335 protein-coding genes, 3 tRNA genes, 16 pseudogenes and 1 CRISPR repeat array (2 of these 355 only partly in view) are annotated in these 461,373 nt (G+C 41.2%); of the genes and pseudogenes, 147 read left to right on the top strand and 207 right to left on the bottom strand.

Annotated features, from left to right (window positions below; all coding sequences use genetic code 11):
* From CJF29_RS08895 to rpiB, 7 genes are all read left to right on the top strand, one after another.
* A protein-coding gene (locus CJF29_RS08895; protein WP_074556460.1) for an L-ribulose-5-phosphate 4-epimerase crosses the window boundary here: on the top strand, nt 1-675 show its 3' portion. The gene continues 9 nt to the left of window position 1, outside the view; only the last 675 of its 684 coding nucleotides appear in the window; the start codon falls outside the window, past its left edge; it ends in the stop codon at nt 673-675.
* 35 nt (nt 676-710) lie between these two features.
* Nucleotides 711-2,240 carry an L-arabinose isomerase gene (araA, locus tag CJF29_RS08890; RefSeq protein WP_099146738.1) on the top strand — a complete coding sequence of 510 codons (1,530 nt, stop codon included), beginning with the start codon at nt 711-713 and terminating at the stop codon, nt 2,238-2,240.
* Between the two features lie 22 nt (nt 2,241-2,262).
* On the top strand, nt 2,263-3,858 hold the full coding sequence (locus CJF29_RS08885; RefSeq protein ID WP_099146728.1) for a xylulokinase: 1,596 nt from the start codon (nt 2,263-2,265) through the stop codon (nt 3,856-3,858).
* A 141-nt stretch (nt 3,859-3,999) separates the two neighbouring features.
* Nucleotides 4,000-6,402, top strand: a complete 2,403-nt coding sequence (locus tag CJF29_RS08880) for a glycoside hydrolase family 127 protein (protein ID WP_099146729.1) — start codon at nt 4,000-4,002, stop codon at nt 6,400-6,402.
* A 66-nt stretch (nt 6,403-6,468) separates the two neighbouring features.
* Nucleotides 6,469-8,013: an alpha-N-arabinofuranosidase gene (locus CJF29_RS08875; protein WP_099146730.1), complete on the top strand. Its 1,545-nt coding sequence runs from the start codon at nt 6,469-6,471 to the stop codon at nt 8,011-8,013.
* A 142-nt stretch (nt 8,014-8,155) separates the two neighbouring features.
* On the top strand, nt 8,156-10,165 hold the full coding sequence (locus CJF29_RS08870) for a transketolase family protein (protein ID WP_099146731.1): 2,010 nt from the start codon (nt 8,156-8,158) through the stop codon (nt 10,163-10,165).
* The gene (rpiB, locus tag CJF29_RS08865) at nt 10,165-10,599 is read left to right on the top strand and encodes a ribose 5-phosphate isomerase B (RefSeq protein WP_004297448.1); all 435 of its coding nucleotides are present in this window, start codon (nt 10,165-10,167) and stop codon (nt 10,597-10,599) included. The genes CJF29_RS08870 and rpiB overlap by 1 nt, the downstream gene beginning before the upstream one ends.
* Before the next feature lie 111 nt (nt 10,600-10,710).
* On the opposite strand, the gene CJF29_RS08860 is transcribed toward rpiB, so the two are convergent.
* Nucleotides 10,711-11,190, bottom strand: coding sequence for a DUF456 domain-containing protein (locus CJF29_RS08860; protein WP_074556510.1), 480 nt, complete (start codon nt 11,188-11,190; stop codon nt 10,711-10,713).
* Nucleotides 11,191-11,446: 256 nt separating this feature from the next.
* On the opposite strand from CJF29_RS08860, the gene CJF29_RS08855 reads away from it, so the two are divergent.
* The 8 genes from CJF29_RS08855 to CJF29_RS08820 all read left to right on the top strand — a co-directional run bounded on the left by CJF29_RS08855 (nt 11,447) and on the right by CJF29_RS08820 (nt 17,725).
* Entirely contained in the window at nt 11,447-11,728 is a 282-nt protein-coding gene (locus CJF29_RS08855) for a tetratricopeptide repeat protein (RefSeq protein ID WP_074637144.1), read from the top strand.
* Nucleotides 11,729-11,762: 34 nt separating this feature from the next.
* Nucleotides 11,763-11,990: a ferredoxin family protein gene (locus CJF29_RS08850; RefSeq protein WP_004297419.1), complete on the top strand. Its 228-nt coding sequence runs from the start codon at nt 11,763-11,765 to the stop codon at nt 11,988-11,990.
* Nucleotides 11,991-12,001: 11 nt separating this feature from the next.
* Nucleotides 12,002-13,081: a 3-methyl-2-oxobutanoate dehydrogenase subunit VorB gene (locus CJF29_RS08845; protein ID WP_413544536.1), complete on the top strand. Its 1,080-nt coding sequence runs from the start codon at nt 12,002-12,004 to the stop codon at nt 13,079-13,081.
* A gap of 101 nt (nt 13,082-13,182) precedes the next feature.
* The gene (locus CJF29_RS08840) at nt 13,183-13,356 is read left to right on the top strand and encodes a hypothetical protein (RefSeq protein ID WP_008999147.1); all 174 of its coding nucleotides are present in this window, start codon (nt 13,183-13,185) and stop codon (nt 13,354-13,356) included.
* A gap of 12 nt (nt 13,357-13,368) precedes the next feature.
* The gene (locus tag CJF29_RS08835) at nt 13,369-14,133 is read left to right on the top strand and encodes a thiamine pyrophosphate-dependent enzyme (RefSeq protein WP_005677852.1); all 765 of its coding nucleotides are present in this window, start codon (nt 13,369-13,371) and stop codon (nt 14,131-14,133) included.
* Between the two features lie 20 nt (nt 14,134-14,153).
* Entirely contained in the window at nt 14,154-14,696 is a 543-nt protein-coding gene (locus tag CJF29_RS08830) for a 2-oxoacid:acceptor oxidoreductase family protein (RefSeq protein ID WP_074556452.1), read from the top strand.
* Between the two features lie 120 nt (nt 14,697-14,816).
* Nucleotides 14,817-16,868, top strand: coding sequence for a putative porin (locus CJF29_RS08825; protein WP_099146732.1), 2,052 nt, complete (start codon nt 14,817-14,819; stop codon nt 16,866-16,868).
* Between the two features lie 17 nt (nt 16,869-16,885).
* Nucleotides 16,886-17,725, top strand: coding sequence for a transporter substrate-binding domain-containing protein (locus CJF29_RS08820; protein WP_074637152.1), 840 nt, complete (start codon nt 16,886-16,888; stop codon nt 17,723-17,725).
* Nucleotides 17,726-17,880: 155 nt separating this feature from the next.
* On the opposite strand, the gene CJF29_RS08815 is transcribed toward CJF29_RS08820, so the two are convergent.
* Nucleotides 17,881-18,009 (bottom strand): hypothetical protein, encoded by a 129-nt coding sequence (locus tag CJF29_RS08815; RefSeq protein ID WP_255299369.1) that lies wholly within the window; start codon nt 18,007-18,009, stop codon nt 17,881-17,883.
* A 227-nt stretch (nt 18,010-18,236) separates the two neighbouring features.
* On the opposite strand from CJF29_RS08815, the gene CJF29_RS08810 reads away from it, so the two are divergent.
* From CJF29_RS08810 to CJF29_RS08800, 3 genes are all read left to right on the top strand, one after another.
* Nucleotides 18,237-19,223, top strand: coding sequence for a Gfo/Idh/MocA family protein (locus CJF29_RS08810; protein ID WP_074556449.1), 987 nt, complete (start codon nt 18,237-18,239; stop codon nt 19,221-19,223).
* 156 nt (nt 19,224-19,379) lie between these two features.
* Complete coding sequence (locus CJF29_RS08805) at nt 19,380-19,850, top strand: nucleoside deaminase (protein ID WP_004297398.1); 471 nt, start codon at nt 19,380-19,382, stop codon at nt 19,848-19,850.
* Between the two features lie 40 nt (nt 19,851-19,890).
* Complete coding sequence (locus tag CJF29_RS08800; RefSeq protein WP_004307597.1) at nt 19,891-20,700, top strand: fimbrillin family protein; 810 nt, start codon at nt 19,891-19,893, stop codon at nt 20,698-20,700.
* A gap of 120 nt (nt 20,701-20,820) precedes the next feature.
* On the opposite strand, the gene CJF29_RS08795 is transcribed toward CJF29_RS08800, so the two are convergent.
* Together CJF29_RS08795 and CJF29_RS08790 are read right to left on the bottom strand one after the other, a co-directional pair.
* A complete protein-coding gene (locus CJF29_RS08795) occupies nt 20,821-22,416 on the bottom strand; it encodes a hypothetical protein (protein ID WP_074556448.1) in 1,596 nt (531 codons plus the stop codon).
* 25 nt (nt 22,417-22,441) lie between these two features.
* Nucleotides 22,442-23,788: a hypothetical protein gene (locus CJF29_RS08790; protein WP_074556447.1), complete on the bottom strand. Its 1,347-nt coding sequence runs from the start codon at nt 23,786-23,788 to the stop codon at nt 22,442-22,444.
* Nucleotides 23,789-23,940: 152 nt separating this feature from the next.
* Here CJF29_RS08790 and prmA point away from each other — a divergent pair, with 152 nt between their 5' ends.
* A complete protein-coding gene (prmA, locus tag CJF29_RS08785; protein ID WP_004307600.1) occupies nt 23,941-24,789 on the top strand; it encodes a 50S ribosomal protein L11 methyltransferase in 849 nt (282 codons plus the stop codon).
* 124 nt (nt 24,790-24,913) lie between these two features.
* On the opposite strand, the gene CJF29_RS08780 is transcribed toward prmA, so the two are convergent.
* The 10 genes and pseudogenes from CJF29_RS08780 to CJF29_RS08735 all read right to left on the bottom strand — a co-directional run bounded on the left by CJF29_RS08780 (nt 24,914) and on the right by CJF29_RS08735 (nt 39,799).
* Nucleotides 24,914-25,420, bottom strand: a complete 507-nt coding sequence (locus CJF29_RS08780; protein ID WP_004307602.1) for a flavodoxin — start codon at nt 25,418-25,420, stop codon at nt 24,914-24,916.
* 12 nt (nt 25,421-25,432) lie between these two features.
* The gene (locus CJF29_RS08775; protein WP_099146733.1) at nt 25,433-27,469 is read right to left on the bottom strand and encodes a thiamine pyrophosphate-dependent enzyme; all 2,037 of its coding nucleotides are present in this window, start codon (nt 27,467-27,469) and stop codon (nt 25,433-25,435) included.
* Between the two features lie 37 nt (nt 27,470-27,506).
* A complete protein-coding gene (locus CJF29_RS08770; protein WP_099146734.1) occupies nt 27,507-28,871 on the bottom strand; it encodes a dihydrolipoamide acetyltransferase family protein in 1,365 nt (454 codons plus the stop codon).
* A gap of 108 nt (nt 28,872-28,979) precedes the next feature.
* Nucleotides 28,980-29,702 (bottom strand): biotin/lipoate A/B protein ligase family protein, encoded by a 723-nt coding sequence (locus CJF29_RS08765; protein WP_099146735.1) that lies wholly within the window; start codon nt 29,700-29,702, stop codon nt 28,980-28,982.
* Between the two features lie 19 nt (nt 29,703-29,721).
* Entirely contained in the window at nt 29,722-31,065 is a 1,344-nt protein-coding gene (gene lpdA / locus CJF29_RS08760; protein WP_074556444.1) for a dihydrolipoyl dehydrogenase, read from the bottom strand.
* A gap of 75 nt (nt 31,066-31,140) precedes the next feature.
* Nucleotides 31,141-32,034 (bottom strand): glycoside hydrolase family 25 protein, encoded by an 894-nt coding sequence (locus CJF29_RS08755; protein WP_074556443.1) that lies wholly within the window; start codon nt 32,032-32,034, stop codon nt 31,141-31,143.
* A gap of 169 nt (nt 32,035-32,203) precedes the next feature.
* Nucleotides 32,204-33,850 carry a diphosphate--fructose-6-phosphate 1-phosphotransferase gene (locus CJF29_RS08750; protein WP_074556442.1) on the bottom strand — a complete coding sequence of 549 codons (1,647 nt, stop codon included), beginning with the start codon at nt 33,848-33,850 and terminating at the stop codon, nt 32,204-32,206.
* 206 nt (nt 33,851-34,056) lie between these two features.
* Complete coding sequence (locus CJF29_RS08745) at nt 34,057-35,436, bottom strand: efflux transporter outer membrane subunit (protein WP_074556441.1); 1,380 nt, start codon at nt 35,434-35,436, stop codon at nt 34,057-34,059.
* Complete coding sequence (locus CJF29_RS08740; protein ID WP_099146736.1) at nt 35,436-38,540, bottom strand: efflux RND transporter permease subunit; 3,105 nt, start codon at nt 38,538-38,540, stop codon at nt 35,436-35,438. Before CJF29_RS08740 ends, CJF29_RS08745 begins: the two co-directional genes overlap by 1 nt.
* A 3-nt stretch (nt 38,541-38,543) precedes the next feature.
* A pseudogene (locus CJF29_RS08735) lies at nt 38,544-39,799 on the bottom strand (efflux RND transporter periplasmic adaptor subunit).
* 272 nt (nt 39,800-40,071) lie between these two features.
* On the opposite strand from CJF29_RS08735, the gene CJF29_RS08730 reads away from it, so the two are divergent.
* The 4 genes from CJF29_RS08730 (at nt 40,072) to tnpC (CJF29_RS08715) (ending at nt 45,071) form a co-directional block, all read left to right on the top strand.
* A complete protein-coding gene (locus CJF29_RS08730) occupies nt 40,072-42,288 on the top strand; it encodes a patatin-like phospholipase family protein (RefSeq protein ID WP_099146737.1) in 2,217 nt (738 codons plus the stop codon).
* A 201-nt stretch (nt 42,289-42,489) separates the two neighbouring features.
* Nucleotides 42,490-42,858 (top strand): hypothetical protein, encoded by a 369-nt coding sequence (locus CJF29_RS08725; protein WP_170834904.1) that lies wholly within the window; start codon nt 42,490-42,492, stop codon nt 42,856-42,858.
* A gap of 1 nt (nt 42,859) precedes the next feature.
* Entirely contained in the window at nt 42,860-43,204 is a 345-nt protein-coding gene (gene tnpB / locus CJF29_RS08720) for an IS66 family insertion sequence element accessory protein TnpB (protein ID WP_004297053.1), read from the top strand.
* A gap of 88 nt (nt 43,205-43,292) precedes the next feature.
* A complete protein-coding gene (gene tnpC / locus CJF29_RS08715; protein ID WP_004300191.1) occupies nt 43,293-45,071 on the top strand; it encodes an IS66 family transposase in 1,779 nt (592 codons plus the stop codon).
* Between the two features lie 217 nt (nt 45,072-45,288).
* Here the strand turns inward: tnpC (CJF29_RS08715) and CJF29_RS08710 are convergent, their stop codons facing one another.
* The 7 genes and pseudogenes from CJF29_RS08710 to CJF29_RS08680 form a co-directional block, all read right to left on the bottom strand.
* Complete coding sequence (locus tag CJF29_RS08710) at nt 45,289-46,737, bottom strand: carboxypeptidase regulatory-like domain-containing protein (protein WP_074556437.1); 1,449 nt, start codon at nt 46,735-46,737, stop codon at nt 45,289-45,291.
* A gap of 47 nt (nt 46,738-46,784) precedes the next feature.
* Nucleotides 46,785-47,702, bottom strand: a pseudogene (locus CJF29_RS08705) (hypothetical protein); the annotation flags it as partial.
* A gap of 24 nt (nt 47,703-47,726) precedes the next feature.
* Complete coding sequence (locus tag CJF29_RS08700; protein WP_002558306.1) at nt 47,727-48,803, bottom strand: transposase; 1,077 nt, start codon at nt 48,801-48,803, stop codon at nt 47,727-47,729.
* A complete protein-coding gene (locus CJF29_RS08695; RefSeq protein ID WP_002558307.1) occupies nt 48,745-49,155 on the bottom strand; it encodes a hypothetical protein in 411 nt (136 codons plus the stop codon). Before CJF29_RS08695 ends, CJF29_RS08700 begins: the two co-directional genes overlap by 59 nt.
* A gap of 76 nt (nt 49,156-49,231) precedes the next feature.
* Nucleotides 49,232-49,549 (bottom strand): annotated as a pseudogene (locus tag CJF29_RS08690) (hypothetical protein); the annotation flags it as partial.
* A 7-nt stretch (nt 49,550-49,556) separates the two neighbouring features.
* Complete coding sequence (locus CJF29_RS08685; RefSeq protein WP_074556435.1) at nt 49,557-50,309, bottom strand: YjbH domain-containing protein; 753 nt, start codon at nt 50,307-50,309, stop codon at nt 49,557-49,559.
* 411 nt (nt 50,310-50,720) lie between these two features.
* Nucleotides 50,721-51,674: a tyrosine-type DNA invertase cluster 3b gene (locus CJF29_RS08680; protein ID WP_099146420.1), complete on the bottom strand. Its 954-nt coding sequence runs from the start codon at nt 51,672-51,674 to the stop codon at nt 50,721-50,723.
* Between the two features lie 738 nt (nt 51,675-52,412).
* Between CJF29_RS08680 and CJF29_RS08675 the strand changes: the two genes are divergently transcribed.
* The 8 genes from CJF29_RS08675 to CJF29_RS08640 all read left to right on the top strand — a co-directional run bounded on the left by CJF29_RS08675 (nt 52,413) and on the right by CJF29_RS08640 (nt 62,016).
* Entirely contained in the window at nt 52,413-52,682 is a 270-nt protein-coding gene (locus CJF29_RS08675) for a hypothetical protein (RefSeq protein ID WP_074556508.1), read from the top strand.
* An 8-nt stretch (nt 52,683-52,690) separates the two neighbouring features.
* Nucleotides 52,691-53,245, top strand: coding sequence for a 1-acyl-sn-glycerol-3-phosphate acyltransferase (locus CJF29_RS08670; RefSeq protein ID WP_074556433.1), 555 nt, complete (start codon nt 52,691-52,693; stop codon nt 53,243-53,245).
* A gap of 106 nt (nt 53,246-53,351) precedes the next feature.
* Complete coding sequence (locus CJF29_RS08665) at nt 53,352-54,128, top strand: amidohydrolase (protein ID WP_074556432.1); 777 nt, start codon at nt 53,352-53,354, stop codon at nt 54,126-54,128.
* Between the two features lie 148 nt (nt 54,129-54,276).
* Nucleotides 54,277-56,268, top strand: a complete 1,992-nt coding sequence (locus tag CJF29_RS08660) for a glucosamine-6-phosphate deaminase (protein ID WP_074556431.1) — start codon at nt 54,277-54,279, stop codon at nt 56,266-56,268.
* Between the two features lie 226 nt (nt 56,269-56,494).
* Entirely contained in the window at nt 56,495-59,404 is a 2,910-nt protein-coding gene (locus CJF29_RS08655; RefSeq protein ID WP_099146424.1) for a xanthan lyase, read from the top strand.
* Nucleotides 59,405-59,483: 79 nt separating this feature from the next.
* Nucleotides 59,484-59,801 (top strand): hypothetical protein, encoded by a 318-nt coding sequence (locus CJF29_RS08650; RefSeq protein WP_004325560.1) that lies wholly within the window; start codon nt 59,484-59,486, stop codon nt 59,799-59,801.
* Nucleotides 59,801-60,043 (top strand): sulfurtransferase TusA family protein, encoded by a 243-nt coding sequence (locus tag CJF29_RS08645; protein WP_074556428.1) that lies wholly within the window; start codon nt 59,801-59,803, stop codon nt 60,041-60,043. Before CJF29_RS08650 ends, CJF29_RS08645 begins: the two co-directional genes overlap by 1 nt.
* Before the next feature lie 86 nt (nt 60,044-60,129).
* The gene (locus tag CJF29_RS08640) at nt 60,130-62,016 is read left to right on the top strand and encodes a YgiQ family radical SAM protein (protein WP_099146419.1); all 1,887 of its coding nucleotides are present in this window, start codon (nt 60,130-60,132) and stop codon (nt 62,014-62,016) included.
* A 286-nt stretch (nt 62,017-62,302) separates the two neighbouring features.
* Here the strand turns inward: CJF29_RS08640 and mfd are convergent, their stop codons facing one another.
* On the bottom strand, nt 62,303-65,677 hold the full coding sequence (gene mfd, locus CJF29_RS08635; protein WP_099146418.1) for a transcription-repair coupling factor: 3,375 nt from the start codon (nt 65,675-65,677) through the stop codon (nt 62,303-62,305).
* 313 nt (nt 65,678-65,990) lie between these two features.
* On the opposite strand from mfd, the gene CJF29_RS08630 reads away from it, so the two are divergent.
* From CJF29_RS08630 to CJF29_RS08615, 4 genes are all read left to right on the top strand, one after another.
* On the top strand, nt 65,991-66,734 hold the full coding sequence (locus tag CJF29_RS08630; RefSeq protein WP_074556423.1) for a polyprenol monophosphomannose synthase: 744 nt from the start codon (nt 65,991-65,993) through the stop codon (nt 66,732-66,734).
* Nucleotides 66,731-68,071: a dihydroorotase gene (locus CJF29_RS08625; RefSeq protein WP_099146417.1), complete on the top strand. Its 1,341-nt coding sequence runs from the start codon at nt 66,731-66,733 to the stop codon at nt 68,069-68,071. The genes CJF29_RS08630 and CJF29_RS08625 overlap by 4 nt, the downstream gene beginning before the upstream one ends.
* Before the next feature lie 172 nt (nt 68,072-68,243).
* The gene (locus tag CJF29_RS08620) at nt 68,244-69,146 is read left to right on the top strand and encodes a vitamin B12 dependent-methionine synthase activation domain-containing protein (RefSeq protein ID WP_099146416.1); all 903 of its coding nucleotides are present in this window, start codon (nt 68,244-68,246) and stop codon (nt 69,144-69,146) included.
* A 68-nt stretch (nt 69,147-69,214) separates the two neighbouring features.
* Nucleotides 69,215-69,727: an RNA polymerase sigma factor gene (locus tag CJF29_RS08615; RefSeq protein WP_074556420.1), complete on the top strand. Its 513-nt coding sequence runs from the start codon at nt 69,215-69,217 to the stop codon at nt 69,725-69,727.
* 72 nt (nt 69,728-69,799) lie between these two features.
* Here the strand turns inward: CJF29_RS08615 and CJF29_RS08610 are convergent.
* From CJF29_RS08610 to CJF29_RS08600, 3 genes and pseudogenes are all read right to left on the bottom strand, one after another.
* Nucleotides 69,800-69,844 (bottom strand): annotated as a pseudogene (locus tag CJF29_RS08610) (hypothetical protein); the annotation flags it as partial.
* Between the two features lie 511 nt (nt 69,845-70,355).
* Complete coding sequence (locus tag CJF29_RS08605) at nt 70,356-73,223, bottom strand: AAA family ATPase (protein WP_099146415.1); 2,868 nt, start codon at nt 73,221-73,223, stop codon at nt 70,356-70,358.
* Nucleotides 73,220-74,473 (bottom strand): exonuclease SbcCD subunit D, encoded by a 1,254-nt coding sequence (locus CJF29_RS08600; RefSeq protein ID WP_074637389.1) that lies wholly within the window; start codon nt 74,471-74,473, stop codon nt 73,220-73,222. Before CJF29_RS08600 ends, CJF29_RS08605 begins: the two co-directional genes overlap by 4 nt.
* A 120-nt stretch (nt 74,474-74,593) precedes the next feature.
* Between CJF29_RS08600 and CJF29_RS08595 the strand changes: the two genes are divergently transcribed.
* Complete coding sequence (locus tag CJF29_RS08595; RefSeq protein WP_004297350.1) at nt 74,594-75,352, top strand: lysophospholipid acyltransferase family protein; 759 nt, start codon at nt 74,594-74,596, stop codon at nt 75,350-75,352.
* An 8-nt stretch (nt 75,353-75,360) separates the two neighbouring features.
* On the opposite strand, the gene CJF29_RS08590 is transcribed toward CJF29_RS08595, so the two are convergent.
* A complete protein-coding gene (locus CJF29_RS08590; protein WP_074637391.1) occupies nt 75,361-76,095 on the bottom strand; it encodes a DUF4369 domain-containing protein in 735 nt (244 codons plus the stop codon).
* Nucleotides 76,096-76,252: 157 nt separating this feature from the next.
* On the opposite strand from CJF29_RS08590, the gene CJF29_RS08585 reads away from it, so the two are divergent.
* The 3 genes from CJF29_RS08585 to CJF29_RS08575 are packed head-to-tail and all read left to right on the top strand — an operon-like array spanning nt 76,253 to nt 81,846.
* A complete protein-coding gene (locus tag CJF29_RS08585) occupies nt 76,253-77,497 on the top strand; it encodes an anaerobic sulfatase-maturation protein (RefSeq protein WP_099146414.1) in 1,245 nt (414 codons plus the stop codon).
* A 32-nt stretch (nt 77,498-77,529) separates the two neighbouring features.
* Entirely contained in the window at nt 77,530-79,689 is a 2,160-nt protein-coding gene (locus CJF29_RS08580) for a S46 family peptidase (protein ID WP_176553124.1), read from the top strand.
* Nucleotides 79,690-81,846 (top strand): S46 family peptidase, encoded by a 2,157-nt coding sequence (locus CJF29_RS08575; RefSeq protein WP_074556414.1) that lies wholly within the window; start codon nt 79,690-79,692, stop codon nt 81,844-81,846. It begins immediately after the preceding gene.
* A 95-nt stretch (nt 81,847-81,941) separates the two neighbouring features.
* Here the strand turns inward: CJF29_RS08575 and CJF29_RS08570 are convergent, their stop codons facing one another.
* Both CJF29_RS08570 and CJF29_RS08565 read right to left on the bottom strand, forming a co-directional pair.
* Nucleotides 81,942-82,124, bottom strand: a complete 183-nt coding sequence (locus CJF29_RS08570; protein ID WP_004297339.1) for a type II toxin-antitoxin system HicB family antitoxin — start codon at nt 82,122-82,124, stop codon at nt 81,942-81,944.
* Nucleotides 82,121-83,248, bottom strand: coding sequence for a glycosyltransferase family protein (locus tag CJF29_RS08565; RefSeq protein WP_074556413.1), 1,128 nt, complete (start codon nt 83,246-83,248; stop codon nt 82,121-82,123). The genes CJF29_RS08570 and CJF29_RS08565 overlap by 4 nt, the downstream gene beginning before the upstream one ends.
* 169 nt (nt 83,249-83,417) lie before the next feature.
* Here CJF29_RS08565 and trxA point away from each other — a divergent pair, with 169 nt between their 5' ends.
* On the top strand, nt 83,418-83,717 hold the full coding sequence (gene trxA, locus CJF29_RS08560; RefSeq protein ID WP_004306008.1) for a thioredoxin: 300 nt from the start codon (nt 83,418-83,420) through the stop codon (nt 83,715-83,717).
* A 17-nt stretch (nt 83,718-83,734) separates the two neighbouring features.
* Entirely contained in the window at nt 83,735-84,199 is a 465-nt protein-coding gene (locus CJF29_RS08555; RefSeq protein ID WP_004306007.1) for a thioredoxin domain-containing protein, read from the top strand.
* Between the two features lie 109 nt (nt 84,200-84,308).
* Here CJF29_RS08555 and CJF29_RS08550 read toward each other — a convergent pair whose 3' ends face one another.
* From CJF29_RS08550 to CJF29_RS08540, 3 genes are all read right to left on the bottom strand, one after another.
* Nucleotides 84,309-84,944: a SagB/ThcOx family dehydrogenase gene (locus CJF29_RS08550; RefSeq protein WP_004312035.1), complete on the bottom strand. Its 636-nt coding sequence runs from the start codon at nt 84,942-84,944 to the stop codon at nt 84,309-84,311.
* 94 nt (nt 84,945-85,038) lie between these two features.
* Nucleotides 85,039-85,599 (bottom strand): NADH peroxidase, encoded by a 561-nt coding sequence (locus CJF29_RS08545; RefSeq protein ID WP_004297333.1) that lies wholly within the window; start codon nt 85,597-85,599, stop codon nt 85,039-85,041.
* Nucleotides 85,600-85,621: 22 nt separating this feature from the next.
* Nucleotides 85,622-86,050, bottom strand: a complete 429-nt coding sequence (locus tag CJF29_RS08540; protein WP_074556412.1) for a Fur family transcriptional regulator — start codon at nt 86,048-86,050, stop codon at nt 85,622-85,624.
* A gap of 221 nt (nt 86,051-86,271) precedes the next feature.
* Here CJF29_RS08540 and CJF29_RS08535 point away from each other — a divergent pair, with 221 nt between their 5' ends.
* On the top strand, nt 86,272-88,197 hold the full coding sequence (locus CJF29_RS08535) for an NAD(+) synthase (RefSeq protein WP_074556411.1): 1,926 nt from the start codon (nt 86,272-86,274) through the stop codon (nt 88,195-88,197).
* A 209-nt stretch (nt 88,198-88,406) separates the two neighbouring features.
* Here the strand turns inward: CJF29_RS08535 and CJF29_RS08530 are convergent, their stop codons facing one another.
* From CJF29_RS08530 to CJF29_RS08495, 8 genes are all read right to left on the bottom strand, one after another.
* A complete protein-coding gene (locus CJF29_RS08530; protein ID WP_074637399.1) occupies nt 88,407-88,961 on the bottom strand; it encodes a dual specificity protein phosphatase family protein in 555 nt (184 codons plus the stop codon).
* A 25-nt stretch (nt 88,962-88,986) separates the two neighbouring features.
* Entirely contained in the window at nt 88,987-90,111 is a 1,125-nt protein-coding gene (gene hisB / locus CJF29_RS08525) for a bifunctional histidinol-phosphatase/imidazoleglycerol-phosphate dehydratase HisB (protein WP_074637401.1), read from the bottom strand.
* Nucleotides 90,112-90,114: 3 nt separating this feature from the next.
* Nucleotides 90,115-91,155: a histidinol-phosphate transaminase gene (gene hisC / locus CJF29_RS08520; RefSeq protein WP_099146412.1), complete on the bottom strand. Its 1,041-nt coding sequence runs from the start codon at nt 91,153-91,155 to the stop codon at nt 90,115-90,117.
* Nucleotides 91,156-91,171: 16 nt separating this feature from the next.
* On the bottom strand, nt 91,172-92,461 hold the full coding sequence (gene hisD / locus CJF29_RS08515; protein WP_074637406.1) for a histidinol dehydrogenase: 1,290 nt from the start codon (nt 92,459-92,461) through the stop codon (nt 91,172-91,174).
* A gap of 41 nt (nt 92,462-92,502) precedes the next feature.
* The gene (gene hisG, locus CJF29_RS08510; RefSeq protein ID WP_074637408.1) at nt 92,503-93,354 is read right to left on the bottom strand and encodes an ATP phosphoribosyltransferase; all 852 of its coding nucleotides are present in this window, start codon (nt 93,352-93,354) and stop codon (nt 92,503-92,505) included.
* 259 nt (nt 93,355-93,613) lie between these two features.
* Nucleotides 93,614-94,105, bottom strand: a complete 492-nt coding sequence (locus tag CJF29_RS08505; protein WP_004296910.1) for a PaaI family thioesterase — start codon at nt 94,103-94,105, stop codon at nt 93,614-93,616.
* 73 nt (nt 94,106-94,178) lie between these two features.
* Nucleotides 94,179-96,083 carry a fimbrillin family protein gene (locus CJF29_RS08500; RefSeq protein ID WP_099146411.1) on the bottom strand — a complete coding sequence of 635 codons (1,905 nt, stop codon included), beginning with the start codon at nt 96,081-96,083 and terminating at the stop codon, nt 94,179-94,181.
* Nucleotides 96,084-96,390: 307 nt separating this feature from the next.
* On the bottom strand, nt 96,391-97,047 hold the full coding sequence (locus tag CJF29_RS08495; protein WP_176553123.1) for a DUF2490 domain-containing protein: 657 nt from the start codon (nt 97,045-97,047) through the stop codon (nt 96,391-96,393).
* A 154-nt stretch (nt 97,048-97,201) separates the two neighbouring features.
* Between CJF29_RS08495 and CJF29_RS08490 the strand changes: the two genes are divergently transcribed.
* Nucleotides 97,202-98,767, top strand: coding sequence for an ATP-binding protein (locus CJF29_RS08490; protein ID WP_099146410.1), 1,566 nt, complete (start codon nt 97,202-97,204; stop codon nt 98,765-98,767).
* Nucleotides 98,768-98,899: 132 nt separating this feature from the next.
* Here CJF29_RS08490 and CJF29_RS08485 read toward each other — a convergent pair whose 3' ends face one another.
* The 11 genes from CJF29_RS08485 to CJF29_RS08435 all read right to left on the bottom strand — a co-directional run bounded on the left by CJF29_RS08485 (nt 98,900) and on the right by CJF29_RS08435 (nt 114,417).
* Nucleotides 98,900-100,276 (bottom strand): MFS transporter, encoded by a 1,377-nt coding sequence (locus CJF29_RS08485; RefSeq protein WP_099146409.1) that lies wholly within the window; start codon nt 100,274-100,276, stop codon nt 98,900-98,902.
* A gap of 12 nt (nt 100,277-100,288) precedes the next feature.
* A complete protein-coding gene (locus CJF29_RS08480; RefSeq protein WP_004305975.1) occupies nt 100,289-101,188 on the bottom strand; it encodes a glycerophosphodiester phosphodiesterase family protein in 900 nt (299 codons plus the stop codon).
* Between the two features lie 20 nt (nt 101,189-101,208).
* Nucleotides 101,209-102,267 carry an MBL fold metallo-hydrolase gene (locus CJF29_RS08475; protein WP_099146408.1) on the bottom strand — a complete coding sequence of 353 codons (1,059 nt, stop codon included), beginning with the start codon at nt 102,265-102,267 and terminating at the stop codon, nt 101,209-101,211.
* Nucleotide 102,268: 1 nt separating this feature from the next.
* On the bottom strand, nt 102,269-103,150 hold the full coding sequence (locus CJF29_RS08470; protein WP_099146407.1) for a sugar phosphate isomerase/epimerase family protein: 882 nt from the start codon (nt 103,148-103,150) through the stop codon (nt 102,269-102,271).
* A gap of 6 nt (nt 103,151-103,156) precedes the next feature.
* Nucleotides 103,157-105,121: a PQQ-binding-like beta-propeller repeat protein gene (locus CJF29_RS08465; RefSeq protein WP_099146406.1), complete on the bottom strand. Its 1,965-nt coding sequence runs from the start codon at nt 105,119-105,121 to the stop codon at nt 103,157-103,159.
* A gap of 27 nt (nt 105,122-105,148) precedes the next feature.
* Complete coding sequence (locus CJF29_RS08460) at nt 105,149-106,540, bottom strand: RagB/SusD family nutrient uptake outer membrane protein (RefSeq protein WP_099146405.1); 1,392 nt, start codon at nt 106,538-106,540, stop codon at nt 105,149-105,151.
* Between the two features lie 23 nt (nt 106,541-106,563).
* Entirely contained in the window at nt 106,564-110,007 is a 3,444-nt protein-coding gene (locus CJF29_RS08455; protein ID WP_099146404.1) for a TonB-dependent receptor, read from the bottom strand.
* A gap of 208 nt (nt 110,008-110,215) precedes the next feature.
* Nucleotides 110,216-111,205 carry a FecR family protein gene (locus CJF29_RS08450; RefSeq protein WP_176553122.1) on the bottom strand — a complete coding sequence of 330 codons (990 nt, stop codon included), beginning with the start codon at nt 111,203-111,205 and terminating at the stop codon, nt 110,216-110,218.
* Nucleotides 111,206-111,291: 86 nt separating this feature from the next.
* A complete protein-coding gene (locus CJF29_RS08445) occupies nt 111,292-111,894 on the bottom strand; it encodes an RNA polymerase sigma-70 factor (RefSeq protein ID WP_099146403.1) in 603 nt (200 codons plus the stop codon).
* Between the two features lie 150 nt (nt 111,895-112,044).
* Nucleotides 112,045-114,102: a protein-disulfide reductase DsbD family protein gene (locus CJF29_RS08440; RefSeq protein WP_176553121.1), complete on the bottom strand. Its 2,058-nt coding sequence runs from the start codon at nt 114,100-114,102 to the stop codon at nt 112,045-112,047.
* Nucleotides 114,103-114,117: 15 nt separating this feature from the next.
* Nucleotides 114,118-114,417: a Dabb family protein gene (locus CJF29_RS08435; protein WP_099146401.1), complete on the bottom strand. Its 300-nt coding sequence runs from the start codon at nt 114,415-114,417 to the stop codon at nt 114,118-114,120.
* 109 nt (nt 114,418-114,526) lie between these two features.
* Between CJF29_RS08435 and udk the strand changes: the two genes are divergently transcribed.
* The gene (gene udk, locus CJF29_RS08430) at nt 114,527-115,138 is read left to right on the top strand and encodes a uridine kinase (protein WP_008648370.1); all 612 of its coding nucleotides are present in this window, start codon (nt 114,527-114,529) and stop codon (nt 115,136-115,138) included.
* A 24-nt stretch (nt 115,139-115,162) separates the two neighbouring features.
* The gene (locus tag CJF29_RS08425; RefSeq protein WP_074556393.1) at nt 115,163-116,554 is read left to right on the top strand and encodes a transglycosylase SLT domain-containing protein; all 1,392 of its coding nucleotides are present in this window, start codon (nt 115,163-115,165) and stop codon (nt 116,552-116,554) included.
* A gap of 28 nt (nt 116,555-116,582) precedes the next feature.
* On the opposite strand, the gene CJF29_RS08420 is transcribed toward CJF29_RS08425, so the two are convergent.
* The 9 genes from CJF29_RS08420 to CJF29_RS08380 all read right to left on the bottom strand — a co-directional run bounded on the left by CJF29_RS08420 (nt 116,583) and on the right by CJF29_RS08380 (nt 125,179).
* Complete coding sequence (locus CJF29_RS08420; protein WP_074556392.1) at nt 116,583-118,130, bottom strand: sodium:solute symporter family protein; 1,548 nt, start codon at nt 118,128-118,130, stop codon at nt 116,583-116,585.
* A complete protein-coding gene (locus CJF29_RS08415) occupies nt 118,127-118,252 on the bottom strand; it encodes a symporter small accessory protein (protein WP_004296931.1) in 126 nt (41 codons plus the stop codon). Before CJF29_RS08415 ends, CJF29_RS08420 begins: the two co-directional genes overlap by 4 nt.
* Before the next feature lie 71 nt (nt 118,253-118,323).
* Nucleotides 118,324-118,923, bottom strand: coding sequence for a nitroreductase family protein (locus CJF29_RS08410; RefSeq protein ID WP_004296933.1), 600 nt, complete (start codon nt 118,921-118,923; stop codon nt 118,324-118,326).
* An 11-nt stretch (nt 118,924-118,934) separates the two neighbouring features.
* A complete protein-coding gene (gene metH, locus CJF29_RS08405) occupies nt 118,935-121,682 on the bottom strand; it encodes a methionine synthase (RefSeq protein ID WP_099146400.1) in 2,748 nt (915 codons plus the stop codon).
* A 90-nt stretch (nt 121,683-121,772) separates the two neighbouring features.
* Nucleotides 121,773-122,225: an SsrA-binding protein gene (gene smpB / locus CJF29_RS08400; protein ID WP_074637423.1), complete on the bottom strand. Its 453-nt coding sequence runs from the start codon at nt 122,223-122,225 to the stop codon at nt 121,773-121,775.
* A gap of 9 nt (nt 122,226-122,234) precedes the next feature.
* Nucleotides 122,235-122,780, bottom strand: a complete 546-nt coding sequence (locus tag CJF29_RS08395; protein WP_074556389.1) for a Yip1 family protein — start codon at nt 122,778-122,780, stop codon at nt 122,235-122,237.
* A 33-nt stretch (nt 122,781-122,813) separates the two neighbouring features.
* Nucleotides 122,814-123,590: a hypothetical protein gene (locus CJF29_RS08390; protein ID WP_139164888.1), complete on the bottom strand. Its 777-nt coding sequence runs from the start codon at nt 123,588-123,590 to the stop codon at nt 122,814-122,816.
* Nucleotides 123,591-123,672: 82 nt separating this feature from the next.
* Complete coding sequence (locus tag CJF29_RS08385) at nt 123,673-124,173, bottom strand: DMP19 family protein (RefSeq protein ID WP_074637425.1); 501 nt, start codon at nt 124,171-124,173, stop codon at nt 123,673-123,675.
* 601 nt (nt 124,174-124,774) lie between these two features.
* Nucleotides 124,775-125,179 (bottom strand): HsmA family protein, encoded by a 405-nt coding sequence (locus CJF29_RS08380; RefSeq protein WP_074637763.1) that lies wholly within the window; start codon nt 125,177-125,179, stop codon nt 124,775-124,777.
* 238 nt (nt 125,180-125,417) lie between these two features.
* On the opposite strand from CJF29_RS08380, the gene CJF29_RS08375 reads away from it, so the two are divergent.
* From CJF29_RS08375 to CJF29_RS08355, 5 genes are all read left to right on the top strand, one after another.
* Nucleotides 125,418-126,119, top strand: a complete 702-nt coding sequence (locus CJF29_RS08375; RefSeq protein WP_004296942.1) for an iron-sulfur cluster assembly scaffold protein — start codon at nt 125,418-125,420, stop codon at nt 126,117-126,119.
* A 19-nt stretch (nt 126,120-126,138) separates the two neighbouring features.
* Nucleotides 126,139-127,149: a GGGtGRT protein gene (locus CJF29_RS08370; protein WP_004296943.1), complete on the top strand. Its 1,011-nt coding sequence runs from the start codon at nt 126,139-126,141 to the stop codon at nt 127,147-127,149.
* Nucleotides 127,150-127,490: 341 nt separating this feature from the next.
* Nucleotides 127,491-127,844, top strand: a complete 354-nt coding sequence (locus CJF29_RS08365) for a DUF1622 domain-containing protein (protein ID WP_099146399.1) — start codon at nt 127,491-127,493, stop codon at nt 127,842-127,844.
* Nucleotides 127,845-127,974: 130 nt separating this feature from the next.
* The gene (locus CJF29_RS08360; protein ID WP_004325522.1) at nt 127,975-129,087 is read left to right on the top strand and encodes an AraC family transcriptional regulator; all 1,113 of its coding nucleotides are present in this window, start codon (nt 127,975-127,977) and stop codon (nt 129,085-129,087) included.
* 165 nt (nt 129,088-129,252) lie between these two features.
* A complete protein-coding gene (locus CJF29_RS08355) occupies nt 129,253-129,639 on the top strand; it encodes a LytTR family transcriptional regulator DNA-binding domain-containing protein (RefSeq protein WP_099146398.1) in 387 nt (128 codons plus the stop codon).
* Between the two features lie 24 nt (nt 129,640-129,663).
* On the opposite strand, the gene CJF29_RS08350 is transcribed toward CJF29_RS08355, so the two are convergent.
* Complete coding sequence (locus tag CJF29_RS08350) at nt 129,664-130,065, bottom strand: FKBP-type peptidyl-prolyl cis-trans isomerase (protein ID WP_099146397.1); 402 nt, start codon at nt 130,063-130,065, stop codon at nt 129,664-129,666.
* Between the two features lie 98 nt (nt 130,066-130,163).
* On the opposite strand from CJF29_RS08350, the gene CJF29_RS08345 reads away from it, so the two are divergent.
* From CJF29_RS08345 to CJF29_RS08315, 7 genes are all read left to right on the top strand, one after another.
* Nucleotides 130,164-135,794, top strand: a complete 5,631-nt coding sequence (locus CJF29_RS08345; protein WP_099146396.1) for an alpha-2-macroglobulin family protein — start codon at nt 130,164-130,166, stop codon at nt 135,792-135,794.
* 113 nt (nt 135,795-135,907) lie between these two features.
* On the top strand, nt 135,908-138,331 hold the full coding sequence (gene pbpC / locus CJF29_RS08340) for a penicillin-binding protein 1C (RefSeq protein ID WP_099146395.1): 2,424 nt from the start codon (nt 135,908-135,910) through the stop codon (nt 138,329-138,331).
* 26 nt (nt 138,332-138,357) lie between these two features.
* Nucleotides 138,358-139,533, top strand: a complete 1,176-nt coding sequence (locus CJF29_RS08335; protein ID WP_099146394.1) for an MFS transporter — start codon at nt 138,358-138,360, stop codon at nt 139,531-139,533.
* 46 nt (nt 139,534-139,579) lie between these two features.
* Nucleotides 139,580-140,014, top strand: coding sequence for a hypothetical protein (locus tag CJF29_RS08330; protein ID WP_004296952.1), 435 nt, complete (start codon nt 139,580-139,582; stop codon nt 140,012-140,014).
* A gap of 156 nt (nt 140,015-140,170) precedes the next feature.
* A complete protein-coding gene (nhaC, locus tag CJF29_RS08325; protein ID WP_099146393.1) occupies nt 140,171-141,598 on the top strand; it encodes a Na+/H+ antiporter NhaC in 1,428 nt (475 codons plus the stop codon).
* 67 nt (nt 141,599-141,665) lie between these two features.
* Nucleotides 141,666-142,256 (top strand): DUF4251 domain-containing protein, encoded by a 591-nt coding sequence (locus CJF29_RS08320; protein WP_099146392.1) that lies wholly within the window; start codon nt 141,666-141,668, stop codon nt 142,254-142,256.
* A gap of 88 nt (nt 142,257-142,344) precedes the next feature.
* A complete protein-coding gene (locus tag CJF29_RS08315) occupies nt 142,345-143,004 on the top strand; it encodes a response regulator transcription factor (RefSeq protein WP_099146421.1) in 660 nt (219 codons plus the stop codon).
* Nucleotides 143,005-143,013: 9 nt separating this feature from the next.
* On the opposite strand, the gene CJF29_RS08310 is transcribed toward CJF29_RS08315, so the two are convergent.
* The 3 genes from CJF29_RS08310 to mnmA all read right to left on the bottom strand — a co-directional run bounded on the left by CJF29_RS08310 (nt 143,014) and on the right by mnmA (nt 144,756).
* Nucleotides 143,014-143,355 carry a type II toxin-antitoxin system RelE/ParE family toxin gene (locus tag CJF29_RS08310; protein WP_099146391.1) on the bottom strand — a complete coding sequence of 114 codons (342 nt, stop codon included), beginning with the start codon at nt 143,353-143,355 and terminating at the stop codon, nt 143,014-143,016.
* Nucleotides 143,345-143,599, bottom strand: coding sequence for a hypothetical protein (locus CJF29_RS08305; RefSeq protein WP_099146390.1), 255 nt, complete (start codon nt 143,597-143,599; stop codon nt 143,345-143,347). Before CJF29_RS08305 ends, CJF29_RS08310 begins: the two co-directional genes overlap by 11 nt.
* 89 nt (nt 143,600-143,688) lie before the next feature.
* Nucleotides 143,689-144,756 carry a tRNA 2-thiouridine(34) synthase MnmA gene (mnmA, locus tag CJF29_RS08300; RefSeq protein WP_099146389.1) on the bottom strand — a complete coding sequence of 356 codons (1,068 nt, stop codon included), beginning with the start codon at nt 144,754-144,756 and terminating at the stop codon, nt 143,689-143,691.
* A 180-nt stretch (nt 144,757-144,936) separates the two neighbouring features.
* On the opposite strand from mnmA, the gene CJF29_RS08295 reads away from it, so the two are divergent.
* Entirely contained in the window at nt 144,937-146,352 is a 1,416-nt protein-coding gene (locus CJF29_RS08295) for a S41 family peptidase (RefSeq protein ID WP_099146388.1), read from the top strand.
* 6 nt (nt 146,353-146,358) lie between these two features.
* Nucleotides 146,359-147,153, top strand: a complete 795-nt coding sequence (locus CJF29_RS08290; protein WP_099146387.1) for a DUF4595 domain-containing protein — start codon at nt 146,359-146,361, stop codon at nt 147,151-147,153.
* Nucleotides 147,154-147,287: 134 nt separating this feature from the next.
* Here CJF29_RS08290 and tnpC (CJF29_RS08285) read toward each other — a convergent pair whose 3' ends face one another.
* The 3 genes from tnpC (CJF29_RS08285) to CJF29_RS08275 all read right to left on the bottom strand — a co-directional run bounded on the left by tnpC (CJF29_RS08285) (nt 147,288) and on the right by CJF29_RS08275 (nt 150,427).
* Nucleotides 147,288-148,700: an IS66 family transposase gene (gene tnpC, locus CJF29_RS08285; protein WP_229112578.1), complete on the bottom strand. Its 1,413-nt coding sequence runs from the start codon at nt 148,698-148,700 to the stop codon at nt 147,288-147,290.
* A 447-nt stretch (nt 148,701-149,147) separates the two neighbouring features.
* Nucleotides 149,148-149,966 carry an alpha/beta hydrolase gene (locus CJF29_RS08280; RefSeq protein ID WP_099146605.1) on the bottom strand — a complete coding sequence of 273 codons (819 nt, stop codon included), beginning with the start codon at nt 149,964-149,966 and terminating at the stop codon, nt 149,148-149,150.
* 26 nt (nt 149,967-149,992) lie between these two features.
* On the bottom strand, nt 149,993-150,427 hold the full coding sequence (locus CJF29_RS08275; protein ID WP_074637744.1) for a DUF2007 domain-containing protein: 435 nt from the start codon (nt 150,425-150,427) through the stop codon (nt 149,993-149,995).
* A 135-nt stretch (nt 150,428-150,562) separates the two neighbouring features.
* Between CJF29_RS08275 and CJF29_RS08270 the strand changes: the two genes are divergently transcribed.
* The 4 genes from CJF29_RS08270 (at nt 150,563) to CJF29_RS08255 (ending at nt 155,768) form a co-directional block, all read left to right on the top strand.
* Complete coding sequence (locus CJF29_RS08270) at nt 150,563-152,941, top strand: TonB-dependent receptor (protein WP_099146606.1); 2,379 nt, start codon at nt 150,563-150,565, stop codon at nt 152,939-152,941.
* 32 nt (nt 152,942-152,973) lie between these two features.
* Nucleotides 152,974-153,756, top strand: a complete 783-nt coding sequence (locus CJF29_RS08265) for a M48 family metallopeptidase (protein WP_008774941.1) — start codon at nt 152,974-152,976, stop codon at nt 153,754-153,756.
* A 185-nt stretch (nt 153,757-153,941) separates the two neighbouring features.
* Complete coding sequence (locus CJF29_RS08260; protein ID WP_004305907.1) at nt 153,942-155,234, top strand: hemolysin family protein; 1,293 nt, start codon at nt 153,942-153,944, stop codon at nt 155,232-155,234.
* A gap of 57 nt (nt 155,235-155,291) precedes the next feature.
* Nucleotides 155,292-155,768, top strand: coding sequence for a copper resistance protein NlpE N-terminal domain-containing protein (locus CJF29_RS08255; protein ID WP_004296964.1), 477 nt, complete (start codon nt 155,292-155,294; stop codon nt 155,766-155,768).
* A gap of 159 nt (nt 155,769-155,927) precedes the next feature.
* Here the strand turns inward: CJF29_RS08255 and CJF29_RS08250 are convergent, their stop codons facing one another.
* The 11 genes from CJF29_RS08250 to CJF29_RS08200 form a co-directional block, all read right to left on the bottom strand.
* Nucleotides 155,928-157,148: a glycoside hydrolase family 88 protein gene (locus CJF29_RS08250; RefSeq protein WP_099146607.1), complete on the bottom strand. Its 1,221-nt coding sequence runs from the start codon at nt 157,146-157,148 to the stop codon at nt 155,928-155,930.
* An 88-nt stretch (nt 157,149-157,236) separates the two neighbouring features.
* Nucleotides 157,237-158,886 carry a glycoside hydrolase 43 family protein gene (locus CJF29_RS08245; RefSeq protein ID WP_099146608.1) on the bottom strand — a complete coding sequence of 550 codons (1,650 nt, stop codon included), beginning with the start codon at nt 158,884-158,886 and terminating at the stop codon, nt 157,237-157,239.
* 247 nt (nt 158,887-159,133) lie between these two features.
* A complete protein-coding gene (locus tag CJF29_RS08240; RefSeq protein ID WP_074556362.1) occupies nt 159,134-160,537 on the bottom strand; it encodes an alginate lyase family protein in 1,404 nt (467 codons plus the stop codon).
* Nucleotides 160,538-160,542: 5 nt separating this feature from the next.
* Entirely contained in the window at nt 160,543-162,069 is a 1,527-nt protein-coding gene (locus CJF29_RS08235; RefSeq protein ID WP_074637731.1) for an Ig-like domain-containing protein, read from the bottom strand.
* Nucleotides 162,070-162,100: 31 nt separating this feature from the next.
* The gene (locus tag CJF29_RS08230) at nt 162,101-163,834 is read right to left on the bottom strand and encodes a RagB/SusD family nutrient uptake outer membrane protein (RefSeq protein WP_099146609.1); all 1,734 of its coding nucleotides are present in this window, start codon (nt 163,832-163,834) and stop codon (nt 162,101-162,103) included.
* A 3-nt stretch (nt 163,835-163,837) separates the two neighbouring features.
* A complete protein-coding gene (locus CJF29_RS08225) occupies nt 163,838-167,137 on the bottom strand; it encodes a SusC/RagA family TonB-linked outer membrane protein (protein ID WP_099146610.1) in 3,300 nt (1,099 codons plus the stop codon).
* A gap of 69 nt (nt 167,138-167,206) precedes the next feature.
* Nucleotides 167,207-167,722 (bottom strand): RNA polymerase sigma-70 factor, encoded by a 516-nt coding sequence (locus CJF29_RS08220; protein WP_099146611.1) that lies wholly within the window; start codon nt 167,720-167,722, stop codon nt 167,207-167,209.
* A 699-nt stretch (nt 167,723-168,421) separates the two neighbouring features.
* Entirely contained in the window at nt 168,422-171,247 is a 2,826-nt protein-coding gene (locus CJF29_RS08215) for a two-component regulator propeller domain-containing protein (RefSeq protein WP_099146612.1), read from the bottom strand.
* A 236-nt stretch (nt 171,248-171,483) separates the two neighbouring features.
* Entirely contained in the window at nt 171,484-173,751 is a 2,268-nt protein-coding gene (locus CJF29_RS08210) for a heparinase II/III family protein (protein ID WP_099146613.1), read from the bottom strand.
* A gap of 21 nt (nt 173,752-173,772) precedes the next feature.
* The gene (locus CJF29_RS08205) at nt 173,773-175,698 is read right to left on the bottom strand and encodes an alpha/beta fold hydrolase (RefSeq protein WP_099146614.1); all 1,926 of its coding nucleotides are present in this window, start codon (nt 175,696-175,698) and stop codon (nt 173,773-173,775) included.
* A gap of 15 nt (nt 175,699-175,713) precedes the next feature.
* A complete protein-coding gene (locus tag CJF29_RS08200; RefSeq protein ID WP_099146615.1) occupies nt 175,714-177,648 on the bottom strand; it encodes a glycoside hydrolase family 127 protein in 1,935 nt (644 codons plus the stop codon).
* Nucleotides 177,649-177,812: 164 nt separating this feature from the next.
* Between CJF29_RS08200 and CJF29_RS08195 the strand changes: the two genes are divergently transcribed.
* Complete coding sequence (locus tag CJF29_RS08195; RefSeq protein ID WP_099146616.1) at nt 177,813-178,595, top strand: HipA family kinase; 783 nt, start codon at nt 177,813-177,815, stop codon at nt 178,593-178,595.
* Nucleotides 178,573-178,956 carry a DUF3037 domain-containing protein gene (locus CJF29_RS08190; protein WP_004305884.1) on the top strand — a complete coding sequence of 128 codons (384 nt, stop codon included), beginning with the start codon at nt 178,573-178,575 and terminating at the stop codon, nt 178,954-178,956. Before CJF29_RS08195 ends, CJF29_RS08190 begins: the two co-directional genes overlap by 23 nt.
* Nucleotides 178,957-178,981: 25 nt before the next feature.
* Here the strand turns inward: CJF29_RS08190 and CJF29_RS08185 are convergent, their stop codons facing one another.
* The 3 genes from CJF29_RS08185 to CJF29_RS08175 all read right to left on the bottom strand — a co-directional run bounded on the left by CJF29_RS08185 (nt 178,982) and on the right by CJF29_RS08175 (nt 183,557).
* Nucleotides 178,982-180,598 carry an alpha/beta fold hydrolase gene (locus CJF29_RS08185; protein ID WP_099146617.1) on the bottom strand — a complete coding sequence of 539 codons (1,617 nt, stop codon included), beginning with the start codon at nt 180,596-180,598 and terminating at the stop codon, nt 178,982-178,984.
* A gap of 54 nt (nt 180,599-180,652) precedes the next feature.
* Nucleotides 180,653-182,605: a glycoside hydrolase family 97 protein gene (locus CJF29_RS08180; RefSeq protein ID WP_099146618.1), complete on the bottom strand. Its 1,953-nt coding sequence runs from the start codon at nt 182,603-182,605 to the stop codon at nt 180,653-180,655.
* Nucleotides 182,606-182,675: 70 nt separating this feature from the next.
* Entirely contained in the window at nt 182,676-183,557 is an 882-nt protein-coding gene (locus tag CJF29_RS08175; protein WP_008021627.1) for an AraC family transcriptional regulator, read from the bottom strand.
* Nucleotides 183,558-183,677: 120 nt separating this feature from the next.
* On the opposite strand from CJF29_RS08175, the gene CJF29_RS08170 reads away from it, so the two are divergent.
* From CJF29_RS08170 to CJF29_RS08160, 3 genes are all read left to right on the top strand, one after another.
* Nucleotides 183,678-184,493, top strand: a complete 816-nt coding sequence (locus tag CJF29_RS08170; RefSeq protein WP_099146619.1) for an SDR family oxidoreductase — start codon at nt 183,678-183,680, stop codon at nt 184,491-184,493.
* A gap of 29 nt (nt 184,494-184,522) precedes the next feature.
* Entirely contained in the window at nt 184,523-185,710 is a 1,188-nt protein-coding gene (gene uxuA / locus CJF29_RS08165) for a mannonate dehydratase (RefSeq protein ID WP_099146620.1), read from the top strand.
* 77 nt (nt 185,711-185,787) lie between these two features.
* Entirely contained in the window at nt 185,788-186,633 is an 846-nt protein-coding gene (locus tag CJF29_RS08160) for a pilus assembly protein N-terminal domain-containing protein (RefSeq protein WP_099146621.1), read from the top strand.
* Between the two features lie 209 nt (nt 186,634-186,842).
* On the opposite strand, the gene CJF29_RS08155 is transcribed toward CJF29_RS08160, so the two are convergent.
* From CJF29_RS08155 to CJF29_RS08075, 17 genes are all read right to left on the bottom strand, one after another.
* Nucleotides 186,843-187,217, bottom strand: coding sequence for a hypothetical protein (locus CJF29_RS08155; protein WP_099146622.1), 375 nt, complete (start codon nt 187,215-187,217; stop codon nt 186,843-186,845).
* A gap of 240 nt (nt 187,218-187,457) precedes the next feature.
* On the bottom strand, nt 187,458-189,368 hold the full coding sequence (locus CJF29_RS08150; RefSeq protein ID WP_099146623.1) for an alginate lyase family protein: 1,911 nt from the start codon (nt 189,366-189,368) through the stop codon (nt 187,458-187,460).
* A 151-nt stretch (nt 189,369-189,519) separates the two neighbouring features.
* Nucleotides 189,520-191,097, bottom strand: a complete 1,578-nt coding sequence (locus tag CJF29_RS08145) for a glycoside hydrolase family protein (protein ID WP_099146634.1) — start codon at nt 191,095-191,097, stop codon at nt 189,520-189,522.
* Nucleotides 191,097-192,542, bottom strand: a complete 1,446-nt coding sequence (locus CJF29_RS08140; RefSeq protein WP_141561019.1) for a glycosyl hydrolase family 28 protein — start codon at nt 192,540-192,542, stop codon at nt 191,097-191,099. The genes CJF29_RS08145 and CJF29_RS08140 overlap by 1 nt, the downstream gene beginning before the upstream one ends.
* Nucleotides 192,543-192,644: 102 nt before the next feature.
* Entirely contained in the window at nt 192,645-193,964 is a 1,320-nt protein-coding gene (locus tag CJF29_RS08135) for an alginate lyase family protein (protein ID WP_099146624.1), read from the bottom strand.
* 24 nt (nt 193,965-193,988) lie between these two features.
* Nucleotides 193,989-195,491 (bottom strand): IPT/TIG domain-containing protein, encoded by a 1,503-nt coding sequence (locus CJF29_RS08130; protein WP_099146625.1) that lies wholly within the window; start codon nt 195,489-195,491, stop codon nt 193,989-193,991.
* 24 nt (nt 195,492-195,515) lie between these two features.
* Nucleotides 195,516-196,685 carry a DUF5013 domain-containing protein gene (locus tag CJF29_RS08125; protein ID WP_099146626.1) on the bottom strand — a complete coding sequence of 390 codons (1,170 nt, stop codon included), beginning with the start codon at nt 196,683-196,685 and terminating at the stop codon, nt 195,516-195,518.
* Between the two features lie 25 nt (nt 196,686-196,710).
* On the bottom strand, nt 196,711-198,489 hold the full coding sequence (locus tag CJF29_RS08120) for a RagB/SusD family nutrient uptake outer membrane protein (RefSeq protein ID WP_099146636.1): 1,779 nt from the start codon (nt 198,487-198,489) through the stop codon (nt 196,711-196,713).
* A 28-nt stretch (nt 198,490-198,517) separates the two neighbouring features.
* On the bottom strand, nt 198,518-201,769 hold the full coding sequence (locus CJF29_RS08115; protein ID WP_255299358.1) for a SusC/RagA family TonB-linked outer membrane protein: 3,252 nt from the start codon (nt 201,767-201,769) through the stop codon (nt 198,518-198,520).
* A gap of 42 nt (nt 201,770-201,811) precedes the next feature.
* Nucleotides 201,812-202,330: a sigma-70 family RNA polymerase sigma factor gene (locus CJF29_RS08110; RefSeq protein ID WP_099146627.1), complete on the bottom strand. Its 519-nt coding sequence runs from the start codon at nt 202,328-202,330 to the stop codon at nt 201,812-201,814.
* Nucleotides 202,331-202,799: 469 nt separating this feature from the next.
* Nucleotides 202,800-204,653 carry a beta-L-arabinofuranosidase domain-containing protein gene (locus tag CJF29_RS08105; protein WP_099146628.1) on the bottom strand — a complete coding sequence of 618 codons (1,854 nt, stop codon included), beginning with the start codon at nt 204,651-204,653 and terminating at the stop codon, nt 202,800-202,802.
* A 40-nt stretch (nt 204,654-204,693) separates the two neighbouring features.
* Nucleotides 204,694-206,106, bottom strand: coding sequence for a glycosyl hydrolase family 28 protein (locus CJF29_RS08100; protein ID WP_099146629.1), 1,413 nt, complete (start codon nt 206,104-206,106; stop codon nt 204,694-204,696).
* Between the two features lie 117 nt (nt 206,107-206,223).
* Entirely contained in the window at nt 206,224-210,360 is a 4,137-nt protein-coding gene (locus CJF29_RS08095; protein ID WP_099146630.1) for a hybrid sensor histidine kinase/response regulator transcription factor, read from the bottom strand.
* 191 nt (nt 210,361-210,551) lie between these two features.
* Nucleotides 210,552-212,918: a hypothetical protein gene (locus CJF29_RS08090; protein WP_099146631.1), complete on the bottom strand. Its 2,367-nt coding sequence runs from the start codon at nt 212,916-212,918 to the stop codon at nt 210,552-210,554.
* Between the two features lie 24 nt (nt 212,919-212,942).
* Entirely contained in the window at nt 212,943-214,976 is a 2,034-nt protein-coding gene (locus CJF29_RS08085; RefSeq protein WP_099146632.1) for a carboxypeptidase-like regulatory domain-containing protein, read from the bottom strand.
* Nucleotides 214,977-215,002: 26 nt separating this feature from the next.
* On the bottom strand, nt 215,003-215,548 hold the full coding sequence (locus CJF29_RS08080) for a DUF3575 domain-containing protein (RefSeq protein WP_004305849.1): 546 nt from the start codon (nt 215,546-215,548) through the stop codon (nt 215,003-215,005).
* 240 nt (nt 215,549-215,788) lie between these two features.
* Nucleotides 215,789-218,542: a heparinase II/III family protein gene (locus CJF29_RS08075; protein WP_074556334.1), complete on the bottom strand. Its 2,754-nt coding sequence runs from the start codon at nt 218,540-218,542 to the stop codon at nt 215,789-215,791.
* 162 nt (nt 218,543-218,704) lie between these two features.
* Here CJF29_RS08075 and nuoF point away from each other — a divergent pair, with 162 nt between their 5' ends.
* Genes nuoF through nuoE form a run of 3 tightly spaced genes read left to right on the top strand, consistent with a single transcriptional unit; the run spans nt 218,705 to nt 222,889 of the window.
* On the top strand, nt 218,705-220,612 hold the full coding sequence (gene nuoF / locus CJF29_RS08070) for an NADH-quinone oxidoreductase subunit NuoF (protein ID WP_008648461.1): 1,908 nt from the start codon (nt 218,705-218,707) through the stop codon (nt 220,610-220,612).
* A gap of 13 nt (nt 220,613-220,625) precedes the next feature.
* A complete protein-coding gene (locus CJF29_RS08065) occupies nt 220,626-222,392 on the top strand; it encodes an NADH-dependent [FeFe] hydrogenase, group A6 (protein ID WP_099146633.1) in 1,767 nt (588 codons plus the stop codon).
* Nucleotides 222,393-222,412: 20 nt separating this feature from the next.
* The gene (gene nuoE / locus CJF29_RS08060) at nt 222,413-222,889 is read left to right on the top strand and encodes an NADH-quinone oxidoreductase subunit NuoE (protein ID WP_074556333.1); all 477 of its coding nucleotides are present in this window, start codon (nt 222,413-222,415) and stop codon (nt 222,887-222,889) included.
* Nucleotides 222,890-222,977: 88 nt separating this feature from the next.
* On the opposite strand, the gene CJF29_RS08055 is transcribed toward nuoE, so the two are convergent.
* Nucleotides 222,978-223,065: transfer RNA gene (locus CJF29_RS08055), tRNA-Ser, on the bottom strand.
* Between the two features lie 409 nt (nt 223,066-223,474).
* Here CJF29_RS08055 and CJF29_RS08050 point away from each other — a divergent pair.
* The 9 genes from CJF29_RS08050 to CJF29_RS08010 all read left to right on the top strand — a co-directional run bounded on the left by CJF29_RS08050 (nt 223,475) and on the right by CJF29_RS08010 (nt 229,622).
* On the top strand, nt 223,475-223,801 hold the full coding sequence (locus CJF29_RS08050) for an ArsR/SmtB family transcription factor (protein ID WP_005800946.1): 327 nt from the start codon (nt 223,475-223,477) through the stop codon (nt 223,799-223,801).
* A gap of 77 nt (nt 223,802-223,878) precedes the next feature.
* Nucleotides 223,879-224,112, top strand: a complete 234-nt coding sequence (locus CJF29_RS08045; RefSeq protein ID WP_005800948.1) for a thioredoxin family protein — start codon at nt 223,879-223,881, stop codon at nt 224,110-224,112.
* Between the two features lie 9 nt (nt 224,113-224,121).
* Nucleotides 224,122-224,565 carry a nitrophenyl compound nitroreductase subunit ArsF family protein gene (locus CJF29_RS08040; RefSeq protein WP_007665414.1) on the top strand — a complete coding sequence of 148 codons (444 nt, stop codon included), beginning with the start codon at nt 224,122-224,124 and terminating at the stop codon, nt 224,563-224,565.
* Nucleotide 224,566: 1 nt separating this feature from the next.
* Nucleotides 224,567-225,274 (top strand): aromatic aminobenezylarsenical efflux permease ArsG family transporter, encoded by a 708-nt coding sequence (locus tag CJF29_RS08035; RefSeq protein WP_074556332.1) that lies wholly within the window; start codon nt 224,567-224,569, stop codon nt 225,272-225,274.
* Nucleotides 225,275-225,308: 34 nt separating this feature from the next.
* Nucleotides 225,309-225,635 carry an arsenite efflux transporter metallochaperone ArsD gene (arsD, locus tag CJF29_RS08030; RefSeq protein WP_005655270.1) on the top strand — a complete coding sequence of 109 codons (327 nt, stop codon included), beginning with the start codon at nt 225,309-225,311 and terminating at the stop codon, nt 225,633-225,635.
* 25 nt (nt 225,636-225,660) lie between these two features.
* Nucleotides 225,661-227,373 (top strand): arsenical pump-driving ATPase, encoded by a 1,713-nt coding sequence (gene arsA / locus CJF29_RS08025; protein WP_074556331.1) that lies wholly within the window; start codon nt 225,661-225,663, stop codon nt 227,371-227,373.
* A gap of 4 nt (nt 227,374-227,377) precedes the next feature.
* Nucleotides 227,378-227,806, top strand: coding sequence for an arsenate reductase ArsC (locus CJF29_RS08020; RefSeq protein WP_074556330.1), 429 nt, complete (start codon nt 227,378-227,380; stop codon nt 227,804-227,806).
* Nucleotides 227,807-227,818: 12 nt separating this feature from the next.
* Nucleotides 227,819-228,865: an ACR3 family arsenite efflux transporter gene (arsB, locus tag CJF29_RS08015; RefSeq protein WP_074556329.1), complete on the top strand. Its 1,047-nt coding sequence runs from the start codon at nt 227,819-227,821 to the stop codon at nt 228,863-228,865.
* Nucleotides 228,866-229,007: 142 nt separating this feature from the next.
* Nucleotides 229,008-229,622 (top strand): RteC domain-containing protein, encoded by a 615-nt coding sequence (locus CJF29_RS08010; RefSeq protein ID WP_317192808.1) that lies wholly within the window; start codon nt 229,008-229,010, stop codon nt 229,620-229,622.
* Here the strand turns inward: CJF29_RS08010 and CJF29_RS08005 are convergent.
* Entirely contained in the window at nt 229,515-229,796 is a 282-nt protein-coding gene (locus CJF29_RS08005) for a hypothetical protein (protein WP_229092282.1), read from the bottom strand. The two genes, CJF29_RS08010 and CJF29_RS08005, sit on opposite strands and share 108 nt — an antisense overlap.
* A gap of 77 nt (nt 229,797-229,873) precedes the next feature.
* Nucleotides 229,874-230,413: pseudogene (locus tag CJF29_RS08000) on the bottom strand (site-specific integrase); the annotation flags it as partial.
* Nucleotides 230,414-230,590: 177 nt separating this feature from the next.
* Here CJF29_RS08000 and istA point away from each other — a divergent pair.
* From istA to tnpC (CJF29_RS07985), 3 genes are all read left to right on the top strand, one after another.
* Nucleotides 230,591-232,186, top strand: a complete 1,596-nt coding sequence (gene istA, locus CJF29_RS07995) for an IS21 family transposase (protein ID WP_369689161.1) — start codon at nt 230,591-230,593, stop codon at nt 232,184-232,186.
* A gap of 12 nt (nt 232,187-232,198) precedes the next feature.
* Nucleotides 232,199-232,942: an IS21-like element helper ATPase IstB gene (gene istB / locus CJF29_RS07990; RefSeq protein ID WP_413544535.1), complete on the top strand. Its 744-nt coding sequence runs from the start codon at nt 232,199-232,201 to the stop codon at nt 232,940-232,942.
* 104 nt (nt 232,943-233,046) lie between these two features.
* A complete protein-coding gene (gene tnpC / locus CJF29_RS07985) occupies nt 233,047-234,459 on the top strand; it encodes an IS66 family transposase (RefSeq protein WP_229112578.1) in 1,413 nt (470 codons plus the stop codon).
* A 157-nt stretch (nt 234,460-234,616) separates the two neighbouring features.
* Here tnpC (CJF29_RS07985) and CJF29_RS07980 read toward each other — a convergent pair.
* Both CJF29_RS07980 and CJF29_RS07975 read right to left on the bottom strand, forming a co-directional pair.
* Nucleotides 234,617-235,333: pseudogene (locus tag CJF29_RS07980) on the bottom strand (phage integrase SAM-like domain and Arm DNA-binding domain-containing protein); the annotation flags it as partial.
* A 274-nt stretch (nt 235,334-235,607) separates the two neighbouring features.
* Nucleotides 235,608-235,692 (bottom strand) — tRNA-Ser (locus CJF29_RS07975).
* Nucleotides 235,693-235,933: 241 nt separating this feature from the next.
* Here CJF29_RS07975 and pflB point away from each other — a divergent pair.
* Both pflB and pflA read left to right on the top strand, forming a co-directional pair.
* The gene (gene pflB, locus CJF29_RS07970) at nt 235,934-238,162 is read left to right on the top strand and encodes a formate C-acetyltransferase (protein WP_004308785.1); all 2,229 of its coding nucleotides are present in this window, start codon (nt 235,934-235,936) and stop codon (nt 238,160-238,162) included.
* Between the two features lie 15 nt (nt 238,163-238,177).
* Complete coding sequence (gene pflA, locus CJF29_RS07965; protein WP_074638944.1) at nt 238,178-238,906, top strand: pyruvate formate-lyase-activating protein; 729 nt, start codon at nt 238,178-238,180, stop codon at nt 238,904-238,906.
* A gap of 71 nt (nt 238,907-238,977) precedes the next feature.
* On the opposite strand, the gene CJF29_RS07960 is transcribed toward pflA, so the two are convergent.
* From CJF29_RS07960 to CJF29_RS07950, 3 genes are read right to left on the bottom strand one after another with little or no spacing between them, the layout of a single operon-like run.
* A complete protein-coding gene (locus tag CJF29_RS07960) occupies nt 238,978-239,424 on the bottom strand; it encodes an N-acetylmuramoyl-L-alanine amidase (protein ID WP_074638945.1) in 447 nt (148 codons plus the stop codon).
* On the bottom strand, nt 239,411-239,602 hold the full coding sequence (locus tag CJF29_RS07955) for a hypothetical protein (RefSeq protein WP_004302306.1): 192 nt from the start codon (nt 239,600-239,602) through the stop codon (nt 239,411-239,413). The genes CJF29_RS07960 and CJF29_RS07955 overlap by 14 nt, the downstream gene beginning before the upstream one ends.
* On the bottom strand, nt 239,599-240,102 hold the full coding sequence (locus CJF29_RS07950; protein WP_004305836.1) for an HU family DNA-binding protein: 504 nt from the start codon (nt 240,100-240,102) through the stop codon (nt 239,599-239,601). The genes CJF29_RS07955 and CJF29_RS07950 overlap by 4 nt, the downstream gene beginning before the upstream one ends.
* A gap of 193 nt (nt 240,103-240,295) precedes the next feature.
* On the opposite strand from CJF29_RS07950, the gene CJF29_RS07945 reads away from it, so the two are divergent.
* Nucleotides 240,296-240,526 (top strand): DUF4248 domain-containing protein, encoded by a 231-nt coding sequence (locus CJF29_RS07945; RefSeq protein WP_004302304.1) that lies wholly within the window; start codon nt 240,296-240,298, stop codon nt 240,524-240,526.
* Nucleotides 240,527-240,613: 87 nt separating this feature from the next.
* Complete coding sequence (locus CJF29_RS07940; RefSeq protein WP_176553155.1) at nt 240,614-242,731, top strand: BT4734/BF3469 family protein; 2,118 nt, start codon at nt 240,614-240,616, stop codon at nt 242,729-242,731.
* Between the two features lie 237 nt (nt 242,732-242,968).
* Here the strand turns inward: CJF29_RS07940 and CJF29_RS07935 are convergent, their stop codons facing one another.
* From CJF29_RS07935 to CJF29_RS07870, 14 genes are all read right to left on the bottom strand, one after another.
* On the bottom strand, nt 242,969-243,274 hold the full coding sequence (locus CJF29_RS07935) for a helix-turn-helix domain-containing protein (RefSeq protein WP_004325432.1): 306 nt from the start codon (nt 243,272-243,274) through the stop codon (nt 242,969-242,971).
* Nucleotides 243,275-243,375: 101 nt separating this feature from the next.
* Complete coding sequence (locus CJF29_RS07930; RefSeq protein ID WP_074556323.1) at nt 243,376-243,621, bottom strand: hypothetical protein; 246 nt, start codon at nt 243,619-243,621, stop codon at nt 243,376-243,378.
* Between the two features lie 8 nt (nt 243,622-243,629).
* Nucleotides 243,630-243,764 (bottom strand): hypothetical protein, encoded by a 135-nt coding sequence (locus tag CJF29_RS07925; RefSeq protein WP_255299389.1) that lies wholly within the window; start codon nt 243,762-243,764, stop codon nt 243,630-243,632.
* Between the two features lie 126 nt (nt 243,765-243,890).
* Entirely contained in the window at nt 243,891-245,246 is a 1,356-nt protein-coding gene (locus CJF29_RS07920; protein ID WP_099146974.1) for an MFS transporter, read from the bottom strand.
* Nucleotides 245,247-245,259: 13 nt separating this feature from the next.
* Nucleotides 245,260-246,774 (bottom strand): sulfatase, encoded by a 1,515-nt coding sequence (locus tag CJF29_RS07915; RefSeq protein ID WP_099146975.1) that lies wholly within the window; start codon nt 246,772-246,774, stop codon nt 245,260-245,262.
* Between the two features lie 89 nt (nt 246,775-246,863).
* Nucleotides 246,864-247,760 (bottom strand): glycerophosphodiester phosphodiesterase family protein, encoded by an 897-nt coding sequence (locus tag CJF29_RS07910; RefSeq protein ID WP_099146976.1) that lies wholly within the window; start codon nt 247,758-247,760, stop codon nt 246,864-246,866.
* A gap of 17 nt (nt 247,761-247,777) precedes the next feature.
* Nucleotides 247,778-248,683, bottom strand: a complete 906-nt coding sequence (locus CJF29_RS07905; protein WP_229101810.1) for a glycerophosphodiester phosphodiesterase family protein — start codon at nt 248,681-248,683, stop codon at nt 247,778-247,780.
* Between the two features lie 12 nt (nt 248,684-248,695).
* A complete protein-coding gene (locus CJF29_RS07900) occupies nt 248,696-250,240 on the bottom strand; it encodes a SusD/RagB family nutrient-binding outer membrane lipoprotein (RefSeq protein WP_074557754.1) in 1,545 nt (514 codons plus the stop codon).
* Between the two features lie 18 nt (nt 250,241-250,258).
* The gene (locus tag CJF29_RS07895) at nt 250,259-253,681 is read right to left on the bottom strand and encodes a SusC/RagA family TonB-linked outer membrane protein (protein WP_081352731.1); all 3,423 of its coding nucleotides are present in this window, start codon (nt 253,679-253,681) and stop codon (nt 250,259-250,261) included.
* A gap of 170 nt (nt 253,682-253,851) precedes the next feature.
* The gene (locus CJF29_RS07890) at nt 253,852-255,411 is read right to left on the bottom strand and encodes an ATP-binding protein (RefSeq protein WP_099146977.1); all 1,560 of its coding nucleotides are present in this window, start codon (nt 255,409-255,411) and stop codon (nt 253,852-253,854) included.
* A 76-nt stretch (nt 255,412-255,487) separates the two neighbouring features.
* The gene (locus CJF29_RS07885; protein WP_099146978.1) at nt 255,488-256,468 is read right to left on the bottom strand and encodes a FecR family protein; all 981 of its coding nucleotides are present in this window, start codon (nt 256,466-256,468) and stop codon (nt 255,488-255,490) included.
* A 67-nt stretch (nt 256,469-256,535) separates the two neighbouring features.
* Entirely contained in the window at nt 256,536-257,132 is a 597-nt protein-coding gene (locus tag CJF29_RS07880) for an RNA polymerase sigma-70 factor (RefSeq protein ID WP_008643132.1), read from the bottom strand.
* A 212-nt stretch (nt 257,133-257,344) separates the two neighbouring features.
* Nucleotides 257,345-258,643, bottom strand: coding sequence for an outer membrane beta-barrel protein (locus CJF29_RS07875; RefSeq protein ID WP_099146979.1), 1,299 nt, complete (start codon nt 258,641-258,643; stop codon nt 257,345-257,347).
* A gap of 6 nt (nt 258,644-258,649) precedes the next feature.
* The gene (locus CJF29_RS07870; RefSeq protein ID WP_004314738.1) at nt 258,650-259,198 is read right to left on the bottom strand and encodes an RNA polymerase sigma factor; all 549 of its coding nucleotides are present in this window, start codon (nt 259,196-259,198) and stop codon (nt 258,650-258,652) included.
* Nucleotides 259,199-259,374: 176 nt separating this feature from the next.
* Here CJF29_RS07870 and CJF29_RS07865 point away from each other — a divergent pair, with 176 nt between their 5' ends.
* Nucleotides 259,375-260,097: a NigD-like protein gene (locus CJF29_RS07865; protein ID WP_099146980.1), complete on the top strand. Its 723-nt coding sequence runs from the start codon at nt 259,375-259,377 to the stop codon at nt 260,095-260,097.
* A 126-nt stretch (nt 260,098-260,223) separates the two neighbouring features.
* Here the strand turns inward: CJF29_RS07865 and CJF29_RS07860 are convergent.
* Nucleotides 260,224-260,364 (bottom strand): annotated as a pseudogene (locus tag CJF29_RS07860) (aquaporin); the annotation flags it as partial.
* 11 nt (nt 260,365-260,375) lie between these two features.
* Between CJF29_RS07860 and CJF29_RS07855 the strand changes: the two are divergent.
* A pseudogene (locus tag CJF29_RS07855) lies at nt 260,376-260,491 on the top strand (EamA/RhaT family transporter); the annotation flags it as partial.
* A gap of 18 nt (nt 260,492-260,509) precedes the next feature.
* On the opposite strand, the gene CJF29_RS07850 reads toward CJF29_RS07855, so the two are convergent.
* A complete protein-coding gene (locus CJF29_RS07850) occupies nt 260,510-261,436 on the bottom strand; it encodes a hydrogen peroxide-inducible genes activator (RefSeq protein ID WP_008643125.1) in 927 nt (308 codons plus the stop codon).
* A gap of 137 nt (nt 261,437-261,573) precedes the next feature.
* Here CJF29_RS07850 and CJF29_RS07845 point away from each other — a divergent pair, with 137 nt between their 5' ends.
* Entirely contained in the window at nt 261,574-262,050 is a 477-nt protein-coding gene (locus tag CJF29_RS07845; protein WP_004314742.1) for a Dps family protein, read from the top strand.
* Between the two features lie 193 nt (nt 262,051-262,243).
* Here CJF29_RS07845 and CJF29_RS07840 read toward each other — a convergent pair whose 3' ends face one another.
* From CJF29_RS07840 to CJF29_RS07800, 9 genes are all read right to left on the bottom strand, one after another.
* On the bottom strand, nt 262,244-264,586 hold the full coding sequence (locus CJF29_RS07840; RefSeq protein ID WP_176553156.1) for a glycoside hydrolase family 3 N-terminal domain-containing protein: 2,343 nt from the start codon (nt 264,584-264,586) through the stop codon (nt 262,244-262,246).
* Between the two features lie 72 nt (nt 264,587-264,658).
* Nucleotides 264,659-265,393, bottom strand: a complete 735-nt coding sequence (locus tag CJF29_RS07835) for a DUF1573 domain-containing protein (protein WP_074557743.1) — start codon at nt 265,391-265,393, stop codon at nt 264,659-264,661.
* Between the two features lie 70 nt (nt 265,394-265,463).
* Nucleotides 265,464-266,423 (bottom strand): BT_3987 domain-containing protein, encoded by a 960-nt coding sequence (locus CJF29_RS07830; RefSeq protein WP_074557741.1) that lies wholly within the window; start codon nt 266,421-266,423, stop codon nt 265,464-265,466.
* 15 nt (nt 266,424-266,438) lie between these two features.
* Nucleotides 266,439-267,647: a DUF1735 and LamG domain-containing protein gene (locus tag CJF29_RS07825; protein ID WP_074557739.1), complete on the bottom strand. Its 1,209-nt coding sequence runs from the start codon at nt 267,645-267,647 to the stop codon at nt 266,439-266,441.
* A gap of 27 nt (nt 267,648-267,674) precedes the next feature.
* Nucleotides 267,675-268,616 carry a glycoside hydrolase family 18 gene (locus tag CJF29_RS07820; protein ID WP_074557758.1) on the bottom strand — a complete coding sequence of 314 codons (942 nt, stop codon included), beginning with the start codon at nt 268,614-268,616 and terminating at the stop codon, nt 267,675-267,677.
* Nucleotides 268,617-268,657: 41 nt separating this feature from the next.
* Nucleotides 268,658-270,259, bottom strand: coding sequence for a RagB/SusD family nutrient uptake outer membrane protein (locus tag CJF29_RS07815; RefSeq protein ID WP_099146981.1), 1,602 nt, complete (start codon nt 270,257-270,259; stop codon nt 268,658-268,660).
* A 23-nt stretch (nt 270,260-270,282) separates the two neighbouring features.
* On the bottom strand, nt 270,283-273,579 hold the full coding sequence (locus tag CJF29_RS07810) for a SusC/RagA family TonB-linked outer membrane protein (protein ID WP_074557735.1): 3,297 nt from the start codon (nt 273,577-273,579) through the stop codon (nt 270,283-270,285).
* A gap of 252 nt (nt 273,580-273,831) precedes the next feature.
* Nucleotides 273,832-274,752, bottom strand: a complete 921-nt coding sequence (locus CJF29_RS07805) for a FecR family protein (protein WP_099146993.1) — start codon at nt 274,750-274,752, stop codon at nt 273,832-273,834.
* Nucleotides 274,753-274,847: 95 nt separating this feature from the next.
* A complete protein-coding gene (locus CJF29_RS07800) occupies nt 274,848-276,839 on the bottom strand; it encodes an SUMF1/EgtB/PvdO family nonheme iron enzyme (RefSeq protein WP_099146982.1) in 1,992 nt (663 codons plus the stop codon).
* Nucleotides 276,840-277,012: 173 nt separating this feature from the next.
* Between CJF29_RS07800 and CJF29_RS07795 the strand changes: the two genes are divergently transcribed.
* Nucleotides 277,013-277,576, top strand: a complete 564-nt coding sequence (locus CJF29_RS07795) for an RNA polymerase sigma-70 factor (RefSeq protein WP_008021539.1) — start codon at nt 277,013-277,015, stop codon at nt 277,574-277,576.
* 768 nt (nt 277,577-278,344) lie between these two features.
* Here the strand turns inward: CJF29_RS07795 and CJF29_RS07790 are convergent.
* The 22 genes and pseudogenes from CJF29_RS07790 to CJF29_RS07685 all read right to left on the bottom strand — a co-directional run bounded on the left by CJF29_RS07790 (nt 278,345) and on the right by CJF29_RS07685 (nt 311,053).
* Entirely contained in the window at nt 278,345-279,436 is a 1,092-nt protein-coding gene (locus tag CJF29_RS07790) for an AMP-binding protein (RefSeq protein ID WP_099146983.1), read from the bottom strand.
* A 1-nt stretch (nt 279,437) separates the two neighbouring features.
* On the bottom strand, nt 279,438-283,472 hold the full coding sequence (locus tag CJF29_RS07785) for a DEAD/DEAH box helicase (RefSeq protein ID WP_099146984.1): 4,035 nt from the start codon (nt 283,470-283,472) through the stop codon (nt 279,438-279,440).
* Between the two features lie 51 nt (nt 283,473-283,523).
* Nucleotides 283,524-284,549: an o-succinylbenzoate synthase gene (locus CJF29_RS07780; RefSeq protein WP_099146985.1), complete on the bottom strand. Its 1,026-nt coding sequence runs from the start codon at nt 284,547-284,549 to the stop codon at nt 283,524-283,526.
* Between the two features lie 138 nt (nt 284,550-284,687).
* Nucleotides 284,688-285,512, bottom strand: coding sequence for a 1,4-dihydroxy-2-naphthoyl-CoA synthase (gene menB, locus CJF29_RS07775; protein WP_099146986.1), 825 nt, complete (start codon nt 285,510-285,512; stop codon nt 284,688-284,690).
* 3 nt (nt 285,513-285,515) lie between these two features.
* Nucleotides 285,516-287,183 (bottom strand): 2-succinyl-5-enolpyruvyl-6-hydroxy-3-cyclohexene-1-carboxylic-acid synthase, encoded by a 1,668-nt coding sequence (menD, locus tag CJF29_RS07770; protein WP_099146987.1) that lies wholly within the window; start codon nt 287,181-287,183, stop codon nt 285,516-285,518.
* Nucleotides 287,184-287,202: 19 nt separating this feature from the next.
* Nucleotides 287,203-288,318 carry an isochorismate synthase gene (locus CJF29_RS07765; protein WP_099146988.1) on the bottom strand — a complete coding sequence of 372 codons (1,116 nt, stop codon included), beginning with the start codon at nt 288,316-288,318 and terminating at the stop codon, nt 287,203-287,205.
* A complete protein-coding gene (locus tag CJF29_RS07760) occupies nt 288,315-289,547 on the bottom strand; it encodes a Cof-type HAD-IIB family hydrolase (RefSeq protein WP_004305786.1) in 1,233 nt (410 codons plus the stop codon). Before CJF29_RS07760 ends, CJF29_RS07765 begins: the two co-directional genes overlap by 4 nt.
* 84 nt (nt 289,548-289,631) lie before the next feature.
* Nucleotides 289,632-289,994, bottom strand: coding sequence for a DUF488 domain-containing protein (locus CJF29_RS07755; protein WP_099146989.1), 363 nt, complete (start codon nt 289,992-289,994; stop codon nt 289,632-289,634).
* Between the two features lie 65 nt (nt 289,995-290,059).
* A pseudogene (locus CJF29_RS07750) lies at nt 290,060-291,157 on the bottom strand (helix-turn-helix domain-containing protein); the annotation flags it as partial.
* 24 nt (nt 291,158-291,181) lie between these two features.
* A complete protein-coding gene (locus CJF29_RS07745; protein ID WP_002558306.1) occupies nt 291,182-292,258 on the bottom strand; it encodes a transposase in 1,077 nt (358 codons plus the stop codon).
* Nucleotides 292,200-292,610 (bottom strand): hypothetical protein, encoded by a 411-nt coding sequence (locus tag CJF29_RS07740; RefSeq protein WP_002558307.1) that lies wholly within the window; start codon nt 292,608-292,610, stop codon nt 292,200-292,202. Before CJF29_RS07740 ends, CJF29_RS07745 begins: the two co-directional genes overlap by 59 nt.
* A gap of 88 nt (nt 292,611-292,698) precedes the next feature.
* Nucleotides 292,699-293,364: pseudogene (locus tag CJF29_RS07735) on the bottom strand (AraC family transcriptional regulator); the annotation flags it as partial.
* 179 nt (nt 293,365-293,543) lie between these two features.
* Nucleotides 293,544-295,766 (bottom strand): annotated as a pseudogene (locus tag CJF29_RS07730) (GH92 family glycosyl hydrolase).
* A 128-nt stretch (nt 295,767-295,894) separates the two neighbouring features.
* Nucleotides 295,895-297,514 carry a hypothetical protein gene (locus CJF29_RS07725; protein ID WP_141561033.1) on the bottom strand — a complete coding sequence of 540 codons (1,620 nt, stop codon included), beginning with the start codon at nt 297,512-297,514 and terminating at the stop codon, nt 295,895-295,897.
* 40 nt (nt 297,515-297,554) lie between these two features.
* On the bottom strand, nt 297,555-298,307 hold the full coding sequence (locus tag CJF29_RS07720) for a DUF3823 domain-containing protein (protein ID WP_099147431.1): 753 nt from the start codon (nt 298,305-298,307) through the stop codon (nt 297,555-297,557).
* A gap of 20 nt (nt 298,308-298,327) precedes the next feature.
* On the bottom strand, nt 298,328-300,376 hold the full coding sequence (locus CJF29_RS07715) for a RagB/SusD family nutrient uptake outer membrane protein (RefSeq protein ID WP_099147432.1): 2,049 nt from the start codon (nt 300,374-300,376) through the stop codon (nt 298,328-298,330).
* 20 nt (nt 300,377-300,396) lie between these two features.
* Nucleotides 300,397-303,537 (bottom strand): SusC/RagA family TonB-linked outer membrane protein, encoded by a 3,141-nt coding sequence (locus CJF29_RS07710; RefSeq protein ID WP_099147433.1) that lies wholly within the window; start codon nt 303,535-303,537, stop codon nt 300,397-300,399.
* A 22-nt stretch (nt 303,538-303,559) separates the two neighbouring features.
* Nucleotides 303,560-304,990, bottom strand: a complete 1,431-nt coding sequence (locus CJF29_RS07705) for a glycoside hydrolase family 71/99-like protein (RefSeq protein ID WP_141561034.1) — start codon at nt 304,988-304,990, stop codon at nt 303,560-303,562.
* 10 nt (nt 304,991-305,000) lie between these two features.
* Nucleotides 305,001-305,879, bottom strand: coding sequence for a family 43 glycosylhydrolase (locus tag CJF29_RS07700; protein ID WP_099147441.1), 879 nt, complete (start codon nt 305,877-305,879; stop codon nt 305,001-305,003).
* A gap of 417 nt (nt 305,880-306,296) precedes the next feature.
* A pseudogene (locus CJF29_RS07695) lies at nt 306,297-306,920 on the bottom strand (sialate O-acetylesterase); the annotation flags it as partial.
* Nucleotides 306,921-307,407: 487 nt separating this feature from the next.
* On the bottom strand, nt 307,408-309,345 hold the full coding sequence (locus CJF29_RS07690; protein WP_255299436.1) for a heparinase II/III family protein: 1,938 nt from the start codon (nt 309,343-309,345) through the stop codon (nt 307,408-307,410).
* A 4-nt stretch (nt 309,346-309,349) separates the two neighbouring features.
* Nucleotides 309,350-311,053 carry a hypothetical protein gene (locus tag CJF29_RS07685; RefSeq protein ID WP_255299437.1) on the bottom strand — a complete coding sequence of 568 codons (1,704 nt, stop codon included), beginning with the start codon at nt 311,051-311,053 and terminating at the stop codon, nt 309,350-309,352.
* Nucleotides 311,054-311,247: 194 nt separating this feature from the next.
* On the opposite strand from CJF29_RS07685, the gene CJF29_RS07680 reads away from it, so the two are divergent.
* Nucleotides 311,248-313,785: a kelch repeat-containing protein gene (locus tag CJF29_RS07680; protein WP_099147435.1), complete on the top strand. Its 2,538-nt coding sequence runs from the start codon at nt 311,248-311,250 to the stop codon at nt 313,783-313,785.
* A gap of 73 nt (nt 313,786-313,858) precedes the next feature.
* On the opposite strand, the gene CJF29_RS07675 is transcribed toward CJF29_RS07680, so the two are convergent.
* The 3 genes from CJF29_RS07675 to CJF29_RS07665 form a co-directional block, all read right to left on the bottom strand.
* Nucleotides 313,859-314,626 (bottom strand): N-acetyltransferase, encoded by a 768-nt coding sequence (locus CJF29_RS07675; RefSeq protein WP_099147436.1) that lies wholly within the window; start codon nt 314,624-314,626, stop codon nt 313,859-313,861.
* 49 nt (nt 314,627-314,675) lie between these two features.
* A complete protein-coding gene (gene rlmF, locus CJF29_RS07670) occupies nt 314,676-315,605 on the bottom strand; it encodes a 23S rRNA (adenine(1618)-N(6))-methyltransferase RlmF (RefSeq protein WP_099147437.1) in 930 nt (309 codons plus the stop codon).
* Nucleotides 315,606-315,822: 217 nt separating this feature from the next.
* Nucleotides 315,823-315,907: transfer RNA gene (locus tag CJF29_RS07665), tRNA-Ser, on the bottom strand.
* 133 nt (nt 315,908-316,040) lie between these two features.
* On the opposite strand from CJF29_RS07665, the gene CJF29_RS07660 reads away from it, so the two are divergent.
* From CJF29_RS07660 to CJF29_RS07650, 3 genes are all read left to right on the top strand, one after another.
* Nucleotides 316,041-318,542: an endonuclease MutS2 gene (locus CJF29_RS07660; RefSeq protein WP_099147438.1), complete on the top strand. Its 2,502-nt coding sequence runs from the start codon at nt 316,041-316,043 to the stop codon at nt 318,540-318,542.
* Nucleotides 318,543-318,628: 86 nt separating this feature from the next.
* On the top strand, nt 318,629-319,681 hold the full coding sequence (gene corA / locus CJF29_RS07655; protein ID WP_099147439.1) for a magnesium/cobalt transporter CorA: 1,053 nt from the start codon (nt 318,629-318,631) through the stop codon (nt 319,679-319,681).
* A gap of 19 nt (nt 319,682-319,700) precedes the next feature.
* Entirely contained in the window at nt 319,701-320,909 is a 1,209-nt protein-coding gene (locus CJF29_RS07650) for an L-serine ammonia-lyase (RefSeq protein ID WP_074557704.1), read from the top strand.
* 66 nt (nt 320,910-320,975) lie between these two features.
* Here CJF29_RS07650 and CJF29_RS07645 read toward each other — a convergent pair whose 3' ends face one another.
* From CJF29_RS07645 to tnpC (CJF29_RS07635), 3 genes are all read right to left on the bottom strand, one after another.
* The gene (locus CJF29_RS07645; protein WP_074557702.1) at nt 320,976-321,476 is read right to left on the bottom strand and encodes a PepSY-like domain-containing protein; all 501 of its coding nucleotides are present in this window, start codon (nt 321,474-321,476) and stop codon (nt 320,976-320,978) included.
* Nucleotides 321,477-321,517: 41 nt separating this feature from the next.
* On the bottom strand, nt 321,518-321,964 hold the full coding sequence (locus CJF29_RS07640; RefSeq protein ID WP_099147440.1) for a PepSY-like domain-containing protein: 447 nt from the start codon (nt 321,962-321,964) through the stop codon (nt 321,518-321,520).
* A 167-nt stretch (nt 321,965-322,131) separates the two neighbouring features.
* Complete coding sequence (gene tnpC / locus CJF29_RS07635; RefSeq protein WP_229112578.1) at nt 322,132-323,544, bottom strand: IS66 family transposase; 1,413 nt, start codon at nt 323,542-323,544, stop codon at nt 322,132-322,134.
* Nucleotides 323,545-324,231: 687 nt separating this feature from the next.
* Here tnpC (CJF29_RS07635) and CJF29_RS07630 point away from each other — a divergent pair.
* From CJF29_RS07630 to ablB, 6 genes and pseudogenes are all read left to right on the top strand, one after another.
* Nucleotides 324,232-325,281, top strand: a complete 1,050-nt coding sequence (locus CJF29_RS07630) for a hypothetical protein (RefSeq protein WP_310793922.1) — start codon at nt 324,232-324,234, stop codon at nt 325,279-325,281.
* A gap of 11 nt (nt 325,282-325,292) precedes the next feature.
* A pseudogene (locus tag CJF29_RS07625) lies at nt 325,293-325,583 on the top strand (ATP-binding cassette domain-containing protein); the annotation flags it as partial.
* A gap of 146 nt (nt 325,584-325,729) precedes the next feature.
* The gene (locus tag CJF29_RS07620) at nt 325,730-326,551 is read left to right on the top strand and encodes an ABC transporter permease (protein ID WP_099146296.1); all 822 of its coding nucleotides are present in this window, start codon (nt 325,730-325,732) and stop codon (nt 326,549-326,551) included.
* Nucleotides 326,552-326,614: 63 nt separating this feature from the next.
* A complete protein-coding gene (locus CJF29_RS07615) occupies nt 326,615-327,490 on the top strand; it encodes a glycine betaine ABC transporter substrate-binding protein (protein WP_074557695.1) in 876 nt (291 codons plus the stop codon).
* A gap of 56 nt (nt 327,491-327,546) precedes the next feature.
* On the top strand, nt 327,547-328,854 hold the full coding sequence (gene ablA / locus CJF29_RS07610; protein WP_176553114.1) for a lysine 2,3-aminomutase: 1,308 nt from the start codon (nt 327,547-327,549) through the stop codon (nt 328,852-328,854).
* Complete coding sequence (gene ablB / locus CJF29_RS07605; RefSeq protein ID WP_099146295.1) at nt 328,826-329,689, top strand: putative beta-lysine N-acetyltransferase; 864 nt, start codon at nt 328,826-328,828, stop codon at nt 329,687-329,689. Before ablA ends, ablB begins: the two co-directional genes overlap by 29 nt.
* Nucleotides 329,690-329,812: 123 nt before the next feature.
* Here the strand turns inward: ablB and CJF29_RS07600 are convergent.
* A pseudogene (locus CJF29_RS07600) lies at nt 329,813-330,196 on the bottom strand (PD-(D/E)XK nuclease domain-containing protein); the annotation flags it as partial.
* Nucleotides 330,197-330,256: 60 nt separating this feature from the next.
* Between CJF29_RS07600 and CJF29_RS07595 the strand changes: the two are divergent.
* Nucleotides 330,257-330,436 (top strand): hypothetical protein, encoded by a 180-nt coding sequence (locus CJF29_RS07595; protein WP_229092036.1) that lies wholly within the window; start codon nt 330,257-330,259, stop codon nt 330,434-330,436.
* Between the two features lie 105 nt (nt 330,437-330,541).
* Here the strand turns inward: CJF29_RS07595 and CJF29_RS07590 are convergent, their stop codons facing one another.
* Both CJF29_RS07590 and CJF29_RS07585 read right to left on the bottom strand, forming a co-directional pair.
* On the bottom strand, nt 330,542-331,720 hold the full coding sequence (locus CJF29_RS07590) for a heparin lyase I family protein (RefSeq protein WP_099146294.1): 1,179 nt from the start codon (nt 331,718-331,720) through the stop codon (nt 330,542-330,544).
* A gap of 123 nt (nt 331,721-331,843) precedes the next feature.
* Nucleotides 331,844-332,395 (bottom strand): DUF4738 domain-containing protein, encoded by a 552-nt coding sequence (locus tag CJF29_RS07585; protein WP_004312456.1) that lies wholly within the window; start codon nt 332,393-332,395, stop codon nt 331,844-331,846.
* 147 nt (nt 332,396-332,542) lie between these two features.
* On the opposite strand from CJF29_RS07585, the gene CJF29_RS07580 reads away from it, so the two are divergent.
* The 9 genes from CJF29_RS07580 to CJF29_RS07540 all read left to right on the top strand — a co-directional run bounded on the left by CJF29_RS07580 (nt 332,543) and on the right by CJF29_RS07540 (nt 349,907).
* On the top strand, nt 332,543-336,067 hold the full coding sequence (locus CJF29_RS07580) for a two-component regulator propeller domain-containing protein (protein ID WP_099146293.1): 3,525 nt from the start codon (nt 332,543-332,545) through the stop codon (nt 336,065-336,067).
* A gap of 115 nt (nt 336,068-336,182) precedes the next feature.
* The gene (locus CJF29_RS07575) at nt 336,183-338,792 is read left to right on the top strand and encodes a cellulase family glycosylhydrolase (RefSeq protein WP_099146292.1); all 2,610 of its coding nucleotides are present in this window, start codon (nt 336,183-336,185) and stop codon (nt 338,790-338,792) included.
* Nucleotides 338,793-339,015: 223 nt separating this feature from the next.
* The gene (locus CJF29_RS07570) at nt 339,016-341,991 is read left to right on the top strand and encodes a SusC/RagA family TonB-linked outer membrane protein (RefSeq protein WP_099146291.1); all 2,976 of its coding nucleotides are present in this window, start codon (nt 339,016-339,018) and stop codon (nt 341,989-341,991) included.
* A 21-nt stretch (nt 341,992-342,012) separates the two neighbouring features.
* Nucleotides 342,013-343,590, top strand: a complete 1,578-nt coding sequence (locus tag CJF29_RS07565) for a RagB/SusD family nutrient uptake outer membrane protein (RefSeq protein WP_099146290.1) — start codon at nt 342,013-342,015, stop codon at nt 343,588-343,590.
* Between the two features lie 23 nt (nt 343,591-343,613).
* Nucleotides 343,614-345,356 (top strand): DUF5114 domain-containing protein, encoded by a 1,743-nt coding sequence (locus CJF29_RS07560; RefSeq protein ID WP_099146289.1) that lies wholly within the window; start codon nt 343,614-343,616, stop codon nt 345,354-345,356.
* Between the two features lie 23 nt (nt 345,357-345,379).
* On the top strand, nt 345,380-346,468 hold the full coding sequence (locus CJF29_RS07555) for an arabinogalactan endo-beta-1,4-galactanase (RefSeq protein ID WP_099146288.1): 1,089 nt from the start codon (nt 345,380-345,382) through the stop codon (nt 346,466-346,468).
* Nucleotides 346,469-346,533: 65 nt separating this feature from the next.
* A complete protein-coding gene (galB, locus tag CJF29_RS07550; RefSeq protein ID WP_099146287.1) occupies nt 346,534-348,981 on the top strand; it encodes a beta-galactosidase GalB in 2,448 nt (815 codons plus the stop codon).
* A gap of 159 nt (nt 348,982-349,140) precedes the next feature.
* A complete protein-coding gene (locus CJF29_RS07545; protein WP_141561015.1) occupies nt 349,141-349,773 on the top strand; it encodes a nuclear receptor-binding factor 2 in 633 nt (210 codons plus the stop codon).
* Nucleotides 349,680-349,907, top strand: a complete 228-nt coding sequence (locus tag CJF29_RS07540) for a CapA family protein (protein ID WP_371682935.1) — start codon at nt 349,680-349,682, stop codon at nt 349,905-349,907. The genes CJF29_RS07545 and CJF29_RS07540 overlap by 94 nt, the downstream gene beginning before the upstream one ends.
* A gap of 94 nt (nt 349,908-350,001) precedes the next feature.
* On the opposite strand, the gene CJF29_RS07535 is transcribed toward CJF29_RS07540, so the two are convergent.
* Together CJF29_RS07535 and CJF29_RS07530 are read right to left on the bottom strand one after the other, a co-directional pair.
* Entirely contained in the window at nt 350,002-350,688 is a 687-nt protein-coding gene (locus tag CJF29_RS07535; protein ID WP_004305738.1) for a potassium channel family protein, read from the bottom strand.
* A gap of 4 nt (nt 350,689-350,692) precedes the next feature.
* Nucleotides 350,693-352,522 carry a TrkH family potassium uptake protein gene (locus CJF29_RS07530; protein WP_074557682.1) on the bottom strand — a complete coding sequence of 610 codons (1,830 nt, stop codon included), beginning with the start codon at nt 352,520-352,522 and terminating at the stop codon, nt 350,693-350,695.
* A 132-nt stretch (nt 352,523-352,654) separates the two neighbouring features.
* Here CJF29_RS07530 and CJF29_RS07525 point away from each other — a divergent pair, with 132 nt between their 5' ends.
* The 17 genes from CJF29_RS07525 (at nt 352,655) to CJF29_RS07445 (ending at nt 385,628) form a co-directional block, all read left to right on the top strand.
* Nucleotides 352,655-354,025 (top strand): TrpB-like pyridoxal phosphate-dependent enzyme, encoded by a 1,371-nt coding sequence (locus tag CJF29_RS07525; protein WP_004325359.1) that lies wholly within the window; start codon nt 352,655-352,657, stop codon nt 354,023-354,025.
* Nucleotides 354,026-354,295: 270 nt separating this feature from the next.
* Entirely contained in the window at nt 354,296-358,357 is a 4,062-nt protein-coding gene (locus tag CJF29_RS07520; RefSeq protein WP_074635527.1) for a two-component regulator propeller domain-containing protein, read from the top strand.
* A gap of 509 nt (nt 358,358-358,866) precedes the next feature.
* The gene (locus CJF29_RS07515; protein WP_099146286.1) at nt 358,867-361,137 is read left to right on the top strand and encodes a glycosyl hydrolase family 95 catalytic domain-containing protein; all 2,271 of its coding nucleotides are present in this window, start codon (nt 358,867-358,869) and stop codon (nt 361,135-361,137) included.
* A gap of 240 nt (nt 361,138-361,377) precedes the next feature.
* Nucleotides 361,378-363,486: a heparin-sulfate lyase HepC gene (gene hepC, locus CJF29_RS07510; RefSeq protein WP_074560495.1), complete on the top strand. Its 2,109-nt coding sequence runs from the start codon at nt 361,378-361,380 to the stop codon at nt 363,484-363,486.
* Nucleotides 363,487-363,504: 18 nt separating this feature from the next.
* Entirely contained in the window at nt 363,505-365,685 is a 2,181-nt protein-coding gene (locus CJF29_RS07505; RefSeq protein ID WP_099146285.1) for a surface glycan-binding family protein, read from the top strand.
* A 24-nt stretch (nt 365,686-365,709) separates the two neighbouring features.
* Complete coding sequence (locus CJF29_RS07500) at nt 365,710-368,853, top strand: SusC/RagA family TonB-linked outer membrane protein (RefSeq protein WP_099146284.1); 3,144 nt, start codon at nt 365,710-365,712, stop codon at nt 368,851-368,853.
* A 17-nt stretch (nt 368,854-368,870) separates the two neighbouring features.
* On the top strand, nt 368,871-370,544 hold the full coding sequence (locus CJF29_RS07495; protein WP_004305726.1) for a RagB/SusD family nutrient uptake outer membrane protein: 1,674 nt from the start codon (nt 368,871-368,873) through the stop codon (nt 370,542-370,544).
* A gap of 184 nt (nt 370,545-370,728) precedes the next feature.
* Nucleotides 370,729-372,015 (top strand): DUF4995 domain-containing protein, encoded by a 1,287-nt coding sequence (locus CJF29_RS07490; RefSeq protein ID WP_099146283.1) that lies wholly within the window; start codon nt 370,729-370,731, stop codon nt 372,013-372,015.
* A gap of 28 nt (nt 372,016-372,043) precedes the next feature.
* Entirely contained in the window at nt 372,044-374,044 is a 2,001-nt protein-coding gene (hepC, locus tag CJF29_RS07485) for a heparin-sulfate lyase HepC (protein WP_099146282.1), read from the top strand.
* A 53-nt stretch (nt 374,045-374,097) separates the two neighbouring features.
* Nucleotides 374,098-375,714 (top strand): sulfatase, encoded by a 1,617-nt coding sequence (locus tag CJF29_RS07480; RefSeq protein WP_008651375.1) that lies wholly within the window; start codon nt 374,098-374,100, stop codon nt 375,712-375,714.
* 67 nt (nt 375,715-375,781) lie between these two features.
* On the top strand, nt 375,782-377,410 hold the full coding sequence (locus CJF29_RS07475) for a Tat pathway signal sequence (RefSeq protein WP_004312479.1): 1,629 nt from the start codon (nt 375,782-375,784) through the stop codon (nt 377,408-377,410).
* Nucleotides 377,411-377,455: 45 nt separating this feature from the next.
* A complete protein-coding gene (locus tag CJF29_RS07470) occupies nt 377,456-378,397 on the top strand; it encodes an ROK family protein (RefSeq protein ID WP_099146281.1) in 942 nt (313 codons plus the stop codon).
* 142 nt (nt 378,398-378,539) lie between these two features.
* On the top strand, nt 378,540-379,808 hold the full coding sequence (locus tag CJF29_RS07465) for a sugar MFS transporter (RefSeq protein ID WP_176553113.1): 1,269 nt from the start codon (nt 378,540-378,542) through the stop codon (nt 379,806-379,808).
* Nucleotides 379,809-379,842: 34 nt separating this feature from the next.
* Complete coding sequence (locus CJF29_RS07460) at nt 379,843-382,464, top strand: DUF4962 domain-containing protein (protein ID WP_176553112.1); 2,622 nt, start codon at nt 379,843-379,845, stop codon at nt 382,462-382,464.
* A 200-nt stretch (nt 382,465-382,664) separates the two neighbouring features.
* The gene (gene nfo / locus CJF29_RS07455; RefSeq protein WP_099146279.1) at nt 382,665-383,498 is read left to right on the top strand and encodes a deoxyribonuclease IV; all 834 of its coding nucleotides are present in this window, start codon (nt 382,665-382,667) and stop codon (nt 383,496-383,498) included.
* Between the two features lie 176 nt (nt 383,499-383,674).
* Nucleotides 383,675-384,931 (top strand): DUF4114 domain-containing protein, encoded by a 1,257-nt coding sequence (locus CJF29_RS07450; protein ID WP_255299335.1) that lies wholly within the window; start codon nt 383,675-383,677, stop codon nt 384,929-384,931.
* Nucleotides 384,903-385,628 carry an LruC domain-containing protein gene (locus CJF29_RS07445; RefSeq protein ID WP_413544534.1) on the top strand — a complete coding sequence of 242 codons (726 nt, stop codon included), beginning with the start codon at nt 384,903-384,905 and terminating at the stop codon, nt 385,626-385,628. Before CJF29_RS07450 ends, CJF29_RS07445 begins: the two co-directional genes overlap by 29 nt.
* Nucleotides 385,629-385,713: 85 nt before the next feature.
* Here CJF29_RS07445 and CJF29_RS07440 read toward each other — a convergent pair whose 3' ends face one another.
* From CJF29_RS07440 to CJF29_RS07395, 10 genes and pseudogenes are all read right to left on the bottom strand, one after another.
* Nucleotides 385,714-387,285: a ClC family H(+)/Cl(-) exchange transporter gene (locus CJF29_RS07440; protein ID WP_099146278.1), complete on the bottom strand. Its 1,572-nt coding sequence runs from the start codon at nt 387,283-387,285 to the stop codon at nt 385,714-385,716.
* 90 nt (nt 387,286-387,375) lie between these two features.
* Nucleotides 387,376-390,132 carry an outer membrane beta-barrel protein gene (locus CJF29_RS07435; protein WP_099146277.1) on the bottom strand — a complete coding sequence of 919 codons (2,757 nt, stop codon included), beginning with the start codon at nt 390,130-390,132 and terminating at the stop codon, nt 387,376-387,378.
* Between the two features lie 48 nt (nt 390,133-390,180).
* A complete protein-coding gene (locus CJF29_RS07430; RefSeq protein WP_099146276.1) occupies nt 390,181-390,738 on the bottom strand; it encodes a hypothetical protein in 558 nt (185 codons plus the stop codon).
* Between the two features lie 32 nt (nt 390,739-390,770).
* The gene (locus CJF29_RS07425; protein WP_099146297.1) at nt 390,771-391,115 is read right to left on the bottom strand and encodes a hypothetical protein; all 345 of its coding nucleotides are present in this window, start codon (nt 391,113-391,115) and stop codon (nt 390,771-390,773) included.
* A 4-nt stretch (nt 391,116-391,119) separates the two neighbouring features.
* Complete coding sequence (locus tag CJF29_RS07420; protein WP_004302175.1) at nt 391,120-391,659, bottom strand: RNA polymerase sigma factor; 540 nt, start codon at nt 391,657-391,659, stop codon at nt 391,120-391,122.
* Between the two features lie 199 nt (nt 391,660-391,858).
* On the bottom strand, nt 391,859-392,035 hold the full coding sequence (locus CJF29_RS07415) for a DUF4250 domain-containing protein (protein ID WP_004302174.1): 177 nt from the start codon (nt 392,033-392,035) through the stop codon (nt 391,859-391,861).
* A 61-nt stretch (nt 392,036-392,096) separates the two neighbouring features.
* Nucleotides 392,097-393,640: pseudogene (locus tag CJF29_RS07410) on the bottom strand (carboxypeptidase-like regulatory domain-containing protein).
* 21 nt (nt 393,641-393,661) lie between these two features.
* Nucleotides 393,662-394,516: a FecR family protein gene (locus tag CJF29_RS07405; RefSeq protein ID WP_099146275.1), complete on the bottom strand. Its 855-nt coding sequence runs from the start codon at nt 394,514-394,516 to the stop codon at nt 393,662-393,664.
* Complete coding sequence (locus CJF29_RS07400) at nt 394,516-395,067, bottom strand: RNA polymerase sigma-70 factor (protein WP_099146274.1); 552 nt, start codon at nt 395,065-395,067, stop codon at nt 394,516-394,518. Before CJF29_RS07400 ends, CJF29_RS07405 begins: the two co-directional genes overlap by 1 nt.
* A gap of 50 nt (nt 395,068-395,117) precedes the next feature.
* Nucleotides 395,118-396,377 carry a carboxypeptidase-like regulatory domain-containing protein gene (locus CJF29_RS07395; protein WP_099146273.1) on the bottom strand — a complete coding sequence of 420 codons (1,260 nt, stop codon included), beginning with the start codon at nt 396,375-396,377 and terminating at the stop codon, nt 395,118-395,120.
* A 282-nt stretch (nt 396,378-396,659) separates the two neighbouring features.
* Here CJF29_RS07395 and CJF29_RS07390 point away from each other — a divergent pair, with 282 nt between their 5' ends.
* The 5 genes from CJF29_RS07390 (at nt 396,660) to CJF29_RS07370 (ending at nt 401,941) form a co-directional block, all read left to right on the top strand.
* Nucleotides 396,660-397,091 (top strand): hypothetical protein, encoded by a 432-nt coding sequence (locus tag CJF29_RS07390; RefSeq protein ID WP_004305687.1) that lies wholly within the window; start codon nt 396,660-396,662, stop codon nt 397,089-397,091.
* Between the two features lie 149 nt (nt 397,092-397,240).
* Entirely contained in the window at nt 397,241-397,876 is a 636-nt protein-coding gene (locus tag CJF29_RS07385; RefSeq protein WP_099146272.1) for a DedA family protein, read from the top strand.
* A gap of 78 nt (nt 397,877-397,954) precedes the next feature.
* The gene (locus tag CJF29_RS07380) at nt 397,955-398,602 is read left to right on the top strand and encodes a DUF47 domain-containing protein (protein WP_004325331.1); all 648 of its coding nucleotides are present in this window, start codon (nt 397,955-397,957) and stop codon (nt 398,600-398,602) included.
* Nucleotides 398,603-398,617: 15 nt separating this feature from the next.
* Nucleotides 398,618-399,634, top strand: a complete 1,017-nt coding sequence (locus CJF29_RS07375) for an inorganic phosphate transporter (RefSeq protein ID WP_004302159.1) — start codon at nt 398,618-398,620, stop codon at nt 399,632-399,634.
* Nucleotides 399,635-399,685: 51 nt separating this feature from the next.
* Entirely contained in the window at nt 399,686-401,941 is a 2,256-nt protein-coding gene (locus CJF29_RS07370) for a cation:proton antiporter (RefSeq protein WP_099146271.1), read from the top strand.
* A 798-nt stretch (nt 401,942-402,739) separates the two neighbouring features.
* Here CJF29_RS07370 and CJF29_RS07365 read toward each other — a convergent pair.
* Both CJF29_RS07365 and CJF29_RS07360 read right to left on the bottom strand, forming a co-directional pair.
* Nucleotides 402,740-404,929, bottom strand: a complete 2,190-nt coding sequence (locus tag CJF29_RS07365; protein ID WP_099146270.1) for a nuclease-related domain-containing DEAD/DEAH box helicase — start codon at nt 404,927-404,929, stop codon at nt 402,740-402,742.
* A gap of 451 nt (nt 404,930-405,380) precedes the next feature.
* Nucleotides 405,381-406,225: pseudogene (locus tag CJF29_RS07360) on the bottom strand (phage integrase SAM-like domain-containing protein); the annotation flags it as partial.
* A gap of 314 nt (nt 406,226-406,539) precedes the next feature.
* Here CJF29_RS07360 and CJF29_RS07355 point away from each other — a divergent pair.
* The 8 genes from CJF29_RS07355 (at nt 406,540) to CJF29_RS07320 (ending at nt 416,847) form a co-directional block, all read left to right on the top strand.
* A complete protein-coding gene (locus tag CJF29_RS07355; RefSeq protein ID WP_099146269.1) occupies nt 406,540-408,039 on the top strand; it encodes an RNA-binding domain-containing protein in 1,500 nt (499 codons plus the stop codon).
* A gap of 4 nt (nt 408,040-408,043) precedes the next feature.
* Entirely contained in the window at nt 408,044-408,751 is a 708-nt protein-coding gene (locus CJF29_RS07350) for a hypothetical protein (protein ID WP_099146268.1), read from the top strand.
* A gap of 138 nt (nt 408,752-408,889) precedes the next feature.
* Nucleotides 408,890-409,096 carry a helix-turn-helix transcriptional regulator gene (locus CJF29_RS07345; protein ID WP_032595260.1) on the top strand — a complete coding sequence of 69 codons (207 nt, stop codon included), beginning with the start codon at nt 408,890-408,892 and terminating at the stop codon, nt 409,094-409,096.
* An 8-nt stretch (nt 409,097-409,104) separates the two neighbouring features.
* Complete coding sequence (locus CJF29_RS07340) at nt 409,105-410,229, top strand: DNA cytosine methyltransferase (protein WP_032595259.1); 1,125 nt, start codon at nt 409,105-409,107, stop codon at nt 410,227-410,229.
* A 3-nt stretch (nt 410,230-410,232) separates the two neighbouring features.
* Entirely contained in the window at nt 410,233-411,810 is a 1,578-nt protein-coding gene (locus tag CJF29_RS07335; protein WP_227073472.1) for an McrB family protein, read from the top strand.
* Between the two features lie 26 nt (nt 411,811-411,836).
* Entirely contained in the window at nt 411,837-414,038 is a 2,202-nt protein-coding gene (locus CJF29_RS07330; protein ID WP_032595258.1) for a DUF2357 domain-containing protein, read from the top strand.
* Between the two features lie 86 nt (nt 414,039-414,124).
* Nucleotides 414,125-416,323 carry a hypothetical protein gene (locus tag CJF29_RS07325; protein WP_099146267.1) on the top strand — a complete coding sequence of 733 codons (2,199 nt, stop codon included), beginning with the start codon at nt 414,125-414,127 and terminating at the stop codon, nt 416,321-416,323.
* A 5-nt stretch (nt 416,324-416,328) separates the two neighbouring features.
* Nucleotides 416,329-416,847 carry a very short patch repair endonuclease gene (locus CJF29_RS07320; RefSeq protein WP_099146266.1) on the top strand — a complete coding sequence of 173 codons (519 nt, stop codon included), beginning with the start codon at nt 416,329-416,331 and terminating at the stop codon, nt 416,845-416,847.
* A gap of 17 nt (nt 416,848-416,864) precedes the next feature.
* Here CJF29_RS07320 and CJF29_RS07315 read toward each other — a convergent pair whose 3' ends face one another.
* From CJF29_RS07315 to CJF29_RS07270, 10 genes are all read right to left on the bottom strand, one after another.
* Nucleotides 416,865-417,518: a hypothetical protein gene (locus CJF29_RS07315; RefSeq protein ID WP_032593655.1), complete on the bottom strand. Its 654-nt coding sequence runs from the start codon at nt 417,516-417,518 to the stop codon at nt 416,865-416,867.
* The gene (locus CJF29_RS07310) at nt 417,518-418,417 is read right to left on the bottom strand and encodes a relaxase/mobilization nuclease domain-containing protein (protein WP_099146265.1); all 900 of its coding nucleotides are present in this window, start codon (nt 418,415-418,417) and stop codon (nt 417,518-417,520) included. The genes CJF29_RS07315 and CJF29_RS07310 overlap by 1 nt, the downstream gene beginning before the upstream one ends.
* On the bottom strand, nt 418,401-418,775 hold the full coding sequence (locus tag CJF29_RS07305) for a MobC family plasmid mobilization relaxosome protein (RefSeq protein WP_172676414.1): 375 nt from the start codon (nt 418,773-418,775) through the stop codon (nt 418,401-418,403). The genes CJF29_RS07310 and CJF29_RS07305 overlap by 17 nt, the downstream gene beginning before the upstream one ends.
* Nucleotides 418,776-418,869: 94 nt before the next feature.
* On the bottom strand, nt 418,870-420,672 hold the full coding sequence (locus CJF29_RS07300) for a DUF3987 domain-containing protein (protein ID WP_099146264.1): 1,803 nt from the start codon (nt 420,670-420,672) through the stop codon (nt 418,870-418,872).
* A complete protein-coding gene (locus CJF29_RS07295; RefSeq protein ID WP_042986643.1) occupies nt 420,623-421,222 on the bottom strand; it encodes a BT4734/BF3469 family protein in 600 nt (199 codons plus the stop codon). The genes CJF29_RS07300 and CJF29_RS07295 overlap by 50 nt, the downstream gene beginning before the upstream one ends.
* Entirely contained in the window at nt 421,219-421,572 is a 354-nt protein-coding gene (gene mads1 / locus CJF29_RS07290; protein WP_032595645.1) for a methylation-associated defense system helix-turn-helix domain-containing protein MAD1, read from the bottom strand. The genes CJF29_RS07295 and mads1 overlap by 4 nt, the downstream gene beginning before the upstream one ends.
* A gap of 315 nt (nt 421,573-421,887) precedes the next feature.
* Nucleotides 421,888-423,150: a site-specific integrase gene (locus CJF29_RS07285; protein WP_074557106.1), complete on the bottom strand. Its 1,263-nt coding sequence runs from the start codon at nt 423,148-423,150 to the stop codon at nt 421,888-421,890.
* Complete coding sequence (locus tag CJF29_RS07280; protein WP_032595644.1) at nt 423,147-423,692, bottom strand: helix-turn-helix domain-containing protein; 546 nt, start codon at nt 423,690-423,692, stop codon at nt 423,147-423,149. The genes CJF29_RS07285 and CJF29_RS07280 overlap by 4 nt, the downstream gene beginning before the upstream one ends.
* 203 nt (nt 423,693-423,895) lie before the next feature.
* Nucleotides 423,896-425,809, bottom strand: coding sequence for a molecular chaperone DnaK (gene dnaK / locus CJF29_RS07275; protein ID WP_099146263.1), 1,914 nt, complete (start codon nt 425,807-425,809; stop codon nt 423,896-423,898).
* Between the two features lie 328 nt (nt 425,810-426,137).
* Nucleotides 426,138-426,926: an META domain-containing protein gene (locus CJF29_RS07270; RefSeq protein ID WP_099146262.1), complete on the bottom strand. Its 789-nt coding sequence runs from the start codon at nt 426,924-426,926 to the stop codon at nt 426,138-426,140.
* A 145-nt stretch (nt 426,927-427,071) separates the two neighbouring features.
* On the opposite strand from CJF29_RS07270, the gene CJF29_RS07265 reads away from it, so the two are divergent.
* From CJF29_RS07265 to recA, 4 genes are all read left to right on the top strand, one after another.
* Complete coding sequence (locus tag CJF29_RS07265) at nt 427,072-428,355, top strand: hypothetical protein (RefSeq protein WP_099146261.1); 1,284 nt, start codon at nt 427,072-427,074, stop codon at nt 428,353-428,355.
* 97 nt (nt 428,356-428,452) lie between these two features.
* Nucleotides 428,453-429,646, top strand: a complete 1,194-nt coding sequence (locus CJF29_RS07260) for a saccharopine dehydrogenase family protein (protein ID WP_004302080.1) — start codon at nt 428,453-428,455, stop codon at nt 429,644-429,646.
* Between the two features lie 29 nt (nt 429,647-429,675).
* Nucleotides 429,676-430,131, top strand: a complete 456-nt coding sequence (bcp, locus tag CJF29_RS07255; protein WP_004302079.1) for a thioredoxin-dependent thiol peroxidase — start codon at nt 429,676-429,678, stop codon at nt 430,129-430,131.
* Between the two features lie 26 nt (nt 430,132-430,157).
* On the top strand, nt 430,158-431,192 hold the full coding sequence (recA, locus tag CJF29_RS07250) for a recombinase RecA (protein ID WP_004302078.1): 1,035 nt from the start codon (nt 430,158-430,160) through the stop codon (nt 431,190-431,192).
* Nucleotides 431,193-431,308: 116 nt separating this feature from the next.
* Here the strand turns inward: recA and CJF29_RS07245 are convergent, their stop codons facing one another.
* From CJF29_RS07245 to CJF29_RS07170, 16 genes are all read right to left on the bottom strand, one after another.
* Nucleotides 431,309-432,301: a YeiH family protein gene (locus tag CJF29_RS07245; protein WP_004305675.1), complete on the bottom strand. Its 993-nt coding sequence runs from the start codon at nt 432,299-432,301 to the stop codon at nt 431,309-431,311.
* Nucleotides 432,302-432,421: 120 nt separating this feature from the next.
* Nucleotides 432,422-432,796 (bottom strand): YccF domain-containing protein, encoded by a 375-nt coding sequence (locus tag CJF29_RS07240; protein ID WP_099146260.1) that lies wholly within the window; start codon nt 432,794-432,796, stop codon nt 432,422-432,424.
* Between the two features lie 64 nt (nt 432,797-432,860).
* Nucleotides 432,861-434,126 carry an ATP-binding protein gene (locus tag CJF29_RS07235; RefSeq protein ID WP_099146259.1) on the bottom strand — a complete coding sequence of 422 codons (1,266 nt, stop codon included), beginning with the start codon at nt 434,124-434,126 and terminating at the stop codon, nt 432,861-432,863.
* A 297-nt stretch (nt 434,127-434,423) separates the two neighbouring features.
* Nucleotides 434,424-438,537: direct repeats of the CRISPR family, unit length 37 nt; unit sequence GTCTTAATCCTTATTATACTGGAAGTTACTCTATGAG.
* Nucleotides 438,538-438,675: 138 nt separating this feature from the next.
* Nucleotides 438,676-439,158, bottom strand: coding sequence for a CRISPR-associated endonuclease Cas2 (cas2, locus tag CJF29_RS07230; RefSeq protein ID WP_099146945.1), 483 nt, complete (start codon nt 439,156-439,158; stop codon nt 438,676-438,678).
* A gap of 7 nt (nt 439,159-439,165) precedes the next feature.
* Nucleotides 439,166-440,197 (bottom strand): CRISPR-associated primase-polymerase type B, encoded by a 1,032-nt coding sequence (locus CJF29_RS07225; protein WP_099146944.1) that lies wholly within the window; start codon nt 440,195-440,197, stop codon nt 439,166-439,168.
* A gap of 3 nt (nt 440,198-440,200) precedes the next feature.
* The gene (cas1, locus tag CJF29_RS07220; RefSeq protein WP_099146943.1) at nt 440,201-441,181 is read right to left on the bottom strand and encodes a CRISPR-associated endonuclease Cas1; all 981 of its coding nucleotides are present in this window, start codon (nt 441,179-441,181) and stop codon (nt 440,201-440,203) included.
* An 11-nt stretch (nt 441,182-441,192) separates the two neighbouring features.
* On the bottom strand, nt 441,193-442,632 hold the full coding sequence (locus CJF29_RS07215) for an ATP-dependent DNA helicase (RefSeq protein ID WP_099146942.1): 1,440 nt from the start codon (nt 442,630-442,632) through the stop codon (nt 441,193-441,195).
* Nucleotides 442,619-444,310: a TIGR02221 family CRISPR-associated protein gene (gene csx2, locus CJF29_RS07210; protein WP_413544533.1), complete on the bottom strand. Its 1,692-nt coding sequence runs from the start codon at nt 444,308-444,310 to the stop codon at nt 442,619-442,621. The genes CJF29_RS07215 and csx2 overlap by 14 nt, the downstream gene beginning before the upstream one ends.
* 39 nt (nt 444,311-444,349) lie before the next feature.
* Nucleotides 444,350-445,483, bottom strand: a complete 1,134-nt coding sequence (locus CJF29_RS07205) for a Card1-like endonuclease domain-containing protein (RefSeq protein ID WP_099146940.1) — start codon at nt 445,481-445,483, stop codon at nt 444,350-444,352.
* Entirely contained in the window at nt 445,483-446,595 is a 1,113-nt protein-coding gene (gene csm5 / locus CJF29_RS07200) for a type III-A CRISPR-associated RAMP protein Csm5 (RefSeq protein ID WP_099146939.1), read from the bottom strand. Before csm5 ends, CJF29_RS07205 begins: the two co-directional genes overlap by 1 nt.
* A 2-nt stretch (nt 446,596-446,597) precedes the next feature.
* A complete protein-coding gene (gene csm4 / locus CJF29_RS07195) occupies nt 446,598-447,575 on the bottom strand; it encodes a type III-A CRISPR-associated RAMP protein Csm4 (RefSeq protein ID WP_099146938.1) in 978 nt (325 codons plus the stop codon).
* 2 nt (nt 447,576-447,577) lie between these two features.
* Nucleotides 447,578-448,252, bottom strand: coding sequence for a type III-A CRISPR-associated RAMP protein Csm3 (gene csm3 / locus CJF29_RS07190; protein WP_099146937.1), 675 nt, complete (start codon nt 448,250-448,252; stop codon nt 447,578-447,580).
* Between the two features lie 25 nt (nt 448,253-448,277).
* Nucleotides 448,278-448,742, bottom strand: coding sequence for a type III-A CRISPR-associated protein Csm2 (gene csm2, locus CJF29_RS07185; RefSeq protein ID WP_099146936.1), 465 nt, complete (start codon nt 448,740-448,742; stop codon nt 448,278-448,280).
* A gap of 11 nt (nt 448,743-448,753) precedes the next feature.
* Nucleotides 448,754-451,300 (bottom strand): type III-A CRISPR-associated protein Cas10/Csm1, encoded by a 2,547-nt coding sequence (gene cas10, locus CJF29_RS07180; protein WP_099146935.1) that lies wholly within the window; start codon nt 451,298-451,300, stop codon nt 448,754-448,756.
* A complete protein-coding gene (locus CJF29_RS07175; protein ID WP_099146934.1) occupies nt 451,297-451,995 on the bottom strand; it encodes a CRISPR-associated endonuclease Cas6 in 699 nt (232 codons plus the stop codon). Before CJF29_RS07175 ends, cas10 begins: the two co-directional genes overlap by 4 nt.
* Nucleotides 451,996-452,311: 316 nt before the next feature.
* Nucleotides 452,312-453,586: a BACON domain-containing protein gene (locus tag CJF29_RS07170; protein WP_099146933.1), complete on the bottom strand. Its 1,275-nt coding sequence runs from the start codon at nt 453,584-453,586 to the stop codon at nt 452,312-452,314.
* A 715-nt stretch (nt 453,587-454,301) separates the two neighbouring features.
* Here CJF29_RS07170 and CJF29_RS07165 point away from each other — a divergent pair.
* The gene (locus CJF29_RS07165; protein ID WP_099146932.1) at nt 454,302-454,928 is read left to right on the top strand and encodes an HU family DNA-binding protein; all 627 of its coding nucleotides are present in this window, start codon (nt 454,302-454,304) and stop codon (nt 454,926-454,928) included.
* Nucleotides 454,929-455,156: 228 nt separating this feature from the next.
* Here the strand turns inward: CJF29_RS07165 and CJF29_RS07160 are convergent, their stop codons facing one another.
* Nucleotides 455,157-456,053 (bottom strand): LysR family transcriptional regulator, encoded by an 897-nt coding sequence (locus CJF29_RS07160; protein ID WP_074635617.1) that lies wholly within the window; start codon nt 456,051-456,053, stop codon nt 455,157-455,159.
* A gap of 70 nt (nt 456,054-456,123) precedes the next feature.
* Nucleotides 456,124-456,711: a DUF6621 family protein gene (locus CJF29_RS07155; RefSeq protein ID WP_099146931.1), complete on the bottom strand. Its 588-nt coding sequence runs from the start codon at nt 456,709-456,711 to the stop codon at nt 456,124-456,126.
* A 285-nt stretch (nt 456,712-456,996) separates the two neighbouring features.
* On the opposite strand from CJF29_RS07155, the gene clpB reads away from it, so the two are divergent.
* Nucleotides 456,997-459,585, top strand: a complete 2,589-nt coding sequence (clpB, locus tag CJF29_RS07150) for an ATP-dependent chaperone ClpB (protein WP_004302069.1) — start codon at nt 456,997-456,999, stop codon at nt 459,583-459,585.
* Nucleotides 459,586-459,641: 56 nt separating this feature from the next.
* Here clpB and CJF29_RS07145 read toward each other — a convergent pair whose 3' ends face one another.
* From CJF29_RS07145 to CJF29_RS07130, 4 genes are all read right to left on the bottom strand, one after another.
* Nucleotides 459,642-459,890 (bottom strand): hypothetical protein, encoded by a 249-nt coding sequence (locus tag CJF29_RS07145; RefSeq protein WP_004309790.1) that lies wholly within the window; start codon nt 459,888-459,890, stop codon nt 459,642-459,644.
* 219 nt (nt 459,891-460,109) lie between these two features.
* Nucleotides 460,110-460,538: a DUF5606 domain-containing protein gene (locus tag CJF29_RS07140; protein ID WP_099146930.1), complete on the bottom strand. Its 429-nt coding sequence runs from the start codon at nt 460,536-460,538 to the stop codon at nt 460,110-460,112.
* Between the two features lie 24 nt (nt 460,539-460,562).
* Entirely contained in the window at nt 460,563-461,177 is a 615-nt protein-coding gene (gene coaE, locus CJF29_RS07135) for a dephospho-CoA kinase (protein WP_099146929.1), read from the bottom strand.
* Nucleotides 461,167-461,373: the 3' end of a CdaR family protein gene (locus tag CJF29_RS07130; RefSeq protein WP_004309789.1), read on the bottom strand. 807 nt of this gene lie beyond the right edge of the window; the window shows 207 of its 1,014 coding nt (coding positions 808-1,014); its start codon lies beyond the right edge, outside the window; its stop codon occupies nt 461,167-461,169. Before CJF29_RS07130 ends, coaE begins: the two co-directional genes overlap by 11 nt.

Here is a 461,373-nt window from a genome sequence, read left to right as displayed (position 1 = left end):
GAACTAAAAGAAAAAGTATTTCATGCCAATCTCGAATTGGTAAAGCATGGATTAGTCATCTTTACCTGGGGAAATGTTTCTGCCATTGACCGTGAAAGCGGATTGGTAGTAATCAAACCCAGTGGTGTAAGTTATGATGACATGAAAGCCGAAGATATGGTAGTAGTGGATCTGGATGGCAAGGTCGTTGAAGGACGGCTGAAGCCATCTTCAGACACCCCTACTCACGTAGTGCTTTACAAAGCATTTCCGGAAATCGGAGGAGTGGTACATACGCACTCTACCTATGCTACAGCCTGGGCACAAGCCGGATGTGACATTCCGAATATCGGAACCACTCATGCAGATTACTTCCATGATGCCATTCCCTGCACAGCGGATATGACGGAAGCGGAAGTGAAAGGTGCTTACGAGCTGGAAACCGGTAATGTGATAGTGAAACGTTTTGAAGGCTTGAACCCTGTACATACACCGGGAGTATTGGTGAAAAATCATGGTCCTTTCTCTTGGGGAAAAGACGCATACGACGCCGTACACAATGCTGTGGTTATGGAACAGGTAGCTAAAATGGCAAGTATCGCTTATGCGGTGAATCCCAATTTAACAATGAATCCGCTGCTGATAGAAAAACATTTCAGCCGCAAGCATGGTCCGAATGCTTATTATGGACAGTAAAACAATTAAAAATTATAAATTTAAACTATAACATGATGAATAACGTATTTGATCAATATGAAGTATGGTTCGTAACAGGAGCACAGCTTTTGTACGGAGGTGACGCAGTAATCGCAGTAGACGCACACTCTAATGAAATGGTTAACGGATTGAACGAATCCGGTAAACTTCCTGTAAAGGTGGTATACAAAGGAACAGCTAATTCTTCTAAAGAAGTGGAAGCTGTTTTCAAAGCAGCCAATAATGACGAAAAGTGTGTCGGTGTTATCACTTGGATGCATACGTTCTCTCCTGCTAAAATGTGGATTCACGGCTTGCAACAGTTGAAGAAGCCTTTGTTGCACCTGCATACTCAATTCAACAAGGAAATTCCTTGGGATACAATGGACATGGATTTCATGAACCTGAACCAGTCTGCTCACGGTGACCGCGAATTCGGACATATCTGCACCCGTATGCGTATCCGTCGTAAAGTAGTGGTAGGTTACTGGAAAGAGGAAGAGACTTTGCATAAGATTGCCGTTTGGATGCGTGTTTGTGCCGGTTGGGCAGATTCACAGGATATGCTGATTATCCGTTTCGGCGATCAGATGAACAACGTAGCTGTAACCGATGGTGATAAAGTGGAAGCTGAACAACGTATGGGTTACCACGTAGATTACTGTCCGGTAAGCGAATTGATGGAATATCACAAGGATATCAAAAATGAAGAGGTAGATGCATTGGTAGCTACTTACTTCAAGGAATACGATCACGATGCTTCTCTGGAAGATAAATCAACTGAAGCTTACCAGAAAGTATGGAATGCTGCCAAGGCTGAACTGGCTATGCGTGCTATCCTGAAAGCAAAAGGTGCCAAAGGATTTACTACCAACTTCGACGATTTGGGCGACATTGAATACAATGGTTTCGATCAAATCCCGGGTCTTGCTTCACAACGTCTGATGGCGGAAGGTTATGGATTCGGTGCTGAAGGTGACTGGAAATCGGCTGCTCTTTACCGTACTGTATGGGTGATGAATCAAGGTCTCCCTAAAGGCTGTTCATTCCTGGAAGATTACACACTGAACTTCGATGGTGCAAACAGCTCTATCCTTCAGTCACACATGTTGGAAATCTGTCCGCTTATCGCAGCCAACAAACCTCGCCTGGAAGTACACTTCCTCGGTATAGGTATCCGCAAGAGTCAGACTGCACGTCTGGTCTTCACTTCAAAAGTAGGTACAGGCTGTACTGCTACTGTTGTAGATATGGGTAACCGTTTCCGCCTGATCGTGAACGACGTAGAATGTATCGAGCCGAAACCGCTGCCTAAGTTGCCGGTTGCTTCTGCTCTCTGGATTCCGATGCCAAACCTTGAAGTAGGTGCAGGTGCATGGATTCTGGCTGGTGGAACTCACCACTCTTGCTTCTCTTACGACCTGACAGCAGAATATTGGGAAGATTATGCTGAAATCGCAGGTATCGAAATGGTACATATCAACAAGGATACTACGATCAGCTGCTTCAAGAAAGAATTGCGCATGAACGAAGTTTATTACATGTTGAATAAAGCACTTTGCTAAACCTTAAAATATTGATTTCAACATGAAATTAGATGCAAAATCAACCATCGAGGCAGGTAAAGCTATTCTTGGCATAGAACTCGGTTCAACACGAATAAAAGCTGTCTTGATTGACCAGGAAAACAAGCCTATTGCTCAAGGTAGCCACACTTGGGAAAACCAGTTAGTTGACGGACTTTGGACGTATAGCATTGAAGCCATCTGGTCAGGGCTGCAAGATTGCTATGCCGATCTTCGTACTAACGTAAAGAATGCATACGACATAGAGATCGAGACTCTGGCTGCCATCGGTGTCAGCGCCATGATGCATGGTTATATGCCATTCAACAAAAAAGAAGAAATCCTCGTGCCTTTCCGCACTTGGAGAAACACCAATACAGGCCGCGCAGCGGCTATTTTGTCCGAACTATTTGTCTATAATATCCCTCTACGTTGGAGCATTTCCCACTTGTATCAGGCTATTTTGGACAACGAAGCACATGTGAATGAGATTGACTTCTTGACCACTCTGGCAGGTTATGTGCATTGGCAGATCACAGGCAAAAAGGTGTTGGGAATAGGTGATGCATCGGGTATGCTTCCTATAGATCCGACTACTAACAACTATTCTGCCGAAATGGTGGCTAAGTTCGATAAGCTGATTGCTCCGAAAGAATATAACTGGAAACTAGAAGATATTCTGCCTAAAGTATTGTCAGCTGGTGAAAATGCCGGTGTCCTCACTCCGGAAGGAAGTAAAAAACTCGATGCATCGGGTCATTTGAAGGCAGGAATACCGGTTTGTCCGCCGGAAGGAGACGCAGGTACCGGAATGGTTGCGACTAACGCAGTCAAACAACGTACCGGAAATGTATCCGCAGGTACCTCTTCATTCTCAATGATTGTATTGGAGAAAGACTTGTCCAAGCCATACGAAATGATCGACATGGTCACAACTCCTGACGGAAGCCTCGTAGCCATGGTGCATTGCAACAACTGCACTTCTGATCTCAACGCATGGGTTAACTTGTTCAAGGAATACCAGGAGCTTCTGGGCATACCTGTAGATATGGATGAAATCTATAGTAAACTCTACAATATCGCACTTACCGGTGACACAGATTGCGGAGGTCTCCTTTCATACAACTATATTTCAGGCGAACCTGTAACAGGACTTGCGGACGGAAGACCGTTGTTTGTACGTTCGGCAAATGACAAGTTCAACCTGGCAAACTTTATGCGGACTCACTTGTATGCTTCGGTAGGAGTACTCAAGATTGGTAACGACATCCTGTTCAACGAAGAAAAAATCAAAGTGGACAGAATTACTGGTCACGGAGGATTATTCAGAACAAAGGGAGTAGGCCAAAGAATACTTGCTGCAGCCATCAACTCGCCTATTTCCGTGATGGAAACAGCCGGTGAAGGTGGTGCCTGGGGTATTGCCCTGTTAGGTTCTTACCTCGTGAACAATGAAAAGAAACAATCTCTTGCCGATTTTCTGGATGAAAGCGTATTTGTCGGTGACGCGGGTATCGAGGTATCACCTACGCCCGAAGATGTAGCCGGCTTCAATGCATACATCGAAAATTACAAGGCAGGATTGCCTATCGAAGAGGCAGCAGTCAAATTTAAATAATTGACAGTCGGCAATCCATTGTTGTTCATCAGAGATTGCCGATAAATCGCTGTTTATCAAGAGCCAATTCTAACTAAGTATTAACATTAATTATCTCCACCCCTCTCCTCTTTTGGAGAGGGAGATGGGGAGACTATTATCATGAAAACCACCTCGTTCATACTTGCACTTGTCCTGTCCACCTCACTGGCCAAAGCTCAAAACGCTCCACAGGTGTCTTACTTCCCTTTACAAAATGTGAAACTATTGGATAGTCCGTTTCTGCAAGCTCAACAGACTGATCTACATTACATACTTGCATTAGACCCCGACCGTCTGCTCGCTCCTTTTCTCCGCGAAGCAGGGTTACAGCCTAAAGCCCCCGGCTACACCAATTGGGAAAATACCGGATTGGACGGACATATCGGCGGACATTATTTATCCGCACTTTCCATGATGTATGCCGCCACCGGAGATACCGCAGTCTATAATCGCCTCAACTACATGCTGAATGAGTTGAATCGGGCACAGCAAACTGTCGGCACAGGATTCATCGGAGGAACTCCGGGAAGCCTTCAACTTTGGAAAGATATAAAAGCAGGAAAGATCCGTGCCGGAGGTTTCGACCTTAACGGCAAATGGGTACCTCTATACAATATACATAAAACGTATGCAGGATTACGGGACGCTTACTTGTATGCAGGAAGCGATCTGGCACGTAAAATGCTGATTGACCTTACAGACTGGATGATTGATATCACTTCCGGCTTGAGCGACGAACAAATGCAGGATATGCTTCGTAGCGAACATGGCGGATTAAACGAAACGTTCGCTGACGTGGCCGAAATCACAGGCGACAAGAAGTATCTGGAACTGGCACGCCGTTTCTCTCACAAGCTTATTTTAGACCCGCTTATCAAAGATGAAGACAAGCTGACAGGTATGCACGCCAACACACAGATTCCCAAAGTGATCGGTTACAAACGAATAGCCGAACTTTCGCAAGATGACAAGAGTTGGAATCATGCTGCTGAATGGGATCATGCCGCCCGTTTCTTTTGGAATACGGTAGTCAATCACCGTTCCGTCTGCATCGGAGGAAATAGTGTCCGTGAGCATTTCCACCCGGCGGATAACTTCACGTCCATGCTGAACGACGTTCAAGGACCGGAAACCTGTAATACTTACAACATGCTCCGTCTTACTAAAATGCTTTACCAGAATTCTCACAATCCCAACAATACACAGGAGCCTGATCCCAACTACGTAAACTATTACGAACGTGCGCTTTACAATCACATTCTTGCATCGCAGGAACCGAATAAGGGTGGATTTGTCTATTTCACTCCCATGCGCCCGGGACACTATCGTGTGTACTCACAACCGGAAACATCCATGTGGTGCTGTGTCGGTTCTGGCTTGGAGAATCATACCAAATACGGTGAATTTATTTATGCACATCAGAAAGATACGCTTTATATCAATCTCTTCATCCCTTCACAACTGACCTGGAAAGAGCAAGGCGTAACTTTGACACAGGAAACCCGATTCCCTGACGACGGTAAGGTAACTTTGCGAATAGATGAAGCGCCTAAGAAAAAACGTACTTTAATGATACGTATTCCGGAATGGGCGAACCAATCCAAAGGATATAGCGTCAGCATCAATGGAAAAAGAAAAATATTCGTTATGGCAAAAGGTAACCAGTATCTTCCCCTCTCCCGCAAATGGAAAAAAGGAGATGTCATTACTTTCAACTTGCCTATGAGAGTCAGCATGGAACAAATTCCTGATAAGAAAGACTATTATGCTTTCTTATATGGCCCTATCGTTCTTGCAGCTTCCACAGGCACTGAACACCTCGATGGTTTATATGCCGATGACAGTCGTGGCGGACATATCGCCCATGGCAAACAGATTCCTTTACAGGAAGTTCCGATGTTGATAGGAAATCCCGATTCCATCCGTAAATCTCTTCACAAAGAACAAGGCAGCCGGATCGCTTTCAACTATAACGGAGAGGTTTATCCTGTACAAGGCAAAGCATTGGAGCTTGTTCCCTTCTTCCGCCTGCATAATTCCCGTTATGCCGTTTATTTCCGGCAGGCAAGCGAAGAGCAGTTTAAAGCGATTCAGGAAGAGATGGCAACGGCTGAACGAAAAGCAACAGAATTGGCTAATCAAACCATTGACCTTATCTTCCCTGGTGAACAGCAACCGGAATCTGACCATGGCATCCAGTATGAGCAGGCAGAAACAGGGACGAATAAAGACCGGCATTTCCGACGTGCCAAAGGTTGGTTCGGCTATCAGTTGAAAGTGAAAGAAGAAGCAAGCCGCCTCCTGATTACGGTACGGAAAGATGACCGCAATAAAGTGGCTATTCTTTTGAATAACGAAAAGTTGGCTGTTCATCCGACTATCAGTGAAGCGGATAAAGATGGCTTTATCACCCTTTCTTATGTCCTGCCTCAAAAACTGAATACAGGTAGCTGTCCAATACGTTTCATCCCTGACGGAACGGAATGGACACCTGCAATTTACGAAGTGCGTTTACTAAAATAAACGTTCAAAAAGAAATAACCATCATCAAAATCAAACATCTATATAATCATTAAACAAATACCATTTATGAAAGCAAAACTATTAGTCAGCACGGCCTTTCTGGCAGCATCAGTATCTCTTTCCGCGCAAAAGAGTGCTACCATAACCGTACATGCCGACCAAGGCAAAGAAATTATCCCGAAAGAAATCTACGGTCAGTTTGCCGAACACCTGGGTTCATGTATCTACGGTGGTCTTTGGGTAGGCGAAAAGTCAGATATACCCAATATCAAGGGATACCGTACAGATGTATTCAATGCATTAAAAGACTTGGCTGTTCCCGTTCTACGCTGGCCGGGTGGCTGCTTTGCCGATGAGTATCATTGGATGGACGGCATCGGTCCGAAAGAAAACCGTCCGAAGATGGTGAATAACAACTGGGGCGGAACGATTGAAGATAACAGTTTCGGTACACATGAGTTCCTGAATCTTTGCGAAATGCTGGATTGTGAGCCTTATGTAAGTGGAAATGTAGGTAGCGGCACAGTGGAAGAGCTTGCTAAATGGGTGGAATATATGACTTCTGACGGAGACTCGCCTATGGCTAACCTTCGCCGTAAGAATGGTCGCGACAAAGCATGGAAATTGAAATATCTCGGCGTAGGAAATGAAAGCTGGGGGTGCGGTGGCAGCATGCGTCCGGAATATTACGCAGACTTATACCGTCGTTATTCTACTTATTGCCGCAATTATGACGGCAACCGTCTGTTCAAGATTGCCAGTGGCGCAAGTGACTATGATTACAAATGGACAGATGTATTGATGAATCGTGTAGGACACCGGATGGACGGTCTTTCTCTGCACTATTATACCGTAACCGGATGGAGTGGCAGCAAAGGATCAGCCACTCAATTCAACAAGGATGATTATTATTGGACGATGGGCAAATGTCTGGAAGTGGAAGATGTACTCAAGAAACATTGTACCATCATGGACAAATATGACAAGGACAAGAAAATCGCTCTCTTACTGGACGAATGGGGAACCTGGTGGGATGAGGAACCGGGAACCATCAAAGGACATCTGTATCAGCAGAATACATTGCGCGATGCTTTCGTTGCTTCTTTAAGCCTTGACGTATTCCACAAATATACAGACCGCTTGAAGATGGCAAACATCGCGCAGATAGTCAATGTACTTCAATCGATGATTCTGACAAAAGACAAAGAAATGGTGCTCACTCCTACTTATTATGTCTTCAAGATGTATAAAGTACATCAGGATGCCACTTATCTTCCCATTGAGCTGACTTGCGAAAAGATGAGTGTACGTGATAACCGTACCGTTCCGATGGTAAGCGCCACAGCTTCCAAAAACAAGGATGGAGTGATTCACCTTTCTCTTTCTAATGTAGATACTGACGAAGCACAGGAAATCACCATCAATCTGGGTGATACGAAAGCAAAAAAAGCAGTTGGAGAGATTCTGACCTCCGCCAAACTGACCGATTACAATTCTTTTGAAAACCCTAATATTGTAAAGCCGGCACCTTTCAAAGAGGTAAAAATCAATAAAGGTACAATGAAGGTAAAACTTCCTGCTAAGTCCATTGTTACTTTAGAGTTACAGTAATTTTAGGGCAATTACTTATTGTATCACAAACAAGAAGACCGTAAAATTGTCGATAAAAAAGATAGCTCTTTTGGATTGTTAAATCCACATAAAGAGTTATCTTTGCGAACAATCTGACAGAAATCAATTAAATTTTAATGATATGAACGATAACAAACTTATGAATCGTGCAGCGGATAACATCCGTATTCTTGCTGCTTCAATGGTTGAAAAAGCCAATTCCGGTCACCCGGGTGGCGCCATGGGTGGTGCTGATTTTGTAAATGTACTCTTCTCTGAGTTTCTAGTATACGATCCTGAAAATCCCCGTTGGGAAGGACGTGACCGCTTCTTCCTGGATCCGGGCCATATGTCTCCGATGCTTTATTCTACACTGGCATTGACCGGTAAATTCACTCTGGACGAACTGAAAGAATTCCGTCAATGGGGAAGCCCTACTCCGGGACACCCTGAAGTGGACATCATGCGTGGTATCGAAAATACTTCCGGTCCGCTGGGACAAGGACACACTTTCGCTGTGGGTGCTGCCATCGCTGCCAAATTCCTGAAAGCCCGTTTCGACGAGGTGATGAATCAGACCATTTACGCTTACATCTCTGACGGTGGTATTCAGGAAGAAATCTCTCAAGGTTCCGGACGTATTGCCGGTGCACTGGGACTGGACAACCTGATTATGTTCTATGACTCCAACGATATCCAGCTTTCTACTGAAACGAAAGATGTAACCGTTGAAGATACTGCCATGAAATATGAAGCATGGGGATGGAACGTACTTAGCATCAACGGTAATGATCCTGACGAAATCCGCGCAGCAATCAAAGAAGCACAGGCTGAAAAAGAACGCCCTACACTGATTATCGGCAAAACGGTTATGGGTAAAGGTGCACGCAAGGCAGACGGCAGCAGCTATGAAGCCAACTGCGCTACACACGGTGCTCCTCTCGGTGGCGACGCTTATGTAAATACAATCAAGAATCTGGGTGGTGATCCTACTAACCCGTTCGTTATATTCCCGGAAGTAGCCGAACTGTATGCAAAAAGAGCAGAAGAACTGAAAAAGATCGTTGCTGAAAAGTATGCAAAGAAAGCTGCATGGGCGAAAGCAAACCCGGAACTGGCAGCAAAACTGGAACTCTTCTTCTCGGGCAAAGCTCCGAAAGTGGACTGGGCTGCTATCGAACAGAAAGCAGGTAGCGCTACTCGTGCTGCATCTGCAACCGTATTGGGCGCACTTGCTACACAGGTAGAAAACATGATCGTTGCTTCGGCCGACCTTTCTAACTCTGACAAGACTGACGGTTTCCTGAAAAAGACTCATTCTTTCAAGAAAGGTGATTTCAGCGGAGCATTCTTCCAGGCAGGTGTATCAGAATTGTCGATGGCTTGTATCTGTATCGGTATGTCACTCCACGGTGGTGTAATCGCTGCTTGCGGTACATTCTTCGTATTCTCCGATTACATGAAACCTGCCGTACGTATGGCTGCTTTGATGGAACAACCGGTGAAATTCATCTGGACACACGACGCATTCCGCGTAGGTGAAGACGGTCCTACTCACGAACCGGTAGAACAGGAAGCACAAATCCGCCTGATGGAAAAACTAAAGAACCACAAGGGACACAACTCTATGTTGGTACTTCGTCCGGCCGATGCAGAAGAAACAACTATTGCATGGAAACTTGCCATGGAAAATATGTCTACTCCGACAGGATTGATCTTCTCTCGCCAAAATATTGCCAACTTACCGGCAGGAACAGATTACGAACAAGCAGCTAAGGGTGCTTATATCGTAGCAGGTTCCGACGAAAATCCGGATGTTATCCTGGTAGCTTCAGGTTCTGAAGTGTCTACATTGGTAGCCGGCACAGAGTTGCTTCGCAAAGAGGACGTGAAGGTACGCATTGTATCTGCTCCGTCTGAAGGTCTGTTCCGCAACCAACCGAAAGAATATCAGGAAGCTATCCTTCCGGCAGATGCGAAGATTTTCGGTATGACTGCCGGCCTGCCTGTCACTCTTCAAGGTCTGGTAGGTTGCCACGGTAAAGTTTGGGGATTGGAATCTTTCGGTTTCTCTGCTCCTTATAAAGTATTGGATGAGAAACTTGGATTTACTGCCGAGAACGTATATAACCAAGTAAAAGCAATGCTCTAATGAAAACAATCGGATTAGCATGCGACCATGCCGGTTTTGAACTGAAAGAATATGTTCGCGGCTGGCTGGAAGCAAAAGGCTGGGCTTACAAGGATTTCGGAACTAACTCTACCGCAAGCGTAGACTATCCGGATTATGCTCATCCGCTGGCTCTTGCAGTGGAATCGGGAGAATGTTATCCCGGTATCGCTATCTGCGGCAGTGGAAACGGAATCAATATGACGCTGAACAAGCACCAAGGGGTTCGTGCTGCTCTCTGCTGGAATGCAGAAATCGCACACCTAGCTCGTCAGCACAATGACGCTAATGTACTGGTTATGCCGGGACGCTTCATCAGCACTGAAGAAGCGGACATGATTTTGACAGAGTTCTTCTCTACCAAATTTGACGGTGGCCGTCATCAGAATCGTATTGACAAGATTCCTGTAAAATAAAGCCTGAAGATAAATCAAACATGAGTAAAGCTGTTCTTCTTTTTGAAGGGCAGCTTTATTTTTATACTGATATCAGAGTTTCTTGTATATGAGGTTATGAAAGGAAAGTACTTATCGCACCAACCCCACAATAAACTGATAACAAAAATAACCGCAAACAACAAACTTTAGAAAAGTTCCGAATATAAATCCGATTAATGAACCTACACCGGATTTGAGTGCTTGGAAAAACTCTTTATTTCCCAATAATTCACCAATCACCGCTCCTAGAAAAGGACCAAGAATAATTCCCCAAGGCAAAAAAAGAAGGCCGACAAGAGTTCCTATAATACATCCCCAATTTCCCCATTTACTACCGCCACTATACTTGCTCCCCAGCATCGGCATGAAGTAATCCAATACTTGCAAAACGACCACAATCAAAAGCCACACAATTAATTGTGTTGTAGTATATTGCACTTTATCGGTAAGATCCAGAATGACCAGCCCTAAATAAGCAATGGGAGTACCGGGAAGAAACGGAAGGATACAACCCGCCAACCCAGCTATCATACAAAGCACGCCAATTACAATCAAAATAATATCTAGCATAGTCTGTTCTTTTTTAATTCTGCACAAAAATACCGTATCTTTCAGTAAAAACAAGCTAACATCAAGAATTTTTCTACCCCTTTCCCCTTCACTGCCTGCTTAATAATGACAAGAGCGTGTAGCATATCAGAGGATAATCCGCCTCTACTATACAATATACAATAAAGTCCAAACGTTGTAAATTTCCGTCTTCATTTGCCCCACTTACACAAATAAAAACTATCTTTGCGTTTCAGAATCCCGAAAGACGAAAGAAATGGAGCAAATAGACAACCTAAAAGAGCTTATCAATCAGGGGGATGTGGACACAGCGATTAAGCAATTGGACCAGCTTCTCCAGGACACTTCTGCCGAAAAAGAGAAAGATACTCTTTACTATTTACGGGGAAATGCCTACCGAAAAAAAGGAGATTGGAAGCGGGCACTGGACAACTACCAGTATGCCATCGAGCTCAATCCGGACAGCCCTGCCGTTCAGGCCAGGAAAATGGCAATTGATATCCTCAATTTCTACCACAAAGATATGTTTAATCAATAATCGAACTCAAAGATAACGTAATAAAATAAAGATTATGGCAAAAATCAAAGGAGCAATCGTAGTCGACACGGAACGTTGCAAAGGATGCAACCTGTGTGTAGTGGCATGTCCGCTCGATGTAATCGCCCTCAATAAAGAGGTAAATATGAAAGGCTATAACTATGCCTGGCAAGTAAAAGAAGATACCTGCAACGGATGCAGCTCGTGTGCAACGGTTTGTCCGGACGGATGTATTTCAGTGTATAAAGTAAAAGTAGAATAAAAGAAAAGAATATGGCAGAAGAAGTTGTATTAATGAAAGGAAACGAAGCCATCGCCCATGCAGCTATCCGCTGCGGTGCGGATGGATACTTCGGATATCCTATTACTCCCCAATCGGAAGTGTTGGAAACGCTGGCCGAACTGAAACCGTGGGAAACAACCGGCATGGTAGTACTCCAGGCAGAAAGTGAAGTGGCAGCTATCAATATGGTATATGGAGGTGCAGGTAGTGGAAAAATGGTTATGACATCATCCTCAAGTCCTAGTGTAAGTCTGAAACAGGAAGGTATCTCTTACATCGCAGGTGCCGAACTTCCTTGTCTGATTGTGAACGTGATGCGTGGCGGTCCCGGACTGGGAACCATCCAACCGAGCCAGGCAGACTACTTCCAGACTGTAAAAGGTGGTGGTCATGGTGACTACAGACTGATAGCACTCGCACCGGCATCCGTACAGGAAATGGCGGATTTCGTAGCACTGGGATTCGAATTGGCATTCAAATACCGTAATCCGGCTATTATTCTTGCTGATGGTGTGATCGGACAGATGATGGAAAAAGTAGTTCTTCCTGCTCAAAAAGCACGCCGCACGGAAGCGGAAGTAATCGAACAATGCCCATGGGCTACTACCGGAAAGGCGAAAGGCCGCAAACCGAACATTATCACTTCTCTGGAACTGAAACCGGAAGCAATGGAAATCAACAACCTCCGCTTCCAGGCCAAGTATCGTAAAATCGAAGAAAACGAAGTACGTTTTGAAGAAATAAACTGCGAAGATGCAGAATATCTGATCATCGCCTTTGGTTCAATGGCACGCATTGGCCAAAAAGCAATGGAACTGGCTCGTGAAAAGGGTATCAAAGTAGGTATTCTGCGTCCGATCACCTTGTGGCCATTCCCGACAAAGGCAATTGCCTCTTATGCTGATAAAGTAAAGGGCATGCTTGTTACGGAACTGAATGCCGGACAGATGATTGAAGATGTCCGCCTGGCTGTTAACGGTAAAATAAAGGTAGAACATTTCGGACGCCTCGGCGGTATTGTGCCCGACCCGGATGAAATTGTAACTGCCTTGGAAGAAAAAATAATGTAATTAGACGATTAGACTATTTACGATTTACGACTAAAGTAACTATGGTAAGTCGCAAAATAATCTTAATCGTAAATCGTAAATAAAAAATAGTAAATAAAGCGATGAATCCCGATAAAATAAGAAACGTACTGAATATCCTCTTTATGATATTGGCCGTCGCAGCCATCATCATCTATTTTGTAGCCAAAGAAGATTTCAAAATGTTTATCTACGTATGCGGCGCGGCAATCTTTGTCAAGCTGATGGAGTTTTTTATACGGTTCACCAACAGATAAGGAGAAGAAGTTATGACTAAAGAAGAAATAATCAAACCCGAGAATCTGGTTTACAAAAAACCGACTCTGATGAACGATAACGCCATGCACTACTGTCCGGGCTGCAGTCACGGCGTGGTACACAAACTCATTGCCGAAGTAATAGAGGAAATGGGCATGGAAGATAAAACAGTGGGAATCTCTCCGGTAGGATGTGCGGTTTTCGCCTATAACTATCTGGACATTGACTGGCAAGAAGCAGCACACGGGCGCGCTCCTGCTGTGGCAACCGCTGTCAAACGCTTGTGGCCGGACCGTCTCGTATTTACATACCAAGGCGACGGTGACTTGGCCTGTATCGGTACAGCTGAAACCATACATGCTTTGAACCGTGGCGAAAACATTACGATTATCTTTATCAACAATGCCATCTATGGTATGACAGGTGGTCAGATGGCCCCGACTACACTGGTAGGAATGAAGAGTTCGACTTGTCCTTACGGACGTGACGTGGAACTTCATGGCTATCCGCTGAAGATTACTGAAATCGCTGCCCAATTGGAAGGAACCGCTTACGTAACCCGCCAGTCCGTACAATCCGTACCGGCTATCCGCAAAGCTAAGAAAGCAATCCGTAAGGCGTTTGAGAATTCCATGAGCGGTAAAGGTTCCAACCTGGTGGAAATTGTTTCTACTTGCAGCTCCGGCTGGAAGATGACTCCCGAAAAAGCAAACAAATGGATGGAAGAACACATGTTCCCATTCTATCCGCTAGGTGATTTAAAAGATAAAGAATAACGCTAAAAGTCAACAGAACAATGAAAGAAGAAATTATTATAGCAGGCTTCGGTGGACAAGGCGTATTGTCTATGGGTAAGATTCTGGCATATTCCGGTCTGATGGAAGGCAAAGAAGTGAGCTGGATGCCGGCTTATGGTCCTGAACAACGAGGTGGAACGGCCAACGTTACAGTTATTGTAAGCGACGACAAGATATCTTCACCGATTCTAAGTAAATATGATGCTGCCATCATTCTGAACCAGCCTTCACTCGAGAAGTTCGAAAGCAAAGTGAAACCCGGCGGTATCCTGATTTATGACGGTTACGGAATTATCCACCCTCCTACTCGCAAGGATATCAAAGTATATCGTATTGACGCAATGGATGCAGCCAACGAGATGAACAATGCCAAAGCATTCAACATGATCGTACTTGGCGGTTTATTGAAACTTCGTCCGGTTGTAACTTTGGAGAATGTGGTTAAAGGATTGAAGAAAACCTTGCCGGAACGCCACCACCACTTGATTCCTATGAACGAGGAAGCTATCAAGAAAGGGATGGAGTTAATCCGTGAGGTTTAATAAATTAAAAATTAAGAATTGAGAATTAAGAAATAATTGCTCGCCAAGTAAAGGATGCAACATATTTTTCAATTCTCAATTCTCAATTCTCAATTAAAGTAAGTATCTTTGCCTCCAATTATGAGACGAATCTTACTATTATATATATTACTTTCCGTTATAGGTTTGACGACTGTTCAGGCACAGTTCGATAATGGTCGCCAGAGAGTAGACGAAAACGGATACGACCAATACGGAAATCAGGTAGACCCTGCCATGATTCCGGACAGATTGGATAGTGCAAATGTCGAAGTACAGGGATTGCCTCCAAAATTGTATATGTGGCGTATCAAAAACCAGTTGGGCGACCGGACCATAGTACCGGCAGATACAGCCTTTCATCATTTCCAGAATTCAAACCTGACCGAAGGACTTACCGGACATTACAATTATCTGGCCAATATGGGTTCTCCCCGTATGTCACGCATCTTCTTTGACCGCCGTGACCCGGAACCGACTATTTTCATGGAGCCTTTCTCCAGTTTCTTTATTCGTCCTACGGAATTTAATTTTACCAACAGTAACGTACCTTATACGAATCTGACGTATCACAAAGCCGGTAATAAAGTGAACGGGGAAGAGCGTTTCAAATCTTACTTCTCTGTCAATGTAAACAAGAAACTGGCTTTCGGATTTAATATAGATTACCTGTACGGACGAGGATATTACAATAATCAGAATACGGCGTATTTTAACGCAGCTGTTTTCGGTAGCTATATCGGCGACAAATATCAGATGCAAGCTATATACAGCAACAATTACCTGAAAACAAACGAAAACGGAGGTATTGAGGACGACCGCTATATCACTGCACCGGAAGAAATGGCGCAAGGTCAAAGAGAATATGAGTCAACCAATATTCCTACCGTACTAAATGCAACGACCAACCGTAACCATGACTTTTATGTCTTCCTGACCCAACGATATAATCTGGGATTCAGTCGTGACATACCACAGGCTGAAAATGACACCACTCCCGCCAAACAGGAGTTTGTCCCCGTTACCAGTTTTATACACACCATCCAGATAGAACGGGCACGGCATACCTTCAACTCGAATGATGATATGCGCGAGAAGAATTATTATCAAAACACTTATTTAGACCCAGATAATCCTACGGCCAGAGACAGTACCACCTATGTAGGAATCAAGAATACCATAGGTATTGCTCTATTGGAAGGCTTTAATAAATATGCCAAAGCCGGATTGACGGCATTCGCTTCCTATAAAATCAGCAAGTATACATTGATGAATATGGAAGGAAATCCGTTGCCCGACAAATACAACGAAAATGAAATATTTGTTGGAGGAGAATTATCCAAACGTGAAGGAAATGTACTTCATTACCATGCTATCGGAGAAGTGGGATTGGCAGGAAAAGCCATCGGACAATTTAATGTAAAAGGAGATATTGACCTGAACTTCCCGTTATGGAAAGATACCGTCAGTCTGATAGCCCGTGGTGAAGTCAGCAATAAGCTTGCTCCTTTCTATATGCGCCATTATCATTCCAAGCATTTTATGTGGGACGACGATATGGACAAGGAATTCCGTACCCGTATTGAGGGGGAATTGAGCATTGCACGTTGGAGGACACGCCTGAAAGCAGGAGTTGAAAACATCAAGAACTATACTTACTTCAACCAAGAAGCAACACCAGAACAGAACAACGGAAGTATACAGGTATTATCTGCAAGTCTTAATCAGGACTTCAAGTTGGGAATCTTCCATCTGGACAATGAAGTGACCTGGCAGAAATCCAGTGACCAGACTGTACTTCCCCTACCTGATCTCTCGCTATATCATAACTTCTATATGCAGTTCAAACTGGCGAAGAAAGTACTTAGTGTGCAATTGGGAGCCGACGTGCGTTATTTCAGCAAATACAATGCACCTGCCTATATGCCGGCCATTCAGAATTTTCATCTGCAACCGACAGACGACCAAGTACAGATAGGAGGTTATCCGATTGTGAATGTATATGCAAATTTACATTTAAAGCGTACACGTTTCTATGTAATGATGTATCACGTGAACCAGGGCATGAGCAGTCCGAATTACTTTTTGTCTCCGCACTACCCCATCAACCCACGTGTGCTAAAATTCGGTCTTTCATGGAATTTCTATGATTAACAAAAACTATACGACTTATGGTATCACGCCCCAAATTGAGACTGTTCAGATATTTAGTGCCAGTGATTGTTGTATTGGCATTTATCTTCTCTTTCCGTCAATGCGGTAAGCAAGAAAAACCTGCGGGACATCCGCGTGATTATGCTGCCATTGCCAAGGAGGGTATCATACGTGTAGCTACCGAATATAATTCCATCAGTTTTTATGTAGACAGTGACACCGTTTCCGGCTTTCATTACGAACTGATACAGGCATTCGCCCGGGACAAAGGACTCAAAGCCGAAATAACACCTATTATGAGTTTCGAAGAGCGGTTGGAAGGATTAAGCGAGGGACGTTATGACGTGATTGCTTATGGCATATTAGCCACCAGCAAGTTAAAAGACTCTCTGCTTCTCACCTCTCCCATTTTCCTCAACAAGCAAGTGCTGGTGCAACGCAAAGAAATTGGAGAGAATGATTCACTCTATATCCGCACCCAACTGGATTTAGCCCAGCGAACACTTCATGTCGTAAAAGGTTCCCCCTCTATTTTGCGTATTCAGAATCTAGGCAATGAGATCGGAGATACTATCTACATCAAGGAGATTGATAAATACGGTTCCGAACAATTGATATCAATGGTAGCGCATGGAGACATCGACTATGCCGTTTGCGACGAAAGCATCGCACTGGCAGCAGCAGATTCGTTGCCGCAAATAGATATTAATACAGCTATCAGCTTCACGCAGTTCTACTCATGGGCAGTCAGCAAACAATCCCCCGCCTTACTCGATAGTTTGAATACATGGCTGGATAAATTCCAAAAGGAAAAGGAATGCCAAAAGATTTATAAGAAATACTATGATAAAGAATAACCTTATTTCTTTACAGGTCAGAAGAAAACAATCAAAAACAGAGTGTAAGATGGATATATTCATGTCTATTTCCAGAAATAAATTCCCAAAGACTTGACTTTCGCTTTCAAATGTCGTATCTTTACAGAGTTAATGATAAAGTAGTTTCAATTAAACTACACGCAAAGGAGGGAATCGCGATTCTCTCCTTTCTTTTTATCCATCCGGAGAAAACCTCTCCCCGCCCAGGCTTTTCGCTCCCCTTTCCCGGTGACTAACGGTTCTTCACCCGGAGGTTCAGCCATGTTCACCTTGCTTCTTACTAGAATTGAAGTGTATGCCGACATCAAACAGAGACTCTATTCTCCCGAAACAGACCGTCTGTTCAGGTAAAGCAGAGCCTCTATTGAAGTAAAACGTAATGTCTGTTTTCCCACTGTCTCTGCCAAGTTAATAATCAATAAAGTTGCTCTTGACAAAAAATAGCTTTATCTTTGGGGAGTTGTTAAAGCAGACACAATAGGTATATATTATGAGTGAAAAGATTATCAAATGGGGCTTTATTGGTTGCGGAGAAGTAACCAAGACAAAAAGTGGTCCCGCTTTCCAGAAAGTAGAACATTCGGAAGTCGTAGCCGTAATGAGTCGTGACGGTGCGAAGGCGAAAGCGTATGCCAAAGAGAGAGGAATCAAAAAATGGTATGACGATGCACAAGAACTGATCGATGATCCGGAAGTAAATGCTGTCTACATTGCCACTCCTCCTTCTTCACATGCTACGTATGCCATTATGTCCATGAAAGCAGGCAAACCTGCCTATATTGAGAAACCAATGGCTGTGACGTACGAAGAATGTACGCGCATCAACCGCATATCCAATGAAACGGGAGTTCCCTGTTTCGTTGCTTACTATCGCCGTTATCTCCCCTATTTCCAGAAAGTAAAGGAACTGGTAGAGAACGGTACTATCGGTAATATTATCAATGTGCAAATTCGTTTTGCCCAACCGCCACGCGATCTGGATTACAATCGCGATAATCTTCCCTGGCGTGTGCAGGCTGACATTGCCGGAGGTGGCTACTTCTATGACCTTGCTCCGCATCAGATTGATTTGTTGCAGGATATGTTCGGCTGCATCCTCGAAGCAAGTGGTTATAAGAGCAATCGGGGTGGACTTTATCCTGCTGAAGATACATTAAGCGCCTGTTTCCAATTTGATAGCGGATTGGTTGGTAGCGGTTCCTGGTGTTTCGTAGCCCATGACTCTGCCCGCGAAGACCGTATTGAAATTATCGGTGACAAGGGAATGATTTGTTTCTCTGTTTTTACTTATGAACCTATAGGCTTACATACCGAAAAAGGACGGGAAGAAATCTGCATCGGTAACCCGGAACATGTGCAACAACCTCTCATTCAAGCAGTGGTAGATCACTTATTGGGTAAGTCCGTTTGCTCCTGTGACGGTGAAAGCGCAACGCTCACTAACTGGGTAATGGACAAGATATTAGGTAAACTATAACCCGAAAAAAAGCAAAAAAAAAGTATCATTTTCTTGCGAAGTTTACTGATACTGTTAAAAAATTAATAGGAATATTCCATTGTATATTGTTAGTTTTTTCTATCTTTGTAAAAAGAAGCAAAGGGAAAATGAAACTAACAATATATTTTTTGTGCCATGACTAGAGAAGACTTAATGCGGAAAGCAATCGAGCTCTCCAAAGAAAATGTTGAAAATGGTGGAGGTCCTTTCGGTGCTGTGATTGCCACGAAAGAGGGGGAAATAGTTGCAACAGGAGTAAATCGTGTTACGGCATCTTGTGACCCAACTGCTCATGCCGAAGTGAGTGCGATACGTGCCGCAGCTGCCAAACTCGGTACTTTTAATCTTAGCGGATACGAAATCTATACTTCCTGCGAACCTTGTCCCATGTGTCTCGGTGCGATTTACTGGGCGCGATTGGATAAAATGTACTATGGAAACAATAAGACCGATGCCAAGAATATTGGCTTCGACGACTCTTTTATCTATGACGAACTGGAACTGAAGCCTGAAGACAGAAAGCTTCCTTCCGAAATCTTATTGCATAATGAAGCCCTTACTGCCTTCAAAGCCTGGGCGGCCAAAGAAGACAGAGTAGAATATTAAAAAACCTCTCACTATTATTAACCTATTAATTACCCCTCAAATGAAAAGAAAAAGCCTTTTATTTGTTATGGCATCAGTATGCCTGTTCAGTTGTCAACAGCAAGAAGAACTGCAAGATCCCAGTAAAGAAGTGATCGACTTTTCTACTTCTATTGACCAAAGTATCAACAATGCTCTTACTCGTAACAGCAGTAGTTTGACACTTCCGTTAAAGAACAATTTCGCTGCCGGAGATGTCATCTCAATGTCCGTTGCCGAGCAGGATTATCATCCATTTGCCATAGGTATGGATAGCCAGACCTGGAACGAGGCAGGCACCGATTCGGAAACGGTTACTTTCTATGCTCATTATCCTGAATTGACCGACGAAGCAGCTACTACCAGATCATTGAGCAGCCGCTATCGTGAAATCAAGGGTGGCTTAGAATATTTGTTCGGTACAGCCCAAGCCAACAAAGGTTCTAAGAATGTTGCTCTTGCATTCAAGAGAATGACAACGCCCGTCGTTCTGCTCGACGAGAACAACCAGCCGTACGAAGGTAGAGCAATCGTTAAACTGTTCTTGAAGAACAAAGGTGTACAGGACTTGTTCAGCGGCAAAATCGAAGCTGACCCCAATGCAAAACCGGAATACATTGATATTCGGAAAGTATCTGAAGGTATCTTGACTAACTTGATTCCACAGATCATCAAAGCCGGCGAGAAAATAGGAACGGTTATCCTGGAGGACGGTAAAGAAGAACCTATCATCGCAGAGGAGGACATTACCATAGAAGCCGGAACTCCTGTTGCGGTAAAAATGTACGCAAGACGCGGAATCATTGACGAACGGACTCCACTATTCAGATAAAATAAAGAATAAAAAGTGATACTAATAAAAATCCCCGGAACCGCTGTAGACACTCAGCATTCCAGGGATTTTTTACACACAAAAGTTATTATTGAAATTGAAAACTGTCTCTTTATTAGATTAGAAGCGCATACCTACGGTAAGAACCACCTTATGATTATTATTGGTTACCTTTGTTCCTGGTAATTCTAAACTATCAAAAGCATAGAATGTTTCTTTATAAGTGTTATACAAATATGCCATATCCACATAGAAACTTTCACCACGATAACCACAACCGAATGTATAATTATTAGTAGCACCCGGATTAGAGAACTCCGTATCAGTACGCATTGAGTTTACAGGAAGATACTTAAAAGCGTCTGATTTCAAAGGAGCAGTTATATGATTATATCCCAAACGGAATGAAAATTCCGGTGCTAGCTTAAATTCAGCTCCAACACGAAGTGTATGAACAGGCTTCATCATCGCTTTAATGTCTTCCGTCTGACCTAATTCATATCCGTCCGGATCTTTCATTTTAGCTTTAGTACGGTCTGAATATTCATACTCAACTCCCAATGCGACGGAAGAACCGATAGTATATCCCATACTTGCATTGAATTTCCACGGAGTAACTAATTTATATTCATATTCTCCTTCAGTATCATTTCCACGAGCATCATAAGGTCTGGTAATACCGCGCGTATCCTCATTCAAATCAAAATTAATATAAGCAGTATTGCGTTCCTTCAAACTAAAGAAAGTCGGGGTATGTACAGCTGCACCTATACGGAACGAAGATGACTCAAAAGGACGAAGAATGAAACCAAGTTTAAAATCAACTCCACTACCATCTACCCAAAAGTCATTTCCTAAGGTATATCCTCCATGGCCATTCCCATCCTTATCTGTAAAGTCTTCATTATATTCGCTGGTCCTATCATAGTTCACACTGTAAAGTCCTAATGTAGCTCCAACATAAAAACGATCATAAAAATTCAACGCACCATTCAAATCAAAAGAATGGATGCCTCCACTTTCTTTTGAACGATAAGACTGGCTCACAGCATCTCCTGCCTGAAAATAGGGCAGATACCCCTCAAAGGGAGGTTCTGCATCCGGATTATCAGGATCAACTTCCCCGTAAACAGGATTCACTAAATGAGCATTATATCCCATAATACCCAACCAAGGCAATTCCGGATTTTGGAAAGCATCATCGCTCCTCAAAGCTGCTTCTGTAAATGGATCAAAACCTCCGTATGAATCAAAGTTTACCATGTTGGCCATTTGAACAGTTTGAGAAGTGTTGAATACTCCACTCATCAGCATACTTCTATTGAATGACTTCATTTTGCGATAATTGAAACCAAAGTTGGCAAATCTCAACGCTGTTGTATTTCCTATTTTTGTAGAGAACACAAATCCGGCATTATCGAATGAGCCATGAAACTTGTCAAGACTCGCTCCATTAGCTTTTGTTCCTGTATTATCAAAACCAAATGACACCATAAAATCATTGCTGCGATAAATTCCGATACCGGCAGGATTGGTTCCCATAGTAGTAATATCTCCACCCAAGGCTCCCATAGCACCACCCATACCTACAAAACGAGCAGTTCCATTTAAATCACTTCCCATCCATCGGTTTGCATCATAGATAGTTGTTTGAGCATTTAGAAATCCTACACCTATCAAAAGAATACAAATCGCTAATATTCTATTACTTTTCATAATCAATCTCTTTTGAAATTATAAATTATCTTCTATAGCTACCGCCAGAACTACGTGAAGAGCCACCACCGCCACTACTACGTGAAGAACTGCCACTGCTACCAGAACTGCGAGAATAACTACCACTGCTACCTGATGAGTAGCTACTTCCACTACTTCTTGAATAGCTACCTGAATTGGAAGAGCGGGATGATGATCTATCAGGTGTATAGCTTCGTGATGTAGAAGTTGAACTTCCGCGTGAGTAGCTACTACCGCTACTGCGACTAGTACTTGTTCTGGAATTTCCCGTTGAACTGTTACTTCTAGTATAGGAAGAACCAGAATTACGTGTGCTAGTACCGGAACTACGTGTACTGCTTGGGCGTGTGTATGTTTCCGTATTCCTACGAGAATATGAACTTCCCGAACGAACAGAACCATTACTACTGCTACGAGTATAATCACGTGTTCCTACTACTCTGCTATTTGCACCTGTAGTGGTACCGGAACGACGAACACTTTGTCCAACTGAAGAATTAGTAGGCCGTGTAGTTGATGAACCTGTTCCTCTTCTATAAGAAGTAGAATTATAATATCTCGAACCTGAATAATAGGAACGGTTATTTCCATTTATCACACTACGTCCGGCATAATAAGGTCTTCCACCTCCGCCCCAGCCCCAGCTAGGACCACCGTGCCAGTGGTGGTGATGTCCCCAATAACCGCCGCCATACCAGCCACCCCAGTAGCCGCCATACCAGCCGCCCCAATAACCCGGAGAATATCCCCAAGCGTAGTAAGGACGATTCCATCCCCAGCCATAGTTCCATCCCCAGCCGTAAGAGCCATAACGCCAATCCCACCAGAGTGGATTACTGAATGTCGGGAACGCATAAGCATACATACCGTCGGTATATACATTCCAGTCCCATGAATTCGGACCGTAAACTACATCCCAATACAACGGGCTGCTGATGCTGATAGCAAAACGAGGATTGCGGAAACGGATGATACGTTCAGCGTATTCATAGTCGTCTTCCGTACCATTGAATTCGCCTGTCACCCATTCTCCGTCCAAATCCGGATTAGATTTTTCTTTTATATATAAGGTATCATTATCCATTACGAATTCATTATCACGTGCATCGTAACGGCGGTTATATTCATCCACATCCCGTGTTCTTCCCTTACGGTCCTGAACCACTACTGTAGTACCCGGTGAAGTATAGATGTTGGTCACCTGTTTCTTCGTTTCCTTCTTAACCGGAGTTTCTTTCTTCTCCTGTTTGTCTTTTGAAGGAATGAAGTAAAGGTCGTCATCAACGCTTTGTGCCATCAAGCCTATCGGGAGGCACAAGGCAAATAGCAAGAAATAAACAATCTTTTTCATATCATCTCGGTTTATGTAATTACTTAAACTTATTCATGTTACAAAGATAAGGAAGAGATTTTTCGTCCGAGGGAGATTTTCCCCAAAGGATAATAGGGAAATCCCTATTTCTAACTATCTTTGTCCATTATTCACCAGAATTAAAAACAACTATGAAGTATTTTGAGTTCACATTCCGCACCCACCCTTGCACAGAAATCGTCACTGACGTACTGGCTGCCGTACTGGGTGAAGTCGGGTTTGAAAGTTTTGTTGAGTGTGAAGGCGGACTGACCGCATATATCCAACAGACAATCTGTGATGAAAACGCCATCAAGATTGCCATCACCGAGTTCCCCCTACCCGATACGGATATTACTTATACATACACCGAAGCGGAAGATAAGGACTGGAATGAAGAATGGGAAAAGAATTTCTTTCAACCCATCATTATCGGAAACCGATGTGTGATTCACAGCACTTTCCACCAAGATATTCCCAAAGCGGAATATGACATTGTCATCAATCCTCAAATGGCCTTCGGAACAGGACACCACGAGACTACCAGCCTCATCATTGAAGAATTGTTGGACAGCGAATTGAAAGATAAATCTCTGCTCGATATGGGCTGCGGAACTTCAATTCTTGCCATCCTCGCACGTATGCGGGGCGCACGCCCCTGTACAGCCATCGACATTGATGAATGGTGTGTACGAAACTCCATCGAAAATATCGAATTGAACCACGTAGACGATATTGCCGTTTCACAAGGAGATGCCTCGTCGCTTACAGGAAAAGGACCTTTCGACGTTATCATCGCCAACATCAACCGGAATATATTACTGAATGATATGAAGCAATATGTTGCCTCCATGCATACGGATTCCGAACTCTATATGAGTGGATTTTACGTAGACGATATTACCGCCATCCGCGAAGAAGCGGAAAAGAACGGATTGACTTTCGTTCATTATAAAGAGAAGAATCGCTGGGCAGAGGTGAAGTTTGTTTATAAAGGATAAGAGTCCTGATGGATGTAGAAAAAATAGTGACGGTATATGCTTGGGATAGTGACGCTATCCCAAGCATATACCGTCACTATTTGTATCGGATAGCGTCACTATCTTATAAGGAGAAACAAAGTTGTTACGCGAACTCTTTCTTTAGCTGTTGACACCATGCTTTTATTTTCTTTTCCGCCTGCTCGGACTGATTATCCAAATCGACAACTAAACCGCACCACTGCTCACCACGCAAAGCTTTGGAACGTTCGAAAGTATAACCTTCGGAAGAAGTAAAACCAACTAAAGTAGCCTCATCTTCTTCAAATACCTCCGCCAACAGACCGATTCCATCTGCAAAATTCTCCGGATAGCGTATCTGATCTCCCAGACCGAAAATAGCAACCTTCTTACCTTTTAATTTCATTGTCCGGAGTTCCGGCAACAGTTCGTCCCAATAAGTAGGAAGTTCTCCATCAAACCAAGTGGAAGCACCCACAATGAAGCAGTCATAAGCAGCAAAGTCATTTTGCCAAGCCTGTTCAATAGGCACTGTCTCTATCTTTTCCTTACCGAATTCTTTCTGTATTTTCTCTGCCACCCAACTCGTTCTTTCGGCTTTGGTAGCATAAAATAAACCTATCTTTTTCATAATCCACACTATTTAATATTCCAATAATCTCTGGGCAGCCTCGTATATCTTGGCCTCATCCGGCAAAATTTCCTTTTCCAAAATCGGATTAAAACCGACAGGAGTAAAAGTAGAACCGACACGCTGCACCGGTCCATCGAGATAGCGGAACATCTCTCCACTAATCATAGCAGCAAGCTCCGCACCAAAACCGGAGAATACTTTATCTTCATGAACCACCAATGCCTTGCTCGTTTTCTTGACCGATTCGAATATCGCCTCTTTATCCAACGGAATCAAGGAGCGAATATCAATGACTTCCACTTTCCAGCCACCTTCTTTTTCCAATCGTTCTGCTGCGTGCAGACAGAAATGGGTGGTATTGCCATAGGTAATAATGCTCAAATCTGTTCCCTCACGACGAACACGTGCTTTCCCGAAAGGTACTTCAAAATCTTCCGGCACTACTGCTGCCGCTTCTACCGAATTATACAATGCTTTCGGTTCGAGGAACAGCGTAAAGCCTTTGGATCGCATACTGGTACGAAGTAATCCGGCAGCATCATCCGCAAAAGATGGGCAGACAATACGTGCCCCCGGTAAAGTGGTCAAAGCTCCCTCCAGGTTTTGAGAATGATACAAGCCTCCACCGATATAACCACCGGAAGCCAGACGCAGAGTTATATTCGGAGCAAATTTCCCATTGCTACGCCAGTACTCATGTGTACACTCCACGTATTGCTCTATGGCAGGCCAGAAATAATCGGCAAACTCCGCTCCCTCAATCACCACATGAATTTTAGGATCAAAACGACTCATTCCATTGGCAGTGCCTACAATATAATCTTCCGCAATCGGTGCACTGAATACACGGGCCTCGCCGAATTCTTGCTGCATACCTTTGGTTACATTAAACACGCCTCCTTTTTCCCTGTTTGCCACATCCTGCCCCCAAATAAAGGTATCGGGATTATGGCGGAATTCAGCTTTCAATGTTTCATTAATGGCATTGACCAGAAAAGTCTTCTCCCCTTCCGCCTCATGTGTACCGTCTTTATATTTCTGTGGCTGATAAGGCTCGGGCATTACAAAATCATAAATGCTTTTAGGATCGGGATCGGGAGCAGCCAAAGCCTTCCGGTTGGCAGCAGACAATTCTTTCTTTGCATCAGCTTCTATTTGTTGCAGTTCTTCCTCGGTCAGACGTTTATAACGCAGCAGCATCCGGCGAAACTTCATCAAGGGATCAGCATCTTTCACATATTCCAATTCATTCTCATCCCGATACAAGGTGTGTTTATCTGAATTGGAGTGCGAACCGATCCGGACACAATTCGCCTGCACAATAACCGGATTACGGGTACTGATAGCATATTCCCGCGCTTCGGTCATAGCATTCATCGAATCGAATACATCCTTTCCGTTACAATAGATAATCTTCAAGTTCTTGAAGCCCGAGAAGTTCTCGGCCACTTTACGGTTGGCAGTCTGTTCCGATTTGGGTACGGAAATACCATACCCATTATCTTGTATTACAAAAATCACCGGAAGACGTTCGAGGCTGGCACCATTGATAGCTTCGTAAACGAATCCTTCGGAAGTAGCCGACTCTCCGTGAGAAGTGATAGCTACGCCTTTATGTCCATAATATACCATTGCTCTGGCCACACCTGCTGCGTGAAGGTCGTGTGTACCAGTAGCAGAGGAGATGTTTTCAATGTGCCATTCCGGTTTGGCGAAATGGTTCGACATGTGACGTCCTCCGCTACCCGGATCCGTTGCTTTGGAAATACCGTTCAGGATAACTTCTTCAGCGGTCATTCCGGCGGAAAGCACGGTTAACATGTCCCGGTAGTATGGGAACAGGAAATCTTCACCGAGGGTGAATACCTGACCGACAGCAAGTTGAATACCATCATGCCCTGCATAGGGAGCATGATAAGACCAACCCAAAGATTGCAACAGGTAAGACGGTGCCTTTTCGTCCAAGGCACGCCCCAATGTCATCAGATGATACCACTTTTTCAGGGTTTCTACATCTGTAGTTTTTATATCATATTTCTTTTTCATGAGTAATGAAGTTCTTAATGAATGAAACAATCAGTTATCAGCCTTTCCAATTTTCGAGATAGTCGGCTATAAAATGCAGGAAGTTACCTCCCAACATTCCATCTACTACCCGATGATCGTAGGACAAAGACAAGTACATTTTATGCCGGATTGCAATCGTATCACCCTCCGGAGTTTCTACAACAGCAGGTTTCTTCTCAATATATCCTACTCCCAGGATAGCTACTTGCGGCTGATTAATGATTGGCGTACCGAACAGGCTCTTGAATGTACCAAAATTGGTTATCGTAAATGTACCCCCATCAATATCTTCCGGCATTAATTTGTTATCCCTTGCTTTCAAGGCCAGAGAATCGATGGCAACAGCCAACCCATTCAGATTCAGATGATCGGCATCATGCACCACAGGAACAATCAGATTTCCATCATTCAAAGAGACGGCAATACCGACATTAATATGCTTTTTGAAAAGAATATTGTATCCATCTACCGATACATTCACCTGTGGATAGGCAGCCAATGCTTTTGCCACGGCTTCCGTTATCACAGGCATATAAGTCAGTTTCACTCCTTCGCTACGGAAGAAAGCATCTTTATTTTTTTCACGCCAACGCACCAATTTGGTGACATCTACTTCTACCACATTGGTCACGTGAGGAGATACTTTCTTAGACATAACCATGTGGTCGGCAATAATCCGGCGGACACGATCCATCTCTTTGACTTCGACTCCAGGCATTGCTACAGGAGCAGACGATTTAGATAAAGTGGCAGCCGGCTGGGCAGCAGCGGCAGATGTAGCCGGAGCAACCTTCGGACTTGCCTGTTCAGAAGAAACAGCAACTGATGGTTTGCTTGCGGCCGGGGCAGCAGATGCCGGCTTCGGTTCAACGCTACCTCCTCTTTTCTTCTTTTCAATATAATCTTTTATATCTTTCTTACTCAATCGCCCTTCATAACCGGTTCCTTGTATAGCATCCAGTTCTTCTTTCGGAATCTTAGCTTCCCGCGCCAACTGAATCACAACAGGAGAGTACCAACGTTCTTCCTCTGCAACAACAGGTTTCGATGCAGTATTCGCTGATACGTTCTTAGCAGTTTCCGCTGACGATGGTGATGTTTCAGAAACATTTACCGGCTCCGTTCCAGAAGATTCTTCGCCATCCAAATCAATTATAGCGACTACGGTTCCTACAGCAACAGTATCACCTTCCTTATATAAAATCTCCACCACTTTTCCCGCTACGGGAGAAGGGATCTCCGCACTTACTTTAGCAGTATTCACTTCAAAAAGCACATCGTCTTCCTGAATCATGTCACCCACCTTTACAGACCAAGAGACGATGGTCCCTTCGGTTATACTCTCGCCCAACTTAGGCATTTTTATTTCGAATTTCGACATAGACAGTTAATTTATTATTCAACCTTGATATATTACAACAACGGGCTGAAATAGAAAGTTTTAAGTTAAGTAAATTTTAACCGGATACTGACAAAGCCAGTCCGGACATCAACGACTATATATCCACTCTTTCTGAATATATTTCTCTTCCCGAAGCTGATTAACAGCCTCTATTTCCTTCCCGGTAAAAGCACTGACAGATTGGGAATCACTGAAATACTGAAAAGCCTTCTCTTTAAAATCAGTTACAGTTCCCTCCGGCAAATGACTCCGAATATTAGTTACCTCACTCCGAACGGAAGGAACGGCATATACTGACGATAAAGTTTCATCATCAACCATCGGTTCCGGATTCAAAGCTTTATGCAATGCTGCCAGATCCGTATCATACAATAAAGTGCAATGATACAACACCCGATTCTTATGTACGCATTGCGCACTCCCTGATATTTTCAATCCATTCAAATAAATCCCCAATCGTTCATCTCCTTTTACCATCAGGCCTATAGAATTCAGGAAATCCAATGTCCGCTGCAAGTAAGTAACAAATTCCGGCAGACGGGGAACCGTTTCTATAAAAGTCAGATTGACATTACCCAAATCATGATACACCGCTCCCCCACCCGAAAAACGACGGGCAATATGTACTCGTTCCTGTTCCGCCCATTTCTTATCGACTTCCGACCGCAACCGCTGATGCTTACCTATTACCACAGAAGGAGTATCCTGCCAAAGCATGAAAATATTTTCATTTCCCTGCTTCAACAGATATTCTTCTGCTGCCAAGTGAAAGTAAATATCAGTAAACGGACTATAGATACATCGAATCATAGATCAAGCGGAATAAGAGTTAAAACATAATTTCGTGATAAATCTCTCCGACCGTAGGATGCGGAAACACAGTCTTCTGGAATTCCTCCACCGTGTACCCTCTCTGAATAGCAATACCTGCTATCACAATAAGTTCTGATGCCGGATTTCCCAACATGTGACAACCGATAATCCTCCCGTCTTCATCCTGGATCAGCTTACAGAGTCCGTTTTCCTGTTCATTCTCCGCAACGAACCGTCCGGAATAAGCCATCGGTAATTTTGAAACACGGTAAGGAACTCCTGATTTTACCAGTTCTTCTTCCGTCTTTCCCACTCCCGCCACTTCAGGGTTGGTATAAACGACTCCCGGAACACAATCGTAATTCATCCGGTCTTCCACTCCTAAAATATGATTGATAGCGACTTCCGCTTCACGGATAGCGGTATGCGCCAATAAAGAATAGCCTGTAATATCACCACACGCATATACACGAGGATGCGAAGTCAACAGATGTTCGTCTACTTTCACTCCATTCCGATGCAGTTCTATATTCAGCTTGTCCAGTCCTACCTTGGATAGATTTGCCTTACGTCCTACACTAAGCAAGATCTTCTCCGCTTCAATAGTAGACGTCTTGCCTTCTTTTTCTATCACAACTCCATGAGGATTTACTTCCACCACTTTCGTATTCAAATAGAAAGTGACTCCACGTTTGGCATATTCGGCACGAAGCATACCGCTGGTTTCCTTATCCATCGCTCCCAGAATCTCCGGCATCATTTCTACCACATGCACTTTCACACCCATACTGTTGAAGAAAGAAGCAAACTCCATCCCGATCACCCCGCCGCCAATAATGACCAGCGTCTTTGGAAGTTCCTTTATTTCCAATGCCTCCTTGGAAGTCCAATAACTGATTTCTGACAGTCCCGGTATAGGAGGAATCACTGTATCAGAGCCGGTACATACCAGCAAATATTTCACGGAATAGGTTTCTCCATCACAAATGATTTGTATTTTCCCATCTTTTTCTCCTTCTATCAGAGCTTCCTTTTCTACAATAGTCACTCCGTAAGAACTCACAGTCATCTTCACACCGCCCGTCAACATTTTTACTGTTTTATCTTTACGGCTCATAATCTTGGATAAATCGAACGAAGGAGATTCGGCAGAAACGCCATATTTGGAAGCATTCTTGATGCTATCCAGTATTTTAGCAGAATATAACAAAGTTTTAGTAGGAATACACCCCTCATTGAGACATACTCCACCCATTGCCTTTTTCTCAAAAAGAACGGCCTTTAATCCGTTGGCCCCTGCCCGTTCGGCAGCTGTGTACCCGGCCGGACCACCACCAATAATAGCTATATCAAAGTTCATAATCGTATCTTTTAAGTAATAATACGATTATAACAAATATGAGAAGAGATAAGTTGTAGGGAAAAGAAATACCCGTTACTTAATTGTCAGCTTTTTAAGTTCCTCTAACGAGCCATTGAATACATTCAAATCTACGTCTTCTTTAATACCGGGAACACTTCCCACATCCGTATGTTGCCAAAAGTGCCATTTTCCCTGATACCTTACAGAGTCCACATAATAATGGGCAATCCAATAAGGGTATGCATTGAAGATAGAGTCGTCCAGATAACGGGTTTTAAATTTATAAGAGGTATAAAGAATAGGCTTCACTCCATAATGAGATTCCACCCGGTCCAGCCAGCGTTTGATGCCTTGCTGTAATTCCTTTTTCTCTTTTCGTCCGGTCACTTCCACATCGAGAACCGGAGGCAGGTCACCGGAAACAAGTTTTACCGTGCGAATAAAGAAGTCCGCCTGTTTCAAAGCATCCGTGCTCGGAATATAAAAATGATAAGCGCCACGGATAAATCCATGATTACGGGCATTGGCAAAGTTTGCCTCAAATGTAGTATCGTTATGATCTCCTCCTTCTGTTGCCTTCATAAAGACAAAATGCAAAGGAGTAGCCGTCTCTTTATTCTGCAACAGCTTCTTCCAATCAATCTTTCCCTGATAGTGAGAAATGTCAATACCATGAATATCATATCCGTCAGGGATGCAGACACCGTATTCCTTTAAGCCATGGCAAGGTTTCCATCGATAAGCATAAGGACGGATAAAGAAATAATAGAAAGCTGCGGAGAAACAACCGACAATCATCACTGCCAGCATATTACGGAGCCAGGTAGGCATCACAGTTCGATGCTTCACCTGTTCCTTTTTTGAGGTACGGGAAGTTTTGGAAGAAGAGGTCGTTCCCTTTCTTTTAGTGGTGGAAACAGTTCTTTTCTTCTGTACGGCAGACATCGGGTTGTTGCGTTGCGGCATTTACTTTAAACGATCAATATTTTTAGAGATAGGCACGGATTACACGGAATACACGGTTTATTAAGAAATAACTAAAAAACCGTGTTAATCCGCGTAATCCGTGCCTGAAAGAACCCTTCATTGCAGCTGTTATTGCAACTATTACATTAACAACTGCTCTGAAGTGTATTTATTTAGCTTGTTCCAGTTGCAAAGTCTTAGTTGCCTGGTCGCAAACTTCTGTAGGACCGAAGTATTGGATCGGACCCGGATATACATAATCCGTTTCGATAGCCCAACGTTCGCGTTGTGAAGCAAATGCTTTGAAAGGAGCACCATCCAGTTTTACCAATGCTTTCTGGATAACCGGCTTCATTTCACCGTGACGACGTTCCATGTTCATCATCATGGTAATAGGCACACCACCAGCAATCCATTCAGCAGCAGGAGCTGTTGTGTTACGTACAGAAGACATATAACCAGTCTTACCGTTAGCAATCAACATAGAAGCTGTGTAACCCAAAGAGTAGCAATAGTCAGCGTCAAAGTTTGACGGAGCAGCACAACGTCCTTCATAACCGAAGAAGTGGTGTTGAGCAGCAAATTTACCAACATACTTGCCTTCTTCTTTCCATGCAGCCAACTTAGTAGCTACCATTTCAGACAACAGTTTTTCAGTTTCGATCAATGATACCTGAACGTTTCCATGCGGGTCACGATCCAAAGTCAACTGACGGGCAACACCTTCCGGCAGACTTGCATAGATAGCAGAGTTTTCCGGAGAAAGTTTGCGGATGATATAATCACGTTGGTGAGATTTCTTAATCTGACCGAATTCTTCAGCATTAGCAGCCAGGAAGTCATTCAATTCAGCAATCAGACGTTTCATGGCAGGAATGAACTCAACCAGTCCTTCCGGAATCAATACTGTACCGAAGTTGTGTCCTTGTGCTGCACGGTCTGCTACCACTTTAGCGATGTAAGTCACTACATCATCCAAAGACATATCTTTTGCTTCCACTTCTTCTGAAACGATACATACGTTAGGCTGTACCTGCAAAGCACATTCCAGTGCAATGTGAGAAGCCGAACGACCCATCAATTTGATGAAGTGCCAGTATTTACGTGCAGAGTTACAGTCACGTTGGATGTTACCGATTACTTCAGCATAAGTCTTACAAGCTGTATCGAAACCGAAAGAAGTTTCAATCATATCGTTCTTCAAGTCACCGTCGATTGTTTTCGGGCAACCGATTACCTGTACACCATACTTCTTAGCAGCATAGTATTCAGCCAATACGCAAGCATTTGTGTTAGAGTCGTCACCACCAATGATAACCAGTGCCTTGATACCCAATTCTTTGATGATTTCATAACCCTTTTCGAACTGGCTTTCAGCTTCCAGCTTCGTACGTCCGGAACCGATAATATCGAAACCACCCGTATTACGGTATTCGTCGATGATATCAGCAGTCAGTTCCATATAGTTGTGATCTACCAGACCACCAGGACCCAAAATAAAACCATATAATTTGTTTTCCGGATTCAATTTCTTGATACCGTCGAACAAACCGGAGATTACATTGTGTCCGCCCGGAGCCTGACCACCGGAAAGAATTACACCTACGTTCATAGCAGGAAGAGCAACAGCTTCACCGGCTTCGAATGTAATCAACGGCATTCCATACGTGTTCGGGAATAATGCTTTGATAGCTTCTTGATCGGCTACAGATTGAGTAGCAGCACCTGCTACAGCCTTAACAGCTCCTGATGCCAATGCTTTCGGAAGTTTGGGCTGGTAAGCAGCCCTTGCGATTTGCAATGCACTTTTAGTCATTTTCTTTAATTTTTTATTTAAAGGTGTTAGTAAGTTTCTTGTCAAACTTGAAAAGCGTTGCAAATTTCGCACTTTTTTCCGAATTATGAAAATTCTTCTTCTGTTGTTTTTAAGACAAAAGGAAGAAGAAAGAAAAATTAAGGCTATCTCCCGACGTGGGAGATAGCCTTAACGTTTTCTTCAGCGAGCTAATTTATAATATAATTCTAGGGATTCTGCTCCCAGCCTCCGCCAAGAGCCTTATAAAGTTGAACCACCGCAATCAACTCGTCACGAATGGCATTACTCAATCCGATTTGGGCATCAAAGTATCCACGTTGGGCATCCAATACATCCAGATAGTTGATGACCCCATTGATGTACTGCAATTGTGCCAGGTCCATGTAGCTCTTGGCCGAACGTTCCAGATTGGCACGAAGTTCGTATACTTCCTTGATCTTGTTGAAGTTGACAATCGCGTTACGTGTTTCTTTGAAAGCTTCCAGTACGGATTTCTCATAACTATGTACTTCAGCCTCATAAGCGGCCTTCTTCGCTTTCAATGCCGCACGGTTCTTTCCCCAGCCAAAGATAGGAGTCAATAAAGCTCCTTCCATAATTGCGTAGGGAGATTTCAGGAGTTCCGACAAAGAAGTACTTTCACTACCGAAACCGCCTGTCAAGGCAAGACGCGGGAACATATTCGTATAGGCCACTCCCACTTTTGCATTGGCAGCAATCAGTTTCTGCTCTGCCTGACGAATATCGGGACGGCGTTCCAACAAAGTAGACGGTAATCCTACGGGAAGTGTTTCCGGAGAATTAAATTCCTGAAGCAAACGGGAACGGGCTATCTTATTAGGATATTCACCCGCAAGATAAGCAATATCGTTTTCTTTCAGAGAGATTTTACGTTCCAAGTCAGGAACCAGAGTGGCCGTACGTGCCAACTCCACTTGTGCCTGTCGATAGGAAGTCTCGGAGGTCAATCCACCGGCAAACCGGATACGTGCCAGACGTACCCCTTCTTCACGGGCTTTCAACGTCTGTTTGACAATATCAAGCTCTGTATCCAAAGCTACCAGTTCATAGTAAGCCTGCGCCACTTCAGCCACAATCGTCATCTGCAATGCACGTTGCGCCTCAATAGATTGCAGATACTCGGCAATGCTAGCCGAACGTGCCCAACGTAGATTTCCCCACAGATCGAGTTCCCATGAAACAAGAAATTGTGCTTCAAAGGTATCTGATCTCTTGAAAGCGTCTCCTCCATGATTCTCAAGTTCACGTTCCCCTGTCACTTTTCCTTTAATGTCCGGAAGCAATGCCGCCGTAGAAATTCGTTTCTGTGCAGCCATTTCTTTCACACGGGCAGCAGCAATCAGCATATCTTTATTATGATCCAATGCACGCTCTATCAGACTTCTCAATGTAGCATCCGTATAAATATCCCTCCAGTCCTGAGCACCGAAGCTGACCGAATCCTGTGATCTTTCCAAGCTGTCGGGTAAATGAAGATCAGGACGGACATAGCTTTTCCCTACCTTGCAGGAAGTCAGTACTCCGGCAAGTAACAGAATAGCAATATATAGTTTCTTTCGTTTCATTATTTCTTATGTTTTAAGATTTTCGACTTTGTTTTATACACCATCACAAAGAAGAACGGCACAAGAATGATACCAAATACGATGGCAAATATCATTCCGAAAAATACACCTGTACCGATTGCCTGCCGGCTTGCCGAACCCGGACCACTTGCCAGTACCATCGGAAGCATACCGAGCACAAAGGCAAGAGAGGTCATCAGAATCGGACGGAAACGCAATTTGGCTGCGTATATGGCCGACTGCACCAAGTCTTCACCTTTATCTACCTGCACCTTTGCAAACTCTACAATCAAAATCGCATTCTTAGCGGCAAGTCCGACCAACATAACCAAGCCAATCTGGAAATAAACATCGTTTTCCAATCCGCAAACCCAGACTCCCAAATAGGCTCCCAAAGCAGCCACAGATAAAGAAAGCAATACGGCAATAGGCACTGTCCAACTTTCGTATTGTGCGGCAAGGAAAAGGAAAACGAACAAGAATACCAGTGCCATCACCATACCTGTCTGACCTCCCGCCTGCTTCTCCTGATAGGAAAGACCGCTCCATTCCAGACCGATATTATCGGGGAGATGATCTTTGGCAATCTGTTCCATGATCTCCATCGCCTGTCCGGAACTATATCCTTGCGCAGCTGCTCCACGAATAACGGCCGTAGTAAACATATTGAAACGTTTGATACTTCCCGGTCCTGTGGTATATGATGCATTTCCCAGAGAAGTCAACGGTACCATCGCTCCATTGGAGGCTTTTACGAAAAATAAATTAATATTGTCTTTATGTTCCCGGTAAGGAGCTTCCGCCTGAATATAAACCTTATATATACGGTTGAACATATTAAAGTCGTTCACATACACCGAACCGGTATAAGCCTTCATGGTAGAAAACACATCAGCCAAAGGCACACCCAGCATCTTCACTTTGTCTCGATCCACATCAAAATAGAGTTGTGGGATTTCCGACTGCAAAGAAGATGATAAGCCGGCCAGCTCTTTACGTTTGGATGCATAGTACATTAATGTATCTGCTGCGTCTACCAAATTATCAAAAGTGGCTTCTCCGCGAGCTTCCAGCTGCATTTCAAAACCTCCCGAACTACCCAGTCCCGGAATCACCGGAGGGGTGGACAGATAGACTTTACATTCCGGATATTCCTGAAGATGTTTTTCCACCGTATGCATGATTTTCTCAATAGTAGTACTCTTCCGATCTTCCCAAGGTTTCAGGATCACCGTCAGTTCAGCACGTCCCTGGTTACTTCCGACACGCGGACTACTTCCCGTTACATTCTGTATATACTCAATGTACGGGTTCTTTTCCAGATAAGCAATGGCACGCTCTGTCACGATACGGGTACGTTCCAGAGTAGCTCCTTCCGGCAGTTCTAATTCAATCTTGAAATATCCCTGATCTTCTACAGGTAAGAAACTGGTCGGAATAATACGGTGAATCAACATGATAGCAATCAACACCATACCAAAAGCACTCAAAACTCGACGAGGATGCTTGATTGTACGAGTTACGGCAGCTACATACTTATTACTACCGATACCCAGCCATTCATTAATCTTCCGGAAAACGATATTCTTTTTCTTCCCGCTATCCGGCTTCAGAATCAGCGAACACATCACCGGACTCAATGTCAGAGCCACTACCGTAGAAATAAGTACGGACACTACAATTGTCACCGTAAACTGGCGATACAACTGTCCTGTAATCCCACTTAAAAAGCTAACCGGGACGAACACAGCCGCCAATACCAGTGAAGTGGCAATCAAAGCACTGGAAAGTCCGTTCATCGCTTTTTTCGTAGCTTCATAAGGGCTTAGGTGCTCCGTTTCCATGATATGTTCTACACCTTCCACCACCACAATCGCATCATCCACCACAATACCGATGGCAAGAATCAATCCGAGCAATGTCAGGATATTCAGTGAGAAACCGAAAATCAGCATGAATCCGAAAGTACCGATCAACGAAATAGGCACCGCCACTACCGGAATCAACGTTGCACGCCAGCTCTGCAAGGATAGATAAACCACCAGAACCACCAAAACCAACGCTTCAAACAACGTCTTATATACTTCATGAATAGATTCGGAAATATAGGTCGTCATATCGAACGGAATCTCATAGCTCAATCCCTCCGGGAAGTTCTTGCTAATCTCATCCATCGCCTCTTTTACTCTCTCGGCCACTTCCATCGCATTGGCACCCGGTAACATATAAATACCAAGCACGGCAGCATTCTCACCGTTGATACCACTCTCTGTATTGTAGGAAGAAGCTTCCAGCGATACACGTGCCACATCTTTCAATCGAATGATAGAACCATTTGCATTAGCACGCACTACGATATCTTCAAATTGTCCTACACTGGAAAGACGTCCCTGTGTCGTGATAGGAATCGTGATATCCAATCCCTGTACAGGCTGTTGTCCCAGCACACCCGCTGCCGATTCACGATTCTGATCTTTCAATGCATTCTGCAAATCCTGTACGGTCAGTCCGAAGTTTGCCAGCTTATCCGGTTGCGCCCATATCTGCATGGCATAATAACGGCTACCGATATTGGATACACGCCCCACTCCGGGAATACGGCGAATCACATCGAGCACATTGATAGTAGCAAAGTTACTCAAGTAAATCTCATCGAACTTTGGGTCAGTAGAAGTCAGACAAAGCGTCATCAACTGACTGGGAGCCTGTTTCTCTACCGAAATACCATTCTGAATCACTTCCGCCGGCAAACGGGATTCTGCCAGTTTCACACGGTTCTGAATCTCAACAGCTGCCAAATCTGGATCAGCAGATACATCAAAAGTAACTGTTGCCGAAAAGCCTCCGGAGTTAGAACTATTTGATTCCATATAAAGCATCCCCGGAGTACCATTGATTTCCTGCTCAATCGGAGTAGCCACTGCCTGTGATACAGTAAGTGCACTCGCACCCGGATAGGAAGCACTGATCTTCACTACCGGAGGGGTAATCTGCGGGTATTGATCCACCGGAAGCATCGTCAGACCGATAATACCGACAATCACAATCACGATGGAGATTACAGCCGAAAAGACCGGCCTATCTATAAAAAAAGTAACTTTCATCGTTTATTCTCCTTTCGCATTATCCTTCATTCCGGTAACATTTTCTTTCGCCCCGACCACTTCATTTTTTGTCGCAGTTATACTATCCTGGGCCTCTGCATCCGATTGGCTCACCCGTACTTTCATACCTGGAGTCAACTTATGGAATCCTTCCACAACAACCATTTCTCCTTCTGCCAATCCTCTTTCTACCACCACATTATTCCCGACTTCCGGTCCTAATTAAATAAAACGTTTCTCTACAGCATTATCCTTACGCATGGTATAAATATATGCTCCACCCTTTTCGATGGTAACGGCTTTCATCGGAACAACGAGTGCTCCTTCACGAACATCCAGCAACAATTTCACCTTTGTAAACTGCCCCGGCAATAATACCTGTTTCGGATTAGGCATTTCTGCACGTACGGAGAAAGTACCGGTTTGAGGGTCCACCTGCGGTTCGGCAAAATCCACGTATCCTTTGAATGGATAAACCGTGTTATCCGCCAATGTAATGGTTATATTGGGCTGCCAGGAACGGGTAGAGTCCTGTTGTCCCAAATTAATATTTCTTTCTTTACTCTTCAGATAATCGAGTGCCGTCATACTAAAATCAACCAACACCGTATCACTCTTCACAATAGTAGCAAGCAACGATTTCCCCCGGGTCCCACTAACGTACCCAAGTCCACATTTCTTTCACTAATGTGCCCCGACAAAGGTGAACGGACAATGGTGTAGCCCAACTCCAGTTCAGCCTGTGCCAGATCCGCCTCACTCATGGCTACCGTTGCCTCGGCGCTTTCATAAGCAGCTTCCGCATTATCCAAATCCAACTGACTTGCAGCATTCTGCTCAAACAACGGACGGATACGTTTTAAATCACGCTCCGCTTTCAAAGCCTGCGCTTCGTCTTTTTTCAACTGCGCCCTGGCCTTATCAGCTTTGGCACGATACTGGTCCTGATTAATGACAAACAAAACCTGATTCTTATTGACATATGTCCCCTCGGCAAAAAGCATATTTTCCAGATAGCCTTCCACCCGGGCACGGACTTCGACGAACTGCTGGGCGCGAATACGCCCTACATATTCCCCGTATATCTCTACATCATCTTTCACTACCGGTTCCACAATGACTGTCGGCATTTCCGGTGCAGCCTTCTGAGGTCGGGTCAGTATCCAATATACACCCAACACAACTACCGCACAGATTATAGCAGCAATGGTTCTCTTTCTCCTCAGTTTCAACTCATGTTTCGAAAAGAATAATCTCATATCGAATCTTATTATTTAATTTAACTTATGTTTGTTCTTTACTCCTATATGCAATTCACATACCAAAAATGCGTCGCAGACATTATTAACTTACAATCAAAGCATTACAAATTCTTCTTCTTTTTGCAAAAGTGTGGAAATCCGCTGTATTGTGTAGAAATTATCCACATTTCCGACTTTTGGAACATTTTTTTTAATTCCCATTTCAACAACTAAACAAATTATGCTCTACATTTGTATTATATTAAACATCAACACTAGACCATGTCCTAATGAAAAAACAAATCTTTTCAACATTAGTTTTATCAATTGGCTTATTATTGCCTTTTTCTTTGCATTCTCAGGAGCAAAGAAAAAAAGTAGGTGTCGTACTGAGCGGCGGGGGTGCCAAAGGAATGGCACACATCAAAGCACTGCAAGTGATCGAAGAAGCCGGCATTCCTATCGACTATATAGCCGGTACCAGTATGGGAGCTATCGTAGGTGGTCTTTATGCCATCGGCTATACTCCGGAACAATTGGACAGTATGGTACGGAAGCAAGATTGGACATTCCTGTTGAGTGACCGTATCAAAAGAAGCGCCATGTCATTAACAGATCGTGAGCGATCTGAAAAGTATACAGTCTCTATCCCTTTCACCAAAACTCCCAAAGATGCCGCTACCGGAGGAATCATGAAAGGACAGAATCTGGCTAATCTATTTTCAGACCTTACCGTAGGGTATCATGACTCTATCGACTTTAATAAACTTCCCATTCCTTTTGCCTGTGTAGCAGCCAATGTTGTTAATGGAGAACAAATTGTATTCCATGACGGAATACTCTCTACTGCCATGCGTGCCAGTATGGCTATCCCCGGTGTATTTACTCCGGTACGGCAAGACAGTATGGTATTAGTGGACGGTGGTATTGTAAACAACTATCCGGCGGATGTAGTGAAAGCAATGGGAGCCGATATTATTATCGGGGTAGACGTACAGAATGCTCTTAAGAAAGCCGACAAGCTCAATAGTGTACCCGACATTCTGGGGCAGATTGTAGATATCACCTGTCAGTCTAACCATGAAAAAAATGTAGACCTCACAGATACCTATATTCGTGTCAATGTAGATGGATATTCATCCGCCAGTTTTACTCCAGCCGCCATTGATACCCTGATGCGTAGAGGCGAAGAAGCAGCAAAAGCCCAATGGGGTTCATTGCTTGCTTTGAAAAAGAAAATAGGAATAGCCGAAGATTATACCCCGAAACAACATGGTCCTTATTCTTCTCTTTCTAATGCGCGTACGGTTTATGTGACGGACATCTCATTTTCCGGTGTAGAGGTGGATGATAAAAAATGGTTGATGAAGAAATGTAATCTGAAAGAAAACAGCGATATTTCCACTCAACAAATAGAACAGGCCCTGTATCAGTTACGCGGTACTCAGTCCTACTCCAGTGCCAGTTATACGTTGAAAGAGACACCTGAAGGTTATCACCTCAACTTCCTGTTACAGGAAAAATATGAAAGAAGAATCAACCTGGGTATACGTTTCGATTCGGAAGAGATCGCATCTTTGTTGGTCAATGCAACAGCAGACCTCAAAACTCGTATTCCTTCCCGTCTGGCTCTTACCGGTCGGTTGGGTAAACGATATGCTGCCCGCATAGACTATACGCTGGAACCAATGCAACAGCGTAATTTCAACTTCTCGTATATGTTCCAATACAATGATATCAATATTTACGAGGAAGGCGACCGTGCCTATAATACAACTTACAAATATCATCTGGCCGAATTCGGCTTCTCTGATGTATGGTACAAGAATTTCCGTTTCGGACTCGGTCTTCGTTTTGAATATTACAAATACAAGGATTTCCTGTTTAAGAAACCTGAAATCTCCGACCTGAAAGTAGAATCGGAACATTTCCTAAGTTATTTTGCCCAAGTGCAATATAATACCTATGATAAAGGACGTTTCCCTTCTAAAGGAAGTGACTTCAGAGCCGCCTATTCACTCTATACGGATAATACGGCACAATACAACGAACACGCTCCATTTTCAGCACTGAATGCTTCGTGGGCAAGCGTCATTCCTGTAACCCGCCGCTTCTCTGTCATTCCTTCCATTTATGGACGTATCCTGATCGGAAGGGATTTTCCTTATCCATTACAAAATGCTATTGGCGGTGATGTCCCCGGTTTCTATATTCCACAGCAATTACCTTTTGCCGGGGTTACCAATCTGGAATTAATGGATAACACCATTATGATCGCCTCTATTAAATTCAGACAACGGATGGGAGCCATTCATTATCTCACATTGACAGGTAACTACGGGCTAACGGATAGTAATTTCTTCGATATATTGAAAGGGAAGCAATTGTTCGGTGTTAGCGCAGGTTATGGTATGGATAGCATCTTCGGACCATTGGAAATATCATTAGGATATTCTAATCAGACAGATAAAGGAAGTTGCTTTGTGAATTTAGGATATTATTTCTAATGGATTACAGTATTTCCAAAAAGCAAAAGAGGAGACCGCTTCACAGTGACCTCCTCCCTCTATACTCTATATGAATATGCTAAAAAGGGTTTATTGAAAAAAAGAAGCATATTCAAAAGGGTTGTAACCATTCTATTTTCCGCCTTGACATAAGTTGTTAGCCGCCATATCTTTGCGCCGTAACCTTTAACAAGAATGATTATGGCAAAAGAAAAAGTAAACTATCAGGAGGTATATGACCTCTACCAGTTATGCAGCGAGACCAAAGATCTTCGAGAGTTCTGTGCTGATTATGGTGTAAATTACGACAAGTTCATGAACTGGCAGCGTCACCAGTTGTGGAGTGAGAAGTTAGGCAAGACAGTCCAGGTTGAGCAGCCCAAGGTTGCCAAAGTCCAGATAACCGGGAAACCATGCAATAGTCCAACTGTGAAGTTGGACGTGAAACATCCTGAAGGTGAACCACCAATAAAATGGATCAAGTTACAGCTGGCGTCTGGCGCAACACTGTTCCTGAGAAACACCACCGTTCTTGATTTGAGCCTGTTGCTTAATAAAATGATAGGATGATATGCTTGGACTGAGTGCTAACCTTAACTATTACCTGTTTAACGGTAATGTTGATTTGCGGAAAGGCATTTTCCGTCTGTGTGAGAGTATAAGGGAAGAAATGTCCCTTGACCCGAGCGATGCGTCCAATGTATATATGTTCATGTCCCGGAACCGAAAGGTTGTGAAGATACTTCATTACGAACGCGGTTTTTATGTGCTTTACGAAAAACGTCCTGTTATGGGCAAATTCAAGAAACCTGTATTTGATGAAGTCTCCAGGTGCTACCGGATACAGTGGTCGGACATGGCTTATCTTACGGAAAGCATTGTAGTTGACAAGATGTACGTTAGTCCGAAAGGCTAATATTAACATACTGATTATCAACAGGATAGTATAAAAAATAAACGGTAAAAAGTTTGCGTAAGTGCCTGATTTTTCGTACCTTTATATCATGATTGATGAAAGAGCATACGAGTTACTTTGCTGCCAGCTGGGTCTGGCGAATGAGGAAAAGGCAGGTCTTCGCAAACAGAATAAAGAATTGATTGCGAGGCTTGAGTCTATTGAAGAATCCAACAGGGAGAACTCTAAAAATCTGATAGATACCATCAATGATCTCAAAGATACCATCGAAAAGCAGTCAACCACGGTTGAACATTACAGGAAAGAAATGGAACTTATGAGAAAGCAGCTTGAAGCAAAGGATGAGGTGAACAGGATGCTGGCAAACGAGATCTCCAATCTCAGACTTCAGCTTGAGGACAGCAGGAAACACCGTTTCGGCCGTACTTCCGAGCAAAGAAGGCTGTTGAACAACCGTAATCTCGACAAGTCCGCTCTGGAACAATCCGAGTATGACGGTTCTGACAGGAAGGATGATAATAATAAGACCGATGATAACGAAACCGGCAGCAATACCTCTTCCGGCAACATACCTGCCCAGAACAGCAAACCTTCAAGGAGAAAGGAAACCGCACCACGTGCCGGGAAAACAAAATTGAAAGTTGACAAGGTGGTAGTACATGAAGTGGACGAGTATTACACGCTTCCAGAAGGGGGACGGTTTATGAACCGCAACGGTATGCCTGATGTGTGGGAATACAGGGTCATAGAACATGTAAGGGCTTATAACGTGGAGCATGTTTACAAGGTGGCAAGGGTAAAGCTTGCGGACGGCACTTTCACAAGCACCATGGAACATCCGCTGAAAAACCTTGGAGGTATCTTCTCTCCTGAACTGCTTGCCCGTCTGCTTTGTCTGAAATATGACTTCAGCATGCCTGAGAACAGACAGATAAGACTGCTTGCAAGAGAGGGTATCCACATAAGCAATACCACGCTGAACAGCTATATCCATAACGGAATCGCCAAACTAAGGGAGTTCATGGAAGATGTCTTCAAGGAGTTTGTACAGAGAGCTAATTACCTTATGGTTGATGAGACTACTGAGCTTGTTGGAGTGGAAACAAAGGAAGGTAAGGCTTACAGGAGAAAGTACTTATGGGCTTTCTTTGCCAAGCATATTAAGATGGTCTATTATCACTATAATAACGGCAGCAGGTCGTCCGATGCGGCAAAATCATTCCTGGAATATTTTATGGGAACCATATCCACTGACGGATATACGGTTTACAGGATGTTTGACGGAGACGACTCAAAGGTGCTTCATATAGGATGCTGGACGCATTGTAGAAGGTTGTGGGTTGATGCCCTGCCTTCAGACAGAACAGCGATGGACATAATAGATCCTATCGGTGAGATGTTCAGAAATGAAGACCTGTTCCGTATGATGAAACTCAGCGGTGAGCAGATTAAGGAAAGAAGGCTTAAGCTAACAGGACCGATTCTTGAACGTATCCATCATAAGGTGGTCATTATGATGCAGGATGCGAAGATTATGGCTAACGAACTGATGAGAAAGGCCGTGAACTATACGATAAACCAGTGGAAATCCTTGAGAAATATCCTCAAGGACGGTTCAGCAGAAATCTCGAACAACCTCTGTGAGCAAAGGATGAAACCTGTAAAGCTGCTGCTCAAGAACTGTATGAACGTTGGCAGTGAGGATGCGGCAGAAAACTCTGCATTCACCTTCTCTCTGATAGAAAGCTGTAAGTTGAACGGCATAGACCCTCAGAATTACCTGAAACACTTGTTTGAATGTATTCTTCATGGTAAGGACTGCGACAAGAAGGCTCTTCTGCCATGTTTCTATAAACCGGAATGTTAAAACAAAAATATTTTCTTACGGGCATTTTTATTTTATCGGCTGAAAGACAGCCGATAAAATTGGCGTGGCGGAAAATAGTATGGTTACAAAAGGGTTTTATTAAAAAATATTACATAGCGATTCAATGAATCGCTTTAAAATCATATCAACAATCTTCACAGACAGTTGATATGTATGGGAAATATGTATCAAATTATATTTTGGTACATGGATCAATTTACATGCTACCACCTTTACCACCACTATGTGTCGGGTTATAAGTTACCGTCTTATATTGCTGGTCAGCACCTGTATAACGTTTTGCAGAGATAGATATCGTTTTTGTCTGCCCGTTATAGATGACTGTTGTAGTCAATGTAGTTGTACGAGTCTTGGCATAACAAGCATAATCCATCGTAGTATAGCCATTTACATTTACCGTATTATATATACGTTCGGTAGTAGTGATTCCTGATGTTGAACCCATCAACGAATACATGCGAGTTCTGAGATAAGCCGCCATTGCATTTATTGTCGTTTGGTCACTGGTACCTAAGGCATTTTTTATAGCCGTAACCATTCCCTCTACGCCACCGACATAATCCCAGCCGGCCTTTTCGGAATATTTCAACACGATACCTGTCACCGCTTTCGCATTCTCGCTATTATCATGACTTGTCTGTCCCAAAACTTCGCTTTTCTGAATTTCCTCTTTGCTAATAGTGCTAGACACTTTGTTTTCTATTGCATAAGCAGAAAAGTGCTTAACCGGAGCTGTATAACTACCACTTTCGTTCAAAGTAACTGCTACATTTTGTCCCCCGTCTTTCTCCACTTCCCATTGTCCTGATTGCGGATTCAGATAAGTCAGTTGCATACTACTCTTCGGGAAAGTTATACCCGGAATAGGGTTCGGAATAGATATGTTGACAGCCTCTTTGAATTTTAATCCTGTCGGTTCAAAATGAGCTGCTGCCAAAGGAATGCTCTTTTCTACAGCCTTTCCTTCTTCAGCAGGTTTAACCTCGGTAGTAACCTTTTCGGGAGCAGGAACAAACGTAGTGACACTGATATCAACTTTATTGTTTTCCACAATTCCTGTATTCTGCCCTTCTGCTTCAATAGCCCCTGCCGGAATCTCTATGGACACTTTCGCCAAGGGTACATCTTCTACAACCTTATCCGGTGTAACCTGTCCCAAATCCTCTGAAGTTGCCGGAATTTCTGTATTTGATGTACTTTTATCTTCCACAACAGTTGCTTCCTGTGCGTCCAGTTTGACTTCTTCTTTCGGACTTTCCCCAGTTAGAGCTAAAGCCACAGTTATCACACTACGGTTCTCCGTATTGTCTGCTATTGTCACAGAAGTCTTTTGAGAGAGATAACCGGTATGAGTAACGGCAATCTCATAAATACCTGTGGCGCTTTCGGTAACAGAGAACTTACCATTGGAGTCCGTTGTACAATTTTTACTTCCTACTTTCACAGTCACCCCACTCATTCCTGCGCCTTTTGAAGTTACTGTACCCATAATGTAATACTCCACTATCGGTTTCGGAGTTTCAATTACTTCCCCCTCTGCCGGTTTCGGATCGTCATCATCATCATGACATGCAACTGTCGCAAAAGACAACACACCCAAGGCTATCGCCATGGCACCCACATAAAACCATTTTACACTTTTCATAATGTTTTAATTTTGTTAAAAATACTAGTTCAAATATCAATCATGATTCATTTCTCACTCGTTCTAATCAAATAATAACGGATATAATCCGGCTGCCAGAAACGTGAGTTCTCAGCAGACTTAGGTTCTATACTATAACTTTCGCCCAACGAACGGTGGGCATATTCATTTCCGCTACGCATATCATACTGAAAAGCAAAATATTCGGGAAGCATCACCCGCAGCGTATATCGCCTGCGTTTCTTCCCCGGTAACGGAATAGAGAAGTTAAATCCCGCATTTGTTGTTCCATCTGTGTACATGCCATATATACCTACAATATATTCACCGAAATAACGTGAAAGGGTTCCACGTACTCCATAATCTCCATAAATAAAACGAGCTCCTTCTACTTTCACCAGAGTATTCACTTCCGGTACGTAATATCCTACACTAAGCTGTCCATTAACTCTTCCCCACTTACTCATTTTCCATTCACTACCATAGAAATGGGAAGAACCGGTAATTCCTCCGCCACCTTCCGCCGTCCACCGACCATTCGCAGAAAAATAGCCGATTCCTGCAGCAAGTCCCTGACGATCATTAGAAAAGCTACCACCAGCAAGGTATCCTTTCCAATGATTAGCCAAGCGAAAATCCTGATGCAAAGTCATGAATCCCAAGCGAACACAGTCCCACTTACCATCTTCATTACTCACAATAGGCAAAGAAACCTGCATCCGCAGCGAAGCTCCCTTCCATAATTGCATTTCTAAAGCAGGCTGTAATTCCAAAGCCGCTTTATACAACTTATAAGTTACATTGTTGACTAACATTACACTGGGATATACTACCAAATCCACTTTACCGAAAGAATTTTCTTTCCGTTTTATACCTTTCAAGCGATTCACGGCAGTTCTGGTAGAAGTTGTCATCCCCATATTACGATACACTTCGCCCAACGAACATTCACCAGACTGATATTTTGGGGCACTTGCAAAAACCTGTGTTTAGCCAAATATCTTTGAGAGTCTGAATAAGAAGAACTTTACATCTATAACCCCATGTAGTTGTGCTCGAAACTGCTTGATCTTTGAATTAAGAGATTCAGCAGACGCATTGGTAGACCGATTGATGAAGTAGTTGAGAATCTCTCCCTGCCGTTCATAGATGGTTGCTGCAACAGTGTTGAAGTTTTCGTCTCCGAACTCTCCGACTTTTGCATACCATTGGGCGAGGCTTTTCTTCCCGCTTTCCCTTGTGGCGTTTTTGTTATTGAAAATCATGCGCAAAGAGTGCGAGATTGAATATGCGGTCTTCATATCAGGATAGAGTTCAAACAGCAGCCTTGCACGGATTTTCTGAGTCGCTGTCCATTTATCTGCCGATGTCATCAGCAAATAGCGTGAGCGCGTCAGGAGTTCACAGACGGTATCTCCGTTTGACAGCCTCACAGGCTCGTACTTCTCATTCTTGCGGTTAGGCTTCCGTCCTTGTTTTCCTTTCCGTTTGCCTCCATTCTTCTCAAGACGTCTCTTTCGTGCCTCGGCATTCTTCTTGTTACGGAGCTTGTGCTGCTCGCGCGCTTCCACTTCGGTACGTTGGGCCTCGCGCCTGTGCCTGATACGCACTTGCTGCATGGCATCGTAGCAGTCCTTCTGGACATGGAAGCGGTCGATGGTTATCGTGGCATACGGGAAGCACTGCTTTACTATGGAATGCATGCTCTCGGAGAAGTCCATCGTTACCTCCAGCACCTTAGCCCTCTCGTACCAAAGGATGCGCATCAACGCCTTTACGACATCCTCGACCTTTGTCCCCTTGATAATGGCCACGATAGCTCCCTTGCCGCCATGGGCAGCCTTGTTGGAGATTATTGTATAAAGTTCACCGTCAGAGAGCGCTGTCTCGTCAATGCTCAGTTGTGGCCCTATGTTCTTATAGAAGACAAGCCAGTCCTCCGCATGTGACAATTCTTTCCACGTGCGGTAACCGCTGAGGAAATCCTTGTAGGCACGTTCGAACTCGTCAGCCTTGATGTGATACGGTTTCTGGAGTGATCTGGCTGTAATCGGGGATGTATCCAAGGAATTCTTTTAAAAAAGCGGCAAACTCCTTAGTGTGCCGTGTTCCTTTTGCTGTCAACTCCCAATCTCTGCTATACGTCCTGCCCAAACCGTCCTTCCAACGGCGACGGCATACGTGCAGAACGGTACGGTGCTCGTTGAGAGGAAAGTGGTTGATGCATGATTCCGGGTAGAAACCGTTGGGAGACAGCTCTGTGTGACCATCCGGCTGAAGGTTCTTCTCGTGAAGATACAGATGGAGAATCTTCTCCACGCCACGTTCTTCTTCCTTAACATCGGTAAGGTCAAAATATTCGTTGAACTCCGAAGGGAGTATGTAGCTTAATAGCTTTACTAATGGATTCTCTGACATTGCTATATGATTGCAAAACAAAGGTACTACAAAGATTTTTTATAGCAAAAAATAACAAACGAAAACACAGGTTTTTACACGTGCCCCGATATTTTTGAATCAATTCCGCAGGAATAGTTATGCATAATTGCGGTAAGGCATTATCTAATATAAGCAACTGCAAAGTCGGTATCTCCGGTATAGCAGCCAAATGGCGTATGGCAATACCTATTCCATTATAAATACCTCTATAGGTAGAGGTCTCAAAAGCGGCAGTTATCGTGTCTTTTTTCTCCACAACCGAAATATTCTTCATTTTCAATTCTTTCAGGGTATCACTCACACGAAGTAGCTGTGCCTGCAACAAAGAAATACCACAGAGAAAAACGGCTGCTATACTAACGATCCTTTTCATCTTTATTTTAATGTATTAATGTACATTCATACCGCAGACCAGCGGAAACACATGTAAATTCACGAGTAAACACATTGACGGACAAATGCTTCCAAAAGCGCATGGCAGCACCCAGATTCCATCCACGCGTATCATATTCAGCCATCAACTTTAACTCCTTGCAAAAAGAAGGCGTGTAGCGGACACCTCCGAAAGGCCCCTTATTATATACCCGGCAATCGCCCTGATGAATATACCAACCTGCCGTCACAGCCAATTGATCCCCCGAACGGAATCCGATAGTCTTTGTTAATACACCATAATAAGCTCCCCAATATGGCGTCTTCTTTTCCGTCAAGAGATCGTCTCCACCAACCACAACAGCCGGGAAATAACGACTTCCCTTTATCGGACGAATACGAATCGTATTAGAACGGTCTTGATTATGATAACCGGTTCTACCCGTAGCTGTTGTCATTTTGAGCAATGTCATCCGATAAGTGAATTCGATAAAAGAAAAAAGAGTCATATCTACAAAATAGTTCATGGTAGGGAAACTGAAAACCGAAGGAGTAAGCTGTTCAGGTAAAAAATTAACTCCACCTATAAATGTTCCGGCCTCTTGCATTTCAGCGGTAGGTATCATCAACTGCCCCGTTGTTCCTATAGAATATTGAGCATGAACCAGACTGGTGGTCATCGAAATGAGAATCAAAAATAGAATACTACCTTTCAATGAAATAAATGACTTATTCCTAAAAGTTGTTTTAGTTTGCTTCATCTTTATTTGTATATTATACTTTTAAATAGAGATATTCTCAAAACCATTGATTAATCTACTATTTTTACCTTATATAATTCCGTTACTTCTTAGGTAACAGTAAACACACAATCGAGAACAACCGGAATGAAAGCAGAGAAAAACATCGACAATTACAGTAATAGAAGAGTTTTGGCCTTTAGCGAAGGGGGAAATTCTTTTTTTAACAGGACATATAAATCATAGGGCATGAAGATAAGATTATTTCATGTTCGGATTTTTTTTTGCCATATATATCAGATAAAACGAAAAAAATGAGATTATATTTGTTTGCTATCTATATTTTTGTTTATCTTTGCGTCGTATTAGAATCCGTTACCTAAGAAGTAACAGACATAATTAAATATTGATTATTAGAGTTTTGTCTATATATCACCTGCTAACATTGCAATTTCTAACGTAAGATAAATTCTTTCTATTAACTTCTGTACGTTCTCTTAATCCAAAGCCTTTCAGATATATTTGTGTGGTTTTAATAGATTTGTGTCCCAACGATTCACTAATCATTTCAATCGGAACTCCGCGATATTTAGCGGTAGTAGCCCACGAATGTCGGAAGGTATATGAAGTGACGGGGGAATTCAGGTGTAGTGCCCTAGCCAAATCCTTCAAACAATTATTAAAACTCCGAAGAGCAGATTGATATTCCCTATATGCTCTTTCATCTTTCCGTTTCTTATCGCCATGTAAAATATTGAATAAATAGTCGGGACAATCAGGGACAGCGGGTTTATTGCTTCGAAGCTGATCAATCATCTCCTTTGCGCTATCCAAAATTTCCAAGCTCATAGGTGTTTTAGTCTTGATACGGTTATATTGAAGCACATTCTGGTTCAAAGCTGATTTCTCTAAATGCGCCAAATCCGCGAATGACATCCCACAAAACTGAAACATCAGAGCAGCAATCGTCTGTGTACGGCGCAAGCGTTCGGACTTCGGATCTTCATACAGAAGTTTATGCAATTCGAGCACAGGCAATGCTTTCTTTTGCCGGATATCTACACCTGTATAGACGTCATGAAACAACCGGGGCACATAAGGAGCTCTTCCCGCTTCCACTCCCCTATTGTAGATGCTACGCAACATACGCATATAGGTAGAAATCGTATTGAGCTTCAATCCTGACTCATAAAGATACTGCCCATAGCAACGTAAACATTCCCGCGTGACATGTCTGAACGATATGTTTGTTGTTCCACAAAACTTACTAAAAGAAAAAAGAGCATTCTTATAAACATGAGCGGTAGAATATCTCCCTTCTTTTCGCAAACGCTCAATGTACGCTCCGGCACATTGGTTAAATCCATTCTTATTCATTTTTTGCATCATTAGTTATTTTAGATTATACAATAAATTAAGAGAAAGAACAAAAATACCTACTTTATGATTGCAACTATTATAAAAAAAGAAAAGTAAGAGAAAAACCGCCATTCACGTGAAAGTTATTCTTGTATTTCGGTGAGAAAACAAGTGAAATCGGTACAAAAACGAAGGTATCCAAAGAGGGCTGTACAAAGCACTGAAACGCCCGCCAGTAAAGGGGGAAAAGCCAACGAAAACCAGTAGAGAAGAGAAGAGAAAAGTATTATTTCTGTTATAAATAATAGCAATAATATAGGGCAGAGAAAATGGCTTTAGCTGCTACCGCTGTCGGTTCGGATCACTTCGTCGGTGCCGTTTCTGTACCCGCGTCCCTCATGAGTTATTCGTCCGGCAGATGACCGGCTTTCGTCTGGCAGGTTGTTGATGCTCGTCCGGTGGGTAACGGACATTCACACGGTAGATAACGTACGTTTGTCCGTTAGGTAAATTCTATATTATTTTTCGGGTTACCGCTTCACTAAAAAATAATATTTGGCTCATACATAACCAAAATACTATTCAGGATCACAATCAAACCTGTTATTCCATCAATAATAGCCTGTGAAATTATTTAAATAAAGGGATAGAGTTAAGAAGATGAAGGCCTGAATAATGTTTTTCCCTATATTATTCGCTAGAATCAAAGAAAGTGCCTATCTTTACCGCAAATATTTTTATTATTCACCATTAAATATAAAGATTATGGCAAGTAGAAGAGAACTCAAAAAGAACGTAAACTATATCGCAGGAGAATTATTCACCGAGTGTTTAATTAACAGCATGCTTATCCCCGGCACAGACAAAGCGAAAGCTGATGAACTGATGGCAGAGGTACTGAAAATGCAGGATGAGTTTGTTACTCGTATCAGCCACACAGAACCGGGCAACGTGAAAGGTTTTTATAAGAAATTCCGTGCAGACTTTAATGCAAAGATTAACGAGATTATTGAAGCTATCGGAAAATTGAACTAAAAGCAGAAATGAAAAAAGCAATTTATAGCTTTATCTATTACCGCCTGTTAGGGTGGAAGACAAACGTTACGGTGCCTAATTATGATAAATGCGTGATATGTGCCGCTCCACACACAACAAATCTTGATTTATTTATTGGAAAACTATTTTATGGTGCTATAGGCCGTAAGACAAGTTTCATGATGAAAAAAGAATGGTTTTTCTTTCCACTCGGAGTTTTTTTCAAAGCTGTTGGCGGAATTCCCGTTGACCGCAGCCGAAAAACTTCGCTAGTAGATCAGATGGTTCATAATTTTGCTAAATATAAAAAGTTTAATTTGGCTATCACTCCCGAAGGAACCCGCAAAGCGAATCCAAACTGGAAAAAAGGATTTTATTTTATAGCCTTGAAAGCCCAGGTTCCTATCGTTCTGATTGGCATTGATTACAGCAAGAAAACAATCTCTGCAACGAAAGCCATCATGCCATCAGGAGATATTAATAAGGACATGAAAGAAATCAAACTTTATTTCAAAGATTTCAAAGGAAAACATCCGGAGAATTTTGCTCTTGGAGAAATATGATTTTAAGTATTAAGTAATAAGTATTAATCGTAGCTTCTGACATACCTATCCGCACGGTTTAATACTTAATACTTGACACTTAATACTTATTTAACACTTAGTTAGTATGGAGTCTATCCGTATTTCCATCATACAAACCGATATTGCTTGGGAAAATAAACAAGAAAATCTCCGTTTGCTCCACGAAAAGCTGCAAAGTCTTCGTGGAATAACGGAGATGGTTGTTTTACCGGAGATGTTTTCCACCGGATTCAGCATGCAGAGTAAAATGCTGGCAGAGCCGAACTCCGGAGCGACCATTACAACACTCAAGCAATGGGCTGCCCAATTTCAGCTAGCCATTTGTGGAAGTTATATAGCAACTGAAAACGACCAGTTCTATAATCGGGCCTTCTTCCTGACACCGGAAGGAGAAGAATTCTATTATGACAAACGTCACCTGTTTCGTATGGGAAGGGAAGCTGAACATTTTTCGGCTGGTGATAAACGACTTATCATCCCTTACCGTGGATGGAATATCTGCCTGCTGGTTTGCTATGATCTCCGTTTTCCTGTATGGAGCCGGAACGTAAACAACGAGTACGACCTTTTAATATATGTAGCCAACTGGCCTATCCCCCGCCGTCTGGTTTGGGACACTCTACTCCGGGCACGTGCCTTGGAAAATCAATGCTATGTATGCGGTGTCAATAGGGTAGGCATAGACGGATATCAGCTTACATATAATGGAGGAAGCAGAGTTTATTCTGCTTTCGGAGAAGAAATAGGCTCATTTCCAGATGAAAAGGAAGGAATAGCTACTGTGAGCCTTAATCTGAATACTCTTAACCAATTCAGAGAGAAGTTCCCGGTATGGAAAGATGCAGACGAATTCCATCTGTAACATTGGCAAAACAACAAATGTTAAAAACAGATTATTGCAGCAACAATACCTATAACTCGGTAGTTAATTATATAGACTTCTTTTGTATCTTTGTCGTGAAAATACAGTCGTAAGGACGCTAATCTTACATAACTTAATTAACAACTTTATGAAAACAAATCTTAGTTCTCAAATCAGTCTCCACCGGGTCTCCCCCAGATACTACAGACCGGAGAATGCATTTGAAAAATCAGTCTTGACAAGACTCGAGAAAATCCCTACGGACATCTACGAATCCGTAGAAGAAGGTGCTAACTATATTGCGCGCGAAATAGCACAAACCATACGCGAAAAACAAAAGGCAGGACGTTTCTGTGTATTGGCACTTCCCGGAGGTGACTCACCCAGCCACGTATATACCGAACTTATCCGTATGCATAAGGAAGAGGGACTTAGCTTCCGCAATGTGATCGTATTTAATATGTATGAGTATTATCCGTTGTCTCCCGATGCAATCAACAGCAACTTCAACGCTTTGAAGAGTATGTTGCTGGACCACATCGACATTGACAAGCAGAATATATTCACTCCCGATGGAAGCATTGCCAAAGATACTATCTTTGAATATTGCCGCCTGTATGAACAACGCATTGAAAGCTTCGGAGGTATTGATATTGCTTTGTTAGGTATCGGTCGTGTAGGTAACATTGCGTTCAACGAACCGGGTTCCCGACTGAACTCTACCACTCGTCTGATTTTGTTGGATAACGCATCACGCAATGAGGCATCCAAGATTTTCGGAACGTTGGATAATACTCCGATCAGTTCTATTACAATGGGAGTAGCCACTATTCTTGGTGCAAAGAAAGTGTATCTGCTTGCCTGGGGTGAGAATAAAGCAGCTATGATTAAAGAATGTGTGGAAGGTGCGATCACTGACACAATTCCTGCTTCTTACCTGCAAACTCACAACAATGCGCATGTAGCTCTCGATCTTTCGGCAGCCATGAACTTAACACGTATCCAACGTCCTTGGTTAGTCACTTCCTGCGAATGGAACGATAAGTTAATCCGTAGCGCTATTGTTTGGCTGTGTCAGCTGACCGGCAAACCGATTCTGAAATTGACCAATAAAGATTATAACGAAAACGGGTTAAGTGAGCTTCTGGCACTTTATGGTTCTGCATACAATGTAAATATCAAAATTTTCAATGATTTGCAGCACACCATTACCGGATGGCCGGGTGGCAAGCCCAATGCTGATGATACCTATCGTCCGGAACGCGCAAAACCATATCCGAAACGCGTAATCATCTTCTCTCCGCATCCGGATGATGATGTTATTTCCATGGGTGGTACACTTCGCCGTTTGGTAGAGCAGAAACACGAAGTACACGTAGCTTACGAAACTTCCGGTAATATCGCTGTAGGTGACGAGGAAGTAGTTCGTTTCATGCATTTCATCAATGGATTCAACCAACTCTTCAATAACAGTGAAGACTTGGTTATCAATGAAAAATATACAGAAATACGCAATTTCTTGAAAGAGAAGAAAGACGGTGATATGGACAGCCGTGATATTCTGACTATCAAAGGTCTGATTCGTCGTGGTGAAGCCCGTACGGCTTGTACTTATAATAATATACCGTTGGAACGTTGCCATTTCCTTGATCTGCCATTCTATGAAACAGGTAAGATTCAGAAAAACCCGATCAGTGAAGCAGACGTAGAAATTGTACGCAACTTGCTCCGTGAAATAAAACCTCACCAAATTTTCGTTGCAGGTGACCTAGCCGACCCACATGGAACTCACCGTGTATGTACAGACGCTGTATTTGCTGCTGTCGATCTTGAAAAAGAAGAAGGTGCCAAATGGCTGAAAGACTGTCGTATCTGGATGTACCGTGGTGCGTGGGCTGAATGGGAAATCGAGAATATTGAAATGGCAGTGCCTATCAGTCCGGAAGAACTTCGTGCAAAACGTAACTCTATCCTGAAACATCAGTCGCAAATGGAAAGTGCTCCGTTCCTGGGTAACGACGAACGTTTGTTCTGGCAACGTAGCGAAGATCGTAACCGTGGTACAGCTACTTTGTACGATCAGTTGGGACTGGCTTCTTACGAAGCAATGGAAGCATTTGTAGAATATGTTCCATTATAAGAGTAATCATTCTTAATTAAGAGAATATAAAACAATGAAAGAAGAGTGGGAAGTTTCGATACTTCTCGCTCTTTTTTGTTTATTTTTGCGGAAGAATTCACCACAGAGGAAAGGAGGACACAGAGGTTAAATCTATGAAGCGATATAGCGATATAAAATGGTTGTTCATAATAACTCTGTGTCCTCCTTTCCTCTGTGGTGAAAATGAAAATAAAAGCATTGAATGATGAAAAAGATAATAGTGTTTCTTCTATGCCTCACTATAGGCGCAAACTACCTTTTCGCTCAAGACATTGAAAGAAATGTAAAAGAGCGGCTGACGGATTACTTCAACCAATATACCGCAACAGCCCAAATCAGCACTCCTAAACTGAATAGCTTCGATATTAATTACGACCGTAAGACGATTGCAATCTATGCATCGGAGAGTTTCGCCTACCAGCCTTTCCGTCCGGAAACTGTAGAAAACATTTATAATCAAGTTAAAGAATTGCTTCCGGGTCCCGTTCATTATTACCAACTCACCATTTATGCGGATGGGAAACCCATTGAAGATTTGGTACCTAATTTCTACCGGAATAAGAAAAAGGATAAGGAGCGGTTATCCTTAAATGTAGATTATAAAGGAGCTCCCTGGGTGAAAAACACTTCACGTCCTAATGAAATCTCACGCGGACTACAAGACCGCCACATTGCAATCTGGCAAAGCCACGGCAACTATTTCAAAAATGACAAAAACGAATGGGGATGGCAACGCCCCCGATTGTTCTGCACCACAGAAGATATGTTCACTCAATCTTTTGTCCTTCCTTATGTGATTCCAATGCTGGAAAATGCAGGAGCGATTGTCTATACTCCCCGCGAACGGGATACACAAAAGAATGAAATCATCGTAGATAATGATACTCCCAACGCTTCTCTTTATTTGGAAATGGGGGGTAAAAAGACTAATTGGACAAATGCTCCGGTAAGAGGATTTGCTCAAAAGAAAACAATCTATAAAGATGGAGAAAATCCTTTCACTGACGGAACCTGTCGTTTTATTCCGACAGAGAGAAAGAAAAAGAAGAATAAAGACCAGGTATTTGCCGAATGGGTGCCTACTCTGCCGGCAACAGGCAAGTATGCTGTTTATGTTTCCTACCAGACATTACCCAACAGTGTAAGCGACGCCAAATATCTGGTATTTCATAACGGTGGAGTTACCGAATTCAAAGTAAACCAAAAGATAGGTGGAGGCACATGGGTTTATCTCGGCACTTTTGAATTCAACAAAGGGAACAATGACTACGGTATGGTGGTTCTTAGTAACGAGAGCAGCGAACATGGAGTTGTATGTGCCGATGCAGTACGTTTTGGAGGGGGAATGGGAAACATTGCCCGTGGAGGAAAAATCAGCGGGCTACCGCGTTACTTGGAAGGAGCACGCTACTCTGCTCAATGGGCGGGAATGCCATACGAAGTATATGCCGGACGAAAAGGTGAAAACGACTATACAGACGATATCAACACACGCTCTAACGTTATCAATTATTTATCGGGCAGTTCCGTCTATAACCCACAACAGTCGGGTCTGGGCGTACCTTTGGAAATGACGATGGCATTGCACAGTGACGCCGGATGTAGCAAAACAGACGAACTGATTGGATCACTCGGCATTTACACCACAGATTTCAATAATGGCAAACTGAATGCAGGAACAGACCGGTATGCCTCACGTGATCTGGCAGACATTCTGCTGACACAAATTCAGAAAGATATTTATTCAAGCTATAGCTTGCCTTGGATACGCCGCAGCATGTGGAACCGGAATTATAGCGAAACACGTCTTCCGGCTACACCTTCTACGATTATTGAATTACTCTCCCACCAGAACTTCGCAGATATGCAGTTAGGACATGATCCGAACTTCAAGTTTACAGTGGGGCGTGCCATTTACAAAGGTATTTTGCAGTTCATTACCAACCAGCATGATAAAGAATACATAGTTCAGCCTCTACCTGTGAGCAATTTCGCCATTCAATTCGGAAAGAAAAAGAATACATTAGAACTTTCATGGAAAGGCGAAGACGATCCGCAAGAACCGACTGCACGACCACGGGAATACATTGTATATACCCGCATCGGTTATGGAGGTTTTGACAATGGCACTTTAGTCAGCAAAACGTCCCACACCGTTAAGATAGAACCGGGACTTGTTTATTCATTCAAAGTAACTGCTGTAAACCGGGGTGGGGAAAGTTTTCCTTCTGAAATCCTCTCCGCTTATAAAGCCAAACGTGAACAGGGAAAAGTAATCATCATCAATGGCTTTGACAGAATCAGCGGTCCGGCGGTCGTTAACACTTCTGATAAAGCTGGATTCGATCTAATGCAAGATCCCGGCGTTCCGTATATATCGAATATTTCATTTTGCGGAGCACAAACCGGCTTCGACCGTACACAAGCCGGTAAAGAAGGAAAAGGAAGTCTGGGACATAGCGGAAACGAATTAGAAGGAATGAAAATTGCAGGAAACACGTTCGACTATCCTTTTATTCACGGAAAAGCAATTCAGGCAGCCGGAAAATATAGTTTCGTATCATGCAGCGACGAAGCAGTAGAGAACGGATTGGTTACATTAGAAGATTATCCAGTAGTAGATTATATTTTGGGACTGGAAAAAGAAGATCCTGCAAGTAAAGCATATTACAAGACATTCTCTTCGGCTATGCAACGGATTATGACCAGTTATTGCCAAGCGGGAGGTAACCTGTTTGTCAGTGGTGCTTATGTAGGAAGTGATATGAGTGGAACACAAGGAAACCGGGAGTTTACGGAGAAAATACTGAAATATGGTTATCAAGGTAGCCTGACGGATAAGAGTTCGAATCAGATTAAAGGATTGGGCCGTACTATTACAATCCCACGTCTGCCTAATGAAAGCAGTTATGCTGTACCTGCTGCCGATTGTATTGTTCCCGTAGATACTGCCTTCCCCGTATTTACGTATGCACCCGGCAATCAGAGTGCAGGTATTGCCTACAAAGGAAACTACCGTACTTTTGTATTGGGCTTTCCTTTTGAAAGTATCCAGTCCGAAGCAGACCGGGCAACCATTATGGCAAGCATCTTGGGATTCTTTACTCAAAAATAAAAAATATCCTTTTTTTTAATCCGTTTCTCATTTTAAATTCTATCTTTGCTACTATAATAACCTTTAAAACTAAAAAACAATGTATACTATACAAGCAAATCCCAGCGGTACACGCAGCATAGAAGTATCTAATGAAAACTTGAGAACGATTGAAAAATATGCTCTGTTCCGTCATCTTATCGACAGTACCGGTATTATAGATGAAGCAGTTCTGGATAAGTTGAAACTAAATATCCGCTCCCTTATCGCCAGTCAGGAGGAAGACAGTAAAGACTTGCTGGACCTTTGTATCGACGTGATTTATCACAATAATATGAAGGCATTCGGCTTGCAACAGCTCATCAAGCTTTATCTTACCTGGCTCTCCAGTCCGGAAGCGGAAGAAGAGGAGGAATAATGATTACGGTAGATACCTGCGGAATAACAGCATACAGTCCGCTGATTCCTGCAATAAAAGCGATGTGCACTGCCTCTCCGGGTGAAACAATAGAGATTATCATGAACCATGCTGATGCGTTTCAGGATCTAAAGGAATATCTGTCCGAGCAAGGTATTGGTTTCCGTGAAATCTATGACGGTGAACAAATGACATTACAGTTCACAATCAACGGGAAGTTAAAAAAATATCCTAATAATTGAAAGAAAACATCCTAATGAACGAAGTGAAACATCTCAATGAATAAAAAAATCATTGGGATGTTTTTTATTATCCGTATCTTTGCGGCATGAAAGAATATCGATTGACCGACTGGTTACCCACTACTAAGAAAGAAGTAGAACTTCGAGGATGGAATGAATTGGATGTCATTCTATTTAGTGCTGATGCATATGTGGATCATCCTTCTTTTGGTGCTGCCGTTATCGGACGCATTCTCGAAGCGGAAGGTTTGAAAATAGCCATCGTTCCCCAACCTAACTGGCGTGACGACCTGCGTGACTTCAGGAAGTTGGGACGTCCACGGCTATTCTTCGGTATCTCCGGCGGATGCATGGACTCGATGGTTAATAAATATACCGCCAACAAACGACTACGCAGCGAAGACGCCTATACTCCGGACGGCCGACCGGATATGCGTCCGGAATATCCTTCCACGGTTTATAGCCAGATACTAAAGAAACTCTTTCCGGATGTTCCGGTAGTCATCGGAGGAATCGAAGCCAGTTTAAGACGGTTGAGTCATTACGATTATTGGCAGGACAAAGTGCAAAAGAGTATTTTGTGCGACAGCGGGGCAGATCTGCTCATTTACGGAATGGGGGAAAAGCCTCTTGTAGACCTGGTGAAGAATATGAAAAGTCTGCTCACCGCTGAAGAACCTGTACTGACAAGCAGCAAATTCAGAACAATTATCGGTTCTGTACCCCAAACAGCCTATCTTTGTCGTGCAACAGAATGGACATCTGCGGAAGATGACCTTCAACTTTATTCACACGAAGAATGTCTGGCAGATAAAAAGAAACAGGCTAGTAATTTCCGACATATCGAAGAAGAATCCAATAAATATTCGGCTTCACGAATCACACAAGCAGTAGGAAATAAGATAGTAGTTGTCAATCCTCCCTATCCTCCGATGAGCCAGAAAGACCTCGATCATTCGTTTGATCTACCATATACCCGCCTGCCTCATCCAAAATACAAAGGGAAACGGATTCCGGCATACGATATGATTAAGTTTTCCATCAACATTCACCGGGGATGTTTTGGTGGCTGTGCATTCTGCACCATTTCCGCCCATCAGGGAAAGTTTATTGTCAGCCGAAGCAAAGAGTCTATACTGAAAGAGGTAAAAGAGGTTATTCAGTTACCCGATTTCAAAGGATATTTAAGTGATTTGGGAGGTCCTTCCGCTAATATGTATCAGATGAAAGGGAAAGAGGAAGCTATTTGCAAGAAATGCAAACGACCGTCATGTATTCATCCGAAAGTTTGTCCGAATCTAAATACCGATCACCGCCCTCTACTGGATATTTACCATGCTGTAGATGCCTTGCCCGGAATCAAAAAATCGTTTATCGGCAGCGGTGTACGCTATGATCTGTTACTTCATCAAAGCAAAGATGAAGCTATCAACCGTAGCACTGCCGAGTATACCCGCGAATTAATAGTCAATCATGTGAGTGGCCGGTTAAAAGTAGCTCCGGAACACACCAGTGACCGGGTATTATCCGTAATGCGCAAACCTTCTTTTGAGCAATTTGAAACATTCAAGAAGATATTCGACCGTATCAACCGAGAAGAGAATCTGCGTCAGCAACTGATTCCGTATTTTATCTCTTCGCATCCCGGATGCAACGAAGAAGATATGGCGGAGCTTGCCGTTATCACTAAACGTCTGGACTTCCACCTGGAACAAGTACAGGACTTCACTCCTACTCCGATGACAGTGGCTACCGAAGCTTGGTACACCGGATTCCACCCATATACTTTAGAACCGATATTCAGTGCTAAAACTCAACGGGAAAAACTTGCTCAACGGCAATTCTTTTTCTGGTATAAACCGGAAGAACGAAAGAATATCATCAATGAGTTGAGACGTATCGGACGTTCAGATTTGATAGACAAGTTATACGGAAAAAGAAAGGACATGGAAAGAGGGAAAGGAAAAAGATAGAATGAAATAAATTATAAATCAAGCATAAGGCATGATTATGAATCAATTATAACTTGTGATCTTATTGGCTACTTTTAAGTTAGCGCTCTCCAATTGATATGTATTTGATTACCTAGGAAGTTTTCGTTTGACAATAGTCAAACGATAGTTCAACTATTGTCGGGCGTTAGTTCAACAACTGTCAAACGAAAACTCATTAGGCAATCGAAAAAATAATATAGGTAAGAGAAAGAAATAAAAGCTACATAGTAATGAGTTGTTGCCAATGATAGCATCTTCAACTCATTTATGCTTCCTTTACCGGCAAAGCCACAATCTCCTGCAACACACTGACCGCCGTTTCCACATTAGTAACATCCTTAATCAGCATACTCCGTCTGCCGTTCTGTTCACGCAAATCACAACGACGGGTATATTTCATCATATAATCTATCACTTTACCAAAAGCCTTACTTTGATAGAACGGACTATCCGGATTGGAAACAAAGAACAAGGTCATCCGCCCACCTTTCAGGAAGATTTTCTCTGCACCCAAACGGGCTGCGAGACGGCGTAGAGGCACAATACGGAGTAGTTCTTCCGTTTCCCGGGGAACCGGTCCGAAGCGGTCTTCCAGGCGAGCACGGAAAGCTTCCACATCTTTGTCCAATGTCAGTCCATCCAGTTCACGATATAGCAACATGCGTTCGCTGCTGCCAGTTACGTAGTTGGCGGGTAATAATAGTTCGAGGTCGCTTTCTACCTGACACTCGTCTACAAACTCTTCTCCACTAATTTGACCTTCGCCTTTGATTTCATCCGCATACAGTTCTGCAAACTCGTCTGTCTTTAACTCATGGACAGCTTCGGTCAGAATTTTCTGATATGTCTCATATCCCAAATCGGCAACAAATCCGCTTTGTTCGGCTCCAAGTAGATTTCCGGCTCCACGAATATCCAAATCCTGCATGGCAATATGAATACCACTTCCCAAATCACTAAAGTTTTCAATCGCTTGAAGACGTCGCCTTCCTTCGGCTGTCAAACTACCCAACGGAGGAGCCAGCAGATAACAAAAAGCTTTCTTGTTGCTACGTCCTACCCGTCCACGCATCTGATGGAGATCACTCAATCCAAAGTTTTGCGCCTGATTGATAATGATAGTGTTGGCATTCGGAATATCAATACCACTTTCGATGATTGTAGTTGCCAAGAGTACATCATAGTCGTAGTTGACAAAATCCAGAATAATCTTCTCCAGCTCTGTCGGTTCCATCTGTCCATGTCCAATTGCTACACGGCAATCCGGGATATGACGTTCGATCATCGCTTTCAATTCCGGCAAGTTCGCAATCCGGTTATTGACAAAGAAGACTTGACCGTTGCGGCTCATCTCAAAATTGATGGCATCCGTTATCACTTCTTCATTAAAAGTATGCACTTCGGTCTGAATCGGATAGCGGTTGGGTGGCGGAGTAGAAATCACACTCAAGTCGCGTGCACCCATCAATGAAAATTGAAGGGTACGGGGAATTGGAGTAGCAGTCATCGTCAGTGTATCCACATTTACTTTCAACTGACGCAGCTTTTCTTTGACAGAGACTCCAAATTTCTGTTCTTCGTCCACAATCAACAATCCCAAGTCTTTAAACTGGACATCTTTTCCCAAGATACGGTGGGTACCTATCAGAATACCGACATCTCCCTCTTTCAATCCCTTCAATACAGCTTTGGTCTGTGCGGCAGTACGTGCGCGGCTTAAATACTCCACCCGGCACGGTAACCCTTTCAGACGCTCACGGAAAGTCTGAAAATGCTGGTAAGCAAGCACTGTTGTCGGAACCAAAACGGCTACTTGTTTATTATCGGCAACGGCTTTGAAAGCCGCACGGACCGCTACCTCGGTTTTTCCAAATCCTACATCTCCGCAGACCAGACGATCCATCGGACGGTCACTTTCCATATCCGCCTTGACATCAATCGTCGCCTTGCTCTGATCCGGTGTATCTTCATAAATAAAGGATGCTTCCAACTCACGCTGCAAAAAACTATCGGGACTATAAGAGAAACCTTTTTCCTGACGACGCTGCGAATACAATTTAATCAAATCGCGGGCAATATCCTTGATTTTACTCTTCGTACGTTCTTTCAGTTTCTCCCATGCACCTGTACCTAATTTATTAAGGCGGGGAGCCTCTCCTTCTTTACCTTTATATTTGGAAACCTTATGCAGGGAATGAATAGAAACGAACACCACATCTTCATTTTGAAACACCAGTTTCAAAACCTCTTGCGTAGTATCACCATTCGGAATACGTACCAATCCGGAAAAACGTCCGATACCATGATCCGTATGCACCACATAGTCTCCCGGAGTAAACTGATTCAGTTCTTTCAAGGATAGTGCCACTTTTCCCGAACGGGCTTTATCACTTTTCAGATTATATTTATGGAAACGATCAAACAACTGATGGTCTGTGAAGATACAGAGCTGCAGTGTATTATCTACAAAACCTTCGTGAATAGTACGTTCTACGGGAGTAAAATTAATCTTATCACCTCGATCTTCAAAAATCGCTTTGATACGATCTGTTTGCTTCATGCTGTCACTACAGATATATAACGAATAGCCCTTTTCCAGATAATCCTTGAAAGAAGAAGCTACCAGATCGAAATTCTTATGAAAAATAGGCTGGGCAGATGTATTGAAAGTAACGCTGGCATTGGGCGTTCCGGTCGGTTTATTACCAAATTCCAACCGGCGGAAATCGAGTGCCCGTACAGTAAACTCACTGCCGTCTATCAATTTCCCTTCCAATGTAATGCCACCATTCTCTTCGGCCTCCTGAACGGCTATTGCCTGTGGCGTCAGCGCCTCATCGTGTACTACCTGGATTCGCTCGCGCAACCAAAGAAAATCGCGCATCGCCAAGGTAGTCTCTTTCGGGATGAAATCCAGAAAAGAAGTCGTTACGTCACCTGTCACCGCCAAATCGGGAACAATAGACACTCCATCTTTCTTCTCACGGGATAATTGGGATTCCACCTCAAAGGTACGGACACTTTCCACTTCATCACCAAAGAAATCAATACGATAAGGATATTCCGAAGCAAAAGAGAAAACGTCGATAATACTACCGCGAACAGCATATTGTCCCGGTTCATATACGTAGTCTACATATTCAAAACCATAACTATGCAACACATCGGTGATGAAAGTGGTATCCACTTTCTCTCCTACATTCAGCTTCAGCGTTTTATTACTCAATTCCTTGCGCGACACCACTTTCTCCGCCAATGCATCCGGATACGTAACGATACATAATCCCTCTTCCCCCTTTTGCAAGCGGCTAAGTACTTCTGTGCGCAAAATCTCATTGGCCGCATCTTTTTGTCCATACTTGATGGAGCGACGGAATGAAGATGGAAAGAACAAGACTCTTTCCGTACCTAATATCTGCGTCAAGTCGTGATAGAAATATCCGGCTTCTTCAAGATCACCTAAAATAAATACAAACGGGCAACCACCCTCTTGCACCAGTACAGAAGAAAAAAGAGAAGCGGCGGATGCACACAGTCCTCCGCAAAAAACAGTCTGAACGGAAGTGTCCTTCAACAAGCGCTTCATTACTGTCATATTGGGGTGGGCAGCATATTGTTGTTGCAACTCAGTTATTGTCATACCTATAAAATTTCCCCGCAAAATTACAAAAAAGATTGGGAGTATACACCCAAAGAACAGAAGTATTATAATAAGGTATCTGCCGGACATTACTTAGATGTGGGGCGAGTGCTGTTAAACCGTGGGCTAAACATCCGTGAGCCGTGGGATGAGCACTGCTAAGGCGTGGGCTTACCCCAAGCGAGGTGCGGGCTTAGTTCCGACAACATGCCGTCTTATTCCGAATGGGGTATGAAACACGTTAAATTTTCCTTAGTTCAGCTATAACTAAAGGAAAAGAACTACTTTTGTTTCTAAATTTTATAGTATCTATATGCAGACATCGGATAGCATTGTAATTATCCCCACCTATAATGAACGGGAGAACATAGAAAATATCATCCGTGCCGTTTTCGGCCTTCCCCAAGTATTCCATATTCTGGTCATAGAAGACGGCTCTCCGGACGGGACGGCAGCCATCGTAAGAAAACTGCAACAAGAATTTCCCGAACGGCTTTTTATGATTGAACGTAAAGGAAAACTGGGACTGGGCACTGCCTACATTACCGGATTTAAATGGGCACTGGAGCACGCATACGAGTATATTTTTGAAATGGATGCAGACTTCAGTCATAATCCGAATGATTTACCCCGTTTGTATCAGGCTTGTTCGGAACAAGGAGGAGATGTATCTATCGGTTCCCGTTATGTCAGTGGAGTGAATGTAGTGAATTGGCCGATGGGACGGGTATTGATGTCATACTTCGCCTCTAAATATGTGCGGTTTATCACCGGAATACCTGTACATGACACCACTGCCGGATTTGTTTGCTACCGCCGTCAGGTATTGGAAACGATCGATTTAGATCATATTCGTTTTAAAGGATATGCCTTTCAGATTGAAATGAAATTCACTGCTTACAAGTGTGGTTTCAAAATCATCGAAGTTCCCGTTATCTTCATTAATCGTGAATTAGGGACTTCTAAAATGAATAGCAGCATCTTTGGAGAAGCCATATTTGGTGTGATAAAATTAAAAGTAAATAGTTGGTTCCATAAATTCCCACAAAAGAAATGAAACGTACACTGATTCAAAACGCCGTTATTGTCAACGAAGGAAGAAAAGTTCTGGGTTCAGTAGTAATCGAGAATGAAAAGATAGCCGAAATATGGGTCGGTGAAGAAAACGCAACTGCCCCCTATGACGAGATAATAGACGCAACCGGATGTTATCTTTTGCCGGGTGCCATCGATGAACATGTGCATTTCCGCGATCCCGGACTGACTCATAAGGCAGATATCACCACAGAAAGTCGTGCTGCGGCAGCAGGAGGTGTCACCTCTATCATGGATATGCCCAATACCAATCCGCAAACTACTACATTGGAGGCTTTGGAAGAAAAATTTATTCTGTTGGGTGAAAAGTCGGCTGTCAACTATTCCTGCTATTTCGGAGCAACGAATAATAACTATACCCAGTTTGCACAACTGGATAAACACCGGGTTTGTGGAGTGAAGTTATTTATGGGGTCAAGCACCGGCAATATGCTGGTAGACCGGATGGCCAGTCTGCGTAATATATTCGGTGGAACTGATCTGCTCATCGCTGCTCATTGCGAAGATCAGGGAATTATCAAAGAAAATACGGATAAATATAAGAAAGAATACGGAGACGATGTACCTTTGGCTCTTCATCCGCTCCTTCGTTCGGAAGAGGCTTGCTATCGTTCATCCGAACTGGCAGTGCAGTTGGCACGTGAGACAAACGCCCGCCTGCACATCATGCATATTTCCACAGCTAAAGAGTTGAGCCTGTTTTCTAATGTACCTTTGGTACAAAAAAAGATCACGGCAGAAGCCTGTGTTTCTCATCTGCTCTTTACGGAAGAGGACTATCAGACACTGGGTGCCCGCATCAAATGCAACCCTGCCATTAAGACAGCGCAAGACCGGAAAGCTTTGCAAGAGGCTGTCAATAGCGGTTTGATTGATGCCATTGCCACAGATCATGCTCCACACTTACTTAGCGAAAAAGAAGGCGGTGCCTTAAAAGCAATGTCCGGAATGCCAATGATTCAGTTCTCACTCGTCAGCATGTTGGAGTTGACAGAAAAAGGAGTGTTTACTATCGAAAAAGTAGTAGAAAAGATGGCTCATGCTCCTGCGCAGATGTATGAAATACAAAACAGAGGATTCATTCGCAAAGGCTATCAGGCTGACTTGGTATTAGTCCGTCCCGGAAGCGAATGGACGGTAACAACCGATTGTATTCTAAGCAAATGCAAATGGAGTCCATTAGAGGGACACACATTCGACTGGAAAGTAGAGAAAACATTTGTAAACGGACATCTGTTATATAACAACGGAGAAATAGACGAGACTTATCGCGGACAGGAATTGTTCTTTGAGCGATAAATAATATTTCAGGCACGGATTACACGGATTTATTTCACGGTTTTTAGAAATATGACTATATAAAACAACAGCGTAATCCGTGTAATCCGTGCCTAAGAACATCAATATCCTGAAGGAAATCTTGCCTGGCACTACGTTGCCGCCATTAAACTCCTATTTAATTGCATAATTTATGATTTTATCTTATAAAATACATACAGTCACTCCCTACATCAACTGGATTTACTTTTTCCACGCATGGGGTTTCCAACCGCGTTTTGCAGCCATCGCCAACATTCACGGATGTGATGCCTGCCGTGCTTCGTGGCTGACAACTTTCCCGGAAGAAGAGCGTAATAAAGCTTCCGAAGCAATGCAGCTATTCAAAGAAGCCAATCGGATGCTCGATCTGCTTGACCGGGATTATGAAGTAAAGACCATCTTCAAGCTTTGCAAGGCAAACTCTGACGGGGATAACCTGATTATTGAGAAAGAAAAAGACCGGTTCATCACCTTTCCTTTACTGCGCCAACAAACGCCGAAAAGAGATGGTAGTCCTTTTCTTTGTCTAAGCGACTTTATCCGTCCGATTTCTTCCGGCATCCCGGATACCATCGGTGCTTTTGCTTCTTCCATTGATGCGGACATGGAAGGATTGTACGAACAGGATCCTTATAAACACCTGCTTGTCCAAACTCTCTCCGACCGACTGGCAGAAGCAGCAACAGAAAAGATGCATGAATATGTACGCAAAGAAGCATGGGGATATGCCAAAGACGAGAATTTAGGCATAGCGGATTTACTGGTCGAGAAATATCAAGGCATCCGACCTGCTGTCGGTTACCCGTCCTTACCGGATCAATCTGTCAACTTCCTGTTGGATGAACTATTGGATATGAAGCAGATAGGCATTTCACTAACCGAAAACGGAGCTATGTACCCGCACGCTTCTGTTTGCGGACTTATGTTCGCGCATCCTGCTTCCGAATACTTCTCCGTCGGAAAGATTGGACAAGACCAACTCGAAGATTATGCCCGCCGCCGGGGAAAAAGCATCGAAGAAATGTGTAAATTTCTGGCAGCCAATCTTCAATAGCCTTTATTCTCCTGTGATTTTTCTTCTTTTCTCACGACTAACTAACCAGAAAAGTAATCATAGACTCCATGAGAGAACAAACAACAGAGGTCAGCGCCCCTATTGAGCTAGAGTTTTTGTCGGTGATCCGCGAATATGAACGAGTGATCTATAAGGTATGCTATCTGTATGCCAATCCCAATGCTCCTCTCAATGATCTGTATCAGGATGTGGTATTAAACCTTTGGAAAGCCTATCCCAAATTCAGAAAAGAATGTAAGGTTTCCACCTGGATTTACCGTATTGCCCTCAACACCTGTATCAGCTTCTATCGTAAAGAAAAGAATGTGCCGGAAATAGTCAGCCTCACCAAAGATACCGACTGGGCCATAGAAGCACACGACCCGATCAACGAAATGCTGAAACAGCTCTATCAGATGATCAACCAACTGGGACAGCTCGACAAATCAATTATCCTGCTTTATCTCGAAGACAAGAGTTACGAAGAAATAGCAGAAATCACCGGACTGACGGTTACCAATGTAGCGACCAAACTAAGTCGTATCAAAGACAAACTTAAAAGAATGAAAAAGGAGGAATAAGATATATGGAACTGGAAGAACTAAAAAAATCTTGGAATGCCCTGGATGAACACTTGAAAGACAAAAAGTTCATTAAAGAAGAAGAGCTTGAAAAGCTGATAAGGCATGCGGACAAAGGTATCCACGCCATTGCCAGCCTGAACATCAAGCTTATCCTGATTTCTCTGCCGATACTGATCTTATTTTTAGCGGAAGTACTGTTGCACAACAGATTGAACCCGATCTATATCATTATCATTTTCGCATGGATTCCTGCTCTTTGCTGGGATATCGTCACCACCCGTTTCCTCCAACGGACACAAATAGACGAGATGCCTTTGGTAGAAGTAATCAGCCGCGTGAACCGTATCCATCGATGGACCATCAGGGAACGATTGATTGCTATTGCCTTCCTCCTAGTCCTGGCTATACTTTCATTTATCTACTGGCAAGTGTGGCAATATGGAATGGGTATGATAGTTTTCTTCATCCTATTATGGGGCGGAGGACTGGGCCTGATCTTATGGATTTACCGCAAGAAGTTCTTAAATCGTATCCACGAAATCAAGAAGAATTTAAGCGAACTGAACGAATTAATGTAAAAGAATCTAAGCTGAATAATTCATATACAGTAGGCTAAGGAGTGTGCTTACCCCACCACGGTAAGCACACTTTTTCCATTCACTTTTTTATGTACCTGCACCTGAACAGAAATCCGTTCACTCATCTCCTGCACATGAGAGATGACTCCTATTTTCCGTCCCTGCATCTGTAATTGCTCCAATGCTTCCATGGCTGTACGCAAACTTTCCGCATCCAAAGAGCCGAAACCTTCGTCAATAAAAAGAGATTCAACTTTCAGATTATTACTTGACAAGGAAGACAAACCTAAAGCTAGTGCCAAAGAAATCAGGAACGATTCACCTCCTGAAAGAGAGTATACAGTCCGTATTTCATCACACATATCGCAATCTATTACCTGAAGTGCCAACGTATCGGGCACCTGTTGTAGCTTATAACGTTTAGAGAGATAAGATAAATGTTTATTGGCATGAAGCAGCAACAAATTCAAAGTATAACTTTGAGCAATCACTTTAAATTTCGCCCCATCCGCACTGCCAATCAGTTTATTCAATTTTGCCCAACGTTCGGCAACCGTCTGTTTCTCTGCCAGTTCCTTCGCAATCTGTTCCACGGTCTGTTTATTCTTTGCTTGTTGTAGCAGGCGGGCTTCCATGGTAGAGAGGGCACGTTCGACATTCAGATTTTCTTCTTGTTGCTTCTTTATTATTTCGGGAAGCAGTTCGGGAGACTCTATCTTTTTATACTGTTCCTGCAACTCTCCTATAGCCAGTGCAATTTGCTTCATCTCTCCTTGCAAACCGGAAAGCCGGTTGTGTACCGCCTCTACTTCTTTACGCGCTTTCTCCAAAGCGAGATTCAGCTCTTTCTCTCTTTTTGCTACGACAGCTTCCGCTTCATCCGCACTTTTTCCTTTCAATAGTTGCGAACGTTCCTGACGAAGCACATTCAGCGCTTTTTCTATCACTTCAAATCTCTTTAGCTCGGCCGAAGCAGCATTCTGTAAAATTACCAGCTGTTCTTTGGCTGACGATACTTTCTGCATAACCAAACGACAGAGAGAAACATTCTCACGGAGGGCTTCACAATGTGCACGCATCTTTTTAATTTCTTCATCGCCGCGCTGCCATTCTGCGTAAAGATTGCGATATTCCAAAATACGTTCTGCCAGTTCCGCCAAACGATGTTGTATCTGCTCTTCGTTTCCGGCTTCAATCCCTGCTTTATATAATGTTGCCAACTGTTCTCCGATTTGTCCGTCCACCGTTTTTTGATGTGCCAAATCACGTTGCAGAGCAATGCTCCGGTTATTCATCTGCTGATAGTTGGTTGATGCTACATTATACTCCTGCTCTATACTCCGGAAAAGAGTATCTACCACCTCCTGTTCCTGATGATAAGGATGCGCTGTGCTACCGCAAACCGGACAAGCCTCCCCTTCCTGTAATTGCCGGCGCAATGCTTTCACGTCTTTTCCCACTGCCATACGTGCATTTTCGTAAAGACGTTGAGTAACTTTCAATGCGGTTTCTTGCTCCGTCAATTGTTTCAGACAATTGGCCACTTCTTTCTCCAGTCTTTCTATTTCCGTCTTTGCTTTCGTCTGCGTTTCCGTTAATTGCCTGATATTCTGCTGACGAGTCAACTCTTTTTGCAACTTCACCTGTTCTTCGGCCAATAACGGATATCCGAAAGAATTTAAGCGCAACAAACGTTCCTCATTCGTACTGGTAGCGGCAGCCAGTTTACTTTCTTCTTGCCGTAGAATCTCTTCCACCTGTTCAAGTTGCAGTGCTTCTTCTATCCCTACATGGCTTAATAAGCGGTTCAGAGAAGAATAAGACACCTGTAATTGTTCCGCAGCCACTCGCATTTTTTGTTCCTGCTCCGCCACCTGCCTGTTAGCCGCTTGTAAAATCTGCTGCGACTGTATATAGCTGCTTTGTTGAGACTGTATCTGTACATCCAATTGACGTGCTTTCTTCAAGTCTGGCTGTATGGCCTCCCATTGTGCCTTAAAATGCACCAATCCTTCCTCTTGGGAAGCCAATGCACCCTGCAGAACTTTCTCCCTAGCCTGTTCCTCCTGTTCTTCCTGCTGCTTTTTCTTACAAAGTTCTTCCTGTATTTTTAATGAACGAACCACATTCAGTTGTTCATTCTGTTCTGCCAGCAGTTTAATCCCTGCCGCACGCTTTTCAGTCGATAGTTCTTTCTCTTTTTGCAGAGCAAGCAGCTCTTCTTCCGGCATCAATTCGATCACATTCATTCGATTCTGAATCAAGGTCACCTCTTCTTGTGCCGCCTTATTCCGGGCATAGACCTCTTGAGAAATCCGGGAATACACGCCGGTTCCTGTCAACTTCTCCAGTAATTCTGCTTTTGCCGCCCCTTTTGATTTCAGAAATGTAGCAAAATCATTTTGTGCCAATAATACTGTACGGGTGAACTGTTCATACGTCAGGCCAACCAACTCCACCAACTGAATCAACAACTCTTTCTTGGTACCTTGAAATTCTTTCTCCGTATCCAATTCTTTCACTTCCAGCGTTTGTGGCTGCAAAGAACCGTTTATCTTGTTTCTTGTCCGCCTCACCGACCAACGAGAACGGTAACGCCGTCCGTCAATACCTAAAAAATCTACTTCCGCATAACCATCACTTGTCCCCCGGCGCAACAAATTTCTAACATCAGACTGATTAATCTGATTATCTCCCACATCTGCCAGGTTCACATTTTCCACTGAACTAGCGAAGCGGGGAGCCTTATCATACAATGCCAGACATAAGGCATCTAATAAAGTAGACTTACCTGCACCGGTAGGTCCTGAAATGGCAAAGATACCTGCAGAATGTAATGGTTCTGCCATAAAATCCACTTCTACCGTCCCTTCTATCGAGGTCAGATTCTTCAATCGTATAGCTAGTATTTTCATTCTTCTTCCTCCTCTTCTTTACGGGTAGCAGCCAAATAGGCCTCTTCAAACAAACCTGTCAGTTCTACAGGCATTTCCACCTGATAAATCTTCTCAAAGGCAGACTGTGCAATCTGTAAGGGAAACATCTCCTGCAACCCCCTCTTCCAGTTTTCATTTTCTTTCACCGTATTTCCGATATCAGTGCGATAGGTAGAAACAATACGCGCCAACCGATAGTTTTTATCTGCCAGTGCCTCTTCAATCTCCTGCCGAAGCATGGGTTCCGGTTCCTCCAACAATACCTTTACTTCCAGATATGGAGCTACGGCTTCTGTCTCGGGTAGTTCCTTCAAGGCTTTCAAGATAGCTTCCGGTGAAACGGGTTCTCCATTCGGCACACTCACCAAAGGTATTAATTTCGGGCATTCCAACCGTTCAATATCCACCGCACAGCCTCCGTCGAAAGTCACCATCACGACTCCATGATGATAATGTTTCTCGGCAAAAGACATCGGAATGGGGCTTCCGGCATATCTCACATTCTCTCTTCCGGACACTCGCTGCGCTTTATGTATATGTCCTAATGCCGTATAAGCTATCTGTTCGGAAAAAGCTTCCGGAGATACACACTCCAACCCGCCAATCACAGTACGCTCGCTATAATCCTTCTCTGCAATCTCCGATCCTGTGGCCTGCAAATGACCGATGGCAAGAATCGCCTGATTCTCCGTCCTTCGCTTCCATAATCTTTGCAAAAGTTGTGCATAAAGTTCGCGAACTCCTTCCGCATACGGATTACCTTCCGTTTGCACGGCCGGATAATCTCCCTGACGCAGAAAAGGAACTGCCATGCAAAGCAATTCTACTTCCCCTTGCCGGTTCTTCAGTTCTACAGTCAAATGGTCATAATCGATCTCTCCGCCTTCGAGCTTGCGAACTACCCCTCTGACTTCCGTCCGCATAGCTTGCAACAGAGGCAAAGGAGCTTCCAGGCGTGCTGCCGAATCATGGTTGCCGGCAACAATGACAATCTGCAAATACGGATTCTCCGCTGTCACCCGATAAATAAACTGATAATACATGCTTTGGGATGCAGCGGAAGGGTTGGAAACATCAAAAACATCTCCGGCTATAATCAATGCATCAATCTCTTTCTGACGAATTTCTTCTGCCAGCCAATTCAGGAATACTTCATGTTCTTCCGTGCGATCATAACCAAAAAAGGTTTGTCCCAGATGCCAGTCGGCAGTATGCAATATACGTATCATAATTTTGTAACTATCTCTAATAACAAGAGGCAAAAATAACACAATCGAAAAGATTATATCACATCTGCCCCTCTTTTTTACCAATAATCATGTATATTTGCAGGATAAAAATCCAACCCTATGAAGATACTGTATTATATTTATCAGATTTGCATCGCTTTGCCTATTTTATTAGTGTTGACCATCCTCACGGCAATCGTCACTATTGTAGGTTCTCTCTTGGGAGGAGCCCACATCTGGGGATATTATCCGGGGAAGATTTGGTCACAATTAATTTGTCTGTTTCTGTTGATTCCCGTGAAGATTGAGGGACGTGAAAAATTGCATGACAAAACTTCCTATATTTTCGTACCTAATCATCAGGGTTCATTCGATATTTTCCTTATTTATGGCTTCATCGGAAGAAACTTTAAGTGGATGATGAAAAAAAGCCTGCGTAAACTGCCGTTTGTAGGAAAAGCCTGTGAAAGTGCAGGACATATCTTTGTAGACAGATCCGGCCCTAAAAAAGTATTGGAAACAATCCGGCAGGCAAAAGACTCATTGAAAGATGGGGTTTCTCTCGTTGTCTTTCCTGAAGGAGCGCGTACATTTACAGGACACATGGGATACTTTAAGAAAGGCGCTTTCCAGTTGGCTGATGATTTACAGTTGGCGGTTGTACCCGTCACCATTGACGGCTCGTTCGAAATTCTGCCACGCACAGGCAAATGGATACACCGTCATCGCATGATTCTGACTATTCATGAACCGATTCCGCCCAAAGGGAAAGGAATGGAAAATATCAAGGCAACCATGGCAGAGGCTTACGCTGCGGTTGAAAGTGCCCTGCCGGAACAATACAAGGGAATGGTGAAAAACGAAGATCAGGACCGATAAAACTAATATTACTTATTTGTTGAAGCATTTTGTTCCAATCGTTGATGTTCTTCTATCAACTTCATGTTTTCTCTTGCTTTAGACAGGAATTCTCTAACCAGCTTATTATCTTTAAAAGAATAAGGAGCATCCTTGATTATATCATCAATTTGCGGAGTCATAATCGGATAAGGCAAAGAGCTGCAGAGCATCATAAACACACTGGGTCCCAGCACATTTTCATAATTATCGGAGATGAACGTTTTTACATACTGATTCATCGCTTTCATCAGTGAGTCTCCTTCCACCACCAACTGACCGTGAATTTCATCCAGATCGCCTCCATCCAGTACCATACGGGTTTCCTTCTGCTCCAGTTCACCAATGCTTTCTTCCAATTGGTTTCTTTTGCTGATAAACTCATACAGTGCATTATTTAAAGATGTTCCGACTGCCTTGAGGTCCGTATTGCTAATGGTAACTGTTATCTTCCCACTTTCCAGCACAATCGGCATAATGCTTTCTTCATCCATGTAAAGTGTCACCATCTGTACGGAATCTATTTTCCCTTTCATTGAGAACAGACCATGCACTACTTCAGCTGAATCCAGCTTCACCCACTCTCCATCCCGAAGGGATTTAAGATACAGCATCTTTCCATCCAGACTATTCACTGAAGAGGTTCCTTCAATCTTGTACTTACTGGTGCAGGAAGCAAAAAACGGAAGCAAAAGTAAAAAAGGCAAAATTTTATTCACGTTCATCTATTCATTAAATTCTGGGTACAAAGGTACAACTGATTCAGAATTCAAAGAAACATTTTATCAATATTTAAATCTTGTAAGACTCTTTTCTTTAATAATCCTTATAAACATAGGTACAAGGCTCTTTTTTTCATTTAGTTTATCTAATTTTGCAGTCATGAAAACATCAACATTTGCCCCTTTTGCCAAACCGCTTTATGTAATGGTAAAGCCTGTAGGTGCCGTATGTAATCTAGCATGCGATTACTGCTATTATTTGGAAAAGGCCAACCTATACAAAGACAATCCGAAACACGTAATGAGCGATGAACTTCTGGAAAAGTTTATCGACGAGTACATTAACTCACAAACCATGCCACAGGTGCTTTTCACCTGGCACGGAGGAGAAACGCTGATGCGACCGCTCTCCTTCTATAAAAAGGCAATGGAACTACAAAAGAAGTATGCCCGCGGACGAACGATCGACAACTGCATCCAAACCAACGGGACCATGCTCACCGACGAATGGTGTGAATTCTTCCGTGAAAACAATTGGCTGGTAGGAGTCTCTATCGATGGTCCCCAGGAGTTTCATGACGAGTATCGCAAAAACAAAATGGGAAAACCCTCTTTTGTGAAAGTGATGCAAGGCATCAATCTTTTGAAAAAACATGGGGTGGAATGGAATGCGATGGCAGTCATTAATGACTTCAATGCCGACTACCCACTAGACTTTTACCATTTCTTTAAAGAAATCGGTTGCCAGTATATCCAGTTCGCTCCTATCGTTGAACGTATTCTCTCACATGAAGACGGTCGTCACCTCGCTTCTCTTGCAGAAAATAAAGCCGGAACTCTTGCTGATTTTTCGATCACCCCGGAGCAATGGGGCAACTTCCTTTGTGCTCTTTTCGACGAATGGGTGAAAGAAGACGTAGGCAAATACTACGTACAAATATTCGATTCGACTTTGGCGAATTGGATGGGCGAACAACCTGGTATATGCACAATGGCAAAGACCTGTGGTCATGCCGGTGTGATGGAATTCAACGGAGATGTTTATTCTTGCGACCACTTTGTATTCCCCGAATATAAATTAGGTAACATTTACAGTAAAACTCTGGTGGAAATGATGCATAGCGAACGTCAGCACAATTTCGGGAACATGAAATATCAGTCTCTCCCTACTCAATGCAAGGAATGTGAGTTCCTGTTTGCCTGCAACGGAGAATGCCCGAAAAATCGTTTCAGCCAAACGGCTGAAGGCGAACCGGGGTTAAATTACTTATGCAAAGGGTATTATCAGTTCTTTAAGCATGTAGCTCCTTATATGGACTTTATGAAAAACGAACTGATGAATCAACGCCCTCCTGCTAATATCATGGAAGCACTGAAAAACGGAGATTTAAAAATTGAATACTAACCAATCATATATTGTAATTTTATCATTTAATAATGAACAGATTAAGACTTTATCTATTAGCGCTGACCGCGCTTTTTGTATGTTCCGTGAGAGCGGATGAGGGTATGTGGCTATTGCAACTGATGCAACAGCAACACTCCATAGACATGATGAAAAAACAGGGATTAAAACTGGAAGCACAAGACCTATATAATCCGAATGGCATTTCTCTTAAAGATGCTGTAGGTATATTCGGAGGAGGGTGTACCGGAGAAATTATCTCACCCGAAGGTTTGATTCTAACCAATCACCACTGTGGCTACGCTTCCATCCAACAACATAGTAGTGTTGAACACGATTATCTGACTGACGGTTTCTGGGCTACTTCCAGAGACAAAGAGCTCCCTACTCCGGGACTGAAATTTACATTTATCGAACGTATCGAAGATATTACGGATATTGTCAATGCCAAGATTGCGGCGAAAGAAATCACCGAATCCGAATCATTCAGCAATATATTCCTTCAAAAGCTGGCTCATGATCTTTATTTTAAAAGTGATCTGGCAGACAAAAAAGGAATTATTCCGCAAGCTCTTCCGTTCTATGCCGGAAATAAATTCTATCTTTTCTATAAGAAAATATATCCGGATGTACGTATGGTAGCCGCTCCACCCTCTTCTATCGGTAAGTTTGGTGGTGAAACAGACAACTGGATGTGGCCGCGTCATACCGGTGACTTTTCCATGTTCCGTATTTATGCAGATGCAAATGGTGAACCTGCAGAATACAGCGAGAGCAACGTCCCACTGAAAACCAAGAAACATTTGTCTATCTCTATCAAAGGATTGAAAGAAGGAGATTATGCAATGATTATGGGATTCCCCGGAAGTACGAGCCGCTACCTGACTGTATCAGAAGTAAAAGAACGTATGGAATCGGAAAACGATCCACGTATCCGTATTCGTGGTGCACGTTTGGCTGTCCTGAAAGAGGTAATGAATGCCAGTGACAAAATCCGTATTCAATATGCTAACAAGTATGCGGGTTCCAGCAACTATTGGAAAAACTCCATCGGCATGAATAAGGCCATCATCGATAATGATGTATTGGGAACAAAAGCTGCACAAGAAGCCAAATTCGCAGAGTTTGCAAAAGCACAAAACAATGCTGAATATGCAGCAGTAGTGAAGAATATTGATGACCTGGTAGCTAAGACAACTCCTCTCAACTATCAGTACACCTGTTTGAGAGAGACTTTCTTCGGAGCTATCGAATTTGGCAATATTATGTTGGCTAAAACACGCGAAGCATTGCTTGAGAAAAACGATTCTGTAATCGAAGCACGCATGAAAGCCTTGGAAAGCACTTACGAAAGCATCCATAACAAAGATTACGATCATGAAGTAGACCGCAACGTAGCGAAAGCCTTGTTCCCCTTATATGCTGAAATGATTCCGGCAAACCAACGTCCTTCTATTTATAAGGTTATTGAGCAGAAATATAAAGGCGATTATAACAAATTCGTTGATGATATGTATGACAACTCTATTTTTGCCAACCGGGCAAACTTCGAGAAGTTTACAAAGAAGCCTTCAGTGAAAGCGATTGACAATGATCTGGCACTGCAATACTGCCAGTCTAAATACGACTTGATGGATACACTGACTTCCCAGCTCAAGGATATGGATCGGGAACTAGCTTTGCTGCACAAAACTTATATCCGTGGTCTAGGTGAAATGAAGTTGCCTGTACCTTCTTATCCGGATGCAAACTTCACCATTCGTCTGACCTATGGTAACGTGAAACCTTATGATCCGAAAGACGGCGTACACTACAACTACTATACGACCACTAAAGGTATTCTTGAAAAAGAAAATCCGGAAGACCGTGAATTCGTTGTACCTGCCAAACTGAAAGAACTGATCGAAAAGAAAGATTACGGCCGTTATGCTTTGCCAAATGGTGATATGCCTGTCTGCTTCCTGTCGACCAACGACATCACCGGTGGTAACTCCGGCAGCCCGGTATTGAATGAAAACGGAGAACTGATCGGTTGTGCTTTTGATGGCAACTGGGAATCATTAAGCGGTGACATCAATTTCGACAACAACCTACAACGTTGTATTAACCTGGATATCCGTTATGTCCTGTTCATTCTGGAAAAGTTAGGAAACTGCGGACACCTAATCAATGAAATGACAATCGTAGAATAAATGAGAAAACAAATCCTATTTGTCCTATTTTCACTGGCAACTCTTAGCATCCACGCCGACGAAGGCATGTGGATGCTAACCGATCTGAAAGCACAGAACGCTGTTGCCATGCGCGAACTTGGCCTCGAAATTCCGATAGAGGAAGTATACAACGCAAATGGTCTTTCTCTAAAAGACGCTGTTGTACACTTCGGAGGAGGATGTACGGGAGAAGTTATCTCTTCCGAAGGACTGGTACTGACTAACCATCACTGTGGTTATGGAGCTATCCAGCAACATAGTAATGTAGAACATGACTATCTGACAGATGGTTTCTGGGCTATGAACCGTGATGCGGAACTTCCTACTCCGGGATTGACCGTCACTTTTATCGACCGGATTCTCGATGTGACCGATTACGTCAACGAACAACTGAAAAAAGATCCGGACCCGGATGGTGTTAATTATCTATCTCCAAGTTATCTTGGTAACGTAGCAGAACGTTTTGCCAAAGCGGAGAATATAGAAATAACTCCTGCAACAAAGTTGGAGCTCAAGGCTTTTTATGGAGGAAACAAATATTATCTGTTCATCAAAACAGTATACAGTGATATTCGTATGGTAGGGGCTCCTCCTTCTTCCATCGGTAAATTCGGAGCTGATACCGACAACTGGATGTGGCCTCGTCACACAGGCGACTTTTCTCTCTTCCGTATTTACGCGGACAAGAATGGAAAACCGGCAGAATATTCTAAAGACAACGTTCCTCTGCAAGTGAAAAAACATCTGAAGATCAGCCTCACCGGAGTTCAGGAAGGAGATTTCACCTTTGTCATGGGATTCCCCGGACGTAACTGGCGGTATATGATTGCCGACGAAGTGGAAGAACGGATGCAAACGACCAATTTCATGCGCCAGCATGTACGCGGAGCCCGTCAGAAAGTACTTATGGAGCAAATGCTGAAAGATCCGGCAGTGCGTATTCATTATGCAAGCAAATATGCTTCTTCGGCCAATTATTGGAAAAATGCAATCGGCATGAATGAAGGACTGATACGCCTCAATGTACTGGATACCAAACGTGCACAGCAAGAAGAACTATTAGCCCGCGGCCGTGAGAAGGGAGATGATTCGTATCAGAAAGCCTTTGATGAGATTCGCTCTATTGTATCTCACCGACGCGATGCGCTATATCATCAGCAAGCTATCAATGAAGCATTGGTCACCGCCCTTGATTTTATGCGTATCCCTTCCACGACAGAATTGGTTACCGCTCTGAAATCGAAAGATAAAGAGCTGATAAAAGAAGCAAAACTAAAACTGAAGAAAGAAGGAGATAAGTATTTTGCATCTGTCCCCTTCCCGGACGTAGAACGGATGGTAGCGAAAGAAATGCTGAAAACTTATGCCAACTACATTCCTGCAGAACAACGAATCAACATCTTCGAAATCATCAATTCTCGTTTCAAGGGAAGTATTGACGCCTTCGTTGATGCCTGTTTCGAACATTCCATTTTCGGCAATCCTAAAAACTTTGAGAAGTTTATCAAGAAACCAAGTTTGTATAAAATAGGATATGACTGGATGGTACTATTCAAATATTCTGTTACCGACGGAATTCTGAAAACAGCCATTGCCATGAAAGAAGCCAATCAGAACTATGACGCAGCTCATAAAGTATGGGTGAAAGGCATGATGGACATGAGACAGGAAAAAGGAACGCCAATTTATCCGGATGCGAACTCTACTTTACGATTGACATACGGCCAGGTGCTTTCTTATGAACCGGCTGACGGTGTGGTATATGATGCTCATACCACCCTCAAAGGTGTGATGGAAAAAGAAGATCAGGGAAACTGGGAATTCGTAGTGCCTCAAAAACTAAAAGAGCTATATAACTCCCAGGATTATGGACGTTATGGCAAAAACGGTGAAATGCCTGTCTGCTTTATCGTAAACACCGATAATACAGGAGGAAACTCCGGCAGCCCGGTATTTAACAGTAAAGGTCAGCTGGTTGGAACTGCTTTCGACCGCAACTTTGAAGGCTTAACAGGAGACATCGCTTTCCGTCCTTCATCGCAGCGAGCCGCTTGTGTTGACATCCGCTATACCTTGTTTATCATCGATAAATACGCAGGAGCCTCTCATATCATCGACGAACTTAGCATTGAGTAAATTGAGTAAATTGAGAATTGAGAATTAAAAATTGAGAAATAAAAGTCATGCCACTGGGCATCATATTTCTCAATTTTTAATTCTCAATTCTCAATTTATATAAACTCTTCTACCATATACATCTCGTCAATCATCTCATTCATTATATTCTGTAAATTCTGAACTGCTTCTTCAGGAGATTCCCCATAAGCATTACATTGCATATTTACAGTCAACCAGGCATAATAGCCACCATCTGATGCGCGTTCAAGCACATAATCCGTTCTGTTTAGTTTCATATTGGTAAATAATTAGTGAATATTGGTATTGAAGTTATTTCTGAATGTGAAGCTGCCAGTTTCTCCAGTTCACGGATCATCCGACGTTCACAGCTGCGAACCCAATAAACGAAATGACGGTTCGGAGTATATTCTCCTGCAAAACGAAGCAACGGTTGCAAATCAAAGGAATCACTGATTATTCCTGCCCCCGCTTTCATTGCATCATAGGCATTGCAGTCTTGTTCAATATGTGCCGGAACCATTAATACAGGTTTTCCAAGATACATTGCTTCGCAAATAGACTCGAAGCCTGCTGTACTGGCATAAGCCTTACAACCCGCCATAGCATTAAGAAACTTCACATCATCTATTTGATGGAAACTCAATGTTTCGTCAATCTGTGTCACCTCTTCAGCATCCGATCTATCCCAGAAAAAAGTTAAAGGGACTTCCGGATGCTTCGCATGAAAGCTCTCTACGCTATCGGCAAACCCGGAATTAACCATATATCCATGAATATAATCACCCTTTTCCGGACGGATAGCGGTCACTTCCTGACGAATCAATGGAGGAACGGTCACTATTTGATTCATATCATCCTGTTCCATTTCCAGGAAAGACAAAGCCAGTTTCTTCGAAGATCTTAGAGCGGTCATCCGGGTAAAGAAACGCAGCATCCATAACTGGCACGAATTTTTATCCGGAAACTCGAAATCACGATGTAAAAACAGATACTGATGTCCAACACAAATATACGGAACGGAGGGACGGAAGAGTGCATAGGTAAGTCCGGTTAAAAGCTCGTAGAAGTTGATGACAACTTCCGCCCCTGTCTCCCTGATCCGCTGATTTATATAATACATGCTACGAAGATACTCCGGTAATCTTAATAAATTGTATGCAAAGCTTTTCGTCAGGTTCGCCCGTTTATTATCTGCCGTAGGCAGAAAGTTCGGACTAATGAATCGCTTCACCGGTGCATGAATACTCCGATTGAAAAATCCCGGCAAAGTACGTGTCGAGCTTTTCCCGACTAAGACTTCCACTACTTCATGCCCATTGCGCAATAACATTTCTTCGAGGGTGATAGCCTGTGTAAAGTGCCCTCTCCCCTCACCTTGAACAACAAATAAGAATTTCATAGTTCTATTATTTTTCGATACGCAAAGTTCCCTCTTTCACATTACAAGATGATGACTCTACGATTACTATTCCGTGAACAAAAACGACTTTTTTTCGTTATTATAATAAAATAGAAATTATATTTGCGGTCTTCAAAGACTGCTTTTTAACTCTAAGAAAGAAAAGATTATGGAAAAATTTGAAGATTTAATACAGTCACCAGTGCCCGTTTTAGTTGATTTCTTTGCAGAATGGTGTGGACCTTGCAAAGCAATGAAACCGGTTTTAGAAGAACTAAAACTTATTGTGGGAGATAAAGCACGTATTGCAAAGATAGACGTTGACCAGCATGAAGACCTGGCTACTAAATATCGCATACAAGCTGTACCGACCTTTATACTGTTCAAGAATGGAGAGGCTGTCTGGAGACATTCCGGCGTAATCCATAGTAGCGAACTGCAAGGGGTTATCGAGAAGCATTATACATAAAAAGATAATAATAACGAATGAAGAAAGTATTAGTAATGGTAGCCCTCGTCATGGCAAGCGTGATTGTATACGCATTCAATGACAGTAGGGAAACCAATCAAGGTAAAAAAGAGGTAACAGGTAACGGTGAAGTCGTCGTAATGGACAAAGAAATGTTTCTGAAAGACGTCTTCGATTATGAGAAATCAAAGGAGTGGAATTATAAAGGTAATAAGCCCGCCATCATCGACCTATATGCAGATTGGTGCGGACCATGTCGCCAAACAGCTCCTATCATGAAAGAATTGGCAAAGGAATATGCCGGAAAAATTGTCATCTACAAAGTCAATGTAGATAAACAAAAAGAACTGGCAGCTTTATTTAATGCAACAAGTATTCCATTGTTTGTATTCATTCCCATGAAAGGAGATCCACAGCTTTTCCGTGGAGCTGCTGACAAGGCAACTTACAAAAAAGCGATTGATGAATTTCTCTTGAAGTAAAGAAGAAAATATAGTGACGCTATCCGGTCGGGATAGTAACGCTATAATAGGAAAAGAGTGACGGTATCCCGCAAGGATACCGTCACTCTTTTGTATATCTTGCCAATCCTTATTTGAAGTATCCCACAGGATGATTCATCATTGGCATTTGGCTATCTTTCAATTTCAAAACTTTCTTCAATTGTTCATTGTCCATCGAAGCGCGTGGCACTGTTGCTATGTTAGCAGCGGAACAGAATATTGAAATATTTTGAGAAACGATGCCGGAATCCATAGCCCCCATCAACTGGCTGCGTGCACTCTTCGCATCTCCAAATCTGGAAAGATCACTGATTAACACCAAAGACACCGGAGCTGTTTTCACAAATGCCTGTCCACCGGCTACTGCTCCACGATGATCTCCTTCAGCAACCAGAGTCAACTGATGATTTTTAGCATCATACAGATAACTTCCTTCAGGTAATACTACATATACATCCACATCCTGCTTATTCAACGCCGACGGAGCTGTTCTCATTCCGGATTCCTTACGGTTTATCCCATTAGCAGCCCATAACAAATCAGACAGATCCGACAGACTCAATGATTTAGAAGCATACTCGCGAGTTGAATGTCGTTCAGACAATGCCTTCATCACCGCACCGGTACGGTTTAAATTAGGCTTCGGCAATTTAATCACCTTATCAGCAGCAAAAGCAGCCGCTGAAAGCATTAAACAAACTAACAATAGTTGTACTTTTCTCATAACTGTGGTATTTAAAAATTGATAGACAAATATAAATAAAAAAGGTCTGTATTCGTTGCAGAATACAGACCTTTTAAGAGTTTATTAGGTTTAATTATTTCTTATCACCGAAATAACGGTTGTACAATCCTTCAAAACCTTTACCATGACGAGCTTCGTCTTTGCACATTTCGTGTACAGTGTCATGGATAGCATCCAGATTCAGAGCTTTAGCACGAGTTGCGATACGTTTTTTGTCTTCGCATGCACCTTGTTCAGCATCTTTACGTTTCTGCAGGTTCGTTTTAGTATCCCATACACAGTCGCCCAACAATTCTGCAAACTTAGCAGCATGTTCAGCTTCTTCCCAAGCGTAACGTTTGAAAGCTTCAGCTACTTCAGGATAACCTTCACGGTCTGCCTGACGGCTCATAGCCAAATACATACCAACTTCAGTACATTCTCCCATAAAGTGATTGTTCAGGTCCTTAATCATTTCTTCGTCACAACCTTTTGCCACACCAATAACGTGTTCGTCAGCAAAAGACAATGCGCCACCTTCTACCTCAACAACTTCTACGAATTTGCTGGCAGGAGCTTTACACAAAGGACATTTTTCAGGAGCTGCGTCACCTTCATGAACGTAACCGCATACAGTACATCTAAATTTTTTCATTTTCTTCTCAATTTTAAATTAATTAGTCAATACGTGTTTCTTTATCTTTACTTAAGCAATTCTTGCAAATACCTTTATAATAATAATGAACTTCCGATACCTGATGACCGTCCATGTCTACATTCTCCACTTTCTTTATGGCTTCCGGGCATTTCAGATCATAAATGTGTCCACAACGCTTGCACAAAAAATGAGAATGTACGGAAGTGTCTGCGTCAAAGTTCGTATTCTTCTCATCAATCGTAAGCATCAAGGCCGCTCCTTGCTCCGAAAACAATTTCAATGTATTATAAACCGTAGTTTTTGAAAGTGTCGGCATCGAGGGAGATAGTGCAGTATATATATCATCAGCTGATGGATGAATTGGATTATCCATCAGATATTCCATGATAGCGATACGCTGCATAGACGGCTTGATATTATGTTCTAATAATCGTTCGTATGGTTTCATTATTCTCCATTATTACATATTTGTATTTATTACAAATATTAATTCAATGCAAAGATAAAAAGTCTTTGTTTTATTTCCAAATAAATCTTTGTTTTTTTATATATCATAAAATAAAAAGCTTATATCTTTAGACATATGTTTATTCAAATAAGCCGGCCAATTCAACTTAATTCAAAACAATTTCCTATTTTTGCATCCATTATATATAAACAAGGTATAAGATGAACTACGGATTCGTAAAAGTAGCTGCAGCTGTGCCACACGTAAAAGTGGCAGACTGTAAATTTAATGCAGAGAAGATAGAAAGTCTGATTGCGGTAGCCGAAGGTAAAGGAGTGCAAATGATCGTATTTCCAGAAATGAGTATTACCGGATATACTTGTGGCGACCTGTTTGGACAGCAGCTTTTGCTTGAAGAGGCAGAAATGGGGCTGATGCAAATCCTTAATAATACTCGTCAATTAGACATTATTTCTATTGTTGGCATGCCTGTTATTGTCAATTCGACAGTAATCAATGCAGCCGTAGTGATTCAGAAAGGGAAAGTATTGGGAGTTGCTGCCAAGACTTATCTGCCAAATTATAAAGAATTCTATGAACAACGCTGGTTCACTTCGGCACTTCAACTGACAACCAATAACGTACGGCTTTGCGGACAAGTAGTTCCGATAGGTGCCAATTTGCTATTTGAAACTTCGGATACGACCTTTGGTATTGAAATATGTGAAGACCTTTGGTCTACCATCCCTCCCAGTTCTTCATTGGCACTGCAAGGAGCAGAAATTATCTTCAATATGTCTGCAGATAATGAAGGTATTGGAAAGAACAATTATCTCTGCTCTCTCATCAGCCAGCAATCTGCACGTTGCATTGCCGGATATGTATTCTCATCCTGTGGCTTTGGAGAGTCTACTACTGATGTCGTTTTTGCAGGTAATGGACTGATTTATGAAAACGGTTCACTTCTTGCACGCAGTGAACGTTTCAGTATGAAAGAACAACTTATTATCAGTGAAATAGATGTAGAACGCATCCGGGCAGAGCGCAGGATAAACACCACTTTTGCCGCCAATCAAGGTAATCTAGAAGATAAAAAGGCCGTTTCCATTGCAACAGAATTTGTCAAGAGCAAAGAACTGACCTTAACCCGCAAGTTCAATTCCCATCCCTTTGTGCCGCAGGGAGCAGAACTGAACGAGCATTGCGAAGAAGTATTCTCCATTCAGATAGCCGGACTGGCACAAAGATTGGTTCATACCGGAGCTAAAACTGCCGTAGTTGGCATTTCCGGTGGATTGGATTCAACACTCGCACTGCTTGTTTGCGTGAAGACTTTTGATAAGTTGGGATTGTCCCGGAAAGATATCCTCGGAATCACAATGCCAGGTTTCGGAACAACAGATCGTACATATCACAATGCTATTGACCTGATGAAATCGTTAGGTATTTCGATTCGTGAAATCAGTATAAAAGATGCCTGCATCCAGCATTTCAAAGATATAAACCATGATATAAATGTACATGACGTTACATACGAGAATTCGCAGGCGCGGGAACGTACCCAAATATTGATGGACGTAGCTAATCAAACTTGGGGAATGGTTATTGGCACAGGAGATTTATCAGAACTTGCACTGGGATGGGCAACCTACAACGGCGATCACATGTCTATGTACGGAGTAAATGCAAGTGTACCGAAAACTCTGGTGAAGTACCTAGTACAATGGGTAGCGGAAAACGGTATAGATGAAAATTCAAAAGCGACTTTACTTGATATAGTAGACACTCCCATTAGTCCGGAACTGATTCCTGCAGATGAAAACGGAGAGATTAAACAAAAAACAGAAGATTTGGTAGGTCCTTATGAGCTGCATGACTTCTTCCTTTATTATTTCTTACGTTGTGGTTTCCGCCCATCCAAGATATTCTTTCTGGCAAATATTGCCTTCAAAGATGTCTATGACGAAGAAACCATCAAGAAATGGCTTTATACTTTTTTCCGCCGCTTCTTTAATCAGCAATTCAAACGTTCCTGTCTGCCCGATGGACCTAAAGTAGGAAGCATTTCTATTAGCCCACGAGGAGACTGGAGGATGCCTAGTGATGCAAGTTCAGCTATGTGGCTCAAAGAAATAGAGAATTTATAAGTATTATAATACAGATTATCATAATCTATAATTCTCAAAGTATTCTTGCTGTGATGAGAAAGAATTCTCATGCCTATGAGAAAATCTTCTCATCACGGTGAGAATTTTTTCTCATAAGCGTGAGAATACTTTGAGAATAGCGTAACAGATAAATCACTATTAAACAATCATTTAATCCGATACATTTGTATAAAGCATACGAACTAAAGTTACTCTGCCGACATAACCCTTCTTCTTATTTGCTCTATATCTGCTTCTTTAATCCTTCGAATGATGTTTTTATAAATACGATGAAAGCCATACTCTCCTTCTATCATTTCACGGATTGCATCTTCTTTTGAGACATTCTGAAAGACGATACGATAAAGCGCACAAACAGCTCCTGTACGATCAGAGCCATGGTGACAATGAAAAATGATAGGCGCATTACGATTTTTAATAATGCGTAATGCCTGTATCAATTCTTCTTCACTAATCGAATGTGCTTTAGTTTTCACCCGATAAAGCTTGATATTCGTTCCTTTTGCTTCATCATCATCACTATGCCTGTTACGCAAGTTGAGCACTTCTCCAATACCATACTTTTCCAAAGCTTTAAAGTCATCCTTTGAAGGTTGTTCTGAACGGTATACACCTGAATCGATTCTATACAGATTCGTTAAATCACTGTCAGGTAGAGTGATCTTATCTGCTTTCAGATTCTGACCGAAAAGAAAGACAGACAAAACTGTTCCCAATAGACTTAACAGGACTCTTTTCTGCATAAGTTTATATGTTATTATTAAAAAATTAAAGAACTCCTTTACTGGATGGAAGTTCAAAATGATAGATATCACGTTTCAATGCCATCTTTAGTGCACGTGCGAGAGCTTTAAAAATTCCTTCTATTTTATGATGTTCATTCTGTCCTTCGGCTTTGATATTCAGATTCATCTTCGCTGCATCGCTCAATGATTTAAAGAAATGAAGGAACATTTCTGTTGGCATCTCTCCTATTTTTTCACGCTTGAATTCAGCATCCCAAACCAGCCAAGGACGACCACCGAAGTCCAGACAAACCTGACAAAGACAATCATCCATCGGCAAGGCATAACCATAACGTTCAATCCCTCGTTTGCTACCTAAAGCCTGATAGATACATTCGCCCAATGCAATAGCGGTATCTTCGATCGTGTGATGTTCATCTACTTCCAAATCTCCTTTAACACGGATGGTCAAGTCAATGCCGGAATGCTTTCCAATCTGTTCGAGCATATGATCGAAGAAACCAAGACCGGTAGAAATATCGCAGGTGCCGTTTCCATCCAGATTCAAAGACACATAAATATCAGTTTCTTTTGTGGTGCGGTGTACTTCCGCTTTTCGTTCACCGGCAAAAAGGAACTCGGCTATCTGGTCCCAGTCGGTGGTTGCAAGAGTACAGACTTCTTCCAATCCTTTTTCTTTCAGGCCTTCTGTTGAATCTTGCAGATAGATGGCACGGCAACCCAGATTTTTGGCTAGTTCCACATCCGTAGGACGGTCACCGATAACAAAGCTCTCTGCAAGATCGTATTCCGGGTTGTTCAGATACTTCGTCAACATTCCGGTACGCGGTTTACGAGTGGTCGCATTATCTTCAGGAAAGCTGCGGTCTATCAGAATTTCATCAAAAGTTATTCCTTCTCCTTCCAATGTTTTAAGCATCAGATTATGGGCAGGCCAAAATGTTTCTTCCGGAAAAGAAGCTGTACCCAATCCGTCTTGATTGGTGACCATTACAAATTCAAAGTCAAGTTTACTACGGATGAAACCCAAATTACGGAATACCTTCGGATAGAATTCCAGTTTTTCCAATGAATCGAGCTGATAATCAATGGGAGGTTCGATTACCAACGTACCATCTCTATCGATAAATAATACTTTCTTCTTCATAAATTATCCTTGATAGTTTTTAAGGGCGGCCAGTAGGGTATTATTTTCTACACGAGTACCGACAGTTACACGCAAACAGTTGCAACAAAGTGAAATATTATGACGATTACGCACTATGATTCCTTCACTGACCAAATAGTTGTATATCTTCACAGCATCTGTCACTTTAGCCAAAAAGAAGTTGGCGTCAGAAGGAAACAATTTGATGGTACATGGAAGTTTTTCAAATTCCGCTTCCAGATAATCACGTTCTTCCTTCAATGTTTTCACCCAACGTTCTATCTCATAGTGCTTATGCAACATAGAAATAGCTTGTTTTTGAGTCAACTGATTGACATTATAGGGATATTTGATTTTACTAAGAATGTCTATAATTTCTTTGGAAGCAAAAGCCATTCCCAAGCGAATTGCAGCACATCCCCAAGCCTTGGAGAAGGTCTGGAATACGACAAGGTTGGGGTATTTATCCAGCTCTTCGAGGAAAGACGGAGCCTGGGAAAAATCATTATAAGCCTCATCCAGCATCACCAATCCTTCGAACTGACAAAGCACCTTTTCTATTTCAGAACGGAGCAAATCATTTCCTGTCGGATTATTAGGCGAACAAAGGAAAATCAATTTGGTGTGTTCGTCGGTAGCCGCCAGCAGTTTATCGGCAGAGAACTGGAAGTCATCATCCAGTAATACTTTCCGATATTCCACATCGTTCACATCGGCACAAACCTGATACATACCATAAGTAGGGTCGATGGCTACGACATTATCTTTTCCCGGTTCGCAGAATGCACGAAAAACCAAGTCGATGGCCTCATCGCTACCGTTTCCAAGAAAAATATGTTCAGGGGATATTTTTTTGATTTTCGACAACAACGTCTTCAGTTCGCACTGCATAGGATCCGGATAGCGGTTATGAGGCGTATTGTAGGGGTTCTCGTTTGCATCCAAGAAAACAGAGGCTGTAACTCCTTTATATTCATCTCGTGCCGAAGAGTAGGGGTTTAATTTCCAGATATTCGGCCGGGTTAGTTCTTGTAACGTTTTCACTTCTTTAAGTTTTAAATTATGAATTTTGAATTGCTTTCAGACGAACTGTGACGGCATTTTTATGTGCATCCAGCTGTTCATTAGCCGCCATCTCTTCAATAGCAGGACCGATAGCTTTTATTCCTTCCGGGAGAATTTCCTGAAATGTAATCTTACGGATAAAACTATCCAGACTTACACCACTATAGGCTTTGGCATAACCGTTGGTCGGCAGGGTGTGATTCGTTCCGGAAGCATAGTCGCCGGCACTCTCGGGAGTTAACGAACCTAAGAAGACAGAACCTGCATTTATCACACGTTCGGCCACTTCCATATAGTTTTCCGTTTCTATGATTAGATGTTCCGGAGCATACGCGTTAGTCAGTTCCAATGCTTCATCCAGATCCTTCACTAAAATCAATTTACTATTCTCCAGTGATTTCGCTGCAATTTCACGACGGGGAAGTTCTGCTAATTGACGCTCCACTTCTGCCATCACCTCTGTTTGCAGTTTCTCGGAAGTGGTAATCAATATAGCCTGGCTATCTATTCCGTGTTCTGCCTGTGACAAAAGATCTGCTGCCACAAAAACCGGATTGGCAGATGCATCAGCCAGAACTTCCACTTCTGAAGGACCGGCAGGCATATCGATAGCTACATCACGCAAGCTTACCAACTGTTTGGCGGCTGTCACATATTGATTGCCAGGACCAAATATCTTATATACTTTGGGGACACTCTCCGTTCCATAGGCCATAGCAGCAATAGCCTGCACACCACCAGCCTTGAATATTTTGCTGACACCTGCCAGTTGCGCAGCAAAAAGGATAGCCGGATGAATATTCCCATTTTTATCGGGAGGCGTGCAAAGTACGATTTCCTTGCATCCTGCAATTTTAGCCGGGACAGCCAACATTAATACAGTTGAGAAAAGCGGTGCTGTTCCACCCGGAATATATAAGCCGACCTTTTCGATTCCCACTGATTTTTGCCAGCAAGTTACCCCATTCATAGTCTCTACTTTCTTCCCGACAAAACGCTGGGAAGAGTGGAATATTTCAATGTTTTGTTTAGCTAAAGAAATGGCAGCTTTCAGTTCATCGTTTACTAATGTCCCAGCGGCTTGAACCTCTTCAGGAGTCACAGCAAGTGCGGACAAGGTTACTTTATCAAAAGCAGCCTCATATTCCAATACCGCTTTATCGCCTTCTGTCCTTACCTTATTTATAATAGAACGAACAGTATCGAACAAACTTTCCGTATTTAGTGCCGGACGTTTCAAAAGTTCCGTCCATTGCTCTTTTGAGGGATATTTAATCAATTTCATGGTTCATATTTTATTAGGAACGAATTTTCGTTCCTATCTATTTATACAATCATCTTTTCAATCGGCAGTACCAAAATACCTTCTGCTCCCAGTCCTTTCAGTTTTCCGATGATTTCCCAAAAACGTTTTTCATCAAGTACTGTATGAACAGAACACCAGCCTTGCTGTGCCAATGGCATCACTGTAGGACTCTTCATACCGGGCAATACAGCTATGATTTCTTCCAGTTTGTCTTTTGGAGCATTCATCAATACATATTTTTTATCTTCGGCTGTTTTTACTGCGTTCATACGGAACAGCAATTCTTCGAGCACTTCTTTTTTCTCTTCGCTCATGTTCTTGTTGCCAATCAACAATGCTTCCGACTTCATTACAACTTCCACTTCTTTCAAACGGTTGCTGACCAAAGTAGAACCGGAGCTTACAATATCAAAAATGGCATCAGCCAATCCAATACCCGGAGACACCTCTACCGAACCGGTTATCACATGTATTTCAGCATTTACATTATTTTTTTTCAGGAAGTTACGAAGAATCACCGGATAAGAGGTAGCAATCTTCTTGCCTTCAAACCATGACAAACCGGGATATTCAATGTCCTTCGGCATAGCCAGTGACAGGCGACATTTGCTGAATCCCAGACGTTTGACGATTTCTGCATCTTCCTCCTTTTCCATAAACTCGTTCTCACCAACAATTCCCAAATCAGCTACCCCAGTAGCTACCGTTTGCGGAATATCATCATCACGAAGAAATAGAACTTCGATAGGAAAGTTAGAAGACTGTACCAACAAGGTACGTTTAGTAGTGCTTAACTTGATATCTGACTCTTCTAAAAGTGCCATTGTCTCTTCGAAGAGACGTCCTTTGGCTTGTACTGCGATTCTTAACATGACTTTATTTAATTACTAATTATTAATTACAAATACAATCTGCGTTGAAAAAACAAAAAAGGCTTACCGTATTCGGTAAGCCTTCGTTATCGTTTATATAGTTATACACAATATCATCCACGCCCACCGATTATTCGTTAGGAAAATGATGATGATGATGTGTAGCTGTATATTTCATATTTCTTTTATTAACTGCGACAAAAGTAAAGCATTTGTTTGATACTACCAAACATTTATCACAAAAACTTGAGTTTTTATTTCAAATTAATGGTAATATCTCTTCCGATTCTACATCGCATTTCGAAAAATGCATTTCATCTTTCGACTTTTCTTTCGAGAAAGTAAAGTAAGTACAAACTGATTCTGTACATACTTCTCCATCCTTATTATATAACTTTGCTTCAACAATAACGATGTTACGCTTTACCTCTTTAATAGACGCACGCAGTACTATATGAGAATCTTTGGTATCAATCGATTTCCGGTAACGAGTTTCCATCTTCGACGTCACCCCCGTGGTTTGTAGTTTACGAAGTATAACCCAGGCACAGATTTCATCCATCAAAACAGCTTGAATACCGCCATGCAAGGTATCAATCCAGCCTTGATATTCGGGACGTGGTTTCCAAATGCTTACCACTTCGTCACCATCTTCGTAAAATTCCATTTTTAATCCGGCTTCATTATTGGAAGCACAACCAAAGCAGTTGTACCCTTCCAAACCTTTCCAGGGGTTTATTATCTTCTTCATAGTTCTCTCTTTTAGTTAGTTTTACTTCCCAAATATAAGCAATTTATGGAAAAGAGAAGCCTTTTTCGTCGATTTACTTTCTTATGCAACGAATGGCAAAGGCTTTTGTATCAATACCTGCATTAGATTCTTCAATGATATCCGTATCACTTTTCAGATAGAAAACCTTAGTATCGATAGCGGCATTCGCATTATCCAGTGTCCAATATGCCAGATGTTTTTTCTCGTAATCAGTTTGAAAAGCCCCCACATACATTCCTACAGGTATTCCATTAAAACCGGATAAGTTAGTTGCAGGCTGTACCTGTTCTCCTGCTTTCAAAGGTAACCAAGTACCTGATTTCAGCAAAGAAGCCTCTCCATTCAGATAATCTTTTAAAATATTCCAGTCTTTCCAATCCGGTATACTCCAATGAATAGGTAGAATTTTATTAGAAAGTACTACATTAGCTGTATAAAAATAGTGTTCCGTAGCAGATTGCAGATATCCGACAACATTCGTTGTCACTGCATCCAGTCTGGGAAGTGCTTCACCGTCGACATAGGAAGATACCTCCAGATTATCCCGCATCCAATATTGAGTTCCGATCTTCACTAACGGATAATTATGAATGACTCCTCCACGTACATCACGAACGATATCTTCCAATGCCAAAACTGGTAGTATGTCATCTGCCATTGTAACGGATAAAGAAACGGTTCCGTCTGCCATCACATATACATTATTACGAATCGGCAAAGTTCCGTCAACATAGGCCAATGAGTGATCTTCCATATTCCATGATACGCTTCCTCCATTCACTTTTCCGGATTTCCCTAGTAACTGTGCCACAACACCTTGAGATAAGTCCACACTACCATCTTTTTTCATCGGATAGACAACGATTGCCTGCGAAGAAAATTCCGAAGTAACAAGATACTCCTTACATATTTCGGCTACTTGCTTTCCTGAATGTAACACTTTATACACATTCGACTTTTCAAAAGTCAACTTCGAAACATCTATGTATTTATGAAGCGTGACCGATTCTGTATGATCTATTTCGGTTCCGTCCCAATCTCCGATTTCCCCATTCACTTTACTCATTAATACATCTTCGGCTGATACAAACTTTATTTCCAATTCGCGCTGCTTTCCACTTTTTAATTGCAAAGTAGATGGTAATAGACTGGTATATAATTTTCCTGCAGCTTCCAACGCTATGTATTGGTATCCCGGAGTCGCCTCCTGAGGTATCAGAATCAATTCTTTTCCTATCAGTCGACCATCTTTTATCTCCCATTCTCCTGCAGGAGTAATATCTTTCTCTTCGGAATAACCAGAGAAAGTCTTTTTCTGAAAATCATAACTCGTTTTAGTATAAAAGCCACTCACCGAAAGCGTAGGATTAACGGATAACATATCTTCCAGATTCTCCCCCTCTCCAGGAATAAGAACAATTTTCAGACGAAAAAACTGATGATTATAGGTCAGAGTGACCGCCTCCTTACTGGCTAACACCTCTTCTTTAGAAGCAATCAGGAAATCGGAATGTGAATAATCGTCGGAAATATTTTGGGTCGTCGCAACTGCCACCTGCATTGTACTTTCTCCTATCGCCACTCCACTCTTTTGATAAGGATAATAACTGATTAAATTCAATGTAACTCCATCATCCGGATAGAATACTGACTCGTTAGATTCAAACTCACCATTGGATGAACGTATGAAATGAAGATTATCCACATAACGTTCTTCTTGCATTGTAGTAGTTCCGGCAAGAGCAAACAGGCCGACTTCATCCCCTTCAGCAAAGTTATTATTTGCCATACGGGTACTAACTGACTCACGAATATCGGCAATAAATTTCAATGGAATATCTCCATTATTAACACTATCCTCCTCTTCCTCCGAAATATGGTTCACACAAGCACTAAGCAAGATAGAACAAAAAACAAGTAAACCCACGCCCCTTTGTAGATTATAAAATAGTTTCATCACATTTATTTTTTAATTTCCCAATAGAAACTTTTGATTGAACAGAAAGAATGGCATAAGAGGAAGTATTCGCTTTCGGTTATGGGATACTGAACAACACGTCTGTTGTACTGAGGAATCATCAATTTCAAGATATCATTTTGATGTCTTGAAAGCAAAAGTATATAATTATATTAAGTCGAAGTATAGTTTCTATAGGAAAATTTTACATTTTTCATCTATAACGCAAACAATCAACAAGTTACAAACGACTAGTCAGGAACAAAGAATTAAACTCTCACATTATTATATTAAGAGCCTACTAATTTCAGAAAGAATATCCCACTTCTATTCCGGCAATGTGTCTGCCTTGCGAAGATGCATATTGATAACAATAGAATGCATCCAACGACCAACGTTTGGCCAAAGCTATTTCTACTCCGGGACGATAACGCATACGATCGGCTCTCCAAAAAGAAACGTCATCCAAACTCTGATAGATTTCAACAGAGAAATAGGGAGAAACAATTCCTTTTGTAGGAGCATAAGATAATTTCAAGCGGGAACGCAAACGAGTTTCAGAGTTGCCACGATCAAAAGTCTGCTGAAATCTTTCCCTTACAGCTACTTTCAACCATTGATAACGAAAACTGGCAGTAGCAGTTATATGATAGCGATGCCTGAATTTCCAGTCCGAGTCACCCAAATTCCGAAGATGGGTTTCATAGCCAACACCCAGATTCAAAAATGAATAGGGCCGGTAACTTCCACCAACAATAAGTCCCCAACGATCCAATTTACTCACATCATCTTTCATGCGCAATTCCAAATCACCTGAAACTGAAAACCGGGAATCTATCTTATGGTTTACCTTGAATTTAGTCCATGTATTAAAATCGTCACTTTGTGCCCATGCAGAAAATGATATTCCAAGCAACAGCACAAATAATAGCCAAGTCTTAGTATTTAATAATATTCTACTCATTGATTTTCGGGTTAAAGTTACAAAGATAACAAATTATCTCCGGCAAAAGAAAGGCACAATACTGAATTTATTCTGAAAAGATTATGTTCGTCTTCTGCCTAAATTCTCATTTGCATATTGTATCTTTGCCTAAGAAACTCTAAAATCATCGGATATGGACAACTTGATGCGTAAACTTCCTATTGGAATACAGACATTCGAAGGGATACGGAAGGATAATTATCTTTATGTGGATAAAACAGCACTTGTATGGCGTATGGCTAACCTAGGAAAGCCATATTTTCTAAGCAGGCCGCGTCGCTTTGGTAAAAGCTTATTAATTTCTACATTCGATGCTTATTTTCAAGGAAAAAAAGAGCTATTCGATGGTTTGGCTATTGAACAACTGGAGACGAAATGGGAACAACATCCTGTTTTACATCTTGATCTGAATGCCAAAAAATATGAAACGGCAGCAGATTTAATTGCAATGCTAAACCAATATTTAGAAAAATGGGAAGCTATTTACGGCAATGAGAAAAAAGACCGTAGCCCTGAGGAGCGCTTTAGTTATGTAATCGAACAAGCTTCCTTGAAAACAGGAAAAGGTGTCGTCGTATTGGTGGACGAATACGACAAACCGCTTTTGCAGGCTATTACCCGTCCGAATTTATTCGAAGACTATCGTCAGACATTAAAAGCCTTTTATGGAGTACTAAAAAGCGCCGACGCATATCTCCGTTTTGTTTTCCTGACCGGAGTTACGAAGTTCTCACAAGTCAGCGTATTCAGCGATTTGAATCAGTTGAATGATATTAGTCTCGACTATTCTTACGCCACACTTTGCGGCATCACCCGTGAAGAACTAAAGAGTACTTTCGAACCCGAAATTGAAGCTTTCGGGCACAAAAATCATCAGACTCCAGAAGAGGTAGTCACAGCAATGGAACGCAACTATGACGGCTATCATTTTCATCCGGATGGTGCAGGAGTATTCAATCCGTTCAGTGTGTTGAATGCTTTCAGCAAACTGGAGTTGGGTAGCTATTGGTTCCAGACTGGCACACCGACATTTTTGGTTGAACTACTGCAAGAAAGTGAGTATGATCTCCGTACTTTATTAAATGGCATAGAAGCACCTGCATCTTCTTTTGCAGAATACAGAATGGATGCTAATAATCCCGTACCGCTGATTTATCAAAGTGGATATTTGACTATTAAGGATTACGACAGACGGTTTAATAATTATTTACTTGACTTTCCTAACGATGAGGTACGTTACGGATTCATTAACTTTCTTGTGCCATTCTACACTCCGATGAAGAACAATGATCAGGGATTTTATATTGGAAAATTCATTGATGAATTGGAGAAAGGTGATTACGAATCTTTCCTCACCCGTCTGGAAGCTTTCTTTGCCGATATTCCGTATGAATTGAATGACCAGACTGAACGCCACTATCAGGTTATCTTCTATCTCGTATTCAAATTGATGGGACAATTCACGGAAGCGGAAGTGCGCAGCACCCGTGGACATGCCGATGCTATGGTTAAAACGCCGAAATATGTCTATGTGTTTGAGTTCAAATTAAATGGAACAGCAGAAGAAGCGATGAAGCAAATTGACGAGAAAGGATATCTGATTCCTTATCAGAAAGACCATCGGGAAATAATAAAAATCGGAGTGGAATTTAGTGCGGAAACTCGCAATATCAATCGTTGGCTGGCAGAGACGAGGTAAATATGATAAAACATTTCGGAAAGAATCGTAGCTACGAACTTCCCGAAATAAAAACCGATACCATTGAAAATAAACACTTGTTATCCTCTTTTGGAAACAAGTGTTTTTCAATCTAACCTAATATACCTGAAACTAATCTGACTCTTTTGATTTTGCATTCCAAACCAATAATGCAAAGAATACCGACAGCAGAGCCGCTCCTATCCAGAACCAATTGATATAAGTGAAATCATAAACATCGACTCCATTCTGAACCGTCTTTTGCCCCTCTATCAGAACACCACTCATTACATCCTGTAATCCGGCCCCAATATAACTGGCAATGCCAACTACCCCCAATGCTGCTCCCAACGCATTACGGGGAGCAATATCGACTGCCATCAGGCCACCTAAAAAACAAATGAGAACTCCGATACCCAAACCGAAAAGAACCATGGCCAACACATCTATCCAAAAGTGTACACCGGGAACCAACAAGAACAGGCTAAGTGCAAGAACATTCATCAATCCGAAAATCAGGGCGGGAACATTTCGACAACCGCCAAATAACTTGTCAGAAATAACACCCGAAAATATGGTACCTACGATACCACAGACCGGACAGATGGAAATAATGAAGCTGGCATCCAACGTGGAATATCCTTTTTGCGCTTCTAGATAAAAAACACCCCAGCTATTGATAGCATAGCGACTGATATACATAAAAGCACTCGAAAGAGCCAGTATCCAGATGGCAGGCATCATCAATACCTGGAGTTGGGCTTTATTAAAGTCTGTCGTTTCCACCACACTCATCTCCTCTTTCTGTTTGGGAGCATTCACAGGAGGAAAGCCCTGACTCTCGGGAGTGTCATGGAAGAACTTCCACACAATTAAAGCACCAAGCAAACCAACAATACCGGCACCGAAGAAACCGTACCTCCACCCCAATACACTAACGATAGACGCAACAATTAGGAAGGTCAACGCCTCACCGATATTGTGGCTGGCAGACCAAAATCCGTAATAGGAACCTCGTTCTTTGTCCGCGAACCAACGGGAAAGTCCCACTACACAAGAAGCAGCACCCATAGACTGAAACCAGCCACTAATCCCCCAAAGGAGAGCAAACAGAATAAAAGAATGGGTAAAACCCAGGCACAGGTTCACTAAAGCAGTTACCAGTAAACCGGTAGTCATAAAGCGGTTGATATTGCTACGGTCGGCCAGAAAACCATTCGTAAATTTTCCAAGGGCGTAAGTAAAGAACAATACCGAACCGATAATTCCCAGTTCTGTTTCGGAGAAAATTCCTTCATCTACGATGGGCTTCTTCACGACATTCAGGCTAAGACGACAAACATAGTACATGCCGTAACCGAAAGTGGCTGAAAGGAAAGTAGACCATTTCAGGTATTTCAGACGACGGGCATCGGAATGAAGATGTTGTGAGCCGGATGAAGACAAAGCTTCCCCGTTACAAGGTCTCGGTGAAGAGACCTTGTAAAAGTTTATAAGTTGTTTCAACATGAAAAAGTCTATTTAGTCGTGAAGTTTCTTTTTGCGCAGATACTCCAATAAGAGGGCAGGACGGTCAGTTTGAATTAATTTGGCTCCCTGATTAATGATCCATCCCCAGCTTTCATCCGGTTGATGAAGTTCTACTGCACGGTCGTCATCATGACCACCACATAATTCGGGCCAAAGAGAGTTTATAAACAACTTAGAACCCGTATCACGCACTTTTTTTATCAGGTTAAGCACCTCAGGACTATCATTATCAAACACTAACTCATAAGCAGCAGGCTTCATGTGAGTCTTGTAACTGTCAATAATAGCTTCGGCTCCTTTTTTATGCAACTGTACAATAGGCATAAAAATCACTTTATCCAATACAGCACCGTTTTCGGCTTTCACTTGTTCATAAGGAAGGCCGGCTTTGATAACACACTGGTCAACCGTTCCCGTCTTTTCGAGTACAATATAAGCTTCCTGAAAATAATCATACCCCTTATCAATATTTACCATGATCTTACCTTTGCAGAGCAACATCACTTCTTCCAATGTAGGAATCTGATGTCTTGTCTTACAAGCTACTCCATTTTTAAGACGCATTGCTTTCAATTCGGCCAATGTATAATCTTCCACCAGTCCTTTTCCAGACATGGTACGATTGATCGTTTTATCATGCATCACTACTAAATGTCCGTCTTTGGTTCGTTTCAAATCGATCTCCACCATATCGACACCCATATCAATGCAATTCTGTATACCTTGCAATGAGTTTTCCGGGGCATTACGCCAGTCAGCCCGGTGGGATACAACCAATATTTTATCTGGATGATTTCCCAGCAGATTTTCTCTGATTTCAGCTATTCTATTTTGAGCAACAGCCAGTTGCACCAAACACAGAAGAAGTATGAAGTTACATATCCGTTTCATAAGTTCAAGCATTAAGAATTTTAGTTCAGTTTATTGTTTTTCCAGACTAGTTTTTCTCCCCACATTGGTACATAAGTCTGTTCACAGTTAATCTTCGAAGCCCGTTCGAGTGCCATATCCAATGACCATCTTGATTCATCAACACCTGCATGAGCCAGTTCCAAGATATGTGATAACAAGACATAATCGGGCTCCACCTGTCCCGCACCTGAACCCAGAATATTATTTTCGGTCAGAGCATTGGGAGCATAACGCGGTATCAAAACATTCACATGAGAAGCCAGATTCGTATATTGTTCCGGTTTATAGTTAGAGTCTCCTACATGCATAAAAACGAAATTACCGGTATCTTCCCCACAATCGATCGAAAACACAGTCACAAAATTAGATAACCCGGCATTGTTATGGTCAGTGATACAGGTTTTAATCTTGAATTTTCCAATTTCATAATCTTTATCCCCCTTTGCAGTATAAGGATATGTCGTGTCTTTCAAATAGTTGGATAACACCGGTTTACCTAAATCAAACATAGCCTGGATAAGATCATTACTATAATGATCGGAGTGCTTGTGTGTAACACAGAGAAAATCAATATAAGGTGCCAGCTCTTTCGCCCAACGATGAGAAATGTCAATAGCAAAACATCCTGACGGAGTTTTTACCACATACCCCATATTATAGAGTAACCAGATCGCTGCCGTACCATTTTCTACTTTTGAGTTTTTAATTCCATCCATTACACGATCAAATGCACTCCGATAAAAATAGATAATCGGATCACACTTTTCCATACTCGTACTTGCCTGATCGAAGCCATTCAGATAACTGATGAAATAATCATCTTTACACTTATCCGCATATCCCTGGATCTTGGTCAAAGTAGTGGTACGTCCGGTATTGACAATCAAAGGAGAAGAACTCCACAACTGTTGTGCAGTGGCATCTACTTCCTCTGCCAATTGCGTAAGAATTCCTTCATGACCTGTTTCGGTACAGTTGTTGTCATCATCATCACAAGCAACAAAACCTATTACCAAAAGACAAAACAGTAAATATTGTATTTTTCTTATTATATCCATCTTATTTCTGATTTTTATAGTCATTAATTATTTTATTGAAAGTCTCAACCACCCGTTCCGGTGTCGGACGCGTATTGTCGTTTTCATGGTCTTTGGTAGCTTCATACATGAAAACCCCTTCATAGCCGATTCCTTCGAGTGCATGCATTAACTTTCCCCATTGAATGTCACCTTGTGTAGGAAGCCAATGACACTCGTTGACAAAGTCAAAGTCCGAAGCGTGTATAGTACCTATACGCTCACCAACAGTTTCTACAAAATGCCCTGTCGTCCCTTTAGTATAATGATTGGTATCAAAACAAACCTTCACACCCGGAATATCTTTGATTATCTCCAAAAGCTCTTCAGGAGTATTACCCAGGCAAGTTCTCGGCAGATTTTCGATGCACAACTGTGCTCCTATTTGATCCGCATATTTTTTCAGATAAGCGATAGACTTGGAAGCGTTAGTTATTCTTTGTGCCCGAATACTGTCAGTAATAGGCTCAGAACTAGGATGCAATACCAAACATTTCGGCTGAAATTGAGCACACTGTCCAATCATCTCCGCCATAAAATCTACATTTTCTTTCCTTTTCTTTTCATCCAGCACCGATATGTCCAACGTGCGTGAGAAAGGAAGATGTATAGACCAGACCTTGATACCGGCACTATCAATTTTTGCTTTCATATCCCGGATACGAGGGATGACTTCACCTGCCGGAACTCCTCTATAACACTGGTTAAATGCTACTTCCACATACTCCACCCCCACAGACCGGGCTTGAGAAAAGTCTGTGGAAGCAGGTACTTTCCACAAAGCTGTAGTCGTACCTACTTTATATTTCTGTGCATATAACCCCATTGTCATCGCCATAAATAAGATAAAAACAGAAACTCTCATTATCGCTTACTTTTGACGGTTTGTACCTTGAATATCACCACCACGAATACTCCAGGAGTCTGTTGCTAATGTCTTATTGACAGCAAAAGCCTTTATCGAACCGATATTATTAGATCCGATCGTTCCGCAATAAAGCCGTCTGTCCGGGCCAATGCTAACAGCTGCCATGACCTGTTGTCCCACAGTCTCTTCAAAAACAATGTTTCCATTAGTGATGTCAAGTCCCAGCACTTTGTTATTCGATTGGGTACCTATATAAAGAATACCATCCGTACTCAAAGCACCTCCACTGTAGTTCAAATTGTTACCCACATTTTTCTCCCAGATTTTAGATCCGCTGGCATTTACTGCATGAACAGTCTGCGATCCTTTTTCAGTAAAATAGACATTGCCATTTTTATCAGCAATCGGGAAATAAGCATCTCCTTTTGTAGTCGGATACGTCCATTTCTTTGTTCCGTTTGTCATATCAACAGCAACGAGTCCTCCGTTTTTCAAAGTCGCATAAAGTACCTGATCCTTCAAAGCAAACGTAGCCTGTTCTGTCACATTCACTTCTTCCAATTTCCAATTCTGCTCTTTATTCGATTTAAAAGAATAAATGGCTGCACTTGTACCTGCATAAACATTTCCGGCTTTATCAATAGCCACAGCACTACCGGTTGCTCCGTCAAGCGATTGTTGCCATTTAATAGCACCACTGGATGCATCCAGCGCATACAACGTACTCTTATTGGTGAGACAGTAAAGAACACCATCGGCCGACAATGCAGGGAAAGCTCCTATCGCAGCATCCAATTTTACTGCCCACTTTTGAGTTCCGTTCGGATTAATAGCATATACATTATTAATAGCGGCATTTCTTACACACTGATAGATTGTACCATCAGGAGCCACCAACGCACCTCCACCATAGGTTATCTGACTGATAGCAAACACCCACTTAAATTCACCGCTCACTACATCAATAGCAAACAAATGACCTGCAGGAGTAGATGTCGGGATATACATTGTTTTTCCATCCGGAGAGAACACCGGATTGGAAGTCTTTACATATCCGGTAAGCCCACCGAAGTTCAAATCGACAGAATTCCATTTATAATTGCCGACCGTGACAGTCAGACTGCCCGACTCGGTGGTATTATTAACATAAGTCACCGTTACGGCCACTGTATAAGTACCGGTAGTAGCAAAAGCATGTACCGGATTGTTTTCTCCTGATGTCGTACCATCACCAAAATCCCAACTTACCGATTTCACTTCACCAGCCATGAAATACATATCGTTATAAGCAAAGGTAGAAGGTTCCCACACAACCAGTTCCGTACTAGCAAGAATAGGATAGATCAATCCGGGAGTAGCAGAAGTTTCCACCGCAATAGAATTGCCTGTAGGATAAACACAGACTACATTGAATGTATATTCCTGATCATTAGTCAAACCATCAACGATGTATTCCTCCAATGAAGTATCATCCAGATTGATAATCTGATTACCGGGATTCACGGTAACCAGATAGCGAGTGAAACGTTCACTTGCAGGTTTCGTCCATCTCAAACGCACTCTTTCATTGCCGGCTGCTGCCGTCAGATCAGAAATCGGATATCTTGCATTCTTCGGTGTACAGGCAGCAGTAGTTTTACTGGCCAATCCTCCTGCATAACGAGGTTGCACAGAAAAAGTGTAAGCAACATCATTCACCAGATTATTGATAGTGGCAGTCATTGTTTTTGCATCCACAGTCATCTCGCCTCCTTCCGCTTCTGATGATCCGGAAGTCCAAAGAATCAAATATTCATTCGGACGGGCATTCTCGTATGCTTCCCAGGAAAGAGTCACATTCATATCTCCGGCTGTTGCCGTTAGTGACTTCAGTTCATATAAACCGAAACTTGCCTTTGGCAGATCTTCTTCACAAGCAGTAAAGACTACCGTGAAAATAAACAACAAGCTATATAGTATTTTTTTCATCGTTTGATTTCTTTTAGTTTAATCCTATTAATATCCCGTATTCTGCCACAACAGTTCTGTGTTGTTTATTCTTTCCAACTCCGTTTTTGGAATAGGATACAGGAATTGGTAGTCCTGAATAATATGTCCTTCTGCTTTCATAGCCTCCTTAGCACCTCCCATACGTACCAAATCGAACCAACGCTGTCCCTCATAAGGAAACTCCTGTTGACGTTCCAACATAATCGCTTTACGGAAACTATCCTGATCGGGAAGCTCTGTTATCTGAAGCGGAGACAATCCGGCACGGGTATGTACGGCATTCAAAGCAACCATAGCTTCTGAATTCTGCAAATTACTATAACTGATTTCATTCAAAGCTTCGGCGTACATCAACAACACATCGGCATAACGGAGAATAATCTGGTCATTACCGACCGTATTATAGGTCGCACTTTTGACATCTTTAAATTTATTCATCACGCATACTTTATCTTCCACCTTTACATAGGTAATCAGATCTTTGCGCTTATCTCCCTCTTTGTAACACTCTTTCAGAGACTTTGTCTGATTGGTATCATCAGTCAGGTTAATAATAGAGAACCAATATCCATGTCCTTCTCCTTCGACATCTTTATTAAAGCGAACAGCAAAAATAATCTCATCATTCATTTTATTGTTCACGTCAAACACCTGTTCGGGGGTAGTCATTAAAGAATACCGACCCACTAGTTGGGATAGCACATTGCGGGCTTCCGTCCATTTATGGAAAGTCAGGTAAATCTTGCCGAGCAACGCCATTGCAGCACCGGAAGTCACACGTCCCATATCGGCACTTGTATAAGAAGACGGCAACATATTTTCATTAATAACCTGATTCAAATCACCGACAAGAAAATCATAAACCTGTTGATCGGAACTGCGCCCGATTTTAAGAGCTTCTGCCACTGTCACCACCTTATTAGTCATCGGTATCCCTCCCCACAAACGATACATATTAAAATAAGTAAGGGCACGGATGAAAAGAGCTTCGCCTTTATATTGTTTTTTCAGAGTCGCATCGAAGTTGGCCTCATCAATTCTATCTAATACAAGATTGCAACGATAGACTCCATTATTAAAGTTCGCCCAAGCATCTTCCAGAATTCCGTTAGAGGCTTTATCTGCAAACTGATCGATATCATAACGGTCTTGAGTTCCGGCGGTGGGCGCACTCAATGTCAGATTATCACTCCGATATTCGCAACACTCTGTAAAATAGGAAACTTGTGTCTGCAATTTGGAGTAACATCCTATCACGGCTACATTAAAATCTTCCGCTGTCTTATATACCTTGTCGGTAGGCACACTGCTACTCGGTTCCAAATCGAAGAAACTATCTGCACAAGCAACTGATAACAAGGCAGTTGATAGGAGTAGTATTAGTTTATATTTTTTCATATAACGTGTATTTTAAAGGATGATTAAAGTGTTATGTTCAGCCCAAACAAGAATGTTTTAGCCAATGGATAAGTTCCATAATCCTCACCCGGTGAAAGAGAATTACTCGGACGTGCATTTACTTCCGGATTATATCCGCTATAGCCAGTCGAAGTCCACAAGTTTTGTCCTGAAACGTAAACTCTCAATTTTTCCACGAAAAAGCGTTGAGTCAGGTTCTTCGGCAAGGTATATCCTAGCGTCACATTCTGCAATCGCAGATAAGAACCATCTTCCAGATGCCAAGTTGAAGTACGGCCATTATACCCCTTTGACTTACGATTGGCGCGGTTCACCTGACCGTTTCCCGGATCTTCCGGACTTTTCCAACGGTTCAAGGCTATAGTGGTACCATTGGTATTACCTTCCAGATTATCAATGTAACGACGATTCAGATTCAGAATCTCATTACCATATACTCCTTGAAAATTAAAATCAAGGTCAAATCCCTTAAACCAGACTTTACCACCAAACCCATAAGTAAAATCGGGCATATAGTTACCTACGATCGTACGGTCTTTATCCAAGTCCATCACTCCATCCCCGTCGACATCCACAAAGCGGAAATCTCCCGGCTGGGTATTGCTAAAATGAGGATACTTCTTTAATTCTTCTTCATTGGAGAAAATTCCATCCTGCACCAACAGATAATAACATCCGATAGGTTCACCGACTTTCGTTATGTAATAAGCATGATCTACGCTACCGGTAGATATGATAGGAGCATTACCCGGACCGAGTGCCTTCACTTCGTTCGTATTAGTGGCATAATTGGCATTGAACGAATAACCGAAATCTTTAGTTATATTCTTCTGTGAGGTCAAGGCAACTTCCCATCCCCTATTATTCACTTTACCGATATTCATCAATGCAGTGCTATATCCGGTCAGGTGGGGAACCGGTACATTCAATAACATATTAGAGGTATTGGTATTATAATAATCCACAGTCAGTCCCAGCAATCCTTTGAACATCTGTAAATCGATGCCCACATTCACCATCGCATTCTTTTCCCAACTCAAATCTTCATTCTTTATGGTACTTGGCTTGTAACCATTCACTAATTGTCCGTTTCCTGTACCAAGCACATAATTATCCAAAGCCATCAGAGACAAATGATCATAATTGCCAATCTGGAAGTTACCGGTCACTCCATAACTCGCTCTTAACTTCAAATCATCAACAAACGACAGATACCTAGCCTTCGTAAAGAAGTCTTCTCCGCTTATTCTCCACGCCAAAGAAGCTGAAGGAAAATATCCCCACCGATTGTTCTTTCCAAAACGGGAAGAACCGTCTGCACGAATAGCTGCCGAAGCCATATATTTACCTTTATAACTGTACTGCATACGTGCCAGATAAGAAGCAATCGTCCATTGGGTTTTATCAGATGCACCTTTCGTCACCGTACCTCCGGAAATTGTTTGTATATAGTCGTTCGGGAAATCGGTTGCCGTCACATTATCTCCTTTATATGTCTCTTTTTGAGCCGACTGTACTAAGACCACATTGATAAAATGAGCATCCTTAATCGTTGTGTTATAATTGATTTTATTCTCCACCAACCAGTTGAAATAAAAACCTGATGAACTGTAGGCTGTCGGATTTGACTTTACATCATAATACTTCTGTCCCAATAAAGGAAGTTCCGAAGAACGATATTGGTCATTATGCGAACCGTAATAATCGCCACCAAAAGAAATGTTATAGGTAAGCCCTTTATACAATTCCAATTCAGCAAAAACTTTTCCGACAATCGCCATACGGTCTACGACATCCGATTGTAAGTTTGCCATAGCTACCGGGTTCAATACGGCATTATGCTGATAGTCATTTCCAATTCTCCAATAGCCGTTTCCCTGATAATTATAGCTGCCATCCGCATTATACACCGGCCATACCGGAGGCATCATCAATGCCGATTGCACAATACCATTAGATCCGGAAGCATCTACCCGATTGGAAGTAGAATAGGAAGGCGAGAAATTCAGACCGAATTTCAGTCTTTTATATTTCCCGTCCAAATTCATACGCATACTATATTTCTTAAAGTCGGAATTAATTATAATACCCTCTTTATCATAATAGTTGGCAGAAATGAAATAGCCGACTGTTTTTCCTCTGCCGGAAATAGAAACATTGTGGCTGGTAGTAGCAGCAGTACGAAAAATAGCATCTTGCCAATCCGTATCCGTCAACCCCTTATCACCATTCAGATAGGGAAAGAGTTCGGTAGGAATACGTTCCCATGAGTTCGGGCGCATTCCGTTCGGGTCATCCGGTGACCCTCCGGGATTAGCATCCAGATAAGCGTTGTCATGACCATCCTTTGCAAATTCGGCAAACTGATATGCATTCATCATTGAAAGTTTCTTCGAAACACTCTGGATGCCATAATATCCATCATACTGCACTTTCATCTTTTCCGATTGTCCCTGCTTGGTCGTGATAATAATGACACCGTTGGAACCGCGACTACCATAAATAGCTGCCGACGAAGCATCTTTCAAAACTTCCACAGATTCGACATCATTATTATTCAGATTGGCAAATCCACGTTCTACCGGCACGCCATCAATAATATAAAGAGGATCACTACCGGCATTAACCGTACTGATACCACGAACACGGATACTTACACTTCCCTCCGGATCACCACTTGGCTGTGTAACCTGTACCCCCGGCATCTTACCCGCCAACGCCTGACGAAAGTCTGAAGCAGAAACGTCCGCAATTTGTTCAGCTTTCACGGAAGAAATAGAAGTAGAGACGTCTCTTTTCCTCTGAACTCCATATCCCACCACTACTACCTCATCAATCATCTTACTATCTTCTACCAACGTGATTTTCGCCGTATTTTTATCCTTTGCAGAGATATTTACCGTTTTATATCCAATATAAGAGATGGTCAATGTTGCAGACTCCGGTACATTCATGATTGAGTAACGTCCGTCGATATCGGTAATCGTACCACTACCCTCTCCCTTAATCTGCACACTGGCACCAATCACCGGTTCTCCTTTATCATCTGCAACAATACCTTGTATAGTACGTGTACGTTGAACAGTTTCTTCTTTCTTAAGCGGCTGTTTGCTAACAGCAATTGTATGATCGGTCCTATTGAAATAAAGCTTGGCCTGGGAAGTAATTTCTCCCAGAATCTGTTTTAATGAAGCATTTTTAATGTCGAAAGAAACTCTCGGAGCCTTGTTCACCGTCTCCTGATCATAGAGAAACTTAAAATTAGTCTGTTTGCTGATTTTATTGAAAACACTCTCTACCGGCTCGTTTTGCACACGAAGCGTAATATCATGCTCTTTCAATGTCTGAGCAGCAGCCGGAGCTATTAAAATGAAGGTGAATAGTAAAAAAGCTAAAAACGAACAGCTATTTTTACTTATCCCTTTACAAATAAGAAGATTATTCATAAATTTGTGCGTTTTAGTAATTGACTAAAGTTATTAAAAACAAGCAATGCGCGATACGTTATTCATTTGGGTCGAAGCTTATGAATATCCGTCCGGATTGCGGATAGAGGCATTCCTTTGGAGTGCTTCTATCATTTTGGGGAGGTTCATGAAGGAGCTGTTTTCATCTATTATTTTTTAAAAGGTTAAACATTATCTATTATTCATCTCATTCTTTATAAAGAAGCACATGGATGCCCTCTTTCTTATATTTGATATCACCGCTGATAAATTCAATGGATTTAAGTACCGCTTCCAAACTCTTGTTATCATGTTCGCCGGTAATCAAGTTGTTGAAATCCTGACCGGAAGCAAAAGTAATCCGGCAATTATATACCCGTTCCAGTTCCTTTGCCACATCGCGGATAGGTGTACTGTAAAAACGTAACCCGCCTTTCATCCAGACAGCCACTCCCCTATCCTCCGTTTTCTTACTATATTCTCCGGAAACAGTATTGATAAGCACCTGTTCTTTAGCAGTCAGCCTCATCATCGCTTCCGGTAAATCAACCTGTACCTTACCACTCTCCACACTCACAGACACTATTTCATCTGTTGAATAGGATTTTACATCAAATCGGGTACCTAACACCTGAACATCCAGCCGCTTCGTCCTCACAATAAATGGCATCTTTTCATTGCGGGCAACACGGAAATATCCCTCACCTTCAAGTTCCACTTCACGGAGATCTCCAACAAAACGATCCGGATAACGCACTTGCGAACAAGAGTTCAGAACCAAAAGAGTTCCGTCCGGCAAAGTCACTTGTCTTTTCTCACCAAAGGAAGTGGTGATTTCAGCCAGTGTGACCTGTTGTGCATTCATATACCGGAAAAAGTTGACACTCCCTATGATAATGGCTATTACAGCCGCTGTACCGACTGCCACCACAGAAGCCCGGCGGAACCATGTACGTTTTTTGTGTTCAATACGCTTCAGCAATTGGCGTGCTTCTCTCTTATATTTCTCCCGCTCCAAATCATTACCAGGTTGCAGATTCCCGGATTCTTCCCAAACCTCTGCTGCCAGTTCGTCCAATATATCTTGGTTTTCTGAATCCTTAATACTTTGCAATAACTGTGAAGCATCTTCCCGGGTATAAAGATCATCCAAGTAGCGATGCAATTTATCTTTTTCTGTCTTAGTATCTTTCATCATATATTCAAAATAAGGATATTAATTTCCTTCCCTTTGTATAAGTAATACACAAAAGTAAGAAAGAGCTAGGGTATGATTAACATTTATTATAAATTCAAGCACAATAGAATCAAAAGTACATCGGCTGATGTACTTGAATATTTAGTCAAATAGGAACGAATCACTTTTAGAGAAAGAGAAATATGTTCTTGCACCGTATGAACAGAAACACCCAATGCTTCGGCTATTTCTTTATGAGACATCTGAAGTTCACGGCTCATTTTGAATACCTCACGCTGGCGGGGCGTTAATTGCTCCAACGCACGGGCAATAATCTCTTTCAAATCATTGAGCAGAACATGATTATTCGTTTCGTTCGTTGAATCAATCGCTTGAGAAAGAATCTGTTCTTTCAGCTGATCTTCATTAGCCATGTCCCGCAATTGATTCAAAATACGATTACGCACAATAGTATAAAGATAGGAAGAGAAAGAGGCTTCGGGATTGATGAAACGACGGGTTTGCCAGACTACTGTAAATGCATCCTGGAAAATATCTTCCGCAAATTCACGCGACTTGACGAATTTCAGAGCAAAGTAGAGCAAACGATTCTTATAAGCGGCATAAAGTTCGCAAAAGGCCTCTTCATCTCCGTCTATCAGGCGAAGAACTAATTCCCGATCATCTATAAGAGTGTCTGTTGCGTACATATTTTCTTTATTTTGGGCACAAAGGTATTGTTATGATGTTACAAACGTATGTATTTTTTCTGAAATAAAAAAATAAAAGCGGTCTCACCGTTTCGATGAGACCGCTTTTATTTATCCATTATTCAAGACCAGACATTATCAGAGCAATCGTTATTTCCCTTTCTTATAATTCTCCAATCCGGTCTGTAAGAATTCAATATACTTAGGAATATCTTCGTTATAAGCATACGACTTATTCAACGGTTTACCCTGATTGTCCAGCAATACATAGAAAGGCTGGGCATTAGCTCCGAATTTCACACGTTGCAGATAGCTCCATTTATCGCCTACAGTACGCAAGGTACGTTCTGTACCGTTTTCGATAATCTTCACGGGTTCGGTCAACGGAGTTTTATTATCTACATAAAGTGTAATCAATACGTAGTCGTTATTAATCAAATCACTCACTTTCGGGTCAGTCCATACCGCTGCCTCCATCTTACGGCAGTTTACGCAACCATATCCGGTAAAGTCGAGCATAACCGGTTTTCCGTTCAGACGGGCATATTCCATTCCTAAATCATAGTCATCGAATTTCGCGTGTACATCATTCTTATGCAGATTGAAATCTTGCGTCTGCATAGGCGGAGCAAATGCAGATACGGCTTTCAATGGTGCTCCCCACAAACCGGGAACCATATATACGGCAAATGCTAAAGAGATTAACGCCATAAAAAAGCGGGTTACTCCCACCTTATTATCATCGTCATCGTGCGGGAATTTGATCTTGCCCAACAGGTAGAATCCAAGCAAAGCAAAGATGACAATCCATAAAGCCAAGAATGTTTCGCGGTCAAGCAATCTCCAACCATAAGCCAAATCAGCAACTGACAAGAATTTAAGTGCAAATGCTAATTCGAGGAAACCCAGCGTAACCTTGATAACATTCATCCATCCACCGGACTTTGGCATCGATTTCAGCCAAGACGGGAACAGGGCGAAGAGTGTGAACGGCAACGCCAAAGCAATGGCAAATCCTAACATACCGATTGCCGGAGCAACTACGCTTCCTGTTGTAGATACCTGTACCAGCAAGAAGCCGATAATCGGACCTGTACAAGAGAAAGATACCAATGAAAGCGTGAAAGCCATCAGGAAAATACTTAGCAATCCGGTCGTAGATTCAGCTTTGCTATCTACCGCATTTCCCCACTTCGACGGCAGCCTGATTTCAAACGCTCCAAAGAATGAAGCAGCAAAAATCACCAGCATCAGGAAGAAGAGAATGTTGAAAATAGCATTGGTAGATAAAGCGTTTAATGCACTGGCTCCGAAAATCAAAGTAATAGCCAAGCCCAATGCCACATAAATCACTACGATAGATGCACCGTATGTCCACGCATCACGAATTCCTTTCTTTTTGTCTTTACTACGTTTTAAGAAGAAACTGACTGTCATCGGAATAATCGGCCATACACAAGGGGTAAACAATGCCAATAATCCACCCAGAAAACCTGTTATGAATATATATATCCAGGACATGTCTTCCTGACCATGTTCTTCTCCTAAGGCTTGTAAATCATTGATTACCGGTTTCCAAAGATCACCCGATGCAACAGCAGGCTGAATATCCGTAGCAGCTTCGGTTGTAGTTGCAGGCACCAGTTCCATCATCGCAGAAGAATCTTTCGTAGCAGCAGGAACGGGTTCTTCTTTTTGCTTATCCACTACCTTTTGCTCCGGTTGCTCTGTTTTCGTTGCAGCGGCATTTCCGGCTTTTGCCACTCCGGAATACTTGAACGGCACTTGAGTAGGAGGCAGACAACTCTCGTCATCACAAGCTCCGTATTCCAAATAACCTTCGATTGAATAAGCTCCACCCGTGAATTTTACTTTCTGCACAAACTTTGCTGTATTCTCGAAATAGCGTACCTTCATTTCGAACAATTTATCGAAAGTAGATACTTCTTTGCCTACAGGCTTCAGTTTGCCAACAAGCTCGACACCCGATTTATTATCAACATTGAATGTTGCAGAAATAGGACCGCCATCTCCCAAGTCGGTAGAATAAACATGCCAACCTTTATCAATGGCAGCCGTAAATACCACCTCCGCCTCCGTATCGGAGAGAGGTGTTAGCTCTGTTTTAAACTTTACCGGATCTTTGATCTGCGCTTGCAATGCATATACAACAAAGCTTAAAAACAGGAAAGAAATTATTTTTCTCATCTTTATTTTTAGGGTTTATAATTCATAGTCTACACACGCACGGCTCTCCTTCGTTTCAGCCAAAATCTTTCCGGCAGCTACGTGGTCGGGATGTGTTGCGTAGAATTTAACATCTTCTAATGTATCAAACTCACTGTAAAGCGCAATATTCCACGTCTCTTCAGGATTCATATTCAATCCGACCTCTACTTTGCGGATCACTGAAATTTTTGCAGGAAGAGCTTCTATTGCTTCCTTAAATTTAGTCATGACCTCCCGCTTCTCTTCAGCGGGAACTTCGTCTTTTAACTTAAATAATACAATGTGTTTCACCATTACGTTGTTATTTTAATGAATAGTTTCTATATTTGTCTTGTTAATGCGTTTATCGCATTAATAGTTTATGCAAAAATAATCTATTTGATTCAAATATACACTTAAAGAGATGTTAATTATAGGAATAGCAGGCGGAACGGGCTCCGGAAAGACCACCGTCGTACGGAAAATTATAGAAAGCCTCCCCGCAGGAGAAGTAGTACTCTTACCACAGGATTCATACTACAAAGACAGTAGTCATGTCCCGGTTGAAGAACGCCAGAATATCAATTTTGACCATCCGGATGCCTTTGAATGGAGTCTGCTTTCCAAGCATGTCATGACGCTGAAAGAAGGGAAGAGTATTGAACAGCCCACCTATTCTTATCTCACATGCACGCGCCAGCCCGAAACCATTCATATCGAACCTCGTGAAGTGGTTATCATTGAAGGAATCCTTGCCTTATGCGATAAAAAGCTGCGCAATATGATGGACCTCAAAATATTTGTTGATGCCGATCCCGACGAACGCCTGATTCGTGTCATTCAGAGAGATGTCATTGAGCGCGGACGTACTGCCGAAGCTGTAATGGAACGCTATACACGGGTTTTAAAACCTATGCACCTGCAATTTATCGAACCTTGCAAACGATATGCCGACCTTATTGTACCGGAAGGAGGCAGTAATAGGGTGGCTATTGATATACTGACCATGTACATCAAGAAGCACCTTAAGAATTAAAAATTGAAAATTAAAAATTAAGAAATGAATGTCAAGACACTGAGTATTCCTTTATTTCTTATTCTATTTTGTTGTATGCTCGGATGCCGGAATAAGCATCATAACAAGATGGATGAGACAGCACGTGATCTTCCACAAATAAAAGATAGTGGCGAACTCGTTGTATTGACATTATATAGTTCTACTTCCTATTTCATTTACCGGGGACAAGAAATGGGATTCCAGTATGAACTTAGTGAACAGTTTGCTAAAAGTCTGGGACTAAAACTTAGGATTGAAGTAGCCAACAGCGTCGACGAAATGATCCAAAAATTATTGGCAGGCGAAGGAGACATGATTGCCTATAATCTGCCAATCACCAAAGAGTGGAAAGACAGTCTTCTTTATTGTGGCGAAGATGTAATTACTCACCAGGTAATTGTTCAGCAAGGAAGAGGAAAACAGAAGCCGTTGGAAGATGTAACCGAACTGGTTGGAAAAGATATATACGTAAAACCGGGGAAATATTATGATCGCCTCGTCAATCTGAACAGTGAATTAGGAGGAGGTATCCGGATTCATGAAGTCACCAATGACAGTATCACTATTGAGGACTTGATTACACAAGTAGCACAAGGAAAAATTCCGTATACGGTAGCCGACAATGATTTAGCCAGACTTAATAAGACCTATTATCCCAATTTAAATATCGACCTGTCCATCAGTTTCGATCAACGCTCTTCGTGGGCGGTACGAAAAGACAGCCCCGAGCTGGCAGCCGCTGCTACCCAATGGCATCAGGAAAACATGACTTCTCCTGCTTACACAGCCAGTATGAAACGTTATTTTGAGAATAGTAAAATGATGCCGCACTCTCCTATCCTCTCCTTAAAAGAAGGAAAGATATCTCATTATGACCATTTATTCAAGAAATATTCCAAAGACATCGGCTGGGACTGGCGCATGCTTGCATCATTAGCGTATACAGAATCCAATTTTGACACTACCGCTGTATCTTGGGCAGGTGCCAAAGGACTCATGCAGTTAATGCCTGCCACAGCACGTGCAATGGGAGTACCTCCCGGCAAAGAGCAGAATCCGGAGGAAAGTGTGAAAGCGGCTATTAAATATATTACTGCCACCGACCGGAGTTTCAGCATGATTCCCGATAAGCAGGAACGGCTCAATTTTATCTTAGCATCTTACAATGCCGGTTTGGGACATATATATGACGCAATGGCACTAGCCGAAAAATACGGGAAGAACAAATTAGTATGGAAAGATAATGTAGAAAACTTCATCTTGCTTAAAAGCAATCAAGAATACTTCAACGATCCTGTCTGCAAAAACGGATATTTCCGTGGCATCGAGACTTACAATTTCGTTCGAGATATTATGTCGCGCTATGAATCCTACAAAAAGAAAATAAAAGCATAAGTAAAGTATTAGGTGTAATACCTAATACTTATTTCTTATAGGTCATCAGACTGATTACGACAATAGCCAATACAGATAATGGTAAGGCAAATAATATCGGGTCAATCACAGGGAAAGGATAAGTGGTTATCAACACATCCCGTCCGAATAACGCTTTACAGATACCTAATGCTGCAGATTCTTTCTGATGAAGAAACACAAGAGCAAACAGACTGCCGATTGTTCCCACCCAAAGACTTGCCATGACGCCTTGTTTAGTAGCTTTCTTCCAATATAAAGCACAGAAATAAGCCGGAAGAAAAGCAGCTGCACAAATTCCCATAAAAATAGAAGTTCCGCGGGCTATAATATCATGAGGCAACATATAACAAATAATATAACTGACCAGAATAGAGAACAATACGCCCAGACGGATCACATTGGTAAGTTTATTCCGTGAACGGGGTTTATAAGTTCCGTAAATATCAGAACCTACCGAAGCACCCATCGTGTGAAACTGCGAACTTAGCGTAGACATACTGGCTGAAAGGATGCACAACATAAAGAGTGCGGCAAACCAGTCGGGCATCGCTTTATTAATAAAATATGGAATTATCTTATCAATATCCTGCACAACTTCGGTAGCAACCGCTCCTTCTGTTTTCAGGAAGAAAAGATTACTCAAGGCTCCAGCATGATAGATAGCTCCTACTGTTATAATCAGAAAGAAACAACCGATAAATACACCGCGGTTCAACTGCTTGCTACTCTCCACGGTCATAAAGCGAACCACTAACTGCGGCTGTGCAAGACAGCCGATTCCTACTCCTAAAATGAGAGAAGTTACCAGCGAATACCATTGTGGAGAACCTGTGATGGGCATTGCAGTCCATCCTTGATGTCCTAGCGCTTTAAACTTTTCCGGAACTAGCGGAGCAATGGCAGTCAATTCTTTATTAGCTTCGATAAAGTTCATATCAAGCACCTGATACAAAGAAAACAACAGAAATAACATACAGCCAAACATGATAACTCCTTGCAAAGCATCTGTATACATTACTCCTTTCATTCCCCCTGCTATGACATAAGCAGCAATAACCAAGGTAAATATCAATAAGGAAACATTGAAATCAATCTGAAAGATTTGTTCGATGAATACGGCTCCACCCTTCATTACAACCGCTGCATAAAGCGGCATTCCGATGAAAATAACAGCAGCAATAAATACCTGTATATTACGGGAACGGAAATGACGGCCTAATAATTGAGGGAAAGTACTCACATTCAACTTTGCCCCCATACGCCGGGTACGCAAACCGAAAAAGATAAAAGCTATAACCACCCCTACAAACATATTGAGGAAACAGAGCCACTGAATACCCATTCCAAAAGCAGCCGCCACTCCTCCAAAACCTACAATAGCAGATGCGGAAATAAACGTAGCACCATAAGAAAGTGCCATTACGATAGGATTCATCTGACGTCCGCCTACCAAATAGTCACTGGTATTCGTTGTTTTCTTATATCCCAAAAAGCCGAGGTAGGCCAGTGACAGCAGATAAGCTACCACAATTAGTCCAAGAGTAAATGTATTCATCGGGTTTCGTCTTTTTCGTCGTCCTTATTCCAATATTTCAGCCCAAACCAGGCAGCAAAAATCACACATACCACCGAAAGCAGGTAAGGCAGAATAATAAAAGGGTCGTCTATTCCAAACATTTGCGTATCAGATTTTAATCAATTTAGACGCAAATGTAAGGAAATTATTGAAAAGACAAAACTTTTGTTTACTAATACTGATTATAATGTATCTTTTTCTCGTCAAATTTCTGTTTCGGGTTCTCTTTTGTAGCCGGATAGCCAAAAGGAATGACACAAAGCGGAAGAATATTATCGGGCAGGTTAGTATATTTACGCACTACTTGCATACGGTCTTCATAAGGATAGGCCGCTGTCCATACAGCACCCAATCCCAGACTTTCAGCAGCCAACAAAATATTCTGTGCTGCTGCAGAACAATCTAAATACCAATATGACGAGCGTACTGAATCTCCACAGACGATGATGGCGTTACGGGCCTGCGTCAGCATTTTGGCATAAGGAAGTGCTGCTGCCATTGAATCTAGTTTGGCACGATCAGATACTACCACAAATTCCCATGGACGGATATCCCTACCCGTAGGAGCAGCCATTCCGGCACGAAGCATCAAGTCGATTTTCTCTTTCTCTACTCCTTTATTCAGATAAGCACGCACACTTTTGCGCTCGAAAATATTATCCAACACAGCATTTCCGGTTCCGGATGTTCCTTTTTCTTCTTTTGCAGAAGAACAGGAGGTCATAGCAGTGACTGCTACAATCAGACATAAGAAAGAGAAAATCTTTTTCATTGTGACAATGTTTAAAACAGGTTCAACTTATTTTTCTGTGCTTCTTCCAACGAAACAGTTTCACGCTTCATCAGCCCACTCTTTTCACGGAGTGCTTCATATTCTGTTTCCAATTCATTCACCAGCTCGGCTTTTGCCTGCGGGTTGAGCAATTTGGAAGCGACACTTGCATTTTGGGAAGCATCTTTCAGGTGTACTACCGGAGCATGATAAACAGGAGCAATCTTTAATGCCGTATGCATCTTCGATGTAGTGGCTCCACCAATCAAAAGAGGAATATCCAAACCTGCTTTTTCAAGTTCAACAGCCACGTGAGCCATTTCTTCCAAAGATGGAGTAATCAGTCCACTCAACCCGATCATATCTACCTTTTCTTCAATAGCACGCTGAACGATGGTTTCTGCAGGAACCATTACTCCTAAATCCACAATATCATAACCATTGCAGGCCATCACTACAGCTACAATGTTTTTTCCGATATCGTGCACATCTCCTTTCACCGTTGCCAGTAACACTTTACCTGCCGAAGCACTTCCTGCTACTTTTTCCGATTCAATAATCGGCTGCAAGATAGCTACAGCTTTCTTCATGGTACGGGCAGTCTTTACAACTTGGGGAAGAAACATTTTGCCGGCACCAAACAGTTCACCAACATGGTTCATTCCATCCATCAGCGGTCCTTCAATTACATCGACTGCTTTATCGTAAAGAGGCAAAGCTTCTGCCAAGTCCTGTTCCAGAAAATCTCCGATTCCTTTCATCAAGGCATACTTCAAACGTTCCTGAACAGTTCCTTCTCTCCATGCGTCTTGCTTGACAGCCGGCTGTCCGGCAGTTTCGCTCATGTTTGCTTTCAGAGATTCTGCTAGTTCTATCAAACGTTCAGCTGCATCCGGACGACGATTTAAAACAACATCTTCTATCTTTTCCAAGACATCAGCCGGAATATCAGTGTACAATACGGAAGTTCCCGGATTCACAATCCCCATGTCCATTCCTTGCTGGATGGCATGATAAAGGAACACTGCATGCATGGCCTCACGAATATAATTGTTACCACGGAAAGAGAAAGAAAGGTTGCTGACTCCTCCGCTGATATGTGCACCGGGGAGATTTTTCTTTATCCAAGCGGTAGCTTCAATAAAATCTACAGCATAGTTATTATGTTCTTCAATCCCCGTAGCTACGGCAAGCACATTGGGGTCAAAAATAATATCGTGAGGATTAAAACCGATTTTATCAACCAAAAGACGGTAAGCCCGTTGGCATACTTCGATTTTACGGGCGGCTGTATCTGCCTGTCCTTTCTCGTCGAACGCCATAACTACAGCAGCGGCTCCATATTGCCGGATGATTCGGGCATGTTCAAGGAAAACTTCCTCTCCCTCTTTCAAAGAAATAGAGTTGACGATTGACTTACCCTGAAGACACTTCAGTCCGGCTTCAATAACTTCCCATTTGGAAGAATCGATCATAATCGGAACACGGGCTATTTCGGGTTCGGACATGATAAGATTCAGGAAAGTAGTCATCTCTGTCTTTGCCTCCAACAATCCATCGTCCATATTGACGTCAATCACTAAAGCACCGTCCTCCACTTGTTGGCGGGCGATAGAAAGGGCTTCATCATATTTCTTTTCATTGATGAGACGAAGGAACTTGCGCGAACCGGCTACGTTGCAACGTTCACCGACATTCACAAAGTTTATTTCCGGCTTCACTTCCAGCAGTTCAAGTCCGGAGAGCCACATACAATCCGGCGCAGAGACAGGGACGTGTGGTTCAGCTCCTTCTATAAGGGCGGGATATTCAGCAATATAAGCATCTGTCGTACCACAACAGCCACCAATAATATTGATTAATCCTTCTTCAATATATTCTCTCACTTCATGAGCCATATCCGCAGGTGTCTGGTCATACTTACCCAGACTATTCGGTAACCCGGCATTCGGATAGGCACTAATATAATAAGGTGCACGGGATGCCAGCTGTTCCAGGAACGGCTTCAACTGACGGGCACCGAATGAGCAATTCAAACCGACTGAAAATATATTGGCATGTTGCACAGAAGCCAGAAATGCATCCAATGTTTGTCCGGACAATGTTCGTCCGCCAATATCAGACACTGTTACAGATAACATGATCGGCACTTCTATGCCTGTCATTTTCATGGCTTGTTCGGCAGCAAAAATTGCAGCTTTGGCATTTAGGGTATCAAAGATTGTCTCAATCAGAATGGCGTCTACCCCACCTTCGAGCATTGCTTCCATTTGTTGCTGATAGGATGCAGCCAGTTCGTCGTAACTCAAAGCACGATAAGCCGGGTTGTTCACGTCCGGGCTCATAGAACAGGTTTTATTGGTAGGTCCTACGGAGCCGGCCACAAAACGTGGTTTATCTGGATTCTTTACAGTGTATTCGTCGGCAAGATCACGGGCTAGTTTTACGGCTGCCAGATTCATCTCACGTACGTATTCTTCTACATGATAATCAGCCATAGAAACTGTAGTCGAACTGAATGTATTGGTCTCGATGATATCCGCACCTGCTTCCAGGTATTTACGATGAATATCTTGAATCACGTCGGGACGTGTGAGACACAATAAGTCGTTATTCCCTTTCAACTGTCCGGGGATATGCGCAAATCGTTCACCACGAAAATCTTCTTCCTTGAGGTTATATTGTTGAATCATTGTACCCATTGCCCCATCCAGAATAAGGATGCGCTCGGATACGACTTGAGAAATTGTCTTTTTCATTACCCTATCACATTAATTCCTAATTACCTACTCTGCCATCATCTGCCAGACTCTTCGCAGTCCGGCGTTTTATCTTATAGCGTTTTTTACTTACCGCTTGAACATTCTTGCCATATCTCTACGGTCGTCTTTCTCCTTAATGGATTCCCGTTTATCATACTCTTTCTTACCTTTCGCCAAAGCTATGACCAGTTTCGCCAAACCTTTCTCATTGATAAACAAGCGTACAGGGACAATCGTAAAGCCGGGATTTTTCATCTCCCGCTGAAGTTTTTCCAATTCTTTTTTACTAAGCAACAACTTCCTCTCTCTACGTGCCGTATGGTTATTGTACGATCCATAGAAATATTCGGCGATGTGCATATTCTTCACCCACAATTCGCCTTTCGTAAAATAGCAAAACGTATCTACCAAACTGGCTTTTCCCAAACGAATGGATTTTATTTCCGTACCGGTCAATACAATACCTGCTGTGTAGGTATCTATCAGCTCGTAATCAAACGTAGCCCGTTTATTCTTTATATTTACAGGAGGTTGTTTCATCTTTACTCATTAATTAAGTATAGCCGTCAGTCTATTAAACACGATCTGTATCACCGCCGGACATAGTATTAACAATACAGACGACAAAAGGGTGTATTTTAATCGTTGTTTTTCTTCTACTCCCATCAGTACAGGAACTCCCTCCCATACCACATAGACGATGTAGAACTGCAGCAACCAAGCAATAATTCTAAAATCAGGTAACAGTCCGGTTACTATCTGAAGCAGGAAAGGCACAACCAATGCATATCCTGCAAACTGTTGCGTCAACGGCATATTGCTATGCATGCCAAACATTCTTGTTCCCATTTCATTGATGGCATAAGCTGCCAGAAAATAGCCACCGAACAGGGCTACAGCTACGGCGCAACAATTGGTCATAGCTATCTGGAAACTTTGAGGACCTCCCCACCCATTCGTCAGCAGTGAACCGACGAATACGGACAGACCGCATAAACCAATCATAGGATAGACAAAAGCCATAAATACTTTTCGCCTATCCTCTTCCATAGAAATTTCCTCCCAGGCCTTGGCCGGAGAGGAAATCAATTTCATTGCTATGTTAAATAGTTCTTTGTAGTTCAATTGTTATTCTGTAAATAGATACTCATATGGGAATTTTGCATCCTTAATACTTCCTTCATCAAACTTATCATTACTTTCGTTTTGATCAATCACAACATTAACCTTAGTTGGAATAGAAGATAACGAACGAAGAATTATTGATAAATTAAATGCTTTATACTCAAAATTACTGTCCTTTCTTTCTACAGTCTTACCATCTCCACTTTCACTCTCTATAGCTTGAGCATTATGATGCAAACGCAATGTTAAAACTCCATCTTTGAAACCTGTTTCTGAATCATAATATAGCTCAAAAGAATGTCTATTCAACTCAGTCTGTGCATCTTCTTCCTTTTCATACTTTTTGTATTTATAAGCAATCGGAAGAATCAATGTATTTTTATCAAAAAAGCCACCTTTTAATACACCATACATCGTAGAGGGCTCTAGTGTCATCACTGGAGAATTAGATGTTACATATGGAGTAGTGGTTGCATAAGATTCCTTTATATAAGAAGGTTCTGCTAATAAAGTGATAGTTACAGAAGTCGCATTTTCTGCAATTGTAGCTCTATCATATTGATATGCTATCAATGCCATAGTTTCTGACGTTGTTATTGCAGAAGTAGGGATTAACTTATTTCCAGCCATATCTTTAAAATAGACAGGAAGATCTTGAACAACTCGTACAAAGTCATTCCGCTGAACAATTGTATTATCATCTCCATTCATACAAGAAGTAACTGACATACCCATAACCACAGCCATCAAAGCCACCAAGAAAAATTTCACTTGTTTCATAAACATATTTTTTAGATTTTGCAAAGATATAAATTCTAATTCATAATTAATAAATGCAAGTACTTAAAAAATACTGCATCCGTTACTTTATTATTTTTGCAAAAAGTTCCAAATGATCATCTACGTAGCTTGCAATCAATGCTGTGACTTGTTCTTCCATCTCTAAATAAGCTTCTTCCAACTCATCAAAAGCTTCATATTGCTCGTACATAGCCATAAATTCATCATCCGTCCGTTCCTTTTCCAAGTCTTTCCGATTGGCATCAAAGATTTTCTTAGCCTTATAGACTAATTTAGAGAATTCTTCTGCCCCCCATAAACGCATCACTTTCGCAAACGGATTATCAAAGATATATCCACCATAGCCGTTCTGAATTAATTGGCAAAATCCACCAACCATTATTTCATCACGAAAAATCTGATATGCCAGCAAAGAATGTTGTTCTCCTGTCAGCAGAGGCATTGTTTCGGCAGTTAGTTCGCCACCGATAATCTCTTTATATTTATCTGTAAACGCTTGGATAAATTCATCCATTCCTTCACCCGCAGCCTTCTGTAAAGCAGACTCTAAAACTTCGATCATATCTTCATTTAATATTTGAAGCAACAAAGTTACAACTTTAATCCCATATCTAATAATGATACGCCTACAATCTTACTAAAAACAATTATCAATCCGTTTCATTCCTTCCGGTACGGTTTTGAAGCAAATGATACTTTAGCAAACAAGTATTGAAACGGTAGCCCGTGAAATAATATAGAATTTACCTAACGTACAAACGTAGGTTATCTACCGTGTGAATGTCCGTTACCTACCGGGCGAGCATCAACAACCTACCAGACAAAAGTCGGTCATCTGCCGGACGAACAGTTCATGAGGGACACGGGAACAGAAACGGTACCGACGAAGTGATCCGAACCGACAACGGCAGCATCCAAAGCCATCTTCTCTGCCCAGTATTATTGCTGTTGTTTATAACAGAAATAATACTTTTACTTACTCTTCTTTACTCTTCTCTTCTCTACTCTACTGGTTTTCATTGGCTTTTCCCCCTTTACTGGTGGGCGTTTCAGCGCTTTGTACACCCCTCTCCGAACACCCTCATTTTTGTATCCTTTTGAACTAAATAACGTAAGCTTTTAGCGGAATAATCCCTCTCCCCCTATTTATCTGCTGCCTAATCCTATACGTGTAATCGCATCCCCAAATAAACCCCTATTAAATAAGGTATAAGCCAAATGCACCAAACTACAATGCTGAAACGATTAAAATGTCTCTTTTCTATAGGCGTTCCCTTCACATAGGTCCACATCGCCCATAACGCATGTACAAACATCAGAAGAATAGCAATTGCCCCTGTCACCGTATGCATTTCGTCATGCAGATGAGTCAGTTCGGCAATATGCTCCATCAGGCTTGTACCCACCGTATCAGCCAACAACCCGAGAAGAAAGAAAATGAGATGCCAAAACTTTAATTTCCTTTGAAGACGTTCTCCCCAAACACCTATCGTATAAAAAATAAGTGCAGATGAAATAACGCAAATTGCCGCTATTAAATAATGTATATCTACTTGATTCAGTTCCATAAATTTTCTTTTTCTAATAACAACAAAGCAAAGAATAGATAGTTCTCCCGGTCTCAATCTTTCACAAATGCAATCCCGACTTTACAAACGACAAAAAAACGTAAACAGATTTGTCACTTTTCACAAAAAAGTAATAAAAGGCGATTTGCAGAAACAAATAAATCGACTACCTTTGTGGGCGATTTAGAGAATCGTGACTACGTATTTTTAATTATATCACTTAAAAAAAGAGCTAATTATGACTTATTCACACGAAGTGGAACACATGTGTGTTGTAAAGAAGGGTCCTAACCATGGACCGGCTCCCATACCCGAAGAAGGCAAATGGGTAAAATCTAAAGAAATCGTTGATATTTCTGGTTTGACACACGGTATCGGTTGGTGCGCTCCTCAACAAGGTGCTTGTAAACTGACACTGAACGTTAAAGAAGGTATCATCCAGGAAGCCTTGATCGAGACAATCGGTTGCTCTGGTATGACTCACTCAGCTGCTATGGCTTCTGAAATCCTTCCGGGTAAAACAGTTCTTGAAGCATTAAACACTGACCTTGTTTGCGACGCTATCAATACTGCAATGCGCGAACTTTTCTTGCAAATCGTATACGGACGTACTCAATCGGCTTTCTCTGAAGGTGGTTTGATTATCGGTGCAGGCTTGGAAGATTTGGGTAAAGGTCTGCGTAGCCAGGTAGGTACTCTTTATGGTACTTTGGCTAAAGGTCCTCGTTACCTTGAAATGGCAGAAGGTTATATCAAGCAAATCTTCTTGGACAAGAACGACGAAATCTGCGGATACGAATTCGTACACATGGGTAAGTTCATGGACGAAATCAAGAAAGGTACTGATGCTAACGAAGCTTTGAAGAAAGTTACAGGTACTTATGGACGCGTAACAGCAGAACAGGGAGCAGTTAAATCTATTGATCCACGTCACGAATAATATAAGGAGGAAAGAAACTATGATTAGAGAAGTAAAATTCGAAAGCCAAGACCGTCGTATCAAAGGTATCATTGAAGCCTTGAACGCTAACGGCATCAAAGACATCGAAGAAGCTAACGCTATCTGCGAAGCTGCCGGACTTGATCCTTATAAAACGTGTGAAGAAACTCAGCCTATCTGCTTTGAAAATGCAAAATGGGCTTATGTAGTAGGTACTGCTATCGCTCTTAAGAAGAACTGCACAAACGCTGCTGAAGCTGCTGAAGCTATCGGTATCGGTTTGCAAGCATTCTGTATCCCGGGTTCTGTAGCTGACGACCGTAAGGTTGGTATCGGTCATGGTAACCTGGCTGCTATGTTGCTGCGCGAAGAAACTAAATGTTTCGCTTTCCTGGCAGGTCACGAATCTTTCGCTGCTGCTGAAGGTGCTATCAAAATCGCTGCAAAAGCAGACAAAGTACGTAAAGAACCGTTGCGTTGCATCCTGAACGGTCTTGGAAAAGACGCTGCTCAGATCATCTCTCGTATCAACGGCTTTACTTATGTTCAGACTCAATTCGATTATTTCACAGGTGAACTGAAAGTTGTTCGCGAAATCGCTTACTCTGACGGCCCTCGTGCAAAAGTAAAATGTTATGGTGCTGACGACGTTCGCGAAGGTGTAGCTATCATGTGGAAAGAAGGTGTAGACGTATCTATCACAGGTAACTCTACTAACCCGACTCGTTTCCAACACCCAGTTGCTGGTACTTACAAGAAAGAACGTGTTCTTGCTGGCAAACCTTATTTCTCTGTTGCTTCTGGTGGTGGTACAGGTCGTACTCTTCACCCGGATAACATGGCTGCCGGTCCTGCTTCTTATGGTATGACAGATACGATGGGTCGTATGCACTCAGATGCTCAGTTCGCTGGTTCTTCATCAGTTCCTGCTCACGTAGAAATGATGGGATTCCTGGGAATTGGTAACAACCCGATGGTAGGTTGTACTGTAGCTTGTGCGGTTGATGTTGCTCAGGCTTTAGGTAAGTAATTCAGGTTACTTTATATAGATAAAGAACTCCTGTAATCTTAACGATTACAGGAGTTCTTTTTATTTGTAATAATTTGATATGGATAAATTTATTCAGAAATGTATTACTTCATATAAACCATATCATCTTTTCTTTCTCCTTTGTACCAATCAGTGTTTGATTTACATCCACTTTCAACCCACTTTGAATACCCTCCAGACACTATTTAAACTGGACAAATAGGTAGCTTTTAACTTGAATATACAAATATAAACCTGTAAGAGCAAATAATGTAGCTAATTCGAGAACTTTTGTATGACTTCGCCTGTTTACATAACAGATACTAAAACATTATACAACAATGCTACTCACATTCTTAAATACACTTGCCACTATTATCAGTGTTATTAGTCTGCTAATTGTCACTTACGGAGTATTAGTCTGCTTCATTGCCTTTTTACGCAATGAGATAAAACGATTCAACGGAACATATACGGTTAACAATATACGACAGTTGAGGGCGGATTTTGGTACTTACCTTTTGCTTGGATTGGAGTTTCTAATTGCTTCCGACATACTAAAAACAGTGGTTGATCCGACGTTGGACGAATTGGCAATCCTAGGTGGAGTAGTCATAGTGAGAACTGTGCTTTCTGTATTTTTGAATAAAGAGATCAAAGAATTGGCCGAAAATGATTCAGCGAAAGAAATATAGCATATTACCGCACAACTAAGTTTCTTCAAAGCCACGTCCTTTTTTATTGCCTGATATTTCTATTTTACCTACCTTTGTACGGGAAACATTTACACACTGACTGGCAAGGAATAGAAACACGTCAAAAAAAATGGGAATTACACATCTATCTATTGAGCTTACACTTGATCTGATTGCGTTAATTATAGGAATCATCCTTATCATACGCGCCAAAGATAATTATCCGAAATTATATTGGGGAATTATAGCTACCGGCATCGGTATTATGTTTTCATGGGAAAATATCGGATGGCTGACAATTGTCACAGACACTCCGGAATACAACTTCACAGAATTGCTCAACATTGAGAAAATGCTCAAATGGTATGCTTTAGCAAATATTGTAGCCCTGTTCCCTATCGCTTCTTTATCACCGGGCTATCTGAACCATTTCAGAATATTTACTTTTCTATTATTACCCATCATTACGATAACTGTAGGAATCAGTTATTTAGGTTTCAATGGGAATATCACTCCCATCCACTCCATAGATGAAATTATTCCGAATATCCATCAAATAGATGTCAAGCTTAGGGCTTGCATATTCCTGTTATCCGTTTTTACCCCACTCGTTCTTCTTATTTATCCGATGATGAATAACAAGACCTACCGCAGGATAAATAATAACATGTATCTATTCATCGGTTTTCTATTCGTATTTTTAGGGATATACATTTTGTTCACTCTAAATATCAATGAATTTGTTTTCAATCTGTTCGGCATTATGGCAATCGTTTTTACGGTCTTATTCTCCATACAATATTTACGTTATGAGAATCCGTTTTCGAACCATATAAACATGATTCATAATGCAAAGAATACGGAAAGCACTATAATGCTACAAGCTGGAAAGCCATCTCCTACTCTCCCGCTCTTCTCAACGATTGAAGCCTATCTTCAGGAACAGCATCCCTATACCGATCAACGGTATAACATAGAACTTTTAGCCAAGTCCCTGAATAAACAGGAGCACGATATTTCAGCAGCAATCAAAAGTCAGGGCTTTACAGGTTTCCGGGAATACATTAATTATCTTCGATTGGAATATTTCAGACAGTTAGCCGCCGAAAATCCAAAGAGTAATGTAAAAGAACTGATGTTTGCATGCGGTTTCACCTCCCGGGCAACCTTCTATCGTAACTTTTCAGAAAAGTATGGTGTATCACCCAGTAAATTCATTGAGAATCAAAGAGTAGAACAATAATTTCTTTTTTTAAAAGCACAATTCTTAATAGTAAAAAGTGTCTCATTTCAGGAATGAGACACTTTTTATTTTTATAGCTAAAAGCAATCCGTTACTTTTGATGCAAAATAAAACTACGATGTTAGCATCATCAACAGATTAATCGAATACTAAGATAAATAGAATATGAATATTGACAATTGCAATCACACCGACACAGAAAAACATCAAGAAGAAAAGATCTTTTTATATACTACTATTACTGGAAACTTGCAACTAATCCATTTAGAACAGATTGGCTATTTCCGGTATAACTCCAAAAGTAAACTATGGGAAGCTGTATTAAATAACAATCATATCCTGGCACTCAAAAGAAATACAAACTCACAAAAGATATTGAGTCTGCATCCCTATCTTATCCAGATTAGCCAATCACACATTATCAATATAAGCTATCTGGTTTCGATTGAAGACAACAATTGCATATTGCTTCCTCCATTTAATGAGATGGAACTTTTACAAGTAAGCAAGTCTTTTATGAAAAAGCTAAAAGAAAAATATCCATGCATCTGATTGTGTATAGCTCATCTTTATGCTCTATGCAACACTAAGCAGTTCCACTTCGAATATCAATGTCGAGTAGGCAGGAATCGAATCAAAAGATTTAATACCGTATCCCATTGCATAAGGAATATAAATAATCCATTTATCACCAACGTGCATTTTCTGAAGTGCCACCTGCCACCCTTCTATTACATCACTAAGACGCAGGGCATCGGGACAAGTACGCTCATAAGAATTATCAAACACCCGGCCATCAATCAGACTTCCTTTGTAATGTACGGTAACAATACTCCGCGGCCCCGGAGAAATCGTACTTTCGCCAGTTTCCAAAACTTTGTAATAGATTCCACACGGCAACGCGAAAACACCTTCCTGAAAAGACAGTTTTTTCAGAAATCGCCGATTGGCCTCTTTGTATTCTTTCTTTTTCCCCATAAATAAATTGATTAAGAACTTGCAAAAATAATCAGAATAACAAAGGATTTAGCATAAAAACTGTATATTTGTTTGTTGAACTATAAAAATTCTTCGCTATGGGACTAACAAAGACTACACGTAGCATCAGTGCTACCAGATTATTCTTGCTTATTATGATGACTGTGGGCCTATACTCATGCACACGTACTCAAAAAGACATTATTCCTTCTGCCGATTATGCACCGTATGTAAATGCATATACGGGAGGAGTCATTTCGCAGAATTCAACCATACGCATAGAGTTGACCCATGACCAACCCATGGTGGATCTGAACAATGAGTTAAAAAGCAACCCGTTCAGTTTCTCACCTTCATTAAAGGGAAAAGCATATTGGGTTAGCAACAACACCATTGAATTTGTTCCAGAGGAAGGAGCGCTGAAACCGGGAACACTTTACGAAGGAACTTTCCGGCTCGGAGACTTCATCGAAGTGGAGAAAAAACTGAAAGAGTTCAACTTCTCATTCCGTGTACAGGAACGTAACTTCACCCTGCAACTGGAATCATTGCCAATTACAGCTACCCAACCGAATGAGATAAATATGAAAGGAGAGATACGTTTCAGCGACGTAGTGAAAAAGGAAGAGGTAGAAAAGATGCTGACTGCCAGTGACGGGAAAAAGAGTTATCCGGTGGAAGTCACCGCAACCGACAATCATACCCGGTATTTGTTTAGTATCAGACAAATCCCCAGAGAAGCTGATGATTACCCCTTGACTATCACAGCCAACGGCAACCCGGCCGGCATCAACCGTAAACAAAGCGAAGAAGTACTGATACCGGCAAAAGATTGTTTTCGTTTTATGTCTGCCGAACGCATCGACCAACCGGAAAACGGAATCGAGATTGTTTTCTCCGCTCCCCTATCCACTACTCAAGATTTAAAAGGACTGATTGAGATCCCGGAAATCTCCTCATCGATCTTCCAAATCAGTGAGAACAGAGTTTTTATCTATTTCGAAGCAAACACACAAAGTAAACTGACGTTGAATATCCATGAAGGAGTCAAAGACAGTCAAGGTAAAGCGTTGGGAACTTCTCATACGATCTCATTCAGTGAAGTAAGTCTGAAACCACAAGTGGAAATGTCTACTACCGCCGCTATCCTGCCCGATTCGAAAAGTCTGATTATTCCTTTCAGGGCTGTCAACCTGTATGCTGTGGATTTGAGCGTGATCCGCATTTTCGAGAACAATGTATTGATGTTTATGCAAACCAATTCACTGGCCTCGGCCAATGAGCTGCGCCGTTCGGGCAGACTGGTTTACAAGAAAACGTTATGGCTTGCCAAAGATGCTTCCAAAGACATTCATCATTGGGGAGATTACTCGATAGATCTTGCCGGATTAATCCATCAGGAACCGGGTGCCATCTATCGTGTAATACTTTCATTCCGTCAGGAATACTCCGCTTATCCTTGTGGAAGGGTCGAGAATCAGGATATGAAATTCGCTGACAGCAACACCTCCAACGGGCTGACCAAAGTAAGTGGAAGAGTCTTGTCCGAAGAAGATGAAGCAATCTGGAATACCCCCGAAGCCTACTATTATTACAACGGCGGAACAATGGACTGGAGTGTGTACCGATGGACGGAACGCGACAATCCCTGTCATCCGTCTTATTACATGAATTCAGACCGGGCAGCTGCCTGCAACGTTTTTGCTTCCAACCTGGGAATGATTGTAAAACGGAACTCACTGAATAAACTGTGGATTGCCGTTAGTAATATTTTGGATACAAAACCGATAGGGAAAGCACAGGTAACAGCGTATAACTTCCAGTTACAACCCATAGGGAAAGGAGAAACCAATGGAGAAGGATTCGTTGAAATCACTCCGAACGGTGTGCCTTTCATTATCGTGGCAGAATCGGACAAGCAAAAAGCGTACGTCCGCGTTGTGGACGGTGAAGAACAGTCCGTCAGCAGATTCGACGTGGGAGGAAAAGATATTCAAAAGGGACTGAAAGGATTTATATATGGCGAAAGAGGGGTATGGCGCCCGGGAGACACGCTGCACATTTCCTTTATATTGGAAGACCGCGAAAAGAGAATCCCCGACAAGCACCCCGTAGCACTGGAGATTTACAATCCGAGAGGACAGTTCTACACGAAAATGATTTCAACACAAGGAATGAACGGATTCTATACATTCGACGTTCCGACACAGGCAACAGACCCGACCGGGCTCTGGAATGCATATATTAAGGTAGGAGGAACCACCTTCCACAAAGGTCTGCGTGTCGAAACCATAAAGCCCAACCGCTTGAAAATAAATCTGGCATTGCCGAAGATGCTTCAAGCTACGGACAAGAATTTCTATGCCCCACTCACTTCAACCTGGCTGACAGGAGCAACTGCCTCCAAACTGAAAGCCAAAGTAGAAATGTCTTTATCGAAAGTGAATACACAGTTTAAGAATTACGGACAATATATCTTTAACAATCCGGCTACGGATTTCACGACTATCAAAACAGATATATTTGACGGCACACTGGATGCAGAAGGAAAAGCAAATGTCATGCTGAAAGTTCCGACCGCAACGGAAGCGCCGGGTATGCTGAACGCCACTTTCACCACCCGCGTGTTCGAACCGGGAGGAGATGCCAGCATCTACACTCAAACGATTCCATTCTCACCATTCACCTCTTATGTCGGTATCAATCTGAACCAGCCGAAAGGCAAATATATTGAAACTGACAAAGATCATGTATTCGATATTGTAACTGTAAACACGCAGGGACAGTTAGTGAACAGTTCTAATCTGGAATACAAAATATACCGCATCGGCTGGAGTTGGTGGTGGGAAAACAGTGGTGAATCTTTCGGAACGTATATCAACAACAGTTCCATCACTCCTGTTGCCAGCGGCAATTTACAGACAAGAGGCGGAAAAGCATCTTTCAAATTCCGTATCGATTATCCGTCATGGGGACGCTACCTGGTTTACGTGAAAGATAAAGAGAGTGGACATGCCACCGGAGGTACAGTTTATGTTGACTGGCCGGAATGGCGGGGACGTTCGAGCAAGACTGATCCCAGCGGTATCAAGATGCTTGCTTTCTCGCTGAACAAAGATTCTTATGAAATAGGAGAAACAGCCACAGCAATCATTCCTGCAGCAGCGGGAGGACGTGCACTGGTATCCATAGAAAACGGTTCTACCGTATTACGACAAGAATGGATAGAGGTTTCCAACGGAGGAGATACGAAATATACATTCAAGATTACACCGGAGATGACTCCGAATGTATATCTGCATATCAGTCTGTTACAGCCTCACGCGCAAACAGTCAATGACCTGCCTATCCGTATGTATGGCGTCGTTCCGGTATTCGTGACTAACAGTCAGACGGTGTTGCAACCGCAGATACAGATGCCGGAAGTGTTACGCCCGGAAACCAACTTCAATGTAACCGTCAGCGAAAAGACCGGAAAACCGATGACTTATACATTAGCTATTGTAGACGACGGTTTGCTGGATCTTACCAATTTCAAGACCCCGGACCCATGGAATGATTTCTATTCACGCGAAGCACTCGGCATCCGGACATGGGATATGTATGATAATGTATTGGGAGCTTCCGCCGGAAGTTACAGTTCACTTTTCAGTACGGGTGGAGACGCCACATTAAAACCTGCCGATGCAAAAGCAAACCGCTTCAAACCGGTAGTCAAGTTTATAGGTCCTTTCTATCTGGGAAAAGGTAAGAGCCGGACACATACGCTGAAACTTCCGATGTATGTAGGTTCGGTACGTGCCATGGTAGTTGCCGGACAAGAGGGAGCGTACGGCAATGCGGAAAAAACGGCTTTCGTACGGACTCCGTTAATGATGTTGTCCACCTTGCCCCGTGTGCTTAGTATTCAGGAAGAAATCACCGTTCCGGTAAATATCTTTGCGATGGAAAATCAAGTGAAGAATGTAACCATATCACTTCAAGCGTCCGGTGGAGGAGTACAGATTGTAGGGGCTAACCAACAGTCGCTCAAATTTAGCCAACCGGGTGACCAGCTTGTGTTCTTTACTTTAAAAACAGGTAGTAAAACAGGAAAGGCTACCATCCATCTGACAGCCAATGGTGGCGGACAACAAACTAAAGAAACCATTGAAATAGAAGTACGCAACCCGAATCCGGTAGTAACCCTGCGCAACAGTCAATGGGTAGAAGCCGGACAAAGCAAAGAACTTTCATACAATCTAAGCAGTTCTTCTGCAAATAATCAGATAAAGCTGGAAGTATCACGCATACCTTCGGTTGACATCAGCCGCCGTTTCGACTTCTTATACAACTATCAGCACCATTGTACGGAACAGTTGACTTCCAAGGCTTTGCCTCTTCTGTTTATCGGTCAATTCAAAACAATAGATAAGATAGAAGCCGAAAAGATAAAGACAAATGTACAGGAAGCTATCCGGCAGATTTATGGTCGTCAACTTCCCAATGGCGGATTTGTATATTGGCCGGGAAATGCTGTTGCCGACGAATGGATCAGTTCTTATGCAGGAATGTTCCTGACACTGGCACAAGAAAAAGGATACGCCGTTCATTCGAACGTACTGAATAAGTGGAAGCGTTTCCAACGTGCTGCCGCACAAAACTGGCGGATGCCGCAGGATGCAAGCGGCTGGCAACAATGGCAGTCGGAATTGCAACAGGCTTTCCGTTTATATACGCTTGCATTGGCAGGAGCACCGGAATATGGTGCCATGAACCGGATGAAAGAACAGGCAGGATTATCCATTCAGGCTAAATGGAGACTGGCAGCAACCTATGCACTGACCGGAAAGATGAAACCGGCTGAAGAACTGGTGTATAATGCGGAAACAACAGTAAGCCCCTACTCTTCCATGAATCAGATTTACGGTTCCTCCGACCGTGATGAAGCTATGATTCTGGAAACACTGATCCTGATGAACCGGGAACGGGATGCTTTGCAGCAGGCAAAAGTCGTTTCAAAGAATCTGTCACAAGAGGAGTGGTTCAGTACCCAATCCACCGCTTTTGCTCTTATGGCAATGGGACGTCTGGCCGAAAAGCTGTCAGGCACACTGGATTTCGTATGGACATGGAACGACAAACAACAACCTGCCGTGAAATCAGCTAAGGCTGTGTTTGAGAAGGAAATAGCCACCACTCCCAAATCCGGTATGATTGCTGTGAAAAATCAAGGAAAAGGAGCGCTTAGCGTAGACCTTATCACACGCACACAGTTGTTGAACGATACATTACCGGCCATCAGCGACAATCTTCGCATGGATATAAGATATGCCAACCTGAACGGTACACCGATCTCTGTCAATGATATCATGCAGGGAACTGACTTTATGGCTATCACCTCCATATCCAATATTAGCGGAACTTCCGACTACACCAATCTGGCACTGACGCATATCATACCGTCCGGTTGGGAAATATACAACGAAAGAATGGTTGCCCCCGAAACGGAAAGCGTAGCAGCCGACGGTTCCGGTAAGTCCGTCAGCAAATATAATTATCTGGATATACGCGATGACAGGGTATTGACTTATTTCAATTTGCGTCGTGGTGAAACAAAAGTATTCACTGTCAGACTGCAAGCGACTTATGCAGGTAACTTTATTCTTCCTGCCGTTCAATGTGAAGCAATGTATGATGTAAACTTACAGGCACGCAGCAAAGCGGGAAGAACAACTGTCAGTCGATAAATTTCAGGCACGGATTACACGGTTCTACTCGTTAACCAAAAATGCGTAATCCGTGTAATCCGTGCCTAATTATTTGTCACAAAGATATGTGTCTCTTAGCTCTTAACATTTAAATGAATCCTATATATAAATTCTTCAAACGATTATCTGTTACTAAGAAAGTAATGACAATAAGCATTGCTCTTTTGATGATAGGATACATCTTTTGCCTTCCCCGGCAACTGTTTCATGTACCCTACTCCACCGTTGTGACTGATCGAAACGAAGAATTACTGGGAGCACGTATCGCTTCGGATGGTCAATGGCGGTTTCCTCCCCGAAAGACAACACCTGAAAAAATCAAGCAATGCCTTATTACCTTTGAAGATAAACACTTTTACCACCATTGGGGAGTTAATCCGCTATCTACCGGAAGAGCACTCTACCAGAATTTAAAGAATAAACGTGTTGTAAGCGGAGGCAGTACCCTTACCATGCAGACCATCCGTCTCGCCCGGAACAAACCCAGAACTATCGGAGAGAAAGTCATCGAAATGATCTGGGCTACCCGTTTGGAGTTCCGGACTTCCAAAGAGGAAATCTTATCCATGTATGTCTCCCATGCACCATTCGGAGGAAATGTAGTAGGACTGGATGCTGCTGCCTGGCGCTACTTCGGTCATTCTGCCGAAGATTTATCATGGGCGGAATCAGCCATGCTGGCCGTCCTGCCCAATGCCCCCGCCATGATTCATCTATCCAAAGGACGAAAAATACTACTTTCCAAACGCAACCGTTTATTAAAACAACTTTTTGAAGAAGAGATTATTGATGCGTCCACCTATGAATTGGCTATCAGCGAACCGTTACCCGACGAACCACATCCTCTTCCTCAAATAGCCCCCCACCTGGTTACCCGCTTTTATCAAGAAAGAAACGGATTATATACCCGCTCAACCATCGATAAAGGAATACAAACCCATATAGAGAGTTTGGCGGAACGGTGGAGCAATGAATTTAATCGAAGTGATATCCGTAACCTGGCTATCCTAATTATAGACATTCCCACCAATCAAGTGGTAGCATACTGCGGAAATGTACATTTCGACCGTAAGCAAGGGGGGAATCAAGTAGACGTGATTCAAGCTCCCAGAAGTACAGGCAGTATTTTAAAACCCTTTCTCTATGGTGCCATGCTACAGGAGGGAAGTCTATTACCGCAAATGCTGTTACCGGACGTACCCGTTAATATCAATGGCTTTACTCCACAAAACTTCAGCCTGCAGTTTGAAGGAGCCGTCCCCGCTTCCGAAGCTCTTGCCCGCTCATTGAATATCCCGGCTGTCACCATGTTACAAAGATATGGAGTACCCAAATTTCATCACATGCTGCAACAAATGGGGTTCAAGACTATCAACCGATCAGCCTCCCATTATGGATTATCACTCATTTTAGGAGGTGCCGAAGCTACTTTATGGGATGTGACGAATGCTTATGCACAAATGGGACGAAGCCTCTCCAACAGTCATTCCAACGACCTTCCCCAAGAAAAGGAAGTGCAGATACTACTGGGAACAGAAGAAAAGACTGTTTCGGAAAGAGATGGTTCAAGAAAAGTTACTTCAGGAAAGATCATTTCAAGAAAAACAACTTCGAGAAAGGATATATCAGAAGGAGTTATTTCAGAAGGAGTCATTTCGGCAGGAGCGGCCTGGCTCACCCTTTCCGCCTTAACAGAAGTCAACCGCCCTGAAGAAATTGACTGGAAATCAATCCCCTCCATGCAGACTATCGCATGGAAGACCGGAACCAGTTACGGATTCCGTGATGCCTGGGCCGTTGGCGTAACTCCCCGCTATGCAGTAGGCGTATGGGTAGGAAATGCAACCGGAGAAGGAAAACCCGGATTGGTCGGCGCACAAACAGCCGGTCCCGTATTATTCGATATATTCAATTATCTCCCTTCTTCACCCTGGTTCGAACGTCCTGCAGGTGTTTTCGTTGATGCAGAAATATGCCGTCAATCCGGTCATCTGAAAGGACGTTTCTGTGAAGAAACTGACACTGTGCTGATCCTTCCCGCGGGATTACGGACGGAGGCTTGCCCTTATCATCATCTCGTCACACTATCCGCCGACGAAAGCCACCGCATCTATGAAAACTGTGCAAACACGGAACCTACTATTCAGAAATCGTGGTTTGCCCTGCCGCCCGTATGGGAATGGTATTATAAACAGCATCATCCGGAATACAAACCACTGCCACCTTTCAAAGCCGGTTGTGGAGAAGATTCTTTCCAACCCATGCAATTCATCTACCCTCCGATGAACGCCCACATCAAGCTACCCAAACAACTGGACGGCAGCAAAGGATTTATCACGGTTGAACTGGCACACAGCAATCCCAATGCAACTATATTCTGGCATCTCGACGACACCTATCAGACACAGACACAGGATTTCCACAAAATTTCCCTGCAACCCGCTCCCGGCAAACATTCACTGACGGCAGTAGACGGAGAAGGCAACACAGTTTCCACCACTTTCTTCATCGAATAAACATCTTATTTTATTATCTTTGCCACATGAAACAGCCATTAAAAGAAAACGGAGGACTGCCGGCATCTATCCTCTGGACACTTGCTATTGTGGCCGGTGTCTCGGTAGCCAACATCTATTATATTCAACCTCTATTAAATATGATACGCCATGAACTTGGCATATCAGAGTTCAGAACCAACCTGATTGCCATGGTCACACAAATAGGCTATGCGGCAGGATTGTTGTTTATCACTCCTTTGGGAGATTTATATCAGCGTAAGAAAATCATCCTGGTCAACTTCACCGTTCTGATATTCTCCCTATTGACTATCGCCCTGACGCACAGCTTCCATCTGATACTCATCGCTTCATTCCTCACGGGAGTCTGTTCCATGATTCCGCAGATATTCATTCCGATAGCTGCCCAGTTTTCCCGTCCGGAAAATAAAGGCAGGAATGTAGGGATTGTCTTATCAGGACTATTGACCGGTATTCTGGCTTCCCGTGTTGTCAGCGGATTTATCGGTGAGCTGATTGGATGGCGGGAAATGTATCACATTGCTGCAGGCATGATGCTTATCTGTGCCATTGTTGTACTAAAAGTCCTTCCCGACATTCAGACCAACTTCCAGGGAAAATATAGCGGCCTGATGAAATCCCTGTTAGCCTTAGTGAAAGAATATCCACAACTACGCATTTATTCCATCCGGGCGGCATTGAATTTCGGTTCCCTCCTCGCTATGTGGTCCTGTCTGGCTTTTAAAATGGGACAAGCCCCGTTCTTCGCCAACAGCGACGTAATCGGTATGCTAGGACTTTGCGGAGTGGCCGGAGCATTGACTGCTTCTTTCGTAGGAAGATACGTAAAGCAAGTAGGTGTACGCCGCTTTAACTTTATCGGTTGCGGATTGATTCTCTTTGCCTGGTTACTGTTCTTCATCGGTGAAAACACTTTTATTGGTATCATTGCCGGAATCATCATCATTGACATAGGGATGCAATGTATCCAACTTAGCAACCAAACAAGTATCTTCGAACTAGACCCGCGCGCTTCGAACCGTATCAATACAGTTTTCATGACTACTTACTTTATTGGCGGTTCAATGGGAACATTTCTGGCGGGCAGCTTTTGGCAACTGTATGGTTGGCACGGAGTTATCGGTACCGGAGTCGTTTTAACCGGAATTTCTTTATTAATTACGACTTTCTACAAGAAGTGAGTCAACAAAACGGACGGTCAAACCGTTTATTACAATAAAAAAGCCAATGAAATACGGAGTTAACAGACAAATCTTACTTATCACAGCCGGCACCGTCTGGATTATAGCCGGTGCGAATATTCTGCGAATAGGAATTGTAACCTGGTTAAACACCTCCCAAGATTGGATGTTCAAAATAGGAGAAGCTACCGTCGTTTTCTTGTTATTCTTCGTTCTGGTGTTCAGAAGGCTTTATTATAAACATACCCAGCGAATCGAACAAAAGAAAGAACACAGAAATTGCCCGTTCTCCTTTTTCGATGTGAAAAGTTGGATTACAATGATCTTCATGATTTCTCTGGGAATTACCATACGTAGCTTCCATCTTCTGCCCGAAACGTTCATTTCTGTTTTCTATACCGGATTATCCATTGCCCTCATCCTGACAGGGGTACTTTTCATCCGTTACTGGTGGATAAGGCGTAAGACTTTCGCTAATTGAGCCGGTCTTATACATATTCCAATCAAATACAAACTTATAATAATTTTTATTGCCTGACGTTTTGAAGCAAAAGATTTCATTCTTTTTTGTTGTATCTTTGCGCGGCTATAAACAAAACAGCAGCCGGAAAACAAATAAAAGGTTATAAGAATCAACATGAAGAAAGCCCCCTCTCCCCTTGTATCATTGATACCGATCATTGTACTGGTGTTATTATTGTTTGCCACTATCCGCACATTTGGCAGCGATGCCCTAAGCGGCGGAAGCCAAGTGTCACTGCTCACCACTACAGCTATTTGTATCCTTATCGGCATGGTGTTTTATAAAATTCCCTGGAAAGATTACGAGCTTGCCATAACCAACAATATTGCCGGAGTGGCGACAGCTATTATTATTCTATTAATCATCGGTGCGTTGAGTGGGATCTGGATGATTAGTGGAGTAGTGCCTACGCTAATCTACTACGGGATGCAAATTATCCATCCCAGTTTCTTCCTGGCATCTACCTGCATCATCTGCGCATTGATTTCCGTTATGACCGGGAGCTCATGGACTACCATTGCTACCATCGGTATCGCTCTGATGGGTATCGGAAAGGCGCAAGGTTTTGAAGACGGCTGGATTGCCGGAGCCATTATTTCAGGAGCATACTTCGGAGATAAAATATCTCCTTTATCCGAAACCACCATCCTGGCCTCTTCTATCACAGACACTCCCTTGTTCCGTCACATCCGTTATATGATGATTACTACGGTTCCATCTCTTGTCATTACGCTAATTATTTTCACCGTAGCAGGATTCTCTCATGATGCCAACAATACACAACACATCGCAGAAGTGGCAACCGCTTTGAATGAAAAGTTTCATATCACCCCGTGGTTGTTGATAGTTCCTGTTGTAACCGGAATACTGATAGCACGGAAAGTGCCCTCTATCGTAACGCTGTTCCTGTCTACCCTGCTGGCTGGTGTCTTTGCTTTGATATTTCAACCGGAGTTGTTGCAGGAAATTTCCGGAGTTGCCGTTTCCGGATTCGATTCTTTGTTCAAAGGACTGATGATGACTGTTTATGGAGCGACAAATTTACATACAGACAATGCCGTTCTGACAGATTTAATCGCCACACGTGGTATGGCGGGAATGATGAATACGATTTGGCTGATTCTATGCGCTATGTGTTTTGGCGGAGCAATGACAGCAAGCGGTATGCTGGGAAGTATCACTTCCATCTTCGTCCGCTTCATGAAAAAAACAGTCAGCGTGGTTGGCGCGACAGTCTGCTCCGGCCTGTTTCTTAATCTGACAACTGCCGACCAGTATATCAGTATCATTCTGACGGGAAATATGTTTCGCGATATTTACACCAAGAAAGGGTATGAAAGTTGCTTACTAAGCCGTACGACGGAAGATTCAGTAACCGTTACATCTGTATTGATTCCGTGGAATAGTTGCGGAATGACACAAGCTACCATCTTGAGTGTACCCACACTTGTGTATCTTCCTTATTGTTTTTTCAACATTATCAGTCCCTTAATGAGTATCACTGTGGCAGCCATCGGATATAAAATTGCAAGACGTTCGTGAACAATCTGGCATACACTTTGTTTTTGCAATAAACGAACAACGTATTAAACCTAAACAAAAAAAAGTTATGAAAAAGTTTATTGCATTAGTAGCATTAGTATTAATGAGTGCAAGCACAATGATGTACGCACAGGAAAGTAACGCAGCAGCACGCCGCGCAGAAAGAAAAGCCGAAAGAGATGCAGAAAGAGCGAAACTCCGTGCCGAAGAAGAGGTGCAGGACATGGTAGCCTACCAACAAGCTGTACAGGCTTTGAAGAACAAGCAATTTGTATTGGAAGCTAATCAGGTGGTCTTCCGCAACGGTATGAGTGCTTTTGTTACTTCAAACACCAACTTCGTCTTGATGAATGGCAACAGAGCCACCGTACAGACTGCTTTCAACACTCCTTACCCAGGTCCTAACGGAATCGGTGGTGTTACAGTAGATGGTAATTCTTCGGATATGAAGATGAATATCGACAAAAAAGGAAATGTGAACTGTTCATTCAGCGTTCAGGGTATCGGCATCTCCGCTCAAATATTCATCAATATGAGTAGCGGAAACAATACAGCTTCAGTTAGCATCAGCCCGAACTTCAGCAACAACAACCTGACATTGAACGGAAATATCGTTCCGCTTGACCAGTCAAATATCTTCAAAGGACGTTCCTGGTAATCCGGATACAAGAATCTTATCATAACTCCGCTACAAATCATGCAAAATGCGTACATTTGTAGCGGAGTTTTTTTATTCATCATTGCTTATGAGAGAATTTATCATCGCAGACAATCAGGATATCAGTAAGGCGGGAATGATGTTCCTGCTAAGTAAACAAAAGGAAGTGTCCCTCCTTTTAGAAGCTGATAGCAAGGCTGAACTGATTCAGCAGCTACGATTGTATCCGCAAGCGGTGATTGTATTGGATTATACATTGTTCAATTTTGCCGGGGCGGATGAATTGATTGTCTTGCAGGAAAGATTCAAGGAAGCCGACTGGATTCTATTCTCTGACGAACTTAGCCTGAACTTTCTCCGCCAGGTACTGTTCAGCAGTATGGCTTTCGGGGTAGTGATGAAAGATAACTCAAAAGAAGAAATCATGACCGCTATTCAATGTGCCACCCGCAAACAACGGTATATTTGCAATCATGTCAGCAATCTGCTGCTTTCGGGAACTTCTTCTCCGCTGGCAGCGTCAAGTATGGACGACCATTTGCTGACGCAGACAGAAAAGAATATCCTAAAAGAAATTGCATTAGGGAAAACAACGAAAGAGATTGCCGCAGAGAAAAATCTTAGTTTCCATACGATCAACAGCCATCGTAAGAATATCTTTCGTAAATTGGGAGTGAATAATGTGCACGAGGCTACTAAATATGCGATGAGGGCAGGGATTGTGGATTTAGCCGAATACTATATCTGATTATACGCTTTACTTCAAGCCATTTTGTTTCAAAAGTTGTTCTATTTCCTTGTCTGATATAGAAGCCCTGTCTGCTTTATCATAAATATAGAGAAGATTCAAAATTGCATCTTGCTGGGAAACAACCAAAGTGAAAGTGATAACTCTTGCACCTCCGCTTTTTCCTTTCCCTTTCGCAGTAATTTTCATGCGGACTTTGCGCAAGCCATGACCTAAATCGGTACCTAATTGCGGATTCTGTTCCAACTCATCAATCAATGAAGCAAAATCTTCTTTAAAAGAAGAATAATGTTTTGCCAATCGTTTAGCTTCCCGCTGAAACGTTGGCTTAACTATTATTTCATAGTTCATTCAAAAACTCCCTTGCACTCTTTAATTCCAACTTGCCATCTATAGAAAGTTTTACCTCTTTCAGTCCTGCATCAATCCCTGCAAGAATCTCCTCTTTTGTGATTTCTTCCATTTCTTTTTCTGCTTCCATTTTCTTAAGTCGTTTCAAATAGTTCTTCACCCGATTGAGCATCTCTTTGTCATTCAAACTCAGGAGTTCCTCCACCAAGTCCATTTTCAGACTTTTCAATTCCATCGTTGTCATAAGCAATCCTCCTTTATTTATTATTCTACGAAACAAAAGTAGTGAAAATTATCCTGATTATCGAATCCTCACCTTTCAAAATAAACTATTTAACAGATGATTTCACCGCTCCCCACACAAACTGTTGCTTCTTCATCATAAATCACTCCAAACTGTCCCGGAGCAATGCCTTGCAACTTTTCGGACGACAAAATGTGAAACTGCTTCTCCCCTTCCTGTATCAGTTTTCCTTTTGTAAATTCGGGAGTGTGACGAATCTTAAAAGTAATGTCTATCTCCTTCTTCTGACCTTTCCAGGGATTATCAGTAATGAAATGGAAATCATGCATCCGGAATTCATTACCGTATTGTGTCTCTACACCGTAGCCACGGGATACGTAGATGGTATTTTCCAAAATATCCTTCTTGACTACAAACCAGGGACCACCACTCAATCCGAGCCCTTTCCGCTGACCAATTGTGTGGAACCAATAGCCTCGATGTGTACCCACTTTCTTTCCGGTTTCCAATTCAACAATCGCCCCTTCCTTTTCTCCTAAAAAACGACGAACGAAATCATTGTAGTTTATCTTTCCGAGAAAACAAATCCCCTGACTGTCTTTTCTTCTGGCACTAGGCAACCCGGCACGATTTGCAATCTCACGTACTTCTTGCTTCATCAGCCCTCCAATGGGAAACATGAGCTTGGAAACTTGCAGGTAATCAATCTGGGCGAGAAAGTCTGTCTGATCTTTCACGGGATCTTTTGCCGTGCCCAGCCAAGTTTTCCCTTCACGTTGCAAGGTGGTGGCGTAATGACCGGTTACCGTAAAGTCGAAATCTTTCCCGACACGCTGTTCAAAGCATCCGAATTTGATAAGCTTATTACACATCACGTCCGGATTCGGCGTCAACCCCTGCCGAATTTTATCAATGGCATACGCCGCCACATTCTCCCAATACTCCTGATGCAGGTCCACCACTTCCAAAGACAAACCGTATTTACGTGCCGTTGCAGTAGATAATTCAATATCCTCCTCTGCCGAACAGTCCATATATTCCGCTCCGTCCATACCTATCTTAATGTAAAAAAGAGTAGGCTTATATCCTTGCTCACAAAGAAGATGTACGACAACCGAACTGTCGACACCTCCTGATAATAATGCAGCTATCTCCATGAATAAAAATCCGTCTATTAATAACTTTCTATATTTTAGCTAATACCTATCGAAAACTTTGATGTCACAAAGATAAGGCAAGATTCTCTAACACCCAATCACACATTGAAGGCATTTTTATACCATAAATGTGGTAGATAAGCAAAGTATTTCCTACATTTGCACAGTAAAAAGCTTTTTATGATGACGAAATTAAGAAAGATAATCCTCATACCTGCCCTGATCTTCGTATCTATCAGTGGTTTCTTTTCCTGTGGTGTCGACCGCTGGCCGGAGTATGCCCATCAAACTGCACTGGATACATGGATGTACGACATCATGCAACAGAACTATCTGTGGTATCAAGATCTACCTTCCTACGATGATGTGAATCTGTTTCTGGAGCCTGCCTCGTTCTTATCTAAAGTGAAATCAAAAAAAGACAGTTACTCGTTTGTAGACTCTGTGATGGAGACTCCGCTGCCTACTTATGGATTTGATTATTCACTGGTTCGCAACCCGGACATCGATACTGCCTACAACGCATTGATTACTTATGTAATTCCTGGTTCGCCAGCTGCTGCCGTACTAAAACGAGGCGACTGGATTGTAAAAGTAGATACCTCGTATATCAGCAAAAAATATGAGGCTCAACTACTGCAAGGCACAGGACCTTTGGAAATAACTTTGGGAAAATATCAAAAAGTACCACCTACAGAGCCGCCAGTAGAAGGCGAGGAAGAAGAAGATATTTACCGAGTTGTACCAGTAGGCGACCCTGTAGAAATGGGAGCAGCCGTATCATTGGTAGACAACCCTATTCACTGCAAGAAAATATTAACGTTGACTGATGGAAGGGAAGTCGGTTACCTAATGTACAACAGCTTTACAGCAGGTACTAAAGACAATCCGGAAAAATACAACACCGAATTACGTGAATGGTCGGATGAGCTTGCCCAAAAGAATATCCATCAAGTGATACTCGACCTACGATATAACAAAGGAGGAAGCATTGAATGTACGCAACTATTAAGCACTATTCTTGTGTCTTCTTTTTACCTTGACCAAACAATGGCATTCTTGGAATATAATGATAAGAATACAGCAAAAGATGCAACTCTGATCTTTAATTCTGATTTATTAGGTACCTCCGGTGGCAAGAACCTGAATTTAACGACTCTTATCGTTTTGATCAGTGGAGAAACGGCAGGAGCTCCGGAAATGTTGATGCATAGCTTGAACGGAAAAATCCAACAGTTAATAGCTATCGGCAGTTCAACCAAAGGACAAAATGTAGCTACGGAACAATTTATCAATGAAGATTTTTTGTGGTCTATCAATCCGGCTGTATGCACTATCTATAATTCAGAACATGACACTTATGGTGGATTCAAACCGACATACGCAGTCAATGCTTCAACCGATTACTTAACTTTCCTACCTTTCGGCGATGAAAAAGAGACTTTGTTGAGTGTAGCTCTCGGAGTATTGAACAAAACTTATCCACCAAAGGACGAGGAAACCGAAGAGACGACAAAAGCACAATTCAAAATAGAGAAAAGCGTAATAAGTCCGGCAAGTAGGCGTTTTAGTAGTAACGGATTACGATTAAAATAAGAAAGGATGAAAAAAGTAGCTATTTTATTGCTGGCAATACTGACATTCAGTTGTTCGGATGATGACGAAAAGGGCACAGTAGAGGATAAAGGGCAATGGGCTATGATTTTCAATGAAACCGTCAAGAACGATTCGAACCCTGTAGATAGAATAGAGGAGTTTATGTTCGATGGCGAGCGTCTGATTCAACATATTATAAAACAACGTTATTTCGGAGAAGAAATCAGTAACGAAGTAAACTTGAGCTACTCTGATAATCAGGTAACAGTTACCACTGACTATCTCACTTTAGTATATACATTAAATAGCGAAGGCTATGCCAGTCAATGTGTATACAGGTTGTCTTCACAAAATCGTATTTATCAATTTTCTTACTCTGCAGAAGGATACTTAACCGGAATTGTCGAGAATATTGGCGATGCAGAATATTCATCAACATCACTTACATACGAAAACGGAGATATAACCTCTATCAGTTCCAAGATGAACGGCCTTGAAAACAAGTTCATTTATGAACCGGGAGAAGAAAGTTCGACATACCATTTGCCCTGCCTCGGTTTATTAGAAATACACCCTCTGACATTCCATATTGAAGCTCTTTACGCAGGATTATTGGGTAAAGACCCGCGCCATTTCACCATACGCAGTTATCCTGCAGGAAGTAACGATGAAAAGACAGGCTATTCGTACGAGTTTGATAAAAAAGGAAATCCATCCAAGATAATTTGTCAGACGACCTATGCCGGAGGACAGGCCAGCTATTATCCATACACACGCAACATTTCGGTTTCTTTCGAATAATCTTTCATTCCGAACATCGAATTCTCTTTTAAAGCAGCATAATCACTCTATTTCTGTCAAGAGCAGAATTATAGATTCTTAACCTACAAAGGCGCTTTTGTAACTACTCAGGTATAAAGTCATATTGATACTTCTCACTGTTCAAGAACAGCAAGAATAGCCTTGTATTTAGAATTTCCGTTTTTCTTAGCGGTTTCAGCAACGGAGTGGACGTTCATAAAAGTGTTAGCCCCTTTTTCTGTACGAAAACATCCGCTGACTTTTTGCTTTACCTTTATTTTTCGAATACCTCTTTCGCTGGCATTATTATCATAAGGAACATCTGGGTTTTGCAGGAAGGTAAAAAGATAATCCTTACATTTGAAGAGACCATTTTTGAACTTCTGGAAATCCTCATGCAGATGTGCTACGCTTTCATTTAGCAATCGGTCCAATCTGTCTTTTATAGTGGTTATTGGTATTACTTCAAAGCTTGTAGTCTTACGGATGTGTATCGCCTCTCTAAGAAGTGTACTCACTTTTTTAGACCAGTTCTGCTTAGGGTCAAGTTCAGTAAGGTATTGAATGTTCCTTAACAGATGTGCAATGCATACCTGATGATTCTTTACTTCCATATTGAAATAGCTACCATGTCGATCTGTGACTAATACAGCATTGGGCAATCCATCAGGAAAATGGTTGTTTATAGCCTTCATTCCTCTGGACTTGTCTTGGTATACATAGGTTAACTGATCCGTTTGGAATATCCATGCCCAATTAAGTGCACTATTGACATATAGTCCCGTTTCATCAGCGCCAACAACTGTGGATTCGGCTATGCGCCTGCGAATTTGGTCACAAACAGTTTTTGATTTAGTCCCTATTTTAGTAAGCATGTTCCGCACTGTACCTTGACTAATAGACAAAGAGAAAATTTCTTTGAGTATTTCACAGATACGTTCAAATGAAACACATTGAACATGGCTAAGAAAAGACACCAGAGACTGAATAGTCTTGCCGTATGAAATCCGTTTACTACATTCTTTGGGGAGCGGGCATTTATTAATGTGGCCGCAAGAACAAGTCACATCAAAAGAGCGATGTTCTTTTACTTGGGGACGGGGTAAAGGTATATCAACCACTTGGGAGACTCCGCTACAAATAGACTCAGCCCCAGTCAAAGAACTGCCGCAACATTCACAATAGTCAGATTTATGTTCTTCGATAAAATCAGGAGAAGTGCTCGTTTCTAAAGTAGAGCCGGGATGACCAAATTGACCACCGTTCTTACGGTCTGACTTCTTGCGCAAAGACTGTGTCCGACGGAGGACTTTGGCAGGAAGCGATTCTTGGGAAGGAGGAATACTACTATTATGACTATCCTTATCAGGTCCTTCATATTTGGATAAACGTTTCTTTAATACATGAATCTCTTTATCCTTCTGATCAATAATACGATAAAGACGGCTAATATCAGCACCTTGCTCAGATATAGTTTGCTCCATCGAAGAGAATTTCTCGTTCATCTCCGATAAGAACTTAGATATGTCTGTTACCTGCTCAATCATTGAATGCAAAAGTAATATCTAGGGGATAATAGAGAAAGGGGATTGGCATAAAGTTATCAGATACATTTCAACAGGTAAGAGAGTTTGGATTACTTTTTCAATTTTCAGGAAAAGATACCTGAGTAGTTACGCGCTTTTCATACCTCAACTTTGTTTATTCCGAAACAAAGGCTCTGATTTTACCTAACAAAGGCTCTTACTTCTCCTAACGCAGCGTTTAATGAGTCGTAACGCACCGTCTAATTTTTATAAAGCTACGGTATAAAACACGTTAATCTCCGGTTTCATCCCCTTTATAAGCCCGGCTAAAGCTCACGCCTCTCCAAGGTACAACAAAAAAGGAGAAAGCTTCCGCTCCCTCCTTCTATCGTAGTTTAACCTCAATCTATTTTATGATTCTGTACCAAAGATACAACATTGAAAAGCCAAAGTCAAGTATTCTCGGTTTTATTTCTTGAAAAACTTATTAAAGAACAGAATCTGATAATCAATGGAGTTATTCCAATACTGCCCTGTATGTCCTCCCGGACGGGTAATAAAATCATGATCGATCTTTCTTTCCAACAGGCGGTTATGCAAATCCTTGTTCACATTCAGGAAGAAATCTCCTTCTCCACAATCGACAATGATAGCCAAATCGCCATTCTCTATCTTATCAATCTGGTTGATAACGGTGTGATTATCCCATACCTCCTTATTCGATTCATATTCTCCCAACAGTTTAGCCATGTCCCAGTTTTTCGGGAACGGGCGAATATCCATCCCTCCGCTTGTACTTCCACTGGCACCAAACGTATCTTTATGATGGATTGCATTCCACATCGCTCCGTGTCCACCCATACTCAATCCGGTGATGGCGCGTCCCTTACGGTCGGCAATCGTCTTGTAATGTTCGTCGATATACTTCACCAGTTCCGACGAAATAAAAGTTTCATAGCGGAAAGACGGGTTGACCGGACTATCCCAGTACCAGCTTTTCTTTCCGTCCGGACAAACGAATATGATTCCTTTTTCGTCCGCAATTTGGGGAAGATTCGGTTTAATGCCAATCCATGTTTTAGCATTTCCACCATAACCGTGCAACAAATAAATAGTAGGACAAGCCACCGATTTCTTTCCTGATGCAACATCCGGCGTAACAACGACCACTTGCACTTCCTTACTCATGGAAGGACTTTTAATTAACAAGGTATCTACTTTGGCAGCAAAAGAGGGAGCTACCCAAATTAAAAGAAGAGCAATTAATAGATTTTTTTTCTTTTCCATTGTGTGTTATAAATAGTTAGATATAGTTATTCCTCTGTTTCAGCAGGAGGATTAAATTTAGAAACCGGCATTTCAAAGGTTTTATGACACTGTTTACAAGTATAGTTCCAGTGGTTATCTCCCGGAGGAATGACCATCAATGCAGAAATGATAGCAGCACCCACCGCACGCCAGCGCTTTCCTTTTCTCAACACCAACTGGATGTCCGATGAACCGCAGTACGGACAAAGCGTCAACTCTTCCGGCCAACTATCGTTATCCTTCAACACTTGGACAGCATTCTCGTTGTCTTCATCTGCCACCAATATATCCACCCCTGCTATACTACTCACGCAACTTTTATACAAAGTAGAGAAATTCTCATTGTGCAGAATAGACTCGATGCCTTCATTCTCCAATGCTCCCTGAAGGATATGTGCCTTCATCGCATCATTACAAGTTATCAATTTTACAGTCTTCATCAGGAATCTGTTTTAATATGCCCCACAAAAATAAGATATAAAAATGAAATGTGAAACAAAATACGGCTAACTTCATCAAAAGGTATCATTATTTAATACTTTTTTTGTACTTTCGCAGCGACAATTTGCAATCACATGAAAAAACTGTTGACACTGCTACTATTTTCCAACATCCTGCTTTCCCTGTTACAGGCACAACCTGTACATCAAATTAAGGGGATAGTGATTGAAAAAAACAGCCGTCAGCCATTAGAATTCATTAACGTTATGATTCTTGGGCTGAACAAAGGTGGCGTCACCAATGCGGAAGGGCATTTCACTATCGAACAAGTGCCTCCCGGCATCTACCGTTTGCAAGCAACAGCCATCGGCTACAAAAGTGTCACTACTCCCGAATATATCTTATCTACCAAAGATCTGAACATTTCGATAGAAATGGAAGAAAACCTGACCGAACTCGCAGGAGTAACCGTCACCGCTTCTCCTTTCCGGCGCGACCAGGAAAGCCCGGTCAGCCTGCGCATCATCGGATTGCAGGAAATAGAAAAGAGTCCGGGAGCCAACCGGGATATTTCGCGGATTGTACAGTCTTACCCGGGAGTCGCCTTCTCGCCTATCGGCTACCGCAATGACCTGATTGTACGCGGTGGCTCTCCTTCTGAAAACCGTTTCTATTTGGACGGAGTGGAAATTCCCAATATCAATCACTTCAGCACGCAAGGAGCATCCGGCGGTCCGGTGGGAATCCTTAATGCCGACCTGATACGTGAAGTGAATTTCTACACCGGTGCTTTCCCCACTGATAGAGGGAACACGCTTAGCTCCGTGCTTGATTTCAAATTACGTGACGGAGATATGGAGCATAACTCACTAAAAGCTACCCTCGGAGCATCCGAAGTCTCTCTGGCCTCCAACGGACATATTGGAAAGAAAACCTCCTATCTGGTATCTGTGCGTCAATCTTATCTGCAATTCCTGTTTGATATGCTCGACCTGCCTTTCCTGCCGACTTTCACCGACGCGCAATTCAAGTTGAAAAACCGGTTCAACGAACAGAACGAACTGACGATATTGGGACTTGGGGGAATCGATAATATGCGGCTGAATACGAAAGCGGATAGCGAAGACAACGAATATATTCTTAGTTACCTGCCGAAAATCAAGCAGGAGACATTTACATTGGGAGCCGTTTATCGTCATTATGCAGGCGCACATGTGCAGTCGGTGGTAGTCAGTCACAGCTATCTGAACAACCGCAACACCAAATACCGTCAGAATGATGAAAGTATTCCGGAGAATCTGATGCTCCGCCTCCGTTCTACCGAACAAGAGACAAAATTCCGTTTCGAAAACAATTCTTCTTTCCGCAACTGGAAGGTCAACCTCGGATTGAACCTGGATTACAGCCAATATACCAACACCACCTTTCAAAAGGCATATACCAATCAGGCACAAACGTTTGATTACCATACTTATTTGGGGATGATGCGCTGGGGACTTTTCGGCACTATCAGCTACTCTTCGATGGACGAACGTTTCACAGCTTCCCTGGGATTGAGAGCTGATGCCAACAATTATTCGTCTGCCATGAAGTCACTCTCCGACCAACTTTCTCCCCGCATATCACTTTCCTACCAACTTGCCGATCACTGGTTTTTAAGCGGAAATGCAGGACTTTATTACCAGTTGCCTCCTTACACGGCTCTCGGTTTTAAGGATAATAACGGAACGTATGTCAACAAATACAATCTCCGCTATATGAAAGTCAGCCAGGAAAGTCTGGGTATCAGTTGGCGCAAAGGAGATACTTTCGAAGTTTCCGTGGAAGGATTCTACAAAGATTATGATAAAATTCCGCTCTCCGTTGTGGATGGCATTCCTCTTACCTGCAAAGGAAATGACTACGGGGTGATTGGCAACGAATTGCTGACCTCCACCGCCCAGGGACGTTCGTATGGTGCGGAGATTTTGGTGAAATGGCTGATCGCCAAGAAACTGAATCTGGCTTCTTCCTTTACCATCTTTAAAAGCGAATACCGCAACGACAAAGAGAGTGAATACATTGCATCCGCATGGGACAACCGGTATATCTTCAACTTACGGGGAACCTACAATCTGCCACGCCAATGGAGTGTCGGGATGAAAGTCAGTTGCATCGGCGGTGCTCCTTATACGCCTTATGATGAAGAAAAGTCATCTCTGGTATCTGCCTGGGATGCACAAGGTAAAGCATATTACGACTATTCTAAATATAATAAAGAACGTCTTCCGGCTTTTGCACAGGTAGACCTCCGTATCGACAAGACATTTTATCTGAAACATTGTATGCTGGGATTCTATCTTGATTTGCAAAATATCACGGTAAGCAAACTGAAACAGCAAGATGTACTGATGAGCACCGGTATCATTGAAAATCCGGAAGCTCCTGCCGACAGCCAACACTATAAAATGAAACGCCTCAAACAATCGAGCGGGACATTGCTCCCCACATTAGGAATAACATTTGAGTATTAATTTATGCATAAAACTGTAAACTAGAAAAGAGTATGAAAAGAGAAATCGCTATGATTGCCTTCGTATTGTTAGGCATGGGTATGACAGCTTCTGCACAATTCGGCAAGAAGATTAATTTGGGAAAAGCGTTACAAGCCGGTAAAGACGTAGTATCAGCCGTTACTTTATCTGATGCGGACATCGCCAACATGAGTAAGGAGTATATGGTATGGATGGATGCTCATAATCCATTGACCAAACCTGATACTGAATATGGCAAACGTCTGGAGAAGTTGACGGGACATATCAAAGAAGTGGATGGACTGAAACTTAACTTTGGTGTATATGAAGTGGTAGACGTAAATGCTTTCGCTTGTGGCGACGGTAGTGTACGTATTTGCGCCGGTCTGATGGATGTGATGACGGATGAAGAAGTGATGGCAGTGGTAGGACATGAGATTGGCCACGTAGTTCACACAGATTCTAAAGATGCCATGAAGAATGCTTATCTCCGTTCAGCCGTGAAGAATGCAGCAGGTGCCAGCAGCGATAAAGTAGCCAAACTGACCGACTCCGAGCTGGGAGCTATGGCTGAAGCTCTGGCAGGCGCACAATATTCACAGAAGCAGGAAAGCGAAGCGGATGATTACGGAGTAGAGTTCTGTGTAAAGAACGGTATCGACCCGTATGCAATGGCTAACTCACTGACTAAGTTGTCCGAACTGTCGAAAGATGCTCCACAAGCTTCTTACCTGCAAAAGATGTTCTCGTCACACCCGGATACCATGAAACGTATCGAACGTGCGAAAGCAAAAGCAGCAACCTACGCTAAATAATAACGGACATCGTTCCTAAATCAAATAAAGGAGGAGATACTGCGGTTGACAAACCAATGTATCTCCTCCTCTGTTTTTGATAAAAAAGGACACACTATTATTAAAAAATCATTAATCTATAACATAGATTTGCATAGTGCCCTGATTTCTTGTAATTTCGACCCTATAACCATTTTAATCCATTTATGGAATTTCTTATCATACTTCTCTTACTTGTACTGAATGGCATTTTTGCCATGTATGAAATTGCGCTGGTATCATCCAGCAAAGCACGTCTTGAAACACTTGTCGCAAAAGGTAACAAATCAGCCCGTGGAGTTTTAAAACAATTGGAAGAACCGGAAAAGTTCTTATCTACCATTCAGATCGGTATTACGCTGATCGGTATCGTATCCGGTGCGTATGGTGGTGTGGCTATTGCCGATGACCTCGTTCCTTTCTTTTCCCTCATTCCGGGCGCAGAAGCTTATGCACGCAACCTGGCAATGATTACTACCGTAGCAATCATTACCTATCTTTCTCTGATTATCGGAGAGCTAGTACCCAAATCTATCGCTCTTAGTAATCCGGAGCGATACGCCACTTTGTTCAGCCCGGTCATGATTCTCCTGACAAAGGTTTCTTATCCTTTTGTATGGTTGCTGAGTGTCTCTACCCGGCTACTGAATAAACTCATCGGTTTGAAAAGCGAAGAACGCCCCATGACGCAGGAGGAAATCAAAATGATTCTCCATCAAAGTTCGGAACAAGGTGTGATTGACAAAGAGGAAACGGAAATGATACGTGATGTGTTCCGCTTCTCCGACAAACGGGCTAACGAACTGATGACGCATCGCAGAGATCTCATTATCCTTCACCCTGATGATACGCAGGAAAAGGTGATGAAGACAATCGAAGAAGAACATTATAGCAAATATCTGTTGGTGGACGAACGGAAAGATGAGATTATCGGTGTGGTTTCCGTAAAGGATATTATCCTGATGATAGGCAGTAAAAAGCTGTTTAACTTACGCGAAATAGCCCGTCCTCCCCTCTTTATTCCGGAAAGTTTATATGCAAATAAAGTTTTAGAGCTATTTAAGAAGAACAAAAACAAGTTCGGAGTTGTTGTTAACGAGTATGGCAGCACAGAAGGCATTATCACACTGCACGACCTGACCGAAAGTATCTTCGGAGACATCCTTGAAGAGGATGAAACGGAAGAAGAAGAAATCGTCACAAGGCAGGATGGTTCGATGCTGGTGGAAGCTTCAATGAACATCGACGACTTCATGGAGGAAATGGGTATTTTATCCTATGAAGATCTGGAATCGGAAGACTTCACCACTCTGGGGGGATTAGCCATGTTCCTGATTGGCCGTATCCCGAAAGCGGGAGACATCTTCACCTACAAGAATCTGCAATTCGAAGTGGTGGACATGGACCGCGGACGAGTAGACAAATTGCTTGTCATCAAACGGGACGAAGAGCAGGAATAGGATAGCAAAAAACGAGCAATAGCTCACTATATTTATATTAACTTAAAGCACTTAACGATGAAAAAAGTAATTATGTTAGCAGCAGTCGTAGCTGCTTTGGCATCATGCCAATCAAAAGCAAACAAAGCCGCAGAGGCTCAAGCAGACAGTCTAGCTCTTGCTATGACTCCGATTACCGAACTAACTGAAGTTTATGAAGGTACTCTTCCTGCTGCCGACGGTCCGGGTATTGACTATGTACTAACCTTGAACGCTGCAACTGACGGTGTAGATACTGCGTATACACTGGATATGACTTACCTCGATGCTGAAGGTCAAGGACAAAACAAGACTTTCACTTCAAAAGGAAAACAGCAGACTGTACACAAGGTAGTGAACAAAAAACCTGTGACTGCTGTTAAGTTAACTCCGAAAGATGGTGAAGCTCCGATGTATTTCGTGATTGTAAATGACACCACTCTTCGTCTGGTGAACGATAGCTTGCAAGAAGCTGTCAGCGATCTGAATTATGACATCATCAAGGTAAAACAATAAAATAAACCTAACCCTAACCAGTAAAAAAGCTCTGCACGGAACCTTCGTTCTTGCAGAGCTTTTCGTTTTTTACTCTATCATCTATACTAATCTAATTATTCACTTTATTAGTTCTACCGATACTTTGATATTACCGTATTCATAAGCCTGGTAATACTGTTATCCCAATACTCCGTGTCCTTCTTGCAGACGTTTCAGCCTCAACAAGGCTTCGATATAATAATAATCTGCATAAATAATAGAGGCATCTATCTCTGAATGAGCCGGCCAATGCCCTACACTATGAAGTAGGAAAGACGGTTTACTCTTGCCACTCTGATAACTGTCAGAGTTCAGGCTTGCCAGCATTTCGATAGCTGCATCTTTATAACGTTTTCCGGTTCCATTCGGGAGGTAAGTGGATAGTTCAAGCAAAGCAGAGGCCACCACTGCCGCAGCAGAAGCGTCACGCGGAGCATCCGGTATTCCCGGGGCACTGAAATCCCAATAAGGAACCTTATCTTCCGGCAGACGTTCGAGATAAACATCTGTCACTTTCTGTGCGAAATCAAGATATTTAGGATCTTTCGTCTCCCGATAGACTACAGTATATCCGTAGATTGCCCATGCTTGACCACGCGCCCACATGGTACTGTCTGCATAGCCCTGATGGGTTACTCCTTTTATCAGATTACCAGTGATGGTATCATATACTGCTACATGGTAGGATGTATAATCGGGACGGAACTGACATTTCATTGTTTTATCAGCATGAGAAACGGCAACATCATACAAATAAGGATTTCCACCATTCTTTGCTGCCCAGAAAAGCATTTCGAGATTAATCATGTTATCCATGATTGTGTTGTGAGGCCAGTTGCGTGGTTCCACTTCACGAGGCCATGAAAGCATTGTTCCTACAACCGGATTGAATAAAGTAGCCAGCGAATCGGCCGTATCCAGAATCACTTTCTTATAAGCAGGATCTTTCGTCAAGCGATAGCCGTTTCCATAACTGCAGAATACGAGGAATCCCAAATCATGGTCATAAGCTGGTATTCGAGAAAGGAATTCCAATGAGTTCGTAAACTTCTTAGCTTCTTCCAGAATATGCTTATCCTGTGTATATTCGTAATCATACCAGAGCACACCCGGCCAGAAACCGGCACACCATTCTTCTTTCGTTGCCTTACGACAGTTCCAGTGGTGTTCGTCAGCCATAATGTTACGTGGCATCATCGTATAGTCAATGCCGGAATCTGTTTTCAGTTCCGTAAGCGTACGTTGTGTCTGCTCTGCACAGTAGTCTAATGCCCTATTCACATCCAATGTACCGGAAGGCTTGTGAGTGCACATACAAAAACCTAACATCACAGCCAGACCTACTACAATCTTTTTCATCTTAGTTCAAATATATTCGCGTTAATTCTTAATCTTTATTTCTCTTTGTCAGTTACTTGAGCGGTCAGTTACTTAGTCACTCCATCAGTTACTTAGTCATCCGGAACCAGTCTACATCTGCCCATCCACGATTGCCCTCATTCGGAGTTACGCAAAATACTCCAACTTTGGCTCCAATCCATTTGCCTTGTCGGGCTGTGAAAGGCTCTCCCACTGTCGTGTATTTCTTTCCATCCAGACTATAAGCGAATGTACAAACGGCTCCTTTACGAACCTTTACTTGCAAATAAACTATTTGCCACTCATTATCTGCTACTCCCGGCATCTTCAGATGTTCCACCGGAATGTTTGCCAATTCTTTTATCTGTTCGGGATTTTGCTGTTCCGCATTCTTGCAGACTGCTTGTTGCAGAATAAACTGATCTCCCGCCTTACGAATGGAGAGATAGCTATAATCCCATCCCATTACAATGATTCCGGTTTGTTCCCCATCCTGCTTGGCAGTAAATGTCAATTTGGTCGTAGCCGTAAACTCTTCAGCCGGAAACTTTTGCATCAACAAGTTAGGAACTTCCCAGAAGTTCACAAATTCTTTTGAGAGACTGCCTGCATAAAGACGAATATACCCCAAGTCGGTCGTGAACCCGTAAGTGTCTTTTTTATTGGCATGCCATTGCCATTGTAACCCTAAATGACGGGTATTGAATTCATCACTCTCCGGCGGAGTGGCTATCGGATATGTCTTTCCTACATTCGGTTTCTTATAGGTCGTTACCGGTTCACCGCAACCATCTTTATCCTTGTCTACTCCGATTACAGGCCAATCATTTACCCAAGTCATCGGATTCAGATGAATCACGCGTCCGTAAGCTCCTTTATCTTGAAAATGAACGAACCAGGATTCTCCTGTATTCGTATCTACCCAGCCACCTTGATGAGGCCCGTTGATATTTGTCTTTCCTTGTGCCATTACGATCTTCGATTCGTAAGGGCCGTAAATGTTCTTCGAGCGAAGTACTAATTGCCAACCGGTTGCTACTCCACCTGCCGGAGCAAAAATATAGTAGTATCCGTTGCGTTTGTAGAGCTTCGGTCCTTCTACCGTATGGTTCTTTCCATCATTTCCGTCAAATACCATCACCGGATCGGAAATTACTTCTGTTCCCTCTGCATTCAGTTCGCAAATAACGAGAATACTATTCACTCCGCTACGGCTTCCGGCATAAGCATGTATCAGATATACTTTTCCGTCTTCGTCCCACAAAGGAGTGGCATCAATCATACCTTTCCCGGCTTTCACCAATACAGGCTTGCTCCATTTTCCTTTCGGATCTTTAGTTTTAATCATATAGATTCCATAATCCGGATCACCCCAGTAAATGTAAAATTCTCCGTCATGAAAACGAATAGCCGGTGCCCATACGCCTTTACCATGCTGTGCCTTATCGAAGAAAGCTTCCGGCTCCTGAACCGGTAACGCATAGTTTACCAGCGACCAATTCACCAAGTCATTGGAATGAAGAATAGGAATTCCGGGAATACAATTAAAGCTGGATGCTGTCATATAGAAATCATCTCCGGCTGCGCATACATCCGGGTCCGAATAGTCTGCATGAAGAACCGGGTTCTGATAAGTTCCATTGCCCTTATCAGCCACCCAGGTCTTTGAAATTTCTTGTGCGCCTGCCAATGTGCAGCAAGCCATCATTCCTGCTAAAAACAGAATCTTTTTACGCATAGTACCTAACTAATAATTCTTTTCTAAATTCAAGTGTTATTCCTAAAAACAGATTCTTTCTACCTTTATATAAAACTAATCACTTTAAAAACTGAATCTATTATCTGATTCCAAACAATCTATTTCTTAACCTATTTGCTTATATATACGAAGGGGATTAGGTAAATACCTAATCCCCTTACAACTTTTTTCTATTTATCCAAGATTATTGTAAAACAATCATGCTATATAAGCAACAGCGTTTTCTTTACTCTTTTGCAAACATCAGCGTTCCGAAACCTAATTGGTCATAACCGCCGCTATTAGGTCCATAATCACCTGCTCCGCCATCGGAATTTCCGCGTGATGCATTTTCACGCATTTTATCAACCCACATCTTAGCATAGATGCTTGATTTACCGTAATCCTGTGCCAAACGATTCACCAACTCCCATGCAGGACGCACTTCACCACGTGAATCTTTTCCTTCTCTTCTTTCTTGTGCAGAAATGGTATCCCAGCTTCCACTACAATTTATATAAGTAGTGTAAGGCAGATCATTATCTGTATACTTAAAACCCGTCATCTTCCAACTGGCACTTGAACTACCGGTTTCGGCACCACCGATATTATATTTAGCTACATATTCACACATAGCCAATGCGCGTCCATCATCAAATATGAAAAGGTCTTCACCTACATTCTTTGCCATCTGACAAAAGGCACCCAGCAGACTGACACACAAGGTAGCATGTCCCTGGTCACGGCCTGATTCCTGACATTGTCCCAGCATTTCATCACTATCCGGATCCAGATGTATAAAAGGAACGCCATTTCCTATATTTCCGGAACCAATACCGAATTTGAAATATTGAATAGCCTCATTAATTTTAAAGTTATCATCCGCCAGGATACCAATAGAAAGCAAAGCAGTCATTGCGGACAAATCCCAGTTTAGCCAATAATGAAGTGCACATTCGTTTCCATTGTGTGTAGACAGGAATTTTGTGATATGAGGATAAAAGACATCCGTAATCCATGCTTTAAACTTAACGAAATCAGCTTCCTGCCATCCTGAATAAGAACGCATAATTTCCGCAGCATTAGCCAATTGATGCACCTGAATAAAAATCAAGAACTCATTCGGATCTATAAATTCACCTTTATCATTCACGATAAATCCTGTACAAGTTTTAGCCCAATCATTCAGAATAGCAACAGCCGCATCCGCATACTGTGCCCCATCTGTTTCCGACAGTTTCCACCGAAGAGCTAATTGATAGGCTGCGGCGGCATCCTTCATCAACTTCGTATAATTATTCCAATCATTGGGATATTTGCCTGCCCAATTGTTTTGATCGAGACGTGCTAATAATTTCACAGGAGAAGCCTTATAGTTCGATTGAGACAAGCTATTCCCACTGCGGCTCAAATGATCGAACGCACTCCTCCAAGGTTGTGCGCCGGCTTGTACCTTTCCTTTTACAAATTCAAAATCCGTTTCCGTATGAAGCATACAGGGATGCTCCAAAGTCGTAACATAATCTTTCACTTCCGGCCAACTGCTCATATCATTAGAGCCGTCTTCTATCTCACTACATGCTAAAAGCGTGGTAGAAGTCAGGGCGAAAAGCCCTGCTCCTATTATTGTATGCAATTTCATCTTATTCATGATAGTTATTCGTTAGTATTGTTTTCACTGTCTACAAAAGCTTGAAGTTCCTCTACGGACTTGAAAGAACGAATCCAGTAAAGATCATAAGTCTGTGCTGTTTCCGGGAAGTCAGCAATAACAAATTTACATTGCGCTAAATCAAATACCTGATTCCAGTCTGTAGGTGTCACAGTCTTATATTTTGACTGTAAGTCGTAGTACAAAACATTCGGTTCTGTAGTCGAAATCTCACTTGCCCCCAGAATCTCATATCTATTATTTGCATCTCCACCTGTTCCAAAATATTCAGGTCCTATCTTCTTAATGCCATCATCAAATATTTCTAACTTAATACAACCATTAGGTTTATTCTTTCCCGGAACCAGCTGCGATTTGAATCCTACTTTAATTGCGAAATATCTATAATCAGCAGGAGTCACATTTACAACCTTTCCTTTACCACTTCTTGCAAGCCATAAATCACCACGATATCCAGACCCCATTTGAACAATGGTCTTCTTTCCGTCAGATGAAACTACAGACGCGCCGTTACCATCCAGATACCAATTATTATCCTGTCCATTACCCAGACCATTACCTAATGAATACCAGAAACGTCCATCGGCAACTGTTACGGTTACATTTTGTACAACAGGACCATAAGAAGCGGTTATAACAGCAGAAGCGGTCTTCGTGGTATGTACTTTCAACTTACCTGTTTTATCTACACTTATCATATCAGGATTATCACTCGTCCAAGTCAGTAATGAGGCAGTAGCATCTACAGGTTCCAATGTATATTTAATCTGATATTCCTGTCCATATCCTAACTGATTGAGTTCCTTATCTTCAGTAAATGTCATTCCGGTGATTGGAGTAACTATTTTCACTCCTATCTTGCAACTTGCAGACACCGGAGTCGAACTAAAATCATCGGCAGTCACTGTAATAGTTGCATCACCTTTACTAATTCCGGTCACTAATCCAGTCTTTTCATCTACAGTTGCTACCTCCGGATTACTACTTACCCACTTATACCGTTTAAATGTAGCATCCGACGGTTCCGATACAACTTCCAACTGATATTCATCCCCGGCTGCAATTTCTTCCGAAGGAACATTCTTAATGTTAATAGATGACATATATGTATATTCTTCCATGACCTCCACTGTTCTGGTCACGATAGTAGCTTCGGGTCCGAAACCGATTTCCGGCATTAAAGTAATAACAGCCTTTCCTGTTTTATCCTTAGTTACGACCTTACCTTCCCGTGTAACAGACACAATAGATTCATCCGACGAAGTCCATTGCACATTCACATTGGTTGCACTTTCAGGTGCAATACTCCAGGAGAGTTGCAGTTCCTTATTCTTCAGCAAACAAATTGCTTTATTTCCTGCATCATATTGAGTTTCGTTCAGAGTAATGGTGGATATGGTAATCATCTCATCCATCTGTCCTCCTAAATCCTTATCATCATCACATGAAGTCAGACCTAAAAACGAACAAGCCGCCAGCCCAACAAAATATTTTATATAATCTCTTTTCATGATTCTTATTCTTTAAGTTATTCAGACTTGATTATTGCCATCCCGGATTCTGTCCCAAGTTTGGATTCAACTGACACTGATCTACCGGAAGCGGATACAGGTCATTTTTACTACCCCAGCGCCGACTATTTTCCAAGATCAAACAGCCATCGGAATCTTTTGCCATATTAGAAGCGCCAACCCATGAAGTCGCAAAATCAGTTCCTGTCCATTTCACTCCTAGAATAGGTTTAGGCATCTCTACAATAGCAGTATTCCAACGCTTCAAATCATCAACTCGGAAACCTTCATTGTACAATTCGATGGTACGTTCACGACGGATCTCTTCTCGCATATTCAAACTGTTTTCTGAAGCAAAAGACGTAGTCAGTTTAGGCATATCCGGGTTTACACGAAGACGAACCAAATTCAACGAGATATTCAAGGCATCATCCAAAGCTTTGCCAGTGGTTCCCAACTCATACATAGCTTCGGCATAATTCAATAAAACTTCTGCATAACGAATAATCGGGAAGTCGTAACCTTCAAATGTATCGGCCACCTTACGTTCCGTACCCCATTTTTGGTTTTGATAACCGGAACCTTGGAATACATTACATGTAATGGCATTGGTCGCATCTTCCCCATCCATACCTTTCCAGTCAATACGCGGTTTGTCGTTATCCCAATATTTAGTGCCATGAGCCAGAAGACAGTTCTTCATGCGATTATCACGATTTTCAAATTCCGTAGTCAGACCTCCATAACCTTTAAAGACGTCAGCACTCTTAGCATGGTCAATAGGTAGCCCATTGCTACAAAGATACATATTCACAAATTTACGATTAATATATTGCACGTTCGCTACACAACCATGTGTGATATTAGTCCCGATCGGAGCAATCGTTTCATCATGACGACGATAGAATATATATTCTTTATTAGCACTTTTAGTCAGATTCGCAGGATTAGACTGCACATTTTCTAAAATGAACAGGAATTTATAAGCCATATCTCCCAGCGCTGCAGGTTTGAATAGTTCGAACTGCTTACTGTCGATAACCTTCTTCGCTGCATCTGCTGCAATACTCAACAATGCTTTGCCACGTTCTTCATTATTACGGTTTTGTTGCCATGTGCCTTCATATAAAGCAACACGTGAAAGAAATGCATAAGCTCCCCACTTTGAAATACGTCCTTCATCATCCGTTGTGATTGTCTCCGGCAATACTTCAGCTGCTTCCCGTAAGTCCTGAATGACGAAATCAATCACTTCACTACGATCGTTACGGCTCATGCGCAGTTCGGGAGAAGTAATATCCAGCGGTTCTTTGGTAATAATCACATCTCCGAATAATTGTACCAAATCAAAATAAGAATAAGCACGGAAAAACTTTGCTTCTGCTACATAGCGACTAATGTCACCGTTACCGGAAAAAGACGCAGCTTTTTGCAACAACAAATTACAACGACGGATATGAGCATAGTTGCCTGTATAGTTACCATCTGAAGTAGGAATCGGATTACTACCATTGCTGTACATGTTTACAGAACCGGAAGTCATCAAGTCCGAACGCCAGTCAGAATGTGCACCATCAGAAATTACCGATGTGAAATCGCGGGTCCAACCATAGAAATTAGTTGCAAAATACTTAAAATCATCTGCTGCCCCCCACAAGTTGCCATCTGCCAGTTGATCCTGCGGATCAAGATCCAGACACGAATTCAGTGCCAGGCCAAGCGATAAAATCAAAAGAGCTTTCTTATATAGTTTCATATTCTTCATACATTAAAAAGTTAGATTTAATCCAAAAGTCACAGTACGAACAAAGGGGAAACGTCCTGCCGCTGATACCTTACGGCTAGCCTCCGGGTCCCATCCGTCGTTAATCTTTGAATATTCCCAAAGATCAGCACCTGCTACATATACACGACAAGAACTTATTGCTTTCGTTTTAGCTAAAAAGGCAGCAGGTACATTGTATCCTAATGTCACATTCTTCAGACGAATGTAAGAACCATCTTCCACTGACCAGGAAGAAGCCTGATAGTTGTAGTCATTGATTTCATTCTTATTGCTATATGTCGGATAATAAGCACCCCGATTCTCCGGACTCCACGTGTTACCTACCGATTGATTAGAAGTGTTCATATATAATGCCCTCATCGGTATACGCCAAGTCTCATTACCGTTATTATCTCCCGTACGGAAGATAGTACGTTTGGCAGCACCCTGGAAAACCAATGATAAATCAAATCCCTTCCATTCTGCTCCTACATTAAAAGAGAAGGAGATTTTCGGATCATCTGTACCCAGATAAACAATATCATTCTGATCCAGTTTACCGTCATTGTTTACATCAGCATACATATTATCTCCCAAACGGAAGTTTTGTTCTGTCAGTCCGATGGTATTACCAGTCAGGAAACGATATAGATATTTTTGACGTTCTTCTTCTGTCTGTGCTTTACCGGCATAACGCAGACCGAAAATACTATTCAACGGATAGCCTTGTTGCTTATCGACGAAACCGGATTTCAGGACTGATACTGCACCAATATCTGTCAGTTTGTTGGTATTGAAAGAATAAGTACCTCCTACATGATAAGTGAAGTCTTTTCCAATCTTATCAGACCAGTTTACCATAATTTCCCATCCATGTGATCTGAATTTTCCATTATTAGACATACCTGCGTTATCACCCAGAACTCCCGGATAAGAAACATTAATCAACATATTATCATTACGTTTCATGTACACTTCGGCAGTACCTGTCAGACGGGAATTGAATAAAGAGAAATCCAATCCTAAGTTATAATTCTTAATGCGTTCCCACTCACGCCCCAAAGAAGCGATTTTACCATTCGTATCTATGATAGTACCTTTGTTAGGACCGATGTAAGCTCCGCTTTGAGATTCAAATTTATAGAACTGCGTACCATCGTAACGATCAATACCACTTTGATTACCTACTTCACCATAAGAAAGACGGATTTTCAAATCGTTCAGCCATTTGATATTCTTCATGAACGCTTCTTCCGTAATACGCCATCCACCGGATATTCCATAAAAGAAGTCCCAGCGATTCTCCGGTTTGAATTTGGAAGAACCATCATAACGCATATTTACTTCCAATAAGTATTTTGACTTATAATTGTAGTTTAAACGAGAATAGTAGGACATCACAGCCTCATGCCACTTCGTACCATGTTTGTCTGTCAGATTCACAAGTCCCGCACCATTTACAGTTTCCAATGAGTTCTGTATATCTTTCACCGATACACCAAAATAATCATATTCTTTCAATTCATATTGAGCACCAAGCATCGCACTTACATTATGGTGCTGCGCAAATGTATTGTGATAATCAACATAACCTGCCATAGAATAAAAGTCTGTACGTGAACTAGTTTTCTCGTATGACGATTCTTCCTGTTTATAGCCATCGGCCTTGGTGTTTATCTTAGTCCCTGCATAATTATAAGAAGTAATGGCCATCTTCTTTATATCACGTGAAGCTACTCCGGAGTTATAACCGAGATTTGCTACTACATCCAGATGTTTATTGATATTGTAAGTGAATTTTTCACTGATATTAATTTCAGATACTTTCAATTGATTATCCCCACCTAGCTCGGCAAACCAGATTGGCGACAGCCAAGTTCCCCATGAATAAGGTTTTCCATCAATCGTAGAAGCCGGAAGACCCGGTTGCGGATAACTGGATGTCAACGTTTTATTCAGTTGTGAGGGAGATACCTGATCCTGGCGGTTGTAGGCAATCACTGATTCAATAGCAAAGTTATCAAAGACCTTCAGTTTATTAGTCAAACGAAGATTGAAACGCTGATTATTATTATTTCCCCACTTCAAATTACTGTCATCATACATATACCCTACGGACAAGCGATATAAATTCTTTTCCGTACCTCCGGAAACAGCCAGGTCATGTTGCGTAGAATAAGAATTGCCGAACAACACGTCTTGCCAGTTGGTATCCATAAACACGAAATCCATTACATCTGAATAGCCGGGAGCAAAAGGATTTGCACCGTGATCCAAATCAATGTATTTACCTTCACTGGCCAATGCCATTTTCGCATATTTCACCCATGAATAAGAATCCGGCTGACCGTCATTCTGACAAGTCTGCAACACAGCATTCGCCCATTCGTTCATTGTCATCAGTTCCGGCTGCAATCCCACCATCTTATAAGTGTATGAACCGCTATACTCTATTCTCGCTTTTCCTTCCTTTGCCTGTTTGGTGGTTACCAATACCACACCACCTGCGGCACGGGAACCATAAATAGCTGCCGATGCATCTTTCAGAAAGTTGATAGACTGTATATCGGAAGGGTTGATATTACGCAATGCATTTACGCCATCATAAGCAACTCCGTCAATAACGATCAACGGCTCCGCATTATTTGCAGAAACAGAACCACGCAATTTCAAGCCCCAGCTTTCATCTCCCGGAGCAGCAGAATTACGAGTAATCGTCACACCCGGAACCTGCCCCTGCATTGCCTGTAACGGACTTGACATCGTTCCTTTATTCTTCAACATTTTATCAGATACCACCGTTACAGCACCTGTCAATGTTTCCTTCTTCTGTGAACCATATCCCACTACTACAACTTCATCCAATACTTCGCTATCTTCTTGCAACTTTACATTTATCACAGTTTGCGAAGCTACATCTATGATCTGATCTTTATAACCGATATAGCTGAATTTCAACTTGGCTCCAGCAGATACACCAATTGTATAATTTCCGTCGATATCTGTAATCGTTCCTTCTGTCCCACCTATTACAGTAATATTCACGCCAATCAATGGCTCGCCCATTGCATCAACGACTTGACCTTTCACTTTCTTTTGAGCCTGTGCCACTACTTGACTATCGTTCATGTTTGTATCAGCCCATGCCTTTGAAACAGGACAAAGTCCCAGCATTAATCCTAACGCAAACACTGCTGTCTTGTTAGGTCGCGAATTAAATATTAATCCTCTTCGTTTCATAAAATTAAATTTGAGGTTTAAAAATAGTATTAAATTTTTGTTCTCTAAAATAAGGTAAGGCATACAGGTGCCTCTTTGTAAATTCTGACTCCTTTTCCATAAGCACAAAGGGTTATTTATTAATGAATAAGATTATATACAATTTCGGAAGAATTCGCGCATTTCACGACGTCCAAGAAATAGGTGGTTTTCTACCGTCCTACAACTTAGATTCAGTTCATTAGCGATTTCCGGAGAAGTTTTATTTTCGAAACGGCTTAATGTATAAATTAACCGACGTTGTTCGGGCATGGTAGCCAGACGGGTCCGTTCCATTGTCATTAAATCATCACCGATAATTTTTTCTTCGGTTTCATTGGTAGAAGTAGACATAGTATCATAGATGTAGCTGTCTATCTCCTGCTTCTTATAATAACGACGGATATAATCGATTACAATATTGCGGGCAATAGTGAACAGAAAATATTTTACTGTGTCAGGACGGAGCATTTGTTTGTAGTCCAGCAGACGTACAAATACATCTTGGGTTAGATCCTCCGCTTCGTAGCGATGAGTGATACGATAAGTAATATAGGTAAGAATCACCTGATAATATTCTTCATAAGAACGGGTGATAATGTCGTCGTAAGTGTTAGCTATTGTCTCCATAATACTATCTTTTTCGGTTTTAATCACGATGCAAATATAGAGGGGATTTCGGATATAACGGTCGTAAAATAAAGCGGATCAATCTCAACGAATCTAGTTAGACTTATTTAAACATATATTTCTCATTATCAACAAGTTATATTCACATTAAATAGAGTATCACTTTATAAAATGAGACTCCATACACTAAAATCTATGCATTTTCGCTCCACTTACACCTGTTTGCCCTTACCTTTCTCTCCTTTTCAATCTCACCATTTCACGATCTTACCGATTCATTGTCTCATCAACGGCTTTGATGAGACATAAACATTAAGAGAAAACTTTCATTTCATTAAAGACAAACTTGCTTTGTACTTATTGCAAAGTTACGTTTGATTAAGGGTAAACTATAAATGCAAGCTTCAATTATATAATTGCAAGCTTTGTTTTTATAAACGCAAGTTTCATTTATAAAAACAAAGCTTGCGTTTATAGATTACTCCCTATAAAAAACAACTTTGCAATAGGACCAAAAGAAGTTTATATAGGGAGAAGAAGAACTTATCTATTAATAGATAATGGAAAGAAACAAGTGAAAGGAAGGAAGTCACTTAGTGAATCGAGAACCTTCACCCTCTATCCCCGATGAACAGGGAGAAGTGAAGGGTGAAAGGAATATGGGTGCAAAATAGATTTCAGAGATAATAAGTCGAAAAGTTACTCTTCTTTGGCTGTTCCGCCTATACTACGGATGTATTCATTCGGAGTAACTCCCGTACTCTTTTTAAATGAACGGAAGAAAGAAGCACGCGAACTAAAACCACAAAGTTCTGCCAGTGCAGTCAAAGTATAGCGGGAATATTGGCTATCCGCTACCATCTTTTTGAATTGAGTGACACGGTATTCATTGATGAAGTCATAGTAAGACTGATTAAGATACTGGTTCAAAAGATACGATAATGAATGTGAAGAAGTATCCAATGCAGAAGCCAAGTCCCCCATTTTTAAGTCGGGATTGATATATGGCTTTTCTCTCTCTACATAAGCCACCAGTTTCTTATGAAGTTCTTTACACTCCTCTTCGGTCAGTCTATTGGTCTTATATTTCTCTTCAACAGTGGAAGATTGTTGCTCTGAAATTACTTCCGGATGTTCTACTGTTTGTTCTCTCTGTTGTATTTCCTCCTCCGTTGATGTCGAAATCGACGAAGCAGAGGAAGCAAGCAAACGACGCATACGTTTCCAAACATAATACCGTATAAAGGCTATAATTCCTACGATTAATAAAATGGAAAGTGCCCATCCCCACCAAGGTATCATAGGACGTACTGTCACTTGACAGATAGCTTCCGATTGCTCATTTCCCGGAAGACGTACCCGGAAAGTATAAGTTCCGGAAGAAAGTCCGTAATAAGAAACTTCATTCTGTGCAGCCAATAATTTCCAGTCTTTGTCCACTCCCTCCAATCGATATTCATATAGTAAAGCAGATGGCAGACCATAGGCGAAATCTGTGAAACAGAAAGTTAAATTATTCTGGTTGTATTTCAAAGAGGAACTGGTAAAAGGTACGCCATTAGCCAGTATATCGGTAAATACAATCGGACGAACCTTGCCACGCACTTCGTCCACACGTTTCGGATCAACATAAATCAGTCCTTTGGTGTTACCAAACCACAATAGCCCTTTTTCATCTTTATAAGCGGCTCCATTCGTAAAAGTTGGTCCCGGCACTCCATCATTGAAAGTGAAAGCATCATACTCCTCCCCTTCTTCTTTGATACGCAACAACCCGTCATTGCACGCCACCCACAGCCAACCTTGGTTATCTTCTATAACAGACATCAGCGAATTGTCCGGAAGAGTAGAAAAGATAGAGCGATTCCGGAAACGATCCATCGTTAAAGTAGATGTAAACAGACTCCCTTTCTCACGGATAAAATAGAGATTGTGTTCAGCATCTTCGTAGATAGTACGCACTTTATCCCGATGGACGAATCCCTCCGGAAACACATTAGAGCGTAAACTTTGAGAAGCCGGATCATAAATACACATACCGGTTTCAGTAGCAATCCATCCTTTGCCCGTAGAATCAAAACTTACTTCATACACATTGCCCTCCGGCAGTTGGGAGTTAGCACTGGTAAAATGTTTGATCTGTTTGGTCTGTCCGTTATAACAGAAGAGTCCTTGTGAGGTCCCTATCCAAAGATTTCCTTTTGCATCCGGTTTCACACAAAATATATGTCCTTTTTGAAAAAGCTCCGTATCGCCCTGTGCAAAATATTTCAGAGATAATGTTCCCGGATTCAGTACCATCATACCGCCACCATACGTACCGATATAATATTCTCCTTGATAGAAGCAGATTGTCAGTATCAGATCTGAAGTTAAAACGGGCTTTACAAAACTTTTCACTACTCCGGTAGCTTCGTTTATATAAAACAAACCGTCACGTGAACCGATGACTTTCTCTTGCCCTCTGTTTACGAAAGAACGAATGGAAAGATTTGCCGAATTGAACAAAGGTGGATAGTCATACGTGCGGAAAAGGCCGTTCTGATAGAGTGAATAATCCAGCCCTGCCTGAAAATGCCCCACCCAGACAGCACCTCTATCATCTACAAGTAAGGAATAAATAGAATTACTGCGAATTCCTTCCTTATCATTTACATCATGGTAGAAACGACGTGTCACTTGTTGGTCTTTGTGTGAAAGGAAATGGACGCCATTACCGTCAGTAGCTATATACACAGTCTCTTTCCCATCGCTGGATATGTCAGAAATGACATCGCAGCCTAAAGATACCGTATGAGAGAATATCTCCTTTTTTATATCGAAACGCACTACACCTTGGCTCATTGTGCCCAGGTAAAGAGTTTCTCCGATACGGGTCAGGCAACGAAAATAATCAGCTTCGGGCACATTCTCCTGAAAATGCCAGGAATCAATCTTTCCGTCTTTCAGTGAATAAGAGTACAGCCCCTGCACCGTAGCCAGCCATAATACGGTTTTATCTTCATTCAGACAAATATCCATGATTCTGTTACAGGCGGCAAGCATATTCCGGTCTGTCAAAACCTGCAGTAATTGACCGTCTTTATGAATGAATAAGCCTTTCTCTGTGCCGATATAAAGAATATCTTCATTAGCCAACAAAGTATTTACGGCAAAATCAATCTTTTCGGGGACAATTCTTTCCAATTGACTGTTTGTACGGTTCAATCGCCAAAGTCCGATTCCATTTCCCACCCACAGTTGTTTGTTGGCTGTTTCTGTAACGCTGTTTACCCGTTTCTTTCTTCCTGATTCAATGCCTCGGAATTCAAAATGGCGTACTTTTACTCCATCGAAACGGTCGAGACAGTTATCCGTTCCTAACCAGACAAAACCCTCCGAATCTTTATAAATAGCATTGACCAACAGTCCTGACAGCCCGTCAGACATGACAATATTACGGAATATATAGTCTTTAGCTTGTAGTTCCACACCACAAGCCAAATATATTAATATAAGAATCAGATATTTAATCGTGTCTTTCACTTACAACTGCTTCCTTTCATATTAAACATGTGACAAACATACATAAAAATCTCCAAAAGGAAGTACTTATAATTAAAAAAGTCATCCCTTCGTATTCTCTATATGCACATAGACAAATACGAAGGGATTAAATTATTTACTCAATGTTATTTGAAAAATATTTGAGTAACAAAAATAAAGAATTTACTACCTTAGAAAAAGATAACAGCATATATACAAGAACGATATTGTAGAATTTATAATTTCACCTTCACCTGCGATTTCTGATAAACTACCGGGATTTTCTTATCATTCACTTCTACAGACACAGGCTTCTTTGTGCTTCTAAAGGTGGTATTTATCTTCGGCTGTCCGTTTATCCAAAGATCAAGTTTCTTATCTTCTGCTTTCTGAATAACGAACAGCTTAGCCAATGATGAAAAGTAAGTTTCATTACCCCGTCTCAATGCACTTCCATAAGCAATAAAGAAGTCCTTAGCGTTCTTTGCTTCAGTACCTTCTGGGTAAGAAACTGCAAACATATAAGCATCTGTCATCCAGCCGTCGGGCATAATCCATGAATTACTGTGCATTAATCTTCCGTCCGCCAGTTGGTTGATATATAAATCGGTAATTTTACCTTTATGACGGATACGAAGCCCTATCCAGTCCTGCCCTTCACGTCTTTCCATTTGAGGCAGGTCTTTTTCATCGGGAGCGTCTTTCAGAATAATAGCTGTCAGTCCTTTCACACGGTTCACCTCGGCTGGTAAATGGAATGAATAATATTTTTCGGTTCCTTTCAAATCTTCCGTAGGAGCTTCTATTTCTTCCCAATATAAATCTTCGGGATAGTCGTGCACAAAATCGGACTTAGCCAGCATGCGGGGATATAAAGGACGGATGACTACTGAAGAATTTCCGTTTGTCACATTCACGTCAATGCCCGATTTCTTATAAGTTCCATTGGTATGCCATAACCATTCGAACTGTCCTACCTTATGTGTCTTCAAATCATCGATCATATAAATCACATTATCCATCCACAGGAAATGACGGAAGTTACGGCTGAAATTATTAGAGACAGGACCTGTTCCATTGGCCAAAACATATTTCACATTGCCCGCATCCAAGAGATGATAAAGATTTCCTCGCAAAGTAGAGCCGCTATACTGTTGTTCACGAGGTTGTCCCTCCCCGTTGAACAGGACTACATTATGTGCCTGGCTTTGAAAAAAATAGTTGCGATAGGCAGGATTGGGATACCAGCAGTTTCCTCCATCCTTGATAATATCAACGCCTTTATGAAAAACAATAAAGGAGTTGGCATCCGCATGGGAATGATTCCACGTATGACCGCTTTTCACAGCAAGCATCGTAGCATCCTTCTCCCAAGAAGTACGCATGGTGGCCCAACCGAAATCCGAGAATAGCTGTGAGGTTTTCAAATCGGGAGTTATGGGAGCTTTACTCAAATCAGGGGTATAGAGAAAGCCCATCGGACGATTCAGGAAAAATCCATCACGATGCTGTCCTTGCTCTACTTGGGCTATATACCACAGAATAGTCGGGTCTTTCAGTCCCAATGCATACAATAACATCATACTGGATTCTGCTGATACGTTCTTATGACTATCACCAAAATTCAAACTATGCAGCACACCTGTACGGGGATAGCATACTTGAGAAAAGTAGTTCGGAAGTTTTGCTAATTGGGGTATATCACCGGGATTTTGTCCCGGATGAGTGTTTATCCAGGCGATCCGAAACAAAAGAGCTTCCTGAATACCAAAATTTGCATAATTGAGACTTTCATACATTCCTCCGGCCTCATCAAAGCTCTTTGCTTTCTGCTGCAAGGCATCGCCTGCAAAGTCAAACCATTCGGGTAGTGATTCATGAAGTTGCTCCACCCAATCTTTTACTTCGGGAAGTTCATTCTGTAGGCTTAATGCTAATATTCCACCCTGGCATACGCAGGAAGTCCACCAGTTGTGTCCCATAGAGTTCAAAGAATGGATTCGGGCAGGTTCCAACAGCCAGTCGCCCAAGGCAGGCTCTACAGCCAATCGTTTCAAGCCTTCGGCAATCTTTTTTCTTTCCGAAGAAGACATTATGTTATAAGCCGCATCATATCCTATGGCAGAAAGGAAGCTCTTATGTGCCATGCCCAGTTGCGAACGCCAGACTGGAATACGTGCCATCATTTCCATATCTCCCCAGGATTCGGCTTCCACAGCTTTCAAAAGAATCTCTTTGATTATATTTGCATACTCTTTATTATCCGTCATCAAATAGGCCAACGACAAATAATCCAACCGATTGAAATCTTTCTTTTGTAAGGCTTCATCGGCGGTTTTCTGAATATCCTCCCAGGCTTCCCGCAATTTCGGTTCATTCTGCATACGTTGTTTTACCTGCTGAATGCGTTGAGGGGTATACAAAAGTGAAGGATGATTTATCTTTTGTGCAGATACAAACGATGCTAATAATATTCCGATCAGGCATAGAACTATTTGTTTCATGATATTTATTGCTTTTTCATTTTACTGTTCAATATTGATTAAAAATTCTTCTAAAGCTGCATTGAATTCCTCCGGTCGCTCCATATTCATCATGTGCCCGCAATCCTCTATGATTTTCAGCTTTCCATTAGGTAGATATTCCAATATGGGAGGATTTTTTGAAAATTTGTTATCAGAAGAATGACCTTCTACAATTAAGGCAGGTACAGCAGGGTGACTCTTCTTCAATTCTTCAATAGCATCCAGCCCTGCTACTACCCGTACTTCTTTGTGTAGCGGTTGCCACGCATCCCATTCGTCAATCATCTGCCACAAAGGCACACGCATCCGTTCACGCTGGCTACCACCGGATTTCATTAATCCTTCAAACCACTCTTTCTTCATCACTTCCACTCCTTTCTTTTTCAGGGCAGCTATTTCGTCATCACGTACCTTTGCTTCCTCTTTAGTCATCGGTTCACTAGGACCTTTGGACTTTCGGATGTTTCCACTGGCTAAAAAAGCCGATAACATCCGGTCTGGGAAATACGCCAACATATCAGCAGTGATAAATCCCCCCAAAGAAAGTCCGACGATATGCGCTTTCTTGATGTGCAAAGAGTCCATCAAAGTAACCAGATCTTCAACATGCATAAATTGATAATCTTCTGTTTGGGAAGAAGAAATGCCGTATCCTCTTAAATCATAGCGAATGACATGATACTTTTTCGCAAACACTAAAAATTGCTCATCCCACATACGATGGTCAAGCGAATGACCGTGTACAAAGATGATCGGTTCACCCTGACCGGCTTCCTCATAGTATAGAGAGCCGTTTCCTACATTGATACGTCCTTGTTTGACAACCAATGGCTTACCTTTCAGTATTTCTGAAACGGTCCGTGAAATGACAGGGCTGCCAAAGAAAGAAGAAAAACCGTCTTCTTTAGCAGAAGAACCTGCTACATGGGAGATGAAGAATCCGTAAACTTTATCGTGTTTATTTATCCACGGATAAGCACCGGCCCATCCCGGTGAACTAATCTGATAAGCTTCACCTGTCTTTTTATCTATTAATTCACGCCATTCTCCTAATCCGTAGATTCCATTGTGGGATTGTCCCAGTCCTTTCGCTACATAATTATCCGAGTTATTCGAAGGGATTATGGCGCCTTTCACTTGGTCGGCCTGCATTTCTTTCACAGTTTCTGCTGATATAATTTGCTTGCCATTATACATTCCATCGTGATAAATCATGGACAGGAAGTGAAGATAATCATTCATTGTAGTACACAGTCCGCCCCCTAACATGGGTGCATGTCCGCCGTCCGTGTTGATTGGGGTAAAATGAGAGTTTTTCATTTCCAAAGGTTGCGCCAGCAGTTCTTGAAAAAGAGTCTCAAACTCCTCTCCCATCGCCACTTCTGCCATTCTTCCGGCAATTTGCATGGCAAGTCCACCATATTCAAAACGAGTGCCGGGAGTAAAGACTGTATCCAAAGGGAGAATTTCAGTGACTGCCGAATCCAAATGATTATAGTTATCTACACGGGGCTCGGGAAGATATGGACGTACTCCTGATGTATGGGATAATAATTGCCGGAGAAGAATCTTACCTTTAGCATCGTCTTTAAATTCCGGCAACCATTTTTCTACCGGATCATCCCATCCCAAATCAGTACGGTCTACCACCGCGCCTATGACAGCAGCCGCTACCCATTTTCCGGCAGAAGCGACATATACTTTTGTATCGGGTGTATAATCCCGATAGTTCTTCTGAAAAATGACGGTATCATTCTTCACTACACAAATGGATGCTCCGGGGTAATATCCCTTGTCTACCCATCCTTGGATAACAGAATCCAAAGAAGAGAAGTCATACCGACTTCCCTGACCGGATGATATTTTGCAAGAACCGGACAAAAAGCAGATACTTACAAAAGCGGCAATTAATAAACGATTATTCATTTCGTTGTTTACTATCTATTCTTCTGATTGTAAATCCCAATATACGACATAGCGCTGGCGATGCAAATCGTATAGCGGACGAATCACATCTCCTTGTTCTGTCGTAAACTTCAAATCACTTCCTACACGTTGCAAAGCACGTTCAGGGTGTTTCTTATCTAGTTTCAAAGAGGTACGCAAATGTGCTGGGACATGAAAATTACAGGTATAATAATCATTATAAAGAGCAGGATTTGAGAAAGGAGCAGGGGCTTGCATACCTTCAGTTCCCCGTTCTCCCGCCAATACCAACGGGCCATATAACAGGGCTGCCTTATCCGGGTTATCCGGAGTAGTTTCCAGTTTGATTTGCATCGGATAAGTAGCCGAGATTTGATCGCCATCTTTCCATTCACGGGTAATGGCAATATAAGAACCAGATTTCTGTTTTACAGATATTTTCTTACCATTCACCGAAACTTTTACATCCTTGCTCCACGAAGGATAGCGCAGATAAATAGTCGTGCGGACAGGATTTTCTGCCTGAAGAGTAAAACGTGTTGTTTCTTCCTGTGGGAATTCCGTTTCCTGACGGATTGTCAGTCCTTTTTCTTTCCAGGTTACCTGTGAAGGGATAAATAGATTTACATATATTCCCTGATTGTTATGGTAGTAGATGGCTTCTCCAAACTTTGCATGATTCTCAAATCCGCTACCGACACAACACCAAAAAGAGTTCTCTTTTGTGCTATACAGTTTATGAGACCCGGAAAGCAAAGGCAGAAAATAAGCTACCATACCTGTTTCAGGGTCTTGTTGTCCCAAGATGTGATTATACAATGCCCTTTCGTAATAATCCGCAATAGATGAATCGCCCGTCCAGCAGAAAAGATGGCGGCTAAGTTTGAGCATATTATAGGTACAACAAGTTTCTCCGGTATAGCCGGTCAGATGTTGGGATAACTTCCTCGGATCAAAGTAGTGTTCTTTGTCACTGCTACATCCCGGAGCAAAAGTATGATGGTCAATCATGGTGTGCCAGAAGAATTCCGATAGTTTCCTGCTTGTCTCGTTGCGGGTTAACTCGTAGTTGCGGGCTTCGGCTATCACTTTCGGGATGAAAGTATTGGTATGCTTCGTTCCCAAGTCATCACGAAGTTCTTTCAATGGGTCGATTACGTCATTGTGGTAGAAATATTCCGCCAGCCAGCGATAACGTTCATCTCCCGTTATTGAGTATAAATTATAGAATGACTCATTGATACCGCCAAATTCATTGCGGATCATAAGTTTACGTGTTTCTTCACTAAGGGGTTTCAATTTATTGTATGCCCAATCACCCATTCGGGTGACGATAGTCAATGCTTTCTTATTATCCGCATACAGATATTGATCTATCAGCCCGGAGAAAAGTTTGTGCAGAGTATACCAGGGAGCCCATACACCTTTTCCCTGAATATTCCGGTTTATCAGTTCTTCGGGCCAGGCACTCAAATACCCGTTTTTCAGTGCATTCTGCACTTCTTCCAATCCGTTAACCAAGCTATCGCCTTTCAGTTTGAATATCTCACTGCCGGTAGCTGCGTACATCAAACCAAGTGCCGAGAGCATGTGTCCGGTAGTATGTCCGCGAAGTTCGCAATCCAAAGATTCCCAACCACCCAGTTTCTTCACTGTCATATATCCGCCCTCACGTCCGGCAAACACACCGGCATTGGTACGGAAGCTATGTAGCAGACGATTCACATCTATTGACGTCATCCAGGCAGAATCCCGAAGCATATTATCACGGAAACGACTTGGCAACAGGCGAACATCTTTCAAATCAAAACTTTCCGCCTGAAGGGGAGCCACTGTTTCCTTTTTCAACTTTCCCTGATGTTGTCCGGGATATACAGATTGAGCTGACATTATACCCGATACTGTCAATGAACCAAACAAGATTGCCGTAACTAAAACTTTCTTATTCATATTATTTCTATCTTTTATCTATAAGATACGAACAAGGTGCCTTAAACACTCAAAGCCACAAAATTATTTAATTAAGCTACAATTCTTTAATTTAAAGCCCACTTTCTTATAAAATTCATCTGAAACGTCCTATCTTTATTCCCCAAATCAAAGAAAGGAGCTACATGGATTTACGTACGGCAAATGTTACAAGATATATTCTTCCTCTGCGTGAGGGAGGCTCATTGCCTGCTCTAGCCGAAGCTGACGATGAATTTAAGTATGTAGTCAAATTCAGAGGGGCAGGACACGGAACAAAAGCGCTGATTGCCGAACTGATTGGTGGGGAGATAGCCCGTGCACTAGGTTTCAGAGTCCCCGAAATAGTTTTTCTGAATCTGGACGAGGCCTTCGGAAGAACAGAAGCAGACGAAGAGATACAGGATTTACTTCAATGGAGTCGAGGACTGAATATGGGATTGCATTTCCTTTCCGGTTCGTTGACTTTTGATCCGATAGTACATCAAGTAGATGGAAAAACCGCTTCGCAAGTAGTATGGCTGGATGCCTTGCTGACTAACGTAGACCGTACCATTAAAAACACCAATATGTTGATATGGCACAAAGAACTATGGCTGATAGATCATGGGGCGTCCCTTTATTTCCACCATTCCTGGACTAACTGGCAAAAACAGGCACTGGTTCCTTTTGTACAGATAAAAGACCATGTATTATTGCCGTTTGCCGATAAACTGGAAGAGGTAGATATCGAATTCAGACAGATATTGACTTCGGATAAAATCCGTGAGATAGTCAATGCTATTCCCGACGACTGGTTGAACTGGACAGAAGGCACAGAAACTCCACAGGATTTGAGAGGCATTTATATTCGATTTTTAGAAGAAAGGATGAAACATTCCGAAACATTTGTAAATGAAGCGCAAAATGCAAGAAAGGCACTTATATGAATACGCAGTCATCCGTTTCGTTCCTAAAGTAGAACGGGAGGAGTTTATCAATATGGGGATTGTGTTGTTTTCCAAACAAGCTAAATACCTGAAATCCCTCTATACGATAGATGAGAACAAACTAAAACTATTTTCTTCCGAACTGGATATGAATTGCCTGAAAGAAGGGTTACAGGTCTTTGACAAGATATGCATGGGAAATAAAGAGGGAGGAGCCATAGCCAATATGGATATTCCTGACAGATTTCGTTGGCTGACTGCAGTAAAAAGTTCCTGCATACAAGTATCTCGCCCACATCCGGGATTTTCTACTGATTTAGATAAGACTTTGGAAAGATTGTTCAAGGAATTAGTACTCTGATTCCTTGAACAATCTCTTTGTCAAACTAACGGGCAGTAATATAAAAGCTCTGTTCTACTGCTTCAGCAGTCTGCACTTTAGGTTCTCCGCTACGCCCATATTGCCAGGCTACCACTGTCACCTTTACCGGAAATTTTGCACGCGGAGGAATTTTAGTCAATACCAGTTTATCTCCCTTTATCTCTGCCGGACCTTCTTTTACATAATAGTAAACCGGAAGGCCGGAGTCAGCAGTTCCATTTAAACTTATTTCTTTCACTGAAGCTTTTACATCGGATAGTTTCGGGAAAATTATACTTTGGGGTATCCCTTCCTTATTCCGGTAAGGAATACGAATCTCTACCTGCTGAACGGCACTCCGGTATTTATGATCCTGTTTTACGGAAGCCATCAGACAGATGCCTCCTGTACGTTTAGGATTATCCAATCCCATCCGATAGAAACGAACAGTAAAAGTTGTATCATTCACCACTTCCACCGGACCGCAAATTCTCGACATTCGAATGGGATGCGTACTGTGTTCTTTTGAATATTCGTTCCTTAACGTATCTGTGTACACTGCTTTCAGGTGGAAAGTGACTCCGTCCGCTTCGGGTTGAAAAGAAGGAGACATACGTACATGGGATTTCGGATTGAAAGTAATCAGTTTTCCTTTTTGCTCAAAGCCGATGTACTGCTCTGTCTTTCCACGCTCATTGGCGTAATATTTTTCTGTGGCATCTGCCATTTCTTTATCAAAATACCAAAACGCATGGGTCTTGTCTCCTTTATACTTATCATAGGAAGCGGCTTCGGCTGTAGGCTTTTCATTCTTTCGCCAGCGGTCTGCCAGCCATCCATTCTTTGCTTCTACCGGAATTAACAGAACCGGAGTATTCGATGGAGAATGGTTTGGCAACCGATATTGCACTGCCTTTTTCAGAAAAAGAGAAAGATAATCAATCAATTCATCGGATATATCGAAATGTCCATGTCCTGCATCTGCAAGGAATGAAAGGGGAGCATTCGGATATTCACGGCGATAATCGAAGGAAGTTATCAATCGGTCTTCCCACCATTCGTCCTCCCCCATTACCATTAATGAAGGAATACCTTCAATCGTATGGTTTCCCCAATCCAAATTTGCACTTCCGTAGCCTGTCAAATGAGTTCTGGGAGAATCACCGTGAATAGAAAGTACGGCCAATGTACGTTCGGGATTCCAAGCGGCAAAGTTCCACGGATAAGTAGCCATTGCCGAGTGTCCGATAGGGATGACCGGGGCAAACTCCAGTTCTGTATACCCGCTTATTTCAGACAGGTTCTTCATCATTGTTTCAAAGATTTGCTGGGTACCTTTTGTCACGTCCCATCGTTGGTCTATTCCGGGAGTGATCCATATCTCTGCAATTCCCAGTTTACCCATATTCTTCCGAAATTCAGGATGCTCGAAAATTGTCTCTTCGGTCATATTATGTTGCCCAATGATGACGGCACGGACTTGTTTGCAGTTTTCCGGTATCCATAGATAGGCAGAAGGATGGGCGTTTGTCTCTTCTGAAATCAGCTCTTTTATTTCTACGGACCACTGCCAGGGAGCTGCTGCAACTCGGGTAGTCTGCATGAATAGAGATAACAAAACAACAAGAAAATATTTCTTCATAATGCTTCTTATAATTGCATTTATTATAGTTGCATTTATCTATAAACAACTAATTTATTTTTCCAGTGGAGTGAAATGCAATGCGGCTCCGCCACTTGATTTTAGCTTCAAAACAAGCTTATCTCCGGCTTTTATCCTCTTATGAGTACTGCGTACTTTCGTTCGTGTATTCAGCTTGTCATCATCTTCGTACAGGTGAAGCATATACTTCTTACCCGGTTCCAGAAAATCCGTAGTCAATGTAATTGTGCGGGCTTCCGTATTCGTCATTGCTCCTACAAACCAGTCATTCCCCGAACGACGTGCCTGAACGATATATTCACCAATCTCTCCATCTAACGCGCGGCTGTCATCCCATACACTCGGAATTGCTTTCCAAAATTCCAGTTCTTCTTCTCCCTGGTAGAATTCCGGTCTGTCATACCAAAACATAAATTGTAAAGGACTGTAATACACAGCTGCCATCGCCAACTGATGTGCTTTCGTATTCTTCACCCGGTTATTGAAATAGCAAAGCGTATAGTCTCCTGCACCTGCCAGATAGCGGGTAAAAGGAAGAGTCGTATTGTGTGTGGCATCCGGCATTTCTTCATTTCCACGAATACCCTCCTGCGTCATCAGGTTAGGATAAGTACGGCTGAAACCTGTCGGACGATATTCGTCATGAATATCTACCATCAGACCATATTCTCCACATTTACGAACTGCATCATGCAGCCAAGTACTCCAACGCTGATTACCTATCTGTACAAAACCGAACTTGATACCTTTCAATCCCCATTTTTTATACAAAGGCAACAGAGTATCCAACTGCTGCACTAATGCACGCTGATTGACATACACCATAAGTCCGATTCCTTTCGATTCGGCATATTTACACAAAGCGGGTATATCAAGGTCTTTATCAGGAGAAACAGTAGTAGCGTCCGAACTCATTTTCATTTCAGGTCCGTACCATCCTGCATCCATGTGCACATACTGAATACCACGTTCTGCCGCAAAGTCAATGGCTGCTTTCACTCTATCTTGTTTCAAGTCGCCCGAACGGAATACTTTCCCGGGTTTGATCCAAGAAGTATCAGCCAGTTTGCAAGCCGGATTCAGATTCAAGACAATATCATTATTGTTAATTAAATTGACCGGACGTTCGCCAACCATGATTACACGCCACGGAGTACTGTAAGGAGAAATAATATCGACACTACTATACAGGCTTGTCTCCAAAGTGGAAGGTTTCTCTGCCGATAAACGGAATTTACCACGAACATAATCCACCATTTCCGCTTCCAACAAAGCTACAGATAATCCATCAGGCAGTTTCAAGGTCAAAGGACGCTCACTCTCCTCTTTGCCCCATCCTTCCAACGGACGAAGTACACAAGGTCCTTGTGCCCAACGTTCGTAATATGCCATCGTTCCTTCAGGCATTGTGAAGCTAGTCTGCTCGCCGACGATATGTAAGAAAAGTCCATTTGTCGTTTCCGGAAAATGATAGCGAAAAGCAATTCCTTCATTATAGGCACGAACAATAATGTTCATAAAGTAATTCTTACGCTTATCATAACCACCGTCCTGATTGCCATTCCCTTCTCCCTTTTTGAATTTCAAAGTCATCTCATTGTAGCAATCACGAACCTCCGCGCGTTCGCCGTATACGGGCTTCCATGTTTCATCCGCCTTTCGTTGTTCAGCCCCTGTCAACCTCAGATTTTCACACCAAAAATGACAAGTATCATTCGGAACTCCCAACGCCGACTCAAACAACTGATTTTCAATCAGAACCCCCAATTTACTTTCTTCAATCACCGGACGATTTTTATAAGTCAAGGTATAATACATTTGTGCATTATCCTCTCTCACCGCACGTTGATAAAAGGTAAAACGATAAGCTCCGTCGGGAGACGTCAGTTCCTGACGGGTTTCTGTCATCACATCTTGCGCTTTTACCAATGCCGGTATCACCAACAACAAAAGCAAAATTCTTTTCTTCATTCTATTTACGTTCATGTTTATTCATCTTTCCTATTATATACGAACGAGAAAGAAATTATACTCAAATGTTTATTGCCTGAAAAGCTTATTCCATCTGTTCCCTATAAAAAGTAGGTGTCATTCCTGTCACCCTTTTAAAAATGCGGTTAAAATGTACAGGTGATTCAAATCCGCACGTAGCACTGATTTGAGATATATTCATCATACTACTATTCAATAGTTTACAAGCATATCCGATACGCATATCAAGTACATACTCTTTAAATGTCTTTCCTGTGTTTTCTTTAAAGTATCGGCAGAAAGCAGCAGGATTCATCGCTGTATAAGAAGCAATTTCATCCAGACCGATAGACTCGGTATAATGTTTATTCAAATAGGCAATCACCTTTTCCATTCTTTCATTACGCATAATAGAAGGGAACGGAGTATAATGAGAAGTAGTCAGATATTTCTTATGATTACTGGTAGCCATCATCTGTAGAAGTGAAAGCAACAGGATGATTTGATCTGCTCCTTTGGCAGAAGGAATTTGTTCCAATAACTTAATGATTTTCCCCGAACGGGTAATTGTGAATTTAATTCCTCTGCAAGCATCCTCCAATAAATTCCTGATAGGAATAAACTGGGAGTATTGAGAAATTGAATAATGCATAAAATCTTTCTCAAACTGAATATTGACTCCTCTTACTTTCGGTTCGGATTTTTCTTCGTTATCAGATTCTTCCCCGCCGTCCGGTGGACTTTGCATACTATGAGGCAGTTCGGAACCGAAAAGAATCAAATCACCTTTTGAATAGGAGATAATGCTGTCACCCACCAGACAATCCCCCTCTCCCTTCTCCACATAAATAATTTCATACTCACTATGAAAATGCCACGGATACGTGAAACGTGGATATTCATAAAAGCGGGCACGGACGGGATTAGAAGTCGTAATAGTCAACTTCTCATTCATTATCTTCTTCATAAATCTCCTTTCTAAACTGCTTTTGCAAAGATAGGTAAATATCTTGCAAAAATACGCATCATAGCATGTATAAAAACCCGCTATTTTTGCATCCATTCATAAAAACATTTGATAGAAACCATGAACGAATTATTTAGTATTGCCGGTAAAGTTGCTGTTATTACCGGAGCAGGTGGTGTACTGGGTGGAAATATTGCCCAACACTTTGTACAGCAGGGAGCAAAAGTTGTAGCTATTGACATTCGTCAGGAACAACTGGACAACCGCGTGGCTGAACTTAAGCAATACGGTGACGATGTAATCGGCATCATCGGTAATGTACTTGACATCGCCAGCCTGGAGAAAGTAGCCGAAGAAGTCGTTGCCAAATGGGGAAAGATCGATATTCTATTGAACATTGCCGGTGGCAATATGCCGGGAGCCACTCTCGAACCGGATCAGCACTTCTATGATATGGACATCTCTTGCTGGGAAAAAGTGACTAACCTGAATATGAACGGTACAGTTTATCCGTCTATGATATTCGGTAAGGTAATGGCAAAACAGAAGAAAGGATGCATCATCAATGTATCTTCTATGGCTGCTTATAGTGCTATCACCCGTGTACCGGGTTACTCGGCCGCTAAAACTGCAGTAGCCAACTTCACCCAATGGCTGGCAAGCGAAATGGCACTAAAATACGGTGATGGTATCCGTGTAAATGCTATCGCTCCGGGATTCTTTATCGGTGACCAAAACCGTCGTGTACTTATCAACCCGGATGGTTCATTGACCGACAGAAGTAAAAAGGTATTAGCCAAAACTCCGATGAATCGTTTCGGCGATATCAAAGAATTGAATGGTGCTGTACAATTTCTGTGCAGTGAAGCCGCTAGTTTCGTAACGGGAGCTATGTTGCCTATCGATGGTGGTTTCAGTGCATTCAGCGGCGTTTAATATTTAATCTTTTAATTTATTCAAACGCTATGATGGAAAAAACATGGAGATGGTTCGGCAAGAAAGATAAAATCACCTTGCCAATGCTCCGTCAGATAGGTGTTGAAGGAATCGTCACTGCATTACACGAGGTACCGAACGGAGAGATTTGGACAGTAGAAGCCATCAACGATTTAAAATCGTATATTGAATCGTATGGGTTGCGCTGGTCGGTCGTGGAAAGCCTTCCGGTTTGTGAGGCAATCAAGTATGCGGGTACGGAACGTGAACAGTTGATTGAAAATTATAAAGTAAGTCTTGCCAACCTGGGTAAATGCGGAGTGAAAACAGTCTGTTACAACTTCATGCCGGTAATCGACTGGATACGTACGGATTTACAGTACCCTTGGCCGGACGGTACCAGTTCGCTTTACTACGACCGTATTCGTTTCGCTTACTTCGACATCAAAATACTGGAACGTGAAGGAGCTGAAAAAGACTATACAAAAGAAGAACTGCATAAAGTTGCCGAACTGGACAAAGTGATTACGGAGACCGAAAAGGACAATTTGATTGATACTATTATCGTCAAGACACAAGGATTTGTGAACGGTAATATCAAAGAAGGAGATAAAAACCCGGTTGCTATATTCAAACGTCTGTTAGGTTTATATAAAGACATAGACCGGGACGCTTTACGAGAGAATATGTGTTACTTCCTTTCTGCAATTATGCCTGTATGCGATGAATATGGTATCAATATGTGTGTACACCCGGATGATCCTCCATTCCAGGTTCTCGGCCTACCCCGTATTGTCACCAATGAAGAAGATATAGCCTGGTTTCTGAATGCCGTAGACAATCCGCATAATGGGCTGACTTTCTGTGCAGGTTCTCTTAGCGCAGGTGCACATAATGATACTCGTGAATTGGCGAAGAAGTTTGCAGGAAGAACCCATTTCGTTCATCTACGCAGTACAGAGGCCATGCCGGGTGGAAACTTCATCGAAAGTTCTCATCTATCAGGAAGAGGACATCTGATTGATCTCATCCGCATTTTCGAGAAAGAGAATCCGGGACTTCCCATGCGCGTAGATCATGGACGAATGATGCTCGGAGATGAGGATAAAGGCTACAATGCCGGTTATTCTTTCCACGGACGTATGCTGGCTTTAGCACAGGTAGAAGGAATGATGGCTGTGGTGGATGATGAGAAACAACATAAGATAGAGTTTTAATCTTATTTTTCATCAATATACTTTGAAATACAGGAAAGGAGCTTTACTTTTGTGAAGAAATAAAAAAGAAGAATATTATGAAAGCAAAAATGACGAAGCTCTGTCTACTATTTATTCTATTATGCTCCCTTCCTGTATTTTATTCATGCAGCGACGAAGCTGACGATTTTTACCTGTTTGAATACTGGGAAGTGATGCTCGGCCCGGAACCTCCTATTAGTGAAGCCAGTTTGTCAATCACGGGAGGAACAAAGTTGGGAATTAAGGGTGGCGTAGCTCCTTATACAGCAGAAATAGCCGATGGGCAAATTGCTACAGCTTATGTGGACGAGAACAATGATATTCGGATCAGCTCTATAAAACTGGGCAGCACGTCATTGATGGTAAAAGACGCTGATGGAAGAATCATAAAAATAGGGCTAAAGGTCGTTAACGGCAAACAATCTTTTTCAGTGAATTCTGTGGAAGCAAGAATCACAGGAATAGATGAAAGTCTGTTAGATGAACAACAAAAAGAAAAACTAGAAGCGGTCATAAAAAAGATAAAGGATGAAGCGGGTATACAAGCTACAGGAGGAATAGCTTTCTCTTATGACCAAAAAAGTAGTGGTAAAGTGACAATTGTTACTAGTAAAGATAATACTCCGAAAATAGAAGGAAGCTTCTCCCGCTCTACATCAGAGTCAGGCACTACATTCCAAATTACAATCAATGGTAAAGAGTATGACTGCAAATTTAAACTTCCCGAACGTCCCGATACTTCAAAGAGTATCACCACACGAGACCTTGGCCCGATTCCTTATTGGTTAGTGGAAGATGTGACGGAAGATTATAAATCAGAAGTGACAGGGTTATCCGGAACGAATGCCACTTCCCTAAAAATAGAACGTATTTATATAGGTTCATTCACTCCATTACGATAGGTTTATTCCTCTTTCTATAAAATAGATGCGGCAAAAAGCACGAATAACGGTTCTCTTTGCCGAAAAAAACAAGAGGGTGACCTCCCCCTTTCAACAATATCACTCTCGCTATAACTATCTGTAACGAGGGTATTTTTTTAATTTATAAGGATTTTGACTCCCTCTTGTTCCCAAATTTGCATTGATGATATTAGATCATTGCAGTTATTTTATTTATTCTTTTGCAATTCTTGGAAATCAGGTATACGCTTTATATTGGCACCTTTCATTACGCCTCTTTTGATTGCCTCATTCGTATCTGTTATTTCTTTCTTAACGCGTTTATAGTATTCTTGCGTCAAGCCTTTTCCTATTGCTTCCGATTCCGTTGCAGGCCAGAAATACTGATAGTCCATCAACATCAAGTCTGGAGCAACAACTTTAAAGAAGATGCTATCTCCTTCAAACTTTTCACGCAAATCACCCAAATAAATAGTATCTGCCGGATTTACCTCTTGTGCGTTTGCATTACCTTTTGAACCACTACCTCCACAAGAAGCCAACAATAAACTTCCGACCAATGAAATAAAAACTAATACTTTCATATAAATATAGATTATAAATAAAAACTTTATTGAATATTCTCTCAAAATCAACTACTCATCCGATCTATTTGATGCAAAAGTAATAATTTATATCACAGTCTGACGTTTTTTCCTTTTTTCTTTTTTCTCGTGCTCTCCTACATACTACTTAGATAGCATCTCAAACATCTTATTAAAGCATTTTGAAAAATAACTCGAAGAACTAAATTCCTTCTATGATTATTTTCTCTTTCTCCTTTATTATTTGATATGAATCTTACCAAGAGATAAGTCTTTTCCTGCTTTCTTTATACATAAACGCAACACACATGCTCCGGAAGAAAGGGTAAGTTCTCCTATCTTTTTCTCCTGCCATTGAGTAGATGCCGGAAGAGAAAAAAGAGCAGTCTCCGTTCCTTGATCCGAAGCTACGGACAAGACTGATTCTGTTTTCGACCGATAAGTGACATACACAGTATATGTTCCTGTGACCGGAACTTTCACTGTATAGTTCAACCATTCGCCATCTTCCACTTGTGTTACTACATATTCTTGTCCATTCTTCTTCAACTCCACAGTTCCATCCGGACGATATGCATTTCCTCGTTTCGTTCCTATATTATGATAGGTATGTCCTTCAGGGTTCTCGGACAAACAATAATAATCATAGTCAGCTACTTGAATAGTGCCGGGTAAAGTATGTATGCCGGAAATCCGTTTTCCTGAAGAAAAACTTACCGGCTCACCAGCCATCCAGGGAGTCAGTCGCTTCGTTAATGTGCCCCATCCAGTCCACTCGTAAAACCAGTGGGGTGCTACTCCCCAGTTTTCACAGCCATGATGTTCTATCATATAATCACGATAACGCTTCAACCAAATATAGTCTTTTTCCGGTAGACCGGCACGCACCGCATAATGAGCCAAAGCAATTTCCCGTGTACCACCACTTCCGGCGACATCTCCACGACCCTGAGGTGAGATATCTACAGATTCCCAACGTCCGCTACGACTTTTCACTTGCAGATATTTACCGTTGTCAAAAGTCGCTTCTTCTGGATTCTTTGTAAATCCGGTAGGTTCCCACGGTGTTTGCTGATCGTCATAAGCCTGTACCACTGACAAATTATAACGATAGTTCCATTCCAGTCCTGATAAGATACGATTATTCAGGCAACTATACAAAGAATCCCCCTGATTCCAAGCCATTTCTGCTATCGCGACATAATTATGCACTCCTGCCAATACATGCCCCTGGTCACGACTGGATTCCTGACATTGCCCATTCGGATAAATATAATATTGCAACTGTTCATCATATCCATAGTCTGCAACCATTTTCTCTCTTCCCTGCAATTGATAATCCAGCATTGTCGATGTTCTTTTAATCGGTTCTTCACTGGTAACAGCAGGACCGGAAGGGTAAAAAAGATCATCCTGCCGATGCTTCATCCCCAACAAATAACGATAGGCACGGTGATACATTATTTCATTATCAAGATAAATTGCCATCGCCATCATACCGCGTGCCGCAAATAATCCCTGATTGCCGAAACGTGCCGCATCGAAGTTGTATATGTTCCAGTAGAAAGTCACTCCATTCTTGGAATCATCCATGTAATTGGCATATTTAGAAAAGAAATCTTCCGTATTACTATACCCCGGATAAACCAACATATCTTTAAACCGCTGCTGGTCTTCTTTTTTCCATCCTTCATAATCCCGCATCAGTTCCGCCGCATCTATCAACAGATAAATCTTCCCATTATCCAAAGGACCTGTCCCACGACTACTTGTATTGGTATAATAAGAATTCGCATTCAGATATTCTACGGCTTTGCGTGCATAGGCTTCATCTCCTGTCAGATGCCAAAGCAAGGCCAAATCATGAGCATGCCTGCCGTCTACACCAATTGTTCCGTTAAATTTCCCTTCCCGTATCTGCTCTCCCCTATCCACGACCGATGCTGTCAATGACGAATAAGGTGATTCTTTTAGTTTTAGAAAAGTGGAATAATAAGGTTCCCGCTTTGCTGCAATCATTGCTTTCATCCTATCCAAATCACCTTGCGTATAGGTGATACCCGGATGTACAAAACGACTCTGAGCAAATATAAGATTCTGAAAACTTCCAACCCATATAATCAGCACAATGCCTATCATCTTGTTAATCATAGTGTTTATTTTATCTTTCCTTTATACTTCGATGTTCTATTTTGAACAAAGATACGAATTTTCCCTGTTACCCCAATAAAAAAGGCCAGTGCCCTCACCTATCAGAACACTGACTTAACTTTCAATTAGTAACTATACCAACTGACATTGGCTAATGGAATTCGACTTTATATTCAGTAACATCTCCGATTAAACGAGAGTTGACATCCAATGAAATTGTTATCATCTCATAAGGTTTCAATGCTTTTACAGTTCCTTTCGCTACCGATTTTCCATTACAGGTCACCACTACAACTGTCGATTTAGAAGTTGACAAACCGAAATTTTCAATTCTCACATCCAGCTTGCTTTTCTCCTTATCATATACAGGCCGACGTGCCGAAAGTAATGGAGGCGTATAGCAGACATATGACAGACGGGCATATCCATATATCAAATTACCTTTCTTATCTTTTCCTATCATTTTGGGTGCAAACTCATCTTCCGTAATACCACTATTTTTTCCACTAAAAACGACAATCAAATCTTTACCGGATTTCCTGGTCCGAAGAGGTTTACAACCTCGTCCGAAATTTACTTCCGCATACGAACCAAAGCGCAAAGACTCTATATCCACTTCTGTTTGTGGATTAAAATCATCTTCTGCCGCTATCTTGACTTCAATAGTTCGTGTATCCAGTTTTATCGGTTCCTGATTTAAGACAGAAAGTAATAATCCCTTGTTCAGTGGAATACAAATATTTTTGGAACTATGATTGTCATTGGGAAGGTCATTCCACTTAATAGTATCAATAACGGCAAAATTCATCTGAACAGCACGCCCATACTTATCCTGAAAAACTTTCGGACGTTCATATTTGAACCAATGCTCTACATATCCATCCTTATGGAATGACACACCGGGCACGTATGCTTCTCCTTGTTCAGTGATCCAATGTACTCCGTCTTTCGAACGTTGGTAATAGGCGATTCGTCCTAACCAATCATTTACAATTAAATGATATTGAAGAGAATCCCGCCACACAACAGGATCCTCAAAACGTCCGTCCACGTCGGGATATACCCTTTTATCCGTCAACTGGTTGTAAGTGGAAAGTCCGTCACGACTTACCCACACGCCACCACCACGGCAAACCATCAGATAAGAATTATCCTGCCGACGAGTAAATGTAAGATTAGACAATCCTTCTATAATTTTCCGGTCCCGGGTGTCAAAATTAAACTTACCATACGTCCAAGGGCCATCCACGCTATCAGCAATATAATAACCATCGATTACATAAACCACTATACGCCCGTCTTTCGCAATGAAAGCCTCCGGATTATGCCCCTTACCTATTGAATTCTGTATAGTAAATGGTCCATGTAAATGCTCACTAACAGCATGATAGACTGTAGAGTTTGGCCAAAACATGTGTCCCTTTGGAGAATTTTCGGGCCATCCGCAAACAAACAAATGATACTGACCATCAGAAGTCTGCAAGATGTTTCCTCCCCAGAAAGAAGTCTTTGGAAGTTCAATGCCATTGTCTACATATCGGAGACGTACACTATCGGTTCCCCATACATCTTTCGAAATAACGCTTCCCGGCATAGGCTGGAAACGATCCATAAAACGTCCGCCTTTAATTAAAAACTGCCACTCTTCCGGTCGTTTACGCTCTGTGATTTGCGCATTCATGCCAACAAAGAAACTGCATAGAAAAATCAATAGTAATAGTTTTCTCATCATCTTATTATATCTGTTTTTGTGAAAGTAACCCCTTCTACATGCGGCCCAATATAAAAGCGGGCCATATCCGCCGTTTTATACCATTTCGGTTTATCCGGCATTTCGTCATAAATGGACTCGCCATTAATAGAAAGATTCTCAAAGCGGATATTTTTCACTTTACGCTCCTCATTATGTCCTTCCATTATAGACAGCTCTGCGTTCTCTCCTGTATATGATATGTTTTTAAATAACACATCTTCAATTCCTCTTCCGGGAGCTGTACAATATTTTTCATTATTAAAGATACGCAGGTTCACAATTTGTCCCTGTCTGAAATTCTCTATACGGATATTCTCAAAACGTACTTTACGCACCAGGTTGTTATCCCCTGCATTGATAGCAAGGCAACCTTGATAGTCCACTTGTTTCTCCTTATGATCCAATATATCAATATTAATATAATTCAGGTTTTCGAGTACTTCCGGTTCTTTTGTGTTTCCATGAAGTCCTATGAAAATAGGATGAGCCACGTCGGCCCAAAGAGTAGAATTCTGCATCGTTATATGATTGCATCCTCCCACAAAACCAAGACGAGTTCCGTAAACTGTGGTACAGTCATCCGAGGTACGACAGAAAACACCATCAAACAAAACATTGGTACTGGCAAACACATTCATGCCATCGCCCCATGAATAATAGCTGATGCACTTCACATTACGAATGGTAACGTGGTCCGAACCTCCTGTAGAACACTGTGTAGCAGCAATACCTTCTACATACACATTCTGTGAATTAGCAATCCTGATGCCTCCTTTCACTGTATGGTCAATGATTCCTCTTCCTATCAACTTGACATCATGTACCTTATCAATCACTACACGCCCCATCAGAAGAGCACCACCCGCCAGATAAACTGTTTTGCCAGAAGGAACTTTTAGTTCTCCGTTTTCTAAAGTATGTACGCCCGGAGCATAATAGAGTACATCCGGATCATTTTTATCGGGCACAAATTCTTCAATCGGATTGGCAAACAAATGCAGGTTATGGAAGATATCCCCATTTACCTCTACCGACAAGTTACCGGGACGAGTCAATGAAAAGGTGACTGTATTATTCTCTATTTGAGAGGGGATGCGATATGAAAGAGGGCGAATTCTTGCCGAATTCACTTTTCCCCGATTATAGGTAACAGCTACTTCTACCGTTCCTGAAAAATCAAAAGTCGCCATCGAAGCATTTTCTACACGATGCTTGGTATTCTTTACTTCATCAACCTTGACCAGATAAGTAGACAATGTAGTCCATTCTCCTCCTTTCTGCCGAACCCGAACGGTGAAATCATCATTCAATGCTGCTCCTTGGGGAGCGGCATAAGTTATTAAGGATTCTTTTGCAGAAGCTGATATGCTATATAGTGCAACCGTAGAAAGCAGTAATAATACCCATAGTCTCTTATTCATATAATATCTTACAACTTTTATCATTAAATTTCCTGTCTAATATAGAACATACAGGCCGATACGTCAAAGATATCAGCCTGTATTTATAAATAATTAAAAACTTTATCTCGGATACATCATGGTACCATATCCCAACAGATCATAAGCACCTCCGCTATCACCTGTTTGCGCACCTGTTTCCGGACGCATCTGATTTACCCCCATCAACGTATATTGCATCCATTTGGGCTCCACATTCTTGATTCTTGTATAATGCCAATAGAGTACTTCATACATCGGACGTGTCGATCCTCTACCGTCTGCACTGACTTCCGTATGTACTCCATGATAACCATTATATTCCACAAAGGGAACATCCAATCTTGCTACATTATACTTAGCTACATATTCCGACGCTTTTAAAATGACATTGTTATTATAACCGTAGAAATCGTCTCCTTGATTGTATGTCATTTGAGCTATAACTCCTAACAAACCTATCACCAATGTAGAGTGTCCCTGGTCACGTCCACTCTCCTGAATTTGTGCCAAACCTGCATCATCACCATCAAATACATGAACGATTGTTTTCTTCAAACAGCCATTACCATCACCATTTAACAAATAATCAACGGCTTCGTTATAAATGTCGCGACGGTCGGATAAAATACCAATTGACAACATAGACGCCAGATTTGCCAGTCCCCAGTTTGCCCAGTAGTTCATCACATTAGCTCCATGATGTCTTACAAGGAAATCATGATTAGCAACATAAAAGACATCTACCATCCACTTCTGATATGCTTTAAATTCATCAGAGCTCCAATTAGAATAATCACGCATAAGCTCTCCGGCATTAGCAAACTGATAGCCATACAATCCGGCAGCCAACGACAGATTGGAGTCACCATTGATAGACTTACAGACCGTAGCCCATGCATTCAGAATATTAATGGACGCCTGCGCATATTTCACATCACCCGTTATCTTCCAGGCTAAAGCATAATGATAGGCTGCATGAGCCTGATTGGCAGCATTATTATAATTGTCCGGCTCCGATTCCCAAACTGTATTTCCTCCTCTGATAAGCTTCGCCGTGGGATTAGGCAGAACTGTTATATTAGGGAGCTTAAGCCCGCTAGCAGTCGTTGCCATCGAAGCAGATGCCTGGAAGTGATTGTTCTCGAGAAATTTATTCCAGCCTTCAGTCCATGGAGATTCACCCATCTCCACTTTTTCCTTCACACGTGTCAAATCTTCCGCACTATGTAAGCCTCCTGGATGAATCATTGCCACACTTTCATCCTTTATAACGATGTTGTGAGGAATATCGGTATCACCATTATCCGTTACCCAGTTTCTTTCTATCGGATCAATATCGTCGCCACAAGCTGTTGCCAACGACCATAGACTTATGAACATCAAATAATATATATTTTTCATATTTATTCGTTTTATAAATTAAAACTATTCACCTACATAAACCAGTTTGAGTTCAGTGACTTTAAAGCAAGAACCTTTTGACAAATTAGCTGTAAAGCCAAGACAAATCTCTGTTGTCTCCAATAAATCAAAAGGAATAACCTGAATTGCAACAGGATCATTCTTGCCATGTGCTACAAATTTCCAAAATACATCACCATTACTTCCAGACAAATCACCCGGATTTGGCAATTCTGTTTTATTCTTACTAATCGCAACATAAGGATTACCTTTCAAGACTACTTCACCATAGGTAACTTCCAGTTTATAAGAACCTTTTGGCAAAATAACGTTCTGATACATCTTACCATTATTTATTAATGTTGTGCCTACAACAGCGTCATTGTTCCAACCAGCCTGCATAGCCAATGCCACTCCTTCACCTTGCGTATTCAAATTCAATCCTCCAACGGGCACTGTACACCAGACATTATTCTTATACCTATTCAATAAATTCTGCGCAGCCTCATTCACTATCCAATCAGCAGGTTCAGCCCAAGTATTCGCGTCGCTTTCTTGTCCATCTTTAAATTCATTACGGGCAAACGGAGCTTTATAATTTTTCAGCACATAACTTGATATGTCTGTATTAGCCGCCAACACTTTCAATTCATCCGTAGAAGTAGAAGAAAGCTCATCTTTTGTTACAGTCACTTTACCACCTACAAAATTTGCAGGAACTATCGCTACTATCTTTCCGTTTGCACAAGATTCAACGGAAGCAGCAACTATATCTCCGAATTTGACTGTAACAGCTGAAGGATCGGTTCCAAAGCCTGTACCGAAAATAGTCACTTTATCTCCTGCAAATGCAAAGCTTCCACTCAATACATTGTCTGATTTTATGGTAGTGATAGTCGGCTTCTCAAGCAAAGTGATCTTCAGTGTGTTCTTGGCAGCTTTTCCCTGAACTTGTAATTTGACATCAAATTCTCCAAATATCGTAGTTTCGGGAACAATAGCCTTTATTTCTTCATCTGTACATGAATTTATTGTAAAAGGCACATCCTCGCCCTCTATGGTGCAATACAACTTCACGTTTTCTTTCACGGTGCCGAAATTCTTACCGGTAATCGTCACTTCCGTATTGCCTAGCACTCTTGCCGGTGATATTTCCGTCATTTCAGGATCGGGAATAACTGTAAAGAGCCAATCTGTCGTTACAACCTTCATCTTGTTCGCCTCAATAGTCAAAGGACCGCTAACTGCATTTCCCGGAACCTTTACTACTAGTTTGGTATCTTCGCAAGTAAGCAACTCTACCGGTTCTTCCATACCTGCAAAAAACACCTTCACTAATTCTTTAGCAGCTCCAAAGTTAACTCCTTCAATAGTGATTTCTGTTCCGGCATAGCCACGTTGAGGTGATATATTGGAAACCGACAAAACTGGATTTTCATTTGTCAGCCGTACAATTTCTGCATCATCATCGCAAGAAATAATCAGCAATGAGAACAACAACGGTAATATTAAATATATTTTTCTCATCTGTTTCTTTGTTTTATTTTACGATTATAATAATTCTAATTTTAATTCCGTAGCTCTAAACCAACCGTTTGCGGTTAAAGAACAAACAAATCCAATAGCAACGTCCGTACTTTCTTCTGTCAGTTCAAATTCAAACTGTATGGTAGAAGCAGATCTATTTTCTCCCTCAACCAGATAAAATCCTTTAACCGATTCATTATCTGCAATATTAGTAACATCGGGCAACTCATTTCCTGCTGAAACAGCTAAATAAAGCGTACTGGTTTTCACTCCGTATTCCTTCATATTTACTGTTAAACGGTATTTTCCTTTCGGCAATGTCGTTGTCTGATAGAGTTTACCATTCGTAAAGTTGTTTGCACCCCAACCAGCCTGCAAAAGCAAATTATCACTATTCAAACCTGCCACTTTCTCTGACGCACCTGTATTCAGCATACTGCGCGCTGCCGTATTCACAGTCCAATCAGCAGGTAAGTAGGTGCCGGGATTAGTACCCAATTGCGCATCAGTCATAGCAGGATCTATCTTGAATGGTTGCCTGTAGTTCTTCAGATAAGCAATCGAAACGTCTCCTTTTGCAAGCGGATTCAATGCCGCTCCGGCTACTACCTCAAAGCCATTCACCACAATAACCACCTCTCCCGTAGGGAAATCTTGAGGAGCTACTGCCCGAATCTCTGTTTCCGACCAGCTAGCCACTGTAGCTTTGACACCGCCAAACTTCACTACAACATCTTCTTTAGCCGTGCCGAAACCTGTACCCCTGATTGTAACAGTTTCTCCGGGGCTGACAATAGTAGAGCCACTTTCTGTTATCATTTCAGAGACGATAGGCGAAGGCCAGATCTCATAATTTCCCACATTAACGGAATGGGTCCACACTTGCAAAGTGATGTCACCATTCATTGCTCCTTCAGGCACTTCCACTACGATACAGTTATTATTGCAAGACAATATATTATTCGCTTGTATTCCTCCGAAAGAGACCTTCACTGCTTCCGTACGGTCACCGAAATTAGTACCCAATATTGCCACACGAGACTTCACGTAACCCGCTGCCGGCGAATAATCCGACACTTCAGGAGCAGGATATACATACTGTTTGATATTACTGTCTTTTTCGCAATTAGTAAAGACTACTGTTTCTAAAGCCAGCAAGCAGTAACTGATGGTTTTTATTAATAAACGCTTCATAATCTTATCCTTATTAAATAGTTAATCAATATCCCGGATTCTGTCTCAAATTCGGATTCAAATCAATCTGTGTCTGAGGTATCGGCCATAAATAATGTTTCTTGGCGAACGAGTGATTCTTACTGCTACTAATTACCACACAGTTCAAAAGTCCTTTTCCTGTCTGTACTTTTTCTTCTCCCCATACAAAAGTCTCCGGAATGTAGCGACCTGTCGCAGCACCTGCAGCTGTTTTGAAATCTGTTTCATAACCTTCACCACCAACAACCATGCCGCAACGTGAAGCATTCAATGCATCTTCCGCAATGCCCCAACGTTTCAAATCATCAAAACGGAAACCTTCCATATAAAGCTCGATTGCACGTTCACGGCGAATCTCTTCCAACATATCCAACTCATTATCTTCAACCAGCTTGTTAGTCAGTGCAGCCACACCGGCACGCGTACGCAGTTCGTTAATTCCTGCTAACTGTGCATCGGTCACTTTTCCGTGACGTTCATAGCAGGCTTCCGCATAATTCAAATAGACCTCTGCCAAGCGCAATACCGGATAATTAGCCGATTCATCATTTGCTTTACGATAAGTAGGGTAGTTGTAGGCCTTGAACTTTGTACAGTCATAACCAGCCAGTCCTTTATCCAGTGTCACCGAACCTGCTACCGGTTCTGTCCCACCATTAATATAATTCATCAACCGGTAATCACGGTTCTTAAACTCATCTCCCGTTTTATGATATCCCTGGAACAGATCAGATTTGTCAATAGGCTTACCGTCCGTACAAAGAAACATATCGATCAATTTACGACTCGGAATCATGGACATAACCGTATGGCTCAAATTGATTCCACCTGTTCTTAAATTAATATCATAAACACCATAGAGAATGAATTCTTTATTACTGGTTTTAGTCAATCCAGCCGGGTTACTTCCCGAGTCTTCCAGATTAAACAAGTATAAGTTACTCTGATTTTTTATCTTCTCATTACTATTGTAATTCCAAATCTGATATCCGCCTCTCTTCATCACATCGTCACACAAAGTGATAGCCTCATCCAAAAATTCATTTACCTGATCTTTAGCAGGTCCAGCAGAGCCGGAGAAGTCTGTTGATGTGCCATTATATTTTCTCCAGGTAGCCTCATAGAGCAACACACGCGCCTTAAAGGCTTCAGCAGCCCATTTGCTGACGCGTCCTTTATCTGTGTCCGAGATATTCTGTTCCATAGGAAGACTAGCTATCGCATTCGTCAAATCTGAAAGAATCAAATCAACCACATCGTAACGGCTATTTCTGGAAGATTTTAGTTCCGGAGAGTCTGTATCCAACACAGTCGTAACGACGGGCACTCCTCCAAAAGCTTTCAACAATGTAAAATAATTATAAGCACGGAAGAAATAAGCTTCTGCCAGATAAGGTGCTATTTCCGATGGATTACCCGGATAATCTTTTGCCTTTTGAAATAAAATATTAACGGTACGTATATAACCATAGCATTTATCCCAACGTTCATCTGAAGATGAAATAGTGATAGTTCCACGTCCTACCTCCGGTGAAGCCAGAAAATTGGAAGCCAAATCCGAAGAAGAATCCATAAAGTTATAGATCGAATATTTTCCATACGGTGTACGCCATCCTAAAAGCTGACCATAAAAGCCGGTGGTATATTCTTTAAAATCCGATGCCTTTTTAAAATACACCACATCCGTTCGCTGATCCTGCGGATCGAGATCCAGAAATAGGTCCGAACAGCTTGACAAGCCAAGCAACAAACTGGAAAGAATTGTTATATATAATTTTCTCATATCAATCAAATTTATAAAAGTTATAGAATCAGAAACCAACATTAATACCGAACGACCATGTTCTGGAGAATGGATAGCCGGAGTTTTGCGACATCTCTCCCATTTCCGGATCAAATCCGTCCTTTATGCTTGTTGCCTCCCACAGGTCATTACCGGAGAAGTAAACACGAACTTTTTCCAGTTTTGCTTTCCGGGTCCATACTTGCGGCAAGGTATAGCCGATGACTAATGATTTCAAACGAATGTATCTGTTATTTTGCAACATGAAGTCGTTATTCTCATAATTCCATTTTGCACGCTCCGTATAAATAGTCAGACGTGGAAACTCTGCTGTCGGATTATCTTCCGTCCAGGTCTTTCCCATGAAATTTGAATTTTGATTGGTATATCTGGTAGCAAACGGATAAGCCATCCAGCCCTGTCGCATAATTAATTGCTTTCCAACTCCTTGGAATAAAGCGTTAAAATCGAATCCTTTCCACGAACCACCCAGTGTAATACCAAATAAATAATGCGCATTGCCATCTCCCATGTAAATCAAGTCACTGGATGCACCACCATCCGCAGAGATGGAACGGTCTCCACTTAAATCCAGACGTTTGATATCACCCGGACGAAGCTCCGTGCTACCACCTGCCGGCAAAGATGCCAAGGCCCCTACTCCACCATATTTTGCGTAATAGGCATTCACTTCTTCCTGTGACTGAAAATAACCATCTGTTTTATATAAAAAGAAAGAATTCAACGGATAACCATTCAGGGTTTTATTTTTTCCGGCTGCAATGGTATTAGCTCCTTCCAGTTCCATCAGCTTACTACGTGTATCACTTACATTCGCTGTGACATAGTATGAAAAGTCCTTGATGTGATCACGCCAGGTCATGGAAACTTCCCAGCCTCTTACACGTAAATGTCCGCTATTTGTTTTAGGAGCAGTACCTCCCAAGAGGGCAGGATACGAAACAGTGGACAACATTCCTCTATTTTCTTTGATAAAGTAATCCCAGTTAAATACCAGACGATTGTTCAGGAAGTTCAGATCGACACCGATATTTTTCTGTTCTACGCGTTCCCATGTTCTGGTCAGACTAATCAAGCCGGAGTTATTCAATGAGGTGGAAATGTGCGTACCGGCAGGTGACCCCAAAATAGTGGTTCCCTGGTTAATCGTTGATACGTAATCATAATTACCCAATCCGGCATCATTTCCGGAACTACCGTAACTCAAACGTACTTTACCAAAGTCGAGACCAATAAAAGAAGATATGGGTTTTATAAAATTCTCTTGTGTAAATACCCAGCCTAAAGAGAATGAACCATAATTCTGAAAACGATAACCGTCGGCAAACTTGGAGTTACCATCACGACGCCCCATCAATTCAAGCAGGTATTTTTCCGCATAATCATAGTTGACTTTCGCAATGTATGAATAAGTACCATTCTGAAACTTTCCACCACTATTTCCTTGCAACGTGCCATCAGCCAGATTCAAATCATACACTCCATCATTCTCAAAGTCTTTGCGACCGGCAGCCAACTTCTTTACTTGTTTCTTTTCTGCATTTATACCCATAAGGACAGACACATGATGCACACCGGCAAATGTCTTGTTATACTTCAACAAAGCAGAATAATATTGATAGAAATAGTTTTCGGCAACAGTCAGGTATCCCGGATTATTATGAGCCAGATTCGAAGGGTCTGTGGTATTCAATCCTGTAACCGTAGAGCTAATCATTTGTTGAGCCGGATTTCCAAACCAGTCATAGGTCTGCACCGGAGTCACCCAACGTTCACGTCTGAATTCTTCATTCTGGAAAGAAGCCATACCTTCAAAACTGATTCCTTTCCAGATGTCAACAATCGCTTTCATATCAATACGGGTCGTCAATGACTTTTTAATATCTCGTCCGCCATCGCTTGTCGCAGCAACAGCCTGACGGTCACCTATGTTACCAAAATTGGCATACCATTGCCCGTAAGGGTTCTTTGCAGGGAAGAAAGGCATGTCATTACCATACAAGGAGTTATCCAATCCTACGGAAGGAGACTCTGTGTCTGTATTTACCAGACTTGCTCCTGTCTCCAGTCTTATCCATTTGGCTAATTGATAGCCATAGTTCAAACGTAAGTTGATCTGCTTTTGTCCGTCATAAGCTGTTGCCAGATTGGCCTGATTATCGGCATAGGCTGCCGATATACGGAAATCTGATTTATCAGTGGCACCGGAGATACTCAAATTATGCTGATAAGAAAAACGAGTGGCAAACATTTCCTCCAGACGGTTGGCATTACCAATAAATATATCTCCATAATACTGGGTAGGATAGATGCCTTCAATACCTTGCGCCATTTTCTCCATATTTGCCTGTGAAACCCATGCCCACCAATCGGGCACTTTTTCTTCTTCGTTGGCAGCCAACCACATTTGGGCGTATTCGGACATGGAAGGTGAAAATCCTGTAATACCATTGGTATTGAAGCGCATATTGAAGTTATAATCGACGCTTACTTTTCCTTTGCCTTTTTTAGTTGTTACCAGGATTACCCCATTTGCTGCTTTCGCACCATAGATAGAGGCTGCACCATCTTTCAAAACGCTGATGTTTTCAATATCATCAGAGTTCATATTCTGAAAAGATTGTCCATTCAAAGCAGGGACTCCGTCAATAATGATTAACGGTTCACCTCCATTGACAGAGGTAGCTCCACGAATCTGAAATTTCAAGTCTTCATTTCCCGGACGGGCGGATGAACGAGTCACCGCCAAGCCCGGTGTCTGTCCCTGCAATGCCAGACCGACATTAGTTACCGCACGACTATCCAGTGCTTTGCCACTCACTTGCTCAATAGAACCGGTCAACGTAGCTTTCTTTTGTGTTCCATAACCTACAACAACTACTTCTTCCAATGCATTATTGTCTTCTTTCAGTGTTATCTTTATTTCGGGACTATTGCCGATAGTCACTATCTGGTCTACATATCCGATATAGGTAATCTTCAACTGTTTTGCCCTATCAGACACTTTCAAGCTGAATTTTCCATCGAAATCTGTAATTACTCCTTCTTGTGAACCTACAACAACGACGTTACAACCAATCAACGGTTCACCGTTCTGGTCTGTAACGACTCCTTTGATTGTTCTCCCCGTTTGAGCAACAATCAAGTTTTCTTCTATTCCGGTGTTTGCCAGAAGCAACGTGCCGGATGAACCGCCTATCAACATAGCTAAAGCTATTACGGCTCCTTTACTAGATAAGAAACTGGGGTTAATTCTCATAATATTAATTTAAAAATTGAAGTTAGTACATTTTTTGTAAAATCAGCCTGCCAATTGTTGTTTTAACGAAGTCCGTACCGATTTACGGGCAAGTAGTAACTGCCCTTCAACAGTGCGGACGGACAAATAAAGTTTGTCAGCAATAACAGGCGAGGGTATTCCACGAAAACTAAGTTCGTAGATTTGACGACGTCTGTCAGGAAGCGTATTCACTACCTGACGATGTAATATATGAAGTTCTTTAGAATAGACTGTCTCTTCGGTGGTATTCCGGCTCGTCTCTTGTACATTATATATATAAGAGAGAATATCTTCCTTTTTATAATGACGACGAATCTTATCTATCACCAGATTACGTGCAATAGTAAAAAGCAACGGACGAGCCGTGTCTTTATTCACAAATGCTCTATGTTCCCATAAACGTACAAAAACATCTTGCACCAAATCTTCCGCTTCGTAAGAGTAATAAATACGAGAAGCGATATACCTCTTGATAATATCAGAGTATTGGAGGTAACATTCCGAGAAGAAATCTTCTAATGTGGTTACATGTGCGCTCATAGCATTCTTTTTAATCGTTGATTGATGGTACAAAAGTAGAAGAAGAGGGTATCTTGAAATGGTAATGTAGTAACAAATGATACAAAATTGGTAACATAAGCGGTTGTAGACAGCGAAAAAGCCCATTTCATCGGAGAATATGGCTGTTACATTTATTGCTCAACTATTAATAGAAAAGTTGTCAGGTTCCTATTGCAAACTTCTTTTCCCTTAGTAGTAAAGTTATTCTCAACATAGTATAATCTATAAATGCAAGTTGCGTTTTTATAAATGGAAGCTTTGATTATAAAAACGTAAGTTTCATTTTTATAATCAAAGCTTCCATTTATAATTTAGTTTAAGTCGAAAGGAAGTTTACTACTAAAGGAAAAGAAGTTTAGTTCTAATAGATAAGAAATTATCTATTAATACATAGGAAGTAAGTTAGCAGGTATTATCATACAGGTTTGAAGGGGAGGCTAACCAATTATCAGTAGTTTCTTATAGTAGCATATACGCCATAGCTATTTTCCTCAATAGCATATAGAGGTTTTAGCGAATATACCTGTCCGCCATTGTGCAAAATAAAACTACAATTATCATCGCCTTGCACTTTCAGACCTTTCAGTATATCCTGATGCGTTCCTTTCAATATCAGTTCGGAACCATTTTCAAACGCCAGAAGAACAGGACCATAGAATATAGCAATCATGTTTTTATCGTCGGGCATGGTCTTTATGTAAAAATCATAATGGAAAACGATTTTTATCTTATCTTTATTTTTCCATTTCCGGTTTATGCTTACAAAAGAATCGGGAGTTATTTCTGTCTGTTGTTTTTCTCCATTCACAAATACGTCCACAGTTTTAGCCCAAGACGGAGTAAAAAGGTTCAAATTGAATGTGGTCTGCTTCTTCGCAGAAACCGAAAACTCTACGGAGGAATTCATTGGGAATTCGCCGGATTGCTCTAAACGAATATTCTTTTCTTTCCAATCGAGTTCGGAAGGGACATAGAGATTTACCCAAAGGGTAGAATCATTATGATAATAAATACCGGAGTTGAGTAGTGCAAACGCTTCTATGGTTGAGCCATTGCAACAGCGAAAATCGTTTTCTTTCAGGAAAGCTTTTTTACGTGGCGATCCTAAAGGCAAATGATAGACACAAGCTCCTGTGTGGGCACTTTGTAGTGCCAGGATAGAATTATAGAACGTATTCATGTAGACATCTGCATAGGTGGGATTAGCTTCCCATGTGAACAGGGTTGAAGTCAGCTTTTGGGTGTTATGAGAGACACATGATTCGGCAATCTCTTTTGTCAGTGTATTGCTAAGATGTCCGGGCACTCCCCAATGTTCGGCCGAAAGAGAAGTTCGGGTTACGACGTTTGGTCTGGGGCCACTGCTCGAACCATTTACATACGCATGATCTTTAATCAGCATATTCCAGAAATTCACTACTGCATCATAATAGGGTTTATCACGCATGATGGAATAGTGTTGGGCAAATCCGTTCACCAGTACCAAATGAGTGTTGGAATGTAATCCGGACAAAATATTCTGATTTTGAGATAATGGTATAAGAAACCAGTCTCTGTCGAATATCTTTGCTAAAGCCAGATGTTTCGGGTTTTGTGATACTTTATATAACTTGTATAAAACTTCATTCATTGCCCCCGCTTCGTTGGAAGGATTGGCGCCTACACTATAGAGTACCTTTTCAATGGTCTGAGCATCAAGCCTCGACATCCGACGGTCTACGTAATCGGCCATCTGTATCACTATGTCATACGCTTTTTTGTTCCCTGTCCGGACGTATGCGTCCAATAATCCCTGCATAATCTTATGATAGGTATAATAAGGAGCCCATACACCGGAATAACGGGTTTCGAGCACATCAAAATCTTTTTCGGGGAATGCGCTTAGATATCCATTTCCAAAAGCTTGCTGACATTTATATAATTCTTCAATCATATAGTTCAGCGCATCGGTCAATTGTGGATCGTGATATTTTTCCACTGCGCAGGATACGGCAGAAAGATAATGTCCGACGAAATGTCCTCGCAAACCTATTTTGGGAGCTTCCCAACCTTCCAGCGGTTGTGCGTCAGACGGTAATCCTGCATTCACTCTAAAATTATGTAACAACCTGTCCGGTTCTAATGATTTCAGAAATTTACTGTTCAAATCTTCACGTTGCTTAATCCAGGAGGGTTTCAAAGTGACTGCCGTATTAGAAAAAGGCTTCGCTTTTTCTACTCCAGTATTGAATATATCCTGGGCAAAGGAATGAATTTGAAATATAATACATAAAACAATCAGTACCAGATATCTATTTTTCATAACCGCAATTCAATATATTGTTCTTACAAAGATAATTTTATTACTTCACTTTAATCCCTTTTACAAACTCATTCGTTATAAAATCATCTGTATTTTTCATCCGTATTCCGTTTATCACCACATTTTCGAAAGTTACATTCTTTACTCCCCGCTCTTTATCAAAGCCTTGCAGCAGAGAGGGACTCTCTCCTATTCCATTGTATATAATATTACGGAATGTAATATCTTCTATACCACGACCGGGCTGTTTATCATACTTCGGATTGAAGCGGACATTGACATGAAACAGCCGCCCTTCCTGAATACTTTCCACACGGATATCTTCGAATAGTACCTTACGTACCAGATTCTTATCGCCACAATCTATTGCCATGCAACCTTGATAGGGGGGATCGTCTTCGTCATGTTCCAGAATATCAATATTGCGGATAGTTATATTTTCAATCGTCTCGCCTTTCTCACATGCAGCATTTCCATGTCCTCCTATGTTAATGGGATGAGCGATATCCGCCCAAAGAACTGAGTTTTGTAATATCACATTCTTAGAACCGCCATAATAGCTCCAGCGATGGGCATAGATAGCGATACAGTCATCACTGTTTCTCATAAACACATTGTCTATCAATACCTCATTACAACACATCATATCAATGCCGTCGCTCCATCCTTTACAACTGAAAGATTTCAGATTCTTAATAGTCAATCCGTTTGATTCTCCTCCGAAAACGGTATAATGGTCAGGATTTACTACTGTAATTCCGTCAATCAATACGTTTTTAGAATGAGTCACTTCAATGCCGCGAATCGGATGATCCAGAATACCACGCCCCATAATCCGTACGTTTTCCGCTTTATCTACCAATAATTTAGCTTTCACTACAGCACCCGGTGCCAAGTAGACAGTCGTATTGGACGGAATCTGTATCTGGTTATTAGGTACGTCTTGGGGACGATGAACGCCCGGTCCGAAATACATCACTTTTTCATTGTTTTCCGTATAAATCTCCGTTTCCAAAGGATTGGCAAACAGATGAAGGTTATGCAGGCGGTCGCCATTAAACTCTACGGATAAGTATTGCGGTTTCTCCAACGTAAACAGAATAGCGTTCCGGTTTACAGTGTGGCGTATCCCTTTTGCCAACGGACGAATCTGAACGTCCTGAATCAGTCCGTTGTTTTTCTTCATCATTACTTCTACAGGACTGCCCATATCAAACTGCACCATGGAAGCAGACTGCACCTTGTCCATATCCACATTGACATTGTATTCGAACAAGTCTTTCCATTCCCCTCCCGGCACACGTACCCGAACGGTATAGTCATCATTATGTGACATACCTGTATCCACTCCTTCCGGATAGGTCACCAACTGCGCACTTACAATTGTTGAAAATGCGACGGACACAGCCAATAACCACTTTCTTCTTCCTGATAGCACTCTTAATATATTCATTCCATTCTTTCTTGATTAAACTTACAATAAAAAAATCCTCTTTACTGTTACTACGAACAATAAAAAGGATTTGCCTATTCTCTAATCGAATTTATTTATCTAATATCTACATTATACTTATTTCTGCTCATTTCTGTACTTTTCCGCATATTGTGTTGGCAAGAGGTCAAACATCTCTTTAAAACATTTCGTAAAATAGCTCGAAGAGCTGAATCCTACCCGGTCGGCTATTTCCACTATGTTCAACTGACTGCCTTGCAACAGTTGAGCAGCCCGTTTCAAACGGATACTTTTTATAAAATCAGTAGGGGTATGCCCGGTGATAGACTGTAACTTCCGGTATAAATTCATACGAGTCATCCCCAAGTCACTACTTAAATCTTCTACCGCATAGTCTGTGTTGTCCATATTCTTTTCCACACATTCAAGAGCTTTTTGTATCAACTGCTCATCCAACGGGGTGATTGTTATTTTACCCGGATTGACTTCAATATTCTTACGGAAATTCTGTTTTCTCTTTTCCTGTTGTTCTATCAACTTCTGCACACGAATCAGCAACATATCAAAACTAAACGGTTTCGACATATACGAATCGGCTCCTACTTCATAACTACTCATTTTCACATCATCCGCTGTGCGGGCAGTGAGTAATATGACAGGTATATGAGAGGTCTGCACATTCGTCTTGATGCGACGACAAAGTTCGATTCCATCCACTTTCGGCATCATAATATCACTCACTATCAAATCGGGATTCTCATCAATAGCCTCCTTCTCCCCTTCTTCTCCATCAGCAGCTTCCACCACTTTATAAAATTCCCCCAACTGCTCTTGCAGGAAGGAACGGAACTCTTTATTATCTTCTACAACCAAGAGTTTCTTGCGTCCATCGTTTGTAGGAAAGGTTTCTTCAGATACTTCCTCTGCAGATGGCCGCACTGCTCCTACAAATGTTTGTCCTTGTTCTGCTGATGATTGTTCCTGTTTAGCCGGAGAGACGAGAGAGGATTCGGATTTCTTCTCTTTCTCCGGTTTCAAATCAAGGGGAAGCCAGATGGTAAAAGTAGACCCTTGCCCGATATGGCTATCCACTGCAATCTTACCCTCATGGATATTCACATATTCTTTAATCAAATGCAGACCTATACCGCTTCCCGGTTTCTCATCCACTTTATTCTGTACTTGATAGAAACGGTCAAAGATGTGTGGCAAGTCAGCTTCGGAAATTCCAATTCCTGTATCAGAGACTTCAATACGGACATAATACCTGTCTTCCTGTTCTTCTTTAGACAGTTGCAGTTCGATAGTCCCTCCATCCTTCGTAAACTTAAAGGCGTTGGATAACAGGTTGTTCACGATTTTGTGGACTTTATCGCGATCAAAATACATATAGAGCGACTTACATTCCGAACGAGTGACAAAGTTGAAATGTTTCTCTGCCGCCATCGGCATAAATCCATGAGAGATGGAAGTTACAAAGTCTTCTATATCGCCGTTCATCAAATGAAGCGTTTCTCCTTTCATCTCAAGTTTGCGGAAGTCAAGCAGTTGATTAACCAATGCCAACAGTTCTTGTGCATTTCGATAAATATTATTCAGCTGTCTGCCGATGGTATCGTCAGTGACTTTACGTTTCAACATTTCTAAAGGTGTAATAATCAATGTCAATGGAGTACGCAGTTCATGGCTGATATTCGTAAAGAAACGATATTTCATCTGATCGAGTTCTTCTTTTTGCCGTAAGGCTTCCTGTTCCTGTGCCAAAAGCAATTTACGGCGGTTACGACGTTTCATAAAGGTTATGACTCCACCCATCAGTAGACAGAAAAGGATAGAATAGACAATACGTGCGGCTATAGTATCCCAGAATGGAGGATGAATAGTAAAGGCTAATACAGACTCTTGTCCCCAGACTTTATTACTACCCGCTGTAACCACTTTAAAAACATACTCTCCCGGAGGAAGATTATTATAAGTCACACGCCCTTGCCCATTTTCAGATTGAAGCTCGGTCCAGTCTTTATCAAAACCCTCCATATAATAACGGAAGAAAGTCTGAGAAGGGTTCATAAAATTCAGCCCGGAAAAGTCAAGCGTGATAAAGTTCTCATCATAATCCAATGATATCGTTTCTACGGAATTGATCGCTTTATCAAACAATATACGTCCATTATAATCGCTTCCCGGCAACACCGGTAGATTAAAAAGTCGTAAAGAGGTGATAAGAGGACGATTCGGTGCCTGCTCATGCGCTATGTTTTCCGGCGTAAAAGCGTTGAAGCCATTCACTCTACCGAAATATAAAGTCCCATTCTTTGTTTTCAGCGAACTGAATTCATATAAATCATCCCGCTGCCAGCCTGATTCGGAAGCAAAACTGATTACGTGGAAACCATACTCTTCATTGTTCTTCTCTACCTTTATCTTGCAAAGAGAATTGATGGTGGAAAGCCACATATCCCCATTATTATCTTCCTGTATGCTTTGGATGATGGTATTGAACAAACCGTTTTCTTTGCCAATCCGATAGATTTTCTGATCTCTTGTCACCACATTCAGTCCATATTGTGTGCCAAACCATAACGCACCCCGACTATCTTTAAAAATACAATTATATTTATTATTCTCATGATTATAAAGCGCATTATGGGGATCGTCTACTTCAGGAATATATACTGAATCGTTCTCCGGGTCATAAAAATACAGTCCATTATCCGCTCCTACAATAAGACGCCCTTCATTATCCATTTCCAACGTATTTGCTGTCTTATACTTTTTCAGTAAAGGATGCTTATTGAATAATAAATTAATATTTCCATTTTCAGGATTGAACGCCCCTACGCCACCATATACACTCAACCAGATACGTCCCTTCTGATCTTCTAAAATAGCACGAATATTGCTATAATCGGGATCATTCTGATAATTCATATTCGGATACGAATAGCTCTTCACCTTTCCATCAATAATAGAGTACAGTCCATCATGGAAGGTGCCTAACCAAATACGCCCACGACTATCTCTGTAAAGTTTCCTGCAAATCTGATGATCCAGTTCCTTATAAGGAATGTCCATCACGCCCGTCTTCGGATTATACCGGTATAGCCCTTTTGCTGTCCCTACAAGTATATTTCCACCGTCTGTTTCCAACAGGCAACGAACTGACTCATCTTTCCAGTCGCCGGACACATTTTCTTTATTGTACACCGGAAAGCTATTCATTATAGGATGATAATAACAAAGCCCCTGATTATAGAAACCAACCCAGAGTCCTCCGCTTGGCTTATCGAAAAAGATACTATGAATATCGTTCTGAATAACTCCACCTGTCAGCAACGGAAAACTCTCTAGATGTGTAATAGAGAAATTCCTTCGAAGAATGTGATATGCCCCACTGGAGACAGAACCTACCCAGACATTGCCTTCATTATCTGTCGCCATGGTGGTGAGCATGGTATAATCGTTCATATAGATAATCGACATTTCGGTCCATTCATTAGTGTGAACATCATAATATCCCATCCCCCGGTCCCACATCAGCCAATAGTCTCCATTATCCAATATTTTGAGAATAGCCTGGTCTTCAGATTTCATTTTCCCCACCAAAAAGTCCTCCTGCCGGACAAAACGTTTTTGCTTTAAGTCATAGCAGCGAATCATCCCTTTCCGGTGTACCATCCAGCACAAATCTCCATAACTAGCCACTTCACGCAATGTTCCGTTGTGTGTAACAAACGCATCATTGGTGCAAATCTCCTCCAGCTTCTTTTCGGAAGGAGCATACGAATATATTGAATGTCCGGAAGTTACGAACCAATACCGCTGATTGGAATCAATAAACATATCAGAAATCTTTTCCTTCAATCCGAAATGAAAGAGTAATGAATCAATATTATTTACATACCGTTCGGTAGAAAGATCGAAAACACGAAGCAAACCACGTTCTTTCATCCATATACGACCGTCGGCATCGACGTACTGACAGGGAATCACATGATCATAATCTATGTGATAATTGTCTCTCGTATCATAGGGAAAGTTGGAGAAACTACTACCGTCATACAGGCTTAGCAAGACAGTGGTACGTATTCCTAAACGACCGTCAGGAATACGGAATATGCTTTTTACATAGTTATCGGGCAAGCCATTGGCTACTCCGATATGACGAAACACATAGGAAGTTTGTCCTGCATTCAGTTTTGCAAGATATAACGATAATGATAAAATCAAAAATAGTATATAGCGTGTTTTCATGCCACAAAGATAGATACGATTATTATGCAATATATAACTATCTACGTGAAGCTCTGACAAAATACGCTTTATAGTGCTTCTGTTTTAACTTTATTTAATCGGTAGAACATAGGTGGATAGAATAAAAAAGAGTTGCACAACCTTGAATCCGTGATTGTACAACCCTCTTATAGTTGAATTTCTGATAAGCTTTATTCGAAAGTAGGCATCTTAAAACGGTATAAAAATCCTCCCATCATAGATGCGACACGATCAGGTCTGCCTTGTTTGATCCCGTCGTAAGTATCTGTACGGATACCAACTTTAGGTTCGGCATACAGATACAGGGAAGATGCTACTCTTAATTTAAACTGTACACCGGCATCCAGTCCCGGCACCGCTTTGAATTCTCCTTTACGACGCACCAAACCAGCGGTTACTCCCACAAAAGGAACAACATCTATCACATGATCGGGGCTGTATCCTTTTGCCAATGTGGCCAGACTCATCATATAATCCATACCCAAACCGGCATAATGAAGATTCATCTTCGACGACGTTTTAGCTTTGTACATAATCGTGCCGTTTACCCGCCATGCAGATAACGGAGTGTACCATTTACCAATACTTCCTTTTGCTTCTACACCTGCATTCTTCACCAAATCTTTATTGGCTACGAGCAAGCTACCCAATCCAAGTGCACCGGAGATGAAGTAACGCTTGTCATCCTGACCAAACACGCTACGATTGGCTGCTTTTGAATAAGGAACAAAGCGATAGTGGAAACCTGCATTGACTCCTACCATTACGTCTTTCTGCATAAACCCCAGATTACCTTCAATGAATTTATCTCCATACAAGCGAATCTGCGGTTCAATGTACAAACCGAGAAAATCATTCACATGCCATAATCCCTGTATGCCTGCATTAATACCCGGTTGGAACTTATGGTCTGATTTGGAAGTATAAGCAAGGTTGACACCTACCGAACCTATTAAATCAAAGATACGATCGGGATTATATCCACTCATGGTAGACGTTATGTTCCACAAGTAATCAAGACCGCCACTGACGCTGACATGTCTAAGTTTGCCCGCTTTAACACTTCCCGGAACTACATAGTTCGTAAAGAATCCACCCGTACCCACCAGGCGCAAACCGGAATAAGGGCTCAACCACTTACCGATAGAGACAGAAGCCTGCGGACCTAAAGAACCAAGGTTTTCAAGATTCGTCTTATTCAGGAACATTTGCACACCGATTCCCGAAGTCATAAACAGATTGTCTGCGATGTGATTGCTTGAGAATCCGTTCTTCGAACGTGCCGCACGGTCAATCGTATGATAAGTCAAACCAAAATTCAACTCTCCGAGCTGATCCGTATTGCCACCTACTCCGCGACCTCCTGCATATCTCTTATTATACACATTGAGGCGAGGTTCTATAAATAAATCCACAGAACGGTTGATACGGAAACTTCCTTGCACACCGACTCCTATTCCCGGAGCATACTTGGCGGTTTTATCCACTCCTTTCGTACCTGCCAGGTTAACTCCGGCAATACCGATCAGACTAAATATTCTGTCTTCATCATATCCCCAAAGAACATTATCGATATTCAACAGATAGTCCGCATGCAGATCGACATGTTTAAAGTAGCCGCTTGCACTGCCCGAAGGGGTGTCTGAAAGTCCAACCGTCCCGGACAAACGCAGACCGGAAGAAGGACTGAACCATTTACCGATTCCGGCAGAGAACTGGGGACCTAATCCTTTAATCGTATTCTTGATTCCCGGAACTTTCAGTGTACTGATACCACCAGATAAAGAGATAAACATATGATTCAGGAAGGAACTTTTATCGAAATCATCGAAATGAATCTTAGTTCCCATCGGAGCAGCAGGCATATAGGTCAGACCTACCAGAACCGAACCAGCCATTTTATAGTTTCTCCAACTTTCCGTATACGCAAAACCGTCATTATACCATCCGATCCGCGGTTCTACAAACAAATCCAATGTAGAAGAAAGACGTACATTTCCCTGTAAACCGAGATGAGCGCCGTAATAAAGCTGACCGCCGCCTTTCAAATCCGGATACTTTTCGGAACGATCGCTATTGTCGCCCACCTTAGAATAACCGGCTTCTATACCTGCAATCCCTACTAACTCAAAACAACGGTTTGCATTGTATCCGTATGCCAGGGAGGACATATTCAACAGATAGTCCAGGCTGCCGCCACCCATTTTTATTTTAGAATCGTAGATACTCGACGGCAGATAACCTAAATTCACCCCTATCCGAAGTCCATGAACCGGAGTAATCCACTTTCCCATAAAGAGATGGGCGGTCATTCCCATTCCATCCTGACTATCTCCACTTGTTAACAAGCTGTATGGCCCTATTCCGGCAGAGAAAAAGAGATGTTCATTGAATTTATTGCTCTCGAACTTTTCATTTGCAGGCCGTTTCTGTAACATATATTGCAATGCACCATAATCCTGTGCCTGTAAGGTAACAGCAAGCATCAGGAAGATTGCCACTGCTACATATTTATTGTTGATTCTGAAGATATTCATCGTTTACTCTTGTTGTATATATCATTATTTAATTTTCTGCTCTTCCGGCAGCAAGTCAATAATATCACCGTCCACCTTCGCTACTTCCAATAAGGAAGGATCAAGTTCAAGGGCCTTCTCAATGCTCATAATCGCATCACCTATTTTCTCCAGGCGGTTGGCGGCAATCGCTTTTATATAATATTCGCGGGCGGTCTCTACATCTATGGTAGAAATCTTATCCCATGCTTCCTGATTCTTCTTCATTGCCAGCAGCATCACCACCTCATTGAAAGGACTGGTAGCCGCCACCTTTTCGAAAGCATCATTATAATAACCGGCCAATGCCTGAACGATGTCCTGCAAATCTTCAGAAACCGCTTCTTCGGGAATCAATGTCAAGACTGAATCCGCTTTTGTATATTTCCCTTCGTGCAGCAAGGCAATAGCCTGATTGGACAATAACTCCGCCGGTGCCGATTTACTGACAAACGGTTCGAGAATACGTGAATCCGGAGTATCTTTCTGTATCGTTGCCACTGCCAGTTCATTGGCTGCATACGTAAAGTTATCATAAAGTTCAAGAGCTTCCCTACAATACTTTTCCCTTTCGTCGGGAGTTTTTGCTGTCGTAATCATACGGTAATATTCGAAACGGGTCAGTTCCTTCGGATTCTTTCTGTAAAGTTCTCTAATCTCGTCGTCCGTCAAAGAACGGAAGATTGAATAACCATAGGTATATTGCACCTTTCTCAATTTAGGCAAATAAGTAGCCGCAAGTTCCTTGTAGAAAGGTTTCGATTTCAAGACCCCATTCAACCGGTAAGGAGTAGCTGCATATTGTTTGATTAAGTCCTCTACTTCTTTAGCCAGTTCCGGCTTGGAGTTTTTTTTCAGCAATTCAGCTACCTCCTTCCAGGAGGCAACCGATGCATCCGATTTCACCTCCAACAGTTTACGTGTTTCCGGGTCCAGTTGTGCCAGTATACGTTCCAGGGCCTTATCCGTACGCAATTTTGCCAGACGAAGATTCGTCGCGTAAGAACCGTCCGGCGAAGCCACCCCCGTAATATGAAAACTCTTCAAAGAGGCATCCGGGTTCGTCTCAATACCACGCAATTCCTGATTCAACCGGTTCAGTTCCACCTGATTTTGTGGATTCTTATCATCCAGGTCGGCTTTACCTACCAGGAAGGTTAAGTTTACCTCACCTTTCGTATCCCGCAACTGCATCACGGGTTTCGGAAGGTATTTCTCGTCCGTCAGGCTGAAAGCGGAGAATTTATACTCCAAGAAGCGAAGCGGGTTGACCGTTCCGCGTGCAATGGAGAAAGAGTCACGATAAATGATATTCCGGTAATTTTCCATCGCCAGATGCACATCTGCACGGTAGTCATGTTGCAGATATTCTATATAGATAGAATCATGGTAAGCAATAATATCCCCCTTGCGTGAAGAAGTAGTTTTCACACGGATGTAATCGTGCAAAGGATCTTTATCCATATCATAATCGTACATTCGATTTTGCGTTGTATTATAAGTATCCCCGTCGAATACAACAGGATGCATCAACAGACGCTTTTTCAGTGTCACATCATAAATGGAAGGCTGCAATACCAAGCGACGATGTGAGTTAAACATCTCCTTAGGCACCGGGACACGAGTTTTCAGATGGAAATAATTACCTTTGATTTCGATGTCCGTAGGTTCCGGAATCACTTTGTCCTTCACTTTGGAAGTAATTGTAACTTCGTCCAGTTCGATGACGGCATCTTTCAATACTACATTCAGAATCTGCTTTCCTGCCACCTTCACTGTTTTGTCTTCATAACCGACACATGCAAACTTCAACGAGCCGTTTTTCTCAACCAAGACACTGTAATGACCATCCTCGTCGGACATTTCTATACGTTCGTCATTGACCGGATTCAACACATTTACATTCGGAACACTTTTTCCCTGCGGGTTTGTGATATGCCCCTGCACGCGGATCCGTTGGGCGGATACATTCATACCGACGAACATCATCGCCACGAGAAGTATACCTGTTAATCTATCACGTTTCAAATTGATTTTCATTCTCTTTTCTGACTAGCTAATGTTCGTTATCGAATAATATACACAAAGGATACCCCCAGTTTGACAGGTGCAATGGTGGTCTTACTATCGTTGACCGCACCCGGTTTCGGAGTACCCTTATCATACTTAAACTGACGGTAGCGCAACACACCCACTCCGGCAGTTGCTTCGATGTTCCAATGATCGCCCAGCACCCATGCGTATCCATAGGTCAAACCAGCGGCGTATGCATCGCCTTTGTGATGCACATCTTTTACCATCATATCAAAATTATTCACGAAAGCGGTGATTCCAAGAAAATGACTCACCATCGGACGATTTAGCCAGTAACGAACTTCAGGCTGAAAATGCGTGAAAGTCGTTTTAAAGTTGTCTGTACTGATTGGGTTCGCAGCAATCCCCATGTTCAAGGAGACATGACTACCCAATACAAATTCTGCTTCTACATTCGGACTGGCGGTCAGCCAACCCAATGCATTTGTCTTTACAGCCACCCGTTGTGCGTGCACATGTACACCACAACATAATAACAGAAATGATAACGCAGCTATTACCCTGCGACCATTTCTCATCACATATACCATCATTTATTTCCCACTAAATATTTCCCACTAAATATTTACCCACAAAAAAGGGCTTACTGTCCATTTTATATACTACTTGGACAGAAAGCCACAAAATTAGAAAAAATATAGTATTAAAAACGTTTAAACACGCTTTTTTTGTTTTTTATTGCAACAATTTCCATCTTAGGCCATAATATACCATACTACGGATAAGATATACAATTTTTCTTTATTACCAATGAAACATCAGATACGCAACAACATAGGCTCCGACGCAGCATCGGGTTTTATCTTCTTATCGCCGATAACAACCGTACAGGGAGCAGAAGAAATAATATACCATTTCCCTTCTTTCTTTTCGAGCAATACATTAGCGGCATTGTCGGTCTGAATCATTACCCCGGGTGCAACCAATTGGGTTCCATTCCCTAAAAACAACGTCCGGTTTCCTGCATATTCATTGCTGATAACAGCATAATCCGCTTTCACTTTCATTCCTTGATAAGTAGCGGTTTGTGCAGCATCAGATAGAGAGAAGATATGATCTATACGTCCGTTTTTGCTTTTCACACAGATTCCGGCAAAATCTTCCAAACCTGCTCCTTCTGCATCAAAGTAAGAGACGGACTGAATAGCAGACGGTTCCTTTTTCGTACTCGGTTCATATATCGAGACAAAAGGACGATTCCAAGCTTCTCCATGCTGACGGGCAACAAATGTCAGCGTCGGCTGCTCCTTTATATTATAGGGCATATTCGGTGTACGGCTTAGCCCTTCGGTCATTGGCGCCAAAGCCGTAAAGACTTCACGATCCGGTTCGCCTTTCATCCAAAGATTCATGTATATATCATCGCCGTCCTTATCTTTCATATCTATGGTGAAAGTTGCCTTGACATCCTTATTGGTCGCAGCCACTTTCTTATCATATAAATAGGAATAAGCGTAAAGATGTGCGCCTGCAAAGGCGAGTTCTTCCGTAGGCTGGAGATTCAGGTCGCTGCCATCTGCTGCTGTCAATGTCAAAGTCTGCCCAAGGTTGTGATAGAAGTAATCGTGCATCTTATCGCCTCCTTTCTCTTTCCGGCTGCGGAATACATCGACATAATACCCCGTCTCCGCCCCGGTAGTGACAATACTCATCATACGGGTCTGATCCGCCCTGCTTTCCGGTTCACGAAAATAAAGGTTACTGTAAGTAACGGACGTAAATGCTTTGCCCGGTTCCGCTGATGCCGGGAAACAGGAAAGCAAATCAAAAGAATGGTTACTTTTCATCACCGGATAGCTCGATATTCCATCCACACAAACTGTATTATGACTGGGGAATTGAGAATAATATTCCGCATAATCCAGTCCGCTGTACAAGAAAAGCCCGATACCTGCATCCGGACCCAATACGTATCCTTTTCCGTAAAGTTCCATCGAAATGCCGTTAGCGTGCATGTGATTACCTTCACTGCCATTCAACGAAATCATCAAACTGTTGCGCGGATGCATACCGTTGCGCTGTACCAGCCATGACACATTGGGAGCATAAAACAAAGGAGAAACATAATCTTCTATCTTTCCCGGCTGCACTTTGGGATTTAGCGTCAGCGGTTTATCTTCAAAGAAAGAATTGACAGATACACGCACATTCTTCTTTTCTGTTTTATCATTTCCCAAATCCGGGTTCAGGCATTTCAATAAAGCCGTGAAACAGTTTTCCTGTTCTTTCTTCCCGTTCGCCTGTGCATTCTGTATCATACGGATAAAGAAGTTCGTACTCAAATATCCCGGATGCGTATCTCCAAAGCCACAAATCATACGGTTGGGAAACAGATATTGGGGAGTGGTTGCTACCGCTTTCGACAATACAGGCATTGCTTTCACCAAATCATATTGCAGATTCGTATCAAACTGATTCACGAAATTGGCATAATCATTGATTACCACACTGCTATATCCCGGACATTCTGCCCAAATTCCCGTATTTATATCGAAACCATAATCTGCCAATCGCGTCAGACTCCACTGGCGGATGCTGGAACGGTTCATCACATAGTCGATATAATATTCACGTCCTTTTCCGTCGGCATATTCCTTATTGTCTTCCAATACCAATCCGACATTCATAATAAACCGTGCCTGTAGCAAATTCCAGTTGTTATGAGGTACACCGTTCGCAATGATATTATCCGCCCATTTCTTAAAAGCTCCGGCGTAGATTTCCATTTTATCCGGGTAATTGGCCTTTAGGTAATTATATAGAAAATCATATAAAGGGACAGCGATATGGAGTGCGTCTTCATGGATGACTTCGAAAGAAGTCAATCCTACCAATGTTTGCTGATGGCCGTGATTCAGGTCGATGGGCACGTTTCTATAATAAATACCCGTCATATAAGTATCAAAGACCCCTGCGGCAAGTTTAGCGAATTTCTCTTCATCCGTCATCCAATAAAGGAAAGCGGCATCACGGGCAATTCCCAGAATTTCGCAGTTCAGGCTTTCAATATTCCGGCCTGTTTTGGATGGGTGTACACTCTCCATAGGACGGTCGGGAAGTGCATTATTGCAGAAAGTGACATTCCCATCCTCATCATCATAAGGAACGACATCCGCCAATTTGGGACGGCCGTGGGTAGCAGCTGTGCCACGGGTTCCTGTGTAACGCACAGTGGGATAAGGAGCTTTTTCACCACCTGCATGGTCGAACGTTTCACCTTTCACATATACTTCCGTGGCATGAGACTTCCAGTACATTGCCAAACGAGACAGCAACCACGCCGGTTGAGCATCCGTCAGGTTCGTATATACTTCCGTCCGTTCCTTCAATTTATTGAAAACATCTTTCGCCCATTCTTCTTTTTTAATCAGCTTCCATGTTTCCTGCTTTCCCGCCGGAGTAGTCAGTACCCGCGGATGTGCCTGCGGCATCTTTTCCGGCAAAGGAATCTCTTGTCCGGATGCAATGTTCAGAAAAGATAGAAAACATAGTCCAAGTAAAATTCGTCTCATATTTCAGTTATATTTTTTAGGTTTGATACCTATTAAATACGAAGATAGAGATTTATTTACCTAAATCCTCCGTCGAAGATCAATTTTATTTGTACGAGACTACGCTGTTATTTCAAACAAAGAATTATATTTGCAAAAAACCGACTAACAATTCTGATACTTATGAAAATTTTATCTATCCATGATTTGGCAACAATCAGGAAGAGAGCAAAGCACAATCTTTCATTGCGCGAAGAAAGCAATGAAAAGGTGACTGAAAAGTGTTACGGACTGGCATCCGGTGCGCAACATCTTCAGATTCTGATCTGCGGTGGTACAGGCTGTAAGGCATCTTCCAGCCAGGGTATTACAGACAATCTTCTAAAAGCCATTAAAAAGAACGAAATCACCGACAAAGTAGAAGTCATCACCGTAGGCTGTTTCGGCTTCTGTGAAAAAGGTCCTATCGTGAAAATTATCCCCGATAATACCTTTTACACCCAAGTCACTCCCGAAGATGCGGAAGAAATCATCAACGAGCATATCATCGGAGGACGAAGAATCGAACGGTTGCTGTATGTAGATCCTAAAACGGAACATACCGTCAGCGACTCCAAGCACATGGATTTCTACCGGAAACAACTCCGCATCGCATTGCGTAACTGTGGTTTTATCGATCCCGAAAATATTGAAGAGTATATCGCCCGTGAAGGATACTTTGCATTGGCCGATTGCCTGCTTAACAAACAGCCGACGGACGTTATTGATATTATCAAACGTTCGGGACTTCGCGGACGTGGCGGTGGCGGTTTCCCGACGGGACTGAAATGGGAATTTGCCAACAAACAACAGTCGGATGTCAAATACGTGGTTTGTAACGCCGACGAAGGAGATCCCGGTGCATTCATGGACCGTTCCATTATGGAGGGCGACCCACATTCGATTGTAGAAGCGATGTGTGTCTGCGGTTATTCCATCGGGTCTACCAAAGGATTAGTATATATCCGTGCCGAATATCCGTTAGCTATCAACCGACTGAAAACAGCTATCAATCAGGCACGCGAATACGGATTACTGGGGGATCATATCTTAGGAACAGATTTCAGTTTCGACATAGAAATACGATACGGAGCCGGAGCTTTTGTCTGCGGAGAAGAAACTGCCCTTATTCATTCGATGGAAGGAAAACGGGGAGAGCCGACTCTGAAACCTCCCTTCCCTGCCGAATCCGGTTATCTGGGAAAACCAACCAATGTAAATAATGTGGAAACGCTTGCCAATATTCCCATTATTCTAACCAAAGGAGCCGACTGGTTTGCAACGATTGGCACAGAACGTTCCAAAGGAACCAAAGTGTTTGCTCTTGCCGGAAAGATTAATAATGTCGGACTGATCGAAGTGCCGATGGGAACTACTCTTCGGGAAGTAATCTACGAAATCGGAGGAGGCATCAAAGGCGGAAAGAAGTTCAAAGCTGTACAAACAGGAGGACCGTCAGGCGGCTGTCTGACAGAAAAACATCTGGACACTCCCATTGACTTTGACAACCTTCTCTCGGCCGGTTCCATGATGGGTTCAGGAGGGATGATTGTCATGGATGAGGACGACTGCATGGTATCCGTAGCCCGCTTTTATCTGGATTTTACAGTGGAAGAGTCCTGCGGGAAATGCACACCTTGCCGCATTGGAAACAAACGTCTGTTGGAACTACTGAACAAGATTACAGAAGGAAAAGGCACAGAAAAAGACCTGGACACACTTGCCACTTTGGGACAAGTCATCAAAGATACGGCCCTCTGCGGACTGGGACAAACCTCTCCGAATCCCGTTTTATCCACATTGGATAACTTCTACGATGAATATATGGAACACGTACGGGATAAGACTTGTCGTTCCAAGCAATGTAAATCACTATTAACATATACCATCAGTCCGGAACGTTGCATTGGTTGTCATCTATGCGCCAAAAACTGTCCGGCGGATGCTATCAGCGGGCTGGTGCGCAAGCCACATGTCATTGCTCCTGATAAATGTATCAAGTGCGGCATGTGCATGGCACGCTGCAAATTCAACGCTATTCTTGTCTGCTAAAATCTTATTTACTATGGAAGAAAAACAAATTACTCTCCAGATAGACGGTCATTTCATCACTGTGCCCGAGGGAAGCACTATTCTTGAAGCCGCTATCAAAATCGGTATCAATATACCTACGCTGTGTCATATCGACCTGAAAGGAACCTGTATAAAAAATAATCCGGCTTCCTGCCGTATTTGTGTGGTTGAAGTGATGGGACGGCGCAACCTGGATCCTGCCTGCGCTACCCGTTGCACGGAGGGCATGGTAGTAAAAACCAGTACCCTGCGCGTAATGAACGCTCGCAAAGTGGTGGCTGAACTGATCCTTTCGGATCACCCCAATGACTGCCTCACTTGCCCTAAATGCGGCAACTGCGAGCTCCAAACGTTAGCACTGCGTTTCAACATTCGCGAAATGCCTTTCAATGGCGGTGAGCTGTCCCCCCGCAAACGGGAAATTACCGCTTCTATCGTCCGTAATATGGATAAATGCATTTTCTGTCGCCGTTGTGAAAGTGTTTGCAATGATGTACAGACGGTCGGAGCATTGGGTGCCATCCGTCGCGGATTCAATACAACCATCGCTCCTGCCTTTGACCGAATGATGACGGAAAGTGAATGTACTTACTGCGGTCAGTGCGTGGCTGTCTGTCCCGTAGGCGCATTAACAGAACGTGACTACACCAACCGTCTGCTCGACGATCTGGCTAATCCGGACAAAGTAGTGATTGTGCAGACCGCACCTGCCGTACGGGCGGCCCTAGGTGAAGAATTCGGATTTCCTCCCGGCACTCTGGTAACCGGAAAAATGGTGTATGCACTTCGCGAACTGGGATTCGACTATGTATTCGATACTGATTTTGCAGCCGACCTTACCATTATGGAAGAGGGTTCTGAAATTCTGAACCGCCTGACACGTTATCTCAACGGAGATAAATCCGTACGATTACCTATCCTGACTTCCTGCTGTCCGGCATGGGTCAACTTCTTCGAACATCATTTCCCGGACATGCTGGACATTCCGTCCACCGCCCGCTCCCCACAACAGATGTTCGGTTCCATTGCCAAATCCTATTGGGCGGAGAAAATGGGCATACCCAGAGAAAAACTGGTTGTCGTATCTATCATGCCTTGTCTGGCTAAAAAGTACGAATGTGCACGTGATGAATTCAAAGTGAACGGTATCCCCGATGTGGATTATTCTATCTCTACCCGTGAACTGGCACGACTAATTAAACGTGCCAATATCGGGTTCCCTCTCGTACTGGACAGCCCATTCGACAACCCGATGGGTGAATCGACAGGTGCCGGTGTCATTTTCGGAACAACAGGTGGTGTAATGGAAGCCGCCCTCCGTTCTGTCTATGAAATCTATACCGGAGAACCTTTGAAAAATGTAAATTTCGAACAGGTACGCGGACTAAATGGCGTCCGTCGTGCTACCATTAACCTAAACGGATTTGAATTAAAAGTAGGCATCGCACACGGACTAGGCAACGCTCGTCATCTACTGGAAGATATACGGAACGGGCACAACGAATATCATGTAATCGAAATTATGGCTTGCCCCGGAGGCTGTATCGGTGGCGGCGGGCAGCCTTTGCATCACGGCAACTCGGAAATACTCTATGCACGCGCCAACGCACTTTACCGTGAAGACGCCAACAAACCTTTGCGCAAATCGCACGAGAATCCGTATATCAAGACATTATACGAGGATTATCTCGGCAAACCGCTGGGTGAGAAATCGGAAACTCTCCTGCATACGCATTATTTCAACAAAGCGATTGATTAACTTTATAAATGAAGAGTATTATGTCAGATATCAAACTAGCCTGTGACATGGCAGAGCAAATCAAAACGATCTGCGACAAGCATGGAAACAAACCGGGCGAACTTATCAATATTTTGCATGAGGCACAGCATTTGCAAGGGTATCTACCCGAGGAAACGCAACGGATTATCGCTTCCAAACTTGGAATTCCCGTATCGAAAGTGTATGGTGTCGTCACTTTCTATACTTTCTTTACCATGACTCCCAAAGGAAAACATTCCATCTCTGTTTGCATGGGTACAGCTTGTTATGTACGTGGTTCAGAAAAACTGCTGGAAGAGTTCAAACGTGTATTAGGTATCGAAGTCGGTGACACTACCCCGGACGGAAAGTTCTCATTAGACTGTCTGCGTTGTGTAGGCGCCTGCGGACTGGCTCCGGTAGTGATGATCGGCGAGAAGGTATATGGTCGATTACAACCGGTAGATGTAAAGAAGATTATTGAAGAATTGGAATAACCGAATTCCCGAAAACAATATAAAACAAACGGCTGCCTTGATAAGTCAAAACAGCCGTTCATTAATATTAAAATGTAAAAAAATGATGCGGAGAGAACGAGATTCGAACTCGTGATACCCTTTAGGGGTATACACGCTTTCCAGGCGTGCCTCTTCAACCACTCGAGCACCTCTCCTTACAATTACCAACTAGAGAAAAAACTCTCCATAAAAACAGAAAGCAGCAAAAAGCTGCTTTCTAGCGGAGAGACAGGGTATTGAACCCAAACATCTAACCGCCTATAAATCAGCTTTTTATTTTCCAAAATTTCAAATAGGTAACGAAACAGTAACGATTTTTGCAGGGTTATTTGTCCGGCTTTGTCCGCTGTTTGTCTGCCTATCTCACGGGTTCAAAGATACAACACATTTTTTAATTACGCAAATCTCTGTATATAAATGTTTCAGCTTAGGTGCAAGGTGCAAGCTATATATATAGATATATACTTGCACCTTGCACCTATCCGAAAAAATATGCCGTATTATTTGGCTATTCAAAATATTGTTCGTAGTTTTGCGAACAACAAAGAAGAAAGGAGAATTGGAGTGAAAGAGAAACAGTACACAACAGAGCAGGAACAGATTGCTCGGTTTGCCAAAGCAATGGGACATCCGGCACGGATGGCTATTCTTGCTTTCTTGGCAAAACAAGATAGTTGCTTCTTCGGTGATATTCACGAAGAACTACCTATTGCTAAAGCAACCGTTTCGCAGCATTTGAAAGAATTGAAAGAAGCTGGCTTAATTCAGGGGGAAATAGAAACGCCCAAAGTCCGGTATTGTATAAACCGGGAGAACTGGGAACTTGCCCGAAAATTGTTTGCAGCTTTTTTAGGGGACTGTAAATGTAAAGGTACATCGTGCTGTGAATAGCAGTACCTTTTTTTTGGAATAATTGTTCGTAGTTCTACGAACTACGATTATTATATTAACTTTAAAGTAGAATGATAATGGAAATTAAAGTATTAGGAACTGGGTGTTCAAGCTGTAAAGCCTTGTACGAAACTACCAAACAAGCTATTTCAGAATTAGGTTGCGATGCAACCCTTATCAAAGAGGAAGATTTATTGAAAATCATGGAGTATAACATTTTAGGGCTTCCGGCTTTGGTGATTGACGAGAAAGTCGTATCAGCCGGGAAAAAGTTATCCCTTGCAGAAGTGAAAGAGTTGATAACCAAATAAAAATGAACTATGAGAAAATTATTTTATCTACTGATTGCAACGCTGGTCTTAGTTTCCTGTGGTAACGGTTCAAAGAAAAAGACCGGAGAAAACCAAGCGGAAGAAATACAGTCTAACCGCATAGAGGTTCTTTATTTTCATGGAGCGCAACGGTGTATCACTTGCCGGGCGATAGAAACAAATACAGTAGCCCTTTTGGATAGTCTTTATTCAAAAGAAAAAGCAGACGGTAAAATTATCTATAAAGTGATAGATATTTCAAAGAAAGAAAATGAAGCGATTGCAGACAAGTACGAAGTTACATGGTCGTCTTTGTTTGTAAACGGCTGGAAAGACGGCAAAGAGAATGTAAACAACATGACCGAGTTTAGTTTTTCCAATGCGAAAAATGCACCGGACAAGTTTAAAGAGGGAATTAAAAGCAAGATTGACGAATTGTTAAAACAGTTGTAAGATGGATTTTCTTCAATCGCTATTAGATAACAGTTCTATTCCTGCTATTACAGCTTTTATATTGGGGATTTTAACGGCGGTCAGCCCGTGTCCGTTAGCGACCAACATAACGGCAATAGGATTTATTAGTAAGGACATAGAAAACCATCACCGGATATTTATAAACGGATTGCTTTATACTTTCGGCAGAATAGTAAGCTATACGGTTCTTGGCTTTATCCTTATCCCTATTCTCCGTGAGGGAGCAAGTATGTTTATGGTTCAAAAAGCCGTAAGCAAGTACGGGGAAATGCTGATTGCTCCGGCGTTAATCATCATTGGAATATTTATGCTCGATATAATAAAACTCAATCTACCGAAAATCAATATCGGCGGTGAAAGTTTGAAAAAGAGGACTAAAGGCGGTTGGGGGGCTATGCTATTGGGTATTTTATTCGCCCTTGCTTTTTGTCCTACCAGTGGAGTATTTTATTTCGGTATGCTTATGCCTTTGTCAGCAGCGGAAACGGGTGGGTATCTCTTACCTGTAATTTACGCTATTGCTACGGGATTACCCGTAATCCTTGTTGCATGGATTTTAGCGTACAGTGTTGCCGGACTGGGTAAGTTTTATAACCGGATGCAAATATTCGAGAAATGGTTTCGTAAAATAGTTGCCATCCTCTTTATTGCGGTAGGAATTTATTATGCAATAGTCTTTTATCTATAAATAAACATAGAGTATCATTTTAAATAAAAACAGTATGAAAAAGATAGAAATTTTCGACCCGGCAATGTGTTGCCCTACGGGTCTTTGTGGAACAAATATTGACCCTGAATTAATGCGTATTGCGGTTGTTATTGAAACATTGAAGAAACAGGGTATCATCGTTACCCGTCACAATTTACGTGACGAACCGCAAGTGTATGTAAGTAATAAAACAGTAAACGAGCATCTGCAAAAACATGGGGCGGATGCACTGCCTATTACTTTAGTGGACGGCGAAATCGCTGTTTCAAAAACCTATCCTACCACCAAACAAATGAGTGAATGGACGGGTATCAATTTGGATTTTATGCCAGTAAAATGAGTATTCACCAGCTAATTATATAAAAATGAAAACATTTAATTTATCAGATATAGATTTGACGAAATACCTTTTCTTCACCGGAAAGGGCGGTGTAGGAAAAACTTCGATTGCTTGTGCTACTGCGGTAGGCTTGGCAGATAATGGAAAGAAAATACTTCTTATCAGTACAGACCCGGCTTCAAACCTGCAAGATGTGTTTAATCAAACACTGAACGGACACGGCACGGATATTCAAGAAGTACCCGGCTTAACGGTCGTTAATCTCGACCCGGAACAAGCCGCAGCCGAATACAGGGAAAGCGTTATTGCTCCTTTCCGGGGACAACTGCCCGAAAGTGTAATTCAGAATATGGAAGAACAACTTTCAGGCTCTTGTACGGTAGAAATTGCGGCTTTCAACCAGTTTTCCGATTTTATCACGGATGCCGATAAAGCAAAAGAATACGACCATATTATCTTTGATACAGCCCCCACGGGACACACGTTACGAATGTTACAACTACCATCAGCGTGGAGTACATTTATTAGTGAGAGTACGCACGGTGCATCTTGCTTAGGTCAATTATCCGGTTTGGAAGAACGGAAAGGTATCTATAAGCAGGCAGTTGAAACACTTTCGGATGCAAACGCAACCCGCTTAGTATTGGTTAGCCGTCCTGAAATCGCACCATTAAAAGAAGCCGCCCGTTCTTCACATGAATTGCAATTACTGGGAATTAAAAACCAGCTATTGGTAATCAACGGGCTTTTGCTGCAATTAGATGAAGCCGATAACGTATCGAAACAGATATATGACAGGCAGCAAAATGCCCTGAAACAGACCCCTGCGGAACTGCTGGAATATCCGTCTTATTATGTTCCTTTACGGTCATACAATTTATCTAATATTGCAAATATCCGCCGGATGCTTTACAATGATAACTTAACAAATGATGTGAACTATCAGCGGATTACCGATGCCAAAGGGATGGATGAACTGGTAAACGACCTCTATCAATCAGGAAAAAGGGTTGTTTTTACTATGGGAAAAGGCGGCGTGGGAAAAACCACGTTAGCCACTGAAATAGCCCTGAAATTAACAAAACTGGGTGCAAAGGTGCATCTTACCACCACTGACCCGGCAAACCATCTGAATTATAACCTTGCTGTTCAGGCTGGCATTACGGTAAGCCGGATTGACGAAGCGGAAGTGTTGGAAGCCTATAAAAACGAGGTTCGCAGTAAAGCTGCGGAAACAATGACAGCCGAAGATATGGAATATATAGAGGAAGATTTACGTTCACCGTGTACGCAGGAAATTGCAGTATTCCGGGCTTTCGCTGAAATTGTCGATAAAGCAGAAAATGAAGTCGTAGTAATTGACACCGCACCTACCGGACACACTTTGTTATTGCTGGATGCAACGGAAAGTTACCATAAAGAAGTACAACGTACACATGGCGACACTCCCGCTTCCGTAAGAAAGCTGTTACCACGTTTGAGAAACCAGCAGGAAACAGAAGTCGTTATTGTGACCCTGCCCGAAGCAACACCCGTATTTGAAGCCGAACGTTTGCAAATGGATTTACAACGTGCCGGGATTAATAATAAATGGTGGGTCGTGAATGCTTGCTTGTCATTAACTGACACCGAAAATTCTTTCTTGCGGGCAAAGGCGCAAAATGAATTGATTTGGATTAAGAAAGTAGAAGAATTGTCAAAGGGAAATGCCGCCCTGATAGCTTGGAAAAATAACTAAAAACATGAAGATTTTAATTCTTTGTACAGGGAATAGCTGCCGCAGCCAAATGGCACATGGCTTTCTACAATCATTTGACAATAAACTGGATGTCTTTTCAGCAGGAACAAAACCTGCTGAAAAGGTTAATCCGATGGCGGTAAAGGTTATGGATGAAATGGGTATAGATTTAACCCACCATACCCCTAAAAGTGTAAACCTATATATAGGGCAGGAATGGGACTATGTTATTACGGTCTGCGGTGGGGCAAACGAAAGCTGCCCGATGTTTACGGGTAAAGTAAGAAACAGGCTGCATATAGGATTTGACGACCCCTCGGAAGCAACCGGAACGCCGGAGTTTATAAACAGTGAATTTCATCGGGTACGGGATGAAATAAAAGCCCGTTTCTATGACTTCTACCTGAAAGAATTAAGACCACAATTAAGCTAAATAGTTGTTGTTATGGAAAAGAAACAAGGAATTGGATTTTTTGAAAAATACCTGACTATCTGGGTTGCCTTGTGCATCATTATTGGAATTGCTGTGGGACAATGGCTTCCGGCAATTCCGCAAACATTAAGCAAATTTGAATATGCCAACGTGTCTATACCCGTGGCAATCCTGATTTGGTTAATGATTTATCCGATGATGCTAAAAGTGGATTTTCAAAGTGTTAAGAATGTCGGCAAGCGTCCGAAAGGAATAATAGTCACTTGCGTTACAAATTGGCTGATAAAGCCATTTACCATGTTCGGAATAGCTTATTTGTTCTTCTATGTGGTTTTCAAAGCCTTTATACCTGCCGGATTAGCCGAAGAATATTTAGCCGGGGCGGTATTATTGGGGGCTGCACCTTGTACAGCTATGGTGTTCGTGTGGAGTTACCTTACTAAAGGGGATGCCGCTTATACACTGGTACAAGTGGCAGTGAACGATTTAATCATATTGGTAGCGTTTGCCCCTATCGTTGCTTTCCTGCTGGGAGTTGGCGGCGTATCTATCCCGTGGGACACTCTGTTGCTATCCGTAGGGCTGTTTGTTGTGATACCACTTGTTGCCGGGGTCATTACCCGAATAATGGTTATCCGCCGCAAAGGTGTGGAATATTTCAATAACGTATTTATTAAGAAATTTAATAATTATACGGTAGGTGGATTGCTATTAACGCTTATTATCCTGTTTTCATTTCAAGGAGAAACGATACTGAACAATCCCCTGCATATCTTATTGATTGCAGTTCCGCTTGTGTTGCAAACGGTTCTGATATTCTTCGTTGCTTACGGTTGGGCGAAATGGTGGAAATTACCCCATGATGTTGCCGCACCTGCCGGAATGATTGGGGCAAGTAATTTCTTTGAATTGGCGGTTGCTGTGGCTATTTCTCTTTTTGGTTTACAATCCGGGGCTGCATTGGCTACGGTGGTGGGCGTGCTGGTCGAAGTTCCGGTGATGTTGATGTTAGTAAGGATTGCCAATAACACACGAAGCTGGTTTCCGGCTACAAAATAACAATAGGGCAAAAGTCCTAATCTAACTTTATCGTAAAAAGGCTTGGTGCTGGAAATGTTTGTTCCTAACGTTTCCGGCATTCTGCCTTTTACAAAAGTCAGAATAAAGATACATTTTTCGGCATTAAGACAACCGTAATAACATGAACAATGAAATTAATTTTGAAGAATTTATAAAAAACATAGACTGTACTATCTATGAAAAAATAGATGTTGATAACTGGAATATTTCAATAGAGGTAGTTCTCGATGTCGTAGAGTTTCTGCAACGGTCACTCGAAGATATGAGAACTTATATTGTCAATCATCCTTTCAGTAACAAGGAAGAAGAAATTTATTTCTTCAAACACATCAAACCGGAAGTATTGAGTAGATTATTATACTTTACAGAGATTTACAATACCGAAATGCGAAAACCGCATGGAAGCATTGAAGTCTTAAAAAAGTATTATAACGACAGATTGGATGAATTGACTTCCTATTTTGAAAGTAATTTGGATTTTTACCAATATTACCGTTCTAAAGCGACCCACTTAGATAGTCATTATTTTGTACGGGGGCATATTGATTTTAAGCTGTGTCCGAATTGTGTACCTTATGACCGTGACCCGGAATTTTCCACTTGTTACGACCACAAAGCAGCACAAATATTAGCGAATGATATGCTTTGTATTGTAAGGAATATCCAACAGGGGAATAGTACGGGGAAAACGGGTCATAGGAACATATATTCGCAAATAGTGGCTACCACTGGGTAACGTCATAAGTTGCTCTGCACGTAGCTTTTTTAAATCTTCATAAACCAGCCCGGTGAAGCAGGAGAATACAAAAACATCACGGACTTTTTCAAGACGTTCGGAAGAAAGTTTAGCCTTTAAAAAGGCGGTTAGTTCTTCACGGGTCAGATACTCTTTATGATACTGTCTTTTCATGTGCTTATTTGTTTTAAAGTGAGTAATAATAAGGTAGAGAACCTGCCGTTTTAACGGCAAGTTCCTTGTTTGAATGGTTACAGGGCTTCTTTATAAATCTTCTCGATACCGACAAATTTCTTATCAAGTCCCTGCATATCGTTACCTATCTTATTATTGGTAATGCGGGCGTAAATTTGCGTGGTTTCTATATTGGTGTGTCCCAGCATTTTGCTGACCGTTTCGATGGGAACGCCCTTTGCAAGCGTGGTTGTGGTCGCAAATGTATGGCGGGCAAGGTGAAATGTCAAGTTCTTTTTAATCCCGCAAACGTCCGCTATTTCTTTCAAGTAGGCGTTAAGTTTTTGATTACTGATTACCGGAAGTATCTTACCGTTCGGCAGCTTGCCCTTATACTTCTTCAATATCATTTTGGGAATATCCAGCAAGGGAACATTTACGTCCGTATTGGTCTTTTGGCGTTTGGTGATTATCCATAACTTACCGTCAAAGGATTTGCGAACATTCTCTTGGGTAAGGTTGGCGACATCAATATAAGCCAAACCTGTGAAACAGGAAAAGACAAACAAGTCCCTGACGTTTTCCAACCGTTCGGAAACCATCTTCTTTTTAAGGATGTAAATAATAACCCAAAAGTAGTCCACCATAATAATTGAAAAGTATACCACTAGGTTAGTAAATGGAGTCTGTTTTTTACTATTTCCCTATCGTAATTACATGCTCTATATTAAGATTTATTAATATAACCACTTCCTTTGTGGTTCAACCAATAAGGAAGTATAAACATGATAACCATGGTGGATAAACAAACCATAATTCATTTGTATAGAAGTCGTGGGCTCAGCAAACGTGCCATTGCCCGCGAACTGGACATCAGCCGTAAAACGGTACATAAGGTAATCCAGGAGTATGAGAGTACATTGTCTTCTGATACTCCTTCAGTAAGTTTAGAGACAATTTTGACTACTGCGCCCCGGTATGATAGCTCTAAACGTAGCCGTAGAGTAATCACAGGACAGGTACAATCCATTATAGATGATTGCTTAGCTAAAAATGCCAGCAAACGTGCCAGTGGTCTAAAGAAGCAATGTATGTTAAAGAAGGATATTCACAATCTTCTTCTTTCACGAGGATTCTCAGTCAGCTATCCGAGCGTATGCAAGTATATCACGGGGATTGATACTCAAAAGTCCCGTAAACGGGAAGAGGCTTTTATCCGGCAGTACTATATCCCGGGAGAGAACTGCGAGTTCGACTGGGGAGAGGTAAAACTCCGCATACATGGTAAGCTTCAGCGTTTCTTTCTGGCTGTGTTTACTTTTAGTCACAGCAATGGGCGTTATGCCTATCTGTTCCGTCATCAGAATACGCTGGCCTTTATGGAATCACACCGTAATTTCTTCCGCCAGGTCAAGGGAGTTCCCTATGTCATGGTATATGACAATATGCGTGTGGCGGTCAAGGACTTCGTAGGGACAGATAAGACTCCCACGGAGGCTTTGAGCCGTATGTGCGCCTTTTACCGGTTTGATTTCCGCTTTTGCAACGCACGTGCCGGATGGGAAAAAGGACATGTGGAACGTAGCGTGGAGTATGTCAGGCGCAAGGCGTTCTGTATGAAGATGGATTTCGACTCGGTAGAAGAAGCCGGCAAACACCTGCAAGAGGTATGTGAAGGACTTAACACACAAGCCGGAAGTATCTCCACCTTGGACAAGGTAGAGTCGCTCGCGGCTGATCTGGCAGCCTTGCAGCCACATATAAACGAGATGGGATGCTTTCAAATGGAGGATTATAAAGTTGATAAGTGGTCTACTATCTGTATGAAGAACATCCATTACTCCGTTCCCGACACATTAGTGGGGAAAACGGTTTCTGTCAAGATATACAGCGAGAAGGTTGTTATCTTCCATGGGCAGGTGAAGGTGGCAGCGCATGAACGTGTGTATGGCGTGGCAGACTGGAAAATACAGTTGGAGCATTACGCTCGTACCCTGCTGCGCAAGCCGGGGGCGGTACAAGGATCGTTGGCACTCATGCAGATGCCCGCTAAGATACAGGAACTCTTCCAGATACATTTCCAGGATAATGGAAGGGACTTTGTTCTGTTAATACAGTATGCCGCAGAGAATGGATTTACAGACAAGGATATCATACGTTCCTATGAGGCTTTGAGACTGCGTGGAGTACACAAGGTATCGGCAGACCAGATTAAAGCCTTTATGCACGCTAATAATGAGCCGCAGGATGGAAATGGGGAAAATGTGCCTGCTCCGGAGCACCGACAGCAATCACGGCAGATAGAGGATGCGGCAATGGGGATCCTTGTGGACCTGACCAGGATGATGGACAGCACACAGGCTTTAACTCAAATAGATTCTTTAAACTAAAAAAATATTGTTATGGACTACTTGTCAGAAAAAGAAATGATTACAGACTATGCCAGAGAACTTAAAATAAATGTTCTACAGAACGAACTGGAGGACTTTATCACATTGGCAACGCAGGAGAACTGGGGATGCAGGACATTGATTGCACGCATACTGGAAAAGGAAATGGAAATAAGGGTAGAGAAACGAAGAAAACAACGGGTAAGGATAGCCGGATTCCCGCAGATGAAGTATTTGCAGGAGCTCATAAGAGAGGATTTGCCTAAAGACGCACAGATGGTCATACCTGAACTGGAAACACTTGAATTTGTTAAAGAAGGAAGAAACGTGGTGTTATATGGAAATCCGGGAACAGGAAAGACACATATAGCCACCGCATTGGGGATCAAGGCGTGCATGGAAGGATATACGGTCTTTTTTACATCTGTACCGCATCTGCTAACACAAATAAGGGAATGTAGGTCACAGAAGAGTCTAAGACAACTCGAACTCAGGTTTGAAAAGTATGATATGGTCATTTGTGATGAATTTGGATATGTAAGTTGTGATAAGGAAGGAGGAGAACTATTGTTTAACCACCTATCACTCAGAGCCGGGAAAAAAGCGACAATCATTACCACAAATCTATCTTTTGACAGATGGGGAGAAATTGTAAAAGATAAAGTTCTAGTCGCTGCAATGGTAGACAGACTAACCCATAAAGCACATCTGGTGAACATGAGCGGACAATGTAACTACTCAGGTATCTTTTCCTGAAAATTGAAAAAGTAATCCAAACTCTCTTACCTGTTGAAATGTATCTGATAACTTTATGCCAATCCCCTTTCTCTATTATCCCCTAGATATTACTTTTGCATTCAATGATTGAGCAGGTAACAGACATATCTAAGTTCTTATCGGAGATGAACGAGAAATTCTCTTCGATGGAGCAAACTATATCTGAGCAAGGTGCTGATATTAGCCGTCTTTATCGTATTATTGATCAGAAGGATAAAGAGATTCATGTATTAAAGAAACGTTTATCCAAATATGAAGGACCTGATAAGGATAGTCATAATAGTAGTATTCCTCCTTCCCAAGAATCGCTTCCTGCCAAAGTCCTCCGTCGGACACAGTCTTTGCGCAAGAAGTCAGACCGTAAGAACGGTGGTCAATTTGGTCATCCCGGCTCTACTTTAGAAACGAGCACTTCTCCTGATTTTATCGAAGAACATAAATCTGACTATTGTGAATGTTGCGGCAGTTCTTTGACTGGGGCTGAGTCTATTTGTAGCGGAGTCTCCCAAGTGGTTGATATACCTTTACCCCGTCCCCAAGTAAAAGAACATCGCTCTTTTGATGTGACTTGTTCTTGCGGCCACATTAATAAATGCCCGCTCCCCAAAGAATGTAGTAAACGGATTTCATACGGCAAGACTATTCAGTCTCTGGTGTCTTTTCTTAGCCATGTTCAATGTGTTTCATTTGAACGTATCTGTGAAATACTCAAAGAAATTTTCTCTTTGTCTATTAGTCAAGGTACAGTGCGGAACATGCTTACTAAAATAGGGACTAAATCAAAAACTGTTTGTGACCAAATTCGCAGGCGCATAGCCGAATCCACAGTTGTTGGCGCTGATGAAACGGGACTATATGTCAATAGTGCACTTAATTGGGCATGGATATTCCAAACGGATCAGTTAACCTATGTATACCAAGACAAGTCCAGAGGAATGAAGGCTATAAACAACCATTTTCCTGATGGATTGCCCAATGCTGTATTAGTCACAGATCGACATGGTAGCTATTTCAATATGGAAGTAAAGAATCATCAGGTATGCATTGCACATCTGTTAAGGAACATTCAATACCTTACTGAACTTGACCCTAAGCAGAACTGGTCTAAAAAAGTGAGTACACTTCTTAGAGAGGCGATACACATCCGTAAGACTACAAGCTTTGAAGTAATACCAATAACCACTATAAAAGACAGATTGGACCGATTGCTAAATGAAAGCGTAGCACATCTGCATGAGGATTTCCAGAAGTTCAAAAATGGTCTCTTCAAATGTAAGGATTATCTTTTTACCTTCCTGCAAAACCCAGATGTTCCTTATGATAATAATGCCAGCGAAAGAGGTATTCGAAAAATAAAGGTAAAGCAAAAAGTCAGCGGATGTTTTCGTACAGAAAAAGGGGCTAACACTTTTATGAACGTCCACTCCGTTGCTGAAACCGCTAAGAAAAACGGAAATTCTAAATACAAGGCTATTCTTGCTGTTCTTGAACAGTGAGAAGTATCAATATGACTTTATACCTGAGTAGTTACCGGACAATCATATAGAGTTAAAGAAACACAAAACATGAGGAGATATGTATCACAAAAATAAAAGAATTATATCCTTTGCATAACGAAACTAGTGGACTACTTTTCAATTATTATCTGGTATACTTTTCGATTATTATATACATTTTAAGGATGATTTTTATTTCGTCCTCTGTCAAATACCCTCTATCCACTTTCTCCAAACGGATTTTATAATTGGCGAACGGGTCGCCAATCAAGATGCCGTTATTACGGGCTATCAGGATAATGCGTTTGAAGAACTGCATAAACTTGGCAGTTGTATTATAACTGCATTTGCAGGTAGTACGCAAATACAACTCGAAGTCTGTTATAAACATCGGAGTGATTTCATTGATGGCAATATCCGATATATTGTATTTGCTTTGGATAAACTCGGCAAGGTGGCGGCGGGTCACTTCGTATTTACGATAGGTGGCAATCGTCTTGGATATGCCGACCAACTGTTTCACATCGTCATTGTGCTTTTTGAAAAGGTCTAAAATGGTTTCGTGTTTTTCACTGTGTCCCAAAAATTCATTCTTCACCTTTTCGGCTGTCACATAGTTATCACGCCGTTGCTGTTCGTGGTAGATATTATTCAAGGATGCTTTTATATCCTCCAATAAGGCATTTATTCTGCCTGCATCCTTACCTTTGGCTTTACCTGCTACTATATTCCAGTTTTCGGGCAGGATGCTTTGTTTTGTACTGAATTGGCACAACTTACCGTCAATGGTAATTCTTGCCATAATCATAACCTCACCGTTCTTCTTTTCAGAACCTTTCTTTAAATAGAAAAGGACTTTAAATGTACTCTTCATAACCTCACATTTTTAAGTTGCAAAACTACTAATAACTTATTAAATATGAGATAGATAGACGGTGGACAAATTCGGACTTTCTGCGGTCATTTCGGGACAAATCGTTACCGTTTTTGTCCGGTAGGGAATAGGTAACGATTTAGTAACGAAACTATGTCTTTTCAAGTCCTTTTGTTGTCTTGGAAACAAGACTTATAGGCAATAAAAAAACCTACAAATCGCTGATTTGTAGGTTTTTGTCCTCTTACTGTCCTCTTTTGTCCAGTAGGTTCTGCGGAGAGACAGGGATTCGAACCCCGGGTACCTCGCAGTACAACGGTTTTCAAGACCGCCGCAATCGACCACTCTGCCACCTCTCCAAAACTCCTTTATCAGAAGTGCTTTTCGTTAAAAGCGGTGCAAAGGTACGAAGATATTTTAAACTTGCAAGAGTTTTCACAAAAAAAAATCACGAACATCATTTCCAAAGAATAGCAATATCTAGGTATTTTATGTTGAAAAGCATAAAATAGAGCATATTTATGCTGATTATATGAAAAAACGTTGTAACTTTGTGCGCTCTAAAGAAAAGGATAACTACAACCTCTAATTTTATCATTTATGGAATTAAATAAGATCTTTAAAGACGGTCTTTGGAGCACAGAAATCAACGTAAGAGATTTCGTTAGTCACAACATCACTCCGTATTATGGAGATGCTTCTTTCCTCGAAGGACCTACCGAACGCACAAAAGCTGTATGGAACCGCTGCCTCGAAGCACTGGCAGAAGAAAGAGCCAATAACGGAGTACGCTCACTGGATAATGTCACCGTCTCAACCATCACTTCTCATAAAGCCGGATATATCGACAAAGAAAACGAACTGATCGTCGGTCTGCAAACAGACGAACTTCTGAAACGTGCAATCAAACCTTTCGGAGGTATCAACGTGGTGAGCAAAGCCTGCCATGAAAACGGCGTGGAAGTGGACGACCGTGTAAAAGATATATTCACTCACTACCGCAAGACGCACAATGACGGAGTATTTGACGTATATACCGAAGAAATCCGTTCGTTCCGCTCTCTGGGATTCCTCACCGGACTTCCTGACAACTATGCCCGCGGACGTATCATCGGCGACTACCGCCGTATGGCTCTCTATGGTATCGACCGATTGATTGAGGCAAAAAAAGAAGATTTGCGTAACCTTACCGGTCCGATGACCGAAGCCCGCATCCGCCTGCGCGAAGAAGTGGCAGAGCAAATCAAGGCATTAAAAGACATGAAGGTAATGGGCGAATACTACGGACTCGACTTGAGCCGTCCTGCCTACACCGCACAAGAAGCAGTACAATGGGTATACATGGCTTACCTTGCTGCCGTAAAAGAACAAGACGGTGCCGCCATGTCACTGGGTAACGTCTCTTCGTTCCTCGACATTTATATGGAATATGAATTGAGCAAAGGAACCATCACAGAATCTTTCGCACAGGAGCTGATCGACCAGTTTGTCATCAAACTGCGTATGGTGCGTCACCTGCGTATGCAATCTTACAACGACATCTTTGCCGGCGACCCGACATGGGTAACCGAATCCCTGGGCGGACGCCTCAACGACGGACGTACCAAGGTGACAAAGACTTCTTTCCGCTTTCTGCAAACACTCTACAACCTCGGCCCTTCACCGGAACCGAACCTGACTGTATTGTGGAGCCCGGAACTGCCGGAAGGATTCAAAGAATTCTGCGCAAAAGTATCTATCGACACTTCTTCCATCCAATATGAAAACGACGACCTGATGCGTGAAGTGCGCCAGTCTGACGATTACGGAATCGCATGCTGCGTATCTTATCAGGAAATCGGAAAACAAATCCAATTCTTCGGCGCACGTTGCAACCTGGCAAAAGCCCTGTTGCTTGCCATCAACGGCGGACGTTGCGAAAACACCGGTACGGTAATGGTGAAAAATATCCCCGTACTAACCAGCGACACACTGAACTTCGAAGAAGTAATGAGCAACTACAAGAAGGTATTGACAGAAATCGCCCGTGTTTACAACGAAGCGATGAACATCATCCATTATATGCATGATAAGTATTACTACGAAAAAGCCCAAATGGCTCTTGTAGATACCAACCCACGCATCAACCTTGCTTATGGTGTAGCCGGACTTTCTATCGCCCTCGATTCACTGTCGGCCATCAAATATGCCAAAGTGACCGCACGCCGCAACGACATAGGTCTGACAGAAGGTTTCGATATTCAAGGCGAATTCCCTTGCTTCGGTAATGACAACGACAAGGTAGACCACCTGGGTGTTGACCTGGTCTATTTCTTCAGCGAAGAATTGAAGAAACTTCCGGTTTACAAAAATGCCCGTCCTACTTTATCTTTGCTCACCATCACTTCCAACGTGATGTATGGCAAGAAGACAGGTGCTACTCCCGACGGACGCGCCAAAGGTGTCGCTTTTGCTCCGGGAGCCAACCCTATGCACGGACGTGACAAGAACGGTGCCATCGCCTCTTTGAGTTCCGTAGCGAAATTACGTTACCGCGACTCACAGGACGGTATCAGCAACACTTTCTCCATCGTCCCCAAATCACTGGGAGCTACTGAAGAGGATCGCGTAGAAAATCTGGTGACAATGATGGATGGCTATTTCACCAAAGGCGCTCACCACCTGAACGTGAACGTACTGAACCGTGAAATGCTTTACGATGCCATGGAACATCCGGAAAAATATCCGCAACTCACCATCCGTGTTTCCGGTTATGCCGTAAACTTCGTGAAGTTGAGCCGCGAACATCAATTGGAAGTTATCAGCCGTAGCTTCCACGAACGTATGTAATCAGATCTACTCAATATGACGATAAACGTACATTCATACGAAAGTATGGGAACATTCGACGGGCCGGGCTTACGGCTCGTCGTTTTTCTTCAAGGATGCAATTTCCGCTGCCTGTATTGTGCCAACCCCGACACGATAGCCGGAAAAGGAGGCACACCTACCCCACCGGAAGAAATCGTCCGCATGGCTATGAGCCAACGTCCTTTTTTCGGGAAACGCGGAGGAGTCACTTTCTCCGGAGGAGAACCTACGTTTCAGGCCAAAGCACTAGTCCCTTTAGTGCGTGAACTGAAAGAAAAGGGAATACATGTATGCATAGACAGCAACGGCGGTATCTGGAACGAAGAAGTTGAAGAACTTTTCAAACTGACGGATCTTGTATTGCTGGATATTAAAGAGTTCAATCCGGCACGCCATCAAGCACTGACCGGAAGAAGTAACGAGCAAACCATCCGCACGGCAGCATGGCTGGAAGAAAACGAGAAACCTTTCTGGCTGCGTTATGTATTAGTGCCCGGATACAGCGATTTCGAGGAAGACATCCGCCGTTTAGGAGAAGCTCTGGGAGAATATAAGATGGTGCAACGAGTGGAAATCCTGCCTTATCATACATTAGGCGTACATAAGTATGAAGCGATGGAGCAGGAATACAAGCTGAAAGACGTAAAAGAAAATACCCCCGAACAACTTGAAAAAGCCGCGGAGGTATTTAAAGAGTATTTCACTACTGTGGTGGTCAATTAGTTGAAAAAGTTGAGAATTGAGAGTTAACTATGCAGTATAACAGTGCGCAGGCAACTCTCAACTCTCCATTCTCAACTCTCAAATTCTTCAATCACCTCGAAACAGGGACACTCTTTGATCCGCTCCCAAGGGTCAACAATTCCATTATAATTAGTATCAGGACTCAAGTCCCGGTGACCGACCACCTTTGCATCCGGATAACGCTGCAACAACTCGCTTACCAGACGATGCATCGCCTCTTTTTGGCGGGAAGTACGCGTATCCGCTGCCTTTCCGTCCTCATCCAGTCCGCCTTCATAGCACACCCCTAAACTAATCGCATTAAAACCGCGTGCATGAGCACCCACCGTATCTTCATCCCTCATCGGCTCTATCTGTCCCGACTTGCGAATGTAGTAATGATACCCCCAACACGAAAAGCCCCGAAAGCGATGGGCAGTGTCCACATCCTTCGCCGTGAAGTCGCGATCAGCACGGGTAGCAGAGCAGTGAATCACAATCAGACTAATCTTTCTCATCGTCCTTCTCCCTTTCCGTTGTTTTCACATTACACACTTCCTTATGGGTAGCATTGAAGCGCACCTCTCTCACAATTCTGTTCCGCTTTCTTTTTCCGAAGAAAGGCACAAGGAACATGATTACATCCAAAATCTTAGTTACAATTTCTTTCATTTGATCCAATATTAAAGTTATCATGCTGCCGGGTCCGGAGCTTCTCCGCTTCCACCACCGTCTGAACCACCACCGGAACCTTTGTCATCGTCTTCTCCTTCATTGCCGCTACCGCCCGTTTGAGCCACCGCACGCGTCGTTACCTGCTGGTAGCTAAGAATCTTCGTGATGTCCGCCAACGTCTTTCCGGGACGAAAAATAATATGGGCAGCCGTAATCAGCGAACTTGAAAACTCCTTGACCGACACAGCTCCTTCACTGTTCAACCCGATCTGCAAACTGCCCAAATCACCCAGCCGGACTATTCTTCCCGCTTTCAACGCACGCTTCGCCTCATAAAGAATACCCGAAATGGCGGCACGCACATCTGTCTCCGTACAGGTAGACCGACTGGTGATTCCTTCGCACAACTCTTCAAAATCCAACTCTCCCGAAGCCTGTGCCTGCGCGTAATACTTTGCCGACTCATCCTTTTTGGCAGGATTCTTGCGCGGCACTACTGAATAAGTTACTGTCATTGCCATAATAAAATAATTTTAAGATTTCACACATTTCGAACGCGTTCCTTATTTGTTAACGACATAAAGATAACACATTTTCCATCCTCCGGATTCCCCAACGAAGTTTCCTGATACTCTATGAATAATAATGACGTTATTCTTTTAATAAGCCATTAATTTTCAGTAACTTTATAGCATAAACCAAACATCATTCATCATGTATTATCCGGACCAGCCATTTCTTATCCGCACTTATAAAAAGTCGGAACTAGCTCATCTTTACAACCCCAACGTATGCCTCAAAGTAGCCTTACAAATACTACGTCGTTGGATTGTCTACAACCTTCCGCTCCTGCAAGAACTCGAACAAGAAGGCTATCGTGCCCGCAACCGCCTTCTCTCTCCCCGGCAAGTGGCAACGATCATACGCTATTTGGGAGAACCCTAGGAACTTAATCAAAAAAACGAAAAGTTCCATTCTATTATTTTACAAACAAATTTCTTTGCAACCGCAAATTAAAAAGAACAAACCAACATGGAGCATTTTACCATCTTTCAAGACTTTTACCGCGTCATAGCCGAAATGACAGAAGAAGAAATCGTATCGGCCATCAGCAACGGCACATACCGGGAAACAGTGGAGGACGTGCGCCGAATCTTCGCGGAACAAGGCGAGAAAGCAGCCAACGAAAAGAAAATAGAACTACCGGAAATCACCTTTTCAGCCAACTATCGGGGAGGACGTTCAAACGCAACTCTCGTCAAGTATCTGGGATACATCGTGGTAGACATCGACCATCAGACACAGGAAGCATTGGCACGCATCCTCGCACTGGCAAAAAAGTGTGCCCACACCCGCATCGCTTTCATCAGTCCCAAAGGAATGGGACTGAAAATCGTGGTACGTGTATGCCGGACGGACGGGACATTGCCCGAAACGATTCAGGAAATTGAAGATTTCCATCATGCCGCTTATCACAAAATCGCTTCCTTTTATGCCCAGCTCTGCGGAGTTGAGGTCGACACTTCCGGACAGGATGTCAGCCGCACTTGCCTGTTCTCTTACGATCCGGATATTTATTTCAATCCCGATGCCACAGCTGTCATCGTGGAACAGCCACCGATGTTCTTCAAGTCTCAAAAGAAGAAAAGAGCATCCGGCAAAAAGAAAAAGACGACAACACCAGACAACAATCCCCTCACCGAACAAGTGGCACTCAACTACCATTCCTCGCACGCTTCCTTAATGGTGACTCTGAACTATTATCACAATAAATCCGAAAAGTACGTCACCGGCAACCGGAACAACTACCTGCATTGCCTGGCTTGTATGTACAATCGCTACGGCGTCCCCCAGGAAGAGGCGGCAGCTTTTATCAAGAGCCAGTTCACCGATCTTCCCGCGGATGAAATGGACGCACTAATCGGGAGTGCTTACGGACACAACGAGGAATTCGACACCCGCAAGCTGAATAGTACGCAGAAGCGAATGTTACAGATTGAGCAACATATCAAAGAAAATTACGATACACGCTACAACGAAGTGCTTCATATCATGGAATATCGCAGAAGGAAAACGGACACGGAGCAACCGGAACCTTTCCATATTCTCGACGAAATGATGGAAAACAGCATTTGGATGGAGATGAACGAACTGGGCTATTCGTGCACCGTCAAGACGATTCAGAATCTGATCTACTCCGACTTCAGCATCACCTACCATCCTATTCGCGAGTATTTAGACTCGCTGCCTGAATGGGACGGAACGGATTATATCGGTATCCTTGCCAACAGCGTGCATACTAGTCACCAGAAATTTTGGGTAGAATGTCTGGAACGTTATCTGGTGGGAATGTGCGCTGCCGCCACACAAGACGATGTGGTGAACCACACTGTTTTGTTGCTTTGCAGCGAAATACAGAACATCGGAAAGACTACGTTTATCAACAACCTGCTGCCGCCCGAATTGCGCGCCTATCTTTCTACCGGTCTTATCAACCCGAGCAACAAGGATGATCTAGCCAAAATAGCGCAGGCAATGCTTATCAATCTGGATGAGTTTGAAGGGATGAGCGGACGGGAACTGAATATCTTCAAGGATTTGGTTACCCGCAAAGTAATCAGCATCCGCCTGCCATACGCGCGGCGTTCGCAAAACTTTCCTCATACGGCTTCTTTTGCCGGCACATGCAATTACCAGGAAGTGCTTCACGACACCACAGGTAACCGCCGTTTTCTCTGCTTTCATGTCAACTCGATGGAGTTTATCAAAATAAACTACGCGCAGTTGTATGCACAAATCAAGTATCTGCTCAACAAGCCGGGGTATCAGTATTGGTTCACCCAATCGGAAAACTCACGGATTGAAGAGAACAACGAGGATTTCATTTTCCACTCACCGGAAGAAGAACTGGTGTTGACACATATCCGCAAACCGGAACGTTTCGAAAAGGTGCATTATCTGACGGTCACTGAAATTGCGGAATTGATTCGCGAACGGACGGGGTATCAATATTCTCACGGAACCAAAGCCCAACTAGGAAAAGTGATGTCCAAACACGGCTTCGAATTTCATAAGGGAAAAAACGGGAGAAGATACACTGTATTCATTATTGATAGGGAACAGGTGAAATCAAACAGGCTATATGAATAAGATTTCATCTCCTTCGCACGCAAAAAGGTGAGGGTTGGTGAGGCTACTTTTGCAACTTTTCATTTTTATATTTCTTATTTCTATTCTTCTATTTTCTTCTAAAAAAAATACGAATGTTAGAAATTTACCCTCACCTACCCTCACCTTTTCCTTTTTCTTCCTCAAAAAAACGGTGGGAAATTTGAAAAAGACAGTTATCTTTTTCAAATTTCCCACCATGTTTTTTTTAATCGCTTCTTATAAAGACATCGAAAATTCGATCCTACAACCTAACGCATTCATGATGCGATAGAAGGTAGAAACCTTAGGTTCTGTCTGACCACTTTCCACTCTTGAAATATAAGAACGGTCGGAACCGATACGCCGGGCTAATTCTGCTTGAGTAATCTTAGCCTTTTTCCTTGCGTCTTCGATAATTTGCCCGGTGTAGAAAGCATACGCTTTTTCTTCTGCTTCCGCACGAGTAACAGTTCCTTCCTTACCAAAACGCTCATCTATTAATGCGCTGACGTTAAAGAATTCCTCATTTGTTTTTGCTTCCATAATACTCCTTTCTTAATATCTTTGCTTTTTCAATTTCTTTCTTTGGAGGTCAATATACGAATCGTTGTTCAACTATACAACAATCGTCTTTTTATTTTATATTATTTTTCCTCAAATTCTCCAGCACGCTTTTTCTTCTCATAAGACACCAGCGTCTCTACACTAAGCGTTTTCCCATTCTTAGGGCTTATCACATCTACAACGCTTGCTAACGCACGAAAAGTCTGTTCGCAATTTGCTATTCCGTCATACGTCAACCTACCCTGATTGATGGCATCGAGCACAACAGAGACATATTGCTTCGGATTTCCCCGATACTCGATGATGACAGGCGTGAGATGCGACACCTCTCGAGTCAGTTGGCCGACGATTCTTTTTTTTGGTCAAGCAGATCCATTAATTTTTCACTATGCACATTGATTTGTGCGGTTACTTCACGAAGTTCATCTTTCAATGAACACAATAATTCATCATTCAATGGATTTTCCATAAAACTTTCTATTTAATTGATTATAAAAAAGCCATTCCGGAAAGATAAGCAATCATTACTTACTTCCCGGAATGGTGTCTAATACCTCGAAAACAAAGACTTATATTCTAACCTAATGTACTCACTTTAATCTACTTCTTTTGATTTTGCATTCCACACCAGCAAAGCAAACAGCACCGAAAGCAAAGCAGCGCCAATCCAAAACCAATTGATATAAGTAAAGTCATAAACATCTACTCCATTCTGAACTGTTTTTTGCCCTTCTATCAGAATACCGCTCATCACGTCCTGCAATCCGGCTCCGATGTAGCTGGCAATACCAACTACTCCCAATGCAGCACCCGAAGCATTACGGGGAGCAATATCCACTGCCATCAAACCACCCAGAAAACAGATTAGTACTCCGATACCTAAACCGAAAAGTACCATTGCCAACACGTCTATCCAAAAATGAGCTCCCGGAACTAAGAGAAACAAACAAAGTGCTATTACATTCATCAACCCAAATACTAAAGCTGGAATATTACGACTGCCGGAAAACATTTTATCGGAAATGATACCGGAAAATACCGTGCCAATGATTCCACAGATAGAACTGATTGATATTATAAAACTGGCATCCAACGTAGAATATCCCTTTTGAGCTTCCAGATAGAAAACACCCCAACTATTTACCGCATAGCGGCTAATATACATAAATGCACTGGACAGAGCCAAAATCCAAATTGCAGGATTCTTCAAGACAGCCTTTTGTGCTTTGTTGAAATCTTCCGTTTGTTTACCAGACAAAGAATGGGAATCCACAGATGAAGAATTTTTGTTCAACAAGAATCCCTGACTCTGCGGCGTATCACGCATAAAGACAAGTATCATAAAGAAGCCTAATATCCCAATAATGCCAGCTCCAATCATCCCGTACCTCCATCCCATCCAACTGACTAATAAGGCTATGGAAATAAAGGTTAATGCTTCACCCAAATTATGACTAGCAGACCAAAAGCCGTAAAAAGTTCCCCGTTCTTTACTACTGTACCACCGAGTGAGCGAAACCACTCCGGATGCCGCTCCCATTGACTGAAACCAACCATTCAATCCCCAAAGTAAGACAAAAGCATAAAAGGAGCTAGTGAAACCTAAACATAAATTTATCAAAGCGGAACACAATAACCCGGTAGACATAAAACGCCGTACATTGCTACGGTCGGCAAGAAAACCATTCGTCAACTTACCCACTGCATACACAAAAAACAGACAAGAACCGATGATTCCTAATTGAGTCTCGGAAAAGACTCCTTCCTCTACAATCGGCTTGCGCACTACGTTCATACTAAGACGACAAACATAGTAAATGCCATATCCGGTGGTAGCCGACAAAAATGTAGCCAAACGGATGCGCTTAAAGCGGGAAGAACGTTCGGAATCAACCTCTCCACTAGCTAGCGGAGAAGAAATTTTGTAGAAATTCAGCAGCTTCTTTATCATAAATACTATTCTATTATTGTTTACAAGTCGTGCACAAAGGGTTCTTAGCCGGCATTGTTGCATTAACTTCAATACGCCAATGATGCAGTTTATTTAAAAGTTCGTCAGTTAACTCTTTATTATGCTCTACAAGGTTATTGTGTTCGGATATGTCTTTAGACAAATCATACAACTCAACTGTACCAGTATCATAAAATTCAATCAATTTATAATTATTCCAACGAATGGCCCCCGAAGGTCTGCCACCCTGATTGGAATAATGAGGAAAATGCCAATAGACAGCATCCCTATCCAAATGTTCTTTTTTACCCTGCAAAAAAGCTAGGAAAGATATACCATCCAAATGTTGTTGTGGCTGTATTTTGCTATTTGTCATTTCTAAAATTGTAGGATAATAATCGGTAGAAGTTATTACTTCATCGCAAATAGTAGCAGGAATCGTAACTCCCGGCATACGTATTATCAGAGGTTCACGAATACCACCTTCATAAGTAAATCCTTTTCCACCCCGCAATGGACGGTTGGAAGTTGGCGAGCCTTCAGAAGTAGCAAGACCTCCATTGTCCGAAGTAAAAATCAAAATAGTATTATCATAGAGTTTCAGGCGCTTCAACTCATTTATTATTCGCCCAATGTTCTCGTCCATACTGGCGAGCATAGCAGCATATACGGCATTGCTATGTACAAGCCTTTCATGATGAGAAGCATCTTGATAAGGTTGCATAGACTTCCATTCCGGATCCTCATCAAAAGTACGGCAAGTGTCCAAATTCATCCGTAAAGCCTTTTCTTCAAAATATTTCACTTTATCCGGTTTCGCCAACAATGGAGTGTGCACCTGATAAAAAGGCAGATTGATAAAGAAAGGAGCATCTTTGAATTGACGTATGATACGGATACATTCATCACCCAACCGGTCTGTGAGATACTCTCCCTCCGGCCCGTCTTTCAAATAAGGGTTGTGATAGGGTGAAAAATATCCTCCTTTACCCGGACCACCTTTATTGCAACCGGCTATATTTATATCATATCCCTGATATTGGGGATAGGTCAATGAGTCTACCGAACAGTTCCATTTACCAATATGGGCTGTCTGATAGCCTTCTTGCTTCAATGCTTCACCAATAGTCAATTCTTCCAAAGGCATATTTTGCACAAAATCGACTGGGAGTACCGGACAATATTCTTCAATCTGTTTTTTTCTTGAAGGAATGGAATAGCCGCCGGGAATATAATCAGTCAAATGCAGACGTGCCGGATATTTTCCCGTTTGAAAAGATGCACGTGTAGGCGAGCTTACCGGACAAGCAGCGTAAGCGTTCGTAAAACGGACACCTTCTTTAGCCAGTTTGTCTAAATTGGGGGTCTCATAAAAACGACTGCCATAACATGACAAATCCGTCCACCCCAAGTCGTCCGCTAAGATGAAAATAACATTCGGACGAACTTTCTCCTTGTGCTGTGATTGGCAGGATACCAGCACTGTTGAAATCAAAACTACTCCTGACAATATCAAATTTTCTTTCATGTATCGTTATTTTTTAAGTATAAAACAGGCTTTTCCGAACTATAAAGTCCGGAATAAGCCTATATTAAAAATAAAATGCAAACTTACTATTAGTCGTGTAGTTTCCTGCTTCTCAAATAGTCAAGCAGATATTGAGGGCGGTCGGTTTGTATGATTCTTGCCCCAAGTGTATCGATAAGATATCCATAGCCGTCATCTGGATTCTTTAAGGACATATCATCATCATGCCCGCCAGCCATTGTATCCCAAAGTGTGTTGTACCAAATTAATGCCCGGCCGTCAAGAGACGATTTCAATTTGACTGGAAGCGGATTTGAATCATTAACAAAAAGCAATTCAAAAGCGACCGGTTGCATATCTTTAATAAAAGTTTCAATCTGCTGTTCTGCACCATGAGTATCCAAATTGACAATAGGCATATAGATAACATCATTCAGATAATCACCAAACTGCTTTTTTACTTCTTCGGCGGATTTGTTTCCTTTCATAATGATTTGTTTAGTCGTTCCCGTCTTTCTCATCAATGCATATACTTGTTCAAAGTAACGGTCGGCTTTATCTAAATTCAACATGATTTTACCCTTAGCATGCAGTAGAGCTTCTTCAAGTGTCGGTACATTATGAATGGTACGAATAGCACAACCGTTCTTCAGTTTCAGTTTGTGTATAGAATCCAATGTAACTTCTGCTATTTTCCCTTTTCCCGTAGATGTACGGTCTAATGTGGGGTCATGCATTAGTATCAACTGTCCGTCTTTAGTACGCTGCACATCCAATTCGACAATATCTACTCCCATTTTTATAGCATTATCTATCGCCTCCAATGAATTCTCGGGATAATTACGCCAGTCTCCACGATGAGAGGCAACTATAACTGTGCTCTGGTCACGATTCAGTAGCTTCTCGCGTATCAAACTTACTCTATCCTGCGAATAGAGTTGAACTGCTGCCAATACAGCAACTACGATTAATATAAGTTTTTTCATCTCGTTTATGTGTTAGTTTATCTTCTTCCTATTTTCTTCAGGTATGCATCCAACAGGAACGGATGGTCACTGAATATTATATTGGCTCCTTTTTTCAGTAACCAGCCATAACTGTTCTCCGGATCGTCCATCGCCATTTCATCATCATGTCCACCATTAAAGTCCGCCCACAATGAATTGTACCAAATGCGGAATCCTCTATCTTTTATTTCTTTAGCCCGGTCTATCACAGGAAAATCATCTCTTGTGAAAGAAAGACTAATAACAGATGTCTCAATATTATCCATAAAATCATCCAGTTTCTCATCATCACCTTCTCCCTTGCAAACTAATACTGGAATATAATTTACTCCGTCCAACAGTTTACCATAAGTCTGGGCTACATGCTTGCTATCTGTCGTTCCACGCAAAATTATTTGTTCCAGGCATCCCTGTTTTTTCGCAACCTCTATCACTTTTTCTTTGATGGGCTGCCATTTGTCTACTTGAATTAAAATTTTACCTTTAGCTAATTCCAACACTTCTTCAAAAGTAGGTATTCTTTGGCGGGTAATCACCCCGATAGGACTTTTTAGTTTTAAATCTTTCAATTCCGTCCAAGTATAATCAGACACTTTACCGGTTCCCGTTGTTGTACGGTCTATCGTCTGGTCGTGCATCATGACTATGACACTGTCTTTTGTCATTTGCACATCAATCTCAATGCCATCAAATCCGGCATCAATACAGCTCTTATACGCTTGAAGTGAATTCTCCGGAGCATTCCGCCAGTCACCACGATGAGCAAAAATCATCACATAATCAGATTTACCGCCATCTTTCAAAGTATTCAAAAGAAAATCCAACCGATTTTGAGCATGAGTGGAGAAAACTCCACTCATAATAAGCATTAATGCTATAATTGTAATAAATTTACTATTCATAATGTTTATTTCTTATTTTATATCCCACCACACACGTGTTGTTATCTTATCTTCACCGCCAAGTAATTTCAATCCATTCTGATATTCTGATTTATTTTTAGTGATTTCATCCTCCGGATATAAATAACGAGCCGGAAGTTGATTCACTCCTACTGTTTCATCATCTGTATGTATGCGGTCGTAAAGATGCGGACGACCGGTACGGCGTATATCAGCATACATCTCTAACGAATTGTAAGGGAACAGAGCCAACCATTTTTGTAACGCAATCTGTTCCAACTGTTCGGACTCGTCGGCAGATAATTTAACGGGGAACTGATTCATTGCCGGAGTATTAAAATAGCCCCCCGGAGCCATCGGCAATTTATCGGAAGTTATGTAAGCCGTAATAGCCGCATCAGAGATTCCCCATGTTTTCATGGCACATTCAATGCCTTTCTTATATAATGCTTCAACAGTTCCACCCATATTCCATCCTTTAATCACTCCTTCCGCTCTCAAGAAATAACTTTCAGCCGCATTCATAACCATTAGCGGCTCCGTATTTTTAGAATCGGAATCAGAAAAACGCGAACCCAACAAGGATAATGTATTTTTTGCATGTTCTGCAAGTCCCATTTCAATAGAATTCATACCGTTGCGTGCACCTCTATAATTACTATTATATGACTCATCAACCGGCTTATTGAAAAATATGGGTAAACGAGGGTCTTCGTAACCTACCAACACACTTTGCATCGCCTCACTCATATAAGTTTCTCCCCAAGCAGAAAGCCAACCATAAGGAGTGGTTGATGAGGAAGTAGCAATAAGGAAAGCATCATCACCGGCAGTTTCCATAACTCCGGCTGCGACCGCCTCTTCTGCATATTTTGTAGCATCAGCAAAGTTTACATCCGAAATTCTCATAGCTAAACGCAATTTCAAAGAGTTAGCGAATCGATACCATTTTTCTACACTTCCACTATATATTTGGTCGTCTGTACCAAATGCATTCGCAGTTCTGTTTTGAGCCAATACTGTAATAGCCGTATTCAAATCCACAAACATCTGTTTATAAACTTCCTCCTGTGAATCATATTTCACGCTTACCTGGGCATTATTTGCATCAGAATAAGGCATTGGCCCATATAAATCGGCTACGCGATGAGATATTTGCACTTTCCAAACTAAAGCAACCGCATGTGCCACAGGTAATGTATTTTCGGTCATTTCAAGTACGGTTTCCAATTGCGGAAGCGCTTTCAGATAGTATGTAGCCCATGCTCTTCTTGAAAATTTATCGGGAGCGGCAAATCTATCCGACTGGAAAGACGGGGTTACATTCGTGAAATATTGAACATACAAGTTGGACATGACCGAACTTACCAGCTCAAACTCATAACGGTCGGCATACATTCCCCAATATTGTGAGTATGCAAAAGCTGCACCAACGTGCGACATTCCAAGCTCCGGAAGTTTTGTATCATCTTTATTCAAATCTTCGAAATCGGAGCATCCCCATAAAGTTGTTACCACAGTCAGTAACAATAGATATAGATAGTTTATTTTCTTCATAATTCTAAAGTTTATTCATTAAAAGGATACGTTCAGATTAATACCAAATGAGCGGGTGGAAGGCAAGGCAAAAGCTTCCAACGCTTGATTATTTCCTGTACCTACCGTCATTTCGGGGTCAAATATTCCGGCTTTATTTTGTAGGTAACAAAGATTCTTACCATAAATTCCTAAAGATAATCCTGTGAAAGGCAATTTGCCTAATACAGATTTCGGGAAAGAATAGGAAAGTGAAATTTCTTTCAGGCGAATGAAGGACGCATCGTACACAAACACTTCGCCCACCGGATTGTTACGACCTCCTAAAGTGGTCCACAAAGTTTCCGCATTAATTTCTTTCGTATTCTTCTCTCCACTATCCAACACTCCGGGGAATACAATACCGCCCTCACGCCCGGCCAAAGTACGGGCAGTAGAACCATACCCACTCAACACTGCGTCTGTGAAAGATACAATTTTACCTCCCTGTTTGGTATCAATCAAAACATTCAATGATAAGTTCTTATATCTGAATGTATTTGACCAGCCACCTGTCCAGTCAGGATTTGCATTGCCTACTTTCACTGTTTTCTTAGAGGTCAATTTTGGCAATCCGTTTGTTCCCACCAGTATCTCACCGGCATCATTACGCTGAAATCCACGTACGTAAATATCACCAAAGGATCCTCCTTCTTCAGCAACAACATTCGCTATGAAATCTTCAGATCCCAAAGTAATTGTTTTCACATCTTCGGTCAGTTCTTTTATCGTATTAGTATTCTTGCTAAAGTTAAATTGAGTAGTCCAGGAAAAAGCTTTTGTTTCTATCGGAGTACCGTATAGTTTAATTTCAATGCCTTTATTCTGTACCTTACCTGCATTTATAAAGCGGTTCTGATAACCGGAAGCCAAAGGCATAGGTATAGAAATCAGCTGGTTAGTAGTGTTTGAGTTATAATAAGAAAAGTCCAGTCCCAAACGGTCACCAAAGAAACGTACGTCAACACCCATTTCAAACGAACCGGTCTTTTCCGGTTTCAAGTCTACTGCCGGCAATTTACTTGACTTGTACACATATCCATTATTTCCTCCTGCAATATACGAATAGGTCTGATTGATAATAAAAGGGTCTGTATCATTACCCACTTGTGCATAAGAAGCTCTCACCTTAGCAAAGTTGAACCATTCGGGCATCTTGATTATATCACTCAATACAGCCGACAATCCTACCGATGGATAGAAATAAGAGAAACTCGACTTTGGCAGAGTGGACGACCAGTCATTACGACCTGTCACATCCAAGGTAAGGAATCCTTTATAAGTTACTTGTGCAAAACCATAAAATGAGTTTAGTTTACGACGGAATAAAGAATTGTCTCCCACCAAATTCTTTGCGTTGGATTGTGAGAATAAGTTTTCCGCCAGTAACTCTGTGTTTGAATAGCTGCTTCCTTTTCGATTTTGATAGAAGGTGCTTCCACCAAAGTTTACGTCAAAAGTCCAATCCTCACTCAAGGTTTTGGCATAAGTCAACAAGAAGTCATTGTTCCATTCAAAAGAGTCATAGGAATCTAATATATAATCGCCGTTCGGTGCTCTCTGATAGGTATCATTATATAATTTGAATTCACCAGAATCGTGATAATAATCTACACTGGAACGTATCATTAAGCTCAATCCTTCGAGTATAGTCCACTTTACAGAACCCATTGCCAATATTTTATTACGCTCGTCTGACCGTACATTGCGGTTAACAACCCAATATGGATTCTGGGAAAGGTCTGCGCCACCCGGCAACCAATGATGTTGCAATGTCTTTATCGTGCCTCCTGTGCTTACATATTCGTATGTTTTAGCATCATCCAACACGATATTTCTCGGCATGGTATAAATCTGGCGTACAGGGTTAAAAATATTCTCTCCTGTCCAAGGTTTACCTTTTACCTTTTGGTTCATATAGTTTATTTTTGCATCGACTTCTATATTCTTACTTAGTTTCGAATTCAAACGTAAAGAAGCGGAAGCACGATTCAAACGGTTTTGAGGTACAATTCCCGTTGCATAATCATGGTTCAGGGAGAAACGGGCTTGTGTCTTTTCCGTCCCGGTGGACACCCCAACTGAATTAGACCAGTTGATACCTGTATTAAAGAAATCTCTTACATTGTTGGGTTGAGGAGTTAAGGCGTATTCTTTATCTCCGGCATAATTAGGATTGTTAGACCAATGTTCTACCATCTGACCTTCCATCTTAGGACCAAAATTATATAAAGTGTTTTTATTATATTGTCCTCCCGAACCTTGTGCATATTCATCTTGCAGGTCTAACATTATATTAGGAGAATCTATTGAGAAAGAAGATGAATAGGTGACACCTAATCCTTGTCCCGCAGTTCCTTTCTTGGTAGTTATAATAATTACACCATTACTAGCGCGTGAACCATACAAAGCTGCCGCTGATGCTCCTTTCAAAACATTAATAGATTCAATATCAGCAGGATTGATAGAAGATATACCGTCTCCTGAATCAAATCCTCCCGTTAGTGCCTTACCATCCGAACCCTGCGAACGAGTAGTGGAAGATGTATTATCAATAGGTACACCATCGACAACAATCAATGCCTGATTGTTACCACTTATAGAACGGTTTCCACGCAATGAAATCTTAGAAGAACCTCCTAAACCGGAAGACACTTTACTAATATCCAAACCTGCTACTTTACCGGAAAGAGAATTGACAACGTTCAAGTCACGTACCTGTTCCAGTTCTTTTCCGGCAACAGCCTGTGTGGCATAAGATAAGTTTTTCTCCTTACGGGAAATACCAAGTGCCGTAACAACTACTTCATCCAACACTTTACTGTCCTCTTTCAGGGTAATTTGAGCTAAATCTTTACTGTTTGAAGCACTAAGTTCTACCGGTTGGTAGCCAATATATGAAATAGATATCACCGCGTCCTCTGGAACATCATCCAGTTTGTACTTTCCATCGAAATCTGTTATTGTCCCCATAGTAGTGCCTTTCACCAAGACGCTAGCCCCAATAATAGGTTCGCCTTTTTCATCGGCTATCGTTCCCATTACTTTTCTAGTAGTTTGATTCTTCTGAAGTTTACGAATCAAAACAATTACATTTTCTTGTTCTTTCTTGTAAGTCAGGTCCATTCCTGCTAGAATTTTGCTCATAAGCTGTTCAATAGTTGCATTCTGCACACCTAACGAAACTTTCTGATCCAATTCAGGAAGGCTCTCATTGTAGAAGAATTTGTAATTGCTTACTTGTTCGATTTTCTTTAAAGAGGCTCTCAAAGAGAGGTCTTTCACGCTCACCGTTATTTGAGAATAAGCAGTAAAAGAGACGCATAAAAACAATAGCAGACAAATAGCCCGCAGTGTTTTCCAGTTTTTACTTCTCCCTGCATTTGTTCCAAGGAGTTTTTCAAAGGTTGTTTTGTGTTTCATATATTAAAACTTTTAAGTTGTTTGATAGGTATACAGACTGCCATACTCACTCGTCCAATCGCCTATCAGACTTTAACTCTCGTTAACTTATTCAATTCAGAGAACAAAAAAGCCATTCCTAAGTAGTGGGCTTCGGAATGGCTCTATTCTATATTTTACTCAATAAGTAATTATACTACTTTGTATTCACCAATATTACGTTCTTCAGCATTAAAGGAGACACCGACTTTAACCAGCTCACGCCCGTCTGTTCGATAAGGTAACAGATATCCTTTTTCATCTATCTGTTTCAGAGCTTCGTCTACTGTTCCTTCCAGTTTAAACTCAAATACATAAATGCGGTCTTTTGTTTTCACCACGGCATCGGCACGCCCTTTTGCACTGCGGACTTCTGCGTCTACATATTGCCCCATCAACTTAAAGACAAGATAAAAAATAACCTGATAATGACGTTCGGTCTTTGTGTTCAATTCGTAGGGTATATCGGCAAAGAATGATTTCATACGTTCCATAAAGGAATGAACGTCGCCCGACTGAAGTTCACGGACAAACTTAACTGCATTAAAATCCGTTTCATCAGAAGAGATGGGTGTATAATAGGGGATCAGGAATTTAAGAAAGCCATATTTTACCTCATCATTCGGAAAACCTAGCGTATATAGGTTCAATGATTTATCAAAGTTTTTAATTGTCAGATAACCGCTTTGGTAGATCATCGGAAGGGGATTCTTTGTCTCTGCACGGTATTCGGCAAATCCGGAACTTCCTACTTCCAAGCCATCTATCAGCAAACGTAAATCATAATCACTTTGTTTCAGCAGGTCTACAAAATAGGCAGGAGTACCGGTCTGGAACCAGTAATTATCAAACATTAATCCATCAAAGACATTGAGGACACTGAAGGGGTTAAACAATCCATCTTCGCTATATGTAAAGTGATAGCCATCGTACATCGCCGTCATTTTATCGACAGTATCTTCAAAAGACATCTCCTGCACTTCTGCCAACCGCTCCAACTCGGGAGTAAATGTGGATACTAACTCCTTTTTAGTAATACCACAAATATTGGCGTATGGAATTTTCATACTTATATCATTCAGCTGATTCAAATCACTGAACACACTTACTTGGGCAAATTTTGTGACTCCTGTCAAGAATATAAACCGAAGATAGCGGTCGGAACTTTTCAGTACACCATAAAAGGCTTTCAGAATACGACGGTATTCATCCAACAGGTTCTCATCTAAAAGGGCTTGCAGCAAAGGTTTATCATACTCATCAACCAATACCACAACTCCTTTTCCTGTTTTCAGGTAGGCTTGCTCAATGATATAACTAAAACGTTCTTCAGGACTACGGTCTTTCTTCTCATCACCATATACGGCTTCCCATTTCTCCAAATACTGGTTTAGCATGGCGACCAAATCTGCCGCCGTCTCATATTTCTTCGCATTCAAATCAAGATGCAGAACCGGATATTGCTCCCACTTCGTCTCTAACTTTTCAATTGCCAAGCCTTCAAAAAGGTCTTTACGACCCTGAAAGTAGGCTTCAAAAGTGGAAATTAGCAGACTTTTGCCAAAACGACGAGGACGACTAAGAAAATAAGGCACTTTAGTAGCTGCTATCTGATATATAATGGCTGTTTTATCCACATACAAACACCCCTCTGCACGCATCTTTTCAAATGTCTGTATCCCTATCGGCAATTTACGTTCCAATGAATTCATTGCATCTTCAAATTAGTGTACCACAAATATAGACGTTATTCGATGAATAAACAAAGATACTCTATGAAAGTTCCACTTATTTCTCTTTCAAAACAATCACCGAACCGTCCATTTCATAATAGAAAGGTGAAGTAAGCATCAGGATATTCAATGCATTCTGTATGCCACCTCTCGGAATAGTTCCGGTGAAATATTCATTAGGTAGTTTATTGGAGTCGAAACGAATCTCTACGTCATAGATGCGTGAAAGGGTTTTCATTATATTTTCCAAAGATTCTTTCTCAAAATAGATATTTCCTTTCGTCCATTCAATGTAGTCACTCGGGTGTACTTGAGTGGCTGTTATCTTATGAGTGGCTTTATTATATTCTATTTTGTCGCCGGGCTTCATGATATGCGACATTTTCTGCGCATAGACTCCAACTTTTCCTTCCAAAAGAACGACTGTCACGTCTTTAGCATCTTCATAGGCAGATACATTAAAAGAAGTACCGAGTACTTTCACTTCCAAATCGCCTACCTGTACAATAAAGGCGCGCTTTTCATCATGAGCTACTTTGAAATAGGCTTCACCATTCAGTTGCACACGACGCCCATTTTCTCCGAAGTTATTCAGATAGCTTAATTGCGAAGCAGAATTGAGAACGACATTCGTTCCGTCCGGCAATTCGATGGTTGCTTTATCTCCTTTATCAGCTTTTACTATAAAGGGCGCTCCCACTGTTTGGGAAGAATCTACAAGATAGTAGGTGAAGAAGGCAATACAAATGGGTAAAACGATGGCGGCAGCCCATTTCCAAGGATTCATACGAATAGTTCTTGGGTTCTCTTTTCCCTGTGTTTCTTCTTTTCCCTGCGTCTGTTCTTTGATTCGGGCAAATAGTTTATCGCGCAGTACCGGATTAATGCCGGCATCCGATTTGGAAAATTCTTCTTCCCACCAGTTCTGTAAATGGCGGTCGTTCTTTATCCAATCGGAGAGCTTTTTTATTTCAGCATCCGTTATATTTCCATCGAAATACTTTTCAATCAGTTCTTTATAATATATCTTATCCATCTTCTTTCCTGCTTATTTACAAGTATACATTTTCATCCTATCTACTATCCAAAAACGTGTATTACAATTACATTTCATTAACAAAAAAGGCAATCAGAAGCGCAATTACCTTATCGTAATGCTTCATCAACTGTTCACGCATAAATTTCACCGCCAAAGATAATTGCGTGGCGACTGTACTTTCAGAAATACCCATCATTTCAGCAATTTCCTTATTCGTATAGTTCTGACGCTTACTTAAGATAAAGATTTTCTTTCGCTGTGCCGGCAATTCTTCCGCTAATGAGTCGATATAATCGTTCAAGAAACGAAGATCAATAGTATCTTCCGTCTGTGAATCATGGTCTAGTCCGCTTTTCAGCAGATATTCATTGTAAACATATTCAACGGTCTGACGCTGGTACATATTCATCAATAAATTTTTGGCTATCGTACAAAGAAAAGAAATAAATGAAGCGTTCGTATCGACTTTCTCACGTACTTCCCATATACGGATAAAAGTGGATTGCACCACTTCTTCAGCCATATATTGATTGCCGGAAGAAAGCCGCATAATGAAATTGTACAGTTTACCGCTGTACATATTATACAATCTTTCAAATGCTTGAAAAGAACCGTCTTTTAAATCGATTAATAAATGTTTTTCATCTGTAAAATTCACCATAGCTTAGAATTTTGCAACAAAGGTATGCAACCATAGACCATTAACAGGTGACAATATTATTAATATTTTCTCAATTATCCGATTTTTATGAGGAAAAAGATACTAATATCAGGATAGTGACGCCATCCGGTCAAGATAGTGACGCTATCTAATCAGGATAGTGACGCTATCTTGAACGGATACCGTCACTATGTTCAGTAAGGTAGTTCGCATTAATAAGTCAAGCGGATACCAGCCTGTATATTGAAATTAAACGGATTCTCTTTACGTATGGTCTGTATATCCGAACCGTCATCAAAATAATAAGCAACACCGGGTTCTACATAGATACCCAGACGTTTCGTTGCGTTCACCTGTGCACCTACCGCACCGGATACCGAGAATTGCAAAGGTTTCACCGTTTCTTTCTCGGAACCGAGCTTTCCATAAACACATTTCTCCACCATACCTCCACCGGAGACGTAGAGAGTGACGAGTTTCTTATCAAGGAAATTCCAGTTGGCACGCAGCGGAATACCGACATAATGAAGTTTTTGTTCTATCTGCTGCTCTTCACCCGCCAGTTTCGCATCCGAAGAAAGCAATGTGTAAGTCAATCCCGTTTCGAGAGAGAATCCTTTGGCCAGTCCTTTACGGACGAACAATCCGAAGGAAATTGGTTGATGGTGCTTAATGTCGACCACCTGTTTTGCCTGACGCAGATAAGGCACTCCATCTTCAAAAACCAATGTCTGATCGTTAGGTATCTCCATCAGACCGTTGGAAACAGAAAGCATATTCACACGAGACATATAAGCATGAGAGCCGGCACCGACTTCTGTGGATGCTCCGCCCGAATTTCCAACCGATAGCCCCATGGACCATGTTCCTTTTTGAGATGCTCTTTTTTCTGCTGGAATATGCAGCTTGTCTCTGCCGGAAGGGCGACGCGGCCTGTTGTTCGGCCATTCGGTATCCTGTGACTGTGTAGCCTGACCCACATTTTCACTGTCTACCTGCCTTGCTTCATTTTTCGTCTGTTCCGTCTCACCTTTGAGCGTCTGATCTTTCTCAATCACAGGATTATTTTCATTCCCTGTTACAGGTTCGTTATTATTTTCTATTGCAGATTGACCTGCATTTGTTTTCTGTTCTGTAAGATTCTTATCAATTTTCGCCAAACGGTCTTCACGAGCCACTGGTCGCAAGACGGGTTCTACGGAAGTGCCCTGCACATCCGGTTGTTGCACACCCGGCAACGCATCGGGTGTAGATGCCAATGCCGGAGTCTTTATATGACGTATTTCATCCGCAGCCGGTGTCCCCAGGAAATATAGACTTACCGACGAAACGACGGCTAACAATATAACAGCTGCAGCAGCCATCATCCATTTTCGATAAGGATATATTTTCTTCTCCACAGGAGGCATAAGTTCTTTCTCCAGTTGTTCCCAACCGGAAGCAGGCAGCGGCTCGGAATAATCCGCGAGCTTCTCCTTCAACTTATTCATCCACAATTCTTTCTCTTCCATCTCTATCTATCCATTATGCATTATCCATTCTTTTACTCTTTTTGCCAATACACTCTTCGCACGAAATAGCTGCGAAGCCGAAGATTTTTCATTAATACCTAATTCCTGTGCGATTTCTTTATGCGATTTGTCTTCGAATGTATAAAGGTTAAACACTGTACGATATCCGGCAGGTAGTTCTTCTATAAACTGCATCAACACTTTCTGTGGAATAGCTTCTACATCAGAAGCGTCCGGTTCTTCATATTCTTCAGGCAACTCTTCTAATGGTGCCGACTGATTGATTACATCATTTTTCCGGAGATATTGCAAAGCTGTGTTGACCATCACCCTTTCCATCCAGGCCCGCAGGGAGCCTTCCCCCCTCCAGGTGAACTTGTCGAAGGAATCGAATATCTTTAAAAAACCGTCGTGAAGCAGATCCTGGGCTGTATCACGGTCGCCGGTATAGCGAAGACAGATGCCAAGCATACGTCCCGCATACTGCTCATACAGTTCTTTGCGAGCTTGGTTATTGCCTAGCCTGCATTGTTCCGACAACTCTAATTCTTCCATTCTCTTATACACGTGTTTAACTTATAAATGCAGCAAAGATAGAAATACTGCATAGAGAGAACAACTCTTTTATCACTTTTGTTTCTTTAACAGATTCAAATGCAATATTTTCTATCCCACTGCATTTTCACAATACAAAGGAACCATTTTATATAATCTAAAACTTAAATAAGTATATGAAGAAATTTAAATTCATTGCCTTTATCTTTGCTATTATGACTACAATGCCGATTCTCCAGTCATGTTTGGACGACGATGACAACCCGTCCGATCTTCTGGTTGTCAGTACCATCAATATGATTAGCCAGGATAGCAAGGAATTTTATTTCACTTTGGATGACGGGAAAAAGATGTATCCCAGCAATGCGCAAGGATGGAGTAATAAAGATTGGGTGGAAGGACAACGAGCTTTTGTGATATTCAACGAGCTGGAAGAGCCTGTGAACGGATACGACCTTAATATTCAGGTGAGAGGTATCAATCCAATCTTAACTAAAGACATCATCACGATGGGTGAAGATGACAACGATGAAGAAAAAGTCGGAGATGACAAGATCAACACGACTTATATGTGGATCAACAAGGATAATAAATATCTAACGATTGAATTCCAATATTATGGAACGCATAGTGAAGATAAAAAACATTTCCTGAATCTGGTGATTAATGACAAAGAAGAGACTGCTCCCACTGCTGACGAAGACAGTGCGGAGGACGAATATATCAATCTGGAATTCCGTCATAACAGTGAAGGTGATTATCCTCAAAGCCTGGGCGAAGGATATGTATCTTTCAAACTGGATAAGATTAAAAACCGGATGGAAGGGAAAAAAGGATTAAGGATCCGCGTCAACACTTTATATGGCGGACCGAAAACTTATGAAGTAAAGTTTCCCTAAGATTATAAATCTAATGTAAACGTGCAAAACACACTCTTTTTTAATATAATATATTAATTACGCAAAAGAGGGCGGTAGTTGTGAAACTGCCGCCCTTTTATCTTTATATAAGAAGTTATTCTTATAAAGGGAAGTCCCTGTGATGGGAATACATACAATATGTACCAATACAAGAGTCAAACCGATGGCAAGTCCTGCCAGATTGCCCGCTCCCCTCTTCGAATCGGTAGAGCCGAGCACCACTAATACAAAAATGAAAGCAAAGACAAGCCAATAAAATGAACAAAGGACTTTTTTACATCATATTTGCCTCTACCACATGGAGCACATCGTAAACACATTTATCAAGCAAGGATCGAGCTATGACTTCACTCCTATGAATTTCTCCGGAATCCTCTCAATCTCCTATTTATTATAGCAAACATTGTATGGACTGCAAAGTAAGCATTTCTTTGGGGACTGCAGCTTTTATTTCCTCTTTCAGAACACATAGCAGGCTATGACGAATAAAATCTCTATTTGTCGCCAACACCACTTGCCGCGTCGGTCGGGGGATAGCAAACGGACGTACTAATTGTCGCTGTTCTTCCGTCAATTGAGCTACTGCCAGTTCGGGAATAAAAGTGATTCCTTTTCCGCTTTCTACCATTCTCATAAAGGTTTCCATGCTTCCCAAACGATAAGCCATCTGACTAACCTTCACCGCTTCCATCTGACAGAAACGGACAAGTTGGTCACGAAAGCAATGTCCTTCGTCCAAAAGCCAAAGATGTTCGCCTGTTATATCGGAAGTGCGGATAACGTCATGTTTGAACGAAGGTTCTTTCCGTGATACATAAGCATAGAATTGCTCATAGAAGAGAGTTTCTTCCGTCAAGAATGTGTCTTCTAATTTACTGGCAATAATCCCTGCATCCAAATCGCCGGCATGCAAAGCTTGCTGAATATCCTGGGTTTTCATTTCCGTGACACGAATATCCAGTTCGGGATATTTCTCCATCAGTTGAGGGAAAAAGCGGGGTAGCAAATAAGGAGCGATAGTGGGTAATACTCCCAAGCGGAATACACCTGATAATGACTGCTTATCTTCACTGATGATTTCTTTTACTTGAGCTGCCTGCGCCAGAATCACACGAGCCTGGTCTATCACTTTCTGCCCGATGGGTGTCGGGCAGACGGGTTGCACTGTCCTATCGAACAACTTTACTCCCAATTCATCTTCCAGCTTCTGAATCATGGCACTCAAAGTGGGTTGCGTCACACGGCAATATTCGGCTGCCCGTGCGAAATGCCTGAACTGGTCTACGGCTAATATATATTCTAATTGTTGTATCGTCATCTATCAAATCATATTAAGTTATAGATTTCATCTATGCAAAGATAGAAATTTTCAGTTTGACAACAAGCATTTTCCGCCTTATCTTTGCAGTACAGAAAAAAAGAAAACAAGTATAAATCATTAAAAATAAAAAGAATATGAAAACTTTAGAATTTATCAAATTGAATGAATCGGGAGCAAACAACGTAGTAGCATCTTTGCAACAACTATTAGCAGACTTCCAAGTGTATTACACCAATCTCCGCGGTTTCCACTGGAATATCAAAGGACACGATTTCTTTGTTCTCCACAGCCAATTCGAAAAGATGTATGACGACACTGCCGAAAAGGTGGATGAAATTGCAGAACGTATCTTGATGTTGGGCGGTACTCCTGCCAATAAATTCAGCGATTATTTGAAAGTGGCAAATATCAGTGAAGTAGATAAGGTGAGCAACGGCGAACAGGCACTGAACAATATCCTTCAGAGTATCAGTTATCTGATTGGTGAAGAACGTAAAATACTGTCCATCGCCTCTCAAGCCGGAGATGAAGTGACCGTTTCGATGATGAGCGATTATCTGAAAGAACAGGAAAAACTAGTTTGGATGTTGACGGCTTATAATAGCAAGTAATTAAGATAAAAGGTTTAGGTTTTTAAGTGAGAAAGAGAGGATATTTCCGTAAAAGGAATATTCTCTCTTTATTATTTCCAGTGTACTAATACTATCTGAATACGTTCATTCGCTGATATTATTAAAAAAATTAGTTTTGTTCTTTATTTATCAAGATTTATAAAAGTAAGCAACAACTTTCAAAAGATGAAACTTATTCTACTGAAATAGATTTTTCTAACCTTATATCATCAGAAGAACTACCTATCATTACCTGAAAAGTCCCCGACTCTACTACTTTCTTCAAAGTATAGTTAACCAAGAAAAAGTCCTCCTCTGTCAAAACAAAAGTAACTTTTTTCTCTTCTCCTTTTTTCAAATGGAAACGTTCAAAATGTTTCAACTGTTTCATCGGCTGAACAACTGATGCATATTCATCTCTCATATAAAGTTGTGATACTTCCTCACCATCATACTTCCCTGTATTCTTTACTTTAAATGAGACTTCAAAACAACGAGCAGATTTCTGCACTACCTGCAAATCAGAATATTCAAAAGTGGTATAACTCATCCCATAACCAAAGCTATATAACGGAGAAGATGACACTTCCACATAATCATGATTTCGAGGAGCTTTCTTATTATAATAAACCGGAATCTGACCTACAGAACGCGGAACGGAGATTGGCAAACGTCCGGAAGGATTATAATCTCCCAAAAGAACATCCGCTATAGCATTTCCACCCTCCTGCCCCGGATAGTAAGCAGTCAGTAGCGCATCAGCATATTCCGAAGCCCAATTCTTTTCTAAAGGACGACCTTCAATATAAACGACAATCAAAGGCTTACCTGTCTTTTGCAAAGATTCCAATAGTTCTTGTTGTCTACCAAGTAAGGATAAACTGGCACGGTCAAATCCTTCTCCACACTCCATATCACTTACACTACCCTCTTCAGCTACAGCCGCACCTGTTTCTTTATAGCTCGTTTTAAAATCACGGGCACTGGAACCACCCACAACCACAATTACAACTTCAGAGCGACGGGCAGCTTCAATTGCCTGTTCTATCTCATTCACTGTAGTATCACGAATAGCACAGCCTCGTACATATTCCACACGAAAAGGAGATAATTTTGTTAGAATTCCATCAAGAACTGTTTTCACATTACTATCTTCCTGAGGAGCTGTATAGTCCCCTAACATATTATATCGATTGTCAGCATTAGGGCCAATTACCGCCACCTTATTTATCGTCTTGCTTAAAGGAAGAATTGAATTCTCATTTTTGAGAAGTGTTATGGAAGACTGTGCGATTTTACGTGCCAGTTCGATATGTTCTTTACGGCGTACTGTTTTAGCAGCAATTTTCGGATCCACATAAGGATGCTCAAACAAGCCCATCTCAAACTTCATCCGTAACACCCGGCAGACAGCCGTATCAATCACAGTCTTATCCATTTGTCCGGATTGAACCGCATGACAAAGGTTGGTATAAGCATCCCCACCCAAGTCAACATCAACACCAGCCGTTACAGATTGTATGGCTGCATTCTCTTTGGTTGGAGCAACAAAGTGGCTTTCGTGAATCCCTTCAATACTATATAAATCGGAAACTACAAAGCCACGAAACTTCCATTCATTACGCAAGAGTTGAGTCAGCAAATAATGGTTCGACGTACAAGGTATCCCATCTATCGAATTGTATGAAGTCATTACAGACAATGCCCCTGCATCTATTGCCTTACGAAAAGGAGGAAGAAAATTCTGATGCAAATCACGAATACCGACTGAAGCATAATTACCATTCTGTCCACCCTCCGGTACAGCGTATGCCAGAAAATGTTTCAAGGTAGCTATGGTAGCGTATTTTTGTGATAGATTACCTCCACCTAAACCGTCAACCATAGACGCCCCTAAAATGCCACTCAACACAGGATCTTCACCAAATGTTTCTTCCACGCGGGACCAACGGGGATCACGGGTCAGATCAAGTACAGGACCGTAACTAATATGCCCACCTTGGGAACGAATTTCTTTAGCGATAACTTGACCAACTTCTTTTACTAATTCCCGTGACCAGGTAGCCGCCATTCCGATACCCGTAGGAAAAACTGTAGCACCAATTGCCATGTGCCCATGAGGGGCTTCTTCCGCTAAAAACATCGGAATTCCCAGACGGGTATTCTCCATCACATACTTTTGCAATGCATTTCCGGCTTTCGCTGCCAATTCTGGATTTAAGCCATTAGCCAATGTTTTCTTTGTCCAGGGATCAGCACGATAAGTTGCCCAAAGCATTCCGGCATTTCTTTCTTTAATCAATTGCTTGAACTTTCCGGAAGGATGAACCTCACTACCATGGATTTCATACATTTCCCAACCTAAAGGACAAAGTAACTGACCGACCTTTTCTTCCAGAGTCATGCGGGAAAGTAAATCTGAAAGTCTTATATCAACAGATAGCTCCTTCTTTTTATAATATGGCAGAGATGATTGAGCAAAAACAGACACGCTCATTACTAGTATTATTAGCAAAACACAAAAGCGCTGTATCATTGTATAATATGGTATAAGATTCAACTGATATTTATAATTAACGGCATTTTCTACCATCATTGTTTTTGAGATTTATCTTTTTATATAAGTTACTTTCAACGGTTTCGCCAGCACCTTTCCGTTCACCACCGGATAGATATTTGTTTCCGCGTCAAACTGTCCCGAATTTTGATAAGTAATGGGCATTATCCCCTCTTCGTGAGGTTTCACCAGATGTGGGCTGATAAATTTAATATCCGTATTTCCACCCACTACCACAAACATAAGTTGCATATCCTTATCGGTATCATTCGCATATTTCAGTTTCATTGTTCTTGAGTGCCCCTTACTTATAGTGCCAAATGTCATTACCTCGAAATTCATCCACAACCCGCTTCCATACCCGTATGGATAGTTTTCCGACACAGAATGCCGGCAGGGGATGACGCTCCCTTTTATCCAAATACGATTATAACAAGTGTTATTATTACTCAACACGACAATTTCCTTACTGAAAAAGCCCGGACGATAAGCCGGATTATAGCTGACGGTTACTTCCCCAGTCTTCCCCGGTAAAATAGGCTCCTGCGGAAATTCATATTGCACACATCCACAACCAGCACTTATGCCGCTTATATGAACCACCGTCCTCCCTATATTCTTAAACAGGAATACATGAGACACGATTCCATCTTGCTCCTGAATTTCCCCAAAATCAAACTTCCGTTCTTCAAACTGAAGTGCTTCAGAAAGTTGCGGCTCTTGTGAAAGTGAGAACAGAGGATGCGAACTAAGACAAAGCAATAATAGAATAAAGCGAAACATCATATTTTCTTTTATAAATAAAGTCTCTTGCAATAAGTACAACACACCATTGCAAGAGACTTAAAAGTACTAATTAATTGTTTTGATACATATCAAACTCTGTAAGGACAACGCCATAACCGCCCGGTGCCAAATCTAATTTAAGATAACGGGCATTGACATTTTCATAAAAGCGAATATATTGGGGAGAAGAATATGACGGAAGACTTACACTACCTTGATTCATATAACTTTCTCCATCCACACTAATAGAAACAGTTGCGCTGGAACAAGAATACCAGCTGCCATAATGTGTCAACCTAAATCCTGAAATTCCTGTACACTCTTTAGACAAGTCAACAATAAGTTCTACATTGGAACGATCTTGAGAGATATAAGACCTATTATTCCCGTCAAAGAATACACGTCCGGCATCCGCACCTTTATAGGTAGCAGTCCATGAACTTCTATCGCTCACCAACGTTCCTTCCACACTTGTAGCTCCTTCCACACAATTAGTAAAAGCCGTATTAACCACCAAATAAGCCAAAGAATGTCCTTCGCTCAATTCAGCATTAGATACAGATATAATTTTCAGAGGTAAAAGATATGAATCATCCGCAAACTCATCCCACTTTCCATCTTCTATTTCCACAGTAACAGAATCAGAAGAAAGCATACTTCCCGCAGGTATAGTAAGTGTGTGTTTATCCAAACTTATATTTACCCCATTCGGGAAAGAAGAGTAATTGCCTATAAACGTATTTTTATCAATATCCAAAGTCACTGTAATATCTTCCGAAGCGACTTTAGTAGAACGGACGCCTATTTTTACTTTTTCCGGTCCGCTTTTAAGCGTAGACCCCACCGGTGTCCTCATCACCTCATAGACAAACGCGTTTTGAAGATTTTCCGTTGAAGACCAGCGATTCATATTGATATACACTTGATTCAAGCTACTTCCCTCCACATCATAACTTTCGTCGCTACATGCCTGAAAGCAGAATATTCCACCCACAGCCAACAATCCTATTATATATTTATTCAAATTCATAATTTACCGACTTTATTATTGTGCACATCTGTTTTTCTCGTCACTATCCCATGCTATAGCAGCACTGTAATCAAGGTTATACTGCATACCACTTGATTCTGTCACTTCACGAGCAGTATTTGACCAATCCATATCATAGCCATGCCCGGTTGCATCTGTAAAGATATGTCCCTCGCCTTCATTCATTTTCCAGTAAGCGACCAGCCCATCCGATTGGGGATCAACGCCACAAAGGTTTGTCTGAAGCTCTGCCGGACTTAACGCGCGATTCCATACACGCACTTCAGCCATACGACCGCGGAAATATTGGCTACCCGGATATCCGGCCCACGACATACCGAGTTCAAAACGTTGGAAATCCACCGGTTTACGGTCACCGTCCCCTTGAGCGTCTTTTACGCCATTCACATACATTGTCAGCTTACTGCCGTCATAAGTCAAAGAAATCATATACCAACGGTCGGTGCTAAACCGAGTAGTGGAAACGATGCTTCCGGATGGGCTTACCCATTGCAGTGCATTGATGTCCAAGCCGTTTTCTCCGAACCGAAGCATACTAGAACGTGACTCATTCTTCGAAGTAAAACTGCACAAACGGGCTATGCGATGCCATTCTTGAGAATAACACTTGATTTCATACGTAAAGTTGGCAAGTTCCTGCTTCTTGTCATCAGGAAAGATAAAATTACTGTAAAGTCCCGTATTACTGATATTCAACGAAGTGAAATAGAATACGCGGGCTACTTTCAAGAAAACGGTTTTGGAAGGTTGCAACACTTCCAAACCTTCCACTTGTGACATCGTAACAGGAATTACATAAACACGCCCTTCCGCAAAATCCTCTGTAGAAACGACCTTGACAGTGGCGGGGGTAGAAAAGGCCTTTCCCGCCTCAATAACCACCTCTTTATTCTCCAAAACTACCGCATTTTCCGGAATGGCATAATAGCTTGTATTATGTTCCTGATTATAAGCCTCCACCAATGAGTTGTCAATAGCAAACTTCACTTTGACATCTTTGTCTACTTTATTGGTAGAAGAAGCGGTTACAGTATACGAAGAAGGAGTATCTTCTACTACAAATTTGACAACAGGCGTTGTTTCAGTACCTGTTATGAAAGCGACATTCTTATTATAATCAAAACTATCACCATCCGCACAACCGAAGACCGATAATCCCCATATGGCAGCTAATAAAGAATGTTTAAAGATATATGTTTTCATCCTAATCTTAGTTTAATCATTATTTGTTTACTCAATCGCAGGATTCATTATTTGAATCGCCTCTCTGAATTCATTATAAGGTACACCGGATGCAGAATAATAATTTCTTCCTAGATAGAATACTCCACAACCGCCTTTACGCCCCTTTGACGGCTCCCAGCGCGCATAGTTCATCAATTGTCCCCCATCTTCATAGAAAACTCCAAAGGATTCGCAATAAATCATTTTCTCCGAAGGAAGATTGGATGGTTCGCTCAAAAAACCTGTTTGATTACTATAAGCCTGTTGGACAATATAATCACAATAAGGAGCAATATCGGCCGAAGGAGACCCACTAAAATAATCAACAATCAGCAACATATCCGGTTGTTTTCCCTTCGGTCCGAAAGTTTCGCCAATGATGGTTACCAATCTTATCAAGTCTTCACTGCTCCAACCTTCCCAGTCAATATCTACACCATTCAGCTCACCATCCACTACCTGTTTGATAATCCACTTAGCATAAGCTGCCATTACTTCATCGCTCGGACTAGAACCTCCCATATCATAATCCACACCGTCAACCGTAAACTGATGCCGATAGTTGGAAGCATCGGCGTGCATAACAAAGCGAGTGCCCAACTTTTCCTGACAATACTTCATGTCCTGATAGGCAATGGGATGAGTTTCCGCCGTCGGTATGCCCATCCAAAGATTTACAATATCAATGCTGTCGGGCAATCCCACCATACGTTCTCCCCATGAAGCGGGATCTTTATATCCGGTAACACCTTCGATAGGCGACCAACCCTCATAATAGGCGTAACTTATTTCATGATCACTTTTTTTAAAATCACGCAGATTCTGGAAATATTGTTCATCATAAGTCTTCAATTTCTGAATCTCCATGTTTTCAACATCCGTATCGCAACTATAAAAACCGAACGTTGCAATGAAGGAAATGAATAAACTTGTTATTTTTGTTTTCATACGTAACTGTTTTTTAGATTTAAACAATGTTCTCTTACCCATCAGCGAGCCTTCTTGTCCCACCAAAGTTTGGTTCCGCCATTGTCCGGACCACCTAAGGCAGCTTTACCGCTACTTACTCCCGCCGCATTATTTGACTTCTCATCGCGGGTATATGGCAAACGACGAACTTGCAAATCCGTATCCACTGTTCCATTACTACTATTTCGCACTACCGGTATCAATTCAGGATAGCCTGTACGACGATATTCACTCCAGCCTTCAGGACCGTCAGGATAAATCGCAATCCATTTCTGTGTGATAATACGTTCCAACTGTCCTTCAAAACTTGCGGCAGCATCCCACGCCGGAGTTACAGTAGTGCTGAAAGAATAATTATCACTGCCCACATTATCATCAAATGCGCCCGGTACGGATGTATTGTCCGCCAGATAGCTGTCAGCACTGCCCGCACCAGTTTCTTCAAATGACATCCGTACACCGGCTTCATAGAAAGATTGTGCCGTACCCGTGCCCATATTCCAACCCCTCAACGCACCTTCCGCACGCAAAAAGAAAGATTCCGCAGCCGTCATCCAGACCACAGGAGTAGAAGCACGGTCAATATTAAAGTTCGAAATCTTATTGCCTTGATAATTGCTCATATTACTAGTAGTAATACCAATGCGCACGCCATGATAACCACCATCATCACTTGCTGCAATAAAATAACGACTGACACGAGGGTCGTTCAATCCGTTCAGATATGAAACGATGCTGGCTCCCGGACGACAATCTCCGGAATTAAAATTATAAGCTATCTCATGCAGCGGATGATGGTATTCCAATGTATTGTGGGATAATTGCGCACGATCGGCAGTACTCTCTATGAGACCATACATATTTTGAACAGACTTTTCAGCCTCCTGCCTTGCCAATGTCGCATCAGCATAAGCGACACGCATGGCAAGCCTCAAACGTAAAGTGTTGGCAAACTTCACCCATTGCTTTACATCACCGCCATACACATAATCATATTTACTAAGTAATCGCGCGTCGACATTTCCACTGACATAATTGCCTAACACTTCTATCGCATCGTCTAATTCTTCAAAAAACTTGGCATACACTTTATCCAAAGCGTCATACAAGCTGGAAGAGCCGTAGTTTACATACGGAATCGGACCAAACGTATCAGCAATACGATGCATACCTGCTACTTTCACTACAGTAGCCAACGCATCTACTTCCGGCAAATTTTGCTCTGCGGCAAGACTATGAATACTTTGCCACGGAGCCATCACTCCGGTATAAGCATAGTCAAACGTTGCATTTACCCAATTCTCCTGAAAATTATATTGCCCGTTATGGTTGGTAGATCCCAACGTTGCCGCAATATATCCGGAATAGAGATCATGAGAGAGGTTTTGCGCAATCTGATAATCGGAATCAAGGATAGAGCCATCATTAATGAGCACCACCCGGCGCAACATCTGTGAAAAAAAAGCTCCGGTTTTCAAGTTATCCACCTCCATCATCGCATTGGTGACTTCATTCGGATTCACATTGTCCTCGTAATCAATACACGAGGTATTATTGAATAGAAGAAACGACATTCCCAAAATGGAAAGTCTGTTCCATGATAATATTTTATTTAATACCATATCTTCGACTATTAAGAGTTTGGTTAAAAATTAACTTTCACTGAAAATCCCAAATTACGTAAACTGGGCGACATGAACATATCAATCCCCTGAAAGTAAGTACCGGTGCTTGCAGTCAGTTCAGGATCAAACGGTGCTTTTCTATAAAGGAAGAACAAATTCTTACCTATAAATGAAACATTGAGCCCCTTTATCCAGTTTACATACTTATTAATCGGTATGTCATATCCTAAAGACAGTTCCGCCAAACGAACATTGGTAGCGCTATACACATACATGGAACCTATGCCACCTTGAGAACCCGAACCGCCAATCGTCGTATAATAAGCTTCCGCATCAATAGGACGGCCATTTACCAAAGCTCCGCCGTTATCACGCGCGTCCGCTGTCGCCTTTGATGCTCCAAAAGCATCCATAGTGGCTTGCGTTTGAGAAACAACAATACCTCCTACACGTGCGGTAAACAAACATCCTAAGGATATTCCTTTATAGGTAAACGTATTTCCCCAACCCAAATTATATTTAGGGGCACTGTTACCAGCCTTTACAAATTCATCAGACTGCGGGACTACCACCTGATCGGAAGGGTGAACATAAATGGCTCCATGTTCGTCTGTCCGCAATGTGTTTACATAAATATCTCCGATAGAACCTCCTTCGGTCAGTATCATCTTATACATACTGGTACCTCCCATATCAATACGGTCCAAAGAAGTGAGTTCATGCGTGTAAGGATCTTCATAGTTACGCAACAGTTCTACGACTTTATTCTTATTCAATGAATAAGTCAGATAAGTGCTCCAACCGAAGTCTCCCCATTTGTCATCAAAACGCAAAGACAATTCAATACCTTTGTTGTCTACACGACCACCGTTTACGACCTCCGAAGTATATCCCGTCGTTGAAGACAAGGTACGCGTGAAGAATTGATTGTAAGTACGTGACTGATAGAAAGAAGCATCCAGCTTCAGTCTGTTGTTAAAGAAAACAAAGTTTAAACCAGCCTCCCATGATTTGGTACGCTCTGGCTTCAAATGACTGTTCGGACGACGTGTCATTGTTACAGGCGTGCCACCGACCAGACTATAAGTCGGAATGGCCAAAAAGACTTCTGGTGAATTTCCGACTTCCGAATAAGATATACGCGCCTTCATATAGGGCATGATATCACTACTGATAGGAAAGATATCCGTGATGATTCCGGAAAGGCCGACAGAACCATACAGGAATGAAGAAGTATCCGTCCCTTTGAAAGTGGACGACCAGTCATTACGAAGAGTTGCATCCAAATAAGCCCTTGATTTATACCCCAACTGCGCGCTACCGAAAATGGCACGTTTCTTCATGTGATAACCATATTGATTAGCCAAATTCTCACCTGTAGTATCTATATTACCAAAAGTGAATAAATTGGCGGTCGACTTCAATTTACCACCAAAGTAGTCTGATTGGTAATCATTATTTTCAAAATTCGCGCCTGCATTGACCGTCAAGTTATACGTATTATCTACAAAATACTTATTCACATTCAATAGTAACTCTCCATACAACTGCTGGCTCTCGACATTGCTCTTTGAATAGTAACCGTAGTCTGAAGCAAAAAGTGTGTTTGTCCCGGCATCGTACATACGTTCACGGCGTTCATTGTTACGATCCATCTTCACACGTCCCGTCAAATTAATCCAATCGGCAAAATCATACTTCAAAGAAGCCGAAGCCATATAACGGTTTTTATGATTAGGCATTTTGATGCGTTCTGTAATCCAGTAAGGATTCTGCAAAGCCAGATTGGTACTGTAATCCCAATATTGAGTTTGCAGGTTACGTTCTCCGTTGTAACGCTGATAAGCCTGAACTTTGGAAAAATCATCACCGGCAGGGAACAAGTAGAGTGACACTAACGGATTGAAATAAAGCCCTTGAGCCGTCATATTCTGTTCTTTCACGGAACTCAACATAAAGCTAAGATCGAGCGTCAGTTTATCTTTCGCCATTTTTGAGACATTGCGTACCGTAGCATTATAACGTTCAAAGTTATTATTATGAATAATGCCATGCGCATTCGTTGTACCCAAAGAAAGATAAGTCTGATTCTTATCCGTTCCTGTAGACAAACTGGCTGAATTTGTCACGTTGACTCCCGTCTGGAAAAAATCGGCAGGGTCATAACTGCTGGGAGTATTCAGCTTCGATCCCCAACTATAATAACTTCCCGTTTCAGTCTGTCCGTATGTATTTTGAAATTCCGGCAAAACCAACGGAGCGGAGAATGTTGTATTGTTAGATATAGAGACTGTGGTACGTCCTTCCCTACCTTTTTTAGTAGTGATCATCACCACTCCATTGGCAGCGGCACTACCATACAAAGCCGCGGCAGAAGAACCGCTCAATACGGAAATGCTTTCAATATCATCCGGATTCAAGCCGGAAATCGGGTCTCCCGACTGTCCTGCCCCTTCGTAGGAGTCCGTGGGTTGAGTAGAAGCCGCTGTCATATCAATCATGGGAATACCATCCACCACATATAAGGCATTGTTATTTCCATTCAACGACTTGGCACCACGCATTACCACACGTGAAGAACCACCGACACCGGCAGAAGAGCTATTAATAGTAACACCCGCAACCTTACCATTCAAATTGTTTACAAAATTGGCATCAGCGATACGGGTTATTTCATCATTGCTGATCTGCTGAACATTGTAAGACAAGGATTTTGCTTCTTTCTTGATACCCAAAGCAGTAACTACGACCTCATTCAATGTCCTCGTGTCTTCCTGTAATACAACAATAAGTGGATTTTCGTTTACTAGTTTCAGCGTTTTAGTCGTATAACCAACGTAAGAGAATTCCACTACCTCTCCTTCTCTGACACTCAAAGTAAACTTACCGTCAATGTCAGTAATTGTTCCGGTTGCAGCTCCTTTTACTTTCACGTTTACTCCAATCAAAGGATCACCATTACCGTCTTTCACCGTACCTTGTGCCTGAATTACTCTGGCATTTTGGTTGATTCCATTCGATTTGGACAGAATTATCTGTTTATCAATCACCGTATAAGAGATATCCGTACCTCTAAACATGGCATTCAAGACATCAGTAATATTTCCTGATTTACTGTTCACAGAAACAATACGGTTCTTCTGAATTGTTTTATCATTATAGAGAAAAACATAGTCGGACGTCTCCTCTATTTTATTCAGTACCTGTTCTACAGATACATTATTCATTGAAATGGCAACCCGCGTTCGCTGGGCATAGCCATCTTCGGCAGAAAGTTGTAATACTACTGCGAAAAGTAGTGCTAGACTAATCCTCATAACTAACGGAAGTTTTAGATTTAAAGCATATTTAGGACATAATGCTGTAAATGAATGATTTTTTTTCATACATTTGTGGCTAACTAAAGTTTATTACTAAATGAACTATGGTTTGATTTCGGATATCATGTTTGCTAGACTTGTACCGAAAATCTTAAAAACTTGAGGAAGACGGCTGTTGGTAGCAGCTTTCTTCCTTTCTTTTTATTCTCTTGTGTTATTCCATGGGCTTTTATTTTAAAGGTTACTACTCTAATATAAATCTACTCTAATTTTAGTCTTTGATAATGTATCATCTGCCTGTTGTTGCGGTTCTTCAATTTTCCATTTTAAATCGGCAGACCTGACCAGATAATCCAATATCTGCGACAGAGTTTCAGTCCGGAAAGTAGCCCGGTACTTATATTCTTTTCCAGACCTATTGTTAAACTGAATTTCTACATTGAAATGTCGTTCCAGACGCTTCAGGATTTCTTCTAATGAAGCATTTCTGAAAATTAGTTTTCCATCTTTCCAAGCTATCTTTCCATAGACATCCACTTTATTTTTTTTCGACTTTTGACTCTGTTTATCGTAAAGCAACTGTTCTCCAGGAGCCAATACAATTGTTTCCTGATTAGGGGTTATCACATTTACCTTACCTTTTTCCAATACTGTTTCTATATAATTATCATCCTCATAAGCAGCTACATTAAATTGGGTACCATAAACATATACGCTCAAACCATTCGGAGTGTTTACATAAAAAGGACGCTCTTTATCTGCCTGCACTTCGAAATATGCTTCACCTTTCAACTCTACTAACCGGTTGTCTTTCTTGAAAGTGGTAGGATAACGCAATGTACTACCTGCATTCAACCATACTACAGAATGATCCGGAAGTTCATAACGTATGACAGAACCGGTAGCGGTTACCACCTCTGCATATTTCTCGTCAGTTTCTGTTCCACTAAAATATAAATATCCCAAAATCAGAGAAGAGAGAAATAAAGGTATAGTCAGAAATGCTGCATAACGCATCAATTGATTATACATGTTCTTTCTTCTATTAGTTTTTATTTTGGCTTGTGCTTGATAATAGGCACCCAATACATTAATGGATTCCATTTCTTTAATATCATCTCCCAATGCTTGTGCTTTACGGAGCAATGATTCCGGACTCATATTTTCCATATTTTCTTTCAAAATCTTATCTTTTAATTGTAATTACATTTATAATACAACTGAAGCAATTGGAAAAGGACAGCAAATACAAACTTTTTTTTATTTTATTTTTCGAGCCATGCCAAATTGAAGCGGTAATGCAATCGGCTACTAAGGATATGAACCACATTATCAGGAGTTTGTATTCCTGCAAGATAACCACGTGGTTCAGCATGATTTTCATCCATTTCGAAATATCCCGTCCATGCTCCACCGTTTAAAAAGCGATATTCACCGTCCGTCAGTAGTTTTCTTACTGGCCATGTTTTTCCCTCATCGTAGGAAAGAGCCGCGTACATGCCATATCCTTTCTTCACATTTCCATTTTTATTCTTAAATTCCAGACCACGTTCTTCCAAAGGCGTACGTTGCGGATGGTCTGTGAAAGAAACCAATAGCAAAGGGCCTTCATTCAGTCGCATTAAAACAAGACGCTGACCTCCGTCAATAGGAGGGAGTTCGCTTGCTCCATATTTCCAGTTCTTTCCCATATCATCTGATATGCTCATTGGCATTCGGAGCTTTCCTTCTTTATTCCGTATGCTATTACCACGCCCCATAGCCATCAAACTTCCGTTTCCTAATTGTACAATTCCCGCATGGATACCTGCGATTGTACTTCCCGTTCCTCCTTCTTTGAAATCCGGCAAAGGAGCGCCATCCCAAGGATCGCACCATGTTTTTCCTCCATCTTTACTGATTTGAACAGCTGCCCCATCATGACTGCCAGGACCCGCATCACAGGCTTGAACCAGCCATCCCTCACGTGTGCGAATCGTACCAGCTATAACCTGATGACGTTTGGTATGTTCGGGAGCTATCAGTTTAGGAGTGCTCCATGAAGCACCGTTATCTGTACTGGTACGTAGTACCATTGCGAGATTCTGCCAGTCTCCCGATGCTTCCACTCCATTGATATGATACAATTTTCCTTTCCCGTCATTGAGCAAAGCACTTCCTGTCATATTCCGATCCGGAACTTTAAAGAATAAAGAAGCCACATCCCAATCAGTATGCCCGGCACGCAAGCGGGAACCGAGTACTACCATCCCTCTCCCATTCTCTTCATTTGCAGAAAACCATATTGCCAGCAAATCTCCATTATCACACCACGTAACTGCAGGCTGATGATTATGCAGATAAAATGGGGTATTCGAATCACATGCCGGACGTACCACAAATGGTATCGGAGGCAGAAACATCGGTGTGATAGCAGATACTTTTTTCCATTTTATAGATGTATTTTTTACAGATTCCTGATTGAACGGGACAGGGGCAGATGTTCCCGATACATTCAAACGAGTATCTGCTTCCACAATTCTAAATCCGGTTTGGGAATGTTTATCTTCCGGGAGCATAGCCAGTCGATTGGCACTTCGCAAGTATTTCTCCGGGGTGTGATGACTCCCTCCTCTAGTGACCCGAAACTCTCCTGCCAATGGTCCTGCCGGGTCTTTCTGCTTTTCTGCGGAATAAGAAGCATACCAATCCAAGCACCATTCTTCCACATTTCCATGCATATCATAAAGCCCGAATGTATTAGGAGGAGTCTGAGCTACTTTTAAAGATACCGGATCAAAGTCACGAACCACTTTTTGATTCCGATGATAAACTGCAGGTAACCCGTTTCCTGTAGAAAATAGTGTGTATGTGCCTGCCCGACAAGCATATTCCCATTCCGCTTCTGTTGGCAAACGATAGTTTTTGCCTTCTTTCCGGCTAAGCCATTCACAAAAGGCAACAGCATCGGAATAACTCACATTGACGACTGCTTCATCATCTTCCAGCGAAACACCGTTTTTTCCTCGTAATGCCCGATGTTCCGGACGGAATGACTCATATTGCGCATTCGTTATTTCAGTGATTCCCATACGAAACGGGCGAGAGATTACTACCTGATGGATAGGAGCCTCATCAAAATCTTCGCCTAATCCGTCACTTCCCATATAAAAACTTCCGGCAGGTATTTCAACCATCGGAATAAAAGACTTGGAAACTTCTTGAGGATGTATTGGCAAACAAAAGGTTATAGCCAATAAAAAAAACTTGTTTTTCATATTTTAATCCTGTTTATATATAATACAATCAACCTATATACAAAAGGACAGTCTTATCTGATTATTTTCCATTCATTAGGGGTGAAAGCAAAAAAAAGAATCGAAAATTAGGCTCTGATAATTATCTTATTATATATTTGCAGCAAAATGAAAAACTACAGAATCTCTAAATAATGAAAATATCTTTTTCCAAACAAACTAAAGAACGGACTTTCAAACAACTTTATGAGGAATATTACGCCCCATTTTGTCTGTATGCAAAAAGGTTTGTTGATGATAAAGAAACACGTGAAGATATCGTTTCAGATGTATTTACTTCATTATGGGATAAGTTTGAAACTGAATCCTTTGACTTGCAATCGGACACGGCATTGGGATACATCAAGATGTGTGTAAAAAACAGTTGTCTGAATTTCCTGAAACACCAAGAATATGAATGGAGTTATGCCGAAAACATTCAAAAGAAAGCGCCTATCTATGAGACAGAGCCAGATAGTGTGTATACTCTCGATGAACTATACAGAATGTTGTACGAGACCCTGAATAAGTTACCCGAAAACTATCGCACTGTTTTTATGAAAAGTTTCTTTGAAGGTAAAACACATGCAGAGATTGCAGAAGAAATGAATCTTAGCGTGAAATCTATCAACCGATACAAACAAAAGACGATGGAACTTTTGAGGAATGAATTGAAAGACTATATGCCATTACTCCTTCTATTATTACCTTATCAATAAGTTTATTTTTTTATTGTCAATTGTCATATTGTCTATTAGTAAGTAAACTCCAAACTATTAATAGATAACTTCCTTCCTATTAAGACCAAACTTTCTTTGCATTAGTTACAAAGTTATATTTGCCTAACAACAAACTATAAATGCAAGCTTTGTTTTTATAAACGCAACTTGCGTTTATAAAAACAAAGGTTACATTTATAAAAATGAAAACTTCGTTTATAGTTTATAATAAGCAGAATATAAGTTTGCAAGCCATACAAAAGAAGTTTAGGCGTAACAGAGTGGAAGTTTTCTATTAATAGCCTAGAGTTTATCTATTAGTATATTATGAGGGAGCATCTACAATAGTTCGTTAAACTTCAAATTAACAGATAAAAGTAGGTCACCTCCGGATTTCTTAAGATTAAGGTATCTGACATCTGAATGTGTATGAATCTGAATAAACTTACCCAATATCTTGATAGCTTATAATGAGGTGAAGGGGTGAAGGATTATTTATCCTAGATTCACAGATTTCTATCACCGTAATCGTCTGATTTATAACAATTCAAACAAGTGTGAAACCTATGAACCTTCGATATGAGCATCATAGTTATGTTGTTCTCAACAAACTGGAAAATGGTGTTTGATGCGTTTAGAAGAAGTATGAGATGAGCCCCGGCTCTCTTATTGAACCAACCAGCGACCGATATTACGGGTTTCTTTGTCGAAGTCCACACCTATCTTTACCAATTTGCGGTGGTCGATGGTATAACATTCACTTTCAAACTACGATAATAACCGTTCCGCCAAATCACGGCAACCCGCACGATTCATCTTCCCATTACCCGCCTGCGGTATACAGTCTGTATATAAAACGTATTTAGGACGATGATAAGGTTCTAATATACTCTGTAGTTTGTCTTCAATTTCTTCTATGTCCGGCTGCCCTTCCAGCAACAAAGTCACCGCCTGCCCCAAACGCTGATCCGGTACGGAAGTGATGACAAACGGCACGGGAATATACGGGCGAAGGATTTTTTCTATTTCCTCTGCCTGGATTTTTATTCCGCCGCTATTGATGACATTGTCTTTCCGACCGAGAATAGTAAAACTTCCATCGGGATAAATATGCGCAATGTCATTGGTTTGCAAAATATCATCGCATACCAAAGGGGCTTTAATGACCAATGTGTTTTCGGAAGATAAAGACAGTTCCACAGAAGCAAAAGGGTAATAGCGTTCGGAAGCTAATACCCCATTCAGACGGCGGAGAGCAATATGAGACAACGTTTCGGTCATGCCATAAGTAGAATAGATAGCACCCGGAAAATTTCTGATTTCTGCTTCCAAAGCCTCATCGATTGCTCCACCACCGATTATCAGAACATCCGTTTGTCGCAACCGTTCTTTTTCTTCAGGCACCTGCAGGGTATTATAAACTTGCAGAGGAACCATTGCCGCAAATCTCAAAGGCTGTTTCATATCCGCTAACGGATGACCGGAAGCGGGACGTATAATCAGATTCAAACCTACAACCAAAGAGCGTACGACTACCATCATAGCTCCGATATAACGGAGATTCATGCATAACAAAGCAGTGTCTCCTATTTGCAAATTCAGAAATTCGCAGGTCAGACGTGCGCTTTGCATCATTTTATCCTTGCTAATCCTTATCTTTTTCGGTTTTCCGGTAGATCCCGAAGTATGAACTGTCATCCAAGGAGATTCGGTAAACCACTCTTGCAGGAAATCATACAGCATCTGCCCTGTAGAAGAATCGGATGCTCCTACCACCTTTGTTTTCAACAAATGCAAATCATTGGCTGTATATCGTACCCCTTCAAGCAGAAGCGATTGCTTTTCTCTCTCAAATTCCATTTTATTGAATGCCTCCTCGCAACAGTTCCAACATTTCTTCTTTAGTCAATTTATGCGCCATATTGCTTCCATCCAGTAGAGAATCCGCCAATGATTTCTTACTTTGATGCAGCGTGACAATCTTCTCTTCAATCGTATTGGAAGCTATCAGCCGATAGATGGTGACAGGGCGAGTTTGACCGATACGGTAAACACGGTCTGAAGCTTGGTCTTCGACAGCAGGATTCCACCATGGATCCAAATGAATCACATAATCGGCGGCTGTCAGGTTCAGCCCTGTACCTCCCGCTTTGAGACTAATCAAAAACAGGTGTCCCTCTCCTTGTTGAAACCGGCTGACCTGTTTTTCACGCTCATTTACAGACATCGTTCCATCCAAATAAAGATAGGAAATACCCTGCAAATCAAGTTCTTTGCGAATCAAAGCCAGATGAGACGTGAACTGGCTGAATACTAACGCACGGTGCTGATTGCCGATAAGTTCATCTACCAAATCCATAAATACTTTTGTCTTGGATGAGTCAATTTTCAGCTTATCATTGATCAAAGCCGGATGACAGGCCGCCTGACGTAAACGAGTGATTTCCGCCAATGCCTGCATAGCCCCCAACGAACTTTCCTCGATATTAGCAACAGCCTGCTGACGGAGATTCTCATACAAAGCCATTTCCTCGGAAGACAGTTCTACCTTCTGCACTATTTCTGTTTTCTGCGGCAATTCGTCCAAAACCTCATTTTTGGTACGTCGAAGCAGAAAAGGTTGCAGCACTCTCTTTAATTGTTTTTGCCGTTGCTTATCTCCGTTTTTCTCAATGGGCAGAATAAACTTTTCATTAAAATGCGGAAATGTCCCCAGTAAACCGGGATTGGCAAACTGAAATAAGTTCCAGATTTCACTTAGATGGTTCTGTATGGGAGTTCCGGTCAACAACAAACGGAATTCACCATTGAGTTGCATCGCCGCCTTGGACATTTTGGTGTCTTTATTCTTAATTGTATGGGCTTCGTCCAGCAGGATGACATTCCACTGCTTCTTGCTCAACAATACAACCTCCGCATTCAACAATCCATAAGTAGTAAGCAATATATCATAATCACCTGTCTCCTGTATCATTTGCTCCCGATCACCGCAGCTGTCATGTAGCACCCGGCAAGTAAGCGAAGGAGCAAAACGGTTGATTTCACTCTGCCAGTTAAGCAATACGGATGCAGGAGCGACAACCAAAGAAGCACCTTTCTTCCCTCTGCTGAGCATCAGAGCAATGGCTTGTATCGTTTTTCCCAATCCCATATCATCCGCCAGACAAGCACCGGCTCCCCAATACGCCAATCGTGATAACCACCGGAATCCATCCATCTGATAATCACGCAATTCAGCCTGTAATGTGGCAGGTACGATGAACCGGACATTTTCTGCCTGTTCTATTTTTTGCTGTAGTTCCTTAAACTTATGGTCTTTTTTCAGCAGGATTCCCTGTTGTTCCATATCAGCAAGCAAAGTGGCGTTAAAGCTGGAAACTTTCAGACTTTTATCATTCAGCAGGATAGAATCAAGTTCTTGCAACTTCCGACGTAACTGATTGCTTAATGCGATGAAATCAGAGTCATTCAACGCTATAAAACGCCCCCTGCTTTCACGGGTTTTCCGCAAAAGTTCGGAAATCTTCATCCGGACTCCGTCTTCTATCTCCAACTCTCCATCTATCTCGAACCAGTATCCTACCCCTTTCATAGAAAGCTTCAGTTGTGGAAAATCCGCAATGCCCTTTATAGACAATTTAGCACCCTCCGGCCACTCGGTACGCGACACATCTGACAGCTCGCGAAGCTCTTCTATCAGATCCAGACATTGATAGTAATCTGCAAAGTAAGCCGTATCCGTAGCCGTAAAGTCTCCGCTGACCCGTTGGAGTAGCTGGTTGACTATCACATAATTTTCTTTTTCTTTCTTCAAATTGCGTACCGCCTGCACACGTTCGCCCTTCATTGTTCCAATCACGCTTCCCACTCCCTCACCGGCTTTGCAGTAAGGCGGCTGTTCGATGAAAGGTTTTACAAAAAGTTCCACCTTGATTCCGTCTCCTACGGGCAACAGCTGAACGGTTATCAATGAATCTCCTTTTATTTGCTTGAGGTTTTCTTTATTGCGTACCAAGTCCGAATGTATCGTCACGTTTCTTCCCAATTTCCCCAACACGTCCGCCAACTGGTCTTTAGCTTTTAACGGAAAGCGGGAGGATTGTTTGAAGAGTTCCAATATGGCACGCTGTTCCGAGGTCAGTTCTACAATCCGATAGAGCTGATCATTCTCCTTATTTAAAATAGTATTCGAACTTCCCAACTGTTTCACATTACTGCTCACCTGATAACCGTCTTTCAGTTGAGTAACCACCAACTGTAGTTCTTCTTTCGTGATTACAATAGGAATATCCGGATTTCTCTCCATATACACAAATGGATAACCCGCCAAAAGAGATAACGCCTTGGGTCCGCCCAACTCATAAATGTCTCCTATAGAATATCCGGCATTAAAGTACTTGACACATGCCGCAAGGCTCTTGTCTAGTTCGCTCATCCCTTCTACTGCATTCTGCTGGAAAGTAGCCAAAGCTATATTCCTCCCTCCCGTCCAGGTTATTCCGTCTTTCGACTTTTGAAGCCGGGGAATGATCTGACCATAATTCGTTATATGATATACAATGCGTGACCGAGCTATGTTATCAGCGGTTCCTTTCGCTACTACTCTGGTTTCCTGATTCCGAACCAGCTCCGCCAATCTGTCCAACGCAATTTCCCAAGGTTCCTGTTTAGCATAAAAAGGAAGCAGGGGAGCCACTCCCATCTCTTCCCTCAATTGCGCATTTTTAGAAATAAAAGCCTGAAAGTCGCATGAATATTCTAACTGCAATGCTTTAAAACGATCGTTTTCAAGCAGTTTCTCAATAGGGCGATTGTCTATATAGATTTTCTCATTCAGCTTATAATGTTCGAGAAGTAAATACAATAATGCTTTTACCATATTCGATTGCAGGTCATAGTTCCGCTCTATCCATAAGACTAATTCTTTAGTATCTCTTCCTAAAGCAATCAAAAGCATCAGATAAGCCGGCAGCCATTGCCTTTCTTCACGAATCCGTTTCTTTGTCACTAATCCGCTCATCTTTTTCTTTGAAGCCTCACTACCCTCGCGCATTAATGCTATGACATACGTTAACGAATAGAAAGGCGTATCAAAAAGATAGGTACTTTCTATATATTTGAGAGCTTGCCGATATATTTTAAGTGCCTCTGAATAATTTCCATGATATTGGGCATAAAGCGCATGGGCGCATAAACCATTCACAGAGCGGGACGTTACATTCTCCGGGATTTCATTGATACGACCAGACAATACATATTCATAAAATGAATAAACTTCCCGAAAATACTCTTTAACGGAAGTAGGCATTGATTGATTCCTTAGATATAGATTTTCAACAAAAAGATCGTCTATTTCTTCCAGCCAGTAATTCCAACGATTGGCATATCCATCGATAATACAATATAAAACACCAACAGAAAGTTTACTGTATAAATCTCGCCATTCGGTAGAATATGCCATTTCACGAAATAGAGGCAGTGTCAATTCGTCTATCGGCCAATGCGTTATTATATCATTATCCAATTCCTTCGTCGCAGCCCATTGTAACATCGCATTACACAATGTTCTCGCTTGCAGCTCAATATATCCGGGGAGAGATTGTTCTTTTTCAAATTCTTCAAACGATTCATTTCGCATCAGCCATAAATACCGGAGATGGATTCCGGGCAGCAACCGACATCTTTTATTCCCGAAATAATGCAGGTTTGAAACGATTTCTATCTCGCCATTCTCTTGCATTGACTTCAGCAACTTAGTAGCCTTGGCAGGGCTAAATCCCATCTTACAGAGTTTCTTCAATGCATCGTTATATAGCAATGGAAGCATGTTCCAAGCCATATATTTTAAGAAAAGGGTTTTAATCTCTTTGTCTTTATCAGTAGCTAATATTGCCATCTTTTTTAGTTCTATATTTTGTCGTTACCAGTCGATTATCCTTTAACACCATCACTTACAAAACCATAAACAATCTTTTCTTATTTCAAGAGGCACTTCCACGTTGTCTGTAAAGAGCGCCCCTGTTCCCAGTCCCTGTGGCAACGGATTGCCGAATGTTGCACACCACTGGGCAATGGCATTCAGACCAATGTTTGATTCCAAAGCAGAAGTAACCCACCAGCCGATCTGTTGTTTTTCAGCTTCGGTAATCCATTCGTCTCCTCCGCAGATTCCTCCATGAAGAGAAGGTTTAATAACGATATATTGCGGACGGATTGTTGAAAGCAGTTCCTGTTTCCTTTCCAGCGTGTTGCATCCTATCAGTTCTTCATCTAAAGCAATCGCTAATGGAGATTCGGCAGCAAGCCGAGCCATTTCCTCCCATTGTCCGGCACGGATTGGCTGTTCGATAGAATGTAAATCAAACTCGGACAGACGCTTCAGTTTTTCCATTGCATCCACGGGCGAGAAAGCACCATTTGCATCTACACGCAACTCTATTTCTTTAGAAGAGAAATGCGTGCGAATATGACGCAGTAGTGTCAACTCTTCCTCGAAATTAATGGCACCTATCTTTAACTTGATGCAACGAAATCCGGCTTCCATCTTTTTCTCAATCTGGGATAACATATTTTGAAAATCTCCCATCCAAATAAGGCCGTTAATCGGAATACCAACTTCTCCACGTGAGAAAGCCGTATCGCACAATGCCCAATCGCCTGCAAAGAAATGCCGGATAGCCATTTCCAGCCCAAACAAGATAGAAGGGTAATCGCACAAGCCATCCATATCCAGCTTTCCTTGCTCTTTCTCTACCTGACGGCAGGCTTTCACTAATATATCTTCGTAATCAGGAAGATCATCACAACTCAAAGCAGGTAAAGGTGCACACTCCCCTATTCCCACGCGACCCGGAAAATCAGGAGAAGTGAAATAAAGATACCAGACTTTACGCGTTGTATATGTTCCTCGGGAAGTTCCTGCAGGCTGTTTGAAATGAAGCAACCGGGGAATAATTTCTATTTTACAGTTCATAGTGAATTATTTTTCAGTTCACCGCAGAGTTATACAGAATTTAGTTCTTTCTTCAGAGCAAGCCTGTAAGAGAAGACTGTAAGAGATATGACTTACAAAACGCTGTGTTAGTCTGTGAAACTCTGTGGTGAAACCGATTTAAGGGAATTTCGGATATTGTTTGAAGTTCGGTTTACGTTTTTCCAGAAACGCATTCTTTCCTTCCTGTGCTTCATCAGTCAGGTAATAGAGCAACGTTGCGTCACCTGCCAATTCCTGAATACCTGCCTGACCATCCAGTTCGGCATTCAATCCTGCTTTAATCATGCGCAAAGCCAACGGACTAAGCAACATCATTTCTTCCGCCCACTGTACATATTCGTCCTCCAACTGCTCCAAAGGAACTACTTTATTCACTAATCCCATGTCCAATGCTTCTTGTGCATTATACTTCCGGCAGAGGAACCAGATTTCACGTGCTTTCTTCTGACCGACCACACGTGCCAGATAAGACGCACCGAATCCGGCATCAAAGCTACCTACACGAGGACCCGTCTGACCGAAAATAGCATTTTCCGACGCAATGGACAAATCACATACCACATGAAGCACATGTCCGCCACCAATAGCAAAACCGTTCACGGCAGCAATCACCGGTTTCGGGATGCTGCGAATCTGCTTTTGCACATCCAATACGCTAAGACGAGGCACACCGTCTTTTCCGATATATCCGCCACGTCCTTTCACATTCTGGTCGCCGCCCGAACAAAATGCCTTATCACCGACTCCGGTAATCACAATCACATCAATATCCGCTTCTTCACGGCAGATGCGCAATGCGTCACTCATTTCAGCAGTAGTAGTCGGGGTAAATGCATTCCGATAACGTTCACGGTTGATTGTGATACGGGCAATTCCATTATAATAATCAAAAAGAATATCGTCGTATTCTCTGATGGTTGTCCACTCTCTTTGTGTTGGCATAATTTATTTTTGTTTTAATTGATGATAATAATTCTTCAACATACGTGCATCCTTGTTTTTGTTGGTAAACACTTCCAGGAGCACAGGTTGTTCCATAGCTTCCGGCTGGGTGAAAGTTTTCATCGCTTCAGTCAGCTCTTCATCATTTTGTACCTGCAGATAAAGGAAACCACGTTCCTCCGCCCAGCCTTTGGCTGACGTTTTATGAACTGCTGCAATAAATTTATGTGAGGTGCCCGACATATCCAATCCCGGTAAAGTATGGAAAATCTCTCCTCCTCCGTTATTTAATAAAAGGATACGCAGGTTGGAACGGACGTTGATATTCCACAACGCATTCATATCATAGAAGAAACTTAGATCTCCGATAGCTATGAAATTCAGTTTGTCGGAAGCTGCCGCATAACCGACAGCGGTAGACAACGATCCTTCAATACCACTTGTTCCCCGATTGCAACAAACTTCAATTGTAGGAGGAATCGAATATAGTTGTGCATAACGAACTACCGAACTGTTTGCCAGATGCAATGCACAGGACTCCGGCAAAGCTTTCAATAATGTACCGACAGCCAACATCTCCGAATAGGCAAAATCCGGTTCGGGAATAATCTTACAATAATTCTCCCATACACGGGGATAGTCAGGAGTCCGGTTATCCAGCAGGCTGGCGATCTTCTCCAGAAATTCAAACGGGTCCATCTCGATCACTGTAGTCAATGAGCCGTACAAATCGACCACCTCACCCTCCGGCGATACGTGCCAATGCTCTTTAGGCGGATGCTGACGGAGAAACTTCTTCAATCGTTTGGAAACGACATGTCCTCCGTAAGTAATCAGCAATTCGGGAACCATCTGGTCTATCTTCTCTTCGGGCATGGCATAAAGTGCCGCATCGAAATTCTTTACCGGAATACCGGGAACTGTCTGATTGCCGATATGTTCCGTCAACCAGGCAAAATGTTTATATAATAACTTGATATATCTTTTTTCAAACAGATAAATAAGGTTCATCTGACCGATGATAATCATGCGCTTCTGATATTTATTCATCCGGTCGACCAGATCATTATAATCACGGTCATAGACGTTCAATCCCTGATAACGGGTTATCACACGTACTTCCGGGAGTGCATCTACCGTGAATTGAAACAGCGGTTCGGAAATAGGAACATTGATATGCACCGGGCCTTTTCCATGATGATTCGTCTCCAGCAAGGCTTCATTCACCAGGCGATTACAATACCATTCATCTTCTTCCGTATGAATCTCCGGAAGATTGACCGACTTCTTTACCAGCGTTTGAAACACACCCGGTTGCGGCACTGTCTGTCCATCCATCTGTCCGATCCAGGCAGCGGGACGGTCTGCTGAAATGACAACTAAAGGAACATTCTGATAAAATGCTTCGGCTACAGCCGGATGAAGATTTAATAATGCAGTACCGGAAGTGCAGCACACAGCAGCAGGCTTACCACCATTCAACGCAAGACCAATGGCAAAATAACCGGCACTCCGTTCATCCGTCACTGCATAACAGGTGAAGTTCGGATGATTAGACAAAGTATGTACGATGGGCGTATTACGACTACCCGGACACAACACAACCTTAGTAATCCCGTGCGCCTCGAGCAACGCAACCAACTGGAGTATGTTCTTCTTGTCTGTATACATGATGATAATTATTAGTAGTTTATGATTTTAAAGGAGGCGTTGCAATAAGCCGTTTGATGGTTTGCAACTTCTTTTCCGTTTCCAGCCATTCGTCATTCAATTCCGAAGAAGCCAGTAGTCCACCGCCGGCATAAAGAGTGAGTTGTTTATCTTCGATATGCATACAGCGCAGATTTACATAAATGTCTGTTTTTCCTTCCGGATCCAGCCATCCGATAAAACCGGAATAATAACGGCGGTCGTAACCTTCGTTCTGCAAAATAAACTGATAGGCTTCTTCCTTTGGCAAACCGCATACGGCAGGCGTAGGATGCAAAACTTTCAGGAGGTCTCCCAAACCTTTATTATCTTTCAGAGAAAACCGGAAATCTGTTTTCAAATGTGACAAAGCTCCGGCATAAGCCGGATATGGCCCGTCTTCCGTTGAATGAATATCCAGCGAAAGAAGCTGGCGACGGATATAAGAAGCGACATAATCTTGCTCTTTCCGGTTCTTTTCATCCCACACTTGCGGCAGTCTGCCATCTTGTAAAGGCTGCGTTCCGGCCAGCGCAACCGTATGCCATTCGTCTTTCTCACCCGATAAAATGATTTCGGGGGTGCTTCCCAGCCAAATGCCTGTCTGCGGGGTGTAACATAGGTATATGTACGAATGGATATAACGCTTGCAGGCCGCACGAAATATGGACATAGGAGAAAAATCTGCTACTTTATCCATTGTCAGATGACGGGAAAGTACTAGTTTATCAAAAGTCTCATCGCGTAAAGCATTTATAAAGGTATGAAAACATGCTGCATATTCCTCCGTGGAAGAAGTCAGAAATGATTCTTGTCCCTGTATGCGTAAGGCGAGCTCCCGATCTTCTTCCGTATCATCATCGACCGGGAAAGGCTGTCCCCACTGATCGGGCTGAATCAACACGACCGGACATGCCTCACTCACCTGAAACGGAGCGATTACAAATCCTCTCTGGCCATTCAGTTCTTTCAGATCGTATATCAGGCGGACTGCTCCTTCCGCCTGCGTCAACAGGCGGGGAGTTTTCTCTCCGGGGATGCGGTAAACAGCAAACGGCTGTTTCCGCTGAATAAATGCATCAATAGTTGCCAAGCTACTTATTTCTTCGTCGGTCATCTCTTTTTCATCACGCTGTTGACTACCCGTATGGAGGACACCAGTTTATTTGTTGAAGTAAACACGTCTACATTCCATACATGGGATGAACGTCCCTTATGTACAACTGTTCCTACTGCACGCACTGTATCTCCTTCATGTGCAGAAGATATGTGGTTTCCACTGACCTGCATTCCTACTACAATCTCGTCCGGCTGGCAAAGAATCATTGAACCGAGTCCGGCAACTGTTTCCGCCAATGCAAGAGTAGCCCCGCCATGCAAAATGCCAAAAGGCTGACGGGTACGATGGTCTACCGGCATTGTTGCTTCCACACGGTCTTCGTCGGCATAGGTATATTGAATTCCCAAGTTTCCCATCAATGCGTGGCGTGCCTGCGCATTCAGTTGGTCAAGGGGAATTTCGGCTGCACGCACTTCGGATATGATAGCCTTCTCCACTGCAACGGCCACTCCGTCTTCCTCATTCGAAGCAGTCACATAATCGGCACAGGCTTTCACCGAGTCTTGTGAATGTCCCATAGCTATGCCCAGCCCCGCCAATTGAATCATTGTTACGTCACACACACCGTCGCCCACAGCAATCACTTCCTCACGCTTCATACCTAGCACCTCCAGCAAAGCACCCAAAGAATTGGCTTTGTCGATGGCGCAGGGAACTACTTCCAGAAAATAGGGCTCCGAACGGAATACGTCCAACGCCCCATTCAGTCGTCTCTTCCAGTGATCTTCCAAACCAAGCAATGCTTCTTCGTCATCGCTCACCAGCATACACTTACAAGGAGCAAAATCAACGGCAGCAGAAAATTCTTCTTCTTTGATTATTTGCAGGTCATTCAACCGGGCTTCATTTTGGATATGTTCATTTTCAGGAGAATCCGTTATGATCGTATCATCATGATAAGTGAATAAAGCAAAACCGTTTTTACGGGCTTTCTTTTCCAGATACGGCAACATTTCGGGATTAATCCGACGTTCAAACAGAATTTCTCCGTTTTGTGCATTGATAATCTGACAGCCATTATAGGAAAGGATAAAACCTCCATAGTTTCCAAGTTCGAGCATCTTGGCCAGCGGCATTAGGCCATAAGTCGGTCTGCCGGACGCCAGCACAATACGTACTCCCATTTGCTGAACCTTCAACAGGGCAGCCAGTGTACGTTTACTAATTTCTTTCGCATCATTTAGGAGTGTTCCGTCTACATCAAGAACCAATAATTTATACTTCATGATTACACGATTTTGATTTAGATTACAAAGGTAGGAAATTGAGTGAACGACAGAAAGCGTAAACAGATAAAAATTACTTTAATTTCACTCTTTCAGACGCATTTCCAAATAATCACGGAGGATTCGGGCATGATTATATACCGGTTCTTTGGAAGCATAAAGCAGTGTTACTACCGGATGTGGTTTGATAAGAGTCAGAAAATCAGCCATTGCGGAAGAAGCATCCAGTTCGTTCTGATATTGTACGACAAAATTTTCCCAATGTCCGGGAATGTCTTCATGAAACCACTTACGCAAGGTGGCGGACGGCGTGATATCTTTTGCCCAATAATCATACTTCAACCATTCTTTCTTCATGCCACGCGGCCATAGTTTATCTACCAGTACCCGGTAACCATCTGTTTCTGAAAATTCTTCGTAAACCCGCTTTATCCTAACCTGTATCATCTCTATTTATATTTAATTACTTATAAATAAACCGGGAAAGGCAAAAAATGTTTAGCAGCATCCGCTCAATTCTTTAGTGAATCCTGTGCTTTTTTAAATTCGTAAGGGGTCATTCCTGTCTTTTTCTTAAAAAGACTGTATAAAATCGGGGTACTATTAAATCCGGCTTCATCCGCTATGGCACGTATCGTATAGTTGGGATACTTTTTCATCAGTTTGATTGCGTAATTAATGCGCAGTTCATTGATATATCCATTAAAATTGGTTCCGGTACATTCTCTTATCATCCGGGCAAAACGTGCGTTATTCAGGTGTACAATTTGAGCCAGGTCTTCTCTCGACAGTTCTGAAGAAAGATATAATTGTTTTTGGACAACGATGTGATTCAGTTCCTGAAATATCTTCCTGTTCGCCTCTTCCTCTCCACTTTCTTTATTTGTTTCATCCATCAGTTCTTCCTGCTCTTCAGGTGAAACCTGTTCGGGCTCTAAATCTGATGAAATTGCCAATTGTTCATACGCTTCCGACAGTTGATTACCGTCTTTTCTGTTGGCAAACTTTTCGTTTATCAGCCTGGCAAGCATCCTGTTCTTATATTCGACGATGTGGTTGAAACGCCACAAACGCCACAGTACAAATAAGGTCAGTACAACAATACAGCCCAAAAAGCAGAGCGAAATATTTCTTATTTTTAATTGAGAGGCTTGCTCGGCAATGTATTCTTCCTTTTCAGAAGCTCCATACATTGCATTCAGTTCCAATGCTGCATTTTCCTTGTCTTTATGGTTGATGCTATCCGTTATCGCAATGATAGTTCCGCGTATCGCTGCCGCCGATTTATAATCATGCATACCCAAATAAGCTTGTACCTCCTGATTCAGCACATTCAGATATTGAACATTCAGAGTATCCCGCTGGGTTCTTAACAGTTCTTTAAAGTCTTTACAATTGGCAATCACTGTTTCATACTGTCCGGAAAGAATCAGATAAGGAACGGAATACATCTTGCCGTCCGGAGTTTGGGAGTCTTTTATTCCCAAATATTGTTGATAATATTGTTCTGCCTGGACATATTTCTTTTCAACATAAGAGATATAGGCCAGTTTTGCATATAAGTAACTATATTGACCCTCCACATAACCTTCGGGAATTTGAGGTAGTTTCGGGGCACTTGCAAAAACCTGTGTTTAGCCAAATATCTTTGAGAGTCTGAATAAGAAGAACTTTACATCTATAACCCCATGTAGTTGTGCTCGAAACTGCTTGATCTTTGAATTAAGAGATTCAGCAGACGCATTGGTAGACCGATTGATGAAGTAGTTGAGAATCTCTCCCTGCCGTTCATAGATGGTTGCTGCAACAGTGTTGAAGTTTTCGTCTCCGAACTCTCCGACTTTTGCATACCATTGGGCGAGGCTTTTCTTCCCGCTTTCCCTTGTGGCGTTTTTGTTATTGAAAATCATGCGCAAAGAGTGCGAGATTGAATATGCGGTCTTCATATCAGGATAGAGTTCAAACAGCAGCCTTGCACGGATTTTCTGAGTCGCTGTCCATTTATCTGCCGATGTCATCAGCAAATAGCGTGAGCGCGTCAGGAGTTCACAGACGGTATCTCCGTTTGACAGCCTCACAGGCTCGTACTTCTCATTCTTGCGGTTAGGCTTCCGTCCTTGTTTTCCTTTCCGTTTGCCTCCATTCTTCTCAAGACGTCTCTTTCGTGCCTCGGCATTCTTCTTGTTACGGAGCTTGTGCTGCTCGCGCGCTTCCACTTCGGTACGTTGGGCCTCGCGCCTGTGCCTGATACGCACTTGCTGCATGGCATCGTAGCAGTCCTTCTGGACATGGAAGCGGTCGATGGTTATCGTGGCATACGGGAAGCACTGCTTTACTATGGAATGCATGCTCTCGGAGAAGTCCATCGTTACCTCCAGCACCTTAGCCCTCTCGTACCAAAGGATGCGCATCAACGCCTTTACGACATCCTCGACCTTTGTCCCCTTGATAATGGCCACGATAGCTCCCTTGCCGCCATGGGCAGCCTTGTTGGAGATTATTGTATAAAGTTCACCGTCAGAGAGCGCTGTCTCGTCAATGCTCAGTTGTGGCCCTATGTTCTTATAGAAGACAAGCCAGTCCTCCGCATGTGACAATTCTTTCCACGTGCGGTAACCGCTGAGGAAATCCTTGTAGGCACGTTCGAACTCGTCAGCCTTGATGTGATACGGTTTCTGGAGTGATCTGGCTGTAATCGGGGATGTATCCAAGGAATTCTTTTAAAAAAGCGGCAAACTCCTTAGTGTGCCGTGTTCCTTTTGCTGTCAACTCCCAATCTCTGCTATACGTCCTGCCCAAACCGTCCTTCCAACGGCGACGGCATACGTGCAGAACGGTACGGTGCTCGTTGAGAGGAAAGTGGTTGATGCATGATTCCGGGTAGAAACCGTTGGGAGACAGCTCTGTGTGACCATCCGGCTGAAGGTTCTTCTCGTGAAGATACAGATGGAGAATCTTCTCCACGCCACGTTCTTCTTCCTTAACATCGGTAAGGTCAAAATATTCGTTGAACTCCGAAGGGAGTATGTAGCTTAATAGCTTTACTAATGGATTCTCTGACATTGCTATATGATTGCAAAACAAAGGTACTACAAAGATTTTTTATAGCAAAAAATAACAAACGAAAACACAGGTTTTTACACGTGCCCCGTAGTTTCTCTAATTTCTTAAGAAGTTTCTCACGTTCATAAGCAAGAGCCAAGGCTTCCTTGATACGGGAATCGGTCATTAAAAATCCCATTTCCGCGCCATAATAAGAAGAAAGCAGCATCATCTCCCTCATATCCTTTGATCCGCGCAACAGTTCAATGGTACGGTCAAAATATTTATATGCCTCATTTTTCAATGACAACCGCCAATTATTCTCTCCTATACAAAAAAGCAGTCGGGCTTCGGCTTCCCGGTCTTTCAGTTCCTGCGCCTGCGTAATTCCATGGAGGGCATATCTCATACTCTCATGGTATTTACTCATCAAAGACGACAGTTCGGCCAGGAAAACCGTCATTTTCAACATGTGCTTCGGTTCCCTTTGAGAGATGGAGTCGAGCAGATATGACTTTCTGGCATACATGAAAGCTAGTTTATTCATATACATATTGCGATATGACAAACTACGTAATTCATTAATCAGCTGCAAAGAAAATACTTTTCTGTTTTCTGCTTCGTCCAACAATTGCAAAGCACGTTCAGGGTCGGAAATATAAATATCTCTGATATATTTTTCAGTATACAGAGAATCATTATTTATTGTTTTTTCAGCCCTCGAAAATTGATTGTGTACAAATAAAAGCACAAAAATACATACCAAAAAACGCATAAAGTCCTTATCGTATTTAAATCATTCAGCATCCAAAGGTATGTATTTTCCACAAAAAGAACAAAGCGCATTTTAATTTTGAAAAATATAAATAAGAAACATTAGCTATCGTAAAAATGAAATTTACGACCAATTATTCCGACAACAGACAACTCATTGATGAAACGAAAACATTGAAATTATTCTGCCGAAGGTGGTGCATTTTCCGGGCCAGTCCCCCATTCTTTATTAGCCATATCTCCCATTACAAGCACCAGTTTTCCACCTCCCATTATATCCGGATGGCTAATCCAAGGCTGATTCCATTCTTTTCCGTTCAGCGTTGCCGATTGGATATATTTATTTTCCACCGAACAATTACGAGCCTCCACTTCAAAACATTTGCCATTTCCCAAATTGACCTTGATATGCTCAAAAAACGGGCTACCTATATTATATGTAGGAGACCCCGGAGTAACCGGATAGAATCCCATCATTGAGAAAACCACAAAAGCCGACATTCCACCTCCGTCTTCATCCCCCGGCATTCCCATCAAATCATTACGGAACCATTGATGAAGCAGCATACGAATGCGTTTTTGTGTTTTCCAGGGTTCTCCTGCGTAATTATATAAATAAGGAACGTGCAAACTTGGCTCATTAGCCATCGAGAACTGCCCTACATTTCCTGTATGATCGGGTAATTGTGCGTAAAATGCATATTTCCCACGTCCCAAAGGCTCATTGAACATTGAATCCAATGCGTGAACAAAGCACTCATTTCCTCCCAGCAGCTCTATCAAATCAGCAATATTGTGCTGCACATCCCAACGATATATCCAACCGTTATTTTCTCAATAATACTCACGCGCTCCCATCCCTCCGGAAAACCGGTAATCAAATGGTTCTATAAATTTTCCATCCTTATCTTTCGGATGAAAGAATCCGGTTGCAGGATTAAATACATTCCGATAGTTATATGAGCAGGATAAATAATGAGTATATTCTTCCTTTTTTTGCAAATAACCGGCTATCCGCGACAGGCACCATTCGTCATAAGCTGTTCCCAAAGTCACAGCAATGGGTTGCCGTTTTTCAAAAGGATGTACCTCCGCCACCGTTTCTTTTTCTCCCGGTGACAATGCGGGAATATAACCATGTTTCTTGTAAAAATCATCCAGCCATCCGGCAGGTTTGCCCGACCATGGAGCCAGTGTTTTATCTTCGATTCCTTGCTTACACGCCTGATATGCTTTTTCCACATCAAAATCCGTCAATCCCTTCACACAAGCATCAGCTATGGTAGCTACCGCATGGTTCGAGTTCATACGCCGTGAATCTCCTGTTATTTCCGGAAAAGTAGGCATCCATAAATTATCCATTTGTTCTGCCATACGAATATAAGAACGAATAACATCTGTTTCCAATTCAGGTTCGATCAATATACGTAAAGGGTGTGTAGCCCGGTAAGTATCCCAAATCCAATCATCCGTATAAAAAGGTACTCCATCATCCTCGTGCACAGTTCCATCAAAAGCACTAAAATACCGTCCGTCTTCACTGATATTCACAGGGCGTTCATAACAACGATACATGGATGTATAAAATACGGCTTTATTCTCATCCGATTCATTGGTAATTTCAATTTTACTCAATGTCTCGTTCCACTTTTCACGTCCTTTTCTTGCCAGTTTCTCCACATTATAGTCGTTCAACTCGCGATATAGATTTCGACGCGCCTGTTCTACGCTGATAAATGAAATACCATAACGCAGATGTATCGTCTGTGCCTGATCGCCTAAATACAGTATTTGATAAGACTCTTTTTCATTGCCGGATTGTATACGTACGGGAGGCTTTTCCGTTTCCAGATACATATATACCTTCGTCTGATTTTCTAATTGTTGAAAGCCGCTGACCGTATTTCCATTTGCCTGTATCACTCCATTCCCCGAGTTCAGCATAAGATAAGTCGGCTTATCAGCCATGGTTTTCAGCTCATAAATACCCGACTGATGTGACGGTGCATATTTCACTTCGATCCGAGGTTCATCTAAAAACACAGAATAGAAATACGGTTTGATAATTTCCTGATCGTAACTATATGAAACCACCGGTTTTATCGCACTTGCATCTCCCTGAAAAGGGCTCAAATTAAATGCAGAACTTCCTCTATGACTTGTCACGATCAAAGGAAGTCCCTTTATTCTGTCCGATGTATAATCCGCACGCTCGGGATATACACGCAGCATACTATTAGGCAAGTGTACCGTAGGATAAGTAGACACCAACAAGTGACTAATATTTCCCATATAAGGATTGACATAGTCAACTGGAGTTTTTTCTATCTGTTTAGTACTACAACAAGTCAATATGGGTAAACTTAAACAGAAAGCTATGTATATAAAAAAGTATTTCTTCATTATTTTGCTTATTAAGCAACTCTATTGTATTATAATAACTTATCCGGATGGAAAGAGGGTATTTGCCTATGGAAAGCAAATACCCTTCTTCGTTTACCAAAGTTGCTTGTTGTTCATATAAAGTCTATTTATTGTAATGCCGGAGTATCGACACGCCCTGTTCTATTAAACCAAAGCCATAATTTGCCATTGCTAGGAAGAATCCATGCACTGCCATAATCATAATGGTAATTCAACTGAATGCCTATTCTCATCGGGGTTTGTCTTTTTGCATCATCCAAGAAGGTGATAACACCGGTAGTTGAATTAATAGAAGCATAATCCGTGAATGTCACTTTAGTTACGTCATCAGATTCACCATTGGCGCCTACAAGGTTAAATTGCCCTGCTGTGAAGTTCAGACCTCCCGATCCCGGTTGAGCGCAATAGGCTTTAGCCCATTCGGCAACTACCAATTTTCCATCTTTCACGGAAGCCACATCGGATGTATAATCAAGATAAGGCTGCGAATGAGTAGCAAGATAAGCTTGTATATCAAATGTATTCGTTGTGGGCGTAATATTGAAATGAGCAGATGCACCCGATAAACCCATACCTACATTTTGGCAGGCAGCTATTTCGTCAACGATTGCCCAATAAATTTTAGAAAGAATATTACCACCAGCATCTTTCACCAAAATCAGTAGTCCTGGATGAGCAGCATCATTCATGCTTTCACCACCGTTCCATTTGCCCGAATCTCCCGGACGGAACTTTAAGTCCCACATACCATCAGCTTTCAGAGTTCCTAAAAAAGCAGCATATCTGGTATCATTTGCCACCCAATTGTTCTGCTCTTCCTTTGCACCTAATTCAAAGGTAGCTCCCGCCGGTAAATTCTTATAAAGTTTTTTGAAGTCCATTTGCCCGTTAAAGTTATACTCTCCCAGTCCAGCCGGAATCGTTGCCTTATAAGCTCCGTCATTTCCCGCTATCGCTTCCATATTACATGAGGCAATAGGTTTAACGACCGTATTTCCTGCATAGGCGGCATTTATCTTGATTTTAAAGAAATCAGAACTTACTGTTGTTTCATTATAGGTTATTTCCAATGCAGCAGTATAAGTCTCATCCTTCTTGACATCACTGTCTTCATTGACAGCCAATGTAACGTTCCAAATTCCTTCCGCTATTTTTGCAGTCTCTGTAATCACAAACAATTCTTCGCCGGCATTTCGGGTCTTTAACAGAGTCACATTATTCAATGTAAATGTTGCGTTTACAAGATCCACGTCTTTTGGCATCACTTTAAACTTAACAGTCACCTTACCTTCCACATCCGTCAACGCCACATCGTCTACATATTCCGGCATATAGAATACTCCGTTTAGTCCATTATAATCAGAGCCTTCTTTCGAGAAAGTATACGATTTACCATTCAGAGTGATAGTCAGCGTTTTATCTTCTTCATTCTCCGTTATTGCTATTTCAGGAACAGAAGATGTTGCACCTGACACAATTTCGATAGATTGTCCATCAGTGAAAGTGAAAACCCAGTTTCCATTTTCATTCTTCTCATAACTTGCTATTCTTTTAGCTGTAGCCAACGCATTTGAAAGTTTAGCTTCATTATCCCTGATATTCGCTTCCGCAATGGCCATCCTGCGTTCCAAATTATCAATATCGTCTCCATTACACGCCACAAAACCTACTCCCATCGAAAGTAACATTGTTCCCAGTAAAAACGCATTTACGAATTTCTTTTTCATAATAAATAAAATATTAAGTTTGACATAGTTCTATTTAAAATTAATCTTGACTTTCATCCAGTTGCACTTCAACCTTCTTGATTTCCGAAAAATTATATTTCTTATACTGGTCATTACAGCAAGCTCCTACCCGTACCCAATAGGTTCCGGAATATTTGAAAGGAATTTTCGACCGCAGATAAATCGTTTCACCATCCTGTGCATTGGTTATAGTAACGGTAGGGGAAATGTAATTCTCATCGCCACTGGGTCCGCAGTATTTAGTATGCGAAATATACAATTGCATATTATTCACATCCGGCATTGCAACCCCTTCTTTACTGTTACGAATAAACTTCACTGCACATTCCAAATAACCTTCTTCGGTCAGATAAGGATTGCCCACAAATTCTACGTACAGATAAGGAATCACAGTAAAATCCAGTGACGTTATTTTACCACTGGCCAAAGTCACAGTTTTTGTATCTTCAGCCTCATCCAAAGGATAAAAAGCCCCTTCGACAGGAAGTACTTCGTAAGTACCCACAAACAACTTCTCATTTGTGTAAGTCCCTTCCTGACGCAAATTCAAATACTGTGGAGTAACTACCGTCGATTCATCTCTCGCAAAACTTCTTTCTACAATCTTTATTTGCATACTGGTCTTTCCTGCTCCCACCTGCAAAGGATTGCCATCAGGACTATAAATTGTTCCTGATATTCCAGCTTCCGGAGCATCATAGTTGTCAATCTCACAAGAGGCTGTTCCTACTGCGAGTGCCAACAACGCTAATAGATTTAGTATATTTCTCATATTTCTTCTGTCTTAATGTATTAGTACTGATTATTTTGTTCAAGTAACGGATTTACCTTTCGTTCACCGTCAGGTATCTTATCATAATAGTTCTTTGTTTCAAATGTCAAGGAATTATTGGCAAATTCAGAGACACGGGTATCATAGATATACTTGCCCACAGGATTACCTGCACTATTTACCGTAGCCCCTTTAGCAAACAGGAAAGGAAGCAGTTCACGGCGGCGATATTGATAAATTTGAGTATCGAACGTAAACCAGCGACGCAAATCCCAATACAGCTTATGCTCAAATGCAAGTTCTTTATAGCGTTCTATACGGATGATATGAAGTCCGTCATTCGGAGCATAAACAAAAGAACCCGCTCCCATACCACGTTCAAGTCCCTCACGTGATATATCAGTCAACTGCGTAGGTGAACTCAGCAAAGTCGCCCCGGCTCTCGAACGGACACTGTTGATACAATCATAAGCATCTTGTCTCAAATCAGTTCCTTCAAAATTAGAGACTCCATTCTGATATAGTTCTAAAGCAGCTTCTGCACGATTTAATACAACTTCAGCATAACGAATATCAATCCATGATTGAGTAGATACATGCAATTGAGTATCACCTATTGTCATATTCAGATTCAGCCATTTTGCTCCGTGAAAACCGGTTAAAGTATTTGTAGCCTGGTTAGCAGGACCATCGATTCCATTCTTGAATAACTTCAGACCGGCTTTCGTCACATAAGGATTCTGCTGATTTCTACTGTCTCCCGTAGCACGCTCTATATTCTCTCTGACAAAGGCAACATTACTATAGCTGGATGTAGTCTGTCCGTCATCTGTAATAAATTTGGCAATCGGAGTAGAAGGATCGATTTCCTCCTTAATAATACCTGCGCGAATATCCAATTCCACGCCTTTGTAGGTACGTCCGGGTAGTAGCAGACAAGCTCTTAAACGCGGCTCGGCATTTTCAAATAAAGCTGTCGGACTATCATATACCACATAATTACCTTCATCATCTGTCGTTTTCAAACGCCCGGTGTTGCGATGCAATGGAAGTCCGTCAAACAGTTCCACCCAGTCAAGAGTTACATTATACCGGTGTCCGTATGTAGTCGTCATCCGAGGAGGACAATATACAGCATCGAAACTATGCACGTAATCGTTCTTGCTATACTGACGAATGAATATGGACTCACTGTTATCATCAGCCCTGCTGAACACTTCACGGAAATTAGCTTCTTTATCAGAATTACCTTCATACAAAGCATATCCTCCATTTTCTACAATTTTGGCAGACTGATAGGCCTGTAAGAAATAGTCATTTGCTCTTTCTGCGGAAATGCCACAAAGCAGTTTGGCAGCATCTTCTTTACTTGCATAATTGAACTGGCTTCCATAACGTGCTACTGAACCGGCATACAATGCAACCCTTGACTTAAATGCGGCAACTACATATTTATTATTAGCGCGTCCTGCCACTTTTTCCGTACCCATATCCGCAATAGCCTCATCCAGATCTTTCAAGATAAAGTCAATGCAAGCTTCATGGCTGCTACGTGCAATCCACAAATCCTCATCGTTACCGGTAGATTCTTGAGGAGTATCCAAAAGAGGCACTCCACCATAACGTTTCACCATAGAAAAATAGACATAGGCGCGAATAAATTTAGCTTCAGCAATCCAGCTTTTCACCCCATTCAGTTTACCAATATAGGCGGGAAGATCTTCTATCAGAGTATTTGCCTGGCGGATTATCTGATAACCTCTGCTCCAATATCCTTTTTGTGGAATATAAATAGCCGTTTGATTGGCATTCACAGTCTCACCCGTACTGCACATATCCCATTTAATACAGTTCCAGAAATAAAATCCATTTTGGTTTCCCTCGTCGGACATATTGAAATCTTCCATCGGAAGATGATTGTAAAGCCCCGCCATATAGGCTTCAATACCACCTTCGGTATAAATTTCAGAATTAAGTATTATATTCTTGGGCGGAATGTCCAAGTCCTGACAAGCTGCAAACAGAGAGCTTGCTAATGCAATCATTATGATGTTTTTTATCTTTTTCATGTTTTTAGTCTCCTTCCCAATTAGAATGTGATGCTCGCACCAAAATTATATGTTCTATTCAACGGATACATATACCCATTCAGTTCTGCCGGTTTTTCCGGGTCCACTCCTTTTACTCCTGTAAGAGTAAACAGATTATATGCATTGACAAATACACGCAGGTTCTTTACTCCTACACTAGATAGCCACTGCTTAGGTAGCGTATAGCCTAACTCCATTGTCTTCAGACGCAAATAAGTTCCTTTCTGAACAGCAAAACCAGAGTTATCATCCGGTGCAATGCCTCCATAAGCATAATACCCGGGAATCCATTCCACACTTGGATCATACGGGTCCTGATTCGGATTCGCGGGACGCCATCTATCCATAAAGAGATCGAGTGCGTTTCCCTCCCAACCCAAAGGAGAAGACAACTGTTCACCAAAAGCCACATAAGACATTCCTGCACCCTGGAAAGTCATGCTCATATCCAATCCTTTCCATGCGCCGGTCAGCGTTATACCAAAGTTCATCAAAGGATAGTTACGTTTATTTTCAAACTTGCTGGCATCCGCTCCTTCTTTGGATACAGTGGTTGCGATAGGATGTCTGTCCATATCGTCAATGATACCGTCATTATTCCAGTCTTCATAGATATAGTCACCCGGCAATGCAGCATTTCCGGTATAAACAGGAGAGTAGGCTACATGGTCATAACTTTGATAACGCCCGTTATCCCCCCAGCCAAACCAAATATCATTGTAACGGTTAGTTATATTATTTCTCCAGTTCTCATAAGAGTTTCCCGAAGGATTGCGCTCTTTGTAACGCCACATTGTACGAGTTATTGAAATATTCCCAGTCACACTATAAGTAAAGTCTCCAATCCGATTACGATGTCTCAATTCGACTTCAAGTCCTTTTGAACGATCGCTCTCCAAGTTTTCTTTCGGCATCGTAGCACCAAACGTTCCCGGAATTGTAGACAAACGGTCGGCCATCAATCCATCACGATTACGCATAAATGCATCGAAAGAAAATCCCAGCAATCCACTCCACAAATCGACATCAACACCCATATTCCAGGTATCTACTGTAAACCAGGTTATATTCGGATTAGCTAATGCACGGAAACCAACCGCATTGATAAAATTGCCGTTAAAGATATATCCCTTCGGATAGTTATTGATTTTATCGCCACTGGTATTCGGATAATTATATCCCGTAACAAACTGATAATCGGCAACGGAATCGTCTCCCATGCGTCCCCATGAAGCGCGCAGCTTCAAATTATCAACGAATGAAAGTTTATTCTTGATAAATGATTCTTCGGCCATACGCCAACCTAACGACACACTTGGGAAAAATCCCCAACGGCTGTTAGCCGGAAACTTTGATGAACCATCATAACGAAATGAGAACTCTGCCAGATAACGATTCTTGAAATCGTAATTGAAACGTCCGACCAACGCACGTGAGGCGCTTTCTCCAATTCCATTCGCATTGGATGTACCTAACTGGTTTTCCGAATTTCCGGCAAACAGGTATGGATAAGCAATGGAAAACTCACGGGAAGCACTAATATTGTCTCTTTCATTATGTGTTTCTTCAAAAAGTAATAATCCTGATACATGATGTTTTTCCACGAATGTGTTATCATAACTGACGGACGCCTGCCACAATACGTTGTAACTGTTACCATAATAGCGATTCAGATACGTCGGACTCTGTCGGGGAGAAGCTTCATAAGTTCCGTTCGTCGAATTATATTTATACTCATTATATTCTTTTCTATAATCTGTATTATCACTCGTCGAGTTGTCATAACTGAACATACCCTTCACTTTCAACCCCTTTACGAAAGGAACAGTATATTCTAAATCCACTGACGACTGAAAGATGCGATTACGGGCTATGTTATAACCGGACTGTTCCGGATCTATGGCTGCCAACACATTTACAATATCAGCCCCCGGCTTCCAATAATACTCGGGGTTATCATTAGCATAGACCGGTTCATCCGGTATAGAACGCCACAATGCTTTATAAATTTCGAAAGTAGCTATTTGCTGGCGTTGTTTTTTATCCAGGATACCATTGATTCTTACAGAAGCCTTCAAGTTTTTAGTAATCTGTGCCGTTACATTAGAACGCAAGTTATAGCGATTGTAACCCATCGCGTTCTTTTTGAAGAAGCCTTCCTGATCTGTATATCCCAAATTGATATAATAGTCCATTTTATCACTGCCACCACTAATAGACACATTATGTTGCTGCTGCGGAGCTGTATTATTCATCACTGCACCATACCAGTCGGTCGAATGTTTGTCACCATTCAGATAGGCGTTTATTTCTTCCTGTGTGTATTTATGTTGCGGATTTGTCGTATTCCGCATAGATTTTTCATTAAATAAAATCATACGGTCTACCGAACCTACCGGCTGTAAAATCTCCGCTGGTGTCTGGATGCCATAGTACATATTATACTCAATCTTAGCTTTGTTCTTTTCACCTCGTTTAGTCGTAATCAAAACCACACCATTAGCAGCACGTACCCCATAAATAGCAGCAGAAGCATCTTTCAATACGGAAACCGACTCTATTTCATTCGGGTCCATACGTTCGAAGTTGTCACGGGGCACACCATCCACCACAATCAGCGGAGCACCAAAGCCACGAATATCAAACTGATTGGTCAGTTCGCCTGGTTCTGATGTCTTCTGTATCACACGCACACCAGGCACTTTACCCGTCAACATATTCTGCACATTCTGACTTTTAGTAGCAATCATTTCATCACTATTGATTGCCGAAACAGCCCCCGTCAAATTTACTTTCTTCTGTGTACCATATCCTACCACTACCACTTCATCCAAAGCTTTGGAATCTTCATTTAGAATAACATTGTATATAGTTGATTTACCTATTGAAACACGTTTTGCCGCATAACCGATATACGATATTTCCAATGTACCGGCATTGGGTACACTCAAAGAAAATTGGCCGTCCAAATCAGTGATTGCTCCGACGGAATTACTGCCAATCAATTTTACATTGGCACCAATAATTGCTTCTCCGCTTTCGTCCGTCACTTTACCCGTAATGCTTTTGTTCTGCGCATAGCCGGAAAGTGTGAATAAAAGAGCTGCAATAAGAAAAATAAGTTGATTTAATGTCCTCATATTTTTAAATTTTAGGTATCTATTAGTCTATTGCTTCCGGCTCCTTGTAAGCTGGTTTTGTTTGGGTATACCCGGTCGCTCCCTTAAACCATTTACCAGCTTCACCAGCCAGGAATATATAATATCCGGTATTCAAATCATCATCATAGCTAAGAAACTGTCCCTGCGGATTAATTGCCGAAACATTGATCGGAGTCACATCCTTATGAGTACATTTAAAAATAGCTGTACCTTCATCTATTTCATCAAACATAGCTACGAACACTCCATCTGCTCCCCATTCCCTGTATGATGCCAACTGTCTCCAAAAGAAAGTCCCCTTCAAACGAGGCACCTGATCGTAAACATCCCTGGCCGGCAACGTAATCTTTGTCCCATTGTTCTCGAATACGGTTTGGGTATTTCTCCATGAGAAACCAGGGAATGCCACCGGAGCATATACTTTATGATTCTTTTTGCACCAGGCAACATCTCTCTCGATTATCTCCTTTTTATTAAGGAAAGAATTTACATCGCTATAACGACCTACCGCCCATGGTGATATAACCGCACAACGTTTAAAGACTTTTTCCCATTGACTGAACGGTTTTGCATCACTTCCGGAAGAAAGCCATGCATAGCCACTCCCTGCCAGATAGGAAAGCTCTCCTTTCACTCCGTCACGACCTTCCATATTATCCATCAGCTCCAGATACTGTTCCGGCGTGCTGGATTTGCCATTATTCAGACTAATACCAAAGAAACCGACAAGAGGACGTCCCTTTTCCCATAAATAATTAGGACATTTGTCCGGATCTGTAAAGTGGAATCTGTCGTTTAGTCTTTTCCAGTCATTGATAATGTAATCAAGGCTCTCTCCTTGTTCTAACCCGCTCAAGTCATATTCAAGCATGATAGCAATATTATATTTCTCGGCAGCCTTGATCGCATTTGCGATAATTTCCTCCATCCACGGACGACCTTGAATGGTACTTTTAAAACGTTGGATAATAGCTCCGTTAATTCCATACTGCTTCATCCATTTAAAATGCAGGTCAGTCGTTTCGTAATCAGCCGAACTAAAAAAGTAGGCGGTCTGTCCGTCAGGTTGCTTAAAAGCTGTCGGATATTTCTTTGTATACTCGCTCATATCCGGCCAAAACTCAATACTGGAATACCCCGGTTTAAATTCATTGTAACCTGTAGGATACAAATGCTGCCAGCCTTTTCCAACTGCATCCCCTTCTGCCGTAAACCATCCCTGATAACCACACATCACCTGCCCGGAAAAAGTCTTATGCTTTACTGCAGCTGGTGTTTCAGGCACTTCCTCTTCCGTTTGTTCGGGTGCGGGAGGAGTAAGCAAAACACCCGGTTCCTCATTTTTCCAATACTCATCCGGAGTGTCCGAAGAACATCCGGCGATCAAGCCAGCCACCATAGACATGGCTAAAAAGATTTTTCTGTAATTCATAAATTATGATTTAATTTGAGGTTTGACGAACCATTCGTATAGTTCCGTCTTCATTATAATATAATTTGTCGACACACACTGAACGCAGATTTCCTTTTCCACCGGACAAAGCACCGTTGTGATAAAAAGCGTACCACTGCCCTTTGTATTCTACAATAGAACCATGATTGGTTTCGATACCGGTACCTTCCATATAAATTCCCCTGTACTTCCATGGTCCTAACGGATTGTCACTTGTTGCATAATTCATGCGGTTCCCACCCGGCTGGTGGTTATCCGAATAAGACAAATAATAAATGTCCTTATATTTATGTATCCAAGTAGCTTCATGAAAATCAACAAGCCCTTCCATCAATCGCAAAGGTTCGGCCAATTCCATCATATTTTCTTTTAGTTTCGCTCCCATACAACGACCGCCACCACCGAAATAGAAATACGCTTGTCCATCCTGATCAACATATACACAGGGGTCGATCATGGCAAATGTATCACCCAATCCTTCTATATACCCTTGTACTTTAAACTCACGATCCGGATATTTACTGGTAGCCACTCCAATCTTCCAGGTGTGATTCCAGTCTGTTCCGCTTGGATGCGGAAAATAGTAATAATAGGTTCCATCCTTATAAGCACAGTCCGGTGCCCACATAAATCCCCCTTCTTTTCTTCCCCAAGGCACTTGTGATGAGTTTAGAATCTCACCATGATCTTTCCAGTTTATCATATCATCCGTAGAAAACACATGATAACGATCCATCAAATCACATCCCCGGGGAGGATTTACATCATGGGAAGCATAGATGTATAAGCGGCCATCTTCCCAAACATGGGCCGAAGGATCAGCAGTAAACAAATGAGTTATAAAAGGATTTCTGCTTACAGTATCCATTTTTTCCACATCCTCCCAGTTATCCGTACGAAACGATGAAGCCGGTAAACCATATACATCAAAAAGACTTCCTTCCACATAATCTTTATATCCATAGCGAATAGCTACAGGAACCGGTACCTGGTCACAGGTCACTGCCAACAGTCCTCTCCGTCCTTCCACTATAGCCCTCGCGGGATAAAACTTACGATCACTTCCCGCCATTTCAAATCCTTCTAATTCTACTTCAAGCGGAGCTACTCCTTCCGGCACATTATCAAAATTGACATATACCTTATTACCTTCGATACTCATAGAATGATAGACAGGACCGGAATAACCAAAGGAATTCCGCTGATAAGTTTTAGCCAATGCCCAATATGCCAATCTCTTACCCACTTCTTCTTTTTTTGCCGGATGGATTTGTGTCTTAGCTCCAATATCCATAGTTACAGCCATACCGCAATTAGGCACAATTTTCATCATTTCCAACTGTGCTTCCCGAATGCCCGGCGCTCCCTTTTTCTCAATACCTCCATAAGTATATGGAGCTATCTGCACATAATAGAATGGAAAATCACCCACTCCAAAATCTTTCCGCAGTCCGGCTACAAAAGCAGGCATCAGTCTTTTATAAAGCTGAGGGTTGTAACTGTTGCTTTCTCCCTGATACCAAATCATTCCTTTAATAGTATAAGGTATCACAGGGGCAATCATTCCATTATACAAAGAAGAGGTATTCGAATCAGTGACTTCGTCTTTAAATGGCGCAACAGCTTCTTTTGACATCCACGCCTGTACACGGGTACCTCCCCAATCTGAAATCACCAAACCGATCGGAACCTCCAATACCTCATTCAGATAACGGGCAAAGAAGTAAGCTGCCGCACTGGTTTCAGCTACGCCTTCCGGAGTATGTTCATTCCAAACACCGCCACATGTATCTAAAGGTACAGGCGAAGGATTCTTTTTAACAGTAAACATACGTATGGGAGTTTCTTTACGGGCCTTCACTAATATATCTTGTGCACCTTCCACAGGTTGCCGATGAAATCCTTTCATTGGCATCTCCATATTAGATTGTCCTGAACAGAACCAAACTTCACCAATCAATATATTCTGCAACGTTGTTATTTCACCATCATCAAACATGATTTCAAATGGTCCTCCGGCCGACGGAGTCATTACCTGAATACTCCATTTACCGGATGTATCCGCACTAGTCACGTATTTCTTTTTATTCCATGAAGTTATCACTTTGACTTGTCTGGAAGGAGAAGCTGTTCCCCAAAGATTTACGGTAGTCTGCTGTTGCAGCACCATATTATCTCCCAATACAGTCGGAAGCTTTACCTTAGCTGACACCGATTGTGATAAAATAAATGCCAGGACAATTAAGATAGATTTTGCTTTCATCAGATTATATTTAAAATTAAACTTTTCGGCAAAGGAAAGAATGCCGACTTAAACAAAGGCTTAAATAATCGCATAATTGAGAGCTTAAAATGCGTGTACATGATATTTTAAGCGCATTTTTTTCTTATATCGGTTAATGAATCATCCACGATGCATTTACATTCAAACACTTACCTTTTACCCGGATTATCAATGGATAGCATGGCCTCACTGCCATATCCCCCGCTCCCGGACCATCATTGACAGTAGGATTGGAAGGGATACCCGATGCCTTCCCCAATACAACTTCAATCTCTTCTATTCCGGGTAGTTCAAAAGTGATTTCGGCAGAAGGAGTATGACAAATAAAGCCATGTTGATAATGCCAGACCATCGTTCCCTGAATACATTGATGCACTTCCGAATCATTCAATAAAATAGCTGTGCCTTCTCCCTGCAATAATGGTTTTTCATTGAACATTATCACATATTCGTATAGATGTTCATCAGTTGATTCACACATAAAAGTATCCTTCAGCAAATTACCGGATAGCTTCATTTTGCGTATCATTTTCACTCCCGGATAAGCTTCATCTATTTCAGCTGCCGCATGAGTATCATCGAATGCAATCAGTTTTCCTTTCTTGTTCTTTTGATCTTTAGCGTCCACCAATACAGTGCTGTGGGATAATGTCCGTTTATACCATTTTAAATAATCAGGAATACCATAACCTGAAGTCCCAAAATCAGAAACTAGTTCCGTTTTTCCATTATGGAGAGTAAATGAGAGTTTATCAGGATGTTCATGCCCACGTTCATTGCCACTGTATTTCAACACAACCGTCTTATCTCCGCTACGAAGCAGACAAAATCCGGAAGTATCAAATAAATAACTCTTTTGAATAAGCGGAGTTCCGGATGAGGGTATAGCTTTCCCACTAAGCAATGCAGCCGGATCAAGGCGTTTCTTTCCGGCATAGATTTTTTCCAATACTTCCTGTAAAAGCGGATCATGCAAACGAACATTTGCTATCTCATAAAGCGCAGACTGTGACAACAGATTGGCTCCATACCATCCGTCACTATGTGCTGGAAACGATAAATCAGGATAGACTCCTTTCACTGGTTCGACAAACATAGCATGCATATCTTCATCATACAAATTTATATTTCTGCATCTTACCGCCTCTGCTGTTTTCAGTAAAGCCTCCAATGGATAATAATGATAGTGGGGAGAACCCTCATTTATCCACCCGTCTTTATTCAGATGCCGCTTCAGAGTATTCCGATAACCCTCTTTTTGATTCACTGCTATCTCAATAATCGAGTCTTTTTCCAATGCAACTCCCAAAGCCGCTAATCCACTGTTCAGCCACATCTGCCAGTTTCCTTCGGCAGGACGATGTAAAAGCAAGTCAACAGCCGGTTTCAGATATCCATTCTCTATTATTTCTTTTTCTTTTTTTATCAGCGTCTTTTTTATTGCGCCATATACCATTGCTATATCTGTAGCCCAACTGGATTCATCCAAACTTTGCGCAAATGCCTTTCCACTATGCTGATAGGTTTCTTTTCCGGCTGCATCATGTACCTTATAATTCGGGTACCTGGCAGCATAATCCAGTAGCATATCCCGTATGTAACCGGCATACTCTTTTCTTCCCGTAGCTAAATAGAGATATGTACAATTGACCATATAATCACGGTTCTTCATGTGAAGCATATAAATCCATGCACGGTCATAGCGTTCAACACCCGCCCAGTCTTTCCCACAAGCAGAGCAGTAATGTTGATTTGGTTTATTCCAATCGAATGTGAACAGCAAATTATGCTTCGGACAGAAATAATGATGAAAATGTCCTCCTTCTTTTACAGGGACTTCCAACGAATGTTTTCTCCGTTCCACCACTTTCTCTTCCATGTCTTTTATTATCTCTTTCCCCCATTCTACCTTGGCAGAAAGCCGTATATTCTTTTCATCCTGTTTAGAGAAAAAATAAAAATCTTTTTTCTCACCGACTGTACTTCCCCATGCTGATATAATGCAGTTCTGACAGATGAACAGCCCGATAATAATATTTTTCTTTATCATAGTATTATAATTTCCAGTTTCCTGTATAATAAGCAATAGCTAATTCTTTTATCTGTTTTTTGTTTCCGGTCCTCATCAAATGATTTTCTATATCCTTAAAAAGATAATATTGCAACCAATAACCATAATGATACCGTTCACGAACAGATGCCGGATTCATCCATTTAGCATACCAAAGAGTCTGTACTCCCATCTTCTTCGCCACAGCAACTGCATTTTCTACACGTTGCCACATGTCATCTGCCATCCTTTGCATCAAAGAGACATAATCTTCATAACGATAATTCGAAATATCAATTAAATCACAACGGTCATCTATTCCCAACGCCTTTAAAGTAACGGTTTCTTCAAAAACTTTATCACCATCCCAATCATATTCAATACAATCAAAGAATCCATTGCCATCCATATCGGTATACCTCACAGTAGCAAGAACTTCAGGATCTTTGTTCAACCACATACGATCCCATCCTTGATAAAAGAAACTATTCTGATCAACTCGCCAAATTCCCTGTTCAGCACCATAAAGATGTAACCGTCCATCAAACCGGCTTATATACAACTTCCCATTACCTGAATTATCCATATCCCACTCACCCCGATCTCCTGCTGCATCTGATTGTTTGTTATTATCAATCCCGCCAGCTTTCCAACCCACTTTGAAGGGGTCTGCCGGATCATAGAACTCTACCCTCTCCCAACGATTACAATCATCATCTTCGTCAAATACAAAATTAACACGTGTCCACTTCCCTCTGTTGAATATAAGATCAAGAGCACTTTCGTGGTTAGGATAGATAAGTTCCGTCATCAGCCGGTAACGGGCATCTACAAAGAATTTGTCAGCTTCGGGCAATCCGCGCAGGTTTTTGATCGGATGCTTCTGATCCTCGTAACTAAACCCCGGTCCTTGGAAGCCTATGGTAAAGTCAAAGTCAAACTCATTTCCCGGAGCATTATCATTATCCATATCAACAGCAATTGACACCCAGTCTATATTTCCGCTCAACTGCGAAGTTTTATACGATGCATCTTTTACTTTGGGAGAATCTACCATACGGATTGCCATTTCCGTCAATCCATCGTGATCCGGATCATAAAAGAGAAACGGATTTTCCCAATTCAACCGTAAATCCTTCATGTCATAAGTGGGAGTATGTATTTTCATAAAGGCTGTATGTCCGCTATAATCTTCATAAAAATTCGATATGCCTTGTTTATCCCAACAACGTAATTCAAAGCTATTCCAATCTATATAATTGAATATATTATCCTTATCAAGATCCATCATTATCATATAATGTCCACTTCCCCAGCTGTCTTTTCCGTTTACTGTCGGATACTCTATCACAAACTGCACATCAGCACGACCGTCATTATCCGTATCCACCCAGTCAATCACTAAATCGTAGATACCATCTTTATTACGGTCTATCAACAAGCAATCGTTTATCATATCACCCTCAATATCTCCCACCTTCATATTTCCATCATCATCCAACCAAAGGATAGGCGTGTCATTTCGGGTAACAGACTTAATAGCATCCGGAGTACCATCATTGTTTAAATCCAGATATTCTACCTTATAATCTACAGGTGGTAAGGGCAACCGAAGAGAAGTTATTTTCAACCCTGTATTCCAGTATGTTTGTGCAGAAACAGAAACCGCACACACACTTAACGCAAATGCTAACAAAAATTTCTTCATACTAACTTTTAATTGTTTTTTAGCAAAGAAAGCAGGAAGAGCTTAATCAACGGCTTAAACAAACACTTAAGAAAATGCTTAAAATAAATAGTTATCAATAAAGCCGATATTTTTTCCGTAACATCGTTTTTTAATCCTTTAATTATTATAAATTTGCATTCAAGTTTGTAAATCTAATCATTCACAGCACAATTATGATGAAAAACTCACTTTGGAGGATTATACTTATACTCTTTATCTCTCTTCAATCCATATATGCCACCAATTATGGCTTATATTTTAATTCGCATAATGTTCCCGGCGACCGTCGGACATCATTACTGCTCAATAACAACACACCCTTTGAATTAAAAGAAGAAATCACTATTGACTTTCAAATAGAATTGAGAGATGAGGCTTTATTCGGAACCTTATTCCATATCCGTACAGATGATGGTCAAGACATTGATGCTGTATTTTCCGTACACGACCATGGGTTATATTATCCGGCCTTAATTATTAATGACAATATGAAGTCAATGGACTATCAAGTACAGAAGAAAGAAAAAACATCCATACGATTCACATTATCGAAAAAAGAAAATAAAGCTACATTTACCTACAATGGAAAGACGCTTTCGTGCGGTATTCGTCTGAACGCAACAAAAAATGTGACCATTATATTAGGTATTCCTTTGTTACCTAACCGCACCGATGTAGTTCCGATGAATATATATGACCTAAAAATATCACAAGACAAACAAGATACATTTTATTGGGAATTAAAGAAGCATAACGATAGTATTTGTTATGATTTTATCCAACAGGCACCGGCAGTAGCAGTCAATCCACACTGGATTATCAACGATCACGTCGAATGGAAGAAGATCTATTCTTTAAAAACGATGGATAAGATTCAGACGGCTTTCAACCCGAAAGATAATATTTTCTACCTGGTAAGTAACGATAAGATGACCTGTTTCTCTCCCGGTACTGATAACACTGTCACTACAACAATCAAACATGGCCATCGGGCTATGGTATATGCTGATTATCTGCAATATGACACTCTCAACAATTCATTGCTGTCATACAATCTGGAGCAAAGGTTAGTCTCCCGTTATAATAAAAAATCACAAAGTTGGAGTCTTGACAAAGAGGTTATTGACGAACCTGCATATAGCGGACATTCATGGGCTGTTTGCGATAGCGTTGCATATACTTTCGGAGGTTATGGATTCTATCTTTTTAGAAATTCGTTATTCAAATTGAACCTGAATACAAATGAAATAACTGAATGTGCATATAGTCCTGCTATTACCCCCCGCACATCTACTGCATCAGCCGTTGTTGACGGAAAACTGTATGTATTCGGTGGAAGAGGTAATGAAAGCGGAAAACAAGAATTTGCCTCTGTATATTACTATGACCTATATGCCATAGATCTCAAAACAATGAAATCAGAGAAAATATGGGAAAAGGAAAATACAGAAGGAAAATTCATTTTAGCATCCAGCATGTATTATTCTCCACAAGACACTGCCTTCTACGCAGCATGCACTCATGAATATGGCATGTTGATAAAAATTTCATTAAACAAACCGGAATGGACTTTCGTTTCACGTTCCGTCAACAGACCTATTGCGTTTAAAGATGGGGTGTTTAGTTTTTATTATGCACCTTCATTCAATAAAATGTATCTGTTAACAGACTGGGTTCTTAACGACTACAGCCATGATATAACTATTTATTCTATTGACTGCCCGCTCTTCTCTGATAACACAATTGTGCAAGAGATACCGGAAGAGACTTCCCTGCCGATAAAAACAATTTTGTTATGGACAACCGTTGGTATGATACTGATTCTTATTGCTGCCCGGATATTCGTGAAGAAAGAAAAGAGTAAACACATAACCGGCACAAAGAAAGAAACAAGTATTATAGAAGAGAAAGAACAGGAAGGAATTGCAGTTATAAAGAGAGTAGACGAGACGGTATATTTCAGTCGGGAGAAATCCTCTATCTCTTTACTTGGAGGTTTTGCCGTAAAAGATAAAGAAGGCAATGATATAACTTTCGATTTTACACCTCTGACCAAGCAACTACTTCTCATGTTGCTATTATATACTGAAAAGGATAAACGGGGCATTTTAGCTAAAAGGCTGGACTACATGATATGGGCAGACAAAAACGAAGATGCTGCCCGAAACAATCGCAATGTCTATCTACGTAAACTCCGTGCTTTGCTGGAAAAAGTTGGTCAGATAGAAATTCTGAATGATAAAAGTTTCTATAGTATTAAATGTGGTCCGGATGTATTCATCGACTATAATGAGGCATTGAAACAGATTCAGAATATGCAAACGACTAATAAGGATGGTGAACAACTGAATAAAACACTTGAACTCCTTCTTTATGGTCCTCTATTACCTAATACTCTTTACGAATGGTTGGATGATTTTAAAGAAAGCTATTCCAGTCTTTCCATTACATTACTCACCAACCTCCTTTCGAGTAAACTGGAGACCAAAAATTATGATTTGGCACTGCGTATTGCCGACACGATTTTCCTGCATGACCCATTAAATGAAGAAGCCCTTTCTGCCAAATGTGTGGCACTATGTGAAAAAAGGATGAAAGGAATGGCTTTGAATGCGTATGAGAAGTTCTGCAAAGAATATAGCGAAAGTTTAGGTGAAGAATACAAAATTTCCTTCACCAATATATGTAGTTGCAATAAGGAACGATGCTAGTTTGAGCTGAAAAATCAATAAGCTAATATCCTATATTACTCCCAATATTATATGAATAGTTATTGGGATAATATCACAAACCTAAAGCCTTTTCCAGCCGACCTTCGAGACATGCACTCAAGTCAGTCGTAACAAACTTCCCATTATAAAAAAGAGAAAAGATAGTGGCTGGGGCAGGTGCATTTTGTGCCTGTTCCATGGTTTCCAATTCTATTATTTTTAATGGAACGCCTTTGTTCTTGGTTGCACTGACCAAAGAACCACGAACATGGAATTCAGTAAACGGACAGCGATGGGTATAATAAACGACCACTCCATCCCGGTCAGGACACTCACCAGTCAACACACTGTCGTTGAATGAAGGATCGGGAGCTGCCGGATTTATTTTTAAAGCTAAAAGGCTGAATCCGTAAGGAAGTTTCTCTATGGTTTGGAAACCTTGTCGCAGCAACCACTTCGTATCGCTCATAAAATGAAATTTAGAAGTGCCTACCACAGTAACCAAACCATCTTTTCCCTGTAATTTTGCATCGTCAATAGCAGACTGCAACAAAGCCTTACCATGTCCGCATCCTTTATATTTACCCGATACCCAAAAACAATTTATCATCAGATAATTAGGAGCACTGACAGGCACCCACGCTTTTTCAGCAGGAACATATTCGATGAACACTTTTGCCCGTTCATCAATACGCCTGAAAACATAGCCATTGGCAAACTCTTTTTTCAACCATTCTTTTTTTAACTCATAACTATCTTTGCATTTCTTATCCGAAAAAGCACAGCATATATGTTCGCCCGCAATATTCTCCTTCGTCAAAGTGATGTAATTTGTTTCCATAATATTCTATTAATAGGTTGAAAATAACATATTTATAAACACTCATTGATTATGAGTTACCCAAAAATCGCCAAGCTAATATTCTGCTGCTTTTAGTCCCCTGCTGCATCCTGATAATCTTATACTCCGATGCATTCACAGACTCCAATTTAGCACATAGCTTTTCAAGATTCTTTTCTTTAGAAACCAGGCTGGTAAACCATCCACAGTTTTTCTGATATTTCTGACTCTCGGAAATCATATTCAGTATAAAACGGATTTCTCCACCCTCACACCAAAGCTCATTCGCACTCCCGCCAAAATTTAACTGTACTTTTTTCACTTTCGCGCCTTTCAGACTGCTTAATTTACGCAAGGTCCCGTCTTCCGCTTCTTCCTTCGAACTATGAAACGGAGGATTACAGATCGTAACATCAAAATACTCGTCAGGCATGATAATTCCATCAAAAACCTTCCGACTGTCTTTTTGAAGTCGCAAATCAATCTTATGTGCCAGCACCGGATTACAAGTCACTATCTTTCGTGCATTCTCAATGGAAACCGGATCAATGTCACTCCCAACAAATGTCCATCCGTATTCTGTATGCCCTATAATCGGATAAATACAATTTGCACCTACCCCAACATCCAGGCATCTACATTTCGTTTTCTGTCCATTTGAGTCCTCTTCCTGCAAATCTTTAACTCCCCCATCCGACTGAATGAGATCAGCAATATAATGAATATAATCCGCTCTTCCGGGAATGGGTGGACACAAGTATTGCTTCGGAATATCCCAGTATCGGATGCCATAATAACTTATCAATAATGCTTTATTCAATGCTTTCACCGCTTGCGGATTAAAAAAGTTTATAGTTTGTATTCCAAAAGGATTAAGCGATACGAATTTCTTAAGCGGAGGGTAATTTTCTATCAACAATGGAAAATCATATTGACCATTGTGCTTATTTCTTATATGTAACTCGCCTTTTTCTGCCATGTCGGCAAAGATACAGAGAATTTTCCTGTCTGCAAATTTTCCCTGTTAATACACTAAATTGGTTTCAAATCAGCAAACAAGATTTTTCTCTTTTCAGCTCTTTCAATACTGAATACCTAGAAAACATATTAAAATAAAAAAGCACCCATAAGGTCCTTTTCAGATTCCTTAATTGGGTGCTTTATTTTATAATGCATTGATATTCAATGCTTAAAAGCGGAGAGACAGGGATTCGAACCCCGGGTACCTCGCAGTACAACGGTTTTCAAGACCGCCGCAATCGACCACTCTGCCACCTCTCCAAAACTCCTTTATCAGAAGTGCTTTCCGTTGAAAGCGGTGCAAAGGTACGAATCATTTTTAAATCTGCAAACATTCTGATATTTTTTTCGCGAATTAATCGTATTTTTGCAGTTCATTAGTAAGAACAGAAATATGATATACCCTCAAAACTTTGAGCAAAAGATAGGATTCGACCAGATAAGACAGTTACTAAAAGATAAGTGCCTCAGTACTTTAGGTGAAGAAAGAGTTACAGACATGAACTTTTCCGAGCAACATGAAGAGGTTGAGGAGAAATTAAACCAAGTAACAGAGTTTGTCCGCATCATCCAGGAAGAGGACGGATTTCCCGATCAATTTTTCTTTGATGTCCGTCCTTCGCTAAAACGTGTGCGAATAGAAGGAATGTATTTGGACGAACAAGAATTATTTGACCTACGCCGTTCATTAGAAACCATCCGTGACATTGTACGCTTTCTGCATCGGAATGAAGATGAAGAAGAAAACAATACCCCCTACCCTAGCCTGAAACGACTGGCAGGAGATATTGCCGTGTTCCCGCAACTGATAGGGAAAATAGATGGCATCCTTAACAAATATGGAAAAATCAAGGATAATGCCTCTACCGAATTAGCCCGCATACGTCGCGAACTTGCCAGTACGATGGGAAATATTTCCCGTTCATTAAACAGCATCCTGCGTAGCGCGCAGTCCGAAGGATACGTGGACAAAGATGTAGCTCCCACCATGCGTGACGGACGTCTGGTGATTCCAGTTGCCCCCGGACTCAAGCGAAAAATCAAAGGTATCGTACACGATGAATCCGCCAGTGGAAAAACTGTGTTTATAGAACCGGCGGAAGTGGTAGAAGCCAACAACCGCATCCGTGAACTCGAAAGTGATGAACGACGTGAGATCATTCGCATCCTTACCGAGTTCTCGAATATCCTTCGTCCATCTATCCCGGAAATTCTTCAATCATACGAATTTCTGGCGGAGATAGATTTTATCCGTGCAAAAAGCTACTTCGCCATACAGACCAATAGTCTGAAACCCGCCGTAGAGAATGAACAACTACTGGATTGGACGATGGCCGTGCATCCTTTATTACAACTTTCATTAGCCAAACATGGAAAGAAAGTCGTACCACTGGATATAGAGCTCGATCAAAAACAACGTATCCTTATTATATCCGGACCGAATGCCGGAGGTAAGTCCGTCTGTTTGAAAACAGTTGGTTTGCTGCAATATATGCTGCAATGCGGTATGCTGATTCCCTTGCACGAACGTAGTCATGCCGGTATATTCAGCAGCATCTTTATCGATATTGGTGATGAGCAATCTATTGAAGATGATTTGAGTACCTACTCTTCTCACTTGACCAACATGAAAATCATGATGAAGAGCTGCAACGAACGGAGCCTCATCCTGATTGACGAGTTCGGTGGAGGTACGGAGCCGCAAATCGGAGGTGCTATTGCCGAAGCCGTACTGAAACGTTTCAACCAGAAAGGAACATTCGGAGTCATCACTACCCACTACCAGAATCTGAAACATTTTGCTGAAGATCATGAAGGAGTAGTGAACGGAGCCATGCTTTACGACCGTCATCTCATGCAAGCACTTTTCCAATTACAAATCGGAAATCCGGGAAGTTCGTTCGCCGTAGAAATTGCACGAAAAATCGGACTACCGGAAGATGTCATCGCAGATGCTTCGGAAATCGTAGGAAGCGAATATATCAATGCAGACAAATACCTTCAGGACATTGTGCGCGACAAGCGTTACTGGGAAGGAAAACGTCAAACTATCCGTCAACGGGAAAAGCACATGGAAGAAACCATTACCCGTTACCAGACAGAGATAGAAGAATTGCAAAAATCCCGGAAAGAGATTATCCGGCAAGCAAAAGAAGAAGCGGAACGCATGCTTCAGGAATCCAATGCCCGCATTGAAAATACGATTCGTACAATAAAGGAAGCGCAAGCCGAAAAGGAAAAGACGCGCCAGGCACGTCAGGAACTGACAGACTTCCGTACTTCTCTGGATGCATTGGCATCTAAAGAGCATGAAGAGAAGATTGCAAAAAAAATGGAGAAACTAAAGGAAAAGCAAGAGCGGAAGAAAAACAAGAAGAGTGAACCGAAAGCTGCAGTCTCTTCTCCATCAAGTGCCCCTAAAATAGTGCCGATTGCAGTAGGAGAAAATGTAAAAATCAAAGGACAGACAAGCGTCGGCCAAGTGATGGAAATCAGTGGTAAAAATGCGACTGTTGCTTTTGGAAGCATAAAAACGACCGTAAAAATAGACCGTCTGGAACGTGCCAATCATACGCCCAAGACGGAAGGGATTGCAAAAAGCACTTTTGTCAGCAGCCAGACACACGATCAGATGTATGAAAAGAAGCTTAGCTTCAAACAGGACATTGATGTACGCGGAATGCGTGGGGATGAAGCCTTACAGGCAGTCACCTATTTTATTGATGACGCCATATTAGTCGGCATGGATCGTGTACGTATCCTTCACGGCACAGGAACGGGAATACTTCGTACACTTATCCGCCAATATCTGGCCACCGTACCGGGAGTCAGCCACTATGCCGACGAACATGTACAGTTTGGCGGTGCCGGAATCACAGTAGTCGATTTTGACTAACACGTAAACAAAACGTTCAAAGAACTTGTTCTCATTTAGAAAACCACTACCTTTGTTACAGTGGTTTTCTAAAACGAGAATAAAGCATGAAGAATAATCTGTTAAGCGAAAAGCTTATTTATACAGGAGAAAGTCTTACTCCTACCCATTTACATCTTTGTACTTACAATGCTACCGAGATGCAGGAAAGTTCTAGTGATACTTTTCAAGCCATCAAAGGTACGCTGAACAACGATCAAATCAACTGGCTACAGATACACGGAATGAAAAATACAGAAACTATCCGGGAAATCTGCAGTCATTTCGAAATAGACTTCCTTGTCTTACAGGATATATTAAATGCGGATCATCCGACCAAGATAGAAGAGCATGATAAATACATTGTTCTGATCTTAAAAATATTCTATCCGAACGAACATAAAGAAGAAAATGAACTGGACGAACTGCTCCAACAGCAAGTCTGCCTTATCATAGGAAATAATTATGTACTGACTTTCCTCGAAAAAGAAACTGATTTCTTCGATGATATCAGTTCAGCCTTGCGTAATGATGTCCTGAAGATACGCAGTCGTCAAACAGATTATCTGCTTAGCGTACTGCTCAACAGCGTGATGGGAAACTATATTTCAACCATCTCTTCCATCGATGACGCACTCGAAGATTTGGAAGAGGAACTGCTTACTATCACCAACGGAGATGACATCGGTATCCAGATTCAGGCATTACGACGCCAATATATGCTAATGAAAAAAGCAATCCTCCCCTTGAAAGAACAATATATAAAGCTACTGAGGGCAGAAAACCTGCTCATCCATAAAGTGAACCGCGCCTTTTTCAATGATGTAAACGACCACCTACAATTTGTATTACAAACCATCGAAATCTGTCGGGAAACCCTTTCTTCATTAGTCGATCTTTATATCTCCAACAATGATTTACGTATGAACGATATCATGAAGAGGCTGACCATCGTATCCACAATTTTTATTCCTTTAACATTTCTGGTTGGAGTATGGGGAATGAATTACAAATGGATGCCGGAACTGGAATGGCAGTACGGGTATTTATTTGCCTGGATTGTAATGGCAATTATCGGTATTATTGTATATTTGTACTTCAGAAAAAAGAAATGGTATTAACAAAAACACATCATCAGTCATGAAATCGATTAAAGAGCTATACAGGATAGGCACAGGACCTTCCAGTAGCCACACTATGGGACCGCGCAAAGCTGCCGAAATGTTTTTGGAACGTCATCAGGATGCTGCATCTTTTAAAGTCACCCTTTACGGCAGTTTAGCCGCTACCGGTAAAGGACACATGACGGATGTAGCCATTATAGACACCTTACAGCCCACTGCACCAGTAGAAATTGTATGGCAACCCAAAGTCTTTCTACCGTTCCATCCGAACGGAATGACATTTGCGGCTTTGGATAACAATAATAAAGTGCTTGAGAACTGGACTGTTTACAGTATTGGTGGCGGTGCACTGGCAGAAAATAATGATAATCCAACTATCGAAAGCCCCGATGTATATGGCATGGAAAACATGACCGAAATACTCCAATGGTGTGAGGATACCGGAAAAAGTTATTGGGAATACGTGAAGGAATGTGAGGAAGAAGATATATGGGATTACCTGGCTGAAGTATGGGGCACCATGAAAGATGCCATTCACCGTGGACTGGAAGCTGAAGGAGTACTTCCCGGCCCACTAAATCTTAGACGAAAAGCCTCCACCTATTATATACGCGCTACCGGATACAAACAATCCCTGCAATCCAGAGGACTTGTCTTTTCTTATGCTTTGGCAGTAAGTGAAGAAAATGCTTCCGGTGGAAAAATAGTGACCGCTCCTACCTGTGGTTCCTGCGGAGTGATGCCTGCCGTATTATATCATCTCCAGAAAAGCCGTGATTTCAGTGATATGCGCATTCTACGTGCATTAGCCACTGCCGGATTGTTTGGCAACATTGTCAAATTCAATGCATCTATTTCCGGAGCAGAAGTAGGTTGTCAGGGAGAAGTAGGCGTTGCCTGTGCAATGGCCTCAGCTGCCGCTAATCAATTATTCGGAGGTAGCCCGGCGCAGATTGAGTATGCAGCAGAAATGGGATTGGAACACCATTTAGGAATGACTTGTGATCCCGTATGCGGATTAGTACAAATACCCTGCATCGAACGAAATGCATACGCCGCCGCACGTGCGTTAGATGCTAATCTTTATTCAGCTTTCACAGACGGTATGCATCGCGTCTCTTTCGACAAAGTAGTGCAAGTTATGAAACAGACCGGACACGACCTTCCGTCACTCTACAAAGAAACAAGTGAAGGAGGATTGGCTAAGGATTACAAACAAATGTAGTTATAAAAATCAAAACGGACTATTCCTTTTATAGAAATAGTCCGTTTTGATTTTTAGGATTAAAAGCTATTCAGTTGGAGGCCAATTCGTATCATCTCCATTACTGATATCCTTCTCATGCAGCAATCCACCTTCTTGTGAGAAGTAAAGCGAGTAGCGTTGACTACCTTGTTTCACCTCAATCACAGACTCCATAGGATTCTGCGGAAATGTCAATACATATACATCTGTTACGACCCACGCATTATACTTAGAATCCATAAAAGCCGTATAAACAGCGGGTACCAGCTGATCAATGCTATTCAATTCATTCTCTGTCATCACCCAATTGGCATTCGCATCAAACCAGACTTCCAGTTCATCTCCAGTCACCCAGCAGTCAGCTACATAATAAACACCTTTCATTTCCCATTCTATATTTTGGGCACCCGGATACACTTGCTTCAAGGCTTCTGTAATACTACTGGGCGGAACATAAGTATCATTATCGTCATCATCACATGCGCTGAACGAAAGAGCAGTCATTATCAATATCACCGCCCAAGCGCTAAACTTAAATTTCCACATAGCTATCTTCTTGTTTAGGTCTATCTATCGCAAATCTTTCATTAATCATCAGCTTTGATGAACTTCCCTTTCTTATCAAATTTGAAAGAAAGCCCTGTCGACAATTCAATTTCATACCCTTTGCGGTCACGTTCCACTTTTGTCACTCCTTCATTCACAAAATTATGAGTTTTCAAGTAATTGACAGCAAATCCCGGAACAATACTAACAGGAACAGCCTGTCCTTTCTTTGCACTTACCTCTTCCCAATTTCCTTTACTGTCAAAATCAATTTCCGTACCATCCATCAATAATACTTCATACTTGGTAGACTCCATCATTTCCTTATCAATTTTAATGTGAGCTACCTGAGGATTTGTAAAATGGCTGTTGATAAAATTACGTGCCGAAAGCGGTAACTGATTCATGTCTTTGGTAATTACATCTTTTGTGAATGAGAACTGTACGGCTACAATAGCCAACACAAGTAAAGATAGAATTTTCTTCATAATCGTTATTCTTTTAGCGTTAATACTATATTTTCATTTCATACAGCAAATAACGATACAGATTCTGGAAAGATTTGGGAACATGGTGAGTTTGCTCTTTTTTTGTATTCTTTAACCACCATTTTTTAGTTCGTAACTACTCAGGTATAAAGTCATATTGATACTTCTCACTGTTCAAGAACAGCAAGAATAGCCTTGTATTTAGAATTTCCGTTTTTCTTAGCGGTTTCAGCAACGGAGTGGACGTTCATAAAAGTGTTAGCCCCTTTTTCTGTACGAAAACATCCGCTGACTTTTTGCTTTACCTTTATTTTTCGAATACCTCTTTCGCTGGCATTATTATCATAAGGAACATCTGGGTTTTGCAGGAAGGTAAAAAGATAATCCTTACATTTGAAGAGACCATTTTTGAACTTCTGGAAATCCTCATGCAGATGTGCTACGCTTTCATTTAGCAATCGGTCCAATCTGTCTTTTATAGTGGTTATTGGTATTACTTCAAAGCTTGTAGTCTTACGGATGTGTATCGCCTCTCTAAGAAGTGTACTCACTTTTTTAGACCAGTTCTGCTTAGGGTCAAGTTCAGTAAGGTATTGAATGTTCCTTAACAGATGTGCAATGCATACCTGATGATTCTTTACTTCCATATTGAAATAGCTACCATGTCGATCTGTGACTAATACAGCATTGGGCAATCCATCAGGAAAATGGTTGTTTATAGCCTTCATTCCTCTGGACTTGTCTTGGTATACATAGGTTAACTGATCCGTTTGGAATATCCATGCCCAATTAAGTGCACTATTGACATATAGTCCCGTTTCATCAGCGCCAACAACTGTGGATTCGGCTATGCGCCTGCGAATTTGGTCACAAACAGTTTTTGATTTAGTCCCTATTTTAGTAAGCATGTTCCGCACTGTACCTTGACTAATAGACAAAGAGAAAATTTCTTTGAGTATTTCACAGATACGTTCAAATGAAACACATTGAACATGGCTAAGAAAAGACACCAGAGACTGAATAGTCTTGCCGTATGAAATCCGTTTACTACATTCTTTGGGGAGCGGGCATTTATTAATGTGGCCGCAAGAACAAGTCACATCAAAAGAGCGATGTTCTTTTACTTGGGGACGGGGTAAAGGTATATCAACCACTTGGGAGACTCCGCTACAAATAGACTCAGCCCCAGTCAAAGAACTGCCGCAACATTCACAATAGTCAGATTTATGTTCTTCGATAAAATCAGGAGAAGTGCTCGTTTCTAAAGTAGAGCCGGGATGACCAAATTGACCACCGTTCTTACGGTCTGACTTCTTGCGCAAAGACTGTGTCCGACGGAGGACTTTGGCAGGAAGCGATTCTTGGGAAGGAGGAATACTACTATTATGACTATCCTTATCAGGTCCTTCATATTTGGATAAACGTTTCTTTAATACATGAATCTCTTTATCCTTCTGATCAATAATACGATAAAGACGGCTAATATCAGCACCTTGCTCAGATATAGTTTGCTCCATCGAAGAGAATTTCTCGTTCATCTCCGATAAGAACTTAGATATGTCTGTTACCTGCTCAATCATTGAATGCAAAAGTAATATCTAGGGGATAATAGAGAAAGGGGATTGGCATAAAGTTATCAGATACATTTCAACAGGTAAGAGAGTTTGGATTACTTTTTCAATTTTCAGGAAAAGATACCTGAGTAGTTACTTTAGTTCTCGGCATGCAACTACCACCTAGTCTTCATTTGTTAAGATATACAAAAGAATATTTAATTGCTTGTTTTTGAACTATTTGATTTATAGCTTTGTAGAAATTTAAAATTAAAACCAAGCGAGTTTCAGGTGCTTTTGAGAAATTGAATTGTCTTTGTTTGACTTTACTATCCGATTTTTCTCTCCTCATTTTTATATGTATTTACCTATTGTGGTTTTACATTCTTTCCCCCTGTTTCTCCAACCAGTCTAGTAAAAGCTTGTTGAAGCGCGTTCGTACGGATTAGCAACAGTATTAACCTATAACACTAAAAGCGATGAAAGTAGAGTATTTTAATCAAAACAGAGTTCTAAAACCCGGAAAATGAAGAAATTAGTTATCAACTAATTATCTTTTTCACCTTAATTATTCATTCGTAACGGAGACATCAATTATGTTTCCGATGCTCAATTATTACCTTCATGAAAAGAAAAAACAGATCATTACAACTCATTATATGCCTCTTATCCTTATGTTATTCTTTGCTTATCCCAGCTCAAGAGAAACCAACTGTGAAATTAGGAGGAGCTCTGCGATTTAACTATAATTATTCAGATTGGAAGAATGGTAATAAGAAACGTGGAGGTGATTTTGGCTTCGATGTATTCCGGCTGAATATCAATGGGGCTTATAAAAAGATCATATTGGATGCTGAATATCGCTTTTATACCACATCTTCAGGCGGTGGCATGCTAAAACATGGCTGGATGGGTTATCAGTTCAACAATAACCATCAAATTCAGCTAGGATTAACAACTGTCCCATTCGGTATCCTTCCATATACGGCTAACAATTATTTCTTTAATATCAACTATTATCTCGGATTGGAAGATGATGCGGACATGGGTATCAAATATCTCTATCAGAAGGGGCATTGGGATGTAGCAATAGCATTTTTCAAAAATGCTGACATACTGGATTTCAGTGAAGATACCGAAGCCTCTCCCGATCGTTATGCGTATGACATTGGTGGGAGAAACAAAGAAACAACTCAAGGGAACGTACGCATAGCTTATCGCTGGGGAGAGAAGTGGACACAAGAAATTGGAGTATCCGCCATGTTGGGTGGTATCTACAATCTGGATACAAAGAAAGTAGGTTCTCGATCTGCTTTTGCCGCACATTACGTTACCAGCTATAAGAACTGGAATTTAAAAATACAATATACCACTTATCGTATAAGTCCCATAAATAAAGAGGAAGAAAGTAGAAAGCAGGTTACAACAGTAGCTTATGGTTCTTCGTATGAGATTGCTGCCAAGGCTGATACTTATACAGCGGCACTCGCATATACATTCCCTATCAATAAAGGTATTTTGGATAATATCCAACTATACAATGACTTCAGTATGATGCACAAATATACAGAAGGGTTCAACGATAGTTTCATGAATGTCACCGGATGTCTCCTGAGTATGGGACCTGTCTACATGTACATCGACTATGCATTAGGGAAAAATCAAGCGTGGCTAGGCAATGACTGGAACACTGCTTTTGCCCAAGGCAATCCCTCAGCAGAATGGAATGCCCGTCTGAATATGAACATTGGTTATTATTTCTAAGACCCATATATATGAATAAGATTGAAATTAAAGATCTCTGTCTTGTCTTTGGCAAAGATGGATGTGTAATTGCTGTGAACAATGTGAACCTATCTATCCAAGAAGGTGAGATATTCGTCATCATGGGACTTTCCGGAAGTGGAAAATCGACACTGTTGCGGTGTATAAATGGATTAAAACATCGCACTTCTGGAGAAATCTCCATTAATGGAACCAATATAACAGAAACCTCGAAAAAGGAACTGATACAGATGCGTCGAAAAGTGCTGGCAATGGTTTTTCTACTCGAAGACATCCTGCCTCTGCTGACCCGTACTAACTCACCGGTCTGGGTAGTAAACAATCGACGAGAGTTTCAATGCACCATTCCCCTGTCAAGACTCATTACAGAAATAACAGGAAAGAACAAAACAGAAATTAATGAAATCATTCAAAACTCTATAGACTCATGATTCACATCGGAAACTACATTGAACAGGGCATCAATTGGCTAACAGACTATTTCGCCCCTTTCTTCGACACTCTAAATGCAATAGTAGGAGGCTTTATTGAAGGCTTCCAGCACATACTTTATGCAATACCGGCTTATATTATGATACCTGCCCTCGCTTTGCTTGGATGGTATAAAGTAGGAAAAAGCATAGCAGTCTTCACATTATTAGGATTATGGCTGATTTACAGCATGGGATTTTGGGAAGCTACGATGCAGACACTGGCTCTTGTCCTTTCCTCAACCAGCATTGCTCTATTATTAGGTATTCCATTAGGTATTTGGACAGCATATAACAAAAGCTGTAATCAAATAGTGCGTCCCATTTTGGACTTTATGCAGACAATGCCTGCTTTTGTCTATCTTATCCCTGCCGTCCTGTTTTTCGGATTAGGGACTGTGCCGGGAGCATTTGCAACCATCATCTTTGCCATGCCACCTGTGGTGCGACTCACTGGATTAGGGATCCGGCAGGTTCCCCTCGAAATAACGGAAGCTTCCCTATCATTCGGTGCCACTCCCTGGCAACTGCTATACAAAGTACAGTTCCCATTGGTGCTGCCAACCATCCTTACGGGAGTGAATCAAACAATCATGATGTCACTCTCAATGGTAGTCATTGCCGCTATGATTTCAGCCGGAGGACTCGGAGAAGTAGTTCTGAAAGGAATTACTCAAATGAAAATAGGACTGGGATTCGAAGGAGGTATTGCAGTTGTCATTCTTGCCATCATACTAGACCGCATCACACAAGGAATAGCTCAGAAAAAGAAAAAGTGAATATAAAACTACACAAGATCAACTATAAACCAGAAGCACACCTGCTTCATAAAACAATCATTTATGAGTAAATATCTATTTTTAGGCATATTAGCCACCGCGATTATTTTAGTTGCATTTTTCTCATGTAATCTGGTAAAACCCAAAAAACAAATCACTATCGCCTATGCCAATTGGGCGGAAGGCATTGCCGTCACTCATCTCGCAAAAGCCATCCTCGAAGAACAAGGTTATGAAGTAACACTGCAAAATGCAGATATTGCTCCTATTTTTGCTTCGATCTCTAATCAGAAGGCAGACGTATTTATGGACACCTGGCTCCCTGTCACCCATGCAGATTATATGGAACAATACGGCAATAAACTGGAAGAAATTGGAAATATTTATGACAGTGCCCGCATTGGATTAGTAGTTCCCGAATATGTGAAGACAAATTCTATTGAAGACCTGAACAAGCATAGAGAAAAGTTTTTTGGTAAAATAGTAGGCATTGATGCCGGAGCCGGAATAATGCAAGCAACGGATAAAGCCATCGAAAAGTACAGACTAAAATATAAGCTGCTCACATCCAGTGGACCGGCTATGACCGCCTCACTGAAAAAAGCAATTGACCGGAACGAATGGATTGTTGTAACAGGATGGACTCCGCATTGGATGTTTGATCGTTTCAAACTGAAAATGCTTGAAGATCCTAAAAAAGTATATGGAGAAGCTGAAAACGTCAAAGTCATCGCATGGAAAGGTTTCAGTGAAAAAGATCCATTTGCCGCCACCATACTCGCCAATCTTCATCTAACAAACGAACAAATCAGCTCCCTCATGTCCGCCGTAGAAAATACTGTAAATACTGAAGGCGAAGCAGCACGTCTCTGGATGCACGCACATTGGGACATTGTAAACAGCTGGATTCCTGATGTAATGACAGAAGAGGAAAAATGAAGGTATATGCTACCTCTTCCTGTATTGTATTAACTATATTAAAAACAAAAATGATTATGATATATAATAAAGTACAACAAGAAATTGCACAGAAAATCGACAATAAAGCTGAGATATCAGACTGGACAAATTGGAAATGGCAATTACGCCATTCGATAAAAACGCTTGAACAGTTTGAAAACCTGACTGGAATAAAATTTGAATCCAAAGAAACAGAACAACTCCAACAGACATTTGAGAAGTTTCCTCTGTCCATTACTCCATATTATCTCTCACTTATTCGCCGAAAAGACTATCGACATGACCCGGTTTTCAAACAATCATTTGGAAGTCCCGAAGAATTAATCACTCTGAAATCAGAATGTACCGACCCCCTGTCGGAAGAAAAAGACAGTCCCGTTGAGGGAATCACTCACCGTTATCCCGATAGGGTACTATTCCACGTCAGTAATATCTGTTCTATGTATTGCCGGCATTGTACACGTAAACGAAAAGTAGGAGATATTGATTACATCCCATCAAAAGAACAACTTACGGAAGGTATAGAATACATAAAAAAAACTCCGCAAGTTAGAGATGTACTACTTTCCGGCGGTGATCCCCTGATGCTTTCCGACAAGATGCTCGACTGGCTTTTGTCCGAACTAATCCGCATCCCCCATGTTCAAGTCCTTCGTATAGGAACAAGAATGCCGGTAGTGCTCCCCTACAGAATAACAAACTCTCTTATCTCTATTTTGAAAAAATACCAACCTCTTTGGATCAACACTCACTTCAATCATCCGAATGAAATTACCGATTCATCCCGGGAAGCATTGGCAAAGCTTGCCGACGCAGGATTTCCATTAGGAAATCAGTCTGTCCTTTTGGCACGAGTCAATGATTGCCCGAAGATAATGAAATCCTTAGTGCATAAACTAGTAGAGAACAGAGTACGTCCTTACTACCTCTATCAATGCGATTTGTCAGAAGGGCTATCCCATTTCAGAACCCCTGTTGGGAAAGGTATCGAAATCATGGAAAGTCTCATTGGGCACACCAGTGGATTCGCCCGCCCTACATTTGTAATTGACACTCCCGGAGGTGGTGGTAAAATCCCGATAATGCCTAATTATGTTATTTCACGTTCAGTCAATAAACTTATTCTAAGAAATTATGAAGGCATAATGACCACCTACACCGAACCAAACGTCTATCAATCAACGATATGTAACAATGATTGTGAGAAATGCACTCTTCAAGTGACTCCTACTGATACAGACGAATTCGAAACCATCGGCATCGAAAAGTTACTCTCTGACGCCAACGATACAATTGCATTAATCCCCGAAGACAATGAAAGAATACAGAGACGAAATGAATAAGCCAGACACAATTGTACGCCTTGGAAAAGGCTCCATTCTTCAACACGGGAAATTGAATGACCGTATTTATTTAATGAAATTACTAAAAGAAGACATTGCTCTTGTCTTCGACAAGATTGCAAACTTGGTAGCGCGACACGGTTATTCTAAAGTTTTTTGTAAAGTACCCACCCAGATTGCTCCATTGTTTCTGGCACAAGGGTATATCCTCGAAGGACATATACCCCAATTTTATGAAGGGAAAGAAGATGCCTTCTTCGTTTCACGATTTCCGAAAACAGACCGAAGGCTCTTAAATTATCCACATAGTGAGTTGGAAACTCTTTATCAACTTTTGCAAAATCGGATAGATGTAAAGAGTTACCTGATTAATACCGAATATACCATTCGCAAACTCGGTATAAAAAACATTCTGGAAATTGCTTCTCTCTATGCCGAAACATTCGTGAGTTATCCTTTTCCCATTTACAATCCTAGCTATATAGCAGAAACGATGGGTAGGCATGTCCAATATTTTGGTGCTTTCAAGAAAAACAAACTGGTAGCTTTAGCCTCAGCAGAGGTCGACTTCAACGCAAAGAATGCAGAAATGACCGACTTCGCTACTCACAAAACACATGCCGGGCACAATTTGTCCTGCTCACTACTGGAAATGATGGAATATGAAATGCAACTGCAGGGAATAATGACCCTCTATACTATTGCACGGTCTACATCCATCCCGATGAACAAAACTTTTTTAAGGCTCGGTTATAAATATGCAGGAACATTAATCAACAATACTAATATTTCAGGAGGAATAGAAAGTATGAATCTTTTCTATAAGCATGTCTGACTTTTCTGGTATAGATATCATCCTACAAAATATTTGAAGACAATTAAAAGACAACTAATCCGCAATGGATTAGTTGTTTTAAATTTTAAAAGTATGCCCAACTCTATTTATCACAAGAACAATCTATTCTATCTTCCATTCTCCAATTGTGCAACGTTCTCTGTCAAAGCTGACGGCAACCTTCACTATCGGCAGCCCGCATAAAGCAAAGCGTTCGGGATAATTTTTTTAATCAATCTGGTCCACCGCTTCGTTTGCAGACTTATCCAGTTTCAATTCCATCACATACAGTGTGGTCTTGGTACGCAATACCATATCTACCCGACCGCAGGGAGTACGCACTTCCACATCTACATAATAATCCAACAAACTAAATATGATATAGAAAACCTGTTGATAATGACCTTCATATTTTGTATTGTCACATTGAAGAACCGTAAATAAGAATGTCTGTAGACGGCACAAGGCAGCATCCATATCCCCATTGCGAATATCACGGAAAAGATAGATACTTCGCTTGAAACCCCGGAATATGCCTACAATCAGACTACTCATAATATCAATGGGGTGATTGAAAGTCTGGACCGATACAAAGTGACTGATCCGGAGGAGAAGCAGACGATTCTCCGACTATCGGATTATAGAAGAAAAGGCACGCAGGTACGGAGGCTGTTTTCCAGTACCAGCTGGAGCAAGATGGATGCACCGGGAAAGTATATCATTACCGCACTGACGAACAAGCGATAAAGAAACAGACCGGTTAGAGTATGCCCGAAACGGGAAGAATAAAAAATATCCGGATGCTCACTGAAAGGACATCCGGATATCACTCTCTTTCTACCTTCCGACTAATTACTTTTCTGAATAGTTTGCCAGATTGTAACATACCGGCTTAGTGCTATTACCTACACGGTAAATACCGAACTTGAAGTAATAACCATCATCGTCGTTACGTCCAATCATGATTTTTTCATTGTCTACAATGTGTTTACTAACCTTTTTCCCCTTTTCCTGATAGTCCATCTGCACATCGAGCATACCCGGTTTTACAATCGTTTCCGCCTCTTTGCCATAGACTGTCCAGTCGATATGAATGCGGAATGTAATCCAGCAGTCTTTCGGAAAATCGGCATAAGGCATTTTGTAAGCAATGGTCGATGCTTTATAGTCTGATGTTACAGGTTTCATAATCGGTGTTTTTTCGGGATTTGCGTTGCAACGGTCGTCTTTATCCGTCAGCCACTTACGGTCGGAATTTGCTTTGATATAGAACCATCCGCCGGAGAACCCGAACGCCAATGGAGGATAGCCTCCTTGTTCCACGAGCCATCCGTTGGCCTTTCCGGCCTGATATACAGGATTTCCTTGTTTGTCTTTCACCGGATTACCTTGTTTATCCAGCTTGGCTACTTTCTCGTGCCCTTCATTCTTTTTAAAGATTGTAGTCTTTTCCAGTTCAACGAACTCGTCAATCGTAAGTTTCTTCACTTCTCCCTGTGGAGTTTGTACCAATGTACGATCCGGCATCCCATGCCATTGGGCAAAAATTGTCGAAACATCGCTACCCAATGAAGAAGGAATATATACGGAAAACTCATAGTCGCGGGAAGCTCCTTGCGGACAAATACCTTTCCCATGATGATATACGGTTTTAGTAATCTGCGCTTTCTGATAAACATCGGCAGGCAGGCCTTTGAAATCATCGGAAGTTGCATAACAATAAGACAATTCCGCACGCCCTTTTGTTTCCCCTTTGGCATATCCTGACAGGGTATTATCATCTTCCTTCAATTCAAAACGATAGGAAGGCTTACCGTTGAACATACGTGTGAAGTCGCGTTGAATTGCATGAGGCTTTTTAGTCCCTACTGCTACCCAGCAATCGTCTATAATTTGATTGACGCGTGCCGAATCCGCCTGCACGTTTACCCGTTCCGTAAGTGGAACCAACGTTTGTGTATCTTGGGTTTGAGCGGTCAGTGCCGTACATCCTACTGCTACCACACAGATAGCAAAAATGTTTTTCTTCATTCTATTCGGTATTAAGTTTTTTGACGGTGCAAAAATACGAAAGGCAACCTCATTGGCTGCCTTTCTTTTGTCTCAAATGTTTTCACATTTGTGTAATTTTACTGTCAACACCCGCCTACAAACTTAATTGGGGGCTTCATCGTCATAATCTTCTTCAAGTATATCTACTTTCTGTATACTCATTTTTCCATCGGCAGTGATCGTTATAGAAAGCGGCATATACAAATCAGTCTGCGGATAACAAACACTCGCTGCATACACAATTCCCTGCGGAGTGGTCTTGTCATATACAATGCCTTCCAATATAGACTTAGATAGGAAGTTCGCATCGACTACCGATGAAAAATCATTCTTGGTAAAGGTCTTGTTCAACACGGTTTCATTACCACGAGTCAGGTGCAACACTATTTTATTGTCGACATAGGTATCTCCCAGCTCGTTTGTCACATGGGGCAGATTTTCATCCGGAGTACGCGAAACGAGGGAATGATAATCTTTCCCCTTAAATTTAAAGTCGGTTTCGCTCTTAGACGTCTGCATACGCTGCAATCCGTGAGCATCCACACTGTCTATCATCGCCAATGTCGACGTATTATCTGAAGATCCTTTTTTACCGCCACATGCACTCACAGCCACTGCCAACGGCAATAAAAGCCAATAAATTAGTTTTCTCATACGTAAGTTTTCTGTTTATAAATAGATAGCAAAGGAACAAAAAGAGCGGGATATTTACAAGTGTAACCGACATTTTTCCTACATTTGCAGGAAAGAAGGAATACTTTTACAACAATTACAGATTTAAAAACCTGCAAACCTAACACCATGCGCGAACGAATGACAACAATTCTTTTTCTCATCCTTGCCTACTGTAGCAGTGGCAATGTGTATGGGCAAAAAGTAAATTATCAGCAATTCGACAACATCTATCTCGGGGCCGAAGCTTCGGTGATTAGTTGCTTCCTGCAAGATAGCGAGGGACTGATATGGGTGGGTTCCAACAAGGGTTTATTCAGTTATGACGGTTATTCCACACAACAGCATTTCACGTATGGAGAACGTACTAACACACGTATCTACTGCGGTATTATAGCAGATAACACTTATTTATATCTGGGAACAGATAACGGGATTCTTGTTTATAACTATCGAACAGACAAATATGAGCAACCGGATACTGATTTCCCAACGGATGTCCGTACCATGGTACTCCAGGGAGATACATTGTGGATAGGTTCGTTGAACGGATTATATACTTATCAGTTAAAAAGCCGTCAACTGAATCATTTCGACAGCAAACAGACCGGATTGCCTCATAACACCATCTATTCCATCATTCATACAAAAGATAATCAAATTTATATAGGTACTTACAACGGATTATGCCGCTATGTGCAGGCAAGTGGAAAATTTGAAAACATCCTTTTGCCCGTTAACCGGGGAGGCAGCAATTTGTTTGTCAATTCTCTGTTGGAAGACACCACCCGACAATGTATCTGGATCGGGATGGAAGGTTATCTCTTCCAATACAATCCCACTATAGGAGAGATGAAGGCGATAGAGGTATTTCATAACAACTCCATCAAATCACTGGCACTGGACGGAGATGAAAATTTGCTGGCAGGTACAGACAACGGGCTTTATGTGTACCAGAATGACAAAGAACCTTTGCAGCATATCATTCACGATTCACGCAATATCCAGTCACTAACCAACAATATTATCTGGAACATATTCTCGGATCAGGAACATAATATCTGGCTGGGAACAGATTATGGCATTTCCCTGTCACGCTATAACAGTGCGCTGCAATTTGTACCGATTTCTCAAATCACAGGCACAGGAGACGGAAATCAGTTCTATTCCCTGTTCCGGGATTCCAAAGGATTCTATTGGTTCGGAGGTACAAACGGAGTGATCCGGTTCACCCATCCGGCAGGCAATAAACACGATGCTATCTGGTATAGAATGGGGGATAAAAACCATCCGTTATCCCACAACCGGATACGGCACATCTACGAGGATAGAGAACAGCAGTTATGGATAGCCACAGACGGAAGTATCAACCGCTATGACTATAATACCCATCAATTTGTACATTACAACATCGTAGACAGTACAGGAACTTATAATACCAACTGGGCTTATTACCTGTTTGAAGATACTGACGGGAAGCTTTGGATCGCCACCTGTCTCGGAGGTATCTTTGTTGTGGACAAACATAAACTGATACAATCTGCCGGAAGATCGTATGTGGCCGATCAAAATTATTCCATTCATAATGGGCTGTCGGGGATGTTCATTAATCAGATTGTCCCTGATGCGGAAGGTAATGTATGGGTATTGTTATACAACAGCAAAGGAATAGACAAAATCAATGCCCGTACGCGGCAAGTGACAAAGCTGTTTGCCGATGAATTAAGTGGCGAGAAGAGCCCGAACTACCTTTTACGGGATGAAGACGGCATGCTTTGGGTAGGATTTCACGGAGGGGTGATGCGTATCAATCCCAAAGACTCGAGTCAGCAAAGTATCTCTTTCGGCAATTTCAGCAATAACGAGATTCTGTCTATGACCTCTGTAAAAGAACATATCTGGGTTTCCACCACTAACGGACTTTGGATCATCGACCGGAGAACAATGGATGCCCGCCAGCAAAGCCTGACGGATAAACGTTTCACCAGTCTCATGTTTGATCCGGAAGATGGAAATATCTATCTGGGAGGTGCAGACGGGTTCGGCATATCCCGTCCCGAAATACAAGCCATGAGTCAGCCGGAACACTCCATTTTACTGACTGCCTTATATATCAACAATCAACTGATGTCTCCGCATACCGGAGAGGATATTCCCAACATCCGCTATACCGATGCTATCGAACTAAAATACGACCAGAACAACCTGGCTTTCGAACTTTCAGACCTGCCCTACTCGCTGGAAGAAAAACATGAATTCGTCTACCGGCTGGAAGGTATGGACAAAGAATGGAATTTCCTGCAATCCAACACGAATCGCATTACGTACAGTAATTTGGGTTATGGGGATTATCAGCTAGTAATCAGCAAAGTAGAAAAGAGCGGTTCTCCTTCCGAGCATCCATATATCCTGAATATTAAAATTCTCCCTCCATGGTATTACACACTTTGGGCAAAGATTGTCTACATTCTTTTATTCTTGAGCCTCATTGCCTGGGTTATCAACTTTTTCCGTGTCAAGAACCGTCTGAAAATGGAACGGATGGAAAAAGAGAAGATTCTGGAGCAATCACGCCAGAAAATGACTTTCTTTACCCATTTGTCTAATGAATTAAAAACACCGCTTAGCCGGATCATCGCTCCTGTCAGTCAATTGCTCCCCGTTGCAGAAGAAGTGCATGAGAAACAGACACTGGAGGAGGTGCAGCGTAATGCAATGAAAATAAACTCATTGATTCATCAGGTATTAAACTTCAACCGGATAGAGGATAATAAAGATTCGCTGCTGATTTTGTCGCGTATCGAACTTGTGTCATTCAGCCGTAGCCTGTTTTCCGTCTATGAGGAAAACAAACAGATCACATTCCATTTCGAGACGAATAAAGCCAAGATTTATGCTGATATGGATGCCATCAAACTTGGAGTGATTTTAGATAATCTGCTTTCAAATGCCGTCAAATTCACCCCGGATGGCGGAAGCGTCCGCCTGTCTCTTTTCTATCGTGAAGAAACGGAATTGTTGGATATTTGTGTTTCTGATACAGGAACCGGAATCCCGCAACAAGATATTCCATATATCTTCCAGCGCTTTTTCCAGTCTCCACATACCGGCAATAAGGAAGGTACGGGTATCGGACTTTATCTGGTCAAGACTTATACGGAACTTCATGGCGGTCACATCAACGGAGTCACCTCGAACGAAGGAAAAGGAACTTCCATTGGGCTGAATATTCCTGTCATCGCCGTAGAGAAAGAAGAGATTCCGGCGACACAAGTGAAAAAGCAGTTGGAATCGTTGCCTGTTCTTAAACCAATCGAAGCAGAATCTCAAGATGAGAAATTTCTGTCGAACATTATCCGCCTGATTGAGGATCATCTTTCTGAATCGGAATTGAATGTGAATGCGCTTTGTGAATTATCCGGTATCAGTAATAAGCAGATTTACCGGAAAATTAAACAGCTGACCGGAATGTCTCCAGTGGAATACATCAAATCGATCCGGATGAAAAAGGCGGCCATGTTGTTGCAACAAAAGAAGTTTACCGTTGCCGAAGTGATGTACATGGTAGGCTTTTCCAATCATTCTTATTTCTCCAAATGTTTTCAGGCAGAATTCGGAAAAACGCCACGTCAGTACCTTAATGAAGACCTGTAGAGGTGTTTTGGGGCATTTCGTCCTATTTTTATCCTTATATGTCCAATCTGTGCTTTTATTGAAATGACCAATAAATTACTTTTGTTGCTGTCAATAAACCGATAAATTTGATAGCATGAAAAGACTGTTGATCCTTACCTTTATTTGTTTGATATCTGCCTTTGTCAAAGTGCAAGGCAAATCATCCTCTACACCTATTATATATATAGATGGAAATGGGGTGATGCGTTGGAGTGACACCCGCCGGGAGGCTTCCTTTTTCGGTGTTAATTATACGCTGCCTTTCGCCCATGCTTACCGTGCCATTGGATATTTGGGACTGGACCGCAAAGCTGCTATAGACAAAGATGTATATCATATCTCCCGTCTGGGACTGAATGCTTACCGTATTCATTTATGGGATGTGGAACTGACAGACGGACAGGGAAATCTCCTCGAAAACGAGCATCTCGACTTGATGGACTACCTGATTGCCAAACTCAAAGAACGTAATATTCATATTGTGATTACCGCACAGACCAACTTCGGGAACGGATATCCCGAACGAAACATACAGACGGGCGGCTTCTCCTATAAATATGATAAATGCGATATGCACTCCCATCCGGAAGCTATCGCTGCACAAGAAACCTATCTTCATGGTTTGGTGAAGCACGTCAATCCATATACGGGGTTAGCTTATAAAGACGATCCCTCCATTGTTGGATTCGAAATCAATAATGAACCTTGTCATTCCGGTACGAAAGAAGAGGTAAAAGCCTATATCAACCGGATGCTGAAAGCGATCAATAAAACAGGAAACCGCAAACCTGTATTCTATAATGTAAGCCACAACGGATATGTAGTAGAGTCTTATTACGAAACTGCCATTCAGGGAACTACTTATCAATGGTATCCCATCGGACTGGTATCCGGACAGACACAGCAGGGAAATTTCCTTCCTTATATAGACCGCTATGATATTCCCTTTTCGGATAAAGTGAAAGGATTCGATAAGAAAACACGGATGGTATATGAGTTCGATCCGGCAGATATCATGTATTCTTATATGTATCCGGCCATGGTACGCACTTTCCGTACGGCAGGCTTCCAATGGATTACCCAGTTTGCGTATGATCCGATGGATATCGCTTATGCCAATACGGAATATCAGACTCATTTCTTGAATCTTGCCTATACGCCTCATAAAGCTATCAGTATGAAGATAGCTGCCGAAGCTGCACACAGTCTGAAAAGAGGTGAATCATACGGCAGCTATCCACAGGACACTTTATTTGGTGATGGTTTTCGCGTCAGTTATACGGAGGACTTGAGCGAATTAAATAATGGAAAGAAATTCTATTATTCCAATCATACCAACACCCGGCCCAAAGATGCGTCACAACTTGTTTCCATTGCCGGTTGTGGCAGTTCCCCGGTTATTCATTATGAGGGAACAGGTGCTTATTTCATGGATTGCCTCGAACCGGGAGTCTGGAGACTGGAAGTGATGCCGGACGCAGTAGTAGTGAACGATCCGTTTGCCAAACCGTCACTCAACAAAGAAGTGGTTACCATCGCTTATGGTGCTTGGGACATGGCTTTGCAAATACCTGATTTAGGGATGGAATTTACCTTTACGGCCCTCAATCAAGGAAATCAGCAGAAAGGAAATGTGACAGACGGGATTATCCGCGGACTTCGTCCGGGTACCTATCTGCTGAAACGTAAAAACTGTACGCCCAAACAGAACTGGCAGGCAGACTCTCAATGGAATTCCATCCGCATCGGAGAATATGTGGCTCCTGCTCCACGTGTGACAGATTATAAAGTCGTTCATATTCCATCGGCAACCACTGAAGCAAATAAGGATTTGACGATTAATGCACAGGTAGTAGGAACCGAACTCCCGGATTCAGTGATTATCTACACCGATAAGATATCTTTTTGGAATGAGCATAATTCATATATCAAGATGAAACGTACAAGCGGATATACCTATCAGGCAACGATACCCGCTAGAGAAATAAAGGATGATTGTTTCAGGTATAACATCATCGTATGCCGGGGCAACAGCACTCGCACTTATCCCACAGGAAATTCCGGTTACAGGAATTCATCATCAGGAATAAAGGGAAATCCACTGGACTGGAATTATACTTCCGGAGCCTATTGGACTACTCGTGTTGTTGCCCCAGATAGTGCGATACCACTATTGGCTATTACGGATGCAGATAGCCGGATAGAAGCATACACGCTTCCCGAATGGAATGATCTCCAACGTACTTTGGTTGATTCTTCTCCGGTGGAAAAACCTTTGCTCCGGTTCCGGTTTACTCCTAAAGGAGAAAATCCGCACTATTTCCTCCGCACGTTCGTAAAGAACCTGATTGAAGAAAGAAAAGAAAGAGTAAAGGATTGTAGCGTTCTCTGTATCCGGGTAAATCGAACGAAAACACTTCCGGAAGGATTCAGTGCCGGTTTCGTAACGTCAGACGGATATACTTATAAAAGCCCTTGTCCTGCTCCATCATCGGAGGGAATCATACGAATACCGTTGAAAGATTTACGCCAGACAGACACGGCACTGCTGCCGATAGCTTATCCGACATTTTTGAAACAGTATTTCCATCCGGAAACGGAAATTGCATTTTTACCGGAAAGGATTGAAAAGCTGGAGTTGTCAATGTCAGGAAACAAGAAAGAGTTAGTTGAGATTGAACTAGGAAATATCTGGCTGGAATAATCGTTCTTAAAGTTCCCCGTTGTCGAAGCCTTCGTTCCTCGGTGAGGAAAGGGTCGTTCATCGGTGAGGAACAAGGTCTTCCTCGGTGAGGAACAAATCTTTCGTCTGAACCACGTCTGAAGCCTTCTGAAAGGGGGTAGCAAACGGAAGAGACAGAAAGGGAAAAGCCGCTGATTTTTAAATAAAAAGTAAAAATAAATCTATTATCAATAACACAGTAATTATGAACAGGAATATCTTAAATCTACGCCATCTGACTGTACTACTTATGTTGTGTACAGCCTTTTTAGGAGGCACCATTCCTGCCTTCGCCCAACAAGGAGGCAAGAAAATCACCGGACAAGTGATTGACGAGAACAAGGAACCGATGATCGGAGTAAGTATCCTCATTGTCGGTACTTCTACCGGAACAGTGACCGATTTCGACGGTAATTATACACTCAATGTGCCACAGGGCAGCAAAGAGTTGCAATTCTCTTATGTAGGATATGAAACAAAGGTAGTACCAGTTCCTGCCAACAGTACTACTTTGAATGTCCAGTTGAAAAGTGATTCACAGGTATTGAGCGACGTTGTAGTAATCGGCTATGGTACGCAGCGTAAAAGTGACCTGACAGGTTTGGTAACTAACGTCAGCAGCAAGGACTTCAACATGGGGTTGGTCAGCTCTCCCGAGCAACTGATTAATGGTAAGATTTCCGGTGTGCAAATCATGTCCAACAGTGGTTCTCCCACTGCGGGAAGTACGATCCGTGTGCGTGGTGGTGCTTCACTGAACGCTAGTAATGACCCTTTGATCGTACTGGACGGCGTTCCTTTGGAACAGGGAGGCATCAGCGGTAATGACGGGAACTTCCTTAGCCTCATCAACCCGAACGATATTGAAAGTATGACCATTCTGAAAGATGCTTCTTCGACTGCCATTTACGGTTCGCGTGCATCCAACGGGGTTATTCTGATTACTACCAAGAAAGGAAGTTCGGATAAACTGAAGATTACATTCAGTACGACAAATTCCATCCAGACACGTACCAAGCTGGCTGATATGCTAAGTTATGACCAATTTGTCAACACCATCCGTACGCAAGGAACGACTGCCCAACAATCTCTACTCGGCACAGCCCATACGGACTGGAATGATGAGATTTACCAGAATGCTTTCGGTACGGATAATAATCTTAGTATCTCCGGAAAAATTGCTAAAAACTGGCCATTTCGTATATCAGTAGGTTATTACAATCAAAGCGGTTTGTTACGCACAGACAACGCAGAACGCTACACGGGAAGCATCATGGTAACCCCCTCTTTCTTCAAAGACCACTTGAAACTGAATATTAATGCGAAAGGGTCTATTAACAACAACACATTTGGTAACACGAATGCTATCTGGGCAGCTTCTACAATGAATCCAACCATCCCTGTTTATTCAGGACTGGATACTTTTGGAGGATACACGGAAGCAATAGACAATACAGGTGCACCAGCCAACGGTGCTGTAATGAACCCGGTGGGACTTATCAAAATGAATGATTCCCAAAGTAACGTAAGACGTTTCATCGGAAATATCGATGCGGACTATCGTGTTCATTTCTTCCCCGATTTAAAGCTACACGCTACATTAGGTTACGACTATGCACAAGGTAAGGGAAGTGTATATGTTCCGGCGGAAGCTGCACAGAATTACACCACTTCCGGTCTGGATTACAGCTACGGTCCACAGAAGAAAGAAAATCGCCTGCTGACTTTGTATGCCAACTACAACAAATTGGTAGAATCGATTAAAAGTAGTTTTGACGTAACAGCCGGTTACGATTATCAGTACTGGAAAGTTACAACTCCGCTTTACTACGAAATGAACACGCTGGGAGAAATACAAAAGACTTCAAAGGCTAAAGACGAACGCCATGTACTACTTTCATACTACGGTCGTCTGAATTATTCGTTCGATTCACGTTATATGCTAACTACCACCATCCGCCGGGACGCTACTTCACGCTTTGCCAAGAATGTACGTTGGGGTACTTTCCCCTCTGTAGCCTTGGGATGGAGAGTGACAGAAGAATCTTTCCTGAAAGATAATAAAGTATTGAGCAATCTGAAAATTCGTGCCAGTTACGGTGTGACCGGACAACAGGACGGTATTGGTAACTACAATTATCTACCTATCTATACTCAAAGCCAAAATGGTGCGGAAGGTATCATGGGAAATGAATATATTCATACCTACCGTCCCAGCTCTTACGTCCCTGACTTGAAATGGGAAACCACTACTTCATGGAATATAGGATTCGACTTCGGCTTTCTGGAAGACCGTATTACCGGTAGCTTTGACTACTACACTCGCCAAACTAAAGATTTGATTGCAACAGTTCCCGCCGCAGCAGGTACCACCTTCGACCGTAACATCACCACCAATGTGGGAAATGTGGACAGTCAGGGTATTGAATTCAGCGTGAATGCAACTCCTATCCAGACAGAAGACTGGAACTGGGATGTCAGCTTCAACATGACTTGGCAAAAGATGAAGGTAAAAAATCTGTCTTTATCTGCCGGAACTGTCGCTACAAATACTTCAGTAGGTCCATATATCGACAGTTACCAAGTACAAACATTAAGTGAGGGATACGCCCCTTATATGTTCTACGTTTATCATCAACTCTATGATGAAAAAACAGGAAAACCGGTAGAAGGTGCCTATCTTGATGTGAATGGAGACGGACAAATCAACTCTTCCGATTTATATCGTTACCACTCTCCCGCTCCGGATTACATTCTCGGTTTCAGTACTTCACTGCGCTGGAAAAAATGGACCTTGAGTACAAGCTTGCGTGCAAACATCGGCAACTATGTCTATAATGCCATGGCTATGAACGCTGGAGCCTGGGAAACAGTAAGCTACAACTCCTATCAATTGAATAACCTGTCTACAAGTTATCTGAAAACCGGATTCCAGACCCGTCAGTACTTGTCCGACTATTATGTAGAAAATGCTTCTTTCCTGAAAATGGATAATCTATCGTTGAACTATAATTTCGGTCAAATCTGCAAAGGATGTAGCCTGAATGTGAGTGCTATGGTTCAGAACGTATTCTGTATCACCAAGTACAGCGGTGTCGACCCGGAGGTTCCTAATGGTGTGGATAATTCCTTCTATCCACGTCCGCGCACCTTCTCACTGAATGTAGGTTTCAACTTCTAACTATTTAAAAACAAGCGAATCATGAAAAAGATATTATATACAGCCTTCTATTTTTGCAGTGCATTATTGCTGAACTCCTGCATAGGCGACTTAGACCAATATCCGCATGAAGACGAAACATCTTCTACGATATATACCAATGCTGAAAACTATAAAGCCGTTTTAGGTAAGATATATGCTGCCATGGTGACCACCGGACAGGAAAAAGGGGGTGATCCAGACTTGAGCAGTAATAGTGGACAGGATTATATGCGTTGCTTCTTCAACCTGCAGGAATGTGGAACAGACGAGGTGGCCTCTACCTGGTTGTCAGGTGATAATGTGAGTGGATTGACTTATTTAAGTTGGGATGCTAATGATCCTTGGGTATCGGACATGTACTATCGGATTTATTATAACATAGCATTGTGCAATGAATTTCTCCGTAACGCAACCGATGAAAAGCTGGCAGAATTTAGCGAACAGGATCAAGCTGAAATCCGCCATTACCGGGCTGAAGCTCGTTTCATGCGTGCTTTATTCTACTACCATGCAATGGACTTATTCCGCAACATCCCGTTCATAACAGAGAATGACCCGACTGTCGGCTATCTGCCTCCACGTTATACGTCTGCACAAATTTTCAGTTATATAGAATCTGAATTAAATGCCATTACAAATGATATGCTTAGCAAAGGGGATTGTCCTTATGGACGTGCTTCACAAGGAGCCGCCTATACATTGCTTGCCAAACTTTATCTGAACGCAGAGGTGTATATTGAAACGTCGAAGTATACAGAATGTATCGCTGCCTGTCAACAGGCTATCGCACAGGGATATTCATTGGAAGATGACTACAGCAAACTATTCAATGCGGATAATGATAAGCGTACTGCCAACGAAATTATATTCACCTTACCTGTGGACGCTACACATACCGTATCTTGGGGTTCTTCCACCTACATCGTCTGTGGTGCCGTAAGTAATACTTCCGACAAACAGATTCCTGAAAATTATGGTGTGAAAAGCGGTTGGGGAATGTTCCGTGTACGCGGAGAAATTCCGGTCTTATTTAGCGGAACTGATGATAAGCGCTATATGTTCTTCACTGACGGACAAACACAATATCTGGATGTGATAGATAACCAGTCAAACGGATATTTTGTAGAAAAATGGACTAACCTGACAGATGCCGGAGCAACTGCTTCCAACACTGCAGATGGTGGTGTAAATACAGATTATCCTTTATTCCGTTTGGCAGACGTATATCTGATGATGGCGGAAGCTGTGGTACGTGGCGGAACGGGTAGTGATAAAGGAACTGTATTGGGATATATCAATAAACTGCAAGAACGTGCTTATGGCGACGACTCTCATAATAAAACGGAAGCCGACCTGACACTGGACTTTATCCTGAAAGAACGTGCCCGTGAACTTTATTGGGAAGGATACCGTCGCACCGACTTAATCCGTTTCGGAATGTTCACTACCGACAAATATCTGTGGCAATGGAAAGGTGGTGAAAAAGGTGGCGTAGCTGTAAATAGCAAGTATAATATCTATCCGATACCGGCTACCGAACTGACGGCTAATCCCAATTTATATAATGAAAATTATTAATCATCCTCTAATACAAACGATATATGAAAACTATAAATAGTCTGTTCCTTGCATTGGCGGCTCTCTTTATATGGAGTGCCTGTGAAGATGACGCAGATAAATATTATTTATCGAGCCTGACAGAAAATGAATTGATAGCTTCTACAAACAACATTGTATTGACGGAAGATATCGCACAAAAGAATGTTCTGTCACTGGCATGGACCGACCGGACATTGGCTATCAACAATCCGGATTTCAAACCAACCAACTTATTGAAAACAAGTATACAGGTTGCATTAAACGAAGATTTCTCCGGAACGATCGTTGAGTCTACCGAAACCTCTCTTTCCAAGACTTACAATGGAGCCGAATTAAATATTGTCACCAATAATCTGGGGGTTGAAGCCAATGTAGCCACTAAATTCTATTTCAGACTGAAAGGAACAACGGGGAACAACATCGAACCGGCATATAGCAATGTGGAAGTAATCAACATCACTCCTTATGAACTGGATATGCGTTTCGCCAGCATGCTGGATCAAAACGGCACAGACACCGGTATGAGTTTATTTTCAGTAAATACAGATGGTGTATACAAAGGATTTGTAGGAGTAAATGCCTGGTACAACTTCCTGATTAAAGAAGCCAACGGAACGATCTGGAGAAATGACAACGAAACCGGAATGCCGTTCTTACTAACTACAGCAGGGGATTGGAAATGCTGGTTCCCAGGAGTTGGAGGTTGTTATTATATCACATTTGACACGAATAATAAGCAATGGAACGGAATACAAATACCAACATTGAACGTCAGTGGAGATATCGATGCAACAATGGAATTTAACCAAACAAGCAGAAAATGGACAGCTACATTCAATGCTAATGCAGCCGGAAGTATGACTATCCAAATCAGTGGAACGGGTAAATTATATGACCATACATGTGCCAATCCGAATGATAATGGTGGATACGACATTGATGACACGAAAGCTAAAGATACTCCTATGGCATTCAGCGGCAGCAGCACAGCGTTAAATCTCGGAGAAACAGCTGGAGACATAACAGTTAATGTGCCACAGGCAGGAGAGTGTACGCTTTCTATCGATCTAAGCAACCCTCAACAATGGACTGTATCAGTAGAAGAAGGTTCTATAGAACCGGAGCCGGAACCGGAAGAGGGACAATATTTGTATTTGCCGGGAATCGGCCAAGGTAGCGACTGGACATACGATCATAAAATTGAAGTGTACTATAAGGAAGAACAAAAATATGCAGGTATAGTGGATGTCAACTCACAATACGGAAATTATGCGATGACCCTGTTCTCATCAGGAGATGCATGGGACACCGACAAAATGTACACCATTGCCAATGATGACTCGGAAAGTACGGCAGAAGCTGGAACTCTTGTAAATGGACAAGCAAAGAATATTCCTGCACCTGCTGCCGATCTTTATCTGTTTGACGTTTCATTAAAAGAGTTGACCTATAAAACTTATGCAGTTGGAAATAACATCTATTGTTATTATGGAATAGAGGGGGATAACAATTTATATCCTATCGCCACAACAGGAACTACCGGAGAATATTCGGGAACGATTACGTTATCACAAGATTCTAACTGGGGTATCAAATTTTATATAAAAGATGACTGGACCGGAGCGTATGGAGGAAGCAATGGAAAACTATATTATAACAGCAACGACGGTATTCCATTGACTGCCGGAACTTATACTATCACAGTCAATCTGATAGACGGTACTTATTCCGCTTCTAATAAATAACCTTTAGATAACAGTATATAATTATGAAACGATTCAAAAATATATTGATGGCTTCCGCACTACTGTGCGGAGCCTTCTTCACAGCCTGTGACAACAATGATGATAAACCGGTATTTCCGGAAAATCAAGATCAAGCCTATGACATGTCTGGTTTTGCCAAAGGAGCCGATGTCAGTTGGTTGACAGAAATGGAAAAGGAAGGTTACAAATTCTATGATGCTGAAGGAAACGGACATGAATGTATGTCACTACTCCGGGATTTGGGCATGAATGCCATCCGTCTACGTGTATGGGTAAATCCCGATCAGGGATGGTCGGAAGAGGAAGGTTTCTTTAATCCGGAAGGATGGTGTGATAAAGACGATGTAGTGACCAAGGCGTGGCGCGCTCACAACTTAGGCTACCGTATTATGATTGATTTCCATTATAGTGATATTTGGGCGGATCCGGGACGGCAAGAGAAACCGGCGGCTTGGGCCGACCTATCCTTTGATGAATTAAAACAAGCAGTAGCCGACCATACCACTGAAGTATTAAGTGCAATCAAAGCAAGAGGTATCGATGTAGAATGGGTGCAGGTGGGTAATGAGACACGTACAGGCATGTTAAAACCTGACGGAGCTGCTAGCAGCGGAAAAACCGCCAACTTCGCTCAACTGGTAACAGCGGGATACGATGCCGTTAAAACAATCTACCCGGAAGCTAAAGTTATCGTACATATCGATCAGGGCAATAATCCCAATCGATATATCTGGCTGTTTGACGGTCTGAAAGCTGATGGGGGAAAATGGGATATAATCGGCATGTCTCTTTATCCGGAACCGGATACCCAAGACTGGCGACAATTAAACAATGATTGTATTGCTAATATGAAAAGTCTGATTGAACGATATAATACACCTGTCATGATGTGTGAGCTTGGTATTTACTGGAATTATGAAGAAGCAGAAGAGTTTTTTACCGATTTCATGACTAAAGCTAAAGAAATAGATCAATGCCTCGGTGTTTTCACTTGGGAACCTCAAAGTTACGGTGGTTGGAAAGGCTATCACAAAGGCTTGTTTGACGATACCGGTAAACCCACCAGCGCATTTAATGCTTTCAAGAGATAAGATTATTGAATCATTTTTTATAACTTTACCCCGAATCCAAAATATTTTATACCTGAAAAGCAAAAATGAACATGAAACACCAAAAACAGTTATTAGCTGTACTTTTGATGGGCGTCGCTTGCACATTGCAAGCGCAACGCAGTGAGACGCTGCTCGAGAAAAACTGGAAATTCAGTAAAGGAGATTTTAAAGAGGCTAGCCAGCCGGAGTTTAATGACACTAAATGGGAGTCGGTTGTTATTCCGCATGATTGGGCGATTTTCGGTCCATTCGATATGAATAATGACCTGCAGAATGTAGCTGTAACACAGAACTTCGAGAAAAAGGCTTCCTTGAAAACAGGACGTACCGGTGGGCTCCCTTATGTAGGCACCGGATGGTATCGAACCAGTTTTGATGCTCCTGCCGATAAGGAGGTGACGCTGCTCTTTGATGGCGCCATGAGCGAAGCACGTGTCTATGTAAATGGAAAAGAAGCTTGTTTCTGGCCTTTCGGCTACAACTCTTTCCACTGTAACGTGACGTCTTTATTAAACAAAGACGGAAAGAATAATACGCTGGCCGTACGTTTGGAAAATCGTCCGCAGTCCTCGCGCTGGTATCCGGGAGCAGGTTTGTATCGTAATGTGCATCTGATCGTGACTGATAAAGTGCACGTGCCTGTATGGGGAACACAAATCACAACTCCTCATGTCAGCAAGGACTTTGCAGCCGTACGTCTTCAAACGAAGATTGATAATGCCGGTGAGAAAACACAAATCCGTATAGAAACAGAGATTCTTTCTCCGGACGGAAAAGTGGCTACCAGCAAAGAGAATACGAGCCGCATTAATCATGGACAACCATTCGAACAAAACTTTATTGTAAATGCGCCCGAGCTCTGGTCGCCGGAAAGTCCGTCGCTCTACAAGGCTGTTTCCAAAATTTACGCAGATGATAAACTGGTGGATACTTACACGACCCGTTTCGGTATCCGCAGCATTGAATATATCGCTGATAAGGGTTTCTATCTGAACGGAAAACATCGCAAATTCCAAGGGGTATGTAATCACCATGATTTAGGTCCGCTGGGTGCCGCTATTAATGTAGCAGCGCTTCGCCATCAACTTACATTGCTGAAAGATATGGGATGTGACGCTATCCGTACTTCTCATAATATGCCGACTCCCGAACTCGTAGCGTTGTGTGACGAAATGGGATTTATGATGATGATTGAACCGTTCGATGAATGGGACATCGCCAAGTGTGAAAACGGTTATCACCGTTATTTCAATGAATGGGCGGAACGTGATATGGTAAATATGCTCCATAATTATCGGAATAATCCGTGTGTGATTATGTGGAGTATCGGTAATGAAGTGCCGACCCAATGTAGCCCTGTCGGCTATAAAGTGGCTAAATTCCTGCAAGACATTTGCCACCGAGAAGATCCGACACGTCCTGTCACTTGTGGAATGGATCAGGTTACTTGTGTACTTGCGAACGGATTTGCAGCAATGATTGACATTCCGGGACTTAATTACCGTACCCAACGCTATAAGGAATCTTATGACCAACTTCCGCAGAATCTGATTCTGGGTAGTGAAACTGCTTCTACTGTCAGTTCACGCGGGGTATACAAATTCCCGGTAGAGGATAAGAAAAGTACTAAGTATGAAGACCATCAGTGTTCCTCTTATGATGTAGAAGCCTGTTCATGGTCAAATATTCCGGATGAGGACTTTGCACTGGCCGACGATAACCATTGGACAATCGGACAATTTGTATGGACAGGATTTGACTATCTGGGTGAACCATCACCTTATGATACGGATGCATGGCCCAATCACAGTTCCATGTTTGGTATTATCGACCTTGCCAGTCTGCCTAAAGACCGCTATTACTTGTATCGCAGTGTATGGAATAAGGATGCGGAAACTTTGCATATTCTGCCTCACTGGACATGGCCGGGACGTGAAGGCGAAGTGACTCCTATATTTGTATATACCAACTATCCTACAGCCGAACTGTTTATCAACGGTAAAAGTTATGGTAAACAAAGCAAGAATAATAGTTCGTTGAAGAACCGCTATCGTCTGATGTGGATGGATGCTGTATATGAACCGGGAGAAGTAAAAGTAGTAGCCTATAACAAAGATGGAAAAGCTGTAGCGGAAAAAGTGGTTCGCACTGCCGGAAAACCTCATCACATCGAATTGGTCAGCAACCGTAACGAATTGACTGCAGACGGAAAAGACTTAGCGTATGTGACTGTGAAAGTCGTAGACAAAGATGGTAACCTATGCCCTACTGATAATCGTCAGATAAACTTCTCTGCAAAGGGAGCTGGTAAATATCGTGCTGCTGCCAATGGCGATCCGACGAACCTGGAACAATTCCATCTTCCGAAGATGCATGCTTTCAACGGAATGTTGACAGCTATCATACAAGCTGGTGAAACTGCCGGAGAAATTGTATTTACAGCCAAAGCAAATGGAGTGAAAGCCGGAAATATTCGTATTCAAACGAAATAAAGCATACGCTTTATAAAATCTGATAAGCCACCGGATTTCTTAACTAAAGAGAAGTCCGGTGGTTTTCATATATAATATACTGGACTTTTCACTTTTACGAGAAAAGAAGCAGGTAAATACAGGTTAATATCTATCTTTGCCAAAGAAAACGTTACAGATATGTCGCACAGGATTCACTTCCTTATTTTTACAGGTCTTTTACTGATGTTCTGTTCATGCCGGAAAGAAAACAGGTTTGAATGGCAAGTTAATCAAAGACACATGGAAGTATCTCTGAACAAAGAATCTGATTCGCTCTATGTCATTCATTTGAATACAGACCAACCCTCCCACTCTGTTTGGAAATTGCCTTATCCTGTCTATCAATTTGATTATGGAGATGTTACAGGAGACAGGATGCCGGAAATTATTGTGGGGGTTATCAAGCCTACCCGATTCGATCCCAAACCCGACAAGCGGTTATTCATTTACCGGATTGCAGATGAAGCGTATATCCGCCCACTTTGGTTAGGTTCGAGGGTAGCACAACCTTTGGAAGATTTTAGAGTGATTCGTGAACATACTCCTGTATTGATACGCACCGTGGAACGGGAACGAAGTGGAAAATTTCTGATAGCGGAATATGCATGGAGAGGTTTTGGTCTGGATTTTAAGGAATATCTGAAACGCGAGACAGAAGAAAAGGAGCACGCCGGCTTATCCGTGCAGGTGCGGATGCCATCATCGGACACCATCCGCATGTCATTCAGAAAGAAGAATATTTTAAAGGTAAGCCTATTTTCTATAGTCTAGGCAACTTCGTGTTCGACCAACGAAAACCGGAAACATCACAAAGCCTGATTGTGCAGCTCAATTTCACCTCTATAGGATATAGTATAAAACTTCATCCTGCAACAATTAATAATTGCAAACCGGAATTACAATAATCAGACAAAACCAAAGGGGATAACTGCCAACATTATACTATTTACCAACAAATATCATCATCCCTCTATCTTGAAATCCACTAGATTTTGCACATTAAATAGCTTTCCAGAAAGCTTGGAAATCGCGATATCTACCGTAACAAACCAGTTCATCTCCCTCTTCCACTTTCTCATCCGCCGGTAATTCATTCTTTACATGAAGCTCCATTAAAGAAATGCCCAAGCAATTGGTTATTTTATTGGCTCTCTTCAACCCTATCATCTTTAAATGAAACTCTTCATCCAAATTCAACTCATTCACAAAATATCCTACAAATTTCTCCGGAACCGTGAACTTCACAACATAATAATCCTGATCGATGCGGAATCCTTCCATATTCGTTCCAAAATCAAGCAATTGCACCAAGCTGCGGGCAGCATCTTCTTCCGGAGTCAGGATTCGCTCAAGTTCAAAAGCCTCAAGCACCGCTTTATGTACGGCATCAATAGCACGGGCAAAGATTCGGGGAACCTTTTTCTGCTTCAATAGGGCAACAACACGTATCGATGCACCAAAATTCTCACCAATCGCTACAATTACTATATCCACACTATTCAATGGCAACACTGATAATGATTGTTCGTCAGTGGCATCAATGACAAAAGCCGTAGCAACCTTATCTTTGATTGAATCTACACGACTTTCACTAATATCCGCACCAATAATCTCGTGCCCTAATGCAGACAATTCCTCTGCCAACACATGGCCGTAATTTCCTAAACCGATAATAATATACTTCATATCTTTAGTTTATTATAATGTTATCACTCGGATAACGGTATTTTGTATTCTTTTTCTGTTTGACAATTCCCAACATCAATGTTATCAATCCCACACGTCCGATAAACATCAACAAGGATACCAACAACTTACTGGCATCACACAAATGAGGGGTCAGATTCAGACTGGATCCCACAGTACTAAGTGCAGAGACACATTCGAAAGTCAATGCCATGATGGAAACACCCGGTTCGAGTATGCTCAATGTGAAAATAAAAATGAATGACACTCCCAATGACATGACTACTGTTGCATTGGAACGCCGGATTGAATCGTAAGATAATTCTCTGCCAAACACCTCTACCCGTTCAGTACCACGCAATACGGCTACAAGATTCAGAACCACAACTGCAAAAGCGTTCACTTTCACACCACCTGCCGTAGATTGTGAACCACCGCCAACCCACATCAAGAATAGATAAACCAACAAAGTCTGCACACTCAATGATGCCAGGTCGACACTACTAAAACCGGCTGTTCGAGGACAAGTGGCATTAAAGAAAGCTTGTGTCCATTTGTCTGCCAAAGGCATACCGGCAAAGGAAGCATTCCACTCAAAAGCAGCAATAGCTAATGTACCGATTAATAAAAGCAGAAAAGTCATGATTAACACGATTTTCGTATTCAGGTTATAAAGATGCTGCATTTTGTGACGATCCAGTTTGCGTGTACGGACCAATTTCCAGAAACGACGCAGGTGATATAATACAATATCCTTGAAATTGACAAGAATGGGGAAGCCGATACCACCGAAGATTATCAGCAAAGAAACAGAAATAAACAGTCCATTATGATTGGTCATCACCATCGGATTCCCTAAATTACCGGAAAGTGTAGAAAAACCCGCATTACAAAAAGCTGATATAGCATGGAAAGCAGCAAAACCTAACTCGCCTTCCAAAGTCATTCCCAGCGTACCGTGAATACTAAACCAAATCGAAACCATACCAATCCCTTCAATGACTAAGGTAAAGCCCAATATATATAATAAGGTGGACAGTAATGAACCTAACGAATTGGAACTAACCATATCACGTACAACAAGCTGATTGTAAATGGAGGTGTTTCCCATGAAGAACATGGCAAAGAAACTGGTTAATGTCATCACTCCTAATCCTCCAATCTGAATCAATAGAATAATGACAACTAATCCGGAAGTGGTGAATGTAGTGGATACATCTACCGGAACCAAACCTGTAACGCATACGGCACTGGTAGCCGTAAATAAAGAGTCTACCCAGGTAATACCATTCACCGTGCAGCGCGGAAGCATCAGCAAACCTGCTCCAATCAGGATAATAGCCATAAAACTGACTGCCAATATCAAAGAAGGATTGGTACGCCGTCCCAACAGGCGCACCAGCCCATTGGACAAGTTGAGGAAAGAAAGGACTAGTAATAACAGGAGATGATAAAACTTCCCATGCAGGAATTCCCAAATCTGCAAAATAGCTCCTTCTTCTTCCGGACGGTGAAAAATGACGGGTACTAGAGTAAGATATAATAACCCGCTTAATATCCAGGCTAATCGCCGGTATTGTTTTTTAGTATTCCGGTATTCCAGTGAAATATGTAAAGTAACATCAATCAGAAAGATAATCCAGACTGTTTTATACAATGTCTGCAAATTAGCCACTTCATCTATGGATAAGGGAAAACCGTGTTCATATACTACTCCGACAATCAACAACAGAGATGCCAGATAGGTGAGTGCTTCTACCAGTCCTAACAGGATACGTACATAGGGTTTTAGCAGTTTATTTTGATACAATAAAAACTTATGATAAATCTTCATATCATCTTTTTTAACAGGGTCGTGCAAACTTAAGTAAAATAACAATTAGAACCGATTCTTTGTTGACAAAATTTTCTGAATATTAAAAAATTGAGTACTTTTGGCAACAAGAAACTAAAAAACTACAATATTATGAGTGAAAAAAGAAAACGGTATATTTTACCCGAAGAAGAAATTCCACACTACTGGTACAACATTCAGGCTGATATGGTAAACAAACCTATGCCTCCGTTGCATCCGGGAACCAAACAACCGCTGAAAGCGGAAGACTTGTATCCGATTTTCGCTAAAGAGCTGTGCCATCAGGAACTGAATCAAACCGATGCATGGATCGAAATACCGGAAGAAGTACGCGAAATGTATAAGTACTATCGCAGTACTCCGCTGGTTCGTGCTTACGGATTGGAAAAAGCACTCGGTACTCCGGCTCATATCTATTTTAAGAATGAAAGTGTCAGCCCTATCGGTTCACATAAGTTGAACTCTGCATTGGCACAGGCTTATTATTGCAAAGAAGAAGGAGTTACCAACATCACCACTGAAACCGGTGCCGGACAATGGGGAGCCGCTCTTTCTTATGCAGCTAAGGTTTTCGGTTTGGAAGCTGCTGTTTATCAGGTAAAAATCAGTTATGAACAAAAGCCATACCGCCGCAGCATCATGCAGACTTTCGGAGCACAGGTAACCCCTTCTCCATCCATGTCTACCCGTGCCGGTAAGGATATTCTGACTAAACACCCTACTTATCAGGGTTCATTGGGAACAGCCATTTCTGAAGCTATTGAACTGGCACAAATGACTCCCAACTGTAAATATACGCTTGGTTCTGTACTTAGCCATGTTACTCTTCATCAGACTATTATCGGACTGGAAGCCGAAAAACAGATGGAAATGGCAGGCGAATATCCGGATATCGTAATCGGTTGTTTCGGAGGTGGTTCCAACTTCGGAGGTATCTCTTTCCCATTCATGCGTCACACGATACAGGAAGGAAAAAAGACTCGTTTCGTTGCTGCCGAACCTGCATCTTGCCCGAAACTGACACGTGGTAAGTTCCAGTATGACTTCGGTGATGAAGCCGGATATACTCCGTTGCTACCGATGTTTACTTTAGGACACAATTTTGCTCCGGCCCATATCCATGCCGGCGGTCTTCGCTATCATGGTGCAGGTGTCATCGTTTCACAGTTGCTCAAGGATAATCTGATGGAAGCAGTAGATATACAGCAATTGGAATCTTTCGAAGCAGGTTGTCTGTTTGCACAGTCTGAAGGTATTATTCCGGCTCCAGAGTCCAGCCACGCTATTGCAGCAGCTATCCGCGAAGCTAACAAATGCAAAGAGACAGGAGAAGAAAAAGTGATTCTGTTCAACCTTTCCGGACATGGCCTGATCGATATGACTTCTTATGATAAGTATTTGGCCGGTGACTTGGTAAACTATTCATTGACTGATGATGATATTCAGAAGAATTTAGACGAAATAGGAGATTTAGCTAAATAATAAATTGCCTGCCAGTTTCAAGTTTCACCACCGATTTCACAGATTAACATGGACTTAAATGTAATTCGAAGATTTTCGATACAAAAGTCCATGTTAATCTGTGAAATCGGTGGCATTTTTTCCATCCTCCTACATTTTCTTTCTCTCTGTTGAACACCTCCATACACCCACTGTATAGACTGGAAAGATTGTATAGTTTTCCGGTCAATTCATGGGGTATATCAAAGATTTCACTATCTTTGATGCCATTATTAATCTTATGAACTAATAATGAGCAGCTTTAACAAAATAGCAATCTGTCTACTTTTTCTATGCGCAGGGGTTAATTATGCTTTTTCTGATATTCCGGAGCAAATCAACTTCTCCTATATCTCTATTAATGAAGGATTGTCACAAAGTACTGTATTCTCTATCGATCAGGACCAACGAGGCAATATGTGGTTCGCAACTTATGACGGAGTAAACAAGTACGATGGGTATTCATTTACAGTTTATCAGCATAATGAAGATGATCCGAACAGCATCGCTAATGACATTTCGCGAATCGTAAAGGCTGACAGTCAGGGACGGGTTTGGATCGGCACGCGGGATGGTTTGTCATATTATGATGAAGAGAAGGATAAATTCAGAAATTTCTTCTACGAAAAGAAGGGGAAGAAGCTGCAAATCAACGGAATTGCGGAGATCTCACCGGAACAACTGCTCATAAGTACACAGGAAGGTCTGACTATGTTCGATATTAAAGAATCACGATTCGTTGATGATTCTTTTAGTACGGCTATGCATAAGATAGTGGCTTCTGCTCTTTACAGGCAAGGCGGTATTATCTATATCGGCACCCCGGTTGACGGGCTTTACAGCTACTCCATTCCTCAAAAGAAACTGGAAAGAATTACTCCGATAACAGGCACTAAGCAGATTCAAGCCATTTTGCAACAATCTCCTACCCGCATCTGGATAGCTACCGAAGGAGCCGGTCTACTTCTATTTAACCCGAAAACACAAGAAGTCAAGACCTATCATCATTCTTCTTCCAATCCTAAAAGTATCAGTTCCAATTATATCCGTTCTCTGGCATTGGATTCGCAAAATCGCCTATGGATAGGAACATTCAATGATCTGAACATTTATCATGAAGGAAACGATTCTTTCGTTTCTTACAGCAGCAGTCCGGTAGAAAGCGGCAGTCTGTCACAGCGTTCGGTCCGCAGTATCTTTATGGATTCGCAGGGTGGAATGTGGCTTGGAACCTATTTCGGAGGACTAAACTATTATCATCCGATCCGCAACAGATTCAAGAATATTCAGCGTATTCCATATAAGAATTCTTTAAGTGACAACGTAGTCAGTTGCATTACCGAAGATAAGGATAAGAACTTATGGATAGGAACGAATGATGGGGGATTGAATCTATATAATCCCAAGACACAACAGTTTACGCACTATATCTTACAGGAAAACGAACGGGAAATCGGTATTGGTTCCAACAATATCAAAGCCGTATATGTAGACGAACAAAAATCACTTGTATATATAGGAACACATGCCGGTGGTCTGACTGTTCTCCACCGCAACAGTGGACAAATGGAAAGTTTCAATCAGCTGAATAGCCAGTTGGTCAATGAAAATGTCTATGCCATTCTTCCTGACAAGGAGGGTAGTATCTTATTAGGAACTTTAAGTGCACTGGTTAGTTTTAATCCGGAGAAACGGAGCTTCACCACCATAGATAAAGAAAAAGACGGTACGCCATTTACTTCACAACGAATCACAATCCTGTTCAGAGATTCTCGTAAACGTCTTTGGATTGGTGGTGAAGAAGGTATATCAGTCTTTCAGCAGGAAGGGATCGAAATAGAAAAAGCCCCTATCCTTCCGGAATCATCTGTAACAAAGATGTTTACCAATTGCATTTATGAAGCTGCCAATGGCATCATTTGGGTAGGTACGCGTGAAGGTTTCTACTGTTTTAATGAAAAAGAGAAGAAAATCAAACGATATACGACTGCTAACGGTTTACCCAATAATGTGGTTTACGGTATTCTGGAAGATACCTTTGGGCGTCTCTGGGTAAGCACCAACCGTGGTATCTCCTGTTTCAATCCGGAGACAGAGAAGTTCCGCAATTTTACGGAATCCGACGGGTTGCAAAGTAATCAGTTTAATACTTCTTCATTCTGCCGCACCTCTAACGGGCAAATGTACTTCGGGGGTATCAACGGTATCACAACTTTCCGCCCGGAACTCCTACTGGACAACCCTTACACTCCTCCGGTAGTCATTACTAAACTTCAACTGTTTAACAAAACAGTCCGTCCGGATGATGAAACCGGTATCTTGACTAAGAATATCAATGAAACAGAAAGTATCACGCTAAAATCATGGCAAACGGCTTTTACGCTCGAATTTGTGGTATCCAACTATATTTCAGGTCAACACAATACTTTCGCTTATAAATTGGAAGGATATGATAAAGAGTGGTATTATCTGACAGACAAACGTACTGTCTCCTATTCCAACTTGCCACAAGGTACTTATCATTTTCTGGTAAAAGCTGCTAATAGTGACGGGAAATGGAATACCGTTCCTACGATGTTGGAAATCGTTGTTCTCCCTATATGGTACAAGACCTGGTGGGCAATCGTGCTTTTCCTCGCTATTTTTATCGGCTTTATCACTTTCGTCTTCCGCTTCTTCTGGATGCGTAAAAGCATGGAAGCAGAGCTGGAGATTGAACGTAGGGACAAGGAACATCAAGAAGAAATCAACCAGATGAAGATGCGTTTCTTCATCAATATTTCCCATGAGCTTCGCACGCCGTTGACTCTTATCTTAGCTCCTCTACAAGAAATAATCAATAAGATCAGTGACCGCTGGACTCGTAATCAGCTGGAATATATCCAACGCAACGCTAATCGCCTGCTACATCTTGTCAATCAATTGATGGATTATCGCCGCGCCGAATTGGGAGTTTTCGAGCTGAAAGCAAAGAGAGAGAATGCGCATCAACTAATACAAGATAATTTCTTGTTTTATGATAAACTGGCACGCCACAAAAAGATTACCTATACTCTCCATTCCGAATTGGAAGATAAAGAGGAACTTTTTGATCCTAATTATCTGGAACTGATTGTTAATAACCTACTTTCAAATGCTTTCAAATATACGGAAAGCGGTCAAAGCATTACTGTGACATTGAAAGAGGAAAATAATTGGTTGGTACTGCAAGTTAGTGATACCGGTATTGGTATTCCCATCAATAAACAGGGAAAAATATTCGAACGTTTTTATCAGATAGAGAGTGAGCACGTAGGAAGTGGTATCGGTCTCTCACTGGTACAACGCCTGGTAGAATTGCACCATGGTCGTATCGAACTGGATAGTGAAGAGGGTAAAGGCAGTACTTTCTCTGTTTATCTGCCACAAGACATAAATACCTACAAACCCTCCGAACTAGCTTCTAATGACACTCTGAATGAGGAAGGACAGGTATATTCCACCAACTCGAAAGAAATGTATTTCATTGATACGGAAAAGGTCGAAAACGAAACGATCGAAGGCGGTGACAAGAAGCGTGGCACTATTCTTATTGTAGAAGACAATAATGAAATCCGCCATTATCTTAGCAGCGGACTTGCCGAACTCTTCAATACGCTGGAAGCCGGAAATGGTGAAGAAGCTTTGGAAAAACTGAAAGACAATGAAGTTGACATCATTGTAACTGATGTCATGATGCCTGTGATGGATGGTATCAAATTATGCAAGAATGTGAAGCAAAATATCCGTACCTGTCATATTCCCGTGATTATCCTGTCTGCTAAAAGCGAAGTCAAAGACCAGATGGAAGGTCTGCAAATGGGTGCGGATGATTACATCCCGAAACCATTCTCACTTGCTATCCTGACTACGAAGATACAGAATATGATGCGTACCCGTAGACGTATGCTTGAACGGTATTCCAAATCCCTGGAAGTGGAACCGGAAAAGATTACGTTTAACGCCATGGATGAAGCTTTACTAAAACGTGCTGTAGCGATTGTAGAAAAGAATATGGATAATATTGAATTCTCTACTGACGAATTTGCCAGAGAAATGAATATGAGTCGTTCTAATCTGCATCTTAAATTGAAAGCCATCACAGGCGAATCGACTATTGACTTTATACGCAAGATTCGTTTCAACGAAGCGGCAAAATTACTGAAGGATGGCCGCTATACAATAGCAGAGGTCAGCACAATGGTAGGTTTCAATACGCCGTCTTATTTTGCTACGAGTTTCAAGAAGTATTTCGGATGTTTGCCTACGGAGTATATTAAGAAAATAAAAGGATAAATCTGTAAATATCCAATATGAATCTGCTGGTTTGAGATTTATGTTCATTTCGGTTCGAAAAAGAACATAAAATGCTATCACTAACAATAATACATTACTATGCAGCTTTCAATTTATTCTCTTATTAGCATTATTTATCTCATTACCAAGCGAGCTTTCGTTTGACATCTGTTAAACGAAAGCTTGACAGTTGTTAAACTATCATTCAACAACTGTCAAACGAAAACTCATTAGGCAATGAAATAAATATCAATAGGGAAGTTATTATTTAAAAGTAGCCAATAAGATCATTATTGTACCTAAAAGGAGTAATATTCTATATAACGAATACTGAAAGCTAATTCCCGAAAATCTTCAACCCGTAAAGAAGAAAGACCTTCTTTATCCCATACAAACAAAAACATTAGACAAGAATGAAAGACTATTCAACAATACCAATAGTCGTAAAATTGTCATACTCTATATATTTGCAGAGAAAGCATTATTAATTAATAGATAAAAAGCATACTATGATTTTTTTAAATAAACTGTATTCTTACCTACTTTTATCATTAATCAGCATTCTTTTTGTGAATGCTCACCCGGCAACTATAAAACAAGATATTGACTGGCCCCAATTTATGAGTCAACAAGATATGATATGGGAAAAGTTACCCGAATATTGGTATGATTCAGCCTTTTTAGGCAACGGAAAGCTTGGGCTAATGATTTATAAAGAACCCGGAAAGAACTACTTGCGCTTAGAAACAGGCAACTGCGATGTACATGATCACCGCACTAAAAGAGATGTATTCGGAATCCCCAGACTACTTACCGGACATTTTACCCTACATCCTAAAGGCAAAATAATCAATGGAACGATACATCTTGACCTTTGGAATGCTGAAGCTTCAACAGATATTACAACAACTAAAGGAGTCATCCACTTGCGAAGTTTTGTCCATGCTGATGAAATGATGATAATAGTAAAAGCAACAACAGAAGGAGACGAACATGACTTCCAATGGGAATGGATAGCAGCTGAAGCTAATAGCCCTCGTTATTTGATTTTCAAAAGACAAGGAAAAGCCAATAAAATACCAAAAGATTACGAACTCAATCCGACAGCAAAAATCAGTAATGGGAAAGAAATCAATCTATCTGTCCAGAAATTATTGGCAGGAGGAGAAACAAGCGTTGGATGGCAAGAAACATATAATCCCGAAACAGAACGCAACTTATGGATAAACCTAACACATACATATCCTCAAAACAATTCGAGTGAAATATGCAAAGCTGAAATCCGAAAAGCTATACGCAAAGGTTATCAATCCATGCAAAAAACACATCGTAAATGGTGGAATACTTTCTATCCCAGTAGTTTCATAACACTGCCGGAAGCACAAAAAGAAAACTTCTACTGGATACAGATGTATAAATTAGCTTCTGCAACACGTGGTGACCGTGCTCTAATAGATAACACAGGTCCGTGGCTAACCGAAACCCCATGGCCGAACGCTTGGTGGAATCTCAATGTTCAACTTACCTATTGGGCACTGAATACTTCCGACCATCTAGATCTGGCAGCTTCTTTAGAAAATGCCCTCTACAATCATATAGATCAGTTACGCCTCAACATTCCCAAAGCTTACCGCCATAACTCATTAGGAATAGGGGTTGCTTCCAATTTGGAATGTATGACTACAGAAGTAGGAATTCCAGGAAAAGGCAAAGCTCAAATAGGACTACTTCCATGGGCCTGTCACAACCTATGGCTTATCTACCGTCATAAAATGGATGATGATATTCTACGAGATAAATTATTTCCTTTATTAAAAGAATCAATCAACTACTATTTGCATTTCCTGAAAGAAGGAGATGATGGAAAACTTCATCTCCCAGCGACTTACTCCCCCGAATATGACACTGTGGAAGATTGCAATTTCGACCTCGCTCTACTACGTTGGGGATGCCAAACACTACTAGAATCAGCTCATCGTCTGAGTATCCAAGATTCATTGATTGAGACATGGAAATATGTGCTTCTTAAACTTACTCCTTACCCCACAGACGAGAATGGATTGCTTATCGGAAAAGATACGCCGTATGCTTTCTCACACAGACATTATTCACATTTACTTGCTATTTATCCTCTATACTTAATTAATAAAGAACAATCGAATGATATTGAAATGATTGAGAAATCATTGTCTTTTTGGCAAAGCAAGCCCAAAGCTCTCCTAGGTTACTCATACACAGGAGCATCTTCCATTTCCTCTGCTATCGGAAAGGGAGACGATGCACTAGCCTATCTAAATAAATTATTTGGGAAATTTCTTAGTTCGACGACTATGTATAAAGAAAGTGGGCCAGTTATTGAGACACCTTTATCTGCCGCCCAAAGTATCCACGATATGTTATTACAGAGTTGGGGTGGAAAGATTCGCATTTTCCCAGCTATTCCCGCTACATGGAAAGACATTGCTTATTCAGGTCTACGCACAGAAGGGGCTTTTAAAGTATCTGCCAGTAGAAAACAAGGAAAGACACAATTTATCCATATTAAAAGTCTGGCAGGAGAACCTTGCATTATAACGACTGATATAGTTAACCCTATTTTTGAAGGAAAAAGAAACTTCACCATACAATCACTCCCAAACAATACTTTCCAAATTGATTTAAAGAAAGGAGAAGAGGTCTTCATTTCCCATCAAGGAGAAAAGTCGGATTTTATTATTTCTTCGATTCCTCATACTTCCAAAAATCATTATGGATTAAAAATCATTCATCAGAGGAGGTAAAAATGTACAAAACCAACCTTGCAAACACTGGTAGATAGATTACATTATGATACATAAAAAGCCTGCTATCAGACCCATAACAGGCTTTTTAGACAGAAGTAATATATGATTCAACAAATTTAATATCAAAAAAATCATTTTTAAACAAAGTGTGAACAAGCTAAGTTAGCTTTCATAATTTAATAACCTATTTTTGCAAACAGTAAAATATACTTTTAATAATTAAAAACCTAATAAAGTATGAAGAACATCTTCTTTATTTGTTTATGTGCGCTTTTCACTTTTACAGGATGCGCAGACGATGACGACGATCTATTAACCGGAGGAAATGTAGATATAGATCTACTTCCCGATTCTAAGCCCAATGATGTTGTAAATACCAACGTATTCGACATTATCAACCTTAATTATCCCGGATTAGAAAAAGTGAAAGAATTCTATGAAACAGGGGAATATTATTACGCGGCCAATGCTTTATTGGAATACTACAGAACAAGAACCAATGTTACTAATCCCAATTTGTCCTTAATTAATGTAACAATCTCGGAAGCAGATCAAGCAAAAGCGGATTATGCATTGGAAGACTATCGCTTTCATGTAAACAATTTCTACGAAGATCAAGAAACATTGAAACCATATTCTTTAAAGAAAGATGGAACGATTAATTGGACATTTTCTCCAGAAGGTGCCTCTGATGAGTATCAGAAACAGCTCCATCGCCATCAATGGTTTATTCCACAGGCTAAAGCCTATCGAATTAGCGGAAGTGAAAAATACATTCAATCATGGATTGAGGTATATAATAATTGGATAAACCAAAATCCTAAACCGGAAAGCGGTACAAACACAACGTCTTGGTGGCAATTGCAAGTAGCAACCCGTATCAATGATCAAGTACAATTACTGGAATATTTCAAAAACTCTATTAATTTCACACCAGAATGGCTTACTACTTTTTTAGTAGAGTTTGCAGAGCAAGCAGACTTTCTTGTTGATTATCCTTATGAATCAGGAGGTAATATTCTGATATCACAAGCTAATGCACTGGCAACCGCCGGAACATTAATGCCGGAATTCAAAAATGCTGAAAAATGGATGGAAACTGGTTACCAAATACTCAGTGAAGAAGTACAAAATCAGATAATGAGTGATGGATGGCATAAAGAAATGTCTCTTCATTATCATATAGGCATTGTAGCAGATTTCTATGAGGCTATGAAATTAGCAGAGGCAAACCAACTCTCCAGTAAACTGCCTAGTAATTTTACAGAACCGCTTCGCAAAGCAGCTGAAGTAGTAATGCATTTCACTTATCCCAACTATTTTAGCAAAGGCTCTGATAATATAGTCCCCATGTTTAATGATTCATGGAGTCGAACGCGTAATGTACTTAAAAATACAAATTTCAAGCAATATGTAGAAATGTTCCCTGACAGTGAGGAACTTAAATACATGCAAACAGCAGGTAACGGTGGTACTCCCCAAGGACATACGCCTAATAACGATATGAAATTATTTGACCAGGCAGGATATTACGTATTACGTAACGGCTGGACGTATGGCTCTACTGTCATGATTTTAAGTAATAATAAAAGTAATGATGCCTCCAATTCTATCAGTGCATACAGCCATAATCAACCTGATAATGGAACATTTGAACTTTATCACAATGGGCGTAATTTTTTCCCCGATTCAGGAGTATGTACCTATTACAGTACTGGTGGTGACAACACACTACGTTATTGGTTTCGCGGTATTGATAAGCATAATACATTATCATTAGGGAAGCAAAACATAAAAAAGGCCGAGGGCAAACTTTTAAAATCTGAAGAAGGTGCAACAGAACTTGTTGTATTTGAGAATCAAGGATATGACAACTTAAAACACCGTCGTGCTGTATTTTATGTAAATAAAGAATTTTTCGTACTGGTAGACGAAGGTATTGGAAGTGCTGAAGGTACTGTAAATCTAAGCTTTAATCTTTGCGAAGGTAGTAGTACGGAAGTAGTTATGGACAAAGAAGAAAACGGTGTTCATACAGCATTTAGCAATGACAATAATATCATTGTACGCACTTTTGCCAATAAGGAGATAACCTGTTCACCTTTTACAGGACGCATAGCATATCTTGTTGATGGTAACTATAATGACCGGCAATCATATACTATAGATATGAATAAAGAACCTAATGAAACAGCACGTTATATCACAGTTATCATACCAGTTAAAAAAAGTACTGATATAAATAACATATCTGCTCATTTCACAGATAACGGATATAGTGAAAATAGCGTATCTATAGAAGTAAACGTAGGAGGAACTATATACCCATTATCATATACCTTATAAACTAATAACTCTTAAAATATGAGATCTAAATTACTAAACATTACTTCAAGATTACTAGGAACACTCATAGTAATCATATTGACAGTAGTCAATAGTTCTTGTACTGATACGGAAACCACTGACTCCACGAAGTTTACTATTTACTACACAGGTATGACTGATATCGGACCTTCCATGACAGGAGTTATCAGTAGTCCGACTTACAAAGGTAGTACTCCATACGATTTTACTATTACCAAAATAACACTCGATGGAGAAGCCTTTTCTGACAATATCTTTACCATTGATTCAGAAACAGGAAAAATCACGTTAAATAGCACAGGCAATACTCCAGTAGGCTTGTACAAGTTATCTATCTCTTGCTATTCTAATGGTAACAGATACGAATATGCAGATATTGTAGAAATCAACATGATGAAACCTGTACCAGATGGTATCAAAGCCATTCCTGAAAAACTTCAGGTAGAATATGCAGATATTATTGATACAGAAAGCAGTCAAGAATTACCGACCTCACAAATAACAACGGAAGGTAATCATATTTCCATTACCAACTACACAATTGCTTCCGTTGTATGGAATGAAACTATAATAGAAGACACAGACACTTATTTTACAGTTTCGGAAACCGGTGAAATATCAATAATCAAAGGTAAGCAGAATATCCAACCTGGTAAATACATCTTATCATTTAAGTTAACAACTGCAGCGACTGGAGAAGATCCTGAAATGGGTATTTTTGAAAATGCATTGGAAATTAATGTCACTTCCAGACCTCTGTCTCTAACATATACTCCCAATGAAGGTAAAATAGAAGAAGAGGGAGAACTTAGTCCGGAAACAACTTTCCAAAGCAACTCACCAGTGCTGAAGGGTTCTACAGAAGGGTTGGCTTACAGCATCGGTTCAATAAGCCCAAGTACAGACAAAATTACTATAGATCCAACAACTGGAGTATTGTCTGTGGCTGCACATCATGGTTTCAAAGATGGAGAAAAATACGAAATCAGTGTCAAAGTTATAAACGAATTCTCGACAGAAGGGGTTGTATTTGAAAATGTATTCACATTAAATGCAGTTGAATTTATAGAGCCGATAGCCAATTTCGGATATACTAATGTAGAAGAAGTCCAAGCTGTAGAAATTGATATTCAGAAGAATGACAACTTTAAAGGTGATGAAGTGAAATATGAGTTCGTAGACCTCGCAACTGAACTTCAAGGACAATTAAATCTTGATCTGGATGGCAACATCACTATTAAGAAAGGTAATACTATTCCTGTCGGACAGTATACTATTCAAGTGATGGCAACAAATACCAAAGGTTCAGAAACTGCGACATTTACATTGAAGATTATAGAAAATCCGAATTATTTCACCTTCTTCCGTTATGGAAACAATCTAAACTTACAGCCAATAGAGAACTACGCTGATCAATTTAGAATTGCAGCTGGTGCTAAACTCAACACAGTCAAACCTACGCCAATTTCAACAGATGCGCCAGGTGGATTGGAATCATTGAAATGGGAGGTTGAATTGAAACATAACCCCAAAAATACAAATGCTACTATTGATGTCACTACCGGACAAATCACTATCACAGGTTTAAAAGCCGGACAATGTGGTATGGTTATGGTTACAGCTACAGCTGGAGAGGGAAAAACTGCAGTTTCTGTGAGTCAACCAGTATTCTTCCATTTCTCTATTGTATCAGATAATAATGTACAACTGGAATATACTCCATTTGTCTTCCAAGTTAATCCGATGAAAGGTGGTATATCTGAAGCTCCAAATTTAGGAACCGGTGTAGACAAATCAACATTCAGATTAGACTATAGACGTGATTTCTTCTACTATAACATAGCAGGTCCCGATTCACATATAAGTGGTCAATTAGAACAAGGTGTTGACAATTTCTTATCTACCTTATGGAGTTCATATAGCATATCTGCAGGTGTATCCAGACAGCCAGTCTCATATTTCGAGAATATAACAGATTTGAGTAAACCTCTAGGATACATAGATCAAACCGACTTCAAGGTACATATTAATCCTAATATGTGGCGCACAAAAGATGGCAATGCTAATGGAGCAATGATTGGTCAAATGACTTACAGCGTCAAAGGAGAAGATCCTCAAGGAGCTGCTAGTGGAGCACGTGTTTCTCCTATGTTTATCTGGTTTGATACTAAATTCTAATAAATACATACAAAAATACTCGTTATGTACAATATAAATTTTATAAAATCAATTAGCGTAAGAGGGTGGTTCACCCTCTTGACACTGATCCTAACGATCAACCTATATGCGCAGAATACCACTTTAAAAGGTGTTATTGTAGACGAAACAGATACTCCTCTCATCGGAGCTACTGTACAAGTAAAAGGAACTTCAACAGGAAGTATAACTGATTTTGATGGTAATTATACAATTAAAGCCAATAAAGGTGCTGTTATTACATTCTCATATATTGGATACAAAACACAGGAAATTAAATTTACCGGTCAACCTACCGTCAACATTAAAATGGTTCCTGACAACCAAACTCTAGATGAAGTAGTTGTAGTTGGCTATGGCACAATGAAACGCAGTGACTTAACTGGTTCCGTAGCTTCTATAGCAGCCAAAGATGTAGAAGGATTTAAAACCAGTTCAGTGGCAGGCGCATTAGGAGGACAAATCGCAGGTGTGCAAATCACATCAACAGATGGTACTCCAGGTGCAGGTTTCAGTATTAATATCCGTGGTGTCGGAACTCTGACGGGAGATTCCTCTCCACTTTATATTGTCGATGGTTTTGAAGTAGATGACATTGACTATCTGTCTAATTCTGACATTGAATCTATTGAGATTCTGAAAGATGCATCTTCTTCAGCTATTTATGGTGCACGTGCAGCAAATGGAGTCGTATTGATTAGCACTAAATCTGGAAAAATAGGGAAACCTATTATTAACTATAATGGTTCAGCTAGTTATCGTAAAATATCAAAGAAATTAGATGTCCTGTCTCCATATGAATTCGTTAAATTACAAGGAGAAGTAAACTCTAAATACTCAGACAGTTACTTTAAAACAGGAAATGATGATGATGGAAACCCTTATCGTTATCAATCTCTGGATGACTATATTGGTGTAAGCGGTGTAAACTGGCAAGATGAAACATTCAATCCAACGTGGTCACAAGATCATAGTTTATCAATCATGGGAGGTACGGAAGATACTAAATATAATGCATCATTCTCACGCTATATTGAAAATGGTATTTTCAAAAATAGTGGTTTTAATAAAACAACAGGTAAATTCCGTCTTGATCAGAAATTAAGTAAAAGTCTTTCTTTTAATTTTACTGTCAACTATGCATTAACAAACCGTGAAGGTGTAGGTACATCCGGTGATTCTGGACGCTTCAATATGCTTGCACAAATTTTAAGTGCCCGTCCCACCGGTGGACTAAAACTGACAGATGAAGAACTCCTTGCTTCAGCCATTGACCCTGAAATGCTCGAATCTGGTGAAAGTTTAGCTCAAGTGAACCCGGTTAAGCAAACCGAGTCAGTAACAAATAACAAACGTGCAGAAATGTGGTCCGGAAATGCTTCGGCAACATGGCAAATTATTAAAGGACTGACATTCAAGACCGCAGGGACCTACAATACAACCAACAATCGTACAGATATATTCTACAAAGATGGTTCAAAAGAAGCATACCGTAACGGTCAAAAACCTTATGGACGCACCCAAATGGGACGTGACGTACGATGGACAAACTCCAACAACCTTACTTGGAAACAGAAGGTGAAAAAGCACAACTATGACATTATGTTAGGTCATGAAGTTTCTTTTAAAAGCACAGAATATTTACTAGGTGAAGCAATGGATTTCCCTTTTGATAATTTAGGCAATGACTATCTGGGACTGGGAGCTACTCCGAGTAGAGTTGAAAGTAGTTACAGCGAAAAAACGCTTCTATCATTCTTTGCACGTGGAAACTACAACTATGATAATCGGTATTTATTTACAGCTACAGTACGTGCCGATGGTTCAACTGTATTCTCTAACAAAAATAAGTGGGGATTCTTCCCCTCATTTTCAGCCGCATGGCGTGTTTCGGAAGAAGCTTTCATGAAAGATGTTGAATGGGTATCTAATTTTAAAGTCCGTCTAGGTTGGGGTATTGTAGGAAATGACCGTATTTCCAATTATCTTTCCATGGATTTATATGAAGCAAACAAATATGGGATTGGCAACAACACTGTTACTGTCCTAACTCCCAAACAATTGAAAAATGCTAATTTAAAATGGGAAGGCGCAAGCAGTGTTAACTTAGGAGTCGATTTAGGATTCTTTGACAACAGATTAAATGTTACAGCTGATTTCTTTATCAAAGATACAAAAGATCTATTATTAGCACAGTCATTAGCACATGTTACTGGATTCGATTCACAAATGCAGAATATTGGTAAAATTCAGAATAAAGGAATTGAGCTAAGTTTTAACTCTACTAATATTCAGACACGTAACTTTACTTGGCAGACCAACTTCAACATTTCATTTATCAAAAATACGTTGAAGGGCTTAGCTTCAGGAGTAGAGTCGATGTATGCACGTTCTGGATTCGACAGTAACTTTACTGCATATGACTATATTGCCACAGTCGGACAGTCACTTGGTCTTATTTACGGATATGAATTTGACGGTATTTATCAAAGTTCTGATTTTTATACAACTCCTGACAATCAGTTGATTCTAAAAGAAGGAATCACGAATAATGCACGATATGGTACTGTTAAGCCAGGTGTTGTGAAATATAAAGATCAGGATGGCGACGGCATTATTACTACTAATGACCGTACTGTTATTGGTAATGCTATGCCCAAATGGTATGGTGGTATTACAAATACATTTAATTATAAAGGTATAGACTTCAGTTTCATGTTCCAGTTCAATTATGGAAATGACATATATAATGCTACCCGTTTATATGCTACACAATCTAGAAGTGGTCGTAGAAATATGTTGGCTGAAGTTGCTGATCGTTGGAGTCCGACAAATGCATCAAATAAAGTTCCTTCACAGGATGGATATATTGTTAATGATGTATATTCCCGCTTTATAGAAGATGGCTCATTCCTACGTTTAAAAAATATAACTTTAGGATATACACTGCCACACAAATGGACTCGTAAATTCCATGCATCTAAGCTTCGCATATATGCAACAGGTCAGAATTTGTTCTGCATAAGCGGATACAGCGGTTATGATCCGGAAGTTAATAGTGCAAGCAGCAATCCTATGACTCCAGGACTAGACTGGGGTGCCTACCCGAAGAGTAGAGTATTTACATTTGGTATTGATCTTCAATTCTAATCCACAAAAAATATAATATGAAAAAGATAATATACTATATAGCCATATCAGTAATGTGTTTACTTCCTTTTTCTTGTTCATTGGAGGAAGAAACCAGAACTGAAGTAGAGAAGAAAAATTATATGAACAATGCGGATGAAGCAAAGGATGTATTACTTGGCGTATACCGTACAACTATTGAGGATGCTATGTATGGTTATCATTTATCCATACTATTCAATTTAGGAACAGACATCTCACAGGTAGAAGGAAGTGGAAATGAGAACTTCCGTATAATTCCTACAAACTCATTCCCTACAACACAGTCAGAAGTACAGCAAACATGGGCTGCACTTTATGCAGGTATTTACAGGGCTAATGATTTTTTAGAACGTATTTCTAACAAAATTGAATCCTATACTAGCACTGATAAGAAACTGGGCACCATATATATTGCAGAGGCCAGGGCATTAAGAGCTATGTTTTATTTTGAGTTAGTAAGACGATTTGGGAATGTAGTTTTGATGACCAGTACAGAAATGTCTAATCAGGATCCAGCAACATATGTACAATCAGCTCCAGAAAAAGTATATGAGTACATTGAAGATGATTTGTTATATGCATCTGATATATTACCATATGCAGTCGATGACCAATATCGTGAAAGTAATGAATACCGTTTTTCAAAAGGAGCAGCACTAGGATTACTTACTAAAGTCTATGCAACTTGGGCAGGAGCTCCTGTGAAAGATACATCCAAATGGGAGGCCGCAGCCAAAACTGCACGTATCCTAATCGAATCAGGAAAGCATGGACTACTAACAGATTATGAGCAATTATGGAAAAATACTTGTAATGGGGTTTGGGATCCTACTGAAAGCTTAATTGAAATTTCGTTTTACTCACCAACCGTATCTGGTAATAGTGATCCAGTAGGGCGTATCGGTAAATGGAATGGGGTAAAAACTACTGCAATTGCCGGTGTTCGTGGAAGTTGTGCTGCTAACGTAAAGGTAGTTCATACATTTGTACTTGACTGGAGAGAGAATGCAGCTGATATTCGTCGTGATTTGTCCGTAGCCAACTACCAATATACTGACACAAAGAAAACTCTTTGGGCAGCCAGTGCTAGTGACACAGAAGAAAGTGCAGCTGCAAAAGACGCAGATCCGACAAAAGCACAAAAAAATAAACAGAATTATACCCCAGCTAAATGGGATATTGAGAAATATGTAACAACCAACAGTTTCATTAACAATGATAAATCAAATGTAAATTGGTACTTCTTACGGTATGCTGATGTATTGTTGCTATATGCTGAAGCATTGAATGAATGGAAACATGGTCCTACAACCGATGCATACAATGCTATTAATGCAGTACGTCGTCGTGGTTATGGTAACCCGGGCAATACAAGTACATGTGATTTAACAGAAGGGCTTGATGAAAAAGGATTCCGTGAAGCAGTTCGTAAAGAACGTAGTTATGAATTATCATTCGAAGGTCATCGACGTATGGACTTAGTTCGTTGGGGCATTTATTATAATACCATACAAGAAACTGCGAAAGAATTAGGTTATTGGTGGGAAAGTGCTGGCTCTCCTAATTATTCTGTGGCAACATATACAATTAATGGTAAACATGAGTTATTCCCTATTCCACAACGAGATATGGACTTATGTATTTTATTCAATCAAAATCCTAAGTGGTAATTTAAATAAAATCTTCTCCAATATGCCTTAGATAGGGCATATTGGAGAAATTTAAAACCATTTTCAACAAAATCAAAACTTGAAAAGCAAGGTTCAAACACCTTTTAGACAATCCTGCAACGGAAAGTTTAGTCTTTCGGTTACTTTTGCATCAGTACAAAACTTCTAAAAACAATTACTTAAAATGAATAACATGAAAAAGAAACTTGTTCTCTTTGCTTCGGTTAGTATTGCACTTGCGGCGTGCCAGATAACCCCAAAGGAAGACTACAGTTGGATAAAAAAAGGACTGGATGTAGCTTCTGCCCAATTACAACTTTCTGCTGAAGAAGTTAGTGGTACAGGGATGTTGCCACGTTCCATCCGTACCGGCTATGACATGGATTTCCTTTGCCGTCAGTTGGAAAGAGATTCATTAACATTTAAAGATTCCCTACGTGCACAACCTACTGCCGAGCAATTAGGCAAACGTCGGCTCTGTAACGTTTATGACTGGACAAGCGGTTTCTTCCCCGGTTCATTATGGTATGCATACGAACTGACAGGAAACGATACACTGAAAACTCAAGCAATCGAATATACCAATCTTCTGAATCCGGTACGCTATTATAAAGGTACACATGATTTGGGATTTATGGTCAACTGTAGCTACGGCAATGCAGAACGTCTCTCACCTAACGATACCATCGCTGCTGTGATGAGAGAAACTGCCGATAACCTCTGCGGTCGTTTCAATGATTCTATCGGTGCTATCCGTTCATGGGATTTCGGAACATGGAACTTCCCGGTTATCATCGACAATATGATGAACCTTGATCTTCTGTTCAATGTAGCAAAAGCAACAGGCGACAATAGATATAAAGACATCGCTATCAAACATGCCATGACAACGATGCATAATCACTTCCGCCCGGATTATACTTGCTGGCATGTAGTAAGCTATAACAGCGATGGTACAGTAGAACGGAAACAAACCCACCAAGGCAAGAACGATGATTCTTCATGGGCACGCGGACAGGCATGGGCTGTATACGGATACACCGCTTGTTTCCGCGAAACAAATGATAGTATCTTCCTGAACTTTGCAAAGGATATAGCCGATATGATTATGGATCGCGTAAAAACAGACGACGCTATTCCTTATTGGGATTATGATGCTCCTGTAACCAAAGAAACTCCACGTGATGTATCTGCTGCTGCTGTCACTGCTTCTGCAATGATCGAACTAAGCACAATGGTTCCCGATGGACAGAAATATCTGGATTATGCGGAAAAGATTCTGAAGAATCTGTCAAGTGATGCATATCTCGCAAAAGTGGGTGACAATCAAGGATTCATTTTGATGCACTCCGTAGGTTCACTACCCAATGGTTCTGAAATCGACACTCCACTGAACTATGCTGACTACTATTATCTGGAAGCATTAAAGAGATTCATGGATCTGAAAGGTATCAACTACAAAGATATCTAATACATAAAATTATAACACCTATTATATCATGAATAAAACTTTAAAGTACATCATTTTGCTTGCAATCGCATGTTTCGTAAGCAAGGGTTACGCCCAAGAACTGAAAAGCGAAGTCTTTTCTCTCCTTAACCTGGATTATCCGGGACTGGAGAAAGTAAAAGCTTTGCATCAGGAGGGTAAAGATGAGGATGCTGCCAAAGCATTACTGGACTATTACCGTGCACGTACCAACGTAAAAACTCCGGATATTAATCTGAACAAAGTGACCATCAGCAAAGAAGAACAGCAATGGGCAGATGATGGATTGAAACATACATTCTTCGTACATAAAGGTTATCAACCTTCTTACAATTATGGAGAAGATATCAACTGGCAATACTGGCCGGTGAAAGATAATGAGCTGCGCTGGCAGTTGCATCGTCACAAATGGTTCACTCCGATGGGAAAAGCTTACCGCATATCCGGTGATGAAAAATATGCTAAAGAATGGGCACACCAGTATATCGATTGGATTAAAAAGAATCCGTTGGTGAAGATGGACAAGAAAGAATATGAGCTGGTAAGTGATGGAAAAATCAAAGGTGAAGTAGAAAACGTACGTTTTGCATGGCGTCCTCTGGAAGTGAGTAATCGTCTGCAAGACCAGACTTCACAATTCCAGTTATTCCTTCCCTCCCCTTCTTTCACTCCGGACTTCCTGACAAAATTCCTGGTGAACTATTACAAACATGCTGTACATATCCTTGCTAATTACTCGGATCAAGGCAACCATTTACTGTTTGAAGCTCAACGCATGATTTATGCAGGTGCCTTTTTCCCTGAATTCAAAGAGGCTCCGGCTTGGAGAAAAAGTGGTATCGACATTCTGAACCGTGAAATTCACGTACAGGTATACGAAGATGGCGGACAGTTCGAACTTGACCCACATTATCATCTGGCAGCTATTAACATTTTCTGTAAAGCCTTAGGTATCGCAGATGCTAATGGATTCCGTAAGGAATTCCCTCAAGATTATTTGGATACCATTGAAAACATGATTATGTTCTATGCAAACATTTCTTTCCCTGATTACACCAATCCATGTTTCAGCGACGCCAAGTTGACAACAAAGAAAGAAATGGTGAAAAACTACAAGTCATGGAGCAAACTGTTCCCGAAGAACCAGGCAATCAAATACTTTGCCACAGAAGGAAAAGAAGGTACATTGCCAGATTATATGTCTAAAGGTTTCCTGAAATCAGGCTTCTTTGTATTCCGTAATTCATGGGGAATGGATGCTACCCAAATGGTAGTAAAGGCAGGTCCGAAAGCTTTCTGGCACTGTCAGCCGGATAATGGTACATTTGAACTTTGGTTCAACGGCAAGAATTTGTTCCCGGATTCAGGTTCGTATGTATACGCCGGTGAAGGCGAAGTAATGGAACAACGTAACTGGCACCGTCAGACTTGTGTTCACAACACAGTAACCTTGGACAACAAAAATCTCGAGACAACAGAATCTGTTACAAAGTTATGGCAACCGGAAGGTGCTATCCAGACTTTAGTGACTGAAAATCCGAGTTACAAGAATCTGAAACACCGTCGTTCTGTTTTCTTCGTTAATAACACTTACTTTGTCATTGTAGATGAAATGGCAGGTAGCGGTAAAGGTTCTATCAATCTTCACTATCAGATGCCGAAAGGAGAAATTGCCAACAGCCGCGAAGACATGACGTTCCTGACACAGTTTGAGGATGGAAGCAATATGAAACTGCAATGCTTTGGCCCTGCTGGCATGAGTATGAAGAAAGAACCAGGATGGTGTTCAACAGCTTATCGCAAACGCTACAAACGTATGAATGTATCGTTCAACGTGAGAAAAGACGGCGAAGAAGCTGTACGTTACATCACTGTTATCTACCCGGTTAAGAAAAGCGCAGATGCCCCTAAATTTGACGCTAAATTCAAGAACAAAGCGTTCGATGAAAACGGTCTGGAAGTAGAAGTGAAAGTAAACGGAAAGAAACAGTCATTAAAATACAAACTATAAAAAGCCTCAAAGCCTCTCCCTGCCCCTTTTCTTGGGAGAGGCTTCTTATCATTATGGAAAACTATTACACCTCCTCTACCCTACTCCTCCCATTGGCAGCACTAAGTCTCGTTTCTTGCAGCAGCCAAAAGAAAGAAGAAGTCAGACAGCCGAACATTATCTTCATGATGACGGATGATCACACCACTCAAGCGATGTCCTGTTATGGAGGAAATTTGATTCAAACTCCTAATATGGACCGGATTGCCAATGAAGGTATTCGCTTTGATAATTGTTACGCTGTCAATGCTCTTTCGGGACCTTCGCGCGCTTGCATCCTCACCGGCAAGTTCAGTCACGAAAATGGTTTTACCGATAATGCAAGTACATTCAACGGCGATCAGCAGACATTCCCCAAACTTCTTCAGCAAGCCGGATACCAGACTGCCATGATTGGCAAATGGCATCTCATCAGCGAACCGCAAGGTTTCGACCATTGGAGTATCCTTAGCGGCCAACATGAGCAAGGTGACTATTACGATCCTGATTTCTGGGAAGACGGAAAACATATCGTAGAAAAAGGATATGCTACGGATATTATTACCGACAAAGCAATTAAATTCCTTGAAGGACGTGACAAGAACAAACCGTTCTGCATGATGTATCACCAGAAAGCCCCACACCGTAACTGGATGCCCGCTCCCCGCCATTTGGGCATATTCAACAATACAACTTTTCCGGAACCGGCTAATCTGTTCGACGACTACGAAGGTCGTGGAAGAGCTGCTCGCGAGCAGGATATGTCTATCGAGCACACGTTGACAAACGACTGGGATCTCAAATTGATGACTCGTGAAGAGATGCTGAAAGATACAACCAACCGTCTTTATAGTGTATATAAACGTATGCCTATTGAAGTTCAGGATAAATGGGATTCTGTATACGCCGGGCGCATTGCCGAATACCGCAAAGGTGACTTGAAAGGCAAATCTTTAATCAGCTGGAAATATCAACAATATATGCGCGATTATCTGGCTACGGTTCTGGCAGTAGACGAAAATATCGGCCGACTACTGAATTATCTCGAAAAGATTGGTGAACTGGACAATACAATCATTGTCTACACCTCCGACCAGGGTTTCTTCCTTGGAGAACATGGCTGGTTTGACAAACGCTTCATGTATGAAGAATGTCAGCGCATGCCTCTTATCATCCGTTACCCGAAAGCAATCAAAGCAGGAAGTACCAGTAATGCAATCAGCATGAATGTAGACTTTGCTCCTACCTTCCTCGACTTTGCCGGAGTAGATATCCCGTCAGATATTCAAGGAGCTTCTTTGAAACCGATATTGGTCAACGAAGGCAAAACCCCGGCCGACTGGCGTAAAGCTGCTTATTACCATTATTACGAGTACCCTGCAGAACACTCTGTAAAACGTCACTATGGCATCCGTACACAAGATTTCAAACTAATTCATTTCTACAACGATATTGACGAATGGGAAATGTATGACATGAAAGCTGATCCGAGAGAAATGAACAACGTCTTCGGCAAACCGGAGTATGCTAAAGTACAAAAAGAGCTGATGGAGCTACTTCAGGACACTCAAAAGCAGTATAAAGATACTGACCCGGATGAAAAGGAAAAAGTCCTCTTTAAAGGTGATCGCCGACAAATGCAAAACCGCTAAGAGGAGGACATATAAATAAGAATTAATATGCTTCATTATTAGTTTACCGAATAAATTAGATAAAACCATGGATAGAAGAAAGTTTTTAAAAAACACAGGCTGGTCTTTCCTCGGATTGGCAGCTTCAGGCAGTTTGCTGGGTTCTTGCGCAGCTGGAAGCAAAGAAGCAAAAAAGATTATGCCGTCAGCCAGTAACCTCAAAATGTACTGGGGCGACTTACATAACCATTGCAACATCACATACGGACACGGCGACATGCGCGACGCTTTTGAAGCAGCGAAAGGACAATTGGATTTTGTCAGTGTCACTCCTCATGCCATGTGGCCGGATATTCCCGGAGCAGATGATCCCCGCCTGAAATGGGTGATTGATTATCACACAGGAGCTTTCAAACGTTTGCGTGAAGGCGGTTATGAGAAGTACGTAAAAATGACGAATGAATATAATAAAGAAGGTGAATTCCTTACTTTTGTCGGATACGAGGCCCACAGCATGGAACATGGTGACCATGTTGCATTGAATTATGATCTCGACGCACCGCTTGTGGAATGTACTTCTATCGAAGACTGGAAACAGAAGGCAAAAGGACACAAAGTATTTATTACTCCACATCACATGGGTTACCAGGGCGGCTATCGCGGTTACAACTGGAAATGCTTTACCGAAGGAGATATTACCCCATTCGTAGAAATGTATTCCCGTCATGGTCTGGCAGAAAGCGATCAGGGAGATTATCCTTATCTACACGATATGGGTCCGCGCCAATGGGAAGGAACCATTCAATATGGTCTTGAATTAGGCAACAAATTCGGTATCATGGCTTCTACCGATCAACATTCCGGTTATCCGGGAAGCTATGGCGACGGTCGTATCGGTGTCATGGCTCCGTCATTGACTCGCGACGCTATTTGGGAAGCTCTCCGCACCCGCCATGTATGTGCCGCAACCGGTGATAAAATTATTATCGACTTCCGCCTCAACGACGCTTTCATGGGTGACGTGGTTCGCGGTAACAGCCGCCGTATCTATCTGAACGTTACAGGTGAAAGCTGTATCGACTATGTAGATATTGTCAAGAACGGACAGATTTTAGCTCGCATGAATGGCCCGCTGACTCCGATTGCCCCGGAAGGTGATACGGTACGTTGCAAAGTTAAAGTTGATTTTGGTTGGAATCGTGAAGAGAAATACGTACATTGGCAGGGTAAACTGTCCGTGGACAAAGGACAGATCCATAGTGTAACTCCTTGTTTCCGTGGCGCAGCGTTCACTTCTCCGCAAGAAGGTGAAACTGAATTCCACACGCATGTCAACCGTATCGTATCCGTTGGCAACAAGGAAACCGAACTGGATATGTATAGCAGCAAGAATCCGAATACGACTACAGCAGCCATGCAAGCCGTCATTCTGGATGTGGAAATGCCCAAAGACGGTAAGATCATTGCCGAATTCAATGGCAAGAAGTTTGAACATACATTGGGCGAGTTGCTCGAAGGTTCACGTTCACACTTCATGATCGGTTGGTTGAGCGAGGCGATCCTTTTCAATCGTGCTATGCCGGAAAGCTGTTTCACTCTGGAACACTACATGGAAGATAAAGACCCGCAACGTGATACGGACTACTACTATGTACGCGTTCGCCAACGTGACGGACAATGGGCTTGGAGTTCACCGATTTGGGCAGAAAGAGTGTGATTTTTTTAAGTATTAAGTATTATGTATTAAGTATTACTTGGTGATATGGAAAAAGAATACGCTATAGGAATTGACCTTGGCGGAACTTCTGTAAAATACGCCCTAATTGATAATGAAGGCGTATTTTACTTTCAAGGGAAGTTACCGTCGAAAGCCGATGTATCAGCAGAAGCTGTCATCGGACAGTTGGTTACTGCTATCAATGAGGTAAAAGCTTTTGCACAAGAACAAGGCTACAAAATCAATGGTATAGGAATTGGTACACCAGGCATCGTAGATTCTACAAACCGTATTGTTCTAGGAGGTGCGGAAAACATCAACGGTTGGGAAAACATACATCTGGCAGACCGTATTGAAAAGGAAACCGGACTCCCGGCTTTATTGGGAAATGATGCTAATCTGATGGGATTAGGAGAAACAATGTATGGAGCCGGACAGGGAGCCACTCATGTTGTTTTCCTAACAGTAGGAACAGGCATTGGCGGTGCAGTAGTCATTGATGGCAAATTGTTCAACGGTTATGCTAACCGGGGGACAGAACTGGGGCACGTGCCTCTCATTGCCAATGGCGAACCTTGTGCCTGTGGTTCCGTCGGCTGTCTGGAACATTACGCTTCCACTTCTGCCTTGGTACGCCGTTTCAGTCAACGGATAATAGACGCAGGTATCTCCTACCCGGATGAAGAGATTAATGGAGAACTGATCGTCCGCCTTTACAAACAAGGAGATAAGATTGCACAACTATCGCTGGAAGAACACTGCGATTTTCTGGGACACGGAATTGCAGGGTTTATCAATATCTTCAGCCCTCAAAAGATTGTGATCGGTGGAGGACTTTCCGAAGCCGGAGACTTTTATATTCAAAAAGTAAGTGAAAAAGCCCGCAGTTACGCTATCCCCGACTGCGCCGTGAATACTCAAATCATAGCTGCCGCTCTTGGAAACAAGGCCGGAAGTATTGGAGCTGCTTCACTCTTTTTCAAATGAAAACAAAAATAAATGATAGTTGATAGTTGATAAATGATAGTTAGTAAATGAAAGTTATTCCAACATACAAATACTCAATCATCATTAATTATCAACTTCCATCTATCAGTTATCATTTATCAACTATCAACTATTTAAGATTATGAGAAAAAATTTAGGAATGCTGGCGCTGATTATGGCGTTCTGGTTTACCATCTCGTTTATCACCAATATTCTAGGTCCACTCATTCCGGATATTATCCACAACTTCAATCTAAGCGACCTGGCAATGGCGGGATTTATCCCGACTTCTTTCTTCCTGGCCTATGCCATCATGTCTATCCCTGCCGGATTGCTCATTGACCGTTTCGGTGAAAAGCCGGTATTATTCGGTGGGTTTCTGATGCCGTTCATCGGTACCATCTTGTTTGCCTGCATGCACACGTATCCAATGTTATTAGCTTCTTCTTTCATCATCGGGTTAGGAATGGCCATGTTACAAACGGTATTGAATCCACTCCAACGTACCGTAGGAGGAGAAGAAAACTATGCATTTATCGCCGAACTGGCGCAATTTATGTTTGGCATTGCTTCTTTCCTAAGTCCTCTGGTATATACTTATCTGATTCGCGAACTTAATCCGGCGACATATACAGCAGGTAAGGGTTTCTTTATCGACTTGTTGGCCGATGTCACTCCACGGGAAATGCCGTGGGTATCTCTTTATTGGGTATTTACAATCCTGCTATTGGTCATGCTGATTGCTGTCGGTGTATCCCGTTTTCCCAAAATCGAGTTGAAAGAAGACGAGAAAAGCGGATCTAAAGATTCATATCTGGCTTTATTCAAACAGAAATATGTATGGCTGTTTTTCCTGGGAATCTTCTGCTATGTAAGCACGGAACAAGGAACTTCAATCTTTATGAGTACCTTCCTGGACCAATACCATGGAGTTAACCCGCAAACAGACGGTGCACAAGCCGTGAGCTATTTTTGGGGATTGATGACAGCCGGTTGTCTGGTAGGCATGATCCTACTCAAGTTGATTGACAGCAAACGATTGTTACAGATTTCCGGAATTCTGACGATCATTCTATTATTATCAGCATTGTTCGGAAGTAAAGAAGTATCTATGCTTGCTTTCCCAGCTGTTGGCTTCAGTATCTCCATGATGTATTCCATCGTATTCTCATTAGCACTGAACTCTGCGTCACAGCACCACGGTTCATTCGCAGGTATACTATGCTCAGCAATTGTAGGTGGTGCCGGTGGTCCGATGATTGTAAGTACGCTGGCAGATGCAACATCACTTCGCACAGGTATGCTCTTTATCCTTGTTTTCGTAGGATATATCACCTTTATTGGTTTCTGGGCACGTCCACTGATTAATAACAAGACTATTCGTCTGAAAGATTTGTTCAAACAACGCTGAACAACAAAGCGATGAATAATAAAAGCAAAGTTATATGATGAAACAACGAATATCTATTTTCCTCTTGTTCACCCTTTTGCTATTCGCCAACGGGTATGCACAAAAAGGAATCATGCATCTGACTCAACAGACCTTGATGCATGAAGTCCGCGAAACGCCTTCGCCCCTGGACGGACAGCATATTACCGTCAATCCTCCGCGTTTTATGTGGCCGGATAAGTTCCCGCACCTCGGTGCCGTATTGGACGGAGTTGAAGAAGAGGACTACAAACCGGAAGTAACCTACCGCATCCGTATCGCACGCGACCCCGAATTCAAATCGGAAGTGATTACCGCCGAAAGAAAATGGGCCTTTTTCAACCCATTCAAACTCTTTGAAAAAGGGAAATGGTATTGGCAACATGCCTACGTTGACAAAGAAGGAAAAGAAGAATGGTCACCTGTTTATCATTTTTATATAGACGAACACATACGTACATTCAGCCCTCCTTCTCTACAGGAAGTATTAGCCAAATTACCCCAAACCCATCCCCGCATCTTGCTTGATACCGAAGATTGGGATAATATCATCGAACGGAATAAAAACAATCCGGAGGCACAGGCTTATATCCGAAAAGCCGATAAATGCCTGAACCACCCGCTGAAACATCTGGAAGAAGAAATTGATACAACCCAGGTTGTCAAGCTGACAAACATTGTTCAATATCGTTCTGCCCTGATTCGGGAAAGTCGTAAGATTGTAGACCGTGAAGAAGCAAATATCGAAGCCATGGTACGCGCTTACCTGCTAACGAAAGACGAGGTATACTACAAAGAAGGTATAAAGCGGCTTTCCGAAATTCTTTCCTGGAAAAACAGTAAATACTTTGCCGGAGATTTCAATCGTTCTACTATTCTGTCCATGAGTACTTCAGCGTATGATGCATGGTACAATCTGTTGACTCCGAATGAGAGAAAACTACTCCTAAGAACGATTCATGACAATGGAAAGAAGTTCTATCATGAATATGTCAATCACTTGGAAAACCGCATTGCTGATAATCATGTCTGGCAAATGACTTTCCGTATCTTGAATATGGCGGCATTTGCTACGTATGGTGAGCTACCGATGGCTTCCACCTGGGTGGATTATTGCTACAATGAATGGGTATCCCGTCTTCCGGGCCTCAATGCGGATGGAGGATGGCACAATGGTGATTCCTATTTCCAGGTCAATCTTCGCACATTGATTGAAGTTCCCGCTTTCTACTCCCGTATCAGCGGATTCGATTTCTTCGCTGATCCGTGGTATAACAACAATGTATTTTACGTCATCTACCAGCAGCCTCCATTCTCAAAATCTGCCGGACAAGGTAATTCACATGAAAGCAAGATGAAGCCGAACGGTACACGAGTAGGTTATGCGGATGCCTTGGCACGTGAATGTAATAATCCGTGGGCGGCCGCTTATGTACGTACCATTCTGCAAAAGGAACCGGATATCATGGAAAAAACTTTCCTCGGAAAATCCGGAGACTTGACCTGGTATCGTTGTACAACCAAGAAAGCTCTCCCCAAAGAAGGACATACTCTTGCCGAACTACCCATGGCGAAAGTATTCAATGAAACGGGAATCGGTACGATGAATACCTCTTTGGGAGATATAGATAAGAATGCCATGTTATCGTTCCGCTCCAGTTCTTATGGTTCCACTTCCCATGCACTGGCCAATCAGAATGCTTTTAATACATTCTATGGAGGTAAAGCCATTTTTTACAGCAGCGGACATCGTACAGGTTTTACGGACGATCATTGTATGTATTCTTACCGTAACACCCGTGCACACAACAGCATTTTGGTAAATGGAATGACTCAAAAGATTGGAACGGAAGGATATGGCTGGATTCCGCGTTGGTATGAAGGAGAAAAAATCGCTTATATGGTAGGAGATGCTTCCAATGCTTATGGTAAAGTGACTTCTCCCCTATGGCTGAAACGTGGAGAACTATCCGGTACGCAATATACGCCTGAAAAAGGATGGGATGAGAACAAACTGAATATGTTCCGCCGTCATATCATCCAACTGGGAAGTACCGGAGTTTTCGTGATTTATGATGAACTGGAAGGAAAGGAGGCTGTTACATGGAGTTACCTTTTACATACTGTAGAATTACCGATGGAAATACAGGAACTGACCGATGAGGTGAAAGTAACCGGAAGGAATAAAGCTGGCGGTATCTCTGTTGCCCATCTTTTCAGTTCGGCAAAAACGGAACAGGCAATGGTAGATACTTTCTTCTGTGCTCCGACCAACTGGAAAAATGTGACGAATGCACAAGGAAAAGCAGTGAAATATCCTAATCACTGGCATTTCTCTTCTACAACTGTTCCTTGCAAAACCGCCCGTTTCCTGACTGTGATGGATACACATGGAGACAACCGTCCGGATATGCAGGTAGTTCGCAAAGGCAATATCATTCAAGTAGGTGACTGGACTATCACTTGCAACCTTACGGAAAAAGGAAAAGCCGCTATTCACGTTAGTAATAAAGTGGAGAAAGTTTCCTTAAACTACGATGCCGGTAAAAAGGAAGGTGCAACGACGGTAACAGATCAGGTAAAAGGGAAACAGGTTAATAAAGTCCTGACAGACTATTTACCGGATTTTGAGATTTAATCTCTCCCCCCAAAAAACTGTCCCGTTATTCAATTTATAGAAAATTGAATAACGGGATATTTTTTATAGAGAATAAAAGATAAAGAACAGAGTATAAAGTACATGATCCTATGAATTGTAACCAAGAAGAGTTCTCTCTACAAACATATACTCCTTTAAAAACGTTATATTTGCAGAGTAAAATAAATTAAGAAAGAACAATGAAATATATCGGAGCACATGTTAGCGCCTCTGGTGGCGTAGAGTTCGCACCCATTAATGCGCACGAAATAGGAGCAAATGCTTTTGCGTTATTCACCAAGAATCAACGTCAATGGGTAAGTAAACCTCTAACAGAAGAAAGTATCAGTCTCTTCAAAGAGAATTGTGAGAAATATGTTTTCCAACCGGAATATATCCTTCCACATGACAGTTACCTTATCAATCTGGGGCATCCGGAGGAAGAGGGACTTCAAAAAAGCCGTGCCGCTTTTCTGGATGAAATGCAACGTTGCGAACAGCTTGGATTGAAACTTTTAAATTTTCATCCTGGTAGTTCTCTCAATAAAGTATCGGTAGAAGATTGTCTGTCACTTATCGCAGAAAGCATTAATCTCGCTTTAGAGAAAACAAAGGGTGTAACAGCCGTTATTGAAAACACTGCCGGACAAGGAAGTAATTTAGGAAGCGAATTCTGGCAATTGAAATATATCATTGATCGGGTAAACGATAAGAACCGGGTAGGTGTTTGTCTCGATACCTGCCATACCTATACCGCTGGTTACGATATTGTCAATGAATATGATAAAGTATTTGATGTATTTGATAAAGAAGTCGGATTCAACTACCTCCGTGGTATGCACTTGAATGATTCTAAAAAAGCATTAGGCACCCATGTTGACCGCCACGACAGCATTGGTAAAGGATTGATTGGCAAAGCTTTTTTTGAAAGATTAATGCAAGATTCCAGATTTGATAATATACCGTTAATACTCGAAACTCCGGATGAAAGTAAATGGAAAGAAGAAATTGCATGGTTAAGAAGTATGGAATAAAAGATTAGAAAATACAAGTTATAGAACATATTTTGAAAAAATATTCAACTATTTTATGGTTGTGTTGAATATTATATATATCTTTGTACCCGTAAGCCTTTGAACTTCAAAGAACTTACGGGTTTCTTTTAAAAACAAAACGAACTAAAGTATCGCATAAACAAAAACTATTAGATATGAGAAGATTTTGGTTAGCATGCACAATGGTAATTGTAGTGGGTATAAGCAGTTGTGTGGATAGTGATAAAGACTTATACCAAGAAGCTCCAGGGGCAGAAATTAACACCTCTAATTTTTCTACTATACAAAAAGTACAAGTAGAAATTGATTATTCCAATTCCGAATCAAGAGTTCCTTTTTCCATTTATGATGGAAATCCATTGATTGAAGGTGAAAACACCACCATTCTAAAAGAAAACGTTCAGGCATTAGATGGTGCATGGACAGATGAACAAGGTAAATTCACCGCAACGGTTGAATTGCCGGCTTATGTATCTAATGTGTATATCGTTTCTACATCACCTTTTGCCAGACAGGCAATCCCTGGAAAAATAGTTAACGGTGTTTTGAAAGTATCAGACACAGATGAACAACTTACTACCGGAGCATCCTACAGAGAGTCAACCCGGTTTGATAGAAATCGGTTTAATAATCTAGGTTGGAATACTAATCTCGGTTCATTCGACGATCGCAGTGGAGTTATTGATTATGCTTATAAAGGTAATGATCCTAAGCTCACTTTAAGTAAATCTGAAATGAACGAATTACGTACTACTGTAAGCAAAGTGTTGAATACATTAGGAAGTTGTCCAGAGGAATATCGTACTCAAGCCGACTTATATGTAGAGGAAGATGAAACAGCCGTAGTACTAACTGCATTAAGAGGATGGACCTGTTGGAACAGTTCATTAGGCTACTACTATTACAGATACGATCAAGCTCCTGCCAGTCTGAAAGACGTAAAAGTATATGCTGTATTCCCCAATACTCAAATGACCTGGAATAATGGAAGCCTTCAAGCCTCTCCCCAAGGTATAAAAGAAGGTACAGCTGTACAACTAAAATATTTTGATGATCCGGAATATCCAAAAGGCAAGAACTTCCCCAAAGGATACTACATTGGTTTTATTCTCGCTTGCAACGCATGGAACACCTATTTTACAGGTTTCAACAGTTATACTCTAACCGAAGGATTTTATGCCAGTTCCACAAAAGGATTTAGTACTAAAGTTAATAGCGGTATAGATGTACGTACAGCTATGTTTAAAGATAAAAACAGTAACATTGCTATCGCCTTTGAAGAGTTCATGGATGATCAGAATTTTACAGATGTTGTATTCTCATTAAAAGCCAATCCTGAAATCACTAATGTTCCTCCTGTAGATGAAGACTTAAATACAACTATTGAAAAGACAGGTGTATACGCCATTTGAAGATGAATGGCCTAAAGCTGGTGATTACGATATGAATGACGTATTGGTTCAGTATACTTATCAAAAAGTATTCAATATATTCAATGAAATCTTAAGCGAGTCATTTACATTTAAAACTTTATATAATAAATCGACTGTATTCACTAACGGATTAGGTTTCATTCTTTCAAATGAGGGAAATGCACAGTCAATTGAATACTTTATTAGAAAAGAAAATGAAAAGGACTTTACTGTAGCTTCGGGAGCTGACAAATTTACTCGTGAAAGCAATGCAATCATATTGACAGATAATGTTAAAACAAACCCAAATGCCGAATATAAAGTAACATTCAAATACGGAGATAAAAACTCGAATAAAAAGCAGGAAACATCAATCGATGCATTCATATACCGTCCTAGCAAAGAAGGTAATCGCTTGGAAGTTCATTGTCCTATGAAGAAACCAACTTCTAAAGTCGATACTTCTCTCTTCGGACAATATGAAGACTGTTCTAAACCTAATGAAGGCATTTACTATGTATCGAATCAAGAGAATATTTATCCTTTTGCATTCTATTTGTCAAATGCCAATGCTAATGATATTGCAGAACTAAAGAACTTCGATAAAAACGAGAAGAAGTCTATCAGCGAAATCTATCCTAAATTTATAGACTGGGCTAAATATGGTACAAACGCCGATTGGTATAAGAAAAAATAAGTACTTAATATACTGAAACAAGAATAGCTGGAAGAATCTCTCTTTCAGCTATTTTTGTATATATCAAAGGATAAGAGCCAGACACTTAATAAATATTCGCCATACTGACTAAAGGTTCATACAGTTTCTCTATATCCTGCGAATCCATCTCTATTTGCACCTGATCGCCGGGCATTAATGTCTGCCCTTTAGGAGGCAAATTCTTCCGGTCACGATGAACATTAATTATCACACAACGCTCCGGTAAACGAAGTTCATCTACTATTTTCCCGTCTAAATAAGAGCCGCTCATTATTTCTACAGACAATGTGTAACGCGGTTCTTCCTTAAATGCAGGCGAATGAATCATATCGTCATACAAAATAACATTGAACGGTTTGATTTGAAGCATTTCCGTAAAATAATAAGTTAATCCTCCTACAACAATAGAAGGATAAAAGACTTCCAAATGCCCCGTAATCTCGGTTATTAGTACAATAGCTGTCAAAGGGGTACGGATTACTGCAACAAGGAATGCAGACATACAAATCAACATGATATAACTAATATTCTCATAAGCAATAACACCCTGTTGAACCATAATTAATCCCACTATTTGTCCAAGAAGTCCTCCCGTCACCAGCGTCGGGATAAAACTTCCTCCCGGTAAACCCGAAGAAAAAGAAAAAGTGCTAAAAACAAAATGCAACAACATCATGCCGACAATCCAGAGAATATGCGTGTCCGGATGCATAGCTTGTGATAACAAGAACTGTTCCCCTCCTCCGGTCAGATTAAACTCAGCCATAGAAATCAGAAAAGCGATAAAAAGCAAATACAACATCTTCACGTATTCCGGATGCTTAATAGCAGGGTAAATACGTTTCACCTGAAGAGTGGTGACAGAAAAGAACTTTCCAAAGACAGAAACCACTGCTGCCAGCAAAAGAAACAATTTCACTTGCCCCCAGAAAGTCATCTCCGGTACAATAGCATCAATATGAAAATAAGGATTGATCGGGAAAATCCAACTGGCAACTCCACCTGCCACTACTCCTGCCAAAAGAGTGGTAATAGCTGTTTTAGGTGCATCGAACCGCTCGATAGATTCGATCACCAACAATGATGAAGCCAATGGGGCAGCAAAAGCAGCAGCTAACCCGGCACCGGCGCCGGCAGACAATAGTTGTTTCCGTTCACCGCTAAGCACCCTCCCCCATTTGGATACCAAATATCCAACATACGAACCTATTTGCACGGAGGGACCTTCACGCCCCAAAGACAATCCAGTACTTAATGCAAGTATTCCACCTACAAACTTTGCCACCAATTCCAGAAAAGGATGTTTATAATCAACCCTGCCATTGATAACTCCACGTGTTTGCGGAATACCCCCACCGGTAATAAGCGGCATTTTCTTTACCAACCAGGATACGAATACAAGTATTCCCCACATCAAAAGAAAAAGAGGTATGTACCAATACCATTGGGGACGAGAATCAAAGAAATCGTGACGGAGATTAAAGAAAAACTGTAATAGGTAATGATAAGGCACAGCCACAAGTCCTGTCAGTAATCCTACGAAGATACTGACAAAGTACAGTCGGGCATCAATCAACTTCAGTTTAAAAATGCGCCAACGACCTTTATCTTTTATCTTTTTTATCAGTCGAAACATTCAGCCAGCCTTACATTGTTTTTATACGTAGGACATACAACAATCAAAACCCTGCTGTGGTTTTCAAACTAATGAAGATTTAATTTCTAATTATTTTCCCATCATATTCAAACGAAGGATAGCATGCACCATAAAGTAAGAACCCAGTGCATTATAATCAGTGTCACGAATGGCAGTAGCGGTTATCGTGCGTATCATAGAAATGTCCTGATGAAGAATATCATATATTTTAAAGCGGATTAGTAACTGTTTCCTCTTCAAAAAGGCTTTTGACAGCTGACAGTTCCACATGAAATTTGCTTTGGCATAACCCTCATAACCATATCCGGTACGAAGGAAATAAGTCAGGTCATTATATAACTCCATCCCCCAGGGAAGATAAAGCTGCAATTCAGTTCCTGCCTGATAATCAAAAGTTTCAGTACGTTTCTCCCGTACGTCATTATAAGAATTGTTATAAGTCAGACCAACAAGCCCTGTAAGTTCCATTTGGCGGGTACGATAAGTAATCCGTAGACGTTCACGTCCCGTTAAATGCTGTACGGAAGTTTTCACCGGTTCTTCTTTGTTCAAGGTTGTATAGCCATTCTGATTCCGGTATTGCAGATAGGAGTAAGTACGAAATATCCAGTTACGATTCTTAAAAGGGGTATTGAGAGAAAAAGAACCCATGCCCCGCCAATTACCATTCATATTGACCGGAGATGTAGTTCGTACACCGGTTTCACTATCATAAGTCACCTGATTAGTTATATTGTTAATGGTATTCTCGAATAAAGCGGTAGCTACCATATTTCGCTGATATTTGGTATTATAAGAATTGAAATTCAGCGTAAAAGTATTCATATATGAAGGCTTCAACGAAGGGTTTCCGACACGGATATTCAAAGGGTTGGTACGGTCGGTCACAGGTTGGAGATCACGTATATTAGGCTGTTTCCCTTTTCCCCTATACACAATTTGCAAACGGGTGCGTTTTGAAAACTTATAGCGGAAATTGACAGTAGGCGAAAAATTCATGACCGATCTTTCCAACTGATCTTCGGGAGCATCACTCAACAATGAATGGCTAACAGACTTTTGAGGTTCAAAATCAACACCAATATTATAATTATACTTCTTTTGTGAAGTACGTATGGCAAGGTTCACTAAGTGATTACTGTATTGATTTTCAAAACGGTTACTAGAGTCTTCATCAAAGTCAGGAGCAAACTCTTCCAGTTCCTTATCCCAGTCATAGACAAAACGATCCGAATTGTTCACTCTATACTGATAGCTGTAACGAAGTTGCAGGAAATGCCGCCACGGCAATGGTTCTACATACACCAGTTGCACCCGGTAATTATAGCCGTCAACATCATCCTCTATTTTCTGATTCTGAATCTTCTTCGTATTATTTTTGAAGTACCGGGTGGTGGAAAGACTCTTTCGGTCTGTAGCTGAAGCATTAGTACCATAGTCTACCTTCAAAGCAACATTTCTCCCCAAACGACTCAATTTCCGGCTAAGTTGCAACATCATCGTCAGATTATACCGGGAATTATGATTGGTGCCGGAGGACTCTCTTTCATTCAACAAGACATCACTCCCCCACCCTTCCTGAAAGCCATTATTCTCTCTGTCATTGGCAGCGAAACGATATTGAGGACGGAAAATCAATGTAGTAACAGAATCCATTTTCCATTCAAGAGAAGCATTGGCTACCAGTTCGTGATTCTGTTGTCGGCTATGACTCGTGCCCAGATTGATTGATTTATCTTCCCGGAGAAAGTTGTCGACTGTGGTACGGCTATCTTCCAAACGATCGGTGCCGACATATTGAATATTTGAACGTAATTTAACGCGCTTCCAATCATAAGTCGCATTAAGCCCCAATGAGCGGGAGGTAGTCAGTCCCATCCGGCTACGGATATTGCCTGTTGAACTGGAAGATTCATTCTGTAATTCCGAGAATCCCTGGTTATTGGTATTATTCAGATTCCCGATAATGGTTAATTGAGAGTTTTCACGAAAACGGTTCAAGGTATTGGCTAATTCATAACGGTCTTTACTTCCATATCCTCCCATAAAATTCTCCATCCAGCCCCGTTTCATATTTTTTTTCACAGACAAGTCCAGAATCATCTCTTCCTCTCCGTCATCTATTCCCGTAAGACGTGCCAAATCCGATTGACGTTCATACGCTTTTAACTTCTCCACCATCTCCACAGGAAGATTTTTAAGAGCAGCTTTCGGATCATCAGAGAAAAACTCTTTACCGTCCACCAAAATCTTTTTTACTTCCTTGCCATGTATTAGCAACTTACCGTCTGCATCTATTTCACCTCCCGGAAGCTGTTTTACCAATTCTTCAAGCATTGAGCCTTCGGGAGTACGATAGGCAGAAGCGTTGAATACCGTTGTATCCCCCTCTGTCACCGCCATTGGAGCCTGCCCTACTACCACTGCTTCATCCAAAGCATAACTTTCCTGAGTCAGATTTATATCCCCCAATTCGTAAGAAGAGCTTTTGCTGGAAATGGAAATGGGATGAAAAACCTGCTTATATCCGACATATGACACCTGTAATAATAAAGACTTCGCTTTAATTGCATGATTAGGAATGGAAACGGAAAGTTGAAATTTACCGATAGCATCCGTAGCGCCGCCGCCCAACAATGTACTATCCGGTAAAGCTAAAAGCCGGACCGTAGCAAACGGTACCGGCTGATAGGTTTCAGTATCAATCACACGACCGGAAAAACGCTCTTTGCCGGACTGAGCAAAAACAGTCAAACTAATCAGTAACAAGACATAACAAGTAATCAAACGGTACTGAGAAGAATAAATATGGCTGTCTATGTTCAAATTGTGTTGATTTAGTAAAATAAAACTATAATAAAATAAACCTAATCTTTATTTCTGGTCCGGACGTGGAGCGCGAGGTCTTTGTCCCTGGTGATGTCCCTGTCCCGGTTTCTGTCCTTTTCTGCGGTCAAACTCTTTCTTAAACTTATTAGCATTCATCTTTTCCTGCTGATAAATCTTCAAAATTTGCTTCTGCGAAAGTATCTTGCTGAATTCATTGTAATACTTTTCACGAACATCCAGCATTTTACGGCTTTGAGTAAACTGATTCCGCAACATGGTCGCAATCTCGTCATCAGTCATGGACGGCCGTTCTTTTTTAGCATTAGCATCTGTAGCCTTAGCTTTTTCTGTTCTCGGCTTGTGATTCATCATACGGCATTCACGCAATTCTTTGAGATATTTCTCATAAACCGGAGTAAACTTAGCAGCTGTTGCATCATCCAGCATCAATGTTTTCACCATCTGGTCCACCTGCATTTGCATCATTTGCTGCTGTGTAGGACGCTGTTTTTTTTGTTTGTTATCCGTATTCTGTGCAGACAAAGTCATCTGGCTTCCCATCAAAAGAACAGCCAAAATTACATAAATAAATTTAGTCTTCATAATCTTCACGTTTAAAATAATGATTGAGTTACTTAATTCAAAAATATATCATTTTCAGAGAAGCTGACGAGCTCTTCCAACTCCTCATCCGATAGTTCTTTAATCCATTTATCTACAGGTTCCGCACCATTGGCTAATACTTTCGAAGAAGGTGTTTTAACCTCATCTGCCTGTCTCAAAGATGGAACAAACAGAAATCCGACCCATACTGCTGCTATGGTAATCACCGTAGAAATAATCAGCTTCATGTGAGATTTCCGCTGTGGCTTCACTCCGGCGCGTTCCATCACCTTTCGTTGCACATCCTCGAAGAATCCATCGGGGGTACGGTAAGGTGTCCGTTTACCAATATCGTCAAAATCAAAATCCTTTTTCATCATTCTATCTGTTTAATATATATTCCTTAATCTTCTCTTTCGCATAGTGGTAATTCACTTTTAGTGTATCCACTTTGCTATCCAGTACACGGGCAATCTCTTCATATTCAAGTTCATCGTAATAACGTAAGTTGAATACAAGCCGTTGCTTTTCAGGCAAACTTAGAATGGCCTCCTGAAACTTCACTGCCAGCTCATTTTCATAATCAATATAATCGGAAGCCTTCAACTTGCCCATCAACTCTTCCTGAACATCTTCTGCAGAAACAACTCCCTCATCTTTACGACCGTTCAGCAAGCGTAAACTCTCATTCGTGGCAATCCGGTAAATCCAGGTTGACAGTGAACTTTCTTCGCGAAACTGATCGATATGCCGGAACACCCGGATAAAGACTTCCTGAAGCACATCCTCCGCATCTTCATGAGATACGACCAGTCTACGGATATAATTATATATCGGTACCTGAAAAGAGTCCATCAACATCTTGAATCCCCGTTCGCGATTCGAGGCACAAGCTTCACGAATTTTATTCTCGTTTATCATCAATTCTTTTTCTGAGCTTTATTAGTTAGAACGAAGAAGAGCGGGGAAGTTAAATACGGGAATCCGCATTTTGCTTTTATTAACAAGAAAGAGTAAGAGAGAAGCTGCGCATAAAATATAAAAAGTGCCTCCATATCCTTTGTAAAGGCGATGAAGGCACTTTTAGTAGTTTATCTATAAGTTGTAAACAAGAAAATGATTACCAGAACTTATTGTGTTCTACACTATATTCAAAGCCCACGGCTTTCAACTGATTCACTAATTCATCCTTGTCCACATTCATATCTTCACAAAGTTCGTCAAGTGAAGAATAACAATCACGTAACTTCATATTGATGACGCTGAACAACATCATCGGATCTTTTGGTAATTCCATAACATACAATCTTTTAAACCGGATGCAAAGGTACAGCAATCTCATTGAATGACAAAACAAATCAATCACCTATTTCTTCTATCTTCAAAGAGATCTTTTCTATCAGTTTACTGATTTCCTCTTCCAATGGGATCACGTTGAAGTCCTTCCAAAAGTTCTCATCATATTTGAAATAGGTGTCAGAGAAGATGGTACGGGTGGGCAATCTGTCTGTACGGGGAAATACGACCACTTGTTCGGTATCCACCTTGCAAGTAATCATCTCAAACCAGATATGAAGATCCCGGCTGCCGAACAGCATTTTTGTCCGTTTCACTTTGAAATGAAGATCTCCACGGATATGGTGTATGTAATAAGTCCCTTGCCACGGTTTATAAGAAATTGTATATACCACCTTTTGAGGAATCATTCGCACGTTACGCGTACGCCTTTCGACAAACATACCTGCCGCATTCTTCACATATACAGGATGAACTTCCAGACGGGCTTGCAATAGAGCACTTGTCTCGGAATCAAGAAATAGCTCTCCACAAAAAAGAGGTTCGCTGATTCCCTTTTTCTGCTCAAAATACACCACATTTACAAATCGGTCCTCTAAAAATGTTACTCCTTCTGAAGTATAGTCATAAATACCCTTCTCTACACTAGGAGTCAGGAACTCGGGCATATCTTTGATGATATCCATCTGGATACAAGCCTGAATTCCGGATTTTACTTTTACAAGCAAGCTGTCTTTTGCTTCTACATTACTTAGCCGACTCATCTTCAACAGCTTCACCTGATCCGGTACAGAAGAATATGAGGATGTCTTATAAACCTTAAACACAGCTTCCGACAAGTTTTGAAATTTGTTTTTCAACTGAACTCCTTCACGATAAAAAGTAGTCAGATATACCGGAGTATGCGAATAATTCTTATTCCGCCGCTCAATCATTTCACGCAAAAGTTTCTTTGGATCACTTCGACGAATCACCACTTCCTGCAAAGGGACAATTTTAGGTTCGAGACTAAGTATATTGTGCCGTCCAATCAGCAAAGCAAACTCTATGTCCTGTGAAAGATAACCTATATGAGAAAAAGTAATCGAATCATTTTTCAAAGAATCGGGTAAAGACAGTTTAAAATCTCCATTCTGATTCGTTATACTGCCAATAGATGTTCCTCGCACTCCAACAGTAGCAGAAGAGATAGGTATTCCTGTCTCCTTATCCAGCAAAGTGCCGATAATGACAAAGTTTGTTATCTGTTCCGGAACAAAATCTTGTTGCACACGTACCTTTTTCTCCGAAGGGAGAGTAATCAGGATGTGAGTGCCCATCACTTGAAACTCCAGACTGGTATTTCCTACGATGTCATACACTGCCTGACGAATGGAACGTTCGCCTCCCTTTATCTTCACTACTGCATCATTATCAATGACTTTACTATCATAAATAAACATATATCCCGACTGTTGAGAGACATCACTCAACAATGAATAAACAGTACTTTTATCTTGGGAAGTCTGACTATACGTTCCAGCACATCACTTCCATCCGCTCTCATCATATCGACGAAGAAGAAGAGTATCAGCAGAACGGACAGATAATGATAAGACTGTTTCATTTTTCCCAACTTTAATGAGTTCTATTCCGATAATAAAAGAATATCTCCTTGCCGGATACATTGCAGACCGAGCGCATTAGCTATCAGATTAGCTATAACTTCAGAAGATTCGTCAGAGAATTCGACAGTCAGCCGACGTTCCTCCAATGCCGGTGAGACAACTTGTATTTGCAAACTATCCGAATTCAGATTCATGACTTTCAGAATGTTCGCTAACGATTCATCTTTAAATCGTATATGCTTAAAGAAGCTGCCCCACTCTTCATTCTCCTTATCTGTATCCAAAACGACTAATTGTTGTGATCGCACTACTACCGTTTCCCCCGCTTTTACATAACACTCCTGATTTCCTTTTTTTAGAGTAACCTTCACTATCCCTCTTTGTACGGATAAACGGAACGGAGCATTTTCATCACTTTGCACACTGAAAGCAGTACCTAGCACTTCAATCTTAGCTTGCTCCGTGTCAATCCAAAAGGGTTGTCCCTGCTTCTTTGCTACGTCAAAGAACGCATTTCCCTGTAGACTCACTTCCCGTTTATCAGCAATAAAATGTTTCGGATATAACAGGGAAGTTTCTTTTGCCAAGAGTACGACAGAACCGTCTTCGAGAGTCGTTGCCAAAGTGGAAACACCTTGATTTTCCTGTGTAAGAAGATGCTGTGCCAGTTCTTTATCAGAACCGGTCACCCAATACAAAGTTCCCCAAATGACGCCTATCAAAACGGCGGCAACTGCTCCGTACCTGATCCATTGTGAATATTTGCGTGTATGGTGGCCTTCATCCACTTTCGCAAGTAAACGGTCATTGTCCAAGCGATTATACAATCGATTCCACGCCTGATCTGTCTTTATTTTATAAATATCTGTTTTCATCACTTCATGTGAATATAAATTTCTACTTCTTCTCGTAATGTCCGAAGGGCTTTTGTCATTTCAGCCTCTACTGTCTTAACAGAAAGCGAAAGCTGCGTCGCTATCTCGACATATTTCCGCCCTTCCAGACGATGCATCTCGAAAATCCTCCGTCTGCGAACCGGCAGCTTTTCAAGGGTTCCATTTATGAATCTCTCCAATTCCTCATACTCCATCTGTTGATGAGGATCTGTTGACTGCTCTGGGTTGGAAGTGGTCAATACAGTTTCACGGTATCTGTTCCGAACTTCTTCGTGTTCGCAATACTGCAAAGATTGATTACGAGTCGCTCTATACAAGTAACTTTTAACGGACTGAAAGATCTGTAAGCGCTCCCTTTCTTTCCAAAATACATAAAAAAGTTCCTCCACAATCTCTTCAGCCACTTCCATTTGCCCGGTAATGCCTGCCGCATAACAGCAAAGAGGAAAATAGTAACGGCGAAAGAGTTCCTCAAACGCTTTTATGTCACCTCCCTTTATCTTTTTTAGTATGAGCAGTTCATCCAGCATACTTGCTTTTCTTTATGATTGACCTCAAATATAAGAAAACTATCCCTGTTTCAATTCGATTGCTTTTTTAATTTATCCACTGCGTGCTCCAAAGATTCCGTAGGTTCGATGATATTGTAGTTTCCCCAAAAGTCCGGACTCCAATATTCGTCTACTTTATCATAGAATATTTGATTCAAGCTGAAGGCTTCTTTGTTGGGAATAGTCTCCAACATTCCTTCTTTCTTGTCGGTCACGACCATTTCGGAAGCTACTGTATAGCTTGTGGAAAACAGTTTCTTCTTCCAGTCACATTTGAAACGGATTGTGTTGCTAATATAATTCAGATAAGTTTTTCCCTCCACATCTTTATAAGTGACCAGGTAGGACAGCTCTTGCGGCTTGAATCTTAAACCGAGAGGTCTTTTATATAGAATGGCAGTGGTTGCCTTCGATTTATCCTGCATGTCCAGACTCATCTCTATACGGGTAAATGACAAGCGTTCACGATCGATATATAATTTGCCATACAAGAGAGCATACATAAGGATTACCTTGGGGCGGAAATTAATAACATACTGCATACGGTTATCTATAAGCATGGATTCCGCCATCCAGAACTCATAATTATTCAATTCTTCCATATCGAGTAATGCTCCCTTGTTCTTCACAACATCCAAAGTGATACTCAAGTTAGGGCCGCCAACAACCTTGACAGCTAATGTATCACTCGCTTTCTGGCTAAGCAGGCGACGTCCCTTCACCACCCTTACTTTGTCATAATTAGTATTTCTATTAGTGTAGGCTGTTTTGGACACATCGATCACAGCCTCCGATATACCAATATACCGACGCCCTTTCTGTACAGTCTCCCGATAAAATCCCGTCAGCATATCACGCTTATCACTATAATTTAGAGGAATCTTACTGATTGCCTTCTCTACAATCATACGTGGATTTTCAGCAAACACCACCACTTCATTCAGCAGGTTGGCATGAGGTGTCAGCCAAACCGTCAACTTAGAGGGTGTTTCTTTCTCCAGAGAGATATGATTATTTACATAACCTATATGTGAAACCTCTAGTTCGCGCGGCGCTTCTGTTTTTTTGATTTTCAAAGCAAATACTCCTTCCGCATTCGTCACAGTGCCGATATTACTGCCATGCACAGATACATTTACGTTCTCCAGAGCTTTTTTATTTTGCTTGTCTTTCACCATACCAACGATTGTTAGATAATCTCCGGCATCTCCTTGCGCCCACACAGGAAAGCTACAAAGCAGCAAACAAACTGACAGCCATCCAACCAAGTGTTTTTCTACATTCTTCATACTGATGCTTTTTAAAGGTAAATAAATTACGTTTCTATTTATAAGAGCGCTCAGACTGGAAATACCCTACAGCTTTTACAAAAAAAAAGAAAAAGAAATCATATTCCAATGTTATATCCGAGAATTAATAAGAAACAATGTACCAATGGGATAACATATACTCCGATGAAATTTACGATAAGTAACTTCAAAGAATAATTCCCGGTAATCACTGATATAATTGTTAATTATGCTTGTGAATATGTATTTCATATAAAAATAGTTTCTACCTTTGCGGCCGTTATGATGAAGTACATATTTTGTATACTATTAGGCGTATTTCTGTGTTGGGGATTCCATCTGATTTCCAACGAAGCACAAGAGGCATACCGGTTAGAAGCCGGTAGTAACGGCATACAAACCTATTCCTATTCATATACCTCTAAAGCTAGCATTATACAACTGGATCAAGAACAAAAACTAGTCAAGACAAAAGAATACGCCGGAAAGCAAAATTACAATAACGATAACGGCGTTTTAAATCCATTTTCCTTCCGCCACCTCTCTCCCTTAAAAATACTAAGATTCAATATTCCTTCTGTCACTATCCGCATACTAAGCTCGCTAAAGATTCAACTTCCTAAAAATCAATGGACAGGTTTTTCATATTATACCAATCTTTTTAAATATTCCGATAGATATCATATCTATTCATTAGGACACATACTCATTTAGCCATTTTATATCTTTTTTCGGCATAGGACAATTCAAGTCTTTTATGCCCCACTTTCTGTTTGCATCCACCATTTGAGTGAAAAAAGAATTCACTATGGTCTGGAAGCCTATAACATTCTTTCATTACAATAATAACCAAAGTATATAAAATGGACTTTTTATTGGATTTTATACTTCATATCGATCAATATATGGTGATGATTGTGCGTGATTATCATGCCTGGACATACGCCATCTTGTTTTTTATCATCTTCTGTGAAACCGGATTAGTGGTCACTCCTTTTCTTCCCGGTGATTCTTTACTCTTCGTTGCAGGAGCCATTTCAGCATTACCCGATATACCCATCAGCGTGCATATACTTGTCATTATCTTATTTGCCGCTGCCGTATTAGGCGATTCCTGCAATTACATGATAGGACATTTCTTCGGTCGAAAGCTGTTTAATAATCCCAACTCCAGGATATTCAAACAAAGTTATCTGGAGAAAACACACGAGTTCTATAAAAAGTATGGTGGGAAAACAATTATTCTAGCCAGATTTGTCCCGATAGTACGCACGTTTGCACCTTTCGTAGCAGGAATGGGGAAGATGAATTATTACTATTTTATGATGTATAATTTAGTAGGCGGTGCCGTTTGGGTTGCCATATTCTGCTATGCCGGTTATTTTTTCGGCGACCTTCCGTTTGTGCAGGAAAACCTGAAGTTACTGATTGTAGCCATCATATTTATCTCTGTATTGCCTGCCATTATAGAGGTAGTACGTGCCAAACTAAAATCTTAAAAACAGCAAACTATAATCTGTATTCATTTGTTACTAATATAAATAGAGAAGAAAAAACAATTTAAAGTTTTTACACTTATGAAAAATTCTTTTTTTAGCCGGTTTACTCCAAAGGAGCCCAAATTTTTCCCTTTACTGAAACAGCTATCAGAAGTGCTCTGCGAAGCATCAGTTGTTTTAATAGAAAGCTTGCAACATGACTCACCTACAGAACGTTCGGACTACTACAAAAAAATCAAAGACCTGGAACGGGAAGGCGACAGACTGACACACCTGATTTTTGATGAATTAGGTACTACCTTTATCACTCCTTTCGACCGCGAAGATATTCATGACTTAGCTTCCTGCATGGATGACGTCATTGACGGAATAAACAGTTGTGCCAAACGAATCTCTATTTACAATCCCCGTCCTATTTCAGAGAATGGCAAAGAGTTGAGCCGTTTGATTCAGGAGGAAGCGATCTATATATGCAAAGCCATGGACGAACTCGAAACATTCCGTAAGAAACCGACTCTTCTCCGCGAATACTGCTCCAAACTGCATGAAATCGAGAACCAGGCGGATGATGTATACGAATTCTTTATCACCAAACTTTTCGAAGAGGAAAAAGATTGCATTGAACTTATCAAAATAAAGGAGATCATGCATGAACTGGAAAAAACGACCGATGCTGCAGAGCATGTAGGTAAGATTCTCAAAAACCTGATTGTAAAGTACGCATAAAGCAAGCCGGAACACATGGAATTATTAGTAACTATCATCATTCTGGCTCTGATATTCGATTATATCAACGGCTTTCACGATGCAGCAAACTCAATAGCTACCATCGTATCTACCAGGGTGCTTACTCCCTTTCAAGCTGTAATATGGGCTGCTTTCTTCAACTTCGTAGCCTTCTTCATTGCCAAATATATAATAGGTGGATTCGGTATCGCCAATACAGTATCCAAGACTGTGGTAGAGCAATATATCACCCTGCCCATTATATTAGCAGGAATTATAGCGGCTATCACTTGGAACCTGGTTACCTGGTGGAAAGGGATTCCGTCTTCTTCCTCACACACCCTTATCGGAGGGTTTGCAGGAGCTGCCATTATGGCAAACGGATTTGAAGCAATTCAGCTTAACATCATTCTTAAAATTGCAGCCTTTATCTTTCTGGCTCCTTTTATCGGAATGGTCATTGCTTTTGGTTTCACCCTGTTTGTCCTCTACATCTGCCGACGCGCACATCCTCACACAGCCGAGCAATGGTTCAAGAGGTTACAACTCGTATCCTCCGCCCTCTTCAGCGTCGGACATGGCTTGAACGATTCACAGAAAGTAATGGGTATTATTGCCGCTGCCATGATAGCCGGCCATTCAATGGGATTGGGCATGGGTATCAACAGCATCAATGACCTTCCCGACTGGGTTGCTTTTTCGTGCTTCACAGCAATTTCACTCGGTACGATGTCCGGTGGCTGGAAAATAGTGAAAACAATGGGAACAAAAATTACCAAAGTAACCCCATTGGAAGGAGTGATTGCCGAAACAGCAGGTGCTTTCACTCTCTACATTACGGAAATGTTGAAAATCCCCGTTAGTACTACACATACTATCACAGGAGCGATTATTGGAGTAGGTGCAACTAAACGCCTCTCTGCCGTTCGTTGGGGAGTAACCCAAAGCCTCATGACTGCCTGGATTCTTACAATTCCAGTCAGTGGACTCTTAGCTGCAGCTATTTATTATATTGTTTCCATCTTTTTATAGATGGAAACATATTATCTATCAGGAATGTTATAATAAATAAACCCACATCTAATGTCACACTTGCCAACTTTGATTGCCGACCTTGCGCTGATATTAATATCGGCCAGTATCATAACCTTGTTGTTCAAATGGCTAAAACAGCCTTTAGTCTTAGGTTACATTATTGCCGGATTGCTGGCAGGTCCTTATATTAATATTTTCCCTACAGTAGGAGATATTGAGAATATCAATATATGGGCAGAAATAGGTGTTATATTCCTGCTCTTTGCACTCGGACTGGAGTTTAGTTTTAAGAAGCTCATGAATGTAGGTTCCACAGCTTTTATAACGGCTATCACCGAAGTAATCAGTATGTTGCTCATTGGATATTTGGTGGGACAATTATTAGGATGGGGCACTATGAATTCCATTTTCCTGGGGGGAATGTTGTCTATGTCGTCCACTACAATCATTATCAAAGCCTTCAATGATCTGGAATTGCGTAACCAACGTTTTACCGGTATCGTATTCGGTACTCTGGTAGTGGAAGACCTGATTGCTATCTTAATGATGGTGCTTCTTTCCACAATGGCAGTGAGTCAAGACTTTGTGGGTGAAGATTTGCTGATAAGTGTGCTCAAGGTCGTTTTCTTTTTAATCCTGTGGTTTCTCATAGGTATCTTCGTTATTCCGGCTTTTCTCAAAAAAGCAAAGAAGTTGATGAATAACGAGACTCTTCTGATTGTTTCTCTCGGTCTTTGTCTGGGAATGGTAGTATTGGCTACTTATACAGGTTTTTCAACAGCACTAGGAGCATTTATCATGGGATCTATCCTTGCCGAAACCATCGAAGCCGAACACATCGAACATATCATACAACCGGTAAAAGACCTCTTCGGAGCTATTTTTTTCGTATCGGTCGGTATGCTGGTAAATCCGGCGGTATTGGTAGAATATGCCTGGCCTGTTATCATCATTACTCTGGTTACCATTATCGGTAAAGCCATTTTCTCTTCATTTGGCGTACTCTTATCCGGAGAACCGCTAAACACTTCTATCAAATCCGGATTCAGCCTGGCACAAATCGGAGAGTTTGCTTTCATCATTGCCGGACTGGGTGTTTCGCTCAAAGTGCTCGATCCGTTTATTTCACCTATTATTGTGGCTGTATCTGTTATCACCACTTTCACGACTCCTTATTTTATCCGTTTAGCCAACCCTTTTGCCGAATGGCTTTACAAAATATTGCCTACTAAAGTACAGGAAACATTAGATCGTTATGCTTCCGGCAAGAAGACCATGAACCACGATAGTGACTGGAAGAAATTACTAAAAAACATGATTGGCAGGGTTATTATTTATAGCGTATTGCTCACTGCTATTTGGCTGCTGTCTATACAAATCATTTATCCAGCCATCAGTGAAATGTTTGCTCCTGTTACCCTATGGATTAAGCTGGTGATGTGTCTGGGCACTCTTTTGCTTATGACTCCTTTTTTGTGGGCACTCATCTCCAACAAATACAACTCTTCCGAATTATTCCTGAAGCTATGGAGAGATGAGAATTACAATCACGGACGACTGGTTTCTCTCGTTCTAGGCCGTGTATCTGTTGCTCTTTTCTTTATCACTAGCGTAGTTATCAGCTATTTCAAGCTGAACTGGGGAATAAGTGTGATTATTGCCATAGCTGTTGTGGCATTGATTCTTATTCTTAGAGAAGACCTCACGCAATATTCACGATTGGAAACGAGATTCCTAGCCAATCTTAACCGACGGGAAGAGGTTGCTAAAAAACGACACCCGCTAAAAACAAGTTTCAATAGCGAGTTCAATGACAAGGACCTTGATTTGACGTCTGTCGTGGTATCGCCTTATTCCGATTACATCGGCAAGTCTTTAGGAGAACTTTCATTCAGGCAAAATTTTGGAGTGAATGTGGTTGCAATCACGCGTGGTGATTTGAATATATACATTCCGAAAAGTTCTGAACCTATTTATCCGCAGGATAAACTGACTGTAGTCGGTACGGATATGCAATTGCAGGAGTTCAGAAATAGAATTGAAGATGTAAAAAACACAATAGATACGGATGCAGTAGATAAAAAGATGACGCTCCACTCTTTCACTGTAGATGATGAATTCCGTTTCTTAAATAAAACCATTGCACAGTCTCATTTGGGAGAAAAGTACGACGGTATCGTTGTGGCTATTGAACGGAATAATGAATTGATCCCTCTGGATAAAGATACGGCTTTCCAATTAGGAGATCTCGTTTGGATTGTGGGTAACCGCGAGAAGATTAGAGAAATACTGTATCTGACGTAATTGGAATTGGCTACTTACAAAACGGAAAAGTATAAAAACGAGAAAGCATGCTTAATAAAATAGCTTCGATGTTTCTAACACCACATACTGTAATAAAGTCCGGGGTCAAATAAATCACATTACATATAAAACAAAAGAGAGCTGTAAACATTTAATCTACAGCTCTCTTATTTTGATTTATTGTATATTCAGCGATCTTTACTTCACTTCCTCAAAGTCAACATTATATATCTATCAGCGACTTGCGTACACGTGTTGCAAATATAACGCAAATCTGAAAATAAGCATTCATAAGCAACAACAGCTCTTGCTCACAAAAGTACGATTTTTATTCATAAACAACGTGATGTAAACGCATAAAAATCAAAAAAGAACAGAAAACTATCTTGTTTGCAAAGATAATTATTGAAAATAAACAGCATTGCTATATACTTAAATAATTGAGTTTTTAGCTCACATACCATTCTTACAAGAATATTTTACCAAAGCAATTTTTTATAAAAGTGTTTTTAGATATTCCCTCTAAAAAATGATTTTCTTTATTCTATTGAAACGACACACACTTTTTCCGTAATTCTGAAATAAATTACTTATCACCTTATTATAAGGGCTTTGGAAAAAATTCCCAATTTTGAGGTAACGAGTTAACAATAGTGCTTATTGCTGCACTCTGCTTGGCATTACTTTCAATGTATCTCTCGACAGGAGCAAAGATACATCTTTTCTCGGAAACAACAAAATACATATTTATTTCAATAAGGTTTATCCCATTTTAGTATAGTATCTGTTCTTTCAATACTATTTAATTTTTTCAATCAATGGGCGTATCTTGCTGTCGTATTGGAAATTTCCAAAGTTTATCACTACAAGATTTTTTCTACACCTCGTTAGACCAGTGTATAGTAGTTCATCAAACGCCATATTAAATGTTGTTTCATTTTCGTATTTAGGTTCAATAATAAGAAACACAACTTCACTTTCCCAACCTTTGAACGAGTTTATAGTTGAGATTTTAATTGTACCACTATTCATCCAGAAATGAAGTTTTTTATTTTCGCGGATATTCTTATAATTATAGTTATACACATCCGTTTTAAATAAAGACAGGTCATTATCATAGTGTTTTCTAAAAGCCAAATATGCTTCTATAGAAATGCCACAGGTATTACACTCTTCCTTTAGCCTTTCCTTAAAAGTTTCAGGATATTGTTGGTAAAGATCGTATATAGTAAACAGTTTCGCTATATGCTGCCGCAATTTAATGATGTCATTGTCGTAAAGTTGCGTTCGCTTTGGAAACATTTTTTTACTCAAATGAGTAGTAATATTACTAAACCAAGCAAATCGTCCAAAGTCTTTCCCGAGGAAGTTTAGATGTGTCATATACATTACTTCTATAGTTTCCAGCATACTGTTGCTTCTTTCACGACTGGCATAGCGGTAATAACAATCAAACATTATTAACATTTTGGTTGTATATCCCAATATTGTTATATCATTAGGTGAGATATTATTGGTTTTATTTAAAATGTTACCTCGAATAATATTGTACAATGCAGGTACAGAATTATCATTTGATAAGTACATGTAATTAACATAGCCTTCTTTATCTATCGTAAAATCAAGAGAACCAATTGCTTTATTTTCATTGAAATCATCAATATCATATTTATCTCCAAAAATATTACATTGAAAGGATTGGGCTAGGTCTCTTACCTTAAAATCTGAACGATAACAATATTTTAGTTCATTAACACCACGAACATTTGTTACAACATCCTTTTTTTCTGTTGGTTGACTATATATATTTTGCTTTACGTCCCCAAAAAGTACATAGTCTCCTTGAGAATCACGAAAGAAATTTTTGATAATATCCATCCATGGGCGATGATAATCTTGGATTTCATCAATAAATACAGCATCGTATTTTACGATATTATTTTTGTGTTTGTCAAATAGTGATATATTTGAGTAATAATTTTCGTCCAAATATGATGGTATTCTTTCTTTTGGAATATCATCAGGAATGTCAAATTCAATATTAAGATTATTCAATTCAGCATTAATAAAAGAATGGTAGTTAATAATGATAAAATTCTCTATTGGAAATGTTTCATCGACTCTCATCAATTTATCATGAATAAAATTCTTTAATGTAATATTAAAAGTTAAAATTAGAATACGTGGATTATCATTTCTCTCCAATGCACGTTTATATGCTTGCACAGCTCGGGCAGCTAATATAGTTGTCTTGCCAGAACCAAACACCCCTTTGACACGCTGTTCCAACGTTGTAGAATATATAATGTCACGCTGTTTCAATGAATACCGATATATTTCACCTTGAGATTTAAGGTGGACTGATGGTGAAAGGAGTCGCTTGAAATTTTGATAGATATCATCTTTAAAAAGGAATGATGGATTCCCGGCTACCATGTAACGTCTTTTTAATAATTTATTAAAGAGTTCCTCTTCTAAACAATCGTATCCTAATAAATCGACATTGTATTTCAAGAATGTTTGATATTTCTTATCATCCTTAAAGGGGATAATCAACATATTCTCAAGCTGAATTTGGCTTGCACAATGAAAATAAACTGCACACGAAACAATATTGAAGTGGCGGAAGTCACAAATCTTTTTTTCCAAGAGTTTATCTACATGTAAATCATAGAGATTATTTTTATACTTTAATACTTGGTCAATAGGTGATTTAATAACAGCTCCATTAGGAATATATATCCATTTTTTTCTGTTATCTAATTTAAAGTTATGAAGATTCCAATCTTTTACTTCGATAATCATAACACCGTAATCCTTCCTCATGATAAGGACATCTGGGCGGTCTCCATTAAGAAATGGGTTAAAATATACCTCAAACGAATCGTCTAAGACATTCTTCAAGAAATATAGTAAGGTCATTTCGCCTATAGTAGGCTTTACTTTAAATTCTTGAATCTTCTCTATTGAAGGATAAAATATAGCCATTGTATCTTAAAATACTGTTTATGTAACAATCAACCTAATTACAAAATTAATAAAAATCAAGCATATAGACAGTATTTTATTCTATTTAAAACTACGAATAAAGGAAAAGAGCAAGCATACCCTTCTCCTTTATTCGTAGTTTGCTATTTTTTCTGTATTTCGGCAATAAAATATGCTTGATATATGACAGATTGAATGCACTGAAATTCTAAAGTTCGATTAAATTGCGGATTATCCTCAATCCCAATATATCTATACCCATATCTTAGTGCATACTCTTTGAAGAACCGCATAAGCCCCTGCAATTCTTGGTCTTGTTTTTTAGTAAATCTGCAATACCCAAGAATGATACACCAATCAGGAAGTCCATCTACCCCATCGTTGTACTTCCAAAACCGAATGTAGAGTTTTACAGGCTTGATTCCCACACTTATGCAAAAGCCGTTCATTGTCGCTTGCCAACTATCCATTTCTCACCGTTCACCTCTATGATTTCATCCGTTGTCAGTTCCTTCATATCCACGAAACTGAGTGCAGTGAAGCAGGTGAACACGAATAAGTCTCGAACAAATGCAAGCGACGGATTTTCAAATTCATGTGTCATGATGACCTTTATCTCATCTTCTGTCAGATACTCACGTTATTTTACGTTCGGACTGATATGGAACTCTGCAAACGGATTTCTCGGTATCAGCCCGTTATAATGCGCACGCATCACCACACTTTTCAGCCACATATAGTTGAGCCATATCGTGGCGTTCTTCAAATTATGTTTGGTTGTAAAATAAGCAGCAAACTCCTTGATAAAGTCAGGCGTAAGTTCCAACATGGCCATATCATTTCGCTTATAGAATGCCTTGGTGAAAGCTGCGACATAATTTCTTACCCTTAGCATTACCTTATACGTTCTAATGGTACAGTCTTTACCCGCCCGTTTCATGAAGTTGGTGCAATCTTTATCGAAGGTTTTGAGCAGTGTTTCATACTAGCTACCCATACCTTGATAGACATTGCCCATTTCTGCGGTTATATACGCTTCACGGTCGGATATGCACTAGTAGTACTTGATGATTTGTGCCTTGATATTATCCAAGACAAAATTAATCTCTCTGGCTTCCTTGCTTTTCCCTTTAGCCTTGTTCCCTTTAGCATCCCAAAGTTCTTTCGAGATGTTACATTGCAACTGAACTGCGATACAGTTCCATTAATTGTTACCCTTCCTATGATAGAGACAATTCCTTTTTTCTCTTTGCTGCCATTCGCATAGAACAGCACCTTGAATGTACTTCTGCTCATACTCGTTTTCTATTGCAAAACTAATAATCAACGAGTTAGAGCTTGATAGACAAACCTAAACGAGGCGGAGCAATCGTCACGGTAACTGTTAAAACTGACCTTCGGGCGGGCAATGATTTGAAAACCTAACTGCTTCTGTATTCCACTTTTCTTTGCGTTTTACCTTTTTCTCCGTGGCTTCGTCTGTCACCGCAAACGCTTTATTAATAAGCCATTCAGTGCCATTTCTCCCTTTTTATTCATTTATTCCTGAGATTTTTCGTATGTTTGTACATCATATTGGGAGATTATACCCAAACTACAATAAGGAAACTATGCAGATACATACCAATACATTGATAGCGGAATGCTCAGCTTACGATTTCAAAGAAATGTTGGAACGCAAGAAAGTAAAGTCGTGGCTCAAATCCGTGTCGGCTTTTGCCAATACGGATGGTGGCAGTTTGTTCTATGGAGTGAACGATGACGGAGTAATTGTTGGTTTGGAGAATCCACAAGCCGATGCTGATTTTATCAGTGAAATGATAAAGGCACGACTTGACCCTGTGCCGGAAGTTCAACTTATTCCGATAGAGCACGAAGGACATACCTTACTTGAAGTGAAAGTAAAAGCTGGAACACTTACACCTTATTATTACTATCAAGATGGAACACGTACCGCATATGTACGAGTTGGCAATGAAAGCGTGGAGTGCAATTCGCAACAACTTCTTTCATTGGTGTTGAAAGGCACACACATGACATGGGATTCATTGCCTACCCAAGTGAATGCCAGCAAACATTCTTTCATCATCCTTGCCAATACTTTCCATGAGCAAACTCATCAGGAATGGAATGACAAATATTTGGAATCATTCGGACTGGTTACTCCTGACGGTAAACTAACCAATGCCGGACTATTGTTTGTAGATAATTGCACCGTATTCCAATCTCGCATCTTCTGTACCCGTTGGACGGGACTCTACAAGGATGATGCTATCAGTTCCGTGGAACATCGGGCTAATCTTGTGTTGCTCTTAAAATATGGTATGGACTTCTTCAAGAACTATACTATGAGTGGCTGGGTGAAGATGCCCAACTATCGCCTTAATCTACCCGACTACTCTGACCGTGCCATCTTTGAAGGATTGGTAAATCACCTTATTCATAGAGATTATACCGTTATGGGTGGTGAAGTACACATTGACATCTATGATGACCGAGTAGAATTAGTATCACCCGGTGCGATGCTTGACGGTACGCAAATCCAAGACCGTGACATATACAAAGTGCCGTCCATGCGTCGTAACCCTGTTATTGCGGATATGTTTACGCAATTGGACTATATGGAGAAACGTGGCTCTGGTTTACGAAAAATGCGGGAACTCACAGAGAAACTGCCCAATTTCCTGCCTGGCAAAGAACCACAATATCAAACGGAAGCGGCTTCTTTCTACACCACGTTCTATAATTTGAACTGGGGTGAGAACGGAAAAATACCTGTTGAGGAAGTAGCCGACAGAGTAAATGGTTCGGTCGAAAAGTTCGGTGTAAACGAAGAAAGTTCGGTCGAAAAGTTCGGTGTAAATGCAGATAAGTTAGGAAACACATCGAAAACGCCGAAGAAGATCAATAAAACCGCACAAAAAATTATTGATCTTGTTATTTCCGACCCATCAATCACAGCCGATAATATGGCTAATAAGGTTGGTGTAACTAAACGCGCTATAGAGAAAAACATCAAGAGCCTTAGGGATATGGGAATTTTGGCTCATGAAGGTTCTGATAAGGCTGGCTATTGGCGTATTGTTATTAATCCTCAAACTGAGCAATAAACCTATGGGAACACCTTTCATACCACTCGGTGCAATAATTGCCGTTTTGATTATCGCCTTTTTGTTTGCCTCTTTACCGCAGGTAAACCATAAAACACGATACAGAGTACTTTATGCAATAGCCATTATTATGCTATTAGCTGTTATCCCTATTAGTGAGTATATGGCTGGTGACACACAAAACTCAAGTAACAATTATCTGCTTGTCCTAATATTCGATATTGCAGTAGGATATTTCTGTATGTACATTGCTGCTTTGCTGAAATTCAACGTTCTTAAACGAAAAAACCAGGCACTGGAAAATGCCTTAACAGAAAAAGAACAAGAAAAAGTATCTATTTTACTGGAACACCAAAATGAAAAACAACAAGCACTTCAAAGAGAAGAACTTGAATGGTTAGCTGAAAAAATCAAAATGTTCACTGAAGAAGAACAGAAATCCATTCTTGCAAGCGCTTACGCATTTGCAGAACATGACCTAATAGTAGCTCCTTCAATAGTCATACAACAAGACACTTGTAGCCAACAAGAGCTTATGTATTTTATCTGCTCTGCTTTTTTCAACATGGGCAAGAAGCGCAATGACATTGTCAGTTTCTTATTTCAAGTCTTTCCTCTCTATTTTCCTGCTGGAGAAAGTGCATTGGCTAAAAAGATGCCGGGATTGGAAAAAGTTAAGGAAAGAAGGGAAAAGGAAAATCAATCTAAGTAAATTTTCCAACATACATCATTGAAGTATATTCCAATATAAAGTTGCTTTTCAACACATATTTGTTAGAAAACTATTATGAATAGAAAAAAGTCTCGATTATAATGATTACCTTTGTATTTAAAACATGTCATAGAACGTATGAATAAAGACATAAATCGTTTAAAGGTGGTTCTTGCAGAAAAGAAACGCACCAATAAATGGCTAGCAGAGCAGTTGGGAAAAGATCCGGGGACTGTTTCGAAATGGTGTACTAACACCATGCAGCCGAACTTGGAAACATTGGTCAAGATTGCTGAATGTTTAGATGTAGATGTGAAAGATTTACTTTGGTCAATAAAAGAATAAAATAACTAATGAACATATTTTCATTTTTTGCAGGTGCTGGTTTTTTGGATTTAGGATTCGAATTACAAGGTGATTATAATATTGTTTTCGTAAATGAATTTCACGAAGCTTTTGATCGTATTTATCGTTATGCAAGACAAAATATGGGATTGCAGGAACCCAAATACGGTCATCATATAGAAGATATAACTGAATATATTGATGGAGAGCATGGAGACAGGCTTCAAAGACTTATAGATTGGGTAGAAGAATCGAAAGAAGAAGAACTTACCGGTTTTATTGGAGGCCCTCCATGTCCCGATTTTTCTGTAGCAGGAAAAAATAGAGGACGTGATGGAGAAAATGGTAAGCTATCTGGAACGTATGCGCAACTAATTTGTACAGCACTCCCGGATTTTTTCCTTTTTGAAAATGTTAAAGGACTATATAGAACTGCAAGACATAGACAGTTTTTTGAAGAATTGAAACAGCAATTTAGAGCACATGGATATTCTCTAACAGAACAACTTGTCAACTCCTTGGAATTTGGAGCGGCACAAGATAGAGATAGAATTATATTAATAGGATTTCACCAAGATGCTGTTAATAGGCTACATCTTCAAGCGGATAACGGGGTCTTAATGAATTTTCCTTGGGAAGCGCATAAAAGATATAACTTGAAAGAAATAAAGAATCTTCCCTGGCCCAATAAATCTCCCTATCAAGAAAATACTCCTATGCTTATGCCTAATGGTATTATAGAAGACTTGACCATACAACATTGGTGGACGGAAAATGATGTGACACATCATCCCAATGCCAATATGTATTTCCAACCACGTGCGGGAATCGTAAGATTTAGGACAAAAGAAGAAGGCGATGTGGAAAAGAAATGTTATAAACGCCTACACAGATGGCGATATTCACCAACAGCCGCTTATGGGAATAATGAGGTTCATATACATCCTTTCCTGCCTCGAAGAATATCTGTAGCGGAATCATTGGCTATTCAATCATTGCCCGCAAATTTTATTCTACCACAAGATGTATCACTAACAGATGCCTTTAAAACAGTTGGGAACGGAGTTCCTTTCGTTTTAGCTAACGGCATAGCAAACTCTATTAATGACTATATTAATCACATAAATAATTAGTTTATGGCTTTGACTTTAGAACACTTCTTAAACTTAATCGATGAATTACCCAAAGGGGTTAATTTGGATTATGTAAAAGCTGGAACAAACAAAATCCAGCTTGACAGTGTTGATCATGTTGAAAAATACATATCAGCAACAAAAGTTGATACGGAAAAAGGTTCTACAAAAAGTGCCAATATAACAACGGAAAATCTCCGCATGTTTGTAAATAAGGTTGTTGAAAACAAGCCTTTACATATAGAATCTGTTTGGAATGGTTCAGGAAGTGCCCGTTCTGCATGGGAGGGCTTATTTGCTCACACATCGGAATTTTATACTCATTTTTCCAAAGGAAGAAAACATTTGGTATGGATTCCGACACATCCTCACACAGCAGGAGAAATAACACCTTTAACAAAAGAATTACTTGAATATCTATCTACCAATAAGAGTTCAACAGACGAGCGAGTATATAAATATATAGACATCATTACCGCCATCAAGACCAAGCCTTTCCTTTTGTTAGCTGGCATATCCGGTACAGGTAAAAGCCGTATTGTCCGTGAACTAGCCCGTGCATATTGGTACGAAAATTCCGCTGAATACAAGGCTCAGAAGCCAAAAAACTTTGAGATGATTCAGGTAAAACCTAATTGGCATGACTCTACGGAATTAATGGGATATGTGAGTCGTGTCAGCGGAAGTCCCATATATGTAATTGGCGATTTCTTAAGATTCATCACACGGGCTTGGGAAAACCTGGACACTCCTTATTTCCTTTGCTTGGATGAGATGAACCTTGCTCCTGTGGAACAATACTTTGCGGAATTTCTCAGCATAATAGAATCTCGTAAAAGCAGTGAAGACGGTACGATTGTAACAGACCCTATACTGAAGAAAAGCACAGAAGATTGGTATCGAGTATTGACTGCCGAACTGACAGGAGATAATGAAGCATTAAGGAATCGCTTTTTGGAAGAAGGCATCACCATTCCACAAAATCTAATTGTAGTGGGTACGGTAAATATGGATGAAACAACCTTCTCTTTCTCCCGAAAGGTACTCGACCGCGCTATGACAATAGAAATGAATGAAGTGGATTTGTATGCTGGTCTAGACAGCAGGTACGAACGAATTGGCAAACTGAGTAGCGACATGCTGATCGGTACAGCCGTAGAAGGTGTGGATGTGTACGCAGACAACGAAGAAGTCTGCAATAAGGTATTGACCTATTTACAAGCTGTGAATGACGTCCTCAATGGCACACCATTCAAAATCGCCTACCGTACGCGAAACGAATTCTTACTTTATGTGGTAAACAATTTGCCATACAACATGGATGAAAACGGAAATGAGTTCAGTGAGGATGAAGTCATAGCAACAGCATTGGATGAAATAACCAGTATGAAAATATTGTCGCGTATTGAAGGAGACGATACAAAAGTCAAGCATTCACTTCTTGAAAAATTGATTACCACTATCGAAACGCAGTTGCTGGTATTGACTGGAGAAGATAAGAAAATAGAATCTATTTCCATAGCCAAACTGAAAGAAATGCAAGGACGACTGTCATCCGGTTATACAAGTTTCTGGAGCTAAAAACTATCAGACATCTGCAAGAAACGATGGAACTGCTTACCATAAGACATCAGGATTTTGAAATGATTGTCGAATGTACAAAGTTCGATGATATTTGGCGCAAGGCTAAGAATAATGTGGGAGAAGAAGGCTTACACTCTACTTACTCTTGGTCAGAGGGAGTAGCATCTGTTACTTTAAGCAACCATATCGGAGAAAGAGTTGCGATTGAGGACAACCAACAAGCCCCTGCCGTGTTTTTTGATAATGTCGATTATCCTATTTGGATTGAATTCAAGGACTATGTGAAAAAAGCACAGTTCGGTTCCATTCTTCAAAATGAAAATGAGAAATTTACTTTTCGCAGACAGATATTAGCCGGTTTCTTGAACTATAGCAATGAGGTTGGGCGCAGTGAAATACAGTTCATATATCAAGTAGGGGCAGAGACCCGTGAGTTTGTTTTCTCTTTTGAAGTGTTAAGCACAAAACTCAATTATCACGAGCATTGGAGAACTATTATCGAGGATATTGAACAGGAATACAGGATGCTTTCACTTGATTATATGCGAAGAACCTTTCATGGTTTTTCGCCCGATACAAACGGAGAAACCCCTGAAATAATCTGGTGGAGCGTATTTGCCAATGAACAACAGAAATTCATAAAGGCTTGTAAAAATATCATTGACCGCCCACGGCATCGGCTACATGGAAAGGATGCTTACAAACGTGCTGACAAGCTGACATTTATTCCCTCTTACATAGAAAACGAATTGGCAGAACACAGAAATGACTGCGCTCATTTATACCGTGTAGAGGAACATGTATGGACAAACGATACACAAGAAAACAGGTTTCTGAAATTTGCTCTTGGACAAATTGCTGACAAATATGAAGTCTTGAAGAAGCGTATAGAAGCTGTGAAGAATGCTTCCGATGTGATGAAGGATGATATGCAAGCCACATTAACGGCACTTAAACATCTGCAACGAAATTCCTTTTTCCGCACTGTAGGAAATTACAAAGGAATGAATCAAGAGAGTTTGGTTCTGCAAAAAGCTACCGGATATAGTCAAGTATATCGCACATGGAATCTACTTCAACGCTCCTATTCACTGAATGATGGCATATATCGCTTGCAGACCAAAGATATAGCAACGCTTTATGAAATTTGGTGCTTTATAGAAGTAAGCCATATAGTAAAAGAAAAACTGCATTTGTCCAATGAAGACATAGACCACAGAAACCGTATGGAAATGAATGGTCTGTTTACATGGGATTTGGGCAAGGGAGAACATTCGCGCATCCTTTTCAAAAAAGATGATGTAGAACTGGCGGAGCTAATCTATAATCCAAAAAGTTCGGAACGCGAAAATAATTCTGTCGGTATAACTGACCTAGTAGTACCAACTGTTCCCCAAAAACCGGATATTGTATTGCAGCTTACAAAAAACGATTTGCAAGAAGGAATGAAAATGACTTACCTGTTTGATGCGAAATATCGTATTGATGGAAAGGATAAAAATGGAGTAGATGTTCCACCCGAAGATGCAATCAACCAAATGCATAGATACCGTGATGCCATCTATTATAAAGATTGTCAATCAAACGCTTTGAAAAAAGAAGTGATAGGTGGTTATATCCTGTTCCCAGGTGATGGTGAGCCTACTGATGTTGCCGTATCTAAGTTCCGTAAGACTATAGATGAGGTAAATATTGGAGCATTCCCACTTCGTCCCAAGGACACACATAACCGATTGCTTTTAGAGCAATTCATAGAAGAACTTATTCAAAATAAATCGCATGAAACCATATCGAAAGTGATACCACAGAAGGGCGCGTTATTGCAAGTGCCTAATCGCCTTCTTGTGGGTTTGGTTGGAAATAGTTCACGACCCGGATATACACAAAGTTTCCTTGACGGTAATGCCATTTTGTACTATACAGGACCAAAGTTCCCGACAACCATTTCATTGCATGACCTTCATTACTTTGTACCTTATATAAAAGGTGAAGGTGTTCGTGATTTATATGAAATTATCCGTATAAGAACCATAACGAGTAAAGAGGCAAAACAAGCCGAAGGTGAAGATATAACAGATGATATGCGTTTAGCATTCGAATTGCGTTTCAGCCGTAAGCTATTTGAGGATTATCGACAGATAGATACTCATAAGATGATTAATTATACTTTTATTGACACTACATTTGACGAGACAGAAAAGTGGTTGATAGTAAATGAGTCATAGCTATCTTTCACTAACAAATGTAATGGCATATTATACAGTTAACAAATAGATATTTACATAAATACAAAATCCTATTATTGCAATTTATGATACAAAAAATAAAAATTGATTGGAGAAATTGTTATGGTATTAAGGAGCTCAACCAAGAATTCAAGTTTACTCCTGGTAAACAAATACATTTAATCTATGCTCCAAATGGTTCAATGAAAACATCTTTTGCTAAAACTATGCGCTATTTATCAGGGCAGTCCAAAGAGAAACCATGTGACAAGCTACACGATAAAGACAAATCGAGTTTCATCCTAAAAGTGGACGGTTTAGATGTGTCTAAGGAAAATATATTCGTAGTTAATGGAGATGATGATATTGATTGTTCAAAGTCGTTTGTGAATTTCCTTGCAAGCTCAGAATTAAAAAACAGGTATGATTCTATATATCAACAATTGTCAGAGAAGAAGGAACTCCTCATAAGTAAATTAAAAAGTGCCTCTTTAAGTTCCGACTGTGAAAAAGAGATATTCGGTACTTTCAAACAAAATGATGCAGACACTATCTTTAGCATACTTGAGCGTTTAAACAGTGAAGTCAAATCAGGTTTACCAAAGTTTGAATTTAAGTATAATGATGTATTTGACACCAAAGAGAATGTTAAGAAATTTATAGAATCTAATAAAGATAACCTGAATATATATATCGACAATTACAATAGACTTTTAGGGAATTCCAAACTATTCCGAACTGTGGCCGGTCATACATTTGGAACGTATCATGTTACGCAATTACAACAGTATGTTTCTGATGGTTCATTTTTCGGTGTTAATCATAAAATTGTACTTCAGGACGATACGGAATTATCGTCCGAGACAGAGTTGCAAGAACTTATTAATAGTGAACAACAACGTCTTTTAAAGGATGAAAATTTAAAGAAAGCTTTTGATAAAATCACAAAAGCAATTGACAAAAATGTCGAATTGAGAGGTTTTAAATCTGTTTTGAACAATCATCCTGAATGGATACCTGAAATCATCAACTACGAAGTATTCCGAAAAAAAGTTTGGTTAGGGTATTTATCAGACAATGAGATAAAACCTCTGTTTGATGCTTATATACAAGTTTATAATGAAAATAAAGAGGCACTACAGCAAGCCTTAGAAGAGGCCAGCTCGCAGCAAGAAAGATGGGAACAAATTATAGCCCTTTATAATGCACGTTTTCATGTACCAATAAAAGTTTCTATAGCCAATCAAAAGGATATTATACTAAAACAAGAAGCAGCGAAACTACAGTTTTCTTACGTTGAAACTTCAAGTGCAGAAACAACAGTAGAGAAAGACGTGCTGGAGAAAATCCTTAGTCGAGGCGAAAAACGCGCTTTCATTATCCTGCAATTTCTCTTTGAAATGGAAGCACGTAAGACTATGGATCATGATACAATTTTAGTTATGGATGATATAGCTGATTCATTTGATTATCAAAACAAATATGCGATAGTAGAATATATTAAAGACATTGCTGCAGACAATAGCAATAAGTTCTATATGCTCGTGTTGACTCATAACTATGATTTCTATAGAACATTGTCGTCCCGTCTTAGTCTATTCCAACCAAATCTATGGATGGCAGAACGCTTAGCTAATGGAAAGGTAATCATCAACCAAGGTCAGTATAAAGGTAATATATATACTAATGCTTTTATCGAGCATGATAATGATGATAAAATATTTATAAGCATGATTCCTTTTGTTAGAAATCTGATAGAATATACTAAAGGGGAAAATGATGATTACAAAACATTAACAGAATGCCTTCATAAAAAAGCAAATACACGAACTATTACAATTGAGCAGTTGATAAATATTATGACTGATTTTACACAAGGTAAAGGTATGAAACGCCCTAAATCAACAGATAAAATTTACGACTTGATTATGCAAACCGCAGATAGCATCATAACCGAAGCCAATCCTAATCAAGTGCTAATTGAAAATAAAGTGTGCTTATCTATTGCCATAAGACACCTGGCGGAAAATTATATGTACGACAAAATGATAGCAAAAGGTAAAAGTGAAGAAGATTTAGCTGTAACAGGTAGTCAAACGGGGAGGTGGACAAGTCTATTTAAAAAAGTCTGTCCGAGAGATGCTCATTATGGTATTATAGAGCGTGTTAATATGATGACTCCTGAACTAATTCATGTAAACAGTTTTATGTTTGAGCCTCTCATAGATATGTCTATATATCATTTAATTCAACTGTATAAAGACTGTAAAGAACAACTCAAATAAACGAAATGGCTGATGTACTGACCAAAGAACAACGACGCCGTAACATGGCTGCTATACATGGAAAGAATACGAAACCCGAAATATTGGTACGGAAATTTCTTTTTAGCCGTGGTTTTCGCTATCGGCTGAATCATCCACGTCTTCCCGGTCATCCTGATATAGTACTTCGCAAATACCGAACTGTTATTTTTGTGAATGGCTGTTTTTGGCATGGTCATGATAATTGCAGATACTTTCGCCTACCTAAAACAAACATTGACTTTTGGCAAAAGAAAATAGAACGAAACAAAGAGCGTGATAAAAAAGAGCAATGCCAGCTTGCTGCTATGGGCTGGCATTGCATTACAATTTGGGAATGTCAACTAAAACCTAAAGTCCGCATACAAACACTTGAATCATTAGCATATACATTGAATCATATTTTTCTTGAAGACCGAAAAATCAAAACATATCAAATAGTAGAAAATGACAATAATTTCATGGTCGCTGAACCGGAAGTGTCATATGGTAAAATAGACAAATAATAATCTATAAAAACTTCTTATTCCGCATCAGGCTTAGATTTTACATAAGTAATTTCCACTAAATGCTGATATTGTTCCTTCATTGCCCGATACATCGAATAATACGCAAAGCCCTCTTCTTTATACTTCATGCTACTAGCAGAAACAGCAACAGCCCATATAATAATAACGGCAATAATGGACACTATATGCCGGAGTTTTATATGATAGCCACATATAAACAACCCACTGATATTAGGCGGAATAATAGTTACAGGGCTTTTCAATGCATTGATTTTTGCCAATATCTCATCCTGCCGTTTCAATATACACCTAATATTAGTTTCGATAGTCATACGATTCTGATTGTAATCGCAAACGTGCCGATAAAGATATTCAAGAAGTTTGGACTTCTGCTTGAATAAATCAATGAGTTTTGGAAACCATAGCGAAAACGGCAATGTGTTGGGCTGCTGTTGCCAGATATGTTTCTTGACCACAGACAAGGCTTCGTTCCAGCAAGTACAGAAACTTTTGGCAATTCCATTATAAATAGCCTTTTCATTGAAATCCGCTTTTACAGATTGTTCCGGTTTAGGAACAGTGGTGTTCTGTTTTTCAATACATTCTTTCAGTTCGTTGATACTTTGGCGCAAATTCGCAAGATTTGCAGCTACTACATCTTCTTTCATTATCTTCTACGTTTTGAGGTTTTATAAAAAGGTTCGTTTCTTTCGTTGTCTTTGTTTTTATCGTCTCGCCATCCTTGTTCATTGTTGGCTCCTCCACCTCCACTGGTAGTTATGGCTTGATGGGGTTGAATAATCAGTTCCGCTACCACATTACCCAATGTAGCACAAAGGCTGTTAAAACTCAAATCACGGTCAAGTTTAGAACCAGCCATACTATACTCATCCTGACTGAATGATATACCACGAATTTTATCAGAATTCTCAGCGTGATTAAAACGCATATCTATACCCAAACCTTTGAGAATGCAAAAAAAGTCATTCCACGAATGAGAATTTGCTCGTGCATCAAGAACTGAAGAACGGAGATTATATTTCCGTAATTGATGAGGACGCAAACGGCTCTTATTTCTGGCTTTGCTATTTTTAGGAGCAAAGTAAAGTCCATACTCTTTAGTTAAAGCACGACAGACTTTTGCATTGCGTATTCTTTCATTGCTGTCAGAAATGAGATTACCTTCATTGTCTATCCGATTAAATACCAAATGACAATGAGGATGTTTCGTATCGTGATGCCGGGCTATGATATATTGAGTATTGCGAATCCCCATTTGTTCCATCCATTTCTTGGCAATCTCCACCATAAGCGCATCCCCTTCTTCATTATCAGGAAAACGGCTAATATCTTGCGAAGAGAAAGCAAGTGATACGTGCTTCACAGGACTCTTTACTTTCGGGCGCATGGATGCTTGAAGGCAAAAAGAATCGGCAATCAACTTATTGCTAATGGTACATACTCCTTCATGCGCTAAAAGTGTAGCGCATTTCTTCTTGTTCTTTTGGTCATTGGCATAGTTTACAATACCTCCGAAATCAACTCTTGTTTTAATCTTCGCTATCATGACAGGTATTCTTTACTTGGGTGATAATTCTACTAACTTCCGAGATAATCGAAAAACACTGTTGTTTGACTGTTTCCAATCCATAGATGTGCATCTGGTGGGCAATCTGATTGACGTTATTGGCGATACCGGAAAGGTCACGAATTGCCGATACCATTTCCGGACTGATACGCTGACAGACCTGACAATCCATTGCCGCCTGATGGCAAAATTCATTGACAGACAATCCTGCCTGTTCCGCTTTGGATTGGATATAAATGTAGTCGTTCTCAGTAAACATTACCCGAAAACATTTGGTACGTTTCTGATAGCTCGCCAACTTTGGGCGGCCACCAAGTTTCTTTTCCTTTATACTCATATTGATTCTCGATATTGATAAATTGTTTTTTGAGAGTGGCAGTTCTATCGCTTGCGGCATAGGTTTTAGTGACACTAAAACACAAACTTGCCACTCAAAAAATCTTCCTATATTTCCCCTGCTCTATCCGGCATAGCTTGCCATCTTTAATAAAGGCTTCTATCCACTTGTTTGCCGTACTTCCATTCTCGCCTAAAGTTAAAACCGCCGCATCATAATCTTTCTTTGTGAAAATGTCAGGCAACATATTATAAAGGGTGTTCCTTCGTGCATAAACGCCTGTCTCTTGCGAATCGGTATTGAATCGTTTTGACTGATTTCCTGACAAATTCTGATAAATGAATACGGCATGATAAAGCAGGGTGTCGCAAATACTCATGGCTATGGAATAGTCAAACTCATGGCAAACCAATTGTATAGTCTCGTCAGAAGAAGATTTGTGAATCACATTATCCAGATGTCGGACAGCGGTCAACACCATCATTATACGATAAGCAATTAGTCCCATCCGTCTGACTACTCCTTGCATCTTGTTATTCACTTCGTCACAACATTCCTCATTCACACGACTGAGATATTCAATAAACTGTTCCTGCAAATCAGAGGGAAGAGAAAAGGAATAATTACCCTGCCGTACAAATTCCTCATGCAAATGGCAGAATTTATCTCCCAACAGTTTGAACATGGCATTCTTGGATTGAGAAATGTCGCTTGTGGCAAACACATTTCTTATACCTCGCTTGAAGCGGATAATATAGAAACAAAAGCGACTCATCAATCCGTTCTCCGCATCAGGTATCAATCTTCTTACCTGTTCGGGAGTTCCAGCCAAAGCGACTGATACTCTTGGATTACTGACTTCACAGTATTCCCTATCCTTGCGCCGACTCAAACTTACCAACTCATGGTGAAATGCCTTTCTCAGCACATCGGAATAGTTACCATAGTCAGACTTCAAAGTCTGGCTTAATGTGTCTCCTTCCGATTCAAACAACAGTCCGATTCCGTCATTATCTCCCAATATCTTCAAGAAAGAGCTTGCGCTGCTATTGGCAGGAATGATGAGCATACGCATAGGCGGTTCTGTTGGCATAGTCATTCCATCAGTTTTCTTACCTTTGATATAAGTGCTCATCGCTTCTTTGTATTCCTGTTCCATCCGCTTTGAAAGTTCATGCAAATTACGGTTAATGGGAGCTACCAATTCTCGGCATAAGGTCAATGCTCCTTTTCCCATACCGGCATCTGCCACCACGAACAGATATAGATTCGGATAAACAATGCGTTCATCGTACACGCCACAAACATTATGAAAGCATACCGACAAACACACAATAGCCCCGATTAATATCGTATCACGGTCATCTACCGAAATGGAATTATTGACAACCTCATTTAGAAAAGGAGGAAGATGCTCAAACACACATTCAGGAAATGCAGGAAGTTCTTCTTCTGATTTTATCCATTTACCCGTTTTACCATTTTGGATATTTGGTAAAATGGATAAATGCTCTTTACTGAACGGAGCCAATGAGATTCCGGCTTGATTTGCCAAATGGAAGAAAGAACGGATGGTAATGCCTTGTCCTTTGGATTGCAGACAATGCGTATATTGTTTATCCGTTTCTTCCCTTTGATAGGTAGGGTAAAACCTACTGATGCGGTGGTAATACTCCCGTCCGTTCTCTCCCAATCCATCCACAAGCGCAAAGCCCAACTCCACCCAATCTTTATAATGAGGGGCTATATCAATGGCACACTGTTCTATCTCCCGAACAACACTTTCCACATCATCCTCCACCTTATTATATATAGGGGCAATACTTGGTGTATGTGCCTGTTGTATTTCAGAAGGGACATTCTCCCAATCTTGGGCGGAAAATATTTTCTTCGACATCATCTTTGTATTTATGGTTAATATATGCTTGTGGGTCGTAGGATAAGAAGCATGAACGAGCCACATCACTGCCGGACATATCCACTAATGACAAACCTGTTGCTTTGATGCAGTTGGCAACAGCCTTAAAGTACCGGGAATGTTCCCAGCCTTTCAAGTCAACAGGTATTATCCACTTTAATCCATTACCGGATGGACTGACAAATAACAGTTCCGTATCAAAATACTCATGGTTGAGCAGTTGCTGTTTTAACTCCCCTATGTTATCCACATGATCGAAATCCAAACACATCAATCCTGAGTGTATAATCAGTTCCTTCTCATTACGCTTGCGAAATAATCCCGAAAAAGTACAATAGTCAAAATGAGTGGCTTTGTATCTTTTGGCTTCGGAAGAAGATAGCATCAAACGCAGGGCTTCGGTTTGTGGTTGGGCATAATGCCCGATGATATAACGATACACATCCACAATACCTACCGCCCTTATCGGTTCGATGTTTTGAATAGGCTTGCGAAAGAACGAAAAGCAATAGTCTGTCGTTTCCATCATCTGATAATCTTTTTAGATTCGACAAATCGTCTGGCTTCTTCCATTAAGTCATCCTGTGTCTTATGCGATTTATTCTTCAACCAATCGTCAATTTCCGATTGCAAGAAAGCCAATGCCTTATTTATTTTATGTACGGGAATCTGTTTAGTTGATACCCATCCATAAACCGTTTGCTTGGCTGGATGTGATGGAAGATAAGCGCAAAGCTCGTCTATATCCATCCACTTAGATGAATTACTTGCCTGCTTATGTTGCAAGGCATTTACTTTGGATTGCAGTGCTTCTACGGACTCAATCAGGTAGGACAACGCATTCGGCATTTCCTCCAATGAATTTACTTTATAAGCCATTTTTTTCTTCGTATTAAAGTTGATGCCGCAAAAGTATAGGGATGCTTATAGGTGCTAAATAGGTGCTTGACCGCCACCAATCAACCGTTCATTTACCACTGACAGATTTAAGTTTCATTAATACGAGAATTTATTGGAAGCCATAATAAAAGGAGAATAAACCACTATTGGGACTAACACATTCCTTACCGAAAGCCTCAATACTACAAAACACCCCTCAAAAAGCCGATGCTTCATGAGGGGTAAACGGTGGTAAATACATGATAGGTATCACATAAGTCGTTGGTGCTCAGAGGTGGGATCCTCCACCACAACCTATAAATCCAAATTGTCTATATGCAGCGTATTGGCGGCTTTCTCTTTTTGTTCGTTTACAATATGCGTATAAATCTGCGTGGTTTTGACATTAGTATGTCCCATCAAAGACTTGATGGTATATATGTCAACTCCATTTTCCAGCAACAGCGAAGCGTAGCTATGGCGGCCACAATGGAAAGTGATGTGCTTCTTGATACCGGATGCTTCTATCCAGACTTTCAACGGGCGAGAAATCCAAGAGGCATCAGTCAATCCTTCAAAAACAAGTGCTTCATCATCGTCTGGACGTATGCCGCATAGTTGAAGTGCTTGTTGAGTGACTGGCTTGTAATCGGGCCTTTTTGTCTTTTGCTGAATTACGACTGCTTGCCATGTACCCTTGCTTGTTTGCTGAATTTGTTTCCATTTCAAAGTTTGAATATCACTATGCCGTAATCCAGTGAGAATAGAGAACAAGAACGCACGTTTCAAAACATCATCCTTGCAAGGAGTATCAACCAACATTTGCACTTCATTCATGGTAAGCGCAACACGAGGTTTCTCAATGTTTGTTATTCCCTTTACTTTCGCACTTATATCAACGGTCAGATATTCATCAATGAATGCCTGTTTCAATCCAGCTTTGAGTATAGAGAAATAAGTCGATGCCGTGTTTTGTGAGATAGTACCTTTCTTATTCCCTCCCATTGGGGCACGGAGAAGGAACATCTTAATGTCTTCAAGCAGTTTAACGGAAATTGCCTTGAATGGAATTGGCTGCCCTTGCGAATACATTTTCAATAATTCGCCTACACGCCTCCAATTGACTATTATTGAATCAGAACTGTTGGGATGACGTGTGCTTATAATACTATTGAAATACTTGATAAAATCCTGTTCGCTCCGCTCTTTCTGTGCAGCGATTTCATTTTCCTTATCAGTGTATAGGATGGCACTATCATATTCATGTTGCCGCAACTTACGCACATTATCGGCATAGATACAAGCCTCTTGGTCTATCGTTGAACGACATTGGATAATTCCATTCAAATCACGTTTAGGCTTATAGTTGAATGTTCCATCCGGTAAGATACGTGCAATGGACGACTTGTCCCAAACAGGTGTGGATATAGTCCGGTTAATGGATTCCACTACACGGCTTGCACGGGTTGAACCTCGCTTGTAAACTGGGTACGACTCTATAATCAGATACCATTCTTCTTTGTAATTCGACCTTCTGAGTTTGACGGTCACTTTGGTGTTAGGTAATGCTTTCTTCATAATGACTTATATAATTTATCAATTTCAGATTTGGGAACATAAACATAGTTACCGATTTGGCGTGTAGGAATAGAATGACGGCGTATGTGCTTAAAGACACTGCTGTCATTGATATGGAATTTCTTGGCAATCTCTCCGATAGTATAACAGTCTTTGGGTTCAAAGGACAATGCTTCCTTTTTTCTCTTTCTACTCCCTGCCTTTGTTTTGAAGTGTTCATCCATATACTGCCGACTAAGGCGTATCAGACGCTGGCCAGAATTGTATGACGGTATCAAGCCTTGCCGTATCATACGATAAAGTACATCTTTACTAATACCGTAAATCATCATAGCTTCCTTTACGGTTAGATACCCTTTGCTGGATGGTATTCGTCTAATCAGTGCTTGGCGTATCGCTTCTTTCTCTTTTGCGATTTGTCTTTTCTTATATGCTCTCTTGGAACAAGCCGGACAACAATACTTCGACACTAATGTCGGAGGAGTAAAGATTTTACCGCACTCCTCGCAACTTCTTTGAATGGTGTAATTTCCTCTTGGCATATTCTTCTCGTTTTAAATGGTTTATATCAATCTAAGTTGTACCTTATCGCCAAATAAGACGTGTCGCAAACATGTCGCAAATAAGAGATAAAAAAGCCCATAGAAAACACATAGCAACCATGAACCCCATAAACGCAAAAAGCGTGCAACTCATTGAGCTGCACGCCTTTGCTTATTGTTTATTATCTGTTTCCTTATCGGAATCATTTGACTTCCTCGAAGTCAGCATCCTGAACATTATCTCCGTGCTTGCTATTATCTTGCTGACCAGCACCACCGTTCATATCAGGACCAGCCTGTGCACCACCTTGTGCACCACCCTGTGCGTACATTTCAGCACTTGCAGCCTGGAAGGCAGTATTGATTTCTGCCATAGCAGTATCGATAGCAGCCAAGTCCTGTGCTTTGTGAGCATCTTTCAACTTCTGCAAAGCAGCTTCAATCGGAGCTTTCTTATCAGCAGGCAACTTATCACCTAATTCCTTCAACTGATTTTCAGTCTGGAAGATTACGCTGTCAGCCTGGTTCAGCTTATCAATCTTTTCACGTTCTTTCTTATCTGCTTCAGCATTAGCTTCAGCTTCAGCCTTCATCTTTTCGATTTCTTCCTTGCTCAAACCGCTGGATGCTTCGATACGGATAGCTTGTTCTTTACCAGTAGCCTTATCTTTAGCAGATACTTTCAAGATACCGTTGGCATCGATATCAAATGTAACCTCAATTTGAGGAACACCACGACGAGCCGGAGCAATACCTGTCAAGTTGAACTGACCGATTGATTTGTTCTGTGCAGCCATCGGACGTTCTCCCTGTAATACGTGGATAGTAACTTCCGTCTGGTTATCGGCAGCAGTAGAGAATGTTTCACTCTTACGAGCCGGGATGGTAGTGTTAGCATCGATCAACTTAGTCATTACACCACCCAGTGTTTCGATACCCATTGACAACGGAGTAACATCCAACAATACCACACCTTTGATTTCGTCTGTCAACACAGCACCTTGTACAGCAGCACCAATTGCTACTACTTCATCCGGATTCACACCTTTAGAAGGAGCCTTGCCAAAGAAATCCTCTACCAATTTCTGAACAGCCGGAATACGTGAAGAACCACCAACAAGGATTACTTCATCAATATCAGCATTGTTCAAACCTGCATCACTCATTGCCTTCTTACATGGTTCAAGACAAGCCTGAATCAATTCGTGAGCCAAAGATTCGAATTTTGCACGAGTCAAAGTCTTCACCAAGTGCTTAGGCACACCACCTACCGGCATGATATACGGCAAGTTGATTTCTGTACTTGTAGAAGAAGAAAGCTCAATCTTAGCTTTTTCAGCAGCTTCTTTCAGACGTTGCAAAGCCATCGGATCCTGAGTCAAGTCAGCACCTTCGTCGTTCTTGAATTCCTGTACTAACCAGTTGATGATTACTTGGTCGAAGTCATCACCACCCAGATGAGTATCACCGTTTGTAGAAAGTACTTCAAATACACCACCACCGAATTCGAGGATAGAAATATCGAATGTACCACCACCAAGGTCGAATACAGCAATCTTCATATCTTTGTGAGCCTTATCCAGACCGTAAGCAAGAGCTGCGGCTGTCGGTTCGTTTACAATACGTTTTACTTCCAGACCGGCAATCTGTCCGGCTTCCTTAGTAGCCTGACGTTGAGAGTCGGAAAAATATGCAGGAACGGTGATTACTGCTTCTGTCACCTCCTGTCCGAGATAGTCTTCAGCAGTCTTCTTCATTTTCTGAAGAATCATAGCAGAGATTTCCTGCGGAGTGTACAGACGTCCGTCAATGTCAACACGCGGAGTGTTATTGTCACCTTTCACTACTTTATAAGGAACACGACCTACCTCTTTCTGTACCTGATCCCAAGTTTCACCCATGAAACGTTTGATAGAGAAGATTGTACGTGTAGGGTTCGTAATAGCCTGACGTTTTGCAGGATCACCCACCTTACGTTCACCGCCATCTACGAAAGCGACAACAGAAGGAGTCGTACGTTTACCTTCACTGTTTGCAATTACTACAGGTTCGTTACCTTCGAATACGGCAACACAAGAGTTTGTAGTTCCTAAGTCAATACCAATAATTTTTCCCATGATCGTTATTTTTTTATTTATTATTTATTCATTGATTTCTTTTTGTCCGGTTGTTTCTCCGGCTCTTATCAAGGAGCCTCGTCGCGAACGGACGCTTACTAAAAAGCAAACCGTGTGCCAAAAAGAAATTATACGAATGCATGACATAATATCTGCCAAAAAGACAGTTTTAATAAATAAACACTGCTGACATAGTCATATTCAAAGCCAGTCAGCAACTGTTTCTTTAAACAAATACAGACGACTCTGGTTCGATGAAAGAAAAAAAATATGCCTGTGTCGTCATGTGCGACACAGGCATATCCTATTATATAGATTGATCTATTTATTACTTTTCCAGCACGATGACCAATGCGCCATTTGCATCATACAAGCCAATGCCGCCACCGGACAACACATCGAATGACTTCACCTCATTGATAGCTTTCAGCACCTTACCTTCTGTTTCCATGTCCGGACAAGCCATCATTGTGCTCGCTACTCCCGGAAAAGAAATTGATTTGGCATTGCTGGTACTGGTTTCAAAACCGCCATTAATCAAATTACATCCGGCATTGCCATGAATTGTCTTTTTCTTCACATCAAAAGCAATGAAAGGTTGTTTTTCCATTCCGGAAGGAATTGCTTCACCATTCACTTCTTTTATTTTCCATTCTCCATTCAAAACCGAAAGTTTCACATCAGCCTCCTTCTTTTGTAGAACGACAACCGGACGGTTGGACGAATTGCAAAGATACACTTTGTCCTTACCTGCCTTCTTATATCCTTTTACTTGCGCAAAAGCATTCAATACATTATTTTCAGTAGTCATATCCGGACACATCATCCGGGTACTAGCCATTCCTGTAAGTTCAAGACTTCCCGGCTTCGCATTTACATCGAAGCTACCCATCATCCGATTACAGCCGCTATTGCCGGACACACGACCAGTTGCTGTATCAAAAGCGATAAAAGGAAGGGGGGTACTTTCGCCCGGAGTGATTTTCGAGCCATTGACTTCTATGATATTCCATTCACCATTGATAGATGACAGGGGAATTGCCTTCTCAACCGAACGGCACGAAGACATTGCAAGTGCTGCACCAGCAATGCAAATTGAAACAAATACTTTCTTCATATTGTTATAACGTTTAAGTTAAAATCGAGGGCAAAGATATCAAAAAGATTGGGAAATAACATCCAATGCAACATAAAATATATACATTTGCCAGTAAATGTACAACAAACGAACAATTTACATAATTCACTTAAAGTAAACAAATATGAGAATAATTGTCCTGTCTTTGATTCTATTCTGCTGTGGTACGTCTCCTATCATAGCCCAAAGTGATTACATCGTCACTACTCCTTCTGCACAGGAAATCCCTGTAGGCCAAGAAGAACAGTTTATCAAAAGTAACTTTCCGTTGCTACCGCTGGGCAAATGGACACCCGGAATGAAATTTATGTTCGTTCCATCTCCACGGAGCATGTTCCTTCCCACCCTTTCCAGCTACGAGACCGAGAAAGGGGTAGACAACAGCCTGCTGAAACATAAAATACTCACTTTCACGGGAACTGAAGAGAAAGCTCAGAATATCCCCAACGGGACTAACTACTCCACTCGCTTCATCTTCGAATGTGAGGGAGGAAAATATTATTATGAGATAAAGAATATGCGGCTGGAGGAGATCTCCGAAAAGGCTCCCCGTGCCGGCATCAACGGATTGGTTTATTTGAAGGATGTGGATACTGCTAAAGAGCTGTTGGTAGGAAAAACAGTCTATATACAAGCAGAAAGTGTCCGGATAGACGACGCCAACAATTATTCCGGTTACCGGGATATAGCCATTCCCGTCAATACGGAAGCAACAATTACCGCTATCGGAGTCGGCAGTCAGGCATATCCGGCAAAAATCGTATTCAAAGATACGCAGGGACATTCTTATTATCTGGAAGTTGCCCTCTCACGAACAAACTCCGGCATGGACCTGAATGATTTTCAAGGAGAAAAAAGAATGAAATATTTCTCAAATGCATTCAGTTTCACCAATAAGAGTCTAGGCACTATCGAAAGCCTGAAAAATAAATATATGGGAATGACAGTTTATCCTAAAAAGGTGCTGCCAGCCAAAAGAATCGTATCATTTGAAGACAAGCAGACCGAATCACGCGTTCACCTGCCCCGATATACAGTTCTGCAAATCAAAGATATTAGATTATCTCCTCCCGGCAGTCTGGCTATTCTTTCATTAAAAGACAATGACGGAGCGATCTATGAATTGGAAACCGATCTGAAATATGATGTTATCGTCAGAAATGAAAATTATATCGAAGATTTTTTCGGATTCGAAGATATACATAAAAAATATCCGGGTATCACAGAAAATCGTTGGCAGATTATCTCCCGGGGAGATCTGGAGACGGGTATGAGTACAGTGGAATGCCGTTTGTCCATTGGTGATCCGATAGAAATCGAGCTAAAAAAAGACAATCGTTTCGAAACTTGGTTTTACAATGGCAAAACGCTGGAATTTGAAAATGGAACCTTGCAGCGTTACAAATAAAAAGGGGTAGCTGCGAATGATTATCTGAAAATAATCACGTATATTTGCAAAGCTAACAATTCCAATATTCTTAATATTTTAATTCGCAATTAACGAAATGGGTAGAGTTCTTATTATTGGTGCGGGCGGTGTTGGCACTGTCGTTGCGCACAAAGTGGCACAAAATGCCGATGTATTTACAGATATCATGATTGCCAGTCGTACAAAAGAGAAATGCGATAAAATCGTCGAGGCAATAGGTAACCCCAATATAAAAACAGCTAAAGTTGATGCAGACAATGTAGATGAGCTGGTAGCCTTATTCAACGATTTCAAACCGGAAATGGTGATTAATGTGGCTCTCCCTTATCAGGATCTGACTATTATGGAAGCTTGTCTGAAAGCTGGAGTGAACTATCTGGACACCGCTAACTACGAGCCGAAGGATGAAGCTCACTTTGAATACAGTTGGCAATGGGCTTATCACGATCGCTTCAAAGAAGCAGGTCTGACAGCTATTCTCGGTTGCGGATTCGACCCGGGAGTAAGTGGCATCTATACCGCTTATGCAGCTAAACATTATTTTGATGAGATTCAATATCTGGACATTGTAGACTGTAATGCGGGTAACCACCATAAAGCATTTGCAACGAACTTCAATCCGGAAATCAACATCCGCGAAATTACGCAGAACGGACGCTATTATGAAAATGGCAAATGGGTAACTACCGGTCCGCTGGAAATTCATAAAGACCTGACATATCCGAACATCGGTCCGCGTGATTCTTATCTTCTTTATCACGAAGAACTAGAGTCATTGGTGAAACATTACCCGACAATCAAACGTGCACGTTTCTGGATGACTTTCGGACAAGAGTATTTAACTCACTTACGCGTTATCCAAAACATCGGTATGGCACGAATCGACGAAGTTGATTACAACGGAGTGAAGATTGTGCCGCTGCAATTCTTGAAAGCTGTATTGCCTAACCCACAGGATTTAGGAGAAAACTACGAAGGAGAAACCTCTATCGGTTGTCGTATCCGCGGTTTGAAAGATGGCAAGGAACGTACTTATTATGTATACAACAACTGCAGCCATCAGGAAGCTTACCGGGAAACTGGTATGCAAGGAGTGAGCTACACCACCGGAGTTCCGGCAATGATCGGAGCGATGATGTTCTTCAAAGGTGAATGGAAACGTCCGGGTGTAAACAACGTAGAAGAGTTCAATCCGGATCCGTTTATGGAACAACTCAACAAGCAAGGTCTTCCCTGGCATGAAGAGTTCGACAAAAATCTGGAATTATAAGAGTAGACTTGTTCATTAAAAAGATAGTTATGATAAACGTAGGAGATAAAGCACCGGAAATCTTAGGCATCAATGAAAAAGGCGAAGAAATCCGTTTAAGTGCTTATAAAGGAAAAAAGATTGTGTTGTACTTCTACCCGAAGGACAGTACATCAGGTTGCACCGCACAAGCGTGTAATCTGCGCGACAACTATTCCGAACTACGTAAAGCCGGCTATGAAGTAATCGGTGTCAGCGTAGACAATGAAAAGTCGCACCAGAAATTCATCGAAAAGAACAATCTTCCTTTTACCCTGATTGCCGACACTGACAAAAGGTTAGTGGAAGAGTTTGGAGTATGGGGAGAAAAGAAACTGTACGGACGTGCTTACATGGGTACTTTCCGCACTACTTTCCTGATTAATGAAGAAGGAATCGTAGAACGGATTATCACTCCCAAAGAAGTGAAGACCAAGGAACATGCCTCACAGATTTTAAATCAATAACTCCATTAATTATATAAGAATAAGGTATGGCAAAGAAAGATGAACTTAATTTTGAAACAGATAATAAAATGGCATCAAGCGAAAAACTAAAAGCCTTACAGGCTGCCATGGAAAAGATAGAAAAGAGCTTCGGTAAAGGTTCTATCATGAAAATGGGTGATGATAGTGTTGAACAAGTAGAAGTGATCCCGACAGGCTCTATTGCCTTGAACGTGGCACTTGGTGTTGGAGGTTACCCTAGAGGTAGAATCATCGAAATCTATGGCCCGGAGTCTTCCGGTAAAACAACATTGGCTATCCACGCCATTGCTGAAGCACAAAAGGCCGGCGGTATCGCTGCTTTTATTGATGCCGAACACGCTTTCGACCGTTTCTACGCATCTAAACTGGGAGTGAACATTGATGATCTTTATATCTCTCAACCGGACAACGGAGAACAGGCTTTGGAAATTGCAGAACAACTGATCCGTTCTTCTGCTATCGACATCATCGTTATCGACTCTGTAGCCGCACTGACCCCTAAAGCGGAAATCGAAGGTGACATGGGTGACAATAAGGTAGGTCTTCAGGCACGTTTGATGTCTCAGGCACTCCGTAAGTTGACAGCTGCTGTGAGCAAGACACGTACGACTTGTATTTTCATCAACCAGCTGCGTGAGAAGATCGGCGTTATGTTCGGTAACCCAGAAACAACGACTGGTGGTAACGCATTGAAATTCTATGCTTCCGTACGTTTGGATATCCGTGGTAGCCAACCTATCAAAGATGGTGAAGAGATTCTTGGTAAACTGACCAAAGTGAAAGTAGTGAAGAACAAAGTAGCGCCTCCTTTCCGCAGAGCTGAATTTGACATCATGTTTGGTGAAGGTATCTCCCACTCCGGAGAAATCATCGACTTGGGTGCTGACTTGGGAATCATCAAAAAGAGCGGTTCATGGTATAGCTACAACGATACTAAGTTAGGACAAGGGCGTGATGCTGCTAAACAATGCATTATGGATAATCCTGAATTGGCAGAAGAACTGGAAGGACTGATTTTTGAAGAATTGAAGAAGAAATAAATAGCTTTAGATCTGTTTATCCGTAGGCTGAAAGCTAAGTAAACAAAGGTGGGAGAAAGTCGTTTACGATCATTCTCCCACCTTTTTCTTTTTTATATCATTCTCTCTTTTATCCCTTATACAAAATAAATGTATGCCAATGTACTCAAGCTGATAATTATCCAAAGCAATATTCCTTGAATCAGAGGTTTAATTCCAACGGCTTTCAAAACATCAATAGAAAGAGAAGCACCGATGAAGAACATAGTTATCGTCAAAGTCTTACGGGCAATACCGTTGATAGCTGCTCCTAATTGTGGCACTCCATCCAGTAAATAAGTATTTACCACCAATGCCAATACGAAGAAGAGGATAAACCATGGAATACTGATCTTTTGTCCTTTACTCTTGAAAATAAAGGAAGTAGCAAAAGCCATCGGGATAATCCAAAGAGCACGGGTCAATTTGATAGTAGTAGCCACTTTCAATGCTTCTTCACCATAGGCAGCTCCCGCGCCTACTACAGAACTGGTATCATGAATGGCAATAGCTGCCCATGTTCCAAACTGTTGTTGATCCATATTCAATGCATGACCAATGGCAGGGAAAATGAAAAGTGCAATAGCGTTCAAGATAAAGATTGTACCTAATGCCACAGACATTTCACTGTCCTTCGCTTTCAACACCGGTCCCACTGCTGCGATAGCACTACCACCACAGATAGCGGTTCCCGAACTGATAAGATAAGCTGTATTCCGATCTATTTTAAACAATTTACGTCCGATGAACCAGCCAATTACCAATGTTCCGATTACTGAAATGACCGTAAATTCCATACCTTCCTTACCGGAAGCTAAAGCAGAATGAAGGTTCATACCGAATCCCAGTCCTACTACTGAATATTGCAACAGATATTTCGATGTTTTCTTATTAAACTTTGGATGTGCTTGTCCGCAAGTTAATGCAAAAATAAGTCCGAGGAACAAAGCAACGGGAGGAGTTACCCAAGCCGACCATGCTTCCAATCCCGGAATATAGTCTAAAAACAGGAAGAAAGTCAGAGTGGAAAGCAGCGCAATATAAATCATCTTATTATTTGCCTGCAAAGTTTTTGTAGCTGTTGAAATCATATCTTTTTGTCTTTAATCGTTTTCCGGGTGCAAAGGTACGGTAAACAATCAAGACCCACCAATAGTTTCTAATTATGCATTATAACTTTTAATTATAGGCATACTCTCTCCCAACTACTCTTACACTGTTACAATGTCTTTCCCAAAAGGTGATAATGCCAAAGCTGCCAATTTAAAGTGCTGTAAGCCAAAAGGAATACCAATGATGGTTATACACAATATAGCCCCAAAAACCAAATGGGACAGACAGATCCAAATACCACCCAAAAATATCCACAGGATATTCATCAATATATAAAGGCAACCACCAGAGCGGTTCCCACTTCTTACTTCTTTACCGAAAGGCCACAAAGCAAGTCCTGCCAGTTTTAAAGTTTGCATACCAAACGGAATACCAATAATGGTAAGCATCATCAATATACTTGAAATGAGGTATTCAACGGCAGTGAAGATACCACCAAGCAACAACCACAATAAATTCATTAAACAGCCCATATATAAATTGTATTAGTTATTTTTCCAATTTTCTTTTTGTTGTCTCATCCACTTTACCCTGATGTCATTTATTCTCTAACATTATCATCCATTTCCAAATGGGAATCACCTCTATTGTAAAACCATCCTGTTCCACCGTACGTTCTTCATTACGAGTCACAATTTGTAACTTCTCCGCCTTTAAGAACTTTGCCGTTTTCAAAAGCCCATTTACTTCACGAGTAAAAGTTTGAGTATCAGAAATATTATATAATGCTTGAACAAGCCATTTCTGATCAGGGATATAAAAATCAACTTCTACATTCTGATTATAGAAATATAGCTCCTTTCCAACCATTCTATATAAAGAGACAGCTACTAAATTCTCCAACAACAAAGTTTCCGGATTAAAGATAAACAGATTCAAAATGCCATTATCAATAAAATAGTATTTCCGGTTACTCTCTCTTTCCGCAAAACGAGCTGCATAATTTTCAATACTGAATATCAGCCAGATTTCTTCCAAATATCCCACATAGTCAATAACTGTTCGCACCCCCACGCTCTCTCCCGCTGAAGATACTATATTTTTAAGTCGATTGTAAGAAGAGGGTTGCATGACACTTTCAGCAAGTTTTTTCACCAACAAACTCATCGAATCCGAATTACGTAACGCATAACGGGCCACTAGATCACCAAAAAATATTTTCTGATAAAGCCCGCTCAACCAAGAACGTTTATCTTTAAATGCAATCAATTCCGGAAATCCTCCATTATAAAAATAAGCATCAAAAGTGCGCACCACTTCATTACGTAAACTTGGAGTATAAAGCCAGTTTGTTTTTAATATTATATCCTGCGAAAGAAGAAACTCACGAAAAGAATACGGATATACCTCCTGAATAAGAAAACGCCCGCCTAATGTCGTAGCAATCTCACTACTCAACATCTTCGCATTACTTCCAGTCACATATACACGATATTTTTTATCTACCAACCGACGAACGAACTTTTCCCACCCGTCTACAACTTGTATCTCATCCAAAAAGAAAATAGGCTGATAGGGAAAAGTCTCTTCGTATGCCAATTTTATATCATCCAACTCTGCTGATTTCAAGCCGATAAAACGTTCATCTTCAAAGTTGATATATAGTATTTCTTCTATCGTATGCCCTTTTTTCAGCAGTTGGTGTATCCGCTGATACATCAAATAGGATTTTCCGGCCCGGCGAATACCTAAAAATACATAATTACCTGCATCCTCAAAAGTAAAAGGACGTTCCATAAATGTTATATCCTTCACAAATTCTTGATTCTCACCAATTATCTGCTTTATTTGTTCCTTGTCCATATCTGGTATTGTTCTATATATAAAATACAAATATAGTATTTTTGTTTCGTATACAAAACAAAAATACGTTGTAATTCGTCTCACAAATGGTTTACCGTTTTTTATTGGTGACAGAAATTAACCAATTGCTCACTATATAATATAAGGTCGGTCATCAAACTGACAAATTATCCATTACAGCAAAAAATGCCGCCCAAAGAGGTTGTTTTATCAGATTAAGTCGCGGATTTTAAGGTTAGGTTATACTGGAAGCAACTCTATGAGAGCTGTTTCTTTGTCAAAGATTAACAATGCAGTGTCTTAATCCTTATTATACTGGAAGTTACTCTATGAGGTTAACCTAACTTATGTAACAAAGGAATGATGTGTAGTCTTAATCCTTATTATACTGGAAGTTACTCTATGAGGTTATGCAAATGCGCTTACCATTGTTGTTAACCGCAAGTCTTAATCCTTATTATACTGGAAGTTACTCTATGAGATAAAGATTATGAGAATTACTAATGATGCAAATACTGTCTTAATCCTTATTATACTGGAAGTTACTCTATGAGGTAATCAAGACGATGCTAACAATGATGATGATGCAGTCTTAATCCTTATTATACTGGAAGTTACTCTATGAGATGCTGCAAGTGGTGCTTATGTCGAGTCTGTAACGTCTTAATCCTTATTATACTGGAAGTTACTCTATGAGTCCGGGCAACTCGAAAATAGTGTTCGATGATTTGCAGTCTTAATCCTTATTATACTGGAAGTTACTCTATGAGGTGTTAGTGCTGTTGCTTATTCTACTTCTATTAGTGTCTTAATCCTTATTATACTGGAAGTTACTCTATGAGTATGAAAAAGTTTAGCAAAGAAGAAGTAATTGAGGTCTTAATCCTTATTATACTGGAAGTTACTCTATGAGCATGGAAACGGCAGCAAGTGCGGGCAGTGATAACGGGTCTTAATCCTTATTATACTGGAAGTTACTCTATGAGACTAAACTTGAAAGTGCTAATAAGAAACAATCTAATGAGTCTTAATCCTTATTATACTGGAAGTTACTCTATGAGATTAGTTAGGCAAATGTATTTTAATTCTTTTGGCGGTCTTAATCCTTATTATACTGGAAGTTACTCTATGAGTATCAGAGGTCAGAACCAAAGAAGGCAAGACATTGCTGGTCTTAATCCTTATTATACTGGAAGTTACTCTATGAGATTTTGAAAATCATGATGGCCTCATGATTACTAGTCTTAATCCTTATTATACTGGAAGTTACTCTATGAGATAGTTGACCTATCCGAGTATCAAGGACAGGAAGCGTCTTAATCCTTATTATACTGGAAGTTACTCTATGAGCTACTGATGAAACAGTTGATGCTCGTATAGTTGACCTAGTCTTAATCCTTATTATACTGGAAGTTACTCTATGAGCTAGCGAATCAGATTTTAATCACGCAATATCAACGTCTTAATCCTTATTATACTGGAAGTTACTCTATGAGTATTCAGATTTTTATCAATGGAGTAGATGGGTTTTGTCTTAATCCTTATTATACTGGAAGTTACTCTATGAGAAAGAAATAGGAGGAATAAACATGAATAAAAGTATGTCTTAATCCTTATTATACTGGAAGTTACTCTATGAGGTAAAGAAGTTTATGGAAACCGCTGCCAGTGCGGGGTCTTAATCCTTATTATACTGGAAGTTACTCTATGAGCCCTCTTGTCATTGCATGAACAGGGTTCCAATAGCAATGTCTTAATCCTTATTATACTGGAAGTTACTCTATGAGTTACATTATGAACATTTTTAGTAGTTTACAAGTGTGTCTTAATCCTTATTATACTGGAAGTTACTCTATGAGTAGGTGTTATCATGATGACAACAATAGTATCATGCAGTCTTAATCCTTATTATACTGGAAGTTACTCTATGAGAAAATGCAATTAACCAATTAAAATATTAACCATATGAGTCTTAATCCTTATTATACTGGAAGTTACTCTATGAGAACGATAAGCCGTGCTATCAGCAGACGACATAACCTGTCTTAATCCTTATTATACTGGAAGTTACTCTATGAGATTATGTCCTCAATTTATCTGACGAAGAATATATGGTCTTAATCCTTATTATACTGGAAGTTACTCTATGAGCTGCACAATGTCGTGCTGCTGTCAACACTAAACTTGTTGTCTTAATCCTTATTATACTGGAAGTTACTCTATGAGATTCAACGGAAATCGATGTGTAATAAGAGGAGTAGTCTTAATCCTTATTATACTGGAAGTTACTCTATGAGACTTTCTACCAACAACAAAAATACTAATTTAAAAAGAGTCTTAATCCTTATTATACTGGAAGTTACTCTATGAGAATTTAAAAAATTAAAGATTATGGAAAAGATTAATTGTCTTAATCCTTATTATACTGGAAGTTACTCTATGAGATGGGTTTTTGAGACCGTAACAAATGAAGCCGTCTAGTCTTAATCCTTATTATACTGGAAGTTACTCTATGAGAACACAACGACCATTGAGGAAGTGAAAGCTTCCCAAGGGGTCTTAATCCTTATTATACTGGAAGTTACTCTATGAGTGGGCGAATTTACAGACAAAGAAGGGAACGTTTGTGGTCTTAATCCTTATTATACTGGAAGTTACTCTATGAGCGAAAATATGAGTGATAAAGAAGCTATTAATTATTTGTCTTAATCCTTATTATACTGGAAGTTACTCTATGAGATCTGAATGCTTAAATGTAGCTATTCAGATTTTTATCGTCTTAATCCTTATTATACTGGAAGTTACTCTATGAGAAATTATGAACATCTTTAGTAGCCTGCAAATTTATGCGTCTTAATCCTTATTATACTGGAAGTTACTCTATGAGTATGAAAACTTACGACGTACATTTCTATGATTCTATGTCTTAATCCTTATTATACTGGAAGTTACTCTATGAGGGAGAATCGTTTTAAACATTACTAGATATGGCAGTAGAGTCTTAATCCTTATTATACTGGAAGTTACTCTATGAGCAGAGAATAGATTATATCCTCGATTTATCTGACGAGGTCTTAATCCTTATTATACTGGAAGTTACTCTATGAGTCAAAGGTTATAGAGTGTATGAATTATATAGCAAAGTCTTAATCCTTATTATACTGGAAGTTACTCTATGAGAATCTATACACAATCATGTACTCAGAAAAAGTAGGAGTCTTAATCCTTATTATACTGGAAGTTACTCTATGAGATCTATCAATCATTTATATCATGAATGAAACTAGTCTTAATCCTTATTATACTGGAAGTTACTCTATGAGTCATTAAAATGCTTGATATAGTGAAAAAAACTCTGTCTTAATCCTTATTATACTGGAAGTTACTCTATGAGAATGGATTTAGTTTCAAATACTTCATTCAGGTTTGTCTTAATCCTTATTATACTGGAAGTTACTCTATGAGACATTAAATTATGAACATTTTCAACAACCTGCAAGTGTCTTAATCCTTATTATACTGGAAGTTACTCTATGAGATTTAACAATTAAAACATTAAATTATGAACATTTTCGTCTTAATCCTTATTATACTGGAAGTTACTCTATGAGACTTTCTACCAACAACGAAATACTAATTTAAAGAGTCTTAATCCTTATTATACTGGAAGTTACTCTATGAGACTATTGAAACGTGGTGGAAAGAAAAACGGGTAATTGTCTTAATCCTTATTATACTGGAAGTTACTCTATGAGGGAACACAAAGAACCGCAAACCTTTGCGAATCAGAAGTCTTAATCCTTATTATACTGGAAGTTACTCTATGAGCCTTTAGTATTTACTCCAATGTACTATCATGGTAGAGTCTTAATCCTTATTATACTGGAAGTTACTCTATGAGTGCCAAACCGAAAGACAAAGAGAGTATTTTATTAAGTCTTAATCCTTATTATACTGGAAGTTACTCTATGAGTGTATTGATAGTATTAAAACGTATGACATTTTGAGAGTCTTAATCCTTATTATACTGGAAGTTACTCTATGAGTCTGAATGCTTAAATACAGCCATTGGTTTTTTTATGTCTTAATCCTTATTATACTGGAAGTTACTCTATGAGAGATGCAACCGAAGAATCAGTCAAAGATTCACTAGATGTCTTAATCCTTATTATACTGGAAGTTACTCTATGAGATAGAGGAAACGAACTAGTTTATAGTAACGTTTATAATGTCTTAATCCTTATTATACTGGAAGTTACTCTATGAGGCCAATATCCTCCCGTATGTTTTTGTTTAAGGGGGTCTTAATCCTTATTATACTGGAAGTTACTCTATGAGATAATTTAAAATAAAGATAATAAAATAAGTGATTAAGTCTTAATCCTTATTATACTGGAAGTTACTCTATGAGCCTTATCATTATAATCACGTCATTTTCAACAGAAAACAACAGAAAACATAAAAGAACCACCCTAAAAAAAGAAAAAAGCTCTCTTTTTAAAAGCCTGCAAAGATAAACAATATTTCAAAGAACGAAAACATAAACATTCTAAAAAAACAGTGTATTCTTAGAATTCATTATAATATCAATATCTATTGACTTCCCAATAATCTTCATAGAACGAAGAAAGTCTGTAGAGATCGGTACGATCATAATGCTATCATGATTATCATAACAAGCCTGCACTTCTAATAAATCTGAACGAATCTGCTCATAGTCCTGATTATTCAAATCTGCCAAGAAAATAGAACGTTGAACACGAAAACATCCTTTCCTCAACAAGTACTTAGCAACTTGATTACGTACTTTATTACTTTCTATATCGTACATGACAAAAAATAACATATTCAATGATTTTTTTTTAGGAACATTTAGTAAGCCTATCACCCGTTTGATACGTTCGTCCAAACTTTCAATAGAAGAAAGATCGTGTTGACGATTATAAATCATTTGGTTATTATCTACGCCAGCATGCATCAATTTATTCATCTTCTGTGGAAATGTCAACTCTTTCTTTTTACTCTTTCCCATATACTAATTAGATCATTTCGTTAGTCAATAAGTAAGATGTTATCAAATCAGCCAATAGTCTATTCAATTCATCCGATGTTCCACTACGAGGGGACTGAACAACACTAAAGCCACGCTTACCATAAAACAAATTGATTTCGCCCAAACGTACACCCATTTTACAACGAATCTTCTTGGCATACTGAATATTCATTATTTCGTAAACGATCAGTCCCGTTTTCTCTATATATTTTTTCAAATCGTTTATTATATCATCCAAACATTCAGGCACATAAGGAACTTTCTTATTTTGCAATTTCTGTTTCAACTGAGGTTGCAACAATTGTTTTATCCGATTTATAGTTTCTTGATCCGGATCTTTTATCTTTTCATCCGGTGACATCACTGTTATCTTTTCTTTTTTTACCTGTTGTTCCAACTCATGTTTCAAATCGAACATAGAAGTAGTATCCGAAACAGACAGATAAGTGCTCATGTCTACCGGAATTGATTCCGAACAATAATAAGCATACGGATCAATGCTAATAAAACAGGCTCGGCAGACATCGCAAGTACGTTCGTCAATCACCTGTTCCAAATGATATTGCTTTGAAAAAGCCAACAAAAATGCTTTATAGAACAAAGAATAAATTCCTGCATCATAACAACGTTCCTTCAAACGAAACAATACTTTCAATCCATCCTCACTCGGGGATAAAAAAGAAAGTACAACCCTTTCGTCCCGTTCCACTTGATCGCGAACTACAGCTAGATTCAATCCTTTTTCAGATATATGATCTATATCAACTATAAAATATTCAGTATAAGCAAAGTTCTCTGTTCGCCGATAAGGAGGATTGAACATTCCACATACAATATATGGAAGTTCACGTTTCAAAACTTTATATTGTTTTTCGTCCAAACTCCTCACAACACGCAACTGATGAATACGGGATTTCACTTCCTCTTTCGGATTCCGAAGACTATGATATAAATAATCAACTGTGACCTTCCTGAGCGTATCCGAATCTCTCAAAAGATTTACTCCTGTAGATAACATATTCTATTCATATTTTTTAAACAATTGTGCCAAATCCTGCGCATAAAGTTGAATCTGAGTCAAACGCGAACGATTTACCCCTTTTACAGTGATTATCTCATCCAAATAATCATTCAGAGATTGAATAAGAACACGCCGTCCCAATGATTCTAACCAATAAGAGCCATCTTCACGAACCGAATAATATTCATCCGTTACTACTTGCTGAACAACCAAACTATACACTACATAATCTACCCAAATCCGATAAAGTTCTATCACATCATAGACCAATACCGGACGATTATAATCGTCTCTATGTAAAATTCCAATATAAGGGTCAATTCCCGCTTTTATCAAAGCACCTTCTATTTTTCCATACAATACACCATAGCCATAGTTCAAAAAAGCATTTACCACATCCATAGCCGGATGTTGAGTACGCATTTCAAAACGATATTCTTCAGGAATCAAATCGTTCAGTGTTTCAAAATAAATCTTTGAAGCTACGCCTTCCCACCCTCTCAGTTGAGCTGCCACATCTGAAACGATTTCACCGTTCAAAGAAGCGATCTTCGTTCGATAGTCTTCCAAACGGGCTATATTTTTCTCACGTTTCCGACAGATAGCCACATTATCTGTCCGCATCATCAACAACAAAGCTTGTTGGTTCTCTATTTTACGACGAATAATCTCCTTAATCCATTGCAAGGCATCGTTAGAAAACGTGAAATTCAACTGTCCTTTACGAATGGTAGATACAGAACCATACCTAGGGCTCCAGATTCGACCAATCGGCATACCGGACTTATCCATAAACAGCACTTCTATTTCATGCTCTATAGCGAGCATTACTGCATCGCTTGTAATCTGAGCTCCTCGACTAATCTGTATCGACTTTATTCCAGCTACAGGAATCCGTTGTCTGCCATCTTTATGAGTGACAACAAAACCTTCATTATCCCGATTTAGAGAAGTTCCAAATGTATTCAAGACCAGTTCCATCTTCTATTTTTTTAAATTACCCAAAAATCATCTACAATATACAATTCTTGCTTAGCACGTGTCATCGCCGTATATATCCATTGATATACATAAGGCTTTTCAATACAAGGTACCGAACGAGGAATATCAAGAAACACGTATTCCCATTCTCCACCCTGCGCCTTGTGGCAAGTTAACGCATAACCAAACACAGCCCTCAAAGCATTCAAGTAAGGATCCTTCATCATCTGCCGATTAAATTCATCCTTTCCTTGCCGAATACCTCTCTGTTTCATTCGTTTATAAAAATCTATAAACAATTCTTTTTGTTGGATTTGCGAAAGATTTATCTGATTCTGATATAAAATATCCGCAATCATCAGTTGTGAATAGCTTTTCTCCGTGAACAGTTCTTTTACCATCACATTCAAAAACGTCAATCCAGCTCGCACTTCTTTATGAGTTACAGATTCTACAACAACTAAATCACCATTCATCAATCCGGATACATAGTTATTTTGCGTCACCAACAATAAATCACCAATAGCCAACTCAGCACTGTTTATATTTAAAGATGGACGAACGATTTGAGTAATCGTATCACACTGCCGATTAGAATAACACAACAGGGTAGAGTTATTCAGACCTTTCTTCTTTATCCGCTGTATATACAGTTGTATCAATTCCACCTGACTATTTATAATATGTATGTTTTTACAACCACGAAATGGAAATTTCGCCCACTTCCACGGCTGTGGATTAGCATACAAACGCCTTATTTTTTGAGAGGAAAGTACAATATCGTTTCCTTTGTCTTGCCGCACGATTTCAGTCAATTCGACTTCTGATGCTAATATAGAAAAAACATCTTTAAAATATTGAAGGGATAATGCCGGAGACACCTTTTGAGAGATAGGTGGAAGTTGACAAGCATCACCTACAAACAGAAATTTACCCTTCGAATCATAATCCAACAAATCTTTCAACAATCTTCCGCTTCCAAATGAAGCCTGCACGGCTGTAGCATCTTCTTTATCAGAAATCATAGAGGCTTCATCCACAATGTAATACCACTCTTCAGTCCTGTTTGTATGAGAAACCGGATTCAACTCAAAATTAAGCAACAACTGTCCGCTAGAATCAACCCCTTTTGCCTCGCGTTGTTGGATCAATTCTTCCAGATTTTGATTCAAATCATTGTATTTATAGATTGTACCATGTACAGTTGCAGCTTGTTGACCAGTTGTGTTACTCAGAATTTTTGCAGCCCTACCCGTAGAAGCTAATAAGGAAAAGTACAAATTTCGACGTTTCAACTCTTCTATCAGAACTTTCATCATCGTAGTTTTACCAGTACCCGCATATCCTTTCAGAATAAAAACTTTCTTATCCTTATTGCGAATAAAATCCTGCAACAACTCAAAAGCCCGCTGCTGCCCATCTTTCAGTATGATTTTCTTATTTGCAGCCATATTCTCTAAAACGTTCAAAATTGAAAACAACTTGCTTTATACTATTACCCACAATTTCAACCTGCCGTTCGGCACAAGAAGCAATACATTCAATACCATTTTTGCGCAACTTTTCAATTAGCGAACAAGAAAAAGTAAATTCCCCCATCACATGAACAGTTAATTGACGGTCACCTCTCATTTTTTGGATTTTATCAAAATATTCCTTCGCCAAGCGTTCTATCTCTGTTTCATCATAAGATGGTTCTATATTCGGGAAAGGTAAGTCGACACATTCACCATAGACTTCAGCAGCATCTCGTTGTTTCTGTTCCCACAAAGCATAAGGATGATTAGACAAATTTATCAATAATTTCTCACCCATTTTCGGTACGGTTGGCATTTCCAACGATTGATCGAGTATTGAAAAACAGGCCTCTATTGTTTCCTGAAGTTGTTTAATAATCAGCGTTGCACTGACTGTACCCAAAAAACCGGCATGATTAATCTGATTTCTATTCGTTGTCATTTTCCCATACGGTTTCCGCAATTGCTTTACCCATTCTAATGAAAAGAAAGCTCTACTTAATAAATGATGTCGGGTTAATGTTATGTTCCATTCTTTCTCATCATTCACGTATTTTACATTAATTCCTAAAATAGCAGCTATATAGCCACGGAATTCTTTTTCCTCTGTAGGAGCGAATGGATTAACAGCCTTCATTCTTTCGCACAAAATAGTGATTATAGATTCTTGTCCCAAAGTATATGCTTGCTGCACCATATTATATTTAATGCACCAATTGATAGCATATCGCAAATTATCAATCGATTCATTAGAGAACTGCATAATCCCATCTTTCAGACTTCGCAAGATTTCCTTTATAGGTTGAGGGAAACTACTGTCTAACGCCATATCGATATGCTGTTTGACAGCATTCACAGCATCTCCTTTTAGCAGTTCACGTCCTCTGCAAGTCACTATACGTTTTTCAAATTCATTGATATTATTCTTTAAGTTTATGATTGACTCTTTTACTCTTCTTTCTTGCTTGGTCGCTATGGACCAACGATTAGTAACAGAAACAATAGAAGTAGTCAAATCTCCCATTTTTCCGAAGTTCTTAAAGTTTGCAGCTGCAAAAGTCCACTCCTGTAAAGCAACCAAAGGTAATAAATCAATGATGGGAGCTTGGTTCATTAGCAAATCACGCGCTTCATAATTACCATAAGATATATGCTTCACGGTTGTATCTTTTAAAAACTTTGCATAATTTCCAAAAACCAAAATCAGCATTGGAAGATAACGGAAACTGTGAGTCAAATCAAAATATAATTCATCACCGCTATCTAATACATCGAAAAGTTTCGTAAAAATCTGCCACATTTCTTCTTCATTTTTTCCATCAGGGATGGAAATGTCATGAACCAGACAAGGCAAATTCATTTCTTTCAAAACAGCTTGCAAACTTTTATAAGATTCTACTTCATTCGTCCGAAAGTTTTTTCTAGAAGTAATCTCCATATCCCAATTATTCTTTCGGGAGCCATCCGTCAATAAAATGAAGACTGCATCGTCCACACCCCAATGAGCAACATCCACGTACTCCATAGTGGCTTGTTGTACAAAACGAGTTTCCGAAGAGATGAAATCACCTTTTACATAACTACAAGAGCTATAAAAACCTGTTCCAAGCACAGATATAAAGACTTTTCGATTCATAATTTGTTACGTTTTCTATTTTTTATTAATAGCAAATAATTCTTGTTCCAACTTTAGATGCAACATCTCTTGAATACTAAAAAAAGATTGGTTACAGTCTCGAATACTAAATGACAAAATGCCACTGTCTTCACATTTCTCCGCAGCAGTCTTCTTCATTGGAGCATCGGTCACAAATAAAGCTTTGCAGGCCATGCCACCATAATTTTTCACAGCAGTTCTGAATTTATCAATGTCTGTAATGTCGCTTATCTGAGTTTTACATTCCACAAACAAAAGGCGATTGCCCGTATTTATAATCAAATCAATCTCATTCTTCGGATTCCGCTCCGCATTATAAGGGAACTTGACATTCATGCGTATTTCCTTTGCATATTGCCATGTAGAAAGCAGACTCGCAACTTCATATTCAAACCAACCTGTATGAAAAAACAGATTAAATATATGCGGGGAAGTCAGCATGTCATTTAATTTTTCTGATTTATTATTTATCAGCAACATCTTGATTGTTGTTGTTTCCTTGTCCCATTCTATCTGACTACCGTCTTCCAAACTCCAACTGCCCAACTTCTTTTGTTTCAACTCATTCTCCCATTTTTTATTTGGAATAGAAAAAGCATTAAATTTTTCATAAGAATGACGACGAAGTTTTTTGATTCTATTAATACAGTTTTTATCAGCCTCTGTATAATCTTGATATAACAAATAGGATTCTGCTTTCGTTCCATTCAAACGGAGCACAGAATCGGTATCAAACGAAACAACAGATTGATACTTCTCCAAAGTAACAAGATTGCAGACACAATTATTTTGATCGATATAAATCAGTTTGGCATTGGAATATCGCTTAAAATATTCATAAAAAGCTATAGACCATAGTTTAGTTCCACCGGTTATATTAACCGTATAAATATCATCCGAAGAAAGTCGTGTAAAGTTCTTTTCCAACTGATGATAGATGCTCTGAATATCAACAGGATCAAATTCCAGCAAATGAGTAGGAACATCAATCTCTTGTTGTATGCGTTCCGCTTCTTCTCTCGACTGAGAAGAATGAATCAATATAATCCCATCCGGATTTAGATCTGCAATACCCAAATACACAGGATAAGATTGACCACCGATTAAAGAAATATGAATATGAGCCATTATTCAGTTAGTATTGACAGTTTCACAAATCCAAGTACATCACACTCTTCATCAACACGCCTTGTTTTTGGAAAATGAAATTGCGTATATCTTTGATTGTTACGACGAGCCGCAGGAACAACTGTTGTTTCAAAAGTTCTCCAATTTTCAGTCCAGGCACCGGTTATAAAACGCCAACCGGATCCAGCACCTACACGCAAAACACACTCTTTATCAGGCTGACATTGTTCTACTTCCGCCAATAATTGTCTCATTCTTTCCAAATAGTCATCCACTTTACCGCTATCATCTTTGTCTTGCCGTTCCATCCAGTATGAGATTTCTTGTTTTATCAAATTCTTTGTATACTGATTAATCGTTTGAAACAATTCAGGCAATGTATGCATACACTCAGGCAACAAAGCGGTAGCAACTTTTGCTCTCTCATAAAGTTCGGTTTTCAACCTCAATTCAAAAATCGCTTCATCATCCGGAGACAACACCTCCAGCAATTGTGACTTCGTCATATCCCCAAAACCGGCTTTCTCTCGCTCATTAATATTCACCATGCGAACAGCCGCCTCATAATTTTTCCCGAAAAAAGCATCACCAACATGCAAGAAACGAAACACATCAGAATTAGCATCCTTTCCAAAGAACTTTTGTTCTATTATTTTTGCTGTCACTTTACCTGATTTATTTCTAGCATATTGTTCCAAATCGTCTCTTTCTTTGCAACAACTTGCCAAAACAGCCGTTCGAATCGCTCCTTTTATAGAACTGCCCGGAATATAAGGTCTACCCAATCCGTCATGAATATATTCTTTCAGCGTATCTGTCGGCTTTATCTCATTTGCCCATGACAAGATGATACGACGAGAATACTGTTCAAGTTTCGCTGAGGGAGCATACTGCTTCACTATTTGGTCCGTAGAACGTCCCCCATCAATCGCTGTTACCCATGCGTCCAGATTTTTTTCTCCAATTAGTGCCAATACTTGTTTTGGTTCTACAATGCCTATGATAGAATCACCGTCCGCATCTTTTCCCCGAACAAAATCATTTCCATATTGAAACGTCTCTCCCGAACCAATATGAACGGATGTCAAGGTTTTTATTTTTATTTGACTCATAGCTAATTCAATTTAACAGGTAAGCAAAATGGACGTCCACTGCGCAAAACCGTATGCATCCGCTCGTCATTCCAATTGGGTCGCAAATCCACAATCTTGCCTTTTAATGGCTGAGTAGTGGGAAATACCGAACCTACCCCAAACGCATATATAGATTTCTTACGCAAATGGCGCAAACTCTCTTCCCGGCTTCCTGCCATATACCCACCACGTAATAACAGCGTATACTTTGATTGTGACAAATTCAAAAAACCGGTTTCATCTTTTGTCGGAATATATAAAGACAACAATTGCATAGCATTTGCATCTCTGACACTTTCAATAGAAAGAGTACTTGTTTCAACAGAGAATTTTCCTCCTCCTATATTTTTGTCCGTTCCCAGTCCCGTCTCTCCCAAAAGAATAAACAACTGGATTATTTCATCCAACAATTCATCCTTTGCATCTGTCAAACAGTACAATCCGGCTTTTCGGTCAAAGAATTTCCAATCAAAAAAGAAAGGTTCAGCATCTTCTGAAGCTCTGGATACACTAACCCTTTCGCTTACTTGCGATTTACACACAGAAATACCATCTTCTTTCTTCAACAACAAATCTCCTTGAATCTGTTGGATGGTTTCTAACTCCAACGTTTCTCCTCTCGACAATTTTTGCCAAAGTTCAGATTCTATATAGTGGATTTTCTTCAAACTCTTCCGATATTCGGATTCCGCTTTTCCTTTCACGACAATCTTTATTTTTCCCTGCATTTTAGGAAGAAAATAACGGTTCTCATAAAAAGGAAAAGCTGAGCTCAACAGAAAAGAAGAAAGAAAAGATTCTAAATTCTCCGTCTGCCCCATCTGCACCCTCATTGCCGCTAAAGCAGATAAAAGAGTATCCGAATGTAAGTCAGAAGCCGAGAAATCATAGTTTTCCTTTCCCGTACCGATATGCAAAGGAGAAAAATGAGTCATTCTTATAACGGTAAACGTAGCCATAATCAATACGTTTTAAATTCTTCCTTTACAATTTTTACCGAAACCTGTCCATAGCCACGTGATCCGTTTCCTCCCAAATAATCATCTTCCAAAAGACTGATGGCTTGAGCCACCGTTGCTTTTAAAGAAGATTCATCTTCTCCTTCAAAAACATTCAGAACCATATTCAGTTTGAACTGGGCACCTGCCGGAACACGCTCGAATGTACGCGGATTTGCCTTTGCTGTAATCCGATCTATCGCAACCTCCGTCTTACTTTCCGTATAGGGAAGATCCGTATGGCTGAAATCCGGAACATCTTTCCGAGTTAATCCATACAGATTCAATTCATCCTCTGTGTCCAGCTCCGTAATCATCACTGAATCTCGTACAATCAAACGGGATGGATGTCCACCTGCATCAGCCGAGACACCAAACAATGCACCTGCCTTTGTATCTACTCTGTTTGTTGGTTTACCACCATTCGTTTCTCCATTTAGAATCTCTACCAAAGCACGCATCTTCCCTTTCAACGAACTTCCTGGTATATATGGGATGTTATCAATCGGATTGCGTACTACAAAGTTATCAGGACCGCCTATATTCAAAGACGCGTTTGTTCCACCAATATGTAAACCGGTCTTCAATGTGATAATTCCGGTATAAACTATTTTCTTTTCCAATTTTATTGTTGCCATGATCTAGTGTATTAAATTATATTTGTCAATCTCCTCCATTCGCTTTGTGATAAGCCAGAATAGCTTCCAACAGGTTACAAAAATTATGATATGTTTTTTGATCCGACACATCTTTGGCTGACCTGTCAAAGATGAATTTAAACAACTGTAAACCCTTATTTTTGTTATCCCGTCCTAAAGCATAAGCGACTTTAGGCTTCAATAAATAAAAAGAGGCTTTTTCTTTCTCAAATTCGCCCATTTGAATGCGCTTGATTTCTCCATAGATACTACGAATCTTTGAATTAGTCAATTTATTATCAGCCATATATTTCCCCATTTTATCCGCAAATTCCGGCAATAGGGCATCCGCTTCGTTAGTTATCCACTCCGCCTTATAACCTGCACTCTCAAATACGTATTTAGGATCCGCAGCTTGATTCTCATTTGAATATCCACCTTGCCTATCCGATGAATATTTTTTCGTTTTTTGATAATTGTCTCCCATCATAAATTTATTTTTTAAACGTTATTACTACTTTTCTGTCTAATCTCTAATTCTGCCCACCGACATGCCATTGCCCATAGTTCCAGCAAATGATAATCGGTCTCTATCGGTTGTCCGTTCAGTGATCCGTTGTTTGTACAAACTTCTGTTTTACAACAATTAATCATATTTCTCACTGATAGATCCGATATGCGGCTGCACATTCGGCTTAAATCATAAGTTATCATCCAATAAGTCTTTATGGCTTTTATTTTATGATTTTCCATTTCCGCATTGGCCAAATGACTTAAAACTTTTGATATGAAAGATTTAGGCAACTGGTTCTTTGCACTGGCTGCTACTATTTCATCTTTCAAAGATTGTACCTGCGGAAATTCACGTTCCCAATTCAAAGGCATACCCATAAATGAAACCGAATTTTTCGTCTGTCTGGAGTTTTGATGTCCTTTAGCCCTTTTTTCTTCTCCATCGCTCTCTTCTGCACCTTTCATGATGGGGAATTTGGGAGAAACAATAGCAATGCCCCCCGATAGCGAGAATACTGGATTTTCGCAGGTAAACTGTTTGAAATCATCACGGATACGTTCTGCTATTTTAATCGTAATTTCCCAACTACCTACAATAAAGACATCATCACCACCACTATATATAATGAAGGATTGCTCAGGAAAATTCTCTTTCCAAATTGTATTCAGGTATCCGGAAAAGAAATAATCAAACGAACGACTTAATGCCGCATATCTTGACAAGGTTGCTCGCCCCGGAAGGATTCCCTGTTGGAAAATTTGACCCAAATTATCTACATCCATTCGCAAAACACCTAATCTTTTGAAAGCATCTTTCGCTATGTGCTTGTTACACATATCCTCAAATGTTGGCATTTCCTTCTCTCCTATTTCATTTCCACCGTAGAATTCCAAACCATAAATGTTATTGATTCCGTCAATTTTGCTCATAAAATCGCAATTCCCATTTTTCCCATTCAACGTGATAACAGAAACCTTATCGGCAGAAGCACGAAGTTGCTTCTGCATCGCATGCAAGTCTTCTTTCTGAAGGAAATAATAATAAAAACCCAAACCACCAGGTTCTATCATTTTCTTATCCGCCCAGTAGGCAATCGGTTCTGTCGAGATAACCATTATTTCAGATTCCCTCAAAACACGCCCCAATACAATCTGATCTTTTGTTATTTGCTTCAACGGCTTCAATTCTCCTTCCGACACATATTTTTCACCTGGCAGGAAATCTTCTCCTGTCACGACATCTCGTCCCACGGTATCATCATGTTCAATAGACATAAAGAACGCCTCGTAATGTTCTTCTATTTGTGATGCAAATTTGGCACATTTTTTCTGTTCCCGTTTTTCAAACAACTCCTTCCACACTTTTTGCAGATTTTCTCCATTAGCATGAATCAACGCATCCTTAGACACAGGGACACTATCAATAGCCACAAACAATGCGGTTCCATGTATTTTAAACAACTGCTGTTCAATCTTCTTCACGGCTTTTTCTAATCTGGCCTTCGTTGCTGTAGTATCAGGCGCAATCATATAAAATCCTCCACCGGAATTATAAACGACATTTGCCTGAAACAATCCTAATTCTTTCAACAAAAAGCGGACAATAGAATCGGACAGTATACGCAAATAGAAAGAACGCCCTTTCAAATTCTTACCAGCATATTTAGAGACAACCTGATAAATGTAAGATTGTATGCCACTCAAATCCGCTCCTATTAACAAAAAAGGATTTTCCGGTTTTTCCTCGGACTGTCGAACATCATACAAACATACAGCCAACGCAGCGGTCATCCTCAAATGATCGTACAAAGACACATCCGGGGAATTGATGGTACTGGCAGGAATACAAGTTGTATATTTAAACAAAAGGTTTAATAGAGTTTCAGAGAATGCATGATAAGTGTTCGCCTGAATAAATTTAAATTCATTCAGAAACTGCCCCCACAGTTTCGAATAATCAGGATCCCCCTCCGATTTGCCTGACTGCGGAAAGCATCTTTTGTGCAAAGAAAGACTTTCTACAGGCAAATAATGCCATTGATATTTTTCATTCTCCAATTCCGCCTTAGACAATCCGATGGTTTCTAAGACTGAAATCATCCGTTTCTTCTTGAAAGCATCCCAATTCGTATTCTCATCCTGTTCGTCTCGCAATGCAATTTCCGAATTTCTATCCATACCGGAAGAAAGACAATCGGCTTCTTTAATCAGTGCTCCCCATTCTGATAGCTGCTCATTTGACAAATGATGTCCGGCAGCCAAATTTACCAGATTATTTTTATTCGTCCAATCATCAAAGTCCTCCTTTACCAATTTCTGAAAAACCGATTTATATTCATCTATAAATTGCGCTGTCCATAAAACGTGTTTATGAGAATAACGTCCGTTAAACAAAGGACAAAAAGAACTTTCATCCTTACAATGTTCCTTCAAGTATCTACTTGTTTTCACAGAACCGGTATCTGCTCGCTGATAGAACTTTCCTATATCATGCAGCAAAGCGGCTAAATAAATATGTTCTCTCATTGTTTTCATTCATTTATCATTATTGTTTCATTACGTACATGAGTGATGACTCCATAGCCAATGCTGGCATTTTTTCCGATACCAATATAATCAGGTAAAGACATATTAGTAACAAACTCAATATCAAATGCCATTAATTTAATGCCCTTATTTTTAATCAAGAAAGGATCATGCAAGGATGTCAGCTTACACTGAATTTCTTTCTCCACATAAATCCCCATCCCTTTCGAAAAAGACAAAAGATTGGCTATCAAAATACTCTCCAAAAAAGAAATCTTTTCTGATATGCCTTCCATTGATTTATATCTCTGGTAATTTTCCGAATTAAGAGGTAACCATCTGCGAATACGATACTTAAACATCGAGTTCCATGTCTGAACCAAACATTTTCTGGGCAATACGGATCCTAATTCCATTTTCACATAGCGATTGCCTAGATTAAAAGTAAAAGTTCCTTCTGAAAAAAACTGACCAATAGCTTCCGTTCCTTCTTTCAAACAAACAATAGCCGCTTTTCCCTGAATCCTTTTATATTGTATCAACGGATAAGAATAGCGAAATGATGATTCGTCAACATGATTATGAAATAAAACATTCGCTTCGCCGTGCAAAGCATGAAGAATTGCACCTCTGAAAAACGGTATTTCCAACAAAGAAATTTCATTTTTAAACCGTATAACTAATATATGTATATCGTTCTGCATATTATAATAGATTTGTCAGGACCAGCATTTTTCATATTTTTAAATTCACTTACAAATATAAAGTTTATGCGATAATAAACAACCTTTTATTCCATTTTTATCTCAGGAATAATTCAGGACTTGCACCCGTTAGAATACACCTATACTGGGTGAACAAAAAATCCGAACCGCTAAAAACGGTTCGGAAGTATAGTTTTGTCATAGAAGCCAATGATTGATTATTTGCTTCGTATGAATCATTCTGTAGATAGAGATGAATATTTACGGATATTTTTTATTGGTGCTCCGCTGGCAATTTCTTCATAATATTCTCGATTTATTTATTGTATGTGATTCTATATCTACTCTCTTTTACCCAATCAGTTTGTTCATTTGGCATAGCCACATTATAATACTCTGTAATAGAAACGGGGAAAGCATCATCATTCGTAGTATATACATACTTAGACGTTTCTTTCGACGCTCCAGTCCATGCAATAATCTTTTCCACCATATTCGTAGAACGTTTCCCTGTATATCCTAGCATCGGGAACATTTTATTTGTATCGCCTGTTGCAAAATCAAATCCTTCTGAGTTCAACGCAATTATCCAGTTCAAATCCAGATTGGTTTTATTCAATACACTTCCATATTGTGCTCTGTCAATCGCATCAGGATTAGAAGTACCATATCCATCTCCCCACCAAACCGATACAAGGTTGCCATTCGACCATATCAAGCGTTCTTCTTCAGAGTCAGAATCTTCCACACGAACGGAACGTTCAAGATAACCATAGGCATTATACTCTAAAGAATAAGTGAAGGTATATTCTTCCACTTTATCTTTGCACTCATAATCTCTACCCGTACCTGAAACAGCACGACAGTTTTCATCGAGCGTAATAGAACCGGTGGGTTTGTAAGGAGATGTAACACCATCCTCTACATCTGTCTGCTCATAAGAGACCTTATCATTGTCATAAGTGAAGACTATCGTTGAAACAGTTGTTATTTTTTCTCCTTCAGAGGTTTCATCTTCTTCTGTAACTACCATTCTCGTAAGCCGCTTCTGATCGTCGTAAGTAAAATCAACGACATCAGTACCATCAAACTCACCTGTATAAATATAATTATCAATTTCAATTTTCGTAATAAGTTTATCCGTTGAGACATCCGGACCATCCGGAGATTCTGGCGTCGTCCCGTCCTCTTTGGTTCCCTTCTGTTCTACAACAATCACAATCGTGGTATCTCCGCAAACAATACGGATTTCAGCCTTGCGGCTCTGTCCCGTCAAGTTCGGTTGCAATGTCATGATCAATGTAAACTCACCCGCACCTCCCGAATAAGCACTCAATTCCACCCAATCCACACGACCGGCAGCCGCTTTGGTGGTTGCCACTTCGGTAATAGTAGCCGTCCATGCTTCGGTAGCTGTGAATTTGATACCGTTGTTTGGAGTCGTCTCGTCGGCAAAGACTGTTTGTGTGGTTTGTGTACCTCCAGTCAGTTCAATTGTTTTTGAAGATTCGTCGTCTCCATCACTGCAACTTGCCATTGCTACGCCAATGGTCAACAAAGCTAAAAATAAGCTTTTCTTTAGTTTCGTCATTTCAAAAAAATTTGTATTCCGCGTTCCCCCGGAATATTACAAAAAACAGAAAGCGCGGAACTGCGTGCTATCACTTGTTTCTGAAGGTCCTAGGAAAACCCAAACGTACAAATGAATAGACAGCAGACCCACGCCTATACGACGTGAGAACCGACTATGCCATTCTTGTACGTTTTGAAAATTTCCTAGGTTTTCAGAAACAAGAATGAAGCACAACGCTTCTTACAATTTCTTCTTTAAATAAATATATAAAAGTCCATCACTACAGACTTTGTTCACAAATGTATGATTTTTTATTATAAACACAAAGATATGCAAAGGAATCTTTCATCCAAATACAGAAAAAGAGATAAGACAAATACACTCTCAACCTGACTAAATCAATCAACTTCCTTTCAGAATCAGTACATCATTGCTCTTTACCTCATTCATTATTACTCCTCCCCTAGTCTATTAACAAATAAATTATTCTTTATTACTGATAAACTTGCTTTTGACGAACAGATAACTTACCTTTGTGTAATAGCAAACTATAAATGAAAGTTTTGATTATAAAAACAGAACTTTCATTTTTATAAACGCAAGTTGCATTTATAAAAACAAAACTTCCGTTTACAGTTTACATTTAACCCAAAGGAACTTTTCTATTAGAGGAAAGGAAGTTTACTTCCAATAGAAAAGAACTTATCTATTAATACTTTAAACAACAGATAGTATGGCACGATACATTATGGAGGAGATGCCCGACATACGAAAGACGGGCAAAAGAATTACATATCCGAAGTTTGCACGGATAGACAATGCAAGCATAAAAGAGTTAGCACGACGGGTGGGCGATGTCAGCGGCTTCAGTGCCGGAGACATAGAAGGCGTACTGCTTCAGACAGCTATTGAAATGGCACACCTGATGGCAGAAGGACGCTCGGTAAAGATAGACGGGATAGGTACATTCACTCCATCGCTCACCTTAGGCAGAGACAAGGAACGGGAAGATGCGGAAGAAGGTGGAAAACACCGTAACGCACAAAGTATTTTTATAGGAGGTGTTAATTTCCGGGTAGACCGAGAAATGGTAAGAAATATCAGCGATAGATGCCGGTTGGAAAGAGCTCCTTGGAAAAAGCAAAAATCCTCGAATAAATTCACACCGGAACAACGACTGGCATTAGCCCTAAAGTATCTGGACGAACATCCTTTCCTGACCGTTTGGGAATATCGGAAACTAACCGGATTGCTACAAACAGCAGCAACCACTGAACTAAGACAGTGGGGACATCAACCGGATTCTGGAATAGAAATCACTGGAAGAGGAGCACACAGGGTATATATAAAGAAAAAATAGTCGAATGAAGGGGATAACAGTATGAGAAATACCTCGAAAATAGATGAGAAATAACAGTTTTGAGGCCTATTTCACTAAAGAAGCTATGAGAAATAGGCTTTCTCAAAACATTTCTCATTCAGTAATCAACTGGTTATAAGATTATTATAAAACAATTATGAGAATATGAGAAATGAAAATCATTTTTCTTATTCTGGAGAAGCGATTGCACGAGAGAAAAAGACAAACTTACAGGCTTTTACTATGATGTCCAGCGAAACGCATAAATACCTGTGACAATCCTCCCTCCTGCCCTTGCAGCTGCACAAAGTTAAATTCGCGCAGCATTGGCATTCCTTTTATTTCGACTACACGGAGATTGCCAGCTACAAGCTCTTTATGCACCGAACGGATAGAAACAATTCCCATACAGTCCGTATGTTCCAAAAAAAGCTTGATACTCTCTGTACTACCGAGATACATCAATACATTTAAAGAAGAAAGTTTGAGATTATGTTGCAATAAGGCACGTTCAAACACATCTAATGTACCGGAGCCCCTCTCCCGCAAAACCAAAGGAATATTCAGCAAATCTTCCGGAGTAATCTCATCCGTGACAGCTAATTTACTCTGTGTATGCACCACGGCAACCAGTTCGTCTTGCAAAAATGGAGTATATTTCAGATTAGGTAAGCGGAAGATCCCTTCGACCAGTCCCAAATCAATCCGATGCTCTTGCAAGGCAGCTTCCACTCCCCGGGAATTTCCATTAATCAAAGAAAGATTGATCTGCGGAAACTTAGCTATAAAGTTCGCTAACAGAGGAGGAAGTACATATTGCGCAATCGTAGTACTGGCCCCCAATTTCAGTTCGCCGATATATTCATTATGCAACAGATGCATCTCATATTCTAATTGTTTATAATCGTCCAGGATTTTCTCGCTGTGTTTCAACAGCAATTCTCCGGCCTTAGTCAGTGAGATTTTGCTCCCTTGACGGTCGAACAAACGAGCTTGATAGTAAGTCTCCAGCTCCTGAATATGTTTGGTAATAGCAGGTTGGCTGACAAACAATTCTTGCGAAGCCTTCGTAAAGCTTAGATTCTTCGCTACGCTCTGAAATACTTTTAAACGAAAATCGGACACGGCAATTATGATTAACAGTTAAGAAATCAATGACGAACAATGAATTACAGAAAGAATAAAAGCACAATAGTTATTGCAATTCTTCCGCTTTTATCCCCAACGCCTGCATGACAGGGAAAGCCAGCATATCCCATTTATAATCCACCGGAAGTTCCGGCTCATTCATACGGAATTGAATGACCTCTTTGCCTTTCACTTCATGCAAAGCATCAGTCACTTTCTTTCCATACTCCTCATTGAAAGAAATAACGATCATCCTTTTCACGTCTGCCGAATCGGAAACGATAGAGAGTAAATCCAAAAACAAATCTTCTCTTGACACCATTCCTTCCGAGGGGACGCTAGCAAAAGAATATTCACCATAAGGACTCTGAAACGCAACTCCATTCAATTCTTCCTGCAAATCGGAAGGTTGGCAATATTGCAATCGACTGGATTCTTTATCATACACAAAAAGAAATTGCACCTCGTTCTTCCCTTCTGTAATCCCTGCATCCAAGGTTATATAGGTGGTCAACATCGAAAGGTCTATCTCTTGTAAAGAACGATGCAAAATCTCTTCAAAATATCCTTTTATATCCGTTATTACAAAATTCAAAAAAGCAGCGTCAATCAACACCACTGTTTCAGCAAGTTTTATTTGGGGCTTATCACTCATATACCATCTATATTATTACAGCGGATAAAGATACTACAATACTTTTATTTATCCACTTTTCAATATTTATTTTCTTTCATCACAGGCTAAGATTACACAAACAAGCGTATCAGGTAACAAATGATATTTTATAGCAAATTCGTCAGTTACTCCCAGATAAAAAGGTCATTTTGTCCTTTAACTCCTTAATACTCATGCCATTTTGTCATATTTTTATACTTGGCAAATCTTTTGCACCCTCTTAGGTGTTATTAAAAACGTGAAATAAGAAAGGAGAACAAAGATATGAACTTTAACAATTTTACCATTAAATCTCAAGAAGCGGTACAGGAGGCCGTAAACCTGGTACAAAGCCGGGGACAACAAGCCATTGAACCTGTCCACATCATGCAGGGAGTAATGAAGGTGGGTGAAAATGTCACTAACTTCATCTTCCAGAAACTTGGCATGAACGGGCAGCAGGTAGCTCTTGTTGTCGACAAACAGATCGACTCCCTGCCAAAAGTATCCGGCGGAGAACCGTATCTGAGTCGTGAATCTAACGAAGTATTGCAGAAAGCAACACAGTATTCTAAAGAAATGGGCGATGAGTTTGTTTCATTAGAGCATATCATACTAGCATTGCTGACTGTGAAAAGTACCGTCTCCACTATCTTGAAAGATGCCGGTATGACGGAAAAAGAATTACGCAATGCCATCAGCGAGTTGAGGAAAGGAGAAAAAGTAACGTCACAATCTAGTGAAGATACTTATCAATCATTGGAAAAGTACGCTATCAACCTGAACGAAGCTGCCCGTAGCGGAAAACTGGATCCTGTAATTGGACGTGATGAAGAAATCCGCCGGGTACTCCAGATATTGAGTCGCCGTACAAAGAATAATCCGATTCTAATCGGTGAACCGGGAACTGGTAAGACAGCAATCGTAGAAGGCTTGGCACATCGTATCCTTCGAGGAGATGTACCTGAAAACCTGAAAAACAAACAGGTCTATTCACTGGATATGGGAGCATTGGTTGCCGGTGCAAAGTATAAAGGTGAGTTTGAAGAACGACTGAAATCAGTTGTCAATGAAGTGAAGAAATCAGAAGGTGATATAATTCTGTTCATTGATGAGATTCATACACTGGTAGGAGCCGGAAAGGGTGAAGGCGCCATGGATGCTGCAAACATTCTAAAACCTGCCTTAGCTCGTGGAGAATTACGTTCTATCGGAGCAACAACCCTCGACGAATATCAAAAGTACTTCGAAAAGGACAAAGCTTTGGAGCGTCGTTTCCAAATCGTACAAGTGGATGAACCGGACAACTTGAGTACCATTTCTATCCTTCGTGGACTGAAAGAGCGTTACGAGAACCATCACCATGTGCGTATCAAAGATGATGCCATCATTGCAGCCGTCGAATTGAGTAGCCGTTATATTACCGATCGTTTCCTGCCGGATAAAGCCATTGACCTGATGGATGAAGCTGCAGCCAAACTGCGTATGGAGGTAGATTCTGTTCCTGAAGAACTGGATGAAATCTCCCGCAAAATCAAGCAGCTGGAAATCGAACGGGAAGCTATTAAACGTGAAAACGATAAACCGAAACTGGAAATCATCGGTAAGGAGCTTGCCGAACTGAAAGAACAGGAAAAGTCCTTTAAAGCCAAATGGCAGAGTGAAAAAACACTGATGGATAAAATCCAGCAGAATAAGGTTGAGATAGAGAATCTTAAATTTGAAGCAGAAAAAGCTGAACGTGAAGGTGACTATGGTAAAGTAGCCGAAATCCGTTACGGTAAACTTCAGGCTTTGGACAAAGAGATAGAAGATACTCAAAAACAGCTACGTGATATGCAAGGCGATAAAGCCATGATTAAGGAAGAGGTAGATGCTGAGGACATTGCCGATGTTGTTTCCCGTTGGACAGGTATTCCTGTCAGCAAGATGCTGCAAAGTGAAAAGGATAAACTATTGCACCTGGAAGAGGAACTTCATCAACGTGTAATCGGTCAGGATGAAGCGATTGAAGCCGTGGCAGATGCCGTGCGCCGTAGTCGTGCCGGATTACAGGATCCGAAACGTCCGATTGGCTCGTTCATTTTCCTCGGAACCACCGGTGTAGGTAAGACCGAACTGGCGAAGGCATTGGCAGAATTCTTGTTCGATGACGAAACGATGATGACTCGTATCGACATGAGCGAGTATCAGGAAAAGCACAGTGTTTCCCGTTTAGTCGGAGCGCCTCCGGGATACGTAGGTTATGATGAAGGCGGTCAGCTGACAGAAGCCATACGTCGGAAACCTTACTCTGTTGTCCTGTTTGACGAGATAGAAAAAGCTCATCCGGATGTTTTCAATATCCTGTTACAGGTATTGGATGACGGACGACTGACTGACAATAAAGGAAGGGTGGTCAACTTCAAAAATACAATCATCATCATGACTTCGAATATGGGTAGTTCTTATATACAAAGTCAGATGGAGAAGTTGCACGGTTCCAATAAAGAAGAAGTGATTGAAGAAACGAAGAAGGAAGTCATGAATATGTTGAAAAAGACGATTCGCCCGGAATTCCTGAACCGTATTGATGAAACGATCATGTTCTTACCATTGAATGAAAAGGAAATCAAGCAGATCGTACTCTTACAAATCAAGGGAGTTCAGAAAATGCTTGCCGAAAACGGAGTGGAACTAAAACTCACGGAAGGAGCATTGGACTTCTTATCTCAAGTGGGATATGATCCTGAATTTGGAGCTCGTCCGGTAAAGAGGGCTATTCAACGTTATCTGTTGAACGATTTATCCAAAAAGTTACTTTCCCAGGAAGTCGACCGCAGCAAAGCAATTACCGTTGACGCTGGTGGAGACGGATTGGTATTCAGAAATTAAGAGTTTCCATTTAAATAGAATGCCGGTATGCTTGATAAGAAGCATACCGGTATTATTTATATCCCTGAATATGTAAATCTCCGGACTTCCGGTTGGCAATTCGGATGGCTCATTACCAAAACATAGGTACCCTGTTGAGGGATTTCCATAGTCAATGAAGGCAAAGCAAATTTATGTTTGCCTTTTAATTCTCCCTGTGAATCGTAAAGGAATACCATTGTACCTGCCAACAAACCTGTCAGGCATAATGTCCCTTTTTCATTGTCCAAACGGACGTTTACTTCTTTATTTGTTATTGTCTCCATACCCAATATTTACCTATCATTCTCAAGAATAGTGAACAGCGACAAAGATACATAAAAAGCATCATTATTTACAATATAAGTAGAAGATATTTATTATAGTAAAAGATAACCCAAATAATACTAATATTTTCCGAATTCACAAGCATTTATACAAAAAAAACATGATAACCACCTCAAATGATTATCATGTTTTTATTTCGTTTAAATAAACGATACAAATTATTCTGCAGTCACTTCTTCCTTAACTTCGCCTTCCGGTTTGAATTCTGTAATTCCATTAGAAATCAAGATGTTATACCAGGCTACCAATTTCTTGATATCGGCTACATATACGCGTTCACGATCAAAGTTAGGCAATACCTCAGCCAAGTATTCACGCAATTGTTCAGGTGTAGCCTTTTTAGGATCGATAGAAGCCTGCGCTGATTTTTCTTTCTCTTTTATATATTCCAGCACATCATACAAAGGAACTTCTGCATCGTCCGTGTACATTGCTATATCGGCCAAAGAAATAATTTTTTCATTACCATAAGCGGGGAAACGTTTCTTCTCAGCATTGACTGATTCAACAATCAACATATTTTTTCCTTGCGAAATAAGTTTGTATAATCCCGGTTTACCTGAGATAGACAAGATAGTCTTCAACATAGTATATATCCTTTTATTTATTAATTATTTTTTTGCGGAGCAAAGGTAATGATTATTTTTAGATAGCAAAGAAATAAGCTCCAAAACCTGCGGAATTAACGCTGTTTCATCATCATTGACTATCACGAAATCAGCATGACTTCTCTTAACTTCATCACTCATTTGTGCTTCAATACGCTTCATTACCTGTTCTCTCGATGAACAATCCCTCTTTATGGCGCGCTCCAGTCTCACTTCCAACGGCGCATACACCATAACCAGAAAATCAACTTCATTCCTGAAACCGGCTTCCACAAGTATGGCAGACTCCATACCGACCAATTGTTCACCCCCGAACCGGGCAGTCCACCGACGAAAATCTTCTTTCACCTGTGGATGAATAATTTCATTCACTTTCTGCACACGATCCGGATGACCGAACATATAGGATGCCAGCAAAGAACGATTCAACACACCATTTTGAAACATATTCTGACCGACCAGCGCACAAAGTTCCCGGCAAATCACCGGGTCTGTCTGCGTGATACGCTTTGCTTCTATATCTGAAATATAAACAGGAATTCCCATTATTCCAAATAGCCTGGAAACTACACTCTTTCCGCTACCGATACCACCGGTTATACCAATCTTAATCGACATTAGAAGTAATTTGTTCTATCAAGAAGTCTACTTGCTCAGGAACAATACGGATTTGATTGATTCCGCTCGGAAAGGACTTCAATTTAACCGTATATTTATCAGAACCGAGCTTCAACAACTCTTCGTAAGAAATATTGATGATAAAATCGCTTGCTTTTATGCTGCGAAACCGCTTCAACCCCACCTGAAAAGTAAT

The organism is Bacteroides celer (assembly GCF_002632415.2).
Lineage (GTDB): Bacteria > Bacteroidota > Bacteroidia > Bacteroidales > Bacteroidaceae > Bacteroides.
Note: the sequence above shows the minus strand (reverse complement) of the source record. Positions and strands in the feature narration are given on the sequence as shown.

Coding starts and splice junctions, on each gene's coding strand:
- CJF29_RS08460 (WP_099146405.1), bottom strand. CDS start 106,540: ATGAAAAAATATAAACTAATACTACTCCTATCAACTGCCTTGTTATCA.
- CJF29_RS07440 (WP_099146278.1), bottom strand. CDS start 387,285: ATGTTTCGACTGATAAAAAAGATAAAAGATAAAGGTCGTTGGCGCATT.
- CJF29_RS08765 (WP_099146735.1), bottom strand. CDS start 29,702: ATGATTCGATGTATCTATAGTCCGTTTACTGATATTTACTTTCACTTG.
- istB (WP_413544535.1), top strand. CDS start 232,199: ATGGACTACTTGTCAGAAAAAGAAATGATTACAGACTATGCCAGAGAA.
- CJF29_RS08455 (WP_099146404.1), bottom strand. CDS start 110,007: ATGAATAATCTTCTTATTTGTAAAGGGATAAGTAAAAATAGCTGTTCG.
- tnpC (WP_229112578.1), bottom strand. CDS start 148,700: ATGATTGAGCAGGTAACAGACATATCTAAGTTCTTATCGGAGATGAAC.
- CJF29_RS07260 (WP_004302080.1), top strand. CDS start 428,453: ATGGGTAGAGTTCTTATTATTGGTGCGGGCGGTGTTGGCACTGTCGTT.
- corA (WP_099147439.1), top strand. CDS start 318,629: ATGAAGAATAATCTGTTAAGCGAAAAGCTTATTTATACAGGAGAAAGT.
- CJF29_RS08175 (WP_008021627.1), bottom strand. CDS start 183,557: ATGAAGAAGATAATGAATGAGAAGTTGACTATTACGACTTCTAATCCC.
- CJF29_RS07560 (WP_099146289.1), top strand. CDS start 343,614: ATGAAAACTATAAATAGTCTGTTCCTTGCATTGGCGGCTCTCTTTATA.
- CJF29_RS08725 (WP_170834904.1), top strand. CDS start 42,490: ATGGCAAAAGAAAAAGTAAACTATCAGGAGGTATATGACCTCTACCAG.
- CJF29_RS08440 (WP_176553121.1), bottom strand. CDS start 114,102: ATGAGAAAAATAATTTCTTTCCTGTTTTTAAGCTTTGTTGTATATGCA.
- CJF29_RS07370 (WP_099146271.1), top strand. CDS start 399,686: ATGTCACACTTGCCAACTTTGATTGCCGACCTTGCGCTGATATTAATA.
- CJF29_RS08245 (WP_099146608.1), bottom strand. CDS start 158,886: ATGCGTAAAAAGATTCTGTTTTTAGCAGGAATGATGGCTTGCTGCACA.
- CJF29_RS07310 (WP_099146265.1), bottom strand. CDS start 418,417: ATGATAGCGAAGATTAAAACAAGAGTTGATTTCGGAGGTATTGTAAAC.
- CJF29_RS08250 (WP_099146607.1), bottom strand. CDS start 157,148: ATGAAAAAGATTGTAGTAGGTCTGGCTGTGATGTTAGGTTTTTGTATG.
- CJF29_RS08310 (WP_099146391.1), bottom strand. CDS start 143,355: ATGAACTATGAAATAATAGTTAAGCCAACGTTTCAGCGGGAAGCTAAA.
- nfo (WP_099146279.1), top strand. CDS start 382,665: ATGAAATATATCGGAGCACATGTTAGCGCCTCTGGTGGCGTAGAGTTC.
- CJF29_RS07265 (WP_099146261.1), top strand. CDS start 427,072: ATGAGAATAATTGTCCTGTCTTTGATTCTATTCTGCTGTGGTACGTCT.
- CJF29_RS08125 (WP_099146626.1), bottom strand. CDS start 196,685: ATGAAGCGTTTATTAATAAAAACCATCAGTTACTGCTTGCTGGCTTTA.
- CJF29_RS08035 (WP_074556332.1), top strand. CDS start 224,567: ATGGATTTTCTTCAATCGCTATTAGATAACAGTTCTATTCCTGCTATT.
- CJF29_RS08595 (WP_004297350.1), top strand. CDS start 74,594: ATGAAGATACTGTATTATATTTATCAGATTTGCATCGCTTTGCCTATT.
- CJF29_RS08465 (WP_099146406.1), bottom strand. CDS start 105,121: ATGAAAAAAATACTATATAGCTTGTTGTTTATTTTCACGGTAGTCTTT.
- CJF29_RS08775 (WP_099146733.1), bottom strand. CDS start 27,469: ATGAAAAAGAAATATGATATAAAAACTACAGATGTAGAAACCCTGAAA.
- CJF29_RS07240 (WP_099146260.1), bottom strand. CDS start 432,796: ATGGGCTGTTTAATGAATTTATTGTGGTTGTTGCTTGGTGGTATCTTC.
- CJF29_RS07640 (WP_099147440.1), bottom strand. CDS start 321,964: ATGAAGAAAATTCTATCTTTACTTGTGTTGGCTATTGTAGCCGTACAG.
- CJF29_RS08685 (WP_074556435.1), bottom strand. CDS start 50,309: ATGAAGCAAACTAAAACAACTTTTAGGAATAAGTCATTTATTTCATTG.
- CJF29_RS07305 (WP_172676414.1), bottom strand. CDS start 418,775: ATGAGTATAAAGGAAAAGAAACTTGGTGGCCGCCCAAAGTTGGCGAGC.
- CJF29_RS08530 (WP_074637399.1), bottom strand. CDS start 88,961: ATGCAGAAAAGAGTCCTGTTAAGTCTATTGGGAACAGTTTTGTCTGTC.
- clpB (WP_004302069.1), top strand. CDS start 456,997: ATGAACTTTAACAATTTTACCATTAAATCTCAAGAAGCGGTACAGGAG.
- CJF29_RS07875 (WP_099146979.1), bottom strand. CDS start 258,643: ATGGAAGAGAAAGAATTGTGGATGAATAAGTTGAAGGAGAAGCTCGCG.
- lpdA (WP_074556444.1), bottom strand. CDS start 31,065: ATGAACTTTGATATAGCTATTATTGGTGGTGGTCCGGCCGGGTACACA.
- CJF29_RS07300 (WP_099146264.1), bottom strand. CDS start 420,672: ATGTCGAAGAAAATATTTTCCGCCCAAGATTGGGAGAATGTCCCTTCT.
- CJF29_RS07155 (WP_099146931.1), bottom strand. CDS start 456,711: ATGAGTGATAAGCCCCAAATAAAACTTGCTGAAACAGTGGTGTTGATT.
- galB (WP_099146287.1), top strand. CDS start 346,534: ATGAACATGAAACACCAAAAACAGTTATTAGCTGTACTTTTGATGGGC.
- tnpC (WP_229112578.1), top strand. CDS start 233,047: ATGATTGAGCAGGTAACAGACATATCTAAGTTCTTATCGGAGATGAAC.
- CJF29_RS07765 (WP_099146988.1), bottom strand. CDS start 288,318: ATGACCGACGAAGAAATAAGTAGCTTGGCAACTATTGATGCATTTATT.
- CJF29_RS08075 (WP_074556334.1), bottom strand. CDS start 218,542: ATGAGACGAATTTTACTTGGACTATGTTTTCTATCTTTTCTGAACATT.
- CJF29_RS08315 (WP_099146421.1), top strand. CDS start 142,345: ATGAGAGAATTTATCATCGCAGACAATCAGGATATCAGTAAGGCGGGA.
- CJF29_RS07835 (WP_074557743.1), bottom strand. CDS start 265,393: ATGATGTTTCGCTTTATTCTATTATTGCTTTGTCTTAGTTCGCATCCT.
- CJF29_RS07955 (WP_004302306.1), bottom strand. CDS start 239,602: ATGATAACTTTAATATTGGATCAAATGAAAGAAATTGTAACTAAGATT.
- CJF29_RS08535 (WP_074556411.1), top strand. CDS start 86,272: ATGAACTACGGATTCGTAAAAGTAGCTGCAGCTGTGCCACACGTAAAA.
- CJF29_RS08365 (WP_099146399.1), top strand. CDS start 127,491: ATGCTACTCACATTCTTAAATACACTTGCCACTATTATCAGTGTTATT.
- CJF29_RS08160 (WP_099146621.1), top strand. CDS start 185,788: ATGAAAGCAAAAATGACGAAGCTCTGTCTACTATTTATTCTATTATGC.
- CJF29_RS07235 (WP_099146259.1), bottom strand. CDS start 434,126: ATGGACAAGGAACAAATAAAGCAGATAATTGGTGAGAATCAAGAATTT.
- CJF29_RS07140 (WP_099146930.1), bottom strand. CDS start 460,538: ATGTTGAAGACTATCTTGTCTATCTCAGGTAAACCGGGATTATACAAA.
- CJF29_RS07785 (WP_099146984.1), bottom strand. CDS start 283,472: ATGGCAATATTAGCTACTGATAAAGACAAAGAGATTAAAACCCTTTTC.
- CJF29_RS07280 (WP_032595644.1), bottom strand. CDS start 423,692: ATGCCAAGAGGAAATTACACCATTCAAAGAAGTTGCGAGGAGTGCGGT.
- hisD (WP_074637406.1), bottom strand. CDS start 92,461: ATGAAATTGATTAAATATCCCTCAAAAGAGCAATGGACGGAACTTTTG.
- CJF29_RS08640 (WP_099146419.1), top strand. CDS start 60,130: ATGAAAGAATATCGATTGACCGACTGGTTACCCACTACTAAGAAAGAA.
- CJF29_RS08085 (WP_099146632.1), bottom strand. CDS start 214,976: ATGAAAATCAATTTGAAACGTGATAGATTAACAGGTATACTTCTCGTG.
- CJF29_RS08645 (WP_074556428.1), top strand. CDS start 59,801: ATGATTACGGTAGATACCTGCGGAATAACAGCATACAGTCCGCTGATT.
- CJF29_RS07575 (WP_099146292.1), top strand. CDS start 336,183: ATGAAAAGACTGTTGATCCTTACCTTTATTTGTTTGATATCTGCCTTT.
- metH (WP_099146400.1), bottom strand. CDS start 121,682: ATGAAAAAGACAATTTCTCAAGTCGTATCCGAGCGCATCCTTATTCTG.
- CJF29_RS07840 (WP_176553156.1), bottom strand. CDS start 264,586: ATGATACAGCGCTTTTGTGTTTTGCTAATAATACTAGTAATGAGCGTG.
- CJF29_RS07515 (WP_099146286.1), top strand. CDS start 358,867: ATGATTTTTTTAAATAAACTGTATTCTTACCTACTTTTATCATTAATC.
- CJF29_RS07335 (WP_227073472.1), top strand. CDS start 410,233: ATGGCTTTGACTTTAGAACACTTCTTAAACTTAATCGATGAATTACCC.
- CJF29_RS07345 (WP_032595260.1), top strand. CDS start 408,890: ATGAATAAAGACATAAATCGTTTAAAGGTGGTTCTTGCAGAAAAGAAA.
- CJF29_RS07165 (WP_099146932.1), top strand. CDS start 454,302: ATGGCACGATACATTATGGAGGAGATGCCCGACATACGAAAGACGGGC.
- CJF29_RS07285 (WP_074557106.1), bottom strand. CDS start 423,150: ATGAAGAAAGCATTACCTAACACCAAAGTGACCGTCAAACTCAGAAGG.
- CJF29_RS08845 (WP_413544536.1), top strand. CDS start 12,002: ATGGCAGAAGAAGTTGTATTAATGAAAGGAAACGAAGCCATCGCCCAT.
- CJF29_RS08500 (WP_099146411.1), bottom strand. CDS start 96,083: ATGAAACTATTTTATAATCTACAAAGGGGCGTGGGTTTACTTGTTTTT.
- CJF29_RS07205 (WP_099146940.1), bottom strand. CDS start 445,483: ATGGCTCATATTCATATTTCTTTAATCGGTGGTCAATCTTATCCTGTG.
- CJF29_RS08255 (WP_004296964.1), top strand. CDS start 155,292: ATGAAAAAAGTAATTATGTTAGCAGCAGTCGTAGCTGCTTTGGCATCA.
- CJF29_RS08420 (WP_074556392.1), bottom strand. CDS start 118,130: ATGAATACATTTACTCTTGGACTAATTGTGGTAGCTTATCTGCTGTCA.
- CJF29_RS08885 (WP_099146728.1), top strand. CDS start 2,263: ATGAAATTAGATGCAAAATCAACCATCGAGGCAGGTAAAGCTATTCTT.
- CJF29_RS08815 (WP_255299369.1), bottom strand. CDS start 18,009: ATGGCTGAACCTCCGGGTGAAGAACCGTTAGTCACCGGGAAAGGGGAG.
- prmA (WP_004307600.1), top strand. CDS start 23,941: ATGAAGTATTTTGAGTTCACATTCCGCACCCACCCTTGCACAGAAATC.
- CJF29_RS08410 (WP_004296933.1), bottom strand. CDS start 118,923: ATGAAAAAGATTTTCTCTTTCTTATGTCTGATTGTAGCAGTCACTGCT.
- CJF29_RS07890 (WP_099146977.1), bottom strand. CDS start 255,411: ATGAATTCATTGGAACGTAAATTGCCGATAGGGATACAGACATTTGAA.
- tnpC (WP_004300191.1), top strand. CDS start 43,293: ATGATTGATGAAAGAGCATACGAGTTACTTTGCTGCCAGCTGGGTCTG.
- CJF29_RS08615 (WP_074556420.1), top strand. CDS start 69,215: ATGAGAGAACAAACAACAGAGGTCAGCGCCCCTATTGAGCTAGAGTTT.
- CJF29_RS08660 (WP_074556431.1), top strand. CDS start 54,277: ATGAAAACAAATCTTAGTTCTCAAATCAGTCTCCACCGGGTCTCCCCC.
- CJF29_RS07225 (WP_099146944.1), bottom strand. CDS start 440,197: ATGTTATCTACAGGAGTAAATCTTTTGAGAGATTCGGATACGCTCAGG.
- CJF29_RS08260 (WP_004305907.1), top strand. CDS start 153,942: ATGGAATTTCTTATCATACTTCTCTTACTTGTACTGAATGGCATTTTT.
- CJF29_RS08130 (WP_099146625.1), bottom strand. CDS start 195,491: ATGAGAAAAATATATTTAATATTACCGTTGTTGTTCTCATTGCTGATT.
- CJF29_RS08295 (WP_099146388.1), top strand. CDS start 144,937: ATGATGACGAAATTAAGAAAGATAATCCTCATACCTGCCCTGATCTTC.
- CJF29_RS08180 (WP_099146618.1), bottom strand. CDS start 182,605: ATGAACGTAAATAGAATGAAGAAAAGAATTTTGCTTTTGTTGTTGGTG.
- CJF29_RS07845 (WP_004314742.1), top strand. CDS start 261,574: ATGAAAACTTTAGAATTTATCAAATTGAATGAATCGGGAGCAAACAAC.
- CJF29_RS08135 (WP_099146624.1), bottom strand. CDS start 193,964: ATGAAAAATATATATTATTTGATGTTCATAAGTCTATGGTCGTTGGCA.
- CJF29_RS07700 (WP_099147441.1), bottom strand. CDS start 305,879: ATGGATACTGTAAGCAGAAATCCTTTTATAACTCATTTGTTTACTGCT.
- CJF29_RS08375 (WP_004296942.1), top strand. CDS start 125,418: ATGACTTATTCACACGAAGTGGAACACATGTGTGTTGTAAAGAAGGGT.
- CJF29_RS08780 (WP_004307602.1), bottom strand. CDS start 25,420: ATGAAAAAGATAGGTTTATTTTATGCTACCAAAGCCGAAAGAACGAGT.
- CJF29_RS08355 (WP_099146398.1), top strand. CDS start 129,253: ATGAATATTGACAATTGCAATCACACCGACACAGAAAAACATCAAGAA.
- hisG (WP_074637408.1), bottom strand. CDS start 93,354: ATGTTAAGAATCGCAGTACAAGCCAAAGGACGTCTCTTCGAAGAGACA.
- CJF29_RS08330 (WP_004296952.1), top strand. CDS start 139,580: ATGAAATACGGAGTTAACAGACAAATCTTACTTATCACAGCCGGCACC.
- CJF29_RS08565 (WP_074556413.1), bottom strand. CDS start 83,248: ATGAAATTCTTATTTGTTGTTCAAGGTGAGGGGAGAGGGCACTTTACA.
- CJF29_RS07520 (WP_074635527.1), top strand. CDS start 354,296: ATGAGCAGCTTTAACAAAATAGCAATCTGTCTACTTTTTCTATGCGCA.
- CJF29_RS08150 (WP_099146623.1), bottom strand. CDS start 189,368: ATGATTAACAAGATGATAGGCATTGTGCTGATTATATGGGTTGGAAGT.
- CJF29_RS07810 (WP_074557735.1), bottom strand. CDS start 273,579: ATGAGGATTAGTCTAGCACTACTTTTCGCAGTAGTATTACAACTTTCT.
- recA (WP_004302078.1), top strand. CDS start 430,158: ATGGCAAAGAAAGATGAACTTAATTTTGAAACAGATAATAAAATGGCA.
- nuoF (WP_008648461.1), top strand. CDS start 218,705: ATGAAAATTTTATCTATCCATGATTTGGCAACAATCAGGAAGAGAGCA.
- CJF29_RS08470 (WP_099146407.1), bottom strand. CDS start 103,150: ATGAGAGTTTCTGTTTTTATCTTATTTATGGCGATGACAATGGGGTTA.
- CJF29_RS08860 (WP_074556510.1), bottom strand. CDS start 11,190: ATGCTAGATATTATTTTGATTGTAATTGGCGTGCTTTGTATGATAGCT.
- CJF29_RS08540 (WP_074556412.1), bottom strand. CDS start 86,050: ATGAAACCATACGAACGATTATTAGAACATAATATCAAGCCGTCTATG.
- CJF29_RS08655 (WP_099146424.1), top strand. CDS start 56,495: ATGAAAAAGATAATAGTGTTTCTTCTATGCCTCACTATAGGCGCAAAC.
- nhaC (WP_099146393.1), top strand. CDS start 140,171: ATGAAGAAAGCCCCCTCTCCCCTTGTATCATTGATACCGATCATTGTA.
- CJF29_RS07815 (WP_099146981.1), bottom strand. CDS start 270,259: ATGGTATTAAATAAAATATTATCATGGAACAGACTTTCCATTTTGGGA.
- CJF29_RS07830 (WP_074557741.1), bottom strand. CDS start 266,423: ATGAATTTGAATAAATATATAATAGGATTGTTGGCTGTGGGTGGAATA.
- CJF29_RS08495 (WP_176553123.1), bottom strand. CDS start 97,047: ATGAGTAGAATATTATTAAATACTAAGACTTGGCTATTATTTGTGCTG.
- CJF29_RS08090 (WP_099146631.1), bottom strand. CDS start 212,918: ATGAATATCTTCAGAATCAACAATAAATATGTAGCAGTGGCAATCTTC.
- tnpB (WP_004297053.1), top strand. CDS start 42,860: ATGCTTGGACTGAGTGCTAACCTTAACTATTACCTGTTTAACGGTAAT.
- CJF29_RS07145 (WP_004309790.1), bottom strand. CDS start 459,890: ATGGAGACAATAACAAATAAAGAAGTAAACGTCCGTTTGGACAATGAA.
- CJF29_RS08415 (WP_004296931.1), bottom strand. CDS start 118,252: ATGTTTGGAATAGACGACCCTTTTATTATTCTGCCTTACCTGCTTTCG.
- CJF29_RS08185 (WP_099146617.1), bottom strand. CDS start 180,598: ATGAAGAAATATTTTCTTGTTGTTTTGTTATCTCTATTCATGCAGACT.
- CJF29_RS08320 (WP_099146392.1), top strand. CDS start 141,666: ATGAAAAAGTTTATTGCATTAGTAGCATTAGTATTAATGAGTGCAAGC.
- CJF29_RS07480 (WP_008651375.1), top strand. CDS start 374,098: ATGGAAAACTATTACACCTCCTCTACCCTACTCCTCCCATTGGCAGCA.
- CJF29_RS07175 (WP_099146934.1), bottom strand. CDS start 451,995: ATGCAGAACGATATACATATATTAGTTATACGGTTTAAAAATGAAATT.
- CJF29_RS08010 (WP_317192808.1), top strand. CDS start 229,008: ATGAACAATGAAATTAATTTTGAAGAATTTATAAAAAACATAGACTGT.
- CJF29_RS08870 (WP_099146731.1), top strand. CDS start 8,156: ATGAACGATAACAAACTTATGAATCGTGCAGCGGATAACATCCGTATT.
- CJF29_RS07905 (WP_229101810.1), bottom strand. CDS start 248,683: ATGAATAGTAAATTTATTACAATTATAGCATTAATGCTTATTATGAGT.
- CJF29_RS07795 (WP_008021539.1), top strand. CDS start 277,013: ATGAAAATATCTTTTTCCAAACAAACTAAAGAACGGACTTTCAAACAA.
- hepC (WP_074560495.1), top strand. CDS start 361,378: ATGAAGAACATCTTCTTTATTTGTTTATGTGCGCTTTTCACTTTTACA.
- hepC (WP_099146282.1), top strand. CDS start 372,044: ATGAATAAAACTTTAAAGTACATCATTTTGCTTGCAATCGCATGTTTC.
- CJF29_RS08575 (WP_074556414.1), top strand. CDS start 79,690: ATGAGAAAACAAATCCTATTTGTCCTATTTTCACTGGCAACTCTTAGC.
- CJF29_RS08485 (WP_099146409.1), bottom strand. CDS start 100,276: ATGTTGAAACAACTTATAAACTTTTACAAGGTCTCTTCACCGAGACCT.
- CJF29_RS07365 (WP_099146270.1), bottom strand. CDS start 404,929: ATGGCTATATTTTATCCTTCAATAGAGAAGATTCAAGAATTTAAAGTA.
- CJF29_RS08665 (WP_074556432.1), top strand. CDS start 53,352: ATGGAGTCTATCCGTATTTCCATCATACAAACCGATATTGCTTGGGAA.
- CJF29_RS08840 (WP_008999147.1), top strand. CDS start 13,183: ATGAATCCCGATAAAATAAGAAACGTACTGAATATCCTCTTTATGATA.
- arsB (WP_074556329.1), top strand. CDS start 227,819: ATGGAAAAGAAACAAGGAATTGGATTTTTTGAAAAATACCTGACTATC.
- CJF29_RS07675 (WP_099147436.1), bottom strand. CDS start 314,626: ATGGAAACAAATTACATCACTTTGACGAAGGAGAATATTGCGGGCGAA.
- CJF29_RS08115 (WP_255299358.1), bottom strand. CDS start 201,769: ATGAGAATTAACCCCAGTTTCTTATCTAGTAAAGGAGCCGTAATAGCT.
- CJF29_RS08555 (WP_004306007.1), top strand. CDS start 83,735: ATGAAGAAAGTATTAGTAATGGTAGCCCTCGTCATGGCAAGCGTGATT.
- CJF29_RS07685 (WP_255299437.1), bottom strand. CDS start 311,053: ATGAAGAAATTTTTGTTAGCATTTGCGTTAAGTGTGTGTGCGGTTTCT.
- CJF29_RS08755 (WP_074556443.1), bottom strand. CDS start 32,034: ATGCCGCAACGCAACAACCCGATGTCTGCCGTACAGAAGAAAAGAACT.
- CJF29_RS07755 (WP_099146989.1), bottom strand. CDS start 289,994: ATGATACAGGTTAGGATAAAGCGGGTTTACGAAGAATTTTCAGAAACA.
- CJF29_RS08080 (WP_004305849.1), bottom strand. CDS start 215,548: ATGAGAAATGGTCGCAGGGTAATAGCTGCGTTATCATTTCTGTTATTA.
- coaE (WP_099146929.1), bottom strand. CDS start 461,177: ATGTCGATTAAGATTGGTATAACCGGTGGTATCGGTAGCGGAAAGAGT.
- bcp (WP_004302079.1), top strand. CDS start 429,676: ATGATAAACGTAGGAGATAAAGCACCGGAAATCTTAGGCATCAATGAA.
- CJF29_RS08605 (WP_099146415.1), bottom strand. CDS start 73,223: ATGAAAATACTAGCTATACGATTGAAGAATCTGACCTCGATAGAAGGG.
- CJF29_RS07390 (WP_004305687.1), top strand. CDS start 396,660: ATGATGAAGTACATATTTTGTATACTATTAGGCGTATTTCTGTGTTGG.
- CJF29_RS08835 (WP_005677852.1), top strand. CDS start 13,369: ATGACTAAAGAAGAAATAATCAAACCCGAGAATCTGGTTTACAAAAAA.
- CJF29_RS08120 (WP_099146636.1), bottom strand. CDS start 198,489: ATGAGAAAATTATATATAACAATTCTTTCCAGTTTGTTGCTTGGCTTG.
- CJF29_RS08830 (WP_074556452.1), top strand. CDS start 14,154: ATGAAAGAAGAAATTATTATAGCAGGCTTCGGTGGACAAGGCGTATTG.
- CJF29_RS07710 (WP_099147433.1), bottom strand. CDS start 303,537: ATGAGGACATTAAATCAACTTATTTTTCTTATTGCAGCTCTTTTATTC.
- CJF29_RS07340 (WP_032595259.1), top strand. CDS start 409,105: ATGAACATATTTTCATTTTTTGCAGGTGCTGGTTTTTTGGATTTAGGA.
- CJF29_RS07790 (WP_099146983.1), bottom strand. CDS start 279,436: ATGGAATTTGAGAGAGAAAAGCAATCGCTTCTGCTTGAAGGGGTACGA.
- CJF29_RS08065 (WP_099146633.1), top strand. CDS start 220,626: ATGGAAGAAAAACAAATTACTCTCCAGATAGACGGTCATTTCATCACT.
- CJF29_RS07395 (WP_099146273.1), bottom strand. CDS start 396,377: ATGAAGAATGTAGAAAAACACTTGGTTGGATGGCTGTCAGTTTGTTTG.
- pflB (WP_004308785.1), top strand. CDS start 235,934: ATGGAATTAAATAAGATCTTTAAAGACGGTCTTTGGAGCACAGAAATC.
- CJF29_RS07500 (WP_099146284.1), top strand. CDS start 365,710: ATGTACAATATAAATTTTATAAAATCAATTAGCGTAAGAGGGTGGTTC.
- CJF29_RS07870 (WP_004314738.1), bottom strand. CDS start 259,198: ATGGAAGAATTAGAGTTGTCGGAACAATGCAGGCTAGGCAATAACCAA.
- CJF29_RS07465 (WP_176553113.1), top strand. CDS start 378,540: ATGAGAAAAAATTTAGGAATGCTGGCGCTGATTATGGCGTTCTGGTTT.
- CJF29_RS08625 (WP_099146417.1), top strand. CDS start 66,731: ATGAAACGTACACTGATTCAAAACGCCGTTATTGTCAACGAAGGAAGA.
- CJF29_RS08875 (WP_099146730.1), top strand. CDS start 6,469: ATGAAAGCAAAACTATTAGTCAGCACGGCCTTTCTGGCAGCATCAGTA.
- CJF29_RS08200 (WP_099146615.1), bottom strand. CDS start 177,648: ATGAATAAGAAAGTTTTAGTTACGGCAATCTTGTTTGGTTCATTGACA.
- CJF29_RS07935 (WP_004325432.1), bottom strand. CDS start 243,274: ATGGAAGCAAAAACAAATGAGGAATTCTTTAACGTCAGCGCATTAATA.
- CJF29_RS07405 (WP_099146275.1), bottom strand. CDS start 394,516: ATGAAAACAGATATTTATAAAATAAAGACAGATCAGGCGTGGAATCGA.
- CJF29_RS07495 (WP_004305726.1), top strand. CDS start 368,871: ATGAAAAAGATAATATACTATATAGCCATATCAGTAATGTGTTTACTT.
- CJF29_RS08155 (WP_099146622.1), bottom strand. CDS start 187,217: ATGAAAGTATTAGTTTTTATTTCATTGGTCGGAAGTTTATTGTTGGCT.
- CJF29_RS07470 (WP_099146281.1), top strand. CDS start 377,456: ATGGAAAAAGAATACGCTATAGGAATTGACCTTGGCGGAACTTCTGTA.
- CJF29_RS07295 (WP_042986643.1), bottom strand. CDS start 421,222: ATGATGGAAACGACAGACTATTGCTTTTCGTTCTTTCGCAAGCCTATT.
- CJF29_RS07760 (WP_004305786.1), bottom strand. CDS start 289,547: ATGAAGTATAAATTATTGGTTCTTGATGTAGACGGAACACTCCTAAAT.
- CJF29_RS08360 (WP_004325522.1), top strand. CDS start 127,975: ATGGGAATTACACATCTATCTATTGAGCTTACACTTGATCTGATTGCG.
- CJF29_RS08855 (WP_074637144.1), top strand. CDS start 11,447: ATGGAGCAAATAGACAACCTAAAAGAGCTTATCAATCAGGGGGATGTG.
- CJF29_RS08380 (WP_074637763.1), bottom strand. CDS start 125,179: ATGGAACTGAATCAAGTAGATATACATTATTTAATAGCGGCAATTTGC.
- CJF29_RS08210 (WP_099146613.1), bottom strand. CDS start 173,751: ATGAAACAAATAGTTCTATGCCTGATCGGAATATTATTAGCATCGTTT.
- CJF29_RS08270 (WP_099146606.1), top strand. CDS start 150,563: ATGAAAAAACTGTTGACACTGCTACTATTTTCCAACATCCTGCTTTCC.
- CJF29_RS08770 (WP_099146734.1), bottom strand. CDS start 28,871: ATGTCGAAATTCGAAATAAAAATGCCTAAGTTGGGCGAGAGTATAACC.
- ablB (WP_099146295.1), top strand. CDS start 328,826: ATGAAAGAATACAGAGACGAAATGAATAAGCCAGACACAATTGTACGC.
- CJF29_RS07645 (WP_074557702.1), bottom strand. CDS start 321,476: ATGTGGAAATTTAAGTTTAGCGCTTGGGCGGTGATATTGATAATGACT.
- CJF29_RS07570 (WP_099146291.1), top strand. CDS start 339,016: ATGAACAGGAATATCTTAAATCTACGCCATCTGACTGTACTACTTATG.
- CJF29_RS07170 (WP_099146933.1), bottom strand. CDS start 453,586: ATGACGAAACTAAAGAAAAGCTTATTTTTAGCTTTGTTGACCATTGGC.
- CJF29_RS07925 (WP_255299389.1), bottom strand. CDS start 243,764: ATGGAAAATCCATTGAATGATGAATTATTGTGTTCATTGAAAGATGAA.
- CJF29_RS07355 (WP_099146269.1), top strand. CDS start 406,540: ATGCAGATACATACCAATACATTGATAGCGGAATGCTCAGCTTACGAT.
- CJF29_RS07545 (WP_141561015.1), top strand. CDS start 349,141: ATGTCGCACAGGATTCACTTCCTTATTTTTACAGGTCTTTTACTGATG.
- CJF29_RS07270 (WP_099146262.1), bottom strand. CDS start 426,926: ATGAAGAAAGTATTTGTTTCAATTTGCATTGCTGGTGCAGCACTTGCA.
- CJF29_RS07375 (WP_004302159.1), top strand. CDS start 398,618: ATGGAATTATTAGTAACTATCATCATTCTGGCTCTGATATTCGATTAT.
- CJF29_RS08205 (WP_099146614.1), bottom strand. CDS start 175,698: ATGAATAATCGTTTATTAATTGCCGCTTTTGTAAGTATCTGCTTTTTG.
- CJF29_RS08240 (WP_074556362.1), bottom strand. CDS start 160,537: ATGAATAAGATGAAATTGCATACAATAATAGGAGCAGGGCTTTTCGCC.
- CJF29_RS07690 (WP_255299436.1), bottom strand. CDS start 309,345: ATGATAAAGAAAAATATTATTATCGGGCTGTTCATCTGTCAGAACTGC.
- CJF29_RS08680 (WP_099146420.1), bottom strand. CDS start 51,674: ATGCAAAAAATGAATAAGAATGGATTTAACCAATGTGCCGGAGCGTAC.
- CJF29_RS07330 (WP_032595258.1), top strand. CDS start 411,837: ATGGAACTGCTTACCATAAGACATCAGGATTTTGAAATGATTGTCGAA.
- dnaK (WP_099146263.1), bottom strand. CDS start 425,809: ATGGGAAAAATTATTGGTATTGACTTAGGAACTACAAACTCTTGTGTT.
- CJF29_RS08370 (WP_004296943.1), top strand. CDS start 126,139: ATGATTAGAGAAGTAAAATTCGAAAGCCAAGACCGTCGTATCAAAGGT.
- CJF29_RS07780 (WP_099146985.1), bottom strand. CDS start 284,549: ATGAACTGTAAAATAGAAATTATTCCCCGGTTGCTTCATTTCAAACAG.
- CJF29_RS07450 (WP_255299335.1), top strand. CDS start 383,675: ATGAGAAGATTTTGGTTAGCATGCACAATGGTAATTGTAGTGGGTATA.
- uxuA (WP_099146620.1), top strand. CDS start 184,523: ATGATGGAAAAAACATGGAGATGGTTCGGCAAGAAAGATAAAATCACC.
- csm4 (WP_099146938.1), bottom strand. CDS start 447,575: ATGGCTACGTTTACCGTTATAAGAATGACTCATTTTTCTCCTTTGCAT.
- CJF29_RS08445 (WP_099146403.1), bottom strand. CDS start 111,894: ATGTACGCAACAGACACTCTTATAGATGATCGGGAATTAGTTCTTCGC.
- CJF29_RS07920 (WP_099146974.1), bottom strand. CDS start 245,246: ATGATAAAGAAGCTGCTGAATTTCTACAAAATTTCTTCTCCGCTAGCT.
- csm5 (WP_099146939.1), bottom strand. CDS start 446,595: ATGAGTCAAATAAAAATAAAAACCTTGACATCCGTTCATATTGGTTCG.
- CJF29_RS07425 (WP_099146297.1), bottom strand. CDS start 391,115: ATGAAAAAGGATTTTGATTTTGACGATATTGGTAAACGGACACCTTAC.
- CJF29_RS08620 (WP_099146416.1), top strand. CDS start 68,244: ATGATTTTATCTTATAAAATACATACAGTCACTCCCTACATCAACTGG.
- CJF29_RS07825 (WP_074557739.1), bottom strand. CDS start 267,647: ATGAAAACATATATCTTTAAACATTCTTTATTAGCTGCCATATGGGGA.
- mads1 (WP_032595645.1), bottom strand. CDS start 421,572: ATGGCTTATAAAGTAAATTCATTGGAGGAAATGCCGAATGCGTTGTCC.
- istA (WP_369689161.1), top strand. CDS start 230,591: ATGGTGGATAAACAAACCATAATTCATTTGTATAGAAGTCGTGGGCTC.
- CJF29_RS07590 (WP_099146294.1), bottom strand. CDS start 331,720: ATGAAGAAAAACATTTTTGCTATCTGTGTGGTAGCAGTAGGATGTACG.
- CJF29_RS07350 (WP_099146268.1), top strand. CDS start 408,044: ATGGGAACACCTTTCATACCACTCGGTGCAATAATTGCCGTTTTGATT.
- mfd (WP_099146418.1), bottom strand. CDS start 65,677: ATGACAATAACTGAGTTGCAACAACAATATGCTGCCCACCCCAATATG.
- CJF29_RS07885 (WP_099146978.1), bottom strand. CDS start 256,468: ATGGATAAGATATATTATAAAGAACTGATTGAAAAGTATTTCGATGGA.
- CJF29_RS07565 (WP_099146290.1), top strand. CDS start 342,013: ATGAAAAAGATATTATATACAGCCTTCTATTTTTGCAGTGCATTATTG.
- CJF29_RS07850 (WP_008643125.1), bottom strand. CDS start 261,436: ATGACGATACAACAATTAGAATATATATTAGCCGTAGACCAGTTCAGG.
- CJF29_RS07915 (WP_099146975.1), bottom strand. CDS start 246,774: ATGAAAGAAAATTTGATATTGTCAGGAGTAGTTTTGATTTCAACAGTG.
- CJF29_RS08095 (WP_099146630.1), bottom strand. CDS start 210,360: ATGAAAACACGCTATATACTATTTTTGATTTTATCATTATCGTTATAT.
- CJF29_RS07740 (WP_002558307.1), bottom strand. CDS start 292,610: ATGTCAGAGAATCCATTAGTAAAGCTATTAAGCTACATACTCCCTTCG.
- CJF29_RS08280 (WP_099146605.1), bottom strand. CDS start 149,966: ATGGAAAAGAAAAAAAATCTATTAATTGCTCTTCTTTTAATTTGGGTA.
- CJF29_RS07880 (WP_008643132.1), bottom strand. CDS start 257,132: ATGGTGAATTTTACAGATGAAAAACATTTATTAATCGATTTAAAAGAC.
- CJF29_RS07650 (WP_074557704.1), top strand. CDS start 319,701: ATGAAATCGATTAAAGAGCTATACAGGATAGGCACAGGACCTTCCAGT.
- CJF29_RS08385 (WP_074637425.1), bottom strand. CDS start 124,173: ATGATCGAAGTTTTAGAGTCTGCTTTACAGAAGGCTGCGGGTGAAGGA.
- CJF29_RS08545 (WP_004297333.1), bottom strand. CDS start 85,599: ATGAAAAAATTTAGATGTACTGTATGCGGTTACGTTCATGAAGGTGAC.
- CJF29_RS08795 (WP_074556448.1), bottom strand. CDS start 22,416: ATGAAAAGTAATAGAATATTAGCGATTTGTATTCTTTTGATAGGTGTA.
- CJF29_RS07385 (WP_099146272.1), top strand. CDS start 397,241: ATGGACTTTTTATTGGATTTTATACTTCATATCGATCAATATATGGTG.
- CJF29_RS08110 (WP_099146627.1), bottom strand. CDS start 202,330: ATGAGCGCACATGTAACCACATTAGAAGATTTCTTCTCGGAATGTTAC.
- CJF29_RS07940 (WP_176553155.1), top strand. CDS start 240,614: ATGGAGCATTTTACCATCTTTCAAGACTTTTACCGCGTCATAGCCGAA.
- CJF29_RS07420 (WP_004302175.1), bottom strand. CDS start 391,659: ATGATAAACGAGAATAAAATTCGTGAAGCTTGTGCCTCGAATCGCGAA.
- CJF29_RS08810 (WP_074556449.1), top strand. CDS start 18,237: ATGAGTGAAAAGATTATCAAATGGGGCTTTATTGGTTGCGGAGAAGTA.
- csm3 (WP_099146937.1), bottom strand. CDS start 448,252: ATGGCAACAATAAAATTGGAAAAGAAAATAGTTTATACCGGAATTATC.
- CJF29_RS07680 (WP_099147435.1), top strand. CDS start 311,248: ATGATGAAAAACTCACTTTGGAGGATTATACTTATACTCTTTATCTCT.
- CJF29_RS08710 (WP_074556437.1), bottom strand. CDS start 46,737: ATGAAAAGTGTAAAATGGTTTTATGTGGGTGCCATGGCGATAGCCTTG.
- CJF29_RS08850 (WP_004297419.1), top strand. CDS start 11,763: ATGGCAAAAATCAAAGGAGCAATCGTAGTCGACACGGAACGTTGCAAA.
- cas2 (WP_099146945.1), bottom strand. CDS start 439,158: ATGGGAAAGAGTAAAAAGAAAGAGTTGACATTTCCACAGAAGATGAAT.
- CJF29_RS08290 (WP_099146387.1), top strand. CDS start 146,359: ATGAAAAAAGTAGCTATTTTATTGCTGGCAATACTGACATTCAGTTGT.
- CJF29_RS08195 (WP_099146616.1), top strand. CDS start 177,813: ATGGATTTACGTACGGCAAATGTTACAAGATATATTCTTCCTCTGCGT.
- hisB (WP_074637401.1), bottom strand. CDS start 90,111: ATGAAGAAGAAAGTATTATTTATCGATAGAGATGGTACGTTGGTAATC.
- CJF29_RS08550 (WP_004312035.1), bottom strand. CDS start 84,944: ATGAGAAAAGTACAACTATTGTTAGTTTGTTTAATGCTTTCAGCGGCT.
- CJF29_RS08435 (WP_099146401.1), bottom strand. CDS start 114,417: ATGGTGAAACACATTGTATTATTTAAGTTAAAAGACGAAGTTCCCGCT.
- CJF29_RS08805 (WP_004297398.1), top strand. CDS start 19,380: ATGACTAGAGAAGACTTAATGCGGAAAGCAATCGAGCTCTCCAAAGAA.
- CJF29_RS08235 (WP_074637731.1), bottom strand. CDS start 162,069: ATGAAAAGAGATTATATAAAATATTTTGTTGGGCTGGCGGCTTGTTCG.
- CJF29_RS08225 (WP_099146610.1), bottom strand. CDS start 167,137: ATGCCTTACCTTATTTTAGAGAACAAAAATTTAATACTATTTTTAAAC.
- CJF29_RS08750 (WP_074556442.1), bottom strand. CDS start 33,850: ATGACTAAAAGTGCATTGCAAATCGCAAGGGCTGCTTACCAGCCCAAA.
- CJF29_RS08335 (WP_099146394.1), top strand. CDS start 138,358: ATGAAACAGCCATTAAAAGAAAACGGAGGACTGCCGGCATCTATCCTC.
- CJF29_RS08730 (WP_099146737.1), top strand. CDS start 40,072: ATGAAAAAACAAATCTTTTCAACATTAGTTTTATCAATTGGCTTATTA.
- CJF29_RS07950 (WP_004305836.1), bottom strand. CDS start 240,102: ATGGCAATGACAGTAACTTATTCAGTAGTGCCGCGCAAGAATCCTGCC.
- CJF29_RS07800 (WP_099146982.1), bottom strand. CDS start 276,839: ATGAAAAACAAGTTTTTTTTATTGGCTATAACCTTTTGTTTGCCAATA.
- CJF29_RS08045 (WP_005800948.1), top strand. CDS start 223,879: ATGGAAATTAAAGTATTAGGAACTGGGTGTTCAAGCTGTAAAGCCTTG.
- CJF29_RS07245 (WP_004305675.1), bottom strand. CDS start 432,301: ATGATTTCAACAGCTACAAAAACTTTGCAGGCAAATAATAAGATGATT.
- CJF29_RS07525 (WP_004325359.1), top strand. CDS start 352,655: ATGAGTGAAAAAAGAAAACGGTATATTTTACCCGAAGAAGAAATTCCA.
- CJF29_RS08505 (WP_004296910.1), bottom strand. CDS start 94,105: ATGAAGAAGATAATAAACCCCTGGAAAGGTTTGGAAGGGTACAACTGC.
- CJF29_RS07430 (WP_099146276.1), bottom strand. CDS start 390,738: ATGAAGACTAAATTTATTTATGTAATTTTGGCTGTTCTTTTGATGGGA.
- CJF29_RS08585 (WP_099146414.1), top strand. CDS start 76,253: ATGAAAACATCAACATTTGCCCCTTTTGCCAAACCGCTTTATGTAATG.
- tnpC (WP_229112578.1), bottom strand. CDS start 323,544: ATGATTGAGCAGGTAACAGACATATCTAAGTTCTTATCGGAGATGAAC.
- CJF29_RS08800 (WP_004307597.1), top strand. CDS start 19,891: ATGAAAAGAAAAAGCCTTTTATTTGTTATGGCATCAGTATGCCTGTTC.
- CJF29_RS07490 (WP_099146283.1), top strand. CDS start 370,729: ATGAATAACATGAAAAAGAAACTTGTTCTCTTTGCTTCGGTTAGTATT.
- CJF29_RS07400 (WP_099146274.1), bottom strand. CDS start 395,067: ATGCTGGATGAACTGCTCATACTAAAAAAGATAAAGGGAGGTGACATA.
- udk (WP_008648370.1), top strand. CDS start 114,527: ATGTTAATTATAGGAATAGCAGGCGGAACGGGCTCCGGAAAGACCACC.
- CJF29_RS07215 (WP_099146942.1), bottom strand. CDS start 442,632: ATGGCTGCAAATAAGAAAATCATACTGAAAGATGGGCAGCAGCGGGCT.
- CJF29_RS07615 (WP_074557695.1), top strand. CDS start 326,615: ATGAGTAAATATCTATTTTTAGGCATATTAGCCACCGCGATTATTTTA.
- CJF29_RS07315 (WP_032593655.1), bottom strand. CDS start 417,518: ATGAAAGAAGATGTAGTAGCTGCAAATCTTGCGAATTTGCGCCAAAGT.
- CJF29_RS07620 (WP_099146296.1), top strand. CDS start 325,730: ATGATTCACATCGGAAACTACATTGAACAGGGCATCAATTGGCTAACA.
- CJF29_RS08600 (WP_074637389.1), bottom strand. CDS start 74,473: ATGATACGTATATTGCATACTGCCGACTGGCATCTGGGACAAACCTTT.
- CJF29_RS08670 (WP_074556433.1), top strand. CDS start 52,691: ATGAAAAAAGCAATTTATAGCTTTATCTATTACCGCCTGTTAGGGTGG.
- pbpC (WP_099146395.1), top strand. CDS start 135,908: ATGAATCCTATATATAAATTCTTCAAACGATTATCTGTTACTAAGAAA.
- CJF29_RS07720 (WP_099147431.1), bottom strand. CDS start 298,307: ATGAGAAATATACTAAATCTATTAGCGTTGTTGGCACTCGCAGTAGGA.
- CJF29_RS07580 (WP_099146293.1), top strand. CDS start 332,543: ATGCGCGAACGAATGACAACAATTCTTTTTCTCATCCTTGCCTACTGT.
- CJF29_RS08675 (WP_074556508.1), top strand. CDS start 52,413: ATGGCAAGTAGAAGAGAACTCAAAAAGAACGTAAACTATATCGCAGGA.
- CJF29_RS07475 (WP_004312479.1), top strand. CDS start 375,782: ATGGATAGAAGAAAGTTTTTAAAAAACACAGGCTGGTCTTTCCTCGGA.
- CJF29_RS08425 (WP_074556393.1), top strand. CDS start 115,163: ATGAATGTCAAGACACTGAGTATTCCTTTATTTCTTATTCTATTTTGT.
- CJF29_RS08820 (WP_074637152.1), top strand. CDS start 16,886: ATGGTATCACGCCCCAAATTGAGACTGTTCAGATATTTAGTGCCAGTG.
- smpB (WP_074637423.1), bottom strand. CDS start 122,225: ATGAAACAACCTCCTGTAAATATAAAGAATAAACGGGCTACGTTTGAT.
- CJF29_RS07535 (WP_004305738.1), bottom strand. CDS start 350,688: ATGAAGTATATTATTATCGGTTTAGGAAATTACGGCCATGTGTTGGCA.
- CJF29_RS07505 (WP_099146285.1), top strand. CDS start 363,505: ATGAGATCTAAATTACTAAACATTACTTCAAGATTACTAGGAACACTC.
- CJF29_RS08825 (WP_099146732.1), top strand. CDS start 14,817: ATGAGACGAATCTTACTATTATATATATTACTTTCCGTTATAGGTTTG.
- CJF29_RS07715 (WP_099147432.1), bottom strand. CDS start 300,376: ATGAAAAAGATAAAAAACATCATAATGATTGCATTAGCAAGCTCTCTG.
- CJF29_RS08105 (WP_099146628.1), bottom strand. CDS start 204,653: ATGAAAAATAGATATCTGGTACTGATTGTTTTATGTATTATATTTCAA.
- CJF29_RS08630 (WP_074556423.1), top strand. CDS start 65,991: ATGCAGACATCGGATAGCATTGTAATTATCCCCACCTATAATGAACGG.
- CJF29_RS07415 (WP_004302174.1), bottom strand. CDS start 392,035: ATGGAATTACCAAAAGATCCGATGATGTTGTTCAGCGTCATCAATATG.
- CJF29_RS07460 (WP_176553112.1), top strand. CDS start 379,843: ATGATGAAACAACGAATATCTATTTTCCTCTTGTTCACCCTTTTGCTA.
- menD (WP_099146987.1), bottom strand. CDS start 287,183: ATGTATACAGACAAGAAGAACATACTCCAGTTGGTTGCGTTGCTCGAG.
- arsD (WP_005655270.1), top strand. CDS start 225,309: ATGAAAAAGATAGAAATTTTCGACCCGGCAATGTGTTGCCCTACGGGT.
- CJF29_RS08740 (WP_099146736.1), bottom strand. CDS start 38,540: ATGAAAGTTACTTTTTTTATAGATAGGCCGGTCTTTTCGGCTGTAATC.
- CJF29_RS08345 (WP_099146396.1), top strand. CDS start 130,164: ATGGGACTAACAAAGACTACACGTAGCATCAGTGCTACCAGATTATTC.
- araA (WP_099146738.1), top strand. CDS start 711: ATGAATAACGTATTTGATCAATATGAAGTATGGTTCGTAACAGGAGCA.
- CJF29_RS08395 (WP_074556389.1), bottom strand. CDS start 122,780: ATGAAATTGATTTCCTCTCCGGCCAAGGCCTGGGAGGAAATTTCTATG.
- cas1 (WP_099146943.1), bottom strand. CDS start 441,181: ATGGAACTGGTCTTGAATACATTTGGAACTTCTCTAAATCGGGATAAT.
- CJF29_RS07660 (WP_099147438.1), top strand. CDS start 316,041: ATGATATACCCTCAAAACTTTGAGCAAAAGATAGGATTCGACCAGATA.
- mnmA (WP_099146389.1), bottom strand. CDS start 144,756: ATGGAGATAGCTGCATTATTATCAGGAGGTGTCGACAGTTCGGTTGTC.
- CJF29_RS07960 (WP_074638945.1), bottom strand. CDS start 239,424: ATGAGAAAGATTAGTCTGATTGTGATTCACTGCTCTGCTACCCGTGCT.
- CJF29_RS08480 (WP_004305975.1), bottom strand. CDS start 101,188: ATGAAACGGATATGTAACTTCATACTTCTTCTGTGTTTGGTGCAACTG.
- nuoE (WP_074556333.1), top strand. CDS start 222,413: ATGTCAGATATCAAACTAGCCTGTGACATGGCAGAGCAAATCAAAACG.
- CJF29_RS08265 (WP_008774941.1), top strand. CDS start 152,974: ATGAAAAGAGAAATCGCTATGATTGCCTTCGTATTGTTAGGCATGGGT.
- cas10 (WP_099146935.1), bottom strand. CDS start 451,300: ATGAAAACAATGAGAGAACATATTTATTTAGCCGCTTTGCTGCATGAT.
- CJF29_RS08020 (WP_074556330.1), top strand. CDS start 227,378: ATGAAGATTTTAATTCTTTGTACAGGGAATAGCTGCCGCAGCCAAATG.
- CJF29_RS08140 (WP_141561019.1), bottom strand. CDS start 192,542: ATGAATAAGAGACTATGGGTATTATTACTGCTTTCTACGGTTGCACTA.
- CJF29_RS07900 (WP_074557754.1), bottom strand. CDS start 250,240: ATGAAGAAAATAAACTATCTATATCTATTGTTACTGACTGTGGTAACA.
- CJF29_RS08590 (WP_074637391.1), bottom strand. CDS start 76,095: ATGAACGTGAATAAAATTTTGCCTTTTTTACTTTTGCTTCCGTTTTTT.
- CJF29_RS08170 (WP_099146619.1), top strand. CDS start 183,678: ATGAACGAATTATTTAGTATTGCCGGTAAAGTTGCTGTTATTACCGGA.
- CJF29_RS07805 (WP_099146993.1), bottom strand. CDS start 274,752: ATGGAAAATATGAGTCCGGAATCATTGCTCCGTAAAGCACAAGCATTG.
- CJF29_RS07705 (WP_141561034.1), bottom strand. CDS start 304,990: ATGAATTACAGAAAAATCTTTTTAGCCATGTCTATGGTGGCTGGCTTG.
- CJF29_RS08475 (WP_099146408.1), bottom strand. CDS start 102,267: ATGGATATAATAAGAAAAATACAATATTTACTGTTTTGTCTTTTGGTA.
- arsA (WP_074556331.1), top strand. CDS start 225,661: ATGAAAACATTTAATTTATCAGATATAGATTTGACGAAATACCTTTTC.
- CJF29_RS08695 (WP_002558307.1), bottom strand. CDS start 49,155: ATGTCAGAGAATCCATTAGTAAAGCTATTAAGCTACATACTCCCTTCG.
- CJF29_RS08190 (WP_004305884.1), top strand. CDS start 178,573: ATGCAAGAAAGGCACTTATATGAATACGCAGTCATCCGTTTCGTTCCT.
- CJF29_RS07320 (WP_099146266.1), top strand. CDS start 416,329: ATGGCTGATGTACTGACCAAAGAACAACGACGCCGTAACATGGCTGCT.
- CJF29_RS08100 (WP_099146629.1), bottom strand. CDS start 206,106: ATGAATATATTAAGAGTGCTATCAGGAAGAAGAAAGTGGTTATTGGCT.
- CJF29_RS07820 (WP_074557758.1), bottom strand. CDS start 268,616: ATGAAAACAAAAATAACAAGTTTATTCATTTCCTTCATTGCAACGTTC.
- CJF29_RS08790 (WP_074556447.1), bottom strand. CDS start 23,788: ATGAAAAAGATTGTTTATTTCTTGCTATTTGCCTTGTGCCTCCCGATA.
- CJF29_RS07895 (WP_081352731.1), bottom strand. CDS start 253,681: ATGAAACACAAAACAACCTTTGAAAAACTCCTTGGAACAAATGCAGGG.
- CJF29_RS08230 (WP_099146609.1), bottom strand. CDS start 163,834: ATGAAGAATATGAAACTATATAAGAAAGCTCTTTTGATTTTATCGCTT.
- CJF29_RS07865 (WP_099146980.1), top strand. CDS start 259,375: ATGAAGAAATTTAAATTCATTGCCTTTATCTTTGCTATTATGACTACA.
- CJF29_RS08880 (WP_099146729.1), top strand. CDS start 4,000: ATGAAAACCACCTCGTTCATACTTGCACTTGTCCTGTCCACCTCACTG.
- CJF29_RS08350 (WP_099146397.1), bottom strand. CDS start 130,065: ATGGGGAAAAAGAAAGAATACAAAGAGGCCAATCGGCGATTTCTGAAA.
- CJF29_RS08040 (WP_007665414.1), top strand. CDS start 224,122: ATGAGAAAATTATTTTATCTACTGATTGCAACGCTGGTCTTAGTTTCC.
- trxA (WP_004306008.1), top strand. CDS start 83,418: ATGGAAAAATTTGAAGATTTAATACAGTCACCAGTGCCCGTTTTAGTT.
- CJF29_RS08275 (WP_074637744.1), bottom strand. CDS start 150,427: ATGAAGACTGTAAAATTGATAACTTGTAATGATGCGATGAAGGCACAT.
- CJF29_RS08745 (WP_074556441.1), bottom strand. CDS start 35,436: ATGAAACGAAAGAAACTATATATTGCTATTCTGTTACTTGCCGGAGTA.
- CJF29_RS08570 (WP_004297339.1), bottom strand. CDS start 82,124: ATGAAACTAAACAGAACGGATTATGTGCTTGAACGCGCATCAGATGGT.
- CJF29_RS08390 (WP_139164888.1), bottom strand. CDS start 123,590: ATGAAACAAGTGAAATTTTTCTTGGTGGCTTTGATGGCTGTGGTTATG.
- CJF29_RS07945 (WP_004302304.1), top strand. CDS start 240,296: ATGTATTATCCGGACCAGCCATTTCTTATCCGCACTTATAAAAAGTCG.
- CJF29_RS08580 (WP_176553124.1), top strand. CDS start 77,530: ATGAACAGATTAAGACTTTATCTATTAGCGCTGACCGCGCTTTTTGTA.
- CJF29_RS08220 (WP_099146611.1), bottom strand. CDS start 167,722: ATGGAGACAATAGCTAACACTTACGACGACATTATCACCCGTTCTTAT.
- CJF29_RS08650 (WP_004325560.1), top strand. CDS start 59,484: ATGTATACTATACAAGCAAATCCCAGCGGTACACGCAGCATAGAAGTA.
- CJF29_RS07910 (WP_099146976.1), bottom strand. CDS start 247,760: ATGAAAAAACTTATATTAATCGTAGTTGCTGTATTGGCAGCAGTTCAA.
- CJF29_RS07380 (WP_004325331.1), top strand. CDS start 397,955: ATGAAAAATTCTTTTTTTAGCCGGTTTACTCCAAAGGAGCCCAAATTT.
- CJF29_RS07725 (WP_141561033.1), bottom strand. CDS start 297,514: ATGAAAAAGAAATTCGTAAATGCGTTTTTACTGGGAACAATGTTACTT.
- csm2 (WP_099146936.1), bottom strand. CDS start 448,742: ATGATGGGAGACAATTATCAAAAAACGAAAAAATATTCATCGGATAGG.
- CJF29_RS07325 (WP_099146267.1), top strand. CDS start 414,125: ATGATACAAAAAATAAAAATTGATTGGAGAAATTGTTATGGTATTAAG.
- rlmF (WP_099147437.1), bottom strand. CDS start 315,605: ATGGCAGAAAAAGGCGAGTTACATATAAGAAATAAGCACAATGGTCAA.
- rpiB (WP_004297448.1), top strand. CDS start 10,165: ATGAAAACAATCGGATTAGCATGCGACCATGCCGGTTTTGAACTGAAA.
- CJF29_RS08490 (WP_099146410.1), top strand. CDS start 97,202: ATGGACAACTTGATGCGTAAACTTCCTATTGGAATACAGACATTCGAA.
- CJF29_RS08450 (WP_176553122.1), bottom strand. CDS start 111,205: ATGATGAAAGATACTAAGACAGAAAAAGATAAATTGCATCGCTACTTG.
- CJF29_RS07530 (WP_074557682.1), bottom strand. CDS start 352,522: ATGAAGATTTATCATAAGTTTTTATTGTATCAAAATAAACTGCTAAAA.
- CJF29_RS08005 (WP_229092282.1), bottom strand. CDS start 229,796: ATGAAAAGACAGTATCATAAAGAGTATCTGACCCGTGAAGAACTAACC.
- CJF29_RS08145 (WP_099146634.1), bottom strand. CDS start 191,097: ATGAGAAAACTATTACTATTGATTTTTCTATGCAGTTTCTTTGTTGGC.
- pflA (WP_074638944.1), top strand. CDS start 238,178: ATGACGATAAACGTACATTCATACGAAAGTATGGGAACATTCGACGGG.
- CJF29_RS08305 (WP_099146390.1), bottom strand. CDS start 143,599: ATGACAACGATGGAATTGAAAAGTCTGAAAATGGACTTGGTGGAGGAA.
- CJF29_RS07555 (WP_099146288.1), top strand. CDS start 345,380: ATGAAACGATTCAAAAATATATTGATGGCTTCCGCACTACTGTGCGGA.
- menB (WP_099146986.1), bottom strand. CDS start 285,512: ATGCCAACACAAAGAGAGTGGACAACCATCAGAGAATACGACGATATT.
- CJF29_RS07585 (WP_004312456.1), bottom strand. CDS start 332,395: ATGAGAAAACTAATTTATTGGCTTTTATTGCCGTTGGCAGTGGCTGTG.
- ablA (WP_176553114.1), top strand. CDS start 327,547: ATGATATATAATAAAGTACAACAAGAAATTGCACAGAAAATCGACAAT.